This window comes from Rufibacter immobilis (genome assembly GCF_003721565.1).
GTDB classification, from domain to species: Bacteria; Bacteroidota; Bacteroidia; order Cytophagales; family Hymenobacteraceae; genus Nibribacter; species Nibribacter immobilis.
The window spans coordinates 992,934-1,327,667 of the sequence record NZ_RJJE01000009.1 but is presented as its reverse complement, the minus strand read 5'-3'; the positions used below and the strand labels follow the sequence as shown (position 1 = coordinate 1,327,667).

The following is a 334,734-nucleotide window of genomic DNA, read 5'->3' as shown; positions in this document are numbered from 1 at the left end:
GGGAGAGTAGGTAGCCGCCAACCCCACAACAGACGCCCACCCCTGGAGACAGCGGTGGGCGTCTCCCGTTTACAGCCAAGGGGGAAGGGGGAGTTTTTGCTGATTATGCGTATCTTCACAGATAACCAGTCCTCAAGCAGATGCTCCCTCTACTAGTCGGAACAGCAGTTGCTGCTGTCACCTTATTCATAATTCACTTCTTTGGTCTGCGACTTAGGCAAACGCTTGAGTTCCCCCACCTCCAGTTTTTAAGTGTTCTTATTTCCAGGACTCGCTCTGTTCGTAAGATTTACAATTACTTTCTTCTCTTCCTAAGGCTACTTTTTATTGCGTCAGCACTAGGTGCCTTTATTTTCTACCTTGTTCAAGGAAACAGAGGGCAAATTAGTACAGGTGTAAAGGCTACGGTACTAATTGATACAAGCTGGAGTATGCAGAGCTCATCTAGTGAAAAAGCCAGTACTAAACTCACTTTAGCTGCGAAGGATTATAAAGAGCTACAAGCACTACAGAGCCCGTATGATACTGGAGTTTCAGATAATAAAAATTATGATGAGACTCTCTCTAATCATTTAAGCCTTTCATCATCTGCAGCAGATCTACTAGAGCAGGAGGATATGATCAATAGAACCTCTCACACTTATATATTTTCAGATTTTCAACGCTCAGTTTTCACAGAAACTAATTTAAAAAAGTTGTCTAGGAAGCGTCATTATACTTTAGTCTCCTATGTAAATGAGAACACCTCTAATCTATATGTAGATTCGGTTTGGTTAGATCAACCCACGTTATTTCCCAATTCTCTTGCAAATGTTTTCGTGCAAGTAGCAGGTAGTATGCTAACAGAAGGGATCTCTGTAAAGATTACAGCATCTGAAGATAATTCTCTGTTAGGTACTACTCAAGTATTAGTGGAGCCGGGAAAGAAAGCAATTGCTCGGTTTAAGATTCCTTTGACGGTAGGTGCTGAAAAGCAAATTATTTTCTCTGTTGAAGATGCTGCTACTCCTTTTGACAATAACTTCTATGTAGTTCTTCCTAAACCTACGGCTGTAGGTATAAAAATAGATGAAGCCATAAGTACACGTCATCCTGTCATTCAAGCATATGCTACTGAGCCTTCTTTTACTATAACTAAAGGACGTGCTCAGGAGGCGAAGCTGTGGGTTTACGAAATTCCATCTACTGGAGTAGGGCTTTCTACAGTTGCAGCCATAAAAGCTTGGTTAGATGACGGCAGATCTTTAGTACTTCTGCCTAATGCAAGTGCAGCTAATTCCACAATAGCATTTCTTGATCAGCTCGGATTAAAAGGCATAAGAGAGGAAAGTAATCAAATAGATGCTAAAGCTTTAAAAGAACCTGACTTATCTGATGCTTTTTTTTCTCAGATTTTTGAAAAAGAAGTCAAGAACATGAGGATGCCAAACGTGAAACCATTATTACGGTGGGAAAGTGCTTACCATACCATATTAAAGTTTGAAGATGCCACTCCTTTCTTGAGTACCTTCAGAATTGGAAATGGACAAGTGCATTTGTTTGCCTCACCATTAACAAGTAATTCTTCCTTCATTTCACACCCCTTGTTTGTTCCAGTACTATATCAATTAGCTTTAACAACAAGTGCTGCCCCTATTGTACTGTCTCATGCTCCTCAAAACGGTACTATCACAATCCCTATTGTGCCAAAAGATGTAGCTAATCAACAAGTTGCTCTCTATAATAATGGGCAAACTTATATTCCAGATCAGAAGATTTTCCAGAATCAACTACAAATGACATTGCCAAAGGAGATCAGTAAGCCTGGCTTTTACACGGTGACTGTTGCAGGGAAAGAGGTCCCCTCTATCGCATTAAATATTCCTAGAGTTGAATCTAAATTAGAAGGTTATACAGTTGGAGAACTTAAAGAAATTTTAGCTGAGTATGGAAATAAAGTCAATGTTTTAGAGGCTGATGAGAAGATCTCATTACAAAAACAGTTGCAAATGGAAGGTACCAGCTCATCCCTTTGGAAATATTGCCTAATATTGTGTTTTATGTGCCTCATAGGAGAGGCTGTCATTTTAAGCACTAAAAAAAGTGGATCTTCTATTTAAAGCAGTCACCGTTGTTGATTCATCTTCCCCCCTGGATGGTCAAGCCGTAGATATTCTTCTGAAGGATGGCCAAGTTTCTAAAATAGCTCCAAGCCTTGAGGTAGAAAATGCACAGGTAATAAATGAACCAGGATTGTGCTGCTCTATTGGATGGTTTGATCTGATTGCCTTCAGCGGGGAGCCAGGATATGAGCAAAGAGAAACCTTAGATGGTTTTATGCGGGCAGCTGCGTATGGTGGGTTCACTGAAGTAGCATGCTTACCCAATGTAGATCCTATCACGCAAACAAGATCTTCCATCCAGTTCTTCACGCAGAGATCTCAGCAGAGTTATGTTCAGTTACATCCTATTGCAGCAGTTACGCACGATCTGGATGGAAAAGATTTGGCTGAAATACTAGACTTAAAAGCAGCTGGAGCTATTGCATTTTCAGACGGAGTAAATTCTTTAGACTCAGCAGATACAGTACTAAAGGCTCTGGAATACCTGAAATTAATTGACGGCGTTCTAATTAATAAGCCCGAAAATAAGAGAATGGCGAGTGGAGGGCAAATGCATGAAGGCATTGCCAGCACTCGTTTAGGATTGAAAGGAATACCTGCCATTGCCGAAGAGGTACAGGTAACCCGTGATTTACAACTGCTAAGGTATACCGGAGGCAGGTTGCACTTTACTCAGCTTTCAACCGCTGGAGCATTGAATGCTGTAAGGCAAGCAAAACAAGAGGGACTAAAGGTAACCTGTGATGTTGCGGCCCACCAGTGTGCATTTATTGATCAGACCATGATACCCTTTGACGTAAACTACAAAGTAAGCCCCCCTTTCAGGAGCGAAGAAGACAAAGTGGCTATTTGGGAAGCATTGCAGGATGGAACCATTGACACCATCGTTTCTGCTCATTTACCTTGGAATGAGGAAGCCAAAGAAATGGAATTTGATTTAGCAGAAGCAGGAATCATAGGCTTGCAAACCGCTTATGCTGTTGCCAATGAAACCATGACTGCTCAAGTTTCATGGAAAAATATAGTGCAGAAATTAAGTGTAGGCTCCCGAAATGTCATAAGCCTACCTGTACCCACCATTGTAGAAGAAGGGGCAGCAAATCTTACTTTTTTCAATCCTACTAAAACTTGGGTGTTTGATCCAATGCTCAATGCATCTTCTGCCAAAAACAGCCCCTTTCTTGGTCAAGAGTTGATAGGCTGTGTCTATGGAACATACATGAATGGGCAGTTAACTCTAAATCCTGCTTATTCAAAATAAAGTAAACCCTTTCAAAAAGCTGATGTTTGACAAAGCTGTTATTAATACTGCCATCAGATATGGCGTAACAGGAGGAATTGCAAGTTTTATTTATATACTTATCCTTGCTTTGACTGGGTTTGAGAACCCTTATGACAATGCCAGCGAGTATTCGTCCACCCTTATTTTTGTTTCTGTCTTCATTTTTCTTGCCATTAAATATTACAAGAAGTTTCATGATGCTGAAATAGGTTTTGGAAAGGCGTTCAAAGTAGGTTTCTATACTGTTTTCTTTTTAGCGTTTACTACCGCGATGTTAATGTGCATCTATTCTTTTTTTGCCGGAGAGCAGATGATCCAGGAATACATTATATTGAGCCAGAAACGGATGGAACAGACTAAGCCTGAACTGGTAAAAATGATGGGAGAACTAAACTATAAGAATGCTTACCAAAACCTGAATCAGTTAAATGCTTTTGTGCTGGCTCAGATAACCTTCGTGAATCGTATGTTGGTGGGCTTCTTCATCAGTATCGTTCTAGGCGTTTTTTTTAGAAAATAACTTAAAACAAATAGCTATGAATGAAAGAACAGTTACTCCTGGCTCTGTAGGTGTGCGATATGGCATCATTACAGGGTTTATTTCCATCATCTTCAGTTTGATTCTTTATGTAACAGGACTACATACTAATAAAGCTGTAACCTATATAGGAATGATAATTCCTATTGCGGGGATCGTACTAGCCTACAACTATTTCAAAAAGGAGAATAACGGGTATATGTCGTATGGGCAAGGGCTTGGTATAGGTACGCTTCTTGCTACTGTTTCTGGGGTTCTAAGCAGTATCTTTGCTTATATTTATTTGAAGTTCATTGATCCTAATATCATTGAACAGATTAGGAATTCCTCAATTGAGGAGATGGAGCGCAATGGAATGAGTGATGAACAAATTGAGGCCGCTACCAGCATGACTGAGAAGTTTACCACCCCTGAAATGATGTTTATCTTTGGATTAATTGGGGCTGTCTTTTTAGGTTTCATTTTCTCCCTTATCATCGCGGCCATTATGAAGAGAAACCGGCCAGAGTTTGAGTAAATTATTCATGCAGAATAGAGTAGATATTTCGGTGGTTATACCACTACTGAATGAGGCAGAGTCTCTGCCTGAACTTACCCAATGGATAAACCGTGTGATGGTATCGCACGGTTTTCTTTATGAGGTTATTCTAATAGATGATGGTAGTACAGATAACTCCTGGAAAGTGATCCAAGAATTGTCTGCACAAGATCCTAACTTGAAAGGTATCCGGTTTAATCGGAACTATGGTAAGTCTGCGGCTCTCAATACAGGTTTTAGAGAAACCACAGGTAGAGTAGTCATCACAATGGACGCTGACTTACAAGACAGCCCAGATGAAATTCCAGAATTATATAAAATGATTGTGGAAGATGGATATGATCTGGTGTCTGGTTGGAAGAAGAAACGCTTTGATCCGTTAAGCAAAACCTTACCTACTAAGCTTTTCAACGCCGCAACCCGCAAAATATCTAAGATCAAATTACATGATTTTAATTGTGGATTAAAAGCCTATGATGAGCGGGTAGTCAAGAGCATTGAAGTCTATGGAGAGATGCACCGCTATATACCGGTTATTGCCAAGTGGAATGGATTTGGGAAGATCGGAGAAAAAATAGTGCAGCACCGTGAGCGAAAGTATGGATACACCAAATTCGGCTTGGAGCGTTTTGTCTATGGATTCTTAGACCTAATGTCAATTACGTTTGTCTCCAAGTTCCGCAAGCGCCCTATGCACTTCTTTGGTAGTTTGGGATCTTTATCCTTTTTGATTGGCTTTCTTATTACTACTTGGCTAGTAATTGAGAAAGTGTATTACTCTTACAAAAACCAAGTTGCCAGAGATGTGACAGACCAGCCTTTGTTCTTCTTGGCACTAGTGGCGGTGGTGGTAGGGGTACAGTTATTTCTAGCCGGCTTTTTGGCAGAGATGGTTTCTTTATCTGGAAGAAGGAAAAATGAATATTTAATCCGTGATAATATAGGGTTCTAATATATGGCCCGTATTGTGATTGTAGGTCCGGCCTACCCGTTTAGAGGAGGTATTGCAGCTTTTAATGAGAGCTTGGCCCTTACTTGGCAACAACTAGGGCACCAGGTGGAAATCTATACCTTCACTACTCAATATCCCACTTTTCTATTTCCCGGTAAGTCTCAATATGTAGAAGGGCCTGCGCCTAAAGGACTTTCTATTCATCAAGAACTCAGTTCAGTTAATCCATTAACGTGGATAAAGTTGGGGTACAAGATTAAGAAGGCAAAGCCAGATCTAGTGCTCTTTAGATATTGGTTGCCTTTTATGGCACCAAGTTTAGGTACGGTTGCCAACATTATAAGAGGAAATAAGCACACAAAAGTGGTGGCGCTTACTGATAATGTGGTGCCTCATGAGAAACGTCTGGGGGATTCTCTGCTCACGAAATATTTTCTGCAGGCATGTGATGCCTTCGTGACTATGTCTGCCACCGTTACGGCAGAGTTAGAAACATTTAATATCCATAAGCCAATCATCTGCCAGCCACACCCAATTTACGATACCTACGGGCCCAGGATAGACAGAGAAAAAGCACTTGAGACTCTTCAATTACCAGATGAAAAATACCTGCTGTTCTTTGGCTTTATCAGGCATTACAAGGGATTGGACATTCTGTTAGAGGCTATGAAAGACCAGCGTCTTCATAAAAGAGGGGTTAAACTAATTGTGGCTGGAGAATATTACGAAAATCAGGAGCCTTATATCAAACTTTTAGAAGATAAGGCTCTTCAGGGACGAGTAGTTTTGGCTACCCAATATATTCCCCATGAACAGGTGGGAGCTTATTTTTCTGTGGCGGACCTTGTTGTACAGCCATATCGGCATGCTTCGCAGAGCGGAGTAACCCAGATAGCCTATCACTTTGAAGTGCCTATGGTGGTGACCAATGTAGGAGGGTTAGGGGAGATGATTCCAGACCAAGAGGTTGGCTATGTGGTAGAGGTGAACCCTCAAGCAATCGCAGACGCGATTGATCTTTTCTATCAAGAGGATAAAAACCAAAAAAGAATGGTAGAGAATATCAGGGTAGAGAAACAGAAATACACTTGGGAAGCCTTGGCTAGTGCTATTTTAAAAGTAGCGAATATATGAGCAGGAAGGTCTCTCCTCACAATTGATACTTGCTAAGAAGGCCCCTAGTAAGTATTAAGTATAACAGCTAATGTGGGGCGTAACCCAGAGGCGGTGAAATAGGAGAAGATATCTATAAAGCTGTTCGATATCGAACATTTTTTGTTCAGACATGAACACTTGGGTGCAGTTACATTTTGTAAATTCACTTTGCCAGCTGCTTTAAAGCGTTTTTATCTGATTGGCATAGTTTAGGTTTACTTACTTCTAAACCATGACCGCCGTGGAACAGAACCTAGGAAAAATTCTGATCATAGATGACAATGAGGACATCCTTTTCTCTGCAAAAATGCTGCTGAGGAAGTATGCCCAACAGGTGCTTATTGAGAAAGACCCCCGCAAAATACCGTTCCTGCTCAACCAAGATACCTATGACCTCATCTTGTTGGACATGAATTTCCGGGAAGACACCATCAGTGGGAATGAAGGCTTTTATTGGCTCAAAGAGATTCTCAACCGTGACCCTTCAGCGGTAGTGATCATGATAACTGCTTTCGGGGACGTGGAGATGGCGGTACGGGCGTTAAAAGAAGGAGCCACAGACTTTGTGCTGAAGCCCTGGCAGAACGAGAAACTGTTGGCTACCCTATCTGCCGCCTCCAGGTTAAAGACTTCTTACAAAGAGATTTCTACCCTAAAGAAAACGAATTCGGTACTAGCTTCTCAACTTAGTGACCAGGTAAATTTAGTTACAGGTCAAAGTCCGGCCATGCAGCAGTTGCTGCACCTGATGAGCCGTGTGGCAAAGACAGACGCAGACGTACTTTTATTGGGTGAAAACGGCACCGGTAAAGAAGTAATTGCGCGTAGCCTGCACCAACAGTCGGCTAGGGCAGAGAAAGTGTTTATCTCAGTAGACATGGGGTCACTCACGGAGACCTTATTTGAGAGTGAACTCTTCGGGCACAAAAAAGGAGCCTTTACAGACGCCCGTGAAGACCGGATTGGGCGTTTTGAGATGGCGAACGGCGGCACTCTGTTCTTAGACGAGATAGGCAATCTATCCATGGCCATGCAAGCGAAACTACTTACTGTGTTGCAACGCCGCGAAGTGATCAGGGTGGGGACAGGCCAACCCATTCCCATTAATGTACGGCTGATCTGTGCCACTAACATGCCACTGCAGCAAATGGTAGCACAAGGCCGATTCCGGCAAGATTTGCTTTACCGCATCAATACTATTGAGCTGAACTTACCCCCTTTACGCGAGCGCCTGGAAGACCTCCCGCTCTTGGTGGAGCACTTCCTGAAACGGTACGCCCAGAAATATAAACAACCGGCAAAATCTGTTTCAGCGGCCGCACTGGAACGGTTACGGCGGTATGAGTGGCCAGGTAATATAAGAGAGCTGGAACATGTGCTGGAGCGGGCCTCTATCATTTCAGAAAACCATATTCTGCAGCCCCAGGATTTCTTCTTTTTGCAGGTGCAGCAGTCAGCAATGGCGGAGCCAGCGGTGCAGACCCATAATTTAGATGAGGTAGAGCGCGCCACAGTAGTGAAGGCCATGGGCAAGCATGACGGCAACATTTCCAAAGCGGCGAAAGAGTTAGGTCTTTCCCGTGCTTCCCTATACCGGCGTCTGGAGAAATATGGGCTTTAAGAACTTCCGGTTTCAGGTAATACTGCGGGTACTGTTAATAGTATTTACCGTCTTCCTTTTCTTCCGGTTAGATTTCAAAGCTTCTCTGTTTGCTACTCAGGTGGCAGTTGGGGTATTGATCGCGGCCCAAACGGTAGCGCTTATCCTGTACATTGAGCGCACCACAGACCGCCTCATTAAATTCCTGAATACCATTAAGTACGATGATTTCTCTGAGGTTTTCTCCTCCCGTGGTGAAGGAAAGGTGTTTGATGAACTCTACCAGCGGTATAATGAGGTAATCAGGAAGTTCAGGGACATCCGTTCTGAGAAAGAGGCTACTACCCAGTACTATCAGGCGGTGATCCAGCACATCGGCATCGGGATTCTTACGTTCAAAAAGTCCGGAGAAATACAGCTCATCAATAACGCCGCCAAACGGCTTTTACAGGTGCCGCACCTTCTGCACGTGGAGCAACTACGGGCAAACGCGCCACAGTTGGTAGCGCAGTTACAGACCTTGCCCGCCGGCCAAAGCGTGGTTTTGCAGTTAAAACATGCCAAAGAACGGGTACCTGTATCTTTGTTTGTGGTGGATCTTGTCATGAGGGGGGAAGATTTCAGGCTCGCCTCTCTCCAGAACATCCAGAAGGAGTTGGAGGAAAAGGAGATGGAAGCCTGGCAGAACCTGATACGGGTGCTTACGCATGAAATCATGAACTCGGTTACGCCCATTTCCTCTCTGGCGGGCAGCGTGGCCGCCGACATTGACGATTACCTGAAAGCCCAACCGGGCTCTGTCTTGCAACTACAGCGCGAAGAAACAGAAGACATGGGCTTAGCGCTTCAAACTATTGAACGGCGTAGCCAAGGACTAGTCCGCTTTGTGCAGGATTTCCGCAGTCTGGCTCGGGTACCGGTACCCCAAAAGCATTTTTTTGAAGTAGGGGAAATGCTAAAGGAGCTGCAGACACTGTTCCAGGAAGAGTATAACCAAGAGAATATTCAGGTATCTTTTCAATGCCAACCACAGACTTTGCAGGTACTGGCAGACCGACAATTGGTGGAGCAGGTCCTGATCAATCTGTTGAAGAATGCTATCCATGCATTGGCAGACCAGAAAGACAAACTATTGCAGATAGATGCTTTCCCTGACATGGATAGCCGGGTAGTGCTACAGGTGTCAGACAACGGGAGTGGCATAGCCGAAGAAGCAATAGAGCAGATTTTTCTGCCTTTCTATACCACCAAACCCACCGGTACCGGTATAGGCCTCAGCCTGTCACGGCAAATTATGCGATTGCACAACGGCTCTCTTACGGTGCACTCAGAGCTGGGGATAGGTACTACCTTCACCATGCGGTTTTGATCTTTTTTTGAAAAAAGAGCCGCTAAACGGGAAATCTGTCTGTAGTAGTTCAAGGAGATGTGTATCTTCCCTGAAACAAAGATGCTTGTATGCCAGCCTATTTACTCCCTTTTAGACAGAGACATTTGGTATTGGGGATAGTCTGCCTATTTGTCTTCGGCCTGGGCAGAAATGCGTACGGGCAGAGTGGGAGTCTTGGTAGCGTAGTGGGCACTGTGATTGATGCGCAGACAAGGCAACCGCTGGGTTTTGCCACCGTTTTCCTGGCGCAGACTACTTACGGCACTAATACCGCTGAGAACGGCACCTTTAAACTCACTGCTTTGCCCCCCGGAAGCCATGAGCTGGTTGTCTCCTTTTTGGGGTATGAGACACTCTCGCATAAATTCACCTTGCAGGCTGGGGCGAAACTCTCTTTCAGACTTGAATTAACTCCTAAAGCCAATGCGCTGCGGGAAGTGGTAGTGCGGCCAGATACCAATTGGCGCTATAACTACAGTGTCTTTCTCAAGAACTTCATAGGCCAAACAGCCAATGCCGCCCAAACGCATATCACTAATCCAGAGGTTTTGTATTTCCATTTCGATGCCCAGGAGAGAATCTTAACCGCCGAAGCGTCCAAACCATTAATCATAGAAAACAAAGCGCTTGGGTACCGGATCCATTTTGTGCTGGAGGCGTTTGAAGTGCGATTTGCCAACGGACAGACGTTTCATGCAGGCTATCCCAGGTTTGAGGAGATGAAACCACGTAGCCAAATGCAGAGGAAACGCTGGCAGAAAGCCCGGGTACAGGCTTATCAAGGTTCTTTGATGCATTTCACGAGGGCGCTGTACCAGCGAAGATTAGAGGAGGAAGGCTTCAATGTACGTAGGCTGCAACGGTTGCCTAACCCCCACCGGCCGCCGGAACAAGAGATACAGGCAGGGCTTAAGCGAGCCCGGGAACAGAGGCAAGGCTTAACGGTTATCAAAATTGATGCGGCCGGAAAGGAAGACAGTCTGGCTTATTGGATGCGCATGTCCAGATTGGCTAAAATTGTTGCCTATTTACATAAAGATCCCATTCCGTATCATCAGCTCATTACTCAGGATTCTGCCAATAATGCCCTCCGGCTACAGTTCAAAGATCACCTGAACGTGGTGTACACCAAAGAAAAAGAAGAACTAGGGTACGTTAACAGATTAACTTTCGGCCCCCGCCGCGCCCCATCGTTCCAGACTTCCATTCTGTCGCTGCTACAGCCTTACACCTTTATAGAGGCCAATGGCATGATCCTGAACCCTTATTCGCATATAGTAGAGGAGTACTGGGGGTGGGAAAAGCTGGCGGAGATGCTGCCCTTTGATTACAGTCTTCCGCAGGAGTAGGCAAAATAGGCACAAATTATAGTGCTTGCCATAGCCTATTCAGCCTAGATGATTACTTTACCTTAGAATAACTATAAATAAGGTGTTGGAAGTGAGTGAATTGGTCTTTTTATTTTTAACTTTCAGATGAAGAAGTTTCTCTTCCTCAAACAAACAGCGAGGTAAAGGGAAACGAGATGATACTCAAATAGGTGTCTCCCCCGGCACAGAGATTATCTCATGAACTATAGATAAACGAAATATAAAATACACATCTCTTTGGTGAGCGCATATCTTACTATTTAAGCCTCCCCAGAAGATTTATTTGGACAAAGTTGTCTTTTTATAAGAACCATATATTCAATACTTAAATTATACTATATCCCTAACTCTACCCCTTTATGCCCTTTTTTTCCTCTCGCAAAACATGGCCTGTATTGGCTGTGCTGCTCTTGCTGTTCTATTCCGTAGCGTTTGCCCAAGAAACGCCCGTAAAGTTTGGAAAAGTAACAGAAGAAGAGCTGAAAATGAAAGTCTATGACAAAGACACCAGCGCGGCAGCTGTGATTCTGGCAGATTACGGCCGTTCTTACTTCACGTATGTGCAAGATTTCAAAGTAAATTTTGAACGCATTCTGCGCATCAAGATTTTGAAGAAGTCTGGCTATGACTGGGCGAACATGGTAGTGCCTTACTACCAGAAGAACACTTCCAAAGAGCAAGTGATCAACGTGAAAGGCGTTACCTATAATCTGGAGAACGGGAAGGTGGTCAAAGTGAAGATGGATGATAAAGCCGTCTTTGATGAAAAAGAATCGGCGAACTGGTTTAACAAGAAATTCACACTGCCCGCGGTAAAAGAAGGATCTGTGCTGGAGATAGCTTATACTGTTACCTCAGACTTCCTCTTCAACCTCCGCGACTGGAATTTCCAGAACACTATTCCCGTCCTTTACAGCGAGTACAGAGCGTCTATCCCAGAATATTTCGAGTACAAGCAGATGCCGCAGGGCTATGAGCCTTTTGTGGTAAATGAGTCGCTGCCGGGCAATTTTGACTTCACGGTGCGCTGGAGCAGCTCTATTGAACCGGGCCTGAGGGGCGGGCGCACCCCCGGTGGGTCAGAGGCTATTTCGGCCCGCGGGGTGAACCACAGATGGGTTATGAAAGATGTGCCTGCCATTGCGCCAGAAGCTTACATTACTACCTTAAACGACTATGTCTCCAAGATAGAGTTTGAATTGGAATGGGTGCGGTACCCTAATACTGTGCCGCAAAGAATTGCCGGTAACTGGAGCAGCCTCTCAGATGACTTGTTGACTGATGAGCGCTTTGGGTTACAGCTGAACCGCACAGGGTTTTTCAAAAATGAAGTGGCGGCGCTGCAAGCTGTGAAAGACACGCTGGCCAAGGTGAATTCCATTTATGAGTTTGTGAAAAAGTCTGTGAAGTGGAATGGGCAGGGAGGCAAATACGTGACCTCTACCCTTCGCAAAGCCTTTGATACCAAAACCGGAAACGTGGCAGACATCAACCTCATGTTAGTGGCCATGCTCCGCGATGCAGGCTTTGAGGCGCATCCGGTTATCCTCAGCACCAGAGACAATGGGCGTACGCCGTTTTCGCCCATCTTGAGCCGGTTTAACTACGTGATCGCGTATGCCCGCATCGGGAACCGGGACGTGCTCATGGATGCTACAGATCCTTTGATGCCTATGGGTTTGCTGCCCAAGCATTGCCTGAACGGACAGGGCTGGCTGGTCCATAAAACAGCCGGAGATTGGGTGGTACTGCAAAACAGGGAACGCACCACAGAACTGCTCAACGCTGATCTTAAAATTCAGCCTAGCGGTGTGTTAAGCGGGAAAGTGGCCAAGTCTACCAGTGGTCTGTGGGCCGTCAACCTGCGCCATCATGTCATGGAAGAAGGCGAAGAGAAATACCTGGAAAAGCTTGTCAGTAACCAGAACCAGCTGGAGCGGAGAAAGCCCACGTTGAAGAATCTGAAAGAGCTGTACAAGCCGTTGGGGCTGGAGTATGAGGTAAATAGTGTGGGCGATGAGCAAGCCAAAGACATCATCTACATCAATCCCATGATGCTGAAAGCGCAGCCAGAGAATCCTTTTACCGGGGCCAACCGCAAATACCCGGTAGATTTTGCCCATCCTACAGAAGAAGTATATATCTGCAACTTTACTATTCCGGCGGGTTACGCAGTAGAGGAAATGCCCAAAAACATTGTGATGGCCTTGCCAGAAGATGGAGGAAAATTCACTTACCTGTTACAGGTGGTAGGAGACAGAATTCAGGTCATGAGCAAAATGACCATTTCCAAATCCATCTTCTACAAAGAGGAATACGAGTCCCTGAAGCAGTTCTACACTCAGGTAGTAGCCAAGCACGCAGAGCAAATTGTGTTAAAAAAGAAAGGATAATGGCGTTTAGAGGCTCTTTTTCTTAAATCTATGCAAAAACGATTCTTATTTCTTCTCCTCTCTGTGCTGGTTTGCGGTGGGAACTGTTGGGCCGGAGAGACTCCTTCTTACGCTTCCTTCACCATTAAACCCGAGCTGTCTAAAGGAGCTAATGCCGTGGTGCGCACGGAGGAAACGGTGTTTACCGTGCTTTCCCCCAAGTCTTCCACGGAACGTATCAAACGCGTGGTAACGGTCCTCAACGAAGACGGGAAACAACATGCCCGGCTGGTGGTGCGGTATGATAAACTGAACACCGTTAACTTCATCAAAGGAACGGTCTATGACCTGCTGGGCAAGAAAGTAAAAACGCTCAAAACAGCAGAGATCAAAGATTACAGCAACACCAGTGACTTCTCCCTGTATGAAGACAACCGCGTGAAAGTGGCGGAGCTTTCTTTGCCGTCTTACCCGTACACGGTGGAGTTTGAGTACCAGGTTACCTCTGCCAACATGCTGTTCTATACCGGCTGGATGCCCTTAGATGGAGAAAAACTGGCGGTAGAGAATGCTTCTTTTCAGGTGAACCTCCCCAGTAACATGCCGCCGCTCCGCTACCATGAGCAAAAAGTACCAGGTAAGGTAAGCGTAAAGCAGGAAGCAGGCCAGCAAGTGTATCTGTGGCAGGTGAACGATGTGAAGCCGGTAGAGGAAGAAGTGTACGGACCGCCTTTCAGGGAACTGGTGCCGCTTGTACGCACCGCGCCCGCCACGTTTGAAGTACAGGGCTACGCCGGTACGCTGGAAACTTGGCAGGCCCTGGGAGAGTGGCAGAACAAACTGAACGCGGGCCGCGACCAGATCTCTGAAGCCACGAAGCAGCAAGTTCAGGCCTTAGTTAAAGACTTACCCACCCCAGAGGCGAAGGTCAAAGCCATTTACCAGTTCATGCAGAACAAAACCCGTTACGTTTCCATCCAATTGGGAATTGGTGGATGGCAGCCTTTTGAAGCCAACATGGTAGACAGCAAAGGCTACGGAGACTGCAAAGCCTTGAGTAATTACACCAAAGCACTGTTAGAGGCCGCCGGTATCAAGAGCCATTACGCGCTCATCTACGCCGGCGATGATAACAGACCCATCCTGAAAGATTTCCCTAACAGCCAGTTCAACCACGTGGTGGTGGCAGTGCCTACCGCCAAAGACACTATGTGGCTGGAGTGTACAAACCAAATGGCCGATGCCGGCTATACCGGTTCCTCTACCGGCGACCGGTACTCGCTCCTGATTACCCCAGAGGGTGGCAAACTGGTGTCAACACCCAGATTCACCGCTTCTGACAACACCCAGCTACGCACGGTGCAGGTGAAGCTTAGCGCCCAGGGAAGCGGGGTAGGGGAAGCTTTCACGCAGTTCGCCGGTCTCCAGCACGAGCCTCGCGGCGCTGTTGTCCAGCATTATACGCCAGATGAGCAGCTCAAATGGCTTTATAAAAACACCCAGATCCCTACGTTTGAGATAAAGAAGTATACCCTGGAGAAGGTGAAAGGAGAACCACTGGTCAAGGAGAAATTGCAGCTGGAGCTCCCCAAGTTAGCTTCTGTGAGTGGCAAACGCCTCTTTATCACACCTAATTTAATGAACAGGTGGACCGGAGTGCCTTCTTCCACTGAGAACCGGAAGCAGGAGGTAATCTGGTCAATGTCTTTCCATGATGTAGACAGCGTGGAGTACGAGATTCCGGCGGGATATAAAGCCGAGAGCGTTCCCCAGCCAGTGAAGTATACCTCCATTTTTGGGGAGTACAAGGCACAGGTACAAATGAAGGGGAATAAACTTACCTACGTGCGCCAGCTCACCATGCACAAAGGCAGACACGCGGCGTCTAAATACATGGAACTGGTTAACTTCCTGAAGCAGGTTTCCAGAGCAGACCAGCAGCAAGTGGTCCTGGCCGCCGAAACTACCTGATCTTCTTTCTGGAAGAGGCCAAGGTGTTACAGTAGCCTTGGCCTCTTCAACTCTTTTAATGGCTTTATTGGCTGACTTCTCTATTTCCTATCCAAGATTTTATGTACCCCAAACTCTTTAAGAAGCAGTGGCTTTTTCTGCTGTTGCTCCTGCTGGGCGTGACTACCCCAGGCTTCGCAGATGACCCATTTAAAATGGGACTGGTAACCCCAGAAGACCTAAAAATGACCACGTATGCCCCAGATACCAGTGCCGCGGCGGTAGTGTTGTATGACATGGGCGAATCTTCTTTTATGTTCACCAGTGGCGTGCAACTGCAGTTTAAGCGGATCATGCGCATTAAGATCCTGAAAAAGAGCGGGCTTAATGAAGCAGACATCGTCATTCCGTTTTACAAGAAAGGGGACGGCAACAAAGAGGAAGTGCTCAATGTGAAAGGCTTTACCTACAACTGGGAGAACGGGGCTATGGTAAAGATGAAGTTAGAGGAGAAAGCCATCTTTGAAGAGAAGCAAGACGCCAATTGGCACTTGAAGAAACTGACCATGCCCGGCGTAAGGGTGGGTTCTGTGATTGAGCTTACTTACACCATCAAGTCAGATTTTCTGCAGTTCCTGCGGGAGTGGGAATTCCAGCGGCCTATTCCTGTGAAGTGGAGTGAGTATCGGGTGGGTATGGTGCCTTTCTATGAGTACAAGCAGGTATTACACGGCTTCCACCCCTTCCATATCAAAGATGCCAAAGTAGAACGGAAAACCGCTGCCTTGGTGCAAAACAGGCAGGCCCACATAGTAAACGTAGAAGAGCGGGGCACTATCTCCATGCAAGTGGTGCAGTACCGGTGGGTCATGAAAGATGTGCCCGCCATGGCCGAAGAACCCTATTTGCCCAACATGCGCGACTACATGGCCAAACTGGAGTTCGAACTCTCCAAGGTGCAATACCCAGATGAGCAGCCTATCTACACCTCCGGCGACTGGGAAAGCTTCACCAAAGAACTACTAAAAGATGAGTCCTTCGGTAAGCAGTTAGACAACACCACCTTCCTCGCCAAAACCGCCCATGAACTTGTGGCCGGTAAAGACGATACCTTGAGCAAAGTAAAGGCGGTGGTAACCCATGTGAAAGAGCACATGCGCTGGGACGGCAAGCACCGCATTTATGCAGAGAACTTGCGTAAATCTTATGACCGGCGTACGGGCTCTTCCTCAGAGGTAAACCTTCTGCTAACGGCTATGTTGCGCGAGGCAGGAATACGGGCCATGCCTATGCTGGTGAGTACCCGTCAGCACGGGAAACCGCTCACCTCGTCACCTATGATCAGTAAATTTGATTATGTGATCTCTTATGTGTCTGTGGGCGGCATCAATTATCTGTTAGATGCCACTGAGGCTAGTCTGCCCTTCGGGATGTTGCCTTTCCGTTGCCTCAATGACCAGGGGTGGGTGGTGCAGCAGCCTGCCGGCAAATGGGTGCCGCTCATGGGCCTTGAGAAAAACCTGCAGGTGGTGTCTGGACAGCTCAAAATTAAAGCGACGGGTGAAGTATCGGGTATTCTCTCTGAAAGCTATCAGGGAGTGCCAGCCGTGTCGGCCCGGTCAGCGGTGAAGGAAAAAGGGGAGGAAACGTATCTGAAGGAGTTCGCCAACGCCGGGACAGACTGGATAAGGGCAGCCGTAAAGCTCAGTAACCTGGACAACCTGCAGAAACCCTTCGGGAAGGAATATGAACTCAACAGAGCCGGGGAGGACCAACCGGTTGATTTGCTGTATGTGTCGCCTATGCTCACCCATGCGCAGGGTGAGAATCCGTTTAAGCTGACTACCCGGCAGTACCCCATAGATTTTGCGGCTCCCGTAGATGAAACCTATTTCTTTACCTACCAGCTTCCGGAGGGATATGTGCCGGAAACTTTACCGGCTCCGGCTATCTTGACCCTGCCGCGCAATGCCGCCAAATTCACGTATGTGGTGCAGGCGCAGAACGGCCAATTACAGATTACCAGCAAACTCAACATCAACAAGACGTTTTTCACCCCAGAGGAGTATGGGAACCTGCGCGAGTTCTTCAGCCGGATTGTGGCCAAGCACGCCGAAAAAGTTGTCCTGAAGAAGAAAAGCTGAAACCTGAACGCAATTCTTCGCTTCCCGTAGAGCCTTTTCTATTGCTGGCATTTCTGTGATTAAATGATAGTGCCCATGAAAGAAGCCTTGCTCAAGCGCAAGGCTTCTTTCATGGGCACTACGCCACTGGCCGCTGAACAGAGCGTAGTGGCAAACAGCCCGGCATCTACGTTTTAACTGGTGAAGAATGAAATTAAGGATTGGGATTCTGGGTTTGCTGGGTGGCTTTCTGCTGGCAACAGCGGCTACTGCCCAAAGAGGTAACGTGAACCACTGGTTACAATATTCCGGCTCCTACTGGATCAACCCCCAATGGGTGGCTACGGCCAATCTGCAGTACCGCACGTACCGGCCCGTCAAAGATCCCCGAACCTTCTTTACCGGAGCAGAACTGCAGTACAACTTCAAAAAAGCTCCTGTGTCGCTGCTATCGGGCTACGCCCACCTATTTAACCGCAATTACCTGGACCTTGAAAACACCGACTACAGCCACGAAAACCGTCTGTACCAGCAGGTGTCCATAAGGGGGCAACTCTGGAAGGCCAGTATCACGCACCGGTATCAGGTGGAGGAACGCTGGCTGCCCCAGGGCTATCACACACGGTTCCGGTACTCAGTGGCGCTGCGGGTGCCTATTGGGTCTCCTGAGCGGGAAGTGAGGCCATGGTACGGCATCTTCCGGAACGAAGTGCGCGTGATTGTGCGGGACCAGCCCTTTGACTCTAACCGGGTCTTTGGCGGAGTGGGCTATACGTTCAGCAAACACTTCACGCTGGAAGGCATGTGGATGTCACAACTGGCCGGTGGCGGCAATCATCAGCATTTCACTATGTTCGTGCTCAAACATGACTTCGGGCGGATGGAGTAACGGCAAGCTGGTTCAGGCAAGATTTGGGAAAAAGAGCCGCTAAACGGAAAGCCGGAAAAACAGAGAGGCCGTTGTCTTGGGAACAACGGCCTCTCTCTGTGTAGAATTGTCGGAATGGCAGGATTCGAACCTGCGACCTCCAGCACCCCATGCTGGCGCGATACCAGGCTACGCTACATCCCGATCATTGGTATCTGCTGCAAAGTAAAGGAAAATTCGGGTTTGGCGAAAGTGCTTTTGAAATTTGCTGTGCGTTTAGCGGCTCTTTTTCCTAAATCTGGCCCAAACCGGCTTTTACTCCTGGTCTTCGGTCTGCAGCTGGCGCTCGTAGAGGGCACGGTACAGGCCATTCGTGTCCTGCATCAGGTCTTCATGGGTGCCGTGCTGCACCACCACGCCATCGTCCAGCACCAGAATCTTGTTGGCAAGTTTCACGGAACTCACGCGGTGCGAGATAATGATGGACGTACGGTTGGCCATCACGCGCTGCAGGCTGTTAAGAATCGCGTTCTCGGTTTTGGTGTCTACCGCCGAGAGGGAATCGTCCAGGATCAGGATTTTGGGTTCGCGGGCCAGGGCACGGGCAATGGAAACGCGTTGCTTCTGCCCGCCGGAGAGGGTAATGCCGCGCTCGCCCAGCACGGTATCAAATTGGGCCGGGAAGTGCATGATGTTCTCATACACATCAGCATCTTTGGCGGCCTGCAGCATCTTTTCCTCGGGCAGGGCGTCTACCCCAAACCCGATGTTGTTTCTGATGGAGTCTGAGAACAGGAACACGTCCTGCGGCACGTACCCAATCTGGCTGCGCAGGTTGGAGAGGCTGTAGTCACGGATGTCTTCGCCGTCAATCAGGATTCGGCCGCCGGTGGCGTCATAGAGGCGGCACACCAGCGCGGCCACCGTGCTCTTGCCGGAGCCGGTGTTGCCAATCACGGCCAAAGTCTCGCCGGGATTAATCTGGAAAGACAGTTTCTTGAGCGCATGGATGCCGGTGTCTGGGTACACAAAGTCCACGTCTTCAAACACAATGGCGCCTTTGAGGTCTTTCTCCAGGTGTTTCTGGGAGATGATATCGGTTTTGGTGTTCAGGAACTCATTGATACGCTGCTGCGAGGCGGCGGCGCGCTGTACTAGGGAGGTGGTCCAGCCCAGCGCCGTCACCGGCCAGGTGAGCATGTTCACGTAAATCAGGAATTCGGCAATCACGCCGGGCGTAATACTGCCGTTGATCACTTCCTTGCCGCCCAGCCACACGGTAATGATGGTGCTCAGGCCAATCAGGAACAGGATGAGCGGGAAGAAAAGTGAGTTCACGAAGTTGAGCTCCAATGACTTGTCTTTGTAGGTGTCGCTGGCTTTGGTGAAGTTGGCGTGCGAATCCTGCTCGCGCACAAACGACTTCAGCACCCTGATGCCCGAGAACGCCTCCTGCACAAAGGTGGTAATGCCGCTGAGGCTTTTCTGAATCTCGTCGCTCTTGCGCTCAATGATGTTGTTCACGTAGTAAATGCTCACCGAGAGGATGGGCAGCGGCAGGAGCGTGTAAATGGTGAGCTTCACGTTCACGGAGAGCATGTAGGGGATCACCATCAGGAAGAGCACCACCAGGTTCACGCCGTACATAATGGCAGGCCCTAGGTACATGCGCACCCGGCTCACGTCTTCAGAGATACGCGCCATAAGGTCACCGGTGTTGTTGCGGCGGTAGAAGCTGAGGGGCAGCGTCTGGTAGTGGGCGTAGATCTCGTTCTTGAGGTCGTTCTCAATGAGGCGGCTCATGACAATGATGGTCTGCCGCATGAAGAACAGGAAGATACCCCGCAACAGCGCCATGAGCACGATAACTGCCCCGTAGAACAGGGTACTGCGGGCGAAGGAGGCGTACACATTTTCTTGCTGCGCGAACCCGTCGTGCAGTTGGTACATGGTAATGCCCTCGCGCACCAGGTCAAAGGCGTGGCGCACCACCTGCGCCGGAATGATGGCGAAGATGTTGGACACAATCACAAACACAATCCCCCAGAAGAAGCGGAACTTGTATTTGAGCAGATACTTGTTTAAATATTTAAGTGATTTCACAGCCAGCAGTTATCCAAAACACGTACTAACACTTGTTAGTAATTTTCTTGATCTATCAGAAATATACCCTTACTTTCGCAGCGAAATTACCAATTAGCTTCCCCAATATCTAACAAAAGAGGGTAGCGTTACCGCTACTATACCACATGATAGAAGTCAAAGAGTTAGCAACTGCGCCAGAAACCTCTGTTTTTAGCCAGATTAGCGGATACCAGCACGAGCAGGTGGTTTTCTGCCACGATCATGAAACCGGCCTCAAAGCCATCATTGGTGTGCACAACACGGTGTTAGGACCTGCCCTGGGTGGTACCCGCATGTGGACGTACGCCTCTGAGGCCGAAGCGTTACGTGACGTGCTGCGCCTGTCGCGCGGCATGACCTATAAATCGGCCATCTCGGGGCTGAACCTGGGCGGCGGAAAGGCCGTGATCATCGGGGACTCCAAGAAAGACAAAACCGAAGCCATGATGCGCAAGTTCGGTCGGTTTGTGAACAACCTGAACGGCAAATACATCACCGCCGAAGACATGGGCATGACCACCCAGGACATGGCCTACATTGGCATGGAGACCAAGCACGTGGCCGGTCTGCCGGAGTCGCAGGGCGGGAGCGGAGATCCCTCGCCGGTAACGGCTTACGGGACCTATATGGGCATGAAAGCCGCCGCCAAAAAAGCCTGGGGCCATGACAGCCTGGCCGGGAAGAAAATCTCGGTGCAGGGAACGGGCCACGTGGGCGGTTATTTAATTGACTACCTGGCCAAAGAAGGTGCCCAGCTGTTCATCACAGACATTGACCAGGAGCGCCTGCAGCGCATTGCCGCCAACACCGGCGCCACGGTGGTGGGCCTGGATGAAATCTATGACCTGGACGTTGACATCTACTCGCCCTGCGCCATGGGAGCCACCATCAATGACCACACGTTGCAGCGCCTCAAGTGCCAAGTGATTGCCGGTTGCGCCAACAACCAGCTGCAGGACGAGAACGTGCACGGTCCAGCCCTGGTGAACCGCGGCATCATCTACGCGCCTGACTTCCTGATCAACGCGGGCGGTATCATCAACGTGTACTCAGAGGTGAAGAAACTGAACCGCGAGTGGGCCATGCAGCAGACCGAGCAGATCTACAACACCACGCTCAATATCTTCGCCAAAGCCGAGGCAGACGGTACCCACACCCAGAAAGCCGCCACAGAACTTGCGCAGAAGCGTATTGATGACATGGCCAAGATCAAGCAGACCTACTAGTTCCTCTTCTCCCTCAGAGGAGCGAATTCCACTAAGCGTTTAGGGGCTGTTTTTTCAAAAACAGCCCCTAAACGCTTTTTTAGGTTTGTGCCTCACCTACGTTTTGAGCTTGTTTTCAGAAAAAGAGCCCCTAAACGCACTTAACCCACCCCTACCCCTCCCAGGAGGGGAGTCCCGCCACCTAGGATCAAGACGCAATGCCTTTGATTCATTCGGCCCCGCACTCCAGCCACGCCCGCAAGCTAATGGGAATAACAGCGATCCCTCTGGCAGTAGGCTTGCCTGCGGGAGCGGGCAACGCAGGGGCAATATGCCCCGAGGCGCTTAGCGGGAGCACGCTCAGACGGTAAAAGCCTGCAATAGCCTTAGCTTCCTATAGAACAGAGGACGGCTGCCCGGTGGTACCTCAAATGAAGAAAAGACTGTCCGAGCGTCAGCGAGTTTCTTTTCTTCTTGATTCTTTTGGTTACTTTTCTCATCAAGGAGAAAAGTGACAGACGTTGGCAGAAAGTAAAATGATAAGAGGTTCGGCAGGAACGGCAATGGAAAGCAAAGACGGATAGAGCAAACCGGAGCGGCAGTCTTGGTTGTCGGTGAGAACACCAACAACGGCGAAAGCAGCAGGAGTTTCGGCAAGGAAGGTAATATAGCCCTAGGTTCGGCAGGAACGGGAGTGAAAGGCACCTGTCCTTGCAGGCAAGTCCAGAAGAAGAGAGACCGGCTCGTGTAAACATCCCCCTACCCCCTTCAAAGGGGGACTCTCGGAGGTGAGAAGCAGTTCTCATGACATGAACCTTTTGCCAAATGTGGAGCACAATAGACAATCCTTCAGAATACAAAAAACAAGTAATGCGTTTAGCGGCTCATTTTCCAAAAACAGGTGCTAAATGCAACTTGAGAGAAACGCCGCGCCTTTTGCCCAAGTAAAAGGAATAGTGCTAATTAAAAAGAGAGGACCGTTTGCTTCTTGGGCTACAAGTTCGGACCTTTGCGGCAGAATTGGGGGAGGGGCCGTATAAGGGCGAAAGCCACCCGCCAACTCCCAACTTTTAGCTTAATTTTCACGTTCACCACGTTCTTTCCTTATTTAATATGCTCAACCGCAGAATACTCCGTATCAAAGCCATGCAAGCCATTTATGCCTACGTGCAGGCAGAAGGGTCAGACTATTTACTGGCGCTGGATTTGATCGCGGACCGATTTGCCCCCGACCTGATGGCCATTGAGCCGCAGGACCGTAAAAAACTGGAAGGCCAGAAGCAGATCGCCACGCTGCTGTTCAAGGAATGGTACGAAACCCGCAAATTTGACACCGAGGAGAAAGACCGCGAAATTCTGGATGCAGCCCAGGCGGCCGTTAATTTCTACCAGAACGCGCTCCGAAAAGACCTTAAGTTCTTCGGTAACCAGATGCTGACCGCCGCTGAGGAAATCTATGACCGCTACCTGTTAACCTTGCTGGTGCTGCAGGAGCTGGTGCACCTCATTGAAGGCGATGAGAAAAAAGCCGCCACCCGTTTCACAGAGCGCACAGACGCAGACTTGAGCAAACTGCTCCAGAATAAAGCCCTGCAGAAACTGTTGGGCAACAAATTCCTGGAGCAGCGCGTGATCAGGAGAAACCTGAGCTGGGCCGGTGACCTGGAGGTAGTGCAGAAAATCTACCGCAACAGCCTCAAAAAAGACGAAGAAGTACTGGCGTACCTGGCGGTAGCCGAGCCAACCTATGAGCAGGATCTGGAACTGCTCAAACATATCTTCAAAAATCTTATCTTTAAGGACGAGAACCTGCAGGCCCTGTTTGAGGAGAAAGACCTGAACTGGGTGGAGAACAAGTCTGTGGTGAAAAGCCTGGTAAACAAATCCATCAAGATGCTGGAGGAGGATACCGATGAGAACCTGGCCCTGCTAGACCTTTCGCCCAGCTGGGAAGACGACAAAGCCTTCTTTGAGGAACTCTACTTTGAAACCCTCAAAGACGATGAGAAGTACGAAGCCATGATCTCAGAAAGCGTGAAGAACTGGGACGTGGAGCGGGTGGCCCTCATGGACAAGATCATCCTCAAGATGGCGCTCTGCGAGATGCATATTTTCAGGAGCATTCCGGTAAAGGTGACCATCAATGAGTATATTGACATCTCTAAAGTGTACAGCACGCCTAAGAGCAAGCAGTTCGTGAACGGGGTGTTAGACAAGCTGTCTCAGGACCTGCTCTCCAGCGGCGCCATCCGTAAATCTGGAAGAGGTTTGCTAGACAACAAATAAAAAGACCAGTTTTGCGTTCTCAGTGAAACCAATAACGTAGCCGGTTTGCGTTTAGGGGCTGTTTTTCCAAAAACAGCCCCTAAACGCAAACAGAGGCTCTTGCGTAACAACCTTAATACTACCTAAAACTATGGGCAAAAAAACCAATGCTATCCTTGCCTTCTCTACCGGCATCGCTACGGGAGCGGTGCTAGGAATCTTATTTGCGCCAGAGAAAGGCCGTGAAACCCGTGACAAACTGAGCTTTCAGTTAGAGAAATACCGGGCCCGTCTGCTGGAGCTCACCAATGACCTCATTGCCGGAAGAGAAGAGCAGGGCTCTGCCGCCAAAACCGAGGGGCAGCGCGTGATCAAAGATGCCCGCGACAAAGCCGAGCGTCTGTTGGTAGACGTAGACTCCCTCATCAATCAAATCAATAACAGAAAGGAAATCTAAGCCCCTTGACCATGACAACCGTTACCCTTATTCCCGGCGACGGGATAGGTCCTGAGATCACGGAAGCCGTAAAGGCGATCTTTGCAGCCGCACAAGTGCCCATCACTTGGGAAGAAGAAAACGCCGGACAAACCACCTTTGAGTCCATGGGTGAGCTGATTCCGCAGACCCTTATTGCTTCCCTGGAGCGTAATAAAATCGCCCTCAAAGGCCCTATCACCACGCCGGTGGGCAAAGGCTTCAAGAGCATCAACGTACAGCTCCGCCAGAAATTCGATTTATATTCCAACGTACGCCCGGCCAAGACCACGGCGGGTGTGAAAACCCGGTTTGAGAACGTAGACCTGGTGCTGTTCCGGGAGAACACAGAAGGACTGTACTCCGGGCTGGAGATCTATGACGAGCGCCTGGGCATTGCCGATTCCATCTCGCGCGTGACGGTAGAAGGTTGCCATAAAATTGTGCGGGCTGCTTTCCAGTTTGCCGCCAAGCATAACCGTTCCAAAGTGACGGTGGCGCACAAAGCCAACATCCTGAAAAACGCCGGTAGACTGATGCTGGAAGCTGCTGAGGCCGTTTCCAAAGAATTTCCTGAGGTGCAGTGGGATGAGAAGATCATTGACAACATGTGCATGCAGCTGGTGAGCAAACCAGAGCAGTTTGACGTGGTGGTCACCACTAACCTGTTCGGAGATATTCTCTCTGACCTGTGTGCCGGTCTGGTAGGTGGTCTGGGTGTGGTGTCTGGCGCCAATATTGGCGATGATATGGCTATTTTTGAAGCCGTGCACGGCTCGGCCCCAGATATTGCCGGTAAAGGCTTGGCTAACCCAACCGCCCTGCTGCGTTCTGCCCTCATGATGCTACAGCACATGGGCTTGCAGGAGCAGGCAGACAGAATTGAGAACGCGCTGGAGAAAACCTTGCTCAACAAAGAGCAATGCACCCGCGATTTAGGTGGTACTGCGTCTACCTCAGAATTTACGCAGCATATAATTTCAAATTTGTAACTTGTCCTATTCTTTTAATAGGTAGAATCTTATGAAAAAGCAATTTGTCATCGCATTGCTCTTAGCCGGTGGTCTCTGGACAACCAGCTGCGAGAAAAAAGCAACTACAGAAGAAGCAACCGCCACTGAGCAGAACGCTTCTGAAGGGACTGCTCCGGCAGCCAATGATCCGGCTACCAACCCTAACGTGGCCAGCCAGGAAGCCGTGGATCCTAACGCGCCTAAGCCCGTCATGACGTTCAAAGAAACGGAGCATGATTTCGGTAATATCAAGGCAGACAAGAAAGTGCAGCACACTTTTACTTTCACCAACACCGGCCAAGCGCCCCTGGTGATTGAGAGCGCCTCCGCCACCTGCGGTTGTACCGTGCCGCAATGGCCAAAAGAACCTATTGCCCCTGGCAAAACCGGCGAGATCACTGTTGAGTTTGACCCAGCCGGTAAAACTGGCCAGCAGTCTAAGCAGATCACCATCACCGCCAACACAGATCCGCAGATCAACCAGTTAGTGATTAAGACCAACATTACCGGCACAGTGCCGCAGGCAGGAGCAGAAGGACCTGTTCGTTTATAATCTTAGAACAACCTTATGTTAACAATTTTATTGCAAGCCTCCGCAGAGAACACCAATGTGTATGCTAATTTCCTGTTCATTGGCTTAATTATTCTGGTATTTTATTTCTTCATGCTGCGCCCGCAACAGAAAAAGGCCAAAGACCAGAAGAAATTCAGAGATGAACTGAAGCGCGGAATGAACGTGGTTACCATTGGTGGGCTGCACGGCCGCCTGCTCAGCATAGATGATGACACCGTTTGGATTGAAGTAGACAAAGGCATTAAGCTGAAATTTGACAAAATAGCGATTGCGATGGAACCTACCAGCCGTGTCAACGCTAATGCCAGCACAGAACCCACTACGTAAAAAATACCTTGCCATTTAATAAGACAAAGCACGCCCTCCTCTGGTTACTGAGACCGTTTTCACCCAAACAGAAACAGTACTGGCGGGTGGTGTTGCTTTGTTTTTTTACGGCCGCTACTTTCTGGCTGCTCAACGCCCTCAATAAAAGTTATACCGCGCAGGTATCCTATCCCATCCGGTTCAAATATGATCCGCAGGCGTTGGTGCCCGTGAAGCCTCTGCCAGAAGTGGTCATGATTAGTGTGACCGGCAAAGGCTGGAAGCTGCTCCGCAAAAACCTGCTGTTTAACGTAAAACCCGCCGAACTCTCCATTAGGGGGTTGCCCCACGTGAAGCGGTTGCCAGGGCATGCCCTACGGCCCGCCATCGCCAATGTGTTGGATGGCTTGGCGCTCAATTTTGTGGTCACAGACACCGTCAGCTTTGATTTTGATCGGCTACTTACCCGCAAGTTCCCGCTGGCTATTGATACCACCCAGGTAATCGCAGCCCCGGGCTTCCAATTTGTAGGGCCCGTGAAAGTGCGCCCAGACTCCGTCACCTTTACCGGACCTGAGCAGATCCTGAATCAATTTCCCAACCCATTCCTGTTAAGCGTTCCTAACCGAAGCCTAAAAGCGCCTTTCAAAGCCGAAGTACCGCTGGTATATGATTATACCTCCCTGGTGCAGGCAGATGTAAGCGAGGCCGAGGTTGAGTTCAGTATAGTAGCTTTAGAGCGTAGAGAAGTGGTGGTGCAGCCCACGTTGCAGAACTTCCCGGCAGGATACCGCCTGCGGGTGATGAACGGACCGCTGGTGGTGCAGTATGCTTGCCTGCCCAAGAGTAGAGAACTTCTGCAGCCCGAGCTATTTCAGGTAGCACTTGACTTCAGGCAGTTCAACGCCGCAGACTCCACCATTGCGCCTACGCTGTTGCAGAAAGCACCTCTCACCAAACAAATCAGCCTGCTGCCTGCCAGGGTCAAGATATCTTTAATACCGCAGTGACATGCTTAAAATTGGCATTACCGGGGGCATTGGCTCTGGCAAGAGCATAGTGTGCAAATGCTTTCAGCTGTTAGGGGTACCCGTGTATGATTCAGATACCCGCGCCAAATGGGTGATGAACCATGACCCGGAGCTGCGCGAACAGCTGATCTCCGCTTTTGGACCGGAGACCTTTGATGCCCAGCAAAACCTGAACCGCCCCTACCTGAGCCAGAAAGTATTCCATAACACAGCTGAATTGGCCAAGCTTAACGGTATGGTGCACCCGCAGGTACGCAAAGACTTCTATAAATGGGTAGAGCAGCACCAACAGGCCCCCTATATTCTAAAGGAAGCTGCGCTCATGTTTGAGTCCAATGCCTATACGCAGGTAGACCATGTGCTCACGGTTTCAGCGCCGTTGTCCATTAGAGTAACCCGCACGCTCCAGCGTGATTTGCACCGCAACCAGGCCGAGGTGGAAGCCATCATCCATAAGCAATTGCCGGAAGAAGAAAGAGTGCGGCGGGCACAGTTCGTCCTTTACAATGATGATACCCAACTGGTGTTGCCGCAAGTGGTGCAGCTGCACCAGAACTTCCTGCGCTTGGCCCATTAGGCATTTAGAGCCTCTTTTCCCAAAACAAGCCCCAAAGTAGCAATTGCCTACAAAGACTTATCCTCCAGTAAAACTTGCTGTTTAGTCACAGTTTCTGGATGTGCAGAGAATTCAGTGCGACGCTGCCTCTTACTGCGCAGACCTTACGTTGATGATTGGGTACCGCGTGAAGGGCTTAGTTGGATCAAAAATCTTGCGGTACGTCACGTGGGTTTTGTAGATGCGGGCTCCCAGGCCTTTGGTCACCAGCATCATCTTGGGGTTGAAGTCGCCTACCCAGTTCATTTCAATCTCGCGGGCACCGTAGGCGTTGAGGGGACCTTGCGCATGGCAGATAAGGTAAGAGTCCACGCCTTTGGCCTGAAATTCAGGCACTACGCCAAAAATCACCCCAAACACTTTCTTGTCAGTGCGCTTGTTGTAGCGCCAGCGGTAGTAGAGGAACTTCAGTTTGGCCAGAAAATCAAATTGACCGTTGAGGTGCTTGAAAAGTTGGTTCAGCTCTGGCAGCATGATGAAGAAAGCAATCGGTTTGCCTTCAAAGTAGGCGAAGTTGATGAGCTGCTCCACCATGACCGGTTTCATGCTTTCCACCATTTTCATGGCTTTCTCCAGGGTCATCTCATTGATGCCGGCATGCCCAGACCAAGCTTTGTTATACACTTCCAGAAAGTCCTGCGCCAGTTTCTCCAGATTCTTCTTGGAGGGGTGCCCAAAACTGTAGCCAGGCGTCTCATCCAGCGTTTTAGACCGCTGCCGTATTTTCTCGCTGAACTGGGCGTGCGTGTCCATGTAATAGGTGTACTGCTTAAAGTATACCTGAAAGCCATAACTCTCAAACAATTCCTGATAGTAAGGTGGGTGGTAGAACATGCCATAGTTAGGCTCCGTGAACCCTTGTGTCAACAGGCCCCACCAGCGGTCCCGTTCCCCAAAGTTGATGGGCCCATCCATGGCTTCCATGCCCTGGGCAGCCAACCAGTTCTGGCACGCGTCAAACAAAGCGTTGGCGGCTGACTGGTCATTGATGCACTCAAAGAAGCCCATCCCCCCCGTGACGTACTCAGAAGCATCTTTGGTCTTGTTGTTCACAAAAGCAGCCACCCGGCCAATGGTTTGTCCTTGCGGGTTCTGCAAAATCCATCTAATGGCGGTGCCGTTCCGGAAGTTAGGGTTCTGGGCGGGGTCAAACACTTGCTCAATGTCTTTGTCAAGGGGCCTGATCCAATTAGGGTGGTCTTGGTAAACCGAAGTAGGGAAATCAAGAAAGGCTTTGGTAGTGACCGCGTTTGTGACCTCAAGTAAGTGCATATCCGGTGGGCTAAGAAAGGCAAAAATACAGAATATGCATCAGATACGCTAAGTAAGGGCTTAAACCACCCTGTCTGGTACCGTGACTTACTACATTTCCACACCTCATGGAGAGAACAGTTCATTGAGGCATAGGAATGGACAAACGCCGCTTTCAACCAAGAGCCGGCGCAGAGATAATCAGAGTAGAGGTTGCCGCGCGCCAGCCCAGTGCCAATACACGGTTTATACCTTTGGCGAGGGCTTGGGGAATTACCCTTTTCTGTAACTTATGCGGCCTTGTGGGGAAGCGTAGGGAAACTCAGCCAGGTTGCGTCAATGAGGTAAGAGGGCAAGGATTTTTCTGCGGATAGAGCCTAGGGCAAATCTTTAAACTCGGGCTGGAACTAAAACACAAAAGCCTCACGGTTAGGTGAGGCTTCATGTAAGTGGGACGTGCTGGATTCGAACCAGCGACCCTCTGCTTGTAAGGCAGATGCTCTGAACCAGCTGAGCTAACATCCCAATAAAAGGGGTAGAAGATCTATCATCTTCAAGTGAAGTTTCGCATAAAAAAGCCTCTCTAAGCGGAGAGGCTTTTTTATGTAAGTGGGACGTGCTGGATTCGAACCAGCGACCCTCTGCTTGTAAGGCAGATGCTCTGAACCAGCTGAGCTAACATCCCGAAGGCTCCGAAGACCCGCTGTCTCCGTTTGATGATGCAAATATGGCAGGTAGAAATTTAATCACCAAATCATGCCCTGAAAAAAAGTAAAAAAATATGCCACAGCATGGTTTGGCGCTGGCACGGCACCAACGGGAACGGGTTCTTCAAGCGCATTCTGGCGGCGGGGCAAAAGGAAGGCAGGGGCGGGAAGGCCTGGCGTTTAGGGACCGTTTTTACAAAAACAGGCGCTAAACGCCAACTCGTTTCTGGCCGCGTCGTTTGTCTAATTCTACACTAACGCATTGAAACTATGGCTGAAGAAACCACCGCTTTACTCAAAGAATACTCAGAACAGGAGAAAGGGGCTTACCTGGGCGCACTGGCCACCATCGCCTCGGCAGATGGTCATGTGTCTGAAGAAGAGATCACCTTTCTGCAACTCATGGCCGAAGCCGCTGAGCTGCCCCAGAATGTGCAGGAAGAAGTAGTCTCCATCGCGAAGAATCCCTCCCAGATAAGTCTCCAGCGTTGCCTGGACGTGCTCAAGGGCAGCCCCCTCCGGTTTTCGTTTGTCACAGACATCATCAGCTTCGCCAAGTCAGACGGGGAATATACCGCAGAGGAGCAGCAGCGCATCTCAGAGATAGGCAAGTACCTGGGCATTGACCAGAAACAATTCAGCATCCTGGACCAGTTCGTGGACAATGCCAACCAGGCGCAGGAGCACGGCGAAGACCCCACCTCCAACTCCTTCCTGAGCAAAAGCGGCTTTGGCGACATGTTCAAGAACGCGGGTATCTCGCCGGGCATGGTTACCGGAATGCTGGGCGTGCTGGCCCCAATTGTGATCAGTGGCATGATGAACCGCCGCCGTGGCAGCATGATGGGCGGCGGCATGGGCATGGGAGGTGGCCTGGGCGGACTCCTGGGTGGTTTGCTGGGCGGCGGCATGATGGGTAGAGGCGGCATGTACGGCAGCGGCCGAATGGGGGGCTTAGGCTCTATGGCCTCTATTCTGGGTGGCCTGGGCGGGCGCAGAGGCTACGGCGGCGGCATGGCTTCGGGCGGTCTGGGAGGCTTGCTGGGCGGTATCTTGGGCGGCGGCCGAAAAGGGTCCGGCTGGTAGCAGCTTTTTCCGTTTAGGGGCTGTTTTCCCGAAAAAAGCCCCTAAACGGAAAATTTGCCGCCATCGCCTGCGCCACGAAGGAATCTGAAGGTTTACGCTTCCTCGCGCTGCACCAGCACGGTCTGCGTCCGGAAGGCGAATTCAGCGTGCTGCTGCTCCACAATCTCCACAATCCGGTAGTTGATTTCCTCCCTAATCTCCATGTACTCGTTCCAGTCAATGGTGTTGATGAAGTAAAGCACCAGAATGTCTTTGGAGTGGGGACCCAGGCGGTAGAACCGTACCTTGCCGTCTTCGTTGGTGCGCGGGTGCTGGTCTATGTATGCCTGAATCTGAGTACTGATGGCCTTCATCTGCTCTGAGGTGGTCTGGTAGGTGAGCATGAGTTCAAAGGTCACCCGCCTAAACGTGCGCAGGGTAAGGTTGTCCAGCGGCTTGTCTATCATGCTTTTGTTGGGCAGCGTCACGTAGCTTTTCTCAATGGTCCTGATGCGGGTGCTCCTGAACCCAATTTTCTCAATAGTACCTGTGATCTCGCCCACCTGCACCAAGTCGCCTACCACAAACGGGTGGTCCAGGAAAATGGTGAAAGAGGCCAGCAGGTTCTCCAGGCTCTCCTTCGCCGCGAAGGCCAGCGCCAAACCACCCACTCCCAGGCCGGCCACCAGGCCCGCCACGTTCACCTGAAAGACCGCCCCCAGAATCACGAAGAACCCAATGATGGCAATGATCACCTTGCTGAAGTCCACGAAGAAGGGCACCAGCTGGTCGTCTAGCTTAGACAGGGTTTTGGCGGCCCGCTTGGAGAAGATCATGCCCACGAAGTCTACCAGCCGCATGGTTACCCACGTGAGCGAGACAATGAGGAAAATGCTGAAAATGCGCTGCAACACCTGCTTGAGGCCCAGCTCGTCTTTGGCGGGCAGACCCAGCTCCGGCGGGTAGTTGAGTTGGTCAAAAGCGATGTAGAGAAACACCAGCAGCGAGAGAAACTCCAGCGGCGTGATCAGCAGGCGCCTGAATTCCTCTTTGGTCACTTCTTTGTTGATGCGCTGCACTAGCACCCCAAACAGAATTGCCGAAAACAGTTTAGAAACGACGGTCTTGAACAGGAAGCCCACCAGCATGATCCCCATGAACATGAGGTACTGCTGCACGGTGTTCCCCAGAAACACAAATTGAAGGATATCTTGAAGTTGGTTTTGCATGGATTCACGTTCTGCCTGCCCCCGGCTCGTACGCTGCCGCAAAGGCCCTGCGGGAAAGGAAAAGCAAATCTATGAAACGAAAACGGTATCCCCGCTTTTTGCCCCCGCATTGCTGCGTTGGGAGAAATCAGGCCGGGTGGGAGGTGGAGTGTGCGGATATGCTCTTTCAGATTTATAAACCGAAAGCCAGGCCGATTTGTAATCACGAGTGGGACATTAGAAGGTGAGGGCAGCTCTTAAATCAGCTTCTCAAGAGATTGGGATTGTAAACCTGATCAGCAGAATCAGCATTCCAGAGCAGGGGCGGCAGTTAAGTACGGGTAACGTTTAGCGAAATGCAGAAGGTTCTTCAATAAAAAAGCCATTTAGGGGCCGTTTTCTGAAAAACGGCCCCTAAACGGCTTATCAGTACCTGTGAGCTCTCTTGCTTAACTACGCGGGCGCTGACAGGCGATTGAGGTGAGCTATATTCCCTTGGGGCTACTACAGCAGCTGGCTCAGGGCAATTTCAAAGCAGGTTTTGGCGATCTCGGTTTTATGCGGGTTCCGCTCGTGGGCCTTTTCCAGGGCCTTCCGGATGGTGTTGGAGATGTCGGTGAAAATAGCCTCGTCGGTGATTTCCACGTCCTGCTCCATGAGGTAGGCGAACACGCGGGCCATGCCGCAGTTGGCCACGAAGTCGGGGATCACGGAAACCTGCTGATCGGCGAACTCACCCGTAGCCCCGAAGAAGATCTCAGGATCTTTGAACGGTACGTTGGCGCCGCTGGAAATCACTTCCAGGCCATGTTGGCGCATGCGCTCCACCTGTTCAGTGGAAACCAACCGTGAGGCGGCCGCCGGAATAAAGATTTCGGCGTCTACGTCCCAAATGCGGTTGTTCACTTCTTCAAAAGAAAGCAGATTTTCGGCCTGCAAGGTGTTGCCCACGCGGTTAAGGAAGAGAGTGGTGATTTCTTCAAACGTGAAGCCTTCCTGCTTGATCAGGCCGCCGGCGCGGTCAATGATGCCCACAATCTGCACGCCTTCAGAGGAAAGATAATAAGCCGCGGCGGCGCCCACGTTGCCCCAGCCCTGGATAATGGCACGTTTGCTTGGCAGCTCGCCGCCCCACAGTTCATAATAATGCGCCACGGCTTTGGCCACCCCGTAACCGGTGATCATGTCTGCCACGGTGTATTTGCGGGCGAGGGAAGGCGAATAGTGGGCATCTTCCAGCACTTTGCTCACGCCCTGGCGCAGTTGGCCCAGTTTGTTTATTTTCTGCGGCTCAGTGGCTTTGAAGTGGCCGTTCACAATGCCTTCCTGCGGGTGCCACAGGCCGTATTCCTCCGTGATGGGAATCACCTCATGGATCTCGTCTACGTTCAGGTCGCCGCCGGTGCCGTAGTAGTTCTTTAGCAGCGGGAACACCACGCGGTACCAACGCTCCAGCACGTCTTGTTTCCTGGGATCTGCGGGGTCAAAGTTGATGCCCGATTTTGCGCCGCCAATGGCCGGCCCCGATACCGTGAATTTTACTTCCATGGTTTTGGCCAGCGACTCTACCTCGCGCTTGTCCAGGCCTTTGCGCATGCGGGTTCCGCCGCCGGCCGCGCCTCCGCGCAGGGAGTTGATGACTACCCAGCCTTCGGCTTCGGTCTCAGAGTCTTTCCATTCAAAAACAATCTCGGGGCGTTTGTTCTCAAATTTGGCTAACAGGTCTTTCATGACGGGAGGTGCGGTTTGGTGAGTGATGCGCAAAGGTACAGATAACGGTCGTTTGTTAAAATGGAGGGGAGGAAAGGAAGATTAGTTTAAGCCTATTTTCTGAAAAAGAGCCGCAAAACGTAATTTTCTTGGCTAATGCCATGGCTTGCCGCTTGTCTATGGCTTTATAAGCAGTGCTGCTCCATCTTTGGCGGTAAGCGCTCACGGCCGCGGGGCCCCGTCTTCCCCTCTCGCACTGCCCTTGCGGCCATGCCGATGTCGTTTTCTCTTAGCTTCTGCCTATCTGTGGCCACAAGCGAGGCACTCGAAGGAAAGACTGGAACAGGTGCGGGTAGTAGAGGCTGTTGCTGGTTTTGGGTGTAGCTCAGCAGGAGTAAACCCATCCCTACCCCTCCAAGGAGGGGAATTTATTGCATAGCGGAAGCAATACAGCATTGTTGTTTATTTGGGCGTAGAGGCAGCAGAAGATTTACTGCTTGAACGGACTGCTTAAGCAATTTCCCCACTCTAGCAGATAATTCTCCTCCTCGGAGGGGTAGGGGTGGGTCCAACCCGCCTCCCGCCACGTTACCGTCAACTCAAACGACCTCGCAGCGTCCGGAGGACCTGCGAGCGTCTGCGCCAACTCTCGCCTCTGATCCCTACTTCCCAAACTAAGCCAAAACTAAACTCAGAACTCAAGACTCAGGACTTGTTTCTGATCTGCGAGTGCCTGCGGCAACTCCCATTTAGCGCCTCTTTTTCCAAAAACAGCCCCTAAACGTTAGTTCCAGTAGATGGCGCCGCCGCAGTTGTCGTGGTGGGCGCCGGTCACGCTGCGCAGGCAGTTGGGCTCCTGCCGCCACCGCAGCACGCCCAGAAACGCGAAAATGAGGGCTTCTTTAAAATTCACCAGTTCGGGTTCGGGTACCACCACTTCAAAGTCAGGTCCCAGATAATGCCAGATCTGCTCTACCAGAAACGTATTGAACGCGCCGCCGCCGGTAAGGAGCAGTTTCCCGCTTTTCTGGTTGGCGTGCTGCCGCACCGATTGGGCAATTTGGTAACCAATGTGGTGGCAGGCAGTATGCAACTTGTCTTGAACGGAGGCGTTGGATTCTTGTATGGTCCGTAAACTGTGCTCGTCGGCCCATTCCTTCCCGATGGATTTGGGGAAAGGAGCCGTGAAATAGGCCGGTTCGTTCAGTTGGTCAAAAAGGTCCTGGTGAAACCGGCCGGAGCGGGCCAATAATCCGTCTTTGTCATAAGGTTGCCCTAATTGCTCAGCCAAGGGGTTCAGGAGCATGTTACAGCAAGAAATATCAAAGGCCACGCGGTGGTCTGGGTCTTCCTGCGAGATATTGGAGATGCCGCCCAGGTTCAGGCAGAAATCGTACTCGGCGAACAGCAACCGGTCCCCAATAGGCACCAAGGGAGCTCCCTGTCCGCCCAGGGCGATGTCCAGGGTGCGGAAGTCGCAGACGGTGGGCAACGCTGCCGCAGCGGCCAGGTACGCACCGCTGCCTACCTGAAACGTAATATGCCGCTGGGGCTGGTGAAACACCGTGTGCCCGTGGGAAGAAACAAAGTCTACCTCCAGCTGGTGCCGGTCCACGAAGCTTCTGACTAGCTCGCCCAAGTGGCGGCCGTAAGCCCGGTCAGTAGCAATAAGTTCCGCCGCACTTACCTCCGCGAGGCCCGCCAGGCGCTGCTCCCAAATATTTGAATATGGAAGTGTTTCAGTATTAAGTATTTTATATATCCAATTATCTTCTTTATACGTAAATCTACAATAAGCCAAGTCAACTCCGTCTAACGAAGTACCGGACATGATACCTATAACATGGTAAGTCGCCATGCGTTAAAGTAACGTAATGTTCAGGTAGTAAGCAAAACGGACTGCCCGGCGGGTTTAAAAGGCGCGGCAGCGCGCTTATGTAGTACAGGTTTTAGTGTGTCTTTATGAAAAGTTTATTATCCAGAGTAGAGTCTAAGAAGATAGATAAGGCGGCGTCTATGTTAAAAGTACTGGCGCACCCCAAACGGCTGGCCATTGTAGATCTTCTGGGTAAGGAAGATAAGATGACCGTGACGGAGATCTACCAGTACCTTGATCTGCCCCAAGCCATTGCGTCACAGCATTTGATCACACTGAAAGACAAGGGCGTGCTCTCGTCTTTCAAGGTAGGCACCAAGATCTATTATTCCCTTTCCATCCCCAAGCTGATTGATGTGATTGACTGCCTGGAGGAGTGTTGCGGTGATCTGTAATCCCCCGCCAGCTTAGCTTCCCCCATCAAGTAAGTATTTCCCGGAACCGTTTCCAGCCTGTTTTGAAAAAAGTAGGCCAGAAACGGTTTTATTTTTTTCAAGGAGTTTATTCCTTGTACTTCAGCACCAAAACGGCCGGCACCGGTCTATGGCCTTCCTTGTCTGAGGGTTTGATGGTGTCTTTCCCTTTCACATACAGGGCGCTGGAGCCGCCGCCGTCTAAGTTCAAGGCTTCCTGGCAGCCTAAACCTACCATCAGGTTGGCCAGTTGGTCTAGGCTGGCACCTTCGGCGATGCCTTTGTTGCGGCCTTCCACCATGAGGATGATTAATTTCTGGTCAGGGGTGTAGCCGATCACCGTGCGGGGATTGGGACCTCTGAAACCAGCCCCGCCGCGCATCTCTTCCTCAGCGGTGATGTGCACTTTGCCATTCTGCACTAGTACCGGGCCGCCACCCACGGCGGTTTGGGGTTTCCAGCGCTTCAGGCCCTTGGCGGTACGTTTGGTGGGTTCTGGGGCAGGTTTGCCGTTTACTTCAATGGTATAAGGGGCGGCCAGTTGCATGGTTTTCTTTTTCTTGCCCATGTTGTAGGCCCAGGCTATGTCTGCGGTACGATTCCGGAAAAAGCCGATGGCGCCGGTGGTAGGGTAATAGGTGAGGGTGTCGGTGCCTTTGGGGTTCTTGCGTTTTACGGTGGCCTGCGGAGCCAGTACTTTCCCGTCACTGATGACCAGGTTCAGGTTTCGGTTGTCGGCGAAGGAGAAGAAGGTGGTGTTAACCACGGCCAGCACATTACCGCTTTCCTGCTCATAATACTGCTTGGGTGTATAGCGCTTGCCGTTGCCCACTCGGGTGAGCACTTCCAGTTTGGGGTCTTTCAGGTCGGCTTCCAGATAATAGGCTTTGAAAGGTTTGCCATCCAGAGAGTCTGAGGTGGTGAAGATTTTCACGGAGGAAGGAAGCCCCTGCTGGTGTTGCGGAGACGGTGACCAGGTTACTTGCGCCATGCCCGGGAGAGAGGCAAAGGCCACGGAGAGTATAAAAAGCAGCTTTTTCATGCCGCCAATATAAAAAGGAAGCCGGGAGGATGAAAACACCGGCCGCTATTCTATACGTGGAAGAGTATGGCGGCACCTTGACTGCCATCGTTTCCGTTTAGGGGCTGTTTTTGGAAAAACGGCCTCTAAACGGCTTTTATATTGTGTAGGGACTATATACCTGCCCAAGACGGAAGAGCCGGCCGGACTGCAAAGAGGGGCAAAAAAATCGGGATATTCTGGTTGAGAACATCCCGATTGATCATTAACTGATATTGGTGCTGTGGCTTAGCTGTGCGCCTCGGCAGATTGTTTCTCCAGATCAAAGAGATCTGTGAGTACGTCAATGAGGGTTTCGGCCTCGCCGCGTTTGCAGGCGGCTTTCAGCTGTAGTACCGGCAGCTTGATGATTTTCTGCATCATAGACTTGGTTACCTCATCCATGTGTTTGGCCTCCGCGGGCGAAAGTTTTTTCATGTACCGGGCCATTTCTTCCTGACGGATGGTCTCCAGCGCATTCTTCAGTTTCTGGATGGTAGGGGACACGTTCATCTCCTTGGTCCAGTCCTGGAAGCTTTCAATAGACTCTCTGATGATCTGCTTTACCTGCGGCACGGCGTCTAAACGGCGTTGCAGGGCTTCTGAGGCTTTGTTCTGGATGGTGTCAATGTTGTACACCAGTACCCCCGGAATCTGCTCCACTTCGGGCTCTACGCTGCGCGGTACGCTCAGGTCAATGAAGAATTTGTAGGTGAGAACGTTCAGGCGGCTTACCATTTCTTTGGTGAAGAACGGCTCGTTACGGGCCACGGAGGAGATAATCACATCGGCCTCTTTCATGGCGTCTACCAGCTCTTCAAACGGAACTACCTCCAGCCCGCATTCCTCGGCCAGAATCTCGGCTTTGGCTTTGGTGCGGTTAGAGATTTTCACGTTCTGGAAATCTGAGTCTTTGAGGTGGCGGCACACATCGGCGCCAATCTCGCCCAGGCCTACCACCAACACCTTCGGGTTGATGAGCTCAGACGTGAGGCTTTCCACTAGTTCAAGGGCGGCGTAAGAGGTAGAGGCGGCGCCGTCTCTGAAAGACGTTTCCTGTACCACGCGCTTGTTGGTGAAGAAGATGGTGTGCAGCAGGCGGTGCAGGAACGGGCCGGCGGCTTCGCTGTCCACGCTCCACTGGTAGGCTTGTTTTACCTGGTTGGAGATCTGCATGTCACCTACCACCTGCGCTTCCAGGCCCATGGCCACGTTGAACAGGTGTTGCACGGCATCTGCATGCTCGTTCACAATGGTGAAATAATCTAGGTACTGGGATATATTGTCTATGCCCTTGCTAATGCCCAACAGCTTCACGATCTCGTGGCTGTAGTCAGCATCAGAGGTATAATACACTTCCGTGCGGTTGCACGTGGAAAGAACTAGTATGTCAGTTGCCTGAATGAAATTTTTGAGCGTTTGCAGGAACTGTCGGCACGACCCCTCATCCAAGGCAATTAGCTCTCTTATAGCTAAGGGAGCTTTTTTATGGGAAAGACTGACGGCTCTAAAATTGTTAAGCATACGGCAGTTTTGAAATAGCATGCAAAATTACGCTGCTATCTTTTAAAAATGAATTACCTGTACTATCTTTCTTTTATTTATACTCATTCCAAATTAAGAACAATAGACGCTTCTTCTGCTATCTTCGTTAACAGAGAACTCAATCCTAAGACGGGCGTATCTGTTCTAGCGTTGCTTTTGTTCATGATTCCAACCTCCATATATTCTAAAAGATCCCGGTTAAAGCTCCTGATCATTGGTATTGCCCTGGCCATTGGCGCAGCCACCGTCATTTACACCAATCTGCTGGTAGCCAAGCTCTCTGAGCGGGAGCAACAGCTCATTGACCTGTACGGCAAAGGGCTGCGCTACATGATTAACGCCGAGATAGACTCAGACAACCTGGTGTTCATTCAGGAGGAAATCATTGACGCCAACCGCTCGGTGCCCGTGATCCAGACCGATGAGAAGGAGAACGTCATCGCCTATAAGAACCTCAACATCCCCGAAAAAATTTCAGAGAAACGGAAAAAGGCGCTCCTGAAGCGGGAGATAGCCAAGATGAAGGCCCAGCACAAGCCCATTGTGGTGGCTTACCAGCAGGAGTTCAAAAACTACATTTTCTACAAAGACTCTGAGTTGCTCACCCAGCTGCGCTATTACCCGTACGTGCAGCTCACAGTCATTGCCTGTCTCTCTGTCATTGCCTACTATGCCTTCAGCTATTCGCGCAAAGCGGAGCAGAACCGCGTTTGGGTGGGTTTGGCCAAGGAAACGGCGCACCAGTTGGGTACGCCCCTGTCTTCGCTCATGGCCTGGTACGAGTACCTGAAAAGCAGCCCCCGATTTGAGAATGAGCCTATTGTGGACGAACTGGGCAAAGACGTGCGCCGGCTGGAGATCATCACGGAGCGGTTCTCTAACATTGGCTCTGTGCCCGTGCTCAAAGATGAGCCGCTGCTGCGGGTGGTGGAAAACGCCATTGGCTACCTGCGCAACCGCGTCTCCAGCAAAGTGGCGTTTGCGGTAGAGTCAGACTTTCCGCCTGAGACCACGGCCAAAGTCAATATCCCGCTGTTTGAGTGGGTCATTGAGAACATTTGCAAAAATGCCGTAGATGCCATGGAGGGAAAAGGCAGTATTACCCTGCGGCTGGTCAAGTCCAATACCAAAGGTGCCATTGCGCTGGATATTCAGGACACGGGCAAGGGAATTCCTAAAACCAAGCAGGAAGAAGTTTTCTTGCCCGGGTACACCACCAAGAAACGCGGTTGGGGTTTAGGTCTTGCGCTGGCCCGGCGCATTATTGAGAATTACCACCAGGGCCGCCTCTACGTGAAATCCTCTGAGGTGGGGAAAGGGACTACGTTTAGGGTGGTGCTGAACAAGTAAGTGCGTTTAGGGGCTCTTTTTTGAAAAAGAGGCTTAAAACGTATTAGCGGAGAAAATCCTCTATTCTGTAGAACACATTTTTTGGGAAGCTAGTGTCTCTGACGGGAAGCCCGCTCACTGAAATACCGCCCAATACTCCCTGAAATGAAGCGTGTGGTGCTTGGTCTGGTAGCAGCGCAACCCTTATTGCTTGTAGGTTTCCCAAATCTGAAAGACGAATCCGTTGGGTTTGAAAGCCGATTGCGGAGATAACAAGCCATTGTTGCTCCAGGGGCGTTGTTTTAGAAAACGCCAGACGGAAATTGCCTAGAGCATCTGCCTTTGTTTCCACGGTGTCATCCAGCCTGATGGTTACGATAGCTGATTTACCAGCTAAAACATTTCCGCTGATAGAGGTACTATCCTGAACAGGAACAATGGGAGAAAGCGGAATTGTGGGTGCTGATAAGAGTTCTATTTCTGTGCTGCGCTGTTGGATCTGCTGGGCGACAGCGGGCCGTTCAGTTAGCCATGTTACTAAACCTAGGGCCAAAGCCGATAAAGTCCACCTCTTTTTGGAACCAGTCTCAGGCTTAAAAGCTCGGTTGAGTTGATCTTCGCGGAATTTCCCGCAACCATTCTCTAGTTGTTTTGTCAGCCACTCCACTACTTCCGCATCAGACATCGCCGTAAAGTCTACTACCGTTTTCTGGCAACTTTGGCAGAAACGGCCCTGGTGCTGCGGCGTCATGGTATTCCAATCCTCGCGGCAAGGCTGTGGAATGGTAACGGTTAGGGTGTTTTTGAACATCGCTTCTGGTTTAAGGCAGATTCTGGAAAAAGAGCCGCTATACGTAATTAACGGAACAGCCCCTTCAGCTTTTGAAAGAACCCCGCTTTTTTAGGAGTGGCCGGGGTTTGTGGCTGGGAGCGCCGAAGCGAAGGCGGGATGACCACCACTTCCCCTATGGTACGGGCATCAGGGTTTAGTCTGATAACTAGATTTTTCTGTTTCAGGATCTCTTTTAGCCGCAGTTCCTGGGTGGAGTAGCCAATAAACGAAACCGAAAGAATCAGTTGGTCTTCTGGTATGTCGGGTGGAATGGAGATGGTGAAGACACCTTCCGCATTGGTGGGGGAGGCATCAGTAGTGCCCTTCCACATCACCGTCACTCCGGGCATAGGGGCTGCGCCATCACCTGAAATTACCTTGCCCCTTATGGTTGCCAAGCTATCTGGCACGGGCTGCTGGGATTGCGGTGCAATGTTGGCTGCGGCTAAAGACGGGTTCTGCTCAATGGCTGGTGGCGCTACAGTTTCCTGGGCATAAACAGGTTTGGTGCTTAACCAGGTGGCAATACCCAGCGCTACGGCTCGCCAAGTCCTGTTGCGTTGGGTGGAGGTGCGCAACAGGAATTCCTGCCCCAGTTGCTGGAGGTGGAAGCTGCCGCACACGCGCCCATTCGCTTTCCCCAGAAAAGCAACAATCTCGGCATTGGTCATCGTGCTGAAATCCACTACAGTTGTGGCGCAGCTTTGGCAGAAACGGCCCTGGTTTTGGGGCGTCATGTCCTGCCAGTTCTCCTGACAAGGTTTCGGGACGGAGAGGGTGAGGCGGCGGACGGGCATAGGGGCGAGATTTCTCTAAATATACGCAGTTCGCCACGCTTTCAGAATATTTTCCTTAACTTTTACCCTGAAATTCTACACCCAACTATAACAAGTGAGCTTTAAAAGTCTTTTCCGCCGCAAGAGTCTGACCTCTGTTTTGCATACGCCGCCCGCCGATGTAGCCGCCCACCCGGGAGCGGTGGAGGAGGGGCTGGAGCGTAACCTTTCCGTCAGGGACCTTACCTCGTTGGGTATTGCGGCCATCATTGGCGCCGGTATCTTCAGCACCATTGGCAACGCGAGCCATGACGGCGGTCCGGCAGTTTCTCTGCTGTTTGTGTTCACGGCCATTGCCTGTGCGTTCTCGGCGCTGTGCTACGCGCAGTTTGCGGCCACCATTCCGGCCAGCGGCTCGGCCTATACGTACGCCTACACCTCATTTGGGGAGCTGGCCGCCTGGATTATTGGCTGGGCACTCATCATGGAATATACCGTAGGAAACATTGTGGTGGCCATTTCCTGGAGCGATTACTTTACCGGGCTCATGAGCGGGGTAGGGCTGGATATCCCGGTTTGGCTTACCATGGGCACACAAAGCGCTTATAAAGGGTATCAGGAGGTTGTGGCGCTGTTGCAGGCGGGGCAACCACTTACGGCGGCAGACCCGGTGCAGCTGGAAGCCTACAATGCGTGGCAGGCGGCGCCAGACTTTTTAGGCGGGAAACTGGTGGTAGACCTGCCCGCTTTCCTGATTAATGCCGTGATTACGGCGCTGGTGTACGTAGGAATCAAAGAGTCTAAAAATGCTTCTAACCTGTTGGTGGTGCTAAAGATGATTGTAGTGTTGGTGGTGATTGCCGTGGGCGCTTTTTACGTGAACCCGGCCAACTGGAGCCCCTTTGCGCCCAACGGAATTGGTGGCGTCCTGAAAGGCGTGTCAGCGGTGTTCTTCGCGTACATTGGGTTTGACGCCATCAGTACCACCGCCGAGGAATGCAAGAATCCGCAGCGCGATCTGCCCCGCGCCATGATCTACGCGCTCATTATCTGTACTATCTTATATGTGATCATTACGCTGGTGCTTACCGGCATGGTGCCGTACAAAGAACTCGCCGTAGGCGATCCGTTGGCCTATGTGTTCACCAAGGTGGGCGTAGACTGGTTGGCCGGTATTGTGGCCGTAAGTGCCATTTTCGCGATGGCCTCCGTGCTGTTGGTGTTCCAGATTGGGCAGCCGCGCATCTGGATGACCATGTCGCGCGACGGGCTGCTGCCGCCGGTGTTCTCCAAAGTACACCCTAAGTTCAGAACGCCGTCCTTCTCTACCTTGGTAACCGGTTTCTTCGTGGGAGTGCCCGCGCTGCTCCTGAACATGGACCTGGTGATTGACCTTACCAGCATTGGTACCCTTTTCGCGTTTGCGCTGGTGTGCGGCGGTATTCTCATCATTGACCCGCACGGCACTTCCGATGCCCGCTTCAAAGTACCTTACCTGAACGGTAAATTTTTGGTGCCCTTGCTGCTGGTGATAGCCGGCGCACTGGTGCTGATGTACAACCGCCCCGCCATTGACGAGTTCTGGGGCGCGGTAGCCGGAAACGGCGGCTATGAAGAGTTTAGGCACCAGATCCCTATGCTCGTGTTCCTGATCTCCTGCGTGCTGCTGGCGTATGTCTCCTTCAGAAAAAGCCTGTCGTTGCTGCCGGTGCTGGGGCTGCTCACCAACCTGTACTTAATGACCCAGCTGGGCGTGAATAACTGGCTGCTGTTTACGGTATGGCTCTTGATAGGCCTGGCTATCTACTTCGGGTACAGCTACAAGCATAGCAAGCTGGCTTCTAAACCGCAGGTGAGGTAGAGGAAGGCGGCCTTTACGGCAGAGCCGAAAAAAAGGTTATAAAGTTTTTATTTTCTTCCGCCCGATGTCTTATCTTGATTAAGCGTTGGCCAAAGGGAGGTCCCGGTGTGCCAAGACCAAGAAGCAGCCGCAGTGATGGAGAGAAATGAAAACGAAAGCAATCTGCGGTTAACCTACCGCCCCGACCTGGACATTCTGTTTCTGCGGTGGCTGCGGTACCCTACCTCGGCCCAGCTGCGGCAGGGGTATATGGAGGCTCTGGAGCTGGCCGTGCAGGAAGATTGCCGTTTCTGGCTGTTTGACTTGCGTAGCCGCGGTTCGCTGTCAGTAGAGGATGAGGCCTGGATGCTGAAGACGTATTTCCCCGGTATTGAAGAGAGGTTGCCGTACCAGAATTACTTTGCTAATCTGGTTACGCCCACGCATTATACATATATCCAAGAGCACATCGGCCTGAGCTTCCTGAGTAATTACGGCAACTTTACCAAGCTGGGCATTTTTCTTTCTGAGCAGGATGCCGTTGCCTGGCTGCTCAAATGCCGCTCAGAGGAGAAGGACCAAACTATTTAGCTCTGTTCACCAATAGAACTCCACCAAGGATGATGGCCATGCCCGCGTAGTGCATCAGGTGAATGGTCTCGCCATCGGCCACGCCCCAGATAAGTGCCACAATGGGCATGAGGTAAGTAGAAGTGCTGGCAAACAGAGTATTGGTCATGTGGATGAGCTTGTTGTAGAACACCAACCCTATGGCCGTGCTGAATACCGCCAGCAAGGTTATATACCCCAGTGCCTCCCAGGCGGCGGGTTGCGTGGCCAATTTATCGAAAGCTGAGGTGGTGCATAGATACGCAAAAGCAAGAGGGCCTACCGTGAGCAAAGCCAAGCTGGCCATGGTCAATGGTTTGATGCCCGCCAGGCAGTGCTTGATCACGTTCAGGCTTCCGCCGTACAGGATAGTGGCCAGTACCACGTACAATCCATAGAACGAGTTGGAGGAATTCTCCTGGGCACTGCCTGAGAAAATAAGCACGGCTGTGCCGGCAATCCCAATCAGAATACCCAGCACCCGTAACAGCGTGATCTTCTGCTGAAAGAAAATAGCTCCTATGATCAGCGTGAACAGCGCCGTGAGAGAATTCAGGACCCCGGCCAGCCCACTCGCCAATTGGGTTTCTGCGTACGCGAACAGGAAAGCCGGAATCAAATTCCCGATGAGCCCGCTCAGCAACAGGAACTTCCACTGGCCCGGGGCAGGCGCTTTCAAGCCTTTCAGGGCGAACGGTAGCAGCGCCAAGGTGGCAATGGTGATGCGCAGGGCGCCCAACTCATCTGAGGAGAAGACCGCCAATCCTTTCTTGATCAAGATAAAGGAGGTGCCCCAGATAAGGGAAAGGCCAGCAAGAATGACCCACGCCATAGCGGGAGTGGCATTGGTATTCGTTTGAATAGAGGCAGGGGAAGTTGTTTTGAGAGCCACAGGAACAGCTATTAAGAGGCGCAAAGATAACAGTTGCCAAACCGTTTAGAGGCTAATTCTGGAAAAAGAGCCCCTAAACGCAAAAGCAGGTTTCTCTTCATGCTCTTCAGTCGTCCCGGTTTCACTGCGTGGCAGCGCGGGTAGTCTGGAGACTCCCCATTATCCAAAGGCACGAGTCAGAAGACTCGCGCCAGCAGCCTTTTGTTTAAAGTGTCCTAAAACAGAAACTGGATTGGTTTCAAACTAGAGAAGCCATTACCACCCGCACCTATTCCAGTCTTTCCCTAGAGCGCCTCGCTTGTGGCCAAGCAAGAAAGAAACTAAGAGAAAACTGCATTACATGGCCGCAAGGGCAGTGCGAGAGGGAAAGACGGGGCCTCGCGGCCGTGAGCGCTTACCGCCAAAGATGAAACACACAGCACTTAAGGCTCTAGGCAAGCGGCCCAGCCAATGGCATCAGCCAAACCACTCTACAAAAAAAATGCGTTTAGAGGCTCTTTTTCCAAAAACAGCCCCTAAACGCATTTACTTAAAGAAACTCAGAAAGCTATTCCGCAAGAGCGGCATACTCCATAGAGTTGGCAATCTCATCTAAGATGGCGTAAATCTCCTGCGGGTCTTCGGTCTGGACCAGGCGCATGCGGTAGCTCTTCACGTTGGGCAAGCCCCGGAAATAATTGGCATAGTGGCGGCGCATCTCAAAAATGCCCAGGCGCAGGCCTTTCCACTCCAGGCTCTTGTCAAAGTGCATCTTGCACATGTCAATGCGCTCCTGAATGGTAGGCGGGGCCAGCAGTTCGCCAGTCTGTATATAATGTTTGATCTCCCTGAAAATCCAGGGGTAACCAATGGAAGCCCGGCCAATCATGACCCCGTCCACGCCATATTTGTTCTTGTACTCCACGGCTTTCTGCGGCGTGTCAATGTCGCCGTTCCCGAAGATGGGGATCTGGATGCGCGGGTTCTCTTTGATCTTCCGGATGAGCGTCCAATCGGCCTCGCCTTTGTACATCTGCACACGGGTGCGGCCGTGTACCGTCAAAGCTTTGATCCCGATGTCCTGCAAGCGCTCGGCTACTTCCTCTACGTTTTTGGTGGAATCGTCCCAGCCCAGGCGCGTCTTCACGGTCACTGGCAACCCGAAAGGCTCCACCGCCTGCACAATGGCTGAGGTCATCGCCACCATTTTGGGAATATCGCGCAGAAGCGCCGCGCCCGCGCCTTTGCAGGCCACATTTTTCACAGGGCAGCCGTAGTTGATGTCAATGAGGTCTGGGCCCACCTGCGCCGAGATCACCGCCGATTCGCGCATGGAGTCAATGTCTGACCCAAAGATCTGGATCCCGATGGGGCGCTCGTAGTCAAAGATATCCAGTTTCTGGCGGCTCTTGGCCGCGTCTCTGATAAGGCCCTCTGAGGAGATGAACTCCGTATACATTAAATCAGCGCCGTTGGCCTTGCACACTGCCCGGAATGGAGGATCACTGACGTCTTCCATGGGCGCCAGCAGCAGCGGGAAGTCCGGAAGCTCTATCTGACCTATTTTTACCACGTGATTGAGTTTAAATATTTCGCGTAAATTTACCTCATTAAAACCACACCGCCTATATGAAAGGTTTCATCTCGCCGTTGTCGCATCCTTTTAAGTCGCTTTTGCTGTTTACCTTGTTTGCGATGGCGGGCCTGTTCATTGGAAACTTTCTGGCCATGGTGCTCATCAAAACCATCTGGGGCTACGGGATAAACGAAACAGCCAACATGCTGGCCCGGCCCGCAGATTACCCCGAGAGCCGCAGTGCGCTGGTGCTTTTCCAGGGGGTGGTGCACCTGTTGGGCTTTACCGTTGCTTCTTTGGTGTACCTGCGCACCACGGTGCAAAAGCCGGGTATATTTCTTTCTCCGCGCGCCGCGGTGCCGTTTTACTTGTTATTAGGGGCGGCGGTGCTGTTACTGGTGATCATGCCGGCCTCCTCCTGGATTGTGCACTGGAACGCCAACGTAGATTTTCCGCCTTTTCTGGATGCCTTTGAGCAATGGGCCAGAGCCAAGGAAGACACACTGCGTGAACTCACCCTGGAGCTGACCAAAATCTCTACCGTGCCGCAGCTGATCCTGGGCTTAGTTGTGTTTGCCGTGCTGCCCGCCATTGGCGAGGAGCTGGCCTTTAGAGGTATTGTGCAGCAGGAGTTGCAGCGCTGGTGGAAGAACCCTCATTTGGCTATCTGGGTATCGGCCATCGTCTTCGGTATCATCCATATGCAGTTCTATGGGGTAATACCGCGCATTATGCTGGGAGTGGTGTTTGGGTATCTGTACTGGTGGTCTGGCAACATTTGGGTTCCTATAGTGGGGCACTTCATTAACAACGGCTTCATGGTTTTGATGATGTTCTTGCAGCAGCGTGGGCAGATTGAGCTGGACGTTGAATCTACCCAAGCCTCGCCGTGGCCCATTTCCCTGGTTTCACTGGCCTTGACCATAGGGTTACTGTATGCATTGTACCGCGGCTTCAAAAGCCTTCCGGCGGCGGTGCATGAAGGCGAAGGCAATTCCCGTTTTTAAAGTTTATTCCTGTCAGGTTCCCCCGCAAATCAAATTCCTCCAGTTTGGGGGTTATATTTCACGCTCAAATTTTAACCATAGCGCATAATGGAAGCTACCCCTAAAACCTTATCAGAATTAACGGATCAGGAACTGTTGGCAGAAGCAAAGAAGCTGAAAACAGCTGCTATCATCAATGCCGTCTTCATCGGGTTTCTGGTAGGGATTCTCTTGTTCAGCGTGCTGAGCAACGCCTACGGGTTGGTCACCCTGCTTCCTCTGTTTTTAGCATATAAGTTAATGAAGAACTCTAAGTACAATACAAAAGAAGTAGACGTTCTTTTGAAGGAGCGGGGCTTGAGATAGAATCATGATGGCAACCTGTAAGAATTGCAACGGAGAAGTAACGCTCAACTATTGCCCCAGCTGTGGCCATCCTGCCAAGCTGAAGAGGATTGACGGGCATTATATATGGCATGAAATTGAACATGTTCTACATTTTGAGCGCGGAATTCTCTACACCATCAGGGAACTCATCACCAGCCCGGGCCGAAACGTGAGGAACTACATTTCAGAGAACCGGAGCCGGCTGGTCAAGCCCATCATCTTCATCATTGTCACTTCGCTTATCTATTCAGTCTGCAACAGCTTCTTCCACCTGGAAGACCGCTACATGACTTACCAAGGCGATCACAAATCTGCCATCAGCGCTATTTTTGCGTGGGTGCAAGGGCACTACGGCTATGCCAACATCATCATGAGCGTGTTCATAGCTCTCTGGATTAAACTGTTTTTCAGGAAGAGCCCTTACAACCTGTTTGAGATACTGATTCTGCTGTGCTTTGTCATGGGCATGGGCATGTTGATCTTTGCTGCCTTCGGGGTTGCCGAAGGGTTAACCCATTTCAGCTTCCTGAAGAACGGGATGGTACTTGGGCTTGTGTACATCATCTTCGCCATTGGCCAATTCTTTGGCCCGCGTAAAGTGACCAGCTATGTCAAGGCGTTGTTCGCTTACCTTCTGGGCATGCTCACCTTTTCTGTGGCGGCCTTGGCAATTGGAGCAATCATAGATTTGCTCCTACATAAATAACAGTTACAGGTAACACAGACAGAACCCGTTTAGAGCCTCTTTTTCCCAAAACAGCCCTAAAACGCAAAATTTTGGCGTAGCGAGCGTATAATCACCATCTATGGAGCAACATCAACCTAAGAAAGAACTGAACAACCTGCAGCAGCGTCTGCTGGCGGGCATTATTGGCGGGGCAGTGTTTATAGGGGCTATCTACTGGAGCGAGTGGACGTTCTTCCTGCTGTTTCTGGCGCTCACGGTGCTGGGGGTGCTGGAGTTCTACCGCTTGCTTTCTTCCAGAGGGTTTCAGCCTAACAGAGTTCTAGGCGTAGTACTAGGAGCTGGTTTGTATGTGGCCGGCTTTGCCGTGCAGCGAGGTGCCCTTTCCAGCGACTGGCTGTTCCTGCTTCCGCCCGTAGTGTTCCTGACGCTGGTGGCTGAGCTGTACCGTAAGAAGGAAAATCCTTTCACCAATGTAGCGCTTACGCTGTTGGGGGTTTTATATATAGCGGCCCCGTTCACGCTGTTACACGTACTGGCTTTTCTGCCAGACAGATACAGTTGGCAGATTATTCTGGGGGTGATGTTTCTGATCTGGTCTTCAGATACCGGTGCTTATGCAGCCGGGAAAACCTTTGGGAAAAATAAATTATTTCCGCGTATTTCGCCCGGCAAAACCTGGGAGGGCTGGGCCGGAGGCGTGGTTTTGTCTTTGGCGGTGGCGTGGCTGCTTGCCCAATTCTACGCAGATTTAACCCTGTTCCAGTGGCTGGGCGTGGCCGTCTTGGTGTCTGTGTTCGGCGTGCTGGGCGATTTAGTGGAGTCTATGCTAAAGCGTAGCCTGGAGGTGAAAGACTCCGGCACACTCATCCCCGGGCACGGAGGTATTCTGGACCGGTTCGATAGCTTACTTCTAGTAATTCCCTTCTTGGTAGCCTTTCTGGCATTATTGCCGTAATCTCTAAATAGAGAGACTAAAGTTAGTTTGGTATTATATATTTGGTAATTTTGCGCCCATATTTTACCAGATAATTGTCAAATTTATAATTTATGGCAGCATATAAGGCAGTGGTCCAAAGCAAGATGGCTTATAAAGAGCCTGCGCCTATCAAAGACAAAGAGAACCCGTTTGAGTCTATGATGTCCCGCTTCAACATTGCGGCGGAGGTGCTGGGTTTGGATGATGAGACGTATGAAGTTCTGAAATCGCCTACCCGCCAAGTGATTGTGAACTTGCCCGTAACCATGGATGATGGCAGCGTCAAAGTGTTTGAAGGCTTCAGGGTGGTGCACTCTAACATCCTAGGCCCTTCCAAAGGAGGTATCCGCTATGACAAAGGCGTGTTCCTGGATGAAGTGAAAGCCTTGGCTGCTTGGATGACCTGGAAATGTGCGGTAGTAGATATTCCTTACGGTGGTGCCAAAGGCGGCATTGTCTGTGACCCTACCACCATGTCTGCCGGCGAGATAGAGCGTCTTACCCGTGCTTATACCGTGGCGTTGATTGATACCTTCGGCCCAGACCAGGATATTCCAGCCCCAGACATGGGAACCGGTCCCAGAGAAATGGCTTGGCTCATGGATGAGTACTCCAAAACCAAAGGCATGACCGTAAACTCTGTGGTAACCGGTAAGCCGCTGGTATTAGGTGGTTCACTGGGCCGCGTGGAGGCTACAGGACGTGGCGTGATGGTTTCTGCCATGGCGGCCATGGAAGTGCTGGGAATGAGCCCAACGCAGTCTACCGCAGCGGTGCAAGGCTTTGGGAACGTAGGTTCCTGGGCTGCTAAACTTTTAGCCGAGCGCGGAGTCAAAATTTTGGGCGTAAGCGACGTGAGTGGAGCCTACTGGAACGACAACGGAATCAACATTGAGGAAGCCATTGCTTACAAAAACGCCCACAGCGGTCGTTTGGAGGGATATGCTGGTGCCCAGGTGATCAGCAACGATGAGCTGTTGACCTCTAAAGTAGATGTGCTGGTGCCCGCCGCGGTAGAAGACGTGATCACGGCCCGTAACGCAGACCAGATCCAGGCCAGACTTATTGTGGAAGGAGCCAACGGCCCAACCTCGGCCAACGCCGATAAGATCATCAACGAGAAAGGCATTATGGTAGTGCCAGACATTCTGGCCAACTCCGGTGGGGTAACCGTGTCTTACTTTGAGTGGGTGCAGAACCGTTTAGGCTACAAGTGGAGCCTGGACATGGTGACGGAGCGCTCTGACCGGATCATGACCGAAGCCTTCAACAAAGTGTACGCCACCTCGCAGAAGTACAACGTACCTATGCGGATTGCGGCTTACATTGTGGCCATTGACAAGGTAGCCCAAACCTATAAATTCCGGGGGGGCTTCTAAGCGGGCAACGGCTGAAAGCGCCTGAAATTACACATTATTGCCGCCTCCTGTCTTTTTTTTAGACAGGAGGCGGTTTTTTTTATATTTTTGCTTCATAAGCCCAAGGAGTATCTAATGAAAATTCATAAAGAAGGACGAAAGATTCTGTTTTTTACGCTGTTAGGCCTGTTAGTGGTGAACATGTTGCTTTACTATTTTAACAGTGAACACCTCACGTTCAACCGTATCTTCTCCGGCATTTCCTTCATTGTATTCCTGCTCATTCTGCAGTTTTTCCGGAGCCCTTACCGCAACCTGCTCCTGCATGAGGACCTGGTGGTGGCTCCCGCAGACGGCAAAGTGGTGGTGATAGAGAACGTGGAAGAACCGGAATATTTCAAAGACACCCGCAAGCAGATCTCCATTTTCATGTCGCCCATTAACGTGCACATTACGCGTAACCCCGTTTCTGGCATTGTGAAGTATTTTAAATACCACCCGGGCAACTATTTTGTGGCGTGGCACCCCAAGTCAAGCACCAAGAATGAGCGTACCACGGTGGTGGTAGAATCATTGGCCGGGCCGCAGGTGCTGTTCCGCCAGATTGCCGGAGCCATGGCCCGCCGCATTGTGTGGTATGTGACCGAAGGCGATGAAGTAAACCAGGGCGAGGAGTTCGGGTTTATCAAGTTCGGATCAAGGGTGGATATCTTTGTGCCAGTAGACACCGAGGTGAAGGTGCAATTAGGCCAGAAGACCAAAGGCGGGCAGACTGTTATTGCGCAGTTGAAGACAACGGTATAGCAGAAGGCATACCGCCCGTAAGCAGTAGCAGCTAAATTAAATTTCCCTGATCGTTCAGGATATGAGCATAAAAAAGCCTCGCCCGTAAGGGAGAGGCTTTTGCGTTTAGGGGCTGTTTTTGGAAAAACAGCCCCTAAACGCAAGCCGGAACGCAGAATGTGTTAGAACCAGTTCTCGGCCAGTTTCATCAGTTGCTCCAGGTATTTCTGGTCAACTTCGTCAAAGTCATTGAGGCGGTCGCTGTCTACGTCCAGCACCATTTTCACTTCGCCGTTCTTGAGCACCGGAACCACAATCTCAGACTTAGACTCGCTGCTGCAGGCAATATGCCCCGGGAACGCTTCCACATCTGGAACTAAGATGGTTTCCCGGCGGGTGTAGCAGGCGCCGCAAACGCCTTTGTGGAACGGGATGCGGGTGCAGGCCACCGGTCCCTGGAAAGGCCCCAGCACCAATTGGTCTTCCTTCACCAGATAAGCGCCCACCCAGAAAAAGCCGAAGCCTTGTTTCAGGGCAGCCATCACGTTGGAAAGGTTCGCGATAAGGTCGGTTTCCGGGGCCACCAACGCCTCTATCTGGGGCAGGAGGGCCTTGTATTTCTCTTCTTTAGAAAGCGTATTGTCTATAAACAGGTTTTCAGCCATGGTAAATCAAGATCTAGGTATTGGGCTGCCCCTGGAGCGGGTAGCTCACGCAGAGCAGCTCTTTGTAATACAAAGGTAGCGGACGGAGTTGGCAGGTACAACTTCCTCCGCTGCGCGACCAGAGTTCAGTGCTCCGTTCTGGAGTTTCTGGTTTAACGCCGATTTTGGAAAAAGAGCCGCTAAACGCAACATCTACTTTTTAAGACTGCCTGTTCCGGTAGATGGTTAACTCGTCTGCCCCTACCGTAGAGCGGGAGACAAACGGGAGATAAGGCAGGCGTGGGGCTCTAACTCCATCCTGTAAGAGCGTTGGGCTTTTGAATATCCTAATCTCGTCCCAATGGTTTGTTTGCAGCAGTGCCTCCAGCAGCACGGTGCCGCCTTCCACTAGCACAGACTGTACGTTGCGTTTGTACAGATCCGTTAGCAACTGTTCCAGGAAATCAGCATCTGGGGAGAGGGAAATGAACTCTGTCTGAGCGGTTGGTGCTTTTTCTTGCAAGGTATAGACAAGGGTGGGGTGGCTGTCGTCCAGGAGGTGGTGCGAAGCCGGGACCTGTAGCTGCTTGTCAATGGCTATCCGCAGGGGAGCTGGTCCGGGCCAGTGGCGTACATTCAGCTGCGGATTGTCAAAGAGGGCGGTACGGGTGCCTACCAGAATGGCCTGTTCCTCGGTGCGCCATTTGTGCACCAGCTGCTTGGCCAAAGGACCGGAAATCTGGCAAGGCTGGCAGTTGGGCAAGGCAATGAAACCATCGGCGGACTGGGCCCACTTCAGGACTAAGTAAGGCCGCTTCTTGGTCTGGAACGTGAAGAAACGGCGGTTCCGCTCCAGGCCTTCCTGCTCCAACACCCCAATATGGACTTTGCAACCGGCGTCTATCAATTTCTGGATGCCTTTGCCGGCCACCAATGGGTTTGGGTCTGTGTTGCAAATCACCACATCACGTACACCGTGCTGGAGCAGGAAATCGGCGCAGGGAGGGGTTTTACCGTAGTGGGAGCAAGGCTCCAGCGTGACATATACTTGGCTCTCCGGCAGCAGGCTTTTGTTCTGAACGCTGTTGATGGCATTGACTTCGGCATGCGGGCCGCCGTACTGCTGGTGCCAGCCTTCGCCTATAATCTTGCCTTCATGCACCACTACGCAGCCCACAATGGGGTTAGGACGGGCTCCGCCGGTACCTAGCGCCGCCAAGTCCAGCGCCCGGCGCATGTGTTTATGTTCTGTGTTCATTGCCTTGTCTATACGCGCCCGTCAGTTTCTTTGCCCGAATATCGGGTGTTTTTTCAGAAATTGCCCAAAACTGGAAATATGCGAACCATTGAAGAGATTTTAGAGGACCTGGCGCGCGAACTGCAGGCGGTGTACGAAGAACCCGAAGCCCGCACCATGGCCGAATGGGTTTTGCAGCATGTGCTGAAGGTGAATCGCTTTGAGTTGCTGAGCCGCCGCCGTGAGAATGCCCCAGACGGGTTGCAGGCGGCAGTGCAGCAATACCAGGCGCGTCTGCTTCGCCAGGAGCCGGTACAGTACGTGTTAGGGGAAGCACACTTCTACGGCCGTGACTTCATGGTTTCTCCGGCGGTGCTCATTCCCCGTCCGGAGACCGAGGAACTGGTGCAAAAAGTAATCAAAATTTACCAAAACCAGTCTGGGGTGAAGCTTCTGGACATTGGCACCGGGAGCGGCTGCATTCCTGTCACATTAGCCGCTGAGCTACCTGGCGCGCAAGTGTGGGGGCTTGACGTTTCCGTAGAGGCCTTGGCAGTGGCCAAAACAAACGCAGCAAAATTAGGGCAAACTATAAACTGGCTACAGCAAGATATTTTACAGGAGATACCAGCAGTAGAACCCCAAAGTCTGGACGCCGTGATCAGTAACCCACCGTATGTGCTGGAAGCAGAAAGGGAGCTCATGCGGCCTAATGTGCTCCAATATGAACCGGCGCTGGCGCTGTTTGTGCCCAATGAAGATCCGCTGTTGTTCTACCGGCGTATTGCCCAAGTGGCACAGCAACTATTAAAAGCCGGGGGAAGGTTGTTTTTTGAAATAAACGAACAGTTTGCCAGCCAAACCCAAAGCATGTTGGCTCAGATGGAATATAAGAGTATAAAAACCTACCAAGACCTGCGCGGAAAGGACCGGATGGTGGAGGCAATGTGGGAGGGTTCCGCGGCCTAAGTAATACAGAAACAATTTGGTTATCTAAACCTATTGTAAAAACTTATACCTTTGTAATGCAAAATAAAGGTATCCTAAGTGCCGGGTTATTCGTAAAGAGCCCGACTCTTTGAACAATTGCTGTGTCCATGACTCATTCTGCCCCCCTGTATAGTGCCCATGAGACTGCTGTCATTGATGAGGGCTGTCAAATTGGAGAGGGTACCAAAATATGGCATTTTTCTCATATTATGTCTGGTTGCATCATTGGTAAGCGCTGCAACATTGGTCAGAATGTGGTCATCTCTCCTCAAGTGATTTTAGGAGAGAACGTGAAAATCCAAAACAATGTGTCGGTCTACACTGGGGTAGAGTGCGAAGATGATGTCTTTTTGGGGCCTTCCATGGTATTTACTAATGTATTGAACCCCAGAAGCGCCTTTAACCGGCGGGGAGAGTATCAGAAGACCTTGGTGCAGAAGGGAGCCAGCATAGGGGCGAATGCGACTGTGGTGTGCGGTCATACCATTGGGGCCTACGCCCTTGTAGGAGCTGGGGCTGTTGTCACGAAAGACGTACCTCCTTATGCCCTGGTGTACGGCAATCCTTCACGGCAGCATGGTTGGGTAAGCGAAGCAGGGCATACTTTATCCTTTAACGAGCATCATGAAGCAATTTGCCCAGAAACAGGTGAAAAGTACAGTTTAGAAAATAACGTAGTAACTAAATCTTCCATTCAAATAGATTAACCGTGTATCAACAACTCCTCAACAAAGAAGCCAAGCTGGCCGTTATCGGATTAGGATATGTAGGACTTCCGATTGCCTTAGAGTTCGCCAAAAAGATAAGTGTGATAGGGTTTGACATCAATGCCAAACGGGTAGAAATGATGCAGAATAACATAGACCCTAGTGGTGAGTTAGAATCATCTGCGTTTGAAGGGTGTGATATCACCTTTACCCATGATCTGGAGGTGCTGAAGGAAGCTCGCTTCTTCATTGTGGCGGTGCCAACTCCTATTGACAACCACGCTTTGCCCGATCTGAAACCCTTATTGGGGGCTTCTAACACGGTAGGTAAAGTTTTGAAAGAAGGTGATTTTGTGGTGTATGAGTCTACAGTATATCCAGGATGTACTGAAGAAGATTGTATTCCGGTATTAGAGCGAGAGTCAGGGTTGAAGTTCCCAACAGATTTTAAAGTAGGTTACTCTCCTGAACGCATTAATCCCGGAGATAAAGAGCATACCCTCACCAAAATTGTGAAAGTGGTCTCTGGCTGCGATGCAGAATCCTTAGACATCATTGCCAAAGTGTACGAGTTGGTAGTGGAAGCCGGCGTGCATCGTGCTTCCTCCATTAAAGTAGCGGAGGCCGCCAAAATCATTGAAAACACCCAGCGCGATGTGAACATAGCCTTGATGAACGAGCTGTCGATCATTTTTGACCGCATGAACATCAACACATTTGAGGTATTGGAAGCGGCGGGTACCAAATGGAATTTCCTGAAATTCTTCCCTGGCTTGGTAGGTGGTCACTGCATTGGCGTAGATCCTTATTACCTCACGTACAAAGCAAAAGCTCTGGGCTATGATTCAAAGATCATCCTGAGCGGCCGTACCATCAATGACGGTATGGGTGCCTATGTGGCCAGTAAGGCTATCAAGATGATGATCAAAGAAGGGAAGGCAATCTCTAAAGCCAAAGTTCTGGTAATGGGTGCCACATTTAAGGAGAACGTAGAGGATATCCGTAACTCTAAGGTGGCAGACGTAATCAATGAGCTGAAGAGCTTTGGCGTGCAGGTAGACGTGGTGGATCCTTATGCTTCTTCAGAAGAACTGGAGCATGAGTATGGATTTGCGTTAACTGAAAACCCCAGCAATGACTATGATGCAGTGGTTGTAGCCGTTAACCATAAGGATTACCTTGGGCTTGATGAGGAATATTTCAAAGGCATCTCACATGATCAACCTATTGTGATAGACCTGAAAGGGATTTACCGCGGAAAGATTAACAATTTAGCTTACTGGAGCTTATAATGTACTTCTATGAGTAAAATTCTTGTAACCGGCGGGGCAGGCTACATTGGCTCCCATACTGTGGTAGAGCTGGCAGAAGCCGGCTATACCCCCATTGTAGTGGACAACTTCAGTAATTCTGAAGAACGGGTATTACTGGGGCTATCCCAAATTTTAGGGAAAGAGGTTATCTGCTATAAGGTAGACTGCACAAATACCGCTGCTTTACAAGAAGTTTTCTCTAAAGAAGAAAATATAGAAGGAGTGATCCACTTTGCTGCGTTCAAAGCAGTGGGTGAATCTGTGGCAGAGCCGCTAAAGTACTACCACAACAACGTGGCCGGCTTAGTGGCACTGCTACAGGTAATGGAGGCGAACCAGGTTGCCCGCTTGGTATTCTCCTCTTCCTGCACTGTGTATGGCGTGCCTGAAAAACTTCCGGTAACGGAGGAAACACCTACGCAGAAAGCCAATTCTCCTTATGGCAACACCAAGAAAATTGACGAAGAGATTCTGCGCGATGTAGCAGCTAGTGGCAGTTCACTCAGAACCATCGCTCTACGTTATTTTAATCCAATTGGAGCGCATGAGTCGGCGCTGATAGGTGAGTTGCCGCTGGGCGTGCCCAGTAACCTGGTGCCTTTCATTACGCAGACCGCCGCCGGAATCAGAGAAAGCCTTACGGTGTTTGGGACAGACTATGACACTCCAGACGGCAGCTGCATCAGGGATTATGTACATGTTGTGGACTTAGCGAAGGCGCACGTGGCGGCAATCAGGAGGCTGGAAAAAGCGGAGGCTGTTCCCTACGAGGTATTTAACATTGGCACAGGGCAGGGCAGCAGCGTGTTGGAGGTGATTCATGCCTTTGAGCAAGCTACAGGGCAGAAGTTCAATTTCAAAACCGGACCCCGCCGCCCCGGCGATGTGCCCGCTATTTACGCTGATGTGACCAAGGCCACCCAAGAATTGGGCTTTAAGACCTCTCTGTCTCTGAAAGATAGTCTGGGTAGTTCCTGGGCTTGGCAACAGAAATTAATGACGGATACTTCTAATAAATAAGATGAAAATATTGATAACCGGTGGTGCCGGATTTATTGGATCTCATGTGGTACGCCTGTTCGTTACCAAATATCCAGCCTATCAGATCATAAATCTGGATAAGCTTACCTATGCGGGTAACCTACAGAATTTAACAGACATTGAAAATGCCCCTAACTATACCTTCATTAAGGGAGACATCACAGATCAGGATTTTATAAATAGCCTGTTTCAGGAGCAGCAGTTTGATGCTGTCATCCACCTGGCGGCAGAATCGCATGTAGACCGGTCTATCACAGATCCTATGGCCTTTGTGCGGACCAACGTGAACGGTACCTGCAATTTGCTGCACGCGGCCAAAGAGCTCTGGAAGAATGACTACAGCGGGAAACTCTTCTACCATATCTCCACAGATGAAGTCTATGGCTCTCTGGGAGAGGAAGGAATGTTCACCGAAGAGACCAAATATGATCCTCGGTCTCCTTATTCCGCTTCCAAAGCCAGTTCAGATCATTTTGTGCGGGCATACTACCATACCTATGGCATGCCCGTGAAGGTGTCTAACTGCTCCAATAACTACGGCCCCAACCACTTCCCGGAGAAGCTGATTCCGTTGGCTCTGAACAACATCAAGAACAACAAGCCTGTGCCGGTGTATGGTAAAGGCGAGAACATTCGGGATTGGTTATACGTGATTGACCACGCCCGCGCCATTGATGAGGTGTTCCATAGCGGCAAATTAGGCGATACCTATAACATTGGCGGCGTAAACGAATGGCGTAATATTGACCTGATCCGCCTGCTCTGCGACATCATGGACCGCAAATTAGGTAGGGAACCAGGCACTTCGCAGCAACTGATCACCTTTGTGACAGACAGAGCCGGGCATGACCTTCGGTATGCCATTGATTCCTCCAAAATCATGCATGAACTGGGCTGGAAACCCTCTGTCACTTTTGAGGAAGGTCTGGAGAAAACCGTAGACTGGTACCTGGAGAACGAGGAATGGCTGCAAAATGTCACCTCCGGGCACTACCAGGAGTATTACCAGGAGCAATACAACCGCTAAGATTCTCGTGCGTTTAGGGGCTTATTTCAGAAAAATAGCCCCTAAACGCACTTCCTGTTTCAGCTTCCTTTATGATATCGGTGACCTGGTAAAAGGTTGTTACTCTCTTAAAGGAAAGAATTCTGTTTAGCGGCCGTTTTTCTGAAATAAGCCCCTAAACGATTGCAAGCCCAAGTTAAATTTCAAAGTTATTACCGTGTACGATCATCCATTTCACAGTGGCTCTTTGGAGCAAACTTCCTTTTTAGTAACCGGCGGTGCTGGGTTTATTGGTTCTAATCTGGTGGAGTATCTCCTAAAGTACAACGCCAAAAAAGTACGGGTGCTGGATAACTACTCCAACGGTTTCCACAAAAACCTGAAGGCTTTCCAGGGCAATGAAGCACTGGAAGTACTGGAAGGCGATATTAGGAATCTGGAGACGTGCATGAAGGCTTGCGAGGGAATGGACGTGGTGCTGCACCAGGCGGCGCTAGGCTCGGTGCCCAGAAGCGTAAAAGACCCCGTTACCTCCAATGAAGTAAATGTGGGCGGTTTCGTGAACATGCTCATGGCCACGAAAGAGCAGGGCGTGAAGCGGTTTGTGTACGCCGCCTCGTCCTCTACCTACGGCGACAGCAAATCGTTGCCTAAAGTAGAAGACGTGATTGGCCGTCCGCTTTCGCCGTACGCCGTAACCAAATATGCCAATGAGTTATATGCCGATGTGTTCGGCAAAACCTACGGTATGGAGATCATCGGGCTGCGGTATTTCAATATCTTCGGGCCGCGCCAAGATCCTAATGGAGCGTATGCGGCAGTAATCCCTTTGTTTATTGATGCCGTGCTGAACAACAGAGGCCCCAGAATGAACGGCGACGGCGAACAGACCCGTGACTTCACCTTTGTGGAGAATTGCGTGGAAGCCAACATCAGAGCCGCGCTGGTGGAAAACCCCGAGGCGATCAACCAGGTGTATAACATTGCCGTGGGCGACAGAACCTCTTTGAACGATTTGTTCAATATCCTGAAGGAGGAAGCCGGGGTAGACGTGCAGGCAGAATACGGCCCAGAACGGGCCGGAGACATCAGAGACAGCCTGGCCGATATCTCTAAAGCACAACGCCTGCTGGGTTACAACCCGCAGATCAGAATTCAGGAGGGCCTGCAAAGAACGCTAGCCTGGTTCAGAGATAACCAAGACTTTATCTACAATCAAAAATAGAATCATGAAAGGAATTGTCTTAGCCGGTGGCTCAGGAACAAGATTGCACCCACTTACTTTAGCTGTCAGCAAGCAGTTAATGCCGGTGTACGATAAGCCCATGATTTACTACCCGCTGTCTACGCTCATGCTGGCGGGAATCAAGGATATTCTGATCATCTCCACCCCGCATGACCTCCCCATGTTTGAGCGCTTGCTGGGCGATGGCAGCCAGATTGGCTGTAACTTCAGTTATCAGGTGCAGGAGGTTCCCAACGGTCTGGCCCAGGCTTTCGTGTTGGGGGCAGACTTTATAGGCCATGACAAAGCGGCCCTTATCTTAGGGGACAACATTTTCTACGGCTCAGGCATGAGCAAATTGTTGCAGGCCAATAATGATCCAGAAGGTGGCGTGGTCTATGCGTACCATGTGCAGGACCCGGAACGCTACGGCGTGGTGGAGTTTGACGAAAACAAAAAAGCCATCTCCATTGAAGAAAAGCCTGCGCAACCCAAATCTAATTACGCGGTGCCCGGCCTGTACTTCTATGACAATGAAGTAGTAGACATTGCCAAGAACTTACAGCCCAGCGCCAGAGGCGAGTATGAAATCACGGATGTGAACAAAGAGTACCTGCGCCGCGGCAAATTAAAAGTAGGCATTCTGGACCGGGGTACCGCCTGGTTAGACACCGGTACCATTCAGTCTTTGATGCAGGCCGCTACGTTTGTGCAGGTAATTGAAGAGCGCCAGGGCCTCAAGATTGGAGCCATTGAAGAGGTAGCGTACCGCATGGGCTTTATCAACGCAGAGCAGCTGCAACGGGTGGCAGAACCTTTGCGCAAGAGCGGCTACGGAGATTACCTGCTGAGCATCCTGAAGGAACAGTAAAAGTGAGCAGCTACTGCTGCCTTATGAGAGAGAAAGAAGCAGTAGCGCTTCATATGCAAACAGAAAGCCCTGCGGAGGAAGTATCTCCGCAGGGCTTTCTGTTTAGGGGCCGTTTTTCCAAAAACAGGCTCTAAACGCAAACTAATTGCCCGGGAACATCAACCCCACCACCAAACCAATCAAAATCAGGACGGGAGCCGGAATCTTGGTCCACTGAAGCAGCGCAAAGGTGGCTACTACCAATCCAAAATTATAGGGCGTGTTCTCAATGGGGTGGTACAGCATAATGGCCGCCGCGCAGACCATGCCGCAACCAACTGCGTTAATTCCCTCCAGTGAAGCTTGAATAACCCGGTATTTCCGGAGTTCTTCCCAAAACCTAATCACAAAGAAAATCAGGAATGTACCCGGGAGAAAGATAGCGATGGTAGAGACTACGCCCCCAATGATCTGCCCGCCCCACCCGTACGGGCGCATAGAAAGGGTGCCAATGTAGGAGCAGAAAGAGAAAACCGGTCCGGGGAGCGCCTGTACCAAAGCAAAGCCAGACAGAAATTCTTTGGAGTTGAGGTACTGCTTAAATTCCACAAACTCTGTGTACATAAGCGGAATCAGGACCTGGCCGCCTCCAAAGATAAGGCTGCCGTTGCGGTAGAAGTTCTCAAACAGCAGAACTGCCCGTAGTTGGGTAAAACGCCCCAGCAAGGCGGCGGCAATCAGGACGCCTAAAAAAAGAATAAAATTTGCCCATTCTACCCGCATCGGCTTTTTCTCCAGCACAGGTTGCGCCTGGAACCGCAGGGCCGTCAGGCTGCCTCCCAGCAGCAGTAGCGCCGGAAATACCCACGGTGACCGGAAGAAATAAGAAAGAATAGCCGAAATGACCATGATCACGATGCCTCCCTTGGTGTGCACCACTTTAGAGCTGATCCGCCAGGCGGCAAAGGCCACAAAGCCCACGGCCATAGGCTGAATGAAGCGGGTAAAGCCCAGGGGCGCTCCTTTGCCCTGTAGAAAGGTAATGAGCAAGCCGGCGGCAATCATGATCACGGCGGCGGGGGCAATCCAGACCAGTAAGGTGAGGTAGGCCAGGTTGGGTCCGCCTACTTTGAACCCAATGGCCGTGACGGTTTGGGTGGAGGAGGGGCCAGGCAAGATTTGGCAGAGCGCGTTCAGCTCCAACAATTCTTTTTCTGTGATGTAACGCCTTTTCTCTACCAGCAGACGCAGCATCATGGCAATATGTGCCTGTGGCCCCCCAAACGCGGTAAGCGAGAGGGCTGCAACGTCTTTGAGGAAAAGGTAATTACGAGGGCGCAAAATGGGGGCGTTGAAAAACTTTAAAGCCGGTTTTAAAAATAGGCATAAAAAAGAAAGGAGCCGTAGAGCTCCTTTCTAAATCTGTGATAAAGTTTATTTCTTCAGTCCAAGTTCTACCAGGCGCTCGTTCAGGAATTCGCCGGCAGTGGTGTCTGGGAACTGTTTAGGGTTCTGGGCATCAATGCAGCTCTCCAGGCAGGTTAAGTCCATTTCTGAACGGGGGTGCATGAAGAACGGAATAGAGTAGCGCGAAGTATTCATCATTTCCCGCGACGGATTTACCACACGGTGGATGGTAGACTTCAGCTTGTTGTTAGTGTGGCGAGACAGCATATCGCCCACGTTCACGATGATCTGCTCGGGCAGAGCCGTGATGGGAATCCACTTTCCGTCGCGGCGGAGTACCTGAAGGCCATCGGCGGAGGCGCCCATCAGCAGCGTGATAAGGTTAATGTCACCGTGCTCGGCGGCACGTACGGCATCGGCCGGAACGGCGTCTGGGTTCTCAATAGGGAAGTAGTGGATGGGGCGCAGAATGCTGTTCCCGTTGTGCACTTTGGCATCAAAGTAATCTTCAGACAGACCCAGGTAGATAGCCAACGCTTTCAGCACCTGTTTCCCGGAGGCTTCCAGGCGCTGGTACGCCTCCAGAGCCACTTCTTTGAACTCAGGTACTTCCACTGGCCAAACGTTGTCTGGGTATTCTTCTTTGATGGGATCATTGTCGGTTACTTCCTGGCCCACGTGGTAGAACTCCTTCAGGTCGCCGGTGTTGCGACCTTTGGCAGACTCTTTCCCTTTGCCCACGTACCCGCGCTGGCCCGCCAAACCCGGAATCTCGTATTTCTGCTTCACTTCATCTGGCAACGCGAAGAACTTCTTGATAGCGGCATAGAGCTGATCCGTTAATTCATCGCTCAAACCATGGTTTTTAAGGGCCACAAACCCAATATTCTGGTGCGCATCACCCATGGCCTGCACAAAGGCAGCCTTACGGGTGGGGTCGCCAGACGTGAAATCGGCTAAGTCTAAGGAAGGGATCTCCTCTAATAATTTATCGGTCATGATGTCTTGTTTTAACGTCTTCTTAGTGGAGCCTAATAAGGGCAGCAAGTTACAAAATTTCTATCTTTGAAACATTCTGCGTATTTATACGAAAACCTAAGCACTATGAAAAAGAAACACTTGTCTTTCCTGGCGATAGCCGCCATGTTAATTGCTTCGGCCTGTGAGGGCAACCGCTCTACGGCCACTACAGAAACAGACAGTACCGCCACCGCCGACCATTCTGGCATGGAGCATGACTCTGCCGGGGTACAGCACCAAGGCTCTATGGGCACACCTATGGAGAAAGGGGGCCTCAAAGTGTATTCGTACAGCAACTCTGTAGATTACCCAGACGCGAAGCTGACTCTGAACAAACCGGAGAAGAACGGCAAAGTAACCGGAGATTCCACTGCTTTTGAATACGAGGTGAAGGATTTCCAGCTGAGCCAGCAGACCCCAGACGCCGGTACGCATGAGCACGCCAACTCCAAAGAAGGCCAGCACATCCATAACATTGTAGACAATGAGCCTTACACCGCACACTACAAACCAACGTTCAAGAAAGCCATTGAGCCAGGCCAGCACGTGGTGCTGTCTTTCCTGTCACGGTCTTACCATGAGAGCATCAAGCATGAGAGCGCCTATGACCTGCGCGTGATTAATGTGGGCAACACCGCCAGCAAAGCTGCTAAATTTGATGAAGACGGCCAGCACCTGTTCTACAGCCGCCCCAAAGGGGAATACAAAGGAGCCGACACCAAGAAAGTGATGTTGGATTTCTATCTGGTGAACACCACTCTGGCCAAAGACGGCAACAAGGTGCGCGCCACCATCAATGGCAATGAGTTTATCTTAGACCAGTGGTTGCCGTACCTGGTGGAAGGTTTGCCTATGGGCGAGAATACCTTCAAGCTGGAGCTCATCAACAACCAGGGCCAGGTAATTCCGGGGCCGTACAACACCGTAGAAAGAAAAATCACCCTGAAGCAATAGTCACAGACCTTCAGCCCTTTCACCAAGGCCGCTCCAGATGTGGGGCGGCCTTTCTTATGTTAGTATCTTGATGATGAAGCGGTCAATGCACCTGTTCTGAGCCCCGGCCGTGTGTCAGGATGGAGGTAAAGTTCTCTTAACTTACCCCTTTGACAACTCCCGTACCAGTTGCCGCGTTCTGTTTAGGAGCCGTTTTAAGAAAAAGAGCCGCTAAACACCCGGCAGTAGAAACCCCTTTGAAAATTCCTTATGAAAGAAACTTCCGCCACCGTTCATCTGCATTTTGACTCCACGCATAGTTTCACCGCCACGGGCAAGCACGTCCGGGACGGGCTTTCCACCGTGCTGCGTACCGGCGACTATCTCTGGCTCAGCTGCGATGAACAAACCACCCTGGAACGCCTCAAGAAAACCGGCGAAAACACCTTTGGCGAACACGTGCACTTTGACCTGACCCAGTACCTTGATTTGCCAGACGGCACCAATTCTGAGATAGACATTGAGGGTATGGGGGCCAGCGGCGGCTATCTGTGGTTAGTAGGCTCGCATAGCCTCAAGCGGAAGAAACCGCGCAAGGAAGAATCTGTGCAGAAGCAGATGAAACGATTGGCCAAAGTGCAGTCAGAGGCCAACCGTTACCTGCTGGCCCGCATTCCGTTGGTGCAGGATGTAACCACCGGCGAGTACACGCTCTGTAAGGAATGCACAGACCTGAAAGATCCTTCCAAAACCTTGCGGGCCGCGCAGCTCATAGGGGCAGGCACAGAAAACCAGCTCATGCAGGCCATCCAGGATGACCCGCACCTCAAAGATTTCCTGCCCATTCCGGGCAAAGACAACGGGTTCGACATTGAAGGGCTGGACATCCAGGATCACCGCCTTTTTGTGGGGCTGCGCGGCCCGGTGCTGCGGGGCTGGGCCATGGTGCTGGAGCTGCAACTGGAAGATACCGAAGAAGAAGGCTATCTGCAACTCAAAGCCAATGCAGACGGCACGCTGTACAAAAAGCACTTTCTGCACCTGGTGGGCAAAGGCATACGGGAACTGCGCATCAAAAACGAAGACCTGTACATTCTGGCAGGCCCCACCATGGACCTGGACGGTACCATTGCCGTGTACCGCTGGCCCAAGGCCATGGCGCAGACGCTGGAAGGCGAACAGATGGTGCACCGCAAGGAGCTGGAGCATCTGTTTGACGTGCCCCACGGTAGCGGCCCCACCTCGGGCCAGGACAAAGCCGAAGGCCTGGGGATCTATGACGATGAGCACCTGCTGGTAGTGTATGACAGCCCCACCCATGCCCGTAAAGTAGAGGAAGATGCCGTGGCGGCCGATGTATACCGGCTCCCGTCTTAGCTTACAATTATTTACCGGCCTGTCTAAATAACTTCGCCCGCGGCGCGTTACCCAGAAGATTCTTCTCTTCAATGCTTTTCTGTTTAGGGGCTGTTTTTAGAAAAACGGCCCCTAAACGCTTCTCCCCTTTGTCTGTGTACGCAATATCTTTGTATGAGAAACGTATGTTTGCTGCTTCTCCTTTTCCAGCTGTCGGTTGGTTTGGCTTTAGGTCAGGTAAAAGGAACCGTTCTGGACAAAACTACCGGCAAACCCGTGGCCTACGCCAATATTTGGGTGGAGAACGAGAACATAGGGGCCACCTCCTCAGAGAAGGGCGAATTTCAGCTGGCGCAAACCAACCTGTTGGGCAAGACGCTGGTGATTTCCTGCCTGGGGTATGAGAAAGCGCAGGTGGCCATTTCATACAGGAACCTGCGGGTTCTGTTAAAACCGTCTGCCGTAGCCCTCAAGGAAGTGACGGTGAAGAAAAGTACCAAGCGCAGCAGGTTCATCATCAACCAACTGGACGGCAACACCCAATATTCGTTCGGGAGCAACGGCACGCCCTGGATTGTGGCGCAGTACATTCCGTACAAACCTTCCTATGCCGCCACCCCGTTTCTAGACGAGATCTCCCTGGTCACGCTCAGCAACATCAGGAACGCCACGTTCAGGCTGCATTTGTACGCGGTAGATAAAAACGGGCAGCCGGGGCGCGAGCTATTGTCTGCCCCTTTGCTGGCGCAGGCGCCGAAGGGGATCAGGAGCGTGAAGGTAGACGTAAGCCAGCACGACCTCCAGATGCCGCCGCAGGGCCTGTTCATCGGGTTTGAATGGCTTATTCTCCGGCGGAACCGCCACGAGCCGGTAGACCCCGAAACCGGTGTGGCGGAAGGCCCCAGCCGCGCTTCCTATGAGCCCAGCCTCCGGTGCTACGGCCCCGAACAGAAAAGCCCCAACGGCTGGATTTACCACCAAGGCAACTGGCGCAGCACAAACCAGCGCGAAGGAGACGCCATCACCTCGGCCACGCCGCACTTCCAGCTCACGCTCAGTGATTAGTTTCTGTTTGCGTTTAGGGGCTCTTTTTCCAAAAACAGGCGCTAAACGCACTGCATAAAAAAAGCCCCGCTCTGGTGTAAACCAAGGCGGGGCTTTTTAAGAGGTGAACGGAGATGTTCTTACCGTTTGCTTTCCAAGCTATCTGCTTTAGGGGCTTTCTTGGCTTTCTCCATAGCGTCATACACCACCTGCATCACGTTGGTGCGGGTGTTCAGTTTGCTCAGGATACTGTTCTCGCGGGTAGGGTGCACACGGTTAGACAAGAACACGTACACCAACTGGTTCACGGGGTCTACCCAACTGTAGATGCCGGTAAAGCCGGTATGCCCGAAACTCTCAGCGGAAGCGCCGGGGGCTGCATTGCCGTTCAAAGAACCGGGCTTGGAAGGACGGTCAAACCCGAGGGCGCGGTAGTTGTCTGGGCAGAACTGGCATTTGCTGAACGTGCTCACCGTCTTATTGGCAATGTAGCGCTTGTCTGCGTAGATGCCGTCATTGAGGTAAAGCTGCATGACTTTGGCCAGGTCATTGGCGGTGCCAAACAGACCGGCGTGGCCACTGATGCCGCCCAACATGGCGGCTCCTTCGTCATGTACCGTGCCGTGCAACAGCTGCTTTCTGAACAATGAGTCATACTCCGTGGGCACAATGCGGGACAGTGGGTAGTGCTTGTACGGGTTAAAAGTCAGCGTAGAAGCGCCCAGCGGGCCGTAAATGTTCTTCTTCAGGTACGGTTCAAAGTCCTCGCCGGTGATGTTTTTCACTACCAGCGGGGCCAGGATGAAAGACAGGTCACTGTACACATACCCCGGCTTTTCATTGAGCGGCGATTCTTTGATCTGCTTGTAGATTTCCTCCGCGTGGTCTTTGTGGATGAACAGGTTCTTGGCTACTCTGTAAGGGAACTTAGCCGATGAATCTGCGCTGAACACGTTGCCCTTCAACTCACCGTTCTTTTTCACTTCTTCTTTCCAGAAAGGAATCCAGGCTTTCAGGCGGGCCTGGTGCGTAAGGATGTCGCGGTACTTGAGGTTCTCTTTGTTGGAGCCCTGCATCATGGGAATGTACTCACCCATGGTTTTGTCCACGTCAAATTTCCCTTCGCCGTTCAGTTTCATGTAGGCGGCCAGGGCGGTGGTAATTTTCGTTACCGAGGCCAGGTCATATAAATCTGTATTCTTTACCGGCGTCTGGTTTTCATACGTGTGGTACCCGAAGGATTTGTAGTAAATCACTTTTCCGTTTTTGGCTACCAGCACCTGCGCGCCCGGAGTGGCTTTGGCTTTGATGGCCTGGTTTACCAAGGTGTCAATTCTGGTGAAGTCAGCAGATCTCAGGCCTACTGCCTCTGGCTGGGTATACGCCAACCGGAAGCCGCCCTGCGTCTGCAAACCGTCATTTATCCGGAAGGAGTTAGACACATTCACCGGCAGCTTGCCTTTGGCACCCACGCCGCCAAAGACGATCTGGGCGGCTACGTCCTGGGTTAACTCATTCTCCTGGTACGCGGCCAGTACGCCGTGGGCTTTCTCAATGTCTTCAAAACGGGTGAGGCTGTACACGTTCCCAAATACGCTCACCACCGTTGGCTTGGTTCTGATGAGGTCTTTCAGGAACAGGTTCATCTCTGCGGTGATGCCAAACGTGCCGCTGCCAGATGCTTTCAGCTGCAACTTGTGCACCCCTACCAGAATCATGTTATAATCTTTGAGCTGGTCTTTCAACAACTGAAGATCAGCGATGGAACTGGTAGGCGACAGGAAGAAATTATCTACTTTGGCATATTTGGCCAAGCTACGCTGATACTCCGTTTCCTGGGTAGTGCCCATGGCCAAAGCGGCAATCTTGAGGGTATCCAATGTTTTGATAGGCAGAACCTGGTTCTTGTTGCGCAGCAGCGTGAGCGAGGCCTCCGTTAACTGACGGTTGATGTAGTGGGCGGTAGGGTTGTTCAGGTCCTGGATGAGGTTCTTGGTTTCTATGGGTTGCCATTTGTCCAGACCCATCCATTGTTTGGCGGCCAGTACTTTCTTACAGCGGGCATCTACCTCGGCCTGCGTGATTTCTTTATTGGCAATGGCTTTCTTTACCTCCTCAATAGTGGTTTTTACGTCCATAGTGTTCAGGAGCATGTCATTACCGGCCAAAAGAGCCTTCACATCGACAACGCCGGCAGGATAAAATTTAGCCACGCCCTGCATGTTAAGCGCATCTGTAAACACTAAACCCTTGTAACCCATTTCTTTCTTGAGCAGGCCGCTCACAATGGGCTTAGAAAGGGTAGAGGCCAGGTCTTTGGTGTTGTCCAGCACCGGAATGTTCATGTGCGCCACCATTAAGCTGCCCAGTCCGTTCTTCATGAGCTCCCGGAAGGGGTACAGTTCAAGTGAGTCCAGACGGAGTTTGGAGAAATGGATCACTGGCAAACCGTAATGCGAGTCTACGTTGGTGTCACCGTGGCCGGGGAAGTGTTTGGCGTTGGCCAGTACTTTGTTGTCCTGCATGCCTTTCACGTAAGCGGTGGCTTTGCGGGTCACATTGTATTTGTCTTCGCCGAAGGAGCGAAACCCAATCACCGGGTTGTTGGCGTTGTTGTTCACGTCAATTACCGGCGCGAAGTTCACATGAATGCCCAGGCGGCGGCACTGGCGGGCAATCTCGGCACCCATGTCATAGATGAGGCGTTCGTCCTCAATACCGCCCAGAGCCATCTGGTACGGGAACCGCACAGTGCTGTCCAGGCGCATGGCCAGGCCCCACTCACCGTCAATAGAAACCATAAGCGGCACTTTGCTTTCGCGTTGGTAGCGGTTGGTCATGTGCGCCTGCCGTACCGGCCCCCCCTGGAAGAAGATGAGCCCGCCTACTTTGTAGGTGGTAATGAGGCGACTGATGGAGTCAATGTGCGCCTGGTTTTTGTTGGAGTACACCGGAATCATGATGAGCTGCGCAATGCGTTCTTCCGGGGTCAAAGTTTTGAACACAGAGTCTACCCATTTCTGGTTGGCGCCCAAAAACGGCGGATCGGTTTTAGGGTTGAAAGCGGGGGCAGCGGGCTTTTTGGCGACCGCTTTCTTGGCCGAAGCCGTTTTCTTGGCGGCGGGTTTGGCTTTGCTTCTGCGGGTCTGCGCCTGTAGGGGAACATGCCCCACCAGGAAAATAAGGAGGAGAAGGAGGGCTAGGAAACGTTGTTTTTTCAAGGTAATAAGCAAAATATAGGGGTGTAAACGCAAGAAAGAGCGCAAATTACTGTAATATTCTCAAAAACAGGGCCATTTAAGGGCAAAGTTCCTGCACTTAAGCCACAGCACTGCCCACTAACCGTAAAGTACCGGCTGCTGCATCCATTTCCGCCTCGGCGCCCACCGGAACGGTGAACTTATGGGAGATGTGCCCAATCATGGCTCCTGAGTAAACGGGCACCTTTAATGGCTGTAAATGCTGTTCCAGGACTTCTTCTAACGTAAGGGAGCCGTAGCCGCCCTTGCCGGGTTCGCACTCTGAGCATTTCCCAAACACCACGCCTTTCACCTGGTCCAGGACGCCGGCCAATTTCAATTGCGTGAGCATGCGGTCTATCCGGTACACGGCCTCGTTCACATCTTCCAGAAACAGGATGCAGTCTTTGAAATTGGGCAAGTAATCAGAACCCATGAGAGCAGAGAGCACTGTTAAATTGCCGCCTACCAATTTGCCGCGGGCGGTGCCGGGGGTAAGGGTAGTAATGCGGTCTTTGGTTACAGTAAGGTTGTCGCCTACCTCTTTGGGGTTTTGGTACAGCACCGGAGCACACTCAAACAGCACCTGCCGGAAAGAATCCACGGAGAATTTGTTCCAGGTGGCGGAGCCTACCGGGCCGTGAAAAGTAACCAAGCCGGTTTTGGCATGAATGGCCAGCAGCAAAGCGGTAATATCTGAGTAGCCAATAAGCGGTTTCGGGTTCTTCTGGATGGTTTTGTAGTCTAACAGCGGCAGCAGGCGTGCGCAGCCCCAGCCCCCATGAATGGCCAAGATGCCCTGTACGCTTTTATCCGCAAACATGGCGTTCACGTCCTCGGCCCGGGCCTGGTCTGTGCCGGCCAGGTACCCGAAACGGTCAAATACATGCTTCCCCAGTTTCACTTTAAGCCCCAGCGCCTCCAGAGATTCCTTGGTGATCTGGACGGTTTCCTTGCTGAAGGCAGCCCCGGCCGGGCAGATGAGCCCCACGGTGTCGCCGGGTTTAAGGCGGGGTGGGAGCAGCGTTTTAGGGGCTTTGTCAGGGGGCGTGGCCGAGGTGAAACCTGCCAGGGGGAGAGTGACGGCGGCTACGGTGAGAGAAGCCAGCATTTCGCGGCGGGATCTTAAAGTCATGTCTGTCAAGTTAACGGAGGTGCAGGAGATTGAGCGCGTTAAAATAGGGAGTTTGTTTCTGTTTCAGCTGTTTAGTGGCCGTTTTTTCAAAATAAGAGCCAAACCAGTGCTAGATTGTCAGCCCACTCAGGTCTGCTTTGAATTTTTATAGGAGAATTTTTTTGTTCCTTCCAGATTCTTGGTCTAATTAAGGGTCCAAACCCTAAACCCTATGCACCTTTCCTTCTCTGGCCGCTACTGGCACCTGTTCCCTTGTCTTTTGATGCTCTTACTGCTGGGCTGTGGCACCGCCAAGCAAACCCCGGTGGCCTCTGAGCCAGCGCCGCCGCCGTACGGGCCAGAGGTGATCAGGCAGCGGGTGCTGGAGTCTGAGGTGGGCAAGAACCGGTTTGTGGGTTTCGCGCTCTATGACCCTGCCCTGGGCAAGATGGTGGTGGAACATAACGCCGACAAGTATTTTGTGCCCGCCTCCAACACCAAGCTGTTCACGTTCTACGCCTGCCTCAAGATGCTAGGCGATTCTATTCCGGCGCTCAAATACGTGGTGCGCGGCGATTCCCTTATCTTCTGGGGCACCGGCGACCCTACCTTCGCCCACATGGACCTCAAGAACACCGTGGCCTATGACTTCCTGAAGAACCGGAAAGAGAAACTCTACTACCTGGAAGCGCCTTACACCAGCACGCCCTTCGCCACCAACTGGGGCTGGGATGACTACAACTATTATTACCAACCGGAGCGGAGCGTGTTTCCCATTCATGGCAATGTGGTGAAGTTCGCGCGGAAAGGTGGTCCTGCCCAGCTGTATACCACTACCCCGGCCATCTTCAAACCCGGCATCAAGACAGATACCGCCCGTTACGCCCACGGCGATGCCTTTGTGCGGGCCTGGCGCACCAATGAACTCACCTACTACCCTAAACACGCCTCCCCAGATTTCGCCGTGGAAGTGCCCTTTATTCCGTCGCCGGACATGACGGTAAAACTACTAGCCGATACCCTGAAACGGAAAGTGACGCTGCTCAAGAACCGGGCGCTGCCGCAGGGGGCAAAAACTTTCTACGGATTGCCTTCAGACACCGTGTACAAGCGCATGTTGCAGGTAAGTGACAACCTCTTCGCGGAACAGTTGATGGCCCTCTGCTCCGGTACGCTGTCAGACACACTGTCGGTGGAGCGGGCTATCCGGTACGTGGTCAAGAACCATTTGTCAGATTTGCCAGATGCGCCGGTATGGGTAGACGGATCTGGCCTTTCCAGCATGAACATGTTTACGCCCCGCAGCATCATTGCCCTGCTTCAGAAACTACAGCAGGAACGCCCCAGTGACCGTCTGCTGCCACTCATGGCCACTGGCGGGCGGCCCGGCACCTTCCGGAGCATCTACAAAGCGGAGCCTCCGTTTGTCTTTGGCAAGTCTGGGACGCTGGCCCACGTGCACAACCAGAGCGGCTACATCATGACCAAGAGCGGCAAGCTGTTGCTCTACAGCTTTATGAACAACAACTTCAGGGTTCCCTCCGGTGACATTCGGAATGAGATGGTGCGCATCATGACGGAGGTGCACGAGAAATATTAATCACCTTTTATTCTCGTAACCAAAAGCCGTTTAGGGGCTCTTTTTCCAAAAAGAGCCCCTAAACGGCTTTTGGCTTATTTAAATGTGCAAGCGATTAGGTGCGGAGACCGGTACTTCTGCCAAAGCCTCCTCAGTAAACATCTTCTTGCTTGTTTCTTGCCAGGTACTGATGGTGCGGGATAATTAGAAGACAATGTTTTTAGAGACGCTTGTGCCAAATAGCGGCTTCACTGGTACTTTTTAGATAACTCCAAGATTTATATATAGAATTGCTATATAAGAGGCCTTGAAGAATAGTTAATTTTAGTATCTTTGTGATTTAAAATTGTATTATTCCAAATAGTCGCAACGGATGGATTTGGCGCAGGAGGAGGTTAGCCAGCAGGGGTTATTCGTAACCATTGAGCGCTTGGAGCGTGAATTGAAAGAGAAAGAACGGCAGTTAGATCTTGTCAACCAGGTAGGGGGAATGCTGAACTCTGAACTGGAGCTTGACAAGGTAGTGCAGAAAGTGATTAACATTGCCACCAAGATCAGCAAAGCTGAATTTGGGGCCTTTTTCTACAATAAAACAGACAAGAACGGAGAGGTATATGAACTGTATGCCCTGGCAGGGGCTAAACAGGAAGACTTTGGCCGTTTCCCTATGCCCCGCAAGACCGCTGTTTTTACTCCCACCTTTCGGGGAGAAGGCATTCTGCGGTCAGAAAACATCACCTTAGACCCACGGTACGGCCAAAACCGGCCCCACCACGGCATGCCGCGCGGACACTTACCGGTAAAAAGCTATATGGCGGTTCCGGTGATCTCCAAAAGCGGGAAAGTGCTGGGTGGTGCGTTGTTTGGGCACTCTGAACCCGGCGTGTTCACCCAGAACGAGGAAGTGCTGGTGCAGAATATCGCCTCCCAGGCGGCCATCGCTATAGACAATGCCTATCTGCATGAGGCCAAACTGGAAGCTGAGCAAAGGAAAAGCCGCGAGCAGATCAATACCATTCTGGAAAGTATCACAGACGGTTTCTTCACCATTGGCCATAATTGGGAAGTAACGTATTGGAACCAGGAAGCGGAGCGTATCACAGGGAGAAAGAGGGGTGAGCTCCTCATGCGTGATATCAGAGAGGCATTTGGGGACCAGCGGCTCCATTCACTTTACCGCAAGCTGCACGTGGCCGTGAGCAGACACCAGCCAGTAAGCTTTACCAGTTACTATTCCTTATTTAACGCCTGGCTTACCATAAGTGCTTATCCTTCAGAAGATGGGCTCTCTGTGTACTTCAAAGATATAACCAAACAGCGGCACGCCGAAGAGCTGGAGCACCTGGGCAAGAAAGTGCTGGAACTGAACACTCGGTCAGACAGCAAGCTGGAAGACATAGTGACCTATTACCTGAAAGGGCTGGAGCGCATTCACCCAGACATGCTTTGCTCCGTGATGCTGCTGGAGAATGCGAAGCTCAACATTTTATCGGCTCCCAGCCTACCTGCGTTCTACGTGCAGGCCATTAACGGATTGGCGGTGGAGCCAGAGGTAGGCTGCTGCGGCGCGGCGGCGTTCACGGGAAAACCGGTTTTCTCTCAGAGCATTGCGCATGACCCTAAATGGGCCAACTACCGGCAAACAGCCTTAGACGCCAATCTCAAAGCCTGCTGGTCTTCCCCCATCTTCAGCTCAACGCAACGCGTGTTGGGTACCTTCGGGATTTACTATCAGGAGATGCGTGAGCCTACCCCTGGAGAAATACATTCTGTGGAGAGCTCCAGAAACCTGCTCCAGATGCTGTTGGAGCACAAAGCCATTGAAAATGCGCTGCGGCAAAGCAACCAACGGTACAATCTGGCCACTTCGGCCACCAATGACGCTATCTGGGAGTGGGAAATTACTACCAATAAGGTGTACAGCGGCGCGGTGTATGAGAAAGTCTTCGGGTACGAGTTCCAGGAATACGAAATAGTGGAAGACCGGCACGGCCGCATCCATCCAGAAGACAGAGAGCGGGTGCTGCGTTCCTTTGAGGAAGCCCTGGAAGACCCCGCCGCCCACCTCTGGCAGATGGAATACCGCTATATGCGCAAGAACGGTACTTTCACCTATGTATTGGACCGGGCCCACATTGTGCGGGATGAGCAGCAGCAGGCGGTGCGGATGGTAGGCGCCATGCGCGATATCTCAGGCACCAAGGAATATGAACTGGAAAGAGAGTTGCTGATTGAGGAGCTGAAACAGAATAACTCAGACCTGAAGCAGTTTTCGTACATCACCTCGCATAACCTGCGGGCACCATTGGCCAACCTGCTGGGCATTATACGGTTGCTTAACCCAGAGGCCATCTCAGATGACATGAACCGCACCCTGGTGCACAAGTTCAAGGAAGCCACGCTGAAACTGAGCAGCACGCTGGAAGACCTGTTAGATGTGCTGCTCATCAGAAACCACAGCGGGCTCAAGGCCGAGCAGGTCTCCATTGGCAACAGCCTGCAGAAAGTGCTCCTGTCCGTTGATGACCAGATCAGGGAAAGCAATGCCACCGTGCGCACTGATTTTTCTGCCGGGGAAACGGTGTATGCCAATCCCAGCTACCTGTACAGTATTTTGCTTAATCTGTTCTCCAACGCTCTCAAGTACCGGTCCCCGGAAAGACTCCTACAGATTCAGCTTACCACAAAGGCAACCGCCGGATTTATAGAGTTGCGCTTCTCAGACAACGGTTTAGGAATTGACTTGCGCCGGTTTGGGGAAAGGATCTTTGGGCTATACCAGCGGTTCCATAAGTACGAGAACAGCAAAGGCATGGGACTTTTCATGACCCAGGCCCAGGTGAAAGCCATGGGCGGAAGCATTGCCGTGGAAAGCAACGTGGGGGAAGGAACCACCTTCATCATCCAGCTCCGGAAACAGCCCGTTTAGCGACGCTGAGATTTACGGTGCTGAGAAGATGATCTGATTATAAAGAGGTTTTGGCGTTTAGGGGCTGTTTTTCCAAAAACAGCCCCTAAACGCCAAAACCTTTTTTTATGCTTCTACTGGAAAAGAGAAGCCGTGCGCAGATCAATCAAAGTAGCCTGCGGCGATACCCGTTTGGCGCGCAGGAAGCGTTTGAGCTCAGATGCGTCATGATTGGGCGCGGCGGGGTCCATGCTGTTGATGCGCACCCGCCCCGCGGAGTGGATGAACTCGTTGTTCCCGATCCACATGCCTACGTGCACCACGCGTTCCGGCTTCCCGTCTCTGGCCGGTGACCCGAAGAAGAGCAAATCGCCGGGACGCAGGTTCTGGAAGCCGTTCTGGGTGTCAATCAGGTCGCCTACGTGTACTTGCTGGGAGGCATCGCGGGGCAGCACCAGACCGTTCATGAAATATACCGTCTTGGTGAAACCGCTGCAATCCACGCCTTTAAAGGAAGTACCGCCCCACAGGTAAGGCAGGCCCAGCAGGCGCTTGGAGGTCTCCACCAGGTTTTGCTCGGTGGGTTGGCGGCTCGCCGTCCATTTGCTGTATTTCTCCACCTCCGGAATTGAGACAAACGCGGTACGGCCATCTGGGAAGGAAACTTCATAAAAGCCTTTGTTCTGGCCTTTCAGGACCATCATATCGCCATACACCAGGTCAGAGACGGTGGCGCCTTTGGTGTCTGGGGTGGCGTAAGCGAAGCCGTAAGGATGGGTATACAGCAGTTTTTCGCCCTGTTGCCAGTTGGTGAAGGCGTTTTGGTCCATGAGCTGAATGCCGCTGCCGTCTACCCAGGCCAGGTATTGGTCGGGGGTCTGCACCAGATACCAGCCGCTTTTCTGTTTCCAGACGCGCAGGGGCGTGCCCATGGTGGCCTGGGTGGCCAGTTCGGCGGGGTGTTTGGGTTCAGAGCGCAGATTAGCGACGGAAAGCGTGACTACCGCCAGGTGTTTGCCATTTAAAGCGGCGTCTGGCAGTACCTGAATGCTGTCCTGGAAAGAAACCCCGGCGGTGCGCAGGCGCTCCAGCAAGGCGGCTTTGGCGGCTGGGTTGTTCGTCTCGCCGGTGAGCACCGTGCCGTTGGAAGACACATTGAAAAGAACCACCCGCTTGTCTGGGGCAAATTGTTGCCGAACGGCGTCTATGTGGGCGGTAAAGGGCGAAGGAGCCACGTTAGCCTGCGCCGAGGGCGTGTCGGGGGCCGGTTTACTGCTGGAGCAGGCGGCCAGAAAGCTTAGCAGGAAAAGAAAATAAGGGGTCTTTTTCATATATGCGGGGTATTGGAGGCAAAATAGGCAAATTCTTCCATTTCAGAACAGCCCTAAAGCTATAACCGTTCAGCTAGCCTTTGCTCACAGCGCAGCCGCGTTGCCGTTTAGGGGCTGTTTTTCCAAAAACTGCCCCTAAACGCACCAGCCTTTGCCTATCTTTGGGCATTAGTAAAAAGCTTTATGACTACTGCATCCGCTACTCCTTCGGTTTCCATTATTGACTACACCCCGGCCCACGCTGCCCGTTTCAGAGAGTTGAACCAAGCCTGGATTGAACGCTACTTTGAGATGGAAGAACTGGACCACAAATCATTGGGCGACCCAGACGGCTACATCATCGCCAAGGGCGGGTTCATTTTCATGGCCGAGTACCAGGGAGAGATAGTGGGCACCTGCGCGCTCATCAAAGTGGACGCTACCACCTATGAACTGGCCAAGATGGCCGTGACAGACAAAGCCCAGGGCCTCAAAATTGGGAAACGCCTGGGCGAAGCGGCCATCCAAAAAGCCCGGGAACTGGGTGCCCAAACTCTCATGCTGCTGTCTAACCGCAAGCTGGAGACGGCGCTGCACCTCTACCACAAACTGGGCTTTGTGGAGGTGCCCGATGAACTGAAAGAATACAAACGCGCCGACATCAAGATGGAGCTGGCGCTCTGAACCTCCTTTTCTCCTCTTTAGACTTCCTCCTTATTATGAAGCCATTCTTCTTTCTGTTGCTGCTGGTGTTGCCGTGCCTAGCCTGGGCGCAGAGCGTTACGGTGCAGGACCGCGCTAGCCTTCAGCCGCTGGCCAACGTACGGGTGGTGCCCGTGCAAGGCAGCGGCAGTGTGCTTACAGATCTGCGGGGAAGGTTCAGCCTGACCACATTGGGGGAAAGCGATAGCCTGCGGTTTGAACGGGCAGATTACCAACCCCGCATTTTGGCCATCAGCCAACTGAAAGCCATGCAGTACAGGGTACTGCTAGTAGAGAAAAGTTATTCACTGGACGAAGTTGTGGTTTCTGCCAGCAAGTTTGAAGAAAAACGCGCCGATGTGCCCCAGCAGATTCAGGTGCTCAAAGCCCGCGAACTGGCTTTCCAGAGCAACCAAACCACCGCCGATGTGCTGCAGCAGACTGGGCAGGTGCTGGTGCAGAAAAGTCAGGCTGGGGGCGGCAGTCCCATTCTACGTGGGTTTGAGGCGAATAAAGTACTCATGGTCATAGATGGCGTGCGCCTGAATAACGCCATTTACCGGGGCGGTCACCTGCAAAACGTGATCACCGTTGACAATGCCACGCTGGAGAAGGTGGAGATTGTCTTTGGGCCGGGTTCTGTGGTCTATGGCTCAGATGCGCTGGGCGGGGTCATGCACTTCTACACCAAGAACCCTCTGCTGACCGACAGCACCGGCGGCACCCGTGTTACTGGCGGAGCCTTCATGCGCTATGCCACCGCCAATCAGGAGAAAACGGGGCACGTAGATGTTTCTGTGGGTGGGCGTAAATGGGGCAGTTTCACCAGCTTCACGTACTCAGACTTTGGAGACCTCCGGCAGGGCAAAAACCGCAATCCGTTCTACGGCACCTGGGGGCTCCGGCCATACTACCAGGAGTGGAGAGACGGCAAAGACGTGATGGTGCCTAATGAGAAGGTGAACGTGCAGAAGTTCACGGGCTACCGGCAGTATGATGTATTGCAGAAGGTTCTGTTTCAGCCGTCCGTGAAAACCTCGCACCTGTTGAACGTACAGTTCTCCACCTCTTCTGATATTCCGCGGTATGACCGGCTCACCGAAGTGGACGCACAGGGAACCCTCAACCACGGCGAGTGGTACTACGGGCCGCAGGAACGATGGCTGGCGGCGTACACTTTTACCACTAAGGGCCGTGGCTGGCTGGAGAACCTGCGGGTGACGGCAGCTTACCAGCGCGTGAAAGAAAGCCGCCATAACCGGAGGTTTAGCCGCAACGTGTTGCAGAACCGCTTTGAGCACGTAGATATCTACACCCTCAACGCCGACGCCAGCCGCCTCTTGGGAGAGCATGAGCTGCGCTACGGGTTGGAGGGAACCTACAATGACGTGTCTTCGCGGGCGTACGGCTCAAACTTGGTTACCAGTGAACGCACCCCCCTGGATACCCGTTACCCCGGCAGCGGTGCAGACATGCGTACCGCCGCCGCCTACTTCACGCATACCTGGGAAATATCGCCGCGCTGGATTCTGTCAGATGGTATCCGTTTGAGCCGGGTAGCGCTGAACGCCGATTTCTCCAAAGACAAGAGTTTCTTCCCTTTCCCGTTCAATGACGTGGCTCAGAAAAACACTGCGGTGAACGGAAATGTGGGGCTGGTTTTTCAGCCGGGGCAGGAATGGCGGTTTGCCGCCGTGGCTTCCTCGGGCTTTAGGGCACCCAATGTAGATGATCTGGGCAAAGTGTTTGAATCTGTGCAGGGCCAACTGATAGTACCCAACCCTGGCCTGAAGCCGGAGTACACCTACAACGCTGAGCTTTCCATTGGCAAAACCATCGCGCGAAGCGTGCGGGTAGAGGGAGTGGGGTTTTACACCTGGTACAAAGACGCCATCACCACGCAACCCTTCACCTTCCAGGGCCAGACCCAACTGGAATACAACGGTGCCCTGAGCCGGGTGGTGGCGAACGTGAATGCAAACAAAGCCTACGTGTACGGGTTCAGCGGCTCTCTGAAGGCAGACATCACGCAGGCTTTCCAGCTTGCCTCTACGCTCACCTACACCTACGGGCGCATCAAGGGAGAGGCCGCAGAGATTCCTTTGGACCATATTCCGCCGGTGTTCGGGAAAACCAGCCTATTCCTGACGTTGCCTAAGTTCCGGTCTGAGTTCTTTGTGCAGTACAACGGCTGGAAACGCCTGAAAGACTACAACCCCGTGGGCGAGGATAACTTGCAGTACGCCACTCCCGAAGGGCTGCCCGCCTGGTACACGCTTAACCTGAGAACAGCCTATCAGTTGCACCCCCGCGTGCAGGTACAGGCCGCTTTGGAGAACCTGCTAGACCAGTTCTATCGCGTGTATGCCTCTGGGGTAAGTGCTCCCGGCCGTAATTTCTCCCTGACGCTTAGAGGGAATTTTTAATAAACGCATAAAAACAAGAGTCTTCCGTTTAGGGGCTGTTTTTCCAAAAACAGCCCCTAAACGGAAGACTCTTGTTTTTACTCTCCAATTGCCGGAACAGCAGTGGAGCTTTCGCTAAAATTCTTTCAGGGTAACCAGGAGTTCTTCCAGTTCCAGAGCTCTTTGCTTGGTGAGATCCATTATTTTGTTGGCGCGCACGGGTTGCCACATAGTGCCTTGAGCATTGCCATAGGTAGCGCCAATCAGTTCCAGTTCCTTTTCTTTAAACGCCAGCCATTGCCTTTGCGCGGCTATCAGTTTCCCTTTAGCCGCTGGTGGCAGCTGGGCTAAGAGCGATTTGTAGTCAGTGTTCAGTTTCTTGTCCCAAGCGGCCAGCGCGGTGTAAACGCAATCGCACATGCCCGCAGTGGTCTGGTTTTCTTTTTTGTCAAGGCATTGCGCCATGCGTACGTCAATGGGGTTGGGCGTTCCATTCTGCTGGGCCGCAGCAGAACCGGCGCCTAAAATAGAGACCAATACGAAGAAACAGGAAAGAAAGCCTCTGGCCATAAAAGAGCTGGTTACATTTTGAACTGTCTGCTTACGCAGGAATGAATCAGGTGAGGGCAGGCTTTTACTGCACCTGGGTTTTGTCTACGCGCTTAGGCGTTTTCTTGCCCTGCACAAAGTCCTTCGCGCCCAGCGCGATGGCCTTGATCATGTTGGTCATGTGGGCCATGTCCAGGCTTTCTACCTCATCGTTCACGGAGTGGTAAAGTTTGTCCTGGTCAATCTGTACTGAGGAAATGGTGTGGGCCGGAACGCCCAAACGGGCCAGGGTGGCGTTGTCTGAGCGGTAGAACAGGTTCTGCGAGGGGTACGGGTCTGGGTGGAAACTGTACGCCGTTCCCTTCACCGCCTGCTGCAGCAGCGTCCCGAAATCTGATTTCTCAAACCCCGTAATGTAGGCGCTGTTGGGGCCAAACTTAGAGCCTTTGCCAATCATCTCAATGTTGAACATGGCCACAATCTCGTCTGGGTTCAGTTGCTTGGAGAAGTATTGGGAACCGTAACCGCCAATTTCCTCGGCCGTGAAGGCCACGAAGATAAGCGTGCGCTCCGGCTTGCCCTGTTTCTTGAAGTGTTTGGCCAGGCTGATGACCGCGGTAGTGCCCGAGGCGTCATCATCGGCTCCGTTGGCAATAGAGTCTCCCTCCACCGGCTTCTGAATACCAATGTGGTCATAATGACCCGAGAACACCACGTATTCCTTAGTCCGTTTGCCCGGGATCATGCCTGCCACGTTGGCCAAAGGCATTTCAGTGACGGCGTTTTTGATTTCGGCGTCAAAAGAACGTACTTCGGTGAGCGGAGAGAGCACAAAGACCAGCGTATGGCCCTTGCCTAATTCCATGACCGGGTTAGGTTGCTTAAAGTAGCTGGCGTAGCGGTTAAACATCTGCTCATGTTTGGGGTGCACCATGACCAGAGCGTCTTTCTCGGCGCGGCGCACTTTGTTCATGACCTGCCGGAAGTCATCTTTCTCGCCAATGAAAACGGGCTGCGGCGCTTTCTCTTCCCATTCTACCTTGCGGTGCACCGTGCTCACGAAAAAGGCCTCATCACCCACGCGCTCCCCGTTGATTTCAATATCGGCTTTCTCAATCTTGAGGCTGTACATCTTAAACTCCTGCTTGAAATCAGTGTCGCCGGTGAGGGGTTGGAGGCCGATGGTTTTGAATTCATTGGCGATGAACGTGGCGGCTTTCTCAATGCCCGGGGTAAAGGTGCTGCGTCCCATCATGTCATCGGCGGCCAGGGTGCGGACAATGCGCTCCACGTCTTTCTGCTGAATATCTTTCTGGGCATACACTCCGGCCAGCGGAAGTAGGGAGAGGCAGACGGTAAGGGTTCTTTTCAGGATCATGTTTAAAATTTCAATAGGGGCTTTAGGATAACATACCGGCTTCTGAGAAGCACTGCATATTAGTCATTTTTCGGGCATATTTCTTACAGTGGCCGCCGAAGAGATAAAGGATGGATGGGAAATTTGTTATTGGACGGGAAGACTGCTTGGCAGCGCGGCAGGCGTTTAGGGGCTGTTTTTGGAAAAAGAGCCCCTAAACGGAAACCGGAGGTGTGGTGCTACTCTGCTGGTTCCTGGTGTTTCTCCTCTTTGGCAATGGCTTCGTCCTCGCCTTTCACTTCCACGCCGTAGTCGCCCAGCACGTCTTCTATGTAGAGCATTTTCACCAGCACCATGACCACCGCCACCAGCGGAACCGCCAGGAGTAAGCCCCAGAAACCGGCAATAAGTCCCAGCAACACCTGTCCCACAATGGTAAGCACGGGAGGGAGGTCAATGATTTTTTTCTGCACAAGCGGGGTAAGCACATAGCCTTCCAGACTTTGCAGCGCCACAAAGAAAGCCACCACCGTAAGGGCTTTGTTTGGATCTTGTACCACGGCCAGCGCCACCGCGGGCAATCCGGCCACAAAGGGACCAATGTTAGGGATAAACTCCATGAGCCCGGCAAATACCCCCAGAAGCAACGGCAGAGGTACGCCAATGATCCAGAGGCCAAGGGTGGTGAGGGTACCAATGACCGCCATGGCCAGCAAGGTTCCCTTCAGCCAGCCCCAGAGCGTGTACCGCAACACATGAATGACCTCACGGGCCCTTGACCTACGGGCTTTGGGAACGAGCCGTACCAGCCCGTTGGCGGTTTCCTGCGGGGCAGTAGCCAGATAAATACCTACCACCAGCACAATGAGCAGATTGGCCAGCGCCCCAAACGTGGAAGAGAACAGCGTAAAGGCTTTTTGCATGGCCGCGCCTGAGCTCTGGCCCTTGAGCAACTGACTTGGCTCTGGAATCTGCTTGAGCAGTTGCTCCCCGTACGGCAGGGAAGAGATCTGCGCCTTCAGTTTTTCCAGTACAGAAGGTAACGTTTTCTGCAACTGAGTGCCCTGTTCAGACAGGCTGGGGCCCAGGTACAGGAAGAAGCCAACCGCTAAGGCCACCAGCACCAGACAGACCACCGCCAAGGCTCCCTTGTACGGCAACTTAGTGTGCCGTTGCAGGAAGCTGCTGAGGCCGTGCAGCAGAATCCCGAACAGCACGGCGGCAAAGATGACCAGAAATACCTCAAAGGCTAGCTTGACCAACGTGTAGAGCAGAAATAAAACCGTTGCTAACAACGCCACGATTAATACTTTGCGAAGAAACGACGGGGAGTTGTCTGGGTACTTAGGGGAAGGAGGAAGAACGCTTTTCATATAGGCGAAGGAGAGTCTAGAAATCTGTTTATGAACTCTTTTACGTAAAGAGGGCATAAATCGCTATATATTATCAGACTCATATTTGGCTGAATCCTCCCCAACTGGCCTTAAGGGGGATGATTTGAAAAAATAGTAGAAAAAACAGAAGCCAACGCAACTATTCAGACCCAATTGCGATAAAATGGATTCGCCGATCTAGGAAAAGACGGTGCGCCGGGCACTTGTTCTGGCGCTGAGAAAAGATCTATCATCTTAAATTATTTTTTACAACTATGGAAAACCAAGTAAACCAGCCCGCAGCTCAAGACGCAGTGTCTTACACTCAAGATTCAGCCCAGAACAGTACTGGAGCAAACAGCCAAAATGCAGGACAAGGAGGCATGTTGAACAATCTGACCAGCGGCCTGAACAACATTCAGATGCCACAGGCGGTGAAAGACTTTGGTGCCACCTGCGCCCGTTCTTACAATAGCCTGAGCACTACCCAAAAAGTGATTGGCGGTGCCGCACTTGCTTTAGGCGCATCTTACCTGGTAGCCAACAACCAAGGTTGGATTGGACAAGCCAAATCGGCTATAAAAGGGAAAGCCTCTAACACGCAGCATTCTTAAGGCAGAACCTGTGACAAGAATGGCCCTTTCAGCTAATTGATTTTTTCTTTTAAGGCTGATCTTGGGTAGTTCCCACACATAAAAAAGCCGGCCTCTGTACAGGGGCCGGCTTTTTTATGTGTGAAAAGGCTGATTATCTTCTGCCTCGGTTTCTGGAGGAGTTGCGGTTGTTGCTGCTTCCTGCTGGAGAATTGTCTTTGCTCTGGCTGCCGGCGGGGCGCTGGTTCGGTCTTCTGTTGCCGCCACCGCCCTGGCCTGCATTTCTCGGGCCGCGGTTCTGTCCGCCACCGCCGGAGCGGTTTATTTTATCCGTTGCTTTTCCGCCGCCCAAAGGAAGTTTAGAGTACTCTGCATGGTACGGTTGCTCTTCTTCTACCGGAATGGTCTGCTTGGTGAGGCGTTCTATGTCGCGCAGGTAAGGAAGCTCAGTGTCATCGCAGAAAGAGAGGGCCATGCCTTCGGCGCCGGCGCGGCCGGTTCTGCCTATGCGGTGCACATAAGTTTCTGGTTCATTGGGCAGGTCTACGTTGATCACGTGCGTGAGGTCATCTACGTCAATACCGCGGGCGGCAATGTCAGTGGCTACCAAGGCTTTCAACTCGTTGTTCTTGAACTGAGTGAGCGCTTTCACGCGGGTGCTCTGGGCTTTGTCGCCGTGGATAGACTGCGCCGAGATGCCTGCCTTAGACAGTTCTTTGGCAATGCGGTCTGCGCCGTGTTTGGTGCGGGAGAAGACTAAGGCGCGTTCAATGTCATCGCCTTTGAGCAGGTGCTTGAGCAGGGCCCGCTTATAGGTTTTCTCCACGAAGAATACTTTCTGGGCAATCTTCTCAGCGGTGCTGGAAACGGGAGTTACTTCCACATATACGGGCTCCCGCAAAATGCTGGCAGAAAGTTTCTGGATTTCCTGGGGCATGGTAGCGGAAAACAGCAACGTTTGCCGATTAGCCGGAATCTGCGCGATTACTTTGCGTACGTCATGGATGAAGCCCATGTCCAACATACGGTCGGCCTCGTCCAGAATAAAGGTCTCAATGTATTTGAGCGAAAGCAGACCTTGGTTCATGAGGTCCAGCAAGCGGCCCGGGGTAGCCACCAGAATGTCTACGCCCCTTCTAATCTGCTCTACCTGCGGTACCTGACCCACGCCGCCAAAAACCACGGTGTGCTTGATGTTGGTATAACGGCCGTAAGCCTTGATGCTGTCGCCAATTTGCAGGGCAAGTTCCCGGGTAGGAGTTAAGATCAATGCTCTAATGGCTTTGGCCGGGTGCGAAGGACCTGCCTCATGCAAGCGTTGCAGCAACGGTAAGCTGAAGGCTGCGGTTTTCCCGGTCCCCGTTTGGGCACAACCCAAGATATCGTCTCCGTTGAGCACGGGCGGAATGGCTTGTTCCTGGATAGGGGTAGGGGAGGTGTACCCCTCTTCCTGCAGGGCCTGCAGCAGGGGTTCTATTAAGTTTAGTTCTGAAAATGTCATTATGAATGGTAACGGCCGTAAGTGATGGCCACGCATGAAAAAAAGCGGAATACTGTGGTCCGCTACTAAGAAGACGCAAAGATAGGTAAAAAGATTCAGTCTCTGTTTTGGGGCAGTTTTGGCAAAAACGGCTCCTAAACGCCACTTGTAAGGGAACAGGGCTGAGCCTAAGACAACTTTTATGGCTGAAATCGGTTAAAATTCTTTGGAGGGCTGAAGGCCTTCAGTATTAATACGAAGCTAAAGAACGTAGACGCTATGGGATCCAAGAAAGACAAGAAACGACATAAAACCACCAAGAAGGCCTCTAAAAAGCGCTTGAACAAATGGCTCAGGATTGGGCTGAGCGGTTTGGCGGGGGCAGTGGCCGTGACTTTGGTACATGAAAGCGTACGCCGCTTTTACCCCAATGCTCCCCGCATGGATATTCTGGGCATGCGCGCCATTGCCAAAGGCTTGCGCTACGTCGGCCAGACTCCGCCTCCTAGAGACCAATTGCATACCTGGTCACTGGTAGGCGACATTATCTCCAATGGGTTGTACTACAGTTTAACCGGCGGTGGTAAAAAAGCCATCTGGCGCGGCACTATTCTGGGCGCTTTGGCGGGAGTGGGCGGAGTGGCCTTGCCCGGACCTATGGGCTTGGGTACCGCTCCCAGCAACCGGACCAAGCAGACTCAGGCCCTTACCATTGGGTATTATCTTTTAGCGGGTGTGGTAGCCGGTGGTGTGGCCAAGTGGCTGCGGAAGGTGAAGAGGTAATTAACAGAATCCTTGGCGTAAAACACAGGATCCGTTTAGGGGCTGTTTTTCCAAAAACAGCCCCTAAACGGATCCTGTGTTTTGTCATTTCAGTAGAGCTGCAAATTACGAGTGCTTGCGGCCCGAGCCACTTTTCTTGCCGCCGCCGTCTTGCTTGTTCACGGTGGCCCAGGCCCGTTTCTCGGCTTCTTCCTCGCTTAGGCCTTTTTTCTCGTAGCTTTCTTCTATGTGTTGGGCCTGCCGTTTCTGTTTGTCTGTGTAGGCAGATTTATCTCCTTGTGGCATCTTGTCTCCTTTCGGGTTAAGGTGAAACATACTGCTTTTACGTATCTGGCAGAAAACAGGCGCTATGGTTTGCAGTGGCAGAGTACTTCGCGCTGAATGGGAGCGGTTTTGTAGTCTGGTAAAGAGAACTCCTTCATGTAAATGACAGACAGCTCGTGAATCTGTTCCTCGGGCGGGTGAGACTCATTCCAGCGGCGCAGCAGGTAAAAGCAGTAGTAAGGCCGCATGTACTCATTAGGGGTAAACAGATAGTTCTCTGAGTATTTGCGCCAGCGGTCATTTTTGAAGAGGCTCATGACAGAGGCAGGTTTGGTGGTGTCGGGCTCTTTGCCCTGCTGGTTCAGGTCCACTTTTTTATTGGAATTGGTTGATCCTTCCAGCACATACCAGCCATCGTCTTTGAAAACATTGGGCGCGAACATGCTCCAGTTTTGGTCCAGCCTGGGCACCAGCGTGGCCCAGTGCAGGCGCTCTGGTACCTGTAAGTACGTTTTGCCTAAGGTGCTCAGGTTCCACCAGAACGCCAAAACCATGGCTACCAGTACTAATCCTTCTCTCACATATTTACGCGGGAAAGCCTGAGCCCACCTAGGCGAGGTCCATTTGAGTTGTACCTGCAGATCAAGGGGAGAACGCCAGTTTGCCCCCCGCCGGGCCCAGCGCTTCTGGAACTTGGCGTACCCTTTGCGTAGGTACTGGTCTACCACGTTCATAACCGGCGTAGGCAAGAGCCCTATCACCGCCGAAATACTGATGAGGTAAAAGAGCCCCACAAACAGGGTAAGGCTAATGCCAATGTGCAGGCCTACGATGGCGATAAAAAACAGCATCCTGAACCACGTGTTCCGCCAGGGAATGAGCAAGACAAACGGCAGCCACAATTCCAGAAAATAGGTGGCATGGGTGAGCTGCTCCATCAGGAGGGGAAACTGGTAGAGAATTCGGCCGCCGGGCATCAGGATCTGGTCCAGGCTGAGGGCGTAGTACAGGGCGGTGCCGTCTTCAGTCCAGTCTGGGCCGCTCTTCAGCAAGGCGGTGAAAACATAGACCCACCCCACCTGCATGATATAGGCGGCAGTGGCGGCGCTTAGGTAGTGGCTGGAGGTTTCTGAGGTGAGGGAGCGACGGGCATCTACAGAATAGTGCCGGTGCCAGGGCAGGAACATGCCCCAGAAGAGCAACATGCGCAGCAGGCTGTCGCCGGATTGGGTAATGAGCGGGTTGCGGTTGTGCAGAGACACCAGCAAGATCCAGGAGATGGCAGTGGCCCAACGGGTATGGTAGCCCAGCAGCAGACAGACCGCCGCCGCCGCCGCTATGGCAAAAAGAATGGCCTGGAACTGCCACATGCCACTTAAAGCGTGTAGGGAGAAGAAATATTGGTTCCAGGCATTGGCGTGTAATACATGCAAGGGCAGAACCCCCATGTTGGAATAATGCGCCTCTATATCTGAAGCCCGTATGCCAATGTCCAGCAACAGAACACTGGCCACCCATATTCTCATGAGGGAGAGGGCCCTGGTATCTGTATAGAACACGCAATGCAGATACTGTCTAAGTAGATGCATAGAGAGTCTGATGAAGGTGGAGAGAGAAGAAACAGAAAAGGCAAAACCGGTGGGCCTTGCCTTTTCTGCATCATTACTTCGTTCCGAGGAACGTCATGGGAGAGTACTAGCGGCTGGTAGTGCCAGTTGTTCCGGTAGTGGTACCTGTGGTAGTTCCGGTGGTGCCTGTAGTACCAGTTGTTCCGGTTGTACCAGTGGTGGTGCCGGTAGTGGTACCCGTAGTAGTTCCGGTGGTTGTTCCAGTTGTAGTACCGGTAGTGGTACCGGTTGTGCCGTATGTTGTACCGGTTGAGCCCGTAGTACCTGTAGTGGTGCCTGTGGTTGTTCCAGTAGTACCGGTAGTGGTTCCGGTGGTGCCGTATGTGGTGCCCGTTGAGCCTGTAGTACCCGTAGTGCCAGAAGTAGTGCCTGTGGTAGTACCGGCCTCAGTGCTCATGTCCGTAGACGTGGTGTCTGTGGTAGTCTCAGAGCTTCCAGAGCAAGAAGTCATAGCACCGGTAGCTACAAGAGCGGCAACAGCGAAGAAGTTTAAAAACGTCTTTTTCATAGTTCAGTTAGATTAATGGATGGTTATAAATTGTTTTTTTAATTTAGTTCTGCTTTTCAAGTTCATCTTTTACGCACACTTCTTAGAAAGGTGCCATTCTTTTGTTAAAATTTATCAAAGGGTAGCAAATAAGGCTGAACTAGGGCCTTAGCCGGTACGTACCCACTAAGTGTTTATACTAGTCTAACCCACTATGCTACCTACTTCTCCTACTATTCTATTTGATGGGGTCTGTAATCTTTGTAACGGATTTGTGCAGTTTGTGATCAGGCATGACACACAGGCATATTTCCGGTTCGCCTCGTTGCAGTCGGGGGTAGGGCAGGAGGTACTTAGTGCATATGGGATGCCAACAGAAGAATTCAGGAGCTTCCTTTTCATAGAAGATGGGCAGCTGTACAGCCGGTCAACGGCGGCACTCAAGGTTTTCAGACGTTTAGGCGGTGCCTGGGGCTTACTGTACGGCTTCATGCTAGTGCCTAAATTCCTCCGTGACCCGGTGTATGATTGGGTTTCCCGCAACCGGTACCGCTGGTTTGGCCAGCAGGAAAGCTGCATGCTGCCTATCCCCGCTCTCAAAGCGCGTTTTCTCTAACCTTTCCTTCAGTACGCCCCTGCGTCTCCAATGATGCCTTAGGAGAAAAACTTGTTTTTGCTTTCTCCTATTACTCTATAGAGATTTGGCGGTTTTGCCGAAATCCTGCCGTAAGTTTGCAGGCTCTTTTACTAATAAACAGATTTAGTGGAAAAAATAGATGCTTTTCTGGCGGAGGCCAGTAGTCTGGCTTGGGGAATGCCCTTGCTGATTTTATTGATGGGCGGTGGCTTATTCCTGATGCTGTACTGCCGTCTTATCCCGTTCCGGATGATGGGTCATTCTATCCGTATCTTGCAGGGCAAGTACCAGGATCCTAACGCAGCCGGGCAAATCACGCCGTTTCAGGCCATGGCCAGCGCCCTGGCTTCTACCATTGGCATGGGCAACATCAGTGGGGTGGCCGTGGGCATTGCCATGGGCGGACCCGGCGTGCTGTTCTGGATGTGGGTGAGCGCATTTGTGGGCATGGCCACCAAATTTTTTACCTGTACCCTTTCCATCATGTACCGCGGCAAGAATGAATTGGGTGCCGTGGAAGGCGGACCCATGTACATGGTTACACAGGGGTTGGGCAAGAAATGGAAGCCTTTGTCCATCTTGTTCGCTTTTGCCGGTTTGTTTGGGACCCTGCCGCTCTTTCAGGCCAATCAACTTACCCAGATCATCACCGATGTGGTGCTCAAGCCCAGCGGCGTGGTAGGGGAAGATACGTTTGTGTCTAACCTCATCATGGGCATGGCCATGGCGCTGCTGGTGTCTATCATTTTGTTTGGCGGCCTCAAACGCATTGCGGCGGTGGCTTCCAAACTGGTGCCGTTCATGGTGGTGCTCTACACGGGCTCGGTGCTGTACATCATCTTCTCCAATATCTCGGCTGTGCCCGGCATGTTCTCCCTTATTTTTGAAGATGCGTTTACTGGCAATGCCATGATGGGCGGAGCCGTGATGCAGGTAATCATCATGGGTGCCCGCCGCGCGTCATTCTCCAATGAGGCCGGCATTGGCACTGCCGCCATGATGCACGGCGAATCGCAGAACAATGAGCCGGTACGCGAAGGCTTGGTGGCTATGTGGGAACCGTTCATTGACACCATTGTGGTCTGCACCATGACGGGGCTGGCCATTCTGGTGACGGGCGTTTGGGAAACGAATTCCGGCAACGGAGTTTCCATGACGGCGGCGGCTTTTGGCGAAGCCATGCCCCAGGTGGGCAAATACCTGCTGGTGGTCTGCGTGTTCATCTTCGCGTTTACCTCTCTGTTCTCTTACTGCTACTACGGCTCCAAGTGCTTCACCTACCTGTTCGGGTTCAAGTACCGCCGCCTGTATGACTACTTCTATATCCTCACCATCATTATTGGGGCCATTGTCACCATTACCTCAGTGATCAACCTGGTGGATACCGCCTTTGCATTTATGGCCGTTCCTACCATGACGTGCGCATTGTTGCTGTCGCCTAGGGTGATGGCGGCCACGAAAGAGTATCTGGCTAGATTGAAAGCCGGGCAAATACAGCGGTTTTAAAGGGTATCAAGTAGCAGGTATCACGTAGCAAGATATGAGATTCCGTTTTCGGGTTGTTTTCTTGAAAACAACCCGAAAACGGAATTTGCTTTTTTACGCTGGCGCGAGTCTAAAGACTCGTGACAAAGAGTGCTGCGAGTCTCCAGACTCGCCGGGAACCACGGGAAGATAATCATCCGCTGGCGCGAGCTTGCAGCTCGTGGCCACGCATTTCTGAAGCAAAAATTCCTAAGCCGAAAATTTTATCGGCAACGCCCGGACACGAGCTGCAAGCTCGCGCCAGAAAACGTCCTGCCGCAAGTTTAAGCTGCACTCAAACTTGCGGCAGGACGTTTTCCGTTTTTGGGCTGTTTTTCCAAAAGCAGCCCAAAAACGGAAAGAGGCAGTTCCCATAAAGGAACCGCCTCTTTATAAATCATAAATCATCGCGCTACGTGATACGCACATCGTACTACGCCAACACTACATGCTCAGGTACAGGTTACGCTCGCCGTATACTTTGGTGAAGTACTCGTCTTCCAGGTCATCAATGAAGTAAATGGCCTCACCGGTTGACTTCATTTCTGGCCCCAGTTCTTTGTTCACCTCAGGGAACTTGCTGTGGGAGAAAACCGGAACTTTGATCGCGTAGCCTTTTTTCACCGGGTTGAAGGTGAAGTCAGTCACTTTCTTCTCGCCCAGCATCACTTTGGCAGCGTAGTTCACATACGGCTCCTGGTAGGCTTTGGCAATGAAAGGCACGGTGCGGCTGGCGCGCGGGTTGGCTTCAATGATGTACACAATCTCGTTCTTGATGGCGAACTGGATGTTGATGAGGCCCACGGTGTTCAACGCCAAGGCAATTTTCTTGGTGTACTCCTCAATCTGGTTCATCACGTTCTCGCTCAGGTCAAACGGAGGCAATACGGCGTAGGAGTCACCGGAGTGGATACCCGCTGGCTCAATGTGCTCCATGATGCCAATGATGTGTACGTTCTCGCCGTCACAGATGGCATCGGCCTCGGCCTCAATGGCGCGGTCCAGGAAGTGATCCAGGAGTACGTGGTTGCCCGGGCTGTCTTTCAGGATGTCCAGCACCTGCGCTTCCAGCTCCTTCTCGTTGATCACAATCTTCATGTTCTGGCCACCCAATACGTAAGATGGACGCACCAGCAGCGGGAATTTGAGGTCTTTGCAAACTTCCAGGGCTTCCTCGGCAGAGGTCACGCTCGCGAACGGCGGGTACGGAATGCCATTTTCTTTGAGCAGGGTAGAGAACGCACCGCGGTCTTCGGCCAGGTCAAGGCTCTCATAGGTAGTACCCATGATCTTGATGCCGTAGCGGGTGAGTTTCTCGGCCAGCTTCAAGGCAGTCTGTCCGCCCAGCTGTACGATTACACCTTCTGGTTTTTCGTGCAGAATGATGTCATAGATGTGCTCCCAGAACACCGGCTCAAAGTACAGCTTGTCAGAAATGTCAGAGTCTGTAGAAACGGTCTCAGGGTTACAGTTGATCATGATAGTCTCATAACCACACTCGCTGGCCGCCAACACGCCGTGCACACAAGAGTAGTCAAACTCAATGCCCTGCCCAATGCGGTTAGGACCGGAACCCAGAACCACCACCTTTTTGCGGTCGGTGACAATGCTTTCGTTCTCGCCGTCAAAGGTGCTGTAGTAGTAAGGCGTTACAGCCTCAAATTCACCGGCGCAAGTGTCTACCATTTTGAACACGCGCTTGATGCCCATGCTGGTACGCTTCTCGTGCACTTCGCTTTCCTTGCAACGCAGCAGGTACGCCAGCTGTCTATCGGCGAAGCCTTTCACTTTGGCGCTGCGCATCAGGTCGGCCGGAATATTGTCTATGGTGTATTTCAGGACCTCGCGCTCAGTGAGCTCCAGTTCTTCAATCTGCTGCAGGAACCAAGGGTCAATCTTGGTCACTTTCTGGATGGTGCTGGTGGCCACGCCGAATTTCATGGCGTCTTTGATGGTGAAGAGTCTGTCCCAGCTTGGGTTGGCCAGGCTGTCCATGAGCTGGTCATAGTTGGTCTTTTCTTTGCCATCGGCGCCCAAGCCGTTGCGCTTGATCTCCAGGCTTTGGCAAGCCTTCTGCAAGGCCTCCTGGAAGGTACGGCCAATGCCCATCACCTCGCCCACAGATTTCATCTGCAAGCCCAGTTTCTTGTTGGCACCTTTGAACTTGTCAAAGTTCCAGCGCGGTATTTTCACAATCACGTAGTCCAGCGCGGGCTCAAAGAACGCCGAGGTGGTTTTGGTGATGGAGTTTTTTAGTTCATCCAGGTTATAGCCAATGGCCAGTTTGGCGGCTACTTTGGCAATAGGGTACCCGGTAGCTTTAGAAGCCAGCGCCGAAGAGCGGCTCACGCGCGGGTTGATCTCAATGGCGATGATGGTATCATCTTCTGGGTTCACGGAGAACTGCACGTTACAGCCGCCGGCGAACTGCCCAATGCCGTTCATCATTTTAATGGCCAGATCACGCATCTGTTGGTAGATGGTGTCGGGCAGGGTCATGGCTGGGGCTACCGTGATAGAGTCACCGGTATGGATACCCATTGGGTCAAAGTTCTCAATGGAGCAGATGATGATCACGTTGCCTATGTTGTCACGCAGCAGCTCCAGTTCGTACTCTTTCCAACCCAGGATGCTTTGCTCCACCAGTACTTCATGGGTAGGGCTGGCGTGCAGACCGCGGGTAAGGGCTGCGTCAAATTCTTCCGGGGTATTCACGAAGCCACCGCCGGTTCCACCCAGGGTGAACGACGGACGGATCACGAGCGGGAACCCAATCTCCTGAGCAATTTCCTTGCCTTCCAGGAACGAGGTAGCCGTGTTGCCTTTGCAGACATTCACGCCCAACTCAATCATTAACAGACGGAATTTCTCGCGGTCTTCAGTGGTCTCAATGGCGGCAATGTCTACCCCAATGATTTTCACGCCGTATTTTTTCCAGATACCTGCTTTCTCACAGTCAATGGCCAGGTTCAGCGCGGTCTGCCCGCCCATTGTAGGCAGCACCGCGTCAATCCTATGCCTCTCCAGAATCTCTATGATAGACTTTTTCTCCAGCGGCTTCAGATACACGTTGTCCGCGGTGATGGAGTCTGTCATGATGGTAGCGGGGTTGGAGTTGATGAGGGTTACCTCAATTCCCTCCTCACGCAGGGAGCGGGCGGCTTGGGAGCCGGAGTAGTCAAACTCACAGGCTTGTCCTATAACAATAGGACCAGAACCGATGATCAAGACTGACTTAATGGATTGATCTTTGGGCATTGTTAAAGTGGTATGTATAAATTGCCCAAAGTTACAGTAGAAAGTTTAGAATTGACCAATAAACTGCTCTGAGCAATAAAAATATTAAACTATTTGTTTTAAAGTATTGATAGCCAGCTTGTGTGTGGAAGCTTGGTCTGAACAGCAAGAAAAGGAAAGAGAGTTCCAGTTAGTCTGAAAACAAAGCAGACGGAACTGGCTAAATGCAGCATAGGGAGAAGTGAGGCAGAAAAACGGGCGAAGACCTTTGGCGTTTAGGGGCCTTTTTCAGAAAAAGAGGCTCTAAACGCAAAGGGCAGGATAAGCTACAGACTAACCCCACGACGTTCCCACTCAGAGGCTAGTTCTAATTTGGGCAGCAGCGTTTTCAGGAACCAGTGCTCCAGTTCTGCCCCGGCATGGAAAGGGGTGATGTCTACGGGCAGTTCTTCTTTGAGGTGCTGCATGCGCGCGGTGTGGAAGATGCGGGAGTCCAGAATCACAAACGCACCTTTGTCTTTCTCGCGCCGTACCAACCGCCCAAAGCCCTGCCTAAGTTTATGTTGGCTGGCCGGATAATAGAACTTGCTCCAGAAAAAGCCGCCCTCCACCTCGCGGCGGTGCGCCACCAAGGGGTTGCCCAGTGATGGATTCGGTAACCGGAAAACAATCACCTGGGAGAGCGTCACGCCCGGGAAATCCACGCCAGACCACATGCGGTCCAGCCCCAGCAGCACCGAGTGCTCCTCTTGCCTAAACCGCCTGATTTCCCACAGACTGGTGCCTTCCTGTTTGAGCAGTTCAATGTCATAGGCGGGCAGGCGCGGGTGCAGCCACCGGTAGGCGTCTTCCATGTCTCTTCGGCTGGTGAACAGAACCAGGGTTCGGCCATTCAGGGCCACAATGCACTTCAGGAGCGTTTCCATAGAAGTTTGCAGCCAGTCCTGTTTCTGCGCTTGCGCCATTTTGTGGTCATAGCAGGGAATGAACGCGGGCACCACGGCGTGGACTTTTTCCTGCTGCTCATAGTTAAACGGTGAGAGGTAACGCACCTCCTGCTCAAAGGGCTCAGCGCGCCCCAACTGGTTCCGGAAGTATTGGGTGTTGCCGCCCACGTACAGCGTGGCCGAGGTGAACAGCAGGCTGGGGTAGACGTTCTGCAGTTTCTCCATCTCGTCCTGCAGGTAGTACGGCATCTTGCTCACCGACCAGTTATGGGCGTTTTTCTCCAGCACATGAATCCACTTGCGGGCCGGGAAGTCACTGGTGATTTTCTGCAGCGTGTCGGCAAACTCCGCGGCTTTTTCTTTGTAGGTTTCCAGGCGGCTGAAGGTCTTGTCCTCAGGTTTTTTGAGGAGGCGTAGGATGCGGTCTATCTTACCCGCCACAAACTGGATGGCCGTAAGAAGTTCCTGCAGGGCCTGTTCAATATCAGCGCTGAATTCTCTTTTGACCCAGCGGCCATTCTCCTGCAAAGAGATTTCCTCCTGCCACCGCTGCTCGCCCTGAATAGGAAGCGCCTGAATCATCTCTCCGCTGCTTCTAATGGTGGCGCAGTCGCGGTGAATGGAGTCAATTTCAGCCAGTACCAACTGGGCTGTTTCAGTGTCTGCGTGGTGCGCCACCTTTTCGGCCACAATGTCCAGGAAGCCTTTGCGGTAGTCTTTGCCCAGCAAGGGGCGCAAAAGACGGGCTTCCACTACTCCCAGACTGAAGTTCATGCTCAGGGCGCTCCGCGCGAAGTCGGGGAACTGGTCGGCCTCGTCTATGACGCAGTGCTTGATGGTGTCGGTGAGCTTGGGCGGAAGCTGCAGCAGTTTGTGGTGGTTGGTCACAATAATGTCGGCGGCGTAGGCCAGTTCCATGTGCTTGGCATAGGTGCATTTGGCCGGCTCCAGGCACAGTTTAGGCACGCATACTTCCTGGGCATTGGCCTCAGCAAGGAGCCGGGAAGTGTCTGGCAGAATGGCCTTGATGTTCTGCGGAATCTCTTCCACTTCGCCCTGCGTCTGGTGCACGCGCAGCACCAGGTAAAGCCAGCTCAGCCCTTCCCGAATGGTGCCTTTCTCCTGTACCACCAGCTCGTCATACAAGTCCAGCAGCGCCGAGAGGCACAGGTAATTATTCTTGCCCTTGACAATGGCAGGTCGCAGATGGGTGTGCAAGCCGCCCTTGAAGCGCAACCGCGGAATCTCGCCCTGCATGACCTGCTCCTGGAGGTTTTTGGTAGCGGTGGCCACCACCACTTTGCGCCCGGGGTTGAGGCGCAGCAGCTCGGCGGCGGCCATGAGGTAGCCCATGGTTTTACCGGTGCCCGTCCCGGCCTCGGCCACAAAGGTGCCTTTGCCGGTTAAAGCCTGGTTGCAGAATTTGGCGTACTGCATCTGGGCGTAGCGCTCAGGCAAGCCGTGTTTTTTGTACCAGGCGTGCAGGGCATCATGGATGAGCTGGTCAGAGGGCTGGGCAATGTCTACCCTGGGTTTTACCACCGGCGAGTCTGTGACGGTGGGGAGCCAGGAACTGAGCAGGGTGCGCAGGTGGAACGGCAATACCGGTACATCTGAGGTGGCGGCCGGTGTGAGCCAGTGCAAGTCCAGGGGCTCCAGCGTCTCAATGTGTTCGGCGGCTTTGAGGAGGGCCCGCCACGCGCTGCCCATGTAGACGGTTCCTAAATCCAGCACTTGCCGCAGCAGTTGCATGAACAGGGTTGGTTCACCGACCTGGGCTTCCGGGGTGCTGGGGATTTTCTGCAGTAGTACCTCCAGCAGTTTGAAAAGCTGGGTGTGCAGGGCCGCTAAAGCTACGTGCATGGGTTGGGAAGCGGGTTTCTTCTGGGCTGTCGTAGACAAGGCCACCACATCACCTACCTCCATCAGGTTCAGGTGCGGCAGAAAAAACGAAGACAGCAGGGCCAGATCGGCGCAAGCAGGCGGGGCAGCCATTCCGGCCAGCACGTATCTCTGCAGCCAAATTTGCTCATGCCGTTCCTGGAAGAAGAACACGTGCGTGAAAGAAGCCAGGTATTCCTGAATCTCAGTTTTCTGCTCTTGCCAAACCGGGGCGTTTTTCGCCTGCTCCTTACTGATTTTAGACTGCTTTTGTACGCTTCGGCCAAACTCCACCTCTGGGTTCACAAACCACTCCTTCAGCACCGCGTTTCCTTTCTGCAACGACAACACGCCCACCTGCAGCAGCCCATGCTTGGAACCATAGGAGCCGGTAGCGAATAAATGCAGAATGGCAAAGGAGGGGGAAGCAGCTTTCATCAGGACCTCACACGTCAACAGAGTGCAAAGGTACTCTATGCTAAGGAATTTGCCGCACAATAGTACTGGATGCTAAGCTGTTTGGTGGAGGTGCTGGTTTGGGGGTGTTTTGAGGAAAAGTGGCTTCAAACGGCACAGGAAAGCTTCTGCTTTTCGGTTGCCAAGATAACCCACCCCTACCCCTCCGAGGAGGGGAATTATCGCCAATTAGGAAAACTCTACTTGGAGAAACTCCCCTCCTCGGAGGGGTAGGGGTGGGTTTCGCATTCTGAGCAGTGAGTGCAAATGCAAAGCACGAAAGTAAATCCGCGCCATAGAACTGTCTGGAGCTTGTTCCGTTTAGGGCCTATTTTTGGAAAAAGAGCCCCTAAACGGAAAAGGCCACACAATGCGTGCGGCCCTTTCCTATATATGCAGTGGTGTGGTTTCTGTTACTTATCTGGCTTCTACGGTTTGGGCCAGGGTAGGATAATCTGTGTAGCCCACGGCGCCGGTGTTGCTGTAGAACGTGTTGTAGTCCGGGGCGTTCAGTTCGGCATTCTCCGCGAAGCGCTCCACCAGGTCTGGGTTGGCGATGAACGGTCGGCCGTAAGCCACTAAATCGGCAAGGCCGTCTTCCAATACTTTATTACCGGTTTCCTGCGTGAAGCCGCCGTTGATGATGAGCGTGCCGTTGTACAGCGGGCGGAAGTGCTTGGCTACTTCTTTGATGGCATACGGTAACTCAGCCACTTTAGGCGAAGCCTCCGTGAGGTGCAGATACGCCAGATTGTAGTCGTTCAGGCGCTTCACGATGTACTCAAACGTAGGGGCGGTTTCCTCGTCTACCGTAATCCCGAACTGCTCGTGCATAGACGGGTTCAGGCGAACGCCCACGCGGCTTAGGTCGATGACTTCTTTTACGGCGTCCAGTACCTCAAACAGCAGGCGGGCACGGTTCTCAATGGTGCCGCCGTAGGCATCGGTGCGTTGGTTGGAGCAGCGGTTGAAGAACTGGTGGAACAGGTAGCCGTTGGAGGAGTGGATTTCCACGCCATCGAAACCGGCTTTCACGGCGTTGGCCGCCGCGTTTCTGAAATCCTCCACAATACCTTTGATCTCCTCAACTTCCAGCGCTCTGGGCGTGACGGTTGGTTTGAAACCTTCGGCCGTGAAAGCCTGGTCATTGGGGTTGATAGCCGAGGGAGCCACGGGTAACTCGCCGTTGTGGAAATCTGGGTGCGACATGCGACCCACGTGCCACAGCTGGGCGTAGATTTTGCCGCCTTTGCTGTGCACGGCGCTGGTTACCGTTTTCCAGCCTTCTACCTGCGCAGCCGAGTAAATACCCGGGATGTTGATGTAGCCCACGCCCTGCGGACTTACCGGTGTACCTTCTGAGATGATGAGGCCGGCGCTGGCGCGCTGGGCGTAGTATTCAGCGTTCAGTTCATTAGGTACGTTCTCTGGGTTGTTAGACCGGCTGCGGGTCATAGGGGCCATGACTAAACGGTTGTTCAGGTGTAAAGCGCCTTTCTGGTAAGGCTGCAACAGCGGTTGGTTTTCTATTTGGCTCATCGTTTATTTTGTTGTTAAAACATAAGTTGTATATACAACTATATAGGTAAAAAAATATTAGTGACAGTCTCTGATCTTGTCCATGAGCTCGCCAATCAAAGCGGCTTCGTCTGGGTTAATCTGCTTGAATCTTTCTTCTAAGCCTTGAATGATCTTATCGGTTTCTTTCAGCAGCTCCAGGCCTTTCTCCGTGATGATGATGTCTACCTTGCGGCGGTTTTCGCTGCACTGGCAACGCGTAACCAAGCCTTTCTCCAGTAGTTTGTCTACCAGGCGGGTGGCGTTGGAGTCGCGGTCCATCATGCGTTCCTGAATGAGGCCCAACGTGGCGGGATTGGGGTACTGCCCGCGCAGAATGCCCAGCACGTTGTTCTGTTGCGAGGATAACCCCAATGGCTTCAATTGGCAGCTCAGTTCCTTCAGGAGCCAGTTGCCCGTAAACATGACGTTCACAATCATGCGGTGGTGGGGGCTCTTAAAAGATTTCTGCTTTAGTTCGTCTTCCAGTCTCATGGGGTAGCCAATGGTGTGGCAAATCTAGTTATAACTATTGTATATACAATTATTGTAGGTGTTTTGTTTCCTCTTCTGCCGGTTTCTTTCAGGAAAGTGCGTTTAGGGGCCGATTTCTGAAAAAGAGCCCCTAAACGCACGCTTCAGCTAAGATTGGCAATTCCCTGCGCGGCATTACCGGCGCAAAGGGGCAGCGTGTAGTTGGCGGTTCCAGGTCATGATACCAGAGGAGAGCCCGCGGGGGCCACGTACCCGGTGGTGGCCGGCGATTCCACGGTGCTGTCTGGGTCGGCGTCTTCGGTGATGTCGGTGTGGCGGTCTCGTTCTTCGGCAGGCTGGTCTGGGGCGGTTTTACTTTCGCAGGCGCCCAGCAGCAGCAGACTGACGGCGGCCACCAAAGCGCCAGATTTCTGAACAAGGCGGGCCAGGGATAACGGAGTTTCTTTTTTCATAGAGTGCAATGGAAAAGGTTCCTCTTGCTTTACGCAAAGCCCGGGGTTTTTCTTCAGAAAGTTTAGGAGGTACGCGCCGCTTCGGTACACGGTTACTGCGCCAGTACCTGGTCCAGCGCCGGGGCCACGTCTTCAAACTTGGCGTACCCGCGGGTAACCAGGTACAGTTGGTCGCCGTTCTGCGCCACCATAGACGGAAAACCCTGAATACCCCATGCCTGCACCTGCGCAAATTCCTGCTGCGCCAACTGGAGGTATTTCTCGTCTGTGAACATGGCCCGGAACTCCTCCTGGGTAAGGCCGGCTTCCTGGGCCAGGGGAAAATACGTTTCTACTTGATTGAAGTCTTTGCCCTCCTGGAAATGCAGGTCCTGAATGGCCTTGGCGTATTTTACCTGCTCCTCTGGTTGGGCTTCTTTCAAGATGCTGAACGCAATGGCCGGGGGCACTGAGTTGCTGATGTAGGTGCCTTTCTCCAGGACATCGTTCAGATAGGCTTCACCCATGGTCACGCCGGAGATCTCGTTTAAACGCGGCATGGCCTGCTTGATGAAACTAGCCATGTTCCCGATTGGCCCCACACGCTCGCCGGTGATCATGCCGCCGCTGAGCACTTCAAACCGGAACTTGTCTGCGTAGGCCGCGCGCAGTTTCTCTATCTGCGGCCCCATGGCGTAACACCAGCCGCAAAGGGCGTCTGAAATATAAAAAAGAGTAGGCTTCATTTAATTGGGAATTAAGAATTAGGAATGGGGTTCTTGCTTCCCTGGTCTGTCTCCCGGCAGGCCGAGGGAAAGAAGTAATAACGGGCAGAACAGATTTCCGTTTAGAGGCTCTTTTTTGAAAAACGGCCCCTAAACGGGAATGCAAAGGTACGGACCAAAGTACGGATGTGCGGGATGTTACTGGTTTCTGCGGGTAAACCCGAGAGACTGTTTCAAAGGAAAACGGCCTGGCCGGCAGTCCTTTTTGAGGAGCATAAAAACGTTTAGGGGCTGTTTTCTAAAAAACAGCCCCTAAACGGAAAAGTAATCCTTAACAAGCAACAACCTAAACGGTTTTTGCTCCCATTTCTGTCTTTACCAAACCTCTACTTGAATTACTTTCTATTAACGTTTGTCACTTTTCTCCTTGATGCTCAACCTAACCAAAAGAATCAAGAAGCCTCAAACTCGCTGCCGCTCAGACAGTGAAGCTTCAATTGTTTCCGCACCTGGCAACCGCTATTTCTTCCATAGCTACGGCAGCCATTACAGTTTTGAACCATCTATCCGTGCTCCCGCTAAGCGCCTGCGTGCCTGTCGGCACTGCGTTGCCCGCTCCCGCAGGTAAGGCTAAGGAAGCTCTGCGTTTTTAGCCTGTTTTACTGGAAAGTAGGCCAAAACGCAAAAAAAGATTACAATTAACAATTCTTTCTTCTTACGGCTGTAGCCTGTTCTCCAGCATGCGGTTGTTGTACTGCTGGATGAACGCCTTGAGCTTGTTTTCCATGGCTATCCTGAGCTGAGGCTGCGTGTCTTTGAGGTTTTTCTTCAGGAACTTGTCTTCTTTGTAGTTGAACAAGCCCAGCGTCTTGGTGCCGTCAAACTGCAGGAAATAGTCGCCTTCGGTCCATTGGTAGCCGCCCTGGTAACTGATGGCGAAGTTACCTTCCTGAGGCTGGAGCATGTTTTTCCCGAAGGAGAAGTACGGCTGGTTATACCCCAGATAACCCAGCACCGTGGGCATGATGTCCAGCTGCTGCACCACGCGTTCCCGCTCCACACCCCTGAAGGTGCTGTCGCCGGGGGCGTAGAAAAGCAGCGGCACGGCAAAATTACCCAAGGCGGTCTGGTACTCGGTGTAATGGGTAAAAGTGGCGGAGTGGTCGGCGGTGATCACGAAGAGCGTGTTCTTGAACCACGGAGCCTGGCTCGCCTTCTGGAAGAATTTGCGCAGGGCCATGTCGGTGTACCCGATGGTCTCAAAAATCTCATAGGGACCTTTCTTGAATTTACCCTGGTACCGGGCCGGTAATTTGAACGGGTGGTGCGAAGAGGTGGTAAAAACCGCGCTCATGAACGGCTCCCGGAACATGTTCAGCTTACCGGCCATGAACTGCAGGAACTCCTCGTCCCAGATGCCCCACATGCCGTCAAAGTCTTCGGGCTTGCCGTACTCCGTCATGCCGTAATATTCCTGCACGCCAATGAGGTTCATGAACGCGTCAAAGCCCATGGAGCCGTTGGGCGCGCCGTGGAAGAACGAAGTGTGGTAGCCCTGCTGACCCAGTGTGCGCGGCAGGCTGGGCAGGTTGTTGCTCACGTACTGCGTGAGCACGAACGGCTCCTGAATGCTGGGAATACTGGTGAGCACGCTGGGCAGCGCGTCAATAGATTTCCGGCCGTTCGCAAACGAATTCCAGTAAACCTTGCTGTGGAGCATGAGCGAGTCCAGGAACGGCGTGAAACCGGTGTAGGTGCCGTTCTCCAGGTGCCGGTTATAACCGCCCACGGCCTCTTTCCCGAAGCTCTCCAGAATAATCACCACCACGTTCTTCTTCCGGAACCGGGCCGAATCTGCGGGCTGATGAATGGGGCTGTACAGCTGTGCCACCTGCGGCTCCGGAAAATAATCCACCTTCTGGTAACTGGTCTTGTTGATAGTCCTGATGACGGAGAAAGGCGTGTTAAGCACGATGTACATTTCCTGCGGACGCTCCACGTACTCACCGGCGTTGCTGAGCGTAATAGGCCGCGTGCTGTGCCGGAAGCCCCCGCGCATGGCCCCAATGCTCAGGCCTACGGTAAGCACCAGCAGCACCGTGTGCCACGGATAATAAAACCAGGGGTTGTACACCGGCGCTTTCTCCAGCTTTATGCGGTTGTACAGCCAAGCCATAAGCGCCACCAAGGCTACCCAGATGACGGCCACGTACCAGAAATCCACCAGAAAGCTGAAGACAAAGCCGCCCCAGTCCTCATTCCCGAACTCTTTGACCACGTTGCCGGTGGTGCGGCGCAGGGTGAACCTGTAATAAATGAAATCTACGCAGTTTAGCGCGATGCCTATGCTGTTGAAGACCAGAAACACCCATTTCACCACCTTGCGGTAAACCGGGTGGTGCCGGAACCTGAACGGCAGCAGCATGAGCGCGATGAACAGCAGGTTGGTGTACAGCACCGCCACCAGGTCAAAGCGCAGGCCGCCCCACATGAGGTACAGCAGATCTGAGAAAGAGGTTTCTTCAAAAAAACCGATGTTGAAGAAATAGAAAAGAACCCGGCAAACGGTATAGAGCAGCATGGCCACGCCCAATGCCAGCAGCATGACAATATGCACACTCCGCCGCAAAGCCCTCGGCTGAAAAGATTGTATCATGTTCTAAGAGAAGAAACACAAAATTAGGCAACCCAGCGCAGATATAGAAGCCAGTGCAGGAATAGGCGTTTAGGGGCTGTTTTTCCAAAATCGGGCCTAAAACACACGTTTAAAACCCACTATCAGATTCTTTGCGGCGTCTCCTGTCTGCTGGTGGAAGATTACTGTGCTTCCCCGGCTTGTTGGGTAGAGTCTGGGCCGGCACTGGCTTTGGCGGCTTCATCGCGGTTCTCGCGTTCAGACTCTACATTTTGCTTTGAGCCGCAAGCGCTGACCAAGAGGCAAAGCGTAAGCGAGAAAGCGAGGACGGTCTGGCGGAAAAGGGAACATTGTTTTTTCATAGTGCTAGAGGGTTAGTAGCTGAATGTGCTAATGAAAAGGCTATACGCAGCAAATGGGTTGGAGGTGTTCACCAAGAGGTTCTATTAGGGTTTTCAGCACCTGGGCAACACAAAGCCTCCCCTGTGGTTTTGTTTCCTCGGGAGCAGTGATCGGGATAAGGTAATCTAAAAAGCATCTCCTTTGCGTTTAGGGGCTCTTTTTGGGAAAAGAGCCCCTAAACGCAAAGGAGATGCTTTTTACCGCTTGGTTCTGGCGGCAATGCCAGGGCCTGTGGTATGGGCAGCACTGTCTGGGTGAGCAGGATACAATAACTTCCTGATTTCCTGCAGGTAGCTGAAACTTCCGTTGGGCAGGTTGCTGAGCACGATGAGGGCGCTGTGCTCTTTGGGGTGACGGAGCATATAAGAGGAGAAGCCGTGCCATAGCCCGCCGTGGTACACAATGGTATCGCCGTTTTCAATGGGCCTGATGCGCCAGCCAAAGCCGTAGTCTTCGTCTTTCTTCTTCTCGGGCCGGTAACCGGTAAAGGCTTCCTGCAAGGTTTCTTTGCTCACCAGTTTCTGCGTGTACAGCGCCTGGTCCCATTTATAAAGGTCTTCCACGGTAGAATAGATGCCTTTGTCGCCCAGCACGGTGTCTAAGTAATCTGAGGTGCGCTTCTGCCGGAAGCGGGTGTGGCCGGTGGCAATTTTGCCGGTGAGCGTGGCTACGTCTGGGCTGTAGGTGAAGGTGCGGGTCATCTCCAGCGGCTCAAAAATGCGCTCCCGCAGGAAATCGGCGAAGGGTTGCTCGGCTACTTTCTCCACAATGGAAGCCAGCAGGCTGTAGCCAGTGTTGCTGTAGTCAAACCGGGTGTTGGGCCGGTAGTAAGGCTTGGGCTGGTGGGCCACCATGAGGTTGATGACATCCTGGTTGGTGAGGTTCTTCTGGCGGTCTGGCCAAAGCTTATCGCTGAAATAGGTGTAATTAGACAAGCCGCTCTGGTGAGTGAGCAACTGCCTAATGGTAATGCCGTGGTACGGGAAATCTGGGATGTATTGCTGCACGCTGTCCTCGTAGGTGAGCTCCCCGTCTTCCTTCAGCATCATGATGGCCATGGCCGTGAACTGCTTAGACACCGAGGCCAACTGGAAAGCCGTTTCCACGGTAAGGGAATCCCGCTTATAGAAATCGGCCATGCCGAAGGCGCCTTTGTAGATGACCTGGTCATACTTGGTTACCAATACTGTGCCGTTGAAGCCCCGCCGTTTGTGGAAATACTTGAATACTGAATCCAGCTTCAGGGCCAGCTGCCGGGCACTATCGGCCGTAAATGCCGCGGGTACCGTTACCGGTTCCTTGGTGTCATCTTTGCCACCCCAAAAGCTTTTCCTCTTCCCCGCTTTCTGGCAACCCAGCAAGAGAAGACCGCAAAAAACGGCGGTGATGCCGCTAACAAAGAGTGATTTTGTCCTGAGAAAAGCCATACCTAATAATGCCAACAAGAAACCGGACGCTAAAGATAAGGCAACTACAGAAAATATTTGATGAAAAAGGAGAAGGAAGTGTGGCTGGCATTGGTTCACCTAGTCCAATAAAAATCATAAGGTGACCATTTTTCTTTGTTTGCTCCCTCTTGGTTGATTATGTTTCTTCTGCTGAGGTTCTGGGCTCGTTGTTTATCTGGGCTATGTCTTCTGCCTGTGCAGTTGTAGATGGTTTGCTGCTACAGCTAAAAATGAAAATCATTGGCAGGAAAGGCATTCTTTCTCCCATCCTTGTGTTTTAAAAACGGTTTTGGTTTTGCGTTTGAGCGGGTTACGGAGCTTACAGCAGTCAGTAGGCACTTGAATTGAATAGAGGCGCAAAGCTCCAAGGTAGGCACGTCAGCCTGCTTGATGTAAAGCGCGTGTTATGCCTTCATTGTTCATTCACTTAATTGGCAAGTAAAGTTTCATCGTGCCTTTCTTAAACAACACTTCGTCTAAATGCCCCATTTTTTGTCGGTCTGCAGTTATTAAGTGCATGTGCAGGTAGGTGTCATGGTGCGTGAAAATCGCCTTATGTTCTGTAGAGAAGAAGCCAATTATTTCTGATGGTTTATTCTTTACTTGGTAATTCACTTGCCCTTTATGTGCTTCGCCTGGTGAGCTCACTTTTGAACCTTTGGGTAAATTTACAACATGGATTGTCCCTTGTTCAACAACCCCAGCGAGCTTGAACATGAAGGGCCGCGGCGAATCTTTAGTTTCTTTATCAAGGTATTGTTCAAGCTGTTGAAGGGTTTGGATACTGGCAGGCAAAGTTCGTTCAGACCACCTGGCAATGTTCGCATAACCAAAAAAAGGAGCTTTCAAGTCATACGTTTCTTCAACTTTCATGGCCGTGTCAGAAACAACCTCGGACCTGTAAGACTTGCCGTCAATAATTAGGACTTCTCCTGATAAATATTCAACTGGTCCTAATCCGTATAAGTTCTTCTTATTGGCAATGGTGTCCAAGTGTATGTTCCCATGGAGTTGCCCTTTCCACATTACATTTCTCATTTGACCAACAATCTGCACCTGATTAGATGTTTGTTGAGCGTGTGCAGAGACACTTGTCAAAATCGCAGTTGAGAGTATAAGGTGTAATGTTCTGAAGTTCATTTTTACTATTTGCTGTTTAATGTTTCTGCGTCGTTTCCCATGAAGTCTAGCAAATGTGGTTAAACGACAGCAAAACCGTTGACCAATGCTTACACAATGGTAGTAATTGTTATTTATGTCTAAAATTTGTAGTAGTACTTTGGATTCCAAATTCAGGAGGGGCAGAAGATGAATAAATATGATAGGGTATTTTTGTGTTAGTCTCAAGTTCTTCATTGTTGATTGATAGCAACTTTGATGTTGCAGATGATAAAAATCCAACAGAAACAGAGATAATACTATCTGAAGATAAGCGCCAAGTTCCGGTTACCATCTTTGGTGATATATTACAAGGAAAATGCCTGTCCACTTTCCCGTCAGAATAAAATTTATAATACCCAGCTTGGTAGCAAGAGTCTAACACGGCAGACTGAACTCTATATACGGTTTTCAGATCCTCACTGTAAAAAGTGGTCGTTATTTTATAAGGGTACCAATTATATCTTGTTATCAGTGATTTTGGAGATAGATCAATTGGGTCTTTTTTACAAGAAGATATGAGGATAATTAAAAAAAGGATGCTGATGTATTTCATTTATACTTGTTATTCGTTTTAGAATTATGATTGTATAACGTCTAGTGCATGAGGCGTGCAAGGCCGTCGGCCGAAGCATGGCATATGCACCTTGTTACGCGAAGTTGTTTTTATTTTTACACGTGCTATTTTGTTAGCTCTAAAGAAGGATTTTCCTGCTCTAATTCGTTTCCAATCTTATTTAGCAAATACATCACTACTAAGGGCACTATGTTGACAACAAGGAAAGCTTCATCGTGGTCCGTATTCCAGTTATATTCAAAGCTGGACAAGGCAGCATTTAGTTTTAACAGCATACCTTCAGTTATGTCGAAACCGATAGACACCCCTAATCCTGAAATATATTGAAAACTATAGCCCGCAACGGCGAAACCAATTAATTGAATGATTTGATTAATTCTGGAGGGTAGCATTCCTTCTGCAGGGTTATTTAGCAAAATTAGTCCGCTAGCAACTGAGAATAAGTATAGTATTAGCATGACGAACAGGAGGAGAACTGCATAACCATTGAAAGCTTCGGTTTGTAATATGTATTGAATCATCATTCCAAGTCCGATGATTCCGCCAATTATCTGATACCAGCTAAGAATTTTTATTTCAGTATCTAATTTCATCTATTTTCAATTACGCGTAACTAAAGTATAAACGTATCAATTACCTTTATCCGGCCTATATTTATCACCAAACCTACGTTTATCATACCTGTACCGGCAGATAAACGTACTTGGCTACCCAATATACTATATAGCCACCACTTCAGGAAGCGCCTCCCGTTTAGGGGCTCTTTTTCTAAAAACAGCCCCTAAACGCATCCCTTTGTTTTCTCTCTTCAGATTCCTGAACTTTACCGCGTGAAACTTCTCCGCAAAATATTGGTCAAGGCGCTCGGGTTTGAGGGCTATCTCAGGCTGGTCAGCCGGATGTACATCATTATGGTGGGCTCGGGCCGGGGCCGCGAAAAATACCCAGAGCTGTTCTTCCTGAAAAAAATCATCAGGCCGGGTTCTACTTGTCTGGACATCGGCGCCAATCTGGGCTATTATTCCACGTTCCTGTCCAGGCTGGCCGGGCCGAACGGCAAGGTGCTGGCCGTGGAGCCGGTGCCGCTGTTCGGGCGCATCTGGCAAGACAACGTGCGGGCCAGCGGCGTAGACAACCTCACGCTGTTGCCGTACGCCCTGGGCGGCGAGAACACCACCATTGAGATGGGCACGCCCGTGCGCAACGGGCTGGTACACCACGGCATGACCAAAATCGCGAGCTCGGCGCAGGAGCAGTACGCCCAAACCTATCAGGTGGAAATGCGCGTGCCCGATGAACTGTTCTCCCATCTGGACCGGCTGGACTTTATCAAATGCGACGTGGAAGGCTATGAGCACCAGGTGTTTGCCCGCCTGCAGGAAACTATAAAACGCCACAGACCGTTGATCCAGACAGAGCTCAACGGCTCAGAGAACCGCCGCGCCGTGGTAGAGATTTTAACCGGTTTAGGCTATGGTGTGTACACGTTAAGCGAAAAACAGACGTTATCTGCCTGTAGCCCGCAAGAAATTGACCAGTACCAGGGCGGCGACTTTTATTTCAAACCAAACCCTAACGCCTAGTGAAATTTATTTTGATCATGCTGGCGGTGATGTTCCTGTTGCGGTTCTTAATGCCGTACATCATCCGCTTTCTCCTCAAAACGTTTGTCCAGAAACAGATGCGCAAGGCCCAGGAATACGCCACCTTCCAGGGACAGCCGCATCAGCAGCAGCAATACCAGCAGGCCCGGCAGCACCGGGCCCAAACTTCTTCCGGGGGCGCTAAGGTAAAGGTAGACTACGTGCCCCAGGAGAAGCGTCCGCGCAAAGACTTCCCCGGCGGCGAGTACATAGATTATGAAGAAGTGAAATAAACTGAGTATCTTTCAAGCCCGATGCCCGCCGCATCGGGCTTTTTTATTGCAATCAAACCCCATGGCCTCACCTAAACTCGACTTCAACCGCCAAGTGTTGCCGCACCTGCTGGTGCTCCTGTTTTTCCTGCTGCTGGTAGTAGCCTATTTCTCACCCATCTTCTTTGACGGCAAAAGCCTCATGCAGCACGACGTGGTGCAGTTCCAGGGCGGAGCCAAGGAGATTGCCGATTTCAGGGAACGTACCGGCCAGGAAGCCCTCTGGACCAACTCCATGTTCAGCGGAATGCCCGCCTACCTCATCAGCGTGCAGTTCTCCGGAGATCTGTTCCAGTACGTGCACTCGCTCTTCACCGCCGGGTTGCCGCTGGTAGCCTCCAATATCTTCATCACGCTGGTGTGCGCCTATGTCATGTTTGTGGTGTTCGGCCTGCGGCCGATGCTGGCCGCCGTAGGAGCCGTTGCCTATGCGTTCGTGTCTTACAACTTCGCCATTCTGGAAGCCGGGCATAATACCAAATCCCTGGCCATCGCCTACCTGCCGCTGGTGCTGGCCGGGCTGTGGCACGCCTACAGAAAGAACCTCTGGATAGGGGCGGCGCTGTTCGCCTTCGGGTTAACCATGCACATCCGGGTGAACCACTTGCAGATCACGTATTACCTGCTGCTCATTGTGCTCATCTTCGGGATTGTGGAGCTGGTGGCCTGGGCCAAAGAAGGCCGCATAGCAGATTTTTTCAAGCGCACCCTTATCCTGGCCCTTGGCGCCGCCCTGGCGGCCGGTGTGAGCTTCGGGCGTATCTATACCACCGCTGAGTACGGAAAATATTCCATCAGGGGAGCTTCTGAACTAACCCAAGGCAAAGACGCCGCTGAGGTAGGAACCGGTCTTGACCGGGAATATGCCTTCCAGTGGAGCTACGGCGTGGGCGAAACCATGACCCTCTTGGTGCCCAATTTCTACGGCGGCGCCTCACAGGGGCCACTGGAGAAAGACTCTGAAACCTATAAACAATTAGTGCAGGGCGGAGTGCCGGAGGCGCAGTTGCAGAACGCCACCATGCCGTTCTACTGGGGCGACCAATCCTTTGTGGGAGGTCCGGTGTACATGGGGGCTATCATTTGCTTCCTGTTTGTGCTGGGCTTGCTGGTAACGCCGCGCCGTCTCTGGGTTTGGCTTTTGAGCGCCACTATCCTGTCCTTTATGCTGAGCTGGGGCAAGAACTTTGAGGCCTTCAATTACTTCATGTTTGACTACTTCCCGGGCTACAACAAGTTCAGGGCGGTGAGCATGGCGCTGGTGATTGCCCAGATAACCATGGTGCTGCTGGCCATTCTGGCCCTGTGCCGGGTCATCCAGAACGAGCCTGTTGAGAACCTTCAGAAGAAACTGTTGATCGCCCTGGGCGCTACCGGTGGGGTTTGCCTGCTGCTGGTGGTCTTGAGCGGCACGTTTGATTACGTAGGTGCCGTAGATGAGCAGCTGGCCCAGTACCAGTATCCTATCCAGGCCATCAGGGAAGACCGGGCGGCCATGCTGCGCGGCGATGCCTTCCGCTCTCTGGTGTTCATTCTGCTGGCGGCCGGGGCACTGTACCTCTACACCAAGAAGAAACTCACTTCTTTCATGGCTACGGGCATCATTGGCTTGCTTATTCTGGTAGACCTCTGGACCGTAGACAAACGTTACCTCAACAACGACGACTTCCAGAAAGACTACAGCGCCACGTACTTCCAGCCTACGCCCGCTGACCTGGCTATTCTGCAAGACAAAGACCTGAGCTACCGCGTGTACAATGTGCCTAACCCGTTCAATGATGCCCGCACCTCGTACTTCCACAAATCCATTGGCGGGTACCATGGGGCCAAACTGCGCCGCTACCAAGACGTGATTGAGCAGCACATTGCGCAGGGCAACATTCAGGTGCTCAACATGCTCAATGCCAAATACGCCATCACAGGGCAGGAGCAAAATCCTGTGCAACTGATTCCGGGGTACTTGGGTAATGCCTGGTACGTAGATGAGATCAGAGCCGTGAACTCGCCAGACGAGGAACTGGCCGCCCTCAAAGGCATTGATGCCAAGCACGAAGCCATTGTGGACGTCTCTAAATTCCCGAACGTGAAGCCGCAGGGCTACACCACCACCGGCTCCATCATCAAACTGATTGAGTACCAGCCTAACTACCTCAAATACACGGCTGTGGCCGCGCAACCGGTGGTAGCCATCTTCTCAGAGATCTACTACGCAGACGGCTGGCAAGCGTACCTGGACGGAAAGCCGGTAGACCATTTCAGAGCCAACTACATTCTGCGGGGCATGAACGTGCCGGCCGGTAACCACGTCATTGAGTTCAAGTTTGAGCCGAAGGAATACAGCCTGGGCAACACGGTGGCGCTGGTGTCGTCGCTGTTGCTGTTCGCCGGACTGATAGGGGCGGTGGTGTATGGCTTCCGCCGGAAACCTGCTCACGTATAACTGAAGTTTGCAGCGGTGGGCGTTTAGGGGCTCTTTTTCCAAAAAGAGCCCCTAAACGCCCACCGCTTTCTTTTTTAGATTTCTTTGCCGTATGTCTGTGTTTCTGCAACCACTTTCAGATCCAGTACTCACCCAGAAAGGGGTGGAGGTAGCGGTGCTGCGCGAAGACCTGCTGCACCCCAGTATTCCGGGCAACAAATGGCGGAAACTCAAATACAACATTAGGGCCGCGCAGGAACAACAAGCCCAGACACTGATCACCTTTGGCGGCGCTTTCTCCAACCACATCGCGGCGGTGGCCGCTGCCGGGCAGGAGTACGGGTTTGCCACGCTGGGCTACATCAGAGGCGAGGAAATCCTTCCCCTAAACCCCACGCTGCAGTACGCCACCGGCTGCGGAATGGAACTGCGGTACCTCAACCGCACTCAATACAGGCTTCGGAACGACCTCCAGTTTCGGGCCGAAATTGAAAAAGCGGCCCCTAAACCCTACCTGCTCCCCGAAGGCGGTACCAACCTGTTGGCCGTAAAAGGCTGCACCGAGATAGTGTATGAACTGACCCAGCCCTGGGATGTGCTCTGCGTGGCGGCCGGCACCGGCGGCACCCTGGCCGGTATAGTGGCGGGAGCCAAGGGGAAGGGAAGTATCCTCGGTTTCCCGGCGCTCAAGGGAGGCGAGTTTCTGCAGCCTGAAGTCGCTCAACTGGTGCAGGCGTATACCGGGCAAGCCTACCAGAATTGGGAGTTACAGACCGGGTATCATTTCGGCGGTTACGCCAAGCATACTCCGGAGCTTCTCACTTTTATTCAGGACTTTCATGCCACGCAGGGCATTCTGCTGGACCCTGTATACACCGGAAAAATGCTCTATGGCGTGTTTGACCTCATCATGCAGGATTATTTTACTCGCGGCACAAAATTAGTGGCGGTGCACACCGGCGGGCAGCAGGGCTGGGCTGGCTACGCGCAGCGGTATAACCTAAATCTGGGTTTTATAGACTAATCTATCTTTGGGTGAATCTTGTCCCAGGCGGGGAGGCGGTGCCCCCAGATCTGCTTTACACCTACGGCGGCCAGCATGAAAATGAACGGCAGTATGGGAGCCATAAACCGGCAGTCCCAGTCTTCCACCGTGAACATGACCATGAGTGTCTGTAGGCCTATAATGGTGAAGAAAGCCAGTATTGCCGGCGCATTCCTCTTACGGCGCAGAGCCCAGCCGGAGAGAAGATAACAGGGGTAAACCGTGAAGAAGATGAAGACATTGTGCGCCTTGGAGAAATATGGTTTGGCGAAGGCCAGAAAGACAGCCCCCTTCACAAAAGCCAACTTCAGGAAATAAACAGGGTTGTACCAAAAGAAAAGCGCAAGTTTTTCCACCGCCGGAGCATCTGCGGGCGGCATCTGGAGCGTACTAGGTGGCACCAGACGGTACATGGTGGACCCCGGTGGCGTGAGACTGGAGTAGGCGGTGCCGTAAATAATCTCGCCGCGGGCGTACGTCTCTACCAGGGTAAAGGGGCCCAGCAGCTGGTTCAGGAGCAACAGAAACAGTACGCCCACGCCGCCCACCGCCCAGAACATTCTTCGGCGGTCCTGGGGGGATGCCCGTTCCAGATATTCCGCCAGATAGTAAACCGCCGCCGCGGCTACGGCTATGAACCCGTTGGGCCGCACCAGGCAGAGGAACAGCCACAGCGGGAGGCTGAGCAGTCGCATCTTCCGGGTCTTGCAAAGCACCAGAACAGCTACGCAGCAGACCAGGGTGCTGGTGAAAAGGGATTCGGTTAAGAGATAGAAATTCCACTGCTGTATATCCTGGCTGGAGGCCGCCAGCAACGCGGCCGCAAAGGCACAGAGACGGCTGTTGGTAAGCACTACCACCATGCGCTGCACCAGAAATAAGGCCACCAAAGAAAGCAACACCTGAAACCCCACCAGATACCCAAACGGTAACCCCGCTTTCATGAACAGCGCCATTACAGACGTGTAGCCCGCGTACCGGATGTCCTGGCCCAGGTCATAATGGAAGTTCTGCGCAATTTCCTGGGCATAGGGGATGTAGCGGAAAATCGCGTCGGCCGGGATCTGGATGCCTGATCTTCGGTAGAGAAACCATTGCAGCAGGAACCAGACCACCACCGGAAGCGCCACCAGGCCCATATTTCGCCAGGCTGATAAGCGGGAGGAGAGCTTAGGAGCCAAGGGCGGAACGGTTAAAGACCAACGGAAAACGCGACTGCACTCCCACCGCAGCCAACAGCAGAAACGATGGTAAAACCGGATAAAGCCATCGGCCATCCCAGTCTTCAATGGTGAGCATAGTAATGCCTGCCTGCCACAGAACCGGCGTAAGCAGCAACGCTTTTACAGATGTTGGCAGCTGACCGCGCCGCCAACCAGCCCAGGCAAAAGCATACACGGGCACCAGAAAAAGGATAATGGCTACATTGTGCGCCAGCGAGTAAAACGGCTTTATGTGCGCAAAAAAGAAAAAGCCTTTCAGCAGGGCCATGCCCAGAAAGTACAGGGGGTTGTACCAGAAAAACCAGAGTACTTGCCCCAGTTGGGTAAGCGTGGGAGGCGGCATCTGGGGCTGGTGGTACTGGTTCAGGACAAAGCCGTAATAGCCATAAATGAGGTCGCCGCGTTCATACGGGATCATGAGCATGAAGGCCTTCAGCAGAAACCTGTCCAGCACAACATAAAACCCAACCGCCGCCAGCAGCCCCACGGTGCCTAAAACCCATTTATTGTACGCCCTGAACGGCCTGTAGGTAGAGATTAAATAGGTGGCCGTTGCAAACAGTAAGATGAAACCGTTCGGCCTCACCAGCACGGCCCAGAGAAGCGTAAGCGCAAACCCGATCCAGAGAGAACGGCGCTTGGGCAGGAGCAACAGACTGAGGCAGATGGTAGAAAAACTGGTAAACAGGGAGTCTGTGAGGATATAGCAGTTCCAGGCCTGTAGATCGGGGTTGAGGGCATAAAGGGCGGTGGCAAGGAGGGCCAGCCAGGCGTTGCCGGTGAGGTGTTTGGCCGCCTTGTGCAGGAAAAAAGCCGCCAGACCCGAGACCGCCATCTGCGCCGCCACCACTAGTTGCAGCGAGGCGCCCAGCCCAAAGAAGGGCAGCAGAAACCCTGGGTACCCCACGTAACGCCACACCTGCGGGTAGGTAACCGGTTGGCCCGCCAATACCTCATTGGTGAAAAGAATAAACCGGTGGCTGTCATACACAATCCGCACGCCGTAGTGCTGAAAAAGCAGGAACTGCAGTAGAAGCCAACCCAGCACCAGCAGGGCCTTTGTCGCCGTTATCTTTGTCATAGAGTTAACCTGCCGGAGGTGCTTCAAAGGTACAAAATTTCAGGGGCTTGCGGAGGTTCTGCCGTTTTGGGCCAAATTCTGAAAAAACGGCGGCTAAACGGTAAAGAAAACCTTCGGCAAGGTTTTCGCATATAGAAGGGTACATCTATCTTTTGTCAATGCGTCTACTTTTTGTGCTTCGTAAGCTTATTCCCTGGGTGCTGCTTTTGGTGGCGGTGGGGTTAGCCTGGCGTTTTCTGCTTACCCCGGTGCGGGATTTCCTGGCGCCCAAGGAGGAACCCCGCGTAGAGATAAACCATAATACCGTGCTCACCAAGATTGAGGAAATGGGCAAACTGGAACTGGTGCGGTTCAACTTTAAAGATGTGGTGGAATACAAGAAGGAAGTGTCCCGGTTTCTGCCCGACTCTAAAGTGGCGCTCATTGTGGGCGGCGAAGCCGTGGGCTGTATTGACCTGCAAAAACTAAAGCCCAGTGATCTGCATTTTATTGGCGACTCGGTGCTGCACGTGAGTTTGCCGGCCCCTGAGATTTGCTATTACCGCATAGACCACACCCAGTCCAAAGTCTTCAGCAAGGAGAACACCTATTTCCGGGATGCCGATCTGGTGGACGAAGGCTATAAATACGCCGAGGCGAACGTAAAGCAGGCGGCGCTCAACAGCGGTATTCTGAAGCAAACCTCCGTGAACGCCGAGAAAATTCTGAAGCCTATGCTGGAGAACATGACCGGCCGCAAAGTCTACCTCATGCCGCAGGAAACCATGGCCCCTCCGCCGGTACTCAAGAAAAGGTAAGCCAATGTCGTTTAGGGGCTGTTTTCAGAAAAAGAGCCCCTAAACGACATGCTATTTTTAACTCAAGCCCAGCTCGCGCCACGCGTCCTGGATCAGGTCTAGTTCATAGCCTTTGCTTTGCAGGAAGTACTGGATCTTCTGGCGGCGGGCCAGCGGGTTGCGCTCTCCTTCAGAATGGTTTTTCTTTTCCAGCAGGTGGAGGAGGTTCTGCCAGTACACATCGGGGTCAATTTCCTGCATGCCCTTCCGGATGCAGTAGTCTGAAAGGCCTTTGGCTTTGAGCCCTAGCTGAATCTTGCGGCGACCCCAGCGCTTTAAGCCGTATTTGCCGCGCACAAATGCTTGGGCGTACCGTTCTTCGTCCAGCAGTTTTTCCTGCGTGAGCAGAATGACCAGTTCATCGGCCTCGTCCAGGTCCAGTCCGTAGTCCAGCAGTTTGGCGCGTACCTCGTTCTGGGTGCGTTCCTGGTAGGCGCAGTAGGCGGCAATTTTAGGCAGCGCCTCTTTCTTGGTGTAGACTTTCTTTTTCTTGGGGCTGAACACAGGCAAAAACGTTGGTGAGAATACTTAAAGCAGTATAACTTCTTAACCAAAAGTAGGCAAAAACAGTTTGCCAAAAGGCATGCAACTGGGAGGGAAAACTGGAAAATCTGCGCTTCTCCCCCAGAAAACCCCCTACCTTTGCGCCCGCAATTCCCAACGCTTTCCGTTATGACCAAGGGTGTCCAGTACATGCTGCTTTCCACGTTCTTCTTCGCGCTTATGAACGTCTGCGTGAAGTTTCTGGCGCACCTGCCGCCCATGGAGGTGGTCTTGTTCCGGTCAGTGATTTCTCTGGTGCTGAGTTACGGGATGATTCGGCAGGCCAAGGTATCGCCCTGGGGCAACCGGAAGCCAATTCTGGTCATGCGCGGGTTGGCGGGGGGCTTTTCGCTGCTCATGTTCTATACCACGTTGCAGAACATCCCGCTGGCGGGGGCGGTCACCATCCAGTACCTGGCGCCCATCTTCACCGCTTTGCTGGGGGTGTTCATCGCCAAAGAGAAAGTGGCCCCGTGGCAGTGGGTGTTTTTCCTGATTTCCTTCTCTGGGGTGCTGGTGATTGAGGGGGTAGATACGCGCATTTCGCTGTACTATCTGCTCATTGGCATAGGCAGCGCGTTTCTGTCTGGGGTGGCGTACAACTCGGTGCGCAAACTGAGCGAGACCGAGCACCCGCTGGTCATTGTCTTTTATTTCCCGCTGGTGTCTTTGCCGCTCTCGCTGGTGTTCTGCTTTTTTGACTGGGTGCCGCTACAGGGAAACGATTGGCTCTGGCTCTCGCTCACGGGTATTCTCACGCAGCTGGGGCAGTACTTCATGACGCGCTCTTACCAGGTGGAGAAGCTGGCGCGGGTGGCCAGCCTCAATTACATTGGTATTCTGTACGCGCTGGCGCTAGGCATGCTGTTCTTCGGGGAGACCTTCCACCTGTACGCCTATCTGGGCATTGCGCTGGTGCTGCTGGGCGTGGTCCTGAACATGCAGTACAGCCGTAAACTCAGGAAGCTGGAAACTGCCCAGGCAACCAAATAGACGTTTAGCGCATCTTTTTCCAAAAACAGGCGCTAAACGTGCGGTAGGGCTAGAGTGCTGCTGCTTATCTTCACCTAGCGCTGCGCCTGTGCCAGACATAGGACATTGTGAATATTTTGCCGATGTGCCTATGTCATACCCGTAGAAAATCACGTTATGCTGCCAAACCCTTTGCCTATGCTTTCTGTGTTTCTGGCTCTGTTCGCCTCCCGGCGATTGTCCGTCGTGTTCCTGCTGTGTTGTGGTCTTGCCGTAAGCTGGGCGCAGGCGGGTACGCTTAAGGGCAGGGTAACCGATGAAGCCGGCAAGGGCCTGGCGTTTGCCACCGTGTATTTACAGGGGTCTACCGTGGGCTCCACCACCAATGAGCAGGGCGACTACCAGTTTGCCGTGGAGCCGGGGAAGCATACGGTGGTGTTTCAGTACGTGGGCTACAAGAGCCAGACCAAAACGCTTGAGGTGCCGGAAGAAGAGCAAACTTTTACCCTCAACGTACAGCTCCTGCCCGATGTCTACAACCTGAACGAAGTGCGCGTGAGCCTCAGCGGGAAAGATCCGGCGTACGGCATCATGCAACAGGTGATTGCCAAACGCGAGTACCATCTAAAGGAAGTGCAGGCCTATACGGCGCAGGTGTATGTGAAAGGTTTGCAGCGCCTCATTGACGTGCCCAAGCGCGTGCTAGGCGTCATTAAAGTACCGGCGGGGCTCAAGCCGGGTATTCTGTACCTGTCTGAGTCGGTGGCGGAGATGAGCTTCATGCAGCCCAATAAGTACCGGGAGCGCATGATTTCCTCCAAGGTGAGCGGCAACAGCCGGGCCTTCAGCTTTAACCAGGCCTCTGAGTTCAACGTGAATTTTTACCAGAACCTGGTCAAGGCGCAGGGCGTGAACGAACGGGGTTTTGTGTCGCCGCTGGCGAACAATGCCATGTTCTTCTATAAATACGAACTGGTGGGCAGTAGCCAGAACAACGGACACCTCATCCACCGCATTAAAGTAATTCCCAAACGCAAAAGTGATCCTGTAGTGTCTGGTTATCTGTACATTGTAGACGGAGACTGGCGTCTGCAAAGCCTGAACCTGTACGTGACCAAAGACCAGCAGATTGAGTTTGTGGACACCCTTCGCATTACGCAGCAGTTTACGCCCGCCCCCGGCAACGTGTGGGTGCTGCAGTCGCAGAAGTTTACGTTTGACGTGAAAGGGTACGGGTTTAAGGGCAACGGGTATTTTATGGCCGTGTACAGCAAGTACCGCATAAAACCCGCTTCTTTCGTGAAGCAGGAACCGGCTCCGGTGGCCGCCGCACCTGCCCAAACCCTCACTCCCCCGGCAGCCGCGTCTGCTCCAGCTCCCAAACTTACCCGTAAAGAACGCAAAGCCCAGAAAAGCGCCGCTCCCGCCCAAGGGATGCCAGATGCCGAGTTCTTCAAGAAAAAGGAGGTGCTCCTGATTGAGAAGGAAGCCAACACGCGTGACAGTGCTTATTGGGCCCAGATAAGGCCCGTGCCGCTCACGCAGGAAGAGGTGGTGGATTACCATAAAAAAGACAGCCTGCAGGTCATTAAAGACTCCAAGCCGTACAAAGATTCTTTGGACCGGAAGAACAACAAATTTTCCGGCACCAGCCTGTTGCTCTCGGGGTACTCGTACCGCAATTCCTTTGAGCGCACCAGTTTCAGCATAGAGCCCATCACGCGTATCTGGCAGTACAACACCGTAGAAGGGCTGGTGGCCAACCTGCGCATTGACTACTCCAAACAGTTTGAGGACCGGCGGCGGTACACCATTTCCCCCACGTTGCGCTATGGGTTCAGCAATGAGAAGCCCCAGGCCAAGCTGTCAGCTACGTACTATTATGATTTGATCAAGCGCCGCGCCGTGGGGGCGGAAGGGGGGCGCTTTGTGAGTCAGTTCAACCCCAGTGAGCCCATCACGCCCTTTGTGAACACGGTGTATACGCTGCTGTGGGAGGAGAATTACGCCAAGCTGTACCAGAAAAGCTTCCTGCGGCTGTGGCACAACCGGGAGCTGTTCAATGGTTTGTCGGCCACGTTCCAGGCCGAATATGACCAGCGCGAGATGCTGTTCAACACCACTGACTATGTCCTGCGGGACCACGCTTCCAAGACGTTCAGCCCCAACAACCCTGACAACGCCGAGGTGGGGGAATATATCACCTTCCCGCGCCACCAGGCGTTGGTGGCCAGCGTCCGGCTCCAGTTCCGGCCGGGCACCAGGTACATTTCGCACCCAGACCGGAAAATTAACCTGGGTTCGCCCTGGCCTACCTTTAGCTTGAACTACCGCAAAGGCATAGCCGGTGTGCTGGGCAGCGACGTTGACTATGACTTCGTTTCTGTGGGCGTGAGCGATAACCTGCATTTAGGCCTGCTGGGCTCCAGTAACTACTCGGCCAGCGTGGGTACGTTCTGGCGGAAGAAGGAGATGTACTTCATGGACTTCCGGCACTTCTCCGGCAACCGCACCATTCTGTCCGGTGACTTCAGTGGGTTCCAGCTGTTGGATTACTACCGCTACAGCACCCAAAAGACCTACGTGGAGGCGCACTACAGCCACCATTTCAACGGTTTCATCCTGAACAAGATCCCGCTGCTGCGCAAGCTCAAGCTCCAGGAAGTGGGCAGCTTGAACTACCTGCATACAGACGCCGCCGGGCATTACCTGGAGGTGGGCGTAGGCCTGGAGCACCTGTTCAAAGTATTCAGGGTAGATTTTGTGACGGGCTTCCAGGAGAGCGAGAAAGTGAGCTCCGGTATCCGGATTGGGTATGGGTTCTAAATCCGCCTGGGCCCGCGTCCTTGCCTTCGGCATAGCCGAAATGCGTACCTTTGCCTCATGCTAGACCTCCAACACCTCCATCATATTGCCGTAATCTGCACAGATTACCCTATTTCCAGGCGTTTCTACACGCAGATACTGGGGCTTGAGCTGGTGCGGGAGGTTTATCGGCAGGAAAGGGATTCCTATAAAGCTGATCTGGCCCTGAACGGGCACTATGTGCTGGAGCTGTTCTCGTTCCCCAACGTGCCGGCGCGGATGTCTTACCCAGAAGCGGCGGGGCTGAGGCACCTGGCCTTTGCGGTGGCAGACGTAGAGGCCGCCAGAAAGAGCCTGCAAGGGCAGGGAGTGGAGGTGCAGGAAATTAGGGTAGATGAACATACCGGCAAACGGTTCTGCTTCTTCTCTGACCCAGACGGCCTGCCGCTGGAATTGTATGAGCTGTAAATTTGCGTTTAGCGGCTCTTTTTCCAGAATCAGGGCTAAAACGCGCTCCTTAGTCCCCGGCCCCGGATGGTCTGGAAAAGCGAAACCCACAGCTTTCGCCGTGGGTCCACTCAATTTAAACATAAACAACCCTTAAAATTATAAAGCGGCAATAGACACTTTCGCGGTTTTTGGTGCCGGCCGGGCATCAGAAGTATTGGGGTAAGGCTGCACCTCCGTCAGGATCAACTGGTAGGGTTTCCCGCCCAAAAGCACCTGCACGGTATCTGCCGACCGTATCCCACGGTCTTCGGGCACGGTGAGCGCATCTCCCAGGTACAGGATTTTGGTGGCTTCGTTCCCTTTCTGGTCCTTTACCTGCACGTAGGTTATGGCAGAGCCCTGCCGGATGCACATGGCATTCATGGGGCAGCGGCTGTCTTCCACTTTCAGCAACTGCAAGGTCATGTCCTGCACCGCTACGGGCTTCTGTAGAGGCAAGGACAGGGCCATTCCCAACGCGGTTACTTCCTGCTGCTCCGTGGTGCCCAGGTTTTCTGTGTGCGCACAACCTGTTAAAAGAAGGCCCGCGGCCAGAAAGAAGACGCTGTTTTTCATGCAGAGGAAAGTTTAGGAACCACTGTTACCAAGAAGAGCCCTAAACCGGGGCATTGGTTGCATGGGCCGGAGGAAATCAGGAAAGTTTTTCCGGCTTTCTGCCGATGGGCAGGTTGTACAGCACCACAGACAGGAAAATTATCCCGTACGCCACTATTTTCTGCTGGCTGGCCACCTCCCCGAAGTACAGGAACGCCATGGTGAAGTTGATGATGGGGTTGAGGTACATGAGCACGCCCACCGTAGCAGATTTGAGTTCTTTGAGCGCATACAGGTTCAGGAACAGCGGGAACACCGTGAAAAGCCAGCTCAGTAACACAATCTGCCCCGCAAAGTGCGCCGTGATAGGTTGGGCCGCGGCCCCCACAAACCAGGGGTAGCTGGGGCCAATGAAGGCAAAGGCCAAAAGCAGTTGCAGCGTGAGCAGTACAATCTTGTCATAGTCTTTGAGCAGCCGCTGGGTAATGAGGTAAAAGGCGTAAGAAGCCGCAATCACCAGGCTGAACAGCAGGTTGTACACAGAATCTGTACCCACCAACAGGCAACTCATGAGGCTGAGCGCCACAGAGATCCATTGGTTTACGCGTAGGTGTTCCTTCAGAATCAGGTAGCCCAGCGTGGCCGTGAGAATAGGGCAGAGCAGGTAAGAAAAAGAGCCGGTCTGGATGTCTACGTGGTTCACCACATAGATGAAGGCCAGCCAATTAATGGTAAGCAGAAAGCCGCCCAGCAGCGTGAACAGCAGAAACCTCCGGCGCTCAAATGAATTGCTTCCTCTGAAAATGTTGATGGTTTGGCGCCATTGCTCCCGCCGGGTGGTGCCAGAGATGACCAGCAGCGTGAGCACCGCCACCAGTACCCTGAAGTAAAGGATCTGGCTGCTGGGGTAGGCGGTTAAAGCTTTGAGGGGAAAGGGGATAAAGCCCCAGATAACGAAGGCACTGATGGCAGCGCCGTGGAAACGGTCAAATCTCACAATATTTTTTTCAGGAGCACAAAGGTAGAGTTTGCGCCCCGCACTGCCTAATATGCCGGTCCCTGCGCCTGAAAACAGAAGTGGCCTTTGCCCAACCAGACATTTTTCTCTGAGAGGAAGGCGTTTAGCGGCTCTTTTTCCTAAAACTTGCCCAAAACGCCAAACCAGTAACCAGGCAGTGGCATGAAAGACGGTGTGCACTGGTATTGCTTCTGTTGTATATTTGACTACCTGAATTTCTACAGCATGTTTAGTTTCAAAGAAATTGCCCAAGTAACGGGAGGTATGTTGGTCCAGTGCCCGGGCGCCTACCCGGTGCAGCACCTGCTCACCGACAGCCGTAAAATAGCCAATGCGGTGTCGTCGGTGTTTTTCGCCATACGGGGCGAGTTCCATGACGGGCACCAGTACCTCCCTGAGCTGTATGAGGCTGGGGTGCGGCAGTTTGTGGTGGAAGACGCCTCCGGACTCATGGATCTGTCTACGTATCCAGAAGCCAACTTTCTGCTGGTGAGCAACAGCGTGCAGGCCTTGCAGCGGCTGGCGGCTTACCACCGGCGCAAGTTCCATATTCCGGTCATCGGGATCACGGGCAGCAACGGCAAAACAATTGTCAAAGAATGGCTGGCGCAGCTGTTGAGCGTGTCTGAACGCGTGGTCAAGAGCCCCCGAAGCTATAACTCCCAGATTGGGGTGCCGCTCTCGGTGTGGCAGATCAACGAGAGCCATACCGTGGGCGTGTTTGAGGCCGGTATCTCGCAGCCTGAGGAGATGGCCCATCTGGCCAGCGTCTTGCAACCTACCCTTGGCGTGTTCACCAACCTGGGGCCCGCGCATGACGAAGGTTTTGCGTCTACCGCCCAGAAACTGGAGGAGAAACTGAAGCTGTTTGAGCACGTGCAGCAATTGGTGTATTGTGCAGACCAGGCCACGGTGCGGGAGGCGGTACAGCAGGCTGGTTTGCCGGGTTTTGGGTGGAGTACTCAAGGACATCCTTCGGCCCAGGTGCAGCTGAACGTGCTGGAAATGCACCAGGGCAAAACCAAGGTCAGGTTCAGGTATGCGGGGCAGGGCCAGGACCTGGTGCTGCCTTTCTCTGATGAAGCCTCGCTGGAAAATGCCCTGCACTGTCTGGCGGCGCTGCTCTACCTGGGTGTGAAGCCCGAGGAACTGCCCGCCCGGTTTGAGCGCCTGGCTCCCGTGGCCATGCGTCTGGAGCGTAAAGAAGCTATCAACGGGTGCTACGTCATAGATGATACCTATAACAATGACCTGGCCGGTCTGCGCATTGCCTTAGACGTACTGGGCCAGCAGGCGCGGCGTGGCCGGAAAACCCTCATTGTCTCAGATTTACTGGAGGCCGGGGTAGAGGAAAAGGCGCTGTACCAGCAGGTGGCGCAGGAGGTGACTGCCCGGGGTGTAGACCGTGTCATTGGCATCGGGGATATCATCACCCGTCACCAGGACCTGTTCCCGGCGGGCAGCGAGTTCTACCTGGGCACCGATTCTTTCCTGGGCCAGCTCCGCTCAGAAACCTTCCGCCAGGAAACCATTCTGGTGAAGGGCGCGCGCATCTTCCAGTTTGAGAAAATTGTGGCCGCCCTGCAGCAGCAGGTGCACGGTACGGTGCTGGAAGTAAACCTGGACGCGCTGGTGCACAACCTCAATTACTACCGCTCCAAAGTTCCGGGCCCGACCAAAATCATGGTCATGGTCAAAGCCTTTGCCTACGGGGCCGGTTCCTATGAGATTGGCAACCTGCTGCAGTTCCACCGCGTGGACTATCTGGCCGTGGCCTACACAGACGAGGGCGTGGCCCTCCGTGAGCACGGCATCACGCTGCCCATCATGGTCATGAACCCCAGCCCAGACAGCTTCCTGAAAATGCAGCAGTACAGCCTGGAGCCCGAAATCTATTCACCAGACCTGTTGCACCGGTTCCTGGACTATTTCCCCGAGAAAAGCCCCCAAACACCTGCCATTCACCTGAAACTGGATACCGGCATGCACCGCCTGGGCTTTGATGACGCCGAGCTGGAAGAAGCTTTAGCCGTGCTGGACCAGGTGCCCCACGTGCGGGTGCAGAGCGTGTTCAGCCATTTGGCTGGCGCCGATGAGGCGCTCTACAATGATTTTACCCGGGAGCAGATTGCCAGATTCCGGCAAATGTCGGCCAAGGTGGAGCAGGGGCTGGGTTACTCCGTTACCAAGCACATTCTCAACTCGGCGGGCATTGTGCGCTTCGGCGAGGAGGCGGCTTTTGACATGGTGCGGTTAGGCATAGGGCTGTACGGCGTGGAGTCTTCGGGGTCGGAGCAGAGCAGCCTGCAAACCGTGGGACAGCTGAAAACCACCGTCTCGCAGGTGAAATCCATCAAAGCCGGTGATACCGTGGGCTACAGCCGCCGGGGCATAGCCACCACCCACAAACAGACCGCCACCATCGCCATCGGCTACGCCGATGGGTATGACCGCCGCTTCGGGAACGGGGTGGGCGAAGTGCTCATCAACGGGCAGCGCGCACCCATCATCGGGAACGTGTGCATGGACATGTGCATGGTAGACGTGACGGGCTTAGATGTGCGCGCCGGAGACGAAGTGCTGGTGTTTGGCGAAGAACTGCCGCTCACAGAGCTTGCCGCCCGCATTGGCACTATTCCGTATGAGCTGCTCACCAACGTGAGTACGCGGGTAAAGCGGGTCTTTTTCAACGCCTAGCGTTTAGGGGCCGTTTTTCCAAAAACAGCCCCTAAACGTGATTCGTCCTTCACGGGAAGAGTTTAGCTAAAGCCAATTTTCTGAGGTAGTGTTGGTGAGTGCGCCAAAATGTGAGATGGTGATAAAGAACTGGAAGCAAGGTTAGCGTGGCATTTCTGTTTAGCGGCTCTTTTTGGAAAAACGGCCCCTAAACGGAAACGCAGCAGGGAAACTTTGCCTAGAGTACAAATAAAAAGGGCTACAGATATGTCTGTAGCCCTTTGCTATGAATGGATCTGAGGAAAGCAACGGTTAGTTTCGGCTGTTGATTTTGGAGAGCAGCCGCAGGATCTCAATGTACAGCCATACCAGCGTCACGGTTAACCCGAAGGCCGCGTACCATTCCATGTATTTTGGCGCCCCGTATTCTACGCCGCGCTCAATGGTGTCAAAGTCCAGAATCAGGTTCATGGCCGCCAGTACCACCACAAACACACTGAAGATAATGCCCGCCGTACCGCTGCTATGGATCAGGGCCATTTCCACCCCGAAGAACTGGAGCACAAAGGCCGCCATGTAGTAGCAGAATATCCCGAAGGTAGCGGTGTAAATAATTGACCTGAAACGGTCAGTGGCTCTAATGACCCGGGTGCTGTACAGGAGCAGCATACCGCCAAACACAGTGAAGGTCAAGAGCATGGCCTGGTTCGCAATGCCGGGGAATTTCATTTCCAGCATACCGGAAACGCCGCCCAGGAACAGTCCTTGCAGGGCGCAGTAGACAGGGGCTATATAGGCAGCCAGGTGTTTTTTGAACGAGATCAGGAATGCCAGCCCAAGGCCCACTAACGGAATGGAGATCAGGAAGGGAATGGGAACGCCTATGAAACTAAACAGATCCCAAGAGAACACCGCGAACACGAGCACAATGCCCACCAGCAGGGCTGACTTGCCCATGGTGCCGCCCAGCGTCATGGCCGGAGCGTCTAAAACCTCCGGAGTGGTGGTTGGGGCAAAAGCTTCCTCTTTAAGCGTAGGATTGTTAGAAGTGAAGAATGACATGTTTTTTGGGGTTGTTTGAACGAAAAGTACGCAAAATAGAGCTGCCGGTCAACAAAAAAGAGTCTTTTAGGGAGCTAGGCTGCAAAACATCCCTATCTTTTTGGAATCAAAAGGAACACCTTGTACCTTGCAACTGTTTATAACAAGTCTAAATAAAGCAGGATCAGGTGCAAGGAGAGCAAAAAAGCGTACGGGATTTGAAGATTGGCGAGAAAGGCATTATCTGTAGCCTGTCTGACCCTGAAATGTCTTTGAAGCTGTTGGAGATGGGCTGTATTCCCGGTGAGGAAGTCATCCTCAACAGCCGCGCCCCGCTTGGCGACCCCATTACCATCATCGTGAACGATTACACCCTGTCCCTGCGTTTAGACGAAGCTGCTACCATCAAGTTAAAAGCTTAGTCTATGTCTGAAGTTCTTGCGCCGGCCCCGGCTTCTGTTCCTCGTGCTACCACCGCTGCCCGCACTGCTGTTCCTAAAATAGCCTTGATCGGGAACCCTAACTCAGGGAAATCATCGTTGTTCAACCATTTCACGGGGCTGAACCAGAAGGTGGGGAACTTTCCGGGCGTAACGGTAGACAAGAAAACGGGTGTGACCAACCTAATGCCCAGCCTGAGGGCACAGGTTATTGACTTGCCTGGTACCTACAGCCTCTACCCCAAATCATTAGACGAAAAGGTCATCATTGACCTGCTCCACGATAAAAAAGCGGCCTCTTACCCAGACGTGCTGATCATCACCGCCGATGCCTCTAACCTGAAGCGGAACCTGCTGCTGTTCACCCAACTCGCCGATCTTAAGATTCCGGCCGTGCTGGCCCTGAACATGCTGGACGTGGCCGAGAAACACGGCGTAAAGATTGACGTGGCCGAACTTCAGCAGGAGTTGGGGGTGCCGGTGGTACCCGTGAACGCCCGTACCGGCAGCGGGATTGCCGCGCTTAAAATCCTGCTTTCCCAACAACTGGAGGCGCCGCGGCCTACTTTCTTCCAGATCCCTGATGAACTGCTGGTGATGGTGCGCCAGATCAGGTACTATTTTGAGCTGAGCAATGACTATCTGGCGTGGCATTACGCCCACCAGTACCAGAAGCTGTCTTTTCTCTCAGAAGATGACAAAGAGTACATTGCCGAGCTGGTAAAGAAATACGGCTTCAAGTCTAACGCGCTGCAAGCCGCCGAGACCATTGAGCGCTACACCCGCATCAATGGCCTGCTGCTGGATGCCATGCGCGTGACCAAAGCCCAGAACAACGAGCAGTTCAGCAACAAGATTGACCAGGTGCTCACCCACAAGGTGTTTGGGTACTTGATTTTCTTTGGGGTGCTGTTCATGATGTTCCAGGCCATTTTTGCCTGGGCCGCTTACCCCATGGACCTCATTGATGGCGGGGTGGCCGCGCTCAACGCCTGGATTCATACCCTGGCCCAGGGGCCGCTCATTGACCTGCTCACCGATGGGGTGCTGGCCGGTTTGGGCGGCGTGCTCATCTTTATTCCGCAGATTGCCCTTCTGTTCGCCTTTATCGCCATTCTGGAGGAGACTGGGTACATGGCCCGCGTCACGTTCCTGATGGATAAAATCATGCGAAAATTCGGGCTGAACGGTAAAAGCGTGGTGCCCCTCATTTCGGGCGTAGCCTGCGCCGTGCCGGCCATCATGGCCACGCGCACCATAGACAACTGGAAAGACCGCATGATTACCATCTTCGTGACGCCGCTCATGAGCTGCTCGGCGCGTCTGCCTATCTACACGGTCATGATTGCGCTGGTGGTGCCGGAGACGTACTTCCTGGGTTTCCTGAGTTTGCAGGGGCTGGTGCTCATGGGGCTGTACCTGATTGGTTTCCTGGCGGCTATTTTCTCGGCGGCTTTGCTGAAGTGGGTGCTCAAAACCAAGGAGCGCAGCTACTTTATCATGGAGTTTCCCACGTACAAAATGCCGCGCTGGAAAAACGTAGGTCTCACCATTGTGGAGAAAAGCAAGGCGTTTGTGTTCCAGGCCGGTAAAGTGATCCTGGCTATCTCCGTGATTCTCTGGGTGCTGTCTTCCTACGGGCCGGGCAACGCCATGCAGCAGGCCGAAGAGCGCGCCACCGCTGAATTAACTGCTTTGAACCTGGCGGATGCGGATGCCGAGGCGCACGTGGCCGGTCAGAAACTGGAGGCTTCTTACGCCGGGCAGTTCGGGAAGTTCATTGAACCGGCCATCCGCCCACTGGGCTACGACTGGAAAGTGGGCATTGCGTTGCTTACCTCGTTTGCGGCCCGTGAAGTGTTTGTGGGTACCATCTCCACCATCTACAGCGTAGGCGACTCTGAGAACATTTCCACCGTGAAGGAAAAGCTGCTTGCGGAGAAAGACGCCAACGGGCAGCCCTTCTTCACGCCGGCCCGCGCCTTCTCCCTGCTTATTTTCTACGTGTTTGCCATGCAGTGCATGAGTACCATTGCCGTGGTGTACCGCGAAACCAAAGGCTGGAAATGGCCTATCCTGCAAATGCTCTATATGACGGGCTTGGCATATGCCTCGGCCTTCGTGGTCTTCCGTCTGTTTTCATAATGTTTGCGTTTAGAGGCTGTTTTTAGAAAAAGAGCCCCTAAACGCAAAAAAAGAAAGAAGCCCGGCTTGGTACTCACTCCAGGCAGGGCTTCTTTCTTTGTATTACCAGCACGTTATATGTTTAATTATATGATTGCGTTTAGCGGCTCTTTTTCCAAAATTGGGCCTAAAACAGCTTTCAAGGTTTTGGTGAGAGGTAAGTCTGGAGCTTGAACTATTTAGGTATACTATAGGTTAATTCATAGGTGAACTCTCTCCAAGCCTGGCGTTTTCCCTTTCAGTAATAGGAAAAAAACTGCTGGTAACGTACATATTGTGCTGTTGCTTGTGTTTCAGTGGATTTATTTGTACATTTGTGCGATTAAAGTGAAATGGAGGGGACGAGAGAGTCCCCCTTTTTATTTGTTACCCAGATTGCGAATGGCTTTAGAGGAAATAATTATTCAAGGATATGCCCAGGCAGCATTGCCAGAACCAGATCTGTTCATTGTGAGCGTAAAGGTATCTGATTCGCCGGTGCGGCCTAAGGTAACCATCCTTGCCGACGGTGACCAGGGAATCAGCATTGACCAGTGCGCCACCATTAGCCGTAAGGTTGCCAAACGCATTGAGGAAACCTACGGTGAGGAAATCTCTTATGTGATTGAGGTGTCTTCGCCGGGCGTGGATTTCCCGCTGACCTCAGAACGCCACTACAGAAAGAATGTGGGCCGTATGGTCAAATTGACCTTCGCCGAAGGCGTGGAGAAAACCGGGGAGATCACAGAGGTCCAGCCAGAGGGGATTCTGTTCTCTGAGGAAGTAAAAGTGAAACATAAGAAATCTATGCTGGAGCCCGTGTACGTGGCCTACAGTGATATTGTGAAAGCGCAGATTGTAATCTCTTTTAAATAAGAAAGACATGGATAGTTCAGTATTGATCGAGTCGTTTGCGGAATTCGCTAAATTCAAGAACATTGACCGCCCTACCATGATGCGGATCTTGGAAGACGTGTTCCGCACCATGATCCGGAAGAAATGGTCTACCGATGAGAATTTTGACATCATCCTGAACGTAGAGAAAGGCGATCTGGAGATTTGGCGTAACCGTGAGATTGTAGACGATAACTCAGAAGACATCTGGGACGATGATAAAATCAGCCTCTCTGATGCCCGTAAGATTGAGCCTGACTTTGAAGTAGGGGAAGAAGTATCTGAGCTGGTGAAACTGGAAGACTTCGGCCGCCGTGCCGTCCTGACTGCCCGCCAGACCCTGATCCAGCGCGTGAAAGACCTGGAGAAAGACTTGCTGTACCAAAAGTACAAAGACCAGGTAGGGGAGATCATCTCCGGCGAAGTCTACCAGGTATGGAACCGCGAGGTGTTGATTCTGGACTCTGAGGAAAACGAGCTGCTTATTCCTAAAAACGAGCAGATCCCCAAAGACCGTTACCGCAAAGGAGACGTGGTGCGGGCCGTGGTGCAGCGCGTGGAGATCATAAACGGTAACCCAAAAATCATTCTTTCGCGTACTTCTCCACAATTCCTGGAGCGTCTGTTTGAAGGCGAGGTGCCCGAGATCTTTGACGGTCTCATTACCATCAAGAAGATTGTGCGGGAGCCAGGCGAGCGTGCCAAGGTGGCGGTAGAGTCTTATGATGACCGTATTGACCCGGTAGGCGCCTGCGTGGGCATGAAAGGTTCCCGTATCCATACCATTGTGCGTGAGTTGGAGAACGAGAACATTGACGTGATCAATTACACAGACAATATGGAGCTGTACATCCAGCGGGCGCTGAGCCCTGCCAAGATCAGCAGCATCAAGATAAACGAAGAAACCGGACGCGCCTCTGTGTTCCTGAAACCAGACCAGGTGTCACTGGCCATTGGTAAAGGCGGACAGAACATTAAGCTGGCCAGCAAGCTGGTTGGTTTGGAGATTGACGTGTTCCGTGAAACCGAAGGGTTTGAAGAAGATATTGACCTGACCGAGTTCTCTGACGAGATTGAAGGTTGGGTAATTGATGAGCTGAAGCGCATTGGTCTGGACACAGCCCGCAGCGTAATGGCCGTCAGCAAGGAAGATTTGGTGCGCCGCACGGAGCTTGAGGAAGAAACCGTTGAGGACCTGCTCCAGATCATCCGCCAAGAGTTTGATTCAGAAGAAAACAACTAGTGGTGCGCTTTATGTGCCGGGTTATTTGACCTTACCGGAGGGTGGGTGCCGTTTTAGGCCTATTTTCCGGGAAACAAGGCAAAAACGTGACGTAGTCAAGGCCACCCATCCTTAAATGAGTAAGAAACAAGTAACTACTAAAAGTAAATCATAACAGCATATTTGAACATGTCAGAAGAAAAATCGATGAGGCTTAAACAGGTAGCAACCACCTTGAACATCAGTCTTTCCACGGTAGTGGAATTCCTGGGCAAGAAAGGGGTTGATATCGAGAATAAACCTACTTCAAAAATTACCCCGGAGCAGTTCAATATGCTGTCGAAAGAATTTGCCTCCTCCATGCAAGCCAAGGCCGAGGCGGCAGAGTTGAACATCGGGAAGAAACAGCAGCCTGAGCCGGAGCGCCCAGAGCCTAAAAAGCAGGCCGATCCGGAGCCGGAGATGTTTATCAAGTCCAATCAGGTAAAAGTACAGCCAGAAGCGCCTAAGCCGGCCGCTCCTGCGCAACCGGCACCTACTCCAGCCCCGGCACCAGCCGCCGCTGCGGGTTCTTCTTTGCCCGGTATCAAGATTCTAGGCAAGATTGAACTGGATTCCAAAGGAAGACCAGTTCCTAAGCAGGCTCCTGCGCCAGCAGCACCTGCTCCGCAGGCCCCGGCCGCCGCCGCTCCTGAAGCACCGGCACCAGCTCCAGCTCCGCAAGCTCCTGCCCCAGTTAAACCTGTAGAGGCACCTGCACCAACTCCAGCACCTGCTGCCCCTGCGGCGCCCGTTGCTGCAGCACCTGCCCCGCAACCGCAGGCTCCGGCAGTACAGAAAGCACCAGAGGCTCCCGCAGCACCTGCTAAACCAGTGGCTCCGGCCCCAACCGCAGCGCCAGTGGCAGAAACGCCTAAAGCACCGGCTCCAGAAGCTCCTAAGCCTGCTGTAGAGGCTGCGCCTGTTGCTCCGGCTCCTGCCGCACCCGCTACCCCAGCCCCGGCACCAGTTGCCGCTGCTCCAACCGCGCCTGAGAAACCAGCTGATACTGCTGCGCCTGAGGCCCCTCAAACTACCATTAAAGCCCAGGCAGACCAACTGAAAGGGTTAACGGTATTGGGCAAAATTGAATTGCCAGTGAGCGGAGGCCGTGGTAAAGGTGGTAAGCCTGTGGCGTCTTCAGATGAGCGCCGCCGCGGAAATCAGCCAGGTGGACCAGGTCAGGGACAAGGAGGAGATAAGAAGAAACGTAAGCGCATTGAAGTGCCAAAAGGCACTCAGGGTGCTAACAACAATAATACAAACAGCAATCAACCACAGGCTCACCGCGCCGGTGACAGAGCTACCAGTACCCGTCCGTTAGGAACCGGGCAAGCGGCCAACCGTCAGGGAGGTGCTGGAGGACCACAGCAAGGGAACCGTCCGGGTGGCGGCTACCAAGGCAACCGTCCGGGTGGCGGGCCGCAACAAGGCAATCGTCCGGGTGGCGGAGGTAACCGTGCCGGTGCTCCATCCGCTCCTCGTGCTGAACTCACCGACAAGGAAATCCAGGATCAGATCAAGGCTACGCTGGCCCGCTTAAGCGGCGGTAAAGGCGGAAACCAAGGTAACAGAGCCAAATACCGCAGAGAAAAACGTTCTGCCGTGGCTGAGGCCGCCGATGAGCGTAGAATGCAGGAACAATTAGAATCTAAGATTCTGAGAGTAACGGAGTTCGTGTCTGCCAATGACCTGGCCGCCCTGATGGACGTGAGCGTGAACGACGTGATCAAGACCTGTATGAACTTAGGCATGTTTGTGTCTATCAACCAACGCCTTGATGCCGAAGCCATCACCATCATTGCCGATGAGTTTGGTTATGACGTGCAGTTTGCTTCTTCTGAAGAAGAGGAGAATGTAGGCGTAGAGGAAGTGGATGCAGAGGAAGATCTGAAGCCACGTGCGCCAATTGTGACCATCATGGGTCACGTTGACCACGGTAAAACCTCTTTGCTGGATTACATCCGCCGTTCAAAAGTAACAGCTGGTGAGGCCGGAGGTATTACGCAGCACATTGGTGCATATCAGGTAACCACAGAAGCCGGTAAGAGCATTACCTTCCTGGATACCCCAGGTCACGAGGCCTTTACCGCCATGCGTGCCCGTGGTGCCAAAGTAACGGACGTAGTGATCATTGTGGTAGCCGCTGACGACAGTGTGATGCCACAGACTAAGGAGGCGTTAAACCACGCACAAGCCGCTGGTTCTCCAATTGTGATCGCGATCAACAAAGTGGATAAACCAACCGCCAATCCAGACAAGATCAGGGAAGAACTTGCCCAGTTGAACGTACTGGTGGAAGAGTGGGGTGGTAAATACCAAAGCCAGGAAATTTCAGCTAAAACCGGTCAAGGAATTGACGAGTTGCTGGAGAAAGTATTATTAGAGGCTGAACTTCTTGAACTGAGAGCCAACCCAGAGCGCCGTGCGGTAGGTACCGTAATTGAAGCTGCCCTGGACAAAGGTCGTGGTTATGTGGCTACGGTACTGGTACAGACCGGTACCCTGGAGATTGGAGACATTCTGGTAGCCGGTTCACATTACGGCCGTGTGAAAGCCATGACCGATGTGCTGGGCAAACGCCATAAGAAAGCAGGACCTTCTACTCCAATTCAGGTATTGGGGATTGACGGAGCTCCGCAAGCCGGTGACAAGTTTGTGGTGATGGAAACGGAGCGTGAAGCCCGTGAGATTGCCGTAAGCCGTCAGCAGTTGCAGCGTGAGCAGAGCATGCGAACCAAGAAACACATCACACTGGATGAGATCGGGCGTCGTTTGGCTATTGGTACCTTCAAGGAGCTGAATGTGATTGTACGCGGTGACGTGGATGGTTCCGTAGAGGCACTTTCAGACTCATTATTGAAGCTGTCTACTGAAGAGGTACAGGTAAACATCCTGTCCAAAGGGGTAGGGCAGATCTCTGAGTCAGACGTTCTGCTGGCCTCCGCTTCTGATGCGATCATCATTGGTTTCCAGGTTCGTCCGTCTTCCAATGCCCGCAAGTTGGCGGAGCAGGAGCAGATCGATATCAGGCTATACTCTATCATCTACAACGCCATCAACGAGGTGAAAGACGCCATGGAAGGTATGTTGGCACCAACCGTACAAGAAGTGGTAGTAGCCAACGTTGAGGTGCGCGAGGTGTTCAAAATCACCAAGGTGGGAACCATTGCCGGTTGTATGGTCACCGATGGAACCATTACCCGTAACTCCAAGATTCGTCTGGTGCGCGACGGTATTGTGGTGCACTCCGGTGAGATCCTGGCCCTGAAGCGCTTCAAAGACGATGCCGCCGAAGTACGCCAAGGCTACGAGTGCGGTATCAGCATCAAGAACTTCAATGATCTGCAGCAAGGCGACGTGATTGAGGCGTACGAAGAGCGCGAAGTGAAACGGACGCTGTAGTCTACCGTTGAGACAAACAACTTTTTATACCCAAGCCCCACCTGTTCAGGTGGGGCTTTTTTTGTGCGTTGCGTTTAGGGGCTCTTTTTTGGAAAAGAGCCCCTAAACGCAACATGTGTCTCCTGGAGGAGAAAGGCTTCTGTGAGCGGAACGGGAGTCTCTGCCAAGGCTTACGAAAGGATGGTTTTCCCAATCGCATTAAAATAAAAAAGCCCTTTCCTGGCTAAGGAAAGGGCTTTCATGGAACTGGAAAAGCTTAAAAAATCAGGAGTTTGCGGTTGCGTTTGTTCTGGCTTTGCTGGTACATCCGGCCATTGGGGTTATCCTGGTCTATTAGTCGTTTAGACTTTTTTTGTTTTGCCTTTTTAGACTTTGTTTTGTTTTTGTAATCGCCCATAGAGAACCTTCCCGTTCCGGTTTCATACTTATTGTCTGGGAGGGAGTAATGGGGACCTGCGTACATACCGCCGCTGCTTTTGGCAGAGGCAATGGCTTTCTGGCGGTCCAGGAGCATTTTACGCTCGCTGTTACCATTGGATACTTCGCCGCGCTTACGGCCGTCAGGGCCGCGGCGGGTGGTCTCACGTTTTGCTTTTCTGGGCTTTTGCGCCACGGTTTCAGCCGCGCTTACCCCTACCACCGTTACGGCTATTACGCACGCAATCACATATCTGAAGAAACTACGCATAAAGTTGAAAGTGCAAGAGTTCTGGAATTTGTTCTGTAACGCGTAACCAGGGGGATCTGTTCCGTATACAAGAACTTAAAGTTGAGAAAAATATGATACTTTCCTAAGTTTTTAGCTGGATATGACGCAAAAAGAGAGCATTTTAAAGGGATGCCGTAGAAGCAGAATATTCTGTGTGGATTTCTTTATATTTGCGCCTTTCACTTGGTAAGAAAAGTACGTTTATAAAAATAGAACATGGCCCAATACAACAATCTTCTGCTGGAGAACAAAGGTGGCGTTTTGTTTATCACGGTAAATCGTCCTAGTAAGATGAATGCCCTCAATATTGAGACGGTAAAGGAAATAAGTGCCGCCATGCAGGAAGCGTATGATGACACAGAGGTGCGGGGGGTGATCCTGACGGGCAGCGGCGAGAAAGCGTTTGTAGCCGGGGCAGATATCTCTGAGATCGCGGAGTTGAACGAGGTGAACGGACGCCGTTTCGCGGAGCGGGGACAGGATGTGTTCTCCATGATTGAGGAATGTCCTAAACCGGTGATTGCGGCAGTGAACGGTTTCGCGCTGGGCGGTGGTTGCGAACTGGCCATGGCCTGCCACATACGCGTGGCCAGCGAGAACGCCCGCTTCGGGCAGCCGGAGGTGAACCTGGGCATTATTCCCGGTTACGGAGGCACCCAGCGCCTGACGCAGTTGGTGGGCAAAGGCAAAGCCATGGAACTGATGATGACCGGCGACATGATCTCGGCGGCCGAAGCCAAAGAAATTGGTCTGGTGAACCACGTGACTACTTCAGAAGGACTTATTGAGAAGTGTCTGGAGATCATGCAGAAGATCATTGCCAAAGCTCCTTTGGCCGTGGGCATGATTGTAGACTGCGTGAATGCCTGGTATGACAAAGAGGAGCACGGTTACCAAACGGAGGCCAACTCGTTCAGCCGTTGCTGCGGTTCTGAGGACTTCAAAGAGGGTACCTCAGCGTTTTTAGAGAAGCGCAAGCCCGAGTTCAAAGGAGAGTAGTACGTACAACTGTATTGCTGCTATCGTAAATTTTAACTCAATGCCTACTCCCGTTTAGGGGCTGTTTTTCCAAAATCGGCCCCTAAACGGGAGTAGGCGTACATAGGAATCTAGTTTCTGCCTTTTGTCTTTCTTCCCTGCACCTATTCCCTCCGCTTAACCAACTATGAGTATCGCTAAAAAACTGGTAGGACAAACGGCTGCCTACGGCTTGAGCAGCATTGTGGGCCGAGGGCTGAACTTTCTGCTGATTTTTCTGCACGGGTATGTCTTTCTGCCAGAAGAGTATAGCGTGGTGGCCAAATTATATGCCTACGTCGCTTTCCTGAATATTCTCTACACCTATGGGATGGAGACGGCTTTCTTCCGCTTTGCCAATAAACCCGGAGCAAACAGGCAGGTGCTATATAACCAGGTGCAGAGTCTAGTGTTAACCTCTAGCATACTGCTCTCCGGGCTGTTTATTTTCTTCTCTGGGCCTATTGCCAATTGGCTGGGTTACCCAGACCAGCAACGGTACATTGTCTGGCTGGCTATTACCATGGGGGTAGATTCTATTGTGGCTATTCCCTTCGCACGGTTGCGTTTGGAGAACAAGGCCATGAAATTCGCCAGTATCAGAATCATCAACATTTTATTGGTGGTAGCCGGTAACCTGTTCTTTCTGCTGCTATGCCGCCATATTTACCTAGGGAAGTATCTGCCCCAGTTGAAAGGCCTTGTCTCCTACCTGTACCAGCCGGAAATAGGAGTAGGGTATATTTTTCTAGTGAACATGGTGGCTAATCTGCTATTTATTCCCCTTCTATGGCGGGAGTTTGCGAGTTTCAGGTTTTCTCTCAAGCTAGGAGCTATGAAGCCTATGGTGGTCTATGCTTTACCAATCTTATTTATGGGACTGGCAGGAACTACCAATGAAGTTTTGTCACGACTGATGCTAGACGACTGGCTACCCGAAGGCTTCTACCCCAATATGAGCAATGAGGCGGCGCTGGGAGTGTATTTTGCCAATTACAAGCTGGGAATGTTAATGAGCCTCATGATTCAGGCGTTCAGGTATGCTGCTGAACCGTTTTTCTTTTCACAGGCACAGGACAAAAATTCTCCGCAGACGTTTTCCGTGGTCATGCGCTGGTTTGTCATTGTTTTAGCCTTGGTCTATCTAGGGATAAGCGTCAATCTGGATTTGTTGCAGTTTGTGTTCAGGGAGGATTATAGAGCGGGAGTAATAGTGGTGCCTGTTTTGCTGCTGGCGTATCTTTTTAATGGTGTCTATTATAATCTCACCGTCTGGTTTAAGCTCACAGACAGAACCCAGTACGGAACCTACATTACAGTTTTTGGCGCGGTGGTGACGGTGGTGGCCAATTTCCTGCTCATTCCTGTCATGGGGTATATGGGCAGCGCGTTGGCAACCCTTCTCTGCTACTTTACTATGAGCGTGGTATGCTATGCCATTGGGCAGAAGTATTTCCCGGTGCCGTACCCCCTCAAAGCCATCTTTGGGTATCTGCTGTTGGCTTCTGGGCTCATCTGGCTGTCCCTGTTTATTGAAATAGAAAACTTCTGGGTGCGGCAAGTGTTCCATCTGGCGCTTTGCCTGGTGTTTGTGGCAGTGGTGTGGGGGCTGGAGAGGAAGGGGCTGCGCCAGATAAATAGATAATTCCTTATATTAGCTGTCTATGAATACCACACTCCCTGTTAAAGTGATCAATTTGGGCAAGCATCCGCTGCCCGCTTATGCCACAGAACACTCTGCCGGGCTAGACCTTCGGGCTAATCTGGAGGCTCCGGTTACGCTCAAGCCTCTGGAACGCGCTTTGATTCCCACTGGTCTGTGCATTGAACTGCCGGAAGGCCATGAAGCCCAGATAAGACCCCGCAGCGGCCTTGCCTTTAAACACGGTATCTCCATTGTGAATACCCCCGGCACCATAGACGCCGACTACAGAGGCGAAATCAAAGTGCTGCTGGTAAATCTCTCCAACACAGATTTTGTCATTGCCGACGGGGAACGCATCGCTCAAATGGTGGTGGCCAAATACGAGCGGGTGGCTTGGCAAGCGGTAGAAGAACTCTCTGAGACTGAACGTGGCGTGGGTGGTTACGGAAGCACCGGCAAGCACTAAAATGGTTGGGGCTGCGGTTTTTACTCTTTTTTGAAAAAATAGCCTCTAAACGTGAAATTGCCACATCTTAAGTGGCAGAAAAACGTAGGTAGGCCTTACCTAAGCAACATTTTTAAAAGACACTATGAGAATTATTGTACCAATGGCCGGCATGGGTAAACGCATGCGTCCCCACACCCTTACTGTTCCTAAGCCCCTCATCCCTATTGCGGGTAAACCAATTGTGCAAAGGTTGGTAGAAGATATTGCCAAGGTATGCCAGGAACCCATTGAAGAAGTGGCGTTTATCATTGGTAACTTCGGGAAAGAAGTAGAGGCGCGCTTGCTCAAAATTGCGGAGTCTGTTGGTGCCGTAGGATCTATCCATTACCAAGACCAGCCCCTAGGTACCGCCCACGCCATCCTTTGCGCCAAAGAAGCCCTGAAAGGAAACGTGGTAGTGGCCTTCGCCGATACGCTGTTCAAAGCCGACTTCAAACTGGATACCTCCGCCGAAGGGACTATCTGGGTGCAGAAAGTGGAGGACCCACGCCCGTTTGGGGTAGTGAAGCTGAACGAGCAGGGACATATCACTGAGTTTGTGGAGAAACCACAGGAGTTTGTCTCTGATTTAGCTATCATTGGTATCTACTACTTCAAAGACGGCGAGTACCTGCGCGAGGAGTTGCAGTACCTGCTGGACAATGACATCAAAGACAAAGGCGAATACCAGATCACCAACGCGCTGGAGAACATGAAGAGCAAAGGTTCTGTGTTCATACCGGGCCAGATCTCTGAGTGGCTGGACTGCGGTAACAAAGATTCCACTGTGTTCACCAACCAGCGCTACCTGGAGTACATCAAAGAGGAGGAAGGTTTGGTGGCCAATTCTGCCCAGATAACGAACTCTGTGATCATTCCGCCGGTTTATGTAGGAGAAAACGTGGTCCTGAACAATTCAGTGGTAGGTCCGCACGTTTCTATCGGAAACAACACGCAAGTGAACGGTTCTGTTATCAGCAACAGCATTGTGCAGGAAAGCAGCAAGCTAAACCATGCGCACATTGCTAACTCAATGGTTGGAAACTTCGTTGTATATGAGGGCGTTCCTTCTGACCTGAGCTTAGGTGATTACAACGTCCTGCGTGGTTAGACAGGAGATTTAACATATGCTGAAAAGAGGACTCACGATAGTGGCCGCTTTGTGCGGAATGGTAGTGGCGGTTGAGAAAAGCTATGCCCAATCTGAGCGCAAAAAAGAGAAGAGTTCCTTCACCGAAACCACCGGTGCGCCTTCTCTTGCCCTTAGCCCGCAGGAGCAGCAGCTAAGTGAGTCCTATTTTCTGGAAGGCATGAAGTTTTTCGTGCTGGAAGAATATAATAAGGCATTAGACCGGTTCCAGCGGGCGTTTGCCATTAGTCCTACCAACGCGGCGGTTAACTACAAGTTAGCTGAGACCAGTCTGTTACTGGGCAACGTTCGCGGAGCTTTGCCGTTTGCCAAGGCGGCTCTGGAGCTGGAGCCTAAAAACCCATATTACCATCTGTTGCTGGCCCAGATCTACACCAACCAGCAGCAGTATGAAGACGCCATCAAGACGTATGCGCGCCTTACCCAGGAACTGCCCAATACAGAGCAGTACCTCTTCAACCTCACAGATCTTTATCTGGCCAAGAACCGGCTAGACGATGCCTTGCGCACGCTAAATCAGATAGAGACCAAGTACGGTCTCATTGAGGAAATTTCTTTCAAGAAGCAGCAAATCTACCTCAAGCAGAACAAACTGGACTTAGCCCTCAAGGAAGGGGAAAACCTGATTTCCTCCAACCCAGAAGAGGTGCGTTATCTGTTGGCCCAGGTAGAGATTCTGGCCGCTAATAAACGCGTACCCGATGCCGTAAAAATGGCCGAGAAGGCGTTGAAGGTAGCCCCAGACAATGCCTTCGGCCGATTGATGCTGGCTGATCTACTGCAACAGCAGGGCAAAACTGAAGAGGCCGATGCGCAACTGGAGCTTGCCTTCGGGAACCCCGCTCTGGATATAGACTCCAAAGTGAAGATCCTGGTAGACTACATCCGACGCCTGCCCAATGAAAAAGTGGCGGCTCAGGCAATCAAGTTGGCAGAACTCACCACCGCCGCCCACCCCAGAGAAGCCAAAGCGTTTGCCGTTGCCGGTGACATTTACGTGAACACAGACCGCAAACTGCCCGCCCGCGACAATTACCTTAAAGCGGTGGCCTTAGACCCTGGACATTTCAAGATCTGGCAGCAAATAGTGCTGTTAGACGGTGAAATGAACCAAAACGATTCCTTGATTAACCATTCTGAACGGGCGCTGGAGTTCTTCCCCAACCAGCCTATGTTCTGGTTCTACAACGGTACGGCACATTTAATCAACAAGAATTATGTGAAGGCCACTAAGTCCCTAGAATATGGGCGTAGGTTGGCTGGGAATAACCTGGAATTGCAGCTGCAATTCAATTTGCAGCTAGGGGATGCTTACCATTCTCTGGAGCAATATGCGCTTTCAGACCAGGCGTATGAGGCCGTGCTGTCTCTAGATCCTTCTAACCCACACGCGTTAAACAACTACAGCTATTTTCTGTCTGTGAGAGGGCAGAACTTAGCCAAAGCCAAAGCCATGGCGGGTGCTCTGGTGGCGCAGTACCCAGATAACCCTACGTACTTAGACACTTATGCTTGGGTGCTCTACAAACTGAAAGATTACCAGGAAGCCAAAAGGCTACTGGAGAAAGCCGTAGCCAGTAGTTCAGATGCCACTATCATAGAACACTACGGTGATGTGCTCTACCAGCTGGGGCAGCGGGAGCTAGCCCTAAAGCAATGGGTAAGAGCCAACCAAGTGGGCGGTGCCTCGCAAGGCATCAGCAAAAAGATCAAAGACAAGAAACTATATGAATAGCGTAAAATATATCTGTGCCGTTGGATTGGGTTTGCTCACATTGGCCGGTTGCCAGAGAAAAGCCACCCCAGGGGCATCTACTTCAGTGGTTCCGGAGACCATGAACAAGGTAAGCGTAGTCAACACAGACTATACCTACTTCTCCGCCAAGGGCAAGGTACAGAGCGAGAACAGCAAGCTCAGCGCCAATCTTACGCTACGCATGAAAAAGAACGAAGTCATCTGGGCTTCTGTGCAGGCATTGGGTTTTGAGGCAGCGCGCCTGAAAGTAACGCCAGATTCAGTCTACATGGTAAATAGACTGAAGGACGAGTATCTGGTGGGCTCTTATGACATGCTGCGCCAGCGGTACAACATAGACGTTGACTTCAACATGCTGCAGGACATCCTCATCGGGAATTTTGTCCCGGGGAGCTCTGACAGGGAGAAGGTGGAGCAGGACGGCCCTATGCAGCATCTGCGTACCCTGCGTACCAATCTCCAGATAGATCAGTTTGTAGACACCACCCGCTACAAACTCAAGCGTGCTGAGGTGCGCAACCTACAGAGCAAAGACTACATGTCTGTGGATTACCAGGAATTTGAGGACCTGAACGGGAAGCCATTCGCCATGGCGCTGCTGCTTTCCATTCAGCAGCCAGAGGGCAACGCCGCCAAAACCAACGTGGTAGCGGTAAGGCATCGGCAGGTTTCCACGTCAGAGACTTCTCTGGATTTCCCTTTTTCTGTACCTTCGAACTATGAACGTAAATAGGGCGGGGCTACTTTATCTTTTTTTATTCTTTTTCTTGATCGGGTTGAATTCTGTTGAGGCACAGCAGAAAAAGACTACCCGTTCCACTGCCAAAACCGCTACCAAGAAAGCACCGGTCAAAAGCAAAGCCCAGCTGGAGCGTGAAAAAAATGCGAACCTCAAGCGTATTCAGGAAGCCAACCGCATCCTAAAACAAACCACCCAGAAGAAAGAAGCCTCCTTGGGTCAACTGAACGTGATTAAAGAGAAAATTACGGTTCAGACGGGCGTTATCAAAAATATCTCTTCAGAAATCACTTACCTCAACCGGGACCTCCGCACCACGGAGGAGAAAGTGGCCGATGCTCAGACTGATTTGCAGCGGCTGAAGAAAGAATACGCCCGCCTAATCTACGCCGCCTCCAAAACGGCTAACAGCTATAATAAACTGATGTTTTTGTTCGCCTCAGACTCTTTCAACCAGATGATGCGGCGCATGAGTTACCTGCGCCAATACACAGAGGCGCGTAAGAAGCAAGCTGCCGCCATTGAGGAAGTGCAGCAACGCCTCTCCAACCAGGTGAATATACTCAATTCGCAGAAACAGCAGAAAAAGAGCCTTCTGAATGTGCAGCTGAAGGAGAACAAGAACCTGCTTTCCATGCATGATCAGCAAGACCAGGTGATTCAGCAATTGAGTTTGCAGGAGCAGTCTTTGAAGCAGGAAGTGGAGCGCCGGCGGCAAGCCGTGCGGCAGTTGGATAGGTTGATCGCGGACCTTGTGCGGGAGGAGATTGCCCGCGCCGCCCGTGCGGCAGAAGCCGCCGCCAGAGCCAAAGCCGCCCGTGAAGCCGCTGCGGCAGCGGCCAAGGCCGGAAAACCTGCCCCAACCCCAAGTGCCAGCGCACCAGCCAGTACCAAAACCAAGGCCAATGTCTCCCGCACCGACCGTGTGACGCTTACCCCAGAGGCCGCTGTATTGTCCAACAGCTTTGCCGGTAACAAAGGCCGGTTTGCGTGGCCCGTGGAGCGAGGGTTTATTTCGCAGCGTTTCGGGCGGCAGGCGCACCCGGTTCTAAAAGGAGTGGTAGTAGAAAACCGGGGTATCGATATCCAGACCGGAGCAAATGAGAACGTGAGAGCAATTTTCGGGGGCAAAGTGCTGGCGGTACAGACCATTCCGGGAATGAACAACATTGTGATGGTGCAGCACGGCGAGTACTTTACCGTCTATGCCAAGTTGCGCACGGTAAGTGTGACCGAAGGACAGGAAATCTCCACCAAACAAACCATTGGCACTGTGTACACAGACGCTGAGGGTACCTCTGAACTCCAGTTCCAGATCTGGAAAAACCAGACCAACCTGAACCCGCAGGGTTGGCTCATGCCTAAATAGAAATTGCGTTTAGGGGCTCTTTTTCCAAAAAGAGCCCCTAAACGCAATGGGATCATTTCTCAACCTGGCAGCTCTAATCTAGCCGTGATAGTGCGCTGCAAGTAACAGGGTGGCTAATGCCGTTTAGCGGTCCTTTTTCCAAAATCAGGGGGAAACCAGCCGTTGAACTACCTTCTGTAAATGAGGAAAACAGCTGGCTGTTTGTGCAGGTCAGGGACTTTGCCTTTCCAGTCAGAGATGCGCAGGGTTCTGATGAACTCATTGGGGCCGGTGATGTTGGCCGCAATGCAGAGCTTGGTGTCTTTGCTCAGGTGCTGCAGCAGGTCTTCCACCATTTGCCGGTTGCGGTAGGGCGTTTCCATGAAAATCTGTGTCTGGTCTTTCTGCACCATCTCCTTCTCCAGTTGCTTCAGGGCTTGAATGCGATCCCGCTTCTCAATGGGCAAATACCCATGGAAGGCGAACGACTGCCCGTTGAACCCAGAGGCCATAAGCCCCATCAGAATCGCCGAAGGCCCCACCAGCGGTACCACTTTCACGCCGTGCTGGTGTGCCAGACGGGCTAACTCGGCCCCAGGATCGGCCACGCCGGGGCAACCCGCCTCTGAGATAACCCCGGCGTCTTGCCCAGCTAGCAGGGGCTTTAAGGCGGCGGTGAGTTCTGCGTCTGAGGAATTCTTGTCTATGACCGTGATCTGCAGTTCTTCAATGGTCTGGGAGGGCGCAATGGTTTTAATGTAGCGGCGGGCGGTGCGGGCATTCTCCACCAGAAAATACTTCAACTGCGCCGTCACTTCCGCTACCTGTCTACAAATAACAGCGGAGGCCGTGTCTTCGGCCAGAACCGTGGGAATGAGGAAAAGCGTGCCTTTGGCGGAAGTACTCATGTAGGATCAATCAAGTTTAAGAAAATTGGAGCCGGATTTTTAGGCCTGCAGGAACGCCATGGTGCGCTGGTAAAACTCCTGGGGCTGTTCGGCGTGGAGCCAGTGACCGGCGTTCTCTATGGTTTCTATGGCAGCGCCGGGGAACAGGGCCTGAATCTGCGCCATGTCCTGCTCTGGTTTAATGTACCTGGAGTTGCCGCCGCGCAGGAACAAGGTAGGTTTGGTGAAAGGAGTATCAGACTCAATATTGCCCAGGATTTTGTCCAGGTTCTGCTCAATGGCATCCAGATTCAGACGCCAGGCAAAGCTGTTGTCATCGGTGCGGTACAGGTTCTTGAGCAGGAAAAGGCGGGTGCCCACGTCGTCTACTTTTTGGGCTAATTGGGCATCGGCTTCCTGCCGACTTTGGAGGGAGTTCAGATCAATAGACCGGAAACCGGCAATGATTTCATCGTGGTGGGGCGGGTAGGCTTTGGGCGCAATGTCGGCCACCAGAAGTTTGGCCAATTTGTCTGGGTGCTGCAGCGCGAAGTTCATGGCCACTTTGCCCCCCATGGAGTGCCCTATAATCATGGCGTCCTGTAACTGGTGCTGCTCAATGAACTCCAGCAGGTCATCGGTCATGAGTTGGTAGCTGAATTCCTGGCTGTGCGGGGAGCGGCCGTGGTTGCGCAGATCCAGTAGGTACACATTAAAGGTCTCCGCGAACTGGCGGCCCAGCGTCTGCCAATTGTCTAATGTCCCGAAGAGGCCGTGTAAGATGAGCAGGGGCTGTCCCTGTCCTTGTTGTTTATAGTTTAATTCCATGGGTGTCTAGAGATGGTTAAGTGCAGAGGTTACTTGGCCTGTTTTACAGAAAACAAGCCCATTTCGTTCTGGTTTTAAGGGGTACTTGGGGCCAGAGGGCCAGCAGCTGCGGTAGCTCTATCAGGAGCGAGGTGATTTTAACCTGTCGGCCATCGGTGAGGGAAAGCGTGAGGTATTGGTAAGAACTCCAGAAAAAGCGCTTTGAGGGGCTCTGGGTTAGGGTAATTTCCCGTATATTCCTTGGTTGCAGCAGATATTTGCCGCCGGGTTGCAGCAGCAAGGCAGTGTTGGTTTCCTTCTCCAGCTCCAACGCATTTTCCCGTTCATAGCGCCAGTACTGCAGGTGCACCAGGAGGGTAGGCAAGGAGAACAGAAACAGCACCGAGCCCAAGCCGATGGCGATGCCTTTCTCCAGCGGAGTGTCAGTTTGGTCCCGGATGAGCAGACTCAGCATGGAGCCGCCCAGCCAGAAACTCAGCAGCGACCAGAACACTATCTTGAACTGGCGCATAGACGACAGGTAATATACCCGCTGTTGCCGCCTCAGCAGCCAGGACAGGAACCGCACCCCGTACTGCGCCGCAATAACCAACGCCGTTATCTTGAGCAAAACGCCTAGCATACCAAGTACCGGTTACGGTGCGTTTCGGGGCTGTTTTTCTGAAAAAAGGCCGAAAACGGGAAGTGCCGCATTAGAAGTTCAATTGGCGCAGGTACAGCTGAATGGTGTTCTCCAGACCGTAGTAGAGCGCGTCACAGATGAGGGCGTGGCCAATAGAAACTTCCGCCAGGTTGGGCAGCTGCTCCTTGAGGTAACGGAGGTTGTCCAGGTCCAGGTCATGCCCGGCGTTCAGGCCCAAGTTGCACTGCTGGGCTACCCGGGCAGCCTGGGCGTACGGTTTTACGGCGGCCTCCCGGTTGGTGAGGTACTGGTGGGCGTAGGCTTCGGTGTAGAGTTCTATGCGGTCGGTGCCGGTGAGGGCCGCGCCTTCCACCTGGGCGTTGATAGGGTCCACGAAGATGGAGGTCCGGATTCCTTCGGCTTTGAACTGGGCAATTACATCCACCAGAAAATCTTTGTGCTTGAGCGTGTCCCAGCCGGCGTTGGAGGTGATGGCCTCGGGGGCATCGGGCACCAGGGTAACCTGCTCAGGCTTTACGGCCAGCACCAGTTTGATGAAATCTGGGGTGGGATTGCCCTCAATGTTGAACTCGGTGGTGACTACTTCCTTCAGGTCATACACGTCCTGAAAACGGATGTGCCGCTCATCTGGTCTGGGGTGCACTGTAATGCCCTGCGCCCCAAAGCGCTCGCAGTCCAGGGCAGATTGCACCACATTTGGCCGGTTGCCGCCGCGGGCGTTCCGTAACGTGGCTATTTTATTTATATTTACGCTCAGTTTCGTCATGTTGCTCTTACGTTGGCGTTCATGCATTAAGATGGACAAAGATAAAAGAAACTTGGCGTCACTTGGCTAATGATTTCTTACCGGGTGCTGCGGCGCCTTTACCTACATAAACTATGAGCCTGAAAGAAAAAGTAGAAGCCGGCATAAAACAAGCCATGCTGGCGAAAGATAAGACCCGCCTGCAAGCCCTGCGCGCTATTAAGTCGCAGATTTTGCTGGCCGAAACCGAGAAAGGCGGCGTGCAGGCACTTACCCCAGATACGGAGCTGAAGCTGTTAACCAAAGCCGCCAAACAGCGCCGTGAGTCTGCCGAGGTGTACCGTGCCCAGTCCCGCACAGATCTGGAGGAAGTGGAACTGGCCGAACTGGCCGTGATTGAGGAATTCCTGCCCCAGCAGCTAGACGAAGGAGATCTGCGTGAGCGCCTTCTGGAGATCATTCAACGCGTGGGCGCGTTGGGACCTTCAGACATGGGCAAGGTGATGGGCGTTGCTTCCCGTGAACTGGCCGGCCAAGCCGATGGCAAAGCCATTTCCAACGCCGTGAACGCGCTCCTGAACAACCCTAACGCCTAAGCCCTCTGTTGCGTGAGCACCTTTGACCTCTTTCTGCTATTGCCTGTGGCCTACGGTGCTTTTAAAGGTTTCTTTAAAGGGCTGGTGCTGGAGATTGCCTCTCTGGCTTCGTTGGTGATCATCACCGTGTTCGGGATGAAGCTGGTGGGGCTGGTGACGCCGCCCATTCATGAATGGCTGGGCGACAGCGCCGGCTTTCTGCCGTTTCTCCCGTTTTTGCTGGTGTTCATTGGGATTGGGTTTGCGGTGCGGGCCATTGGCAAGGTTATCAAGAAAGGAGTACATCTTACGCCGCTGGGCCTCCTGGACAACGTGATTGGTGCCGGTATTGGGGCTGCCAAGTGGGGTTTCGCCATCTGCCTCCTGGTGTACTTCGCCAATGCCACGGGCTTAGATAAAGCCCTGCAGACCGTGCGGGAATCTGAAGTGTACCCGTATTACCTGGATGCCGCGCCCGGTGCCTGGTCTTTTGTGCAATGGGTGATTCCCTTCGGCCGGCAGGCCCTGGATTCCTTCGCTTAAAAATTATGTGCGTTTAGGGGCCGTTTTTCTGAAAACGGCCCCTAAACGCACACTTTATTTTCTGTTTCGCCGGAGTTCATCATAAGCGGTTCTCTCTGGTTTAGGCCTTATTCTGGAAAAACGGCCGCTAAACCCGAATATCTTTTTTCTCTCCTCTGCGTTTTTTCTCTGTGCTGTTGCTTCTAGATAATTTTGATTCCTTTACCTATAACCTCTATGATTATTTCAGGCAGTTGGGGGTGGAGGTGGAGGTGCGCCGCAATGATGTGCCCTTAGCGGAATTGCAGGCCTTGCCACTCAAAGGCATTGTGCTGTCGCCGGGGCCGGGCACACCGGAACTGGCGGGTGTGATGCCAGCGGTGATTTCTCATTACCATGACCGGCTGCCCATGCTAGGGATTTGTCTGGGGCACCAGGCCCTGGGCCAGTTCTTCGGGGCTAAGGTGGTGAAAGGACGAATGCCTATGCACGGGAAAGTCTCGCAGATTCTGTGCGCCGAGGACCCCATTTTCGCCGGGCTTCCGTCTACTATACCGGTGGTGCGCTATCATTCCCTGGTGGTGCAGGAGGCCCCAGAAGATCTGGTTCCGCTGGCGCAAACCGTTGAGGGTGAATTGATGGCGTTCCGGCACGCACACCTGCCGTTGTACGCGCTGCAGTTCCATCCAGAAGCAGCACTTACCCAACATGGGCTGGAGATGCTCAGAAATTGGTTGAATATTACTAATATTACATCCCTATAATTGTTTCTACTTACTATCATTACAAGCGATTTTCTCACATGGACTTGGAAATCAAGAAGGAAAGCGGGTTTGAGTATATAGATGAAGGCGAAGGCGAAGTGCTTTTGCTTTTGCACGGTCTGTTTGGGGCGCTGAGTAACTGGCAGGGGGTAGTCTCCTATTTTCAGAAAAATTACCGCGTGGTCATTCCGCTCATGCCCTTATACGAGATGTCGTTGCCGCAAGCCAGTGTGCCGGGCCTGGTGGAGTTTGTGGAAGAGTTTGTGACGCACAAGAACCTGACGGACTTGACCTTGTTAGGCAATTCCCTGGGCGGGCACGTAGCCTTAGAGTACACCCTGAAAAATCCCGAATTGGTGCAGCGGCTGGTGTTAACCGGTTCCTCCGGTCTGTTCGAAGACTCCATGGGCGGTTCTTTCCCTAAGCGCGGCAACTACGAGTTTGTGAAAGAGCGGGTGGCCTACACATTCTATGACCCCGCCGTGGCCACCAAAGAGCTGGTAGATGAGGTGTTTGACATCACTAACAGCAACCAGAAAGTACTGCGCATCATTTCCATTGCCAAGTCTGCGCAACGTAATAACCTAGGGAAAGACCTAGGCAAAATACAGGCGCCTACCCTGCTTATCTGGGGCCTGAATGACACCATTACGCCGCCTATGGTAGCCCATGAGTTCAACAGGCTCATCCAGAATTCTGAATTGCATTTCATAGACCACTGCTGCCATGCGCCCATGATGGAACATCCGGACGCCTTTAACAGTATCTTAGAGAGATTCCTGATAAAGACTGCTGCCTATGATAGCTGAAGAACTGATAAACCAGATGGTTCCGCCCCTCAAACTCTCTGACACCGGCGAGAAAGCCGTGCGTTGGATGGATGAATTCAGGCTGAACCAGCTGCCCGTTGTAAAAAACCGGAAATATCTGGGGCTGGTAACGGAGGAGAACGTGCTGGAGGCGAAAGACCCAGAGCAGGTACTGGAGAATATCCCCTTTGACTTTGAGCACGTGCATGTGCAGCAGAACCAGCACTTCTACAACGTGATGGAGCTGGCAATCAAAAATAAAGTGCAGGTGGTACCCGTGCTGGATGAGCTGCAGGAGTATCTGGGAGTGATCACCGTGAACGACACCATTTCTGCCTTCGGGCAAATGTCTGCGTTGCAGGGGCAAGGTGGTATTTTAGTACTCTGCATGGCCGAACGAGATTATTCCCTGAGTGAGATCAGCCGGTTAGTGGAATCTAATAACGCGAAGATTCTAAGTGCCTACGTTTCGCCAGATGAGACGGATATTTTCAAGATAAAACTCACCTTGAAAATCAACACCGTTGAACTAGGCAGAATAGTGGCTACCTTGGAGCGCTTCGGGTATAAAATCACGGCACAGTTCCAGGACACCGCCAGTGCCCCAGAAGATCAGGATAGATTGGATCTGCTTATGCGGTATCTCAATATTTAATTAACCATTAAGCCATTTGCCTTCTTTGCTTTGATATAGAAGACTTTGGTTTACCTTTGAGCAGAACAGACCATGAAAATAGCAATAGTGGGCAAACCCGTCAAAGAGGAGGTTGTTCCTTTTGTGCGTCGGTTGTTTGATCTTTTGCTCAGTCAAGGTATAACGGTACTAGTGGCAGACCATTTTGCAGAATCTTTGGTTCCATTTACCCCGCTGCCGGCCCAGATAGATACCTTTACCCGTGAGACTAATCTCTTTGACGTAAATTATGTACTGAGTTTAGGGGGAGATGGTACTCTTTTAGACACGGTTACTTATGTGGGGGCATTGCAGATTCCTATTTTGGGTATAAATATGGGGAGGCTAGGCTTTTTGGCCTCATTGCCCTATGAGCAATTAGATCTAGCCATTGATTCCTTGCTGAGAGGACACTTTACGCTGGAAGACAGATCACTTATCCATTTAGATAGCGATCAGGAGGTTTTTGATGGAAAGAACTTTGGATTAAATGAATTTACCATTTTAAAGCGAGATACTTCCTCCATGATTGCCGTACATACGTACATAGACGGCGAGTATCTCAACTCCTATTGGGCAGACGGCCTGATAGTGGCAACCCCAACCGGGTCTACCGGTTATTCGCTTTCCTGCGGAGGTCCGGTAATGATGCCGCAGACAAACAATTTTGTAATCTCTCCCGTATGCCCACATAACTTGAATGTGCGGCCTTTGGTGGTCTCTGATAAGAGTGTGATCTCTTTTGAGATTGAGGGAAGAAGTACAAGATATCTAGTCTCACTTGATTCCAGGTCTAAACCAGTTGATGCTTCCATTCAACTGGCGGTTAGGCGGGAAGATTTCAATGCAAGGCTGGTTAAATTGAACCAAGTTAATTTTTTAACAACCCTTAGAACCAAAATGCATTGGGGACTTGATCAAAGAAATGGTTAGGATGAAAATTAAATATAATAAAGTCCTATATATCTGTTTGTAATAATAAAAAAAGGTATAATTTTGTCCGTAGCAGGGCAAGTGCGTCTTTATGAGTAACAGTAAATTAGTAACAGTTGATGGCATGAAAAAAATTTTCTCTACTTCTTTAATTTTGTTTGTTCTCTTCACAGCTGCTCTGCCAGAGGCAGAGGCACAGCGGTTTAGTAGGAGAAATCTTTACAATAGTGTAGGGATTAGCCTAAACGCCATGAATTATTTTGGTGACGTTACTCCCGAAGCTGATTTTACCAGCTTACGTTTGAATTCTACCCGGCCTAGCGTCTCTGTGCACTTTACCCGCAAGTTCACTCCCAGAATTTATGGTAGAGCCGCTTTCTCCTGGGGAAGAATCACGGGGGATGACAGCAAAAGCGCAGATTTCTCCGAGCCAGAGAACGAAGGAAGATACAAGCGAAATCTGAGCTTCAGGAATGATATCAAGGAGCTGAATCTGGTTGGTATCATTGACCTGTTTGAAAACCGCAGATCTTACCTGCGCCGCCCTGACTTTACTCCTTATGCCTTTGCTGGTGTTGCTGTTTTCCACCATAATCCTAAAGCCTATTATGATGGCAGGGATAATAGACTGCCTGCCGGTTGGTATGAATTGCAGCCTCTAGGTACAGAAGGCCAATATGCCTCTAATAACCAAGGTTATCCAGAACCATACAAGAAAGTACAGTTCGCCATTCCTTTTGGATTGGGCGTGAAATATAAACTGGCTAGAAGCTGGGATCTTGGCTTTGAAATTACCTGGCGCAAAACCTTCACAGATTACCTGGATGACGTGAGCACAGTATATGCTAACAAAGCCGATTTGTCTGAAACCGCAGCTATTCTTTCTGATAGATCTGCCGAGAACCCAAGAGCGGGAACTTCATATCCTATTATCAATGATAATACGCCCAACGGAACCTTCAGTAGATTGCAAGGCTATGGTAGAGCCGGTGACCAGAGAGGAGACACTTCTGATGATGACTGGTACATTACCACTGGGTTTTCACTAAATTATATATTGGCTCCTACACGAAGAGGCCCGAAATTCCGTTAATACGGAAGCACCCTTTGATTTTGAGTACATGAGTTTAAAGATAATTCGCACACTCCTTATTTGCACTTCTGTACAAATAGGGAGTGTTTTTTTTGGGCTCTCTGCTAAAGCGCAGATGCAGACGGGACAACCCAGAACAACCAGTGAAGTAGGAATAGGTGTGGGAGGGGTAGCATACAAAGGGGAAGTGGCCCCTCGTTATCAACTCCAGAATAACAGGCCAGCCCTTATGCTCTTCTATAAGAAGGATGTTTCCAGTGCTGTGGCTTGGAGAGGAAGCTTATTAATTGGCCGTACTCAAGCAGAAGACGACACGGAGAAAAACTCATCTTTAGCCAAAGATCTCCCGTTGGAAATCTATAGAAAAGCCAAAGTTACCACAAGCCTTTTGGAGCTAAGTGGGGGCATTGATTATAAGTTCCTTGACTACTATGACTTTAGGCGCAACACCCGGTGGACCCCTTATTTTACGCTTAGTGTAGCGGCCGTCGTTTATAATAACAGAACTACCGCAGAGGACCCTGAAATTATCTATCCGGCTAATAGTGGCAAGGATGAATCCTATAGAACAGGGTTTGCGTTTGCCGTACCCATTGGCGCCGGTGTTAAATATGCTCTCTCAGAGCATTGGAACATAGGGGCCGAAGCAGGGGTGCGTGTGCTCTTTACAGATGACTTTGACAATCTATCATCACAGAATGAGCAGGTGATGAACAAAAACAGCAGAGACCTGTACTTTTTCAATGGGGTTACGCTTTCATATACCTTCTACAAAATAAACTGCCCCGTTACGCCCTCCGGTAAAAAGTAAGACAAACCAAGGATAAGTAAAATGTGCTAAGCTTTTCCTAAATTGCATTGAAATTTCTTTTTAATGAGCCTTAGGGAAAAGATAGACATAGACAATTTGCCACAGCATGTTGCCGTTATCATGGACGGAAACGGTAGGTGGGCAAAGAAAAAAGGCAATCTTAGGATTTTTGGCCATCAGAATGCTATTACTGCCGTGCGTGAAACTGTGGAGGCAGCGGCAGAACTAGGAATCAAGTATCTGACGCTGTATGCTTTCTCTACAGAGAATTGGTCAAGGCCGAAGTATGAAGTAGATGCCTTGATGCAATTGTTGGTGAGCACCATCCGCAAAGAGACAGAAACCCTGAGCAAGAATAATATTAGGTTGCAATCTATCGGTGATAAAGCTGCTTTACCGGCGGCATGTAGAGCCCAGTTAGAGGAAGCCATAGAACTTACCAGTAAAAATACCCGCATGACGCTTGTATTGGCATTAAGCTATAGCGGGCGCTGGGAGCTGGTAAACGCAATGCAGAAATTAGCGGACCAGGTGAAAGCCGGAAAGCTAGCGCCTGAAGATATCAATGAAACTGCAATCCAGGGAGCTTTGAATACGGCGGAAATGCCAGATCCGGAGCTATTGATCAGAACCAGCGGAGAGCAAAGGATCAGTAATTTTCTACTCTGGCAATTGGCCTATACAGAACTTTATATCACAGAATTACTGTGGCCTGATTTCAGAAAAGAGCATCTTTATGAAGCTTTAGTCTCTTTTCAGCAGCGGGAACGCCGTTTTGGGAAGACAAGCGAACAATTACAAAAAGCACATTCTTAATGAGTAAGTACTTTTGGCTGTTATGCCTTTTAGTGACGTCTGGTGTAACTGCCACCGCGCAAATCAGACTAGGTGTTGGCAGCGGCAATGCAGCAGCGTCCATTGATTATGCGAATCCCCGTAAATATGAGATTGGCGGTATTACCGTAAGTGGTGCCAAGTTCTTAGATCCTTCTACGTTGATCTCCCTTACCGGGTTAAGGGTTGGGGACGAGATTGATGTTCCGGGTGATGCCATCAGTAGGGCTATTCAAAAGCTTTGGGACCAAGGCATTCTGGGGGGCGTAGATGTACGCGCCACTAAGATTGAAGGCGATAAGATCTATCTTGATTTCTTACTGACGGAGCGTCCGCGCTTGTCTAGATTTGATTTTTCTGGAACATCCAAGTCTCAAGCGGAAGATCTGGAGAAAAAAATATCTCTTAACAAAGGAAGGGTAGTAACAGATGCTCTTTTGAATTCAACCCGTACTACGGTACAGAGTTTCTTCCAGGAGAAAGGCTTCCTCAATACGCAGGTAGTAATCAGACAAATTCCTGATTCTGTCATTGCCAACAGTGTTTCTCTTGAGATACGAGTAGATAAAGGCGAGAAGGTGCGTATTGGCGAACTGGAAATAGAGAGAATCCATGCAGCTACGGATAAGTTGGAAAACCGTAGTCTGGCAGAGAAAATTTCTGGTTTGTGGAGCAATGATGACCGCACCTTTAGTGAGTCAAAGCTGAAGCGTCAGCTGAAGAAGACGAAGGAAAAGAAGTTTTACAAGATTTTTACGGGTGCCAAATTCAATAAATCAGAATATGAAGAAGACAAAAAGCTTCTGATCGACTTCTATAACAAAGAAGGTTATCGGGATGCCGCCATTGTCTCAGATTCTATATATACCCTTAGTGATGACCGGATAGGCATCAAATTAGTGGTAGATGAAGGAAGAAGATATTACTACCGTAATATTAGCTGGAGCGGAAATTACCTTTATGATGCTGCCTTCCTGGCAAGAGTTCTTGGATTAGAAAGAGGAGACGTGTATAACAGAGAAGAACTGGATAAACGCCTCAACTATAATCCTAATGGGAACGACATCACCTCCCTCTACATGGATGATGGTTATCTGTTTTTCCAGATTGAACCGGTAGAAGTAGCCGTTGAAGGAGACTCCATTGATATTGAAATGCGTTTGAGCGAAGGCTCTCAGGCAACTATCAATTCAATCACGGTGTCTGGTAACACCAAAACCAGTGACCACGTGATCCTGCGGGAGCTACGTACTTTGCCGGGGCAGAACTTCAGCAGATCTGCGTTAATCCGTTCTCAGCGTGAATTATCTAACCTAGGGTACTTTGACCCAGAGAAGATTGGCATGCAGCCTATTCCTAACCCAGAGAATGGTACAGTAGACATTCAATACACTGTTGAGGAAAGACCAAATGACCAAATCACTTTATCCGGTGGTTGGGGCGGTGGCCTTGGGGCAGTGGGTACCGTTGGTTTAGTGTTGAACAACTTCTCCCTCCGGAAAGCAGGTAACTGGAAAGAATGGAGACCAGTACCGTCTGGCGATGGGCAGCGTCTGGCTTTGAACATTCAGGCCAATGGTAAGAGATACCAATCCTACTCTTTGTCCTTCACTGAACCTTGGTTAGGTGGGCGTAGACCTAATTCATTAACCGTTAGCTTAAGTAAATCTATTCAGCGGTTTACGCAGCAGGATAATGATAATTTTGGTCAGTTAACAGACGCTCACATAGACATTACAGGGGCAAGCGTTAACTTAGGTAGGCGTTTACGTTGGCCAGATGATTACTTTACGTTGAGTAACTCTATCTCCTACTTTAGATATAATATGAGTAACGGGTCTGCTATCTTCGGTAATTATGCAGAGGCAGATAAGATTAGAGATGCTAATAACATTTCGTTTATTACATCTTTTGCCCGGTCAAGTATAGATAACCCAACTTATACCCGTTCGGGTTCTTCTATTGGCTTGAATGTAACATTTACACCGCCTTACTCTCTGCTCAACAGCAAGTCTAATCCATTCCAGTGGATAGAATTCCATAAGTGGATGTTTGATGCTTCATGGTTCCATTCTTTGAGTGGAAACGGGAAACTGGTTTTGAACACAAGAGCGCACTTCGGATTTATTGGTACTTATGGATCTGGCAAGACCATTGGGCCATTTGAAAGATTCAAGCTAGGAGGTTCTGGTTTAGGCGGTGGTTCTTTTATTGTAGCTACAGACTATATTGGCTTGAGAGGCTATGAAGATGAAAGTATCTCTCCAAACTCAGCTGGTGGGGTTGCCTTCAATAAATATGTAGCGGAACTACGTTATCCTATTTCATTGAACCCAGCTGCAACTGTCTTTGTTCTAGGATTTGCAGAGGCAGGTAATAACTTCGGCAACTACCGTCAATACGATCCATTCAAGCTTTATCGTTCAGTAGGGGTAGGAGCAAGAGTGTTCATGGCCGCCTTTGGTCTGTTGGGCTTTGATTATGGTTGGGGATTAGACACAGTACCTGGTTTACCAGGTGCTAATGGCGGTCAGTTCCACTTTATCATTGGCCAGCAAATCAGATAAGTTGGAACAGAATTTGCAAGATTAGAATATGATGAAGAAGTTAGGGTGCTTTTTATTACTATGTTTGTTCATCCTCTTCGGGAAGAATGTAAACGCCCAGCGCTTTGGCTATATTGATTCAGGCTTTATCTTGCAGAAAATGCCGGCCTATACCAATGCCCAGACAGAAGTTGAAAAGCTCTCCCAGTCTTGGCAGAAGGAAATAGAGAATATGCGGGCGGAACTTGAAAAGCTTCAAAAGAGTTATCAGGCTGAGGAGATTCTACTAACTCCAGACATGAAGACCAAGCGGCAGGAACAGATAAACCGCAAAGACACTGAAATACGGGAGTTCCAGCGGAAGATGTTCGGGTTTGAGGGAGCTCTCTTCAAAAGGCGCCAAGAACTTATAAGACCTGCCCAAGATCAACTGTTTGAAGCAGTAGAGAAAATAGTTCGGCAACGGGGCTTAAACTTTATGTTTGATAAATCTGGCGATGTGGTCATGCTGTATACAGATCCCCGTCATGATTATACAGAATTTGTGTTAGAGGAACTAGGTTTGGCTTCTAAAGAACAGAACACTGCAGGGGCACGACCCGCAAATGCTTTAGTGGATGATCCGGCAGATGTGCCGCCTTTACCAGAAACTGCTGCTCCTGCCATAACGCCGGCCAAAGCAAAACCAAGTGGGCAAAAGGTCCCAGTGAAAAAGAAAAACAATTAAAACAAACTAAGTAACCTACAATGAACAAATTGAAATCTCTGTTGGTAGCCGCTTTCTTACTTGTAAGTGTGGCTTCTTTTGCACAGACAGGAACAGTAAAGGTTGGCTATACAAATGCCAACTACATTATCAGTCAACTGCCTGAAAGCCGCCAGATTGAGTCTGATCTTAAAGCACACAGCAGCCAACTGGAAAAAGAGCTTCAGAATAAATATAAGTCTTATCAGGAGAAAGTGGAAGCTTACAAAAAAGGAGCTGGCCAGATGACGGATGTAGTTCGTGCTGATAGAGAGAAAGAATTGACTACTCTGCAAGCTTCTATTGAAGAGTTTCAGCGCAACGCCGATGCTTCTTTGCAGAAAAAAGAGCAGGAGAAGCTTCAGCCAGTAATGGAGAAGATCCAGAAAGCTATTGACAAAGTAGCCAAAGAGAACGGTTATACCCACATTTTCACTGCCGAGGCGCTGCTGTATGGTCCTGAAGACGGAAACGCTTTCACTGACCTGGTGTTGAAGGACCTTGGGGTAACCCCGGCTCCTAAAGGCTCTCCAGCTGCTTCTGCTGCTTCGCCAGCAGCTACAGCTCCTAAGCCAGCCGTTACTGCTCCTTCTGCTGTTAAAAAGAAAAAATAAGGTTTAAGTTATCTTATTCATAAAGAGCCGGTGAGGAATATCTTCACCGGCTCTTTATTTTTGTGCTTATTTTGGAAAAAAGCCTCCTAAACGCCATGCCATTCACAGACGCCAAAGAAGAAGATTTTGAGGAAATAGGCAGCCTAGATTCTGATGAATTATATGAGCACCATAGAATACAGGTAGACAAGGGACAGGCCTTACTGCGATTGGATAAGTTCTTGATGGACCGTCTGCCTAATGTGACCAGAAATAAGCTACAGGATGCCATCAAAGCGGAGTCTGTACGCATTAACGGAAACGTGACCAAGGCAAGCTACAAAGTAAAACCGTTAGACATCATTACGGTGACGTTGGCTACTCCGCCTAGAGACACAGATGTTGTTCCTGAGGATATTCCGCTCAATATTGTTTATGAAGACGAGGACTTGTTGATGATTAACAAGCCTGCCGGCATGGTAGTGCATCCGGCTTATAACAACTGGTCTGGTACTTTGGTGAATGGTTTGGTGTATTACTTGCAGAACTTGCCTACGCATCGGAATGGAGAGATTAGGCCAGGTTTAGTGCATAGAATTGACAAAGATACTTCTGGGTTACTGGTGATCGCGAAGACTGAGATAGCCATGGCCCATTTAGCTAGGCAATTCTTTGATCACTCCATTGAGCGTACCTATTATGCATTGGTTTGGGGGGTGCCTGCCCAGCCTAAAGGTACTATAGTGGGCAATATTGGCCGCAGCCTTAAAGACCGTAAAGTGATGGCTGTCTACCCCGAGGGAGATTTTGGGAAACATGCAGTCACGCATTATGAGGTGCTGGAGTCTTTCAGTTATTGTAGTTTGATTAAATGCAATCTTGAGACCGGACGTACGCACCAAATTAGGGCGCATATGAAGTACCTGGGGCACCCGCTATTCAATGATGCTACCTACGGTGGTGATAAGATCCTGAAAGGCCAACAGACTGGCCCATACAAAGCATTTGTTCAGAATACTTTTGCATTGTTGCCCCGGCAAGCCCTGCATGCTAAATCACTTGGATTTATTCATCCTACTACGCAGCAGTTCATTCAATTTGAATCTGATTTACCTGCTGATTTTGTAGCTGCTCTGGAGAAATGGAGACAATATGGGCAAGTACTCCAGTCTAGATCCCAAGGACTTTAGTATCAAGAACCAGTCGCAGCAGTACTTATTATCACTATACAACAAGTCCGTTTAGGGGCTGCTTTTTCAAAAACAGCCCCTAAACGGACTTGTTGTATAGAATGTGTCTTGAGGGAAAATCTTCTGCTTAATATTACTATATCCGATAGAGTAACCGCACACATTGCCATTTGCGATTGTTTGAAATCAACTGGCTGAAATAGGGAATTACCTACAAAAAAAGCGCCTCTTTCACAGAGGCGCTTTTTTTGTAGGCTCAAGATAAGCAATGTTATTTCATCGCTTTCAGACCATTCAAACCATTAGATGCATCCGTATTGGTTGGATCTAAGGTTTTTACTTCTTGCCAGTGCTTGGTAGCATTCGCTTTATCTTTCTTCAGGTAGTAGTAATAACCTAGGTAGTTATTCGCAGTGATAAGGTCTTTCTTATACTTCTCTTTATCACCTGAAGTGAGTTTGATAAACTCTTCATAATGTGGTTTTGCCAAACCTTCTTTTGTCTCAGGGTCTAGGTGAGAGTTGACACGCGCTCTCCACAAATGGCCATAAGCATATGTAGGGTTATTGGTGGTAATAAGAGTATAGACACTGTCCGCGGTTTTGTAGTCATCGTTCAGTTCATGGGTGTAGCCATAGTAGAACAAGTCTGTGTTAGTTGGCGGGGTAGTGGCAAATTTAGCTTTATATGCCTCAATAGCCTTCGGATAGTTCTTGAGGGAAACATATTGTTTCGCCAACAGATCATTATACAAAGGGTTCTTTGGATCTAACTGTTTTGCCTTCTCAATGATGGCTACAGCTTCCTGCGGCTTTTTATTCTCTACCAAAATGTTGGCATAGTACTCATAGTCTGAAGGAATACGCTGCGACTCATCATACTTGTTAAAGTAAGCGGTCATGGCTTCCAGAGCTTTGTCATACTGTTTGGTGTCATAATAACTATAAGCCACCAAACGGTTCATGGCAATGTTATTAGGATCACTCTTCAGTACCGACTGTATCTCTGTCATGGCATTGGTATAATCCTTAGTCAAGTAGAGAATTGAAGCATATTTAGCACGGGTCTCTGGTGTGTTCTCTGCCATAGACACATACTTTTTGATGTACTCAGAGCTCTTAGGATATTGTTCAGCACGGTAATACAGCTCTGCTAACTCAAGGTAAGTAGGGGCATAGTTAGGGTCTGCTGCCAGCGCCGCATCTAAAGCTTCTTTCGCCTGAGTAAAATTGCGTGACTGTACATACAACTGACCTTTACGCAGATGGGCTTTTGCAAACTTGTTATCGGCGGCAATTGCTTTGTCATAATTGGCCAATGCCTTACCACCGTCTACTGTTTTATTGTGCAGGTAAGCATCTCCCAGTAACACAAAGGCATTAGCGTTTTTGGTGTCTTTGCTTGTTGCTTCTTCCAAAACCTTAATTGCCGGTGACAAGTCTTTCACGCCAGAAGTCACATAAGCCTCGCCAATCATGATCTTGATATTATTGTCCTTGTTTTTAGTCATGGACAACGCTTTATCAAAAAGCTGTTGGGCTTCTGCTACTTTGTTCTGAGACAGGAGGGTTTTCCCCTGCTGTACTAAACCAGCGGCCGAGTTATCTTGTACTGCAACAAAAGCAAGGGTGGCCTGCCCCTGGTTTGATTGTATAACCAATTGTGTTTGCTCAATCTTACCAGAACGCAGCGCATTGTTATGTGCTGAGGCTCCTGCGGCAGTAAAGAAAGCGGCCGCTAAAGCTCCATACGTCTTCCAGTTTTTAATCATGGGTCAAGTTGTTAGTGTTAGTGAAACTCTTGTTACTCTTGTTGTGAAAACCCTACAATGCGTACAGGCATTGAGGCAGGCACTAAGCCAGACTTTAATATGATTCTTTGCCCTTTATCTCCTGTTATAAAAGATGCAAAACCTGTGCCAAGACCTGCCCGGGCTTCACGGCTTACTATAAAAACCTCTCTCCGTAGCGGATAAGTTCCTTGTGCCAGATAACCTTGATAAGGTTGTATGTAATCATCTACAGAGGTAGGGGCGTCTTGTACACTAATGCCAACTACATTAACTTTCTTAAGAAAACTAATAGCTGTGCTGTCACGGCGGTCACTGATCCAGTTCACCCCAATAACCCCAATTGCATTTCGGTTTTGTGCTACGTAATCTACCAGTGTTGAGTTAGAGGTAGTGGCAAAAGTATTTGGGGGCAATGGCTTTTTGTGGTTGATGGAGTCCAGAATAAATCTGGCGGTGCTGGAACTGCTGTTGTCAAAAACAATGGTAATCTTTCCATCTGTAGCAGTTGGATCCAATTGGCGCCAGTTAGTGGTTTGGCCAGTGAACACATCCCTTACCTGCTGTAAGGTGAGCGTAGTATCTGTGTTTTCCTTGTTCAGGATAAGCGCAATTCCATCAATGGCAATTTTATATACTCTAGGGGTAATCTTTAACTTGTCAAACTCCGCTTTTTCCAGATCCGTTAATTGACGAGCCATCACTGCAAATCTGATGGTGTCCTCCAGCAGATCTTTCACAACCTGTACTTCTGGTTTGTAAGCCACATCAACGTTGGCATATTTGTAGAGACTTTCAAACGTCTGTATCTGTGCATCTACAATAGGGGCAAATGATTCATCGGCACTTATTTTGATATGCCCGGTAGTGGTGGTGTCTGCGGGGCCTTTTCCAGACTGACCGCAGGAGAAGGTAGCAAAGGCTACACCAGCAGTTATAAGAAAAGTGAAAAGATTAATCTTCTTCATTTCGTCTGGGCTTTTTAAAATATTGCTGATACGCTCTCACAAATCTAATAAAACCATAGAAAAGGAGCAGTCCGCCTAAAATTATTTTATACTCTTTGGGAAACGGTATCTGTTTAGGACTAGATAGTAAAACGTATAATCCAAAGCCAAAGTATAGCAGCACCATCAATATTGACATATATTTCATGATGTTTCCATAAGTATTCTGTTGGCTCCGGCGAGGTGGTCTTCTGGAGTAATTCATAGGTTGATAGATGGTAGGTAAAGCGCCAAAGGATATACGCAAAACGACGCAAGGCAGTAAAAAAGAACTCCGAAGACAACCCATTCTTAGTTGAATGTCTGTCTTCGGAGTTCTTACTCAAAGAACCATAGTAAGTTAGGTTACTTGATTACGATACGGTAAGGTACAGTGTATTTCACAGATACTTTACGACCGTTTTGTTCTCCTGGGCTCCATTTAGGCATACCCTTGATCACTCTCACAGCCTCTTCATCAAGACCATAACCTAGGCCTTTCATTACTTCAATGTTAGAAATCTCTCCAGAAGGTCCTACCACGAAGCTCAGTACTACCGTTCCTTCGGCACCGGCACGCTGAGCGGCAGATGGAATCCGGAACTTATCACTGAGGTATTTGAACATTGCGGCTTGTCCGCCTGGGAATTCAGGCATTTTCTCTACCGCAATGTATACCTTCTCTTCAAAGACCTCCTGAACCGGACCCGCAGGGCCTGTACCGTTTTCAATGCCCTCAAGGGTTGGTGGCGCTGTTGGGTCACCTTTCACTGTAGCGGTACCTGCATCTGTTTTCTGCAGTTCCTTCACGTCTGGAATCTCCTCCTTCACCACTTCCTCGTCTTTCTTCACAACCGGAGGCGTGAATTTAACGGTGGAACGTACGGGTGGCGGTGGTGGTGGTGCGTCTGGTGGCGGTGGTGGTGGTGGTACCACTTTCTCCACGGAAGGCGGTGCTGCCAAGTCCACTACTTTGACAACCGGAGCTTTCACTACTTCTTCTTCTTCCTTAAACATTGATTGAATCAATGGGATGCTCAGGAAAAGAACAAATAAAATGATTGCAATAACGATTGCCCGGTTTACGTGCTTCGTATAAATCTTACGGAGCATGTAGGCGCCATACTCTTTGTTACGGCCTTCAAAGACCATATCATCAAGGGTGGCGGTTGCTAAACGTTCGTTATCCATTATTGCCCTCCTTTCTCTGTGTTTCTAAGTAATGTAGCATCTGCGTTATCTAACGGCACAATCGCATACTTCTGGGTTGAGGTGATGGCCATCTCATCTAAGATATCTACCAGATTCTTATAAGAAGAAGTTTCATCTGCCTTAACCAGAACTACTAGATTTGGATTTGCACGCGTTGCTTCCAAAACCGTTTTTCTGATCCCGTTTGCAGACCAGTTGCTTTCCTCCACCGTGGGAATAATTCCCACGTTTGGCTGGTGAAGGCCACGGTAGAAGAAGATACGGTCATCAGATCCTAACAAGATGGTAAAAGCGTTAGAAGCTTTCAGTTCCATCTGCTCCTGCTCATTTTTAGGCTTCACCGGCATGTTGATCTCCATGATCTGCGGCTTGGCCAAGGTGGTGGTCATTACGAAGAAAGTAAGCAACAGGAAGCCTAAGTCTACCATGGGGGTCATGTCCACCTTGGTAGAGGCTTTTTTGGCCCGTTTTTTACCGCCTTCGTCGCCGCCTTGCTGTTGTATTTCTGCCATTTCTTTTCCCTTTCGTTATAAGTTACGAGGTTTCGCTTCCATGTCAGTTACAAGATTGAAACGGTTGATGTTTTTATCCTGTAAGATCTCAATCACACGACCAGCTACCGGGTAACCTGCCGTTTGGTCTCCTTTGATGGCTACAACAGACTGTGGGTTTGAGTAACGGGCTAATTGTACCCAGTCACCTAACTCATTGCTGGTAGAATCTATAGGAATACCCGGCTGATTTACCTGCTTCATTTGATCAGGGGCCATTGACAGATAAGACTTTAGCTGAGCAATAGGAACTCCAAAGGAGCCTAGCGTAGAGAACGTCTGCTTTTCAGCGTCTGTAAAGGCTACTCCGTATTTCTCGCTGATCTTATCAATCAATCTTAGTTTAGTGTTTTTGTCATCCACTCCAAAGAAAACCCGCTCATCGTTACCAATACTAATGGTGATAATGTTGGCATCCGGGGCTTTGATTTCTGTTGTTGCAGACGGCGTATCCACCACCAGCACTTCTTCTGGCGCGAACTTCGAGATAAGCATGAAGAACGTTACCAGAAGGAATGCCAAGTCCACCATGGGCGTCATGTCCAGGGATGGAGAGCTTCTATGTGGTTTTACTTTTGGCATTTTGTTTTCCTTCTAAGTAAGAAGTTCAAATTAGATAGTTCTGTTGTTTTCAGTGTGCTGAGCGGCATACGTCTGGATGATGCTGTAAGAAGCCTCATCAATGCTGTATGTTAACTCATCAATTTTGCTGGTAAAGAAGTTGTATGCCACGATAGCGATAGCAGAACCAGTGATACCAAGGGCTGTGTTGATCAAGGCCTCAGAGATACCATTTGCCAGCTGAGTAGCATCTGGAGCACCACTTGCAGTTGCAAGGGCCGCGAACGCTTTAATCATACCCAATACTGTTCCAATCAGACCTACCAGAGTAGAAGTAGAGGCAATTGTAGAGATGATTACCAGGTTTTTCTCCAGGATTGGCAACTCAAGAGCAGTAGCTTCTTCAATCTCTTTCTGGATAGCCAGGATGCGCTGATCTTTGGTCATGCCATGCTCGTTGTGCATTTCTTGGTATTTCAACAGACCGGCTTTCACCACGTTTCCGATAGAACCTTTCTGCTGGTCGCAGATAGCAATAGCGCCGTTCACATCACCTACGTTCATTTTCTGACGTACGCTACGAACGAAAGACTCAAGGCCTTTTCCGCCTTTTGCTTTGCTGATAGTCAGGAAGCGCTCAATAGAGAAAGTTATTACCAGAATGTTGATCGCGATCAGGATTGGTACAATGAATCCTCCTTTGTAAACCTGACCAAGATAGTTACCTGGAAGTGGGTGGTTTGCATTGTCGCCACCTTCAAAGTTGGCAGGGTTACCAAGGATGAATAAATAAATACATACAGCAGCGATAATTGCAATTGGAATTACGATGCTGGCAAACATTGAGCCTGTTTTGCCTTCACTTTTTTGAACTGGTTTCGCAGCTGCAGGTGCACTCTTTTTTTCCATTTTTTCTAAAAATTTAGGTTTAGTTGTTTGTGTTACTGTGTGAGTTGTTAAAAATTAAATTGGTTGTTAAAAAGTAATGCTCTTTTGACTCTTATAATTCCCCTCAACCGTTGTTTAGCAAGAGAGTTAAAAAAGTTTTGAAGCAACCTAAATACAAGCCTAGGGATTTAAATGCAAAATATCAACTAATACTAAGAAATTTATTGCAAAAGTGCAACTGTTAGCCCAGTATTTGCAGGAATCTTACTATTGATCCAGAGGGGTGGTTTTAGTTTTGGCTTCATTCCAGTAAACATCCATTTCGGCCAATGTCATTTCACTTAGCTTCTTCCCCTGGGCGTTTGCCGCCTGCTCCAGGTACTGAAAGCGTTGAATGAACTTTAAATTGGTTTTAGCCAAGGCTTCTTCAGGGTTAAGGTCTAGGAAACGGGCAAAGTTGATCAAGGAAAAGAAGACATCGCCCAGTTCATCTGTCGCTTTTACTCTATCTGCGTCTGTAAGGTTGGGTTTGTCAAACTCTGTTTTGAACTCTGCCAACTCCTCTTCCACTTTCTCCCATACTTTTGACGGTTCGTCCCAGTCAAAACCAACGCCGCGGGCCTTCTCTTGTATACGCATGGCTTTCACCATGGATGGGAGTGAAGAAGGAACGCCGGACAGTACAGACTTATTGCCTTCTTTCAGTTTCAGGCTTTCCCAGTTCTGTTTCACCTCTTCTTCTGTTTCTGCCTTGGTGTCTCCGTAAATGTGCGGGTGCCGGAAAACCAGCTTATCGCATTGGCTGTTCAGGACTTCCGCAATGTCAAAGTCTCCTTTCTCTGCGGCTATCTTGGCGTAGAAGACCAGATGCAGCAGCACATCGCCTAATTCTTTCTTGATTTCAGGCATGTCCTGGGTGAGAATAGCCTCAGAAAGTTCGTACGTCTCCTCAATAGTGAGGTGGCGCAGGCTTTCCATGGTCTGTTTCCGGTCCCAGGGACATTTCTCACGCAAATCGTCCAGAATATCCAGCAGGCGGTTGAAGGCATCTAGCTGGGCTTGGCGGGTGTAAGCGGGGGCTGCAGGGTTCTCCATTAAGCAAAGATAAACGGAATGTTAAAAAGTTAGAGGGTGCACCTTCTAATCTTCATGATTTAGTAACACAGTAAACCATAAATTTTACCAGCAACGGTAGTGTCAGCGAACCTGTTTTGGGGCTAATTTCGGAAAAAGAGCCGCTAAACGGGTTGCGTTCTTGCCAGGGCCTTGCCCCAACAATGAACGTCTTTTTCTTCTAAGATGCCGGCGGGAGCAGGATTCCATAAAGGGGAACAAAATTTTTTTGTCTTTTTTTCTGGAGAATGCTAAAGCGGCGTTTAGGGGCCTTTTTTCTAAAAGTAGCCCCTAAACGCCGTGCTTTGCCCAAAACGTGTTTCTTTTGCAAGAAACCGTTTGCCCAAGTGTTTGCCACGGGTGATCCGGCTTATGCTAGGGGATGTAACGGGCTTATTAGCAGCGGTTGTGCTGAATCGGTTCTATTTTACTACTTTTGTCTATTCAAATACTAGGAATCAGTGGCACTTATAAAATCAATTTCAGGAATAAGAGGTACAATTGGAGGAGCGGTTGGCGAAGGCCTTACACCAGTAGATGTAGTAAAGTTTGCGGCTGCCTTTGGTACTTGGGTACTCCAGACTACTCAGAACGACACCATTGTCATAGGCCGTGACGCCCGTCTTTCTGGCGAGATGGTAAGTAAACTGGTAGTCGCTACCCTGCAGGGACTAGGCATTAATGTGATAGACCTGGGGCTTTCCACTACGCCTACCGTAGAGATGGCCGTTCCCGCCAAAAAAGCCGGAGGAGGCATTATTCTCACCGCCAGCCATAACCCCAAGCAATGGAACGCCCTTAAACTTTTGAACCAGCACGGCGAGTTCATCAATGATGCCGAAGGCAAACTGGTGCTGGACCTGGCCGAACAGGAGTCGTTCAAATTCGCAGAGGTGACCAAACTGGGCAAATACACCCAGAGCGACAAGTTCCTGAAAAAGCATATCAAAGCCATCCTGGACCTGCCGTTGGTAGACGTGGAGGCCATTAGGGCCAAGAACTTCAAAATAGTGGTAGACGCCGTGAACTCCAGCGGAGGATTTGCGGTGCCTTTGCTGCTGGAGGCCCTGGGCGTGGCGCAGGTAGAGAAGCTGAACTGTGACCCCACCGGGCACTTTGCCCATAACCCAGAGCCGCTCCCAGAGAACCTGGGCGAAATCTCCAGAATGTTGGAGAAAGGGAATTTTGACTTAGGCATTGTGGTAGATCCAGACGTAGACCGTTTGGCCCTCATCAACGAAGACGGCAGCATGTTTGGCGAAGAATATACGCTGGTAGCTGTTTCTGACTACGTGCTGCAGAACCAGGTGGGCAACACTGTATCTAATCTGTCTTCTACCCGTGCCCTGCGCGATGTGACCGAGAAAGCCGGTGGGCAGTATTTTGCCGCCGCCGTAGGCGAGGTAAACGTGGTGAACATGATGAAAGCCCAGAACGCCATTATTGGCGGCGAAGGGAACGGCGGCATCATCTATCCAGAACTGCACTACGGCCGCGACGCTTTAGTGGGAATTGCATTGTTCTTGACTCATTTAGCCAAATCTGGCTTAAGAATGTCACGGTTGCGCGCCAAGTACCCAAGCTATTACATCTCCAAAAACAAGATTGAACTCACCAAAGACATTGATGTAGACGCGGTGCTGGCCAAAGTACAGAAGCGCTACGCCAAGCAGCCTATCAATACCATTGACGGTGTCAAGATTGAGTTTGACAAAGAGTGGGTGCACCTGCGCAAGTCCAACACCGAGCCTATCATCCGGATCTACGCCGAGTCAGACAGCCTTTCCACCGCTGACCATTTGGCCAACAAGATCATCGGAGACATCAAAGAAATCATCTCAGAGAAATCTGAATAACCGTTTCGCGTTTAGGGGCTGTTTTTAGAAAAAGAGTTCCTAAACGCGAAACCACAAACGTGGCTTGCCTTGCGGTAAACTGCAATCCTATTATATAATCTGCTTCTGCCTACATAAAGCCTGAAGAGCATGAACCGTATCTGTTCCACTTGTTGTTGCTGTAAAAAGTAAAATTCCCATGCGTGTATATTTAGACAATGCGGCTACCACCCCGCTAGACAAAGAAGTTTTTGAGGTAATGGCTCCCTTCATGCTGGAGCACTACGGAAACCCATCCTCTATACACGCACACGGTAGGCATGTGCGGGCGGCCATTGAAGGCGCCCGGAAAACAGTGGCGGGCCTGATCAACGCCTCGCCTTCGGAAGTGTTCTTCACCTCGGGTGGCACCGAGGCCGATAACCTGGCCATTATTTGCACCATCCGCAGTCTGGGCCTGAAACACGCTATCTCTTCGCCGCTGGAGCACCACGCGGTGCTGCATTCTTTGGAAGTGCTGGAGAAAAACGGTGAGATTGAACTCACCATGCTACGCGTTGCCCCTGACGGAACGCTGGACTTGCAGCACCTGGAAGAGACGCTGGCCTCCAAGCCCCGTACGTTTGTATCTGTGATGCACGCCAACAACGAGATTGGCAACCTCAATGATATCCAGACCATTGCCGATCTCTGCCAGAAATATGACGCCATCTTCCACTCAGACACGGTGCAGACCATGGGTCACTACCACCACGATGTGCAGGCCCTGGGCCTGAATTTCCTGGTAGGCTCGGCGCATAAATTCCATGGGCCCAAAGGTGTGGGCTTCATTTACGTTGATTCCTCGGTGAAAATCCATCCCTTGATCCAGGGTGGTTCGCAGGAGCGCAACATGCGCGGCGGCACCGAGAACGTGTACGGCATCATCGGGCTGGCCAAAGCCCTGGAGATTGCGTACCGCGACATGGACGAGCATCATCGCCACATCCAGAGCCTCAAAGACCGCATGATCTCTAAGTTGCGCGAGCAGATAGAAGACGTGCAGTTCAACGGCCTCTCGGCCGAAGGCGACAAGAGCCTCTACACCGTCCTGAACGTGAGCTTACCAGCTTCTGAGATGAACGAGATGCTGCTCTTCAACCTGGACATCAATAAAATTTCCGCCTCGGGCGGTAGCGCCTGCACCAGCGGCGTGGACCTGGGCTCGCACGTACTCCGCGGCATTGGCTGTGACATGGAGCGCGGCAACGTCCGGTTCTCGTTCAGCAAGTACAATACCATAGAGGAGATTGACTACGCCGTGGCCACGCTGGCCAAGCTGTACCAGAAGGAGACGGTGTAACACCATAGGCCTACACGTACATGGAAGAGAACTGGCAAGAACGCGTCTCACACGAGATTGAAACCAGAACCCACGCGTACACAGAGCAGGAACTGAAGATCTATTCTGTGCCCACGCTTCGGAACCTGATCTCTAAACTGCCCACCCTGGAGGCTTCGGCACAGCAACGCGAAGTACTGCAAGGCAACATTGAAGCCGTTGTGATGCTCTTGCCGGCGATGCCAAATCCCAAAGACGAAACGTTTGGTTTGTTGCAGAAGCGGATCAATGCCCTTAAAAAGCTGGTGAGAGAGCAATACAAACTAGTCTCAAAAGGCTACTATAGCGGCATCTGGCTTCCGCTTGGAATAGGCATAGGGTTGCCGTGGGGCGCTATGTTCAAAAACATTGCGTTAGGAATTCCCATTGGAGTAGGGATTGGACTTGGCATAGGGGGTTACTTAGACCGCAAAGCTGAAAAAGAGGGCCGAGTGATTTAGTTGCGCCTTGTTCATTATATTATATGAAACAGCAATCCCCGCCCCATAAGCGGGGATTGCTGTTTAGCGGCTCTTTTTGGAAAAACGGCCGCTAAACAGAAACTTAACCTACGGGAGCAGCTGAAAATGAGCCAGCATCGTAGTAGCTTTGCAGGATTATTCTACGCAACATGGCAGACATAGGCAAAGAGGTACAACGCGCCGCCGCATATCTAACCCAGGGCGAACTGGTCGCCATCCCCACCGAAACCGTGTACGGCTTAGCCGCCAACGCCTACGACGAGGTCGCCGTAGTCAAGATTTTCGAGGCGAAGAACCGCCCCGCGTTTGACCCGCTCATTGTGCACACGCACGCCGTGTCTGAGGTGAAAAACATTACCCGCGAAGTGCCTGATGTAGCGTATCTGCTGGCCGAGCGTTTCTGGCCCGGTCCGCTCACGCTCATTTTGCCCAAAGCCGAACACGTGCCGCTGCTGGTGACCTCTGGCCATGACTCCGTGGGCGTGCGCATTCCGCGCCACCCGCTCACGCTGGACTTGCTGCGCCAGTTGCCGTTTCCGGTGGCCGCGCCCAGCGCTAATCCGTTCGGGTACGTGAGCCCTACCACTGCCCAACACGTGCAGGACCAATTAGGGAGCCGTATTCCGTATATTTTAGACGGAGGTTCCTGCGCCGTGGGCATTGAGTCTACCATTCTGGCCCTGAACGGAAACGAGGTGGAGGTGCTGCGCTTAGGCGGCCTGGCTCTGGAGGAACTGGAGGAAGTGGTGCAGATTTCCAAAGCCCGCATCAAAACGTCATCGTCCAATCCCGCCGCACCCGGCATGCTCAGCAGCCACTACTCGCCCCGCAAGAAAGTGTTGTTGGGCTCTATTGAGGAAAACCTGAACCTGGTAGACCCCGCCAGAGTAGGCACTATTTCGCTGCGAAAGAATTTCCCGCAGGTGCCTATGGAACAGCAAATCCAGCTTTCCGCTTCGGGTGACCTCGGCGAAGCCGCCCGCGCCCTGTTTTCCGCCCTCCGTTCTCTGGATGAACAACCCATTGACCTGATTCTGGCAGAGCCGATGCCAGAGCATGGCCTGGGCCGCGCCATCAACGACCGTCTGCAACGCGCCAGTTTCCAAGGGTAGTCTTGGGTATCACGTATCAAGTATCAAGTAGCACGACAAAGTGACTTTACCTGGCGCGAGACTTCAGTCTCGTGACATGGGATGAAGCGAGTCTCCAGACTCGCGGAAGTAAGGTGCGTTTAGCGGCTCTTTTTCTGGAAACAGGCTTAAAGTGGAAATTCGGGTTATAATGAACCCATTGATTCCACGCATTCCGTCCCCCTTTGAAGGGGGTAGGGGGATGATGACTCGTGCTGATAATGGCTTTCCCATAGATGTAGGGGAATTCACCGTGGTTCCCAAGCTTCGTAGTGAAAGCTATTGGTTCTTTAGATTGCCTTGTCATCCCCCTACCCCCTTCAAAGGGGGACGGAATGCGAATAGAAAAGGTAGAAGAAGTATCTTGCTGTAGAAAGTGTAGTCAGTCTTTATTGTGGCTTATAGATTAGGCCCAACACTATCGGGAATTGTCATTTGCAGAAGCTTTTCCGTTTAGCAGCTCTTTTTCTGAAATCAGCCCCAAAACAAAAACGCCAGCCCTTCAAGAAGGCTGGCGTTTTCTATGCTAAGGTAAGTTCAGACTACAAGTTCCGCTGGATAAACTCAGTCATTTTAGTGAACAGGTGGATGGTGGTGTTGCCGCCGCTGATGCCGTGGTTCCGGTTAGGGTAGTAGGCGCTCTCGAACGGAATGTTGGCTTTCACCAGGGCATTGACCATCTCCACCGCATTCTGGAAATGTACGTTGTCGTCGCCGGTACCGTGGATGAGCAGGTACTTGCCGCGCAGTTTGTTCGCGTGGGTGATGGGGGAGTTGTCGTCGTAGCCTTTGGCGTTGTCCTGCGGCAATTTCAGGAAGCGCTCGGTGTAAATGGAGTCATAGAAGCGCCAGTTAATTACCGGCGCCACCGCGATGGCGGCTTTGAACACATCGGCGCCTTTGGTGATGGCCAGCGAACTCATGTAGCCCCCGAAACTCCAGCCCCAAATCCCGATGCGGCCTTTGTCTACGTACGGCAGGTTGCCCAGGTGCTTCGCGCCTTCAATCTGGTCAATGACTTCATAGTGGCCCAAGTTGCCGTAGGTCATTTTCTTGAACTCGGCACCGCGTCCGCCGGTGCCCCGGTTATCAATCACGGCAATGATGTAGCCTTGTTTGGTAAGGTAGCTGTGCCATAAGTAATTGCGGCCTCTCCAGCTGTCTACCACTTCCTGGCTGCCAGGGCCGCTGTACTGAAACATAAGCACCGGATATTTCTTGTTCGGGTCGAAGTCAGTGGGTTTGATGGTGTAGCCGTTCAGGGTCACGTTCTCTGAGGTCTTGAACTGGAAGAACTCCGGCTTGGGCATGTTGTAGGTAGCCAGCGTGCTCTTCAGGTTCTCGTTGCTCTCCAACACCTTGATCTGCTTGCCGTCTGAGGTGTGCAGGCTCACCACCGTAGGCGTGGTGATGGTGGAGTAGTAGTCCAGGTAATATTTGAAATCGCGGCTCAGGTTGATGGTGTGCGTGCCTTTGGCGGGCGTGAGGCTTTTCTTGTTCTTGCCGTTCAGGCCCATGCTGTACAGGTGACGCTCCATGGGCGAAACCTCCGTGGACGTGAAATAAATGGTGCCGTTTTTCTCGTCTACGCCGTAGAAGCTGCTCACTTCCCACTTGCCCTTCGTGATCTGGCGCACCAGTTTGCCGTTCATGTCATAGAGGTACAGGTGGTTGAAACCGTCTTTCTCTGAGCTGTGCACAAACTGCTTGCCGTTGGCCAGGTAGGTGAGGTCATCGGTAATGTCAATGTACGCTTTGTCGGTCTCTTTCAGGACCACTTTGCTCTGGCCGGTCTGGGCGTTGGCGTGCAGAATCTCCAGGGTGTTCTGCAAACGGTTCATGCGCCGGATGGACAGCAGATTAGGCGTGTTGGTCCAGTTGATGCGCGGGATGTACTGGTCGGCCTCGTTGCCGGTTTCCATCTTGGTGGTTTTACCCGATGTCAGGTCGAAGGTGTAAATAGCCACGGTGGCGTTTTTCTCCCCGGCCTTCGGGTACTTGAACTTGTAGTCCTGCGGATACAGCGGGCCCCACATCTGCATGTTGTACTCGGGCACCTGGCTCTCATCGAACTTGTAGAACGCAATCTGATTGCCCTGCGGCGACCAGAAGAACGCCTGCGCAAACCCGAATTCCTCCTCATACACCCAATCAGTGCCGCCGTTGATGATGAAGTTCCACTTGCCGTCATTCGTAATCTGGCGCTCCTGCATGTTGGCCAGGTCCACGTAGAACAGGTTGTTGTCGCGCACGAAGGCCACGAACTTGTTATCTGGCGAGAAGGTGGCGTAGCTCTGCTTACCGCCCTGGCTCAGTTTCTGGAGCTTTTTGCTGGCGCGGTCATACACGTAGAAATGGCCCTTGCTGCTGCGGCGGTAAATGGGCTCGTGCTCCGTCTCGAACAGGATTTTGGTCTCGTCATTGCTGAAGCTGTAACCGTCGTACTTCAGCACTTTGCCGTCCATCTTCAGGTCTTCGCCCTCCAGAATGGTGCTAACCGGCTGCCCAGTAGTCACGTCTACCTGCACAATGTCCACGGCCTTGTTCTTGTCATCGGCCACCTGGCTGGAGTAGAACTGGCCGTTGCGCATCCAGTTCACGCCGTACACCGAGCGGGCCTGGAACGTGCCTTTCCGGAAAATGTCGTCTAAATCAAAGTCTCGTTTCTGCTGGGCTTGGGCGCTCACGGCCAACACCAGGCAGCTAGCCGCTATCATCCAGCGGTTAAGGGTATGTCTCATTCGGTTTGTTAGAAAGTTTGTAGCCTTAAAAATAGGCATTTATTTTAAGATGGCCCCCGCCGAAGGAACGTTCGTTTTAGGCCAGATTTGGAAAAAAGAGCCGCTAAACGGGAAAGAGTCCTGAGTCTTGAGTTCTGAGTCCTGAGTCTGGCAACAGACAAAACTGCCCTTCCGCTGGCGCGAGTCTCCAGACTCCCGTGTTCCGGCTGGTGGTTTCCGGCGAGTATGGAGACTCGCATCATCCTGTGTCACGAGACATCAGTCTCGCGCCAGTTTCTGCCAGTAGACCAAGACTCAGAACTCGCGACTCAAGACTCAGAACTCTCTTTAGCGGCTCTTTTTCCGAAATCAGGTCAAAACTAGGCTACAGCTTCACGCACACATTCTGCGGCTCGGTAAAGAAACGCAGGGCTTCCCAGCCGCCCTCTCGGCCCACGCCGCTTTGTTTGGTGCCGCCGAAGGGCGTGCGCAAATCCCGCAGCAGCCAGGTGTTCACCCACACAATGCCGGCTTGCAGTTGATGCGCCACGCGGTGGGCGCGGGTGAGGTCCTGGGTCCAGACGGAAGCGGCGAGGCCGTATTGGGTATGGTTAGCGTAAGTGAGGGCTTCTTCCTCGGTATCAAAAGGCAAGAGCGTGACCACCGGCCCGAAGATTTCCTCGGTGTTGGTGCGGCAGGTGTGGGGAAGGTTCTCGAAAACGGTGGGTTGCAGGAAATAGCCGTTCGCGCAGCGGCCTTCCAGTTGCACCCGTTCGCCGCCGGTGAGCAGCGTGCCGCCTTCCTCCTGCGCCAGCGCGATGTATTGCTGCACTTTTTGCAAATGCGCTTCTGAAACCAGTGCACCCATGTTAGAACCAGCTTCCATGGGATCACCTACGGTCAGGTTTTCGACTCTTTTCAGAAAAGCAGCCTTGAAACGCGCGTACAACGAACGCTCCACCAGAATACGCGAGCCGCAGAGGCAAATCTGTCCCTGGTTAGCGAAGGCAGCCTGCACGGCGGTGGTCACGGTTTTCTCAAAGTCACAATCAGCGAAGATGACGGTGGCGTTCTTGCCGCCCAGTTCCAGCGAGAGTTTCTTGAACATCGGCGCAGCCGCGCGCGCAATGGTTTTGCCGGTCTGAGTGCCGCCGGTGAAGGAAATGGCTTTCACCTCAGGATGCTCGCACAGCGTCGCGCCTACTTTGGGACCGGTGCCATGCACGATGTTCAGGACGCCCGCGGGCAAGCCGGCCTCCACGCAGAGTTCTGCCAGCAGATGGGCGGTGTAGGGCGTAATTTCTGAAGGTTTGGCCACTACGCAGTTTCCGGCGGCCAGGGCCGGGGCAATCTTCCAGGTGAACAGATACAGTGGCAGGTTCCACGGGGAAATGCAGGCCACCACGCCTAGCGGCTTGCGCACCGTGTAGTTCACCGCCACGCCTTCCATGTGGTGCGCCTCGGAGGCGAAATGTTGCACGCCCGTCCCGAAGAAGTACAGGTTGCTGCTGGCCCTGGGGATGTCTACGGTGCGGGAGAGCGAAAGCGGCTTACCGTTATCGGTGGTCTCGGCTTCGGCCAAACGCTCCAGATCCCGGTCTATCAGTTCGGAGAGCTTTATCAGAAAACGGCCCCTTTTCTCCGCCGAAAGTGCCGCCCACGCCGGGAACGCCGCCTGCGCCGCCTCTACCGCCGCCTGCACATCCCGCTCGTCAGAATCCGGAATCTGCGAATACACCTCACCCGTGGCCGGATTGATATTGGGTAGGTACGCTCCAGAAACTGGAGCTTGGAAAGTGCCGTTGAGGAAGTTCTGGATGTGCAGCATAAAAGACACAGGATATAAGACGCAAGACACAAGATAGCAAAATACGGGAGATGCCTCGCTCTAGCCTTATTTGCTTTTCCTTTAGTTGTTTATTCTCCTTTGTCATCCTGGAAGGATCTTGTGGGCGAACCAGGATAGCGCTGAAGTAAAGACCATTGCCGTTGGCTACAAGATCCTTCCAGGATGACATGGAAGGGGCTTGAACTGAGAAGCTTTTCTTTGATGCTCGCTTAGGTTGTGCTTCTCCTCCTCAGAATTCTGTTTACAGATTCCCCAACCGTCCGCCGTCTACGGGTATGTTGACGCCGTTGATGTAGCCAGCGGCGGGCGAGGCTAGGAACGCGGCGGCGGCGGCTACTTCCTCGGGCTCAGCGAACCGGTTGGCCGGAATGCCCGCCAGCATCTCCTTTTCGATTTCCTCTCGGCGGAGGCCGGTTTTCTGCATTTTGGTCTCAATGAGCGAGTGGTGACGGGCCGTGAGCGTGGCGCCGGGTAATACGTTGTTCACCGTAATACCAAAGGGAGCCAGTTCAAAGGAAAGCGTTTTCGCCCAGTTGGCCACGGCTCCCCTAATGGTATTAGACACGCCCAAGCCTTTGATAGGCTGCTTCACCGAGGTGGAGATAATATTGATGATTCTCCCGTAACCCGCTTCTTTCATATAAGGCACCACCGCCTGCACCAGCACGTGGTTAGACAGCAAATGCGCCGCGAAGGCGTTCTCAAACTCTTCCAGCGCCGCATCCAAGGCTGGTCCGCCCGCTGGTCCGCCGGTGTTGTTGACCAGAATATGGATTTGCCCGATTTTTGCCAAATGAGCCTCTAAACGCTCCTGCACCTCGCGCGGACGGCTGAAATCTGCCACCACGTACTGGTGCTGCTGACCAGCCTGGGTGGAAAGTGCTTTTACGGTTTCCTGCAGGCGTTCTTCGTTTCGGGCTACTAAGGTCACCGTGGCACCTAATTGCGCTAACTCCAGAGCCACCGCTTTCCCGATACCCTGTGTACTGCCGCAGACCACGGCGTACTTATGCTGTAAATTCAAATCCATTATAAAGAGTTCTGAGTCTTGAGTCTAGAGTTCTGAGTAAGCAAAATAGGAAATATTGAGGTGACCTGCTCTTTTCCGTCCTTGTCATCTTGGAAAGATCTTGTGAATAAGTAGTAATAGTGCTTACGGAAACGACAAGATACTTGCAGAATGCCAAAGAGCTTTCGGTATCTACCTCTTTCAACGGAATGTTTTCGGCCGATTTTCAGAAAAAGAGCCCCTAAACAGGATTTACCTTTTTCGTGGCGGTTTCGTACCTTGGAGCAGCCGCTGGCCTGAACCAGAGGCGCATCTTCTACGCAAACGCAACTCCTATGGCCTTACAACCTGCCTTCAACTTCAAGAAATGGATAGAGGAACACCGTCACCTGCTCAAGCCACCGGTGGGCAACCAACAGGTCTACAAAGACAACAAAGACTTTATCGTGATGGTGGTGGGCGGCCCCAACTCGCGCAAAGACTACCACATCAACAACGGCGAGGAATTCTTCTTCCAGCTGGAGGGCGACATTGTGCTCAAGGTCATTGACAACGGCGAGTTCAAAGACATCCACATCAACGAAGGCGATATTTTCCTGCTTCCGCCCAACGTGCCGCATTCTCCGCGTCGCGGCCCCAACACCGTAGGTCTGGTGATGGAACGCTACCGCGATGAATCTGAATTGGACGGTTTCCAATGGTACTGCGAGAACTGCAACACCAAACTGTACGAAGAGTTTATCCCCGTCTCAGACATCGTGGGCCAATTGCCGGTGGTCATGAATGCTTTCTGGGAGTCTGAAGAGAAACGCACCTGCAGCAATTGCGGTGAAGTAATGGTGAAGCCCGCTCCGGTGCAGTAGTTCATCTAACTAGGAACCACTTACACCAAGTATAACGGAAATACTCACGCTACTATCCGAGTTCATTCTTGCTTTCTTGGCGGGCGGAAAAGAAGAGAGATACAGAGGCCGTAACAAAGTCATGAGCATTATCAGTATTATGCTATTGCTTTCCGGGGTGGTTTGGCTCGTGCGGGAAGTGCCTTTTATCCAAGCCTTATCGCGGCCTAATCTGTTTGTGGGCGTAGCCGCTACGGTGGGTCTGCTTCTTGCGGGTGTTATTATTTTTCTGCTGTTTAGACTACAGATTGTGTATTCCATTACCCGCACCTTGCTTTTCCTGCTGGTAGTCTCGCTTTCGCTCCAACTATTTTGCCTAACTAGCTTTCTAAACCGAAACACGGGCTACCAACTAATGACAACCCAAACGCGAGCGCAGACTTCGGGGAGGTAGGAAGAGGAACATCACGATTTGCTTTTTCTCACGGTGTCTTCCTGAAAAGATCTTGTGGGCGAATAAAGATTGCCTTTTCTTTAAACTTGGATGGCATCTGACTGGGGTGTGAAGATAAGGCCCGCAAATTTTTGCTTATTTTTGACTCTATCAAGTAAAAGTAGATATGCAAGAAAAACTCTTAGAACGGATAACAATTGACCCTAATATTTGTCACGGGAAACCCACAATTCGCGGATTGCGGTATCCGGTAGACAATATGCTGGAGCTTTTGGCTTCTGGGATGACCGTAGATGAACTGTTGGAAGATTATCCAGATTTAGAGAAAGAAGATTTTCTTGCCTGCCTTCAATATGCGGCTAAGCTAACTCAAGTAAAAAGTATCTATAGAATAGCTTCATGAAGTTTATTGTAGATGCCCAATTGCCTAAGACACTTTCTGACTTCATAAAATCAAAAGGGATAGATTCCATCCATACCCTTGAATTACCAGACAAGAATAAAACGCAAGACGGGTACATCACACGATTAGCTTTAGAGGAGCAGCTTATCGTCATCACCAAAGATGCAGACTTTCTTGAATCTTATGTTCTAAGAAAAGAACCGCCTAAACTGTTGCTGATCAAAACGGGAAATATCAGAAACAGTGAGTTAATAGATCTGTTTGACAAGTACATAGAGTTGATTGTCAAACTCTTTCTGACGCATTCCCTGATAGAAGTTTCAAAAACAGAAATAGTAGTTCATGCCTAGGAGCGTCCCTTCTTGAGTGCGCATTGGCCTAAATGAATCTTTTCAACAATAGCAAAAGGCCCGCATTCTCTTCAGAAAGCGGGCCTTTGCCGTTAATTCCGTTTAGCAGCCGTTTTTCAGAAAACAGGCGCTAAACGCAGGTTATTCGTCGTCTCCGGCGTCTTCTTTCATGTTGTGGTACACGGCCTGTACGTCATCGTCCTCTTCCAGGCGGTCCAGGAGTTTGGTCATGTCTTCCTGCTGCTCGGGCGTGAGTTCTTTGAGGACGGTGGGGTAACGTTGCAACTCAGAGGTTTTCACGTGGATCCCGCGCTCTTCCAGGGCTTTCTGCATGGCGCCAAAGTCACCGAAGGAAGTCTGGATAATGATCTCGTTTTCCTCTTCGTCCTTGTCAATGCTCTCCAGCCCGAAGTCAATCAGGTCCAGCTCCAGTTCTTCCATGTCCAGGCCTTCACCGTTGAGGTGGAACACGCCTTTGCGCTCAAAGATGAAGTCGAACTGGCCGGTGCGACCCAACTCCCCGCCGGTGCGGTTAAAGTGCATGCGCACGTTGGCTACGGTACGGTTCACGTTGTCGGTAGCGGTTTCTACCAGAACGGCCACGCCGTGCGGACCGTATCCTTCATATACTACCTCTGAGTAATCGCTTTCTTCCTTGCCCTGGGCCCGCTTGATGGCGGCTTCCACGCGGTCTTTGGGCATGTTCACGCCTTTGGCGTTCTGGATGCACACGCGCAGACGAGCGTTGGTGTCTGGGTCAGGGCCTCCGGATTTCACGGCCATCACAATTTCTTTCCCTATGCGGGTGAACTGCTTGGACATCATGTCCCAGCGTTTCATTTTCCGGGCTTTCCGGAACTCAAATGCTCTTCCCATGCGGTTAGTCTAATTCGAAGTGTAGGCAAATATCGGGAAAAACGGCGGATGCCCCAAGCGGGTTGCTATACATGTTGGGCTAAATAATCTTCCAGCCGCAGCCGGCCTTTTACGGGCGCCACGCAGTCGGTTTTGGTCACTTCCACAAAGAAAGCCACTTTCTCATACCAGGAGCGGTTGAACAGGCGCAACAGCGGTAGAAAGGCCTGAACCAGCCAATACGGCATGCTGGGAATAACGTGTTTTTTGCCCACGGCTTTGCCCAGGAGCTGGATCAACTCCAATCGGGTATAGGCCACAGGGCCGCCCAATTCCAGGGTGTCGTTTCCGGGTTGGGTGAGCGCCTGCACGCAAACTTCGGCTACCTCCTGCTCATGAATGGGATTAGTGATGGTGTCGCCGTCACCCAGTGAGGAGAGCTTTCCGTCGCGGGCCCGGGGCAGCAGGTCCAGAAACGCAGAGAACAGAGCGGGCGGCTTAATGATGGAGAAGGCAAATCCGCTTTGCCGCAGGGCCTGGGCAAAATCTTCGTGCGCCCTGAAATAAGCCACGTGCGGACATTCTTCCCCGCTGAAGGCCCCCACGTACACAAACTTTTGCAGGTGCGGGGCGTGTTGCTGCGCCAGCCGGAGCACGTTCAGGTTTCCCTTGAAATCCACCTCATGGAAAGATGTGCGGCTGCGGTCGGTTAACCGGAGGCTTTTGCCCAGCGCCGAGATGATATAGTCCACGCCCTGCACCAGGGCCGGGGGCAGTGTTTCTGCCTTGGTAGGGTCACAGACCACCACCTCGTGGGCCCAGGGTTTCAGTTGTTCGGCTTTGAGCGGTGTGCGGGCGGTGGCCCTTATTTTATAACCGTGTTGTCTGAGTACTTCCAGCACGCAGGAGCCCAGGCTGCCGGTGCTTCCTAAAACAAGAACTGTTCTCATAGGCAGGAGTAAGAATGGGCGGGGGCACGGTTAAGCTAAATCCTTTTTGCCTATTTTGCAAAAGTTGGGCCTGTAAATATCTGATAAAGTGAATTTTAAGAAGCGACCGCTGCCGCAAAGAAGAAGCGCTGCATAAATGGCGAAGGCGCGGCGGGCGCCAATGCGGGCGTTTAGGGGCTAATTTTCAAAAAAGAGCCGCTAAACGCCTTGCCGTGCCGGTGGCAGAACATTATATGCCGGAGATTTCGTAAGTTGAGCAAAGTTGCCTTTAGTTTGTCTTGCCGCTTATGTTGAACCAGTCCCTTAAAATAGACATCCACACGCACATCCTCCCGGAGAAATGGCCCGATTTGCGGGAACGGTACGGCTATGGCGGCTTCATCCGGCTGGAGCACCACAAGCCCTGCTGCGCCCGCATGATGATGGATGACCGGTTCTTCCGCGAAATCCAGGAAAACAGCTGGGACCCCGCCGCCCGTATGCGCGAGTGCGACCACCACGGTGTACACGTGCAGGTGTTGAGCACCGTGCCGGTCATGTTCAGTTACTGGGCCAAGCCCGAGCACACCTGGGACCTCTCCAAAATCCTGAACGACCATATTGCCGGGGTGGTGGCAACGTATCCGCAGCGGTTTGTGGGGCTGGGCACCCTGCCCATGCAGGACACCGAGCTGGCCATCAAAGAACTGGAGCGCTGCATGAAGGAACTGGGGCTGGCCGGGGTGCAGATTGGCTCCAACGTGAACGACACCAATCTGGACGATGCCGCCCTGTTTCCCATTTTTGAAGCCGCCGCCGATCTGGGCGCTGCCATCTTTGTGCACCCCTGGGACATGATGGGCGAGAAGAAGATGCGTAAATACTGGCTCCCGTGGCTCGTGGGCATGCCCGCCGAGACTTCCCGCGCCATCTGCTCGCTCATTTTTGGGGGCGTGCTGGAGCGGTTGCCCCACCTGCGGCTGGCCTTCGCCCACGGCGGAGGTTCTTTCCCTTTCACCATTGGGCGCATTCAGCACGGTTTTGACGTGCGGCCAGACCTCTGCGCCGTAGACAACCCCGTAAAACCCGAAAGCTACCTGGGCAAGTTCTGGATAGATTCCCTGGTGCACTGCCCCAACACCTTAGACTATGTGGTAAAGCAGTTTGGGGCAGATAAAGTGGCGTTGGGCTCAGATTACCCCTTCCCGCTGGGCGAACTGGAGCCGGGAAAACTGATTGAATCCATGCCCTACACAAACGAGGTGAAGGAACTGCTCCTGAGCGGCTCTGCCCTGCAATGGCTGGGGCTGGATAAAAAGCTGTTTCTAGGTTAGAGAAACCTGTCTTACTTCGTCGGCCGCTTTTCCGTGAGTTAAGAAAGGATTTGCGTTTAGGGGCTTTTTTTGGAAAAAGAGCTCCTAAACGCACGGTAATGGTCAGAATAGTTTAAGCCGAAATGTATGGTGATCTAACGCCCGTTAGGTAATTTAGCCAACCATTCCAACAACCAAGATTTAACGAGCTTCCATGTCTTTTCAAAATACCCTTGCCTACGCCCAGGCGCAAGACCAGGCAGACCCGCTTCGCACATTTAGAGACCAGTTCCACATTCCGCAGCAAAACGGCCAGGACACCGTGTACCTCTGCGGAAACTCCTTGGGCTTACAGCCGAAAGCCGCCCGGGCCGCGGTGGAGGCCGAAATGACCAAATGGGCCGAACTGGGGGTGGAAGGCCATTTCACCGGCGATTCTCCCTGGTTTACGTACCATGCCACCCTGGCCGCGCCTACCGCCCGCGTGGTGGGGGCCAAGCCCGAAGAGGTAGTGGTCATGAACCAGCTCACCGTGAACCTGCACCTTATGTTGGTATCTTTCTATCGGCCGCAGGGCCCGCGTTACAAGATACTCACGGAGGCTGGAGCTTTTCCCTCAGACCAGTACGCGCTGGAGAGCCAGGTGAAATTCCACGGGTTCGACCCAGAGGACGCCATCATAGAAGTGGCTCCCCGCGCCGGTGAGCACACCCTGCGCACCGAAGACATCCTCCGCACCATCCAGGAAAACGCCGACTCTTTGGCTCTGGTCATGATGGGCGGTATCAATTACTACACCGGTCAGGTGTTTGACATGGCCGCTATCACGCAGGCCGCCCACGCGGCGGGTGCCGTCTGCGGTTTTGATCTGGCCCACGCGGCGGGTAACGTAGTCCTGCACCTGCACGACTGGGACGTGGACTTTGCCGTGTGGTGTACCTATAAGTACCTGAACTCAGGCCCCGGCGGAACCTCTGGGGTGTTTGTGCATGAACGCCACGCCCAGAACCCAGACCTGCCGCGCTTTGCCGGGTGGTGGGGACATGACCAGAGCGTGCGTTTCCAGATGAAGAAAGGCTTTATCCCCATGCCCGGGGCCGAAGGGTGGCAGCTCTCCAACAGCCAGATTCTGCCCATGGCCGTGCACAAAGCCTCGCTGGAACTCTTTGACCAGGCCGGCATGGACAACCTGCGGGCCAAGAGCGAGCAGCTCACCGCCTACCTGGAGTTCCTGATCAACGGATTGCAGCAGCCCAAAGAAGCCCTGGAAGTGATCACGCCCGCAGAACCATCAGCCAGAGGCTGCCAATTGTCATTGCTGGTGCACCAGAACGGCCGCCAATTGTTTGACACGCTCATGGCCAACGGCTTCATTCTGGATTGGCGCGAACCCAACGTGATCAGGGTGGCTCCTACGCCTCTGTACAACACGTTTGAAGATGTGTACCGGTTTGGGCAGTTTTTAGCAGCGCATTTCCAGAGATAATGGTTATTCCTAAATAGCGTTCCCTACTTTAGTATACAGGTGCCGCCTCCCGTTTAGGGGCCGTTTTTGCAAAAACGGCCCCTAAACGGGAGGCGTTGTTTTGCAGAAAAGCAGGAAATAGTTGATCAAAAATTGAGGGTTTTGCAGAAAATAGGTCGGAAAAAAAGAACCAGATTCCGTATGAAGTAAGTATTTATACGAGTTGCCCAACTCCCACCTACAGAAACAGCACCACCCATGGATGTTTACCTGATCTCTTTTCTAGTGATTGGCATAGCCGCGCTGGCCATGGCTTGGTTGCCCACTTGGTTCAAGAAAGTGCCTTTCTCTTACGCCATGCTTTTTGTGGTAGTGGGGTTCCTGTTGTTTAAACTGCCTATAGGTCTTCCGGAGCCAGATCCGCTGCGGGAAAATGATTTGGCGTTGCGGCTGTCAGAGCTGTGCGTCATCATTACGCTTATGGGCACGGGCATTAAGATTAACCGGCGGTTTTCTTTTTTCAGTTGGCAGGTGCCTTTCCGGCTGGTCAGCTGGACTATGCTTCTCTCTATTGGCGCCTTGGCCTGGCTCGCGTGGCAGTTTCTGGGGTTTCCCGTAGCCTCTGCCGTGTTGCTGGCGGCGGCCATGGCGCCCACAGACCCGGTACTGGCCTCAGATGTGCAGGTGGGGCCGCCCAGCGAGGAAATTGAAGACGCTCCCCGTTTTGCCCTCACCTCCGAGGCCGGCCTCAACGACGGCATGGCCTTCCCTTTTACCTGGTTGGGAATAGCGCTGGCCACCAAAGGCCTGGCCCCAGAAAACTGGCTCACCCACTGGCTTACCTATGATTTGCTGTACCGCATTGCGGTAGGAGTAGGCGTAGGCTACCTCATGGGGAGAGTGCTGGCGTACCTGCTTTTTAAACTGCCTAAAAAGAGCCGCTTCCCCGAAACCCAGGATGGCTTCGTGGCCATCTCGGCTACCTTATTAGTGTATGCCTTAACGGAGATGCTGCACGGCTACGGCTTTATTGCGGTATTTCTTACAGGGCTCACTCTCAAGCATCAGGAGAAAGATTACTCCTACCACCGCGAACTGCATGACTTCACAGACCAGATTGAGCGGATTCTGCTGGTGATTGTCCTTATCTTGCTGGGCGGAAGCCTGAGCCGGGGATTATTAGACGCGCTTACCTGGCAAGGGGCATTGGTGGGCGTTGGTTTTCTGCTGGTGGTACGTCCCCTGGCCGGCTACATTGGGTTGCTGGGCATCAAAGTAAAAACCCGCGAGAAATGGGCCATCAGCTTTTTTGGGATCAGGGGCATTGGCTCCATCTTCTACATTTCCTTTGCCCTGAGCAAAGCTTCTTTTACCAACCCAGAAGAGATCTGGGCCGTAGCGGGTTTTACCATTCTGCTGTCTATTGTACTGCACGGAGTATTGGCCACCCCTGTGATGCAGTACCTGGACAAAGTACGAAAACCTAGCGATTACATTGATCCACGCAAAGCCAAGGAAGATCTTACCAAAGAGAAAACAGATTCATCTGTCCCGGCCCCGGAAAGTGCGTAGCTGAACCAACCACATATGCCAGTAGTATCTCCTGACTTTGAACAAAACTATGCGTCCTGTCAATTGCCCATGCAAGACGCCCAGGTGTACCTGATCCCTGATTTTATTTCCAAAGAAACGCAACCGCAGGTGCAGCAGGCACTGGAAGAACAGGTAGCCTGGCGACAGGAAAAGATTAGGATGTTTGGCCGGCAAGTAGAACAGCCCCGCCTCACCGCCTGGTACGCCGATGCCGGCAAAAGCTACACCTACTCGGGGCTTACCTGGGAGCCTTTGCTCTGGATTCCCCAACTGCTTGCCCTTAAAGCAGACTTGGAACAGGTAACGGGCGTTCCCTTCAACAGCGTACTTCTGAACCTGTACCGGCACGGGCAAGACAGCATGGGCTGGCACGCAGATGATGAACCTGAGTTAGGCCAGAATCCGGTTATCGCGTCGCTGAGTCTGGGGCAGGACCGGACCTTCTCTTTCCGGCACCGGCAACAGAAAGACCTGAAACAGCAACTAGTGCTGCCCTCGGGGAGTCTGCTGCTGATGGCTGGTACCACCCAACATTTCTGGCACCACCAGCTGCCTAAAACCGCCAAAGCAGTACAGCCCAGAATCAACCTTACCTTTCGGTTTATCCATGGATAGGGCAGAATGACTTTTCCTTCCCAAAGTTGGGTTTAGGGGCCGTTTTTCTGAAAACAGGCCCAAACCAGAGAACAGGGTGCCGCGGCGGTAAGCGTGTGGGCAAGCACATTTGGCGGCCAAAGAGGGACATTGGCGCAGACAGGTGGTGGCTTTTTCATTAAAATTAACCAAGTTTACCTCTTCTTTCCGTAGAAAGCAGTATTTCATGAAAGATCCTGCTTAGCGGTACTGTCTGTAACCTTAATCTGATGGAGAAAACCACCCAACTCAGCGTGATGGGCGGGGGCCTGGTAGGCTGCCTGCTGTCTTTGTACCTAGCCAAACAAGGGTATCGGGTGGATGTGTATGAGCGGAGGCCAGATTTGCGCCGTACAGACATCAACGCAGGCAAATCCATTAACCTGGCGTTGAGTGACAGAGGCTGGCGCGCGCTGGAAACCATTGGGATTGCGGAAGACATTAAGAAAGTGGCCATTCCCATGTACCGCCGGGTCATGCATGATAAAAACGGCAACCTGTCTTTTCAGCCGTATGGGCAAGAAAACCAGGCCATCTATTCGGTTTCCAGAGGTGGTTTGAACCAGGCTCTATTAGACCTGGCCGAGGCAGAACCGGGCATCTCCCTGCACTTTCAGCAACAGGTGCTGGAGGTGGAAGTGGTTACCAACAAAGTGACCATGCTGGATGCCGTCTCGGGGCAGGAGCATCAGATTCAGCCCGATGTGATTTTCGCCGCAGACGGGGCTTTCTCCATGGTACGGCTGTCTTTGCAGAAAACAGACCGGTTCAACTATGAGCAGAGTTACCTGGACTACGGTTACAAAGAACTTACCATTCCGCCCGCCGCAGACGGAAACTGGCAACTGGAGAAGAACGCCCTGCACATCTGGCCCCGGGGCCAGTACATGATGATTGCCTTGCCCAACATAGATGGTTCTTTCACCTGTACCCTGTTCTTCCCGTACGCGGGCGAGCCTTCTTTTAAATCCTTGCAAACATCGGCGCAGCTGGAGGCTTTCTTCAAAGAAGTTTTCCCAGACGCTGCCGCCCTTATGCCAGACCTGGCGCAGGAATTCTTTGAAAACCCCACCGGTTCTCTGGTCACGGTGAAATGTTTCCCGTGGAGCCATGGTGGCAAAATTTTACTTCTGGGAGACGCAGCCCACGCCATTGTGCCCTTTTACGGGCAGGGCATGAATGCCGGGTTTGAAGACTGCACCGTGTTGCGCGGGCTTTTAGAACAGCACCAAGACGACTGGGAAACTATTTTCCAGACGTTTCAGCAGGTGCGCAAAGCCAATACAGACGCCATTGCAGATTTAGCGGTGTACAATTTCATTGAGATGCGGGACAAAGTAGCCGATCCGCGGTTTCTGTTGCAGAAGAAGATAGAAGCCAAAATCACGGCCCAGTATCCAGATGCCTGGCTCCCGCTGTATTCCATGGTCACCTTTTCCCCCGATTTGCCGTATGCCGAGGCATTGGCCAACGGAAAGCGGCAGGAGGAGATCATGCGGGAGCTCATGGTACACATCCAGACGGAGGAAGACTACAACAAGCCAGCGGTTCAGCAGTATCTGCAGACCCAACTCGCATAAGAACCTGTTGCACCAGACCGTTGTTGAATAAACTTGCGCCGCTCTCTGGGCATATTATAGAATAGTAGAAAAGAGAAAGAACATTCTGCCAGACAGAAACAGCGTAAAGCCGAAGAGGACGAACCATACATGTTATTTTCCCGATTTAAAGATTATTACCTGGCACTTGGCTCCTCTTTGTTAGTGCTGGGCATGACTCTGTATGCTTTCTGGGTCTCCAGGGCGAATGACAAAGCCGAAGACATACAGTTGTTTGAGATTAGGAAGGTGCAGATCAAAGGTACCCTGGAGCGCCGCATGGGCTACTACCTGCAAATCCTGAAAGGGGTAAACGGTTTGTTTATGGGGTCAGACACCGTTACCCGCAGAGACTTTCAGAATTACCTCCGGTCTTTGCAGGTACGTAAGAACTACCCTGGGGTGCAGGGGATTGGCTACGCGGTTATGCTCACCCCTGAACAGGTGCCCGCGCTGGAGAGTCGCATCAGGGCAGAAGGCTATCCCAATTTCCAGGTAAATCCGGTAGGGCCGCGCACTGAGTATTCTTCCATCATTTTTCTGGAACCCTTAGACCTGCAGAACCGGCGGGCGTTTGGTTATGACATGTTCAATGACCTTACCCGGCGGGAGGCCATGGAAGCGGCCCGTGACTTCAACCTGCCTGCCATGACCGGCAAGGTGCAATTGGTGCAGGAAAGCGGGAACAAAGTGCAACCGGGCATCTTGATCTACATGCCCGTTTACTACGGCGGCACCGTGCCTACTGATCTGGAGGGGCGCAGAAGCAGGCTTAGGGGGTTTGTGTACGCTCCTTTCAGGGCTACCGATCTGTTCTCCAACACCATCGGGGATGACTTCAAAGACATCAGCATCTCCATTTATGACGGCAAAGAGGCCAAGGAAGACGCACTGCTGTACCGCAACATAGCAGAGGCAGACCAGGTAGAGAACACAGACAGCGTATTTTACGCCACAGATGTGATGCGTGTGGCCGGCCGTACCTGGACCATGCGCTACAAAGCAACCCGTGCCTTTACAGAAGCCTCTGGCATAGATCAGCACGATCTCATCTTGCTGGGTGGGAGCATCATCAGCTTGCTTATCTTCTTCGTGATCTGGTCTTTGCAGCGCTATCTGCGGTCTAACCAGCTCACAGAACTCATCACCAAAAATACCACCGCGGGCTTGTTCATGTTAGATGACCGCGGGTATTGCACCTTCCAGAATCCGGCGGCCGAACTATTGCTGGGGTATTCCCTGGAGGAACTCAGGAGCCGGCCCATGTATGAGCTGGTGCACCTGAAGCAGGAACCCGGCAATTTGTCTCCGGAATTGGTCTCTCAAAAAGCCTTCCGGTTTGAAGACACTTTCATCTGCAAAGACGGGAATTCCATCCCGGTTGCCTGCTCTACCCGTTATGTAAAACAAAGCGGCCAGGTAGTGGGGCATATTCTGGAAGTGCGGGATGTCACGGAAGAGAAAAGAGCCCAGCAGGCCTTGCTAGAGAGTGAGGCCCGCTTCCGGAACATGGCCGACAGTGCTCCCGTGATGATCTGGACCACCGATCAGAACGGCCACTGCCAGTATGTCAACCGTCAGTGGCTCAAGTTCACCGGCTCTACCCTGGAAGGCAACATGGGGAAACAATGGCTGGAGTTTATTCACCCGGAAGACAGCCCTAATGTGACCAAGATATACAACAAAGCCCGGAAAGCCGAAGCAGAATTCAGGGTGGAATACCGCCTCTGCCGGCACGACGGCGAGTACCGGGGAGTGGTGACCACGGGCACGCCGCGCTTCAGTGCCGAAGGTGCTTTCATGGGCTACATCGGCTCGGCTATTGATATCAGTGACCGGATTAAGATGGAGCGCAAACTGAAGCAAAGCGCCGAAACCCTCCAGCAGATCTTCATGCAGGTGCCCGCCATTGTAGGCTTGGTGAAAGTAAAAGACCTAACCTATACTTTAGTAAACAGCTTCCTGAGCAATCTCTATGACGGTAAAGCGCAGGTAGGGAAATCAGTGCTGGAGTCTTTGCCAGAAGAACGGCACCAGAACTTCAAGGAAACCATCAAGCGCATTGAAGAAACCGGTGAGCCTTACATTGGAATGGAGGTGCCTATTCCGTTCACAGACTCGGCAACCGGAGAAAAATACGTCCGGTATTTCAACATTGTCTATGAACCCATCCGGAACGGGAAAAATGTAGTGGAGTCTGTGCTCACGTTTGCCGTTGAAGTAACGGAGCAGGTGAAAAGCCGGGAGCAGCTTTCGGCTTTCAATGATGAGCTGAACCAGAAAAACCAGGAACTCCTGCGCATCAACAATGACCTGGACAACTTTGTGTACACCGCCTCGCATGATTTAAGGTCGCCGCTGGCCAACCTGGAAGGCCTCACCACCGCCCTGTTGGAAACCGTGGAGGGCAAAGAGGACAGCGAAGAATATTTCCTGCTGCACATGGTCACTTCTTCCATTGCCAAGCTGAAAGGCACCATCCATGACCTGACGGAGATCACCAAGGTGCAGAAAGACTTTGACTCGCAGGCCGAGGTGCTGTCCTTCGCTGAAGTGTTGGCTGGGGTGGAAGAAGACATTGCGCCGCTCATCCAGGAGGCCGGAGCCAAGCTGGAAACCTCTTTTGAGGTGAAGAGCCTGCGGTTCGCCCGCAAGAACCTGCGCAGCATCCTTTATAACCTGGTTTCCAATGCCGTGAAATACCGTGACCCGGAGCGCAAATCCAAAGTGACCATCAAGACGCAGCGGCAAGATGAGTACGTGGTACTCACCGTGGCCGATAATGGGTTGGGCATACGGGAAGACCAGCAGGAAAAGCTGTTCACCATGTTCCGGCGGTTCCACTCGCACGTGGAGGGCACGGGCATTGGCTTGTACATTGTGAAGCGCATCATTGAAAACAACGGCGGCCGAATTGCCGTGGCCAGCGAACCTGGGCAGGGCACTACCTTCACCGTGTTTTTCAAGGAAGACGTAGCGTTCGCAGCCCCTATACCGGCTACAACAGAGAAAGACCGGTAAAGCAGATGCTACGGCAGGGGAGCCTGTAAAAATACCCGTTGCGTTTAGGGGCCGTTTTTCCAAAAACGGCCCCTAAACGCAACGGGTATTTTTATAAAGGAGGTAATCTAATCTAACAGAGGAAGCAAGGCATCCGGGTCTAGCTTGCGCAGCATCTGTTCTATCTGTTGCTGGGTAAACCTTCCGTTGACCTGTACCATGGTAAAGTTGTTGCCGTACTTGCGGTACCCCACCAGTTCCTGTACCTCATTGTTAGACTGCCTCATTCTGAACTGCAGCGCCCCCGGCGTGGTGTCTAGCAAGGGAATAGCCGTATAATTCTCTCTCTGTAGCACCTGGTCCAGTTCTTGGGTGAGTTCACGTTCCAAAAGGCGTTGAGACTTCTTGTCAGTGGGCGTGAAGGTGAGGGTCCGGATGGAGGAGATATTGGCCAGCGCCGCCCGAACAGTCGTATCGGTCACGCCCCTGGCCACCAGGCGGCTCACCAGCCCCACCGGAACACTGGTTCCTTTGAAGCCGGCCTCATTTTTATATTTCTGGTAAAAGTCTGACGTGGTTTGGGCCGGTGGCAGTTTGCTGGTGCTGCTGCAGGCCTGCATAATCAAGAAGACGGCCCCCGCCACCAAGGGCAGCAGGCGCTGGAAAACTGTTTTCTTCGGGTGGTTAAAAAGCATAGATATCATAGCTGATGGATCATTTTTTACCTCTTCTACGGGAGAAAAGGCAAAAACGCTTCTTTCAGGTGTCATTCTACCTATCAGGTGTCCTGATAAGCACACTTGGCTTCGCCTGAAACTACTGGTCTAGCCAGGCCCTGAAAGCCCCCACGCGTTCCCGGCTCACCAATACCTCTTCCTGTTGATGATGGCGTAACGCTACTTTAAGGCGGCTGTTGGTGTAGTGGATAATGTCCTGAATGGCGTTTACCTGCACCAGATACCCGCGGTTTACCCTGAAAAACCGTTTGGGGTCCACCAACTGCTCCAGCTGCTCCACGGTGTAGTCAAGGGCGAAGCGGCGGTTGTCTGTGGTCTGTAGAAAGGTAGCTTTCTCAAAACTGTAGAAGAAGTCAATTTCCTCCACCGGAATGGCCCGCAGGTGCTCGCCCACTTTTAAGACAAACCGATTCTTGTACGTGGGACCAGCCGGGTTCTGCAACTGCTGCAAGGCTTGCTGGAGCAACTGCAAGGACTGGTCTGGAACGGCCGGGGCCGAGGCTCGGTTTCCCGCCGCTGATCTGAGCCGCTGAAGCTTCTTGAGGGCCTGGGCCAGTTCTTCGTCATCAATGGGCTTGAGCAGGTAGTCTATGCCGTTGGCTTTGAAGGCACGCAGGGCATAGGCGTCATAGGCGGTGGTGAAAATGACGGGGCAAGTCACCTCAGTCTGCTCAAAGATCTCGAAGCTCAGGCCATCGCCCAACTGAATGTCAAAGAAAGCCAGATCGGGGAGGGGCTGCTCCCGGAAGTACTGCACCGCCTCCTGCACAGAGGCAAGTTTGGCCACCACCGTGAGCGGCAGTTCGGTCTGGGCCAGCAGGAGTTTTTCCAGCCGAGTGGCTGCCAGAGGTTCGTCTTCAATAAGGAGGGCGCGGAGCATGTTGATGTCTATGGCTGGTTGTTGATGAGGAATGGATTTCCTGGTTTTGGCCCTATTTAGGAAAAAGAGCCGCTAAACGCCTTACTGGAACGTGAGCAGAGGCAAGCGTACCAGAAAAGAGGTGCTGGTGGGCAGTATTTCCAGGTGCCTGTCGGTGAGCATCTCGTACCTTGCCTTGATGTTGGGCAGCCCCAGACCGCTGGGCGGTTCATGCTGGGGTTTAGGCTGCACGTTGTTTTCCACCAGCAGGGTCTGGTCTGCCACGCGCACCGTTACCCGCAGCGGTTCCTGGGCCAGCACCCGGTTATGTTTAATGGCGTTCTCCAGCAGGGTTTGCAGGGCCAGGGGCGGCAGGTGCAAACCGTGGGGGAAATCGCGGGGGAAGCTTACCTGCAATCCGTCGCCGTGCCTGATTTGCTGAAGAAAAGCGTAGCGTTGGGTAAAATTCAGTTCTTCTTCCAGAGACACCACCTCTTTGTGCTGGGAGTCCAGCACGTAGCGGTACACCTCAGACAGCTGCTTGATGAACTTCACGGCCAGGTCTGGCTCTGGGTGCACCAGGCTGGTGAGCGCGTTGAGGCTGTTGAACAGGAAATGCGGGTTCACCTGGTTCTTGAGCGCCTCGTATTTAGACAAGGCATGTTCCTTTTGCAGCCGCTCCGCCTGAATGGCCGTTTCGCGCCAGCCCCTCAGGAAAGCGACGGCATGAATGGTCATGGTAATAATGTAGGTGATGAGCATCTGCATGAACATGCTCTCCCTCACTTTGGGAGACGCCATGACGGCGAAGCTCTGCTTGGGCAGCAGCACGAACCAGAACCAGTTCACCAGAAATACCACCAGCGCCGAGTAAAGGAGTACCAGCAGTAAGGTAATGATAAACCGCTTCCAGGGATTGACAGTCCAAGGGACCAGGATGCTTAGGTTGTTGCTCAGGTAGCCGTTGCCCAGCCAGAGCATACTGAAGAGAGAGAACGAGTACAGAAAGTTGCGCCAGGCCGCATTCAGGCTGGAATAGCACGCAGAACAGGTGAGCATGACCTGAATGCCGGCCAGCAGGGCAAACAGCAGAAACCATCTTAGGAAAGACAGGAATTTGTTTTGCGGTAAGCCGTACGTTGCCATGGCAGGAAGTTAAGGATTTTTGGAAAAGATTCTTTCTGGGCACGGCAGAAAAGCCGTGCCGGGCGTTTAGGGGCTGTTTCTGGAAAAAGAGCCCCTAAACGCAAAGAGCTTAGTTACATTTGGCCAGCAGGGCCAGTGCTCTGCTCTCGCCCCAGTTGGGGAGCAGGGCGTTGGCGGGTTTCTGGGTAGCGTATTTTTCCTTGGCTTTGGCTAAGATGGGTTTGGCTACATCGGTGCCGCCGCCAAACATTTTGGGCGTGTTAAAAGCGTTCTGGCCCAGCAGGAAATACACGCGCGGGTTGTTGGGGTTCAGGGTCTTGGCTTTCTCCAGGGCGGTGGAGGCCAGGCCGGAGTACTTCATGCCGCGCATCATGGGCGAAACTACCAGCCGGGCCTGGTGCAGGTAGCCCTGTAGCACATAGAGCTCAGATTCTTTGGGCTGTAGCTTCAGGGCGCGGTCCAGAAAGGTTTGGGCTTTGTCCAGGACTTGGTCGCGCTGGTCATCGTCCTTCAGCAGGAACGTGAGGGTGATGTTGGTGTAGGCGGCGTAGTAGTTGGGAAGCCATTCTTTGGGCTCGGCGCTGACAATGCGGCTACACTGGTTGGCAACGCTCTGCATTTCCTCAGCGGTATTGGCGGTTTTCATTTTAGTTAAAGCATCTGTGAGCGCGGTTTGGTAGTTGGCCTGGGCATTCACAAACAAAGCCAGGAACAGGAACGGAAGGATGAGGAGCTTTTTCATGGTGGTTATGTTTTTATGGTTAGGTTGATTGCTTGGTAGAGGGTGAGTTTTCTATTGTGTAAATCGAGGGTGCTTATTTCTTCCCGTCGTTGATGGAAATGAGCAGCGCCAGTAGGGCGAAGCGTTTGGCGCCCGGCACCACGGGCTGTCTGTCATATTGGCCTTCTGCGTTGGGCGTGGTGGCATACCGGTACCCGAACACGTTGTTGAAGCCCAGCAGATTATTGCACGCCACGTGCACAATGGTGGAGTGGCCTTTGAACGAAGTGAGGTAACTGGCGCTCAGGCTCAGGTCCAGGTAATGCTTGGTACGGCTCCGCTGAAAGCCCTCCAGGTTGGGATTATGGTACGGGCGGCCACTGGTATAGCTGAACGTGGTGCCCACGTAGGTCTTGATTGGTTTCACCATCTGCTTGTACACCAGGCTCAGGTTGTGCGTAGAGGCGAAAGACGGACGCGCCGCCTCCGGAAAACCTTTGTACAGCCGCTTGGTGTCCAGGAGCGAATAAGAAATCCAGTAATCGCCTAGCTTAATGCTTTCCTGGTCCCTAAAGAAAAACTCCACGCCGCGGGCGTAGCCGTGGCCGCCGTTCGTGATCTCCGTGGCGTCAAGCAGATTGGTGGCGTTGTAGCGGATCAGGTGCCGGTATTGCTTGTAGTAGCCTTCTACCCTAAGGGTGCGCTTACCGATGGTGCGTTGGTAGTTGAGAATGTAATGCGTGGCTTTCTCAAAGGTGAGCGGGGTGTGGTACTTGAGGTAATCGTTCTCCGGGGTTTGGTAGAAGTGTCCGTAGGCGAAGGAAACCTGGGCATCTTTTCCTACCTGGTACGCCAGCGCCAAACGGGGCGAGAGGGCATTTTTGGCCAGAAAGTAAGAGCGCTCCCACCGCAGTCCGGGGCGGGCTACCAGTTTGTCGCCCAGATAGACATCGGCTTCGGCGAAGCCAGCCACGTTCTGCTCATCTACCACGCCTTTCTGGGCTGCGGTGTTGGGGTGCTCCAGGTAGGTCTGGCGGTAGCCGCGCAATTGGGTTTCCAAGCCGGTGCGGAGCGTCACAGACCGGCCAATGTCGCCTATTAGCACGGCTTTCCCGTTCCAGGTGTTTTGGTGGGCAGTCACCAGAGCTTCGCCGGCGGCAATGTGGTCTTGGGTGTGGGTGAAGGTCATGCCGGTTTGCAGGGTCCAGTGCTCTTTAAAAATTTCTTCATAGGTGCTGTTCAGGAAGAGGTTCTGGTTGCGCAGGTCTACCGCTACAGGGTTTTCAGGATGGTCTACGTCTGGCTGCGTTACCGCGAAATGGCTGCTGGCGTAGGTGCCATAGAGTTTGAGCATGCCGGTGGGCGATGTCTTCTGCCGGAACACAAGACTGCCGGCTTTGCTTTCGGGCATGTGCTGCCAGCTTTGCTGTTGGGGAACCAGTTTCATGTAAGGAGCCAGGTTGGTGTAGTCCGCAGAGACCGCCAAAGAAGTGTTGGTCCAGCGCTTGGTGCGCGAGAGGCTGCCCCCAATGGTCATGAGGGAGATGCCGGTCTGCGATTCTTCGGGCAGGTCCTGGCTCTGGAGCAGCAACGCTGAGGAAAGGGCCTGACCAAACTCAGCCGAATACCCACCCGAGCTGAAGGCCATGCCGCTGAACAGGAAAGGCGAGAAACGTCCGCGCGAAGGAACATCCGGGATGGTGGCGGTGTACGGATTAGCCACCTGTAAACCGTCAATAAACGTTTTGGCTTCGTAACTATCGCCGCCGCGCACGAACAGTTTGCCTTCTTCGCCCACTTTCTGGGTGCCCGGCAGGGTATTGATGGCAGCCATGATGTCGGCGGAGGCACCGGCGGTGGTGACAATGTCTCTAGAGTTCAGCAACGCGGCTCGCTTCTCATCACTAGCCTCAAACGCCCCCGCCGAGATTTGTACCGCCTGAAGCTGGCGGTAATCGGGCTTCAGGGTAAAAGACAGGGAGCGCTGGGGCTGATCTAAGTTTATCTCTTTCTCTACCGTGGCATAGCCCAGGAAACTAACCGCCAGCGTCTGCGCCCCTTTCAGTTTGGTACTGAATCTGAAGGCGCCGGTTGCATCTGTAGAGGCTCCGTCATACGCTCCCTTCAACACTACATTGGCCCCGGGAATAGGCTGCCCCGTTGCGTCTTTGACAGAACCTTGTACCAAGGCCTGGGCAAAGCTTTGTGACCCAATGAACAGGAGTAGGAGCAGAAGGAGGGGAGCGGGTTTCATAGCGGTTTGTCTTAGATTCTGATCAAAGATGTACCGCTAGAAAAAGGATTGAAATTTAAAGAAGATGAACTGTTGGGAGAGGTAGACGAACTGTAGAAAGGCAGAACCGAAGTGATTCTGAAGAACCGAAGAATCTGGGGCGTGAGTACTTGAGGGGCCTGTAGAAAGAAACGGAGCTACCTGTTAGGATAAGGCCCCTACAACAGAAAAGCCCGCATGGAGGCGGGCTTTTCTGTTGTAGGGGAGAGAAACGTTTCTTAATAAGAAGCTAGTTTTTTATTAGCCTCTTTTTCTTTCTGAGCCAGTTTACGGGCGGCTTCTTTTTCTTTCAATTCCAGTGCTCTTTCTTTGGCGGCTTGTTTTCTAGCTTCTTCCTTTTCTTTCAGGGCCAGCTTGGCAGCACGCTCTTTTTCTTTGACAGCCTCTTCTTTCTCTTTCAGAGCGTCTTTTCTTTCCTGCTCTTTCAATTTAAGGGCGGCCATTCTTTCTTTTTCAGCTATTCTTCTAGCTTCTTCTCTTTGCAGCATGGCCTCGTCCAGGGCTTCATACTTAGCATCTAGCTGGGCTTCACGGGCAATGGCTTTTTGCTTCATCAGCTCTTTCCGCTCCTTGGCTTTTTGTTTCGCTAACTCGGCACGCTCCTTTTCTTTCTGCTTCAGTTGCGCAATGCGCTCCTTTTCTTTCTGCTTGGTGCTTTGGGCTTGGGTAGATCCTAGGGCTAAGGCAAATACGAACAGTAAAAGAGTAATGTGTTTTAACATAGGGGTAGAGCGTTTGATGATTAGTGGGGAATCAATTTTGTCTGTTGTTTGATAATCAGTGTAAAGTAAAATGATTTAAAGTTTAAATGCTACAATTTCTTGTATAAAATGTTTCTGCAAAGTTATAATATAATGTTTTTGCTATGTATTCATATCTAATATATTCATGTTTATATTCTAAAATAGATGATCAAAAGAGGCATAGGGAGTTAGCTAGCCAACTTCTTCATAAATTCTATTACTACGGACAGATTATCACTTTGGATGAACCGGGTGGGATTTTTCTCCTCCAGCAGCAAAAAAACAGCAAGAGATAATCCTGTGGAAAAGTCTTCTGAATTCGGCTTGCAGAAGAAAAAACTGTAAAGAATGGCTTAAGCAGGAGAGGGGCAACAGCCTTTGATAATGGCACCTGCCAAGGTAGACCGTCTGTAGCGGAGGTTCGTTTAGCGGCCGTTTTTCCTAAAACAGACTAAAACCAGCCTTCAGGTTTTTAAGGGGCAATGGAGGATTTGCCGTCGGCTAATAAAAAACCGCCCTCCTGTTGTGCAGAAGGGCGGCCAAAGATGTATCTCAAAAATATCCTGCGGGTTAAAACTCAGCGCTCTTAGGGAAGCGCGGGAACGGAATCACGTCTCTGATGTTGCCCATGCCGGTCACAAACAGCAGCAGGCGCTCAAAGCCCAGGCCAAAGCCGCTGTGCGGAACCGTCCCGAAACGGCGGGTGTCCAGAAACCACCACATCTCTTTCTCTGGCACGCCCATTTCCTGCATGCGGGTCACCAGTTTCTCATAGCTCTCCTCGCGCTGGCTACCGCCAATGATCTCGCCAATGCCGGGGAACAGCACGTCCATGGCGCGTACGGTTTTGCCGTCATCGTTGAGCTTCATGTAGAAACTTTTGATGTCTTTGGGGTAATTGGTCAGGATCACCGGTTTCTTGAAGTGTTTCTCCACCAGGTAGCGCTCATGCTCGCTCTGCAGGTCAGTGCCCCAGTCTACTTTGTATTCAAACTTCTGCTTGGCCGTCTTCAGGATTTCCACGGCCTCTGTGTAGGTCAGGCGCTGGAAATCATTCTCCACCACAAAGTGGAGACGGCTCAGCAGTTCTTTGTCATAGAGGTCGTTCAGGAACTGAAGGTCATCTTGGCAGTTGTCCAGGGCGTAGCGCACCAGATACTTCAGGAAATCCTCGGCCAGTTCCATATTGTCTTCCAGTTCATAGAAAGCCATCTCAGGTTCAATCATCCAGAACTCAGCCAGGTGGCGGCTGGTGTTGGAGTTCTCGGCTCTGAAAGTGGGACCGAAGGTGTAGATCTCAGACAGGGCCATGGCGGTTACTTCGCCCTCCAGCTGCCCAGAAACCGTCAGGTTGGTAGATTTCCCGAAGAAGTCTTCTGAGAAGTCCACTTCGCCAGCCTCGGTGCGGGGTGGGTTCACCGGATCTAAGGTGGTCACCCTGAACATCTCACCGGCACCCTCGGCGTCTGAGGCCGTGATAATAGGTGTATGGATGTAGAAGAATCCTTTCTGGTTGAAATATTGGTGCACCGCGAAGGCCATGGCGTGCCGGATGCGCAATACCGCCCCAAAGGTGTTGGTGCGCGGGCGCAGGTGGGCAATCTCACGCAGGAACTCCAGCGAATGGCCTTTCTTCTGCAAGGGATACACTTCTGGATCGGCGGTGCCTAGTACCTCAATGGTTTTGGCTTGCACCTCCACGGTCTGGCCTTTGCCCTGGCTCTCTACCAACGTGCCTACCACAGAAACGCTGGCACCGGTAGTTACCTCTTTCAACGCCTCCTCGGTAAACACATTCATGTCTGCCACCACCTGCATGTTATGGATGGTGGAGCCGTCGTTCACGGCAATAAAGGTGACATATTTGTTGCCGCGCTTGGTGCGCACCCAACCCTTTACCAACACCTCCTGCCCGCTGGCCGGTGTCTGGAGCAATGCTTTTACTTTGGTTCGTTTCATGGAGTTACTCGTATCACGTGTTGCGTATCATGTAGCAAGACAAAGGCAAAAATAGGACTCTGCGCTCTAAATTCTTACAAAGAACTTGTTTCAGGCCTTAAATTTTATCTGCCGCGCCAACGGCCCTTTGCGCCGGCTCCTGTTTTCAGGCTTTTTTCAGAAAAACGGCCCCTAAAGGCAAGCCTTGAAGGCCTGCTGGCGTCACAGAGCAAAAACCGCAGGAAAAGGCGGGCAACCGCTTCTCCCGCGCCCCCAACGGCAAATGGCCCTTTGGCTGAGGGCCTTACAAAGCCTGTCTCGCTTCGCGATAGTAACCATGAGTTACCCCATGCCGCCGCGCGATTAACCTTTTTTGCAAACCAGTAGTAAAAAACCATAACTTTGGCTTAGTCCGCGCTTGAGGGGCCGGTGCCGTTTGTCTATGCAGAGACTTGACTTAAAACAGCTTTTATCCCAGAAATTATCGCCGCAGCAGATTCAGTTCATCAAGCTGTTGCAGGTGCCTACCGCTGAACTGGAGGCCCGCATCAAAGAGGAACTGGAGGTGAATCCCGCTCTGGAAGAGGGAGATGCCGCCGATGACCCTGCGCCCGATAATGAAGACACCAACAGTGATGCCGATGATGATTTCGACAACACCGAGGATGATTTTGCCGAAGAGGAAGCCCGCCGCGACGATGATGACGTGGACCTGGGCGACTACCTGAACGACGATGAGATAGCCGGCTACAAAATGCAGGGCGACGGCCCCGGCGACGAGGAAGACCGCGAAACACCCATCGCTTTCTCCGGCTCGCTTACGGATGCCCTCATGGACCAACTGGGGTTCCTGAACCTGGACGAGAAACAGTTGGCCATTGGCGAGCAACTCATCGGGTCCATTGACCAGGACGGGTACATCCGGCGCGAATTGCAGGCCATTTCAAACGATCTGGCTTTCTCCCAGAACATAGATGCCTCTGTAGAGGAGATAGAAGACGTGCTGCGCCGCATCCAGGCCTTTGACCCGCCCGGCATTGCCGCCCGCGATTTGCAGGAGTGCCTGCTGCTGCAACTGGAGCGCCGCGACCCAGATGAAGTCACCGAGGTGGCCGAGCAGATAGTGCAAGACACCTTTGACGAATTCACCAAGAAGCACTACCCCAAAATACAGCAGAAGCTGGAACTGGAAGACTATGAGATGAAGGCCGCCATTGACCTTATTCTCAAGCTCAACCCCAAGCCCGGCGGAACGGGTGGCGCCACGCGCGTGCAGTACGTGATCCCAGACTTCATCATCGCCAATGAAGAAGGGCAGCTGCAACTGTCTTTGAACGCCCGCAACGCGCCAGACCTGCGCATTTCCCGCTCCTACGCAGACATGTTTGACGCCTATGACAAAAGCGCCAAGAAAGACAAGAAGCTGAAGGAAACCGTCACGTTTGTAAAACAGAAGCTAGACGCCGCCAAGTGGTTCATAGACGCCATCAAGCAGCGCCAGAACACCCTGCTGCGCACCATGGAGGCCATCATGCGCCGCCAGTACGAGTACTTTCTGGAAGGCGATGAAAGCAAACTCAGACCCATGATCCTGAAAGACATCGCTGAAGACATTGGCATGGACATTTCCACCGTGAGCCGCGTGGCCAACAGCAAGAGCGTGCAGACCGAGTTCGGGATTATCCCGTTGAAGTTCTTCTTCTCTGAGGGCATTGCCACCGATGCCGGTGAAGACGCCAGCAGCCGCGAGGTCAAAGCCATCCTCAAAGACATCATTGACGCCGAGAACAAGCGCAAGCCGCTCTCTGACGACAAAATTGAGAAGATGCTCAACGAGAAAGGCTACAACATTGCGCGCCGTACCGTGGCCAAATACCGCGAACAGCTGAACATACCCGTAGCCCGTTTGCGCAAAGAGCTTTAACACGCGCAGCGTGTTAAATTAGGAATTAAGAATTAGGAATTAGGAATTTTAACTTTGATCAAAAGCTTCAGCTAAATTTAGATGACATCAATTCCATACATGCTCAACAGTGCTCTGAACCAATTCTTAATTCCTAATTCTTAATTAATACCGTGGACCCCCGCCTTGCAAGAGCATTGTCAGTGCTCTTTCATCCTTTACTGATTCCTACGTACCTGTTCAGTCTGTTGCTGTATTACCTGCCGCCAGAGGTGTTCTCCTATCCGCCGGAAGGTAGGCGGCTTATTCTGCTGCTGGTCTTCATCTGCACTTTCCTGCTGCCCGTGCTGGGAACCATGCTGCTGCAACAGGCGGGTATTGTGGCTTCCATTACCTTAGATGCCCAGAAGGAGCGGCGCTGGCCACTGTTACTGGCGGCCAGCTGTTACACGGTGCTTACCGTCATCTTCTATAGAATGTCCTTCTTTGATCAGTTGTTCTACCTGCTCATGGGCATTATCACGGTCTCTGTGTACGCCACGCTGTTCATTAACCAGTTCTGGAAGATAAGTGCCCACGGCATTGGGCTGGGCGGCGGGCTGGGAATTCTGGTGTTGCTGCATGGGTGGCTGGCAGAGGCGTATTTGCTGTACCCTATCAGCCTGGGCTGTGTGATCTGCGGCGCCGTGCTGTCTGCGCGGCTGGCCCTGGGGGCGCATAACTCCAAGCAGGTGTATACGGGGTTTATGCTGGGGTTTATGCTGGGCATCAGCCTGTGGGGAATTCCGCTGTAAGTGCGTTTAGCGCCCGTTTTTCCAGAATCAGGGCCAAAACGTATTGCTGAAACGGCAGATGTTTTCCTGGAAGATGCTCTGCCCAAGGAATTGGCATCAACTTTGAAAGAAAGGCCGGGGCGCATGGCTATTCTTAACGAATGGAGAATAACCTAAGTAACCGCATCTGTTTTTGAGCTAATTTTGAAAAAACGGCCGCTAAACGGGGGCGGTTAGCTTAGCAGACGTAGCAGAGTCTCTATCGCAACCCTTCGTCTTATGCTGTACTTCCATCTTTATCCTATGCGTATCAAATCACTTGTGCTGTCTTTCTTTCTGGGATTTTCCTTGTTTTACGCCTCAGAGAGTGTGGGGCAGGCGGGCAAAGCAGAGGCTACCCTTGTGCAGGATTTCCTGAAGTTTCTGGCTTCCCAGAACGGTCCGCACAACCGGATAGATAAGAACATAGTGCCCTGGAAACTGCCGGAAGTCTACGTGAACGACTCCCTTTGGGCGATTGTGAATGTCTCAGACCAAGGCAGGCTGGCTGCCCGGGGGGGCTTGCACGGGGCCGGGCCGCAACTGCGCATGGATTACAAACTCACTAATCAGGAGTTTGAGCAGATCAAAGCCAAGATCAGGCAACAGAGCAAAACCGAATGGACCCAGGAAGATTTCCCCAATAGTACCTTGCTGCAGGAACTGAACCTGGTGCCGGCTTCTTACTATGCCTACTCTTCGCCCATAGTACTGCCCGCCAAAAAACTTATTCTGGTGAAACGCTATTTCAGGGCAGAGAAAATGACCAGCCGCTGGTCTAGCCTGGAAGTGTACAGAATTGTGAAGCCCGGCCAGTACAAGCTGGTGAACAGTTACTTAAGAACTCCTTAAATAAGCCTTTCAACGCATCTTTCCTTCTGAGTGCGAGTAGTTTTTGTGTTAAGTTTGGGTTAATTATACAGGCTTCTCTATATTTAACGGCACAAACACTTCTCTAATGAACAAAGCTTTTACCCTCGTCTTGGGTGCCGCCTTTCTGGCTGTGCCCGCTTTTGCCCAGCAAGCAGAGCCGCTAGATGCGGCCGTGGTGGAGAAAATCCGCCAGGAAGGGCTCAAAAACTCCCAAGTGATGGACATCGCCTTTTACCTCACTGATGTAAACGGACCTCGTTTGTCAGGCTCTACCGGCTTGGCCAAAGCCAACCAGTGGGCCAAAGACAAACTCACTTCGTGGGGCTTGAAAAATGCTGTCATTGAGCCCTGGGGCACATTTGGCAAAGGCTGGGAGGTAGAAAAGTCTTACCTGGCGCTCACCAAACCGTACTACCAGCCCATGATTGGGTCACCTAAGGCCTGGACTCCCAGCACCAATGGTCCGGTGAAAGCCCAGGTGGCCGTAGTGAAAGCCTCTAAAGAAGAAGACCTGGCGCAATATGCCGGCAAGCTGAAAGGCAAAGTGGTGATGATGGAAGTGACTACTCCTATTAAGACCACTTTCAAGGCAGACGGCAACCGCTACACAGATGAGCAATTGCAGAAAATGGCTGAGCCGGTGCAACCTACCGCCGGACGTACGCCTATGACCGAAGAGCAGATGGCCGCGTTCAGAGCGCGCCGGGCCCTGGCCACCAAGATGAGCGAAATGTTTGCCAAAGAAGGCGCGGTGGCAGTGTTCAGCGGCCGGAGCGGTTCGCACGGCACGTTCTTCACCAGCAACGGTGCTTCTTACGCTCTGGATGCGCCTACTGTGTTGCCAGAGTTCGAAATGGCGCAGGAAGACTTGGCTCGCATGAGCCGTCTGCTAGCCGCCGGTATTCCGGTGGAAGTGGAGCTGGAAAGCAAAACCCGCTTCCTCACCGAAGATCCGCAAGGCTACAACGTAATTGCCGAAATCCCGGGCACCGACAAGAAACTGAAGTCTGAGATTGTGATGTTGGGCGGTCACATAGACTCCTGGCACGCCGCCACCGGCGCTACGGATAACGCCGCCGGGGTAGCCGTTATGATGGAAGCCGTACGCATCATCAAAGCTTTGAACCTACAGCCTAAGCGTACCATCAGAATCGCGCTTTGGGGTGGGGAGGAGCAAGGCCTCTACGGTTCGCGCGGGTATGCCAAAAAGCATCTGGGAGATCCACAGACCATGAAGCTGTTGCCAGAGCACGCCAAGATTGCCGGTTACTTTAACTTAGACAATGGTTCCGGCAAAATCAGAGGCATCTATACCCAAGGCAACGAGGCCGTAGCCCCGTTGTTCAAAGAGTGGATGAAGCCATTCAATGATCTGGGCGCCACTACCGTAACCAATCGTAATACCGGGGGTACAGACCACCTTTCTTTTGATGGTTTGGGTCTGCCGGGCTTCCAGTTCATCCAGGACGAGTTGGAGTACAACACCCGTACCCACCACACCAACATGGACACCTATGACCGTCTGCAAGCCGATGACCTGAAGCAAGCTTCTGTGATTGTAGCCAACTTTGTCTACCAAACTGCAGTGCGCAAAGACAAATTGCCGCGCAAAGCGCTTCCGCAGCCTAAGCCGCAGTCTTAAGTGAACAACCACGCACTCAGTTTAGGAAGTCTATAAACTGACGAATCCTTATAGAGCGGCCTTTTCTTCTACTGGAGAAGAAAAGGCCGTTTTACTTTACCGCAAGGGTAATTGCCTGTACTTTTACTTTTCTATCATCTTACTCACCCATGAAGAAACCTCGGTTTGTTTTATTCACGCTGCTATTTTCAGCTCTTACTTTCTGGTGCCAAGGCCAGACGGCTTCCGTCAACAACATTGTGCCTAAGCCCGTCTCCTTCATCGCCACCGGCGAAAAACCAGTTACCCTCAACAAGCACACCGTTATTGTGGCAGATGCTGCCTACAAACAACAGGCCGAATATCTGCAGGAGTTGCTGTTAAACCAGTGCAATCTTGGGTTGGCCATTGCCGCGCCAGATGCCCGCAAGACCCGCCATTCGCGCATCATGCTGGTGCATGACACCGTAGAAGCCAACCGTCCGGAGATGTACTGGCTGGAGGCCGGCGGTCCGGTGGTAAGGATCAAAGCTAGAGATGTGGCCGGTATGGTGCACGGCATACAGACCCTGATGCAGTTGTTGCCGCTGCAGAAAGTGAAAGAAGTCAAATTCGCCACGGTGGAAGTGAAAGACTACCCCCGGTTCGCGTACCGCGGAATGCACCTGGACGTGAGCCGCCATATCTTCCCTCTGGATTTCATCAAGAAGTACATTGACTACCTGGCCTTCCATAAGTTTAACACGTTTCACTGGCACCTCACAGATGACCAGGGCTGGCGCCTGCAGATTGACTCTTACCCCAAACTCACGGAGGTAGGAGCCTGGCGTAACTCCACCTTGATTGGCCATTTTAAAGACACTCCGGCCCGCTATGATTCTACCCGCTACGGCGGATTCTACACCAAAGACCAGGTGCGGGAGATAGTGAAATACGCAGCGGTGCGCGGCATCAACGTAGTACCAGAGATTGATATACCAGGGCACAGCCGCGCCATTATTGCCGCCTACCCCGAGTTCAGCACCAGACCAGACACGGTATGGCAGGTAGCCAACACCTGGGGTATGTATAACCGCCAGAACAACGTATTGGCGCCTACTCCGGGAACGTTCCAATTTCTGGAAACCGTTTTTGGCGAAGTGGCAGATCTCTTCCCCGGTGAATACGTCCATATTGGTGGCGATGAATGCAGCAAGATGTGGTGGAAAGCTGATCCTAAAACCCAGGCGTTCATGAAAGCCAACGGGCTCAAAGACGAGAAAGAGCTCCAGACGTACTTCATCAAACAGGTGTCTGGGTATCTGGCCAAGAAGAACAAGAAGGTAATTGGCTGGCATGAGATTCTGGAAGGGCACCTGGACACCACGGCGGTGATCATGAACTGGGGCGGCGCCAAACAAGGCATTGAGGCAGCCCAGCGGCGGCATACCGTCATCATGTCGCCGGGTAAGCCGCTGTATTTTGACGCCTACCAATCCAAAGACCCCAAAGACAGTCTGGCCATCCATGGCTATAATCCGCTGGATGCCGTGTACAACTTTAACCCAGTGCCGGCAGAACTGCAGCAGCTCCGGTTAGACAAGTACATTCTGGGTGCGCAGGGCAACGTCTGGACAGAATACATGGGCAGCCCCGCGAAGGTGGAGTACATGGTGTTCCCGCGGATGACGGCCCTGAGCGAAGTGCTCTGGACAGATCCAAAGCAGAAGGACTTTGAAGATTTCAAGCGCCGAATCAAAACCACGATGATCCCGAGGTTCTCTTTCTGGGGCAGTGCTTACTTCAAAAATTTTGAACGCTGGACAGTGGCAGACCAATAGCCTGCCGGTTAGTTGTTTTACAGAAGGTATGCACTTTTCTGTTTTGGGCATCGTTAAAGAAAGGTAGCTTAGAAACAGGTTTGTAAGATGCAGATGAAACGGCGTGTATTGCGTTTGCCTGGGTTAGTGCCTCCCAGTATCTGCCTGTCTGGCAAGTGAAGCGCATCTTCTCGTTCAGGTTGCTAACCTACCTCTTGCCGGTTCCTGACATTGTTTTCAGGGGTTTGCGTTTTGGTTGATTCCAGACCTGCGGGAGCGATAAAAGTAAGTCTGCTAAGTTTTGTCTTTCTATGGAAACATTTTTCTTAAATCTATCGCCGGAGAAGCAGAACAGTTCCGTTTTGTCTAAACTGTACCTGTTTATGGCGGTAGTGTTCTTTGTACTGGGTGGGCTGGGCGTGTACCGGCAATACGCTGCCCAGGAGACGGTGGTAAGTGTTTACCTTTTGCCGTTGCTGCAGTTGGCGCTGGCTATCTCCTATCTTATCATTGCCTGGCGTCGGCGGAAGCCGGGTGGTCAACGCTACGTGCAGGTAACCGAGGATCATCTGGAGCTGAAACTGTCGGTGAGCCATGAGGCGGTTACCCTGCCCTGGAATGACATCAGCCTGTTGCGGGTACAGCCAGACCGGCTCCTGTACCGTCTGGTGTCTGGCCAAACCGGCGAGGTGGTGTTTGACTCCATTCCCGAAGAATACGAAGAAGCCGTGCGGGATGCCATCAGGCAGGCCGGCAGACGCAAAGGAGTAAGTCTGTAAGCGGTAGTACATTCCTATCACCTCAAAAGAAGGAGGGCGTTTAGGGGCTGTTTTTGGAAAAACAGCCCCTAAACGCCCTCCTTCTTTTTGCTCCCTTTCTCAGAGAGAAGAAAGCGGTCTGGCAACGGCCAAGTTAACCCTGCACACGCTAACCCGTAGAAAAGGGAGGGCAGGCCGCCGCCTGTTCGCCATTGGTACAAGATCTAAACTATGAAAAATTACCTGTTCTACCTGCTGTTGGCAGCCTCTGTGTCTTTGTCTGGTTGTGGCAATTCTTCAGATACTACCTCCGTAGATGCGGCAGGCAGACACAATGAAGACCTGCTGGAGAGTACCGGAAAAGACGAGAGAGCCGGCTGGTTTGTGGCAGAGGCAACAAGTGGAGGCCTTTTTGAGACAGAGATGGGTCGGTTGGCCAGCAGCAAAGCCGCAGACCCGCGAGTAAAGCAACTGGGGCAGAAAATGCTGGACCATCATCTCCAGCAAAATACCCAACTCAAGCAAATCGCAGACCTGAAGAACCTGATGGTGCCCACTAGCCTGGGAGATGACCACCAGGAGCAATACAACAAGGTAATGGCCCAAGCCGGGCAGGCGTTTGATAAAGCATATCTGGAAGCACTTATAAAAGACCATAAAGAAGCCATTGAACAATTTGAGGAGATGAGCCAGGATGGCAAAGACACAGAACTGAAGACGTTCGCGGCCAAAGGCTTGCCCCTGTTGCAGGCGCATTTAGCCCAAGCCGAGCAACTACAACAGGACCTGAACTTCTAGATACGAAGGTTTGCAGGTGTCCTGTTGCTAGTATAAGTAACACCGTTTCTTAGCGAGACGTGGAATAAGTTGTTGATTATAAAAAAGAAGAAGCGATGAAAAAGAATGTATACGTGCTGCTTTTCAGTGCCATGGCGGCCGGAGCAGCTTGCAGCAGAATAGATACCAATACCGCTAACACCGTACCTACGTCAGATTCCTACGCGGCTACCGTTACCGCCGCGCATGCGGGAGCCGGTAATGCCGCCACTCCGGCAGATGCGTACATCTCTACCGGCTCGGCGGGCAACGTGCCCGGCACCATGATGTACGGAGCCCGGGCCATCACCGAGGCCTCTTTCCTCATGGAAGCCGCCAGCAGCAGCATGATGGAAGTACAATTGGGGAAACTAGCCCTGGAGCGGTCTTCCAACCCAGAAGTAAAAGCACTTGCCCAAATGCTCATTGATCACCATACCAAAGTCAATCAGGAGTTGGCAGACATTAGCTCCGGCATGAATGTGGAGTTACCCTCTACGCTGATGCCAGATCATCAGAAACTGGTAGACAAGCTCTCTAAACTGACCGGCGGTGAATTTGATGAAAAGTACGTGGATGAACTGGAAGACGCCCATGAGCGCGACATTGCTTTGTTTGAGGTAGTGAGCAACGGCGCCCAGACTACCACTGTTAAGGCTTTCGCCATCAGAACCCTGCCCGTTCTGCGCGTGCATGAGCACCAGGCCGACAAGTTGGAAGAGAAAGTAAACAAGTAAGCAGATGCCAGTGGAACAGATGCTTGTCTTGGATTCAAAACAGCGGTAATGAGAAAGCTATGTATTTGCATTAGCACCACCGTCTTGCTGGCGGCGTTTGCCTGTAATAAAGGTGGGCAAGAACCGGCTTCTACCACAGACACCCATGCCGCGGGAACTGAAACCTCAGAGACGAACTCCCCAGCGGCCACCAGTAGCGCGGGCAGCAGCGGCATGGGCGGCGCTACTTCCACCCATGCTCTTGCCTCTGACACCTTATCCTCAGATACTGCCAGCACCAACAGATAAGGCAGGGACTAACCTGCATAACGTGTAGGGGGAGTGCAAATAATAACGCTCGTTTGGTAAAAGAAGCTAACCCCTTCAAAATAAGCGCGTATAGAAATCTGAACTGATAAAAATATAAAAGGAACTATGAAAAAATCTATGTTAATCTTGGCGGCCGGAGCTATGTTTACAGCCTCTGCCTGCTCCAGTACTTCTACTGACACAACTGGCAATAATACATCAACCGCAGGCACCGCAAGCTCTACAGACGCTTCCTATGGCGGAGGAACCGCAGGCACTACTACCGGTACCACCGGCACCACTGGCGGAACTTCCGGTGCTACCGCGGGCACTACCATGGACATGACCAACATGACTGATGCCATGTTCATGATGACCGCCGCCAGCAGCAACATGCTGGAGATACAGGCCGGTAAGCTGGCCGCGCAGAAGGCTACCAATGCCGATGTGAAAAAGTTCGCGCAGATGATGGTAGACCACCATACCAAAGCAAATCAGGAAATGATGACGCTTGCCTCTCAGATGAAAGTGACTTTGCCTAAAACCCTCATGCCGCCGCACCAGGCCATCATGGACAAGTTAAACAACAAAACGGGCAAAGACTTTGACGAGGAGTATATGGATGCCATGGAGACGGCCCATGACATGGACATCGCTATGTTTCAGATGAAGAGCAACAACGCAGAAACTCCAACGGTGAAAGCAATGGCAGCGAAGACTCTGCCAATGCTGCAATCGCACAAGAAAATGGCTACTGCCCTGGAAGATAAAGTAGACTAAGCTACCGTTTATCGTTAGCAGGCTTGCCCGTTTAGGGGCTGTTTTTCTAAAAACGGCCCCTAAACGGGCAAGCCTTTATATTAGGGCTGCAGAAACCAAGGGCGCTAAGAGATAATCCCCTTGACATGCGGGCCGAGAATAACCACATCTAAGCAAGCCGGAGGAAGTTAACCCCGGCCCCAGCCGCACGTATAGAGGGAACTAAACCTAGTACTACGCGAGCAATACAACTATGAAAAAAGGAATGTTTCTATTCGCAGCGGCTGCCTTAATGATAAGCGGTGCTGCCTGTTCAACCTATACTGCCAGCACAGACCCAGATGATTTAGGAACCGGCTATGCCCTGAGTGGAGACAAAGCGGGAACGGGCCATACAAGTAGCCACGAGGTGGCCGAAGCCAACAACAATGCCACCTTTGATAATTCTGCCACGGGGGCAACGCCAGACAGCACCAAGGCGAGTCCGCAAGCAGACAGCACCGAGGCGAAGAAAGCCAGTACTTCCGCCCCAATCAAAGTACAGACCAGCAATCCTAACGGGCAATAAGAGCGGCAGTAGCCCAGATTAAGGGTTTTCTTGCCTGCGATTTTTGCTGTAGAAGAAACGCGAAGGCCCGCCTTACTAGGTGGGCCTTCGCGTTTAGAGGCAGTTTTTGGAAAATCAGCCCCTAAACAGAATCTGCGGGTAAAAAGCTTAGCCCAGCCAGCCAATTGTTTTTTGACGGGCTAACTGTACCTTTGGGCAAAATTTAACACAAAATGAAAAACATACTGCCTTTCTTCGCGGCTTGCGCTTTGCTTGCTGGTGTAGCTTGTTCTACGTATACGTCCACTACAGATCCTAACGACAAAGGTTCAGGTACCGCTTTAACCGAAGAAGCTACTACCGCCGCTCCGGCTGCTGAGGAAGCCCACTCCGCTGCTCCTGCCGCCATGCCTACCAGCACAGACAGTGCCGCTGCGCCTAAAGCCGAAGCTGCCGCACCTACTCAAGAAGCTGCCCACTAGTAGAAACCAAGCCTTCTTTAAAGGTCTGTTCTGCAAAATAGTAACGGGTAAACCGCAAAGATTTTATCCAGGTCTTTAGAAACAGCAATGCCTTGCCCTTGAGCAAGGCATTGCTGTTTTAGGCGTTATTTCAGAAAAACGGCCGCTATTCGGCTTTCTTTTTCCGGCCAGCTTTTTTCTTCTCTGCGGCAGGTGGAGTAGCCTCTGCGGCTTCTGGTTCTTTCTTCTTGCGGCCGCGGGTCTTCTTCTCCGGGGCCGGAGCGTCAGTTGCCTCGTCTTCCGTTTCCGGTTCGTCTTCCACCAACACGGGCGCGTCTACGTAGTGGCTTGTGCTCAGCTCCTCCTTCAGGAAGCGGGCAGTATAGCCAATGGGGCTTTCCGCTACTTCTTCCGGGGTGCCCTGGGCCACAATGGTTCCGCCTTTGGCGCCGCCTTCCGGTCCTATGTCAATGATGTGGTCAGCCACTTTGATGAGGTCCATGTTGTGCTCAATAATCAGCACGCTGTTGCCTTTGTCCACCAGGCGGTTCAACACATCAGATAAATGCTGAATGTCCTGGAAGTGCAGACCCGTGGTGGGCTCATCCAGGATGTAGAGTGTGCGGCCCGTGTCTTTCTTGGAAAGCTCCGTGGCCAGTTTCACCCGCTGCGCCTCGCCGCCAGATAAGGTAGTCGCCTGCTGACCCAAGGTGATGTAGCCCAAGCCAACTTGGTTCAGCGTCTGGATTTTGCGAAGAATACGCGGCTGGTTCTCAAAGAACTCCACGGCGTGCTCCACGGTCATGTCCAGTACATCGGTAATGGATTTGCCTTTGAAGCGTACTTCCAGCGTCTCGCGGTTGTAGCGTTTGCCTTTGCAGGTTTCGCAGGGCACGTACACGTCTGGCATGAAGTTCATCTCAATGGTACGCATACCCGCGCCCTCGCAGGTCTCGCAGCGGCCACCTTTCACGTTAAAAGAGAAACGTCCCGCCGAATAGCCTCTGATTTTAGCCTCAGGCAGTGATGCGAACAGACTGCGTATCTCCGTGAATACACCGGTGTAGGTGGCGGGGTTAGAGCGCGGCGTACGCCCAATAGGACTTTGGTCTACCTCAATCACCTTGTCAATGTTCTTGAGGCCGTCAATCTCCTGGTAAGGAAGCGGCTCACGCTTGGCATTGAAGAAATACTTGTTCAGGATGGGGAACAGCGTGTCATGGATCAACGATGATTTCCCGGAGCCCGAGACACCCGTTACGCACAGGAACTTGCCCAATGGCAGCTCCAGCGTCACGTTCTTCAGGTTATGGCCGGTGGCACCGCGCAGAATGAGGCTCTTGCCATTGCCTTCGCGCTTCTGCTTGCGCACCGGAATGCCGCGGCGGTGGCTTAGGTAGTCGGCGGTGGTGGTGCCGCTTTCCATCATCTCCTTCGGGGTACCCGCGGTCACAATCTGCCCGCCGTGCGCGCCTGCGCCTGGTCCTATGTCCACCACGTAGTCGGCGGCCAGAATCATGTCTTTGTCGTGCTCCACCACTACCACGGAGTTGCCCAAATCGCGCAAGTCTTGCAGGGCCTTGATGAGCTTCTCGTTGTCGCGCTGGTGCAAGCCAATGCTGGGTTCATCCATGATGTACAACACGCCCACCAGCTGCGTCCCAATTTGCGTGGCCAATCTTATCCGCTGACTTTCGCCACCTGATAAAGTTCTCACCGAGCGGTGCAGGTGCAAATATTCCAATCCCACGTCTACCAGGAAGCCAATCCGCTTCCGGATTTCCTTAAGCAGCTCGCGGGCGATGAGGTTCTGGCGTTCGCTCAGGCGCTCTTCCAGGTTGGCTACCCAGGCGGCCAGCTCGGCAATGTCCATTTCGGCCAGCTGGCCGATGTGTTTATCATCTAGCTTGAAGTGCAAAGATTCCTTTTTCAGGCGGTAGCCGTTGCACTCGGGGCAGGTGCTCTGGGTGGTGTATTCCTGAATCCAGGCACGTACGTTCTCAGAGTCAGACTCCAGCTGTTTTTTCAGGAAGCTCATGACGCCCTCAAAGATGAACGGCTCGCGCTTGCCTTTGGGGTCTTCCTCTTCAAAACCATACAGCAGGTCATGCCAGGCCTGGGCGGGAATATCAGAAATGGGAACGGTCAAAGAGGCTTTGTGGCGCTTGAGCAGGGCCGTGATCTGACTGAAAATCCAGATATCGCGGTACTCGCCCAGCGGCGCGATGCCCCCACGGCTAATGCTCAGGCTCTTATCTGGCGCAATGGAATCTTCGGTGAGTTCCTCAATTTCGCCCAAGCCGTTACATACCGGGCAGGCCCCGTACGGCGAGTTAAACGAGAAGGTATTGGGTGCCGGGTCATCATAGGCAATACCGGTGGCCGGGTCCATGAGGTGGCGGGAGTAGAACTGCGTGGCGTTGGTGTCAGCGTCCAGCACCAGTACGGTGCCTTTGCCGTGCTGTAGCGCGTTCTGGATGGAGGTAGACAGACGGTAGCGGTCCTCAACAGAGGGCACCAGTTTGTCAATCACAATCTCAATGTCATGGATCTTGTAGCGGTCTACCTGCATCTTGGGCGTGAGTTCCACCAGTTCGCCGTCAATGCGCGCGCGCAGGAAGCCCATTTTCCTGATTTGCTCAAACAGCTCACGGTAGTGGCCTTTGCGGCCTTTCACCACGGGCGCCAGCACAATGGTTTTCTTACCAGAGAAATGCTCCAGCACGTGCTGCACAATCTGGTCATCAGACTGTTTTATCATCTTCTCGCCGGTCACGTAGCTGAAGGCCTCGGCGGTGCGGGCGTAGAGCAGGCGCAGGAAGTCGTAAATCTCGGTGATAGTGCCTACCGTGGAACGCGGGTTGCGCGAGGTGGTTTTCTGCTCAATGGAAATCACCGGCGAAAGCCCCTCAATCTTGTCTACATTGGGGCGCTCCAGTCCGCCCAAGAACGAGCGGGCGTAGGCCGAAAACGTCTCCATGTAGCGGCGCTGTCCCTCGGCGTAGATGGTGTCAAACGCGAGCGAGGATTTCCCGCTGCCCGAGATGCCCGTGAAGACCACCAACTCGTTGCGCGGTATTTTGAGGCTGATGTTCTTGAGGTTGTGTTCCCGCGCGCCGTACACTTCAATGAAGGGTACGTCTACGGTAGAGCTATTTTGTTTGGCTACAGGGGTAGCCGCAGAATCTTTTGGCGTCATCCGATTTGGTTCGGTTTAAAGAGCAAAGGTAGGTATTTACCCGCTAGAAAAGCAGCGGCCAACACATCTCTTCTTAACCGAATTCAGAGCAGAATAGTTTAGGGGCGGGAAGGAGTTTTGTGGTGGCGTTTTGGGGCTGTTTTGGGAAAAAGAGCCGGGAAACAGGAATGCCCGCTTGGGAAACCGCTGTTGGCACAGACGCTCGCAGGTCCGGAGACGCTGCGAGGTCATTTGAGTAAGTGGTACTGCTGCTTACATCCAATCATTGGTGATGATGGTATGTAACGAGTTAGCCGTTGTGCAGAAGACCTCGTAGTGTGCGCAGCTCCTGCGGGCGTCAGCGCCAGTTCCGTTTAGAGCCTCTTTTTCCTAAAACAGGCGGAAACTGAAACCCTAGCTTTGGCCAGTGCCACTTAAATGTTCCAGCCGCTCGCCCTGCAACGTGGTGTAACCTTTCATCAAATCAGCAGTCAAACAAGAATGCACTGGCAGCACACCCACCAAATCCCGCACCTTAAACTGAGAAAATAACTCCGGCGAAGTCCGTACCACGCCATGCTCTTGCGAGAGAGAAACTACCGCTGTAGCAGGCAAAGGTGCTCCCCAACCATCTTCCGTCAGCAGCACCACCAACCCGAAGAGGACGCTACCGTCTGGCTGCGGCAGCGCGTCTTTGGAGAAATGTACCGCGCCGCCGTAGAGAATGACCTCGTTCCGGTCTGGGTGCAGGGCTACCACGGGGCAGGCCATGGCTACGGCAATGTCTTCCAGGCGGCAGGAACCGATGCGGTGTTGCATGAGGTCATAGAAGACAAAGTTGCCGGGCCGGATTTCTTCCATGCCCGAGAAATCTTCCATCACGCTGCAACTGGGTGTGTCGCCAATGGAAAGTTGCAGATCAGGCCAAGCCGCATCATAACGTTCTTTCAGCGCCTGCATTTTAGCCAGCGTTTGCGCATGTATTTCAGCAATAGCATCTTTACCCCGGGCTTTGTACGTGTGGCCAGCGTGGGCCAGAAAGCCGGAGAAGGTGTGCTGCGGTGTTTGCACCATTTCCTGTAAAACGGCATCCAGCACGGCGGTATCTTCGGTTTTAATGCCAGTGCGGCCATAGCCGGTGTCTGCTTTCACCCAGATGTTGACGGGTACAGAAAGCTGCTCCCGCAGAAATACCACATCATCCGCTGACGTAACCGTAACTCCAAGATTAATCTGCTGCGCCAGTTCGGCAATCTGGGACAACTGCCGGCGGTTCAGCGGGAAGGCGATGGTGATGTCTGACCAGCCGTGCCGTGCGAAGTACTGCGCCATTTTCGCGGAGGAAACCGTGATAGCCGTAACGCCTTCCACCTTAAACCATTCGCCTACCTGTCTGCTTTGGTGGGTCTTGAAATGCGGGCGCAGGCGCACATTCTGCCTTTTGGCTTTTTCGGCCATGCGGTGGATGTTGGCGCGGGCGATCTGCTCATGGAGCAGGAGCGTGGGTTCAGAGATTTGGTTCAGGAAGGGCATGGCGAAGGGGCAGTGGTGGAAAGACAAAGATAGGAGTTGCCGGGCTTCCGGGGCGAGCCTATTTCCTGCCGGCAAGTTTTTGGTTCCGGTTTTGCGTTTAGCGCCTCTTTTTGGAAAAACAGCCCCTAAACGCAAAGGAGCTCTCCAGAAAAAGCCAGGACTGTAGGCTAAGTTACACCGGGCGCAACGGTCTCCCCGGTTTTACGCCTTCGGGTTTGGCCGATGGTGAGGGAAGTTCCTGCTTCATGCGTTTTGGGCCATACCAAAGCCAAAAACCGGTTACGGTAAAGATGAGCAGGGCCACGCCCATGACGGTGCTGTAGATGACCTTGAGGGCGCCGCTGTCTATACCAAAGATCCGGTCCAGGATGGTGCCGTCATGCAGGTTCTCAATAAAGTCGGCGCGGCGGGTTTCCAGGTGCAGCAGTTGACCGGTGGCGCCGTCTAGCTGCACCCCCAGGTACTTCTCCACGAAGAGGAATTTCACGGTGCCTTTGTCTGGGCGCATGTCTATGCGGTCCAGCGTGAGCGAAACGTCTTGCCCCAGAGAATCTTTGACAACTTGGAAAGCGTTGGCGGTGAGGCGTTCCACTGGGAGCCAGTCTTTGAGGTTGGTAGACGTGCCAGCGTGGGTTTTGGCCAGAATGATGCCCCCCGTGTGTTTCTTCCAGCCAAGCAGCAGCCCCGTCACGGAGAGCACAAAGAAAAACACGAACAGGAAAGCCCCGGTGAGCCGGTGTATCTTCCGGAAATCGCGCAGCACACGGGCCTGTTTCTGTCTTTTGGTAGCAGTAGTCATGGAAGGCAAAAGGGTTTTGAAAGAATCTCGCTGCGCGAAGGAGGTTTGGGAAACGTGAAACAAACTTCGTCTAAGCACATTCTTGAGTTTTTAATCCTCTACGTATTCTAAAATATCTCCCGGTTGGCAGTTTAACGTTTTGCAGATGGCCTCCAACGTGCTAAACCGGATGGCCTTGGCCTTTCCTGTTTTTAGGATGGAAAGGTTAGATAAAGTTACCCCAACTTTTTCAGACAACTCATTCAGGGAGATTTTGCGTTGGGCCATGACAACGTCTAAGTTTACAATGATGGGCATTCGTTAAACGGTTAAATCGTTCTCGGCTTGCAGCTCGGCGCCTTTTTTGAAGATCAGCGTCAGGATATAGATCACGCCCGCAAAAAATAAAATCTCCTCGCTGCCCCAGTGGAGCGGAATGGCTATTCCCTTTTTCAGGACGTATTTACTGTGCCCGCTGGCGATCAAGGCAATGATACCGGCTCCCACCGCGTAGTAGCTCACCTGGGAGAACAACGCCACCAATTGCTTGCTAAACGGCCTTGCGAGCTTGAACTTGAGAAAAACCTTGACCACCAGGTAGGCGATGTAGGCTTTCAGACCCGTGAGGGCAATAAACAGCGACACCGTCTGAATGTAGAGTGACCTGTTGAAGTGGTAGAGTTGAGACAAATCCAGCCCTTGGTACAAGTCCTTGGCGCCCTCGGCATTTACAAAAAGACTTACGGCAAACGAGACGAGAATAGCACCTGTTTTGATGCAGAGACCAATAAACAGTACCCAGAAGATAACGTTCATGAATCTTAAAATGGTAGAGGGAGTGTTTTCCATAGCGACATCAAGTTTAAATATGAAAACAATTATCGGTAATTATTTATTGAAAATCAATAAATAATTACCGATAATTAAAAAATATGCTTAGAGGCTGGATAGGAATACAGTGTTGCTTTGTCATCATCTTCCAGTACTTCCCATTTAGGGGTTGTTTTCAGAAAAAGAGCCCCTAAACAGAAAATGCTGAAGGGTCTATAAGTAAAGAAAGTCTGCTGCCAAGGCGGCTTCTTAATACGGAACTAAAACAAAACCGCCCCTAAAGTGCGTTTAGGGGCGGTTTTTCTGAAAACAAGTAAAAAACAGTTATTTGATCTCAATCAATTTGTCTCTCAGTTCCTGAGGGATATCCTCCACAGAAACAATCTTGAGTCCTTCACTTTGGAGAGGGGCAAACGCCGTGTTCTGGCTTAGCAATGCCTGCACGTCTCTCTGGTTGAATTTGTACATGGCGCCAGTGGCAGGGTCTACAATGAGCATACCAATAAAGCCGCCAAAAATAAGGTTCCCGAAGTACCATCCGTTAAGATCAGCTTCCAGGGTGAGGGTTTTGTCTGTGTGCCCTGCCTTTGAAAACTTAATAGAATAAATCGCTTTCTTGAAGAAGCCGTTTCCGGTTTTAAGGGTAACTGTGGTGGGAGTTTGCCCAGAAGCCACCTCATGTCCATTACGGTCAACAATGCTGAACTTAGCGCCGTCTGGGGCACTTGAGAGATTAATTGGATACCTGGTCTTGCTTACGATAGATGCGCAGCCGGAAGCGAACAGAGTGGTGCCGCACAAAAGCATGACAATTGCTTTTTTCATGATAATTAAAGGGTTAGTATAGATTGGATATTGTATTAAATGACAAAGGGGGGCTATAAAAATCGGTAAAAAATATAAGATATAGATAAGGTTGTGGAGAAAATAATTAGACTGAACTTCGTCTAGCGCCTGTTTCTAAAAAATAAAACCGCCCCAAATACGTTTAGGGGCGGTTTTTCTGAAATCAGGCCAAAACTGGCGCTGGAGAGCGTTCTTAGAAGTTGGGAGACAGCATGTATTTGCTGTAGAAGTCATCAATGATCTTAACGGCATCGGTGGCGTTGTCTACCAGTTGCACCAGGTCCAGATCTTCTGGGCTAATGTTGTGCTCCATCTCCAGCATGGCGGTCTTGATCCAGTCAAACATGCCTTGCCAGTAGGCTTTGCCCACCAACACAATAGGGAAACGGCCAATCTTGCGGGTCTGGATTAAGGTCATGGCCTCAAACAGTTCATCCAGGGTGCCAAAGCCGCCGGGCATTCCTATGAAACCCTGGGCGTATTTCACAAACATCACTTTGCGCACAAAGAAGTAGTCAAAGTTGATGAGCTTGTCTGGGTCAATGTAAATGTTGTTGAACTGCTCAAACGGCAGGTGGATGTTGAGCCCCACAGAGCGGCCCCCCTCAGAGTGGGCGCCTTTGTTCCCGGCCTCCATAATACCGGGTCCGCCGCCCGTGATCACGCCGTAGCCGTGGCGCACCAGTTTGGCGGCAATTTCCTCGGCCATTTTGTAATAAGGGTTGTCTGGCTTGGTGCGCGCCGATCCGAAAATAGAAACGCACGGACCAATTTTGGCCATCTTCTCAAAGCCTTCCACAAACTCAGACATCACCTTGAAGATCTGCCAGGAGTCGGCTATTTTGATTTCGTTCCAGTCTTTGTCTGTGAACGCCTCCCGGATTCGCTTGTCATCTTCACCCAGGACAGGGGCTTCCTGCTTGGCTATTTTCTTTGCTTCCTGTAAAGATTCAACCTTGTTGTCATTTACCTCTGGCTGAACAATGGTGGTGCCGCTGCCCACGTTGGTGGTTTCGTCTTGCAGCTTGGTTTTGCTGGTTTTTCTCAACTTCGTCATATATCAATCATGTATATAGCCTGTCTGTTCTACGGAAAACATTCCCAAACAGGCGCGTCAAATTATCTGTTGCAAATACTCTGTTGCAAAAGCGAATGAAGGGGGTAAACGGGTGGGCTGGGAGGTTATTTAGACCTGATGGCAATAACGGGGTCCAGGTGGGAAGCAATGACCGCCGGTATAATGCCTGAGAGCACACCAATCACGACCGATACGCCCAACCCTAAGAGAATGTTGCCAGGCGTAAGGATGATGTCTAACGCACCCATGGGGATTAAGGTTATGAGGGAAACCAGCAGAATGCCCACCCCGCCGCCTATAAGGCTCAGGAAGACAGACTCAAACAGGAACTGGAACAGGATAAAAAAGTTTTTGGCACCCAGAGATTTCTGGATGCCAATGATGTTGGTGCGCTCTTTCACAGACACGAACATGATGTTGGCAATGCCAAAGCCGCCCACCAGAATAGAGAAACCGCCAATAACCCAACCGGCAATGCCAATGATGGAGAACATTTCGCCAATGGCGTCTGCCATCATCTCTGAGCGGTTAATGGCAAAGTTGTCTTCTTCATAGGGTTTTAGGCCCCTGATGGTGCGCATCTTGCCTTTTACCTCATATTCCAGGTTCTGGAGGTTAGGGTCATCGGCGCGGCCTTTGATCATGAGCGTGGGCTGGATGCCTCTTGGGCCGCCGGCAAACATTTTCCCGAAGGCCCCAAAGGGAACGTAAGCGTTTTTGTCATTGGTGGGCATGCCTTCAAACAAACCGGCCCCCTGCTTTTCCATGACGCCCACCACGGTGAACTTCTGGCTCCTGATTCTGATGTTACCGCCCAAGGCGCTGCCGTACGGGAACAGATTGGAGGCCACCTCAGCACCAATAATGATCACGTTGCGGGAGCCTTCAGTTTCCTGTTGGGTAAAGAACCGCCCTTCGGCAATGGGCACTTCGGCTACTTTGTTAAAGTCTTGGGTAACGCCTTGCAGCATAATGCCGCTCATGCTGTTGTTGCGCTGTTTAAAGGTGTTGCTGCCGCGGCGGGCCACCAGGGCCACCCCTTCGTCGTTCTCCAGCTGTTCCTCCATAAACCGGAATTCCCGCATGTTGGGCGATGGGCGCTGCATGAACTTCCACCAGGGAATGTCATCGTCCTTGAAAATCCAGGGCCACTTCTCCACGTACACAATCCGCTCGCCCACAAAACTCATGCTCTGGCGTATGCTGCGCTCCAGGGAGTCTACAATGGTGAACACAGAGATAATGGCAAAAATACCTATGGTTACGCCCAGCAAAGAAAGGATCGTGCGCAGGAGGTTAGACCGCAGGGCCTGCCACGCAAAACGGAAGCTCTCAAATACCAGCCGGAAGTAAATCATATGGGAAAGATACAGCTTTTAAAGATGCCGAAGAGAACATCCTCTTTATGAAATCGTTATTTAATTAAGAAGTTGATAGTAAAATATCTACTGCGCGTACGCAGCCGGCCTGCTTTCTGTGAAAACGAAAAGAGCAGAGTGAGCCAGATACTTAATTTGCCTGAAAGTAAAAGAATTTAGCGGAAAGTGCCTACCTTTGCGCACTATTTTTCGCTAATATTTTAATACCGTAATATTAAAACATGAAGTTATCAGAGTTTAAATTTGACCTGCCCAATGAGCTGATGGCCACGCATCCGGCCCCAAACCGTGATGAAGCCAGAATGATGGTGATCCACCGTGACAGCGGCAAGATAGAACATAAGGTCTTCAAAGACATCATCTCTTACTTTGATGACGGCGACGTGATGGTAACCAACAACACCAAGGTGTTTCCGGCCCGTCTGTACGGCAACAAAGAGAAAACCGGTGCCAAGATTGAAGTGTTCCTGCTGCGCGAGCTGGACAAGCGCATTCACCTTTGGGACGTATTGGTAGACCCAGCCCGCAAGATACGGGTAGGCAATAAACTCTACTTCGGAGACAGCGACCTGGTGGCGGAAGTGATTGACAACACCACTTCGCGCGGCCGTACCATCAAGTTCCTGTATGACGGACCAGATGAAGAGTTCTACAAAGTGGTGCACAGCTTAGGCGAGACCCCGCTTCCCAAATACATCAAACGCGAGCCGGAGCCAGAGGACGAAGAGCGTTACCAGACTGTGTATGCAGAGGTAACCGGTGCCGTAGCCGCCCCAACCGCCGGGCTTCATTTCACCCGTGAGGTGCTGAAGCGCCTGGAACTGAAAGGGGTTGACGTAGCACCTATCACGCTGCACGTGGGCCTGGGCACGTTCCGCCAGGTAGATGTGGAAGACCTCACCAAACACAAAATGGACTCTGAGCAGTTCTTCGTGACCGAGGAAACCACCAAGATTGTGAACAAAGCCCTAGATGCTAAGAAACGCGTTTGCGCCATTGGTACCACCACTATGCGGGCCCTGGAGTCCTCGGTGTCGGCGAACAGCCGCCTGAAGCCAAACGAGGGCTGGACAGACAAGTTCATCTTCCCTCCCTATGACTTCAAAATCGCCAATAGCCTCATTACCAATTTCCACATGCCGGAGTCTACGCTGTTAATGATGGCCGCCGCCTTTGGAGGCTACGAACTGATTGTGGAGGCTTACCAAACCGCTATCAAGGAGAAATATAAGTTCTTCAGCTACGGAGACGTAATGCTCATTCTATAGTACATTTATTTTCAAACAAAAAGCCCCACTGGTAGTTTCACCCGTGGGGCTTTTTGTTTAGGGGCTGTTTTCAGAAAAAGAGCCCCTAAACGCACATCTGGTGGTAGCAGGAAGCAGTTTCCGTTCAGTAAGTCGAAAATTAAGAGTCAACAAAGTTGGTGGACTAAGAGCCATTTTACCAGCACTCTCGTTCTTAAAGAAGTAACTCAGGAACAGATGGCGTGACGTTTAAATAGTCTCGTCTTTTTAAGAAAATTTAAAAAATAAGCTTGTTGTAATAGATTGGAGCAAGTGGTACTTTCATGAGTTGAAAAGGTAGAAGGCAGGCAGGTATTCTGGAAAGAAATTCTGGAATAACTATGTGAGCAGCAGATAAAAGCGAATGCTCCGGGGAAAAGGCATAAGGACGAAATGAACACAATGTTGTAGCAGGTGCTATGAATAGATCTGTAGATAAAGACTTGTCATTTAGTGTCTTGGAAGATGCCCAGGAGCAGGTGAAAGCATTGCAGTTGGAATTGGCGCAGGTAAGGGAAGAGTTGGCCCAAGCCAAAGCTCAAGCTGTGTCTGGAGATGCTTTTCCGGCTTCTCTCTCTTCGGCCAAGCCTAAAGGTCCCTTTGGCGTAGAGTTGGAGCTTTTGGGGAAACAGGTGTTGGAGAAGAATGCCACCCCCGGCTCTACCCTGGAGGAAATAGTGAGCCTGTACTTGGCTGGCATTGAGAAGCTGCACCCCAAAATGCGGTGTGTCTGCATGCGCTTGCAGGAAAGACACCTGTATGTGGTGGCAGCGCCCAATTTCCCAGAGAACTTCATTGAGGCTATTGACGGCATAGAGATAGGCCAGACCGTAGGTACTTGCGGGGCGGCGGCAGATCAGCAGGAGAAAGTGATCTGTACGGATATTGCCCGTGACCCACGGTGGCAAGACCTGCGCGTAAAAGCCCTAGCTAATGGGTTTAGGGCAAGTTGGGCTTTCCCGCTCATAGGCTCAGGGGGGAAAATGCTGGGGACTTTGGGTATTTATTATGATGAGCCCAAAGCACCCGCACCAGAAGAGGAAGCCTCCTTAGAGAGTGTTAGTGCTTTGCTGCAACTCGTTCTGGAAAACAAGCTAGCTGAAATAGAACTACGGCAAAGCAATGAACGCTACTACTACGCCACTATAGCCACCAATGATGCCATCTGGGATTTTGACATTGAGGCCAAAAAAATTAAGTGGGGCATAGGCTATGAGCGTCTTTTTGGCTACAAGGTGCAGGAGTATGGGGGCGAATTTGATATGTGGGCGGCGCAGGTACACCCAGATGATCTGGGCAGGGTGTCAGGTTCCTTAGATAAAATGCTGCAATACGGCACTAAAGGAGGGCATTGGCGGGAAGAGTACCGCTTCAGGAAAGCCAATGGGGAATATGCTTGGGTCATAGATCAAGGATACCTCATCAGAGATGAAAACCAGAAACCGGTAAGGGTGGTGGGTGCCATACAGGATATCACTGCCCAGAAGCAAGCCGAGGAAGAGGTAAGAATGCTCTCCGTGGTAGCCCGTGAAACCATCAATGGGGTTATGATCCTGAACCCAGACCTTACCATCCAGTGGGTAAATGATGCCTTTACCCGTTTAATGGGCTATACGCTGGAAGAGGTGCAAGGTAAGATTCCTTCCACTTTTATGAATGGCCCCGAGACCGACCCAGAGATGGAGGAATGCATGAGAGGGCGTCTGGAAAAGCTGGAATCTACTGAATGCGAGATCATACAGTACTCCAAGAGCGGGGAGAAACATTGGATTAGGCTACAGATGCAACCCCTGCTAGACTCCAACGGGCGGCTGGAGCGGTATTTTGCCATGTCTACGCATATCAACCGGCAGAAGGAAGAGGAGCTAAAACTAAAGCTGCAGGAATCTGTGATTGCGAACGCGCAGGACGCCATCATCATCAGTAAAGCCAACCCTGAGAAACCGTGGCAACTGGAGGCTCTCTTCTTCAACAAAGCCTTCACCCAACTGACGGGCTATGAGAAAGAGGAAGTGCTGGGCGGAAACATGAGTTTCATAGTAGGGCCTAACACCAGTTCAGAAACCCCATAGCACAGCTTCAGCAATCTATGGCAGAGGGCCAAGTGGGTGAGGCTGAACTGGTGATCTATAGAAAAGACAGAAGCTATTTTTGGGTGCAGCTGCTCCTTATTCCTATGATAGATAGTAAGGGGCAGCTCACGCACTGGATTTCCATGTTCCGCGACATCACTGCCCGTAAAAATTATGAACAGGAGCGGGAGGTGCTTATTGCTGAACTCACCCGGAACAACGCCGACCTGAAGCAGTTTACCTTTATCACCTCGCACAACCTGCGCGCGCCGCTGGCTAATCTTACCGGTATCGCCAATCTGATTAACCTGGACGCTGTGCCGGAGGGCCGTAACAAGATCCTGATCCAGAAGTTCATTGAGTCTACCGCCCAAATGAACACCATCATCAATGATTTGCTGGAGGTGCTGGTCATCAAGAACAATCCAGAAGAGAACAAAGAAGAGGTAAACTTGCAGGAAGCGCTGGAGAAGGTGGTGCTGTCTGTGGAGAACTCACTCATGGCTACCCATGCAGAACTGGTCACTGATTTCTCCCAAGTGCCCACAGTGTATTTCAATGCCGGTTACTTGCACAGCATTTTGCTGAATCTGCTCACCAACGCCGTCAAGTACCGGTCGCCCAACCGTCCGTTGCGCATTGAGGTGAAAACTGTGCAGGAAGGCAACCGCCAGGTGCTGTACTTCTCAGACAACGGCCTGGGCATAGACCTGAACCGGTACGGCGAACGCATCTTCGGGCTATACCAGCGGTTCCACCACCACAAAGACAGCAAAGGCATGGGGCTGTACATTGCGCATTCGCAGGCCAAAGCCATGGGCGGGAACCTGAGCGTCACCAGCGAAGTAGACAAAGGTGCCACCTTCATCCTGGAATTCTAAACCCAAGAATACCTATTCCCGGCAAGAACCCCCACTTTGCGTTTAGCGGCTGTTTTTCCGGAAACTGCTTCAAAACAGCTGCCGCTTCTGGCCATGTGCCGCTAGAAAGAAATGAAGATACTTCTGGTTTGGCCCTTCTTTTGGAAAAAGAGCCCCTAAACGGCGCTGGCCTAGGCAAGCGGGAATGCGTAACTTGCCACTTCCTATGGAATCTCCCGTTTTCAAGAAATACGCTGTTATTGTAGCCGGCGGCTCGGGCAGCCGAATGAAGGCAACCCTGCCCAAACAGTTTCTACACATTGCCGGCACGCCGGTGCTCATGCACACCATGCAGCGTTTCCATGCGTTTGACGCGGCCATGCCGTTGGTGGTGGTGTTGCCGGAGGCGGAAGTCTCTACCTGGAATTCTCTTTGCCAGCAGCATCAATTCACGGTGCCGCATCAGGTGGTTTTGGGCGGTAATACCCGGTTTCAGTCGGTGAAGAATGGGTTGGCAGCCTTGGAGCAGGAGGAAGATGGGGTGGTGGCGGTGCATGACGGGGTGCGCCCGTTCGTGGACAATGCTATTTTGCAGGCCGCCTATGGCACCGCCGCGCAACGGGGAGCTGCCGTGGTGTCGGTTTCATTGAAAGACTCCATTAGAAGAGTGCGGGGCGGCACTTCCAAAGCCGTAGACCGGGCCGCGTACCGGCTGGTGCAGACGCCCCAGTGCTTCCGGCTACCGTTGCTGCGCCGGGCCTACAGTCAACCCGAAAGTCCGCTTTTCACCGATGATGCCTCTGTGGTGGAACGGTTCGGGCACAAGATCCAACTGGTGGAAGGCAGCTACCGAAACATCAAACTAACCACCCCCGAAGATCTTGTGCTGGCCGAGGCTTTCCTGTTACAGGAGAAAAGGACATAACTTTTCAGAGTTCGTACGTGCTGTTTTGGGGCTGTTTCTGGAAAAAGAGCCGCTAAACGGTTGGTCTACTTAGATGGGGCATGCTGTCTCTCCTCCAGGAATTGTTGCTGCGCCAATACCGTCTGGGGCGTGATGACCTCTAAGGTTGGGGACGGGTGCGAGATGTTGAGGAGGTAGCCTTGCAGGGGCAGCAGGTTGAGCAAATCATGCGTAATGCAAAGCACCGTTTTCTGTTCGTGGTGTACCCAGCTGGTCATAAGATCAAACACCCTTTTTTTGTGGTACACATCCAGCTGCTGGGTAGGTTCATCTAGCAGCGCGATGGGCGCGTTCTGGAGCATGAGCTGCGCCAGCCAGACCAACTGCTGCTCCCCGCCCGAAAGTTGGGTGAACGTGCGCTGGCTCAGGTGAGAGATGTGCAGGCGGGTAAGTACGTCATCCGTGAGGGCGTAATCTGCGGCGGTATAATGCTCCAGCAGCCGTTTCTGCCTGAACAGGCCCATCACTACCAACTCCCGCACTTTGATGGGAAAGGCTACATTGTTTTTCTGCGGAAGGTAAGAGAGGGATTGGGCCAGTACGCCAGAAGTGGTTTTGAGCGGCTGGCCCTGCACCAGAATCTGCCCCTGGTAGGGCACCTGCCCCGTGAGCGTTTTGAGCAAAGTAGACTTGCCGCTGCCGTTGTGCCCAATAATGGCTACAAACGCAGGCTCTGGCACTAAAAAAGAAAGGTTGCGGAGGAGTACGCGCTCGTCGTATCCCGCAACCAATCCTTTTATTTCTAAAACAGCCAACGTTCTTAATTGGGAATTATGAATGTGAAATTAAGAATTATCAATAAGGCCATTCTTAATTCCTAATTCCCAATTCTTAATTAAGACTAGTATTCGTCTTCGTTGAACATGAAGTCTTCCTTGGTAGGGTAGTCTGGCCAAACTTCTTCAATGCTTTCATAGGGCTGACCATCGTCTTCCAGGGCCTGAAGGTTTTCTACCACCTCCATAGGGGCGCCGGAGCGAATAGAATAGTCAATTAATTCATCTTTGGTAGCTGGCCATGGCGCATCTTCCAGGTAAGAGGCAAGTTCAAGTGTCCAATACATAGTAAATCCGTTTTTTAAGTATGTCTATACAAATTGTTTGCTCATGGAAACGGCCTGCAAAAATAGAATTTTGATTGACAATTCAAAGATTTCTTCTTATTACCAACCGTTCGCAATGCTAAAACACAACGGGTAAATAAGTAAAATGTTTACCCGTTGCCGTTTTTTTTCTTATTGGTGACGGGCGCTGCTAGAGCCATCTCCGGTGTTAAACAGGTAGTTAATGCCAATTTGCAATCCGCCTACCATGTTCTGCCGCAGCGTGTATTCATCTGGGTCTCTGGCGTTGTCTACTATGTGTTCCTCTTTGCGGATGTTCACGAAATTGTAGAGATACCGCAGGTTGGCGGTAAGGCTCAGGTTATCGGTGAGGCTGTATTCTACCCCGGCTCCCAATAAAATACCCGCATCATACTCGTTGAACTTGCCTACGTTGGCGTTGCCGGAGCGGTCACGGTCCTCGGTGCTGGCCAATAGATAGGTGCCAGCCTGAATGGGGAAAGATTTCTCTTTGAGCTGGTAGGTGGCGGTGCGCGAAAAGCGGTTCTCTTCCGTGCCTTTCTGTAATATTCCCAGTTGCGGCCCCACCTGGAAATTGAAGCGCAGCGTACCCGTGGTAGTGTATTTGAATAACAGCGGAATGTTCCAGTACACCAGGTCAATCTCTTTCTCACCGGTCTTGTTGCCGTCGCGGTCTACCAAGTCAAACTTCTCGCCTTGGTGCGAGCGGTAAATCTCTGCCTGCACGTTGTGGTTCTCGTTGAATTTGTAACCAGCCACAAAACCATAAGGAGCCCACTTGGTGGTGAAGCGGTGTTTGTAGTTCACCCCTTCGTATTGTTCGTCATTGATGATCCAGGTGTTCTGGAACTGGGTGGTGAGCCCCAGGTACGGGCCTTTGATGTTCTGAGCCTGCGCCAGGAAGGAGGCGCACAGGAAAAGGAGTAGAAGGTATTTTTTCATAGTGTAAGCCGTTAGAATTTAGGACAATTTCTAACGGCTTACGAATGACTTAGGCAATTTTGTTGCTTTGCGCGCCAGACTTTTTGCGCAGCAGCTCTATGAGTTCGTTCTTGGTACGGATTTTACGGTTGAAGTTCTTGATCTTGCCTTCCAGCATAGACCTGAACGCTTCATTGCCCGGGTTAGGGTTTAAACGGCCCAGGTTGGTTTCCAGTACTTCCAGTTCCTGCTTGTCATGCTTGATGAAATCACGCAGGGCGTTAATGCGGGCGTACAGCTGGTCTGTCTCAGAGTTCTTGCCTTCCGGCAAAGGACGCTTGCGCATGAAGTGTTCCAGGCTGCTCAGTTCAAAGATTTTATCGCAGGCTACCAGAAAGCTTTCCCACACGGCATCAGACGCTTCCTGTTTCACGGGGCCTACTTTCTTCCAGGCTGCCTGTAGCTCCTTGGCTTGGGAAACGGCCTGTTGTACCGGTTCGTCTAACAGGGCCTCGGCCTGGGCCACCAGGGAGCGTTTCTTTTCCAGGTTGTCTTCCAGATACTTGTCCTTAGACTCAGTTTTCTGGCTGTTGATGTGCTTTTTGAGGCGCTCAAAGAAGTGGTTGTTGGCCGCCCTGAAGCTGTTCCAGAGGTCATTGGACATTTTGCGGGGCAGGGTGCCGCCAATCTCTTTCCACTGGTTTTGCAAGTCTTTCAGCTTTTTGCTGGTCTCTTCCCACTCCTCAGAGCTTTTGAGGGCTTCAGACTGGGCAATGAGGACTTTGTACTTGTCTACCGTGCGGGAGAGCATGTCCTTTTTGTCCTGGAAGAACTCTTTCTTGCGGGTGAAGAAAGCCTCCACGGCCGTTTTGAAACGCTCCTCCAGTTCATCTGTGAGGGACTTGTCTACCGGGCCGGTCTTGATCCAGTTCTGGCGCAGTTCCTTCAGTTTGTCTGTGGTCTCTTGCCAGTCAATGCTGGTTTGCAGGGCCTCGGCCTGCTGGATGAGCGTGATCTTGGTGGCCAGGTTCTTGTCGCGGTTGCGGGCAATGGCTTCCTTGATCTCGGCTTCAGCGGCAGAAAGGCGGTGGTGCAAAGATTCAAAGTCGCCAACGGCATCATACTTCTCAATCTGCTCTTTTAAGTGCAGCACTTTCATCAGGAAAGACCCCTTGTTCTCAGAGGTCTCTATCTTCTCCAACAGGCTGTAAACCTTTTGTCTGAAGTTCTCAAAACGATTCGCAAAGTACTGCAGTGATTCTTCAGGGACCTCTTTTACGTCACCTACCTGGCGTGCCGGGAAATGCATAAACGGTTTCAACCACACCTGGTTCCCCTCAATGTAGCCGTACTTATGGGCCTCCTCAGACAAATCTTTGGTTTCCATCTACTGGATTATTAACTGAAAATTTTAAAGTCTATTTTGGTACAAGTTTATGAATTACCTCCAATTTTCATAACCCGGGCCCGCCAAAATTTACGATATTTGTGGCCGTTGGCAGAAAAACCTAAACTTGACATTTGCTTTCATACTGATTTCTAAGAACAAGGTTTTTGGTTTTGTTTAGCGGCTCTTTTTCTGAAAACGCCCTCTAAACGCCGCCTGCCAATACTCAGAGCAGAATCTATACACATACGCCATGAGCAACGAAACCATCATCTTCTCCATGGCGGGGGTGAGTAAAATCTACCCTCCGCAGAAACAAGTCTTAAAAAACATCTACCTCTCTTTCTTTTACGGCGCTAAAATTGGCGTGCTGGGTCTCAACGGCTCTGGTAAATCCTCTCTTTTGAAGGTGATTGCCGGCGTAGACAAGCAGTTCCAGGGTGAAGTGGCGTTCTCGCCGGGGTACTCCGTGGGGTACCTGGAGCAGGAACCGCAGCTGGACCCTACCAAAACCGTAATGGAGGTTGTGCAGGAAGGCGCCGCCGAGACCGTGGCTCTTCTAAAGGAGTTTGAGGAAATAAACGAAGCCTTCGCTGATGAGAACGCCGACTTTGACAAACTAATGGCCCGCCAGGGCGAAGTGCAGGAGAAACTGGACCACCTGGGGGCCTGGGACCTGGACAGCAAACTGGAACGCGCCATGGATGCCCTGCGCACCCCGCCGGGCGAAGCCGTGATTGGGAACCTCTCTGGGGGTGAGAAGCGCCGCGTAGCCCTCTGCCGCCTCTTGTTGCAGGAGCCAGACGTGCTGCTGCTGGATGAGCCAACCAACCACTTAGACGCTGAGTCTGTGCTCTGGCTGGAGCAGCACCTGCAACAATACAAAGGCACCGTGATTGCCGTTACCCACGACCGTTACTTCCTGGACAACGTGGCCGGCTGGATTCTGGAACTGGACCGCGGCGAAGGCATTCCTTGGAAAGGCAATTACTCCAGCTGGCTGGAGCAGAAAGCTGAGCGTCTGGCCAAAGAAGAGAAAACCGAGAGCAAGCGCCAGAAAACCCTGCAACGTGAGTTGGAGTGGGCCCGCATGAGCCCGAAAGCCCGCCAAGCCAAATCTAAAGCGCGTCTGGGTAACTATGAGAAGATGGCCTCTGAGGAAGCCAAAGAGAAAGAACAGAAACTGGAGCTGTTCATCCCAGACGGTCCGCGCCTGGGCAACGTGGTGATTGAAGCCGAAGGCCTGCGCAAAGCGTTTGGCGATAAATTACTGTTTGAAGACTTAACCTTCAATCTGCCGCCGGCGGGTATTGTGGGCATTATTGGTCCTAACGGAGCGGGTAAATCTACCTTGTTCCGTTTAATCACTGGCCGTGAAACCCCAGATGCCGGTACTATCAATGTAGGCCCAACGGTGGAGACTGCCTACGTAGACCAGCAACACGAGAGCCTGGACCCCAACAAATCTGTATTTGAAACCATCTCCGGCGGCACCGAGACTATGCTCTTAGCAGGCCGCCAAGTGAACGCGCGGGCCTACGTGAGCAAGTTCAACTTCACGGGCGGTGACCAGGAGAAGAAAGTGGGCGTACTGTCTGGGGGCGAGCGTAACCGCGTGCACCTGGCCATGACCCTGAAGCAAGGTGCCAACCTGCTGCTCCTGGATGAGCCTACCAACGACCTGGACGTAAACGCCATCCGGGCGCTGGAAGACGCGCTGGAGAACTTCGCGGGCTGCGCCGTGGTCATCAGCCACGACCGCTGGTTCTTGGACCGCATCGCCACCCACATCCTAGCCTTCGAAGGCGACAGTCAAGTAGTTTGGTTTGAAGGTAACTTCTCAGACTACGAAGAAGCCAAGAAGAAGCGCCTGGGCGACGTAGAACCTAAGCGCATCCGGTATAAGAAACTGATGGACTAAGCCTGGTTTTGCCCTGATTTAAGAAAAAGAGCCTCTAAACGCAGTATAGAGGCTCTTTTTTGGTTTTGGGAGAATTAGGAGATTGCAAGTTTAACCGTTGTTGTGCTTGTTGGTGATAACACCAACAAGGGTAGGGAATCGTCTATTTCAAGAATGTATTTGTGCCAATTTCAATTCCATCTATTTTGAGATTGATAGATATAGCACATTCTTGTATAGAAAGGAACGAGTTTGAAGTCCAATTGTAATTAGGCCTTTGATTGAATTCAGACCAGAAGCATTGGTAATCTTCGGCCTGCACAAAAGTCTTCTTGTCCTTAAAACAGAAGGGTAATATAAAGACGAAAATCAAGTTTGCGTAATGAAACTCTCCTACTAAATATGGGAAAGTAGTGTTGGTTGTTTTCCTTTTATATATTACTACAAGTGGATCTCTTTTAAAGAAGTTAATGTGTTGAAAAATAGAAATAGGAGGCAATTCAGTTGCATCAAATGCTTTATTTATCCAATCTATAGTGTTTTGAAAATGAATTACATCTTGTTTGTCAATAACACTCAAGATATATTTTGACAGACACCTGTAGATGTCTTGTGGGATGAAGGTTTCATTAAGGTTCAGTTGCGTTTCAATACTTTGCTTTTGGGTAGAGTCAGAAAGGTTAACTCTTTTTAAAATATCTAAGAATCCGGAACTGTCTATTAAGAAATCTTTCCCTTTAAGCTTCTTTAATCCTTTCTTGCCTTCTAGACTATATGTACTGCGAAATACCTGTAAGAGATTTATCAATGAAGATTCAATTCCTTTGTGAGCTCCAAAACGCTCATTGCAACTATCACACTCATCACTGGTGAGTACTTTCTTGTTGCCTAATGCCTCAGAGAATGCATGAGCTTTTTTGTTGAAGCTTACAATTGAGCCAAATTGATTTTGTTCATTTGTTTTTGCTCCACAAAAACGACATGTATTATTCTTTTTATGATTACCCCCTTCTATGAGTAGCTTCTGATGCCCAAAATATTCAATATCATAATTCTTAAGGAGCTCTCCCCATTCAAAGCTGGTTAGACTATTTTGGTTATAAATACCTTTTTGTAGATGGATCTCAGACAAGTAATTCCAGTGTTGGATAAGCTTTTCTGTGTCAGTGATTCGACCTTCAATAATGAGGAAGTATTCATTTTGAAAAGAGTTGAGAAGACTTGGTAATTTTTTTAGTATTGGTGGAAGTATTTTTTCATGGGTTTCTATGAAGTGTACGATTCCTTCGCGTAAATCAGGACTGCTTAGCTGGAGTGGGTTTATAACTATTTTTGGTTCATGCGCATTTGTTTGATGGTTGAATAGCAGCAGAAAGTTTTTAAACACTTCCTTAGAATCTGCTTCGCCCGCAAAATCTAAGTATATACTCTGTTTGAGAGATATAAAAGACAGGCCCACTTTATAGTAATTACTAATTTGATCCATATTCTTATACTATTAATAGTTTAAACTAGCAATCATTGTCGTGATAATCATTATATATCCCGCCGTTGTTGGTGTTCTCACCAACAACCCAAACTGCGGCTCTTTACTCAAGATAGTGCGTTAGAAAACCAAAGTCATCTTTGTTCTCCAAATAAAATCTAGCCGAGGAGTAATAGTAGCCCTCCGGCAGTTCAGCCAGTTTCCATTTCTCCTGCAGTGGGTTCTGGTGGATGTACGTTAGTTTCTGTTCTGTCACGGCAACAGAATAGCAGGAAATAGACAAAGGATTCCGCTCCCAGAACTGATATTGCCGGTCCTTCGCCTCTACCCTAAACCGCTCCAAAACCTCTGGGTGGTTCTTGGCCAAATTGAATTTCATCTGTTGCCCGGTGAATTTCAGGAAGTCACGCTGCACATCTTGCCGCCGGTGCGGTTCCTCCATCTTCCAGAGCAGGTGCACATGGTTGGGCATAAGCACGAAGCCATACACTTTTACCCGCTTCTCCCTTACCAGAAACCGAAGGCTGTTCAAGACTATATCTTTGTACTTGTCTGGTTTCAACAGGTGTTTCCACTCCAAAATGGTGGCCGTGAAGAAGGTGATATGCCGGTGTTCCTCCATGTGCAAACAAAAAGTTTTCTTTTTACAGAACGGGCAAGGGAATGGTTCGTGGTCAAGCCAACAAGGTAGGTCGGTCACGGCGCTAAAGTTGGAACACAAGAGAGCAGGGAAAAAGACTGCTGTTCCAGAAGGAAGAAGAAAAGGAAGCCTGGTTTAGGCTTGATTTCAAAAAAAGAGCCTCTAAACGCAGTCTAGAAGCTCACTTGGCAAGATAGGTAAAGATTACTGCTGTTTCTTGAACTTGTAAGTAGAGACATCTTTGTGGGTAGTCTTGCTGTCAATTTGGAGGGTTTCCGTGATCACCCATTCCATTTCTGTAGTGGTCAGTTTAGTGATCTGGTACGTGCCTTTGTCTTCGCCGTTCTCGGCAAGAGTTATGTAATCTTTGCCATCTACTTTGGTGAAGGTGTAGTCACAGGTTTCTTCTCCCGGAGACATAAATTTACCGCCCGCAAAAGTGCAGGGGGCATTGGGTTCCTCACGTTCGCCTTGATCTTTCTGTAGCTGGTCGTTGATGTAAAATTCGTAGATCAGGTCGGTCATAATCCAATGGCCTTCTACAAGGTTTAGGGTAACCAACTGCTCCATTTCGTCTTCTGAGGTGTCACAGCCAGTAAAAGTACCTATTGCCAAAAAAGCAAAGGCATAGGGAAGTAATCTTTTTAATTTTATATAAAATATAAGTAATTGTCTTTTTTGGTCTAAGCCTTAAAAGATAAAGTGCAAAGATACAAAGAGTTATTGAGTCTGCCGTTGAGGATTTTTTGAATGCTAAATGGATATGGTCTTGGGCAAACGCACAGAGCGAGGTGGTGGAACAGCATAAAATAAAAAGAGCCCCTGACCGAAGTACAGGAGCTCTCATGTTTAGGGGTAAAATATTGTATTATATGTTATATGAAAATAGTTAAAGTCTAAGTCGCCCAACCGGAGCACAGTGGGGTAGTATTGGCTTGAATGATAGTGGGTGCTGGTTTTCTGCGGGTAAACTGCCTCTTTCCTTCTTCGTCGCTGTCCGTTAATCTGCTTTGGATTATCCCTCGTTTTTTCTTTTACAAAGTACAGAGGAATAGGACTAAAATGTAATACCGATATCTAGGTATTTTAAGCAGATCTTTTCACCGCAAATGGTGTAATGGCAACACTGTATTGGCTTTTTGCCGCGCTTCAGAGATTTCTTCTATATATAATTATTACTATTTAATACAGATAATTGGGGCTATGGCCTCTGCGCGAAATACGGAGATACATGGTAAATATGACAATTCTGTTAGGCAAAGACATCCATATTCCTCTGCATCCGTTTTTTATCAGGTAGAAGAGATTGACCAAAATATATGATTATGAGTATGTTAAGACAATATTTCAAGAGACTGGCTTCGCCGGTGGCGATAGGGCTTGTGTGGGCGGCTGTGGTAACAGGCTGCGCGTCTTCCACCCAAATTACGGGCACCTGGAAAAGCCCCGATGCCACCACCGCCAACTACAACCGCATCATTGTAGCCGCCCTTACCGATAATCCGGTGGCCCGGCAAACCATAGAGGCGCAACTACAGACGCAGTTGCAGCAACAAGGCATACAGGCAGCCCGAAGCATAGACTTGTTTCCGCCGGCGCTCATGCGTGATGGCAAAACCACGGCAGACGCTATTCTGGACAAGATCAAAGGCAACGGCCATGATGCCATATTAACGGTGGCCCTGGTGAACACAGAGACCGAAACCCGTTACGTGCCCGGTTCCACTATGTACACGCCGGTAACCCGGTTTGCCTGGTACGGTACGTTCAGGGGCTATTACACGTACCTGTACCCTACCATGTACAACCCCGGCTATTACCGCGAAGACAAAGTCTACTTCCTGGAGACCAACCTCTATGACGCCACCTCGGAGCGCTTGCTTTGGTCGGCGCAGTCAGAGTCGTATAGCCCGTCTAGCCTGCAGAGCTTCTCAGAGAAGTTTGCGGAGTTAACCGTGAGCCGCATGCAGAAAGACAACCTTATTAAAGGCACCGGTGCCAGCGCCAGCCGGTAACCAATGCCAGCCTAACCGTTCTCTGGTTTTGCCTCCATTCTGAAAAAATGGCCCCTAAACGGATGTGTAGGGGCCATTTTTCTTAAGGAATAACTATACTATTGCGTTTAGCGGCTCTTTTTCCGGAATCAGCCCTAAACCAGATTGGCAGGTCACAGTGAGTTGGGCCGCGTATTAGTGCCCGGTTACCTATTCTTCAAACTTCTTGAAAATAGCCGTGGCAATGTGGCCGCCAAACCCGAAGGTGTTGCTCATGGCGTACTTCACCTGGGTGGCAACCGCTTGGTGGAGGGTTAAGTTGAACTTCTGGCTCAGTTGCGGTTCCGGTTCAGTTACGTTGATGGTGGGCGGAATAAGGTTGTGCTGCACGGCTTTTACGCAGGCGATGGCCTCAATGGCTCCGGCGGCCCCCAGTAGATGCCCGGTCATGGATTTGGTGGCGCTGAGGTGCAGGCGTGGGTTCTGGCCGAATACCCGCTCCACGGCCTTCAGCTCGCTGGCGTCTCCCACAGGAGTGGAGGTGGCGTGGCAGTTGAGGTAATCAATCTCGGCGGGGGAGAGGTTAGCTTCTTCCAGCGCCAGCGTCATGCCCAGGTACGCACCCTCGCCTTCGGGGTGGGTGCCCGTGAGGTGGTAGGCATCGGCGGCCATGCCTCCGCCCACTACTTCGGCTAAGATAGTGGCATTGCGTTGTTGCGCGCTCTCATAGCTTTCCAGAATGAGGGCTCCGGCGCCTTCGCCCATCACAAAACCGTCCCGCTTCACATCAAACGGCCTACAGGCAACCGTGGGGTCTTCGTTATGGGTAGACAAGGCTTTGAGCGCCCCAAAACCGCCCATGCAGGTCTCATTGATAGGAGCCTCAGACCCCCCGGCAATAATCATATCGGCTTTGCCCCAGCGTATGTAGTTGAACGCTTCAATGAGGGCCGTGTTGGAAGAAGCGCAGGCCGAAACGGGAGCAAAGTTGATGCCCCTTAACCCGTACTTCATGGAGATCACTCCGGCGGCGATGTCCACAATCATCTTGGGGATAAAGTAGGGGTTGAACCTGGGGGTGCCGTCGCCGTGGGCGAATTCTACGGTCTGTTCCTGAAAAGTACCCATGCCGCCGTGGCCGGTGCCCCAGATCACGCCAATGCGGTTGCGGTTCAGGCGCTCAAAGTCAAGGCCAGCGTGCTGCACGGCTTCTTCCACGGCAACCAATGCGTACTGGGTGTAGAGGTCGTATTTGCGTACCTCGGGCTTGGCCAGAAAATCTTGTGGATTGAAATCTTTTAGCTCACAGGCAAAGCGGGTCTTGAACTTGGAGGCGTCAAATTTGGTGATGGGGCCCGCCCCGCCCACGCCCTGGGTTAAGGCTTGCCAATAGGCGTCTACTGTATTGCCAATAGGCGTAAGCGCGCCCAATCCGGTAATTACTACTCGTTTCATTTCTTATCCTGCGGGTTTTATCTGGTGAACTGGCGCTGTGGTTGGTGGGGTGTTCTGGCCTTGCCTGCCCAAAGTCCTGTCTTTCTTACGTTCTACCCAGAAAAGCGCGGCAATATACTTGTTCAAAACGAAATGCCCCTTGTACCTTCACGCTTCTAACGTTGGTTAGAGGTTTTTTAGTCCCGTAGATAATCCCTTAACTGTATGAGGCGCTTCCTTCTATTCCTGCTGCTTTGTTTCTCTCTTTCCAGCAGCGCACTGCTGGCCCAGACCCAGCCACCCAAGCCGATCACGTGGCAAGACCTGATGCAGTTGTCCACCCCTGCCACCGGAGAGCGTATTGCCTATGGAACCGACTCTCTGCAGTTTGGCGTGCTGCGCTTACCCGAAGGGAAAGGCCCTTTTCCGGTAGTGGTTTTGATTCATGGTGGGTGTTGGCTTGCCCAGTACAACTACAGCTATATGAACCACGCCAGCGCCGCGCTCACCAAGGCGGGCTTTGCCACCTGGAACATGGAGTTCAGGCGCGTGGGCAACCCAGGTGGCGGGTGGCCCGGCACGTTTCTGGATGTGGCACAGGGCGTGGATTTTGTACGCGAACTAGCCAAACGGTATCCTGTAAACGCGAAGGAGGTCGTGCTCATGGGCCACTCCGCGGGCGGACATCTGGCCTTGTGGGCCGCCAGTCGCAAAAGTTTGCCCCGCCACAGCCCGCTGTACACCAGAAACCCTCTCAAGAGCAAGGGAGTGGTCTCGTTGGCCGGTATTCCAGACTTAAAGGCGTATGCCCTGGCCCCGGGGAGCTGTAACCAGGCGGTGCCGCAGCTGTTAGCCGGTATGCCAGACCAGGTGCCGGACCGGTACGCGCAGGCATCGACGGTGGGGGTGTTGCCCATGCGCCTGCCCGTGAAATTGGTACAGGGCGTTAAAGACCCTATTGTGCCGGTAAGCCAAGCCCAGACGCTGGCGCAGCATTCCTCGCACAGAAATTATCTGGTGAAGACCGTACTCTTGCCCAACGCCGGACATTTTGATCTGGTAGCGCCTACCTCGCCGGTGTGGCCCACCATTGAACAAGCCGTGAAAGACCTGCTGGTGAACCCCTAGAAGCTGAAAGCCCAGCCATTGCCGCGTTTTGCGTTTAGCGACCCTTTTTACAGAAACAGCCCGAAAACGCAGGTCTTCGGGCTGTTTCTGTAAATGAGGTGATGTTTCCTATTGAACGCTGGCTGAAGCGTCTGCCGGTCTTTTGGCAATGAGGTCCAGTTCTATGTTCACGGTTTCAGAGATGAACTTGTCGCCCAGGGTTTTGTCATTGCCGTAGTTCATTTGCCACTGGCGGCGGTCAATGTCAAAGTTGGCTTCGGCTTCCATGGTGTTGTCGTCCAGTTCAATGCGGGCCGGAAACGAGATATTCTTGGTCACGCCCTTGAGTGTGAAGTTGCCGCTCACGTTAAAGTTAGCGCCCTGTACAATAGAGGTGTCATTGCCGGCATTTTGGTAGGGCTCTACCTTGGTGATCTCAAACTTGGCGGTGCCAAACTTCTCGGCGTCAAAAAAATCGCCGCTGAGCAGGTGCGGTCTCAGTTTGTTGTCAATCATGTCGCCCTCTTCCTCCATGTCCATTGATTTGATATCAATGATGAACTCGCCGCCGGTGATCTGGTTATTGGCCACGGCCACGGAGCCAGACGTTAATTTAAAGGAACCGGGGTGGTTCTTGCCCACGCCATTGCCGGTAAACTCTACCAATGATGCTTCTGTGTCTACCACAAATTTCTGCCCAGAGGCGGCGGCGGCGCTTTTTTCATCTGTGATGGTGGCTTTGTCGCCTTTGGGAGCCTCGTTGCAGGAAGCCATGGCCAAACCGGCCATCAGGGCCAGGCCAGCTGTTTTAAGGGAGAAGGAGTTTTTCATAGTACAAAAGGTTTGGTTGATACAGGAGGCGGTACGTAAAAATACGTACCGCTTGTTTTTTCTCTCTCAACGATGAAAGTCTGGTTTTGTTTATAAGCCCCGCGTATAACCTAATGGGCTTGCTTCGCATCGGCTTGGCCGAAGCTCTTTTTACTTTACCTGCGGCACCAGTTTCTCTGCCCTGAACACGCCGTCTGCGGCTTGCAGTATCTTGGCTTTCAGTTTAGGATTGTAGTTGGGGTGAGTCTCCAGGAAAGTGCGCACGGTAGTGGCGGCCTCAGCGCTCTGGTAAGAGCCCAGCGTGGCCGAAAGCCAGGAGGCGGGGAAGAAGATGTCACTGGTCAGTTGGATTTCCTCCAGCAGGTCCAGGCTCTCCTTCAGGTACTTTTCAGAGGTGGCCGTGCGCAGCGGGTGGTGCAAATAACCCAACGCCGACAGTACCCAGGATTCTACCTCCCGGTTTTCTTCTTTTTTGAGGGAAGCGAAGAAGGCATCCCGTTCTTTCACATCAGAAGAAAGGGCGGGCAGCAGGAATTGCAGGCGTTTCTTGCGGTCTGGGTTGGAGATGCGCGCCAGTTGCCGGGCCAGTAGCTGCGGGCTGTTCTGGTAGTCTCGCACGGCCAAAGATTGGGCCAGGGAGGTATAGTCGTCTTCGGTAAGCCTTACGCCGGTGGGCGCCTGCTCTTTGTCCCAGATCTGGTACAGGCGGTCTTGCGCCGCCGGGCTGAGGGCAATGCCCTGGTAGGTTTTGAAAAGCAGTTTTTTCACGTTGCCGGAAGATGCCTTCTCCAGCGCCGACCAGACTTCCTGTTCCAGTAGCGGGGCCAGGGCCGCTCTTTGGCTGGCCGGAAGGAAGCGCCAGAAAATATCACTCAGCTGGCCAGTCATCAGTTTCAGGTTGAGTTCTTCCTGCTCGCGGGAAAGGCCAAGGCGGTAGAAGTTCAGGAGTTGCGGTGGCGTAATCTCTCTTCCGTTCTGCATGTTTTCATACAGATTGATATACGCAGATGCCCGCGCCACCGGGTTCTGCAAGGTGTACAGGCCCTGCTGCGTCTGGGTGTCTACCGGAAATACGCCGTAGCCTTGCCCGGTGGAGTTGAACAGAATAAATGAGGGAACGGCTTCACCGGCGGCAGTGGCTAAAGTCACCTCGGGCTGGTTCATGTTCACGGTGATTTCTTTGAGGTGGTCTGGGTACACTAGGGCAATCTCAAAGTGCTGGGGCCAGAACCGGGCAGAACCGTCTTCGCCTTGCTGCCGGATGGTGAGGCGGGAGATTTTGCCGGCGTTGGTCTGGAGGGTATAGTCAAACTGCGGGCGGCCCGGCTCGTTCACCCACACCTGATTCCAGGCTTGTAGGTCGGCGGGGGTAAGGTGGTCCAGGATCTGGATGAGGTCTGGCCAGGTGGCGTTGCCGTTGGCGTACGTTTTAAGGTATTGCTGTAGGCCTTTCCGGAAGGCTTCCTCGCCCATGAGCCGCTCCAGCTGGCGCATCATCACGGGTGCTTTGTGGTAAATAATGTTGCCGTACATAGAACCGGCATCCTGCAGGTTGTCCAGCGGTTGCCTTATGGGGTTGGCCCCGGCCGTGCGGTCTACTCCGTAGGCGGCGGGCAGGTGGTCTACCAGAAACTTGAGGTCATAGTTGGCGTTGGCAACGGCTACCTGGGTAATTTTGTCGGCCATGAAATTGGCGAACACTTCTTTCATCCAGACATCATTGAACCACTCCATGGTGACCAGATCCCCAAACCACATGTGCGCCGTTTCATGGGAGATGAGGCTGGAACGGGAAATTTTCTGGTCCTGGGTAGCGCCTTCGTCCAGAAACAGGGTAGAGGCCTTGTACTGGATAGCGCCTACATGTTCCATGCCGCCGTACTGGAAATCTGGAATGGCCACGTAGTCAAACTTCTGGAACGGGTAAGGAATGGCGGTATACTCTTCCATAAAGCGGAGCGCATCCTGATGAATCTGGAAAATAGCCGGAAGGCTCTGCTGTAGCTTTTCTTTATCCGTTTCATGGTGCAGGAAGTGCATGGGGCGGGGGCCGTTGGCCTGAGCCACGTGGTCAAACTTGCCGGCCGCGAAAGAGAACAGATACGTAGGGAGAATGTCTGAGTTCTGGTAACGGTACGTCTTCTGCCCGGCACTCATGGCTGAGTCCTGCAGCGGGGCGTTGGCAATGGCCTTCCATTCCTGCGGAAGGGTCAGCGTGAGTTTGAAGGTAGCCTTGAGGCTGGGCTGGTCAAAGCAGGGGAACACGGTACGGGCGCGGTCGGGCACCAGCAGCGTGTACAGGAAATCCTGTTGCCGGTTCAAAGAAAGGTTACCGGCCACAAACTCAATCTCTACCTGGTTCTCGCCTTTCTTCAGGTACTGCGCCGGTAGAATGAGGTGCTCCTGCGTGTGCGAAATGGGCACCACTTTCTGGTTCACCTTCACCTGCTTCAGGTTCTCGGTACGCTCCTTGAAATCTAGTTGCAGCGGTTGCCCTGTCTCTTTTAAATGGAAAGAAAGGACCTCAGAGGCCAGCACCGGGGCTTCTTTCTGGGCCGGAATGGTAAAGTGTAAATCATAGGCCACCTTGCTCAACTGCGCCATCCTGAAATCGGCGAGCGGCTTGGACACGCCGGGTACAACGGGAACAGATGCGCTGGTCACAGACATAGGCTTGGTGCAGGAAACCGCCGCGGCGAAGGAAAACAGGAGCAGGCCTTGCTGCAACGGCCAGAGGTACTTATTTTTCATGATAGGTTAAAAATACGAAGAACCCGCCATTCCATTTGGCTTCGCCCGTAATTCTCTGGGCAAACGGCTTGCGTTTAGGGCCTGTTTTTGGAAAAAGAGCCCCTAAACGCGCGGAGGCAGAACTGCCTGAAACAGCACCGGAGCCTGGCGGATTGTCGGAAAGAAAACGAAGTATAGGAAGAAGTAGTACAATCTTCTGAATGAAGCCATGCCGGGGCTGGTACCGGCGCTCTTGCTCCAGATCGTGTTTAGGGGCTCTTTTTCCTAAAATTGGTTCAAACTAGAAAAGCACGGTATGAAGCCAACCATGTCATCTGTGAAAATTTACCCCTTGGGAGATGCGGCCATTGTACTGCAGTTGGGCGAGGAGATCGCCCCGGAGGTGCACGAACGCGTGAAGGCGGTGGCGCGGTATCTTGAGCAGCATCCTTTCACGGGGCTGGTGGAATATGTGCCGGCTTTTACCACGGTAACGGTGTACTATGATCCCTGGCTCGTGAGCCAGAAAGGGGAACTAGCCCCCTATGCAGAAGTAGAACGGCACCTGCGGCAGATGCTGAGCCAACTGCCTGCCTCAGCGGCCACGGCACCCGCCCAGATTAAAGAAATCCCGGTAGTCTATGGTGGTGATTTTGGGCCCGATCTGGCGTTTGTGGCGCAGCACACCGGGCTACACCCCCAGGAAGTAATTGCCCTCCATACCCAGCCGCAGTACTTGGTGTACATGATCGGGTTTGCGCCGGGCTTTCCTTACTTGGGAGGCATGGATCCACGCATTGCGGCACCCCGCAAGCAGGTACCCAGAAAAGTTATTCCGGCCGGGGCCGTGGGCATTGCCGGACAGCAAACCGGGGTGTACCCCTTAGAGACACCCGGCGGCTGGCAACTGATTGGCCGTACCCCGCTCACTTTATTTGACCCGCAGCGCGAATCGCCTAGTTTGCTGAACATGGGAGATTTGGTGCGTTTTGTGCCCATCACGGAGCGGGAGTTTGCCTCATGGAAGGAGGGAGCGTATGAGCATTAAAATCACCAAACCTGGTTTACTGACCACCTTGCAGGACCTGGGGCGGTATGGCTACCAGAAACAGGGCATGGTGGTGAGCGGAACCATGGACAAGTTTGCCCTGCGTCTGGCAAACCTGTTGGTAGGGAACCCAGAAAACGCGGCCGCCCTGGAAATAAGCCTAATGGGACCCAAAGTGGTGTTTCAGGAAGACCAGGTGCTGGCGCTCACGGGCGCCAATCTATCGCCCAGACTGAACGGAAAGGCTGTGCCCATGAACCGGCCGGTGTACGTGAAGAAAGGAACCGTGCTGGAATTTGGTCCGCCGGTGCAGGGAAGCTGGGCATATTTGGCTGTAGCCGGTGGTTTTGAAGTGCCGCTGGTCATGGGCAGTGCCGCTACATACGGACGGGCTGGGCTGGGAGGTTGGCAGGGCAGGGCATTGCAGAAAAACGATGTGCTTCCATTTAGAAATCAGCTTACGGAGCAGGTGCGGCAGTGGCCGCAAAAGTGCCCGCCGGAGAAAGCTTTTCTGGTGGCCAACTGGAGCGTTTCCCCTCAAATACTGCCCACTTACCAGGAGAATCCAACGGTACGCGTACTGCCGGGGCCGGAGTATGATCTGTTCACTTCTGACAGTAAAGCGGCCTTCTGGCAAACCGACTTCCACATCTCGACCGCCTCTGACCGCATGGGCTACCGGACCGAAGGACCTGTGCTACGGTTGAACCAGCCGGTGGAGTTGCTGTCTGGCGCGGTCACTTTTGGCACGGTGCAGGTGCCTTCCAGCGGGAATCCTATTATCTTAATGGCGGAGCATCAGACCACGGGTGGTTACCCCCGCATTGGCCAGGTAATTACCGCAGACTTACCGGTGCTGGCGCAGGCACGGCCCGGGAGCCGCCTCCGTTTTTTGGAGGTTTCCCTGGACCAGGCGCAGACGCTCTACTGTGAGCAGGAGCAAGACCTGGAACGCCTACAATCAGCCTTATCCTTACAACTGAAAAAATGGACAACCGCTATACCGTAGATTTAAACTGTGACTTAGGCGAGAGCTTCGGGACGTACCGCTTAGGCCATGATGAGGCTATTCTGCCGCTGGTCACCTCCGCAAACATCGCCTGTGGCTTTCATGCCGGAGACCCTTCTGTGATGAGAAAAACGGTGCGGCAGGCGTTGCAGCACCAGGTAGCCTTGGGAGCACATCCGGGGTTTCAGGATCTGGTGGGCTTTGGCCGGCGCGACATGGCCATTTCCCCTGAGGAAGCCTTTGACCTGGTGGTGTACCAGATTGGGGCGCTCTCTGGTTTCATTAAAGCCGAAGGCGGGGTGCTGCACCACGTAAAGCCCCACGGAGCTTTGTACAACATGGCCGCCGTGCAACCAGCCCTGGCCGAAGCCATTGCCGAAGCCGTCTATAAAGTAAGCCCGGAGGTGGTGCTGTATGGCTTGGCCGGAAGCGCACTGGTACAAGCAGGGGAGAAGCTGGGCCTCAAAACCGCCCATGAAGTTTTCGCCGACCGAACCTACCAGCAAGACGGCACGCTCACTCCCCGTAGGCTGCCCAATGCCCTCATCACCAACCAAGAGGAGGCGGTGCAGCAGGTGGTGCGTATGGTCAAGGAAGGCAAAGTGCTGGCTCAGCAAGGCGTGGAGGTACCCATTAAGGCAGATACCGTCTGCCTGCACGGTGATGGCGCCCATGCCGTGGCGTTTGCCCGCCTCATTAGGGAAACCCTCACGCAGGAAAAGGTAACGCTTCAGGCCCCAGTGCTCTAGCTTATGAAAACACAGAGAAATTGGAGCGTGCTGCTGGGGGCGGCTTTTCTCATGGCTACCTCGGCCGTGGGGCCGGGCTTCTTAACCCAGACCACCGTCTTTACCCAAAGCCTGGGCGCCAGCTTTGGGTTTGTGATTCTGCTTTCCATTGTGCTGGACATAGGCGTGCAGCTGAACGTCTGGCGGGTAATCGCTGTCTCTGAGAAGCGGGCGCAGGATGTAGCCAACGCCGTGCTGCCGGGGTTGGGGGCCTTCATCGCTTTCCTCATAGTTTTGGGCGGGCTGGCCTTCAATATTGGCAATGTGGGCGGCGCAGGGCTGGGGCTCCATGTGCTGGCAGGCATTCCTGTGGAGGTAGGGGCAGTAATTTCGGCGGCCATTGCCATTGGTATATTCCTGGTGCGGGAAGCCGGGAAGCTGATGGACAGGTTTACGCAGATATTGGGCGCGCTCATGATCGGGCTCATTGTGTACGTGGCCTGGGTGTCATCGCCGCCGGTGGCGGAGGCCGCTATCAGGACCATTGCGCCAGAGGAAGTAGATTTCGCGGCCATTGTCACGCTGGTGGGCGGCACGGTGGGCGGGTACATTACGTTTGCGGGCGGCCACCGGCTGCTGGATGCGGGCGTTAAAGGAAAAGAAGCTTTAGGTCAGGTAACTGCCAGCGCCGTGTCTGGTATCTCGCTGGCCTCTATCATCCGGATTTTCCTGTTTTTGGCCACGCTGGGCGTGTTGCAGCAGGGCAAAATCCTGAACCCGGAGAATCCGCCGGCTTCCGTGTTTGAATTGGCGGCCGGATCCTTTGGGTACAAACTGTTCGGGGTTGTGATGCTGTCGGCGGCGGTGACCTCTGTGGTGGGCTCGGCCTATACCTCGGTCTCTTTCATCAAGTCCTTTGACAAACGCATTGCCGAGCACGAGAACTGGGTCATCATTGGCTTTATTGTAGTGTCTACCACCATTTTTATCTTTATTGGCAAACCCGTGAAACTGCTGGTGTGGGCGGGGCTGCTGAACGGTTTTGTGCTGCCGGTAACGCTGGCTACTATGTTACTGGCGGCGCACAAGAAAAGCCTGATGGGCAATTACCGGCACCCCAAGCTACTGACCTTGTTCGGTGTGCTGGTAGTGCTGCTCATGGCCTGGATGGCCGGTTCCACGCTTTTGCAGCAGATTGGAGGTTAAGCGAATAGTTTGCGTTTAGGGGCTCTTTTTCCAAAAACAGCCCCTAAACGCAAACTGAAATTATTGCTTTACCTTCTGGCGAAGGGCGGCATATACCTTGTCAAAAGTAGGGACGGGTACTTGCAGCCGCTGCCCCAGCCGAACCACGTAGCCGGTGAGAGACTCGGTCTCGGTTTTGTTCCCGTTCAGGAAGTCGCTGTACATGGAGGTGATGCTGTCGTGTGGCAGGCGGGCCATCATGTCCAGGTGCCGCTGGCTGATGTCTTCGGGCAGAGTGATGTGCTGGGCTCTGGCTACGGCTTTGAGTTCTTCCAGCAGGGAAGCCAGGAGCTGTCTGTGTGCCGGGGTGCTTAATACCGAGCCAATGGTTTCCTCAAAGTACACCAAGGTGGAAGACATAGACGAGATAAAGAGAAACTTCTCCCAGATGGAGGAAAGGATGTTGTCTGGGTGGAGCACCTTAAAGCCAGCATCCCCAAAGAGAGTCTCTGCCTGTTTCAGTTTTTCCGGAGTGCCGTCTGCGGCCCCAAAGATCAGGCGCCCGATGCCGCCGGTCTCTTTTACCAAACCCGGCTCCAGGTACCTTGATACCACGTACACGCAACCGTCCCAGACTTCGTTCTGCGGCAACACCGCTTTGATGCGCTCTTTGCTGTCTACGCCGTTGAGCAGCGGCAGCAATACGGTGTTGGGCGTAATGCAGGCGCTGTACTGCTCCAGGCTTTGCTCCAGGCTATAGCTTTTGGTGCAGATCAGGAGCAGATCCATGGGGCCCAGTTCTGTGGGGTCTGCGCTCACCAGTGTAGGGTGCGCCACAAAATTTCCGGTAGTGGTTTCTACGGTGAGGCCTTTCTCCCGGATGGCTTCCCCATGCTCCCCGCGGGCCATGAAATACACCTGCACCTGGTCTGAATCTTCGTACTTTTTCGCCAGCAGCCCGCCAAAGTAGCCACCCACGCCGCCAATGCCCACAATGCCTATTTTCTTCATCTTGTTTCTTTTGTGTTAGGTAAGTTCTACGCAAACCACCAGGTCCCACGCTGGCCTTCAGGGCCGAAGCACCCGTTTAGCGGCCGTTTTTCCTAAAACAGGCCCAAACCAGCCGGTGCTGCCTGTAGGGAAAACGGCCAATCTTCATGCTAAATCAACTCGGCCTGCACCCACGGTTGCGTAGTTTTCCCTAAACCTAAGAAGAAGTTCAAAGAAAAAGGCGTTTCCGGGGTCTTTTCCCGAAAACGCCTTTAAAACAGATTGTTTAGGTTACCCTAGAAAATGCGGCCTTCTTTTTTGGCTTTGCGGCCTTTGAGAGGTTCTTCTTTTTTAGGTTCCACTGGCGTGGCCACGGTTTCGGTTTTAACCTGTACCGGAGCGCCGTCTGGGTCTAGCTCCACCACCTCGTAGCCCAGTTTCTCCAGGCCTGGCTTGATGGCAGCTTTGTCGCCCACCAGCATGATGCTCATTTTCTCTACCGGCAGGTACTTTTTGGCCAGCGCATTGATCTCCTCCTTGGTGATATTCTGCAAAATCTGGTTCTGCTTGTTCACGTAGTCGGCGTCCAGGTTGTAGCGGAGCATGTTGTTGAGGAAGGCTGCTTTCTGGAACGAGGTCTCGTACTTGCGGGCATCGGACTGCCCGATGGCGCTGCGCATAAAGGCGAGCTCATCGTCGGTGATGCCTTCTTCTCTAAAGCGCTTGATCTCCTTCATGAACTCCACCACGGCGCTGTCAGACACATTGGAGCGTACCCCGGCGTAGGCGGTGTAAGGCCCCGAAGATTCTGTTCCGGAGAAATAGGAACCGGCGCCGTAGGTATAGCCTTTGTCTTCGCGCAGGTTCAGGTTGATACGGCTGTTGAAGGCCCCGCCCAGCACGTAGTTCATGAGCCCGGCTTTATAGTAATCACCGGTGGCATCATACGGCATAGCCATATAGCCAATTCTGATCTCAGACTGCGCGGCTTTCTCTTTGTCCACAATGAAGATCTTGGTCTTGTCAATGCTGGCCAGTTTAGGCTCTGCGGGCATGGTGACCGATTTGGCTTGCCACTTGCTCAGGAACGCCAATTTGGGCATGATCTGCTTCTGATCCACGTCGCCTACCACTACCAGGTTGGTCACGCTGGGCGAGAAGTAGTTGGCATAGAACTTCTTCACGTCATCCAGCGTGATGCTTTCTACGGTAGCGGTGGTGCCAATCACCGGAATGGCCTGAATGTGACCTTCGCCGTACAGGGTTTTGTTGTACACGTTGTTGGCGATGACCGTAGGCTGCGTGCTCTGGTTTTTGATGGCTTCCAGGCGCTGTTTCTTCAGGCGGTCAAAGTCATCTTGGGAGAAGCGGGGGTGCATCATTTGCTCTTCCAGCAGAGCCAGGGTAGCATCCAGATTCTTCACCTGAGACTGCACCTGCACGGTCATGGTTTCTGAACCGCTCCCGAAGTAAATAGAGCTGCCCAGTTTCTCCAGCTTGCTGCTGATTTCCTCGGCGGTGAATTTCTCTGAGTCTTCATTCATCATGGCCGCAGTGAGTGACGCGATCCCTGCCTTGGACGGATCATGCGCCTCCAGTTTGTGCCCGCCCTGCAGGGTGAACAACATAGTGACGGTAGGCACCTCGTCAGACTTGGAACCAATCACTTTGATGCCGTTGGCCATGCTTTCCTTCCAGAACGGAGGTACGGTGATGGTAGGGTTAGGTCCAGAACCCGGACGTTTGCTGCGGTCAAAGGTGTCTTTGGCTTTTACGTACTTAAGGCCAGAGTATTGGTCTGCCGGAGCTTTGTAACCAGATTTGTCCACGGTGAAGTTATCGGCTTTGGCCACCATCTCGGGCTTGCCTTTGGGCACCACGCTCAGGATTACCGCTTTTTTGCCTTTGATGTACTGGTTGTACACGCGCATTACGTCTGCTTTGGTAACGGCACGGTGGGCTTTGAGCTGGTTGGTGAGGTAATTAGGGTTGCCCGTGAAGGTCTGGTAAGAAGCCAGGGTAGACGTTTTGCCCGACACGCTGGAAAGGCTGTTGATAATACCGGCTTCATAAGAAGCTTTAAAGCGCTCCAGATCATCATCTGTGACGCCGCGTTTCTCAAATTCCGCGAAAGCGCTGCGCAATTCTTTCTCCATGTCGGCTAAGGTTTGGCCGGGCAATGGCAACACGGTTAAGCTGAACTCACCGGCCAGTTCGGTGCAGGGGTGTCCGGCGTTGGCTTGTACGGCTTTCTGGGCCTTGGTTAAGTTCTGGTACAGGATAGACGTTTTGCCACCGCCAATGATTTCGGCTAAAATGTCGAGTGGAACTTCGTCTGGGTGGTAGTTGGGCACCGTTGGGAACGTCATCTGCAACATAGGGAAGCGGACGTTGTCCTCATAAGAAATGTAGCGGTCCTGGGTGAGTACCGGAGCGGCCAGTTTCATGTTTTTAACTTCCGGCCCGCGCTGGATGGGCCCGAAGTATTTCTCTGCCAGTTTCACCACCTGGGCCGGGGTTACGTCACCGCCCACCGTTAATGTAGCGTTGTTAGGTCCGTACCAGCGCAGGAAGAAGTTCTTGAGGTCGTTGACGTTTACCCGGTTCAGATCCTCAATGTACCCGATGGTGGTCCAGGAGTACGGGTGGCCGTAAGGATAAAGGGCGGCGCTGTTTTTCTCATACACCAACCCATACGGGCGGTTGTCATAGTTCTGGCCGCGCTCATTTTTCACGGTCTCGCGCTGTACCTCAAATTTACGCTGGGTTACGGCATCCAGGAGGAAGCCCATACGGTCGGCCTCCAGCCAGATGGCGGTCTCCAGTTGGTTGGAAGGAACGGTCTCAAAGTAGTTGGTGCGGTCGCGGTTGGTCGTTCCGTTCAGGGTGCCGCCCGCCTGAGATACGATCTTGAAATGCTGCTCGTCACCTACGTTGTCTGAACCCTGGAACATCATGTGCTCAAAGAAGTGCGCGAATCCGGATTTACCCACTTCCTCGCGGGCTGAGCCCACGTGGTAGGTCACATCTACGTGCACAATGGGGTCTGAATGGTCTTCGTGCACCACTACGGTAAGGCCGTTAGGCAGCACATACTTCTCATACGGGATCATCAGTTCAGAGCCCTTCCGGGTCACTTTCTCTACCAGTTTAGTGCCTTGCCCAGCTTTGGCGGCAGCAGTGGTAGTGGTGGCCTTTTTGGCCGGGGCGGCTTTTTTGGGGGCTTGCGCCTGAGCCTGCGTGAGCATAGCGGCGGCCAGTAACACGGCTAGGGTACTCTTCTTTGACATACGCTTGTGGTTATAAATGAATTTGACCTAAGTAATTTACTAATTAGTCTGATATTTCTATAAAAAATTATTGGTTTTTGTATCTGGCAGAAGAAGCAGTTCTCTTGGAGCAGTGGGGTAGAAGCAGAAAAAGCAGGGGAAAAATATAAGAAATATATAAAGCGGCAGCCTAGGTTGGTGTTTTGCCTCTGATTTCAGAAAAACAGCCGCTAAACGGAAAGGCCTTTTGGAGCCTTGGTCTCTTCCTGAAGTTCAGAGATTCAAAAGTTAATGTTTGTTAAATGTGGAGGCAGCACCATGACCCTTCACGGGTAATTCTTTAACATTAGTGCCTGAAAGCCACCTTTTTTCCTTCATGTTCCATTTCTATCCTGCCTGTATGAAATCAAGCTTACTCACTTGCTTGCTGTTGTTTTTGATGGGCCTGCCCACGGCCACTTTCGCCCAAAACCAGAAAGGCGAGGTGAAGGGCAAACTCTGGGACGTTACCCACAAAGAAGCCCTGCCTTATGCCACCATTGCAGTCTATACCGCCCAGGACACCACGCTGGTCACGTTTAGGGTGAGTGATGACAAAGGCAGTTTCAGGGTGCCTGGCCTGGCCCTGAACAAACCCCTGCGCATTGTGATTACCATGACTGGTTTCAAGGTGTACCGGAAGGAGTTTACCTTAACAGCCGGCAATGCAGAACTGGACTTAGGGCAAGTGGAAATGACCCAAGCTGATCACTTGTTGGGCGAAGTGGTGATCATGTCTGAGGCACCGCCCATTGTAGTGCGCAAAGACACGCTGGAGTTCAACGCCAACTCGTTCAAGACCCTGCCCACGGCGCTGCTGGAAGACCTCCTGAAGAAACTGCCGGGTGTGACGGTAGACGGTTCGGGCAGTATTGCGGTGAACGGCAAGGCGGTGAACAAGATTCTGGTAGACGGAAAAGAGTTTTTTGGGAACGATCCCAAAGTGGCCTCCCGCAACCTGCCCGCCGACATGATTGACAAGGTGCAGGTGGTAAACGACCCCGATGCCCAGCGAAGAGACCCCGACCTGCCGGTGAATGAGATTCCGCAGGTGATTAACCTCAAGCTGAAAAAAGGCATCAAACAGGGCGCGTTTGGGAAGGTGTACGCGGGTACGGGCACTGACCAACGGTACGAAGGCGGCGGTATCCTGAACGTCTTCCGGGACACCACCCAAATCAGCGTGCTGGGTTACTCTAACAACCTGAACAAACCGGCCTTCGGGTTTGAGGACATTTCCCGTATTGGCGGCTTTAACCGCAGCGGCATGAACTCCATTATGGTGCGCAGCGACGGCGGTTTTGCCGTGAACGGCATTTCCTTCGGGGGCACCGAAGAGGGCATTCAGCGGTCTACCGGGGCGGGTGGGAACTTCAACACCCTGCTCAAAGGCGACGTGAAGGTGAACCTGCAGTATTTCTACGGCGGCATTGACGCCGATCTGAACCAAGTGGTGAACTCGGCGCAGAGCCTCCCCAATGATACACTAGTCTCGCGTCGCACTAGAAACCAGGACAGCGACAACCAAAGCCACCGGTTCGGCGGCAGAATTGACTGGAAGATTGACTCCGTGACCAACCTCAGTTTCTCGCCCAGCGTGGTGCTGGCCCGGAGCGCGTCTAATCAGGGGCTGTTCACCAATACCTTCCGCAGCATCAATGAGCCGCTCAACAGCAGTGAGAACCAGCAACAACTGGACAATACCACCACCACCTTCTCCGGGAACCTGTCGTTTGACCGAAGCTCGCGCAAGAAGAAAGGCCGGCAGTTCAATTTCTATGGCACCTATAACATCAACGATGGTGACCAGGACCAATACTACCAAGTAGAAAGCTATTACTACGGCCAGAATCCCTACTCAGAGTTCCTGGACCAGTTGCGCGATAATGTGGTGACAAACCGCGCCATCAATACCTCCTTCTCTTATACCGAGCCCTTCAGCAAGAACCTGAGCGGCGTAGTGAGGCTGAACGCTGAGTACTTCAAGGACGGCAACCGGGTGTCTACCTTTGATTTGGCGGGCGAAGGAGCTGAGGAGCCTTTATTGCTTCCGACACTCTCAGATAAGGTGGAGCGCAGCGGCTGGCGCAATTACGTGACCACCAGCCTGAAGTGGAAAGTCAAGGACCTGACCCTGCAACCGGGTATTCGGTTTACGCTGCTCAACATTGAGAACACGTTCCAGAAACTCCAGCCCATTGATCAGGATTACTTTTATGCGTTCCCGTCACTCACAGCCAGCTGGAAAAGCTTCAACTTCAGCTACAACGTGAACGTGCGGGAGCCCTCGGCCGCCGATCTGCAGCCCGTCACGGATCAGTCCAACCCTTTGTTCATCCAGTACGGCAATCCGGAACTCACCCCCACTATCTCGCACTCGGTGAACCTGCATTTCCGGAAGTTTGATACCAAGCGGTCTGTCAACTATTGGGCGTACCTGTCGGGGAGCATCAGCAATGACGCCGTGACCCGGGCCAGAACCTTAGACGAAACCACCGGCCAGCAGACCACCCGCCCCGTGAACACCGACGGGAACTGGCAGTTGAACAGCAGCACTGAAGTTACAAAAGACTGGAAGTTTGACGGCCAGCGGCAGTTTTCCCTCACGGCCTCCCTGTGGGTGAACTACATGAAAACGCTCATCATCCTCAACAACCTGCGCAGCTACGGGCAGAATATCTCCCTCAACCCTAGCCTGAGCGCGCGCGTGAACCTGAACGACAAGTTTGAGTTCAATGAGTCGTTTACCCTGGGCCGCCGGCGCAGTGTGTATGAAGATGATGCGTTCCAGGACATCCGGTTTTCTACCACTACCTCCCGTACCGGCGTGGTGGTGCGCGTGCCTAAGAAGATTGTCTGGGAAGCCACATTTGACTACACCTACAACTCCAACGTGGCGCCCGGCCTGCGCAAAGACATCAGCCGCCTGAACGCCGCCGTTACCTTCCTTTTCCTGAAAAACGACCGGGCGCAGCTGAAACTGTCGGTGTATGATTTGCTGGACCAGAACATAGGGGCGTACCGGGCCATTAGGGAGAACTTTGTGGAAGACTTCCAGACGCAGGTGCTTACCCGCTACGCCATGCTCACGTTTACTTACAACATCCGCAACTTCGGCGGCAAAGTGGGCGGCACCAACAGCTTTTTCCGGTTCTAGCTACAGTGCCACGGAAAAGGAAGAAAAAGGAGTCTCCCAGAAACCAGTAACTTACTCTGGGGACTGTAACTATTTTGGCTTTCATTCTGTAAAAGGAGCGCCTAAAACAGGTGTTCCTTTTGTTTTGTAGTCAGATGTTCTCTTCTGTCTGCGGAAAAGATGCTGCCTTCTTTCGGCGGCAGTCCGTATAAGGTATGCCCTTGTTTTCAGAAACTTTGCTGGTGCGAAATCCCAAATCAATAATTGCCCATTAACCTCCCTTTATGCCACAGAACTACAGAGATGAAGTTGCCGCAGATGCGTTGCGTATTTTTCAGGGAAAAGGACAGATGGGGGCCATGATGCGGGCCTTCAATTGGGAAGCGCATCCGCTAGGGCCACCTACTAATTGGCCCCAGAGTTTGCAGGCAAACATCAGGCTGCTACTGAACTCAAACTTCCCCATGTTTATCTGGTGGTCCAGGGAACTGTATGCCTTTCACAATGATGCCTATATTCCCGCCCTGGGCGATAAACATCCGGCGGCGTTGGGGGCCTCGGCCAGAAAAGTCTGGGCTGAGGTCTGGAAAGACATAGGAGGCATCGCGGAAAATATCCTGAACGGTGGGGACTCTTTCTATGCCGAAGGCCTGCGCCTTATTCTGGAACGGAAGGGATTTCTGGAGGAAACCTATTGGACCTTTTCCTATAGCCCCGCCTTTAATGACGAGGGGCAGGTGTACGGCGTTTTCTGCGCCTGTACAGAGGTAACCAGCACCGTGCTTGGGCAACGCCGCCTCAAAACCCTGAAAGACATAGCCGATGCCATGGCCCAGATCCAGTCGCTGGACCAGGCTTGCCAGGAGGCCTCGCAGATTTTAGCCCAGAACCCCCTTGACCTGCCTTTTAGCCAGATCTATCTCATTAACCGACAAGAGACAGAAGCTAGGCTTCTGGGCGCATCTGGTCAGGAAAGGGCCCCGGAAAGAGTGCCGCTCTCCACCCCTGAAACCGTGGGCAAGTGGCCTTTTACGGAGGTGCAGCGTACCCATGCCCTGTACTTGGTGGAAGACCTGCATAGCCTGCGGGAAGACGGGCAGGTGGTCCAGATGCCGCAGAGGGCTGTGGTGCTGCCTATTTTTCAGCCTGGGCAAAACCGCCTGATTGGTTTCTTTGTGTCAGGCATCAGCCATGAGCTGGAATATGACCAGGATTACCAAAACTTCCATGAGTTGCTGGTGGGGCAGGTTGCCACGTCTATTGCCAGCATCCAAGCTCGGGAAGAAGCGGCCCGTCAGCAAGCCGAGTTGATCGCATTATTTGAGCAGGCACCGGTGGCCATTTGTATTCTGCGCGGACCAGAACATGTGGTGGAACTGGCTAACCCCGGCATTTGTGAACTCTGGGGCAAGCAGTATGAAGATGTGATCAAGAAACCCATTCTGGAGGCCTTGCCTGAGGTGAAGGACCAAGGCATCAAAGAGCTGCTGGATGGGGTGTACACTTCTGGGGTGCCCTATGTGAACAATGAACTGCAGGTCATGCTGGAGCGCAATGGCCAGTTGGAGCCCGTGTACTTCAGCTTTGTGTACCACCCCATGCGCAATGCCAAAAGAGAGATCATAGGCGTGATTGCCGTGGCCATTGGGATAAACGAGCAGGTAGAGGCCCGCCATGAAATAGAGGCGATGAACGCGGAGCTGCGCGCCATCAACGCTGATCTGGATAATTTTGTGTACTCCGCCTCCCATGACCTCAAAGCGCCCATCTCTAACATTGAGGGCCTCATGGACACCCTGCTGGATTACCTGCCGGAAGACATTAAACAGCAAGACGTGGTGCAACGGGTACTCAGCCTCATGCACGCCTCTGTGAACAGGTTCAAGCGGGCCGTGGCAGACCTTACGGAGGTAGCCAAAGTTCAGCGTGTGGCCGGGGATGATGTGACCTCCATAGACCTGCGGGATGTGCTAGCTGACGTGCAGCTGGATTTTGAGAACACCATCAACAGCACCGGAGCTGTTATCAACACCCGCCTAAGCCCAGACTCCACCGTGAAGTTCTCGGCTAAGAATGTGCGCAGCATTGTCTACAACCTGTTCAGCAACGCCCTCAAGTACCGCAGTCCAGAGCGTGCGCCAGAAATCAGGATCCGCACGGAGCATGTGCCGGGGTTTCTGGTGCTGTCTGTCACAGACAACGGTTTGGGCATGAAACCAGAAGACCGAGCAAAGATTTTCACCATGTTCAAGCGCCTGCATGACCACGTGGAAGGCACCGGCATTGGCCTCTACATTGTCAAACGCATTGTGGAAAACGCCGGTGGCAGAATTGAGGTGGAAAGCGAGAAAGGCAAAGGCTCTACCTTTACGGTCTATTTCAAGCGTTAGTCTCCTAACATTTTAGGCCATAATTTCAAGAACAGTATCAAAAGAAGGAAAGGACAAACTGCTTATTGGGCCTGTGATCCATCAGTTGTTGGTGCATCTGACACAGGTCTGCACGTCTGGATTTTCTCACGGCGTTGCGTCAGCTCTTCAGGTAATCTCCTTCTTTGATCACGATGGGGGAGCCTTCGGCCAGGAAAACGGAAAGTGGGGAGGCAGTGTTCAGGACCACGAACTCAGGGCCATAGAGCGCCTGGAAATCCGCGGAAATAGCGTATTCCTTCACCGGATAAACCTCCCACCGGGGATGTTCTACCTGATAAGCAGAGGTCTTGTATCCGTTACGTTTGGTATACCCCCAGTAATGCTCTGTAATAAATTCTGCCTCGCTTCCCTCCGCAATAGGGTGCGATGTGGCTGAAGTCAGAACCCGTAGATGATACCAAGACTTTTCCTGCCATCGGTACTCAACCTTCAGTTCGTTCTCTTGCTGCTCCAAGGTATGTTGCATAGGTCGGGTGGCATAGTGCTCACCATACAGCACGTTAGCTATCAAGGTAATCGCAGGTTTGGGGACTATTTCTTTGATGAACACCACCCCCCGTTTATATAGTCCGTTGTCTAGGTACTTCACGTAAAAACGGAGGTTTACCTCCTCAAAGTTAACGTGAAACGGCACCTGAATGCCTTTGATTCGCGTGTTCTGGAACATGAACCCAATGAGGCTCACGTAGCAGGTGCCGTTCCAGAGATCAAGTTCTGTGTGAGGGGGGAGGTGCCTGACCAGCAACTGCGGATCAATGGCATAATTAGCGATGATGAGTTTGCGCCATTCGGCGGTAAGGAAGGTCTTTTTCATAAGTGGAAGTCTGAACGTTAGAACTTGCCAAAGAATAACTTAAGTCTTTCCCCTTTTGGGGCTGTTTTTCAAATTTGGGGCTTAAAACAGGAACCGCTTCTTTGGCAGGCAGGCACAGCCGCACGGCCTCTTCAATGGTTCGTACCTGAAACTGGTACCCGGACTGTTGCAGGCGGGTGGGCACTACCCAACGGCTTTTCAGGAGCAGTTCGGTTTCTGTTCTCAGGAGCCAGGCGCCAATCTCCAGCATCCATTTTCTGGCCCGCAGGCCAAAGGAAATGCCCAGGGCCTGCCGCAGTGTTTGCATGAAATGGTGGTTGGGCACGGGGCGGGGAGAGGAAAGATTGAAGTCACCTTCCAGTTCTTCGTGCTGCATCAGAAACTCAATGCCGCTAATCACATCCCGGGCATGAATCCAGCTGAAGCACTGCAAGCCGTTGCCTTGGCGGCCGCCCAGCCCCAGACGGGCCAGGTTCAGGTAATAAGGCATCACCCCTCCTTCGTTGGCCAAGACAATGGCCAGGCGCAGAGCAATCTTACGGGTGCCGGGCGTGTGCTGGGCGTAGAAGGCGTTCTCCCATTTGCCGCATACTTCCACCGAGAAACCCGTGCCAATCTCGCCCGTCAATTCGTCTTGCGGACCGTCCTGCGCGTGGCGGTAGATGGTGGCCGAGGAGGCGTTGATCCAGAGTCGGGGCGGACGCTGTAATTGCCGCACCGCGTCTCCCAGAGCTTGAGTAGCATTCACCCGTGAAAAAATAATTTCCTGCTTATTCTTTTGGGTATAGCGGCAGTTCACGCTTTTGCCCGTGAGGTTGATCAGGACATCGGCGCGTTCCAGGTGTTGCACCCATGGTCCGGGGCCAGTGGCATCCCAGTAGATTTGCCGGGCCGGAGTTTGCCACGCGGCGGGTTTCCGGGTGAGAATGACTACCTCATCGCCCTTGGCGAGGAAATGGTGGGAGAGGAGCTGCCCAATAAAGCCGCTTCCGCCTGCTAAGACAATCTTGGCCATACTATTGTTTTTTTAAGTGATTAAATGTTTTGAATTTTCAGTAAAAATTGAAACATAAAAGGCAAAAAAATAGCCGCTACTTGAACAGCTTGAAAATAGACCCGAAGAACCAGTTCTCCTCGGCTTTCAGCATGGTCTCCAGGGTTTTGTCCACGTTACCGGCCAGCTTGTTAATGTCCGTCACCGATTTTTTGAAAGTACTGTAGTCAGGGTCCTGCGCATCGCCTTCCACTTCCTGTAGCTGCGTGAGCAGCTTGAGCACCGGTTCCAGCTCGCGGCGTTTGCGTTCTTTGGCTACCTGGCGGGCAATGGTCCAGACATCTTTCTCCGCGAAGAAATATTCCTTGCGCTCGCCGCTGCGGTGCTGCTTCTCAATAAGGCCCCAGTTAATGAGGTCACGCAGGGTCATGTTGGCGTTGCCGCGCGAAATCTGCAGTTGCTCCATCACCTGCTCGGTGGTGAGGGCCTCCGGCGAAATCAAGAGCAGGGCGTGTACCTGGGCCATGGTGCGGTTAATGCCCCACTCAGACCCCAGTTTTCCCCAGGCTTCTATGAACCGTTGTTTCGCCTCTGCTAATTCCATGGCTCAAATATACATAAGTTTTCAAACTTTCAATATTTATTGAAATATACTTCCTGAAAAAGAAAAGGTTTTACCGTTGTAGGAAAAATAGAGCAGCAGGCCTTACGGGAAGACACATCATCTGCCGGAAGCCGTTTTGCGTTTAGGGGCTCTTTTTCCAAAAAGAGCCCCTAAACGCAAAATGCCCGAAGCCTTTGGGAAACAAGTAGAAAAGTGAGCTTAACAGGGAACAAGGCGGGCGCAGCCTCGTTAATAAAAGCTCCACTTAACGTAGCAGAACCATGACAAGTACCGCAAAATACGCCCTCGTGACGGGGGGCACCGTTGGCATTGGCTATGAGCTGGCCAAAATCTTCGCCCAAAACGGCTACAACCTCATTCTGGTGGCCCGCGACCAGACCGAGCTGGACCAATGCGCCGCCGAGTTCCGGCAACAGCACGGCGTGGAGGTGGTGACCTTCGCCAAAGACCTGTTCCAGCGCCAGGCGCCGTTTGAGGTCTGCGAAGAAGTGAAAGCCCGCGGCCTACAGGTAGACGTGCTGGTGAACAACGCCGGCCAGGGCCAGTACGGCGAGTTTGTGGACACTGATATTAACCGCGAACTGGACATTGTGCAGCTCAACATTGGCGCTTACATTACCTTCACCAAGCATTTCCTGCAGGAGATGGTGGCCCGCAACCAAGGCAAGATCCTGATGGTTTCCTCCATTGGCGGTGAGCTGCCGGGTCCGCTCCAGAGTGTGTACCACGCCACCAAAGCATTTGTCTCCACGTTCACGGAGGCCATCCAGAACGAGGTGAAGGAAACGGACGTGACCATTACCAAACTGCTGCCCGGCCCTACCGCCACCGATTTCTTCCAGAAAGCCGACATGGAGAACGCCAAGATGATCAAGGAAGGCGATCTGGCAGATCCGGCCAAAGTTGCCCAAGACGGGTATGAGGCGCTTATGGCGGGCAAGCTGGAAATAATCTCGGGGTTCAAGAATAAAGCCATGGTGGCCGCCAGCAAACTCATGCCAGACAGCATGGTAGCCGAAAACATGCACCAGCAATCCAAACCCAGCGAGGAGTAATCTTTTCGGGGTTTTCCTATGAACCGCGTTTAGGGGCTGTTTTTGGAAAAACGGCCCCTAAACGCGGTTTTCTGTTTCTTCTTCATAGGTAGTGGCTCCGACAATAGCGGCCAAAAGTATCTTTACCGTTCCGTCTCACGTTGGTAGCCCTATGGGAACAGTTGCTTTTGTTGCGTTTGTATTGATTATCTGTGGCATCTTTTACCGCTGGGCTACCCGCAAGGGAAGGCACCGGAATAAAGTGCTGGCGCAGGAGTTCCCGGCAGAATGGCGGAAAGTATTGGTAGATAGGGTAGGTTTTTACCACACGCTCCAGACCCCGGAGGAGAAGCAGCGCTTTGAGAAAATGATCCAGCTGTTTCTTTCTGAAAAGCGCATCACCGGCATTGAGGTGGCCCTGGATGATGTGACCCGGGTGCTGGTGGCGTGCAGTGCCATTATTCCCGTGTTCGGGATACAGGACTGGGAGTATCGGAATCTGGGCGAGGTGCTGGTGTTCCCCGGCAGTCTGGAGCGGTTCAAGGACCAGGACAGTGAGGCCGTGTCTGAGGTGCTGGGCCGCGTGAACCCTTTCCAGAACGACCATTACGTGACGCTCTCCAAACCGGCGCTGGAGCGTGGCTTCCACAACATGACCGACCGCCAGAACGTGGGCATCCATGAGTTCGCGCACCTGCTGGACCAAGCTGATGGGGAGATTGACGGTACCCCCGGCGCGTACCTCCCCAACGAGTTGGTGCAGCCCTGGCAGGAACTGGTAGACCGCAAGATCAAACAGATCAAGAAAGGCGAGTCAGACATCAATCCGTACGGCGCCACCAATGAGGCCGAATTCTTCGCCGTGTCTACGGAGTACTTCTTTGAGAAACCCGGCCAGCTCTCCGAAAAGCATCCCCGGCTGTACGCCATGCTCACTCGCATTTTCCGGCAGAACCCCAAACGCCGCTTCCGGCTGAACTTCCAGGAACTGCTCAACCCCTACGGCAAGCGCCTGGGCCGTAATGAACCCTGCCCCTGCGGCAGCGGCCAGAAGTACAAGGTCTGCTGCCTGCCCAAGAAATCAGCGGCGTAGTCAACCCACAGCCTTGAAGAGCGTGCGTGTTGCCATTTCTATTGAACAGTACTGTTCCTCGGTTTCAGGAACTCCTTCGGCACGTAACCATAGACAAAACCTTCACAGATGTTCCGTGAAATGTTAGCTTGCGGAAGCTTCAGGGCGAGGGCCTTGGGCTGACGTTGGAAAATGCATATCAAGGATTAGGTTATCCCGAAGCGCAGAAAATCAGTATCTAATACATATTGTTTCACTGTATAACTTAATGTTATTGCTATGTCATTGTTAACAGATAAAGTGGCCATTGTCACGGGAGCCGGGTCGGGGATTGGCCGGGCGGTGGCCGAAACCTATGCCCGTGAAGGTGCTAAAGTGGTGGTTTCTGATATCAACGCCGCCCAAGGCGAGGAAACGGTGAAAGCCATACAAGCCGCGGGCGGAGAAGCTGTTTTTGTGGCCGCCGATGCCTCCCTGGCCGAGGACAATAGGAAATTGGTGGAAGCAACCGTGGCCCAGTACGGCCGCCTGGACATTGCCTGCAACAACGCCGGTATTGCCGGACCGCCCGCACCCACCGGGGCGTATGACATTGCCGGCTGGGACAAGGTCATCGCCCTCAACCTGAACGGGGTGTTCTATGGCTGCCGCTACCAGTTGGAGCAGATGGAGAAAAACGGCGGGGGCAACATTGTGAACATGGCCTCTATCCACGGCACCGTGGCCGCACCCAACAACCCCGCCTACACCGCGGCCAAGCATGGCGTGGTGGGCCTCACCAAAAACATTGCCGCCGAATACGGGCAACGCAACATCCGGTGCAACGCCGTAGGGCCAGGTTACATTGAAACGCCTCTCTTAACCAATAACCTGGATGAGCCTACCTTAAAGGCCATTGCCGCCAAAGCCACCATGAACCGCTTAGGTACCCCGCAGGAAGTAGCCGATCTGGTCGCTTTTCTGAGCTCAGACAAATCCTCGTTCACCACGGGCAGCTACTTCATCTTAGACGGGGGGTATACCGCTATCTGACAGTACTGTTACCATTTTAATGCTGCGCTTTGGAAAGAGGTTGCGCAGTACTTAAAAGCCACGGCTCCCGTTTAGGGGCTATTTTTCTAAAAATAGCCCCTAAACGGGAGCCGTGGCTTTCAAGAGTTCTGGGCGGCTTTCCTGATCTACTCTTTCAAGATAAACAAACGTTCTTGCTCGCTCAGCTAACAGCAAACAAATCTTTCTACTTACACCTCCACCTCAAACCCCACCGACTGGGTGACTCTTTCCCACTGCGCAAACTCTTGCTCCAAGCTGTTCAGTTTAGCATTTGCAAATTCATAGGCATCTGAACCCAGAAGTAAGTGCAAAGGAGAGTTCTCAGCAGCGGCGGTTTGGATGAGAGCGGCTACTACTTTCTCCGGGTCGCCGGGTTGGTTGCCGTTGATTTGTTCCTGGTGCAGCGCCTGCATTTCGCGGGCGTTGGCGTATTCGGGCATAGGAGCTTGCGGCGTGACCAGTGAGCTGTCTGTTAAGAAGTTGGTTCTGATGTAGCCGGGCATCACCAGCGTCACCTTTATCCCGAAGGGGGCTACCTCTTCGGCCAGGGCCTCCGTAAGTCCGTTCACGGCGAACTTGGTGGCGCAGTAAATCCCGAAGCCAGGGAAACTTCCGCTCAGACCCGCAATAGAAGAGATGTTGAAGATATGGCCGCTGCCCTGGCGGCGCAGGTATGGCAGCGCCTTCCGGATCACGTTCAGCGTCCCGAAGACATTCACTTCAAAGTTCTGGCGCGCCTCCTGGTCAGAGAGTTCTTCCAGGCTGCCCAGGTGGCCGTACCCGGCATTGTTCACCACCACATCTATCTGCCCGAAGGTTTCCATGGTTTTCGCCAGCGCCTGCGCCACGCTTTCCTCGTTGGGTAGGTTCATGGGCAGGGCCAGAAACTGGTTTGTAGAGACACCCACGGCTTCCTGAAGTTGGGCCACGCTTCTGGAGGTAGCCGCTACCATGTGCCCTTGCTGCAACAACTGGCGGGTTAAGGAGAGGCCAATGCCTTTAGAGGCACCCGTGATGAACCACACTTTTTTGGTTTGATTTCCCATGATTTCCAAGGTTTTAAAAGTTTAAAACAAAGGTAGGGAAGGGGCGGGCGGCGGGGTTTGCGCCCATCAAACCATCACTTACAAAAATCAAACATGCCTGAACTGTGAGGGCGGCAGGGTGGTGTGTTTCTTGAAGAAGTTGTTGAAATGCGCGGGTTCAGCGAAGCCCAGGCTGTAGCCAATCTCTGAGATGTTCCAGTCAGTGTGCTTGAGCAGGGCCTTGGCTTCGCTCACCAGGCGCGAGGCGATCAGCTCGGTGGTGGTTTTGCCGGTGGTTTTCTTGATGGCGCGGTTCAGGTGGTTCACGTGCACGGCCAGCTGCTCGGCAAAGTCCTTCGCCGACCGCAACTGGAACCGCTGGCCCGGCGATTCAATGGGGAACTGGCGCTCCAGCAGCTCACTGAACACGGCCGTAATGCGGGCATTGGCGTCTGGGTGCTCGTACAATACCTCGGCGGGTTGGCTTTTCAGGGCGAAATGCGTCATCTCCGTCACGTAGTTGCGCAGCAGGTCGTACTTATAGAGGTAGTCTGAGTTGATCTCAGAAAGCATCTTCTCAAAAATGGCGCTCACCTGCTGCTCCTGCGCCGGGGCCAAGGAGTAAAACGGCTTTCCGCCCATGGCGAACATGGGTAAATCTTGCAAACTTCCCCTGATCTTCTCGGTGAAAAATGCTTCTTTGAAAATGCAGAAATACCCGCTGGGCTCCCCCGTCACCGTTTCCCAGGTGTACGGCACCTGCGGATTGAAAAACATGAGCGTGGTGCCCGTGGCCTCCACGCTCCTATCGGCGTAATGGTAGCGCAAGTGGCCCCTGATCAAGGAGATTTTGTAGAAGTCGCGGCGGCTGTAGTTGGCGGGGGTGAGCGCACAGTCTTCTAGCCGGAACACGTTGAAGTGCCCTATGTCCTTCTTCAGGTTCTCGGGGAGTCCGTTGAATTTGTGGTGGTAAAACTCTTCTAGAGTCTCGGTGGTTGCCATGGCGTAAGATAAGTGATTTTGGGTGGACGTACACTTGTGATCCTGTTTCTCTTCCGTTTTTGGAAAATCGGCCGCTAAACGCCGGTCAGAAAAGACCTTTCTTTAATTAACATTACCGTAGGGGCAATCCCTTGTGGTTGCCCCTACGGTTGTGAGACGGTTTTTCAGACTGCTTTCTGAAAAGCAGGAGTCTACTTCTCTTCCCGGTACAGCACCATGCCGGCGTGGTAGAGAATGCCGTCTCTGAAGTCGCCATCGGCAGTGAAGCCGGTGTCGTCTTTGTAGTCAATGTGGTCTCCGGTGAGGGTGTAGGAGCCTTGGTAAGCGCTTCGGCGGGAGCCGCGGGCCTCGTCATAGCGGCCGTTGGGCAGGAGTTCGTGCCGGATGTACCCATCGGCGGTGACCCACATGCCTGCGTAAGGGTTTGCTGTTTCTTTCATGGCAATTGGTGAAAAGGAGGAGAAGCGTTTGCGCTTTCCGGTTTTATGGAGCAAAAGTAGGCGGTGCCGGCGTGGCGGAGTTTGCCCCATTCAAACCATTGCTTGCAAAATTCAAACAATGCCCGGGAGGCGTGAGAGAAGAGGCTACCGTTTCTCTGAAGGGAAGCCAGTGCGTTTAGAGCCTCCTTTTTCAAAAACAGGCCCAAAACAGACCTTGAGGAATTTAACGGGGCAGAAGGCGGAAGAACTGTTTTTTTCGGCAATATCGCTGCGGAGTAGGGCGGAAGTCTTTGAAAAATTCACCAACTTACGGAACAATCAACCTTTTTCGGCTTAATTCCCTCGTTTCATGAAAAAAGCGCTTCTCTTTGTCTTTCTCAGTGCCATCGTTGGCATTGCAGCCTTCACCTCGGTGAAAAAAGAAGAAAAATATGCGTATCCGTTCCAGGACCCCTCGCTCTCCATAGAAGCCCGGGTGAACGATCTGGTGTCGCGCCTTACTCTGGAAGAAAAGGTAGCCCAGATGCTCAACTCGGCCCCGGCCATTGACCGCCTGGGCATTCCCAGCTATGACTGGTGGAACGAGGTGCTGCACGGCGTGGCCCGTACACCTTATAAAGTAACTGTGTATCCGCAGGCCATTGGGATGGCCGCTACTTTTGACACCACCTCCCTGCAACGCATGGCCGATTTCTCGGCGCTGGAAGGCCGGGCTATCTATAACAAAGCCATTCAGGAAGGCAAGAGCGGGCAGCGCTACGTGGGCTTAACGTACTGGACCCCCAACATCAACATCTTCAGGGACCCGCGCTGGGGCCGGGGGCAGGAAACCTACGGCGAAGATCCGTTCCTCACGGCCATGCTGGGCCGGGCGTTTGTGCGCGGCTTGCAGGGCGATGACCCCAAATACCTGAAAGCGGCCGCCTGCGCCAAACACTACGCCGTACACAGCGGCCCCGAGCCTGAGCGCCACGTGTTCAACGCCACCGCCACCAACTATGACCTCTGGGACACGTATCTGCCCGCCTTTGAGGAACTGGTAGTGAACGCCAAAGTGGCCGGGGTCATGTGCGCTTACAATGCCTTCAAAGGCCAGCCCTGCTGCGGGAGTGATGTGCTCATGAACGACATCCTGCGCAACCAGTGGCAATTCACCGGCTACGTCACCTCAGACTGCTGGGCCATTGACGATTTCTTCAAGAACCACAAAACCCACCCAGATGCCGCCTCTGCCTCCGCCGATGCGGTGATGCACGGCACTGACATTGACTGCGGAACCGATGCCTACAAAGCCCTGGTGCAGGCCGTGAAAAACGGCCAGATCACTGAGCGCATGATTGATGTGTCTGTGAAGCGCCTGTTCACCATCCGGTTCCGCCTGGGTATGTTTGACCCTATTGCCATGGTGAAATACGCCCAGACTCCGCCCGAAGTGCTGGAGAGTGAGCCCCACAAAGCCCACGCCCTTAAAATGGCGCGCCAGTCTATGGTGCTCCTCAAGAACGAGAAAAACACCCTGCCCCTCAAAAAGAACCTGAAGAAGATTGCCGTGATAGGCCCCAACGCTGATAATCCTATTGCGGTGCTGGGGAACTACAACGGAATTCCTTCTGAGATTGTGACCGCCTTGCAGGGCATCAAAAACAAAGTGGGTGCCGGTACGCAAGTGGTGTATGAACGCGCTTCTACCTTTACCAAAGACACCCTACTGGTGTACACAGATGTGAAGTCGCAGCTGAGTTTTGAGGGCAACCCCGGCGTGAAAGCCGAATACTTCAACAACGTGGAGCTGAAAGGCCAGCCTGTGGCCACCCGCCAGGAGCCCGAGATCAGCCATTTCTGGCAGGAAGGCGAAACCGTGGTAGGCAGCATGAAAGCTTACAACTTCTCGGCCCGCTACACCACAGACTTTACCGCTACTACTACCGGTTCCATTACTTTTGAGGTGGAGGGCGATGACGGATATCGTCTGTTGGTGGACGGTAAAGAGCAGCTCAATGCCTGGACCCGCAACCGCTGGGGCGCCAAAAGTTATAAACTGTCCACGCAGCAAGGCAAGAAATACCGCCTGGTGCTGGAGTACTACCAGGATGGCGGAAAGGCCTCGGTACACCTGCGGGCCGGTAACTTTGCTAAGTCGGACTTCAAAGCCCTGGCTAACCGCGTGAAAGACGCCGACGCCATCATCTTTGTGGGCGGCATTTCGCCGCAGCTGGAAGGCGAGGAAATGAAAGTAGACGAGCCCGGCTTCAACGGCGGCGACCGTACTTCTATCTTACTGCCCAAAGTACAGACTGATTTAATGAAAGCGCTCAAAGCAACCGGCAAACCAGTGGTGTTTGTGATGATGACCGGCAGCGCCATCGCCATTCCGTGGGAGGCCCAGAACATTCCGGCCATTGTGAACGCCTGGTACGCAGGCCAATCGGCGGGTACGGCCATTGCCGATGTGCTGTTTGGGGATTACAACCCGGCGGGCCGCCTGCCGGTGACCTTCTACAAAGGCGACCAGGACCTGCCGCCGTTCGGCGACTATTCCATGACCAATCGCACCTATCGCTACTTCACCGGGCAGCCTTTGTATGGGTTCGGATACGGCCTCAGCTACACCACCTTCACGTATGACAAGCTGGAACTGCCCAAAAACAGCCAAGTGAACAGCCCGGTGCGGGTGAGCGTGCGCGTGACTAACTCTGGTAAGATGGACGGCGAAGAAGTGGTGCAGCTTTACCTCACGCGCCAGGTGAACGGTTACAAAACGCCCCTCAGAGCCCTGAAAGGGTTTGAACGCATTGCCCTCAAACGCGGCGAAAGCAAGGTGGTTTCTTTTGACCTCCGTCCGCAGGACCTCCACGTCATTGCCGAGGACGGTACCGCCAAGCACCTGCCGGGCAACGTGACCGTGAGCATAGGCGGCGGCCAGCCAGATACCAAAACGAAGAAAGGCAAGCAGATGGTAGAAGGCACCCTGGCCCTGAAAGACTAGGTGCCGTAGAACCCTGCTGTGGCAGAGGCCTTGCGTTTAGGAGCTGTTTTTAGAAAAACCGCCCCTAAACGCAAGGCCTCTGTTGTTTTATGCGGGTGTTTTGTTCGTATGTGTTGAGGAATGTTTAAGCCATCTTTTCCTTGCCGTGCTACGGTTAAAGGGAGAGCATGTATTCATAATAGTATACGTTTAGGGGCTATTTTTCTAAAAACTGCCCCTAAACGCAAAAGTGAAAATGGAAAGCCGAAGGAAGTGTGCCATGAGGTTATTTCCCCGTTTCTATGTACTGCAACGCCCGGTTCAGAACTTCGTCTTCGCCTCTCTTGGTGCCGGCAATGGTGGGTTTTACTTCTATGTCAGGCACAATTCCTATGCGTTGGGTCTCGCGCCCGCTTGGGTAGTACACGCCTAGCCCAGACATGCTGGCTTTGAAACCGCCCGGAAACGGAATGTATACGATGTTGCCATCGGCGCCCGCCGTCTGGCTCCCAATGGTCACTACGTTTGGGGCTGTCTGGAAATTCATGGTCGCGAATTCACCGGCACTCATGGTACCTTCGTTAATCAAGAGAACTACCTTGCCTTTGTAGTTGTCCCGTTTGTTTTTACTCCCTGATTTCCAGGGGGAGTTGGGCCTGAACACGCCGGGGTAGGAGAGGTCTGGGTAAGTGAGGTAGGCGTAATGTGATCTCTCGGCTTTAAGATAAGCGGCTACCGCATGGCTAACCGGCTTGGGGTATTCCCTGAGGTCAAGAATAATCCCTTTCGTATCCCAGATATTCTTCATAGCCGTATTAACCTCTTTTGCCACCAGATTGCTCAGGTCAAGGTAACCTACTTTGCCGGGCAACAAGCGCCAAGGCTGCTTTGATAGCGTGGTATCCTGAGGCCCGAAGCGGCTAAAATAGTACCTCTTTATCTCCTTCGTCTGTTCTATGCCATCTGTCTCTACCGTGATGTTGAGCGTATTGGTAGAACCATTGAAGAGAAAAAACTGCGTGCGGCTTAATTTGTAGGCATGGTTGGAGCCCGAGATATATTTCAGTTTTGGTTGCAGCGCTTCCGCCAGGGGTTTCCCATCCAGCTTGGTGATCACGTCTCCCAACTTGATGCCATTGGCAGTGGCCAGTTCCTGGTTGTAGAAACCTGTGACCACGGCCTTGTTATCTATCAGTTTGTATTTGAAGGGAACATGATAAAAGCCGAAGTGTGCGGCCGTGAATTTAGTCTGGAAGAAGTTGTGCCCGTCATTGATGCTGTTGCTTAGCTCCAGCATGGCCAGGTGGTATTCTGTTGCCGTGGAGGCATTTTTAAAGCTAGGCAGCATGTCCGTCAGTACCTGGTCCCAAGGTTGGCCAATCAGGTATTTATAAGGGAAGAAGTAATTGATGATGTTCCAGTGCCGGAAAAGGCTGAGCAAACGGTATTCCTCTGCGGGATAGTCTGCCAGCGTTTCATAGGTCTTTTCATTGGGGAAATACGCCTGTGTCTTGAACAGCGGATACCTGCGTTGCACGTAAAAATTTTTCCCCTGGTTGCGGTTCGCCCGCAGGTGCAGGAGCCGTTGGGTAAGTTGGGGCGTGAACACGGCAGAATCTTGGAACCAGGCAAACGTGACGTTGCGCGTCAGGCTGTCGGGGAGGTTGGTGTTGCATTTGCGGCAGGCTTTCACTTTGCCCAGTCCGTCTATCCATGCGGTGTAGATGGCGGCAAGCTCCTTTCTGTCTTTCGCTCGTTTCACCTCTGCTATCTTTGCCATTAACTCAGCATCCCAGTCTACTTTCCCTTTTGTCACCGTAGGGTGGTAGTATTTCAGGAAGCCCCATACCTTGGCCAGGCTCTCCAGTTTCTGGTTTTCAGTAGGCGGTATCTGGGAAAATGTTGGTAACGCATTCAGAAAGAAAAGAAGCAGCAAAAGTCTTTTCATGGGGTAGGAATATTAAATTTTATATAAATATTAAATAGAAGCTATGTAGTAAGTAGAACTGAACAAAGCATCTTTTAGTACATGGGAAGCACAAAACTGTCTGTCGTTCTTCCAGAAAACCGCAGAGTAGAGGGAAAGAGGCAGAATACCTTTTTTTGATAGTTTTGCACCTCCATCCGGCACCGGAATCCGTAAGGGAACCCGGCACGCCCATTCTTCCTGAACTCCTTCCCATGAAATACCTTTTTACCTCTTTTTTCTTTCTACTAGTTCTTTCTGCCGCTGCGCAGGTGACCGTGACGGGCCGTGTATTGGATGCCCAAACCCAAAAACCGCTGGAGGGAGCCGTGGTGAGCGATGCCAGAACCGGTCTTCAATCCCTGACAGATGCCACCGGTCAGTTCAGCATCATACTGGCGTCCCGTTTTGACACGCTGTTGGTGCAGCGCGCCACCCATCGGTTGCAGAAATTAGTAGTGCCCCAGAGTAGGAAGCCACTGGTTATTCTGTTAGAACCCCTGGCGGTGAAATTACAGGAAGTGGTGGTGAGAGGCTACGAAACCCAGCGGCCCTTGCTGCAAACCGCCGGGGCAGTGGGCCTGTTGGAAAAACGTGATCTGGAACGGTTCAGTGAAACTACGCTGGTACCGGCCCTCAATACCATTCCGGGAGTGCGCATGGAAGAACGGGCCACTGCCAGTTACCGCATCTCCATTAGGGGAAGCTCGTTGCGGGCGCCATACGGGGTGCGCAATGTGAAAGTCTACTTAAATGAAGTGCCTCTGGTGGAAGCCAACGGCACTATTCCGCTGAACTTACTGGATGCCGCCACCATTGGCAACGTTGAGGTGCTCAAAGGTCCGGCGGGCAGCGTGTACGGGGCGGGTACCGGCGGCACCATCTTGCTGGAAACCGTGAAACCCGCAGAAAGCAGCGTGCTGGCCGGGGGCATGGTGGGTTCCTATGGCTTACGCCGAGGTTTCGCTTCGGCCAGCGTGGCCTCTGAGAAATCTAACCTGCTGTTGCGCTATGACCACCAGACCCTGGACGGCTACCGGGAGCAAAGCGCCATGGACCGCAAGACGGTACTACTGTCGGGGCAGTTTTACCCTAACCAGAAACAGACCTTCTCCTTCCATGCCCTGTATTCAGATTTGTTCTATGAATTGCCCGGTGCCCTCACGCGGGAGCAGTTTGAGGCCAATCCGCGGGCGGCGCGCCAGCAGAACAAAGACCAGAACGCATCGCTTAACCTGGAAGGGCTCAACCTGGGCTTTGTGCACAACTACCAGTTCAATGAACGCTGGAGCAATACCACTTCTTTGTTTGGCGTGTTCAGTTTTCTCAACCATCCCTTCGTGACCGACTATGAGCGAAACGTGAACCAGAGTTTCGGGGGCCGTACGCGCACTACTTACCGCACCAGTATAGGCGGAATGCCCGCCCGTTTCACGCTGGGGCTGGAAGGGCAGCGTCGGTTTGTGAATGCCCGCCAATACGTGAACAATGCCGGTACCCCGGGAGCCTTGAGGTATGACGATGAAGTCGCCGTGACCGAGGGTTTTGTGTTTGGGCAGGCCGCCGTGGATTTGCCTCTTGATTTCCTGCTTACCCTGGGAGCCAGCCTGAACGACCTGAAGTACAAGATTGCCCGCGTCTCTGATGCGGTAGCCAGACCAACCGGCTACATTCAAAACCGGGAGTTTGATGCCCAATTCTCACCCCGAGTGGGGCTGGTAAAAGTGATTTCGCCTGCTTTGTCTGCGCATGCCAGCGTGAGCGCCGGTTTCTCACCACCCACTGAGGCCGAGGTGCGGCCTTCAGACGGAAGCATCAACACGGCTTTGCAACCAGAGCGGGGACTGAACTATGAATTGGGTCTTAGAGGGATCTTGCTCAACCAGCGCTTCACATTTGATCTGGTTGGCTTTCATTTCAAGCTGAAGGAAACCATCGTGAGCCGAACCACTCCTTCTGGGGTGGCGGTATTTGCCAATGCTGGTGCTACGCGTCAGAAAGGCGTGGAAGCTGCGTTGGGTTACGCCATCATTCAGGCGCCGGAAGCACAGCTGCGGTTGCTGCGGCTGTGGGCTACCTACACCTACAACCACTTCCGGTTCAGAGATTACCGGCAGAACGAGAATGACTTCTCGGGCAACCGTCTCACCGGTACCGCCCCGCACGTAGCCGTGGTCGGTCTGGACGTGGAGAGCCAACTAGGGCTTTATTTAAACGCCACGGCCAACTACTCCGCTGAGATACCACTTAATGATGCCAATACCGTTTACGCGCCAGACTATGTGGTGGTGGGTGCCCAGGCCGGCTACAGACGTGCTTTTGCCCAAACGTGGCGGCTGGAAGTATACGGCGGCGTAGAGAACGCCACCGACCGGGACTACAGTTTGGGCAATGACTTAAACGCCTTCGGGAACCGGTATTTCCAGGCAGCGCCCGGCCGCAACTTCTACAGCGGCCTGCAACTGCAGAAGCGTTTTTGACCTGTTTCTGGAAAAAGGGCCGCTAAATGGAACATAAGCGGGAGCAGGTGGTGGAGTAAGTGTAGCCACTAAATGATAAGCAGTACCCACGGGCATGAAAAAAGGCGTTTCCGGGGTCTTTTTCCGGAAACGCCTTTAAAACAGGGATAGCCTTTTGGGCCAATCCTCTAGAATTGTCAATTAGAAAACACGGCCTTCAGCTCTGGCTTTGCGGCCTTTCTTGGCGGGCTCGGCTTTCTTAGGCTCTACCGGGGCAACGGGAACTGCTGCCTGAGCCTGCACCGGAGCGCCGTCTGGGTCCAGTTCCACCACCTCATAGCCCAGTTTCTCCAAACCAGGTTTGATAGCAGCTTTGTCGCCCACCAGCATGATGCTCATGTTGTCTACCGGCAGGTATTTCTTGGCCAGCGCGTTGATCTCCTCCTTGGTGATGTTCTGCAAAATCTGGTTCTGCTTGTTCACGTAGTCGGCGTCCAGGTTGTAGCGGAGCATGTTGTTCAGGAAGGCCGCTTTCTGGAACGAGGTCTCGTACTTACGGGCATCAGATTGCCCGATGGCATTTTTCATAAAAGCCAGCTCGGCATCAGTAATGCCTTCCTCTCGGAAACGCTTGATCTCTTTCATGAACTCCACCACCGAAGCATCTGAGGCATTGGAACGAACCCCGGCAGAAGCCGTGAACGGACCAGCTTCCTCAGTACCGGAGAAACCGGAACGGGCGCCGTAGGTGTAGCCTTTGTCTTCACGCAGGTTCAAGTTGATGCGGCTGTTGAAGGCCCCGCCCAGCACGTAGTTCATGAGCCCGGCTTTGTAGTACTCGCCGGTGGCATCATAAGGAAGGGCCATGTACCCGATTCTGATTTCAGACTGCGCGGCTTTCTCCTTGTCTACAATGAAGATCTTAGTCTTGTCAATGCTGGCCAACTTGGTGTCTGACGGCATGGTCACCGGTTTGGCTTGCCACTTGTTCAGGAACGCCAGTTTAGACATGATCTGTTTTTGATCAGTGTCACCTACCACTACCAGGTTGGTCACGCTAGGGGAGAAGTAGTTCGCGTAGAATTTCTTCACGTCATCTAGCGTGATGCTTTCCACGGTTTGTACGGTACCCACTACTGGAATGGCTCTGATATTGCCTTCGCCGTAGAGCATTTTGCTGTACACGTTGTCGGCTACCACGGTTGGCTGGGTGCTCTGGTTTTTGATGGCTTCCAGGCGCTGCTTCTTGAGGCGGTCAAACTCAGACGCGTCGAAACGAGGGTGGAACATGCGCTCCTCCAACAGAGCCAAGGTGGCATCCAGGTTTTTCACCTGAGACTGTACTTGTACGGTCATGCTTTCCGCGCCGCTGCCAAACCCGATGGATGAGCCTAGTTTCTCCAGTTCTGTACTGATTTGCTCAGCGGTGAATTTCTGGGAAGACTCATTCAGCATAGAGGCGGTCAAAGACGCGATACCCGCCTTAGACGGATCATGTGCCTCCAGTTTGTGCCCGCCTTGCAGGGTGAACAGCAAGGTCACGGTTGGCACCTCGTCAGACTTGGCTCCAATCACTTTGATGCCGTTGGCCATGCTTTCCTTCCAGAACGGTGGAACCGTGATGGTAGGCACAGCACCGGCAGCCGGGCGTTTGCTGCGGTCAAAAGTGTCTTTGGCTTTCACATACTTAAGGCCAGAGTACTGGTCTGCCGGAGCTTTGTAGCCGCTAGGATCTACTTTGAAATTATCGGCTTTGGCAATCAGCTCAGATTTGCCCTTGGGCACCACGCTCAGAATCACGGCTTTCTTGCCTTTCACATATTGGTTGTACACACGCAGTACATCGGCTTTGGTCACCGCGTTCACCGCCTGTCTTTCCTTTACCAAGTGGTTTGCATTGCCGGTCATGAACTGGTTAGCCGCCAAAGTAGACGTTTTGCCAGATACGCTGGACAATCTGTTGATGATGCTGGCTTCATATGAGGCTTTGTAACGGGCAATGTCCTCATCGGTCACGCCTTTTTTCTCAAACTCGGCAATGGCATCACGCAGTTGTTTCTCGGCATCGGCTAGGTTCTGGTTAGGGAGTACCCGCGCAGACAGCGTGAATTCACCGGCTAACTCAGAGGTGGAGTGGTACGCACCGGCCTGGTTGGCTTTCTGCGTTTTTACCATGTTCTGGTAAATGAGAGACGTTTTGCCACCGCCAATGATGTTAGAAAGAACATCCAGGGCTGGCTCATCTGGGTGATTGGCCGGCACGGTAGGCAACGTGATCTGCACCAATGGGAAGCGGACGTTGTCTTCGTAAGAGATGTAACGGTCCTGGGTTAACACCGGAGCCGGCAGTTTCTGGTTCTTCACCTCGGGGCCGCGCTGGATAGAGCCGAAGTATTTCTCTGCCAGTTTCACCACCTGGGCCGGGGTCACGTCACCGCCCACGGTGAGGGTAGCGTTGTTTGGTCCGTACCAGCGCAGGAAGAAGTTCTTGAGGTCATTGACGTTTACGCGGTTCAGATCCTCAATATACCCAATGGTGGTCCAGGAGTACGGGTGGCCGTAGGGATACAGGGCGGCGCTCACTTTTTCATAAGACAGGCCGTAGGGGGCATTGTCTACCCGTTGGCCGCGCTCATTTTTCACGGTCTCGCGCTGCACCTCAAATTTCTGCTGGGTTACGGCATCCAGGAGGAAGCCCATGCGGTCTGCTTCCAGCCAAAGAGCGGTCTCCAGTTGGTTGGAGGGCACGGTCTCAAAGTAGTTGGTTCTGTCGCGGTTGGTGGTTCCGTTCAGGGTTCCGCCGGCCTCAGAGACGATCTTGAAGTGTTCTTCATCGGCTACGTTGTCTGAGCCTTGGAACATCATGTGCTCAAAGAAGTGCGCGAAACCAGATTTACCCACTTCCTCGCGGCCGGAGCCTACGTGGTAGGTCACATCTACGTGTACAATAGGGTCTGAATGGTCTTCGTGCACAATCACGGTAAGGCCGTTGGCCAGTTGGTATTTCTCGTAAGGAATTACCAGTTCACCATTCTTTTTAGTGACGGTTTCCAGCTTGCGGGTGCCTTGCTGGGTTTTGGCCGAAGCCGTAGCGGTGGTTTTTTTAACCGGAGCGGCCTTCTTCTGGGTTTGCGCCTGGGCCTGCGTTAGCATAGCGGCGGCCAGTAAGATAGCCAGGGTACTCTTTTTAGACATGATCTAAGCTCGTTTAGTTTGTAGAAAGCAGAACTCTCAGGATAATAATACGAATTTATTGCCACATTCCTAGAAGGAAGTGGCGGTAACGGTTTGATTTATAATGGATTGAAAAAAGAAGAGACAGGGTGAGTGGCGGATCATTTTCCAATAACTGCGTCATAAGTCGAGGGGGCGGGTAGAATATTACAGGCATTTCCGTTTAGGGGCCGTTTTTCTTAAAAAAGCCCCAAACCAGAAGGCCTCTGCCAGTTTAATGCAGGGCAGAGGCCTTCTGGTTCCAGGGGAGGCGGTGTTTTATTGTACCCGCGTGAACTCCAGCTCAGAAAAATGGAAATCAGGGTTGTTGGCATCCAGCCTTAGTTCAGCGATGGAGCCGTCTGGGCCGGGCAAAAAGCGGGCTTTAGTAGGGGTGAGCAGCGCAAAATTATTTTTCCAGCGCAGGTCAAAGATATCGGGTTGCCAGAGGGAAAGCTCACCGCCCAGGGCAGGCGCGGCGGCCAGACTCAAGACCAGCTTGCCTTTCTGTAAGGCCACCGTGGCATTGCCGTAAAGGGGACTGTGGTAAGTGCCGGCATAGGCGTTGAGGTCACGGGTAAGCTTGGCTTTGGCCAGTTTCGTTTTGGCGGATTTGCCCTCAGCGGCTTTCTGCGCTTCTGCGGCCTTGGCGGCCATCTCCAGGTTAAACTGGCTCCAGTCGCGGCCGTCTTTAATGCCCATGAACTGGTCAATGGTGTAATTGGCGATAGGCGCCATGATGCTGCTCATGCTGTTGGTCAGGATCACGATGCCCAGTTTTTCCTCTGGAACCAGTACGGTGCGGCTGTTCATGCCCTCGTGGCCACCGCCGTGTACCACAATCTTACGACCCTGGTAATCATTGAGCATCCAGCCCAAACCGGCCCCGCTGAAGTGGAGAGAGGGCGTGATGGTTTCCATCTGGGGGGCCACGGGAAGAGCGTTGTGCATGGTCCACATGGTGTGCGAGGCGGCTTCAGAGAACAGGCGCTGGCCGTGGTAGGTGCCCCGGTTCAATTGTAGTTTCAGCCATTTGGCATCCTGGGTTACGCTGGTGAAGATACCGGCAGCGGGATTCCAGTTGTCCCAGGCAGTAAGGACTGTGGGCACGGGTTTACCACCCTGGGTGGTAGGATTGCCGTGCGGCGTAGCCACGTTCTCCACGCCCTTCAGTTGGTTCACTGAGGTGTAAGAACGAGTCATGCCCAACGGACGGAAGATGCGCTCCTGAATGAACTGCTCCCAGGTTTTCCCGCTCACGGCTTCCACCACTTCGCCGGCGGCGATGAACATGAGGTTAGAGTAGCCGTACCCGCCTCTGAACGGATACGCCGGTTTTAGGTATTTGGCGCGTTCCAGAATTTCTTTGCGGCTGTAGGTGGTGTTGTACCACAGTAAGTCTCCGGAGAAGGTCTGCAAGCCCACGCGGTGGCTGAGCAGGTCTCGTATGTTGAGGTGCTGGGTCACGTAGGGGTCATAGAGTTGCAGGTAGGGGAGGTACTTAGTCACTGGATCATCCCAGCTCAGTTTGCCTTCGTCTACCAGCATGGCCAGCGCGGCGGCGGTGTAGGCTTTGGTGTTGGAGGCAATCCCGAAGAGGGTGTTGGCGTCTACGGCACCGCCTTTCTGGATGTCGCGCACGCCGTAGCCTTTGGCAAACACCACGGAGTCATCTTTCACAATGGCAATGGCCATGCCCGGCACGTTCCAGTCTTTAAGGGCTTTCTGGTAATAGGCGTCTAGTTTCTGGAAATCTACTTGGGCCGAGGAGGGGAGGGAGAGGCTCCACAGCAGCAAGGCCAGGAGCAGCGGCCGGAGAGACCGGCGGTAAAGGATAGCAGACATGGGTGAAAAGTAGTTCTACCGCCTAAGGTACGCAAAAGCCCAACGCTTTGAAAGAGCCCACTGCGGCAGGGCAACAGGTTTTCCGGAAGAATGCGCTACCTTTGCAGGATACGGCAGGCCGCTTCAAGCAGAGAAAAGCCGAGGCCGTTCGTTTCCGGGCCTTTTCCCGGAAAATCACGTAAAAACGCAAACCATGGGACGCATACTGGCCATAGATTACGGAGTAAAGCGGGTGGGGCTAGCCGTCACAGATCCGTTGCAGATCATCGCCTCTGGGCTGGACACGGTGCATGCCCAGGATGTGCTCGCTTTTCTGGCCCAATACTGCCAGAAAGAGGAGGTAGACGAGATAGTGGTGGGCATGCCGGTGCACCTGGACGGGAATGCTACCAACAACACCCAGCATGTGGTGGGCCTGGTGCGGAAACTGCAGAAGCAGTTCCCCGGTAAAAAAGTAGTGACCCATGATGAACGCTTTACCTCGCGCATGGCGTTCCAGACCATGATAGACGCGGGGCTGGGTAAAAAAGCCCGCGCCGACAAAGCCACCGTGGACAAGATAAGCGCCACCATTATTTTACAGAGTTATTTAGAGAGCAGACAATACCTATGATCTACCCTATTGTTGCCTACGGCGATCCGGTGCTGCGCACCAAAGCCCAAGACATTCCTACAGACTCCGCAGAGTTGCCCAAGCTCATTGAGGATATGTTTGAGACCATGTACCATGCCCACGGCGTAGGGCTGGCCGCTCCCCAGATTGGCAAAAGCATCCGCCTGTTCGTGATTGACTCCAAACCGTTCATGGAAGAGGGCGAAGAAGACAAAGGCGTGAAGAAGGCCTTTATCAACCCCACCATTCTGGAAGAGTCTGGCGAGGAGTGGGGCTTTGACGAAGGCTGCCTCAGCATACCCGGCGTACGCGAGGAAGTGTGGCGCCAGGAGCGCATCAAGATCAGGTACTATGACTTGGACGGCAAGGAACACATTGAGGAATACGATGACCTCACGGCCCGCGTGATCCAGCACGAGTACGACCACATTGAGGGCATCCTCTTCACCGACCACCTTTCTGCCCTGAAGAAGCGTCTGCTCAAAGGCCGCCTCACCAAAATCACCAAAGGCGACGTAGACGCCGATTACCGCATGAAGTTCGCCGGTTTAGGCAAACGCTAAGACTGTAGTATTGCGGCAGAAGATGTTGAAACCTCACTGGTCATGGAGACCGGTGAGGTTTTTGCGTTTAGGGGCTGTTTTTCTGAAAAGAGCCCCTAAACAGGAATTAGGGCAGCGCATTGGCTTTAGCCGCTTCCCACCCAATGATGGCCGTTTTCCGGTCTGGTCCCCACATGTACCCGCCAAACACCCCGCTGGACTGTATTACTCTATGGCAGGGAATCAGAAACGCCACCGGATTACTGCCAATGGCCGTGCCCACCGCCCGAGAGGCCTTGGCGTGGTTGATTTGCCGGGCAATGCTGCCGTAGGTAGACAGGTTACCCATGGGTATTTTCAGGAGCGCTTCCCACACTTTCAACTGGAACTCGGTGCCTTTGAGGTGCAGCTTTATCTGGGGCAGTTGGCTCCAGTCATGGGTGAAAATCTGTAGGGCATCTTGCTGGAAAGCATCGGCCGCGGCCGAAAATTGCGCTCTGGGGAACTGCTGCTGCAAGACGGCCAATGCAGTTTCTTCCTCTTCGGCGAACGCCATATAACAAATGCCTTTGGGCGTAGAGGCCACTAGAATCTGCCCAAACAGACTTTGCCCGAAGCTATAGTTAATGCGCAGGTGCTCGCCGCCGTTTTTGAACTCGCCGGGTGTCATGCCTTCCATTTTCATAAACAGGTCATGGAGCCGGCTGGTGCCGGAAAGTCCGGTCTCTGCCGCCGCATCAAACAGCGTGGCTTCTCTGGCTTTCAGGACCTGTTTGGCGTGGGCCAGGCTCACGTACTGCAGAAACTTCTTGGGGCTCACCCCGGCCCACTCGGTGAACAGGCGCTGGAAGTGGAACGGACTCATGTGCACCTTCTCTGCCAGTTCTTCCAGGCTAGGCTGCTGCCTGAAGTTCTGCCTGATATGCCCAATGGCTTCGGCTATTCTATGGTAGTTGAGTTGCGCTTGTTCTGTCATGGCCCTTCAAGTTAAGCAGCGCAAAGGTAGAACGCCACCCCGCCCGCCCCAACCCGAAACTTGCGGATTTGCGTTTAGGGCCTCTTTTTCCCAAAACTGGCCCTAAACGGGTGAACTTGGGTGTGTAATAATTTCGTATACAGCTATATGCGAAGAATCCTGCTGCTGCTCCCTTTGCTTCTGTTGCTGAGTCATGCCCAAACACACGCCTGGGGCTTCTACGCGCACCAACGCATTAACCAGCAGGCGGTGTACACGCTGCCGCTAGAGATGATTGGGTTTTACAAGCAGCATTTGCCGTACCTTATGGAGCAGGCCGTGGCCCCGGACAAACGCCGCTACGCCGTGCCCGAAGAGGGTGCTCGCCATTTCATTGACCTGGATGCCTACGGCGATAGCGCCTTCGCCAAACTGCCCCGGCGCTGGGAAGAGGCCGTGGCCCAATTCTCCCTGGATACCCTGCAACGCCACGGCATTGTGCCCTGGCACATAAGTCTGGTGCAGTACCAACTCACCGAGGCTTTCAAGCAGCACGACATCCCGCGAATCCTGCGGGTATCGGCGGAGCTTGGGCATTACCTGGCCGATGCCTGCGTGCCCCTGCATACCACCCGCAACTACAACGGGCAATTCACCGGGCAACGGGGCATCCATGGGTTGTGGGAAAGCCGCCTGCCGGAACTTTGGAGCCAGGAATATGATTTCTTTTTAGGGCAGCCCCAGTACGTGCAGAACCCTGGCCGCACCGCCTGGGAAGTAGTGACCAGATCGCATCTGGCCCTGGATTCGGTTTTCTCGGTGGAGCGACAACTGACACAGGCTTTTTCTGAGGACAAGAAATACAGCCTGGAGGAAAGAGGGGCCACCACGGTGAAGGTGTACTCCCGGGAGTTCAGTCAGGCGTACCACCGGGGGCTGCATGGACAGGTAGAACGGCAGATGCGGCTGGCCACGCACCTGGTGGCCAGTTACTGGTACACCGCCTGGGTAAATGCCGGCCAACCCGATTTGAAGCGCATGGCCCCGCTTACCCCGGCGCAGAAAGAACAGCTGGAGCTGGAGAAAACTACATTCCAGACCGGCGAACATGATGCCCGGGAACAGTGAGTCTTTTCTGTTTTTTGCTTAATTTGTGAAAAAGGGCCGCTAAACGCATCTTGTTGAGAAACAGCCCTAGCCGGGACAATAGCATCAGAAAGGACGGAAGGAACTACGTAATGAAGCAACTTCAGAAAATAGATATTTTCCTCATCGCCCTGGGTTTGGCTACCTTGGTGGTGCAGCGGTTCTTTCTGTTTCCGGCGGCGGAGAATGAGGAAACGACGCAAGCTTTAAGGGCAAGGCATTTAGCCGCGGCGGAAGCGTACGCGGCGGTGCCCCGGGAGCCCCGATGGGAACTGACTTTCCCGCCAGAATCAAACTACCAGAACCTGACCCCTCCGCCCGGCGCAGACCCCAACCCGTTTGAGGAGGTGCAGCGCATCATAGAGGCCAACGGCAACGTGCGCAATTACGCCGGCAAAGACACAGACATGCGGCAGTTGCTTCTGGCCCACGCCGGCAAAGACTATCTGTTTGTGTTGCAGCAGCAGGCGGCCAATGAGATGCTCCGGTATGAACTGTTCCCGCACTATTACGCAGACCCCACGCAGCCGCAGATGCTGGAAAGCATTGCCTTTTACACCCAGCAGCTGGTGGAAGCCAAATCTGAGGACGCTAAATTGCTGTACATGTGTCTGCAGGCCTTGAAAGACTATTGGCCAAAAAAGCAGATTGAGCAGGTGGCGCGGCTCACGGCGGCCCGGGTGCAGGATCGTGCCCAAAAGGTGGTCCCAGACACGGCCACCACAAGTGGATACCATAGGCAAGTTTACGCGCGCGAGCTGAAGAAGCTGGCCCACCGCCTGCAAGGGCGCACCTGAGTGGAAAACCCTGTGGATAAGCCGGTGGAGAAAGATTCTCCTTTAAATTCATCAAGGAACTCACCTAAAGTATTACTTTAGATGCGACGGGTAGGGTAAAAATCAGATCGCCTGTCTCTTATACAATCCATTATTCTTAGCTTCATGACGTATATTTTGACCAGACGGATGGCGCTGGTAATAGCCTGCGGCAGTGTACTGGGCTTAACTTCCTGTGAGAAGATGCTCAGAGACATGGCCTCCAAAACATCGGCAGACCAAAAGGCAGCAGATACCACCACGGTGGCGTCTTCCCCGGCGCCTGAGGCACCAAAAGCCCCAGAATTTGAGATCACCTATCCCAAAGGCTCAAAGTACGCCGGGCTCACTCCGCCAGCCGGGGCCAAGGCCAATCCCTTTGAGGAGATTCCCACCATCATAGAAACGCATAAAGACAAAGCCAACTGGGCAGACAAACACGCCGACATTAAAGGCGTGCTGTTGCAGAACGGGCGGAAAGATTACCTGTTTGTACTGCAACAGCAGGGCGCCAATGAGATGCTACGGCACGAGCTGTTCCCGCACTACTACCAAGACATGGGCAACACGGCGGTCCTGAACGCCATTGGTTTTTATACAGAGCAGCTGGTAGAGGCCAAGTCTGAGGATTCTGAGTTAATTTACAAATGCCTGCGTGCCCTCAATGGTTACTGGGAAGCCGATAAGATTGCCAAAGTGGCCCTTACCACCGCTAAGCGCGTGCAGGCCCGGCCCATCACTTCGGCGGCCGATACCACCACCCGGATTGGCAGCTACCGGCAGATTTACGCGCGGGAGTTGAAGAAAATGGCGCAGCGGCTTTCTGCCAACGGTGCTTAACCATAAAAGCAACTTTACGGGCTTTAAATTTGTACTATAATAAAGGAATCTTCCTGTAGCCAGCGGTTTTCTGTCTTTAGAAAAGCACTTCTGCGGGAGAAGGATGAACAGCAGTTAAAAAGATACCAGATACTATGGAAAATAAAACTGAGCGCAAGAAAATAGAGAACTCCCTGTTTCAGGTGCGGTTGCCGTTTTTTCTGGGCTTGGCAGTGGCGGTGGGGGTTTTACTGGGAGCCACACTGTTTCAGCCTAGTTCCAACAATCCGCAGGGCACGGCCAAGGGCTATCTCAAGTTCAGGGAAATCCTGAGCTATATTGACCGCGAGTATGTAGACACTGTGAACACAGAGCGTTTGTCTGAGTATGCCATTAACAGCATGCTGGAGAAGCTGGACCCGCACTCTTCTTACATTCCGGCCAGAGATCTGAGCATGGCCCGTTCTTACTTGGAAAGCGATTTTGACGGCATTGGGGTGGAGTTTAACATTTTTAGGGATACCCTGTACGTGATTGCACCTCTCAGCGGAGGGCCTTCTGAGCAGGTAGGCATCCAGGCCGGTGACAAAATCATCAAAGTCAACGGCGAGAACATTGCAGGGGTAAATGTCTCCAATGACTTAGTGTTTAAAAAACTGAGAGGCCCCAAAGGATCCAAAGTGAACCTGACCATTATGCGGCCGCATGAAACAAAACCGCTGCAGTTCACGGTGGTACGGCGTAAGATTCCGTCTGTGTCTGTAGATGCCGGTTATATGATTGACAACCGCACCGGGTACATCAAGGTAAGCCGTTTCTCCAACGGGACCTATGACGAGTTCAAGTCCAAGCTGTCTGCCCTTAGGAAGCAGGGGCTGCAGCGCCTGATCCTGGATTTGCGCGACAACCCCGGCGGTTACCTGGACCACGCCACCCGCATGGCCGATGAGTTTATCGCCGGTAACAAGAAACTGGTGTACACAGATGGCAAAGGCACCAAATATGACGCCAACTACTACGCCAAGATGAAGGGCGACTTTGAGAGCGGGGAACTGATTGTCTTAATCAATGAGGGAAGCGCCTCGGCCTCCGAAATTCTGGCAGGTGCCCTGCAAGACCATGACCGGGCTTTGATTGTGGGCCGCCGGTCCTTTGGGAAAGGGTTAGTGCAGGTGCCCATTCCGTTGTCTGACGGTTCTGAGTTGCGCCTGACCATTTCCCGCTACTATACGCCAAGCGGACGTTCCATCCAGAAACCGTATGACCCAGAGTCTACCGAGGATTACGAGATGGAACTCATGAACCGCTACAAACACGGCGAGTTGTTCAGCCAGGACAGCATTAAGTTCAATGATTCGCTTAAATATAAGACCAGCCGGGGGCGCGTGGTGTACGGCGGCGGCGGAATCATGCCAGACGTGTTCGTACCCCGTGACACCACCGACAACTCTACATTGTTAACGGAGCTGTACCAGAAAAACGTGCTGCGCGAATACGCGCTTACCTATTTTAGGGAGCACCGCAAGCAGTTGGAAAGCATGTCTAAGGCCAGTTTCCTGGAGTCTTTCCAGATAACCGATGCCATGGTGCAGGAGCTCCTGAAAGAAGCCAGGCAGGCCAATGTGAAAGTAGACAACCGGGACCTGAAGAAATCGGGGAGGACCATCCGGAACAACCTGAAGGCCTTCATCGCCCGCAGTCTGTATGAGGCAGACGGTTTCTACCCTGTCCTCAATGAAGCAGACCCAGATTTTCAGCGAGCTATGGGGCTTTTTGATCAGGCCCGGCAAGTGAGCCTAGGGAAGTAAGCAAAAGCGCCGCAGGAAATTGTTCCTGCGGCGCTTTTGCTTTGTGGACAGGATTGTTATAACTTATTACCCCATAAGACATTCATTCAAGCAAGTATGGCATATTATCATCGGTTAGGCAATATCCCGCGCAAACGGCATACGCAGTTCAGGCAGCCAGACGGCAGTCTCTACCATGAGCAACTGGTGGGCACGCTGGGCTTCTCCGGGGTTTCCTCGCTGCTGTACCACCAGCACGCGCCCACCAAAATCTCGCGTATTGGGGAGCCGGTGCCGTATGGGCCGGTGCAGTCGGGGGTGCCGCTGGCGCCTTACCATCTGCGTCCGTTCAAGGGGGAAACCACCGGCGAAGATTATCTGAGCGCCCGCAAGACCGTCTTGATGAACAAAGACTGCACCATCTCCATCTGCCTGCCGCGCCAGCGCACCATGGACTATTTCTACAAGAATGCCTTAGCAGATGAGATTGTGTTCATCCATGAAGGCTCTGGGGAACTGCTGTCGCAGATGGGGCGCCTGGAAGTGGAAGCCGGTGACTATGTGGTCATTCCCAGAACCATCATTCACCAGTGGAAGTGGAACGAAGGCCCGGTGCGGCTCCTCATCACAGAAAGCTTCAGCCCGGTGGAAACGGTGCGCCGCTACCGCAACCACTTTGGGCAACTGCTAGAACACTCGCCCTACTGCGAACGCGACATCAGGCCACCGCATGAGCTGTTCCTTGACAATACACCCGGTGATTACTTAGTGCAGATTAAGAAAGAGGGCTTTCTCCACCAGTACCACTATGATTTCTCCCCGCTGGATGTGGTGGGCTGGGATGGGTATTTCTATCCGTATGCGTTCTCCATCCATGATTTTGAGCCCATTACCGGCCGCATTCACCAGCCACCGCCCGTGCACCAGACCTTTGAGACGCAAGGCTTTGTGGTTTGCTCCTTCGTGCCCCGGTTGTTCGATTACCATCCGCAGGCCATTCCGGCCCCGTACAACCACTCCAACGTAGACTCAGACGAGATTCTGTATTACGTGGCCGGTAACTTCATGAGCCGCAAAGGCATTGACATTGGGTCTTTCACCATACATCCCAGCGGCATCCCGCATGGGCCGCACCCGGGTACGGTGGAGGCCAGCATCGGCAAGAAGGAAACCCATGAGCTGGCGGTCATGATTGACACATTCAAACCCCTGTACCTCACCACCGACGCCCTGGAGTTCCTGGACCAGAACTATCCCATGAGCTGGAACCCAGACGTAGCCCCGCAAGCTCCCCGGCCCGCCGATCTGATGGATTAACAGTTTGGTGCCAATTCCGGAAAAACGGCCGCTAAACGCCTATAGCTGCAACGTCTTCTATCCCATAAGAAGCGGGCAGTTATAGGCGTTTTGTTTTACCCAATCATTTATTCCAGAGAGACAATTAAGCACCTCTGCATTGAGGGGTGTGTTTAGGGGCTCTTTTTCCCAAATCTGCCCCAAACCAGGCATCTGTTGGGGAGTGCTGCCGCATTGGGAGCACTCTCTGCCTGCCCAGAAAGGAGGGGCAGGCAAAACCTTTTCTCGCCTGGTTGGTTATTTTACTGCTGAGGTTTTTAGTGGACTTTAATATGAATTAATCTTATTTATTTGATTTTAGCAATAAAGGTATTGGATGTTGCTGCTGTGTGATAGTAGTTGACTTATTTTGTTGTTACCTTTGTTTTGTGATTCATTTGGTTGAATTACAGTAGTATAAAATATAGGTTGGTTTCTTTTGATGTTTAAGAGCGGTAGTTTATCCTTCCCCCTGGATCTGCTCTGTTAATTTAACTATTTAATGATGCGTTGGGTGTTGATTGCCGCCTTGTGGGGGGGCTTATGGGGAGGGAGTATGGTCTCTGCGGAGGCCAAGGTAGCGGGGGAGAAACAGAAGCTAACCATAGAGGCAGAAGCTAAAGTAGACTCATTGAATGAATTGGCCTTTGAGCTAAAGCGGCATGATGTAGACAAAGCGCTGTCACTGTTGAACGATGCCCTGTATCTGGCAAAAACACACCACTATACCAAAGGGGAAGCCACGTCTTATCTATATGAAGCCGGAATTTACCGGCAGAACGGCTATTCTAAGCGGGCGCTTTCCCTGTTCACCAAAGCGCTGCAGATCAGTCACGGCATCAAAGACACGTTCAATATAGCGCGGGCCAAGGCGCAGATTGCCAGCGCCCTGAAAGAAGCCAATGAACTCCAGAAAGCTGAAAACCTTTACAAGGAGGCATTGCAGGCCTTTATGGCGCTGGAGAAATGGAAGGATGTCATCAATGTGAGAAACAACATGGGGCTTCTGGAGTTGCAGCAAAAGGACTACGTTCAGTCTGAAGCCTATATTCTACAGGCGCTGGCAGAAAGCAACAAGAGGGGCTACGCCTATGGTGTTAAGAAGTCTTACTTTCATTTGGGATTGCTCTACCTGCAAAAAGGGGAACTCGCCAAGGCGAAACGCTTCTTCACCAGCGCCCAGCAACTGGATTTAAAATCAAACGACAAATATGGGATTTCCCTGGCTAGTAGTAAGTTGGCTATAACGGCCAGCCGGGAAGGCCACCATGAGGAAGCCATCCGCCAGGCTCTGACTGCTTTGCAGTCTGCCAAGGCGATCAATGCCTCCCAACTGGAAATGGAAGCCATTCATACGCTTACGGAGGTGTACAAAGGGCAGCAGAATTGGGTGAAGGTGGTAGAGTGGCAGGATTCGCTTGTGGACAAGGGTGCCCAGCTTTTTGAGCAGGAGAGGTCCTATGCCATCAACTTTCTGGACATTCTGAAGCAGAAGCAGGAGCAGCAGCTGGCGTATGAGAAAGCGGCGCTGCTGGCCAGCCAGAAAGCCAAAACCGCCAATTACCTTCTGGGGGTGGTGGTAACTATCTTGGTGGCCTTGGGCATGATCGCCTACCTGTGGTACCGGAACTACCACATCGCCAAGAAGACCAGCAAGGAACTAAAGGCGAAGAATGAAGTCATTGAAAAACATTCTACCGCCTTAAACGCTTTGAACAAAGACATCACACAGCAAAACCAGAGTCTGGAGGAAGCAAACCAGATGAAGAACAAGCTGCTGTCTATTCTTTCCCACGACCTGCGCGGCCCCCTGGCCAATACCAAAGGCATTCTGGAACTCATCAACAGAGGGGCCCTGAGCCCGGAAAAGTCCGCGGCGGTTCTCAAGGAGCTGGAGAAGCAGTACATGCGGTCATTGTCATTGCTGGAGAACCTGCTGTTCTGGATCAAAAGCCAGATGAAAGGCGGCTCCATCAAACCAGAGATCCTGAATATAAGACAGATGCTCAGTGAGGTGATCTATGAACAGGAAATAGCGTACCGGAACAAACAGATCACGGTTCTGAACGAGGTGGCCCCAGAGCTGGAAGTCACCGCCGACGATGAAATGCTGAAAGTAGTCTTCCGCAACCTGTTGTCTAACGCCATCAAGTTCACGAAAGCCGGCGGCGAAATTATGGTTTCCTCGGCGGTAGGAGAGCAGGTCATGGTGAAAATAAAAGACCAGGGCGTAGGAATCAGTGAAGAGGCCTTGCGTAAGATAAGAGGGAAAAAGTACTTTACCACCAACGGCACCGAGAATGAGGGGGGCAGCGGTTTCGGGCTTATGATCTGCGAAGAACTCATCCAGAGGAACGGCGGTGAGCTGGAGGTGGAGAGTACCGTAGGCAAGGGCTCGCTGTTCACGGTGAAGTTGCCGGCCTCCAGCTCAGAAGACCATCGCCATCTGGCAGAGGCATACACCGGCAACAGCAACAGACTGTGATTTTCAAGAGAGACAGGCAAGGGCCGAAGCGCACTGACTTTAGAGGATATTAATTCTGTGGCGTTGTACCTCTCTGCTGTTTTATCTTTGCCGTTAGTACCAAAACCTCATGAACCATATGCGCGAAGACTCACCTGCCCATAAATTACAGAAACTGATTGTAGTAGGAGACCGGCTGCTCATTAAACCCAAATCGGCGAAGGAGCAGACCCGGAGTGGCCTGTTTCTGCCGCCCGGCGTGCAGGAGAAAGAGAAAGTGCAGGAAGGCTACGTGATGCGCGTAGGCCCCGGATACCCCATCCCCGCCGATTATGGCCTGGACGACGAACTCTGGAACCATGACGAAAAGGAGCAGGTGCGGTACCTCCCGCTACAGGCCCGCGAAGGCGACCTGGCCATCTACCTGCAGCGCGACGCCGTGGAAATCAACTACCTGGGCGATAAATATTTCATAGTACCCCAATCTGCGGTGCTGCTGCTGGAGAGGGAAGAAGAATAAAGACTTTGCCCGACGGTCTTTCCGTTTAGGGGCTGTTTTTCCAAAAACAGCCCCTAAACGCTTTTAGGAGGATGGTGCGGTTACCAGATGAAAACAGGAACTCCTCTGGTGTCATAGGTGAGTTGCCAGCTCCTTTTGTTGCCGTAGGTGGTGGTATTGGAGTAAGTCTCAAAAATTTTGACTTGATAAGTAGTAAAATTATTCTTGGAAAGTGAGCGGTAGAAAGAGTCGTCAAACATGAACAGTGCCTGAAATGGGTTTGGGGCAGTGTCATAACCTCCAAACATTTCGGTTTTAACCTGAATGATTTCCTTAGGGGTATAGGAGTCTTTTGAATATTCCCTTGTCTCTACCTCTGCCAGGTTGCCTGCCGCGTCAAACCTGAAGTATTTGGTGTTTTCCTTTCTGCTGTTCCCAGAAACGAAGACCCTGTAGGTGCTCAGGCTGTCAAGTCTCGCGTTGCTATAATGATAGCGCACTGAGTCATGGCCGTTGCGGGTACTTAATTTGAGTACTCTGTATTCAATCTGGTTTGCCCCAGCGAGTTTTAAAAGGGTTTCAGATTCAATAACTTCTACTTCTGGGTGGGAAGAACGGGGTAAAATCCGGATGGTGTTGTTTTGGTACAGAACGGTGTCAAACATATATCTCTCAGCAGGAGGGCAGGGGGGAAAGGTACACCCAACTATCCAGTGACGCTTAAGGGGTTTGTGGCGGGCGTCATATTTAAGTGTGAAGACTTTAGGGTGGTTGCCTATGGCGGCGTCTTCATACATATTAACCGTAAAATACGGCGAGTATTCCTCCACCAGAAATACCGGTGCCACGTCCTCTTTGCTGCAACCAAAAAGGAGGTAGGGAATGATGCAGATGAGGAAGAGTTTCCTGGTCATGGAGAAATAAGTTTATCTGTGAACCTGATGGGATGCATGGCCTGCTCACTTCTGGTAAAGGCATTTCATCCTGATAATAATAAGGACTTTAAACGATAAAAACAGAATTTGCCACCCGCCTTCTTAAGGGTAAGAAAGCTGTAGCTCCTGAAGAATAGGGAGGACTGACTTGCTAAAGATTCAAACCACCCATTTGTTGTGAGCCAACCACCACAGCTTATAGCCCTCCAATCCTGCCCCGGAAAGCTGGTTTGTGTCTGAAGCTGTAGGGCTGGTTTGGTGCTTTTTCTGGAAAAACAGCCCCTAAACACTTTTATGGCAATGGCGGTGCCTAGCCTAGCGGCCTCAGGCCTTTCTAAGCTTCTTGTAGACCATGATGGCGGCCATGAGCAGTACAGATAGGCCAACGAAACCCAGCACGCCCCAGGTGGCGCTCAAGCCGTTTTTCAGGACCACCAGAAACACAATGCTCACCAGAAATAGCGTGGCCACTTCGTTCCAGATGCGGAGGGTGGTGGAGCTTTGCTTAATTTCGCCGCGCTGGTGCTGTTTGAAAATGCGGTGGCAGTATAGGTGGTAGGCCAGCAAGCCCGCCACAAAGCCCAGCTTGATCCAGAGCCAGGTAGGGATGGGCGTGTAGTAATGCAGCAGGCTTAGCCCCATGATGACCGTAATTACCGCCGATGGCCACGTTATGCCGTACCACAGCCGTTTCTGCATGAGCGCGAACTGCCGCTGCAGAATGGTTTTCTCCGGTTCAGGTTTGGCCGCGGTCTCGGCGTAATACACAAACAGCCGCACAATATAGAACAAGCCGGCAAACCAGGTCACCACAAAAATGATGTGCAACGATTTCAGGTAAGAGTAACTCATAACGGCTTCTGCTAAGGAAAACAATCTGTATACGCGGCTGCAAAAATGGCAGAACAAAGCGTATAAACCTACTTCTGACACCGCGTTGCGTTTAGCGGCTCTTTTTCTGGAAATAGCCCCAAACCAGCGTTACAGCTTCAGGCGCAGGCCCAGGGCCAGGTTCAGGATGTCCGGCACGGAGATGCCCTTGTTCCGGTACTTATCCACAATCATGACATCGCTGGTGCCAATCTCAGCATAGAACTCGCCGTAGAGCGGGCGGGCGTGGCCTTTGAACGTTCGGCCCACAGAGGAGCCCACAAACGGCAAGATGCGGGTGGCGGTGGGCCAGATGTAGTAGCCTTCGGGGTATTTCTTGGGGAAAAACGTCTCAAACTGCTCGCCAATGGTCATGCTAATGCCCGCGCCCGCCTTGATCCAGCTGATCTTGAAGTCTCTGTACAGCGGTTTGGGGTGCGATTGATAGTAGACTCTGGTGGTAAACGTGTGGGTGGTGTTCTTGAAGCCGTAATTGGGCGTGAAACCGTACATGATCTCGGCGTTGGTGCGGTCATGCCGGCCAAAGTCATAGCCCACGCCCGCCGCCAGAATCCCAATTAGCCCCGCGTGCTGCATGACCAAATAATCTGGGGCGTACCATTTGTTTTTAGGCCGATCTTCCTTCAGGGAGTCTTGTTGCGCAGACGCCGCGAACGGGCAGGAGAGGGAAAGCAGCAGGCAAAGAGTAAAAAAAGAGCGCATAGAGTCTAGAATTCTATTTTTTCAAAGGTTGCCTGGGTTCCTGTTACCGTTACCAGCACGTAGCTGCGCTTGAGGGCGGCCGCGGTGGTCACGTACTTTATGCCGTCTTTGTAGAGCTCTCTGGCCTGGTAGTTATGCGTGTGACCTTGCAAGGAAAGCCGTACGTTGTACTGGCGCATGAGGCGGGCGTAATTTTCTTCCTGGTTGGGGTTGGCTTCGCTGTTCTCCGGGCTAATGTGGGAGAGCACGAATTTGTTGGCAATGGAGGCGGGCGTCTGCAGTTCTTGCTCCAGCCAGCTCATGTTGGGCACGCTCTCATCAAACTCCAGGAAGTTGGTGTTCAGGAAAATGAACTTGTGGGGCCCCAGGGTGAAGGAATAGTCCAACGGCCCGTACATCTCTTTGTAAAGCTTGTCGCCGTCGCCCAGGCAGTCATGGTTGCCGATGACGGTGAGGTATGGCATCTTAAGCTTAGATAAAGCGCGGTGCATGCGCTCAAACTCATCGGTGAAAGCGTAATTGGTGAGGTCGCCGGCGTGCAGCACAAACGCAATGTCGCGGGAGTTCATGTCTTTCACCATGTCCTCGGTTTCGGCAAAGTACCCCTGGGTGTCGCCAGTGAGGGCGAAGCGAAGCGGCGTTAGCGGGTTGCTGTACTGCGTCTCCAGCGCCTTAATTCGGTCAAGGTTTTGGGCGGTGAGGTTTTTGTACTCCAGGTTGCCCGCGTACGGGTGGTATTCAAAGGCCTCGCAGGCAGATAGAACTAAAAGTAGCAGGAGCGGGGCCAGCCACTTCTGGATGCGTGGCAGGTGCTTTGTCTTCATGGAGTGTGTGGTGTCTGGATGGTCTTTTCCCTTACTTATTTCAAGAACAAGGGTTGCTGCCCGATTGTTTTTATTCCTGCAATGCCTCCCTGTCAGCCCTGAATGGTCTGAAGAGCATCCATAAAAAAATAGCAGGAAACCCATGGGGCTTCCTGCTATTTTGCGTTTAGGGGCTGTTTTTGGAAAAAGATCCCCTAAACAGGATTAGCGTTTGATGTACTGGGCAAACTCCTTGGCAAAGTACGTGAGGATGATGTCTGCACCGGCGCGTTTCATGCTCAGGAGGGTTTCCAGCATGATTTTCTCACCGTCAATCCAGCCATTCTGGGCGGCGGCTTTCACCATGGCGTACTCGCCGCTCACGTTGTAGGCGGCAATAGGCAGGTGCGAGTTCTCGCGGAGCAGCTTGATGATGTCCAGGTAAGACAGCGCGGGCTTCACCATGAGGTAATCGGCGCCTTCCAGAATATCCAGCTCGGCCTCAAGGAGGGCTTCGCGGCTGTTGGCGGGGTTCATCTGGTAGGTTTTCTTGTCGCCGTGCTTGGGCGCCGACTCCAGAGCGTCACGGAACGGGCCGTAGAAGCCGCTGGCGTACTTGGCGGTGTAGCTCATGATGGCCACGTTGGTGAAGGCGTGCTTGTCCAGGATCTGGCGGATGTGCGCCACCCGGCCATCCATCATGTCTGAGGGGGCCACAATGTCGGCACCGGCCTGGGCTTGCGCCAGGGCCATCTGGCCCAGCACCTCCAGAGAGGCGTCGTTCAGGATTTCGCCGTTGTCCACAATGCCGTCATGGCCGTCTGAGCTGTAAGGGTCCATGGCTACGTCAGTGACCAGGACAATGTCAGAGAACTGGCGCTTCAGCTCAGAGATGGCCTTCAGGTACAGCCCCTCGGGGTTCTTGCTTTCCTGGGCGAAGCGGTCTTTTTTCTCCTCCGCAATGTTGGGGAACGGCGCAAACGTTTTGATGCCAAGTTCCACGCAGGCGCCCACTTCGTCTACCAGACGGTCTAGGCTGAAGCGGGAAATACCGGGCATGGACGGAATGGCTTGCGCCACGTTCTGGCCTTCGGTCACAAATATGGGGTAAATGAGGTCGTGTAGGGTGAGGTGATTTTCCTGTACCAAGTCTCTAACCACTTGAGACTTGCGGTTCCGGCGGGGCCGGTGGGTTAAATGGTTCATAGCAGCTAATAGGTTACGGCAGGCTAATTCCCGGTTCAGGGGCGGCCTGCTGCTGATACAACAAAGGGGCTTGGGAAATAGTGTTCTGCGGAGACGTTTTTTTCTGCGCCGGTTCATTTCCCTGCCCGGGCGCAAAGGTACGGCGCATAGTTTTCAGATGCTACCGCGCCCTAGAAAGAAGCCAAAGAGCCCCTAAACAGAGAAAGCTGCGCCAATTCATGCAGCCTTCTCCGTTTAACCCGCGGTGCTTAAAACTCGGCCAGCGTTTTCTCAATAATGTCGCAGCACTCGTTCAATTGCTCTTCTGTGATGACCAGGGGCGGCGCGAACCGGATGATGTCGCCGTGGGTGGGTTTGGCCAGCAGGCCGTTCTCCATCAGTTTCACGCAGACATCCCAGGCGGTGCGGCCATCTGGGGTGGGCTTGATGATGACGGCGTTGAGCAGGCCGCGGCCGCGCACCAGGCTCACCAGTTCTGGATGGCGGTCTTTGAGTTGGTTCATGCGGGTCCTGAAGATCTCGCCCAGGCGCAAGGCGTTCTCCGTGAGGTTTTCGTCCTGAATCACCTGAAGGGCGGCCACGGCTACGGCGCAGGCCAAAGGATTGCCGCCAAACGTGGAGCCGTGCTCGCCGGGCTGGATGCAGAGCATGATGTGGTCATCGGCGAGAGCCGCCGAAACCGGCAGAACGCCCCCGGAAAGGGCCTTGCCCAGAATCAGGATATCGGCTTTCACGCCGTCGTAGTGGGAGGCCAGCAGTTTGCCGGTGCGGCCAATGCCGGTCTGGATCTCGTCAATGATGAGCAGCACGTTGTATTTCTCGCACAGTGCCTTGGCCTGGGCCAGATACCCGTTGGAGGGCACCACTACGCCCGCCTCGCCCTGGATGGGCTCCACCAGAAACGCGCAGATGTGGGCATTCTCCTGCAAGGCCTGCTCCAGGGCGCCCAGGTTGTCATAGGGCAGCACTTTATACCCCGGCATGTACGGCCCGAAGCCCGCGGTGCTGCTGGGGTCTGTGGAGAAGGAAATGATGCCCGTGGTGCGGCCGTGGAAGTTGTGTTCGGCTACCAGAGTCTGGGCCTCGTGCGGCGGAATGCCTTTCTCTTTATAGCCCCATTTGCGGGCCAGTTTGAGGGCTGTTTCCACAGCTTCGGCCCCGGAGTTCATGAGCAGCGCCTTGTCATACCCGAAGAGCTGGGTCAGGTACTTTTCGGCCAGGCCCAGTTTGTCATTGTAGAACGCGCGGGACGTGAGCGTGAGCTGCTGCGCCTGCTGCGTTAAAGCCCCTATGATGCTTGGATGGCAATGGCCCTGGTTCACGGCGCTGTACGCCGAGAGGAAGTCATAATACCGTTTGCCTTCCACATCCCAGAGGAATACGCCTTCGCCGCGGCTCAGGACCACCGGCAGCGGATGGTAGTTGTGGGCACCGTACTGGTCTTCTAGGGCAATGGCCTCTTGGCTGGAGATGCTGGTGGAAGTAGTCATATAGGTTGATGTTTTTAGTGAACGGAAAGACGCGGCCTCCATGGCTAAACATACGGGAAACACGGCTCTCTGAGATAAAAGTAAAGAAAAGTCTTCAAAGCCTAAGCTTCCAAAGCCCCAGACGCGCCGCCCGCCGTTTAGCGGCCGATTTTCCAAAAACAGCCTCTAAACAGCCTGGGCAGCGAAGAGTCCTGAGTTCTGAGTTTTTAGTCTGCACCTATATAGAAGAAACTGGCGCGAGACCGAAGGCTTGTGAAAAAGGATGAAGCGAATCTGGAGACTCACCGAGAACCACCGGCCGGAACACAGGAGTCCGGAGACTCCACTCATCCATCGGCACGAGTCTGGAGACTCGCGCCATGCCATCATTAGTTTCAAACTGGAACTGCTCTTACTACCCGCACCCTTTCCAGTCTTTCCCTAGAGCGCCTCGCTTGTGGCCAAAGAAAGGAAGAAGCTAAGCACAAGCTGCATTCACATGGCCGCAAGGGCTTGCGAGAGGGGAAGACGGGGCCCCGCGGCCGTGAGCGCTTACCGGAATGGATGAAACAACACAGCATTTAAAACAATAGAAAAACAAACGAGCCAAGGCAACAGCCGAGAAAAGGTGTTGCTAACCCAACAGGCGTTTAAGGGCTGTTTTCAGAAAAACAGGCTCTAAACACCTAAAATCAATCCCAGACTTTCCTGCTAACCCACGGTCCCTTATCTTTGCGGCATGAAGCCAAAACCGCTGCCGCTGGAGCCCGGCGACTATTACTTCAATGAGCAGGGGCTAATGGTTTTCACGGAGCAGTACCACCGCCGGCGTGGCTATTGCTGCCGGAGCGGCTGTCTGCATTGCCCCTACGGTTACCGGAAAAAGGGCCCAAACAACCCCGAAACCGGAAGTGACACCACGGGTAAAACCGGATAAAGGGCTTCTGAAGAACAGGTTAAAGAAAAAAGTTAGGGGGTGGGGTTGACATTCCATAACTTTTTATGGATATTTGCATCCCTTTTGAAATAAACGATACTAAAGATAAAATGGCACGAGTTTGTGATTTAACCGGTAAAAGAGTGCAGGTGGGTAACCGCGTTTCGCACGCTAACAATAAAACCAAGCGTAGATTCTACCCTAACTTACAGAAGAAGCGTTTCTACATCCCAGAAGAAGATGCTTGGGTAACTTTGAAAGTTTCTACGTCTGCCCTGCGCAACATCTCTAAAAACGGTATCTCTGCCGTATTGAAGAAAGCCAAAGAAGACGGTTTCATCGTTTACTAGTCTCTGCCATGAAGGCTCTGCGACACCTTTGTTTATCATTGCTTGTGTCGCTGCCGTTGGGCGTGGCCGCGCAATCTACCGGCCCCGACAAACCAGCGGATTTCCTGAGTAAAGAATTTCACCGGCAACGGAGAGAGGCTCTGCGGCAACAGCTGCCAGCCAACTCCGTTGCCGTTTTGTTTTCTAACCCCATCCGGAACCGGGCCAACGACGTGGATTTCCATTTCCACCAGCACCCCGATTTCTACTACCTCACCGGCTACCGGGAGCCTAACGCCGTGCTGCTGCTGTTCTCTGAGCAACACGTGATCAACGGCGTGGCCACCGATGAAGTGTTCTTCGCGCAGCCCCGCAACCCGCAGCAAGAGTCCTGGACCGGCAAGCGTCTGGGCGAGGAAGGAGTGAAGCAGCATCTGGGTCTTGCGTATGCCCTGCCCGCCACGGCTTTCGCCAATTTCAAGTTAGACACGGCCGCTTTCCAGCAGATTCTCTTCCTGGACCTACCCCACGACCTTCGCAATGATCCGCGGGACCAGGCTGATCTGCATGATCTGGTGGCGCAGTTCAAACAGAAGATCGGGTTAAAGTCTGGTCAGGACCTGGGGCATCTGGCGCTCTACAATGTCATCAAAGCGTATGATGCGCAGGCCGGTGAGCGTGTGCAGCAACAGGTGCAACGCCAAATGGCCGCTAACCCGGCGCTGCAAAACAACGCCTTCCTGAAAAGCTACGTGGCGGCCAAAGATGCGGCCGGTAGGGCCGCAGTGGTAGGCAAAATGCCCAAAGAGAAGTTAGATCTCTCCACGCTGGAAGGCGTGTTGAGTGGTCTACGCGAAGTGAAAACCCCGGAGGAGATGAAGCTTCTCCGCAAAGCGGTGGCTATGTCGGCGGTTGGGCAGTTGGAGGTCATGAAAGCCATGCATCCCAACATGTCTGAGACCGAGGTGCAGGGCATCCATGAATACGTCTACAAGAAGTACGGGGCAGAGTATGAGGGCTATCCGTCTATTGTGGGCGGCGGCAACAACGGCTGTATTCTGCATTACATTGAAAATGAAAAGCCCAAGCTGGGCAATGAACTAGTTTTGATGGACCTGGGCGCGGAGTACCACGGCTACACCGCCGACGTGACCCGCACCATTCCGGCTAACGGGAAGTTCACCGAGGCCCAGCGGCAGATTTATGAGATTGTGTACGCGGCCCAGGAAGCGGCTTTCAAAGAGTGCAGGGTAGGCAATGCCTTCAACGCTACCAATACGGTGGCGCAAAGAGTGCTGGCGGAGGGATTGGTGAAGCTGGGCATCATAAAAACACCAGAAGAGGCGCGCCGCTACACCATGCACGGCGTGTCGCACTACCTGGGGTTGGATGTACATGATAGGGGCACCTATGGCGCGTTTAAGCCCAATACCGTGATCACGGTGGAGCCAGGCATCTACATTCCGGAAGGCAGCCCCTGTGATAAGAAATGGTGGGGCATAGGCGTGCGCATTGAGGATGATGTGCTCATCACGGAGAAAGGCTGGGAGAACCTCTCAGCCGGGGCTCCGCGCACCGTCAAAGACATTGAGGCCGCCATGGCGCAACCCAGTCCGCTGGATCAGTTCAAACTGCCAGAGTTGAAGTAGGCATCTGGTGGGAGTAGGCCGTAACCAGAAGCAGCCTGTTTAGGGGCTTATTTAAGGAAAAGAGCCGCTAAACAGGCTGCGGTAACTGCCGCAGAAGAGGTTGCTGTAGAGGGTAGGCACAAAATTCTTGTAATCAATTTGTAATTCAACAACTAAGGCTGTATATTTGCAGTCCTAAATAAAAAATCAACTTCGCGATGGCAAAGAAAGCTAAAGGCAATAGAGTTCAGGTGATTTTGGAGTGCACTGAGCAGAAAAACTCCGGCGTACCTGGCATGTCTCGGTATATCACTACCAAAAACAGAAAGAACACTCCTGAGCGCCTGGAGATGAAGAAGTTCAACCCTTTCATGAAGAAAGTAACTGTACATAAAGAAATTAAATAACCATGGCTAAGAAAGTAGTTGCAACCCTGAAAACCGCTACCGGTAAAGACTGGGCTAAGGTAATCAAAGCGGTAAAGTCTCCTAAGACCGGTGCTTATACCTTTAGAGAAGAAATGGTGCCTGTGGACCAAGTTCAGGACGCCCTGAAAAAATAATTGCCTTATATCGCTTTATGATATACCTGTAAAAGTCCCTCCATACGCGGGACTTTTTTGGTATTCTGCCCTTTTTAAATAATTCTTACATCCAGTAGCACCCTAACCGCTATGGCACTTTTTGGTTTCTTTAGTAAAGACAAAAAAGAATCTCTGGACAAAGGTCTGGAGAAAACCAAGACCAGCTTCTTTGACCAACTCAGCAAAGCCGTGGTGGGCAAGTCAAAGGTAGACGAAGAGGTGCTGGATGAACTGGAGACCGTGCTGGTGCACGCAGACGTAGGAATTGGCACTACCGTGAAGATCATTGAGCGCATTGAGAAACGCGTGGCCCGCGACAAGTACGTAGGCACCTCAGACCTGGACAAGATCCTGCGCGAAGAGATCATGGACCTCATGGAAGAAAACAAAGGAGGCGTGGCCGCCGATTTCAGCCTTCCTGATACGGGCGGAAACCCGTACGTAATCATGGTAGTAGGCGTGAACGGTGTGGGCAAAACCACCACCATTGGCAAACTGGCCTCGCAGTTCCACAAAGCGGGCAAGAAAGTAGTGTTGGGGGCCGGTGACACCTTTAGAGCCGCCGCCGTGGACCAGCTCAAAATCTGGGGCGATCGCGTGGGCATTCCCGTGATTGATCACGGCATGAACACAGACCCCGCCTCGGTGGCGTATGACGCCGTGAAGAAAGGCGTGGAAATGAACGCAGATGTAGTCATCATTGACACCGCCGGACGTCTGCACACCAAAGTAGGCCTCATGAACGAGCTCTCCAAGATCAAGCGCGTGATGCAGAAAGTGATTGAAGACGCGCCGCAGGAAGTATTGCTGGTTTTGGACGGCAGCACCGGCCAGAACGCCGTGATTCAGGCCCGCGAATTCACCAAAGCGACCGAGGTAACCGCACTGGCCGTCACCAAGCTGGACGGAACTGCCAAGGGCGGCGTGATCATTGGCATCTCAGACGAGTTCAAGATTCCGGTGAAGTACATTGGTGTGGGTGAGCGTGTGGAAGACCTGCAGGTATTTGATAAGCGCGAGTTCGTGGACTCCCTTTTCTCTAAGAAATAGCTTTCCCGTTTAGGGGCTGTTTTTTCAAAAACAGCCCCTAAACGCAAACCTTAATTCTAACGTCAGGCTTCCGGAGAACAGAGCGCCAGAACATCGGCGTGCGCCGAAGACCAGTTCTGTTTGCTGAAGAAGCTCCCGCTCCCTTAAGATTTTTCATTTTATACGGCACCAAGTAAACCAATTACCGCTGCTTGGTTGTTGCTCCTCTACATAAGTTTCCAAGACAGGCACGTGAAAGTAAGATCGCTTAAAAAAGACAAATACAACGTTATCACGCTGGGTTGCTCCAAAAACCTGGTAGACTCTGAAGTACTCATGGGCCAGTTGCGCGCCAACGACCGTGACGTGGTGCATGACTCAGAGAAAGATGACGCCAACATCATCATCGTGAACACCTGCGGCTTCATTGACAACGCCAAGCAGGAGTCTATTGACACCATTCTGCGCTACGCCGATGCCAAAGAGGCTGGCGCTATTGATAAATTGTACGTGACGGGCTGTCTCTCCCAGCGCTACAAAGACTCTCTAGAAGAAGAGATTCCGCAGGTAGACGCTTACTTCGGGACGCTGGAGTTGCCGCAACTCCTGAAAACCCTGGAAGCCAACTACCAGCACGAGCTCATCGGTGAGCGCCTGCTCACCACGCCCAAGCACTACGCCTACTTCAAAATCGCCGAAGGCTGTAACCGCCCCTGTTCCTTCTGCGCCATCCCGCTTATGCGCGGCAAGCACGTAGACCGCCCTATGGAGAGTCTGGTGCAGGAAGCCACCCGCTTGGCCAACATGGGCACCAAAGAACTCATCCTTATTGCCCAGGATTTGACGTATTACGGCCTGCAGCACTACGGGGAGCGCAAGTTAGCCGAGCTATTGCAGCGCCTCTCAGACGTGAACGGCATTGAGTGGATACGCATGCAGTACGCCTACCCCAGTCAGTTCCCGATGGATGCCTTGGATGTGATGGTGGAGCGTGAGAACATCTGCAAGTACTTAGATATGCCGTTGCAGCATATCTCAGACAACATGCTCAAGACCATGCGCCGCGGTATCTCTAAGCGCCGTACCCTGGAACTGGTAGACACCATCCGGCAACGGGTGCCGGACATCGCGCTAAGAACTACGTTGATTGCCGGTCACCCCGGCGAGACGCAGCAGGACTTTGAGGAGATGTACCGCTGGGTAGAAGAAACCCGCTTCGACCGCCTGGGCATCTTCACCTACAGCCACGAGGAGAATACCCATTCCCACACGCTGGAAGACAACGTGCCCGATGAGGTGAAACAAGAGCGCGCCGATGCCATCATGGAACTGCAGCAGGGTATTTCTATGGAACTGAACGAGGCAAGGGTGGGGCAGACCTATAAAGTACTCTTTGACCGCAAGGAAAGCGGCTACTTCGTGGGCCGTACCCAGTATGATTCCCCTGAGGTAGACAATGAAGTACTGGTGCCCGCCACAGACACCTATGTACGCTTAGGCGATTTCGCCAACGTAAGAATCACCGATTCCTCAGACTTTGACCTGTACGGCGAAGTAGTGCAGTAACTGGTTTAGGCCTATTTCCAGAAAAAGAGCCGCTAAACGCAATATTGGAAAGCTCCACGGGTAAGCAACCTGTGGAGCTTTCGGTAGTGGTTTAAAAAGTATGATGCTTGGCTTTACGCCTGTTACGATAGTTGAACATCAAGTCAAGAGCCGCTAGGTGGTTTTCTTTCTTTTTGGAGAAGCAGGTGGTCTTTCTCACGAACCTTCTGTTCCTGGCCCTGATACTGGTGTTCACGCCTTCTATGTTCTTGGTGTGGGCTTTCCCCACGGTGTGCTTTTCCGGCGGCGGCACTTTGGCGAAAGCCTTCCAGTGGTCGGTGCAGTATTCATCTATCTCCACGCCTTCGGGCTTGCTGAGCAACTCCCGCACGGTTTTGGCGCTTCTGCCGCCGCAGCTGTAGGCCAGTATCTCATCTTTTTGCGGGCTGTAGGCATACAACAACCAGTACTTGCCTTTCTTTCGTTTGCCTACATAGCTCCATGCCTCATCTATCTGAACCGATGCGTAGTGCCTCTCGGCCGGTTGGATGCAAATCTTGCCCGCATGCCTGCACAAGTTATCCAGGACGCACTTTCTGCTTATGCCGAGCGCCTCTGCTGTGTCCCTGACGCCGCTGTTGCGCTCCAAAAGCCGCACCGCCAGCTGCCTTACGGTTGGGTCTGCCCCTCTGTTCCGGTACTGTGGCAGAAACTGCTTCCCGCAACTGCGGCATAGCAAGTTTTGCCGCCCATTCCTTTTCTTTCCGTTTCTTACCACCTTGCTGCTCTGGCAGTGGGGGCAGTTTGTCTTGATGAGAATCTCGCACATTCCATCTCCTTAAACCCTTCGCTGCCAGCTTTTATCCCATCATACTTTTCAAACCACTACCCCACCCTGTGCTTTGTTTAAATTCATTTTGCTCTTCTGTAGACATCTGTTTCAAAACTACTTTGAGAGTGAACCCTTGGCAAACAAGAAATAGCGCAAAGGCCTCATCTACTCCATAAAGACGGACAAAGGCGTTTAGCGGCTCTTTTTCCGGAATTTGCTTTAAACTGACTTTGGGTAGGCACAGTTTCCTGTATAATACCATCCCTGCGGCGCTCAGAAACGTACTAGCCCTATAAATCAGAAAATAAGCTTTTACCTTTGCATTTCTTGCGGGCTATACCGCCGCAGCCGTCCTTATGAACGTTTCCTGTCTTGACTATAACGCCACTGGTGCCTTCTCTTCCCTGGTTTTGGATTATCTGCGGAAGGATACCAAGCTACAGCCGTTTTATGCCCATTTTCCTGAGGTAGCCTCGTTTGCGGCGTTAATCAAAGACCGGAATTTTCCGCAGGAGCAACGGCAGGTGCTGGTGGAGGAGTTAACGCGGCAGTATGAGGGCGTGGAGTTGCCGGAGGCCGTAAAGTCAAACCTGGAGGCCTTAGCGCAGCCGCAGACGTTTACCATTACCACCGGGCATCAGCTGAACCTCTTCACCGGACCGCTATACTTCATCTACAAGATTGTGACGGCCATCAAAACCGCGCAGGAACTTCAGAAAGCCTATCCGGAGCAAAAATTTGTGCCGGTGTACTGGATGGCCACCGAGGACCATGACTTCGCGGAGGTGAACCATTTCACGCTCTTCGGGAAGACCTATACCTGGGAGAGTGATGCCAAGGGAGCCGTGGGCCGTTTCTCCACCGACGGTCTCAATGAACTTCTGGACCAGTTGCCCGAGAGTTACCCCCTGTTTGAGAAGGCCTACACAGAAAGCGCCACCCTGGCCGAGGCAACCCGTTCCATTGTGAATGGCTTGTTTGGAGTGTACGGAGTGGTGTGCCTGGACGGCGATAGCCCAGTTTTGAAAAGATCTTTCAGCCCGGTGGCCCAACGGGAGCTCAGGGAGCAGATAGGGTACAAAACCATCTCTGAAACCAATAAAGCTTTAGAGAAACACTACAAGCCCCAAGTCATGGTGCGCGAGATCAACCTCTTTTACCTTGACCAGAACCTGCGCGAGCGTATTGTGCAGGAAGGGGAGGTATATAAAGTACTCAACACTGAACTAACCTTTACCCAGGAGCAGATCTTGCAACTGGCGCAGGAAGAGCCAGAGAAGATAAGCCCTAACGTGGTCATGCGGCCCTTGTACCAGGAACTGGTGCTACCTAACCTTGCCTATATTGGCGGCGGGGCCGAAGTAGCGTATTGGTTCCAGCTGAAGGGTTTGTTTGAAGCCTTTCAGGTTCCGTACCCGGCCGTGATGCTGCGCAACTCCGCTATGTACATTACCAAAGCCAACGGACAGCGCATGGAGAAGCTGGGGCTCACTGTACCGGAAATGTTTAAGGAACTGCCGGAACTGAAGAAGCGCTTGGCCGAGCTGCTGAACCAGGAAGAAGTGAGCCTGGAGGGCCAACGGAAAGCAGTGGAGGACATTTTCCGTCAGGTAGAAGAGTTGGCCCAACGCGTAGATCCTACCTTAGTGAAGGCGGTGGCCGCCGAGGCGCAGAAAGCCCAGAACAGTCTGCAAATGCTGGAAAAGAAGCTGAACAAAGCCGTGGAAAGCAAGAATGACACCACGTATAATCAGCTCATCAACCTAAAGGAAAAATTATTCCCAACGGGTGTATTGCAGGAGCGGGTAGACAATCTGCTTACCTACCAGACCAATAACCCAGACTTCATTCAGGAGCTAGTGGCGGCTTTTGAGCCATTTGCCTATTCTTTCACCGTTTTACAGGAAGAATAAGCATGGCTTTAAAAGCAGATCTCCGGAAAGCGTATCTGAACGCACGTCGTCAATATCCCTTAGAGGAGCTGGAGGCAAAGAGTCAGCAGATTTGCGATCTTTTCTTTCTAGAATTTGCCCTAAAGGCAGGGCAAACAGTGCATAGCTTTCTGCCCATGCAGCAGCACCGGGAACTGAATACCTGGTACATCATCAGGCAGTTGTGGCAGCAGCAAGTACAGGTGGCAGTGCCCGTCTCTAACTCCGCAGACTTCTCCATGACACATTTTCTGTTCACGCCAGACACTGGTTTGCAGGAAAATAAATGGGGGATACCAGAGCCCGTAGGAGCGCTCCCCATCCCAGAGGCCGAAATAGATCTAGTGCTGGTGCCCTTATTGGCCTTTGACCTGCAAGGTCATAGAGTGGGCTACGGAAAGGGGTTCTATGACCGGTTCATGGCCCTTCTACCTAAAACCACCCAGAAAGTGGGGCTGTCGTTGGAGGCCCCGGTAGAAGTGATTGATGATATTCATGTCAATGACCTCACGCTAGACGCCGTAGTGACTCCTTCGCAAGTCTATAACTTCCAAAACGTTTAATACTATTCCCTTTACTGGAGAGCGTACCCTTCTTTCCTGCTTTTCCTTAGGCCAGGACTAGCGCACACCACCGTAGAATACGTGGCACTTAAGGAAGTACGCGCTTTACTGAACTATTGAGACGGTGGGCATTAGAGCCCTCCTGGAACTAGTAAGGAATTCCCTTTCCCTGTATTTCTTTCATAGAATTCAGACGCTGCACAGGCGGGCGAGGCTGTCTGAAATTTAAATCATCCCTTGGCAATGGCTATCCTCTGGTGCATTATTCATTGGTACCTGAGGATAGCTATTTGTGCTTAGTAGTTAGGAGTTTATTAAATTAATTAATATACTTCCTAACAAATATTCCTAATCTACAAAACAAACATTCGCTTTTAAATCTTTTAATGCATGAAAAAAACGTTACTCTTTTTGTTGACGTTGGTTTCCTCCCTGAGCATAGCTTATGCACAGCAGCGGGAAATCAGCGGTCGGGTTACGGCGTCAGATGATGGCAGCGGCCTGCCGGGCGTAAGTGTGGTAGTCAAAGGTACTACCATTGGCACCTCTACAGACGCAGACGGGCGTTATAATTTGCGGGTTGAGGAGAATAGTGTTCTGGTGTTTAGTTTCCTGGGGTATCTTCCCAAAGAAGTGCCCGTGTCTGGACAGACTACTATGAACGTGGTTCTGGCGCCAGACGCAAAGCAGCTGGGCGAAGTTGTGGTCACGGCTTTGGGGATTGAGCGAAGCGAAAGGTCTTTGGGCTACTCTACGCAGGAAGTGAAGGGGGAGAACCTAACCTTCACCAAAGAACAGAACGTGCTGGGGTCTCTGGCCGGTAAAGTGGCAGGGGTACAGGTGGCAGGCTCTTCTGGGGCAAGCATGGGCGGTACGCAAAAGATCCAGATACGTGGGGTAAACTCCGTAACTGGTGGTGGGCAACCTTTGGTAGTGATAGATGGAACTCCTATCTCAAACGCCAACTTTGCAGGCAGAAACGGAGCAGATTACGGAAACCTAGCCCAAGACATCAACCCAGAAGACATTGAATCTGTCAATGTGCTCAAGGGCCCTACCGCTTCTGCCCTGTATGGTATCCGTGGGCAATACGGTGTCATTATGATCACGACCAAAAAAGGAAGCAAAGGCCCTAAAAAAGTAGTGGTGCAGTTGAATTCTGCCTTCTCTCTTGAGAAAGTGGGCAACTTAATGCCTATGCAGAACCTCTACGGTGGCGGATCAACCCAAACGTTCCGGACACTTGCCAACGGACAGAAATACGTAGACGGAACAGATGAAAGCTGGGGGCCTAAGATGGATGGAACCAATGTGCGCCACATGCACAGTTTCTACCCGCAAGACCCAATGTATGGCCAATTGGAACCGTTTGTGGCACACCCAGATAACATCAGAGATTTCTTTGAAACCGGGTTTAACCTCAACAACGGGGTAAGTGTTGCCGGTGGTAATGAAAATTCTACCTTCCGCTTAAGCTATAACAACACTTATATTGAAGGGGTGGAACCCAACACGTGGCTTAAAAGAAATAACCTGGGCGTTAGCGCTTCGCTGGACCTTAGTAAAAAGGTAAGCGTTTCCACTAATTTCAACTACGCGAATAACAATGGGCAGCGCCCTTCGCAAGGGTATTATGAAGGCTCCCGAAACTTTACCCAATGGTTTCAGCGCAACCTTGACATGAAAAGGTTGAAGAACTATAAATATTCTGACGGTACTTTTTACCACTGGAACACCAACCGGCCTACTGCGGAAGGGGTGATTACTGACCCTGAGCCTGTAGATTGGAACAACCCTTACTTTGAAGCCTATGAGAATATCAACAGTGATAATCGGGAACGCTTCTTTGGCGATGTAGGCTTAACTTACCAAGTGTTGCCAGAATTAAAACTGAGCGGTTTTGTCCGTTCAGATATGTTCACCCAGAACATTGAGCATAAAGAGGCTGCCGGCGGCAGGTACGAAGACGGCTATTCTGTGGCCAAGTACCAGAACAGAGAGATGAACTATGAGTTTTTGGCGCAGTACACAAAAGATCTGAACGATTTTTCTTTCAACGTAAACCTGGGGGCCAATTTATATGACCGGCATTACACGTTTCTGTCACAGGCTACTGCCGGTGGTTTATCAAGCCCAGGGTTTTATAACATTGGTGCCTCCCGGGAGCGCCCTACCAGCGGGCGGGAAGACTATCCTTCCTATTTATTGAGAAAGAAGCTGCAGAGCGTCTACGGGATGGCTACCATAGGGTACAAAGACACCTATTTCATAGACTTCTCCGTACGCAGAGACCATTCCTCCACCCTGTCTGACCCTTATTACTATCCCTCGGTATCTGGTTCATTCGTGTTTAGTGAACTGCTGAACTGGAAGCCTCTTTCCTTTGGAAAGCTGAGAGCAAGCTATGCTCAGGCGGGGAATGATGTTGCCGTGTATGCCACTTCCTTAAACTATGAAGTAGGCGGTTTGTACGGCAATGAAAGCGGCACCACCAATACTTCCTATGTGCCAGATGTCTTAAATAATCCTGATATCAAGCCTTCCTTTGCCACCTCTTATGAACTGGGAGTGGATTTGAAGTTCTTCAACGGGCGTTTGGGGGCAGACTTTACCTACTACCAGCAGCGCAACAGAGATGATGTGATTGCGCTCAACGTGTCTGGTGCCAGTGGCTATACCTCTGCTTATGTGAATGCCGGGCTTATGGTGAACCGAGGCATAGAAGTAGCTCTTACCGGAACCCCGCTGCAAACAGGGAAATTCTCCTGGGATGTGGCTTTCAACCTGGCTAGAAACAGAGGCACCGTGAAAGAACTTTATCCTGGCCTTGATTCACGCCTGATTGAGTCCAACAGCTACAGTGGCGTGTCTATGTATCTGTATTCAACCGTGGGGCAACCTTTTGGGACCATTGTAGGACAGGCTTACCAGCGCGATGAAGCCACTGGCAAAGTTTTGCTGGGCAGCAATAACCAGCCCCTGTACACCACGGCTACCCATAACTTTGGAACTGTATTGCCAGACGCCACCGGAGGTTTTCAGAATACTTTCCGGTTTGGGCAATTTGATCTGGGCGCTATGATTGACTACCAGTTGGGCGGGCAGTTCTTCAGCTGGTCCAGGATGCTGGCGGTAAAAGCAGGCTTAGCCCCTGAAACCGCCGCTATCAATGAAAATGGCAAGAACGTACGCGATCCTCTGGCTGAAGGAGGAGGAGTAAAAGTAAATGGCATTTACGGGCCTGGCGTCAAAATCAATGGAGTAGATGTTTCTGGGCAGGAGTTCAACGGATTTGTAGATGCCAAGACTTATTACAGAACTACCATTGGTACACGGGTCTATGAGGAATGGCTGTATGACGCCTCCTACATCAGACTGCGTGAGGTGAGATTAGGCTATACTTTGTCAAGAACCGCCTTAGGGAAATTACCTTTTGAGAGAGTAGGCATCGCCTTCATTGCCCGCAATCCAGCCATGATTTGGCAAAAAGCGCCAGACGGCTTGAATCCTGCAGAATTGGCCACAGGTGCCTCTTCCTTTAGCTGGTTAGAGACCGGAGGACTGAATACTGTTCGGTCTTATGGGGTTAACCTGAACATCACCTTTTAATTAGAGAAGACCATGAAGAGAATATATCTGTTTTTAGTAGTCTGCCTGGCCCTGTCTGGTTGTGAGTTTGACGAAGACATCAACATTAATCCAAATAAACCAAGCCAGGCCTCTGGCGGACAATTATTGGCCAATGCCATGCTTTCGCTGCCAGGGCTCAGCTCCTCGCCGCAGGGTGAATTCATGGCGCAGTATCTGTCTGAGACCCAATTCCCGGGCGGTTCGCTTTATCCAGAGGGAGCCACCAGTTTTTACGGGCTCTACTCAGATCCTTTGATGAACCTGGAGGAAGTGATCAAGGCAGATGATTTAGATGCGAAAGAAGGGCCGGTGGCGAACCAGAAAGCCGTTGCGAAAGTCCTGAAAGCTTATTACTTCTGGAATATCACTGATAGATGGGGAGATGTTCCTTTTAGCCAAGCTTTAACTGGGCTAAATAACTTCTCACCTGCTTATGATACCCAGGAAAGTATTTATAATAGTCTTTTTGTATTACTGGACAGTGCCAACCAAGGCTTTGTAGCTGGAGATATAGCTAATGATATTATCTACGGAGGTAAAGTAGACAAATGGAAAAAGTTAGGGAACACAATTCGCCTTTTGATGGCTCTCAGGCTGTCAGAAGTAAACGCCACCAAAGGCAAAGAAGAGTTTAACAAAGCCTTGGCAGCTGGTGTCATGACCTCCAATGAAGACAACTTCACCTTTAAGCACCTGGGGGTAGTAGCAAATGAAAATTACTGGTACAGTCAGGTTGGTAGGCAGAAACGGTTATGGTGGGCCTTAAGCGAAACCCTCGTAAATACCATGAAACCTACTTCAGACCCACGTTTGGCGGTGTATGCAGACCCTAATGAAAAAGGAGAGTATGTAGGGCTTAAATTTGGGAAACTGGAAGGAGGAGCCCCGGCAGAGTATGCCATGCTGGGCTCTGATATCTGGAAACAAGATGCCCCGGTCTATCTGGTAACGTATGCCCAGGTATTGTTTGCCAAAGCTGAGGCGGCCAAACGCGGCTGGATAACCGGAAGTGATGTTGAAGCCAAAACCAACTATGAAGAGGCTATCAAACAATCTCTTAAACAATGGACAGGGAGTGATGCCGGAGCCGGTGCCTTTTTGCAGCAGCCTACCATTGCTTACAACCCTGCTACAGCATTGGAACAAATTGGTACGCAGCGGTATATTCACCTCTTCATGCACGGCTATGAAGCCTGGGCGGAGTGGAGAAGAACGGGTTTCCCTGCTAATCTGATCATGCCCAGTGATAAAGCAATCCCAACCAGGTTGATGTACCCTGCACAGGAGGCCGCTAACAACACGGCCAATTACAAAGCCGCACTACAACGCTTAGGCGGCACAGACGGGTTGTACGGCAAAGTGTGGTGGGATAAAAACTGATTTTTATTCCAGATCCTCAAGAAAACAGGAAAGGCCGGTAGTATACCGGCCTTTCCTGTTTTGGGCCTGTTTTAAGAAAAACGGCCCCTAAACGCTTACTGCTCCTCAAAGAAGGCCAATAGGGCGCCGGCGTAGCTTTCGTCCCAGCCTTCAGCCAAGTCTTCGTAGGCTTCGTCTGGGATGTTGGTTTGCTTCACTTCCATGGAGCAGCCCTGCTTGTGGGGGTGGAGCTTGATGGTGACAATGGAGTCTTCGGGTTCGCCTTCAAAGTACCAGTGCTGGACAATCTTTTTGTTTTCCTCAAACTCCAGATTCTTGCCCACAATGCTGCCGTCCCAGAGCGAGAACTCAGAGCCGGGCTGGGTAGACATTTCGGCCTTGTCGCCGGTCCAGATCTCCAGTGTGATGGGGTTGGTGAGGGCAATGTAAACTTCTTCCGGGGTGGCCGGAAGGGTGTAGTATTTTTTGAAATCTTTCATAGAATGAACAGACAGTTAGACGAAGGTAAAAACTGTTTGGCTTACGCGCACGCCTCCAGGTTATTTTACCTGGGTGATTTCCCCCGAAGGGGAGATCTTGAACCGTTTGCGGGTAACGGTAAGTTTTCTGGTGTTGGGGAGCTCGCGGTACTGTGGGTCAAATTGCCAGCGGATGGTGCTGTCCACGTGCTCAATAGTGAAATCCTTTCGGATGGTGTACTGCTCGCTGTGCTGAAATCCCGGCTCCTCGCCGCAGGGGTTGAATTTAAGGTCCTGCTCATCCAAGATGGTGCCGTTCGGGCTGTAGGTCCGGAGGCGGGGCAGGGTTTCATCGGCGGGGAAAAGCACCAGGAGCGCCGTCACGTTTTTGTTGACGGATAAGCGCCGGTAAGGCAGCTCGTGGGGCTTCAGGTAATTGGTGGCGGCCGTGGTGTCTAGCCGTGAGCCTAAGGTATAGTCAAAGGCACAGGTGGCCTTGAACGGCAACACAAGCGCGGGCAGCTCCGCCGCGAAACCGGTAAAGGAAACCGTGGGGCTGGCGTCTACCACCTGCTCCGCCACCGGGTTGGTCTCATATTGGGCGGTATTGTCTCTGGTGCAGGAAAACAACAGGGCCAGGAGAAAAAAAGCGGGTATACGTCTTTTCATAGTAGGTTCTTTGCGCGAAGAAATAGAATGCCCCTCATACGTGAGAATAAGATTCATAGATGACAAAGAGCGAAAACTGGTTTAGGCAAGATTTATGAAAAACGGCCTCTAAACGCAAACTCTGCGTCTAGAGGCCAGTAAGTTTTCCTGACTCACCCTGAGTTATATTGGAGCTCTGGAGCAGTATTTCCGTTTAGGGCCTCTTTTTGGAAAAAGAGCCGCTAAACGGAAAATCCTGTAGCACGTAGTATTGGTAGAGAGAGAATAAAAGGAAGAAGCCGCGACTGTTTTTTGGGTCGCGGCTTCTTTTCTTTTCAGAGGAGAGTTTTAGTTATTCTGCTTCCGGTTCGGCGGCTCTGGTAGACTGAGGTTTTTTGTTGGTGAGCTCAATCTCGCGGTTCATCTCAGTGATGTCCACGGTTTGGGAGTAGTCGCCCAGCAGGTGTTTGCTGAAGTAATCGCCCATCATCCAGAAGAAGTACTCGGTCATGTTCCCGAAACCGTGGCGTTGCCCCGGCATCAGGATAAAATCGAACCGTTTGTTGGCTTTGATGAGCGCGTCTGCCATCCTGATGGTGTTGGCCGGGTGCACGTTGTTGTCCACGTCGCCGGTCACCAGCAGGAGGTTCCCTTTCAGGTTCTTGGCCAGATCGGCGTTTTTATCAATGGAGTATTGGAAGGTGGTATCGCCTTTGGCGGAAATCACTTCTTTAACGCCATGGTGTTTCTCAGACCACCAGCGGTTGTAAATGCTGTTCTCATGGTTTCCGGCACCAGACACTGCCACTTTGAAGAAATCTGGGTACACCAGCATGGCGGCCGTAGACATGAAGCCCCCGCCGGAGTGACCGGTTATGCCCACGCGGCTGAGATCAATGAACGGATGGCGGTCTGCGAGCTGCTCAAGCGTGGCTTTTTTATCGGCGAGGCCGTAGTCACGCAGGTTGCCGTAGCCGTAGGTGTGGTACCACTTGGAACGGGCCGGGTGGCCGCCGCGGTTCCCCACGGTGACTACAATGAAACCCAACTGCGCCAGACGGTCAATGCGGTCCATGCTGCGGCCAAAGGCTTTGTTCACGGCCTCGGTCTGCGGACCGGGGTACACGTATTCAATGACTGGGTACTTCTTGGTGGAGTCAAAGTCAAAGGGCTTGTACATGACCCCGTACAGGTCGGTGATGCCGTCATCTGCTTTCACGGTGAAAGGCTCCGGAAATTTGTACGGCGTGGCCAGCAGGCGGGACAAATCTGCCGTTTCCAGATCCATCACTTTCTTGCCGTTCTGGTTGTAAAGCGCAGTCTTGGGCACCGTGTTCACCCGCGATGAATTATTCACGAAGAACTTGCGGCTGTCGCTCATGCTCACTTGGTGGTCAAAATTGCCGCTGTTCAGGAGCTTAAGGCCCGAGCCGTCAAAGTTGATGCGGTAGAGGTGCAGGTAATATGGGTCTTCCTTGGCTTCGCGGCCGTTGGCGGTAAAATAGAGCACGCGGGCTTTGTCATCAATGCCAATGATCTCTTCGCAATGATAGGAACCCGAGGTGATCTGGTTTTTGAACTTTCCGTTGCCGTCATAGAGGTAGAAATGTCCCCAGCCGTCGCGCTCAGACCAGTGGATGAGCTCGTTGCCGCCGTTCACCAGGCCCACGCGGCTTACTTCCACGTAGGTATTGAAGCGTTCCTCAATAAGGGGTTTTACGGTTCCCGATGGTACGTCCAGCACCAGTACGTCAATCTTTTTCAGGTCTCGGCTGGTACGGGTGAAGTACACTTTCTGATTGGTGCCGTGCCATAGGCTTGCCCTAAATTCATCATCGCGGGAGCTTTGCTTGGCGGGCGCCGGCCACACAGATATTTCCTGGTCTTTGAAAGCGGTAGTGCTGATTTTCTTAGACGTTTTATCTGCAAAGTTGAACAGCAACAGCTCTCTGATGGGCGCTTCCTTCTCGCCGGGCATGTGGTACTTATACGTCTCCAGGGCAGGTCTGCCGGCGGCGGTGTTATGCAGCACCCACAGGTCTTTCACCTTGCGGGCATCTGTGCGAGTCATGATAAAGTACTTAGAGTCTGGGGACCACATGATGAACGCGGGCTTGCGGTTCTTCCTGTTTTTCTCCCGCTCCACGTTGGTCTCGCCGCTGTTATCGCCGTAGCTGTAGTTCTCCACCCCATCGGTGGTAAACTTGGTTTCTACAATGGTAGAATCTTTCTCGTTCTTGAGGGCCTTCTCATAGTTGGCGCGGTCCATCCAGTAGAGGTTATGTTCTTTGGCGAAGACCACAAACTTCTGGTCTGGCGAGATAGAGGCCCACCGTGGCTTCTGTTTAGGCTTCTCGTAGTCTTTCAGCTCCGTGAGCTTGCGGGTAGCCAAGTTGTACTGAAAATAGAAGGTCTTCTTCTCCAGAGAGTCGGCGGCCTTCTTGTCAATGCGGTCTTTCTTCACTTGGTCAATGGTGCTCTTCACCTCAAACTGCACGTTCTTCTCGTCTGCCGTGAACTTGAGGTTCTCTAGGGGAAGATGCTGGGCATCAAACGGGTCGCGCACTACCATGGTGATAGCGGCGGCCAATTGGTCTGTGTTGAAAATAGCCTGCTTAGACTTGGTGGCGGGGTCTACTATATACCAGTTCTTGCCGTTAGAAGACTCATACATGTACCAGAAACGGTCGGTCTGCTTGAGCCAGTGCGGGTCTAGGCTGGTAGTGAAGATGAGCTTCTCCAGTTTCTTAGGGGAGAAGCGGGCGGCCATTTGGTAATTGGCTTTGGAGGGGCCAGATTGGGCATGGCCTACCTGGCATGTCAGCAGAAGGGCTGCCAACAGGTAAAAGATTCTCATGTAAAGGGGTATCTGTTAGTTTGGAAGCTGGAAGATACGAAACAACGGGGTATTAAGCAGCCTGTTGGCACAGCGGCTTATAGTAAAGAGTGCGCTAGGCTTTCACGCCGCGCGTCATTTCCCTTTTGCCGGGAGGGCCCGGTAACGCCTCCACGGCAAAGCCAGCTGCTTTGAGGCTTCTTTTAAAGCTTCCTTTGGCGCAGTAAGTCACCAGGGTGCCGCCGGGGGACAGGCAGTCGTGCATTTTCTGGAAGATGGCATCGGTCCAGAGGTGGGGTTGTTTCTCCGGGGCGAAGGCATCGAAATAAATCAGGTCATAGCTGTTGGGAGAGGGGGCGAAGGCTTCCAGGTCGGTCTCCAGCTTGAGCAGGGTGAACTGCGGCGTTACGGGAACCGGCTGCTCCCAGGCGGCGGCGTGCAGCGGGCCGAAGAAGTCCAGCAGCTCTGGGTTGAGGATGAATTTATCAAACTGCAGTTGGGCCACCACCTGCGGGGTAAGCGGGTACTTTTCTAACGTAGTATAGTGCACCGTAGCCCCAGAGGCCAATGTATGCTGTAGCGTGAGCAGCGCGTTGAGGCCGGTACCAAAGCCCACCTCCAGCACCCGTACCCCCGTTCTGGTTTCCAAGGCGGCCTGCAAACCCATCTTGATGAAAACGTGCAAAGATTCTTGGAGCGCCCCGTGTACAGAGTGGTAGTGTTCGTTCAGGGCAGGGACAAAAAGCGTGGTGGAGCCGTCTTTGGTTTGTTTTACTTCTACGTTCATGCTCGGAAGTTAGGAATTAGCGGCAGAAAAGGGAAACCAACCCTATAATTGTCTGCTTAAAGGTCTGTTGGGGGTAAAACGAGATCTATTTCCGTTTAGGGGCTGTTTTTGGAAAAAGCGCCCCTAAACGGAAATAGATCTGCTGAAAATAATCCTGTACTGAACGTAAGGGTTAGTCTACATATCCTTCATACTGGATGCTGCTCACCTTGCCTTTGGTTAGATGGAACCTGAGCCAGGAGTTCTGCTCCAGATCACAGACTTCCACCACATTTTTCTGCTCTTTGATGAACAGTTTATATTCCTGGAGTTTTTGCAGGAGTTCCTGACGGGTGCAGCCCACTTTGATGCCGTTCTTCAGGGCCAGGTTAGGGCTCTTGATGTCGGCGTAGGAGAGCAGGAACCGTTTGGTGTACAAAGGGTAGTACAGCTCCACGGTGCTGGAGTCAAAGTGCAGCTGAAAGAGCGTGTCTATGTAACTGGTGTCATGGAAATTGGCTACAGTGTCTTTCACCACCGCGCATTTGGTTTTCACTTGGGCGGTATAGTGCTGCAGCATGGGTTCAGCCACTAGCAGAAACGGGTTAGAGATGAACTCAGATGCTTTAAGTGCCTCTGGGTGGTCTTCCGGCAACTGCTCTATGCGGTCATAGAACGCCTTCATGCTCACAGAGTTGTCATAGTTAGGCCTGAAGCCCGTGCTTTTTGGGGTGCCCGGTTTTGGCTTGGCACCAAGTGTAGCCACCCGCCGCGGGGTGTCAGTCCTCTGAATGGTCTGGCAGTCGCCGTGCGCCCAGATTGGGAGCAAACATAAAAATAAAATCAGCCGCCGCATACCAGTGTCAGAAATAGAAGAAGAGGTTTAGCCAGATAGGTGTTCTGTATACGTAAAAACCTTGCGCAAAGCTACGTAGAAGCAGCACAATTCTCTCTATCCCGTAAGACCGGTGAACCGGAAAATACCCCTAATCCCCAATTATTTTTCCTTAAAAGTTAGTAACCCAAACGGCCAGCCGAAAACAGGTTGGCGGCCCGTGATGGTAAGCCCGTTAGCCCAGCCGCGCTCTTGCCTCATTCTGCCGCAGGCGGGGCTGTTTTGGCGCCGTTTTAGGAAAAAGAGCCCCTAAACGCTACTTCCGGAAACGGCCTTCTGCCGGTGGTCTGCCGGCCATGGCGTCATCGGTTTCTTCGTGCGGCAGCTCACGTATTTCTATGCGCACGGAGTTGTGGTTGGGCTTCACCGGCTGACCGAAGGTATCGGCGTATTCCTGCGTGATCTCGGCCCCGAAGAAGATGATGAGGGAGGAGTAGTACACCCAGGAAAGCAGCACCACCATGGAGCCCGCCGCCCCGTAAGAATTGCTGAAATCGCTGCGGCCAATGTACCAGCCAATGAGGTATTTGCCCAGCAGGAAGAGAAACGCCGTGACCAGCGCGCCCACCCACACGTCGCGCCACCGGATGATGGCGTCTGGCAGGTACTTGAAGATCAGGGCAAACAGCAGCGTCACAAAGCCCATGGACACCACCACGTCCAGAATGTAGACAAACACCACGGCCAGCCCAGGCATGAGCCGTTGCATATAATCTGTGAGCACGCCAATGACAGCGCTCACCACCAAACTCACCAGCAGCAGAAACGAAAGGCTCAGAATCATCCCGAAGGACAGGAGACGGTCCATGGCCAGTTTCAGGATACCGTTCTTGGCTTTGGTCTGCAGGTTCCAGACCTGGTTCAGAGACTCCTGCAGGGTCACAAAGATGGTGGTGCCGGCAAACACCAGCGTGCCAATGCCTATCCAGGTGGCCACGGGGTTGGAGCCTTCCAGGTGCAGCTTGGTAATCATGGTCTGAATCTCTGCGGCCGCATCTGCGCCCACCAAGCCTTTGATCTGGGTGTATAGCTGGCCCGTCACGGCCTCTTCGCCAAAGAAATACCCGGCAGAGCGCACCACAATGAACAGCAGGGGCGGCAGGGAGAAAATGGTATTGTAGGAAAGCGCCGCCGCCAACCGCAGCGAGTTGTTCTTCATGAACTCCGCCCCGGAGTTGGTGATAAGCCCTAAGATGCTTTTAGTTGAGTACTTGGCCATTCGTATGGAGGTCTGGTCTGTGTTTCTCCCTAAAACTACGGGAAGCAGAAGCCATTGGTTAATGTAGGGCCACCGGAGCCGCCTTTTTGTATTTCCGGGGGAAGGCGCTTTTCCAGAAGTCAAGGCGTTTGCTAAAGAAGAAATGCCGTTTAGGGGCTGTTTTTGAAAAACGGCCCCTAAGCGGTAAGAGGGGAGGAAAGGGACAGCCTACTGAAACTGCACTGAAAGTTGCCCTGTGGCCAAGAACTGGGCGCGTATACCGGCGGGCGTAACCAGCAAAGTGTCTGGGGCAATGGTGAAATTGGTGCCGCGCAGCCAAATGCCTTTCTGCAGTTCCTGTTCTTTGAGACCCGCCTGCAAAGACTCCCGCAGCAAAGCCAACTGACTTTTCACGGGCACCACCATCTGCTGCTCCAGTTGGGTCCGTACCTTGTTGTGCAGCAGCCATTGGGCCGTGTTCACCAGTTGGTCCCGGGTCTGGATGGAAAACTGCAGGTCTTTCACCTTAATGCTCTGGGTGGCGGCGTCATACACGGGCGTGGCCTGCAACCACACTTTCCCCTGAAACTTCTTCTTGACAAACGCTGCCTTAGACTGTCCGCTCACATCCAGTGCCAGCAGCAGTTGGGTGCCTTTGCCGCTCACGTCCAGGCTGTGCACAGAAAGCTGGTGTTTGCCTTCTTCAAAAGAGAACGTCTGGTTCTCCAGTTCCTTCTGCAGCATCTGGGTGAGGTAGGGGTAGGAGACATCGCTGGCAATGGCCAGCTGGGCCTGGGGCGGCAGGGTGCGGGCCGGGATAAAACTGGGCAGTGCCGAGGTTTTGACTGCCTCTGGTTTCTGCCCCGTGGTGACCCGTATGAACGCATCAACGCCTACCTGTAGCCTCAGTTGGTTCTGCTGGAGTTCCAGCGGTGTGAGCCGTACGGCCTGCGGGTGAATGGACAGCCAGGCGTTGTACTGCTGGTGCAGCAGCACAGGGGTTTGCAGTTCTTTCCAGGCCAGCCCCAAATACTGCTGGAGCGGCACGCGCTTGCCTAGTTCCTGGTCTAACTGCTGCAACATAGGCGCAATCTGCGCCTTTAGCTGAGGCTCTATGAACGGAGCCAGGTTTATCTTTAGTGGCCCCATGGAGAAAGCGGGTTTTTGGTTCCCCCACTGAAAATCGCCGGTGGTGTAGCTTTTGAGGGTATAGTCTGGCTGGATCTGCAGGCGGCTCTCAGTGCGTACCACCACCTCAAACTCGGTTTCCTCCGTTTTCTGGATGGATTTGCAGAGTTCGCAGGCGTTCCATTGCCATCGGCCTTTGGCCCAGATCTTGAGCGGCACTTCCATGCTCAGCTTGCTGAACTGGGCACCCAGTTTCATGGGGCCGGCTTTGGTCACCTTCACCATGAGGTTGTCGTCTTGCAGGGAATTATCTTCGTAGAGCACACCCTTGAGTTCCTGGTTCACGCGTTCTTCCAGGGCGGCCACGGGAATGGAGATGGGCACACTGATGGTGGAAAGCGGTAGGTCTGGGGCGGGTAAAGGGGCAACCTGTGCCTCTGGGCGCACATCTGCCAATGACGCCGACTGCTGGCAGGAAAACAGCAGGCCGCCGCTAAGCAAAACGGGCAGCCAAAAGAGGAAAGAAGGTCTTTGCATGCAGTAAAGGGAAAGCGCCTGCAAAGTAAACATATATAAGCGTTTAGAGGCTTTTTTTAGAAAAACGGCCCCTAAACGGCTACTCTTTGCACGCCAGTAAACGGTCCAGATACTTCCGGACTTTTTCCTCGGTAGACAACAAGCCGCAGTCGCGCAAAGTGCCTTTGAAGTAGATGGCGAAGAAGGGGGTGCCGGTGAGTTTCACTTCCTTGCTGGAAACGGGGTTCTCAGACGCATCCATCTGCAGAAAAGTGATGTCTTGGTAGGTGGGGTTCTCCGAGAATTTCTTGAAGGAAGGAGCCAGTGCTTTGCAGATTTCGCAGTTCTCGTCCAGAAACTTGACAATCACCCGCTCCTTCTCAAAGATGATAGAGCGTAGTTCATTGTCAGAGGAAGTGTGAATGGCCATCATGAAAAAAGAATTTGTTCGAACTATTTTTAACGGGTAACCCGCCACAGAGTTTGAGAAACAGGATATTTGCAAGAACATTCATCCTATGGCGGGCAGTCCCAAGCACCTGTTGGCGGCACAAAGCAATGGCCCGAAAAGCGGGAGGGGAAGGTGCCGCGGCGTAGGCACGGCTGCCAGGATTTTACCAGAAGAAAATTAACGGGCTATTTGACTTTGCTCAGTTCCCATTCTTTCCGGTGGATGGGGGCCTGCCACATGGCCTGCGCCAGCTCCTGGTCTGACCCGAACTGCAGCTGCGTGAGGCAGCGGGCTTCTACGCTAATGTTGAGCTGCGCCACCTCAAACGGCCAGGGGTTAACCTGCACCACTCCGGTTTTGAGCAGGGTCACCTCATACCTGATTCCGTCTGGCCCGTTGCTGATTTCCAGGGCCCGTTCCATCTCCGGCAGCTCATTGCGGCACAGAATGAGGGAGAAACGGTCACACCACTGCATGAAGTCATAGGCGTACCGGGCCTCGGCTTTCTTTATTTTGAGTTGCTGGCGCCACAGTTTCTGGTTGGTCTGTTGCTCGTCTAAAAAGGTATCCCACTCCTGTTTCTGGCCACGCAGCTCCTCATACAGGAAGGAGAGGTGCATGCTGGTGAGCAGGCTGCGCCACCGGCCCTGGAAGCGGGCTTCTTTCATGACCTGCCGGGCCTGCTCCAGACTGAAAGGCAGCTGCGTGAAATTGGCGGGTGCCCCGGCGGGAGTAAGGGCATAGTGGCCGGTCCAGTCTTTCTGCCCATCGTCGTGCTGGGCGATGGCGGCCAGGGTCTGCATGAAGTGAAGGGGACGTTTGGCGGGCAGCCACGCGAAGCCTATCTCAGCGGCCAGCAGGGCGTGCGCCTGTTGGTAAATGATTTCCCAGCCCTTCTCATCCGGATTTACAATCATAGCGCCTTGCTCTTTAGAGATGCCGTTTTTCTAACTTGGGTTTCAGGGGAAAAGTTGCCTCCGCGCCCAATGGAATATCGGTTTCCGTTTAGGGGCTGTTTTTCAAAAAGCGGCCCTAAACAGGAAGGCACAAAAAAGCCCGGGGGTAACAGTACCACCGGGCTTTTCAAAAGGCGTTTATGTCTTAGAACACGAAACCTAAGCGCAGGCCGCTGTTCACGTTAGGTCCAAATCTGAAGGTGCCGCGCTCCCCGTCAATGGTGGTGTTGGGGCCGGAGTTGGGCTTGATTTTCACGTCTCCTTCTTTCTCATATTGGAAACCGAGGCCGAATTCCACTCCCAGGTACACGTGCTTGGCAAAGTAGAAATCTGCCCCGGCCACGGCTCTTAAACCTAAGGCGAAGTAGTTGCGGTTAGAGATGCTGTTGCTGTTGCCGCCGCTAGACCAGGCGCCTTCCACCTCCCCATAAGGGTTTTCCTCGTTCGCGAACAGTTTGGAAATGCTGATTTCACCGCCTACGTACGGAGACAGACGGTCTGTGCCGGCAAAGTGTTTCTCAATACCCGGGGCCAGTGAAATGAAGGTAGAGGTGCGGTTGAAATCGTCGTTCAGGTCTTCATTTTCAGTTTGCAGCGTGAAGGAGGCGCGTACGGCGGTGGTGGGGCTCAGGAAATAACGGCCACGCAGTTGGTTCAAGCCTAAGTTAATGGTGCTGTTGTTGGTGCCGGTTAGGCTCAGCTGCACCTCGGCGGTCAAGTCTCCGGCGGCGGGTTTAATGTCTGAGCTTACTTCCTGGGCAGACGCGGCCACTCCCAAGGTGAGAAAGAAGGCGCCGGCAATAAAGAATTTCTTTAACATGTGCTTAAAAATTGATGGGAGAATTAAATGAGCCGCAATATTAGCGAAGCGCCGCTGTGATTGAAAAAGTTCGGCCCTGGCCGGAGCGTAACGGGTTAAAGATGAAGCGGTAATATTTTACAGGCTTTGCGTTTAGGGGCTCTTTTTGGAAAAACGGCCGCTAAACAGAAAGCCCCGGCGGTTCTGGGAACTACCGGGGCTTTATTCAATGCCTAATGCAGGAAGTTTAGTTGTTGATGCGCTTCAGGTGCAGGAGCATGTCATCGGTCATGGCGTCCAGGTCATAGGTGGGTTTCCAGCCCCAGTCCTGGCGGGCGGCGCTGTCATTGATGCTCTGCGGCCAGGAATCCGCAATCTGCTGGCGGGCGTCTGGTTCATACGTGATGCTGAAGTCTGGGTAATGGCGCTGAATGCTGGTGGCAATTTCCTGCGGGGTAAAGCTCATGGCGGCCAGGTTGTAGGAAGACCGCACTTTCACCAGCTCAGCGGGGGCGTGCATCAGGTCCAGGGTGGCTTTGAGGGCGTCTGGCATGTACATCATGGGCAGGCGGGTGTGCTCGCTTAGGAAGCATTTGTAGGTGCCTTTGGCCAGAGCCTGGTGGTAAATGTCCACGGCGTAATCTGTGGTGCCGCCGCCGGGCAGCGCTTTGTAGCCAATGAGGCCGGGGTACCGGAGGCTGCGCACGTCCAGCCCGTATTTCTGGAAGTAGTATTCGCACCAGCGCTCGCCGGCCTGTTTACTGATGCCGTACACGGTGTTGGGGTCCATGATGGTGTCCTGGGGCGTGTTCTGGCGCGGCGTGCCCGGCCCGAAGACCGCAATAGAAGACGGCCAGTACACTTTCTCCACCTTGTGCTCCAGCGCGAAGTCCAGCACGTTGAAGAGGCCGTCCATGTTCAGGCGCCAGGCAAACTTGGGGTTCTTCTCGCCGGTAGCGGAAAGGATTGCTGCCAGGTGATAGATCTGCTTGAATTTATAGCGGGAGGTAAGGTCTGTGAGGTGCTGGGGCGTGAGCACATCCACTATCTCAAAAGGGCCGCTTTCGCGCAGCTCGGCCTGCTTGGGGTACTGGATATCGGCGGCCACCACGTGGTCATCGCCGTATATTTTTCTGAGTTCCAGGGTGAGTTCAGAGCCTAACTGTCCGCAGGCGCCTATCACTAAGATGGCATTTTTCGTTTTTGTCATGCAGGTGCTGAAATAGGAAAACAAATGTACGTTATTCAGGCGGCTCCAAAAAATACGGAGGAGTGAAGAGGTTTTGTATCTTTGGAGGCGAATGCGTGGTACACTATACGGGAATTACGTAGAGGCCGGATAAGCTTGGCCACAGGCACAAAATACTGTTCCAGCCCCATGCGTTTAGCGGCCGTTTTTCCAGAAACAGGCCCAAAACAGAGAACCAATACTCTTGATAGAAGCTATATGTACGAAACCTTAAAACCAGACTTAGAACAGCAGTTAGCCGAGATCAAGGCCAACGGCTTATATAAAAACGAACGGGTGATTGTGACCCCGCAGCACGCCCAGATCAGGACGCAGCAGACCGGCGAGGTGCTCAATTTCTGCGCCAACAACTACCTGGGGCTGTCCTCGCACCCGGCGGTGCTGGAGGCGGCCAAACGCACACTGGATACCCATGGCTACGGCATGAGCTCGGTGCGCTTTATCTGCGGTACCCAAGACATCCACAAGCAACTGGAGCAAAAGCTGGCCGAGTTCCTGGGCACCGAGGACACCATTCTGTACGCCGCCGCCTTTGACGCCAACGGCGGGGTGTTTGAGCCTTTGTTTGATGAGCAGAGCGCCATTATCTCAGACGCCCTCAACCACGCCTCCATCATTGACGGCATCAGGCTGTGCAAGGCCCAGCGCTACCGCTACCAGCACAATGACATGGCCGACCTGGAAGCCAAACTACAGGAAGCCCAGGGTGCCAAACACCGCATCATTGTGACAGACGGCTCTTTCTCCATGGACGGTACCATTGCCCAACTAGACAAAATCTGCGACCTGGCAGACCAATACAAAGCGTTGGTGATGGTAGATGAGTCGCACTCCAGTGGGTTCATTGGCAAAACTGGCCGCGGCACGCACGAGTACCATAACGTGATGGACCGCGTAGACATCATTACCGGTACCTTGGGTAAAGCGCTGGGCGGTGCCATGGGCGGCTTTACCACCGGCAAGAAGGAAATCATTGACATGCTGCGCCAGCGCTCGCGCCCGTACCTGTTCTCCAATTCACTGGCCCCGGCCATTGTGGGCGGATCACTGGCGGTCCTGGAACTGCTGAGCTCCACCACAGAACTGCGCGACCGCCTGGAGTGGAACACCAAATACTTCAGAGAGAACATGACCGCCGCCGGGTTTGACATCAGGCCGGGCGTGCACCCCATTGTGCCGGTGATGCTGTATGAGGCTTCCTTGGCGCAGGAGTTCGCGGCCAGAATGCTGGAGAAAGGCATTTACGTGATTGGTTTCTACTACCCGGTAGTGGCCAAAGGCGCGGCCCGTATACGCGTGCAGCTTTCCGCGGAGCATACCCAGGAACATTTGGACAAAGCCATTCAGGCCTTTACCGAAGTAGGCAGAGAGCTGGGCGTGCTGAAAAGCTAGGCATTTTGGGCACGTTTTCCGGAAAACGGCTCTAAAACGGCTTGCCTTCGCACAAAAGAAGGCGGGCCGTTTTTTTGGTTTCAACGGTTCCGGGAACGGTGGGAAATAAAACCAAACGAGCGATGAAATAAAGTAACTAAACTTATAGTTTAAAAACTGAGTAACTAGTTGTATTGCGTAGTCGCTTTTGTTTTCCACCCTTAACTCTCTCATCTATGAACCGTTACCGTCTGTTTGTCTTTGTGTTCGCCGCGGTGCTGCTGTGCACGGACACGCTTTCCCCGGCCTCGGCCCAAACGCCCCAAGGGCATTTTCTGCTAACCTTTAAAAATGGGCAGACGGTGAGCCCGCTGGTTGGGTTCACCCCGGAAGAACTCAAGGGTGACCTGATGATTAAAGTTGCAGAGGGGATGGAGGTGCTGAACATTTACCACCTACGCGGCGAGCGGCCCCTTCGGGCAAAAGCCATCCAAAACCAGTTGGAACTGAAGACGTTGAACCTGGCACATTGGCTGGCCGGCAAGGAAGGCGTTGCCGGTCTGCCAGACACCGTCTCCGCCATCACCAAGGTGGATGTCCGGCCCGGCGACCGGATCGCGTTCCAGGCCCGGTACAAAGGCCAGGATGTCTCGGTCACTTATCCGGTCAGGTAATTCCTTTCCAAAAGCTTTTGGCCCAAGCTGGTTTTACCTTAATTCCGGAAAAACAGCCCCTAAACGGCCTGTCCTTTTTTTAAGGTCAGGCCGTTCTTATTTTTTAACTACCTGAACTTTGATTAAAGAATAAATCTTGAGCAATATAAAACTATATAGTTAGTTGTTAAACTAGTTTATTAGTTTTAAGTATAGGTAAATTAGAAGCAGAGGAAAGCAATAAACTCCGCTCTTATGAAGTAAAACCACCAGTTTATAGCAGTATTTTATTATCCATTAAACTATATAATTATGTCTATGTTAACATCTCCAAACTTCAGAAAACGGTTTTTCGTGAGCCTGGTATTTGCTCTTCTATTCAATTTCTCCTCTGCTTGGGCGCAAGAAGGAATCAAGCCTTTGCTTTTCAAAGACGGGCAGACCGTACAGCTTTCGCGCAGTTATTCCCTGGATGAATTGAAAGCGGGCGTAGTGATCAATGCGGTGGAAGGGTTGGAAATAGCCGGTATTTACCTGGTGCGGGGAGCACGGCCAATAAAAGCCTTGAAACTGAAAGACCGGCAAGAAATGCAGGCGTTTGAGCTGTACTCCTGGGCCACGGGCAAAGACAAGCCCGCAGCGGGTAAAGCCACTGCCTTACCCAATTCAGACGTTAAGGCCGGTGACCGGATTGCCTTTGATGCCACGTACAAGGGAGAACCGGTCTCATTTACGATAAAAGTACAGTAGACAGAAAGAGTTGCCAGCGGTAGGGCGTACGCTCTAGTCGCTTCCCCTAAAATAAAGTGTAAAACGGCGCCAGGAGCAGGTACTAGAACTGCCCCTGGCGCCGTTTCTAGTATAAATTAACGCTTCAATAATTTAGGTTGCCCGCATAGGAATGATTGCCTACTTTTGCCTAATTATTTATAAAGCGCTAAGGCACTTGGCAGAATCTGCTGAGTGCAAGTGGGTTGGCGGTAGTGATGTATGGCTTAGACGCGAATGGATAGATTATGAATTAGAAAGTGGTCGGCCAGACTAGATAAATGAAGGTATTAATAAGCTATAGCAAAATATTCCTCCCAAGTTTCTATACTGTAATTAGAGTATTGTTTTCAGATTTTCCCCCATCTAAACGTCTCTCTGTTTTTACCGCTTTCTCCTCCATTTCTCCCTCCACCACCATGTATTGACTTGAATTTAACACCCTAACAGATACATATGAGATAGAAGAAAGACAAATAACAGATAGACAAAAAACAGAACAACATGCAGGACAAATTAGTGAGAATTGGCGTCTTCTATGACGGCAATTATTTCTTACAGGTCAGCAATTACTACGCCTACGGCCACCAGCGCAAACGTAGGATTAGCATTTCTGGCCTACATGAATTCATACGGGAACAAGTGGCGGAAGAAGAAGGGGTAGACCCTCGCTTCTGCAGAATTGTAGACGCCCACTATTTCCGGGGAAGACTCAATGCCTACGAAGCCAGCCAGCGCGGCGACACCCTTTACTGGGATCGCGTGTTTGACGACATCCTGATGTCTGAGGGAGTGACTACCCATTACCTGCCGGTGCGGACTACGCCGGAAGGATACAAGCAGGAGCGCGGCATAGACGTTTGGTTAGCCCTGGAGGCGTTTGAGCAGGCCTTTTACAAACGGTTCGATGTGTTGGTGTTAATCTCTTCAGACGGAGATTACGTGCCTATGGTACGCAAAGTCAACACCCTGGGAACCCGCGTAATGGCCCTTACCTGGGAATTTGAGTACACCACTGATAACGGACAGCGGATGACAACGCGCCCGTCACAGGATCTGTTAGCCGAGGTAACTTACCCTATGGCCATGCACGGCATTATTGACCAGCGCATCGCCCGCCATGATTCCACCATTCACCGGCTGTTTGTGCAGCCAGATCAAAAGAGAAATCACGCGGTGGCCGAAGACCACCATGAGGACGATGAGGATGAGGTGATGATCCAGGGTGGGCGTGGCGAAGGAGAAATCATGAGCCTGAAAAACGGGTATGGTTTCATCAAGTTTCCGCCAAACAACCTGTTCTTCCACTTCACCAACGTGATTGACACAGACTTCAATGAGCTGCACGTAGGTGACCGGGTTGAATTTGACATTGAGAAAGACGAAGAAGGAAACGATGTAGCCAAAAGCGTGCGGTTGCTGTAGCCTGACTAACTACAGACGCCATTTGCGCAGAAGCCATCAAGAACTTCTTAAACAAAAGCCAAAAGGGGAGAGCCGTAAAGCTCTCCCCTTTTTTGTGGAAACAGCTCGTTTCCTTGTCGGGTGATGAGATAAGGCGTTACAGCCCGCTGCCTGAGAGTGGCGTAAGCGCCTTGGTTTGGTCTATGTACAAGAAGGCGTCATAGCGGCGCGGCAGAACAGTGGGCACATAGTTGCCGCCTTCGGCGGCGGGGTTATAGGTTACCCCAATGGCTCTATGGCCTCTGCTTTGCATGGCTTCCGGGCTGCTCTGGAGTTCCCGCAGGAGGAGGAGTTTGTCTTGGACGCTGAACCGGTGCAACAGGTCTTCCCAGCTGTTGACTCTGGCTGGCGGAACGCTCATGGCCCGTACAGCGCCGCCCCACTGGGTAGAGGCAATTACCTGCCCCTGATAAGTCCCGAAGCCCACCAGATACACACCTGCCCCTGCATGCTGCTCGCGCAGAAGCTGCCCAATGTTGACCATTCCGGCGCCGGCCATATCGGTGTAGCGGGCATCACCCACGTGGGTGTTATGCGCCCAGGCAACCACTTTGGTGCTGTTGCCCCGGTGCGCCACCAGACGGTTCACGGTTTCCTGCATGTGGCGGTCACGCACGTTCCAAGACGTTACGTCACTCCTGATCATCTGGTAATAATACCGTTCACCGTTCACAGCTACCAGTGCATTCTGCTCGGCGTTGAAAGCCGCCTCATCGTTGGCGGGTTGGCTGGCCCGGTGTGCCTGCACGGCTTCCAGTAGCGCCTGTAATGGTGCTGCGCAGGAGGTACCCCGGGCAGTGGCTTGGGCATACTGTTGTTCATCCTGGTTGAAAGGGGCCAGACAATTTTGGGCTTCGCGGGCCAGGTGGGCAATGGCAGGGGCTTCGGTTTCAAGATAGGCCCGCACCTCTGCCAAAGATTCCCAGAGGCTGTACACGTCCATGCCATAGAACCCTGCTTTCTGGGCTGCGGGTAAACTTTGGTTATGCTGCCGGAGCCATTCAGAGAATGTGGCTACTTCCTGGTTTGCCCACATCCAGGTTGGCCAGCGCTGAAATGCCTGTAAGGCCTGTTGGGCTGTACCGTTCCGTTGGCCCTGCACGTACTGATTCAGGATATAAGCGGCGGGCCAATCTCCTTCCACGGTGACTACCGTAAAGCCTTTCTCTTGAATGAGGCGCTTAGTAAGGTTGGCGCGCCAGGTGTAAAATTCTGAGGTGCCGTGCGAGGCTTCCCCAATCAAAACATATTGGCTATTGCCTATTTCCGCTAGGATTGGGTCCAGGTCATCTGTGTCCTGTAGGGGATGTACCTGCCCCGCCAAAAAATTGGTTTCCTGTTGTGGCTCCCGCAATTCATCCTCCTCTGAGCAGGAGAAGAGCCAGCCGCTGAGCAGGAGTATCCAAATCAACCGCAACTTTCCCATCTTCATTTCTTTCTGTAACGCTGATAAAACCTGGAGTAGGAATAATGCTAAAACTGATGTGCTGTTATTCCTGTTGTTCTACAGTTAACGGAGCCAGAAGAAGGAGGTGGTTTGAATTAATACTGCATTTTAGGGTGAGAAATACGGCAAGTGCAGGAGGTGCCGCTGTTGCGTGATATTGGGTTTGTCTTATTGGAGAAAGAAGAAGTAAGCTAATGCACTATATAAGGCTCTCGCCCGAAGGTTTGTCAGGAAAGGGAAGCACCTCCGCCAAGGGCGGAAGCCAGTAGGGTACTCCGTATTTGGGGTTGAGGACCAACTTGTTGCGCATCTCGTCCAGGGGGCTTTCCTCGTGCAGGCGATGGAGCAGGTGCCAGGTGGCGGTGGCGTCTGGCAAGGCACGGTGCCATTTAGTGAGCGGAATGCCGTAGGCCTTGCACATATCGGGCAGGCTTCTGGGCGAAGGCTGCCGCAGTCGGCACACAGACAAGGTGTCCAGGAACGGAAACTGGACGGGGCCTAATTTCAGGCGGCGGTAGGTACTGTACAGAAAGCCCAAATCAAAAGTCGCGTTATGGGCAACCACGGTACTGTCTGCAATAAACTCTTTGAGAATAGAGAAAGCCGTGCGTTCCTCCATGCCGTGAATCAGATCTTGGGCCGTAATGCCGGTCAATTGGGTTATTTTTTCAGGGAGCTCGCCTCTCAGTTTCACCAACGTGTGGAAGCGCCCAGTTATTTGTCCGTGAGCCCCTTTCAAGGCGGCTATTTCAATGACTCGGCCTTTGCTGCCGCTTACTCCCGTGGTTTCCAGGTCAAGCACCGTCACGTTGCTCAGCACAGGCGTGAGGTGGGGAAAGAGCGGGAGAAAAGGCGCGTCTGCCATAGAAAATGAGTAGCTTGTGGCTTTCTATACGCAAGAACCGAAATCTGTTTAGCGGCCGTTTTCAGAAAAAGAGCCCCTAAACGGCAAGCCGATGGAACAGTTTTGCAGTATAAGGCAACGTACGTAAACAGAGAATAAACCATGGCAGCATATGACGCGGTAGTAGTAGGTTCTGGGCCTAACGGATTGGCAGCCGCCATTGCGCTGCAGCAGGCAGGCCTGAGCGTGCTGCTGCTGGAAGGCAAAGACCAGATTGGCGGCGGTTTGCGGTCACAGGCGCTTACCCTGCCCGGTTTTGTGCATGATGTCTGTTCGGCGATCCATCCGCTGGCGGCTGGGTCGCCGTTTTTCAAGACCTTGCCGCTACGGGAACACGGGCTGGAATTCCTTTATCCGGCGCTGGCCGCCGCCCACCCCTTTGACAACGGAACTGCCGCCGCTCTGGCTACTTCTCTGGAGGAAACGGCCCGCTCCCTGGGCAAAGACCAACAGACTTATCTGAACCTGCTGAAGCCTTTGGTGAAGAACTGGCCGGCATTGGCCCCCGATGTACTGGGGCCCTTACGGATTCCGCGCCACCCAATAGGCATGGCAGCCTTCGGGTTGAACGCGCTTACCTCCGCTACGTTTCTGGCCAAGCGTTTCCAGACGCAGGAGGCGCGCGGGTTGTGGGCGGGTATGGCGGCGCATTCCATACAGCCGTTGTCTAACCTTACCACCTCGGCTATTGGATTAGTACTCATGGCGGTGGGGCATTTACAGGGGTGGCCGGTTCCCAAAGGTGGCTCCCAGCAGATTGCCAATGCGCTGGCGTCTTATTTCATAAGCTTGGGCGGGAAGATAGAAACTGGTTCTTATGTTACCTCACTGGCGCAGCTACCTCAAAGCAAGGCGGTGTTACTGGATGTGACACCTAAACAACTGCTGGAGATTGCCGGCGATGAATTATCTCCTCTCTACCGGAAACAGCTGCAGCGTTACCGCTACGGCATGGGTGTGTTTAAAATAGATTGGGCGCTGGATGGTCCTATTCCGTTCACGGCGGCCGCTTGTCGCCAGGCCGGAACCGTACATTTGGGCAACACTCTGGAAGAAATTGCCGCTTCTGAGCAGGCTTCGGCCGCGGGCCGGCATCCGGAGAAACCGTTTGTGCTCCTGGCGCAGCAAAGCCTGTTTGATCCTACCAGAGCTCCCGCCGGAAAACACACCGCCTGGGCCTATTGCCACGTGCCCAACGGTTCTACGGTAGACATGACCGAGGCCATAGAGCGGCAGGTGGAGCGTTTCGCCCCCGGCTTCCGGGAATTGATTCTGGCCCGCCACACCATGAACACCGCGCAAATGCAGGCGCACAACCCCAACTATATTGGCGGCGACATCAACGGCGGCATCATTGACCTGGGCCAACTGTACACGCGCCCGGTGCTGGGAATATCGCCGTACCGGACGTCTAAGAAAGGAGTTTATCTATGCTCATCGTCTACGCCGCCGGGGGGCGGGGTGCACGGCATGTGCGGCTACCATGCTGCCCGCCGCGCTTTAAAAGATGTGTTCGGGTTAGCAATTGCGCCGTTGTCAGAGGAAAAATAAGAAGATCTGATAGGGGGGGAAGCCAGTGAATAAGGTCTTATAGGCTCATGAAGGGGAAAGCCCACCAGAAGCACCGGGTGCCGATGGTGGGCTTTATGTTTTGGGGCTGATTCTGGGAAAAGAGCCGCTAAACGGGATAGTTGTTTCTGTGGGCTTCGCTACCGGTTCGCCGGTTAATACTTCTCCACACCGGGTGCCGGTTTCCAATCAGATTTGGGTTCAAAGTGCTGCCAAAGTGTTTTAGACACTGCCCGGATGAGAGCGTACCCGGCGTTGTTGTAGTTCCAGCTTTCATCCTGCTGGTTTTTGGTGATGATGCAGAAGACGTAATCGCCGTGCGGGGCGTTCACTAAAACCACTTCAGACCTTGATCTGTTCACCGCCCCCTGTTTGGAGGCCGTGTGCACGTTTGGCGGAATCTGGGAGAGAGCGATGTCATCTACGTAAATGCGGCCCAGGTTGCGGTACATGCGTTCGCTGGCCGTCGCACTCACCGCCTGCCCTTCCCTGATCATGGTCACCAGCGTGGCCATCTCGCGGGGCGTGGTCTGGCCCCAACCGTATTTCTCCCAGTTAGAGCGGCGGCCGGGCGTGCGGGAATTCATGCGGGTATGAGTGAAGCCGTTTTTCTCCAGCCATATGTTAATGGCCGTGCCGGTGCCCGCCAGCTGCTGCAACCAAAGGCTGGCGGTGTTGTCTGACGTGGTGATGCTCAGCATCTGGATTTTGCCCAGGGCCACCGTGCTGCTGTCTTTGAAATTGCCCACAATGTCTTCGCCGGCATAATAGAGAGAATCGCGGTAGCGGAGGATGGTTTTAGGGTTCAACTCGCCGCGCTCCATCTTGTCAAACACGCCTACCATAATAGGCACTTTGATCATGCTGGCGGTAGGGAAGAGGGTGTCTGCGTTGATGGCTACCGTTTTGCCGCTTTTTAGGTGCCGCACGTAAATTCCCACATCGCCTTTGAAGTCTTTGGTGAGAGCCAGCAGCTTTTGTGTGAGTTGGCGGTCTGTTTTCTCTTTGGGGACTTGTTGTGCAACAGACGGAAGGCAAAGCAGGAAGAGGAAACCAGTGAACAGTGGGAGCAGGCGCATTTTATCTTGGATAGTTTGGCGCCCATAAATTACAAAGTTTTCTTGGATAGCAAGGCCGGGCTTGCTGTGTTCAGGCTTAAGTAGAATAAACCGCGTTTAGAGCCTCTTTTCTGAAAAACAGGCCATAAACGCGTGACTTCTGTAGAAAATAGAAAGAAAGCTGAAGACAGGCAAAACCACACACAGGTTTTGTGCTTAGAATTAACCCGAAGTTGGATGACGTTCAGTTCTTCTGAGCTGCCGTGTGGCAAAGGAATTGGTGGAGCCTTAGGCGGCGGCGGTTTTCTCCACTACTTTGGGCTCAATGTCAAAGAGGTAGTGGTTGAGCTTGGAGCGGAGGTCGGCGGCGGAAAGGTTGCGGTGCACCTCGCCGTTGCGGACTAGCGCAATCTGGCCGGTCTCCTCAGATACCACCAATACCACGCTGTCGGTGACTTCGGTGAGACCGATGGCCGCGCGGTGCCGAAGCCCCATGGAAGCGGGCACGTCATTGCTTTCCGTCACGGGCAAGATGCAGCGGGCGGCTTTGATGCGGTTGCCCTGTATGATCACCGCGCCGTCGTGCAGCGGGCTGTTTTTGTTGAAGATGGAAATGAGGAGGCGTTTGCTCACAATGGCGTCAATGGCATCTCCAGACTCGGCGAAATAGCGCAACTCAGAGCTTCTGGCAAACACAATGAGCGCCCCGGTGTTCTTGCCGGCCAGCGATTTGGCAGTCTCCACAAACGGCGTGATGGACAACTTGTCTGGATTTTCTGTGCGTCGCCACGGAAAACTTTTAAACAGGCGCTCATTGTTGAAGGCGGTGGTTTTGCCAATCATGAGCAGGAAGCGCCTTATCTCGGGCTGAAACACAATGATGGCCGCCAGTACGCCCACCCCCATAAACTGACCTAGAATGATGGTGAGCAGTTCCATGCCGGCAGCTTTCACCACTAGGTACAGCAGGTAAATAGACAGCAGGCCTAAGAAGATCTTGAGGGCTACGCTTCCGGTGAGGAGTTTATAGAGCTGGTACAATAGTACCGTGACCAGCAGCACATCAATGATGTCCAGCCACTCAATCTCTAAAAATCCTATGGAAAACAGTCCTATCAAGCGGTCAGTGTCTTTCTTACTATTTCAATGGTATGTATTGCCTCCTTCACGTCATGCACGCGCAGAATGTCTGCCCCGTGGAGTAACGCCAGCGTATTGGCAACAATTGTGCCGGTTAAAGCTTCTTCTGGCCCCACCCGCAGGGCTTTATAGGTCATAGACTTGCGCGAAAGACCTATTAAGAGCGGTAACTCAAGGAGTTCCAGTTCGCGCAGGCGGCGCAGAAGCTCAAAATTCTGGTCAATATTTTTGGCGAACCCAAAACCCGGGTCTATGATGATGTCTTTTACGCCGGCGGTTCTCAGCTGCGCTACCCGCTGGGCCAGGAAGGAGATGATTTCCTCCAGCAGACCGTTTTCATACGTGGTAAGCGTAGCCATGTTCTGTGGGGTGCCGCGCATGTGCATGAGAATGTACGGTACCCCCAGTTGGGCTACGGTGTCAAACATGCGCTCATCCAGCGTACCGCCAGACACATCATTGATGAGGTGCGCGCCTTGCTGTACGGCTGCCTGGGCAACTTTGGCTCTAAAGGTGTCTACGGAGAGGAGAGCCTCCGGAAACTCCCGGGCCAGTGCCTTTATGGTAGGTACTACGCGGTCCAGCTCTTCCTGTTCTGTAACCTCCGGGGCACCCGGGCGCGTAGAATAACCGCCAATGTCTAAGAACGTAGCCCCTTCAGTGAGCATTTTCTCGGCCTGTTGCAGGACGGCATCAATGCCCTGGAGCCGGCTGTGGGCGTAAAAAGAATCTGGGGTAATGTTGAGAATCCCCATCACGGTGGGCTGCCGCAGCGAGACCAACCTACCACCGCAGTTGAGGGTGGTTTTTTTGCAAAAAAGTGTATCTTTCGCGTTCAATTGGCCTATTTTCTCAGTTTCTATAAAAGTAAAACGAAAAACTTGATTCACCAAACCGCCCAGGAATACCAGCGTGTGATCTCCGCGTGCCAAGAGTTGTTTTTGAAGAAAACCCAGGACTATGGCACGGCTTGGCGCATCCTCCGGTTGCCCTCCATCACAGATCAGATTTTTATCAAGGCCCAACGCATCAGGTCCATCCAGGAGAAAGGCACCCAGAAAATCCAGGATGACATTACTTCTGAGTTTGTGGCCATTGTAAACTACTGCGTGATTGCCCTCATGCAGGAACAGCTGCTGGCGCAGGTCGTAGAGGAGCAGGCCTTGCCGGTAGAGCAGGTGCAGGCGCTGTACGAAGACCAGATCAGGAAAACACGGGCGTTGCAGGAAGACAAGAACCACGATTACGATGAAGCCTGGCGCAGCATGCGCGTAGAGTCCATGACTGATCTGATCCTGATGAAGATTTACCGCACCAAGCAGATTGAAGACAACGCCGGCCAAACGCTGGTCTCTGAGGGCGTGGAGGCCAACTACCGTGACATGCTCAACTATGCTGTTTTCTGTCTCATCAAACTAAACTACCCAAATCATGCTGCCGCGTCTGCTTAGCCGATTCGCCTGGGTGGCGGTAGGGGGACTGTTCATCTTTTCGGGCCTCATCAAGCTGAACGACCCCGTGGGCACCGCCATCAAATTGGAGGAGTACTTTGAGGTCTTCTCTTCGGATTTCTCCCCGGTTTTCCTGGTCTTCAAACCGTACGCGCTGTACCTCTCCATTTTCCTGAGTACGTTGGAGGTGGTGCTGGGGGTGGCTTTGCTGGTGCGCTGGCGCCTGAAAACGGTGCTGTGGAGCCTCTTCTTCCTGACACTGTTCTTTACGTTTCTCACCTTCTACTCGGCGTACTTCAACAAGGTAACCGACTGTGGCTGCTTTGGCGATGCCATCAAGCTGACGCCGTGGCAATCCTTCGGGAAAGACGTGGCGCTGCTGGTGTTGCTGGTAGTACTGTTGGCCACGCAACGGCACCTGCTTTCCTTCGCGCGCATGAAAGGCTCCACTACCGGCACTATTGTGTTGGTGACTACGGTGCTGAGCGTGGGAATGGGCGTGTACGCCTACCTGCATGAGCCGTACCTTGACTTCCGGGCTTACCGCGTGGGCGCCAATATTCCCAAGCTCATGAAACCGTCGGCCCCGCTGCGGTACCAGTACATTATGGAAAAAGGCGGCGAGGAACACATTTTTGACACGTACCCTACGGATACCACGTTTAAATTCAGGAAAATGGTGCCCCAGAACCCTGAGGATGGGCCAAAGATCACTGACTTCAACGTCTGGAATGACCAAGGCGACTTCACGCAGGAACTGTTTTTAGGAAACCGGCTGCTGGTGCTGGTGAAAGACGTAAGCAAAGCCGATCAGGAGAGTTTTAAGGAAATCAATGCGCTGCTGCAGGGGCTGGAGAAAAACCCAAGCCCCAAGGTAGTACCGGTAGTGATTACCTCCAGCAGCAGCCAGGACTTTGATGTGTTCCGCCACGAGGTGAATCTGGCGGCTCCTTATTTCTTTGCAGATGCCACCGTGCTCAAGACTATGATTAGGGCCAACCCGGGTTTGCTCCTGTTCAAGAACGGCGTAGTGGTAGGTAAATGGCACCACAATGATGTGCCCACGCTACAGGAAGTACAGAAACTGGTAGGCAATTAGTGTTTAGGGGCTCTTTTTAGAAAAAGAGCCCCTAAACGCTAACCTATATAGATTGCCTTTCCATGCCGCACCTCTGCCCGGTTCCAATCGTCTGGTTGAAGTTCCATAGCCTTCGGGCCGTTTGTCTTCGGCTCTGAATGTCAGTTTAGGCCAATTTCTGGAAAAAGAGCCTCTAAACACAAGCTGCCTTATCTCTTATTTATATTCCAAAGAACTGCAAAAATGCCTTTGTCTCAGGAGCCACGTTCGGCAATCGTTTTCTTGGTAGGGATGCCCGGGTGCGGGAAGTCTACCGTAGGCAAGGCACTGGCGGGTCGTTTGCAGTTTACCTTCCTTGATCTGGATTTCCTCATTGAGCAGCGCGAAGGACTCTCAGTGGCGCAACTGTTTGAACAGCGGGGGCAGGCCTTTTTCAGAGAGGCGGAGGCGGCCGCGCTGCGGAGCGTTACCGCTGCCCAAGGCGGCGTAGTGTTGGCTACCGGGGGCGGCGCACCCTGCTTTCATGGGAACATGACGTACATGGTAGAAAGCGGAGTGGCTGTTTATCTAAAAGTTTCTCCCCAGGAACTAGCGGCCCGGTTCACCGCTCATGACCTACAGGTGAGGCCCTTGCTGCGGGATAAAACCCCCGAAGAACTTTTGCAGTATCTCTCCCATACGTTAGCCCAGCGGGAGCCGTTTTACCGGCAGGCCCTCCTGGAAATAGTGGTGAATGAACGTACCGTAGAAGAAGTGACGGCCGTGCTGCAACGGCAGATTATGCCTTTTCTCTGATATTTTTCGTTATTTTTGCGTGTTTGACGGATAGAACCGTTTCATTTAATTTTTTCAACCATGAAACCGAGTCATAAAGGATCTGCAACATTATTCAAGAACCCCGTGCTGGAGCGGATGACGCACACGCACATTGCCCTACCCATTTCCATCTTCATGGTAATTGCCGCCGGATTGTTGGTGTACGGCTTCCTGTATGGCTTTCTGGATGTTTTGTCTGCAGTGGGTTTGTTTTTAGCCGGTTGGCTGATGTTCTCTTTAGTAGAGTACTTGGCCCACCGGTTCATCTTCCACATGGCCCCTACCAATGAGTTCAAGCGGAAGATTCAGTACACCTTCCATGGTAACCACCATGATTACCCTAAAGACAAGACACGTCTGGCCATGCCGCCCATTGTGAGTCTGTTCATTGCGTCTTTCTTCTTTTTTGTGTTCAAGCTGATCTTTGGATCGCTGGTGTTTGGGTTAGTAGCGGGCTTCTTGTTTGGGTACGCACTGTATCTGTTTGTGCATTACGCAGTACACGCCTATGCCCCGCCTAAGAACTTCCTGAAACAGCTCTGGATTCATCACAGCATTCACCACTACAAAGATCCTGAACGGGCGTACGGAGTTTCTTCCCCGCTGTGGGACTGGATCTTGGGCACCATGCCACAGAAAAGCAGAAAGTAATTAGTTGCTAGCTTATTTCAAAGAGGCCTCCTGTAGGCCTCTTTTTTTTTGCCAGTCCACCCTGTCCCGCTGAGCCTAAGGAACGAAGTAGATGTAGTTGACGAGAACATGCCCTATGCTGATGCTACAACCTTCCCAGCGCTGTATAAAATAGTTATGTTTTATATAGGTCAAGTTCCAAAGGTCTTTATAGGGAGGAAAGCACTGTAGTCATAGATGGCTGATCTGGTAGAGGAATTAGTGGAGTAAATAATTGCATAGAGGTTTTCCGACCATTCTCTCCCGTGATGCATATTTTCTAAGAAAAGAGTTCGTTTTTAGGCTGTTCAATCGATTTCCTAAATAGTATGCATGTCTCATTTATATAAATGGCCTAAGATTTAGACTTGTACTTAAAAAAGACTTCTTAAAAAAAGTTTATAAATAAATAAACAACTTTTTATACTTTATAAACAATATTTGTCTATTTTCCTTTAAAGGATGAATTATAAGCTTACATCTAAAATCTAACTTCTTCCTACTGCTCACCTGTTTCATCTAGAATATGCTTGAGTTCGCCGAGCATAAAGCTCATTTCATGGCAATAGAAGTCAATTTTTATTCTTAAAATTGGGTTTATTTAATCCATTGTTGAATTTTTGTTTGTTTAATGCAATGAGTTAGGTTATTGAATTGCACCTGTTAATCGCCATACCTTTGTTCTGTTGAAAATAAATCATTGGAATAGGTCAAAAACAGGTAGGTATGGTAGCAGTTTTACAATATTTAAGAGCAGCTTTTTTAGTAGGGCTTATTTCGTTAACAGTTGCTTCTTCTTCCTTTGCGCAGTCGCACCCTATTAAGGCCATAGGTACTTCTTATACACAAGACTTCAATGGGTTGCCAAGGTTTGAATCTGTCTGGGATGAATGGTTTTCAAGTTTAAATCGTTCTTGGCAAAATGAAGAAACTTTGCCCGGATGGAGCGCACAGTTGGGAAACAGTAACATTACCAGCATTCAAATCAATGATGGAGATCCTTCAGGAGCGGGTTTAAAGAGCTTTGGAACCGGATCCTATAGCACTAACCGTGGCTTGGGCGGTTACGCTTCTTCTTCCAGCGCCTTCATATATAAAGTGAGATTTAGCAATGCCACAGGCAAGTCTTTGACCAACATAGGACTTGAATTTGTGTTGCAGCAGTGGTATGACGGTTCTGCGGTGACTAGTCTGGTGCTTGAGTACCGTATCAATGAGAAAGGCAGCACCACTGGTAACTGGACGTCTATTGCCTCATTGCGGGCCCCTGTAATTGCTAACGGAAGAAGATCTCTGGATGGTACTGCCAGCGCAAACCAAAAAGCGGTAAGAGAGCAATTAGGTGCCATAGTATTGGAGCCTAACCAGGAATTGACCATTAGGTGGGTAGATGCAGCCGGCGGTGGAAAAGATCTGCTGTCTATTGATAACTTCAAACTGACTACTGCTGAGTACAAACCTCAACCCAAAGTGTTCTACAGCAATGTACTGTTTGGAACCGAACTTAGTAACCTGGCTTCTTGGAATACAGACGGTATTTTCTACTCTGGAGAAGTACCTACTTCCTTTACTGCACCCAACCAGATCTTTATTGTGCAGAATTCTATCTGGTACACGCCTAAGTTGAGCAAGTCAATTGAGTTACACCCAACTTCCAAGTTGGTGATTGGTACAGGTCGGGAGATTGAATTCAATGTGCCTGCCAATGTTTCCCTGGAAGGTGTGAACATGGATTTAGCTGCGGGTGCCACGGTCACTTTCAACAATGCATCCTTACCTATTTTAGGGGACATTGACCCTGCCAGCACCGTGATCTACAAAGATGGCAGCACTCAGGTGAAAGAGGCTAAGTATGGTAACCTCATCTTTGATATCACCAGCGGCCTGGTGAAGAAATTAACCAGAAACATTGTAGTGTCTGGTCAATTGGAGCTGAAAAATGGCGCTAAGCTTGAATTAGGAAACTATGATGTGGTGCTGGAAGACAGCAAAAAAGCAATCATTTATGATGCCCAGAGCTTTGTAGTGACCAAAGGAAAAGGCCGCCTGAGAATGAGATTGGCTGCCGGAGAAAGTGCAGTGTTTCCTGTAGGGCTTGACAAAGTATCTCCCGTTAAGCTGCAACTGAAAGCCGGTAGCGTGGCAGACACTTTTAGCGTGCACGTAATTGACGGTGTCTATACCTCTTATGAGAAAAACTTGCCAGGTGGTATTTCTTTAGAAACCGCTCTGGTGAACAAGACCTGGATTATTGACGAAGGTATTGCCGGTGGCACAAACTTAGACATGACTTTGCAATGGACCGCAACGGAAATGATTGGTGCCCAACCAGAGCAAGCATTCCTGATGCACTACCACCAAGGTGCCTGGGATGAAGGAAATGCTTCTAATGTAGTGTTACAGAATGGAGTTTACTCTGTTACCCGTACCAACATCACTTCTTTCTCTCCTTTTGCGGTGAAAGATTTCAAAAGTCCCGTTGGGCAAACACCAGGTACATTGCCAGTGGAGTTAACCCACTTCCAGGCAAGAAGAGTAAACCAGCAGATTCAACTGGACTGGGGTACCGCTTCTGAGAAAGACAACGACTATTTCACTATTGAGCAAAGTTTAGACGGGGTAACCTTCAAAACCGTAGGGCAGCCGGTGAAAGGAGCGGGTAACAGCGCCATCGCTATCGCCTATAAACAGCAGATCGCAGACGCTAGCCCAGCTAAAACCCAGTACTTCCGCCTGAAGCAGACAGACTTTGACGGTACTACTGAATACTCTAAAGTAGTGGCTTTGGGTCCGGTTAAATCTGCGGTAAAAGTACAGCTGCAGCTAAGTGCTTACCCAAACCCATCCCTTGACGGTAAAGTGAGCTTGGTGAGCAAAGGTACCACGGAAGAAGCAGAGATCGCTGTTTTCCACAGCACCGGCAAACTGTTGTTCCAGAAGCAAGTGAGCCTGTCTCAGCCAATAGAGCTTGATTTGGCAGGCCAAACTTCAGGAATGTACCTGGTGCAGGTAAAAACAGCCACCGCCAAAGAAGTGATCCGGGTTGTAAAACAATAGAAGATCTACTTAGATAAACAGAAAGGCCACTCCCATGGGAGTGGCCTTTCTGTTTAGGGGCTCTTTTTCCTAAAACTGGCCCAAAACAGTTATCTCCGTATTTTTCTTAAAAGCCACAGAACCAGCAGGACCACTAAGACTATAATGATCACCGAAGCCCACATGCCCGCTTTAAAGATGTCACCTATGACATCGCAACTGGACAAGGACAAGGTCACAATCGCCATGAGGGCGAAGAAATAAGCTTGTAAATTTTTCATAGTTATAGGTTTAATTCAACGGAATGAGTCTCTGGAGAGTAGAAACTATTGTATATTTTAAATACTGTATTTGAGGTAAAAGGTTGGATGACCCGTTACTCAAAGTAAGGCTTCTGAATGTACAAGCTGATAAAAATAAAACGGAAACACCCCCTAAGCCGAAAGCTTAGGGGGTGTTTCCGTTCAAGAACTGCAAGGTGGCAGGTTCCTATTTTGTCTACTTGAGTGCGATTGGGTCTGGCTTGCCGTCCGGGTCTGCGGTGACGGTTCCCTGGGAGCGGAGCTTGCCCCCGGTGAGGGCCAGGGCGCCGGCCACGTGGGGGGCGGCGTAGGAGGTGCCGTTGGCGGTGGCGTAGCCGGAGCCCTTCCAGGTGGTCCTCACGTTCGTTCCCGGGGCGGCGTAGCGCACGGAGGCCCCGAAGTTGGAGGTGGGGCTGAACTTGCCGTTGCTGTCCATGTTGGAGACCACGTACACGTTGGGGGCCACCACGCGGGCGGGGGAGTCGGCCTTGCAGTCCACGTAGGAGTTGCCGGCGGCCACCACCACGAACATGCCCTTGGCGGCGGTCTTCTTCACCAGGTCGTCGAGCATGGTGGAGCCGTCCACCCTGAGGCTCATGTTGACCACGTCGCCCGCCTTGCCGTTCTGGTAGGCGTAGTTGAGGGCCGAGTAGATGCGGGTGAGCGTGCCGGCGCCCTTGTCGTCGAATACCCTGAGGGCCACGATGGTGGCGTTGGCCGCCACGCCCACCACGCCCAGGCCGTTGTCCTTGGCCCCGATCACGCCGGCCACGCCGGTGCCGTGGCCGTAGCCGTCCTCCCAGGAGCTAACCCCGGAGATGAAGGACTTGCTCCGCGCCTTGTCCACGTTCAGGTCGGGGTGGGAGGACTGCACGCCCGAGTCGATCACCCACACCGTCTTGCCCGTGCCGTCGCCGTAGCCCACCCGGGCCACGCCCCACGGGATCTCCTGCGTGGAGCTGGTCGTGCTGGTCGCGGAGGTGGAGGACGGTGTGGCTTTCCCCAGCAGGACAGCCTGCTCAGGCTCAATGTAGGCCACGCTTTCGTCTTGTCTCAGCTGCTGGACTTCGTCTTTGGAAAGGTTTCCGGTGAAACCGCTGGCGCTATTGCCGTTGAACAGTTCGCTTACCCGGCTCCGGCTAATGCCTAATCTCTGCATAAGGCGCTCCCGGCGT

278 protein-coding genes, 3 tRNA genes and 2 pseudogenes are annotated in these 334,734 nt (G+C 52.1%); 158 read left to right on the top strand and 125 right to left on the bottom strand.

All coding sequences use genetic code 11. From position 1 onward, the window contains the following. Positions 1 to 140: 140 nt before the first annotated feature. The 13 genes from EFA69_RS12685 (at position 141) to EFA69_RS12625 (ending at position 18,261) form a co-directional block, all read left to right on the top strand. Positions 141 to 2,099, top strand: a complete 1,959-nt coding sequence (locus tag EFA69_RS12685) for a hypothetical protein (protein WP_123133409.1) — start codon at positions 141 to 143, stop codon at positions 2,097 to 2,099. Further along, complete coding sequence (locus EFA69_RS12680) at positions 2,083 to 3,363, top strand: dihydroorotase (RefSeq protein ID WP_123133408.1); 1,281 nt, start codon at positions 2,083 to 2,085, stop codon at positions 3,361 to 3,363. The genes EFA69_RS12685 and EFA69_RS12680 overlap by 17 nt, the downstream gene beginning before the upstream one ends. 22 nt (positions 3,364 to 3,385) lie before the next feature. After that, positions 3,386 to 3,904, top strand: coding sequence for a DUF4199 domain-containing protein (locus EFA69_RS12675; protein WP_123133407.1), 519 nt, complete (start codon positions 3,386 to 3,388; stop codon positions 3,902 to 3,904). A gap of 16 nt (positions 3,905 to 3,920) precedes the next feature. Beyond that, positions 3,921 to 4,439, top strand: a complete 519-nt coding sequence (locus tag EFA69_RS12670; RefSeq protein ID WP_123133406.1) for a DUF4199 domain-containing protein — start codon at positions 3,921 to 3,923, stop codon at positions 4,437 to 4,439. Positions 4,440 to 4,446: 7 nt separating this feature from the next. Next, positions 4,447 to 5,412, top strand: a complete 966-nt coding sequence (locus EFA69_RS12665; RefSeq protein WP_123133405.1) for a glycosyltransferase family 2 protein — start codon at positions 4,447 to 4,449, stop codon at positions 5,410 to 5,412. 3 nt (positions 5,413 to 5,415) lie between these two features. Further along, complete coding sequence (locus EFA69_RS12660) at positions 5,416 to 6,546, top strand: glycosyltransferase (RefSeq protein ID WP_123133404.1); 1,131 nt, start codon at positions 5,416 to 5,418, stop codon at positions 6,544 to 6,546. 253 nt (positions 6,547 to 6,799) lie between these two features. Then, positions 6,800 to 8,188, top strand: coding sequence for a sigma-54-dependent transcriptional regulator (locus EFA69_RS12655; RefSeq protein ID WP_123133403.1), 1,389 nt, complete (start codon positions 6,800 to 6,802; stop codon positions 8,186 to 8,188). Further along, positions 8,178 to 9,536, top strand: coding sequence for a sensor histidine kinase (locus tag EFA69_RS12650; RefSeq protein ID WP_123133402.1), 1,359 nt, complete (start codon positions 8,178 to 8,180; stop codon positions 9,534 to 9,536). The genes EFA69_RS12655 and EFA69_RS12650 overlap by 11 nt, the downstream gene beginning before the upstream one ends. A 131-nt stretch (positions 9,537 to 9,667) precedes the next feature. Next, the gene (locus EFA69_RS12645; RefSeq protein ID WP_221175719.1) at positions 9,668 to 10,906 is read left to right on the top strand and encodes a carboxypeptidase-like regulatory domain-containing protein; all 1,239 of its coding nucleotides are present in this window, start codon (positions 9,668 to 9,670) and stop codon (positions 10,904 to 10,906) included. Positions 10,907 to 11,328: 422 nt separating this feature from the next. After that, the gene (locus tag EFA69_RS12640; protein WP_245964571.1) at positions 11,329 to 13,320 is read left to right on the top strand and encodes a DUF3857 domain-containing protein; all 1,992 of its coding nucleotides are present in this window, start codon (positions 11,329 to 11,331) and stop codon (positions 13,318 to 13,320) included. Between the two features lie 30 nt (positions 13,321 to 13,350). After that, positions 13,351 to 15,270 carry a DUF3857 domain-containing transglutaminase family protein gene (locus tag EFA69_RS12635; protein ID WP_123133399.1) on the top strand — a complete coding sequence of 640 codons (1,920 nt, stop codon included), beginning with the start codon at positions 13,351 to 13,353 and terminating at the stop codon, positions 15,268 to 15,270. 101 nt (positions 15,271 to 15,371) lie between these two features. Beyond that, the gene (locus EFA69_RS12630) at positions 15,372 to 17,393 is read left to right on the top strand and encodes a DUF3857 domain-containing protein (protein ID WP_123133398.1); all 2,022 of its coding nucleotides are present in this window, start codon (positions 15,372 to 15,374) and stop codon (positions 17,391 to 17,393) included. A gap of 187 nt (positions 17,394 to 17,580) precedes the next feature. Beyond that, positions 17,581 to 18,261, top strand: a complete 681-nt coding sequence (locus EFA69_RS12625) for a DUF2490 domain-containing protein (protein ID WP_123133397.1) — start codon at positions 17,581 to 17,583, stop codon at positions 18,259 to 18,261. A gap of 109 nt (positions 18,262 to 18,370) precedes the next feature. Here the strand turns inward: EFA69_RS12625 and EFA69_RS12620 are convergent. Both EFA69_RS12620 and EFA69_RS12615 read right to left on the bottom strand, forming a co-directional pair. Next, positions 18,371 to 18,444 (bottom strand) — tRNA-Pro (locus EFA69_RS12620). Between the two features lie 111 nt (positions 18,445 to 18,555). Then, positions 18,556 to 20,343 carry an ABC transporter ATP-binding protein gene (locus tag EFA69_RS12615; RefSeq protein WP_123133396.1) on the bottom strand — a complete coding sequence of 596 codons (1,788 nt, stop codon included), beginning with the start codon at positions 20,341 to 20,343 and terminating at the stop codon, positions 18,556 to 18,558. 146 nt (positions 20,344 to 20,489) lie between these two features. Here EFA69_RS12615 and EFA69_RS12610 point away from each other — a divergent pair, with 146 nt between their 5' ends. The 8 genes from EFA69_RS12610 (at position 20,490) to coaE (ending at position 27,810) form a co-directional block, all read left to right on the top strand. After that, positions 20,490 to 21,590: a Glu/Leu/Phe/Val dehydrogenase dimerization domain-containing protein gene (locus tag EFA69_RS12610; protein ID WP_123133395.1), complete on the top strand. Its 1,101-nt coding sequence runs from the start codon at positions 20,490 to 20,492 to the stop codon at positions 21,588 to 21,590. A gap of 1,125 nt (positions 21,591 to 22,715) precedes the next feature. Then, positions 22,716 to 23,855, top strand: coding sequence for a transcription antitermination factor NusB (nusB, locus tag EFA69_RS12605; protein WP_245964565.1), 1,140 nt, complete (start codon positions 22,716 to 22,718; stop codon positions 23,853 to 23,855). Between the two features lie 130 nt (positions 23,856 to 23,985). Next, positions 23,986 to 24,291 (top strand): YtxH domain-containing protein, encoded by a 306-nt coding sequence (locus EFA69_RS12600; protein ID WP_123133393.1) that lies wholly within the window; start codon positions 23,986 to 23,988, stop codon positions 24,289 to 24,291. Between the two features lie 11 nt (positions 24,292 to 24,302). After that, the gene (locus EFA69_RS12595) at positions 24,303 to 25,301 is read left to right on the top strand and encodes an isocitrate/isopropylmalate dehydrogenase family protein (protein ID WP_123133392.1); all 999 of its coding nucleotides are present in this window, start codon (positions 24,303 to 24,305) and stop codon (positions 25,299 to 25,301) included. Between the two features lie 31 nt (positions 25,302 to 25,332). After that, positions 25,333 to 25,875, top strand: a complete 543-nt coding sequence (locus EFA69_RS12590; protein ID WP_123133391.1) for a DUF1573 domain-containing protein — start codon at positions 25,333 to 25,335, stop codon at positions 25,873 to 25,875. Positions 25,876 to 25,890: 15 nt separating this feature from the next. Beyond that, the gene (yajC, locus tag EFA69_RS12585) at positions 25,891 to 26,223 is read left to right on the top strand and encodes a preprotein translocase subunit YajC (RefSeq protein WP_123133390.1); all 333 of its coding nucleotides are present in this window, start codon (positions 25,891 to 25,893) and stop codon (positions 26,221 to 26,223) included. A gap of 8 nt (positions 26,224 to 26,231) precedes the next feature. Beyond that, positions 26,232 to 27,212 carry a CdaR family protein gene (locus EFA69_RS12580; protein WP_123133389.1) on the top strand — a complete coding sequence of 327 codons (981 nt, stop codon included), beginning with the start codon at positions 26,232 to 26,234 and terminating at the stop codon, positions 27,210 to 27,212. Between the two features lies 1 nt (position 27,213). Then, a complete protein-coding gene (coaE, locus tag EFA69_RS12575; RefSeq protein ID WP_123133388.1) occupies positions 27,214 to 27,810 on the top strand; it encodes a dephospho-CoA kinase in 597 nt (198 codons plus the stop codon). Between the two features lie 129 nt (positions 27,811 to 27,939). Here coaE and EFA69_RS12570 read toward each other — a convergent pair whose 3' ends face one another. The 3 genes from EFA69_RS12570 to EFA69_RS12560 all read right to left on the bottom strand — a co-directional run bounded on the left by EFA69_RS12570 (position 27,940) and on the right by EFA69_RS12560 (position 29,785). Next, a complete protein-coding gene (locus EFA69_RS12570; RefSeq protein WP_123133387.1) occupies positions 27,940 to 29,121 on the bottom strand; it encodes a hypothetical protein in 1,182 nt (393 codons plus the stop codon). A gap of 429 nt (positions 29,122 to 29,550) precedes the next feature. Next, positions 29,551 to 29,625, bottom strand: a tRNA-Val gene (locus EFA69_RS12565). Positions 29,626 to 29,710: 85 nt separating this feature from the next. After that, a tRNA-Val gene (locus tag EFA69_RS12560) sits at positions 29,711 to 29,785 on the bottom strand. Positions 29,786 to 30,077: 292 nt separating this feature from the next. Here EFA69_RS12560 and EFA69_RS12555 point away from each other — a divergent pair. Further along, on the top strand, positions 30,078 to 30,893 hold the full coding sequence (locus tag EFA69_RS12555) for a tellurite resistance TerB family protein (RefSeq protein WP_123133386.1): 816 nt from the start codon (positions 30,078 to 30,080) through the stop codon (positions 30,891 to 30,893). 92 nt (positions 30,894 to 30,985) lie between these two features. Here the strand turns inward: EFA69_RS12555 and EFA69_RS12550 are convergent, their stop codons facing one another. The 3 genes from EFA69_RS12550 to EFA69_RS12540 all read right to left on the bottom strand — a co-directional run bounded on the left by EFA69_RS12550 (position 30,986) and on the right by EFA69_RS12540 (position 35,648). Beyond that, positions 30,986 to 32,101: a mechanosensitive ion channel family protein gene (locus EFA69_RS12550; RefSeq protein ID WP_123133385.1), complete on the bottom strand. Its 1,116-nt coding sequence runs from the start codon at positions 32,099 to 32,101 to the stop codon at positions 30,986 to 30,988. A gap of 483 nt (positions 32,102 to 32,584) precedes the next feature. Further along, positions 32,585 to 33,811, bottom strand: coding sequence for a Glu/Leu/Phe/Val dehydrogenase dimerization domain-containing protein (locus EFA69_RS12545; protein WP_123133384.1), 1,227 nt, complete (start codon positions 33,809 to 33,811; stop codon positions 32,585 to 32,587). A 763-nt stretch (positions 33,812 to 34,574) separates the two neighbouring features. Further along, the gene (locus EFA69_RS12540; RefSeq protein WP_123133383.1) at positions 34,575 to 35,648 is read right to left on the bottom strand and encodes an anhydro-N-acetylmuramic acid kinase; all 1,074 of its coding nucleotides are present in this window, start codon (positions 35,646 to 35,648) and stop codon (positions 34,575 to 34,577) included. Positions 35,649 to 35,752: 104 nt separating this feature from the next. Here EFA69_RS12540 and EFA69_RS12535 point away from each other — a divergent pair, with 104 nt between their 5' ends. After that, positions 35,753 to 36,061 carry an ArsR/SmtB family transcription factor gene (locus EFA69_RS12535; protein ID WP_066830613.1) on the top strand — a complete coding sequence of 103 codons (309 nt, stop codon included), beginning with the start codon at positions 35,753 to 35,755 and terminating at the stop codon, positions 36,059 to 36,061. 106 nt (positions 36,062 to 36,167) lie between these two features. Here EFA69_RS12535 and EFA69_RS12530 read toward each other — a convergent pair whose 3' ends face one another. Further along, positions 36,168 to 37,121: a phosphodiester glycosidase family protein gene (locus tag EFA69_RS12530; protein WP_148041347.1), complete on the bottom strand. Its 954-nt coding sequence runs from the start codon at positions 37,119 to 37,121 to the stop codon at positions 36,168 to 36,170. A gap of 267 nt (positions 37,122 to 37,388) precedes the next feature. Next, entirely contained in the window at positions 37,389 to 38,663 is a 1,275-nt protein-coding gene (gene hemA, locus EFA69_RS12525; protein WP_123133381.1) for a glutamyl-tRNA reductase, read from the bottom strand. Between the two features lie 183 nt (positions 38,664 to 38,846). Between hemA and EFA69_RS12520 the strand changes: the two genes are divergently transcribed. Then, on the top strand, positions 38,847 to 40,034 hold the full coding sequence (locus EFA69_RS12520) for a sensor histidine kinase (RefSeq protein WP_123133504.1): 1,188 nt from the start codon (positions 38,847 to 38,849) through the stop codon (positions 40,032 to 40,034). Between the two features lie 43 nt (positions 40,035 to 40,077). On the opposite strand, the gene EFA69_RS12515 is transcribed toward EFA69_RS12520, so the two are convergent. Together EFA69_RS12515 and EFA69_RS12510 are read right to left on the bottom strand one after the other, a co-directional pair. Next, positions 40,078 to 40,824, bottom strand: a complete 747-nt coding sequence (locus EFA69_RS12515) for a carboxypeptidase-like regulatory domain-containing protein (protein ID WP_123133380.1) — start codon at positions 40,822 to 40,824, stop codon at positions 40,078 to 40,080. 47 nt (positions 40,825 to 40,871) lie between these two features. Further along, a complete protein-coding gene (locus tag EFA69_RS12510; RefSeq protein WP_123133379.1) occupies positions 40,872 to 41,642 on the bottom strand; it encodes a carboxypeptidase-like regulatory domain-containing protein in 771 nt (256 codons plus the stop codon). Between the two features lie 94 nt (positions 41,643 to 41,736). On the opposite strand from EFA69_RS12510, the gene EFA69_RS12505 reads away from it, so the two are divergent. Both EFA69_RS12505 and EFA69_RS12500 read left to right on the top strand, forming a co-directional pair. After that, positions 41,737 to 43,482, top strand: a complete 1,746-nt coding sequence (locus EFA69_RS12505; protein ID WP_183906767.1) for an amino acid permease — start codon at positions 41,737 to 41,739, stop codon at positions 43,480 to 43,482. A gap of 135 nt (positions 43,483 to 43,617) precedes the next feature. Continuing rightward, entirely contained in the window at positions 43,618 to 44,052 is a 435-nt protein-coding gene (locus tag EFA69_RS12500; protein ID WP_123133378.1) for a hypothetical protein, read from the top strand. On the opposite strand, the gene EFA69_RS12495 is transcribed toward EFA69_RS12500, so the two are convergent. Both EFA69_RS12495 and dusB read right to left on the bottom strand, forming a co-directional pair. Next, a complete protein-coding gene (locus EFA69_RS12495) occupies positions 44,045 to 44,962 on the bottom strand; it encodes a DMT family transporter (RefSeq protein ID WP_245964564.1) in 918 nt (305 codons plus the stop codon). The genes EFA69_RS12500 and EFA69_RS12495 overlap by 8 nt on opposite strands. 547 nt (positions 44,963 to 45,509) lie before the next feature. Continuing rightward, positions 45,510 to 46,514 (bottom strand): tRNA dihydrouridine synthase DusB, encoded by a 1,005-nt coding sequence (dusB, locus tag EFA69_RS12490; RefSeq protein WP_123133376.1) that lies wholly within the window; start codon positions 46,512 to 46,514, stop codon positions 45,510 to 45,512. Positions 46,515 to 46,570: 56 nt separating this feature from the next. On the opposite strand from dusB, the gene EFA69_RS12485 reads away from it, so the two are divergent. The 6 genes from EFA69_RS12485 (at position 46,571) to EFA69_RS12460 (ending at position 51,716) form a co-directional block, all read left to right on the top strand. Further along, positions 46,571 to 47,524 (top strand): CPBP family intramembrane glutamic endopeptidase, encoded by a 954-nt coding sequence (locus EFA69_RS12485; RefSeq protein WP_123133375.1) that lies wholly within the window; start codon positions 46,571 to 46,573, stop codon positions 47,522 to 47,524. A gap of 87 nt (positions 47,525 to 47,611) precedes the next feature. Then, positions 47,612 to 47,869 (top strand): FUSC family protein, encoded by a 258-nt coding sequence (locus EFA69_RS12480; protein ID WP_123133374.1) that lies wholly within the window; start codon positions 47,612 to 47,614, stop codon positions 47,867 to 47,869. 4 nt (positions 47,870 to 47,873) lie between these two features. After that, a complete protein-coding gene (locus EFA69_RS12475) occupies positions 47,874 to 48,596 on the top strand; it encodes a DUF3667 domain-containing protein (protein WP_123133373.1) in 723 nt (240 codons plus the stop codon). Positions 48,597 to 48,696: 100 nt separating this feature from the next. Further along, a complete protein-coding gene (locus tag EFA69_RS12470) occupies positions 48,697 to 49,533 on the top strand; it encodes a phosphatidate cytidylyltransferase (RefSeq protein ID WP_245964563.1) in 837 nt (278 codons plus the stop codon). A 125-nt stretch (positions 49,534 to 49,658) separates the two neighbouring features. Continuing rightward, entirely contained in the window at positions 49,659 to 50,933 is a 1,275-nt protein-coding gene (locus tag EFA69_RS12465) for a Glu/Leu/Phe/Val family dehydrogenase (protein WP_123133372.1), read from the top strand. Between the two features lie 114 nt (positions 50,934 to 51,047). Then, positions 51,048 to 51,716 (top strand): phosphatidylserine decarboxylase family protein, encoded by a 669-nt coding sequence (locus EFA69_RS12460; RefSeq protein ID WP_123133371.1) that lies wholly within the window; start codon positions 51,048 to 51,050, stop codon positions 51,714 to 51,716. A gap of 161 nt (positions 51,717 to 51,877) precedes the next feature. On the opposite strand, the gene EFA69_RS12455 is transcribed toward EFA69_RS12460, so the two are convergent. Further along, on the bottom strand, positions 51,878 to 52,360 hold the full coding sequence (locus tag EFA69_RS12455) for a GAF domain-containing protein (protein ID WP_123133370.1): 483 nt from the start codon (positions 52,358 to 52,360) through the stop codon (positions 51,878 to 51,880). Positions 52,361 to 52,559: 199 nt separating this feature from the next. Next, positions 52,560 to 53,597, bottom strand: a complete 1,038-nt coding sequence (gene ribD / locus EFA69_RS12450; RefSeq protein ID WP_123133369.1) for a bifunctional diaminohydroxyphosphoribosylaminopyrimidine deaminase/5-amino-6-(5-phosphoribosylamino)uracil reductase RibD — start codon at positions 53,595 to 53,597, stop codon at positions 52,560 to 52,562. Positions 53,598 to 53,675: 78 nt separating this feature from the next. Here ribD and prmC point away from each other — a divergent pair, with 78 nt between their 5' ends. The 7 genes from prmC (at position 53,676) to rfbA (ending at position 60,729) form a co-directional block, all read left to right on the top strand. Further along, positions 53,676 to 54,545, top strand: a complete 870-nt coding sequence (gene prmC, locus EFA69_RS12445) for a peptide chain release factor N(5)-glutamine methyltransferase (RefSeq protein ID WP_123133368.1) — start codon at positions 53,676 to 53,678, stop codon at positions 54,543 to 54,545. Between the two features lie 128 nt (positions 54,546 to 54,673). Then, entirely contained in the window at positions 54,674 to 55,273 is a 600-nt protein-coding gene (locus EFA69_RS12440) for an acyltransferase (RefSeq protein ID WP_123133367.1), read from the top strand. A gap of 2 nt (positions 55,274 to 55,275) precedes the next feature. After that, entirely contained in the window at positions 55,276 to 56,565 is a 1,290-nt protein-coding gene (locus tag EFA69_RS12435) for a nucleotide sugar dehydrogenase (protein WP_123133366.1), read from the top strand. A gap of 9 nt (positions 56,566 to 56,574) precedes the next feature. Beyond that, positions 56,575 to 57,606 (top strand): UDP-glucose 4-epimerase GalE, encoded by a 1,032-nt coding sequence (gene galE / locus EFA69_RS12430; protein ID WP_123133365.1) that lies wholly within the window; start codon positions 56,575 to 56,577, stop codon positions 57,604 to 57,606. 1 nt (position 57,607) lies between these two features. Further along, a complete protein-coding gene (rfbB, locus tag EFA69_RS12425; RefSeq protein ID WP_123133364.1) occupies positions 57,608 to 58,654 on the top strand; it encodes a dTDP-glucose 4,6-dehydratase in 1,047 nt (348 codons plus the stop codon). 226 nt (positions 58,655 to 58,880) lie between these two features. Then, a complete protein-coding gene (locus EFA69_RS12420; protein WP_394342824.1) occupies positions 58,881 to 59,858 on the top strand; it encodes an SDR family oxidoreductase in 978 nt (325 codons plus the stop codon). A gap of 4 nt (positions 59,859 to 59,862) precedes the next feature. After that, the gene (rfbA, locus tag EFA69_RS12415; protein ID WP_123133362.1) at positions 59,863 to 60,729 is read left to right on the top strand and encodes a glucose-1-phosphate thymidylyltransferase RfbA; all 867 of its coding nucleotides are present in this window, start codon (positions 59,863 to 59,865) and stop codon (positions 60,727 to 60,729) included. A 141-nt stretch (positions 60,730 to 60,870) separates the two neighbouring features. Here the strand turns inward: rfbA and chrA are convergent, their stop codons facing one another. Together chrA and EFA69_RS12405 are read right to left on the bottom strand one after the other, a co-directional pair. After that, positions 60,871 to 62,049, bottom strand: a complete 1,179-nt coding sequence (chrA, locus tag EFA69_RS12410) for a chromate efflux transporter (protein WP_123133361.1) — start codon at positions 62,047 to 62,049, stop codon at positions 60,871 to 60,873. 93 nt (positions 62,050 to 62,142) lie between these two features. Further along, entirely contained in the window at positions 62,143 to 63,114 is a 972-nt protein-coding gene (locus tag EFA69_RS12405; RefSeq protein ID WP_123133360.1) for an isopenicillin N synthase family dioxygenase, read from the bottom strand. A 105-nt stretch (positions 63,115 to 63,219) separates the two neighbouring features. Between EFA69_RS12405 and EFA69_RS12400 the strand changes: the two genes are divergently transcribed. The 3 genes from EFA69_RS12400 (at position 63,220) to EFA69_RS12390 (ending at position 66,489) form a co-directional block, all read left to right on the top strand. Beyond that, the gene (locus EFA69_RS12400) at positions 63,220 to 64,089 is read left to right on the top strand and encodes a hypothetical protein (RefSeq protein WP_123133359.1); all 870 of its coding nucleotides are present in this window, start codon (positions 63,220 to 63,222) and stop codon (positions 64,087 to 64,089) included. Positions 64,090 to 64,338: 249 nt separating this feature from the next. Continuing rightward, positions 64,339 to 65,445 carry a DUF3616 domain-containing protein gene (locus EFA69_RS12395; RefSeq protein WP_123133358.1) on the top strand — a complete coding sequence of 369 codons (1,107 nt, stop codon included), beginning with the start codon at positions 64,339 to 64,341 and terminating at the stop codon, positions 65,443 to 65,445. A 153-nt stretch (positions 65,446 to 65,598) separates the two neighbouring features. Then, the gene (locus EFA69_RS12390) at positions 65,599 to 66,489 is read left to right on the top strand and encodes a carboxypeptidase-like regulatory domain-containing protein (protein ID WP_123133357.1); all 891 of its coding nucleotides are present in this window, start codon (positions 65,599 to 65,601) and stop codon (positions 66,487 to 66,489) included. A gap of 119 nt (positions 66,490 to 66,608) precedes the next feature. Here the strand turns inward: EFA69_RS12390 and EFA69_RS12385 are convergent, their stop codons facing one another. Beyond that, complete coding sequence (locus EFA69_RS12385) at positions 66,609 to 69,689, bottom strand: glycoside hydrolase family 3 N-terminal domain-containing protein (protein ID WP_123133501.1); 3,081 nt, start codon at positions 69,687 to 69,689, stop codon at positions 66,609 to 66,611. 97 nt (positions 69,690 to 69,786) lie between these two features. Then, positions 69,787 to 70,842, bottom strand: a complete 1,056-nt coding sequence (locus EFA69_RS12380; protein WP_183906766.1) for a S66 peptidase family protein — start codon at positions 70,840 to 70,842, stop codon at positions 69,787 to 69,789. Positions 70,843 to 71,053: 211 nt separating this feature from the next. Between EFA69_RS12380 and EFA69_RS12375 the strand changes: the two genes are divergently transcribed. Together EFA69_RS12375 and EFA69_RS12370 are read left to right on the top strand one after the other, a co-directional pair. Then, positions 71,054 to 72,421 (top strand): D-alanyl-D-alanine carboxypeptidase, encoded by a 1,368-nt coding sequence (locus EFA69_RS12375; protein WP_245964562.1) that lies wholly within the window; start codon positions 71,054 to 71,056, stop codon positions 72,419 to 72,421. A 352-nt stretch (positions 72,422 to 72,773) separates the two neighbouring features. Then, complete coding sequence (locus EFA69_RS12370; RefSeq protein ID WP_123133355.1) at positions 72,774 to 75,329, top strand: GAF domain-containing protein; 2,556 nt, start codon at positions 72,774 to 72,776, stop codon at positions 75,327 to 75,329. Positions 75,330 to 75,442: 113 nt separating this feature from the next. On the opposite strand, the gene EFA69_RS12365 is transcribed toward EFA69_RS12370, so the two are convergent. After that, complete coding sequence (locus EFA69_RS12365) at positions 75,443 to 76,639, bottom strand: C40 family peptidase (RefSeq protein WP_123133354.1); 1,197 nt, start codon at positions 76,637 to 76,639, stop codon at positions 75,443 to 75,445. A gap of 183 nt (positions 76,640 to 76,822) precedes the next feature. On the opposite strand from EFA69_RS12365, the gene EFA69_RS12360 reads away from it, so the two are divergent. Together EFA69_RS12360 and EFA69_RS12355 are read left to right on the top strand one after the other, a co-directional pair. After that, positions 76,823 to 77,302 carry a GNAT family N-acetyltransferase gene (locus tag EFA69_RS12360; protein ID WP_123133353.1) on the top strand — a complete coding sequence of 160 codons (480 nt, stop codon included), beginning with the start codon at positions 76,823 to 76,825 and terminating at the stop codon, positions 77,300 to 77,302. Between the two features lie 35 nt (positions 77,303 to 77,337). Then, complete coding sequence (locus tag EFA69_RS12355) at positions 77,338 to 79,746, top strand: TonB-dependent receptor (protein WP_123133352.1); 2,409 nt, start codon at positions 77,338 to 77,340, stop codon at positions 79,744 to 79,746. A 114-nt stretch (positions 79,747 to 79,860) separates the two neighbouring features. On the opposite strand, the gene EFA69_RS12350 is transcribed toward EFA69_RS12355, so the two are convergent. The 3 genes from EFA69_RS12350 to EFA69_RS12340 all read right to left on the bottom strand — a co-directional run bounded on the left by EFA69_RS12350 (position 79,861) and on the right by EFA69_RS12340 (position 83,004). Next, positions 79,861 to 80,295, bottom strand: a complete 435-nt coding sequence (locus EFA69_RS12350) for a lysozyme inhibitor LprI family protein (RefSeq protein ID WP_123133351.1) — start codon at positions 80,293 to 80,295, stop codon at positions 79,861 to 79,863. A 64-nt stretch (positions 80,296 to 80,359) separates the two neighbouring features. After that, on the bottom strand, positions 80,360 to 81,652 hold the full coding sequence (locus EFA69_RS12345) for a M20/M25/M40 family metallo-hydrolase (RefSeq protein WP_123133350.1): 1,293 nt from the start codon (positions 81,650 to 81,652) through the stop codon (positions 80,360 to 80,362). 218 nt (positions 81,653 to 81,870) lie between these two features. Beyond that, the gene (locus EFA69_RS12340; RefSeq protein ID WP_183906765.1) at positions 81,871 to 83,004 is read right to left on the bottom strand and encodes an AI-2E family transporter; all 1,134 of its coding nucleotides are present in this window, start codon (positions 83,002 to 83,004) and stop codon (positions 81,871 to 81,873) included. A 275-nt stretch (positions 83,005 to 83,279) separates the two neighbouring features. Between EFA69_RS12340 and EFA69_RS12335 the strand changes: the two genes are divergently transcribed. Next, positions 83,280 to 83,618 (top strand): hypothetical protein, encoded by a 339-nt coding sequence (locus EFA69_RS12335; protein WP_123133348.1) that lies wholly within the window; start codon positions 83,280 to 83,282, stop codon positions 83,616 to 83,618. A gap of 133 nt (positions 83,619 to 83,751) precedes the next feature. Here EFA69_RS12335 and EFA69_RS12330 read toward each other — a convergent pair whose 3' ends face one another. Further along, positions 83,752 to 85,098, bottom strand: a complete 1,347-nt coding sequence (locus EFA69_RS12330) for a DEAD/DEAH box helicase (protein ID WP_123133347.1) — start codon at positions 85,096 to 85,098, stop codon at positions 83,752 to 83,754. 258 nt (positions 85,099 to 85,356) lie between these two features. Between EFA69_RS12330 and EFA69_RS12325 the strand changes: the two genes are divergently transcribed. Beyond that, entirely contained in the window at positions 85,357 to 85,860 is a 504-nt protein-coding gene (locus EFA69_RS12325) for a hypothetical protein (RefSeq protein WP_245964561.1), read from the top strand. A 105-nt stretch (positions 85,861 to 85,965) separates the two neighbouring features. Here EFA69_RS12325 and EFA69_RS12320 read toward each other — a convergent pair whose 3' ends face one another. The 3 genes from EFA69_RS12320 to EFA69_RS12310 form a co-directional block, all read right to left on the bottom strand. Next, the gene (locus EFA69_RS12320; protein WP_123133498.1) at positions 85,966 to 86,145 is read right to left on the bottom strand and encodes a hypothetical protein; all 180 of its coding nucleotides are present in this window, start codon (positions 86,143 to 86,145) and stop codon (positions 85,966 to 85,968) included. Positions 86,146 to 86,207: 62 nt separating this feature from the next. Continuing rightward, a complete protein-coding gene (locus EFA69_RS12315; RefSeq protein ID WP_123133346.1) occupies positions 86,208 to 87,713 on the bottom strand; it encodes an HTTM domain-containing protein in 1,506 nt (501 codons plus the stop codon). A 106-nt stretch (positions 87,714 to 87,819) separates the two neighbouring features. Then, positions 87,820 to 88,260 carry a hypothetical protein gene (locus EFA69_RS12310; protein ID WP_123133345.1) on the bottom strand — a complete coding sequence of 147 codons (441 nt, stop codon included), beginning with the start codon at positions 88,258 to 88,260 and terminating at the stop codon, positions 87,820 to 87,822. Positions 88,261 to 88,453: 193 nt separating this feature from the next. Here EFA69_RS12310 and EFA69_RS12305 point away from each other — a divergent pair, with 193 nt between their 5' ends. Together EFA69_RS12305 and EFA69_RS12300 are read left to right on the top strand one after the other, a co-directional pair. Continuing rightward, positions 88,454 to 88,855 carry a thiol-disulfide oxidoreductase DCC family protein gene (locus EFA69_RS12305; protein ID WP_123133344.1) on the top strand — a complete coding sequence of 134 codons (402 nt, stop codon included), beginning with the start codon at positions 88,454 to 88,456 and terminating at the stop codon, positions 88,853 to 88,855. Positions 88,856 to 89,002: 147 nt separating this feature from the next. After that, positions 89,003 to 90,382, top strand: coding sequence for an alanine/glycine:cation symporter family protein (locus tag EFA69_RS12300; RefSeq protein ID WP_317125631.1), 1,380 nt, complete (start codon positions 89,003 to 89,005; stop codon positions 90,380 to 90,382). A 462-nt stretch (positions 90,383 to 90,844) separates the two neighbouring features. On the opposite strand, the gene carB is transcribed toward EFA69_RS12300, so the two are convergent. The 12 genes from carB to EFA69_RS12250 form a co-directional block, all read right to left on the bottom strand. Next, a complete protein-coding gene (carB, locus tag EFA69_RS12295; protein WP_123133343.1) occupies positions 90,845 to 93,658 on the bottom strand; it encodes a carbamoyl-phosphate synthase large subunit in 2,814 nt (937 codons plus the stop codon). A 305-nt stretch (positions 93,659 to 93,963) separates the two neighbouring features. After that, complete coding sequence (locus EFA69_RS12290) at positions 93,964 to 96,903, bottom strand: ATP-dependent DNA helicase (RefSeq protein ID WP_148041346.1); 2,940 nt, start codon at positions 96,901 to 96,903, stop codon at positions 93,964 to 93,966. 435 nt (positions 96,904 to 97,338) lie between these two features. Then, the gene (locus EFA69_RS12285; RefSeq protein WP_221175718.1) at positions 97,339 to 98,460 is read right to left on the bottom strand and encodes an alkene reductase; all 1,122 of its coding nucleotides are present in this window, start codon (positions 98,458 to 98,460) and stop codon (positions 97,339 to 97,341) included. Between the two features lie 57 nt (positions 98,461 to 98,517). After that, positions 98,518 to 98,973: a MarR family winged helix-turn-helix transcriptional regulator gene (locus tag EFA69_RS12280; protein WP_123133341.1), complete on the bottom strand. Its 456-nt coding sequence runs from the start codon at positions 98,971 to 98,973 to the stop codon at positions 98,518 to 98,520. Positions 98,974 to 99,188: 215 nt separating this feature from the next. Continuing rightward, on the bottom strand, positions 99,189 to 99,425 hold the full coding sequence (locus tag EFA69_RS12275; protein ID WP_148041345.1) for a hypothetical protein: 237 nt from the start codon (positions 99,423 to 99,425) through the stop codon (positions 99,189 to 99,191). Positions 99,426 to 99,517: 92 nt separating this feature from the next. Next, the gene (locus tag EFA69_RS12270; protein WP_123133339.1) at positions 99,518 to 100,150 is read right to left on the bottom strand and encodes a DsbA family protein; all 633 of its coding nucleotides are present in this window, start codon (positions 100,148 to 100,150) and stop codon (positions 99,518 to 99,520) included. A 694-nt stretch (positions 100,151 to 100,844) separates the two neighbouring features. After that, on the bottom strand, positions 100,845 to 102,785 hold the full coding sequence (locus EFA69_RS12265; RefSeq protein ID WP_123133338.1) for an LTA synthase family protein: 1,941 nt from the start codon (positions 102,783 to 102,785) through the stop codon (positions 100,845 to 100,847). A 161-nt stretch (positions 102,786 to 102,946) separates the two neighbouring features. Beyond that, on the bottom strand, positions 102,947 to 103,126 hold the full coding sequence (locus EFA69_RS20135) for a hypothetical protein (protein WP_148041344.1): 180 nt from the start codon (positions 103,124 to 103,126) through the stop codon (positions 102,947 to 102,949). A gap of 237 nt (positions 103,127 to 103,363) precedes the next feature. Continuing rightward, positions 103,364 to 104,593 (bottom strand): serine hydrolase domain-containing protein, encoded by a 1,230-nt coding sequence (locus EFA69_RS12260; RefSeq protein ID WP_123133337.1) that lies wholly within the window; start codon positions 104,591 to 104,593, stop codon positions 103,364 to 103,366. A 444-nt stretch (positions 104,594 to 105,037) separates the two neighbouring features. Continuing rightward, positions 105,038 to 105,652, bottom strand: a complete 615-nt coding sequence (locus EFA69_RS12255; protein ID WP_394342826.1) for an acetolactate decarboxylase — start codon at positions 105,650 to 105,652, stop codon at positions 105,038 to 105,040. A 211-nt stretch (positions 105,653 to 105,863) separates the two neighbouring features. Further along, positions 105,864 to 106,328 carry a hypothetical protein gene (locus tag EFA69_RS20130; RefSeq protein ID WP_148041343.1) on the bottom strand — a complete coding sequence of 155 codons (465 nt, stop codon included), beginning with the start codon at positions 106,326 to 106,328 and terminating at the stop codon, positions 105,864 to 105,866. 125 nt (positions 106,329 to 106,453) lie between these two features. Then, positions 106,454 to 106,942: a hypothetical protein gene (locus tag EFA69_RS12250; protein ID WP_123133336.1), complete on the bottom strand. Its 489-nt coding sequence runs from the start codon at positions 106,940 to 106,942 to the stop codon at positions 106,454 to 106,456. Positions 106,943 to 107,179: 237 nt separating this feature from the next. Between EFA69_RS12250 and EFA69_RS12245 the strand changes: the two genes are divergently transcribed. The 4 genes from EFA69_RS12245 to EFA69_RS12230 all read left to right on the top strand — a co-directional run bounded on the left by EFA69_RS12245 (position 107,180) and on the right by EFA69_RS12230 (position 111,707). Next, positions 107,180 to 107,932: an FkbM family methyltransferase gene (locus tag EFA69_RS12245; protein WP_148041342.1), complete on the top strand. Its 753-nt coding sequence runs from the start codon at positions 107,180 to 107,182 to the stop codon at positions 107,930 to 107,932. Further along, positions 107,932 to 108,225, top strand: coding sequence for a DUF4834 family protein (locus EFA69_RS12240; RefSeq protein WP_123133334.1), 294 nt, complete (start codon positions 107,932 to 107,934; stop codon positions 108,223 to 108,225). Before EFA69_RS12245 ends, EFA69_RS12240 begins: the two co-directional genes overlap by 1 nt. Before the next feature lie 61 nt (positions 108,226 to 108,286). Further along, positions 108,287 to 110,704 (top strand): YfhO family protein, encoded by a 2,418-nt coding sequence (locus EFA69_RS12235; protein ID WP_123133333.1) that lies wholly within the window; start codon positions 108,287 to 108,289, stop codon positions 110,702 to 110,704. Positions 110,705 to 110,795: 91 nt separating this feature from the next. Then, entirely contained in the window at positions 110,796 to 111,707 is a 912-nt protein-coding gene (locus EFA69_RS12230) for a 1-aminocyclopropane-1-carboxylate deaminase/D-cysteine desulfhydrase (protein ID WP_123133332.1), read from the top strand. Here the strand turns inward: EFA69_RS12230 and EFA69_RS12225 are convergent. Continuing rightward, positions 111,704 to 112,909, bottom strand: a complete 1,206-nt coding sequence (locus EFA69_RS12225; RefSeq protein ID WP_148041341.1) for a hypothetical protein — start codon at positions 112,907 to 112,909, stop codon at positions 111,704 to 111,706. The genes EFA69_RS12230 and EFA69_RS12225 overlap by 4 nt on opposite strands. Continuing rightward, complete coding sequence (locus tag EFA69_RS12220; RefSeq protein ID WP_123133330.1) at positions 112,899 to 114,032, bottom strand: hypothetical protein; 1,134 nt, start codon at positions 114,030 to 114,032, stop codon at positions 112,899 to 112,901. Before EFA69_RS12220 ends, EFA69_RS12225 begins: the two co-directional genes overlap by 11 nt. Before the next feature lie 158 nt (positions 114,033 to 114,190). On the opposite strand from EFA69_RS12220, the gene EFA69_RS12215 reads away from it, so the two are divergent. Then, positions 114,191 to 114,829 (top strand): DUF4230 domain-containing protein, encoded by a 639-nt coding sequence (locus EFA69_RS12215; RefSeq protein ID WP_123133329.1) that lies wholly within the window; start codon positions 114,191 to 114,193, stop codon positions 114,827 to 114,829. 57 nt (positions 114,830 to 114,886) lie between these two features. Here EFA69_RS12215 and EFA69_RS12210 read toward each other — a convergent pair whose 3' ends face one another. Continuing rightward, entirely contained in the window at positions 114,887 to 115,372 is a 486-nt protein-coding gene (locus tag EFA69_RS12210; RefSeq protein WP_123133494.1) for a regulatory protein RecX, read from the bottom strand. A 168-nt stretch (positions 115,373 to 115,540) separates the two neighbouring features. Between EFA69_RS12210 and EFA69_RS12205 the strand changes: the two genes are divergently transcribed. The 3 genes from EFA69_RS12205 to gloA2 all read left to right on the top strand — a co-directional run bounded on the left by EFA69_RS12205 (position 115,541) and on the right by gloA2 (position 119,656). After that, a complete protein-coding gene (locus EFA69_RS12205; RefSeq protein ID WP_245964559.1) occupies positions 115,541 to 116,404 on the top strand; it encodes a DMT family transporter in 864 nt (287 codons plus the stop codon). A 177-nt stretch (positions 116,405 to 116,581) separates the two neighbouring features. Further along, complete coding sequence (locus EFA69_RS12200; protein ID WP_123133492.1) at positions 116,582 to 119,209, top strand: DUF5686 and carboxypeptidase regulatory-like domain-containing protein; 2,628 nt, start codon at positions 116,582 to 116,584, stop codon at positions 119,207 to 119,209. Between the two features lie 57 nt (positions 119,210 to 119,266). Further along, positions 119,267 to 119,656, top strand: coding sequence for an SMU1112c/YaeR family gloxylase I-like metalloprotein (gloA2, locus tag EFA69_RS12195; protein ID WP_123133328.1), 390 nt, complete (start codon positions 119,267 to 119,269; stop codon positions 119,654 to 119,656). A 138-nt stretch (positions 119,657 to 119,794) separates the two neighbouring features. On the opposite strand, the gene EFA69_RS12190 is transcribed toward gloA2, so the two are convergent. Next, a complete protein-coding gene (locus EFA69_RS12190) occupies positions 119,795 to 120,253 on the bottom strand; it encodes a hypothetical protein (RefSeq protein ID WP_123133327.1) in 459 nt (152 codons plus the stop codon). Between the two features lie 76 nt (positions 120,254 to 120,329). Further along, positions 120,330 to 121,229: an EamA family transporter gene (locus EFA69_RS12185; RefSeq protein ID WP_245964558.1), complete on the bottom strand. Its 900-nt coding sequence runs from the start codon at positions 121,227 to 121,229 to the stop codon at positions 120,330 to 120,332. A 246-nt stretch (positions 121,230 to 121,475) separates the two neighbouring features. On the opposite strand from EFA69_RS12185, the gene EFA69_RS12180 reads away from it, so the two are divergent. Continuing rightward, entirely contained in the window at positions 121,476 to 123,947 is a 2,472-nt protein-coding gene (locus EFA69_RS12180) for a bifunctional UDP-N-acetylmuramoyl-tripeptide:D-alanyl-D-alanine ligase/alanine racemase (RefSeq protein WP_123133490.1), read from the top strand. Positions 123,948 to 124,238: 291 nt separating this feature from the next. On the opposite strand, the gene EFA69_RS12175 is transcribed toward EFA69_RS12180, so the two are convergent. Then, a complete protein-coding gene (locus EFA69_RS12175; RefSeq protein WP_123133326.1) occupies positions 124,239 to 124,988 on the bottom strand; it encodes a Bax inhibitor-1/YccA family protein in 750 nt (249 codons plus the stop codon). A gap of 167 nt (positions 124,989 to 125,155) precedes the next feature. On the opposite strand from EFA69_RS12175, the gene EFA69_RS12170 reads away from it, so the two are divergent. The 5 genes from EFA69_RS12170 (at position 125,156) to infB (ending at position 133,130) form a co-directional block, all read left to right on the top strand. Then, positions 125,156 to 125,389 carry a FeoA family protein gene (locus EFA69_RS12170; RefSeq protein WP_123133325.1) on the top strand — a complete coding sequence of 78 codons (234 nt, stop codon included), beginning with the start codon at positions 125,156 to 125,158 and terminating at the stop codon, positions 125,387 to 125,389. A 3-nt stretch (positions 125,390 to 125,392) separates the two neighbouring features. Continuing rightward, positions 125,393 to 127,552 carry a ferrous iron transport protein B gene (feoB, locus tag EFA69_RS12165; protein WP_123133324.1) on the top strand — a complete coding sequence of 720 codons (2,160 nt, stop codon included), beginning with the start codon at positions 125,393 to 125,395 and terminating at the stop codon, positions 127,550 to 127,552. Between the two features lie 420 nt (positions 127,553 to 127,972). Next, a complete protein-coding gene (locus EFA69_RS12160) occupies positions 127,973 to 128,446 on the top strand; it encodes a ribosome maturation factor RimP (protein ID WP_123133323.1) in 474 nt (157 codons plus the stop codon). 7 nt (positions 128,447 to 128,453) lie between these two features. Beyond that, complete coding sequence (gene nusA / locus EFA69_RS12155; protein WP_123133322.1) at positions 128,454 to 129,707, top strand: transcription termination factor NusA; 1,254 nt, start codon at positions 128,454 to 128,456, stop codon at positions 129,705 to 129,707. A 168-nt stretch (positions 129,708 to 129,875) separates the two neighbouring features. Next, positions 129,876 to 133,130 carry a translation initiation factor IF-2 gene (gene infB / locus EFA69_RS12150; RefSeq protein ID WP_123133489.1) on the top strand — a complete coding sequence of 1,085 codons (3,255 nt, stop codon included), beginning with the start codon at positions 129,876 to 129,878 and terminating at the stop codon, positions 133,128 to 133,130. Positions 133,131 to 133,386: 256 nt separating this feature from the next. On the opposite strand, the gene EFA69_RS12145 is transcribed toward infB, so the two are convergent. After that, positions 133,387 to 133,818, bottom strand: coding sequence for a hypothetical protein (locus EFA69_RS12145; protein ID WP_123133321.1), 432 nt, complete (start codon positions 133,816 to 133,818; stop codon positions 133,387 to 133,389). A gap of 237 nt (positions 133,819 to 134,055) precedes the next feature. On the opposite strand from EFA69_RS12145, the gene EFA69_RS12140 reads away from it, so the two are divergent. The 7 genes from EFA69_RS12140 to EFA69_RS12110 all read left to right on the top strand — a co-directional run bounded on the left by EFA69_RS12140 (position 134,056) and on the right by EFA69_RS12110 (position 142,002). After that, positions 134,056 to 134,838 carry an enoyl-CoA hydratase/isomerase family protein gene (locus tag EFA69_RS12140; RefSeq protein ID WP_123133320.1) on the top strand — a complete coding sequence of 261 codons (783 nt, stop codon included), beginning with the start codon at positions 134,056 to 134,058 and terminating at the stop codon, positions 134,836 to 134,838. A gap of 166 nt (positions 134,839 to 135,004) precedes the next feature. Beyond that, positions 135,005 to 136,501 carry a lipopolysaccharide biosynthesis protein gene (locus tag EFA69_RS12135; RefSeq protein ID WP_123133319.1) on the top strand — a complete coding sequence of 499 codons (1,497 nt, stop codon included), beginning with the start codon at positions 135,005 to 135,007 and terminating at the stop codon, positions 136,499 to 136,501. A 19-nt stretch (positions 136,502 to 136,520) separates the two neighbouring features. Beyond that, positions 136,521 to 136,967, top strand: a complete 447-nt coding sequence (gene dut / locus EFA69_RS12130; RefSeq protein ID WP_123133318.1) for a dUTP diphosphatase — start codon at positions 136,521 to 136,523, stop codon at positions 136,965 to 136,967. Positions 136,968 to 137,091: 124 nt separating this feature from the next. Next, complete coding sequence (locus tag EFA69_RS12125) at positions 137,092 to 138,099, top strand: sugar phosphate nucleotidyltransferase (protein ID WP_123133317.1); 1,008 nt, start codon at positions 137,092 to 137,094, stop codon at positions 138,097 to 138,099. Between the two features lie 16 nt (positions 138,100 to 138,115). After that, positions 138,116 to 139,873 (top strand): tetratricopeptide repeat protein, encoded by a 1,758-nt coding sequence (locus EFA69_RS12120; protein ID WP_245964557.1) that lies wholly within the window; start codon positions 138,116 to 138,118, stop codon positions 139,871 to 139,873. Next, positions 139,866 to 140,627: a DUF4292 domain-containing protein gene (locus EFA69_RS12115; protein ID WP_123133315.1), complete on the top strand. Its 762-nt coding sequence runs from the start codon at positions 139,866 to 139,868 to the stop codon at positions 140,625 to 140,627. The genes EFA69_RS12120 and EFA69_RS12115 overlap by 8 nt, the downstream gene beginning before the upstream one ends. Further along, positions 140,614 to 142,002: a murein hydrolase activator EnvC family protein gene (locus tag EFA69_RS12110; protein ID WP_123133314.1), complete on the top strand. Its 1,389-nt coding sequence runs from the start codon at positions 140,614 to 140,616 to the stop codon at positions 142,000 to 142,002. The genes EFA69_RS12115 and EFA69_RS12110 overlap by 14 nt, the downstream gene beginning before the upstream one ends. Before the next feature lie 167 nt (positions 142,003 to 142,169). On the opposite strand, the gene EFA69_RS12105 is transcribed toward EFA69_RS12110, so the two are convergent. The 4 genes from EFA69_RS12105 to EFA69_RS12090 all read right to left on the bottom strand — a co-directional run bounded on the left by EFA69_RS12105 (position 142,170) and on the right by EFA69_RS12090 (position 145,105). Then, on the bottom strand, positions 142,170 to 142,889 hold the full coding sequence (locus EFA69_RS12105) for an SAM-dependent methyltransferase (protein WP_123133313.1): 720 nt from the start codon (positions 142,887 to 142,889) through the stop codon (positions 142,170 to 142,172). Between the two features lie 39 nt (positions 142,890 to 142,928). After that, complete coding sequence (locus tag EFA69_RS12100) at positions 142,929 to 143,696, bottom strand: alpha/beta fold hydrolase (protein ID WP_123133312.1); 768 nt, start codon at positions 143,694 to 143,696, stop codon at positions 142,929 to 142,931. A 43-nt stretch (positions 143,697 to 143,739) separates the two neighbouring features. After that, the gene (locus tag EFA69_RS12095; RefSeq protein ID WP_123133311.1) at positions 143,740 to 144,318 is read right to left on the bottom strand and encodes a hypothetical protein; all 579 of its coding nucleotides are present in this window, start codon (positions 144,316 to 144,318) and stop codon (positions 143,740 to 143,742) included. A gap of 70 nt (positions 144,319 to 144,388) precedes the next feature. Continuing rightward, complete coding sequence (locus EFA69_RS12090; RefSeq protein WP_123133310.1) at positions 144,389 to 145,105, bottom strand: pyridoxine 5'-phosphate synthase; 717 nt, start codon at positions 145,103 to 145,105, stop codon at positions 144,389 to 144,391. A 113-nt stretch (positions 145,106 to 145,218) separates the two neighbouring features. Here EFA69_RS12090 and EFA69_RS12085 point away from each other — a divergent pair, with 113 nt between their 5' ends. The 13 genes from EFA69_RS12085 (at position 145,219) to EFA69_RS12025 (ending at position 157,172) form a co-directional block, all read left to right on the top strand. Next, positions 145,219 to 145,680: a GatB/YqeY domain-containing protein gene (locus EFA69_RS12085; protein WP_123133309.1), complete on the top strand. Its 462-nt coding sequence runs from the start codon at positions 145,219 to 145,221 to the stop codon at positions 145,678 to 145,680. 12 nt (positions 145,681 to 145,692) lie between these two features. After that, a complete protein-coding gene (locus EFA69_RS12080; protein ID WP_123133308.1) occupies positions 145,693 to 146,202 on the top strand; it encodes a CvpA family protein in 510 nt (169 codons plus the stop codon). 170 nt (positions 146,203 to 146,372) lie between these two features. Then, positions 146,373 to 146,945 (top strand): anthranilate synthase component II, encoded by a 573-nt coding sequence (locus EFA69_RS12075; RefSeq protein WP_123133307.1) that lies wholly within the window; start codon positions 146,373 to 146,375, stop codon positions 146,943 to 146,945. Positions 146,946 to 146,983: 38 nt separating this feature from the next. Continuing rightward, entirely contained in the window at positions 146,984 to 147,754 is a 771-nt protein-coding gene (locus EFA69_RS12070) for an alpha/beta fold hydrolase (protein ID WP_123133306.1), read from the top strand. Beyond that, positions 147,744 to 148,409, top strand: a complete 666-nt coding sequence (locus tag EFA69_RS12065; protein ID WP_123133305.1) for a CBS domain-containing protein — start codon at positions 147,744 to 147,746, stop codon at positions 148,407 to 148,409. Before EFA69_RS12070 ends, EFA69_RS12065 begins: the two co-directional genes overlap by 11 nt. Before the next feature lie 72 nt (positions 148,410 to 148,481). Beyond that, positions 148,482 to 149,360 carry an NAD kinase gene (locus EFA69_RS12060; RefSeq protein ID WP_123133304.1) on the top strand — a complete coding sequence of 293 codons (879 nt, stop codon included), beginning with the start codon at positions 148,482 to 148,484 and terminating at the stop codon, positions 149,358 to 149,360. 91 nt (positions 149,361 to 149,451) lie between these two features. After that, complete coding sequence (locus tag EFA69_RS12055) at positions 149,452 to 150,453, top strand: DUF6089 family protein (protein ID WP_245964556.1); 1,002 nt, start codon at positions 149,452 to 149,454, stop codon at positions 150,451 to 150,453. A 28-nt stretch (positions 150,454 to 150,481) separates the two neighbouring features. Beyond that, positions 150,482 to 151,264: a type IX secretion system protein PorG gene (gene porG / locus EFA69_RS12050; protein WP_123133302.1), complete on the top strand. Its 783-nt coding sequence runs from the start codon at positions 150,482 to 150,484 to the stop codon at positions 151,262 to 151,264. Positions 151,265 to 151,327: 63 nt separating this feature from the next. Continuing rightward, on the top strand, positions 151,328 to 152,080 hold the full coding sequence (locus EFA69_RS12045) for an isoprenyl transferase (RefSeq protein ID WP_123133301.1): 753 nt from the start codon (positions 151,328 to 151,330) through the stop codon (positions 152,078 to 152,080). Continuing rightward, entirely contained in the window at positions 152,080 to 154,665 is a 2,586-nt protein-coding gene (gene bamA / locus EFA69_RS12040) for an outer membrane protein assembly factor BamA (protein WP_123133300.1), read from the top strand. Before EFA69_RS12045 ends, bamA begins: the two co-directional genes overlap by 1 nt. Positions 154,666 to 154,693: 28 nt before the next feature. After that, the gene (locus EFA69_RS12035; protein ID WP_245964555.1) at positions 154,694 to 155,371 is read left to right on the top strand and encodes an OmpH family outer membrane protein; all 678 of its coding nucleotides are present in this window, start codon (positions 154,694 to 154,696) and stop codon (positions 155,369 to 155,371) included. Positions 155,372 to 155,391: 20 nt separating this feature from the next. Continuing rightward, a complete protein-coding gene (locus EFA69_RS12030) occupies positions 155,392 to 156,003 on the top strand; it encodes an OmpH family outer membrane protein (protein ID WP_123133299.1) in 612 nt (203 codons plus the stop codon). A 95-nt stretch (positions 156,004 to 156,098) separates the two neighbouring features. Beyond that, positions 156,099 to 157,172, top strand: a complete 1,074-nt coding sequence (locus tag EFA69_RS12025) for an RluA family pseudouridine synthase (RefSeq protein WP_123133298.1) — start codon at positions 156,099 to 156,101, stop codon at positions 157,170 to 157,172. Positions 157,173 to 157,443: 271 nt separating this feature from the next. On the opposite strand, the gene EFA69_RS12020 is transcribed toward EFA69_RS12025, so the two are convergent. From EFA69_RS12020 to mazG, 7 genes are all read right to left on the bottom strand, one after another. Next, positions 157,444 to 158,943, bottom strand: coding sequence for a tetratricopeptide repeat protein (locus EFA69_RS12020; RefSeq protein ID WP_123133297.1), 1,500 nt, complete (start codon positions 158,941 to 158,943; stop codon positions 157,444 to 157,446). 32 nt (positions 158,944 to 158,975) lie between these two features. Next, positions 158,976 to 159,929, bottom strand: coding sequence for a PstS family phosphate ABC transporter substrate-binding protein (locus EFA69_RS12015; RefSeq protein ID WP_123133296.1), 954 nt, complete (start codon positions 159,927 to 159,929; stop codon positions 158,976 to 158,978). Between the two features lie 384 nt (positions 159,930 to 160,313). Further along, on the bottom strand, positions 160,314 to 161,138 hold the full coding sequence (locus EFA69_RS12005) for an energy transducer TonB (protein WP_123133294.1): 825 nt from the start codon (positions 161,136 to 161,138) through the stop codon (positions 160,314 to 160,316). Then, positions 161,138 to 161,671, bottom strand: coding sequence for an ExbD/TolR family protein (locus EFA69_RS12000; protein ID WP_123133293.1), 534 nt, complete (start codon positions 161,669 to 161,671; stop codon positions 161,138 to 161,140). The genes EFA69_RS12005 and EFA69_RS12000 overlap by 1 nt, the downstream gene beginning before the upstream one ends. Before the next feature lie 15 nt (positions 161,672 to 161,686). After that, positions 161,687 to 162,292: an ExbD/TolR family protein gene (locus EFA69_RS11995; RefSeq protein WP_123133292.1), complete on the bottom strand. Its 606-nt coding sequence runs from the start codon at positions 162,290 to 162,292 to the stop codon at positions 161,687 to 161,689. Positions 162,293 to 162,322: 30 nt separating this feature from the next. Then, complete coding sequence (locus tag EFA69_RS11990; protein WP_123133291.1) at positions 162,323 to 163,180, bottom strand: MotA/TolQ/ExbB proton channel family protein; 858 nt, start codon at positions 163,178 to 163,180, stop codon at positions 162,323 to 162,325. A gap of 246 nt (positions 163,181 to 163,426) precedes the next feature. Beyond that, positions 163,427 to 164,254 carry a nucleoside triphosphate pyrophosphohydrolase gene (mazG, locus tag EFA69_RS11985; RefSeq protein WP_123133290.1) on the bottom strand — a complete coding sequence of 276 codons (828 nt, stop codon included), beginning with the start codon at positions 164,252 to 164,254 and terminating at the stop codon, positions 163,427 to 163,429. Positions 164,255 to 164,733: 479 nt separating this feature from the next. Here mazG and glmM point away from each other — a divergent pair, with 479 nt between their 5' ends. The 4 genes from glmM (at position 164,734) to EFA69_RS11965 (ending at position 169,061) form a co-directional block, all read left to right on the top strand. Further along, on the top strand, positions 164,734 to 166,128 hold the full coding sequence (gene glmM / locus EFA69_RS11980) for a phosphoglucosamine mutase (RefSeq protein ID WP_123133289.1): 1,395 nt from the start codon (positions 164,734 to 164,736) through the stop codon (positions 166,126 to 166,128). 178 nt (positions 166,129 to 166,306) lie between these two features. Continuing rightward, a complete protein-coding gene (locus EFA69_RS11975) occupies positions 166,307 to 167,449 on the top strand; it encodes a cysteine desulfurase family protein (protein WP_123133288.1) in 1,143 nt (380 codons plus the stop codon). A gap of 20 nt (positions 167,450 to 167,469) precedes the next feature. Beyond that, a complete protein-coding gene (locus EFA69_RS11970; protein ID WP_123133287.1) occupies positions 167,470 to 167,928 on the top strand; it encodes a hypothetical protein in 459 nt (152 codons plus the stop codon). Between the two features lie 170 nt (positions 167,929 to 168,098). Further along, complete coding sequence (locus EFA69_RS11965) at positions 168,099 to 169,061, top strand: L-threonylcarbamoyladenylate synthase (protein WP_123133286.1); 963 nt, start codon at positions 168,099 to 168,101, stop codon at positions 169,059 to 169,061. A 560-nt stretch (positions 169,062 to 169,621) separates the two neighbouring features. On the opposite strand, the gene EFA69_RS11960 is transcribed toward EFA69_RS11965, so the two are convergent. The 3 genes from EFA69_RS11960 to EFA69_RS11950 all read right to left on the bottom strand — a co-directional run bounded on the left by EFA69_RS11960 (position 169,622) and on the right by EFA69_RS11950 (position 174,678). Continuing rightward, positions 169,622 to 171,820, bottom strand: coding sequence for a S9 family peptidase (locus EFA69_RS11960; protein WP_123133285.1), 2,199 nt, complete (start codon positions 171,818 to 171,820; stop codon positions 169,622 to 169,624). A 364-nt stretch (positions 171,821 to 172,184) separates the two neighbouring features. Further along, a complete protein-coding gene (locus EFA69_RS11955; protein ID WP_123133284.1) occupies positions 172,185 to 173,627 on the bottom strand; it encodes an aldehyde dehydrogenase in 1,443 nt (480 codons plus the stop codon). A 262-nt stretch (positions 173,628 to 173,889) separates the two neighbouring features. After that, positions 173,890 to 174,678: an SDR family oxidoreductase gene (locus EFA69_RS11950; RefSeq protein WP_123133283.1), complete on the bottom strand. Its 789-nt coding sequence runs from the start codon at positions 174,676 to 174,678 to the stop codon at positions 173,890 to 173,892. Between the two features lie 314 nt (positions 174,679 to 174,992). Between EFA69_RS11950 and EFA69_RS11945 the strand changes: the two genes are divergently transcribed. The 4 genes from EFA69_RS11945 to EFA69_RS11930 all read left to right on the top strand — a co-directional run bounded on the left by EFA69_RS11945 (position 174,993) and on the right by EFA69_RS11930 (position 176,706). Then, entirely contained in the window at positions 174,993 to 175,520 is a 528-nt protein-coding gene (locus EFA69_RS11945) for a 3-hydroxyanthranilate 3,4-dioxygenase (protein ID WP_123133487.1), read from the top strand. Between the two features lie 121 nt (positions 175,521 to 175,641). Continuing rightward, positions 175,642 to 175,953, top strand: coding sequence for a hypothetical protein (locus EFA69_RS11940; protein ID WP_123133282.1), 312 nt, complete (start codon positions 175,642 to 175,644; stop codon positions 175,951 to 175,953). A gap of 166 nt (positions 175,954 to 176,119) precedes the next feature. Continuing rightward, the gene (locus EFA69_RS11935) at positions 176,120 to 176,356 is read left to right on the top strand and encodes a DUF433 domain-containing protein (protein WP_123133281.1); all 237 of its coding nucleotides are present in this window, start codon (positions 176,120 to 176,122) and stop codon (positions 176,354 to 176,356) included. After that, the gene (locus tag EFA69_RS11930; RefSeq protein WP_123133280.1) at positions 176,353 to 176,706 is read left to right on the top strand and encodes a DUF5615 family PIN-like protein; all 354 of its coding nucleotides are present in this window, start codon (positions 176,353 to 176,355) and stop codon (positions 176,704 to 176,706) included. Before EFA69_RS11935 ends, EFA69_RS11930 begins: the two co-directional genes overlap by 4 nt. Positions 176,707 to 176,847: 141 nt before the next feature. Here EFA69_RS11930 and EFA69_RS11925 read toward each other — a convergent pair whose 3' ends face one another. Both EFA69_RS11925 and EFA69_RS11920 read right to left on the bottom strand, forming a co-directional pair. After that, on the bottom strand, positions 176,848 to 177,582 hold the full coding sequence (locus EFA69_RS11925; RefSeq protein WP_123133279.1) for a YebC/PmpR family DNA-binding transcriptional regulator: 735 nt from the start codon (positions 177,580 to 177,582) through the stop codon (positions 176,848 to 176,850). Positions 177,583 to 177,647: 65 nt separating this feature from the next. Then, a complete protein-coding gene (locus EFA69_RS11920; RefSeq protein WP_123133278.1) occupies positions 177,648 to 178,511 on the bottom strand; it encodes an SDR family oxidoreductase in 864 nt (287 codons plus the stop codon). A 287-nt stretch (positions 178,512 to 178,798) separates the two neighbouring features. On the opposite strand from EFA69_RS11920, the gene EFA69_RS11915 reads away from it, so the two are divergent. The 6 genes from EFA69_RS11915 to EFA69_RS11890 all read left to right on the top strand — a co-directional run bounded on the left by EFA69_RS11915 (position 178,799) and on the right by EFA69_RS11890 (position 188,113). Further along, entirely contained in the window at positions 178,799 to 179,824 is a 1,026-nt protein-coding gene (locus EFA69_RS11915; RefSeq protein WP_123133277.1) for an amidohydrolase family protein, read from the top strand. Positions 179,825 to 180,017: 193 nt separating this feature from the next. Further along, the gene (kynU, locus tag EFA69_RS11910; RefSeq protein ID WP_123133276.1) at positions 180,018 to 181,289 is read left to right on the top strand and encodes a kynureninase; all 1,272 of its coding nucleotides are present in this window, start codon (positions 180,018 to 180,020) and stop codon (positions 181,287 to 181,289) included. 237 nt (positions 181,290 to 181,526) lie between these two features. Beyond that, positions 181,527 to 182,840: a cation:proton antiporter gene (locus EFA69_RS11905; RefSeq protein WP_123133275.1), complete on the top strand. Its 1,314-nt coding sequence runs from the start codon at positions 181,527 to 181,529 to the stop codon at positions 182,838 to 182,840. Between the two features lie 15 nt (positions 182,841 to 182,855). Then, a complete protein-coding gene (locus EFA69_RS11900) occupies positions 182,856 to 183,476 on the top strand; it encodes an alpha-ketoglutarate-dependent dioxygenase AlkB family protein (RefSeq protein ID WP_123133274.1) in 621 nt (206 codons plus the stop codon). 248 nt (positions 183,477 to 183,724) lie between these two features. Further along, entirely contained in the window at positions 183,725 to 185,074 is a 1,350-nt protein-coding gene (locus EFA69_RS11895) for an FAD-dependent oxidoreductase (RefSeq protein WP_123133273.1), read from the top strand. 129 nt (positions 185,075 to 185,203) lie between these two features. Beyond that, on the top strand, positions 185,204 to 188,113 hold the full coding sequence (locus tag EFA69_RS11890) for a CHASE domain-containing protein (RefSeq protein WP_123133272.1): 2,910 nt from the start codon (positions 185,204 to 185,206) through the stop codon (positions 188,111 to 188,113). Between the two features lie 107 nt (positions 188,114 to 188,220). Here the strand turns inward: EFA69_RS11890 and EFA69_RS11885 are convergent, their stop codons facing one another. From EFA69_RS11885 to asnS, 7 genes are all read right to left on the bottom strand, one after another. Further along, positions 188,221 to 188,796 carry a DUF4252 domain-containing protein gene (locus tag EFA69_RS11885; protein ID WP_183906763.1) on the bottom strand — a complete coding sequence of 192 codons (576 nt, stop codon included), beginning with the start codon at positions 188,794 to 188,796 and terminating at the stop codon, positions 188,221 to 188,223. Between the two features lie 112 nt (positions 188,797 to 188,908). Next, entirely contained in the window at positions 188,909 to 189,709 is an 801-nt protein-coding gene (locus EFA69_RS11880; protein ID WP_123133270.1) for a LytR/AlgR family response regulator transcription factor, read from the bottom strand. An 81-nt stretch (positions 189,710 to 189,790) separates the two neighbouring features. After that, positions 189,791 to 190,834: a sensor histidine kinase gene (locus EFA69_RS11875; protein ID WP_123133269.1), complete on the bottom strand. Its 1,044-nt coding sequence runs from the start codon at positions 190,832 to 190,834 to the stop codon at positions 189,791 to 189,793. 109 nt (positions 190,835 to 190,943) lie between these two features. After that, positions 190,944 to 191,576, bottom strand: a complete 633-nt coding sequence (locus EFA69_RS11870; RefSeq protein WP_123133268.1) for a hypothetical protein — start codon at positions 191,574 to 191,576, stop codon at positions 190,944 to 190,946. 73 nt (positions 191,577 to 191,649) lie between these two features. After that, positions 191,650 to 193,809 carry a TonB-dependent receptor gene (locus EFA69_RS11865; RefSeq protein WP_123133267.1) on the bottom strand — a complete coding sequence of 720 codons (2,160 nt, stop codon included), beginning with the start codon at positions 193,807 to 193,809 and terminating at the stop codon, positions 191,650 to 191,652. 257 nt (positions 193,810 to 194,066) lie between these two features. After that, a complete protein-coding gene (locus EFA69_RS11860; protein ID WP_148041340.1) occupies positions 194,067 to 194,402 on the bottom strand; it encodes a hypothetical protein in 336 nt (111 codons plus the stop codon). Between the two features lie 759 nt (positions 194,403 to 195,161). Next, positions 195,162 to 196,550 carry an asparagine--tRNA ligase gene (gene asnS / locus EFA69_RS11855; protein WP_123133265.1) on the bottom strand — a complete coding sequence of 463 codons (1,389 nt, stop codon included), beginning with the start codon at positions 196,548 to 196,550 and terminating at the stop codon, positions 195,162 to 195,164. Positions 196,551 to 196,971: 421 nt separating this feature from the next. Between asnS and rpoN the strand changes: the two genes are divergently transcribed. The 12 genes from rpoN (at position 196,972) to EFA69_RS11795 (ending at position 207,924) form a co-directional block, all read left to right on the top strand. Then, on the top strand, positions 196,972 to 198,453 hold the full coding sequence (gene rpoN, locus EFA69_RS11850; RefSeq protein ID WP_123133264.1) for an RNA polymerase factor sigma-54: 1,482 nt from the start codon (positions 196,972 to 196,974) through the stop codon (positions 198,451 to 198,453). Between the two features lie 152 nt (positions 198,454 to 198,605). Beyond that, positions 198,606 to 199,226: a hypothetical protein gene (locus EFA69_RS11845; protein ID WP_123133263.1), complete on the top strand. Its 621-nt coding sequence runs from the start codon at positions 198,606 to 198,608 to the stop codon at positions 199,224 to 199,226. A gap of 282 nt (positions 199,227 to 199,508) precedes the next feature. Beyond that, a complete protein-coding gene (locus EFA69_RS11840; protein WP_183906762.1) occupies positions 199,509 to 200,096 on the top strand; it encodes a hypothetical protein in 588 nt (195 codons plus the stop codon). A gap of 106 nt (positions 200,097 to 200,202) precedes the next feature. After that, complete coding sequence (locus tag EFA69_RS11835) at positions 200,203 to 201,759, top strand: M28 family metallopeptidase (protein WP_123133261.1); 1,557 nt, start codon at positions 200,203 to 200,205, stop codon at positions 201,757 to 201,759. Between the two features lie 149 nt (positions 201,760 to 201,908). Beyond that, entirely contained in the window at positions 201,909 to 203,558 is a 1,650-nt protein-coding gene (locus EFA69_RS11830) for a beta-N-acetylhexosaminidase (RefSeq protein ID WP_123133260.1), read from the top strand. A 290-nt stretch (positions 203,559 to 203,848) separates the two neighbouring features. Then, positions 203,849 to 204,316 carry a hypothetical protein gene (locus EFA69_RS11825; RefSeq protein WP_123133259.1) on the top strand — a complete coding sequence of 156 codons (468 nt, stop codon included), beginning with the start codon at positions 203,849 to 203,851 and terminating at the stop codon, positions 204,314 to 204,316. 210 nt (positions 204,317 to 204,526) lie between these two features. Continuing rightward, positions 204,527 to 205,093: a DUF4142 domain-containing protein gene (locus EFA69_RS11820; protein ID WP_123133258.1), complete on the top strand. Its 567-nt coding sequence runs from the start codon at positions 204,527 to 204,529 to the stop codon at positions 205,091 to 205,093. 95 nt (positions 205,094 to 205,188) lie between these two features. Continuing rightward, positions 205,189 to 205,848: a DUF4142 domain-containing protein gene (locus EFA69_RS11815; protein ID WP_123133257.1), complete on the top strand. Its 660-nt coding sequence runs from the start codon at positions 205,189 to 205,191 to the stop codon at positions 205,846 to 205,848. 48 nt (positions 205,849 to 205,896) lie between these two features. Next, the gene (locus tag EFA69_RS11810) at positions 205,897 to 206,136 is read left to right on the top strand and encodes a hypothetical protein (protein ID WP_148041339.1); all 240 of its coding nucleotides are present in this window, start codon (positions 205,897 to 205,899) and stop codon (positions 206,134 to 206,136) included. Positions 206,137 to 206,262: 126 nt separating this feature from the next. After that, a complete protein-coding gene (locus tag EFA69_RS11805) occupies positions 206,263 to 206,916 on the top strand; it encodes a DUF4142 domain-containing protein (RefSeq protein ID WP_123133255.1) in 654 nt (217 codons plus the stop codon). Between the two features lie 232 nt (positions 206,917 to 207,148). Beyond that, complete coding sequence (locus tag EFA69_RS11800) at positions 207,149 to 207,463, top strand: hypothetical protein (RefSeq protein WP_148041338.1); 315 nt, start codon at positions 207,149 to 207,151, stop codon at positions 207,461 to 207,463. Positions 207,464 to 207,675: 212 nt separating this feature from the next. Next, complete coding sequence (locus EFA69_RS11795) at positions 207,676 to 207,924, top strand: hypothetical protein (protein ID WP_123133253.1); 249 nt, start codon at positions 207,676 to 207,678, stop codon at positions 207,922 to 207,924. Between the two features lie 145 nt (positions 207,925 to 208,069). Here the strand turns inward: EFA69_RS11795 and uvrA are convergent, their stop codons facing one another. The 8 genes from uvrA to EFA69_RS11755 form a co-directional block, all read right to left on the bottom strand. After that, on the bottom strand, positions 208,070 to 211,102 hold the full coding sequence (uvrA, locus tag EFA69_RS11790; RefSeq protein ID WP_123133252.1) for an excinuclease ABC subunit UvrA: 3,033 nt from the start codon (positions 211,100 to 211,102) through the stop codon (positions 208,070 to 208,072). Positions 211,103 to 211,495: 393 nt separating this feature from the next. Next, positions 211,496 to 212,689 (bottom strand): alanine racemase, encoded by a 1,194-nt coding sequence (locus tag EFA69_RS11785; RefSeq protein ID WP_245964554.1) that lies wholly within the window; start codon positions 212,687 to 212,689, stop codon positions 211,496 to 211,498. Positions 212,690 to 212,786: 97 nt separating this feature from the next. Beyond that, the gene (locus EFA69_RS11780) at positions 212,787 to 213,413 is read right to left on the bottom strand and encodes a PepSY domain-containing protein (RefSeq protein WP_123133251.1); all 627 of its coding nucleotides are present in this window, start codon (positions 213,411 to 213,413) and stop codon (positions 212,787 to 212,789) included. A 90-nt stretch (positions 213,414 to 213,503) separates the two neighbouring features. Then, on the bottom strand, positions 213,504 to 213,710 hold the full coding sequence (locus EFA69_RS11775) for a helix-turn-helix domain-containing protein (protein ID WP_123133250.1): 207 nt from the start codon (positions 213,708 to 213,710) through the stop codon (positions 213,504 to 213,506). A gap of 3 nt (positions 213,711 to 213,713) precedes the next feature. Beyond that, on the bottom strand, positions 213,714 to 214,241 hold the full coding sequence (locus tag EFA69_RS11770) for a DUF2975 domain-containing protein (RefSeq protein WP_123133249.1): 528 nt from the start codon (positions 214,239 to 214,241) through the stop codon (positions 213,714 to 213,716). Positions 214,242 to 214,547: 306 nt separating this feature from the next. Next, positions 214,548 to 215,048 (bottom strand): hypothetical protein, encoded by a 501-nt coding sequence (locus EFA69_RS11765; protein WP_123133248.1) that lies wholly within the window; start codon positions 215,046 to 215,048, stop codon positions 214,548 to 214,550. Positions 215,049 to 215,262: 214 nt separating this feature from the next. After that, positions 215,263 to 216,126 carry an LOG family protein gene (locus tag EFA69_RS11760; RefSeq protein ID WP_123133247.1) on the bottom strand — a complete coding sequence of 288 codons (864 nt, stop codon included), beginning with the start codon at positions 216,124 to 216,126 and terminating at the stop codon, positions 215,263 to 215,265. A 125-nt stretch (positions 216,127 to 216,251) separates the two neighbouring features. Further along, the gene (locus tag EFA69_RS11755; protein WP_123133246.1) at positions 216,252 to 217,505 is read right to left on the bottom strand and encodes an ABC transporter permease; all 1,254 of its coding nucleotides are present in this window, start codon (positions 217,503 to 217,505) and stop codon (positions 216,252 to 216,254) included. A 242-nt stretch (positions 217,506 to 217,747) separates the two neighbouring features. Between EFA69_RS11755 and queA the strand changes: the two genes are divergently transcribed. The 4 genes from queA (at position 217,748) to EFA69_RS11735 (ending at position 222,669) form a co-directional block, all read left to right on the top strand. Further along, a complete protein-coding gene (gene queA, locus EFA69_RS11750; protein WP_123133245.1) occupies positions 217,748 to 218,794 on the top strand; it encodes a tRNA preQ1(34) S-adenosylmethionine ribosyltransferase-isomerase QueA in 1,047 nt (348 codons plus the stop codon). 437 nt (positions 218,795 to 219,231) lie between these two features. Beyond that, complete coding sequence (locus tag EFA69_RS11745) at positions 219,232 to 220,884, top strand: PAS domain S-box protein (protein WP_123133244.1); 1,653 nt, start codon at positions 219,232 to 219,234, stop codon at positions 220,882 to 220,884. Next, positions 220,881 to 221,765 (top strand): sensor histidine kinase, encoded by an 885-nt coding sequence (locus EFA69_RS20615; RefSeq protein WP_394342825.1) that lies wholly within the window; start codon positions 220,881 to 220,883, stop codon positions 221,763 to 221,765. The genes EFA69_RS11745 and EFA69_RS20615 overlap by 4 nt, the downstream gene beginning before the upstream one ends. A gap of 205 nt (positions 221,766 to 221,970) precedes the next feature. Next, positions 221,971 to 222,669, top strand: a complete 699-nt coding sequence (locus EFA69_RS11735; protein WP_123133242.1) for a 2-C-methyl-D-erythritol 4-phosphate cytidylyltransferase — start codon at positions 221,971 to 221,973, stop codon at positions 222,667 to 222,669. A gap of 65 nt (positions 222,670 to 222,734) precedes the next feature. Here the strand turns inward: EFA69_RS11735 and EFA69_RS11730 are convergent, their stop codons facing one another. From EFA69_RS11730 to EFA69_RS11715, 4 genes are all read right to left on the bottom strand, one after another. Further along, complete coding sequence (locus EFA69_RS11730) at positions 222,735 to 223,463, bottom strand: ABC transporter ATP-binding protein (protein ID WP_123133241.1); 729 nt, start codon at positions 223,461 to 223,463, stop codon at positions 222,735 to 222,737. An 86-nt stretch (positions 223,464 to 223,549) separates the two neighbouring features. Further along, a complete protein-coding gene (locus tag EFA69_RS11725) occupies positions 223,550 to 223,771 on the bottom strand; it encodes a DUF2795 domain-containing protein (protein WP_022821757.1) in 222 nt (73 codons plus the stop codon). A gap of 171 nt (positions 223,772 to 223,942) precedes the next feature. Further along, complete coding sequence (locus EFA69_RS11720; protein ID WP_123133240.1) at positions 223,943 to 224,734, bottom strand: porin family protein; 792 nt, start codon at positions 224,732 to 224,734, stop codon at positions 223,943 to 223,945. A 49-nt stretch (positions 224,735 to 224,783) separates the two neighbouring features. Continuing rightward, a complete protein-coding gene (locus EFA69_RS11715; protein ID WP_123133239.1) occupies positions 224,784 to 226,100 on the bottom strand; it encodes a DUF349 domain-containing protein in 1,317 nt (438 codons plus the stop codon). 253 nt (positions 226,101 to 226,353) lie between these two features. Between EFA69_RS11715 and ettA the strand changes: the two genes are divergently transcribed. Continuing rightward, positions 226,354 to 228,021, top strand: a complete 1,668-nt coding sequence (gene ettA / locus EFA69_RS11710) for an energy-dependent translational throttle protein EttA (RefSeq protein ID WP_123133238.1) — start codon at positions 226,354 to 226,356, stop codon at positions 228,019 to 228,021. Between the two features lie 142 nt (positions 228,022 to 228,163). Here the strand turns inward: ettA and EFA69_RS11705 are convergent, their stop codons facing one another. From EFA69_RS11705 to EFA69_RS11695, 3 genes are all read right to left on the bottom strand, one after another. After that, positions 228,164 to 229,486 (bottom strand): hypothetical protein, encoded by a 1,323-nt coding sequence (locus tag EFA69_RS11705; protein WP_123133237.1) that lies wholly within the window; start codon positions 229,484 to 229,486, stop codon positions 228,164 to 228,166. A 103-nt stretch (positions 229,487 to 229,589) separates the two neighbouring features. Further along, positions 229,590 to 230,108, bottom strand: a complete 519-nt coding sequence (locus EFA69_RS11700; protein WP_123133236.1) for a transposase — start codon at positions 230,106 to 230,108, stop codon at positions 229,590 to 229,592. A gap of 222 nt (positions 230,109 to 230,330) precedes the next feature. Then, on the bottom strand, positions 230,331 to 230,741 hold the full coding sequence (locus EFA69_RS11695; protein ID WP_148041337.1) for a hypothetical protein: 411 nt from the start codon (positions 230,739 to 230,741) through the stop codon (positions 230,331 to 230,333). Positions 230,742 to 231,457: 716 nt separating this feature from the next. Between EFA69_RS11695 and EFA69_RS11690 the strand changes: the two genes are divergently transcribed. Beyond that, complete coding sequence (locus EFA69_RS11690) at positions 231,458 to 232,141, top strand: hypothetical protein (protein ID WP_245964553.1); 684 nt, start codon at positions 231,458 to 231,460, stop codon at positions 232,139 to 232,141. 189 nt (positions 232,142 to 232,330) lie between these two features. Here EFA69_RS11690 and fabF read toward each other — a convergent pair whose 3' ends face one another. Next, entirely contained in the window at positions 232,331 to 233,575 is a 1,245-nt protein-coding gene (gene fabF, locus EFA69_RS11685) for a beta-ketoacyl-ACP synthase II (RefSeq protein WP_123133234.1), read from the bottom strand. Between the two features lie 204 nt (positions 233,576 to 233,779). Here fabF and EFA69_RS11680 point away from each other — a divergent pair, with 204 nt between their 5' ends. Next, positions 233,780 to 234,682, top strand: a complete 903-nt coding sequence (locus EFA69_RS11680) for an alpha/beta hydrolase family protein (RefSeq protein ID WP_221175717.1) — start codon at positions 233,780 to 233,782, stop codon at positions 234,680 to 234,682. A gap of 108 nt (positions 234,683 to 234,790) precedes the next feature. Here EFA69_RS11680 and EFA69_RS11675 read toward each other — a convergent pair whose 3' ends face one another. Beyond that, a complete protein-coding gene (locus EFA69_RS11675; RefSeq protein ID WP_123133233.1) occupies positions 234,791 to 235,492 on the bottom strand; it encodes a YceI family protein in 702 nt (233 codons plus the stop codon). 150 nt (positions 235,493 to 235,642) lie between these two features. Beyond that, positions 235,643 to 238,243, bottom strand: coding sequence for a M1 family aminopeptidase (locus tag EFA69_RS11670; protein WP_123133232.1), 2,601 nt, complete (start codon positions 238,241 to 238,243; stop codon positions 235,643 to 235,645). Positions 238,244 to 238,550: 307 nt separating this feature from the next. On the opposite strand from EFA69_RS11670, the gene pxpB reads away from it, so the two are divergent. Genes pxpB through EFA69_RS11650 form a run of 4 tightly spaced genes read left to right on the top strand, consistent with a single transcriptional unit; the run spans position 238,551 to position 242,213 of the window. Then, positions 238,551 to 239,270 (top strand): 5-oxoprolinase subunit PxpB, encoded by a 720-nt coding sequence (pxpB, locus tag EFA69_RS11665; RefSeq protein WP_123133483.1) that lies wholly within the window; start codon positions 238,551 to 238,553, stop codon positions 239,268 to 239,270. Beyond that, a complete protein-coding gene (locus tag EFA69_RS11660; RefSeq protein WP_123133231.1) occupies positions 239,260 to 240,279 on the top strand; it encodes a 5-oxoprolinase subunit C family protein in 1,020 nt (339 codons plus the stop codon). Before pxpB ends, EFA69_RS11660 begins: the two co-directional genes overlap by 11 nt. After that, positions 240,258 to 241,028 (top strand): LamB/YcsF family protein, encoded by a 771-nt coding sequence (locus EFA69_RS11655; protein ID WP_123133230.1) that lies wholly within the window; start codon positions 240,258 to 240,260, stop codon positions 241,026 to 241,028. Before EFA69_RS11660 ends, EFA69_RS11655 begins: the two co-directional genes overlap by 22 nt. Before the next feature lie 3 nt (positions 241,029 to 241,031). Beyond that, the gene (locus EFA69_RS11650; RefSeq protein WP_123133229.1) at positions 241,032 to 242,213 is read left to right on the top strand and encodes an NRAMP family divalent metal transporter; all 1,182 of its coding nucleotides are present in this window, start codon (positions 241,032 to 241,034) and stop codon (positions 242,211 to 242,213) included. Between the two features lie 60 nt (positions 242,214 to 242,273). Here EFA69_RS11650 and EFA69_RS11645 read toward each other — a convergent pair whose 3' ends face one another. Both EFA69_RS11645 and EFA69_RS11640 read right to left on the bottom strand, forming a co-directional pair. Next, positions 242,274 to 243,203: a ketopantoate reductase family protein gene (locus EFA69_RS11645; RefSeq protein ID WP_123133228.1), complete on the bottom strand. Its 930-nt coding sequence runs from the start codon at positions 243,201 to 243,203 to the stop codon at positions 242,274 to 242,276. A gap of 275 nt (positions 243,204 to 243,478) precedes the next feature. Then, the gene (locus EFA69_RS11640; RefSeq protein ID WP_123133227.1) at positions 243,479 to 246,472 is read right to left on the bottom strand and encodes a M16 family metallopeptidase; all 2,994 of its coding nucleotides are present in this window, start codon (positions 246,470 to 246,472) and stop codon (positions 243,479 to 243,481) included. Between the two features lie 379 nt (positions 246,473 to 246,851). Here EFA69_RS11640 and EFA69_RS11635 point away from each other — a divergent pair, with 379 nt between their 5' ends. Next, a complete protein-coding gene (locus EFA69_RS11635) occupies positions 246,852 to 249,647 on the top strand; it encodes an outer membrane beta-barrel protein (RefSeq protein WP_183906761.1) in 2,796 nt (931 codons plus the stop codon). A gap of 263 nt (positions 249,648 to 249,910) precedes the next feature. Continuing rightward, entirely contained in the window at positions 249,911 to 252,016 is a 2,106-nt protein-coding gene (locus EFA69_RS11630; protein WP_245964552.1) for a sensor histidine kinase, read from the top strand. A 139-nt stretch (positions 252,017 to 252,155) separates the two neighbouring features. Here EFA69_RS11630 and EFA69_RS11625 read toward each other — a convergent pair whose 3' ends face one another. From EFA69_RS11625 to EFA69_RS11615, 3 genes are all read right to left on the bottom strand, one after another. Then, positions 252,156 to 252,872: a YqjF family protein gene (locus EFA69_RS11625; protein ID WP_123133225.1), complete on the bottom strand. Its 717-nt coding sequence runs from the start codon at positions 252,870 to 252,872 to the stop codon at positions 252,156 to 252,158. Then, positions 252,823 to 253,887, bottom strand: a complete 1,065-nt coding sequence (locus EFA69_RS11620; protein WP_123133224.1) for a TIGR01777 family oxidoreductase — start codon at positions 253,885 to 253,887, stop codon at positions 252,823 to 252,825. The genes EFA69_RS11625 and EFA69_RS11620 overlap by 50 nt, the downstream gene beginning before the upstream one ends. Before the next feature lie 76 nt (positions 253,888 to 253,963). Next, positions 253,964 to 254,470, bottom strand: coding sequence for a GbsR/MarR family transcriptional regulator (locus EFA69_RS11615; protein ID WP_123133223.1), 507 nt, complete (start codon positions 254,468 to 254,470; stop codon positions 253,964 to 253,966). A gap of 281 nt (positions 254,471 to 254,751) precedes the next feature. Between EFA69_RS11615 and EFA69_RS11610 the strand changes: the two genes are divergently transcribed. The 3 genes from EFA69_RS11610 to EFA69_RS11600 all read left to right on the top strand — a co-directional run bounded on the left by EFA69_RS11610 (position 254,752) and on the right by EFA69_RS11600 (position 257,629). Then, positions 254,752 to 255,546 (top strand): SDR family NAD(P)-dependent oxidoreductase, encoded by a 795-nt coding sequence (locus EFA69_RS11610; protein ID WP_123133222.1) that lies wholly within the window; start codon positions 254,752 to 254,754, stop codon positions 255,544 to 255,546. A gap of 151 nt (positions 255,547 to 255,697) precedes the next feature. Next, positions 255,698 to 256,618, top strand: coding sequence for a M90 family metallopeptidase (locus EFA69_RS11605; RefSeq protein ID WP_123133221.1), 921 nt, complete (start codon positions 255,698 to 255,700; stop codon positions 256,616 to 256,618). A gap of 258 nt (positions 256,619 to 256,876) precedes the next feature. After that, on the top strand, positions 256,877 to 257,629 hold the full coding sequence (locus EFA69_RS11600) for an SDR family NAD(P)-dependent oxidoreductase (protein WP_123133220.1): 753 nt from the start codon (positions 256,877 to 256,879) through the stop codon (positions 257,627 to 257,629). A gap of 209 nt (positions 257,630 to 257,838) precedes the next feature. On the opposite strand, the gene EFA69_RS11595 is transcribed toward EFA69_RS11600, so the two are convergent. From EFA69_RS11595 to EFA69_RS11585, 3 genes are all read right to left on the bottom strand, one after another. Further along, positions 257,839 to 258,696: an oxidoreductase gene (locus tag EFA69_RS11595; RefSeq protein ID WP_123133219.1), complete on the bottom strand. Its 858-nt coding sequence runs from the start codon at positions 258,694 to 258,696 to the stop codon at positions 257,839 to 257,841. Between the two features lie 87 nt (positions 258,697 to 258,783). After that, on the bottom strand, positions 258,784 to 259,677 hold the full coding sequence (locus EFA69_RS11590; protein WP_123133218.1) for a helix-turn-helix domain-containing protein: 894 nt from the start codon (positions 259,675 to 259,677) through the stop codon (positions 258,784 to 258,786). A 191-nt stretch (positions 259,678 to 259,868) separates the two neighbouring features. After that, a complete protein-coding gene (locus EFA69_RS11585; protein WP_123133481.1) occupies positions 259,869 to 260,117 on the bottom strand; it encodes an Atu4866 domain-containing protein in 249 nt (82 codons plus the stop codon). Between the two features lie 349 nt (positions 260,118 to 260,466). Here EFA69_RS11585 and EFA69_RS11580 point away from each other — a divergent pair, with 349 nt between their 5' ends. Next, positions 260,467 to 263,103 carry a glycoside hydrolase family 3 C-terminal domain-containing protein gene (locus tag EFA69_RS11580; protein ID WP_123133217.1) on the top strand — a complete coding sequence of 879 codons (2,637 nt, stop codon included), beginning with the start codon at positions 260,467 to 260,469 and terminating at the stop codon, positions 263,101 to 263,103. A 265-nt stretch (positions 263,104 to 263,368) separates the two neighbouring features. Here EFA69_RS11580 and EFA69_RS11575 read toward each other — a convergent pair whose 3' ends face one another. Next, positions 263,369 to 265,030, bottom strand: coding sequence for a S41 family peptidase (locus EFA69_RS11575; protein ID WP_221175716.1), 1,662 nt, complete (start codon positions 265,028 to 265,030; stop codon positions 263,369 to 263,371). A gap of 233 nt (positions 265,031 to 265,263) precedes the next feature. On the opposite strand from EFA69_RS11575, the gene EFA69_RS11570 reads away from it, so the two are divergent. Further along, positions 265,264 to 267,528, top strand: a complete 2,265-nt coding sequence (locus EFA69_RS11570) for a TonB-dependent receptor (RefSeq protein ID WP_123133216.1) — start codon at positions 265,264 to 265,266, stop codon at positions 267,526 to 267,528. A 180-nt stretch (positions 267,529 to 267,708) separates the two neighbouring features. Here the strand turns inward: EFA69_RS11570 and EFA69_RS20710 are convergent. From EFA69_RS20710 to EFA69_RS11560, 3 genes and pseudogenes are all read right to left on the bottom strand, one after another. After that, positions 267,709 to 269,049 (bottom strand): annotated as a pseudogene (locus EFA69_RS20710) (M16 family metallopeptidase); the annotation flags it as partial. 450 nt (positions 269,050 to 269,499) lie between these two features. Next, positions 269,500 to 270,660 (bottom strand): annotated as a pseudogene (locus tag EFA69_RS20705) (M16 family metallopeptidase); the annotation flags it as partial. Positions 270,661 to 270,999: 339 nt separating this feature from the next. Then, positions 271,000 to 272,565: a serine hydrolase gene (locus EFA69_RS11560; protein WP_123133214.1), complete on the bottom strand. Its 1,566-nt coding sequence runs from the start codon at positions 272,563 to 272,565 to the stop codon at positions 271,000 to 271,002. 193 nt (positions 272,566 to 272,758) lie between these two features. Between EFA69_RS11560 and ruvX the strand changes: the two genes are divergently transcribed. Together ruvX and def are read left to right on the top strand one after the other, a co-directional pair. After that, complete coding sequence (gene ruvX, locus EFA69_RS11555; RefSeq protein WP_123133213.1) at positions 272,759 to 273,178, top strand: Holliday junction resolvase RuvX; 420 nt, start codon at positions 272,759 to 272,761, stop codon at positions 273,176 to 273,178. Then, positions 273,175 to 273,741 (top strand): peptide deformylase, encoded by a 567-nt coding sequence (def, locus tag EFA69_RS11550; protein ID WP_123133212.1) that lies wholly within the window; start codon positions 273,175 to 273,177, stop codon positions 273,739 to 273,741. The genes ruvX and def overlap by 4 nt, the downstream gene beginning before the upstream one ends. Before the next feature lie 106 nt (positions 273,742 to 273,847). On the opposite strand, the gene EFA69_RS11545 is transcribed toward def, so the two are convergent. After that, on the bottom strand, positions 273,848 to 274,696 hold the full coding sequence (locus tag EFA69_RS11545) for a methylated-DNA--[protein]-cysteine S-methyltransferase (RefSeq protein WP_123133211.1): 849 nt from the start codon (positions 274,694 to 274,696) through the stop codon (positions 273,848 to 273,850). Positions 274,697 to 274,843: 147 nt separating this feature from the next. On the opposite strand from EFA69_RS11545, the gene EFA69_RS11540 reads away from it, so the two are divergent. The 7 genes from EFA69_RS11540 (at position 274,844) to EFA69_RS11510 (ending at position 283,561) form a co-directional block, all read left to right on the top strand. Continuing rightward, positions 274,844 to 275,803 carry a zinc dependent phospholipase C family protein gene (locus EFA69_RS11540; protein ID WP_123133210.1) on the top strand — a complete coding sequence of 320 codons (960 nt, stop codon included), beginning with the start codon at positions 274,844 to 274,846 and terminating at the stop codon, positions 275,801 to 275,803. A 110-nt stretch (positions 275,804 to 275,913) separates the two neighbouring features. Continuing rightward, complete coding sequence (locus EFA69_RS11535; RefSeq protein ID WP_123133209.1) at positions 275,914 to 276,618, top strand: hypothetical protein; 705 nt, start codon at positions 275,914 to 275,916, stop codon at positions 276,616 to 276,618. A 144-nt stretch (positions 276,619 to 276,762) separates the two neighbouring features. Continuing rightward, a complete protein-coding gene (locus tag EFA69_RS11530; RefSeq protein ID WP_148041336.1) occupies positions 276,763 to 277,476 on the top strand; it encodes a hypothetical protein in 714 nt (237 codons plus the stop codon). Between the two features lie 134 nt (positions 277,477 to 277,610). Continuing rightward, entirely contained in the window at positions 277,611 to 279,263 is a 1,653-nt protein-coding gene (locus tag EFA69_RS11525; protein ID WP_123133207.1) for a S41 family peptidase, read from the top strand. A gap of 96 nt (positions 279,264 to 279,359) precedes the next feature. Continuing rightward, positions 279,360 to 280,559 (top strand): homogentisate 1,2-dioxygenase, encoded by a 1,200-nt coding sequence (locus tag EFA69_RS11520; protein ID WP_123133206.1) that lies wholly within the window; start codon positions 279,360 to 279,362, stop codon positions 280,557 to 280,559. Positions 280,560 to 281,133: 574 nt separating this feature from the next. Beyond that, positions 281,134 to 283,062 carry a tetratricopeptide repeat-containing sensor histidine kinase gene (locus EFA69_RS11515; protein WP_221175715.1) on the top strand — a complete coding sequence of 643 codons (1,929 nt, stop codon included), beginning with the start codon at positions 281,134 to 281,136 and terminating at the stop codon, positions 283,060 to 283,062. A gap of 118 nt (positions 283,063 to 283,180) precedes the next feature. Next, complete coding sequence (locus tag EFA69_RS11510; protein WP_123133479.1) at positions 283,181 to 283,561, top strand: co-chaperone GroES; 381 nt, start codon at positions 283,181 to 283,183, stop codon at positions 283,559 to 283,561. A gap of 80 nt (positions 283,562 to 283,641) precedes the next feature. Here the strand turns inward: EFA69_RS11510 and EFA69_RS11505 are convergent, their stop codons facing one another. The 6 genes from EFA69_RS11505 to rocD form a co-directional block, all read right to left on the bottom strand. Then, the gene (locus EFA69_RS11505; protein WP_123133204.1) at positions 283,642 to 284,454 is read right to left on the bottom strand and encodes a hypothetical protein; all 813 of its coding nucleotides are present in this window, start codon (positions 284,452 to 284,454) and stop codon (positions 283,642 to 283,644) included. Positions 284,455 to 284,799: 345 nt separating this feature from the next. Then, complete coding sequence (locus tag EFA69_RS11500) at positions 284,800 to 285,327, bottom strand: CopD family protein (RefSeq protein ID WP_123133203.1); 528 nt, start codon at positions 285,325 to 285,327, stop codon at positions 284,800 to 284,802. A gap of 129 nt (positions 285,328 to 285,456) precedes the next feature. Continuing rightward, on the bottom strand, positions 285,457 to 286,068 hold the full coding sequence (locus EFA69_RS11495; RefSeq protein WP_123133202.1) for a hypothetical protein: 612 nt from the start codon (positions 286,066 to 286,068) through the stop codon (positions 285,457 to 285,459). Positions 286,069 to 286,073: 5 nt separating this feature from the next. Continuing rightward, the gene (locus EFA69_RS11490; RefSeq protein WP_183906760.1) at positions 286,074 to 286,892 is read right to left on the bottom strand and encodes a metallophosphoesterase family protein; all 819 of its coding nucleotides are present in this window, start codon (positions 286,890 to 286,892) and stop codon (positions 286,074 to 286,076) included. Between the two features lie 204 nt (positions 286,893 to 287,096). Then, entirely contained in the window at positions 287,097 to 288,077 is a 981-nt protein-coding gene (gene hemB, locus EFA69_RS11485; protein WP_123133200.1) for a porphobilinogen synthase, read from the bottom strand. A 248-nt stretch (positions 288,078 to 288,325) separates the two neighbouring features. Next, the gene (gene rocD, locus EFA69_RS11480) at positions 288,326 to 289,567 is read right to left on the bottom strand and encodes an ornithine--oxo-acid transaminase (RefSeq protein WP_123133199.1); all 1,242 of its coding nucleotides are present in this window, start codon (positions 289,565 to 289,567) and stop codon (positions 288,326 to 288,328) included. Between the two features lie 718 nt (positions 289,568 to 290,285). Here rocD and EFA69_RS11475 point away from each other — a divergent pair. The 7 genes from EFA69_RS11475 (at position 290,286) to rimO (ending at position 295,618) form a co-directional block, all read left to right on the top strand. Beyond that, the gene (locus EFA69_RS11475) at positions 290,286 to 290,483 is read left to right on the top strand and encodes a DUF5522 domain-containing protein (protein ID WP_123133198.1); all 198 of its coding nucleotides are present in this window, start codon (positions 290,286 to 290,288) and stop codon (positions 290,481 to 290,483) included. A 110-nt stretch (positions 290,484 to 290,593) separates the two neighbouring features. Beyond that, entirely contained in the window at positions 290,594 to 290,833 is a 240-nt protein-coding gene (rpmB, locus tag EFA69_RS11470; RefSeq protein WP_123133478.1) for a 50S ribosomal protein L28, read from the top strand. An 8-nt stretch (positions 290,834 to 290,841) separates the two neighbouring features. Next, complete coding sequence (locus EFA69_RS11465; RefSeq protein WP_123133197.1) at positions 290,842 to 292,461, top strand: aminopeptidase P N-terminal domain-containing protein; 1,620 nt, start codon at positions 290,842 to 290,844, stop codon at positions 292,459 to 292,461. 197 nt (positions 292,462 to 292,658) lie between these two features. Next, positions 292,659 to 292,847: a 50S ribosomal protein L33 gene (rpmG, locus tag EFA69_RS11460; protein ID WP_062543030.1), complete on the top strand. Its 189-nt coding sequence runs from the start codon at positions 292,659 to 292,661 to the stop codon at positions 292,845 to 292,847. Positions 292,848 to 292,849: 2 nt separating this feature from the next. Next, positions 292,850 to 293,002 (top strand): DUF4295 domain-containing protein, encoded by a 153-nt coding sequence (locus tag EFA69_RS11455; RefSeq protein ID WP_071885388.1) that lies wholly within the window; start codon positions 292,850 to 292,852, stop codon positions 293,000 to 293,002. A gap of 111 nt (positions 293,003 to 293,113) precedes the next feature. Then, complete coding sequence (ftsY, locus tag EFA69_RS11450) at positions 293,114 to 294,073, top strand: signal recognition particle-docking protein FtsY (RefSeq protein WP_123133196.1); 960 nt, start codon at positions 293,114 to 293,116, stop codon at positions 294,071 to 294,073. 231 nt (positions 294,074 to 294,304) lie between these two features. Beyond that, entirely contained in the window at positions 294,305 to 295,618 is a 1,314-nt protein-coding gene (rimO, locus tag EFA69_RS11445) for a 30S ribosomal protein S12 methylthiotransferase RimO (RefSeq protein WP_123133477.1), read from the top strand. Positions 295,619 to 295,709: 91 nt separating this feature from the next. Here rimO and EFA69_RS11440 read toward each other — a convergent pair whose 3' ends face one another. Next, positions 295,710 to 296,426, bottom strand: coding sequence for an IS1 family transposase (locus EFA69_RS11440; RefSeq protein WP_123133195.1), 717 nt, complete (start codon positions 296,424 to 296,426; stop codon positions 295,710 to 295,712). Positions 296,427 to 296,785: 359 nt separating this feature from the next. Between EFA69_RS11440 and bshC the strand changes: the two genes are divergently transcribed. From bshC to EFA69_RS11415, 4 genes are all read left to right on the top strand, one after another. Further along, a complete protein-coding gene (gene bshC, locus EFA69_RS11430) occupies positions 296,786 to 298,342 on the top strand; it encodes a bacillithiol biosynthesis cysteine-adding enzyme BshC (RefSeq protein ID WP_123133193.1) in 1,557 nt (518 codons plus the stop codon). 2 nt (positions 298,343 to 298,344) lie between these two features. Further along, complete coding sequence (locus EFA69_RS11425) at positions 298,345 to 298,923, top strand: 5-formyltetrahydrofolate cyclo-ligase (RefSeq protein WP_123133192.1); 579 nt, start codon at positions 298,345 to 298,347, stop codon at positions 298,921 to 298,923. A 390-nt stretch (positions 298,924 to 299,313) separates the two neighbouring features. After that, complete coding sequence (locus EFA69_RS11420) at positions 299,314 to 302,532, top strand: SusC/RagA family TonB-linked outer membrane protein (protein ID WP_123133191.1); 3,219 nt, start codon at positions 299,314 to 299,316, stop codon at positions 302,530 to 302,532. Positions 302,533 to 302,544: 12 nt separating this feature from the next. Further along, positions 302,545 to 303,933 (top strand): SusD/RagB family nutrient-binding outer membrane lipoprotein, encoded by a 1,389-nt coding sequence (locus EFA69_RS11415; RefSeq protein ID WP_123133190.1) that lies wholly within the window; start codon positions 302,545 to 302,547, stop codon positions 303,931 to 303,933. Between the two features lie 95 nt (positions 303,934 to 304,028). On the opposite strand, the gene EFA69_RS11410 is transcribed toward EFA69_RS11415, so the two are convergent. From EFA69_RS11410 to EFA69_RS11360, 11 genes are all read right to left on the bottom strand, one after another. Beyond that, the gene (locus EFA69_RS11410; protein ID WP_123133189.1) at positions 304,029 to 304,412 is read right to left on the bottom strand and encodes an SRPBCC domain-containing protein; all 384 of its coding nucleotides are present in this window, start codon (positions 304,410 to 304,412) and stop codon (positions 304,029 to 304,031) included. Positions 304,413 to 304,472: 60 nt separating this feature from the next. Next, on the bottom strand, positions 304,473 to 305,060 hold the full coding sequence (locus tag EFA69_RS11405) for a hypothetical protein (RefSeq protein ID WP_148041335.1): 588 nt from the start codon (positions 305,058 to 305,060) through the stop codon (positions 304,473 to 304,475). 331 nt (positions 305,061 to 305,391) lie between these two features. Then, positions 305,392 to 307,896 carry a S9 family peptidase gene (locus EFA69_RS11400; protein WP_123133187.1) on the bottom strand — a complete coding sequence of 835 codons (2,505 nt, stop codon included), beginning with the start codon at positions 307,894 to 307,896 and terminating at the stop codon, positions 305,392 to 305,394. A gap of 94 nt (positions 307,897 to 307,990) precedes the next feature. After that, positions 307,991 to 308,662: a tRNA (5-methylaminomethyl-2-thiouridine)(34)-methyltransferase MnmD gene (gene mnmD / locus EFA69_RS11395; protein ID WP_123133186.1), complete on the bottom strand. Its 672-nt coding sequence runs from the start codon at positions 308,660 to 308,662 to the stop codon at positions 307,991 to 307,993. Between the two features lie 172 nt (positions 308,663 to 308,834). Next, entirely contained in the window at positions 308,835 to 309,470 is a 636-nt protein-coding gene (locus EFA69_RS11390; protein ID WP_148041334.1) for a hypothetical protein, read from the bottom strand. Between the two features lie 322 nt (positions 309,471 to 309,792). Continuing rightward, complete coding sequence (locus EFA69_RS11385) at positions 309,793 to 310,755, bottom strand: YihY/virulence factor BrkB family protein (RefSeq protein WP_123133184.1); 963 nt, start codon at positions 310,753 to 310,755, stop codon at positions 309,793 to 309,795. Positions 310,756 to 310,962: 207 nt separating this feature from the next. Next, positions 310,963 to 312,399 carry a DUF4403 family protein gene (locus EFA69_RS11380; protein ID WP_183906759.1) on the bottom strand — a complete coding sequence of 479 codons (1,437 nt, stop codon included), beginning with the start codon at positions 312,397 to 312,399 and terminating at the stop codon, positions 310,963 to 310,965. Between the two features lie 79 nt (positions 312,400 to 312,478). Next, positions 312,479 to 312,811, bottom strand: coding sequence for a thioredoxin family protein (locus tag EFA69_RS11375; protein WP_245964551.1), 333 nt, complete (start codon positions 312,809 to 312,811; stop codon positions 312,479 to 312,481). A 203-nt stretch (positions 312,812 to 313,014) separates the two neighbouring features. Further along, a complete protein-coding gene (locus EFA69_RS11370; RefSeq protein WP_123133182.1) occupies positions 313,015 to 313,746 on the bottom strand; it encodes a DUF3891 family protein in 732 nt (243 codons plus the stop codon). A gap of 184 nt (positions 313,747 to 313,930) precedes the next feature. Beyond that, entirely contained in the window at positions 313,931 to 314,605 is a 675-nt protein-coding gene (locus EFA69_RS11365; RefSeq protein WP_123133181.1) for an outer membrane beta-barrel protein, read from the bottom strand. Between the two features lie 226 nt (positions 314,606 to 314,831). Next, positions 314,832 to 315,794: an NAD-dependent epimerase/dehydratase family protein gene (locus tag EFA69_RS11360; protein ID WP_123133475.1), complete on the bottom strand. Its 963-nt coding sequence runs from the start codon at positions 315,792 to 315,794 to the stop codon at positions 314,832 to 314,834. 237 nt (positions 315,795 to 316,031) lie between these two features. Here EFA69_RS11360 and kbl point away from each other — a divergent pair, with 237 nt between their 5' ends. The 4 genes from kbl (at position 316,032) to EFA69_RS11340 (ending at position 320,050) form a co-directional block, all read left to right on the top strand. Beyond that, positions 316,032 to 317,225 (top strand): glycine C-acetyltransferase, encoded by a 1,194-nt coding sequence (gene kbl, locus EFA69_RS11355; RefSeq protein WP_123133180.1) that lies wholly within the window; start codon positions 316,032 to 316,034, stop codon positions 317,223 to 317,225. A gap of 215 nt (positions 317,226 to 317,440) precedes the next feature. Next, complete coding sequence (locus EFA69_RS11350; protein ID WP_123133179.1) at positions 317,441 to 317,878, top strand: hypothetical protein; 438 nt, start codon at positions 317,441 to 317,443, stop codon at positions 317,876 to 317,878. Positions 317,879 to 318,175: 297 nt separating this feature from the next. Continuing rightward, complete coding sequence (locus EFA69_RS11345; protein ID WP_148041333.1) at positions 318,176 to 318,607, top strand: hypothetical protein; 432 nt, start codon at positions 318,176 to 318,178, stop codon at positions 318,605 to 318,607. Positions 318,608 to 319,129: 522 nt separating this feature from the next. Next, positions 319,130 to 320,050 (top strand): NYN domain-containing protein, encoded by a 921-nt coding sequence (locus EFA69_RS11340; RefSeq protein WP_123133177.1) that lies wholly within the window; start codon positions 319,130 to 319,132, stop codon positions 320,048 to 320,050. A 136-nt stretch (positions 320,051 to 320,186) separates the two neighbouring features. On the opposite strand, the gene EFA69_RS11335 is transcribed toward EFA69_RS11340, so the two are convergent. Next, entirely contained in the window at positions 320,187 to 321,521 is a 1,335-nt protein-coding gene (locus EFA69_RS11335) for an erythromycin esterase family protein (RefSeq protein WP_245964550.1), read from the bottom strand. A gap of 214 nt (positions 321,522 to 321,735) precedes the next feature. Next, the gene (locus EFA69_RS11330; protein ID WP_123133176.1) at positions 321,736 to 322,401 is read right to left on the bottom strand and encodes a 3'-5' exonuclease; all 666 of its coding nucleotides are present in this window, start codon (positions 322,399 to 322,401) and stop codon (positions 321,736 to 321,738) included. A 141-nt stretch (positions 322,402 to 322,542) separates the two neighbouring features. Here EFA69_RS11330 and EFA69_RS11325 point away from each other — a divergent pair, with 141 nt between their 5' ends. Beyond that, positions 322,543 to 323,991, top strand: a complete 1,449-nt coding sequence (locus EFA69_RS11325; RefSeq protein WP_123133175.1) for a phytoene desaturase family protein — start codon at positions 322,543 to 322,545, stop codon at positions 323,989 to 323,991. Between the two features lie 173 nt (positions 323,992 to 324,164). Here the strand turns inward: EFA69_RS11325 and EFA69_RS11320 are convergent, their stop codons facing one another. The 3 genes from EFA69_RS11320 to folP form a co-directional block, all read right to left on the bottom strand. Beyond that, the gene (locus tag EFA69_RS11320) at positions 324,165 to 325,088 is read right to left on the bottom strand and encodes a serine hydrolase (RefSeq protein ID WP_123133174.1); all 924 of its coding nucleotides are present in this window, start codon (positions 325,086 to 325,088) and stop codon (positions 324,165 to 324,167) included. Between the two features lie 267 nt (positions 325,089 to 325,355). After that, on the bottom strand, positions 325,356 to 326,186 hold the full coding sequence (gene cdaA / locus EFA69_RS11315) for a diadenylate cyclase CdaA (protein ID WP_123133173.1): 831 nt from the start codon (positions 326,184 to 326,186) through the stop codon (positions 325,356 to 325,358). Continuing rightward, a complete protein-coding gene (gene folP / locus EFA69_RS11310; RefSeq protein WP_123133172.1) occupies positions 326,183 to 327,046 on the bottom strand; it encodes a dihydropteroate synthase in 864 nt (287 codons plus the stop codon). The genes cdaA and folP overlap by 4 nt, the downstream gene beginning before the upstream one ends. 42 nt (positions 327,047 to 327,088) lie before the next feature. On the opposite strand from folP, the gene EFA69_RS11305 reads away from it, so the two are divergent. From EFA69_RS11305 to EFA69_RS11285, 5 genes are all read left to right on the top strand, one after another. Beyond that, entirely contained in the window at positions 327,089 to 327,658 is a 570-nt protein-coding gene (locus tag EFA69_RS11305; protein ID WP_123133473.1) for a DUF1599 domain-containing protein, read from the top strand. Then, the gene (locus EFA69_RS11300) at positions 327,639 to 328,757 is read left to right on the top strand and encodes a BT_3928 family protein (protein ID WP_123133171.1); all 1,119 of its coding nucleotides are present in this window, start codon (positions 327,639 to 327,641) and stop codon (positions 328,755 to 328,757) included. Before EFA69_RS11305 ends, EFA69_RS11300 begins: the two co-directional genes overlap by 20 nt. A 222-nt stretch (positions 328,758 to 328,979) precedes the next feature. Further along, entirely contained in the window at positions 328,980 to 329,531 is a 552-nt protein-coding gene (locus EFA69_RS11295) for a shikimate kinase (RefSeq protein WP_123133170.1), read from the top strand. Between the two features lie 60 nt (positions 329,532 to 329,591). Next, a complete protein-coding gene (locus tag EFA69_RS11290; RefSeq protein WP_123133169.1) occupies positions 329,592 to 330,203 on the top strand; it encodes a sterol desaturase family protein in 612 nt (203 codons plus the stop codon). Positions 330,204 to 331,319: 1,116 nt separating this feature from the next. Further along, positions 331,320 to 333,278, top strand: a complete 1,959-nt coding sequence (locus EFA69_RS11285; protein ID WP_183906758.1) for a T9SS type A sorting domain-containing protein — start codon at positions 331,320 to 331,322, stop codon at positions 333,276 to 333,278. Positions 333,279 to 333,755: 477 nt separating this feature from the next. Here EFA69_RS11285 and EFA69_RS11280 read toward each other — a convergent pair. Then, the coding region (locus EFA69_RS11280; RefSeq protein WP_245964549.1) for a S8 family peptidase at positions 333,756 to 334,734 on the bottom strand (979 nt) is incomplete at its 5' end.

Bases quoted from the DNA above. Each gene is read 5' to 3' on its own strand.
- EFA69_RS12685 (WP_123133409.1), top strand. From the start codon at position 141: ATGCTCCCTCTACTAGTCGGAACAGCAGTTGCTGCTGTCACCTTATTC.
- EFA69_RS12675 (WP_123133407.1), top strand. From the start codon at position 3,386: ATGTTTGACAAAGCTGTTATTAATACTGCCATCAGATATGGCGTAACA.
- EFA69_RS12670 (WP_123133406.1), top strand. From the start codon at position 3,921: ATGAATGAAAGAACAGTTACTCCTGGCTCTGTAGGTGTGCGATATGGC.
- EFA69_RS12665 (WP_123133405.1), top strand. From the start codon at position 4,447: ATGCAGAATAGAGTAGATATTTCGGTGGTTATACCACTACTGAATGAG.
- EFA69_RS12660 (WP_123133404.1), top strand. From the start codon at position 5,416: ATGGCCCGTATTGTGATTGTAGGTCCGGCCTACCCGTTTAGAGGAGGT.
- EFA69_RS12655 (WP_123133403.1), top strand. From the start codon at position 6,800: ATGACCGCCGTGGAACAGAACCTAGGAAAAATTCTGATCATAGATGAC.
- EFA69_RS12650 (WP_123133402.1), top strand. From the start codon at position 8,178: ATGGGCTTTAAGAACTTCCGGTTTCAGGTAATACTGCGGGTACTGTTA.
- EFA69_RS12635 (WP_123133399.1), top strand. From the start codon at position 13,351: ATGCAAAAACGATTCTTATTTCTTCTCCTCTCTGTGCTGGTTTGCGGT.
- EFA69_RS12630 (WP_123133398.1), top strand. From the start codon at position 15,372: ATGTACCCCAAACTCTTTAAGAAGCAGTGGCTTTTTCTGCTGTTGCTC.
- EFA69_RS12625 (WP_123133397.1), top strand. From the start codon at position 17,581: ATGAAATTAAGGATTGGGATTCTGGGTTTGCTGGGTGGCTTTCTGCTG.
- EFA69_RS12610 (WP_123133395.1), top strand. From the start codon at position 20,490: ATGATAGAAGTCAAAGAGTTAGCAACTGCGCCAGAAACCTCTGTTTTT.
- nusB (WP_245964565.1), top strand. From the start codon at position 22,716: ATGCAAGCCATTTATGCCTACGTGCAGGCAGAAGGGTCAGACTATTTA.
- EFA69_RS12600 (WP_123133393.1), top strand. From the start codon at position 23,986: ATGGGCAAAAAAACCAATGCTATCCTTGCCTTCTCTACCGGCATCGCT.
- EFA69_RS12595 (WP_123133392.1), top strand. From the start codon at position 24,303: ATGACAACCGTTACCCTTATTCCCGGCGACGGGATAGGTCCTGAGATC.
- EFA69_RS12590 (WP_123133391.1), top strand. From the start codon at position 25,333: ATGAAAAAGCAATTTGTCATCGCATTGCTCTTAGCCGGTGGTCTCTGG.
- yajC (WP_123133390.1), top strand. From the start codon at position 25,891: ATGTTAACAATTTTATTGCAAGCCTCCGCAGAGAACACCAATGTGTAT.
- coaE (WP_123133388.1), top strand. From the start codon at position 27,214: ATGCTTAAAATTGGCATTACCGGGGGCATTGGCTCTGGCAAGAGCATA.
- EFA69_RS12570 (WP_123133387.1), bottom strand. From the start codon at position 29,121: ATGCACTTACTTGAGGTCACAAACGCGGTCACTACCAAAGCCTTTCTT.
- EFA69_RS12555 (WP_123133386.1), top strand. From the start codon at position 30,078: ATGGCTGAAGAAACCACCGCTTTACTCAAAGAATACTCAGAACAGGAG.
- EFA69_RS12550 (WP_123133385.1), bottom strand. From the start codon at position 32,101: ATGCAAAACCAACTTCAAGATATCCTTCAATTTGTGTTTCTGGGGAAC.
- EFA69_RS12545 (WP_123133384.1), bottom strand. From the start codon at position 33,811: ATGAAAGACCTGTTAGCCAAATTTGAGAACAAACGCCCCGAGATTGTT.
- EFA69_RS12540 (WP_123133383.1), bottom strand. From the start codon at position 35,648: ATGGCGACTTACCATGTTATAGGTATCATGTCCGGTACTTCGTTAGAC.
- EFA69_RS12535 (WP_066830613.1), top strand. From the start codon at position 35,753: ATGAAAAGTTTATTATCCAGAGTAGAGTCTAAGAAGATAGATAAGGCG.
- EFA69_RS12530 (WP_148041347.1), bottom strand. From the start codon at position 37,121: ATGAAAAAGCTGCTTTTTATACTCTCCGTGGCCTTTGCCTCTCTCCCG.
- hemA (WP_123133381.1), bottom strand. From the start codon at position 38,663: ATGCTTAACAATTTTAGAGCCGTCAGTCTTTCCCATAAAAAAGCTCCC.
- EFA69_RS12520 (WP_123133504.1), top strand. From the start codon at position 38,847: ATGATTCCAACCTCCATATATTCTAAAAGATCCCGGTTAAAGCTCCTG.
- EFA69_RS12515 (WP_123133380.1), bottom strand. From the start codon at position 40,824: ATGTTCAAAAACACCCTAACCGTTACCATTCCACAGCCTTGCCGCGAG.
- EFA69_RS12510 (WP_123133379.1), bottom strand. From the start codon at position 41,642: ATGCCCGTCCGCCGCCTCACCCTCTCCGTCCCGAAACCTTGTCAGGAG.
- EFA69_RS12500 (WP_123133378.1), top strand. From the start codon at position 43,618: ATGGAGAGAAATGAAAACGAAAGCAATCTGCGGTTAACCTACCGCCCC.
- EFA69_RS12485 (WP_123133375.1), top strand. From the start codon at position 46,571: ATGAAAGGTTTCATCTCGCCGTTGTCGCATCCTTTTAAGTCGCTTTTG.
- EFA69_RS12480 (WP_123133374.1), top strand. From the start codon at position 47,612: ATGGAAGCTACCCCTAAAACCTTATCAGAATTAACGGATCAGGAACTG.
- EFA69_RS12475 (WP_123133373.1), top strand. From the start codon at position 47,874: ATGATGGCAACCTGTAAGAATTGCAACGGAGAAGTAACGCTCAACTAT.
- EFA69_RS12470 (WP_245964563.1), top strand. From the start codon at position 48,697: ATGGAGCAACATCAACCTAAGAAAGAACTGAACAACCTGCAGCAGCGT.
- EFA69_RS12465 (WP_123133372.1), top strand. From the start codon at position 49,659: ATGGCTTATAAAGAGCCTGCGCCTATCAAAGACAAAGAGAACCCGTTT.
- EFA69_RS12460 (WP_123133371.1), top strand. From the start codon at position 51,048: ATGAAAATTCATAAAGAAGGACGAAAGATTCTGTTTTTTACGCTGTTA.
- EFA69_RS12455 (WP_123133370.1), bottom strand. From the start codon at position 52,360: ATGGCTGAAAACCTGTTTATAGACAATACGCTTTCTAAAGAAGAGAAA.
- ribD (WP_123133369.1), bottom strand. From the start codon at position 53,597: ATGAACACAGAACATAAACACATGCGCCGGGCGCTGGACTTGGCGGCG.
- prmC (WP_123133368.1), top strand. From the start codon at position 53,676: ATGCGAACCATTGAAGAGATTTTAGAGGACCTGGCGCGCGAACTGCAG.
- EFA69_RS12440 (WP_123133367.1), top strand. From the start codon at position 54,674: ATGACTCATTCTGCCCCCCTGTATAGTGCCCATGAGACTGCTGTCATT.
- galE (WP_123133365.1), top strand. From the start codon at position 56,575: ATGAGTAAAATTCTTGTAACCGGCGGGGCAGGCTACATTGGCTCCCAT.
- rfbB (WP_123133364.1), top strand. From the start codon at position 57,608: ATGAAAATATTGATAACCGGTGGTGCCGGATTTATTGGATCTCATGTG.
- rfbA (WP_123133362.1), top strand. From the start codon at position 59,863: ATGAAAGGAATTGTCTTAGCCGGTGGCTCAGGAACAAGATTGCACCCA.
- EFA69_RS12405 (WP_123133360.1), bottom strand. From the start codon at position 63,114: ATGACCGATAAATTATTAGAGGAGATCCCTTCCTTAGACTTAGCCGAT.
- EFA69_RS12400 (WP_123133359.1), top strand. From the start codon at position 63,220: ATGAAAAAGAAACACTTGTCTTTCCTGGCGATAGCCGCCATGTTAATT.
- EFA69_RS12395 (WP_123133358.1), top strand. From the start codon at position 64,339: ATGAAAGAAACTTCCGCCACCGTTCATCTGCATTTTGACTCCACGCAT.
- EFA69_RS12390 (WP_123133357.1), top strand. From the start codon at position 65,599: ATGAGAAACGTATGTTTGCTGCTTCTCCTTTTCCAGCTGTCGGTTGGT.
- EFA69_RS12380 (WP_183906766.1), bottom strand. From the start codon at position 70,842: ATGACTTTAAGATCCCGCCGCGAAATGCTGGCTTCTCTCACCGTAGCC.
- EFA69_RS12375 (WP_245964562.1), top strand. From the start codon at position 71,054: ATGCACCTTTCCTTCTCTGGCCGCTACTGGCACCTGTTCCCTTGTCTT.
- EFA69_RS12370 (WP_123133355.1), top strand. From the start codon at position 72,774: ATGGATTTGGCGCAGGAGGAGGTTAGCCAGCAGGGGTTATTCGTAACC.
- EFA69_RS12365 (WP_123133354.1), bottom strand. From the start codon at position 76,639: ATGAAAAAGACCCCTTATTTTCTTTTCCTGCTAAGCTTTCTGGCCGCC.
- EFA69_RS12360 (WP_123133353.1), top strand. From the start codon at position 76,823: ATGACTACTGCATCCGCTACTCCTTCGGTTTCCATTATTGACTACACC.
- EFA69_RS12355 (WP_123133352.1), top strand. From the start codon at position 77,338: ATGAAGCCATTCTTCTTTCTGTTGCTGCTGGTGTTGCCGTGCCTAGCC.
- EFA69_RS12350 (WP_123133351.1), bottom strand. From the start codon at position 80,295: ATGGCCAGAGGCTTTCTTTCCTGTTTCTTCGTATTGGTCTCTATTTTA.
- EFA69_RS12345 (WP_123133350.1), bottom strand. From the start codon at position 81,652: ATGATCCTGAAAAGAACCCTTACCGTCTGCCTCTCCCTACTTCCGCTG.
- EFA69_RS12340 (WP_183906765.1), bottom strand. From the start codon at position 83,004: ATGAAAAGCGTTCTTCCTCCTTCCCCTAAGTACCCAGACAACTCCCCG.
- EFA69_RS12335 (WP_123133348.1), top strand. From the start codon at position 83,280: ATGGAAAACCAAGTAAACCAGCCCGCAGCTCAAGACGCAGTGTCTTAC.
- EFA69_RS12330 (WP_123133347.1), bottom strand. From the start codon at position 85,098: ATGACATTTTCAGAACTAAACTTAATAGAACCCCTGCTGCAGGCCCTG.
- EFA69_RS12325 (WP_245964561.1), top strand. From the start codon at position 85,357: ATGGGATCCAAGAAAGACAAGAAACGACATAAAACCACCAAGAAGGCC.
- EFA69_RS12320 (WP_123133498.1), bottom strand. From the start codon at position 86,145: ATGCCACAAGGAGATAAATCTGCCTACACAGACAAACAGAAACGGCAG.
- EFA69_RS12315 (WP_123133346.1), bottom strand. From the start codon at position 87,713: ATGCATCTACTTAGACAGTATCTGCATTGCGTGTTCTATACAGATACC.
- EFA69_RS12310 (WP_123133345.1), bottom strand. From the start codon at position 88,260: ATGAAAAAGACGTTTTTAAACTTCTTCGCTGTTGCCGCTCTTGTAGCT.
- EFA69_RS12305 (WP_123133344.1), top strand. From the start codon at position 88,454: ATGCTACCTACTTCTCCTACTATTCTATTTGATGGGGTCTGTAATCTT.
- carB (WP_123133343.1), bottom strand. From the start codon at position 93,658: ATGCCCAAAGATCAATCCATTAAGTCAGTCTTGATCATCGGTTCTGGT.
- EFA69_RS12290 (WP_148041346.1), bottom strand. From the start codon at position 96,903: ATGAAAGCTGCTTCCCCCTCCTTTGCCATTCTGCATTTATTCGCTACC.
- EFA69_RS12285 (WP_221175718.1), bottom strand. From the start codon at position 98,460: ATGAGCCAAATAGAAAACCAACCGCTGTTGCAGCCTTACCAGAAAGGC.
- EFA69_RS12280 (WP_123133341.1), bottom strand. From the start codon at position 98,973: ATGAGACTGGAAGACGAACTAAAGCAGAAATCTTTTAAGAGCCCCCAC.
- EFA69_RS12275 (WP_148041345.1), bottom strand. From the start codon at position 99,425: ATGAAAAAAGAAACTCCGTTATCCCTGGCCCGCCTTGTTCAGAAATCT.
- EFA69_RS12270 (WP_123133339.1), bottom strand. From the start codon at position 100,150: ATGAAGCCTACTCTTTTTTATATTTCAGACGCCCTTTGCGGCTGGTGT.
- EFA69_RS12265 (WP_123133338.1), bottom strand. From the start codon at position 102,785: ATGATACAATCTTTTCAGCCGAGGGCTTTGCGGCGGAGTGTGCATATT.
- EFA69_RS20135 (WP_148041344.1), bottom strand. From the start codon at position 103,126: ATGAAAAAACAATGTTCCCTTTTCCGCCAGACCGTCCTCGCTTTCTCG.
- EFA69_RS12260 (WP_123133337.1), bottom strand. From the start codon at position 104,593: ATGGCTTTTCTCAGGACAAAATCACTCTTTGTTAGCGGCATCACCGCC.
- EFA69_RS12255 (WP_394342826.1), bottom strand. From the start codon at position 105,652: ATGAGAAATGTAATGTGGAAAGGGCAACTCCATGGGAACATACACTTG.
- EFA69_RS20130 (WP_148041343.1), bottom strand. From the start codon at position 106,328: ATGAAATACATCAGCATCCTTTTTTTAATTATCCTCATATCTTCTTGT.
- EFA69_RS12250 (WP_123133336.1), bottom strand. From the start codon at position 106,942: ATGAAATTAGATACTGAAATAAAAATTCTTAGCTGGTATCAGATAATT.
- EFA69_RS12235 (WP_123133333.1), top strand. From the start codon at position 108,287: ATGGCCTCACCTAAACTCGACTTCAACCGCCAAGTGTTGCCGCACCTG.
- EFA69_RS12230 (WP_123133332.1), top strand. From the start codon at position 110,796: ATGTCTGTGTTTCTGCAACCACTTTCAGATCCAGTACTCACCCAGAAA.
- EFA69_RS12220 (WP_123133330.1), bottom strand. From the start codon at position 114,032: ATGACAAAGATAACGGCGACAAAGGCCCTGCTGGTGCTGGGTTGGCTT.
- EFA69_RS12215 (WP_123133329.1), top strand. From the start codon at position 114,191: ATGCGTCTACTTTTTGTGCTTCGTAAGCTTATTCCCTGGGTGCTGCTT.
- EFA69_RS12205 (WP_245964559.1), top strand. From the start codon at position 115,541: ATGACCAAGGGTGTCCAGTACATGCTGCTTTCCACGTTCTTCTTCGCG.
- EFA69_RS12200 (WP_123133492.1), top strand. From the start codon at position 116,582: ATGCTTTCTGTGTTTCTGGCTCTGTTCGCCTCCCGGCGATTGTCCGTC.
- gloA2 (WP_123133328.1), top strand. From the start codon at position 119,267: ATGCTAGACCTCCAACACCTCCATCATATTGCCGTAATCTGCACAGAT.
- EFA69_RS12190 (WP_123133327.1), bottom strand. From the start codon at position 120,253: ATGAAAAACAGCGTCTTCTTTCTGGCCGCGGGCCTTCTTTTAACAGGT.
- EFA69_RS12180 (WP_123133490.1), top strand. From the start codon at position 121,476: ATGTTTAGTTTCAAAGAAATTGCCCAAGTAACGGGAGGTATGTTGGTC.
- EFA69_RS12175 (WP_123133326.1), bottom strand. From the start codon at position 124,988: ATGTCATTCTTCACTTCTAACAATCCTACGCTTAAAGAGGAAGCTTTT.
- feoB (WP_123133324.1), top strand. From the start codon at position 125,393: ATGTCTGAAGTTCTTGCGCCGGCCCCGGCTTCTGTTCCTCGTGCTACC.
- EFA69_RS12160 (WP_123133323.1), top strand. From the start codon at position 127,973: ATGGCTTTAGAGGAAATAATTATTCAAGGATATGCCCAGGCAGCATTG.
- nusA (WP_123133322.1), top strand. From the start codon at position 128,454: ATGGATAGTTCAGTATTGATCGAGTCGTTTGCGGAATTCGCTAAATTC.
- infB (WP_123133489.1), top strand. From the start codon at position 129,876: ATGTCAGAAGAAAAATCGATGAGGCTTAAACAGGTAGCAACCACCTTG.
- EFA69_RS12145 (WP_123133321.1), bottom strand. From the start codon at position 133,818: ATGCGTAGTTTCTTCAGATATGTGATTGCGTGCGTAATAGCCGTAACG.
- EFA69_RS12140 (WP_123133320.1), top strand. From the start codon at position 134,056: ATGGCCCAATACAACAATCTTCTGCTGGAGAACAAAGGTGGCGTTTTG.
- EFA69_RS12135 (WP_123133319.1), top strand. From the start codon at position 135,005: ATGAGTATCGCTAAAAAACTGGTAGGACAAACGGCTGCCTACGGCTTG.
- dut (WP_123133318.1), top strand. From the start codon at position 136,521: ATGAATACCACACTCCCTGTTAAAGTGATCAATTTGGGCAAGCATCCG.
- EFA69_RS12125 (WP_123133317.1), top strand. From the start codon at position 137,092: ATGAGAATTATTGTACCAATGGCCGGCATGGGTAAACGCATGCGTCCC.
- EFA69_RS12120 (WP_245964557.1), top strand. From the start codon at position 138,116: ATGCTGAAAAGAGGACTCACGATAGTGGCCGCTTTGTGCGGAATGGTA.
- EFA69_RS12115 (WP_123133315.1), top strand. From the start codon at position 139,866: ATGAATAGCGTAAAATATATCTGTGCCGTTGGATTGGGTTTGCTCACA.
- EFA69_RS12110 (WP_123133314.1), top strand. From the start codon at position 140,614: ATGAACGTAAATAGGGCGGGGCTACTTTATCTTTTTTTATTCTTTTTC.
- EFA69_RS12105 (WP_123133313.1), bottom strand. From the start codon at position 142,889: ATGAGTACTTCCGCCAAAGGCACGCTTTTCCTCATTCCCACGGTTCTG.
- EFA69_RS12100 (WP_123133312.1), bottom strand. From the start codon at position 143,696: ATGGAATTAAACTATAAACAACAAGGACAGGGACAGCCCCTGCTCATC.
- EFA69_RS12095 (WP_123133311.1), bottom strand. From the start codon at position 144,318: ATGCTAGGCGTTTTGCTCAAGATAACGGCGTTGGTTATTGCGGCGCAG.
- EFA69_RS12090 (WP_123133310.1), bottom strand. From the start codon at position 145,105: ATGACGAAACTGAGCGTAAATATAAATAAAATAGCCACGTTACGGAAC.
- EFA69_RS12085 (WP_123133309.1), top strand. From the start codon at position 145,219: ATGAGCCTGAAAGAAAAAGTAGAAGCCGGCATAAAACAAGCCATGCTG.
- EFA69_RS12070 (WP_123133306.1), top strand. From the start codon at position 146,984: ATGGACTTGGAAATCAAGAAGGAAAGCGGGTTTGAGTATATAGATGAA.
- EFA69_RS12065 (WP_123133305.1), top strand. From the start codon at position 147,744: ATGATAGCTGAAGAACTGATAAACCAGATGGTTCCGCCCCTCAAACTC.
- EFA69_RS12060 (WP_123133304.1), top strand. From the start codon at position 148,482: ATGAAAATAGCAATAGTGGGCAAACCCGTCAAAGAGGAGGTTGTTCCT.
- EFA69_RS12055 (WP_245964556.1), top strand. From the start codon at position 149,452: ATGAGTAACAGTAAATTAGTAACAGTTGATGGCATGAAAAAAATTTTC.
- porG (WP_123133302.1), top strand. From the start codon at position 150,482: ATGAGTTTAAAGATAATTCGCACACTCCTTATTTGCACTTCTGTACAA.
- EFA69_RS12045 (WP_123133301.1), top strand. From the start codon at position 151,328: ATGAGCCTTAGGGAAAAGATAGACATAGACAATTTGCCACAGCATGTT.
- bamA (WP_123133300.1), top strand. From the start codon at position 152,080: ATGAGTAAGTACTTTTGGCTGTTATGCCTTTTAGTGACGTCTGGTGTA.
- EFA69_RS12035 (WP_245964555.1), top strand. From the start codon at position 154,694: ATGATGAAGAAGTTAGGGTGCTTTTTATTACTATGTTTGTTCATCCTC.
- EFA69_RS12030 (WP_123133299.1), top strand. From the start codon at position 155,392: ATGAACAAATTGAAATCTCTGTTGGTAGCCGCTTTCTTACTTGTAAGT.
- EFA69_RS12025 (WP_123133298.1), top strand. From the start codon at position 156,099: ATGCCATTCACAGACGCCAAAGAAGAAGATTTTGAGGAAATAGGCAGC.
- EFA69_RS12020 (WP_123133297.1), bottom strand. From the start codon at position 158,943: ATGATTAAAAACTGGAAGACGTATGGAGCTTTAGCGGCCGCTTTCTTT.
- EFA69_RS12015 (WP_123133296.1), bottom strand. From the start codon at position 159,929: ATGAAGAAGATTAATCTTTTCACTTTTCTTATAACTGCTGGTGTAGCC.
- EFA69_RS12005 (WP_123133294.1), bottom strand. From the start codon at position 161,138: ATGGATAACGAACGTTTAGCAACCGCCACCCTTGATGATATGGTCTTT.
- EFA69_RS12000 (WP_123133293.1), bottom strand. From the start codon at position 161,671: ATGGCAGAAATACAACAGCAAGGCGGCGACGAAGGCGGTAAAAAACGG.
- EFA69_RS11995 (WP_123133292.1), bottom strand. From the start codon at position 162,292: ATGCCAAAAGTAAAACCACATAGAAGCTCTCCATCCCTGGACATGACG.
- EFA69_RS11990 (WP_123133291.1), bottom strand. From the start codon at position 163,180: ATGGAAAAAAAGAGTGCACCTGCAGCTGCGAAACCAGTTCAAAAAAGT.
- mazG (WP_123133290.1), bottom strand. From the start codon at position 164,254: ATGGAGAACCCTGCAGCCCCCGCTTACACCCGCCAAGCCCAGCTAGAT.
- EFA69_RS11975 (WP_123133288.1), top strand. From the start codon at position 166,307: ATGCGTGTATATTTAGACAATGCGGCTACCACCCCGCTAGACAAAGAA.
- EFA69_RS11970 (WP_123133287.1), top strand. From the start codon at position 167,470: ATGGAAGAGAACTGGCAAGAACGCGTCTCACACGAGATTGAAACCAGA.
- EFA69_RS11965 (WP_123133286.1), top strand. From the start codon at position 168,099: ATGGCAGACATAGGCAAAGAGGTACAACGCGCCGCCGCATATCTAACC.
- EFA69_RS11960 (WP_123133285.1), bottom strand. From the start codon at position 171,820: ATGAGACATACCCTTAACCGCTGGATGATAGCGGCTAGCTGCCTGGTG.
- EFA69_RS11955 (WP_123133284.1), bottom strand. From the start codon at position 173,627: ATGCTGCACATCCAGAACTTCCTCAACGGCACTTTCCAAGCTCCAGTT.
- EFA69_RS11950 (WP_123133283.1), bottom strand. From the start codon at position 174,678: ATGGATTTGAATTTACAGCATAAGTACGCCGTGGTCTGCGGCAGTACA.
- EFA69_RS11945 (WP_123133487.1), top strand. From the start codon at position 174,993: ATGGCCTTACAACCTGCCTTCAACTTCAAGAAATGGATAGAGGAACAC.
- EFA69_RS11940 (WP_123133282.1), top strand. From the start codon at position 175,642: ATGAGCATTATCAGTATTATGCTATTGCTTTCCGGGGTGGTTTGGCTC.
- EFA69_RS11935 (WP_123133281.1), top strand. From the start codon at position 176,120: ATGCAAGAAAAACTCTTAGAACGGATAACAATTGACCCTAATATTTGT.
- EFA69_RS11930 (WP_123133280.1), top strand. From the start codon at position 176,353: ATGAAGTTTATTGTAGATGCCCAATTGCCTAAGACACTTTCTGACTTC.
- EFA69_RS11925 (WP_123133279.1), bottom strand. From the start codon at position 177,582: ATGGGAAGAGCATTTGAGTTCCGGAAAGCCCGGAAAATGAAACGCTGG.
- EFA69_RS11920 (WP_123133278.1), bottom strand. From the start codon at position 178,511: ATGAGAACAGTTCTTGTTTTAGGAAGCACCGGCAGCCTGGGCTCCTGC.
- EFA69_RS11915 (WP_123133277.1), top strand. From the start codon at position 178,799: ATGTTGAACCAGTCCCTTAAAATAGACATCCACACGCACATCCTCCCG.
- kynU (WP_123133276.1), top strand. From the start codon at position 180,018: ATGTCTTTTCAAAATACCCTTGCCTACGCCCAGGCGCAAGACCAGGCA.
- EFA69_RS11905 (WP_123133275.1), top strand. From the start codon at position 181,527: ATGGATGTTTACCTGATCTCTTTTCTAGTGATTGGCATAGCCGCGCTG.
- EFA69_RS11900 (WP_123133274.1), top strand. From the start codon at position 182,856: ATGCCAGTAGTATCTCCTGACTTTGAACAAAACTATGCGTCCTGTCAA.
- EFA69_RS11895 (WP_123133273.1), top strand. From the start codon at position 183,725: ATGGAGAAAACCACCCAACTCAGCGTGATGGGCGGGGGCCTGGTAGGC.
- EFA69_RS11890 (WP_123133272.1), top strand. From the start codon at position 185,204: ATGTTATTTTCCCGATTTAAAGATTATTACCTGGCACTTGGCTCCTCT.
- EFA69_RS11885 (WP_183906763.1), bottom strand. From the start codon at position 188,796: ATGATATCTATGCTTTTTAACCACCCGAAGAAAACAGTTTTCCAGCGC.
- EFA69_RS11880 (WP_123133270.1), bottom strand. From the start codon at position 189,709: ATGCTCCGCGCCCTCCTTATTGAAGACGAACCTCTGGCAGCCACTCGG.
- EFA69_RS11875 (WP_123133269.1), bottom strand. From the start codon at position 190,834: ATGGCAACGTACGGCTTACCGCAAAACAAATTCCTGTCTTTCCTAAGA.
- EFA69_RS11870 (WP_123133268.1), bottom strand. From the start codon at position 191,576: ATGAAAAAGCTCCTCATCCTTCCGTTCCTGTTCCTGGCTTTGTTTGTG.
- EFA69_RS11865 (WP_123133267.1), bottom strand. From the start codon at position 193,809: ATGAAACCCGCTCCCCTCCTTCTGCTCCTACTCCTGTTCATTGGGTCA.
- EFA69_RS11860 (WP_148041340.1), bottom strand. From the start codon at position 194,402: ATGAAGCAAAAAGCCATTGCCCGTGAAGCCCAGCTAGATGCTAAGTAT.
- asnS (WP_123133265.1), bottom strand. From the start codon at position 196,550: ATGAAACGAACCAAAGTAAAAGCATTGCTCCAGACACCGGCCAGCGGG.
- rpoN (WP_123133264.1), top strand. From the start codon at position 196,972: ATGCAGAGACTTGACTTAAAACAGCTTTTATCCCAGAAATTATCGCCG.
- EFA69_RS11840 (WP_183906762.1), top strand. From the start codon at position 199,509: ATGCGTATCAAATCACTTGTGCTGTCTTTCTTTCTGGGATTTTCCTTG.
- EFA69_RS11835 (WP_123133261.1), top strand. From the start codon at position 200,203: ATGAACAAAGCTTTTACCCTCGTCTTGGGTGCCGCCTTTCTGGCTGTG.
- EFA69_RS11830 (WP_123133260.1), top strand. From the start codon at position 201,909: ATGAAGAAACCTCGGTTTGTTTTATTCACGCTGCTATTTTCAGCTCTT.
- EFA69_RS11825 (WP_123133259.1), top strand. From the start codon at position 203,849: ATGGAAACATTTTTCTTAAATCTATCGCCGGAGAAGCAGAACAGTTCC.
- EFA69_RS11820 (WP_123133258.1), top strand. From the start codon at position 204,527: ATGAAAAATTACCTGTTCTACCTGCTGTTGGCAGCCTCTGTGTCTTTG.
- EFA69_RS11815 (WP_123133257.1), top strand. From the start codon at position 205,189: ATGAAAAAGAATGTATACGTGCTGCTTTTCAGTGCCATGGCGGCCGGA.
- EFA69_RS11810 (WP_148041339.1), top strand. From the start codon at position 205,897: ATGAGAAAGCTATGTATTTGCATTAGCACCACCGTCTTGCTGGCGGCG.
- EFA69_RS11805 (WP_123133255.1), top strand. From the start codon at position 206,263: ATGAAAAAATCTATGTTAATCTTGGCGGCCGGAGCTATGTTTACAGCC.
- EFA69_RS11800 (WP_148041338.1), top strand. From the start codon at position 207,149: ATGAAAAAAGGAATGTTTCTATTCGCAGCGGCTGCCTTAATGATAAGC.
- EFA69_RS11795 (WP_123133253.1), top strand. From the start codon at position 207,676: ATGAAAAACATACTGCCTTTCTTCGCGGCTTGCGCTTTGCTTGCTGGT.
- uvrA (WP_123133252.1), bottom strand. From the start codon at position 211,102: ATGACGCCAAAAGATTCTGCGGCTACCCCTGTAGCCAAACAAAATAGC.
- EFA69_RS11780 (WP_123133251.1), bottom strand. From the start codon at position 213,413: ATGACTACTGCTACCAAAAGACAGAAACAGGCCCGTGTGCTGCGCGAT.
- EFA69_RS11775 (WP_123133250.1), bottom strand. From the start codon at position 213,710: ATGCCCATCATTGTAAACTTAGACGTTGTCATGGCCCAACGCAAAATC.
- EFA69_RS11770 (WP_123133249.1), bottom strand. From the start codon at position 214,241: ATGGAAAACACTCCCTCTACCATTTTAAGATTCATGAACGTTATCTTC.
- EFA69_RS11765 (WP_123133248.1), bottom strand. From the start codon at position 215,048: ATGAAAAAAGCAATTGTCATGCTTTTGTGCGGCACCACTCTGTTCGCT.
- EFA69_RS11760 (WP_123133247.1), bottom strand. From the start codon at position 216,126: ATGACGAAGTTGAGAAAAACCAGCAAAACCAAGCTGCAAGACGAAACC.
- EFA69_RS11755 (WP_123133246.1), bottom strand. From the start codon at position 217,505: ATGATTTACTTCCGGCTGGTATTTGAGAGCTTCCGTTTTGCGTGGCAG.
- queA (WP_123133245.1), top strand. From the start codon at position 217,748: ATGAAGTTATCAGAGTTTAAATTTGACCTGCCCAATGAGCTGATGGCC.
- EFA69_RS11745 (WP_123133244.1), top strand. From the start codon at position 219,232: ATGAATAGATCTGTAGATAAAGACTTGTCATTTAGTGTCTTGGAAGAT.
- EFA69_RS11735 (WP_123133242.1), top strand. From the start codon at position 221,971: ATGGAATCTCCCGTTTTCAAGAAATACGCTGTTATTGTAGCCGGCGGC.
- EFA69_RS11725 (WP_022821757.1), bottom strand. From the start codon at position 223,771: ATGTATTGGACACTTGAACTTGCCTCTTACCTGGAAGATGCGCCATGG.
- EFA69_RS11720 (WP_123133240.1), bottom strand. From the start codon at position 224,734: ATGAAAAAATACCTTCTACTCCTTTTCCTGTGCGCCTCCTTCCTGGCG.
- EFA69_RS11715 (WP_123133239.1), bottom strand. From the start codon at position 226,100: ATGGAAACCAAAGATTTGTCTGAGGAGGCCCATAAGTACGGCTACATT.
- ettA (WP_123133238.1), top strand. From the start codon at position 226,354: ATGAGCAACGAAACCATCATCTTCTCCATGGCGGGGGTGAGTAAAATC.
- EFA69_RS11705 (WP_123133237.1), bottom strand. From the start codon at position 229,486: ATGGATCAAATTAGTAATTACTATAAAGTGGGCCTGTCTTTTATATCT.
- EFA69_RS11700 (WP_123133236.1), bottom strand. From the start codon at position 230,108: ATGGAGGAACACCGGCATATCACCTTCTTCACGGCCACCATTTTGGAG.
- EFA69_RS11690 (WP_245964553.1), top strand. From the start codon at position 231,458: ATGTTAAGACAATATTTCAAGAGACTGGCTTCGCCGGTGGCGATAGGG.
- fabF (WP_123133234.1), bottom strand. From the start codon at position 233,575: ATGAAACGAGTAGTAATTACCGGATTGGGCGCGCTTACGCCTATTGGC.
- EFA69_RS11680 (WP_221175717.1), top strand. From the start codon at position 233,780: ATGAGGCGCTTCCTTCTATTCCTGCTGCTTTGTTTCTCTCTTTCCAGC.
- EFA69_RS11675 (WP_123133233.1), bottom strand. From the start codon at position 235,492: ATGAAAAACTCCTTCTCCCTTAAAACAGCTGGCCTGGCCCTGATGGCC.
- EFA69_RS11670 (WP_123133232.1), bottom strand. From the start codon at position 238,243: ATGAAAAATAAGTACCTCTGGCCGTTGCAGCAAGGCCTGCTCCTGTTT.
- pxpB (WP_123133483.1), top strand. From the start codon at position 238,551: ATGTCATCTGTGAAAATTTACCCCTTGGGAGATGCGGCCATTGTACTG.
- EFA69_RS11660 (WP_123133231.1), top strand. From the start codon at position 239,260: ATGAGCATTAAAATCACCAAACCTGGTTTACTGACCACCTTGCAGGAC.
- EFA69_RS11655 (WP_123133230.1), top strand. From the start codon at position 240,258: ATGGACAACCGCTATACCGTAGATTTAAACTGTGACTTAGGCGAGAGC.
- EFA69_RS11650 (WP_123133229.1), top strand. From the start codon at position 241,032: ATGAAAACACAGAGAAATTGGAGCGTGCTGCTGGGGGCGGCTTTTCTC.
- EFA69_RS11645 (WP_123133228.1), bottom strand. From the start codon at position 243,203: ATGAAGAAAATAGGCATTGTGGGCATTGGCGGCGTGGGTGGCTACTTT.
- EFA69_RS11640 (WP_123133227.1), bottom strand. From the start codon at position 246,472: ATGTCAAAGAAGAGTACCCTAGCCGTGTTACTGGCCGCCGCTATGCTC.
- EFA69_RS11635 (WP_183906761.1), top strand. From the start codon at position 246,852: ATGAAATCAAGCTTACTCACTTGCTTGCTGTTGTTTTTGATGGGCCTG.
- EFA69_RS11630 (WP_245964552.1), top strand. From the start codon at position 249,911: ATGCCACAGAACTACAGAGATGAAGTTGCCGCAGATGCGTTGCGTATT.
- EFA69_RS11625 (WP_123133225.1), bottom strand. From the start codon at position 252,872: ATGAAAAAGACCTTCCTTACCGCCGAATGGCGCAAACTCATCATCGCT.
- EFA69_RS11620 (WP_123133224.1), bottom strand. From the start codon at position 253,887: ATGGCCAAGATTGTCTTAGCAGGCGGAAGCGGCTTTATTGGGCAGCTC.
- EFA69_RS11615 (WP_123133223.1), bottom strand. From the start codon at position 254,470: ATGGAATTAGCAGAGGCGAAACAACGGTTCATAGAAGCCTGGGGAAAA.
- EFA69_RS11610 (WP_123133222.1), top strand. From the start codon at position 254,752: ATGACAAGTACCGCAAAATACGCCCTCGTGACGGGGGGCACCGTTGGC.
- EFA69_RS11605 (WP_123133221.1), top strand. From the start codon at position 255,698: ATGGGAACAGTTGCTTTTGTTGCGTTTGTATTGATTATCTGTGGCATC.
- EFA69_RS11600 (WP_123133220.1), top strand. From the start codon at position 256,877: ATGTCATTGTTAACAGATAAAGTGGCCATTGTCACGGGAGCCGGGTCG.
- EFA69_RS11595 (WP_123133219.1), bottom strand. From the start codon at position 258,696: ATGGGAAATCAAACCAAAAAAGTGTGGTTCATCACGGGTGCCTCTAAA.
- EFA69_RS11590 (WP_123133218.1), bottom strand. From the start codon at position 259,677: ATGGCAACCACCGAGACTCTAGAAGAGTTTTACCACCACAAATTCAAC.
- EFA69_RS11585 (WP_123133481.1), bottom strand. From the start codon at position 260,117: ATGAAAGAAACAGCAAACCCTTACGCAGGCATGTGGGTCACCGCCGAT.
- EFA69_RS11580 (WP_123133217.1), top strand. From the start codon at position 260,467: ATGAAAAAAGCGCTTCTCTTTGTCTTTCTCAGTGCCATCGTTGGCATT.
- EFA69_RS11575 (WP_221175716.1), bottom strand. From the start codon at position 265,030: ATGAAAAGACTTTTGCTGCTTCTTTTCTTTCTGAATGCGTTACCAACA.
- EFA69_RS11570 (WP_123133216.1), top strand. From the start codon at position 265,264: ATGAAATACCTTTTTACCTCTTTTTTCTTTCTACTAGTTCTTTCTGCC.
- EFA69_RS11560 (WP_123133214.1), bottom strand. From the start codon at position 272,565: ATGTCTGCTATCCTTTACCGCCGGTCTCTCCGGCCGCTGCTCCTGGCC.
- ruvX (WP_123133213.1), top strand. From the start codon at position 272,759: ATGGGACGCATACTGGCCATAGATTACGGAGTAAAGCGGGTGGGGCTA.
- def (WP_123133212.1), top strand. From the start codon at position 273,175: ATGATCTACCCTATTGTTGCCTACGGCGATCCGGTGCTGCGCACCAAA.
- EFA69_RS11545 (WP_123133211.1), bottom strand. From the start codon at position 274,696: ATGACAGAACAAGCGCAACTCAACTACCATAGAATAGCCGAAGCCATT.
- EFA69_RS11540 (WP_123133210.1), top strand. From the start codon at position 274,844: ATGCGAAGAATCCTGCTGCTGCTCCCTTTGCTTCTGTTGCTGAGTCAT.
- EFA69_RS11535 (WP_123133209.1), top strand. From the start codon at position 275,914: ATGAAGCAACTTCAGAAAATAGATATTTTCCTCATCGCCCTGGGTTTG.
- EFA69_RS11530 (WP_148041336.1), top strand. From the start codon at position 276,763: ATGACGTATATTTTGACCAGACGGATGGCGCTGGTAATAGCCTGCGGC.
- EFA69_RS11525 (WP_123133207.1), top strand. From the start codon at position 277,611: ATGGAAAATAAAACTGAGCGCAAGAAAATAGAGAACTCCCTGTTTCAG.
- EFA69_RS11520 (WP_123133206.1), top strand. From the start codon at position 279,360: ATGGCATATTATCATCGGTTAGGCAATATCCCGCGCAAACGGCATACG.
- EFA69_RS11515 (WP_221175715.1), top strand. From the start codon at position 281,134: ATGGTCTCTGCGGAGGCCAAGGTAGCGGGGGAGAAACAGAAGCTAACC.
- EFA69_RS11510 (WP_123133479.1), top strand. From the start codon at position 283,181: ATGCGCGAAGACTCACCTGCCCATAAATTACAGAAACTGATTGTAGTA.
- EFA69_RS11505 (WP_123133204.1), bottom strand. From the start codon at position 284,454: ATGACCAGGAAACTCTTCCTCATCTGCATCATTCCCTACCTCCTTTTT.
- EFA69_RS11500 (WP_123133203.1), bottom strand. From the start codon at position 285,327: ATGAGTTACTCTTACCTGAAATCGTTGCACATCATTTTTGTGGTGACC.
- EFA69_RS11495 (WP_123133202.1), bottom strand. From the start codon at position 286,068: ATGCGCTCTTTTTTTACTCTTTGCCTGCTGCTTTCCCTCTCCTGCCCG.
- EFA69_RS11490 (WP_183906760.1), bottom strand. From the start codon at position 286,892: ATGAAGACAAAGCACCTGCCACGCATCCAGAAGTGGCTGGCCCCGCTC.
- hemB (WP_123133200.1), bottom strand. From the start codon at position 288,077: ATGAACCATTTAACCCACCGGCCCCGCCGGAACCGCAAGTCTCAAGTG.
- rocD (WP_123133199.1), bottom strand. From the start codon at position 289,567: ATGACTACTTCCACCAGCATCTCCAGCCAAGAGGCCATTGCCCTAGAA.
- EFA69_RS11475 (WP_123133198.1), top strand. From the start codon at position 290,286: ATGAAGCCAAAACCGCTGCCGCTGGAGCCCGGCGACTATTACTTCAAT.
- rpmB (WP_123133478.1), top strand. From the start codon at position 290,594: ATGGCACGAGTTTGTGATTTAACCGGTAAAAGAGTGCAGGTGGGTAAC.
- EFA69_RS11465 (WP_123133197.1), top strand. From the start codon at position 290,842: ATGAAGGCTCTGCGACACCTTTGTTTATCATTGCTTGTGTCGCTGCCG.
- rpmG (WP_062543030.1), top strand. From the start codon at position 292,659: ATGGCAAAGAAAGCTAAAGGCAATAGAGTTCAGGTGATTTTGGAGTGC.
- EFA69_RS11455 (WP_071885388.1), top strand. From the start codon at position 292,850: ATGGCTAAGAAAGTAGTTGCAACCCTGAAAACCGCTACCGGTAAAGAC.
- ftsY (WP_123133196.1), top strand. From the start codon at position 293,114: ATGGCACTTTTTGGTTTCTTTAGTAAAGACAAAAAAGAATCTCTGGAC.
- EFA69_RS11440 (WP_123133195.1), bottom strand. From the start codon at position 296,426: ATGTGCGAGATTCTCATCAAGACAAACTGCCCCCACTGCCAGAGCAGC.
- bshC (WP_123133193.1), top strand. From the start codon at position 296,786: ATGAACGTTTCCTGTCTTGACTATAACGCCACTGGTGCCTTCTCTTCC.
- EFA69_RS11425 (WP_123133192.1), top strand. From the start codon at position 298,345: ATGGCTTTAAAAGCAGATCTCCGGAAAGCGTATCTGAACGCACGTCGT.
- EFA69_RS11420 (WP_123133191.1), top strand. From the start codon at position 299,314: ATGAAAAAAACGTTACTCTTTTTGTTGACGTTGGTTTCCTCCCTGAGC.
- EFA69_RS11415 (WP_123133190.1), top strand. From the start codon at position 302,545: ATGAAGAGAATATATCTGTTTTTAGTAGTCTGCCTGGCCCTGTCTGGT.
- EFA69_RS11410 (WP_123133189.1), bottom strand. From the start codon at position 304,412: ATGAAAGATTTCAAAAAATACTACACCCTTCCGGCCACCCCGGAAGAA.
- EFA69_RS11405 (WP_148041335.1), bottom strand. From the start codon at position 305,060: ATGAAAAGACGTATACCCGCTTTTTTTCTCCTGGCCCTGTTGTTTTCC.
- EFA69_RS11400 (WP_123133187.1), bottom strand. From the start codon at position 307,896: ATGAGAATCTTTTACCTGTTGGCAGCCCTTCTGCTGACATGCCAGGTA.
- mnmD (WP_123133186.1), bottom strand. From the start codon at position 308,662: ATGAACGTAGAAGTAAAACAAACCAAAGACGGCTCCACCACGCTTTTT.
- EFA69_RS11385 (WP_123133184.1), bottom strand. From the start codon at position 310,755: ATGGCCAAGTACTCAACTAAAAGCATCTTAGGGCTTATCACCAACTCC.
- EFA69_RS11380 (WP_183906759.1), bottom strand. From the start codon at position 312,399: ATGCAAAGACCTTCTTTCCTCTTTTGGCTGCCCGTTTTGCTTAGCGGC.
- EFA69_RS11375 (WP_245964551.1), bottom strand. From the start codon at position 312,811: ATGATGGCCATTCACACTTCCTCTGACAATGAACTACGCTCTATCATC.
- EFA69_RS11370 (WP_123133182.1), bottom strand. From the start codon at position 313,746: ATGATTGTAAATCCGGATGAGAAGGGCTGGGAAATCATTTACCAACAG.
- EFA69_RS11365 (WP_123133181.1), bottom strand. From the start codon at position 314,605: ATGTTAAAGAAATTCTTTATTGCCGGCGCCTTCTTTCTCACCTTGGGA.
- EFA69_RS11360 (WP_123133475.1), bottom strand. From the start codon at position 315,794: ATGACAAAAACGAAAAATGCCATCTTAGTGATAGGCGCCTGCGGACAG.
- kbl (WP_123133180.1), top strand. From the start codon at position 316,032: ATGTACGAAACCTTAAAACCAGACTTAGAACAGCAGTTAGCCGAGATC.
- EFA69_RS11350 (WP_123133179.1), top strand. From the start codon at position 317,441: ATGAACCGTTACCGTCTGTTTGTCTTTGTGTTCGCCGCGGTGCTGCTG.
- EFA69_RS11345 (WP_148041333.1), top strand. From the start codon at position 318,176: ATGTTAACATCTCCAAACTTCAGAAAACGGTTTTTCGTGAGCCTGGTA.
- EFA69_RS11340 (WP_123133177.1), top strand. From the start codon at position 319,130: ATGCAGGACAAATTAGTGAGAATTGGCGTCTTCTATGACGGCAATTAT.
- EFA69_RS11335 (WP_245964550.1), bottom strand. From the start codon at position 321,521: ATGAAGATGGGAAAGTTGCGGTTGATTTGGATACTCCTGCTCAGCGGC.
- EFA69_RS11330 (WP_123133176.1), bottom strand. From the start codon at position 322,401: ATGGCAGACGCGCCTTTTCTCCCGCTCTTTCCCCACCTCACGCCTGTG.
- EFA69_RS11325 (WP_123133175.1), top strand. From the start codon at position 322,543: ATGGCAGCATATGACGCGGTAGTAGTAGGTTCTGGGCCTAACGGATTG.
- EFA69_RS11320 (WP_123133174.1), bottom strand. From the start codon at position 325,088: ATGCGCCTGCTCCCACTGTTCACTGGTTTCCTCTTCCTGCTTTGCCTT.
- EFA69_RS11300 (WP_123133171.1), top strand. From the start codon at position 327,639: ATGCTGCCGCGTCTGCTTAGCCGATTCGCCTGGGTGGCGGTAGGGGGA.
- EFA69_RS11295 (WP_123133170.1), top strand. From the start codon at position 328,980: ATGCCTTTGTCTCAGGAGCCACGTTCGGCAATCGTTTTCTTGGTAGGG.
- EFA69_RS11290 (WP_123133169.1), top strand. From the start codon at position 329,592: ATGAAACCGAGTCATAAAGGATCTGCAACATTATTCAAGAACCCCGTG.